Below are 352,933 nucleotides of genomic sequence, written 5' to 3' on the forward strand. Positions count from 1 at the left end.
AAGAACGCCGGTTTGTAGATGTGTTTGCTCGCACGAACATCATCCATCAAACCGGCGTTCTTGTTTCTGTCTTTCCCGGGATTCCGTGAAGAACCTAAAAAAAGGGCCATCCCCTGCCAAGGAAAATGGCCCCTAAGCACTTGCCTGAAGAAGGTATCGCCGGTCAGCGCGCGGTGATCACCGCCAGCTTGCTGATCCCGGCACGCTCGATCGCCGCCATTGCCCGGGCGACCTCGCCATAGTTCACACCATCGTCGGCCTGCAGCTGCACACGCAGCTCGGCGTCCTTGTCCTTGGCAGCCTTGAGGTTGGTCTCCAGCAGGTCGGGCTGGATCTCGTCCTTGTTGATGAACAGCTTGCCGCTGCCGTCGATGCTCACCACCAGCGGGTCCTTCTGCTCCACCGGGGCCACGGCCTCGGTCTTGGGCAGGTTGATCGGGATGGCGTTGGTCAGCAACGGCGCGGTGACGATGAACACCACCAACAGCACCAGCATGACGTCCACCAAAGGCGTGACGTTGATTTCACTCAACACTTCATCGCTGTCCTGGGTTGAGAAGGCCATGTCAGGACGCCTCCTTCACAGGTTGGGTAAAGCCGGTGTGCTGGCGCTGCACCGCCGGGTGCACCAGCACGCGGAAGGCACTCTTCTGCGCCAGGCTGTAGAAGTCGTGGGCGAAGTCGTCGAGGTCGGCGGCGGTCAGCTTGAGGCGACGGAGGAAGTAGTTGTAGACCAGTACCGCTGGCACCGCGACGGCGATCCCCACGCCGGTGGCCACCAACGCCGCGCCGATGGGCCCGGCCACGGTCTCCAGGCTCGCCGAGCCCGCCGCGCTGATGCCCTTGAGCGCCTCCATGATGCCCCACACCGTGCCGAACAGGCCGATGAAGGGCGAAGTGCTGCCGATACTGGCCACCACCGCCAGGCCGGTTTCCAGCGAACGACGCTCACGGACGATCTGCTGGCGCAAGGCGCGCTCCAGGCGGTCCTGGTGGTTGATGGCCTGACTGAGGTCACTGGCCTGGCCAGGCTCACCGACCGCAATCGCCGCAAATCCCGCCTGAGCGACACGGGCGGCCGGGCCAGGCAGGTCGTGGGCCGGCTCGGCGGCGGAGTCGAGGCTGGACGCAGCCCAGAACTGCTGGTGGAAGCGCTTGTCCTGGTTCTTCAGGCGCACGAACTGCACGACCTTGACCAGGGCCAGCGCCCAAGTGGCGACGGAGAAGCCGACCAGCAGCCAGATGACCGCGCCTTCAACGGATTCGAGGGGAGATGCCAACACGCTCATGATGAAGTCCTTCCTGTGTGCGCTCGCAAGTTAACGAAGCTTGAAATCGATCGGTACGCTGACCCAACCCAGCTGGGCCACCTCGCCCTGCTTGGCCGGGACGAAGCTCCAGCGTTTCACCGCCGCCAGCGCGGCGGCGTCCAGGGCGTCGCGACCACTGCTTTTCTGGATCTGGATCTGCCCTGGCTTGCCACTGGGCAGCACCTCGACGCGCAGCAGCACGGTGCCCTCCCAGCCACGGCGCTGGGCCATCTGCGGATATTCCGGCGCCGGGTTCTTGAGGTACGCGGCGTTGGCCGAGGCTGGCGTCACCGGGGCCGGGGCGGGTGGCGCAGGCGAAGGCGGAGCCGGCGCGGCCACGGACGTAGGCGTGGGTGGCGGCACTTCGACTGGTTTCGGCTGCGGTTTTGGCTGTGGCTTGGCCACAGGCTTGGGCACGACTTTCGGCTTGGGTTTGGGCTTGGCAGCCAACTCGTCGAGCACCGGCGGTGGCGGTTCGAGCACAGGCGCTGCCGGGGCTGGCGGCGGCGGCTCGACGACTGGCGGCGCGGGCGCGGCGAACTCGATGGTCATGGGCGGAATCTGCGGCGGCACGATGGGCAACGCCGGGGTCGGTGCCTGGTTGATCCAGTAGGCGACGGCACCGTGCAGGGCCAGCACCACCAGCACCAACGCCAGCTTGTCGCGTCGTTTGAGGCCGCTCAGCGGCGTGCGTTGCAGGCGTAACTGGCCAAGCGGCAGGCGTAGCGTGCGTCCGAGCTCGACCAGGTCGCCCGATGCCGGGTGCCCTGGCTGCTCAAAGGCCCTGACGGCCGTCTGGACATTACCCATTGCTAGAAACTCCTGGGGTGTTGATTCAGGTGTGTGGCTGAATCATCGGGCCTAGGGGCTTAGCTCATAAAGAAATGTTTAAACGTAAAACTAGACCAAAATGGAATAATTATTTCGATGGTCTGTCCACAACCCGCGTCTTTCGCGGCCTGCCGCAGAACAGCTTGCGAACGATGCCTTATCAGCATGCAAAATATTCGTTCAAGGCATCAATCCGCTGCGAGGGCTTTGCCCTCGATCGCTGGCAAGCCAGCTCTCACAGGTCATTGCAGCAGACCCTGTACTGTGGGAGCCGGCTTGCCGGCGATGGGCTGCAGCGCAGCCCCGACTATCCGCCAGCACATAAAAAAACCCGGGACCATGCCCGGGCTTTTCCTTTCATGCCTGCAGCTCAGACATCCGCCACCTTCTGCCACACCTTCGGCCGGAAGAACAACGTCTCCCCGCGCGCCAACCCGGTCAGGCTGTCGTGATCCTTGACCACCTCGGCCTCGATCAGCTCGCTTTGCCCTTCCACCTTCAAGGTGACCCGGGTGGTCGCGCCCAACGGGCGGATATCGCGGACCTCGGCGGCATGGTGGCCTTCGGTCTCATGGCGCGACAGCGACACCTCGTGCGGGCGGAACAGCACATGGTGGCCTTCACTGAGCGCCAGGCGGTTGGAGTCACCAAGGAAGTGGTAGACAAAGTCGTTGGCCGGCTTTTCGTACACCTCGCCGGGCGAACCGATCTGCTCGATCACGCCCTTGTTCATCACCACGATGCGGTCGGCGACTTCCATGGCCTCTTCCTGGTCGTGGGTAACGAATACCGAGGTCAGGTTGATGTCCTCGTGCAGCCGCGCCAGCCAGCGGCGCAGCTCCTTGCGCACCTTGGCATCCAGCGCCCCGAACGGCTCGTCGAGCAGCAATACCTTGGGCTCCACCGCCAGGGCACGAGCCAGGGCGATACGCTGGCGCTGGCCACCGGACAACTGCTCGGGGTAGCGATCGGACAACCAGTCGAGCTGCACCATGTTCAGCAGCTCGTGGACCTTCTCGGCGATCTTGCTCTCGCTCGGGCGCTCGCCCTTGGGTTTCATGCGCAGGCCGAAGGCGACGTTGTCGAACACGCTCATATGGCGGAACAGCGCGTAGTGCTGGAACACGAAGCCGACGTTGCGATCACGCACGTCGTGCCCGGACACGTCTTCACCATGGAACACGATGCTGCCGTCATCCGGGGTTTCCAGGCCGGCGATAATGCGCAGCAGGGTGGTCTTGCCGCAGCCCGACGGGCCAAGCAGGGCAACCAGCTCGCCGCTGTGGATGTCCAGGTTGATGTTGTCCAGGGCCTGGAAGCTGTTGAAGCGCTTGCTGACGTTACGAACTTCGATCGACATGAATCATTCCTCCGCGGCGCTGTGGCGCAGGCGGTTAATACGGTTCTCGCTCCACTGCTTGAGCAGCAGGATGAAGAGCGCCAGGATCAGCAGCAGGCTGGCCACGCTGAAGGCCGCGACATGGTTGTACTCGTTGTAGAGGATCTCCACGTGCAGCGGCAAGGTGTTGGTGACGCCACGGATATGCCCGGACACCACCGACACCGCGCCGAACTCGCCCATGGCCCGTGCGGTGCACAGCACCACGCCGTAGATCAGGCCCCACTTGATGTTCGGCAGGGTCACGTGCCAGAACATCTGCCAGCCGTTGGCCCCGAGCAGGCGCGCGGCCTCCTCTTCCTGGGTACCCTGCTCCTGCATCAGCGGGATCAGCTCGCGGGCCACGAACGGCACGGTGACGAAGATGGTCGCCAGGACGATGCCCGGCAGGGCGAAGACGATCTGGATGTCGTGGTCCTGCAGCCACGGGCCGAACAGGCCCTGGGCGCCGAACATCAGCACGTAGACCAGGCCGGCGATCACCGGTGACACCGAGAACGGCAGGTCGATCAGAGTCACCAGGATACTTTTGCCACGGAAGCTGTACTTGCTCACGCACCAGGCGGCGCTGACCCCGAACAGCAGGTTCAGCGGCACCGAGATGGCCACCGCCAGCAGGGTGAGCTTGAGCGCCGACAAGGCGTCGGCCTCGAAGATCGCCTCGAAGAAGGTGCCGAAGCCGTTTTTCAGGGCCTGGGACACCACGATCACCAGCGGCAGGGCCAGGAACAGCGCAAAGACGATCCAGGCCAGGGTGATCAGCACGCGGCGCGAAGTGGCACTGCCACGCCGGGCGGCGTTGGCGGCGGCGGTTGTGCCAAGGGTTGATGAAGACATTACCGGGCCTCCTTCAAGGGGTTTCGATGCGCCGCTGCAGCAAGTTGATCAGCAGCAGCAGGATGAAGGAAACCACCAGCATCAATACGCCGATGGCAGTGGCGCCGGTGTAGTCGTACTGGTCGAGCTTGACCATGATCAGCAACGGCAGGATCTCGGTCTTCATCGGCATGTTGCCGGCGATGAAGATCACCGAGCCATACTCGCCAACGCCACGGGCGAAGGCCAGGGCGAAGCCGGTCAGCCAGGCAGGCAGCAAAGCGGGCGCCAGCACATGGCGGAACACCTGCAAGGGTTTCGCGCCCAGGCAGGCAGCGGCCTCTTCCACCTCACGCGGGATGTCAGCCAGCACTGGCTGCACCGTGCGCACCACGAACGGCAGGGTGACGAACGTCAGCGCCAGGGTAATGCCCAGTGGGGTGTAGGCGATCTTGAAACCAAGATCCGTGGCGAACTGGCCGACCCAGCCCGCAGGGGCGTACAAGGCGGTCAAGGCGATGCCGGCCACGGCGGTGGGCAGGGCGAACGGCAGGTCGATCATCGCATCGATGACCTTGCGCCCGGGGAAGGTGTAGCGCACCAGCACCCAGGCCAGCAGGGTGCCGATCACGCCGTTGATGATGGCGGCGAACAGGGCAGTGCCGAAACTCAGCTTCAGCGCGGCGATGACCCGCGGCGCGCTGACGATGTTCCAGAACTGCTCCCAGGTGAGCTGCGAGGCATGGATGAACATGGCCGCCAGCGGTATCAGCACGATCAGGCTGAGGTACACCAAGGTGTAGCCCAGTGTCAGCCCGAAGCCGGGTATGACGGGGGAAATGCGACGTGACATAAAGGTCCCTGGTTGAACGCACGAAGCCCGGGAGTCATCCCGGGCCGGTGCAGGCTACTGAAGGGTTTTGTTTGTGGAGCTGCTGCGCAGCCCTTTCGCTGGCAAGCCAGCTCCCACAGTGGCGGTGCATTCCCGCTTCCTGTGGGAGCCGGCTTGCCGGCGAAAGGGGCGCGAAGCGGCCCCGCTTGTTCATTGCCGATCACTGTGCCTGATAAATCTGGTCGAACACACCGCCATCGTTGAAGAACTTCGGCTGCGCAGTCTTCCAGCCACCGAAGTCCTTGTCGATGGTCACCAGGTCCAGTTTCGGGAACTGCTTGCCGAATTCGGCGGCGACCTTCGCGTCACGCGGACGGTAGAAGTTTTGTGCAGCGATCTTCTGGCCAGCCGGGCTGTACAGATGCTTGAGATACTCCTCGGCGATCTTCTCGTTGCCCTTCTTCTCGGCGTTCTTGTCGATCACCGCCACCGGCGGCTCGGCCAAGATTGACAGCGAAGGCACGACAATCTCGAACTTGTCGGCGCCACCGTCTTCCTTCAGCGCCAGGAAGGCTTCGTTTTCCCACGCCAGCAGCACATCGCCCTGCCCGTTGTTGACGAAGGTGATGGTCGAGCCGCGGGCGCCGGTATCGAGCACCGGCACGTGCTTGAACAGCTCCTGCACGTAGGCCTTGGCCTTGTCTTCGCTGCCGCCGGTCTTCAGGCCATAGGCCCAGGCGGCGAGGAAGTTCCAGCGGGCGCCGCCGGAGGTCTTTGGATTGGGCGTAATCACCGAGACGTCTTTCTTGATCAGGTCGCCCCAGTCCTTGATGCCTTTCGGGTTGCCCTTGCGTACCAGGAACACGATGGTCGAGGTGTACGGCGTGCTGGCGTCCGGCAGGCGCTTCTGCCAGTCCTCCGGCAGGGTCTTGCCAAGCTTGGCGATCTCGTCGATATCGCCGGCCAGGGCCAGGGTCACCACGTCGGCGCGCAGGCCGTCAATGACCGCGCGGCCCTGCTTGCCCGAACCACCGTGGGACTGCTGGATCTTCACCTTGTCGCCGGGGTTGGCGGCTTGCCAATGCTTGATGAACTCGGCGTTGTACTGCTGGTACAACTCGCGGGTCGGGTCATAGGACACGTTCAGCAATTCGTAGTCCTTGGCGATCGCGGAACCGGCAAAAACGGCACTGGCCAGGGCGGCAAGCGCATAACGGCGGATGGACATGGTGAAGCTCCCGATTGGCATTTTTCTAGTTTTGAAGGGGTGCGGTGTCAGCCGGTCTTGTTACCGGGCTGCTGCAGGCGGAACTTCTCCTTGCGTTCGATCTGCACCACCTGGGCGTTGTGCACGGTGATCTCCACCGCGCCAAAGCGCAGGTCGCGCAGGGCACTCTGGATTTCACGCAGAATGGTGGCTTCGTCCTGACCGTCGATGCTGCGCAGAGATGCACTCATGCTCGTTCTCCTGTGAGTAAGGGAGCCGGGCAGAGGTTTTGAAGGGGATTTGCGCCTGGCTTGAGGGCAATACTAGTGAGGCGCGGATATTCTTAAAAATACTGTTTAAGAATGTTTATATAACCATTAGCGCGAACACTGAACCCTGTGGAAGCTGGCTTGCCAGCGATAGCGTCGGTGAGGCTGACGACGCTATCGCTGGCAAGCCAGCTCCCACAGGGTGCGCGTGGTTCTCAGGAAGTCTTTTCCGGCTCGCGGATCTTGTACCAGGCCACGTACAGCGCCGGCAGGAACAACAGCGTCAGCAGCGTTGCGCTGATGATGCCGCCGATCATGGCATAGGCCATCGGCCCCCAGAACACTTCCCGGGCAATCGGGATCATGCCCAGGCTCGCCGCCGCCGCCGTCAGCAGGATCGGCCGGCGGCGGTGGTTGGTCGCCTCCACCACCGCGTCCCAGGGGGTGTAGCCCTGCTCCTCGAATTCGTCGATCTGGGTCACCAGGATCACCGAGTTGCGGATGATGATCCCGGCCAGGGCGAGGATGCCGAGGATCGCCACGAAGCCCATGGGCGTGCCCGTGGGTACCAGGGCCAGGACCACGCCGATCAGACCCAGCGGCGCGACGCTGACCACCAGGAACAGCTTCTGCACGCTGTGCAGCTGGATCATCAGGAAGGTCGCCATGAGGAACAGCATCAACGGAATTACGTCGGCGATCGGCCCCTGGGCCTTGCCGCTCTCCTCCACCGTACCGCCGGTGGCCACGCCGTAGCCGGGCGGCAGCTTGCCGGCGAACTCGTCGATCTTCGGCTTGAGCTGCGCCACCAGGTTGGTCGGCTGGATATCGCCGACCACCGAGGCCTTGATGGTGATGGTCGGCTTGCGGTCGCGCCGCCACACCAATGGCTGCTCCAGCTCGTAGCGCACGGTGGCGAACGCCAGCAGGGGAATGGATACACCGCTGGGGCTGACGATCTGCAGGTTCTGCAGGGTGTCGGGCGAGCCCCGCTCGCTGTCCTCGGCGCGGGCAATGACGTCGACCAGGTAGATGTTGTCGTTGACCTGGGTGACCGGCACGCCGCTGACGATGCTGTTCATCACATTGGCCACGTCTTCGGACGACAGCCCCAGCTGGCGTGCCTTGTCCTGGGCGATCTCGATGCGCAGCACCTTACCGGGCTCGTTCCAGTCGTACATCATGTCGCCGATATGTTCGTTGCCATCGAGCACCGTGGCCAGTTCGATGGCATAGCGGCGCACCTGGTCGATGTCCTTGCCGCTGACCCGGTACTGGATCGGCCGGCCCACCGGTGGGCCCATCTCCAGCGACTGCACGTTGCTGCCGATGCCGACGAAGTCCTCGCGCAGCAGTTTCTGCAGGCGCTCGATCATGCCCTGGCGCTCTTCGAAGCCCTTGCTGACGATCACCAGCTGGGCGTAATAGGGATTCTGCAGTTGCTGGTCGAGGGGCAGGTAGAAGCGGATCGCGCCCTGGCCGATGTAAGTGCTCCAGCGCACCAGGTCGGGGTCGTCCTTGATCTTCGCCTCCAGGCGATCCACCACCTTGCGCGTTTCCTCGATCGAGGCGTTCTGCGGCAGGTCGAGATCGACCAGGATCTCCGGGCGGTCCGAGGATGGGAAGAACTGGTTCTGCACGAAGCGCATGCCCACCACCGACAGTGCGAACAGCACGATGGTGCCGATCACCGTCACCCAGCGGTGGCGCATGCACCACAGCAGGCCATGTTCGAATGCCCGGCCCACTCGCCCGGGTTCGGCCTCGTGGGGCTTGAGCTTTTCGCTGCTGAGGATATGCACCCCCAGCACCGGGGCGAAGAACACCGCCACCACCCACGACACCAGCAGCGCCACGGCGATCACCGCGAACAAGGTATAGGTATATTCACCGGCCGAGCTGGCATTGAGGCCGATCGGCACGAAACCGGCCACGGTCACCAGGGTGCCGGTAAGCATGGGGAAGGCCGTCGAGGTGTAGGCGAAAGTCGCCGCCTGCTCTTTCGTCTCGCCCATTTCCAGGCGCGTGACCATCACCTCCACGGTGATCATCGCATCGTCCACCAGCAGCCCCAGGGCAATGATCAGCGCACCCAGCGATATCCGTTGCATGGTGATATCGCTGTACTCCATGAACACGAACACCATGGCCAGCACCAGCGGGATCGAGCAGGCCACCACCAGCCCGGCACGCACGCCCAGGCTGACGAAGCTCACCACCAGCACGATCACCACGGCTTCGAACAAGGCACTGGTGAAGCCGCCAACCGCCTGCTTGACCACCACCGCCTGGTCGGACACGGTGTGCACGCCGACCCCGACCGGCAGCTCGCTGACGATGCTGTCCATCTTCTTCTTCAGCGCCGCGCCGAACACCTCGATGTTGCCGCCGGCCTTCATGCCGATGGCCAGGCCGATGGCCGGCTGGCCGTTGTAGCGGAAGATCGGCGACGGTGGGTCGACATAGCCACGCTCGATGTCGGCGATATCGGCCAGGCGGAAGAAGCGGTCGTTGATGCGCAGGTTGACCGTCTCCAGGTCCTTCTCCGAGGCAAACTGCCCGGTGGTGCGCACCGAAATCCGCTCGGGGCCGGCTTCGATCACCCCCGCCGGGGTCACCGCGTTCTGCGATTTCAGCGCCTCCATGACCTGCCGCTGGTCGATGCCCAGGGCTGCCAGCTTGCGGGTGGAGAAGTTCAGGTAGAGCACTTCGTCCTGGGTGCCGATCAGCTCGATCTTGCCAATGTTGTGCACCTCGCGCACCTCGGCGCGGGCCTGCTCCACATAGTCGCGCAGCTGACGCAGGTTCAGGCCATCGGAGGTGAAAGCGTAGATCGAGCCGAACACGTCGCCGAACTCGTCGTTGAAGCCCGGGCCCTGTACACCCTGGGGGAACTGGCCGCGGATGTCCTGGATCTTCTTGCGCACCTGGTACCAGATGTCTGGAATGTCCTTGGCCTTGGTGGTGTCGCGCAGGTACACGTAGACCGTCGATTCACCGGGGCGGGTATAACTTTTCACGTAGTCGAGCGAATCGAGCTCCTCGAGTTTCTTTTCGATCCGGTCGGTGATCTGGTACAGCGTCTCGTCCTGGGTCGCGCCGGGCCAGCGGGTCTGGATCACCATGGTCTTGATGGTGAAGGACGGATCCTCCTCTCGACCCAGGTTGAAGTAGGAAAAAATCCCCATCAGCAGGCCGACGAACATCAGGTACCAGACGAAGGACTGGTGCTTGAGCGCCCATTCGGAGAGGTTGAAGCTTCCTTTCATCGTGCGTCCTCGTCGAAGATGACCTTCTGGCCAGGCTTGAGGCTGTTCACGCCGGCGGTGACGACGCGCTCGCCGGGTTGCACACCGGAGGACAGGATGATGCTGTCAGGGCCACGCTCCGCCAGAGTGACGTCACGGGTGGCCACGGTCTTGCCCTGCGGGTCGACCACCCAGACCTGGGTCTTGCCATCGCGCTCGAGCAACGCGGAACGCGGCAACTGGCTGCGCGGCGTCAGCGCCGAGGTCAGGGTGACGCTGATCGCGGTCCCCAGGTGGAAAGCCTCCGGGGTGCTGGCCAGGGTCAGGCGGGCGCGGCGGGTACGGGTGGTGGCATCAGCCTGGGGCTCCAGCTCGCGCAAGGTGGCAGTAGTGTTGATGCTGGTGTCGAGCTGCGAGGCGACGGTGAAGGTGAGGTCGCGGCTCAGTTGTTCGGCCAAGGCTATCGGCAGGTCGATCACCGCTTCCTTCACGTCCGGGCGCGCCAGGGTGACTACGGCCTGGCCGGCGCTGACAGTCTGCCCGGCCTCGGCCTGCCAGGCCGTGATCACCGCGGCATGGTCGCTACGCAGGGTGCTGTAATCGAGCTGGTCGCGGGCCTGGCTGACTGCCGAACGCGCCTGCGCCAGCGACGCGCCGGTAGTCTTCAGGTTGGTCTGGGCGATGTCCAGCTGGGCTTGGGCGCCGACTCCGCGGTCATACAGCTGTTGCTGGCGACGGGCATCGGCCTGGGCATTGATCCACTGCGCCTGCACCCGCGCGAGGTCGCCTTCGGCGGCACGCAGCTGGTTCTGCTGGTCGGTCGGATCGAGGGTGGCCAAGGTATCGCCCGGCCTGACCTGGGCCCCGACATCCAGCCAGCGCCTGGCGATACGACCAGACACGCGGAAACCCAAGGTGCTCTCGAAGCGCGCCTGGATGTTGCCGGCAAAGCGCCCAAGCTGCGCTTGCACCTGGGGCTCGACCACGGTCGACAACACCGGTCGCACGGGTTCGGGCTGGGCTTCCTCTCCACCACAGGCAGCCAGCAACAGGCAGGCAGACACTATCGGCAGCAACGGCCTCATGGCGCGACTCCCCCGTTTCTGGCATCGACCTTCTCGACCTGAATACCTGGGTTCAACAGCTGGCCACCACTGACCACCACCACCTCACCGGCCTCCAGGCCCTCGCTGATCACCACTTTTCCGGTCAGGTAGCGCGCCACCTGGACCTTGCGCAGTTGCGCCTTGTCACCCTCGCCGACCACCCACACGGCGGGCTCGTTCAGCGCCTTGGTCAGGGCTGACCAGGGCAGCTCGACGCTCGGTTTGCCATGGGCACTGGCCGACGCCGTCACCGGCGCACCCAGGGCCATGCCCTTGGGCACGTCGCGCAGGGCAACCTTGACCTGCACCGTGCCGCTTTGCGCAGAGACCGTCGGGGTGATCTCGCGCACGTGGCCTTGGGCGGTGATGGCGGGGTTGTCGATCAGGCTGACCGTCACACCCTTGTCACCGCTGGGTGCCACCAGCAGCGACTCATAGACATTGAACACCGCGTCACGGTCGCCATCGACCGCCAGGCTGAAGATCGGCATGGTCGCCTGCACCACTTGGCCGACTTCGGCCTGGCGCGCAGTGATCACGCCGTCGGCCTCGGACACCAATGCCGTGTAGCTCAGCTGCTCGTTGGCGTTGGCCAGTTGCGCCTGGGCGGCCTTGAGCGCGCTCTGGCTGCTGCGCAACGCGGCTTCAGCGGAGTCGTACTCGCTCTGGCTGGTGTAGCCCTTGGGCAAGAGTTTCTGCTGGCGCACGAACGCGGCGCTGGTCTGGGTAACCCGGGCCTGTTCGGCGAACACCTCGGCCTTGGCCGAATCGACGTTGTTCTGCAGATCCTTGGGGTCCAGGCGCGCCAGTACCTGATTGGCCTTCACGTGGTCACCGACATCGACGCTGCGCGCAATGATCTTGCCGCCCACGCGGAACGACAAGTCGGTCTGCACCCGCGCCTGCACGTCACCGGTCAGGGTGACCCGGGCAGCAAAGTCGGTGGGCTGCACCTGCTGCACCGCGACCCGGGGCAGCACCTGGCCGACCTCCTCCTTGCCACATCCTGAAAGCAGGGACAGCAACCCCAGGCAAACGACCAGCGGCACACGCTCTAGCGTCATGCAGGCTCCTTGCTTCTCTCAGGTGAAAGGGATGCGTTTGAAAGCGTAGATCAGGGATCGACAAACGGCATCGGCCAGGGTTCAACAAAGCGAGGCGGTATCGGCGATACTGCGTTCCGACCGCTCAAGGATGCCGCCTATGCTCACCACCCTGGCCATTGCCAACTACCGCTCGATCAACCAGCTGGTGCTGCCGCTGGGCCGGCTGAACGTGATTACCGGTGCCAATGGCAGTGGCAAGTCCAACCTGTACAAGGCCTTGCGTCTGCTCGCGGAGACCGCGCACGGCGGGGTGGTCAATGCGCTGGCCGCCGAAGGCGGGCTGGAGTCCACCTTCTGGGCCGGCCCAGAGAAGCTCACCCGCCGCATGCTCAGCGGCGAAGTGCCGGTAGAGGGCGGGCCGCGCCAGCATGTCAAACGCTTGAAGATGGGCTTTGCCGGCGCAGACTTCGGCTACGCCATCAGCCTCGGCCTGCCCGAACCCAGCCGGTCCAAGTTCGCCCTCGACCCGCAAATAAAGCTTGAAACCATCTGGGCCGGGCCCCTGTGCCGCCCCGCCAGCCAGCTGGTGCAGCGCAACGCGGCGATGGTCAAGGCCCGCGACGGGCGCCAATGGCAGGTGCTGCACCAGCACATGACCGAGTTCGACAGCCTGTTCGACCAGGTCGGCAGCCTGCAGGGCTCACCCGAGGTGCTGCACCTGCGCGAACAGATCCGCAGTTGGCGGTTCTACGACCACTTCAGGACCGACGCCGAGGCGCCTGCCCGCCAGTCACGGCTGGGCACCCGCACCCCGGTGCTGCATCACGACGGCCGCGACCTCGCCGCAGCGTTGCAGACCATCGATGAGATAGGCGACCTGCAGGCGCTGCAGAATGCGGTGAGCGATGCATTTCCCGGCGCACGCCTCACGGTCGATGCCCAAGCCGGCGGAATGTTCGCCCTGCGCTTGCACCAGGCCGGGCTGTTGCGCCCGCTGAGCGCCGCGGAACTGTCCGACGGCACGTTGCGCTACCTGCTGCTGGTGGCCGCCCTGCTTACCCCTCGCCCGCCGAGCATGATGGTGCTCAACGAGCCGGAAACCAGCCTGCACCCGGACCTGTTGCCGGCGCTGTCACGGTTGATTCGCCGCGCGGCGCGCCAGTGTCAGGTGTGGGTGGTGTCGCACGCTCCACGCTTGGTGGCGGCACTGGAAGAGGACGCGGACTGCAACTCGATCCACTTGGAGAAAACCCTGGGACAGACCGGGGTCGTCGGGCAGGGAATGCTCGATGAGCCGGCCTGGTACTGGCCGGATCAGAGCTGAAAAGAACGCGGGGCAAACCTGCTTCCACGAGTCCCGTGGAGGTCTCGTGGGGGCAGGTTTGCCTCGCGATGCGTCGGTTCAGGCCTGCGCGGTGGCCTGGGCCGGACGACGGACCTGCGGCTGCGAGACGTTCGCCGCGGCGCCCTCCTCGATGGCCTGCTGGATCGCCCGACGACGACGCTCCTCGGCCTGGCGGCTGAAGTACCAGACCATGAAAGTCACCAGCGACACCGACAGCAGGATCAGGCTGGCCACGGCGTTGATCTCCGGCTTCACGCCCAGGCGCACGGCCGAGAACACTTCCATCGGCAGGGTGGTCGAGCCAGGGCCGGAGACGAAGCTGGCCAGCACCAGGTCATCCAGCGACAGGGCGAACGACATCATGCCGCCCGCCGCCAGCGACGGTGCGATCATCGGGATGGTGATCAGGAAGAACACCTTCCACGGCTTGGCGCCCAGGTCCATGGCCGCCTCCTCGATGGACAGGTCCAACTCGCGCAGGCGCGCCGACACCACCACCGCCACGTAGGCTGCGCAGAACGTGGTGTGGGCGATCCAGATGGTGACGATGCCGCGCTCCTGCGGCCAGCCGATCATCTGCGCCATGGCCACGAACAGCAGCAACAGCGACAGACCGGTGATCACCTCGGGCATCACCAGTGGCGCGGTGACCAGGCCACCGAACAGGGTACGGCCCTTGAAGCGGGTGACCCGGGTCAGCACGAAGGCCGCCAGGGTGCCCAGCGCCACCGCGGCGACCGCCGTGTAGCAGGCGATCTCCAGCGAGCGCATCACCGAACCCATCAGCTGGGTATTGTCGAGCAGGCCGACGTACCACTTCACCGACCAGCCGCCCCATACCGTTACCAGCTTGGAGGCGTTGAACGAGTAGATCACCAGGATCAGCATCGGCAGGTAGATGAACAGCAAGCCGAGCACCAGCATCAGCTTGGAGAAACTGAAGCGTTTCATGCGCGGCCCTCCATCTCTTTGGCCTGGCTGCGGTTGAACAGCAGGATCGGTACGATCAGGATCGCCAGCATCACTACCGCCAGCGCCGATGCCACCGGCCAGTCACGGTTATTGAAGAACTCTTGCCACAGCACTTTACCGATCATCAGGGTTTCCGGGCCGCCGAGCAGTTCAGGAATCACGAACTCGCCCACCACCGGGATGAACACCAGCATGCAGCCGGCGATGATGCCGTTCTTCGACAGCGGCACGGTGATCTTCCAGAAGCTGTTGAAGGTGCTCGAGCCAAGGTCGGATGCAGCTTCCAGCAGGCTTTCGTCGTGCTTCACCAGGTTGGCGTACAGCGGCAGGATCATGAACGGCAGGTACGAATAGACCACGCCGATATACACCGCCAGGTTGGTGTTGAGGATCTGCAGCGGTTGGTCGATCAGCCCCAGCCACAGCAGGAAGCTGTTGAGCAGGCCGTTGTTGCTGAGAATGCCCATCCAGGCGTAGACGCGGATCAGGATCGCAGTCCAGGTCGGCATCATGATCAGCAGCAGCAGGACGGTCTGCGACTCTTTCCTGGCCTTGGAGATGGCATAGGCCATCGGGTAGCCGATCAGCAGGCAGAGCAAGGTGCTGAAGAAGGCCACCTTGAGCGAGCCGAGGTAGGCCGCGATGTACAGCTCGTCCTCGGTCAGCAGGCCATAGTTGGCCAGGTTCAGCACCAGCTGGACCTTGCCTTCCAGGTAGGTGTAGATCTCGGTGTACGGCGGGATGGCCACATCGGCTTCGGCAAAGCTGATCTTCAGGACAATGAAGAACGGCAGCATGAAGAACAGGAACAGCCAGATGAACGGCACGCCGATCACCAGGTGCCGCCCCTCCGGGACAAGGCGCTGGAATGCTCGCTTGAGCTTGCGGATTTTCATGACCGCAGTACCACGCCGCTGTCGTCTTCCCACCACACGTAGACTTCGTCGTCCCAGGTCGGGCGGGTGCCCTGGCGCTCGGCGTTGGCGACGAACGACTGGACGATCTTGCCGCTGGGCAGCTCGACGTAGAACACCGAGTGGCCGCCGAGGTAGGCGATGTCGTGGACCTTGCCGCGCGACCAGTTGTGCTCGCAGGTCGGCTGCTCGGTGGTGACCAGCAGCTTTTCCGGCCGCAGGGCGTAGGTGATGTGCTTGTCCTCGACCGAGGTGGTGACACCGTGACCGACGTAGATCTTGCGCTCCAGCTCCGGGCTGGCGATGACCGCATGGCCTTCGGCATCGTCGACCACTTCGCCTTCAAACAGGTTGACGTTGCCGATGAACTCGCAAACCAGGCGGCTGGTCGGGGTTTCATAGATATCGATCGGGCTGCCGATCTGGGCGATCCAGCCCAGGTGCATGATGGCGATGCGCTGGGCCATGGTCATGGCCTCTTCCTGGTCGTGGGTCACCATCACGCAGGTCACGCCCACGCGCTCGATGATCTCCACCAGTTCCAGTTGCATCTGCGAGCGCAGTTTCTTGTCCAGCGCGCCCATCGGCTCATCGAGCAGCAGCAACTTGGGGCGCTTGGCCAGCGAGCGTGCCAAAGCGACGCGCTGGCGCTGGCCACCGGAGAGCTGGTGCGGCTTGCGCTTGGCGTACTGGGTCATGTGCACCAGCTTGAGCATCTCGGCCACGCGGGCGTCGATCTCGGCCTTGGGCATCTTGTCCTGCTGCAGGCCGAAGGCGATGTTCTGCGCCACGGTCATGTGCGGGAACAGCGCGTAGGACTGGAACATCATGTTGATCGGCCGCTCGTAGGGCGGCATGTCGGTGATGTCGACGCCATCGAGGAAGATCCGCCCTTCGGTCGGACGCTCGAAACCGGCCAGCATGCGCAGCAAGGTGGACTTGCCGGAACCGGAGCCGCCCAGTAGGGCGAAGATCTCGCCCTTGCGGATTTCCAGGGACACATCGTCCACGGCTACCGTTTCGTCGAACTTTTTCGTGACCCGGTCGATCTTGACCAGCACCTGCTTGGGTTGCTGGCCACCCTCGAGGGCTTTCTTATAGGCACCGGAGGCAACTGCCATGAGTGAAACTCCCAACAAGATTTGTGTGCCCGCCGCTGCGCTGGCGGGCCTGGATTGTTACTTGCCCGACTTGACCTTGGTCCAGCTGCGGGTCATCAAACGTTGCACCTTGGGTGGCAACTCGGCGTTGACGAACATCTTGTCCAGCACTTCCTGCGGTGGGTAAACCGCGGCGTCAGTCCTCACGGCCTGGTCCATCAGGTCGCCAGCCTTGGGGTTCGGGTTGGCGTAACCGACGTAATCACTGACCTGGGCGATAACCTCAGGTTTCAGCAAATAATTGATGAAGGCATGGGCCTCCTTGACGTTGCTGGCGTCCTTGGGAATCGCCAGCACATCGAACCAGAGGTTGCCGCCTTCCTTGGGGATGGCGTAGGCCAGCTTCACGCCCTTCTTCGCCTCTTCAGCGCGGGCCTTGGCCTGGAACACGTCGCCGGAGAAACCGGCGGCCACGCAGATATCGCCGTTGGCGAGATCGGTGATGTATTTCGAAGAATGGAAGTAAGTCACGTAGGGACGCACGGCCAGCAGTTTCTTCTCTGCATCGGCGTAGTCCTTGGGGTTGCTGCTGTTGGGGTCGCGGCCCATGTAGTTGAGCACCGCCGGCAGCATCTCGTCGGCGGAGTCGAGGAAGGCCACGCCGCACTTGCTGAGTTTCTTCATGTTCTCAGGCTCGAACAGCACCGCCCAGGAATCGATCTTGTCGGTGCCCAGCGCCGCCTTGACCTTCTCGACGTTGTAGCCGATGCCATTGGTGCCCCACAGGTAGGGGACGGCGTACTGGTTGCCCGGGTCGTTCTTCTCCAGGCGCTTCATCAGCGCCGGGTCGAGGTTCGCATAGTTGGGCAGCAGGTCGCGGTCGAGCTTCTGGAACGCGCCCGCCTTGATCTGCTTGCCGAGGAAATGGTTGGACGGCACGACCACGTCATAGCCGGTGCGCCCGGCCAGCAGCTTGCCTTCCAGCGTCTCGTTGCTGTCGAAGACGTCGTATTTGGGCTCGATCCCGGTTTCCTTCTGGAAATCGGCGAGCGTGGTGGGGCCGACATAGTCGGACCAGTTGTAGATGTGCACTGTGGGCGCCGCTTGGACGCTGCAAGCCAGCGTCAGACCCGCTCCGGCCATCAAGGCCTGGCGAAAAACAGAAATAGACAAGTGGGTGGTCCTCACAATCAGTGCCTTTGCGGGCAGTAAACCTCGGCCGCACACGCAAAACCGGCGCGCAACTTACCTTCACGGCGTGGATGCCGCAAACTTATTTGCCTTTACTGGCCTCTGGGCCGGAAAAGCCCGGCCCAGAGGTTGCCGCATCGGGCTTACTTGCCCGACTTGATCTTGGTCCAGCTGCGGGTGATCTCGCGCTGGGCGGTCTTATCTGGCGCCTTGATCGCGTAGAGCTGCGCTTTCACTTCCTCGGAAGGGTAGATCGCCGGATCGCTGGTAATGTCCTTGTCCACGAACTCGGTGGCTGCCTTGTTACCGTTCGGGAAACGCACGGCGTTGGTAATACCGGCCATGACTTTAGGCTGTAGCAGGTATTCCATGAACTTGTAGGCGGCGTCGACGTTCTCGGCATCTTTCGGAATCGCGACCATGTCGTAGAAGGTGCCGGCACCTTCCTTCGGAATGACATAGCTCAGCTTGACCTTGTCGCCGGCCTCGTGGGCACGTGCCTTGGACTGCTCCAGGTCACCCGAGTAGCCCACGGCCACGCAGATGTTGCCGTTGGCCAGGTCCGAGATGTACTTGGAAGAGTGGAAGTAGGTGATCGAAGGGCGGATTTTCAGGAACAGGTCCTCGGCCGCCTTCAGGTCTTCCTTCTTGGTGCTGTCGCTCGGTTTGCCCAGGTAGTGCAGCGCGGCCGGGATCATCTCTGTCGGCGCATCGAGGAAACTCACGCCGCAGCTCTTGAGCTTGGCGATGTTCTCTGGCTTGAACACCACGTCCCACGAGTCGATCTTGTCGATGCCCAGCGCGGCCTTGACCTTCTCCGGGTTGTAGCCGATGCCGATGGAGCCCCACATGTAGGGGAAGGCGAACTTGTTGCCCGGGTCGCTGGCATCGCCGACCGCCTTGAGCAGGGCCGGGTCGAGGTTTTTCCAGCTCGGCAGCTTGGAGCGGTCCAGCTCCTGGTAGACGCCGGCCTTGATCTGCTTGGCCAGGAAGTTGTTGGACGGCACGACGATGTCGTAACCCGACTTGCCCGCCAGCAGCTTGGCTTCAAGGGTCTCGTTGCTGTCGAAGACGTCGTAGACGACCTTGATGCCGGTCTCTTTCTCGAAGTTGGCCACGGTGTCCGGGGCGATATAGTCCGACCAGTTGTAGACGTGCAGCACCTTGTCGTCAGCCTGAACAGCGGTGGCCATGGCACCCATCAGGGCGGCGGCCAGCAGCGTCTTGCCCAATTTCTTCATGCGTAATGCTCCAGAATTTATTATCAAGCCATCTGTTCAGCAGCCAGGTACCACGGGACGCGCGTTGGGCGACTAAACAGCCGTTAGTCTGGCAAGTTACAAGGCGCTGTTTCAACAGAAGCAGGGCCTTGCAACGACATTAATGTCACCTCGCCAGCCTAGCAGACTGTCATTTGACCGCCTCGTAGGTCAGATCCAGGCACTTGCGCGCCTTTTCCACCAGTTCGTCGATCTCTTCGCGGCTGATCACCAGCGGCGGCGCAATGATCATGGTGTCGCCCACCGCGCGCATCACCAGGCCGTTCTCGAAGCAATGGGTGCGGCAGATCATGCCGACGCCCCTGCCCTCATAGCGGCTACGGGTGGCCTTGTCCTTGACCAACTCGATCGCGCCGAGCAGGCCCAGGCCGCGCACCTCGCCCACCAGTGGGTGGTCCTGCAGCTCACGCAGTCGTTTTTGCAAATACGGTGCCGTTTCGTTGCGGGCACGCTCGACAATCTTCTCGTCGCGCAGGATGCGCAGGTTTTCCAGGCCCACCGCTGCCGCCACAGGGTGGCCGGAGTAGGTGAAGCCGTGGTTGAAGTCACCACCTTCGCTGATCACCTTGGCCACTTTGTCACGCACGATCACACCGCCCATGGGGATGTAACCGGAGGTCAGGCCCTTGGCGATGGTCATCAGGTCGGGGGCAAGGTCGTAGTAGTCGGAGCCGAACCACTCGCCGGTACGGCCGAAACCGCAGATCACTTCGTCGGCGACGAACAGGATGTCGTACTTGGCGAGGATCTCCTTGATCTTCGGCCAGTAGGTCTCCGGCGGAATGATCACCCCGCCCGCACCCTGGATCGGCTCGGCGATGAAGGCTGCGACGTTGTCCTCGCCGACTTCGAGAATCTTCTTCTCCAGCTGCTCGGCCGCCCACACGCCGAATTCGTCCGGGGTCATGTCGCCCCCCTCACCGAACCAGTACGGTTGCGGGATATGCACGATGCCCGGGATCGGCAGGCCGCCCTGCTCGTGCATGCCACTCATGCCACCCAGGCACGCACCCGCAAAGGTGGAGCCGTGGTAGCCGTTGATGCGGCCGATGATGGTCTGCTTGTGCGGCTTGCCCTTCAGCGCCCAGTAGTGGCGAACCATGCGCAGCACGGTGTCGTTGCCCTCGGAACCGGAGCCGGTGAAGAACACATGGGTCATGCCCTTGGGCGCCACGTCGGTGATCGCCTTGGCCAGCTCCAGCGCCGGCGGGTGGGCGGTCTGGAAGAACAGGTTGTAGTACGGCAGTTCGCGCATCTGTTTTTCTGCCGCCTGCACCAGCTCTTCGCGGCCATAGCCGACCGCCACGCACCACAGGCCGGCCATGCCGTCGAGGATCTTGTGCCCCTCGCTGTCCCACAAATGCACACCCTGCGCCTTGGTGATGATGCGCGGCCCCTTTTCCTTCAGCTGTTTGTAGTCGCTGAAAGGTGCAAGGTGGTGCTCGCCGCTCAGGGTTTGCCATTCACGGGTTTGCGGGTTGTTGACGCTCATGTGCTTCTCCATGGTCCGGTGGCCGCGCCCTGGCGGCCTCAGGGTTGATCACACAGCAAACAGCAGGAACTCTCGCTCCCAGGAGCTGATGACGCGCTTGAAGTTCTCGTGCTCGGCACGCTTGGTGGCGACGTAGCCGGTGATGAATTTCTTGCCCAGGTACTGCTCCAGCGCGCGGCTGATTTCCATGCGCTCGAGGGCGTCCTCGATGGTCAGCGGCAGGCGCAGGTTTCGGCGCTCGTAGCCACGACCCTGGACTGGCGCGCTGGCCTCGATGCCTTCGACCATGCCGATATAGCCACACAGCAGGCTGGCGGCGATGGCCAGGTACGGGTTGGCGTCGGCGCCCGGCAGGCGGTTCTCGACCCGGCGGTTCTGCGGCCCGGCATCCGGTACGCGCAAGCCGACGGTGCGGTTCTCTTCGCCCCACTCGACGTTTACCGGCGCGGAGGTGTCCGGCAGGAAGCGGCGGAACGAGTTGACGTTGGGGGCGAACAGCGGCAGGGCCTCGGGGATGAACTTCTGCAGGCCGCCGATGTGATTGAGGAACAGCTCGCTCATGCTGCCGTCGGCGTTGGAGAAGATGTTCTTGCCGGTGACGGCATCGACCACGCTCTGGTGCAGGTGCATGGCACTGCCCGGCTCGCCGGTCATCGGCTTGGCCATGAAGGTGGCGGCCACGTTGTGCTTGAGCGCCGCCTCGCGCATGGTGCGCTTGAACACCAGGATCTGGTCGGCCAGGTGCAGCGCGTCGCCGTGACGGAAGTTGATTTCCATCTGCGCCGTGCCGTCCTCATGGATCAGCGTGTCGAGGTCCAGCTGCTGCAGCTCACACCAGTCGTAGACGTCCTCGAACAGCGGGTCGAACTCGTTGGCCGCCTCGATGGAGAACGACTGCCGCCCCGTTTCCGGGCGACCGGAACGACCCACTGGCGGCTGCAGCGGAAAGTCGGGATCTTCGCTACGCTTGGTCAGGTAGAACTCCATCTCGGGCGCGACGATCGGCTGCCAACCCTTGTCGGCGTAGAGTTTCAAGACCTTCTTCAGCACATTGCGCGGCGACAGTTCGACCGGGTTGCCCTTCTTGTCGTAGGTGTCGTGGATCACCTGGGCGGTCGGCTCGATGGCCCATGGCACGAGAAACACCGCGTTCTCGTCGGGGCGGCAGATCATGTCGATGTCGGCCGGGTCGAGCAGTTCGTAATAGATGTCATCGTCGACGTAATCGCCGGTCACGGTCTGCAGCAGCACGCTCTCGGGCAGGCGCATGCCCTTTTCGGCGATGAATTTGTTGGTCGGCGAGATCTTGCCGCGGGTGATGCCGGTCAGGTCACTGATCAGGCACTCCACTTCGGTGATCTTGTGCTCTTTCAACCAATCGGTGAGCTGGTCGAGGTTGTTACTCATAAATACCTCAGGAGGTAATGTGGCGCGGTTGGCGGCAACCGGCGGCCACTGACGCCAGGCGTCGGACAAAGTCGGCGCGCAGCGCGCCGAGGGGCCTGGACAGGCCCGCGCCTTGATTCTGGATGCTGTGCATGGCTAAAGCAAAAACCCTCGCGCAGGACGACAATGGATACACGCCATGGGCGCGCGTCCGGACAGAAAGCGAAGGGCAGAAGGAAAGGAGGTGTTGCGCTAAAGCGTTACGAGGCATGGCTTTTTCAAGCGAACCGTCAATTATTGCGGCCAGCGCGGCGCCCCTTCGAAGCAGGCGTGCAATGACCGGACGGCAACCGGGAGATGTACCTGAACGCACCGTGCATGCGGCGCTGACAGGTCTCGACAGGCGGACCATGTGACCCTCGTATTATTGTGTTCTGGGTTGATGCCGAGCTTAGCCTCGTTCATTTTTTTACACAACTCCCCCGTAAAAAATAAAACACGCCCCGCTCGGGATAACCCTTCAAGACGAAAATAGCGGATAATGGCACGCCCCGAGATGCAGCAAATCTGCCGTAGATGTGCCATTTAAGGGCATCAGGGTGCTGGCTTGACTTAACCTGGTCTTTCCGATTGACTGGGGTTGCAAGCCCCCCTTGATTGATATTTTTAACAACAAAGGTGTTGCATCATGTCGGTACCCCCGCGTGCCGTTCAGCTTAACGAAGCGAACGCGTTCCTTAAGGAACATCCTGAGGTTCTCTACGTTGACCTTCTGATTGCAGATATGAATGGTGTGGTGCGCGGCAAGCGCATAGAGCGCACCAGCCTCCACAAGGTTTACGAGAAAGGCATCAACCTGCCGGCCTCCCTCTTCGCCCTGGATATCAACGGGTCGACCGTCGAAAGCACAGGCCTGGGCCTGGACATCGGCGATGCCGACCGGATCTGCTACCCAATCCCCGACACTCTCTGCAACGAGCCTTGGCAGAAGCGCCCGACCGCGCAGCTGCTGATGACCATGCACGAGATCGAAGGCGAGCCGTTCTTTGCCGACCCGCGTGAAGTGCTGCGCCAGGTGGTGAGCAAGTTCACCGACCTGGGCCTGACCATCTGCGCCGCGTTCGAGCTGGAGTTCTACCTGATCGACCAGGAGAACGTGAACGGCCGCCCGCAGCCGCCACGCTCGCCGATTTCGGGCAAGCGCCCGCAGTCGACCCAGGTGTACCTGATCGACGACCTCGACGAATACGCCGACTGCCTGCAGGACATCCTCGAAGGCGCGAAGGAACAAGGCATCCCGGCCGACGCCATCGTCAAGGAAAGCGCCCCGGCGCAGTTCGAAGTCAACCTGCACCACGTCGCCGACCCGCTCAAGGCCTGTGACTATGCGGTGCTGCTCAAGCGCCTGATCAAGAACATCGCCTACGACCATGAAATGGACACCACCTTCATGGCCAAGCCCTACCCGGGCCAGGCAGGCAACGGCCTGCATGTACACATCTCCGTGCTGGACAAAGATGGCAACAACATCTTCACCAGCGAGGATCCCGAGCAGAACGCCGCGCTACGTCACGCTGTCGGCGGTGTGCTCGAGACCCTGCCCGCCTCGATGGCGTTCCTCTGCCCGAACGTCAACTCGTACCGCCGTTTCGGCGCGCAGTTCTACGTGCCGAACGCACCGAGCTGGGGCCTGGACAACCGTACCGTGGCGCTGCGCGTGCCGACCGGCTCGCCGGATGCCGTGCGCATCGAACATCGCGTGGCCGGCGCCGACGCCAACCCGTACCTGATGATGGCTGCGGTACTGGCCGGCGTGCACCACGGCCTGACCAACAAGGTCGAACCGGGCGAGCCGATCGAAGGCAACTCGTACGAGCAGCTGGAACAGAGCCTGCCGAACAACCTGCGCGATGCCCTGCGCGAGCTGGACGACAGCGAGATCCTCAACAAGTACATCGATCCGAAGTACATTGACATCTTCGTCGCGTGCAAGGAAAGCGAGCTGGAGGAGTTCGAGCACTCGATCTCCGACCTCGAGTACAACTGGTATCTGCACACCGTGTAAACGAAAACGCCGCCCTCAGGGGCGGCGTTTTTCTTTGCCATCGCATCGCGGGTCAAGCCCGCTCCCACGTGTGCCAGCCCGGGTACACCGTGGGAGCGGACTTGACCCGCGATGGCATCAGAGCGGCTTCTCGAAGATCTTCGAATTTCGCTGGTAGTTGTACAGCGATGCTCGCGCCGCCGGCAGCCGTTCCACGCCACTGGGCGAGAAACCGCGCTCACGGAACCAGTGTGCGGTCCGGGTCGTCAGCACGAACAAGGTGTTGAGCCCCAGCGTGCGCGCCCGCTCCTCGATACGCTCGAGCAGCTCATCGCCACGCCCGCCATGCCGGTACTCCGGGTTCACCGCCAGGCACGCCAGCTCCCCCGCCTCGGAATCGGCGATCGGATAGAGCGCCGCGCAGGCGATGATCATGCCCTCGCGCTCGACCACGCTGAACTGCTCGATCTCCCGCTCCAGCACCTCCCGCGAACGGCGCACCAGGATGCCCTGTTCTTCCAACGGGCTGATCAGTTCCAGCAGGCCGCCGACATCCTCGATGGTCGCCTCGCGTACCACTTCGAACTGCTCCTGGGACACCAGCGTGCCACCGCCCCCGCGGGTGAACAGCTCGGTCAGCAGCGCACCGTCCTCGGCGTAACTGACGATGTGACTGCGCGCCACACCGCCCTTGCAGGCTTCGGCAGCGGCATCCAGCAGCTCGGCCTGGTAGTCGCTGCCCAGTCGCTGCAGGTGCGGCGCGATCTGTTGCGGGCGCAGCTCGCGTACCAATTGCCCACGCTCATCCAGCAGGCCCGGCTCGGCCCCGAACAGCAGCAGCTTGTCGGCCCCCAGCTCGATGGCGGCGCGGGTGGCCACATCTTCGCAGGCCAGATTGAAGATCTCGCCGGTCGGCGAGTAGCCCAGCGGCGACAGCAACACGATGGAACGCTCATCGAGCAGGCGATTGATGCCCTTGCGATCGACCCGGCGCACTTCACCGGTATGGTGATAGTCGACCCCTTCAAGCACGCCGATCGGCCGTGCGGTGACCAGGTTGCCGGAGGCCACGCGCAGGCGCGAGCCCTGCATCGGCGAGGCCGCCATGTCCATCGACAGGCGTGCTTCGATGGCCAGGCGCAGGGCACCGACGGCGTCGATCACGCAGTCCAGTGTCGCCGCGTCGGTGATGCGCATGCCATGGTGGTAGTGCGGGGTCAGGCCACGGCTGGCCAGGCGGCTTTCGATCTGCGGACGTGAGCCGTGTACCAGCACCAGGCGCACGCCCAGGCTGTGCAGCAGCACAAGGTCGTGGACAATGTTGCCGAAGTTCGGGTGCTCGACGCCATCACCGGGGAGCATGACCACGAAGGTGCAGTCGCGGTGGGCGTTGATGTAGGGGGAAGCATGGCGCAACCAGTTGACGTAATCGGGCATGACAAGGCCTGTGGATAAGTGAACGGAGAACGAAAAGGCGCACAACGTTCGAAAGTCATCGTCGGAACAGGCTTGCGGTCACGCGCGGTCTCCTCTGCTCAGGAAGGATCAATGGTTCAGGCAATAGTGCCGGATCAGATCACGCAATAGACGCACGGTAGGCTCGATGCGTGACATTTCAAGGTATTCCCCTGGCTGGTGGGCACAAGCGATGTCACCGGGGCCCAGCACGATGGTCTGGCAACCGAGCTGCTGAAGATAAGGCGCTTCGGTGCCAAAGGCCACCGCTTCGGCACGATGGCCGGTCAGACGCTCGGCCAGGCGCACCAGCTCGCTGTCGGCGGCCTGTTCGAAAGGTGGCACCTCGGGGAACAGTGGCGCGTAATCGATGCGCACTTCATGGCGTTCGGCCAACGGTGCCAGCTTGCCGCGGATCGCTGCGCGCAGCTGCTCAACATCCATGCCCGGCAATGGCCGCAGGTCGAACTCCAGGGCGCACTGGCCACAGATGCGGTTGGGATTGTCGCCGCCATGGATACAGCCAAAGTTCAGGGTCGGCGCAGGCACCGTGAACTGTGGGTTGCGGTACTGCTCCTGCCAGCTGCGGCGCAGCGTCATCAGCTCGCCCATCACCGCATGCATGGCTTCCAGGGCGCTGCGACCCAGGGTCGGATCCGACGAATGGCCACTGCGCCCCAGAATGTCGATGCGGTCCATGAGGATGCCCTTGTGCATGCGGATCGGCTTGAGCCCGGTGGGCTCGCCGATCACCGCCGCCCGCCCGAGGGGCTGGCCGGCCTCGGCCAAGGCCCGGGCGCCGGACATGGAGCTTTCTTCGTCGCAGGTGGCGAGGATCAGCAGCGGCTGTTTGAAATCGTGCTCTAGCAGCGGGATCACCGCCTCGATGACCAGGGCGAAGAAGCCCTTCATGTCGCAGCTGCCCAAGCCGACCCAACGGCCATCGACCTCGGTCAGCTTGAGCGGGTCGCTGCTCCACAGTTGCGGGTCGAAGGGCACCGTGTCGCTGTGCCCGGCCAGCACCAGGCCGCCCGGGCCGGTGCCGCGGCTTGCCAGCAGGTTGAACTTGCCAGGGCTGACCTGTTGGATCTCGCACGTGAAACCCAGGTCACCCAACCAGCCGGCCAGCAGGTCGATGACGGCTCGGTTGGACTGGTCCAGCGCAGCCTGGGTGCAACTGACCGAAGGTGCGGCGATCAGGGCGGCAAACTGGTCTTTCAGCGATGGCAACGGCATGCGCGGACTCCTCGGAAGCGTGAGAGGCATCATAACAACGCGGTCGCCTGGCAGGACAACCCCATACGCCCCTTCGCGGACCGGCAGGCACCACCCGACTCCTGTAGACTGCACACCACGATGCCCCTCCTTCCGAGCCCGCGATGCACAAAGAAACCGAACTCAAACTCCGCGCCAGTCGCGAGACCCTTGCCGCCCTGCGCGAGCACCCGCTGCTGAAAAAGCGCAACAAGTCCGGCTGGCAGACCCGCGAACTGCTCAACCAGTACTTCGACACCCCGGAGCGCGACCTGTCCGCCGCCCGTGTCGCCCTGCGCCTGCGCCGCGATGGCGAGGTCATCATCCAGACCCTCAAGTGCCGCGGCCAGAGCGTGGCCGGCCTGTCCGAGCGCAACGAGTTCGAGTGGCACCTGGACAAGGTCAAGCTCGATCTGAAGAAGCTCGATGGCACCTGCTGGCCCGAGCAACTGGCCGGGCTGGACAAGAAGACCATCAAGCCGCTGTTCACCACCGATTTCACCCGCGAGTACGCTGAAATCGCCTGGGGCCGCGGCAAGGCCAAGGTGGTGATCGAAGCGGCCATCGACCAGGGCTTCGTGATCGCCGGCAAGCGCAAGGAAGAGATCTGCGAGCTGGAATTGGAGCTGCGTGAAGGTGCCCCGGAGGCGCTGTTGGAACTGGCCGCCGAGCTGTCCGCCAGCCTCGCCCTGATGCCATGCGACATCAGCAAGGCCGAGCGCGGCTACCGCCTGCTCGATCCGGACAGCTACGAGCTGGGCCTGCCCGCGACCGAGCTGCACGCCGAGATGCCGCTGGACGACGCCTACGCCGCCCTGGCCTGGCAACTGCTGGGCAGCAGCCAGCGCCTGGCCGAGCAGTATCGCCACAATGGCCACTGGCGCCTGCTGCAGGACTGGGTCCGCTGCCTGGCCGAACTGCGCGCCATCACCGCCAGCCTCGGCCAGGCGGCACCGCGCCCGACCACCCGAGCCTTGCGCGCCAGCCTCGATGCGCTGCTGGAAGACTGGCGCCCGCTGGTACTGGCCGGCAACGATGACGAAGACATCCGCCGCGCCGCGCCCGAGCAGTTCGCTGAAGAGCTGGAAGACCCGCGCTGGGGCCAGTTCTCCCTGGAGACCGCACGCTGGCTGACCGCCCGCACCTGGACCGTCGAGCGCAAGGGCCGTGGCGAGCGCCAGGGCAAGGCGCAGCTGGCCAGCTGGCTGCAGCACTTGCTGGGCGAGGAAGCCCGCGCCCTGAAGCTGCCGCTGTATGTACAGCGTCCGGAGGACCTGGCCGAGCAGCTGCCGCGCATCGAGACCGTGCAAACTTGGCTGCACCACGCCCGCCAGGTACTCGACCTGCCACAGCTGGACCGTCTGTACGGCGAGCTGAACAAGCTTCACGAGCTGGCCGAACTGCCGCTGCTGGAGGAAGACAAGGGCGAACTGCTGGAGGCCCGCATCGAACAGGCTCGCGCCATCGAGCAGAACCGCGCCTGGAAGCACCTGCTCAAGGCCTGAGTCCGCACCGCCCGCTCCTGCACTCGTGGGAGCGGGCTTGCCCCGCGATTGGCGCTTCAGGGCCTCAGCGGCAGGCTCGTGGTCGACTTGATCTCCGACAACGCCACGATCGAGTTAACTTCCTGAATACCCGGCACGTTCGACAGCTTTTCGAAGAAGAACCGCTCGTAAGCCTCGATGTCCGAGGTGACGATACGCAGCAGGAAGTCCACCGCCCCCATCAGCACATAACATTCCAGCACTTCGGGAAAACCGCGGATCGCCTCGGTGAACTCGGCGAAGTTCGAACGGCCATGGGCGTTGAGCTTCACTTCGGCGAAGATCTGCGTGTTCAGCCCTACCTTCTTGCGGTCCAGCAGCGTCACCTGGCCGCGAATCACGCCCTCCTCTCTCAGGCGCTGAATGCGCCGCCAGCAAGGTGACTGCGACAGGCCCACACGCTCGGCGATCTGCGCGCTGGACAGCGAGGCGTCGTCTTGCAGCAGTTCAAGGATGCGCCGGTCATAAGCGTCCAATTCGCCAAGCATTATTAATTCTCCAATTTGCATTTTTGCGAATTAAAAAATTCGCTGTAGCGCAATATTGGCGAATCATAGCGAAAAAATACCCGGTGTGACGTGCAAGAATTTCTCCACTTTCGCGGAGACCCAGCATGAACGCACTCGAACGGCCCCTCAACTTGCCCCGCCTCGACGCCTGGGCCGCCAACACTGTCCACTGCACGGTGCACTACCGCCTGCAGGCCGACGCCGAACCGGACAGCCTGTGCCGCGTGCTCAACCTGTTCGCCTTGCAATTCCTCACCCCGCACAGCGTCAACGTGAGCCAGTGCGACGATCTGCTGGACGTGGCGATCGGCGTCGGCGGCCTGAGCTGGCACCGGGCCGAAGTGATCGCGCAGAAACTGCGCAACCTGGTCTGCGTCAGCGAAGTGTGCCTGGCGAACCTGCCACAGCTTGCGGAGGTAGCCCGCCGTTGAAACCGCCAGGCAATGTCCGGAAACCCTTTGCACCGACACCTTGCGTCCCGCACGGCTAGCCTTGCCCAGGCCTCTGAAGCTCGGCAAGGACGCTTCCATGCTCGCCAACGACCACCATGATCTTGACCTCAATCGCCTGCTGGATGCCTTGCTGGCTGAGCAGCGGATCGCCCCCGAAGCCGCTCTCGCGGCACTCGAGCGCGGCAAGACCCACCCTGCTGAACATCCCTTGGAACTGATCGCCGCCATCGGCCACCCGCTGGAGCTGGACGCCCTGTGCCGCTGGCTGGCAGACCGGGTAGGCCAGCCTTTTCTGGTAATCGACCCCTTGCAGGTCGACCTGGTGCGCGTGGCCGGGCTGATGTCCGCAGCCTTCGCCCAGCGCCATGGCATCCTCGCCGTGGCCGTGGATGAATACAGTGTCACGGTGGCCAGCGCGCAGCCTTATCAACACGAATGGGAGGCAGACCTGAGCCGTAGCCTGGGCAAGGCAGTGCGTCGGGTGCTGGCCAGTCCGCGGCAGCTCCGCCAGCTGCGCCCGACCTTCCTGGGCCTGGCCCACTCCGTGCGCGGCGCGGGCCTTGGCCAGTTGCCCCGTCTCGGCGAGCTGGAGCAACTGCTCGAACTGGGTGCCAGGCAAGCCCAGGCCAGCGCGGACGATGCCCATATCGTGCACATCGTCGACTGGATGCTGCAGTACGCCATCGAGCAGCGCGCCAGCGATATCCACCTGGAGCCCCGCCGTGAACAAGGCCATCTGCGCCTGCGCATCGATGGCCTGCTGCACGCGGTGTATGCCTTCCCGGCCAGCGTCACACTGGCTATGGTCAGCCGGCTGAAGCACCTGGGCCGCATGAACGTCGCCGAAAAACGCCGGCCACAGGACGGCCGCCTGAAAACCCGCCTGCCCAGCGGCGCCGAGGTGGAACTGCGCCTGTCCACCCTGCCCACCCCGTTCGGCGAGAAGCTGGTGCTGCGCCTGTCCGACCCTCAGCAACTGCACGACAGCCTAGAAACCCTGGGCCTGGAGGGCGCGTTGCTGGAGCAGTGGCTGGCCCTGCTGCAACAGCGCCAGGGCATCCTGCTGGTGACGGGGCCGACCGGCTCGGGCAAGACCAGCACCCTCTATGCCAGCCTCCGGCACCTGGCCACTCCCCAGGTCAACCTGTGCAGCATCGAAGACCCGATCGAGCGTCTTGAACCGATGATCAACCAGTTGCAGGTCCAGCCCAGCCTGGAGCTGGACTTCGCCAGCGGTGTCCGTGCCCTGCTGCGCCAGGACCCGGACATCATCATGATCGGCGAAATCCGCGACCGGGAAACCGCTCAGGTGGCCGTGCAGGCGGCCCTCACCGGGCATCTGGTGTTGTCGACCCTGCATACCCAGGACGCCTGCGGCGCGATCACCCGCTTGTTGGAGCTTGGCGTCGCCGACTACCTGATCCGGGCGACTCTGATCGGGGTCATGGCCCAGCGCCTGGTGCGCACGCTATGTCGCGCTTGTCTGGACCTGCCCCCGCAGGATCGCCAGGCCTGCCCGCAATGCAGGGGTACGGGTTTCCATGGGCGTACCGGGCTGTTCGAACTGCTCCAGGTCAGCACCGCTTTGCGCGAACGGATCACCCCCGCCAGCGACCTCGCCGCCCTGCGGCAACAGGCCGAGGTAGACGGGTTGCGTGACCTTCGACGGCACGGTGGTGACCGGGTCGTCCAGGGCAGGACCTGTACCGAAGAGGTCCTGCGGGTCTGTGGATAACCAAGAAATCCCCTTTGTGGCCGGGAACTTGGGGCAGTGAGAAACGCTCAAATCGGCATCTCAACCGCCCTCATACACCGAGGTGATTCATCATGCGTTTCAAAACAGCCATCGCAGCCACCGTCCTGTTCTCGCTGCCCCTTGGCTCCGCCATGGCCGACACGTTCTGGCGCAATATCATCTCCTCCGGCGCGACTACCGCCTCGACCTACCTGACGTTCAAGGACCACAAGCTGATCGTCGCCGCCCAAGACGACGCCGGCAGCTTCGTTGCCAGTGATGGCGCCATTCGCGGGCCGTTCCTGGAAGCCGCAATCCGCCAGGTGCGCGCGGACAACCCGGGCGTGCAGGCCAGTGACATGGAACTGGCCAACGCGATCCTGGCCAAGAACGCTGTGGCCGAGTAAGCCCATTCCTGCTGTGTCGGTGGATCGCTAGCTCAGCGATAAGCCTCCACCGGCACGCACGCGCAGAACAGATTCCTGTCCCCATACACGTTGTCGACCCGGTTCACCGCCGGCCAGTACTTGTGCTGGCGGGCGTGAGCGCTGGGGGCGATGCCCTGTTCAATGCTGTAGGGCCGGTTCCACGGCGCCAGCACATCGGCCAGGGTGTGCGGTGCATGCTTGAGCGGGTTGTCCTCCGCAGGCCAGTTGCCGTCCTGCACCTGCGCGATCTCGGCGCGGATCGCCAGCATCGCTTCGACGAAACGATCCAGCTCGGCCTTCGACTCGCTTTCGGTGGGCTCGACCATCAACGTGCCCGGTACCGGGAACGACATGGTCGGGGCATGGAAGCCATAGTCCATCAGGCGCTTGGCCACGTCCTCCTCGGTAATGCCGGTCAGCGCCTTGAGCGGGCGCAGGTCGAAGATGCACTCATGGGCCACCCGCTGGTTGCGCCCACGGTAGAGCACCGGGAAGGCATCGCGCAGCTGGCTGGCCAGGTAATTGGCGGACAAGATCGCCACCTCGCTGGCATCGGCCAGCTGCGGCCCCATCATGGCGATGTACATCCAGCTGATCGGCAGGATGCTGGCGCTGCCCCAAGGCGCCGCGCTCACCGCGCTGTTGTTCGGGTCCAGCCCCGGCACCGGCACCACCGGGTGGCTGGCCACGAACGGCTTGAGATGAGCACGGATGCCGATGGGCCCCATGCCCGGGCCACCGCCGCCATGGGGGATGCAGAAGGTCTTGTGCAGGTTCATGTGCGAGACATCGGCACCGATGTCCGCCGGCCGCGTCAGCCCTACCTGGGCATTGAGATTGGCGCCGTCCATGTAAACCTGCCCGCCAAGCTGGTGCACCACCTCGCAGATCTCGCGGATGCCCTCTTCATACACCCCATGAGTGGACGGGTAGGTCACCATCAGGCACGACAGCCGCTCGCCGGCCTGGCGCGCCTTGGCCTTGAGGTCGTCGAGGTCGACGTTGCCATCCCCGTCGCACTCGACGATCACCACCTCCATGCCGGCCATCTGCGCCGACGCCGGGTTGGTGCCATGGGCCGAGGACGGGATCAGGCAGATCGTGCGCCCGGCTTGGTGGCGGCTGCGGTGGTAACGAGTGATCGCCATCAGCCCGGCGTACTCGCCCTGGGCGCCCGAGTTGGGCTGCATGCAGATGGCATCGAAGCCGGTGATGGCGCACAGCCAGGCTTCGAGCTCGTCGATCATCGCCTTGTAGCCTTGCACCTGCGCCGCCGGGGCGAACGGATGCGGTTGGGCGAACTCAGGCCAGGTGATGGGGATCATCTCGCTGGTGGCGTTGAGCTTCATGGTGCACGAGCCCAGCGGGATCATCGACTGGTTGAGTGCCAGGTCCTTGTTCTCCAGCTGCTTGAGGTAGCGCAGCATCTCGGTCTCGCTGTGGTGCAGGTTGAACACCGGGTGCTGCAGGATCGGCGTGCGCCTCACCAGCGCGCCAGGGATGCCTTCGGGCAGGGCCTGCTGGTCGAGGGCGGCAATGTCCAGGCCGTGGTCGACGCCGAGGAAAATGTCGAACAGCTTGAGCACCGTGGCCTCGTCGCAGGTTTCGTCCAGGCTCACCCCCAGATGGCCACGGCCAAGGATGCGCAGGTTGATGCGGGCGTCCTCGGCGCTTTCGATGATCGCCCCCTGGGTGCCGCCGACGTCCAGCGTCAGGGTGTCGAAGAAATGCTGGTTGAGGCGCTTGATGCCCTTGGCCTCGAGCCCGGCGGCCAGGACGAAGGTCAGCCGGTGCACGCGCTGGGCGATGCGCTGCAAGCCCTCAGGCCCGTGATAGACAGCATAGAAGCCGGCGATGTTGGCCAGTAGCACCTGGGCCGTGCAGATGTTGGAGTTGGCTTTCTCGCGACGTATATGTTGCTCGCGTGTCTGCAGGGCCATGCGCAGCGCAGTGTTGCCACGGGCATCACGTGATACGCCGATGATGCGCCCGGGCATCGCCCGCTTGTAGTCGTCGCGGCAGGCGAAATAGGCCGCGTGCGGCCCGCCATAACCCATGGGCACGCCAAAGCGTTGGGTCGAGCCGAGCACCACGTCGGCCCCCAGTTCGCCGGGCGGTGTCAGCACCACCAGGCTGAGGATGTCGGCGGCGACGCAGGCCAGGGCCTGCTGACCGTGCAACTGGTCGATCAGCGGGCGCAGGTCGCGGACCTCGCCGTGAGTGTCCGGGTACTGCAGCAACGCCCCGAACACCTTGTGCTTGCCCAGGTTGTCCACGGTGTCGACGATCAACTCGAAGCCAAAGCCTTCGGCACGGGTCTTGAGCACCGACAGGGTTTGCGGGTGGCAGTGCTCGTCGGCGAAGAAGGCGTTGCTCTTGCTGCGCGCCACGCGCTTGGCCAGTGCCATGGCTTCGGCGGCAGCGGTGGCCTCGTCAAGCAGCGAGGCATTGGCCAGGGGCAGGCCGGCAAGGTCGATGATCATTTGCTGGAAGTTCAACAGCGCCTCCAGCCGGCCTTGGGCGATTTCTGGTTGGTAAGGCGTGTAGGCGGTGTACCAGCCAGGGTTCTCCAGCACGTTGCGCAGGATGACCGTGGGGGTAATGGTGGGGTGGTAGCCCATGCCGATCAGGTTGGTCCACAGCTGGTTCTGCGCAGCGTGGCCCGCGAGTTTGGCCAGTGCAGCCTGCTCATCGAGGGCCGGCGGCAGGTCGAGCGGGCGATTGAAGCGGATGCCCGGCGGCACCGTCTGCTCGATCAGTTCACTGCGGCTGGCGACGCCGAGGGCGTCGAGCATGGCCTGCTGCTCCTGGGCATCAGGCCCCAGGTGGCGACGCAGGAAAGGGTTGGACTCTTGCAGTTGGCTCAGCGATGGTGACTGGGACATGGCGACGATCTCTTCCTGGACCAGCTCTCATGGAGACTTACAAGTCTAGGAAGGATTGCCGAATGTGCGGGGATTATTGCGTTTGCCGTGCAGCCCTTATCGCGGGGCAAGCCCGCTCCCACAAGGAACACACTATGGGAACGGGCATGCCCCGCGATGAGGGCGGCCCTGTTACTCGCCGATCAGCGCTGCATAGCCTGCTGCGTCCAGCAGCTTGTCCAGCTCGGACTTGTCACTTGGCTTGAGCTTGAAGATCCAGGAATCGTAAGGCTCGGAGTTCAGAAGCTCCGGCGCATCGCTGAGCTCTTCGTTGACCGCGATCACTTCACCACCCACCGGCGCATAGATATCCGAGGCGGCCTTGACGGACTCGACCACGCCAGCAGCGTCGCCGGCGGCGAACACCTTGCCGACTTCGGTCAGCTCGACGAACACCACGTCGCCCAGTGCTACCTGGGCATGGTCACTGATACCCACGGTCACCGTGCCATCGGCTTCCAGGCGAGCCCACTCGTGGCTTTCGGCAAAACGCAGGTCGGCGGGGATTTGGCTCATTGTCTTGTATTCCTCGTAATGGGTCAGCGGACGGCCCGCCGTTAATGTTCAGATCAGGATCTTGCCATGGCGCACGAAGGTCGGCTTGACCACTCGCACCGGGTACCACTTGCCGCGAATTTCCACCTCGGCCCGGTCACCGGTGGCCATGGGCACGCGGGCCAAGGCAATGGATTTGCTCAGCGTAGGCGAGAAACTACCACTGGTGATCTCCCCTTCACCAATCCCGGATACACGGACCACCTGATGCGCGCGCAATACGCCACGCTCCTCGAGCACCAGGCCGACCAGTTTTTCCTTGACGCCCTGTTCGATTTCCGCGAGCAGGCCGCTGCGGCCGATAAATTCGCGCCCGACCGGCTCCCAGGCGACGCTCCAGCCCAGGTTGGAGGTCAACGGGGTATGGGCTTCATCGATATCCTGGCCATACAGGTTCATGCCGGCTTCCAGGCGCAGCGTATCGCGGGCGCCCAGGCCACTCGGGGCGATACCGGCGCCGACCAGGTCGTTGTAGAACGCCGGGGCCTGTTCGCCCGGAAGAATGATTTCCAGCCCGTCTTCCCCGGTATAGCCGGTGCGGGCGATGAACCAGTCACCGTCGGCGAGGCCTTCGAAGGGGCGCAGCTCGCGGATCAGCGCGGCCCGCGAGGCGCTGAGCAGGGCAGCGACCTTTTCTCGGGCGTGAGGCCCCTGGATGGCGAGAATGGCCAGTTCAGGCCGTGCCTTGAAATTCACCTTGAAGCCTTCGCTGCGGGTCTGCAGCCAGGCCAGCACCTTGTCGCGGGTGGCGGCATTGGCCACCAGGCGATAACCGTCTTCGGTGCGGTAGGCGATGAGATCGTCAATGACCCCGCCCTCGGCATTGAGCAGCGGGCTGTAGAGGGCCTTGCCGGGGGTTTCCAGGCGCGTCACGTCGTTGGCCAGCAGGTGCTGCAGCCAGGGCGTGGCGGCGCAGCCATCGATATCGATGACCGTCATGTGGGAAACATCGAACACCCCGCAATCACTGCGCACCTGGTGGTGCTCCTCGACTTGCGAGCCGTAGTGCAGGGGCATGTCCCATCCGCCGAAATCGACCGTCTTGGCGCCAAGCGCCAGGTGCAGGTCATACAGAGGCGTACGCTGTCCCATGGGTTTCTCCTTCCGGGCGTGGCGAGGCGGCGGCGGTCGGCGATGTTCAAGCATCACCTGTTCTTGTAGGACCCGTCGCTGCGAATGCCGCGCATTGTAGCCGCAAGGGAGCTGCGTGACACCCTCAGCGCGGATGCCCCGGACGATGGGCCGAACGGCGGATCAGGCCGATCACCGGCAGCAGGCCGACCAGTACCAGGGTCAACGCTGGCAGCGAAGCACGCGCCCATTCGCCCTCGCTAGTCATCTCGAACACGCGCACGGCCAAAGTGTCCCAGCCAAACGGGCGCATCAACAAAGTCGCCGGCATCTCCTTGAGTACATCGACGAATACCAGCAGGGCGGCACTGAGGGCGCCGGGCACCAGCAACGGCAGATACACCTTGAAAAACAATCCTGGGCCACCGACCCCGAGGCTGCGCGACGCTTCCGGAAGCGATGGGCGGATCCGCTCCAGGCTGCTCTCCAGCGGACCATAGGCCACAGCGATGAACCGGACCAGATAAGCCAGCAACAATGCCGACAAGCTTCCCAGCAACATCGGTTTGCCAGCCCCACCCAACCACTGGGACAGCGGCACTACCAGCTCGTTGTCCAGGTAGCTGAACGCCAACATGATCGACACGGCCAGCACCGAGCCGGGCAAGGCGTACCCCAGGTTGGCCAAGCCGACCCCGGCGCGGATACCAGCGGTCGGGGCCTGCCGCCTGGCGAACGCCAGCAGCATGGCCACGCTGACCGTGATCAACGCCGCCATGGCACCGAGGTACAGGGTGTGCATGACCAGGCCGAGATAACGCTCGTCGAGGTCGTGCCGACCCCGCTGCCAGAGCCACGCCAGCAACTGCAGCATCGGGATGACGAAGGCACAGGCGAACACCAGCAGGCACCAGACACTGGCAGCCAACGCCTTGATACCCCGCAAGTGATAAAGCGCCTGTGCCCTCGGGCGTTCGTTGCCACTGCGGCTGGCCCCTCGGGCCCGGCGCTCGCCGTACAGCACCAGGATCACGGCCAGCAACAGCAGGCTGGCCAGTTGCGCCGCGCTGGACAGGCTGAAGAAGCCGTACCAGGTCTTGTAGATGGCTGTGGTAAAGGTGTCGAAATTGAATACTGCCACCGCGCCGAAATCGGCCAGGGTCTCCATCAATGCCAGGGCGATGCCGGCGCCGATGGCCGGCCGCGCCATGGGCAAGGCCACCCGCCAGAACGCCTGCAGCGGTGACAGCCCCAACACCCGCGCCGCCTCCATCAAGCCCTTGCCCTGGGCCAGGAACGCTGTGCGCGCCAGCAGGTAGACGTAGGGGTAGAACACCAGCACCAATACCGTGATCACGCCACCGGTGGAGCGCACCCTGGGCAGGCGCATGGGCCCGAACACCTCGCGCAGCGCCGTCTGCACGGGGCCTGCAAAATCGAGCAGGCCGACGAAGACGAACGCCAGCACATAGGCCGGGATGGCGAACGGTAGCATCAAAGCCCAGTCCAGCCACCGCCGGCCGGGGAACTCGCAGAGGCTGGTGAGCCAGGCCAAACTCACCCCCAGCACGGTCACGCCAAGACCTACGCCGACCACCAGGGTCAGGGTGTTGCCCAGCAGGCGACTCATCTGGGTGTCGAGCAGGTGCGACCAAATCTGCATGTCGACCGACTGCCATGACAACAGCAAGACGCTGAGCGGCAGCAGGACCAGGGCGGCGACCAGCAAGACCGGGAGGTACCAGCGACGTTGGGGGGTGTGGGCCAAATGGAAAATCTCGAGGGCTGTGCGATAGCATCGCGGGGCAAGCGCGCTCCCACAACTTTGCGAGAGCGGGCTTGCCCCGCGATCGGTTCTCAAGGATAAGGCGGTGGACTCAGTTCCAGCCAGCCCGATCCATCAAGCGAATGGCTTCGGCCTGGCGCTTGCCAGCGACTTCCACCGGAATGCTGTCGGCCTTGAAGCTACCCCAGGCCGCCACTTCCGAAGACGGTTTCACCTTCGGGTTGGCCGGGAATTCCTGGTTGATGTCGGCGAACAGCTTCTGCGCCTCCTCGCCGGTCATCCACTCCACCAGTTTCTTTGCCGCTTCCGGGTGCGGCGCATGCTTGGTCAGGCCGATACCCGACAGGTTGACGTGCACACCGCGGTCACCCTGGTTGGGCCAGAACAGCTTCACCGGCAGATCGGGCTTTTCCTTGTGCAGACGGCCGTAGTAATAGGTGTTGACGATACCCACGTCGCACTGGCCGGCGGCAATGGCCTGAAGCACTGCGGTGTCGTCGGAGAACACGTCGGTGGACAGGTTGTTGACCCAGCCCTTGATCAGTTTCTCGGTCTCGGCCTCGCCATGGTTCTCGATCAGGGTGGCGGTCAGCGACTGGTTGTAGACCTTCTTCGCCGTGCGCAGGCACAGGCGGCCTTCCCAATGTTGGTCGGCCAGGGCTTCGTAGGTGCTCAGTTCGGCAGGTTTGACCCGGTCGGTGGAGTAGGCGATGGTCCGCGCGCGCAGGCTCAGGCCAGTCCAGTCGTGGGACGAGGCGCGGTACTGCGGCGGAATGTTCTGGTCGATGGTGGCCGACTTGATCGGTTGCAGGATGCCCATCTGCTCGGCTTGCCAGAGGTTGCCGGCATCGACGGTGAGCAGCAGGTCGGCCACGCCGTTCTCGCCCTCGGCCTTGATGCGCTGCATCAAAGGGGCTTCCTTGTCGGTGATGAACTTGATCTTGACGCCGGTCTTGGCGGTGTAGGCGTCGAACACCGGCTTGATCAGCTCGTCGATGCGCGAGGAGTACACCACCACTTCTTCCGCCGCCTGGGCGGTGCCGCCGAACAGAGTGAGGGCCAGTGCGGCCAGTAGGGGCTTGCGGGGCAACATTGGGGGTACTCCTCGCTGGGTTGAGAGGTGCAAATGGTAGTGAATCCCATTTTCCCGCTCATCTGCTTAGCCGTTACCGGATGTTGCAAGGGGCTGCTGCGCAGCCCCAGCGACCCTCAGGCCTTGGCCAACTCCGGCAGGTCCCCGGACAACCCCAATGCCTGGCGCACGAACAGCGCCTTGGCCTCCGGCATCTGCTCCACCAGTTTCAGCCCACTGTTGCGTAACCAGCGCAGCGGCAACGGGTTGGCCTGGAACAACCGCTCGAAGCCTTCCATCGCCGCCATCAGCGCCAGGTTGTGCGGCATGCGCCGTCGTTCAAAACGGCTCAGCACCTTCACATCGGCCAGGCGCTCGCCGCGCTCGCTGGCACGTACCAGCTCTTCGGCCAGCACGGCGGCATCGAGGAAGCCCAGGTTGACCCCCTGCCCCGCCAGCGGATGGATGGTGTGGGCGGCGTCACCGATCAGCGCCAGCCCTTCATCGACATAACGCTTGGCATGGCGCTGGCGCAGCGGCACGCAGACCCGCGGATCAGCCTCGAGCACGTCACCCAGGCGGCCTTCGAAGGCACGCTCAAGCGCCTTGCGGAACGCCACGTCGTCCAGCGCCATGGCCTGCTCGGCCTGCTCCGGCGTGGTCGACCAGACAATCGAACACCAGTCCTGGCGGCCATCACGCGACAGCGGCAGGAACGCCAGCGGGCCTTCATCCGTAAAGCGTTGCCAGGCCGTGGCGCGGTGCGCCTCGCTACAACGCACGCTGGTGACGATAGCGTGGTGCAGGTAATCCCATTCGCGTGTTTGGCAGCCCGCCAGGCGACGCACCGCCGAGTTGGCGCCATCAGCGGCGACCACCAGCGGCGCGCGCAGCTTGCGACCATCGGCCAAGGTCACCAGCCATTCGTCGCCGGAGCGGCGCAACTGCTCCAGGCGGGCATTGGCCAGCAGCCCGACATCGCTGTCGTGCAGACGCTCCAGCAGGCCGTCCTGGACCACGCGATTCTCGACGATATGCCCCAGCACCTCGGCGTGCACGCTGGCCGCAGAAAAATGAATCTCGCCGGTGCCGCTGCCATCCCAGACGTGCATGTCCGAGTAGGGCGAAACCCGGCGCCGGGCGATGCCCTCCCAGGCTCCCAGGCGCTCGAGAATGCGCTGGCTGGCGGCCGACAGGGCACTGACCCTGGGTTCGAAAGGCGCCTCGCCGTCAAACGGCTTGACCGACAAAGGACCGCCGTCGAGCAGGAGCACCTCCAGGCCACTGTGGCGCAAGGCCAGGGCCAGGGCGCTGCCGACCATGCCGGCACCGACAATCAACAGATCTGCGCGCATTTCCATGCCTTACGCCTGCCTCGCTTGCGGCTTGAGCCGCACGTATAAAGTTTTGTCGACCCGCGCCACCAGCTCGCCGGCGCCATCGCGGATCTCCACCTGCAACCGCGGCAGGTACTTCTTGCCGCTGGCGGTCTGCTGGCGGATCTCGTCGAGCAGCGCGTCGTCGACGTGGAACTGGGCATACACCGGGCCCTTGCCCGGCGAGATGAAATCGATGGAGGCGGCCTTGTCCCAGACGATGTACTCGCGCCCCAGTTGCTCGATCAGCAGCAGCATGTAGAACGGGTCGACCATCGCGTACAGGCTGCCGCCGAACTGGGTGCCGACGTAGTTGCGATTCCACCGCGTCAGCTTCATGCGCACCTTGACGCTGCGCATGTCCGGGCTGATTTCCTGGATGTGGATGCCGGCACCCAGGTACGGCGGGTAGACGTTCAGCAACCAGCGCAGCATCCGCGCTCGCCGTGCGAGCCGGCGCGCAGCGCTCATGGGTGGCCCCGCGGATCGGGGCGAGTGCCGAGGCCCATGGCCTGGCGGGCGAACCAGCTTTTCGCCGGTGGCAGCAGGTCCAGCCCGAGCAGGCCGATGTTGCGCCCGGCCGCCAGCAGCGGCTGGCTGCTGCCGAACACACGGGTGACCTGGTCAGAGAAGCCGATGGTCAGGGCCTGGTCGAGGCGCTGGCGCTGGTGATAGGCCTGCAACGTGGCGAGATCGCCCGGCAGCGCCGGGCCGGCCAGTAGCGCATCCGCCAGCGACTGCACATCACGCAGCGACAGGTTGAAGCCTTGGCCTGCTATAGGGTGCAGGCTATGGGCGGCATTGCCCAGCACCACCAGGTGCGGGCGCACCTGCTCCTCGGCCTCCACCAGCGCCAGCGGGTAGAGATGGCGGGCTCCGACCTGGCGCAGGGCACCGAGGCGGTAGCCAAAGGCTTCCTGCAGCTCGCGCAGGAAGCTGCGCTCGTCGAGCTCGGCCAGGCGTTTGGCGTCCATCCCCTGACGGGTCCATACCAGCGCGCAGCGGTTGTCCGCCAGCGGCAGTAAGGCCATCGGGCCTTGCTCGGTGAAGCGCTCGAACGCCTGCCCGGCATGGGCCTCGCCTGGGGTGATGTTGGCGATCAGCGCGCTCTGGTCATACGGCGTGTGGCGTACATGGATGCCCAACTGCTCGCGCAGGCCCGAACGGCCACCATCGGCCAGCACCGCCAGGTCGCATTCCAGCGTGGTGTCGTCGTCAAGCTGCAGCCGATAGCCACCGGCGATGGCCTGCATCGCCTGCACTTGCGCCGGGCAGCGCCAGCTGACCACCTCGTTGTCGATGGCCTGCCACAGGCACTGGCCGAGCCAGGCGTTCTCCACCACATAGCCAAGTGCCGGCACGCCTTCCTCCAGCGCATCCAGGCGCGTGGCGCCGAAGCGGCCACGGTCGGACACCTGGATCTGCCGGATCGGCTCGGCGCGGCGGCTGATGGCCTGCCACAACCCCAGCCGCTCGTAGATCTGCCGGGTGCCGTAGGACAGCGCCGAAGAACGCGCGTCGTAGCTGGGCTGGAAGCTGTCGCCCGGAGCGAACGGCTCGATCAGCAGGATCGTCCAGCCACGCGCCTTGGCCGCGGCCTGCAGCGTCAGGGCCAGGCTGGCGCCCACCAGGCCGCCACCGATGATCGCCAGGTTGACCCGGTTCATGCGGCGTCCTTGCGGGCTTCGTGCATCAGCGCCTCGATCTCGGCGACCGTGCGCGGCACGCCTGAAGTGAGGATTTCACAGCCTTGTCTGGTTACCACCACGTCGTCCTCGATCCTTACGCCGATGCCGCGCCATTTCTTCGCCACGGCCTGGTTGTCGGCCGCGATATAGATGCCCGGTTCGACGGTCAACGCCATGCCCGGCTCGAGCACGCGCCACTGGCCACCGACCTTGTATTCGCCCACGTCGTGCACATCCATGCCCAGCCAGTGCCCGGCGCGGTGCATGTAGAAGGCACGGTAGGCCTCGCTGTCGATCAGCGCCTGCACCTCGCCCTTGAGCAGGCCCAGCGCCACCAGCCCTTCGGTGATCACCCGCACGGTCGCCTCGTGGGCATGGTTCCAGTGCTTGCCCGGGGCGATCTCGGCGAACGCCGCGGCCTGGGCCGCGAGCACCAGCTCGTAGATGGCTTTCTGCTCGGGCGAGAAGCGCCCGCTGACCGGGAAGGTGCGGGTGATGTCGCTGGCGTAGCAGTCGATCTCGCAACCGGCGTCGATCAGCACCAGGTCACCGTCCTTGAGCGGCGCATCATTCTGCTGATAGTGCAGGATGCAGCCATTGCGCCCGGCGGCGACGATCGAGCCGTAGGCCGGCATCTTCGCCCCACCCTTGCGGAACTCGTAGTCCAGTTCGGCTTCCAGGCTGTACTCATGCAGCCCTGCACGGCAGGCCTGCATGGCGCGCACATGGGCACGGGCGGAGATCGCCGCGGCCTCGCGCATGACCTTCACTTCCGCCGCCGATTTATACAGGCGCATGTCGTGCAGCAGATGATCCAGGGCAACGAACTCGTTCGGCGGCTGGGCGCCCAGGCGCGCCTTGGAGCGGATCACATTGATCCACTCCATCAGCCGGCGGTCGAATTCGGGATTGCCGCCCATGTTGCTGTAGACCCGCTCGCGGCCCTCGATCAGGCCCGGCAGGATCTCGTCGATATCGCTGATGGGGAAGGCATCGTCGGCGCCGAAATCACTCACCGCGCCTTCCTGGCCGGCCCGCAGGCCGTCCCACTGCTCGCGCTCTGGATTGCGCTCGCGGCAGAACAGCACGTACTCGCCATGCTCGCGGCCCGGGATCAGCGCGATCACCGCCTCGGGTTCGGGGAAGCCGCTCAGGTACTGGAAATCGCTGTCCTGGCGATAGACATGCTCGACGTCGCGGTTACGAATGGCGACTGCGGCGGCGGGCAGGATGGCGATGCTGTTGGGGACCATCTGCGCCATCAGCGCCTTGCGCCGACGGGCGTACTCCGCCTTGGGTATGTGGCTCATGGGCAAACGACCCCGATCAGATCAGTGCAGCGATGGCTTTGGCGCGGGCGCTTCGGGCTTGGCCAGCTCGGTGTACAGCAGCAGCGGGGCGACGCGCAGGTACTCCATGACTTCCATGTAGTCGCTTTCGCCGTCCTCGGATTCTTCCAGCGCTTCCTGGACCTGCGAGATGGCCACCAGGTCCTGGAGCACTTCCTTGGCATCGGTGGACAAGTCCTTGCCACCGGCGTTCAGGCCGAAACCGGTGATGAAGCCCTGGCACCACTGGCCCAGCGCGGTGGCGCGGTCGCTGAGTGCGGCATCATCGGAAGGCAACAGCAGGACGATGGCGACGTCGTCGCCGGTCAGCTCGGCCTTGACCATCTCTTGCAGGCCGACCAGGGCGTTGCGGACAGTGTCACCGGGCTCGGTCTCGAGCAGCTGGGCGGCGTCGGCCAGCCAGGCATCGGCATCGAAGCCGGCGCCGGCGCAGCTGCGGCCGATCAGCAGGCCATGCAGCTCGGCGGGGGTGACTGGGTGGCCATTGCTCGAAAGCAACATGGCGAAGGCAATGTAGGGCGATTGGGTATTGGGCATGGGCAGCTAGGCGCCAGACGGCGCAATGACTAGAATGGAGACCTTGTATCCTAGCACCGGCAGGCGCGCCAAGACCATCGGCACTGGCCGTCGCGCCCTTGGGGCAGGCATGATCGCCAGGCGAGTCAAGGAATCGAGTGCAATCCATGCAAGAGAACGACCTGCAAGCGCTGATGAGCCGGTTCGAGTTGCTGATCGAACGGGTCGAGCAACTAAAGCGGCAAAACGCACTCTTAGTAGCTCAGGAACGATCCTGGCGCGAGGAGCGCGCCCACCTGATCGAAAAGAACGAGATCGCCAAACGCAAGATCGAATCGATGATCCTGCGCCTCAAGGCCCTGGAGCAAGACTCATGAGTTCAAGCAATAGCGTCACCGTCCAGATCCTCGACAAGGAATACTCGATCATCTGCCCGCCCGAGGAGCGCAACAACCTGGTCGGTGCCGCCCGTTACCTGGATGGCAAGATGCGCGAGATCCGCAGCAGCGGCAAGGTGATCGGCGCCGACCGTATCGCCGTGATGGCCGCGCTGAACATCACCCATGAGCTGCTGCACCGTCAGGAACGTCCCGAAGTGGCCAGCGGCGGCACCACCCGCGAACAGGTGCGTGACCTGCTGGAGCGGGTCGACCAGGCGCTCTCCGACGATCCGGTTAGCAAAAGCGACTGAGATTGGTATACTGGCGCCACTCCCTGGGGGATGCGCCAGTCGGTTATGTCCCTGAGCCGATACGCACAACCACGGGGGTTGCACGCTGGGGCCGGTGTGCATGTCCGCCCGACGGAAAGCCTTAACGCCCCCTGCAATCTCCACCTTGAACTTTCGGGTTCAAGGGCTACACCGATAGCGGTCTTGTCGGGGAGCCTGCTTTCAGAACTGCCCGCCTCCAACGGCGGGCTTTTCGTTTCTTCAGGGATCGCCCGTGCCATGACCGACACCGCGCCGCTCACCCGCCCCCAGCTTCGCCGCCTCCTGCGCAACGCCCGCCGCGCCCTCACACCCGTCCAGCAACGCCAGGCCGCCGAGGGCCTCTATCGCCAGTTGGCGCAGCATCCACTGTTCCGCCGCGCCCGGCATATCGCCCTGTACCTGCCCAATGATGGCGAGATCGACCCGCGCCTGCTGCTGCGTGAAGCGCACAGACGCGGCAAGTTTGTCTACCTGCCGGTGCTGCACGCCTGGCCCGCCACGCGCATGGTGTTCCAGCGTTTCGAGCCAGGCGAGAAGCTGCGCCCCAACCGGTTCGGCATCGCGGAGCCGGTGGTGGAGCGCAAACGTCAACGGCCGATCTGGGCGCTGGACCTGATCCTGCTGCCGCTGGTCGGTTTCGATGAGAGGGGGGGGCGCCTGGGCATGGGCGGGGGCTTCTATGACCGCAGCCTGGCCTACCAGGGCCGGCGCAAGGCCTGGAAAAAACCATTGCTGCTGGGGCTGGCGCATGAATGCCAGAAGGTGGAGCGGCTCAACCAGGCAAGCTGGGATGTACCGTTGCAAGGCACGGTGTCAGACCGTGGTTGGTACCTGGCGGCGAAATGAACCCGCGATCAGCGTTGCTGTTGCTGCGCCGGATCGACGGGCGCCTGCTGATAGGCGGCATCGAGCTTGCGCTCCCACAAACCTTGCGCGTAACCGGTGGTGACCACGCCCAGGCCGAAGATGAAGGCCAGGATCCAGAGCAGGTCCGGTTTACGTTGTTTCATTGATTGCCCCCCAAGAACAACTGTCCAGGCTCGGCGGCTTTCTTGATGGCTGCCGGAGCGTATAGCTTAAAATCGGCGCATTTTCCGACAACATGAGTCGCTAGGCAAACGTTGACGCCAACCGACTGTCGGTTTCATGCAACGAGTTATTTCAAACTCTTTCAGGAGCAGCATCCATGGCCTACTGGCTGATGAAATCCGAGCCCGACGAGCTCTCCATCGAAGCCTTGGCACGCCTGGGCAGCGCCCGTTGGGACGGAGTACGCAACTACCAGGCGCGCAATTTCCTGCGGGCCATGAGCGTAGGCGACGAGTTCTTCTTCTATCACTCCAGCTGCCCGCAACCAGGGATCGCCGGCATTGCCCGGATCAGCGCCGCGGCCTACCCGGACCCGACTGCCCTCGACCCGCAAAGCCACTACCACGACGCCAAGGCCAGCGCCGAGAAGAACCCGTGGAGCGCGGTGGATGTCGAGCATGTGCAGACCTTCCGACAGGTACTCGGCCTGGGCCTGCTCAAGCAGCAGGCGGCACTGGAGGAACTGCCACTGGTGCAAAAGGGCAGCCGCCTGTCGGTGATGCCGGTGACCGCCGAACAATGGGCCGCGATCCTCGCGCTGAGCTGATTGTGCGTCTATTGTCAGGGGTTTGATCAATATCAACGCGCCAGGATGCGCGTCGCGCCAGGATAAGGCGTGCAAGCCGCAGGATGCAGACCGATGAATCGAAAAGCCCCCAGAATCTTCGCCTCCGCCCTTGTATTGCTGTTGCTGGCGGCAGGCGGGCTGGGTTACTGGAAGTCCCTTCACGACCGCCTGCCCGAAGGCCTGAGCATGGGCAACGGGCGCCTCGAATCCACCGAAGTGCAGATCGCCAGCAAGGTCCCCGGGCGCCTGGCCGAGGTGCTGGTCGATGAAGGCGACAAGGTCACCCGCGGCCAACTGCTCGCCCGCATCGACACCCGCACCATGGAGGCCCAGCGCAGCCAGGCCGAGGCCGAGGTACTGCGCGCCCGCGAGAACTACGCCGCTGCCCAGGCCAGCGTGCAACTGCGCCAGAGCGAACTGCTGCTGGCCAGCCAGGAGCTCAAGCGCGTGCGCGAAATCTACCAGCGCAAGTTCGCCAGCCAGCAACTGCTCGACCAGCAACAGGCACGCTACGACACCGCCACCTCAGCCGTGGTCGCCGCCCGCGCCCAGCTGGCGGCAATCAAGGCCGCCATCGGCGCCGCCGAGGCACAGGTGGCCCAGCTCACCAGCGAGATCGACGACAGCAGCCTGCGCGCCCCCATCGACGGCATCATCCAGCTGCGCCTGGCCGAGCCCGGCGAGGTGCTCGGTGCCGGTGGCCGGGTGCTGATGCTGATCGATCCCAGCGACCAGTACATGAACCTCTACCTGCCCGCCGCCACCACCGGCCGGCTGACCGTGGGCGACCAGGCGCGGATCGTGCTCGACGCCCTGCCCGAGCAGGCCCTGCCGGCGAAGATCGCCTTTGTCGCGGCCAAGGCGCAGTTCACCCCGAAACAGGTCGAGACCCGTGACGAACGTCAAAAGCTGGTGTTCCGGGTCAAGCTGCGCCTGACCGAACCGAGCGCCGTGCCCCAGGCCAAGCCGGGCATGCCCGGCGCCGGTTATGTGCGCACCGCCGACGTGGGCTGGCCGGCCAACCTGCAATGAACGCGGCGACAGCGCTGCAGGCCGACGGCGTCAGCCACTGCTATGGCGATCTGCAGGCCCTGCACCCTCTCGCGTTCAGCCTGCCGGCCGGCACCCGCTGCGGCCTGATCGGCCCGGATGGCGCCGGCAAGTCGACCCTGCTCGGGCTGATTGCCGGGGTCAAGCGCCTGCAACAGGGTGAGTTGCAGGTGCTCGGCGGCTCGATCCGCCAACGCCGCCACCGCACCGCGCTGTACCCCAAGGTCGCATTCATGCCCCAGGGCTTGGGCAACAACCTGTACCCGGAGCTGTCGATCCGCGAGAACATCCGCTTCTTTGCCACCCTGTTCGGCCTCGGCCGCGCCGAATGCGAGCAACGCATGGCCAGCCTGCTGCGCGCCACCGACCTCGAACGTTTCGCCGAGCGCCCGGCTGGCAAGCTGTCGGGCGGCATGAAGCAGAAGCTGGGATTGTGCTGCGCACTGATCCACGAGCCGGACCTGCTGATCCTCGACGAGCCGACCACCGGCGTCGACCCGCTGTCGCGGCGGCGCTTCTGGGAACTGGTCGAACAGGTGCGCGCCCAGCGTCCGCAGCTGACCCTGCTGGTGGCCACCGCCTACATGGAGGAAGCAGAGCAGTTCGAACACTGCCTGATGCTTGATGCCGGTCGCCTGCTGGCTGCAGGCCTGAGCCGTGAGCTGGCTGCGACCACGCCCAGTGGCAAGCTCGACGATGCCTTCACCCACTTCCAGGGCGCCGGCCGCGAGCAACCCGAGCCCCTGCGCATTCCACCACGCCAGGCCGACGACGGGCCGATCGCCATCGAGGCCCACGACCTGACCTTGCGCTTCGGCGACTTCACTGCGGTGAACAAGGTCAGCTTCGCCATCGGTCGCGGCGAGATTTTCGGCTTCCTAGGTTCCAACGGCTGCGGCAAGACCACCACCATGAAGGTGCTCACCGGGCTGATGCCGGCCAGCGAAGGCAGCGCCAGCCTGCTCGGGCGCCCGGTGGATGCCGGTGACCTGGCCACGCGCAAGCGGGTCGGTTTCATGTCCCAGAGTTATTCCCTGTACGGCGAGCTGAGCGCCCGGCAGAACCTCGAGTTGCACGCTCGTCTATTCGACCTGGCCAAGGCCGACAGCGCGCCGCGCATCGCCGAACTCATCGAGCGCTTCGACCTTGGCGCCATCGCCGACCAGCCTTCCGGTGCCCTGCCCCTGGGCCTGCGCCAACGCCTGTCGCTGGCCGTGGCGGTGCTGCACCGCCCGGAAGTGCTGATCCTCGATGAACCGACCTCGGGCGTCGATCCGGCGGCCCGCGACGACTTCTGGCGGCTGCTGGTGGAGTTGTCCCGCGAGCAGGGCGTGACCATCTTCCTGTCCACCCACTTCATGAACGAGGCCCTGCGCTGCGACCGCATCTCGCTGATGCATGCCGGCCGGGTGCTGGCCTGCGACACACCGCAGGCCCTGCAAATCCAGTTCGGCGGCGACACCCTGGAAGACGCTTTCGTGCGTTGCCTCGAACAGGCCCAGGACGCGCCCACCCAGACCCAAGCCGACGCCACGCTGGAGCAGGCCGCTGCCCCAGCGCCTGCTCTGCGCCAGGCATTCAGTCTGCGCCGCCTGCTGGCCGTCGCCAGCCGCGAAGGCAAAGAGCTGCTGCGCGACAAGGTGCGCCTGGCCTTCGCCCTGGCAGGGGCATTGTTCATGATGGTGATCTTCGGCTATGGCATCTCGCTGGATGTGGAAAACCTCGCCTTCGCCGTCTATGACCAGGACCAGAGCCCGCAGAGCCGCGCCTACCTGGAGGCCTTCCGTGGCTCGCGCTATTTCGCCGAGCGGCCGCCGATCCGCGATGCCCGCCAGCTGCACCAGCGCTTGCAGCGCTCGGAGATCAAGCTGGCCCTGGAAATCCCGCCGGGCTTTGGCCGCGACCTGCACGCCGGGCGCCAGCCGGTGGTTGCGGCCTGGCTTGACGGTGGCATGCCGTTTCGCGCCGAGACCAGCCGCAACTATGTCGAGGCCGTGCACCAGGCCAACCTTGAACAGCTCGCGGCCCTCGGCCCGAACCCAGTCTCGCGCCAGCAGCCGGTGCGCCTGGAAACGCGCTTTCGCTACAACCAGGACGTGGTCAGCGTGAACGCCATCGGCCCCGGCGTCATGGCGCTGATCCTGGCCTTCATCCCGGCCATGCTTACCGCGCTGGGCATCGTGCGGGAAAAGGAACTGGGCTCGATCACCAACTTCTACGCCACGCCCCTGACCCGCCTGGAGTTCCTGCTCGGCAAGCAGGCGCCGTACCTCGCGGTGAGCCTGGTCAACCTGGCGCTGCTGGTGGCGATGAACCGCTGGCTATTCGGCGTGCCGCTCAAGGGCAGCCCGCTGGCCCTGGCCTGCGGCGGCCTGGCCTACCTGCTGGCGACCACCAGCCTGGGCCTGCTGATCTCGGCGTTCACCCGCACGCAGATCGCCGCGATCCTCGGCACCCTGATCATCACCAGCCTGCCAACCATCCAGTTCTCCGGGCTGATCGTGCCGCGCTCGTCGCTGGAGGGTGCGGCGGCGCTGATGGGCCAGCTGTTCCCGGCCGGCTATTTCCTCGACATCGCCGTCGGCACCTTCACCAAAGCCCTGGGCCTGCGCGAGCTGTGGCCGCAGTGCCTGGCGTTGCTGGGCTTCTTCGCCACCTTCACCGGGCTGAGCCTGATCATGCTGAAAAAGCAGGAGGCCTGAGATGAGCCGGCTCTCCCATACCTTGCGCCTGGGCCTGAAGGAGCTCACCAGCCTGCGCCATGACAGCGTGTTGCTGCTGTTCCTGCTGTACGCCTTCAGCGTGGCGATCTACATGCCCGCCGCAGGCTCGGTGATAGGCGTGCACAATGCCAGTGTCGCAGTGGTCGACGAAGACCACGGCGCCATCTCGCGCAAGCTCGCCGAGTCGCTGCAACCGCCCGAATTCCAGCCCGCCGTGGCACTGCCGGCGGATCGCCTGGACCAGGCCATGGACAGCGGCCAGTACACCTTCGTGATCAACGTGCCGGTGAACTTCCAGGCCGACCTGCTGGCCGGGCGCTCACCGGAGCTGCAGGTCAACGTCGATGCCACGGCCATGAGCCAGGCCTTCATGGGCGCCGGCTACATCGGGCGGATCTTCGAACGCGAACTGCTGGAGTACGCAGGCCGCAGCACCAGCAGCCCTGCCCTGCTCAACCCGAAAGCCCTGTTCAACCCCAACCTCGAAGGCGGCTGGTTCCTGGCGGTGATCCAGATCGTCAACAACATCACCATCCTGGCCATCATCCTCACCGGCACCGCGTTGCTGCGCGAGCGTGAGCACGGCACCCTCGACCATCTGTTGGTGCTGCCGCTGACGGCACTGGAAATCATGCTGGCGAAGATCGCCAGCAACGCCCTGGTGGTGGTGGCCTGTACCTGGATTTCGCTGGAAGTGGTGGTCAAGGGCGCCCTGGGCGTGCCGCTGGCGGGCTCCATGGGGCTGTTCCTGGGGGTGACTGCGCTGTACCTGTTCGCCAGCACGGCACTGGGCATCTTCCTCGCCACCCTGGCGCGCTCGACACCGCAGTTCGGCCTGCTGGCGATCCCGGTGATCATCCCGATGCTGCTGCTGTCGGGAGGCAGCACGCCGCTGGACAGCATGCCGCAGTGGCTGCAGTGGGTCATGCAGGGCTCGCCCTCGACCCATTTCGTCAGCCTCGGCGCGGCGATCCTGTTCCGCGACGCCGGACTGAGCGTGGTCTGGCCGGACGTCGCGGCGCTGGCCGCGATTGGCCTGATATTCTTCGGCGTGGCCCTGGCGCGCTTTCGCCGCAGCCTCGCCGCCTGATCACTGCACGATCAGGTTGTTGAACAGCAGGTCCTCGACGATCGGCTTACCCTCTTCGGACTCCATCACCTGCTGCACCTGTTTCAGGGCTTCCTGGCGCAGCTTTTCCTTGGCCTCGACGTTGCTCATGTTGTCCACGCCCTGCTGGGTGAACAGCGCCACCAGCTGGTTGCGGATCAGCGGTTCGTGGTGCTTGACCGCCGTGGCGGCGGCATCCCCGGTCACGCGCAGGGCGACGTCGGCCTTGTACACGCGCAGCTTGGGGCCGCCGTCGAGGGCGTAGTTGCCAACGAAGGGCGGGCTGAGGCTGATATAGGCGACCTTGGGCTCGCCTTCCTTTTCCTCGGCCATGGCCGCCGCCGGCAGCATCAGGGCCAGCACCATCAAGATCCACGCTTTCACGAATTCGCTCCTCATTACAGTTGCCGCCAGCTTACCCAGCGCGCCGGCCAAACCCAAGCCCGGGCTTATGCCGGCTCATCAGGGCCGACCATGCTCGTTGACCCTCGGGGCGGCCCTCCTACACTTATCGGCCACCACACGCAAAGGAATAGCCCTGATGAAAGCCTTGTTGTGCAAAGCCCTGGGCCCAGCGCGGGACCTGGTCCTGGAAGAGGTCGCCAGCCCCGTGCCGAAGAAGAACGAGATCCTCCTCGACGTGCACGCCGCAGGGGTCAACTTCCCCGACACCCTGATCATCGAGGGCAAGTACCAGTTCAAGCCACCGTTGCCGTTCTCACCGGGGGCGGAAGCCGCCGGCGTGGTAGCCGCGGTCGGCGAGAAAGCCGGCGCGTTCAAGGTTGGCGACCGGGTCATGGCCCTGACCGGCTGGGGCGCTTTCGCCGAGCAAGTGGCGGTACCGTTCTACAACGTGCTGCCGATGCCGGCGGACATGGACTTCACCACTGCCGCCGCGTTCGGCATGACCTACGGCACCTCGATGCACGCCCTCACCCAGCGCGGTCAGCTCAAGGCCGGTGAAACCCTGCTGGTGCTCGGCGCCTCGGGTGGCGTGGGGCTGGCGGCAGTGGAAATCGGCAAGGCCCTCGGGGCACGGGTGATTGCGGCGACCAGCAGTGCCGAGAAGCTGGCGATCGCCAAGGCGGCCGGCGCCGACGAGCTGGTCGACTACAGCCAGGCCAGCCTCAAGGACGAGATCAAGCGCCTGACCGGCGGTCAGGGCGTGGATGTGATCTACGATCCGGTCGGTGGCGAGTTGTTCGACCAGGCTGTGCGCGGGCTGGCGTGGAACGGCCGGTTGCTGGTGGTGGGGTTCGCCAGTGGGACGATCCCGCAGTTGCCGGTGAACCTGGCGCTGCTCAAGGGCGCGGCGGTGGTCGGGGTGTTCTGGGGCGCCTTTGCCCAGCGCCAGCCGGAGGACAACGCCGCCAACTTCCGCCAGCTGTTCGCCTGGCATGCCGAGGGCAAGCTGAAACCGCTGGTGTCGCAGACCTACCCGCTGGCCGAGGGCGGCGCCGCGATCGAACGTCTGGCGCAACGCCAGGCAGCGGGCAAGCTGGTGGTAACGGTTCAGCGCTGACCTTTCTGCCCTGTCGCTGGCTCACAGTGACAGGGCCGACCCCGCAGTTCTTCTATTCATATTCCTAAACGGTAGTTCATAAACTTTTTATAAACGAATAGGGTATATCAACCGGACCACCGGACCAGCAAACGTCTGTCGCCATCAGCTGAGGCGACGCTTTCAACTTTGTGAGGTTAGGAATGGTCAGGATCACAATCACCCCAGTGCATAACGCCAGGGCATTGAGTGCAGCCAAGGAGCGGTACTGATGTCCAGCCAACCAACTACCCGATTCCACAGCGATCACGACAGCTCGCCGCTGCTGCTGCCGGCCAAGGTGCTGCGCAACGACGAAGAGGCCCTGCAGGCCGCCCGCGAACTGGCCGAGGTGGCCCGCCAGCAGGCCGCCAAACGTGACCAGCAGCGCAAGCTGCCCTGGGCCGAGATCGAACAGTTCACCCGCAGCGGCCTGGGCAGCATCAGCGTGCCCAAGGCGTTCGGCGGCCCCGAGGTCTCGTTCGAAACCATCGCCGAAGTGTTCCGCCTGATCAGTGCCGCCGACCCGGCGCTGGGGCAGATTCCGCAGAACCAGTTCGGCATCCTGCAACTGGTGCGCCTTACCGCCACCCAGGCGCAGCAGGAAGCGATCTTCCGCGCCGTGCTCGACGGCTGGCGCATCGGCAATGCCGGCCCCGAGCGCGGGACCAAGGACACCCTGACACTCAAGGCACGCATTACCCGCGAGGGCGACGGCTATCGCATCAGTGGCGAGAAGTTCTACTCCACCGGCGCCCTGTACGCCCACTGGGTAGCGGTAAAAGCCCTGGACGATGACGGCCGGCAACGCCTGGCCTTCGTCCGTCGCGGCAGCCCGGGGCTGCGCATCGTCGACGACTGGTCCGGCTTCGGTCAGCGCACCACCGCCAGCGGCACCGTGCTGCTCGACCAGGTGCCGGTGGAAGCCGACCTGGTGGTGGACAACTGGCGCCTGCGTGAAGAGCCCAGCATCCAGGGCGCCGCCTCGCAGCTGATCCAGGCGGCCATCGACGCCGGCATCGCCGAAGCGGCCATCGAGGACACGATCCAGTTCGTGCGGGAGAAGTCCCGGCCCTGGATCGAGGCCAAGGTCGAACGCAACAGCGACGACCCCTATGTGATTGCCGACATCGGCCGCCTGAAGCTCGAACTGCACGCCGCCGAGGCCCTGCTGCGCAAGGCCGCCAGGGTGCTCGACGAAGTGAACGCCGGCGAGATCGATGCCGCCGCCGCGGCCCGTGCCTCGATCGCCGTGGCCGAAGCCAAGGTGCTCACTACCGAGATTTCGCTGCAGGCCAGCGAGAAGCTGTTCGAGCTGGCCGGCAGCCGCGCCAGCCTGGCCGAGTTCAACCTCGACCGGCACTGGCGCAACGCCCGGGTCCACACCCTGCACGATCCGGTGCGTTGGAAGTACCACGCCGTCGGCGCCTACCACCTCAACGGCACCCTGCCTGCCCGCCATTCCTGGATCTGATTCACGGCCCAGGGGCTGTGGTGCAGCCCTTTCGCCGGCAAGCCGGCTCCCACAAGGATTCCTGTGAAGCCTCACTGTGGGAGCCGGCTTGCCGGCGAAAGGGCCGCACAGCGGCCCCAAGTGCCCGGAGAGCACAATGACTGCATCCATCATCACCACCGACGCCCAGGCCCTGGCCGTCGCCGACGAACTTGCCCACTACCTGCGCGAAGACAGCGCCCTGCGCGACCGCGAGCGCCGCCTGCCGCATGCCGAACTCGAACGTTTCGTGCAGTCCGGCCTGTGGGGCATCAGCGTGCCCAAGGCCTTTGGCGGCGCCGGCGTGTCCAGTGCCACCCTGGCCAAGGTCATCGCACGCATCGCCCAGGCCGACGCCTCGCTCGGGCAGATCCCGCAGAACCACTTCTACGCCCTGGAGGTGCTGCGGGTGAACGGCAGCGCCGAACAACAGCAACGGCTCTACGCCGAAGTGCTCGCCGGCCGCCGCTTCGGCAACGCCCTGGCCGAACTCGGCACGAAGAACGCCCACGAACGCACCACCCGCCTGAGCCGCGACGGCGACCATTACCGCATCGATGGCCGTAAGTTCTACTGCACCGGCGCAATCTACGCCCAGCGCATCCCGACCCTGGTGATCGACGAACAGGGCGTATCGCACCTGGCCTTCGTGCCCGCCGACAGCCCGGGCATCGAGGTGATCGACGACTGGAGCGGCTTCGGCCAGCGCACCACCGGCAGCGGCTCGGTGGTGTTCAACCATGTGCCGGTCCGCGCCGAAGACGTGGTGCCGTTCCAAAGCGCCTTCGAGCGCCCGACCACGGTCGGCCCCCTGGCGCAGATCCTCCATGCCGCGATCGACACCGGTATCGCCCGCGCCGCCTACGAGGACGCCCTGCACTTCGTGCGCACCCGCAGCCGCCCGTGGATCGACTCTGGCCTCGACAAGGCCAGCGACGATCCACTGACTCTGAAGAGCTTCGGCCAACTGGCAATCCGCCTGCACGCCACCGAGGCCCTGCTCGAACGCGCGGGTGAAATCCTCGACATCGCCCAGGCCGACAGCAACGCCGAGACCCTGGCCGCCGCCTCGATTGCCGTCGCCGAGGCCCGGGCGATCAGCACCGAGATCTCCCTGGCCGCCGGCACCACCCTGTTCGAGCTGGCCGGCAGCCAGGCCACCCTGGCCGAGCACAACCTCGACCGCCACTGGCGCAACGCCCGGGTGCACACCCTGCACGACCCGGTGCGCTGGAAGTACCACGCCATCGGCAACTACTACCTCAACGACGAAAAACCGCCGCGCCGAGGGACCATCTGATGGCCAAGCAGATCCTGCTCAATGCCTTCAACATGAACTGCATCGGGCACATCAACCACGGTTTGTGGACCCACCCACGGGACACTTCGACCCAGTACAAGACCCTCGACTACTGGACCGACCTGGCCCGCCTGCTGGAGCGGGGGCTGTTCGACGGGCTGTTCATCGCCGATATCGTCGGCACCTACGACGTCTATGGCCAGTCGCTGGACGTGACGCTCAAGGAGTCGATCCAGTTGCCGGTCAACGACCCGCTGCTGCTGGTCTCGGCCATGGCCGCCGTTACCAGGCATCTGGGCTTCGGCCTCACCGCCAACCTGACCTATGAAGCGCCTTACCTGTTCGCCCGGCGCCTCTCCACTCTCGATCACCTGAGCAACGGCCGGGTCGGCTGGAACATCGTCACCGGCTACCTCGACAGTGCAGCTCGGGCCATGGGGCTGGAACAGCAACCCGAGCACGACCGCCGCTACGACCAGGCCGACGAATACCTGCAGGTGCTGTACAAGCTGCTCGAAGGCAGCTGGGCCGACGATGCCGTGGTCGCCGACCGCGCGCAGCGCGTGTATGCCCGGCCGGACAGGGTGCGCAAGGTCGAGCACCAGGGCGAGTTCTACAAGGTCGAGGGCTATCACCTGTGCGAGCCTTCGCCGCAGCGCACACCGGTACTGTTCCAGGCCGGCAGTTCGGCGCGCGGTTTGGCCTTTGCCGGCAACCATGCCGAGTGCGTGTTCATCAGCGGCCAGGAAAAGGCCGCCACCCGCGCCCAGGTCGACAAGGTCCGCGCAGCGGCGCAAGCCGCTGGTCGCGACCCGCAGGCGGTCAAGGTATTCATGGGCATCACCGTGATCGTTGCCGCAACTGAAGACCAAGCCCGCGCCCTGCACGCCGAGTACCTGCATTACGCCAGCGCCGAGGCAGGTGTTGCGCATTTCGCCAGTTCCACCGGTATCGACTTCTCACGCTACGAACTGGACGAACCCATCGGATTCGCCAAGGGCAATGCCATCCAGTCCGCCACCCGCCAATTGCAGGACAGCGCCTGGACTCGCCGCCGCCTGCTGGAGCAGCACGCCTTGGGCGGCCGCTACGTGACCCTGGTCGGCGACCCCGGGCAGGTGGCCGAGCAACTGATCGGCTGGCTCGACGACACCGGCCTGGACGGCTTCAACCTGACCCGCACCGTCACCCCGGAAAGCTTCGAGGCCTTCATCGACCTGGTAGTACCCGAACTGCAACGCCGTGGCCGCTACAAGACCGACTACGCCGAAGGCACCCTGCGCGAGAAGCTGTTCGCCAGTGACCATCCGCACTTGCCCGCTGACCATCCCGGATCCTCCTACCGCAACACCCCCACCCCTGCCCCGACTGGAGCCCTGCACCATGCTTGAAAAACTGTTCCGGCCCGTCGCGGCCATCGCCCTGGGCCTCGGCCTGTCCGCCGCCGCCTTCGCCGCGGAGCCACTGAAGATCGGCACCACCGCCGCCTTCGCCATTCCGTTGGAAGCGGCGGTGGCAGAAGCCCACAAACAAGGCCTGGAGGTGAAGCTGATCGAGTTCAGCGACTGGATCGCGCCGAATGTCAGCCTCAACAGCGGCGACATCGACGTGAACTACTTCCAGCACATCCCCTTCCTGGAAAACGCCAAGGCCGCCGCCGGCTTCGACCTGGTCCCCTATGCACCGGGGATCATCAACAACGTCGGGCTGTACTCGAAAAAGTACAAAAGCTTTGCCGAGCTGCCCGAAGGCGCCAGCGTGGCCATCGCCAACGACCCGATCAACAGTGGCCGTGGCCTGCAACTGCTGGCCAAGGCCGGGCTGATCACCCTCAAGCAGGGCGTGGGTTACAAGGCCACCGAGGACGACATCATCGCCAACCCGAAGAAGATCAAAATTCTCCAGGTGGAAGCGGTGCAACTGGTGCGCGCCTATGACGACGCCGACCTGGTGCAGGGCTACCCGGCCTATATCCGCCTGGCCAACACCTTTGACGCTACGTCGGCGCTGCTGTTCGACGGCCTGGAGAACAAGGAGTACGTGATCCAGTTCGTTATCCGCCCACAGGAGAAAAACGACCCGCGACTGGCCAGGTTCGTCGATATCTACCAACACTCGCCGGTCGTGCGCGCCGCCCTGGACAAGGCCCATGGCAAGCTCTACCAGGCCGGCTGGGAAGGCTGACATGACCCAGGCCAGCGCCCTGAGGGCGCCCATTCCGCCCGCCGAACCGTGCAAGGCCGAGGAAACGGCCCTGCGCCCGGAAGTGAACCAGGCGCACATCCGCTTCATCGGCCTTGGCAAGACCTATCCGGGCCAGGGCCAACCAGCGCTGCAAGGCATCGACCTGAACATCCGCCGCGGCGAAATATTCGGCATCATCGGCCGCAGCGGTGCCGGCAAGTCTTCGCTGCTGCGCACGATCAACCGCCTGGAACAGCCCAGCCAGGGCCGGGTGCTGATCGACCAGGTGGATATCGCGCCGTTCGACGAGGACCGCCTGGTGGCCCTGCGCCGGCGCATCGGCATGATCTTCCAGCACTTCAACCTGATGTCGGCCAAGACCGTGTGGCAGAACGTCGAGCTGCCGCTGAAGGTGGCCGGCGTGGCCAAGGCCGAGCGCCAGCGCAAGGTACGCGAGCTGCTGGAGCTGGTGGGCCTTGCGGAAAAGCACCATGTCTATCCGGCGCAGCTGTCGGGCGGGCAAAAGCAGCGCGTCGGCATCGCCCGGGCGCTGGTGCATGACCCCGAGATCCTGCTGTGCGACGAAGCCACCTCCGCGCTGGACCCGGAAACCACTGCCTCGATCCTCGAGCTGCTGCGCGACATCAACCAACGCCTGGGCCTGACCGTGGTGCTGATCACCCACGAGATGGCGGTGATCCGCGATATCTGCCAGCGCGTGGTAGTGCTCGAGCGGGGCGAGATCGTCGAACAGGGCGAGGTCTGGCAAGTGTTCGGCACACCGCGCCACGACGTCACCCGCACCCTGCTCGCACCGCTGCAGACCAAGCTGCCGGCCGCCTTGCGGGCCAGTCTACGCAGCCAGCCGGGCAGCCGCGACGCGGCCGTGGTGCTCAAGCTCGACCTGGTGGGCGAGCCGGAACTGAGCGCCCTGTTCAGCGATCTGGGCGGACGCGTGCGGCTGCTCCAGGGCGGCGTCGAGACCATCGGCGAGCATGCCTTGGGGCAACTGATCCTGGCAGTGCGCGGCTCGCCGCTGGACACCCGCCAGTTGCTCGAACGCGCCCGTCGCTGGGCCGTGGATGTGGAGGTACTCGGCCATGTGGATTGATCGCCTGCTGCAAGGCTTGCTCGACACCCTGCTGATGGTCGGCGTGTCCTCGCTGGTCGCGCTGGTCGTCGGGGTACCGATGGCAGTGCTGCTGGTCACCAGCGACAAGGGCGGGATCTTCGAGGCCGCCGCGCTGAACCGGGTGCTGGGCGCCATCGTCAACCTGTTCCGCTCGATCCCGTTCCTGATCCTGATGGTCGCGCTGATCCCCTTCACCCGCCTGGTGGTCGGCACCACCTATGGCGTGTGGGCCGCCGTGGTGCCGCTGACAATTGCCGCCACGCCGTTCTTCGCGCGCATCGCCGAGGTCAGCCTGCGCGAGGTGGACCACGGCCTTATCGAAGCGGCACAGGCCATGGGCTGCCGGCGCTGGCACATCGTCTGGCACGTGCTGCTGCCCGAGGCGCTGCCGGGGATCGTCGGCGGGTTCACCATCACCCTGGTGACGCTGATCAACTCCTCGGCCATGGCCGGGGCGATCGGTGCCGGGGGTTTGGGCGATATTGCCTACCGCTACGGCTACCAGCGCTTCGACAGCCAGATCATGCTGACCGTGATCGTGATGCTGGTGGCGCTGGTGGCGGTGATCCAGCTGGGTGGGGACCGTTTGGCCAAAGGTTTGAACAAGCGTTGAGCCCATCGCGGGCTTGCCCCGCGATGCGGTGTCAGCCCCAGTGCAGCTCCGCCGCCGGCACCGGCCGCCCGAACCAGTACCCCTGCCCCAGCTGGCACTGCTGCTCCAGCAGGAACCGCGCCTGCTCGGCCTGCTCCACCCCTTCGGCATGCACCTGCATGCCCATGCTTCGCGCCAAGGCGATGATCACCCGCACGATGGCAATGTCGTCTTCATCGTGGGGCAGGCCTGCCACGAAGCCCTGGTCGATCTTCAGCTTTTGCACGGGCATGCGTTTGAGCCGCAGCAATGACGAATAACCTGTACCGAAATCGTCGATGGCCAAGGTCACGCCCAGCTCGCGCAGGCGATGCAGCTGTTCCAGGGCGACCTCGGGGTCTTCCATCACCGCGCTCTCTGTCACTTCGAGCTCGAGCAGCGACGGATCCAGCCCGGTATCGTGCAGCGCATCGGCCACCTGGCGGTACAGGTCACGCTGGCTGAACAGGCGACTGGAGATGTTCACCGCCACGAATGCCAGCTGCCGCCCTTCGGCCTGCCACTGCACCATCTGCCGACACGCTTGGTGCAGCACCCAGGCGTCGATTTCGGCAATCAGCCCGGTACGCTCGGCGATGGGAATGAACTCCCCGGGGGGAACCAGGCCACGCACGGGATGCTGCCAGCGCACCAGCGCCTCGACGCCGATCATCCGGGCGGTGAACAGGTCGTGCACCGGCTGGAAGAACACCCGCAGCTCCTGCTGTTCGAGCGCCCGACGCAATTCGCCGGCGGTCTCGACCCGCTGCTGGGCATGGGCGGTAAGCTCCTCGGTGTACAGCGCGTAGCAGGCGCGGCCATTGCTCTTGGCCTTGAACAGCGCCGAATCGGCGTTGCGCAGCAGCTGCTCGGCGCTCAGTGCATCGTTGGGGAACAGGCTGATGCCGATGCTGGCACTGATGAACAGGCGGTTGCCCTCGAAACAGAACGGTTCTTTCAAGCGCTCGATGATCGATTGCGCCAACTTGCCTGCCTGGCCGACCTGCTGACAGCTCTCGGCCAGCACGCCGAACTCGTCTCCCCCCAGGCGCGCCAGGGTCACACCGTTGCCCAGCACCTCGCGCAGGCGTTCGCCGACCAGCTTGAGCAGTTGGTCGCCAATGGTGTGGCCGAGGCCGTCGTTGATGCTCTGGAAGTGATCGAGGTCGAGCAGCAGCAAGGCGCAGCCGCGCTTGTTGGCCTGCGCCGCGGCCATCGCCTGCATGGCGCGATCATTGAACAGCAGGCGGTTGGGCAGACCGGTCAGCGGATCGTGGTGAACGAGATAGGCCAGCTCCTGTTCGGTGTGCTTGATCACGCTGATGTCGCTGAACACTGCGACGTAATGGCTAAGCTCACCACTGTCGTCACGAATGGCGCAGATCGTCTGCCATTGCGGGTAGATTTCCCCGCTTTTACGGCGATTCCAGATTTCCCCGCTCCATTCGCCCTGCTCCGCCAGCGCGGCATAGATCTGCTGGTAGAACGGCGCTCCATGCCGCCCTGACTTGAACTTGCTCGGACGTTGGCCGATGACTTCTTCCTGCTGGTAGCCGGTAATGCGCATGAATGCCCGGTTGACGTGCACGATCAGGCCGTTGCGATCGGTCACCAGCACCCCTTCCAGAGTGCTGTCGAACACCGCCGCAGCCATGCGCAGGCGCTCGCGGTCATCGCTGCGCAGGCGCGCGCCGATACCAATGAAGTTGAGCAGGCGCGCACGTGAAACGAAGATCAGCGCGGCACTGAGCAAGACCCAGAGCACGACATTGATCTGCCGCCCCACGGCCAGGGCCAACGGATCCTCGGTCATGCCGTGCAAGACCAGCTCGGACAGCACCAGCCAGAGAATCGAAAGCAACACGTAGAGCCCGGCCATGCGCAAGGCGTCGCGAACGGAAACAGACATGTCGGGTGAATGAGCCCATGAAAAAAGAAGGGGCATTATAGGGGCTGAAACACCCTGTGACTTCCTATCCAAAAGCGCGACTGGTTTTATTTCCCCGCCAAAGGATAATGCCTGCGTTGTTCCGCCTGTTTTCCGAGGGTATTTCCCGTTATGTGGTATTACGGTCTGCTCGACTTGTCGGCCTGGCAACTGGTCGCCGTCACCCTGCTGATGACCCATGTGACCATCGTCAGCGTCACCATCTACCTGCACCGCTACTCGGCCCACCGCGCCCTGGAGCTGAACGCGGGCCTCAAGCATTTCTTCCGTTTCTGGCTGTGGCTCACCACGGCGCAGAACACCCGCGAGTGGACCGCCATCCACCGCAAGCACCACGCCAAGTGCGAAACCCCCGACGACCCGCACAGCCCGGTGCACAAGGGCCTGGGCACCGTGCTGCGCAAGGGCGCCGAGCTGTACCGGGAAGAGGCGAAAAACGAGGAAACGCTGCGCATCTACGGCAAGAACTGCCCGGACGACTGGATCGAGCGCAACCTCTACACCCGCTACAAGCTCGGCGGCATCGCCCTGATGGCGGTACTCGACCTGCTGCTGTTCGGCACCATCGGCATCACCATCTGGGCGATCCAGATGATGTGGATTCCGTTCTGGGCCGCCGGTGTGGTCAACGGTCTGGGCCATGCCGTGGGCTATCGCAACTTCGAATGCCGCGACGCCGCCACCAACCTGGTGCCGTGGGGCATCATCATTGGCGGCGAGGAGCTGCACAACAACCATCACACCTACCCCAACTCGGCGAAGCTTTCGGTACGCCGCTGGGAGTTCGACATGGGCTGGATGTGGATCCGCCTGCTGAGCCTGCTGCGCCTGGCCAAGGTGCAACGGGTGGCACCCATCGCCCATCGGGTGGAAGGCAAGGCGTCGCTGGACATGGACACTGCCATGGCCATCCTCAACAACCGCTTCCAGATCATGGCCCAGTACCGCAAGCTGGTGATCGGCCCGCTGGTCAAGCAGGAGCTGGACAAGGTCGACACCTCGGTACGCCACCGCTTCCGCCGCGCCAAGCGTCTGCTCTCGCGGGAAACCAGCCTGCTGCAGGATCGCCACCACGTGCGCATCGAGTCGCTGCTGGCCCACAGCCAGGCTCTCAAGACCATCTACGAAAAGCGCCTGGCGCTACAGCAGATCTGGGCGCGCACCAGCGCCAACGGCCACGACATGCTCGCCGCCATGAAGGACTGGGTACACGAGGCCGAGGCCAGTGGCATCCAGTCGCTGCGTGACTTCGCCGCCCAGCTCAAGACCTACTCGCTGCGCCCCAACGGCGCCTGAGCCACCGTTGATCGGCATGCCCCGCAGAGGGGCGTGCCGACCGGAACTTCCCCCCCTGCAATCGACTCAAATCCGGCATATCGCCCGCGTGGCGGGCCGGACCGTGGCCGCACGCCCATCGTCGAGAACCGTTCCGTGCTCATGGCCAAAGATCTCCCACCCACCTCTACCGGCACCCCGCGCCCCGAAGCTGCTCAAACCCTGCTCGCCCTGTTGCACGCTCAAGGCGAAGTGGCCCGCCTGAGCGAACGCGAGCAGCTGTACAGCTCGCTGCTCGACAGCGTCAATGCCGTGCTCTGGGCCTTCGATTGGGAAACTCGCCAGGTGCTTTATGTCAGCCCCGCCTACGAACGCATCTTCGGCCGCCCGGCCAGCCTGGTGCTGGCCGACTACAACGAATGGCGCGACGCCATCTACCCGGATGACCTGGAGTACGCCGAGCGCAGCCTGGCCCAGGTGCTGGTCAAGGGCACCGTCGAGGACCGCGAGTACCGCATCCTCAACGCCGCCGGCGAGGTGCGCTGGCTCAGCGACAAGTGCTATATCAACCAACAGCGTGAAGGCGACCAGCGGGTGATCATCGTCGGCATCGCCGAGGACATCACCGAGAAAAAACAGCTCGAAGGTGAGTTGCAGCGTCTGGCCACCACCGACGTGCTCACGCAGAGCAGCAACCGCAGGCATTTCTTCGAGTGCGCTCAGCAGGCGTTCGACAGCGCCCGCGAGGACGGCACGCCGATGGCCTTCCTGCTGCTGGACATCGACGATTTCAAGCACATCAACGACAGCTATGGTCACCAGGAAGGTGACCAGGTACTGCAGCGCATCGCCGACAGCGGCAAGGCCGTGCTACGTCGGGGCGATCAGTTCGGGCGCATAGGGGGAGAGGAATTCGCCGCCGTGTTCCCCGGCTGCACCGCGCAGGTGGCCGAACAGATTGCCGAGCGGTTGCAGCGGGAAATCCAGCGGTTGAGTTTCAGCCATGGAGAGCAGACCTACGGAGTTACCGTAAGCCAGGGGCTGACCGGGCTGCAAGATGAGGATGAAACGCTCGACAACCTGTTCGCCCGGGCGGATGCGGCCATGTACCGTGCCAAGCGCCAGGGCAAGAACCAGATAGTGAAAGGCTGAAGCGGGTCACTTCGCGGCTGAGACACTCCATTCATAATCGATCGGCCCGCTACGTGGCCCAGCCAGTATCCCCTCTGGCTCTTTCTCCAGACCTTCCTTGAAGCCAACTTCGAGAAAATGTCGTTGCTGATCGGTGATTTCACCCGCCAGAGCGATAGCCTGGGCTGTGTAGCGCTTGATCAGTGCAGCCCTCTTGGAATCTTTCGAATAGCTCACAGGCACCTCCGAGATGTGGAAAGTACGTTGCGGGCTCATTGCCGCAACGGATATCACGAGACTTCCGCCCGGATCGCGAGCGAAGCCAAGCGACTGGTACAGGGGCTCGGCCCCCGGGTCCGGCTGTTGAACCTCAATTCGCGAGTACTTGAGCATCCTTGCGTACTCTGCAACCGCCAACAACGACAGTGACGCCACCAGCCCCCTCAATGGGTTCTCCGGGCCCGGCTTGCCCTCCAGCAGGATGATCTTGATGCAGCGCCTGCTTCGCCGGGGGCTGGCATAGCAGAGCCCACAGAGCTCTCGCGCAGACCACAACGACAGGTCGAAGCCTTTGAGGTCGAAGTCCGTCCATCGCGGCACCTCCTCCCAAGGAAAGTGGTGGGTCTGCTCGCCCCAGCCCTGAAAAGCCTCGAAAGCCGTGTGACCAATAGGTTCGAAACATACCTTGTCGACGTCAAGCCCAGGTCTGGGCACACGTTGGCTCTTGCAGAATGCTTCCTGGGCCAGCTTTCGCGCTTGCGATCGAAAGACCTGATAGCGCAGACCACGGTGTCTGTACGTACTCATCTTCAGCCGCAACCTTCCTGCCATCCCGTTGTTGGAGTGGAGGGAAAGCTACGCCTGAAGGACTTCTCTGGATACGAACTACCGTCCGCAATATCTGTAGGAATGCTCCCAAGCCTGATGCAATCCCGGCGGTGCACTGATCAAGCCTGGCGCTCCTCATCTTCGGCCGGGCCTGCATCAGTAGCCGGCGCAATAACCGGGGCAACCTGCGGCTCGCTCGCAGCAGTTTCCGCCACCTGATGCTCAGCCTCCTCCCGCGCCAGCGCCTCCGGATCCACCTTGCGCAGCCGCGACAACTCCGGCAACCCCAGCTTGAGCAAGCGCGCCGTCTTGCTGCTGGCTATCTTCTCCAACCCCTCGCTGGGCCTGAGTCGCGACAGTTGCCCGGCCAGGTTCATCGCCAGGATCTCCCGGGAGTAGACGCCGCCACCCAGCTGATACACCGCGGCGATCAGCTCGCGCAGGTCGAGCGGCAAGCGCCAGCGGGTGCGCAGTGCCGAGCCGAACGGTGCGCCGAACTCGTTGAGCGACAGCTCCACCTGGTCCTCGTCCAACTCGCCACCGGCCAGTCGCCACTCCTGCAAGGTGCGAAGTACCGCCAGGTCGCCCAGGCAATGCAACAAACCCGCGCAGTAGCAGCGCCCTTCGTCCACTTCGAGCGTGCGCGCCAGGGTGCGTGCGTAGTCGGCGGCATGCAGCGAGAGGTTCCAGTAGTGCGCGGCATGCCGCGCCAACAAGGGGTCGCTCAACCGCGCGCTGCGCTTGAGCGTTAGCCCGAGGATCAGGTTCATGCTCTGGGTGCTGCCAAGCTTGTTCAGCGCCTGCAGCAAGGTCTGCACCGGCGCTTCGCGATGCAGCGCGGCGCTGTTGGCGGCAGCGATGAGTACGCCGGTAATCTGCGGGTCGTTGCGTACCTCTTCCTCGAGCACCTTGAGGTTCAAGCCATTTGGGTTGAGGGCGCGCTTGACCGCCACCTGCACATCGGCGAACAGTGGGCCGCCATCGGCAGTGGCGCGGCGTTGCTCGAGGTAGGCCGGCAGTTGCACGCCGGGCTGCAGCGGTGGCACCGGGCAGGCGATCTGCTCGCCCACCTCCAGCAGCAGGTTTTCCAGACGCTTGCGCAGGTTGTCCAGGTCGAGCGGCTTGCTCAGGTAGGCGGTGGGGTGCAACGGCAGCGCCTCGCGCACACTGGCGCTGTCGGTGCGGTTGCTCATCAGGATGAACGGCAGGCCGGGCTTGTCGCCCCTGGCGCGCACCTTGCGCAGCAGGTCCAGGCCATCGAGGCCGGAAAGCTCACGGGCGGCGATGATCAGGTCAGGCTTGGCCGCCAGCGCGCTCAGGGCCTGGGAGCCATCGGCACAGACCTGCAGGCGGGCGTCACAGCGCACACTGAGCAGCATTTCGCTGAGCATGTCGCGTACCCAAGGGTCACCCTCGGCGATCAAGACACAAGGGGCAACGGGGTCGGCAGCGCTCATGAGCGAGTCTCCAGAAATGACGCGCGATCCATCGCAGCTTCCACGGAATCCTCCTACAACCTTAGCGCCTGAAGCCGGCGAACGGCATAAAAAAACCCGCCGAGGCGGGTTTTTTTCTGAAACGTGTCACATATTTCAGGCCAGTTCGGCGAAACACTCTTCGATGATCGCCAGGCCTTTATCCAGCAGGGCATCTTCGGCGGTCAGCGGTACCAGGATACGCAGGACGTTGCCGTAGGTGCCGCAGGACAGCAGGATCAAGCCCTTGTCGCGAGCCTTGGCGACAACCTGGGCAACGGCGGCGGCGTTCGGGGTGTGGGTGCCTTTCTCGAAGACTTCCACGGCAATCATCGAGCCAAGACCACGGACATCGCCGATGATCGGGTGCTTCTTCTGGATTTCACGCAGGCCAGTGGTCAGGCGTTCGCCAACGGCCTTGCTGCGATCCAGCAGTTTCTCTTCCTCGAACACTTCGATCACCGCCAGGGCTGCGGCGCAAGCGATCGGCGAACCGGCGTAGGTACCGCCCAGGCCGCCCGGGGCGATGGCGTCCATGTACTCGGCCTTGCCGCACACACCGGCCAGCGGGAAGCCGCCGGCGATCGACTTGGCGAAGGTGGTCAGGTCAGGCGCGACGCCCATCTGCTCCATGGCGAAGAAGGTACCGGTACGGCCGGCGCCGGTCTGCACTTCGTCGGCGATCAGCAGGATGCCGTGCTGGTCGCACAGGGCACGCAGGCGCTGCATCAGCTCTTTCGGCGCAGGCAGGAAGCCGCCTTCGCCTTGTACCGGCTCGAGGATGATCGCGGCGATATCACGCGGCTCGGCGTCGTTCTTGAAGATGCGCTCGACCGAAGCGATGGCGTCGTCAACGCTGACACCGTGAAGCTCGCTCGGGAACAGGGCGCGGAAAATGCCGCCTGGCATCAGGCCCATGCCGGCGGAGTACGGCACGACCTTGCCGGTCAGGCCCAGGGTCATCATGGTGCGGCCATGATAGCCGCCGGTGAAGGCGATCACGCCAGCACGGCCGGTGGCGGCACGGGCGATCTTCACGGCGTTTTCAACGGCTTCGGAGCCGGTGGTGACCAGCAGGGTCTTCTTGTCGAAGTTGCCAGGCACCAGCTTGTTGATCTTTTCGCACAGCTCGACGTACGGCTCGTAGGCCAGCACCTGGAAGCAGGTGTGGCTGACCTTGGTCAGCTGCTCTTGCACGGCCGCGACCACTTTCGGGTGCAGGTGGCCGGTGTTCAGTACAGCGATGCCGCCGGCGAAGTCGATCAGTTCGCGGCCTTCAACGTCGATCACCGTCGAGTTCTTCGCGGTATCGACGAAGATCGGGTGGATCTGGCCAACGCCACGTGGGACGGCGGCGACACGACGTTGCATCAGGGATTCGTTGGTCTTGCTCATAGTGCCCTCAATTGCGCCGGTTCTGCGGCGCTTTTATTCGGGGGTGGCTGGACGCAGGCGTGCACAGTATTCGTTGATCGACTGTCACACATGCCCTGGCCACCGGGTACCGCTATGTCAAAAAGGCCAGCGAGACGTCGCTCTCGCGCCCCGCTGGCAGAGGTAAAAGCGTTTACCTGGCGATCAGACGCTGATGCACAGGTATTTGATCTCGAGGTAGTCCTCGATGCCGTACTTGGAACCTTCGCGGCCCAGGCCCGACGCCTTGATGCCGCCAAACGGCGCGACTTCGTTGGAGATCAGGCCGGTGTTGATGCCGACCATGCCGTACTCCAGGGCCTCGGCGACGCGGAACACGCGGCTCATGTCACGGGCATAGAAGTACGAGGCCAGGCCGAACTCGGTGTCGTTGGACATGGCGATGACTTCGGCCTCGTCCTTGAAGCGGAACAGCGGCGCCAGCGGGCCGAAGGTCTCTTCCTTGGCGACGGCGGCGGTTTTCGGCACGTCGACCAGAATGGTCGGCTCGAAGAAGTTGCCTTCGATGAGCTTGCCACCGGACAGCACCTTGGCGCCCTTGGCGACGGCGTCCTCGATGTGCTCCTGGACCTTGGCGACAGCCTTGCCGTCGATCAGCGGGCCAGTGGTGGTGCCTTCTTCCAGGCCGTTGCCGATCTTCAGCTTGGCCACGGCGGCTTTCAACTTCTCGGCGAACGCATCGTAGACGCCGTCCTGCACGTAGATACGGTTGGCGCAGACGCAGGTCTGACCGTTGTTGCGGTACTTGGAGATGATCGCGCCCTCGACCGCCTTGTCCAGGTCGGCGTCGTCGAACACGATGAACGGCGCGTTGCCGCCCAGCTCCAGGGAAACTTTCTTGATGTCCTTGGCGCACTCTTCCATCAACTGGCGACCAATTTCGGTCGAGCCGGTGAAGGACAGCTTGCGCACCAGGGAGTTGCCGGTCAGCTCGGAGCCGACTTCGCCGGCGCTGCCGGTGATCACGCTCAGCACGCCAGCCGGGATGCCGGCACGGGTGGCCAGTTCGACCAGGGCCAGGGCAGAGTACGGGGTCTGCGAAGCGGGCTTGAGCACCATGGTGCAACCGGCGGCCAGGGCCGGGCCGGCTTTGCGGGTGATCATCGCGGCCGGGAAGTTCCACGGGGTGATGGCGGCGGTGACGCCGATCGGCTGCTTGATGACGATCAGGCGCTTGTCCGGCTGGTGGCCTGGGATGACGTCGCCGTAGACACGCTTGGCTTCTTCGGCGAACCACTCGATGAACGAGGCGGCATAGGCGATTTCGCCCTTGGCTTCGGCCAGTGGCTTGCCCTGCTCGGTGGTCATCAGGCGGGCCAGGTCGTCCTGGTGCTCGATCATCAGCTCGAACCAGCGGCGCAGCTTGCCGGCACGCTCTTTGGCGGTCAGTGCGCGCCAGGCCGGCAGCGCCTTGTCGGCGGCCTCGATGGCGCGGCGGGTTTCGGCGGCGCCCATCTTCGGCACGCTGCCGATCACTTCGCCGGTGGCCGGGTTGGTCACCTTGATGGTCTGACCGCTGTCCGCATCCAGCCATTCACCATTGATGAAGGCCTGCTGGCGGAACAACTGAGCGTCTTTGAGCTGCATGTCGGCTTCCCTTTACTGCGAATTTTGATTGTTGAAAAGGCGCCCTCGATGCGGGGGCGGCCGTCAGGAATTCGTGCACCAGGGTGTTCGACGCCTGGGTGCCGAGCGTTTGAAATCTCAAACGGAATGCTAAGCGGGCGCTGGGGGGTTGGACAATAGGCTGTTCGAAAAAAAGAACGAGTGGTTGAACACCCCCCTGGCAAACGGCCCAATCGCGGGGCAAGCCCGCTCCCACAAGGAGCGCATGGTTCCTGTGGGAGCGGGCTTGCCCCGCGATTGGGCCGTAAGAGGTTAGACCATCGGTCAGAAGGAAGGGTCAGAACGCCTTGTCGAGGTCGATCACCAGTGCCCGGTAGCCCACGCTGCCCGGCTGGCGGCTGTGCACTTTCAGCTCCACCGCCACCTCCTGGGTGCCGCGACGCACTTCATTGAGCACACTGGTTGTCAGCTTCTCGGGCGTGAGGAAGTTCACCGAAGCCGAATAGATGAATTGGGTATCGGTATCGGCCCGATACGCCACCACCGAGGTGATCGGGCTGTACCACTCGTCACCACGCTCCTTGCCGTACTGCCACACCTGCTCGACCGTGCCCTTGGCCTCGTCGATCCTGTACTCCACCGCCCGGCTGTAGTTGCCTGCCAGCTTGGTCGGGCCGAAGTCCCGGCCCCAGCCGTTGTCGAACACGGTCAGCGTGCCGCGCCCGGTCAGCCAGGCGGTGTGCTGGGTCCAGGACCATTCGAAGCCCTCGCCCACGGGTTTGAGCACCTTGTCCTGCAGGTGCGCCGGCCAGCCCTGGGGTGCAGCAAGAATCCACTTCACCTGCTTGTCGCGACCGATCTTCACCACGCCCTGGTGCCGTGCTGAAACGATGATGCTGTCGTCATCGGCGTCGTAGTCGATGGCGTTGACGTGGGCCCAGTTGCGTCCGGTACCGACGCCGGGAGTGTCGCCGAACGGCAGGTCGCCTTCGGCCAGCTCGTTGGCCAGGCGCTCGTCCTGTTTCTGCACGCCGTCCGGCAGCTGGATCGCGGCCTTGCCCAGGGTTTCCAGCAGCTCGCCGCGGTACGGGTCGAGGATCTGGTTCAGGTCCCAGAAGTCGAGCACGTCGCCGGCCTCGTTGACCTCGATGATATGGTCGCGGATCGAGCGCACGCGTTTGCCATCCGGGCGGCGGTAGTCGCTGGTGCCGACCCGCAACAGGTAGGGGCCGTTGGGCGTCTCGCGGATCTCGTGGGAGAAGTCGGCGAACTTGTCCGGCAGGTTGCGCTGCCAGATACGCCGGCCAAGCAGGTCGTACTTGGAATAGGTCTGGCCCTGGCCCCAGATCAGCTTGCCGTCGCGGGTCTGGTGGAAGCCCATGGTTCCGCCCAGGCCGTCGCGGTGGTTGGAATCGTGGATCTGCTCGATATCGAGGTACCAGCGCACATCGCCGTTGCTGTCGCCGATCCAGTTGTTGCCCACCGAGTCCCACTCGGCGGCGCCGCCCAGGCCGTTCCACTTGAAGGCCCGGCCACCGGGGATGTCGGCCAGCAGATGATTGAACAGATACAGCCGCCGCTCGAAACCGGGCGCGACCTTGATCGGTTCGACCTCGGGCAGCGCCGCCGTCTGCTTCGCCACCACCGGCAGGCGCACCGCCGGGGCGTAGATTTCGTAACGCTCGCGAATGCGCTCACCCTCGAGCTTGTAGCTCACCTCCACCTGGTTGACGTGGTCCGGATACAGGCCGAACACCGGAATGCCACCGTAGGTCCACAACGAGCGTTCGGACACCTCGTAGCTGATATCGATACCGCGCTCGCCACGCCCCAGCACACGAACGTGAACGGCGCCAAGGCTGCGGCCGCCGTCGCGGATGATCGCGGTCAGCGGCGCCAGGCGATACGGGTTGACCACCACGTCGCCGAGCAGGGCTTCGTCGCGGTCGGGCACCTTGGCGGTGAGGCAGGCGCCTTCGGGCAGGTCGTGGGGTTGGGTCTTGGCGTTCATGGCAATGCTCCTTGTGCTCAGAAGTCGTAACGGGCGGTGGCGCCCACGGTGCGCGGCGTGCCAAGCACCCCGGCATAGCCGCCGTTGGCGGAGTTCCACAGGCTGGTGAAGTAGGTCTTGTCGCCGGCGTTCTTCACCCACAGCGACAGGTCGAGCACGCCGTCGCCCTGGTCCAGGCGCACGCCAGTGGACAGGTTGACGATGGCGTAGCTGGGGATCTGGCCGTAGTCGGAATCGTCGATGGTGCCGACGGCCCTGGAGCGGAAGGCGTAGCTGGCGGTGACGTAGGGCTCGATACGCTCGGTCAGCTGCCACTTGTACTGGCCGTTGAGGTTGGCGATGTACTTGGAGGCGCCGACCACCTGGTGACCGGACAGATCGCAAGTGGCGGCGGCATTGGCCAGGCTCACCTCCGGCGGGCACGGTGCGTCGTCGTACTCGGTGTAGCGCACGTCGTTCCACGAGCCATTGAAATTCACGGTCAGCCCGCGGACCGGCAGGGCCGTGGCCTCGAACTCCAGGCCCCGCGAGCGCACGCTGCCGGCGTTGGCCAGGTACTGCACGCGGTTGGCCTCGTCATAGACGTTGGCCTGGTAGCCATGCACTTCGGTCCAGAACAGGTTGGTGTTGAGGTGCAGGCGGTTGTCCAGCAGCGTGCTCTTGATCCCCAGCTCCGCGTTGTTGGCGCGTTCGGTGCCCACCAGTAGCGAGTCGGTGCCCAGCCGTGGCGCGGCGCCGACGGTGAGGTTGACGCCGCCGGACTTCTCGCCGTGGGACAGGCTGGCATAGCCCAGCACCGCGTCGCTGAAGCGGTAGCTCAGGCTGAGCAGCCCGGACGGGGCGAAGCTGTATTGGTTGAGGTCACCTGAATCGTAGGCGCCCACCCTGCCCTGGCGCGCCGCGGCCGCCGCACCGGTCACGGCCGCGCCGCCGGACGGCGCGTCGCGGGTCACCCAGGCGCTTTTCTCTTCGTAGGTACCCCGCACGCCAGCGGTGAAATCCAGGCGCTCGGTCAGGTGCCAGGTGCCTTGGGCGAACAACGCGTAGCTATCGGTATCGATGTGGCCGTTGCCGATTGTGGTGACGTTGGCCAGGGCGCCAGCCGGGGTCAGGTTCCAGATGTCGGCTTGCGGTCCGTTGTAGGTGAACGATTTGTTGTCCAGATCCTGCTTGAAGTAATAGGCGCCGAGCACATAGTCGAAGAAGCCGCCGGTGGGCGAAGCCAGGCGGATTTCCTGGGAGTACTGCTTGTCGCGCACCGAGACCCCGGCGCTGTGGAACACCGGCACGTTGAGGCCGTCGTCGTTGCGCGGCGTGAAGTCCCACCAGCGGTAGGCGGTGATCGAGGTAAGGGTGAAGTCGTTGGGCAAGGTCCAGTTGGCTTCCACCGAGGTTCCACCCTGGAACACCTTGACCATCTGGTCGGCGTCGAAGTTGACCTTGCGGTCCTTGCCCGACACCAGGGTTGCGCCGGCCTGGGCGGCCAGGCTCTCGTAGCGGTTCACGCCATTGATGGTCGGGCCGGTGCTGTAGAGGCTGAGGATACCGTTGTCGGAGTTTTCTTCGTTGTATTCGCCGATCCAGCGCAGGTTGAAGGTTTCGCTGGGCTTGAACAGCAACTGGGTGCGAAAGCCCTGGCGTTTGCCGCCGTTGAGGTCATGTCCGTTGTAGACGTTCTTCACATAGCCGTCGTCCTCGGTGTGGTAAGCACTGATGCGCCCGGCGAGGGTGTCGGTCAAAGGACCGGAGAAACTGCCCTGGGTCTGCCAGTAGCCATCCTCGCCCAGCGACGACTGCACGCTGCCCTCTTGGTGGAAAGTCGGCTTGCGCGTGGTGATGTTGAGCACACCGGCTGTGGTGTTCTTGCCGAACAGCGTCCCCTGCGGGCCACGCAGCATTTCCAGCTGCTCGACATCGAGCAGGTCGAACACCGCCATGCCCGGGCGGCCGAGGTAGACGTTGTCGAGGTAGATCCCGACGCTGCCTTCCAGGCCATCGCTGGCCGGGTTGTTGCCCAGGCCGCGGATGGAGATGCTCGATTGGCGGGCGTGCACATAGGCGACGTTGGTGCTCGGCACCAGTTGCTGCAAATCCTGCACGCGGTAGATGCGCTGGGTCTCGAGGGCTTCGCTGCCCAGCACGCTGATCGGCGTGGGCACGCTCTGCGCGGTCTCTTCGCGTCGCCGGGCATTGACGGTGACGGTGCCGAGCTGGGCTTCCTGCGTCACGGCTGGGGCGGCGTTGGGCTCATCGGCAAAGCTGCTGCCGGAAGCGGCCAGCAGCACTCCAGCCGCCAGGGGTTGCAGGGCGAACAACGAGGCGCGCGCGGGCCAACGGGAAAGTCGGGACATGCAGATGCTCCTTGAGGCAAGGGCCCAGGCGAGCATTTCCGTTGGCGGAACCGAATCGCGGTCAGGCTGGCTTATATTCTTTTAAGAAATATAAATATTTGTAATTCATATTTTGTGGAATAAGAGACTCCCTTTATAAGGTTCCCAACCCTTCCCAGCAATTGCATTCCACCGAAAGTTTCCATGTAGAAAATGCATATCGACCTGCGCCAGCTCCGCCACTTCATCGCCCTTGTCGAGCACCGCAGCTTCGTCGCTGCGGCGGCTGCGGTGAACCTTTCGCAATCGGCTTTCAGCCGCAGCATCCAGACGCTGGAGCACAACGTCGGCTGCCGCCTGGTCGACCGCGCCAGCAAGGAACTGGCGCCGACCCGCCAGGGCCTGCTGGTGCTGGAGCATTCGCGGCGCCTGGTGCATGGGGCGCACAACCTGGTCAACGAGATCAATCAGTTCAATGGCGCCACCACCGGCGTGGTGCGCTTTGGTTCGGGGCCGGCGCCCGCCGGCGGGCTGGTGCCGCGGGCGGTTGCACGCTTCATCGCCGAGTACCCGGCGGCGCGCACCTGCTTCCAGGTGGACAATTGGCAGGCCTTGAACCGCCGGCTGATCGCCGAGGAGATCGAGTTCTTCGTCGCCGACACCCGCCAGTTCGAAGCCGACCCGGATTACCAGGTGCACAAGCTCACGCCCCAACGCTGGCACTTCTGCTGCCGCGCCGGGCATCCACTGACCGAGCGTGGCGAAGTGCGCGCGCAGGACCTGTTCGACTATCCGCTGGCGACCACCTTCCGCCCGCCGAACATCCGCAAGATCCTCAGCGACCTCAGTGGGCGGCAGGACTTCCTGCCCAGCGTGGAATGCGAGCATGGCTATGCGCTGCTCAATGTGGTGCAGCACTCGGACACCATCGGCATCGCCTGCAGCGCGAACCTGCGACCTTACGAAGGGTTGGTGGCGCTCAAGCTGGCGGACCTGGCACCGGAACAGGAAGAGGCGTTCTACACCCGCTATGGGGTGGTGAGCCGGGTGGGGTATGGCTTGTCGGCGCTGGCGCAGGGATTGGTGAGGCAGTTGGTGGCCTGTGACGTCGAGTTGTAGCGAACAGGGGCCGCTTTGCGGCCCCAACGGTCTCAGCCCTTGCGCGTGGTCCGGCTCAGTTGCCCATCCACGCCCACCGGCACCTCGCCGGCCAGGGTCACCCGACGCACGATGCGCGGCTGCGTACCGTAGTCATCCACCGCATAGTGCTGGGTCGCGCGGTTGTCCCAGATCGCCACGTCCCCGGCCTGCCAGCGCCAGCGCACGGTGTTTTCCAGGCGTGTCACATGCCCCTGCAGCACCGCGAACAGATGCTGCGAGTCGGCCAGCGAATAACCCTTGATACGTTTGACGAAATGCCCCAGTTGCAACACACGCTCGCCACTGACCGGATGCACGCGCACCACCGGGTGCTCGGTCTCGTACACCGTCGAAGTGAACACCTTGCGATAGCGCTCCAGCTTGGCCGGATCGACATCAGGTTTCGCACTGGCGTAGTCGTACTCGTTGCTGTGCACCGCCCACAGCTGGTCGGCCAGGGCGCGCAGCGGTTCGGGCAGTTCCTGGTAGGCCGCGGCGGTGTTGGCCCACACCGTGTCGCCACCGGAGGCCGGCGCCACCACGCTGCGCAGGATCGAGGCCTTGGGATAGGCATCGACGAAGGTCACGTCGGTGTGCCAGGAGTTGGCCCGCTGCCCCTCGGCGCCATCGAGCTGGAGCAGGTAGCTGGTGCCATCGACCACGGGCACCGTGGGGTGGGCGATGGGGTCGCCGAGCCGTTGGGCGAAGGCTTCCTGCCCTACGTCATCCAGATGCTCCTGGCCTCGGAAGAAGATCACCTTGTACTGCACCAGCGCCGCCTGGATGGCGTCGACGGTGGTCGGGTCGAGGTCGGCAGACAGCTTGATGTTGCGGATCTCGGCGCCGATGCGCCCGGCAACGGGGTGGATGTCGAGTTCGAGGGTTTGCGGCGCGGTGGCCAGTGCGGCGTTGCTCATGGTCGTGCTCCTCAGGGTTGTTGTCGGGTCAGCGGGCGGCCTGGGTGGCCTGGTCCTGTTGCAGGGCGTGGTCGATGAAGCGTGGTTCGATCCAGTCGGTTACCTGGAAGCCACGGCGGATCAGGCGCTCCTTGGTGGCCAGGTCGACGCCCTGTTGCAGCAGGCCGACGAAGCCAGCGTCCAGGCGTGGGTCGAAGTATTCGGCAAGGTTTTCCTCGGCCAGGTCGTCGCGCAGGATCGACTTTGGCCAGTTGGCGGTATTGGCCACCAGGTCCACGTAGGCTTCGCGATTGCGCTCGTCGCGCAGCCACTTCGCCGCCTGTTCCTGGGCGTTGACCAGGCGCTGCACCAGGTCGGGGTACTGGCGAATGAACGCGCCGGTGCCGAGCAGCACCGCTTGAGTACTGCCGGCCCCTTGCAGGTTGCGTGAGTTGACCGGCAACTCGACCAAGCCCCGCTCGCGCAGCGACAGCAGGTTGGACAGGCCCCAGGTGGCGTCGATCTGCTTGGCGGCCAGGGCGGCATTGGCGGCGTTGAAGTCGAGGTTGATGACTTTCAGCTCACGCTCGGACAGCCCCTGGCTGGCCAGGGCACTGGCGAACGACAGCTGGTTGGCGGTGCCGCGGAACACTGCCACGCGCTTGCCCTTGAGATCCTGCAGGCTGTGGATGCCCGAGCCCGGAACTACGCCGAGGTAGCTCTTCACACCGCGCACCCCAGCCGACAACACGCGGGTGTCGAGGCCGCTGGCCTTGCCGATGATCGCGGCCAGGTCGCCCAGGTAGGCGAAGTCCGCCTGGCCGTTGGCCAACGCTTCGTTGACCACGGGGCCTGCGCCCTTGAAGAAGCGCCAGTCGATGCGGATGCCGTCCTTGGCAAACTCCTTCTCCAGCAGTTGCTGATCGCGCAGCACATCCACCACGCCGCCGGCACTGGGCTTGCTGCCAGCGCTGAGGTCGGGCACGGCGATACGGATCACATCCGGCTGGGCGGCATGCGCTGCCACGGGCACGGCACTCAACAAGGCGGCGAGCAACGGGCTGAGCAGGTGGCGGAAGGTGGTTTTCATGGCAAGGCTCCTTGGCAGGCTGCCACCGGCGATGGCCGGCGCTATGGGCCAGAAGCTAGGCAGGTCCGGTTAGAACCTACAAAGATCAAAACTTCATTTTTTAGTAACCAGAAGACATAAACCAGGCGCCATGCGGGCCTGCGACGGGCTTGCAGGAAACGCATGGAAAATATGAGGAAAACGCAACGGGACGGGGCTTTCGCATGCACCGACCGCATGCTCTTATCTCTTGAATACTATTTATGTGAATTTTTAATTCCATAAATGAATAAACAAGGAACGGTTTGGGAGATGCCCCGATGAGCGAAGTCTTGAGCGCAAGTCTGCGGCGCCTGTGGCGGCCGCTGAGCGGCCCTTTCGCGACGCAAGGCCGCTCCTATCTGCCGTGGATCGTGCCGTTGGCGGTGGCGGCCTTGTGGGTCGTCGCCAGCCGGGAGCACTGGATGAGCGAACAGATCCTGCCCGCCCCCGCGCTGGTCTGGCAGAGTGCGCTGGAGTTCGGCTCCGGCGAACTCTGGGGCCACCTGTGGATAAGTCTGCAGCGCCTGATCTGGGGGCTGCTGGCAGGAGTCGCCAGCGGCCTGCTGCTGGGCACTTGGCTGGGCGGGTCGCGACGGACGCAGACTCTGGTGCTGCCCACCTTCGTCGCCCTGGCGCAAATCCCCACACTGGCCTGGATCCCGCTGTTCATGCTGTTCTTCGGCATCGGCGAGCTGCTCAAACTGGTAGTGCTGGTCAAGGCGGTGGTGGTGCCGGTCACGCTGCACACCCTGGTCGGCGTGCGCGACGCCCAGCCCAAGCTGCGCGAGGCCGCCGCCGTCCTGCGCCTGCCCTCTCACCTGCTGTTCCTGCGCCTGTTGCTGCCCGCCGCGCTGCCGGCGTTTCTCGCCGGTGTGCGACTGGCCTTGGCCACTGGCTGGACCTCGCTGCTGGCTGTGGAACTGCTGGCCTCCAGCGAAGGCATCGGCTACCTGATGGTCTGGGGGCGGCAGTTGTTCATGCTCGACCTGGTGTTCCTCTGCATCCTGCTGATCGGCCTGGTCGGCGCACTGATGGATCGCGGCTTCTCGCGCCTGGAACGCAGCCTGTTGCACTGGCCGCAACCGGCCACTGGCGAGCAGTTGCGCGGCCAGGTGCCACGGGGCTGGCAAAGCCTGCTGCTGCCTGCGGGGCTGTTGCTGCTGTGGCAGGCCGCCAACAGCCTTGGCTGGGTCGATGCCAACATCCTCTCTTCACCGCTGGATGTGCTGCGCAGCCTGTACGCAGGCCTGCTCGACGGTTCGTTACCCGAGGCCCTGCGCCTGAGCCTGCAACGCACCCTGGTCGGTCTGTTGATCGGCGGTGGCGCGGGGTTCGCCCTGGGCCTGCTGCTGGGCCTGTCAACCAACGCCGAGCGCTTGCTCGGCCCGAGCCTGTCGGCGTTGCGCCAGGTGGCGCTGTTCGCCTGGGTGCCGCTGCTGACCGCCTGGTTCGGCTTGGGTGAAGGCGCCAAGCTGGTGTTCGTCGCACTGGCGGCGTTCTTCCCGATGCTGATCGCCACCCAACGCGGCATCGCCAGCCTCCCGCCACAGCTGGGCGAGGCGGCGCAGGCCCTGCGCCTGGACCTGCCGCACCGGCTGCGTCTGCTGGTGTTGCCCGGCGCCGCCCCGGCGATCTTCGCCGGGCTGCGCCTGTCGCTGATCTATGCCTGGCTCGGCACTATCGGCGCCGAGTACTTCATGCCCTCGGACGGCGGCATCGCCAGTCTGATGATCGGCGCCCAGCAATTGTTCCGCATGGACCAGGTGATGGCTGCCATGGTCCTGATCGGCCTGGTCGGCGCCCTGCTCGGCCACCTCGGCCAACGCCTTGAATCACGCGCCACGCGCTGGAGATCCGCATGAACGCTTTCATCACCCCGGCCCTGCACGCGGCCAACCAAGCTGATGCCACACCGCCGCTGGTCAGCTTCGAGAAAGTCGGCAAGACCTTCAGCGTCGACGGTCAGCCGTTCGAAGCCATTCGCGACTTCGACCTGTCGATCGAACAGGGCGAATTCATCGCCATCGTCGGCTCGTCGGGCTGCGGCAAGTCCACCCTGCTGCGCCTGCTGGTGGGCCTGGACAACGACTACAGCGGCCAGATCCGCGTCGATGGCCAGCCGGTCAACGGCATCGGCGGTGAACGCGGCATCGTGTTCCAGGAGCACCGCCTGTTTCCCTGGCTGACGGTGGCGCAGAACATCGGCCTGGGCCTGGTCAACGACAAACTCACCCAGGGCGAGCGCGCCCGTCGGGTGCATGAATTCGTGCACCTGGTGGGGCTGGTCGGTTTCGAATCGGCCTACCCGCACCAGCTCTCCGGTGGCATGGCCCAACGCGTGGCGATCGCCCGGGGGCTGGTGGCCAGCCCGCGCATCCTGCTGCTCGACGAACCGTTCGGCGCCCTGGATGCACTGACCCGCCAGCAGTTGCAGGACGAGTTACTGGCAATACGTGAGCGTTCTGGGGTGACCGTTCTGCTGGTGACCCACGATGCCGAAGAGGCAACCTACCTGGCCGACCGGGTGGTGGTGCTGGAACCGCGGCCGGGGCGGATCAAGGCGGTGGTGGAAGTTGGGCTGTCGCATCCGCGCCAACGCACCGGGGTGGCACTGCATGGCTTGCGCGAGAAGGTGCTGCACCAGATTACCGGGGATGGCGGCTATCTGCGGCCGGTGGTGCATAGGGTTGAGGGGTTGCGGCCGGAGTTGATTGCGCTCTAGGGGTGGGTTGCCTGTACCGGCCTCATCGCCGGCAAGCCGGCTCCCACAGGGTATTGCCTTGCTTTTGTGGGAGCCGGCTTGCCGGCGATGAGGCCGGTGCGGTCAACCGAGACTGCGCAGGTAGTCCCAGGGATAAATCCCCCGCTCATGCCCATCGCTGAACACCAGCTGCACCCCATACCCCTGGACCTCGATCCGCGCCACCCGCACATCCTCGCCCACCAGCAAAATCGCACCCTTCAACCGTGCTGCCCGGCACTGTGAACATGGGCAGGCACCGCGCAGCCGGGCGTGGCTGATCAACTGCTCAGCCTCACCCCACTGCACCAGCAGCTCACCGCGTTCGCGGTGGTTGCGCAAGGCGCTGGGCGCGCCCATCACACCGCCCCTTGCAATTGCGCCAAGGCAATGCGCACGGCCTTGCGCACTTCCGGGTCGCTGTCGGCCTCGGCCGCCTGCAACGCCGGCAATGCCCGGGCTTCACCCAGCTCGCCCAGCGCCAGTGCGGCTTCCTTGCGCAGGTTGGCGATGCCATGGCCCAGCAATTGCGCCAGCCCATCCAACGCGGCAGCATGGCGCAGCCGGCCCAAGGCCCGCGCCGCGCGCAAGCGGACCTGCCAATAGCTGTCGCCGAGCGCCGCGATCAAGGCCTGGCCCGCTGCAGCCTGGCCGACCTTGCCCAGGGTGGTCGCCGCCTCTTCACGCACCTGCCAGGCCTCGTCGGCCAGGGCGCCGATAAGCGCCGGCAGCACACCGGCATCCCGGGCCAAGCCCAGCGCACCAATGGCGGCGCGGCGCACGTCGGTATCCGGCTCGTTGGCCGCCAGTTGCGCCAGCGCGGGCAAGGCCGGCGCATGCTTGAGCCAGCCGAGGATGCCCACCGCTTCGCGGCGCACACCGGCATCCACATCCGCCAACGCCTGCAACGCAGGCACAGCGGCGTCCTCCAGGCGCAGCTCGCGCAGGGCGCGCAAGGCGCTGGCCCGCACGAAGGCATCGGCATGGCTGGCCCAGGGCAGGATCAGTTGCCCCGCCTCCTGGGTCTTGAGCTCACTGAGGCTCTGGGCGGCCGCCAGGCGCACCGGCTCGGCGGGGTCGGCCAATGCGGCGCACAGGCCCTGCACCACTTCCGGCGCCTCCCAGGCTTCGAGCAAGCGCGCGGCTTCGGCGCGCACATCAGCATTGGCGTCGACCAACAGCGCATCGGTGAGCCAAGGCAGGCCGTCCGGGTCTTCCAGGTCGGCCAGTTCGATCAAGGCGATGCGTCGCACGCCGGCATCAAGGGCGTTCAGGCGTGGCAGCAGTTCGATGATGTCGGGGTTGTCCGTGATTCGTTCAGTCATAGCGCAATCCGCAGCGGAGGATGGTCGGTGTCGGGCAGGCCCAAGGGTGTCAGGCGCGGCAGTTCGCGTCCTTCTTCATGGCGCAGCAACGCCAGGCAATGGCGTTTGAGGTGGGTGAATGCGGGGCTGGTCAGCAGGCTCGCTCGCCGCGGGCGGGCGAAGTCCAGGCGCAGGTCTTCGATGAAGCGGCCGGGGCGCGGGCTCATCACCAGGATGCGGTCGGCCAGGAACAACGCTTCGTCGATGTCGTGGGTGACGAACACCACGGTGGTGCGGATGCGCGCCCAGATATCCAGCAATAATTCCTGCATGCGTGCGCGGGTCTGCGCATCGAGGGCGCCGAAGGGCTCGTCCATCAGCAGCAGGCGCGGGCGGTTGATCAGTACCCGAGCGATCTCGGCGCGTTGCTGCATGCCGCCGGACAACTGACTGGGCCAGCGTTGGGCGAAATCACCCAGGCCGACCAGTTGCAGCATCTCGGCGGCCTGATGTCGACGCTCGGCCTTGCCCAGCCCCTGCATCTTCAAGCCGAAGGCCACGTTGTCGAGCACGCGGAGCCAAGGCAGCAGCGTGTGATGCTGGAACACCATGCCGCGTTGCGGCGAAGGGCCGTCGACCGCTTGCCCGTCCACCAACAACTGGCCGCCGGCCGGCGTCAGGTGCCCGGCCAGTGCGCCGAGCAACGTGGACTTGCCGCAGCCGGACGGCCCGAGGATGCACACGAACTCGCCCGGGGCGATGGCAAAGTCCAGCGCCTGCACCGCTTCGAACTCATCACGCCCATGGCCCAGGCGAATCGACAAACCCTGCGCCTCGATACGCCCGGGCACCGGTTGATAACTGCTCATCACGCGCTCCTCCGTATCCAGGGCGTGGCCAGCGCGCCAAGGCGCTTGACCAGCACGCTGCTGCCCATGCCCAGCACGCCGATCAGCAGCATGCCGACGATGATGTCGGGGTAGTTCTGCAAGGTGTAGGACTCCCAGGTGTAGTAACCGATACCGAACTGCCCGGCGATCATCTCGGCGGTCACCAGGCAGAACCACGAGGTGCCCATGCCGATGGCCAGCCCCGTGACGATGCTCGGCAGCGCGCCCGGCAGCACCACTTCGCGCAGGATCGCCCAGCGCCCGGCGCCCAGGCTGCGCGCCGAGGCCACCAGGCGCGGGTCGATCGCCTCGACGCCGTGCACGGTATTGAGCAGGATCGGGAACAGCGCACCGGTGAAGGTGATGAACACCATCGACAGCTCCGAGGAGGGGAACATCAGGATCGCCAGCGGGATCCAGGCCACCGCCGGGATCGGCCGCAACACTTCCAGCGGCGGCATCAGCGTGTCCTCCAGCCACTTCGAGCGACCGATCAACAGGCCCAGGCTCACCCCCAGCAGCGCCGCCACGCCGTAGCCGGCGAACACCCGCGCCAGGCTGCTGCCCAGGTGCGCCAGCAGGGCGTTGGAGGCCAGCAGTTGCCAGGCGGCGTCGAGCACCGCGCCGGGCGTGGGCACGTAGGTGAAGGTGAACAGCAGCAGGTCCAGCTTGTGGCTCGCGGCCAGCTGCCAGAACAGCAGGCAGGCCAGCAGCGACGCCAGGCGCAGGGGCCAGCGCGCAAGGTCACGGGTCATGGCGGCGGCTCCCGATCAGCGCTGGGCCAGCAGCTTCTGGTTGGCCTGCACGAAGTCCAGCGCTTCGCCGCCATGGGCCTTGGCGTACTGCTCGGCCTGGTCCTTGAGCAGGAAAGCCGCCAGCTGGCCCTGGCCGTTGCGCACGAACCAGGCCTGGTTGGCCAGCAGCTTGATGCCGCTGTCGGCGGCCTGGGCGTAGATCGCGCGGATATCCTTGCCCTCCTGTTCCAGCTGGGCCAGGGCGCTGAGCGCGGCTTCCGGGGAGGCGTAGTGGCGCACCTTGTCCTCGCCGCGTACCCAGATTTGCGCCAGGCGGCTGAAGTCGGTGATGGGCTTGCCGGTCGCGGCATCATTGGCCTTGAGTGGCAGCGGGTCGTAGTTTTTCAGGGCCTTGTCGTAGTCCTGCCCGGCCTGCTTGTAGGCGCTGCGGATGTACTGGTCATCGATGAACTGCGCGGTGTCCAGGCCCCGGTCGGTCTTCTTCAGCAACTTGAGGGTGTCGATGGAGGTGGCCACGGCCTGGCGGTACTCGGGCTTCCAGGTGAGGTCGCGGGTCTGCAGGCCGAGCGGGCCGTGGAACAGGTAGTTCACCTCGGCTTCGATGCCGGTGACTTTCTCGATCAGCTCGCTGTACTTCTCGGGCTCGGCGGCGAGCAGGCGGTCGGCTTCCAGGCTGGCACGCAGGTAGGCGGTGACCACTTCCGGGTACTTTTTCGCGTAGTCGGCGTCCACCAGCGCGCCATGGAAGGTCGGCGCGTTGGCCTGGGCGCCATCGTAGATCTTGCGGGCGAAGCCGCGGTTGGGGAACAGCTCGGCAAAAGGCACGAAGTCGGCGTGGGCCTCGATGCGGTTGCTGCGCAGGGCGGAACCGGCGATCTCCGGAGCCTGGGCAATGATCTTGACGTCCTTCTGCGGGTCCCAGCCTTGGGCGGCGACCGCGCGCAGCAGCATGCCGTGGGCGGTGGAGGCGAACGGCACTGAGATGGTCTTGCCCTTGAGCTCGGCCAGCGACTGCACGCTGGAGGCGGCCGGCACCACGATGCCGTTACCGCTGCCGTGCACGCTGCCGGACAGCACGCTGATGAACAGGCTGCGCTTGCCGGCGTCGAGGTGGGCGACGCCGTTGAACGAGCCGGGGAAGTCGGCCATGGCGCCAAAGTCGAGCTTGCCGGCGACCATCTCGTTGGTCAGCGGCGCGCCGCTGGTGAAGTTCTTCCACTCGACCTGGTACTGGGCGTCCTTGTACTTGCCGTCATGGGGCAGGTATTTGTCGAGCAAGCCCAGCTCGCGGATCAACAGGCCGCCGGTGGCGCAGTTGATGGTGGTGTCCTGGGTGCCGATGGCGATACGGATGGTTTCGGCGCTGGCGTTCAGGCCGGTGATTGCCAGCGCAAGGCCGGCCACGGTTGCTACAAGGCGCATGGGTGTTTCCCCTCGAATCGTTTTGAGTATTGGAGTCGTCTCCGCCACCGGGCTGGGGTGGTGGGAAACGAGGGGCATTGCAGGTGGGCGTCCGGTGGTTCGGCCGGATGGCGGGGGTTCGGGTTCAGCGCAGCAGGTACGGGATATCGACCTTCACCGCGCCGGTGGGGCAGTCCTTCTCGCAGGGCATGCAGTACCAGCATTCGTCGAAGGCCATGTAGGCCTTCTGCGTGGCCGGGTTGATGGCCAACAGGTCCATGGGGCACACCTCGACGCAGACCGTGCAGCCTTTTTCGGCGATGCATTTGTCTTCATCGATAGTCACCGGGGCGCTGCTGCGAAAGAAGATTTCCTGGGGTTGGTAGGCCATGTTCACGGGGTCCTTGGGGCCTTTGGCCCTCTTTATGGTTCATCGCCGGGGCTGCTGGCCCTATCGCTGGCAAGCCAGCTCCCACAAAAGCGCTATGCCCACCCTGTGGGAGCCGGCTTGCCGGCGAAAGGGCCGCACAGCGGCCCCATTCACGCCGCGTCAGCCTTCACCCGCAGCCGGTCGTACGCGGTCTGTTCCTCGGCATCCAGCGGGATCAGGTACGGCTCCACCGCTTTCTTGAAGCTGGTCATCCCACCGTCCTCGCCCTTCTTCAGATGGCAATGCACGAACCACTCGCCATCATTGCGCTCGGGGAAATCAACCCGGTGGTGGTACAGCCCCCAGCGGCTCTCCTTGCGGAACAACGAAGCGCGCGCGGCCATCTCGGCGCAGTCGCGGATGACCGCAACTTCCATGGCACGCATCAGCTCATGGGGGTTGTTGGCCTTCATCTGCTCAAGATCGCGTTCGATTTCGGCGAAGCGCGCCAGGCCGATTTCCATCTTCTTGGTCACCTTGGGCGGCTGCAGGTAGTCGTTGACCATGCGCCGTAGCTTGTACTCGACCTGGGCCGGCGGCAGGCCGTGCTCACGCTGCAAGGGCGCGAACACCCGCGCCTGTTCGCGTTCGACCTGCTGCGTGTCGACCTCGGCGTACTCACGCCCGGCCACATACTGCGCGGCATTCACCCCGGCGAACCAGCCATAGGTGAACGCGCCGAGCATGTAGTTGTGCGGTACCGCGGCCATGTCGCCGGCGGCGTACAGGCCCTTGACGCTGGTCTCGGCCTTTTCGTTGACCCACACCCCCGAAGCCGAATGCCCGGAGCAGAAGCCGATCTCGGAGATATGCATCTCGACCATGTGCTGGCGGTAGTCGGTGCCACGCCCGGCGTGGAACTGGCCACGGCTGGGGCGCTCGTTGCTGTGCAGGATTTCCTCGATGTTCTGGATGGTTTCCTCGGCCAGGTGGTCGAGCTTGAGGAACACCGGGCCGTTGCCGCCTTCGAGCTCCTGGTGGAACTCCCACATCATCTGCCCGCTCCAGTAGTCGCACTCGATGAAGCGCTCGCCCTTGCTGTTGGCGGTGTAGCCGCCCAGGGGGCCGGTGACGTAGGCGCAGGCCGGGCCGTTGTAGTCCTTGATCAGCGGGTTGATCTGGAAGCACTCCAGGTTGGCCAGTTCCGCCCCGGCATGGTAGGCCATGGCGTAACCGTCGCCGGCATTGGTGGGGTTTTCGTAGGTGCCCATCAGGTAGCCCGACGAGGGCAGGCCCAGGCGCCCGGCGGCGCCGCAGGCAAGGACAACCGCCTTGGCGCGGATCACCCGGAACTCGCCCGAGCGGCAGTCAAAGCCCAGTACACCGGCGGCGGCGCCTTCGCTATCGAGCAGCACGCGGGTGCAGACCATGCGGTTGCTGATCTCCACCCGGGCGCGCTTGAGCTGGCGGTACAGCACCTTCTTGATGTCGTGGCCCTCGGGCATGGGCAGCACATAAGCGCCCATGTGGTGGACCTTCTTCACCGCGTAGTCGCCTGTTTCGTCCTTCTCGAACTTCACGCCCCAGCGGTCGAGCTGCTCGATGGTCTCGAAACTCTTGGTGGCGTAGGCATGCACCGCGGCCTGGTTGACGATGCCGTCGTTGGCGACGGTGATTTCCTTGGTGTACTGCTCGGGCGTGGCATGCCCGGGGATGATGGCATTGTTCAGGCCATCCATGCCCATGCTGATGGCGCCGCTGCGCTTGACGTTGGCCTTGTCCAGCAACAGCACGCGCAGGGTCTTGTCCTGCTCCTTGGCCTTGATCGCGGCCATGGGCCCGGCGGTGCCACCGCCGATGACGACGATGTCATAATCCTGGGTCTGGATGCTCATGCCTTGCCTCCCTTCTGGCGGTCGATGCGCAGGCGGTACTGGAACGCGTCGCCACGGTAATAAAGGTGTTCGAAGTCCAACGGGGCGCCGTCGGCGGTGTGGGTGAGGCGCTCGATACGCATGATCGGCGCGCCCTCTTCCACCTCCAGGGCCTGGGTCAGGTCGCTGTCGGCGAGCACCGCGTCGATGGCAAGGTCCGCATGGCCAAGGGCGATGCCGCAGTCGTTTTCCAGCAACAGGAAGATGTCGCGGGTAACCAGGTCGGCCTTCTCCAGCTTCTCGCCGACCGCCTGGGGCAGCCAGGTGATTTCCAGCGACACCGGCTCACGGTTGATCAGGCGCACGCGGCGGATTTCGGTAACCAGGCTGCCCTCCTCGACCTGCAGCCGCTGCGCGACCAATGCACTGGCCGGCACATGGCGGAAACTGCGCAGGCGGTTGAGCACTTCGTAGCCCATCTGCGTCATCGACTCGGCCAGGCCCTGCAGGGTGCTGACGTTCTGGAACGCCTTGGGCTTGGCGACAAAGGTGCCCTTGCCATGGATCTTGAAGATCAGCCCTTCCTTCTGCAGGTCGCCCAGGGCCTGACGCACGGTGATGCGGCTGACGTCGAAGGCCTTGCCCAGCTCGTTTTCCGAGGGCATGCGGCTGTGCGGTGGGTAGCTGCCGTCGAGGATGCGCTCGCGTAGCAGTTCCTTGAGCTGGGTGTAGAGCGGTACGGGAGACAGCGGGAGCAATTCGGCCATGGTCTTCTCTGTCGGCTGACTTGTTATAACAAGTTGTGACCAGAAGATAACGGGCATAAGTCGGCTATGAGAAATACCGATATTGCATATGAATAGATTGACGGTGCTACTGCGTGGGGGCGGGCTTGACCCGCGATGGGTAGCTTTGGAAAAACACCCTCATATCAAGGCGATGGACGCCACCAACGCAGATGGGTATCATGCGCCCCGTTGCACTCGTAGCTCAGCTGGATAGAGTACTGCCCTCCGAAGGCAGGGGTCGTGGGTTCGAATCCCGCCGAGTGCGCCATGACTTCGCGCTGCCACCCGTGTGTTTTCACCGATGGCGGCAAACAAAAGCCCCGCTCAGATCGCTCTGGCGGGGCTTTTGCGTTTCCGGGCCTCAGCCCTGCACGATGATCTGGCCTTGCAGGTCCCTGACCATGGTTTCAATGACTGGCTTCATCGCCTTGAACTCTTCAGGCGTGCACACCGCCTTCGGATGCTTGAACTGCATGCGCCGCTCGACCACCACGGCATTGCCATCGCGCGTGTAACGGGCACTGTAGTCGAAGCTGCCTTCCTTCACGGCAACGGCCTTGGGCGTCGCCAGGACGGTGACTTCGGCAGGGAACTCGAAGCGCGACTTCTCCACCGTTTCGTTGGAAATGCAGACGAAGCCCTGGGTGCGTTCGTTTTCGGCGGCAAAACCATAGACCATCTGCGAGATGCCACCGACCAGGCTGCTCAGTGCTGGAAGCCCCACTGGCCCTGGCAGGTTCACCAGGTTCTCGGTATGGCCCTGGACCTGGCTGTGGAAGTGCTCCGGCGCCACCGATGGCTGGATCAGGATCTTGCCGCTGCCCCGCTGCCCGTAGGCATTGAGCACCTGCTCGACCATACGGTCGAGATCTGCCGGTTTCATCGACTTGGCGCCATAGCGGTTGACCTCGCTGGCCCAACCCTCGATCGTCGAAGCGCCGGTGAAGTCCGCGGCGCCCGTGCCCTTGACCTTGAACAGCATCTCACCGACCTGCTTGCCGAACTGCGAGGCCGGGGTCTTGCCGAATTCGCCCGAGGCGGTCAGCAGCGTCGTCTTGTCCAGATCCATCAGCGGCAGGTAGCCGGCGGCCACCGACGGGTCGGTCGAGTCCAGGTACAGGTCCAGGCTCGGTACGTAGGTCAACACATGGTTGAGCACGCCCAGGGTCGGCACCTTGGGCAGGTGGTAGGCATTGCCGAGGTTGATCAGGGCAGGCGAGCTTTCGATGGCCGCGGCCTTGAGCAACGCCTCGAGCAGGGCGACATGGTCCTTGCAGTCGCCATAGCGGTTGTCCAGCACGCTCTGCGCCGAATGCGGAACCACCCCGCCGGCACCGACATAGACCGCTACGTAGCGGATGTTCTCACGTACCCAGTCGCTGAGCTTGAGCGCCTTGGCCCGGGCATCGGGCAGGTTCGCCGTCAACTGCTCGGCCAGTGCGGCGATGGCCGGCGTCACTTCCACGCCGGCGCGCGCCTGGTAGCTGGCGGCAAGCCCAGCGTAATCCTTGAAGGTCGACACCGCGAGGTACTGGCCATAGTCCAGGTAGGACACGGCGCTCGCCTCGATCCTGGCCCTGTCGGCGGGCACGAAGTCCCAGCGGTAGACCTTGCGGCCCTTGCCGGCCTTGGGCGAGGACGCCTTGAAGCCACGGGCATCAGCGTACAGCGGCAGATCCGCCGGCAGGTCGTAGATCAGCGAGAACTGCTCCACGGGGTGGAAATCCGGGCCGGTGAGGTCCTCGAAGTGGCCGGGGAACAGCGCTGTGTTGCGATGGCGCTTGTAACGCAGCACCAGGCGATCGCCGACGGCGACTTCCGGGAAGATCACCACCTTGACCCGGGAGTCCTGGAACATTGGCGCGTAGGTGGACGCCTGTTCCTGCTGCTCCTTGATCTGCGAGGCATCGACCATCACCTTGCGCCCATCGGGCTTCTGGGTGAAGGCTTCGTCGACCTCCAGGGTTTCGTACGAGCGGTTGTAGCTCAACGGCTGCTGGGCCTTGGCCCGGATGGCCCGCTCTTCGTTGATGCGCGAGATCGACTCGACCGCCACCTGGAAGCTGCCGTCGGTCTGCACGGTGAAGGTCTGCACGACCTTTTCCAGGGTGACAGAGTGGTCGGTGCCATCGTCCCGGGCCTGGGCGGGCGTGATGCAGGCAAGGGTGAAGGCCAGCACCCCGGCCAGGGGTGCAAGGTAAGACGTGAACATGAGGATCCTTCTCTCGTAAAACGGGTTATTACACAAAACGCTAATGATACGCATTTTTGTCATGAAGCTGCAGGCCGCGCCGTAGATGAAAGCTTGCACGTTTGTGCAGAAATGCACATTGCCACCTCTCCCGCGCCAGTAGTCATTGGTGATAGCGTGGGCATCTTCCGTTTGCGTAAACGGTCACCCTCCACCCCTTGCAAAGGAATGCGCACACCCATGCCATTTACCAAGCTATCCGCCGCATCGCTCCTGCTGGCCAGCGTGGCCATGTTCTCGATCCCGGCCCAGGCCAACCTCTCCCAGCAGCAGTCCGCCGCCATCATCAAGGCCTACGACGGCAGCGATCCGGCCGACTTCAAGCAGTTCCTCGGCAAGCTGGCCGGCAGCGACCTGGCCAAGGCCGACAAGCTGGACGACACCCTCAAGCTGTACCTGGCCGGCAAGCCCCTGGCTGCCGAGCAACAGGACGAGATCAACCGCCTGCTGGGCCTGTACACCCGCATCAAGTACGGCAAGGCCGCCAAGGAGACCCTGCGCGAGCTGGTGGAGATCCCGACCGTTCGCAAAGAGGGTGTGCCGCAGCACGAAAACCCGGATTTCCTCAAGATCGCCGACAAGATCAAGGCCCTGGCCGAGGGCTTCGGCCTGCAGTTCCGCAATATCGACAACCGCGTCTACGAGATAACCCTCGGCGAGGGCAAGGAAGTCATCGGCATCCACGCCCATGCCGACGTGGTGCCGGTCACCCCAGAAAACTGGAAGCTCAAGGACGGCACCAAGCTCGACCCGTTCAAGGTCACCCTGGTGGGCGACCGCATGTACGGCCGCGGCACTGAGGACGACAAGAACGGCATCGTCGTGGCGCTCTACGCGCTGAAAGTAGCCAAGGACGAAAAGCTGCCGCTGGCGCGCCAGTTCAAGCTGCTGGTGGACACCACCGAGGAAACCACCGGTGATGCCATCCCCTACTACTTCGAACGCAACGCCACCCCCGACTACAACCTCGCGCTGGACGGCGGCTACCCGGTGGTGATCGCCGAGAAAGGCTATGGCACCGTCATGGCTACCTTCGCCAAGCGTGCCGGTGATGGCAAAGGCGCCGAGGTGATCAACCTCACCGGCGGCCTTGCCACCAACCAGATCCCCGGCAGCTCGGTGGCGACATTGACCGGCGACAAGCCGGCCGAGCTGGCCAAGGCCCTGGAAAAAGCCGGCGCGGCCTACGTCAAGCGCCATGGCGGTGACTTCAGCATCGACGCCAAGGTCGACGGCAAGCAGGTGCTGCTGACCGTGACCGGCGTGTCGGCGCACTCCTCCGAGCCCGAGTCCGGGGTCAACCCGGTGGCGCGCATGCTCGACTTCCTCAATGGCCTGGGCAAGGAGGTGCCGCTCAAGCACAACCACATCACCGACGCCGCCCGCTACGCCGCCGACAACTGGGGCCTGGACTACCTGGGCAACAAGCTTGGCGTGGGCTTCAAGGACAACTTCATGGGCCCGCTGACCACCTCGCTGACCTTCGTCGGCCTGGATGACAAGGCGCTGAAGCTGGCGGTGAACCTGCGTATTCCCAAAGGCAAGTCGCTCGACACCCTCAAGGGTGAGATCTCCGGCAAGCTCGACAGCTGGGTTGCCAAGAGCCAGACCAAGGTGGCCTTCGACTACAGCATGGACGAGCCGATGTACCGCAACCCCGAAGGCGAGTGGGTCAAGGCCCTGCTGGCCGTGGCCAGCGAGAACCTGGGCATGAAGCACGAGTACGGCACCTCCGCTGGCGCCACCTCGGTGCACGACCTGCCCAACGGCGTGCAGTTCGGCCTGGCCATGCCGGATGTGAAGTACACCGGGCACAACGACAACGAGTTCAAGACCGTGGAGCAGTTCATGCTCGACCTGCAGATCGTCAGCGAGATGGTGGCGCGGATCGGGCAGATGCCGAAGCTTTGATGACTCACTTGGGGCTGCGCAGCAGCCCCTTGCCGCGATGACGTTTTTCAATCACCTCGATGCCGTTTCCTGCATTGCCGTGCAGAGCGCCGTGCCGGATGCTTTATTTACTCCGACACCGCGCTTTTTCACCCACCGAGGCCCGTATGAAGAACGTCGAACAAATCCTCAAAGCCAAGTCCCAGCATCAAACCGTCTACACCATAGGCCCTGATGACTCGGTGCTGGATGCCTTGAAGCTGCTGGCGGAGAAAAATGTCGGCGCCCTGCCGGTGGTGAACGATGACCAGGTGGTAGGGATCGTCAGCGAACGCGACTACGCCCGTAAACTTGTACTCAAGGGGCGTTCATCGCCATTCACCAAGGTACACGAGATCATGAGCGCCCCTGTGATCACCGTGGAACCCAAGCAGAACCTTGAGTACTGCATGAACCTGATGACCAACCGCCACCTTAGGCACCTGCCCGTGGTTGAAAACGGCAAGCTCATCGGCCTGCTTTCGATCGGTGACTTGGTTAAAGAGATCATCGCTGAGCAGGCAAACCAGATTGTCCAGTTAGAGCAATACATCCGCGGCGAATGATCCCGCTCAGTGGTAAGCGCGCTCCAGCTCGTCCAGTTGATGGTCGAAGCTGCGCAGGCGCGCCGACCAGGTGTACACCAGCACTTCCAGATCGCGATTGAGCACGGCGGTATTGCCGCCCTCGCGCACCGGGGCATCGCACAGATCCAGCTGATAGCGCTCGCGGGCCATCGCCGTGGCCACGCTGGACAAGTCGCGGGCATTGGCCAGCCAGTGATGGTGGTGGTCGTGCACCTCGCGGTCGAGTTCCCGGCACTGGCGCTTGAGGGCGTCGAGGCTCTGCTCCAGCGGTGTGCCCTTGAGCTCGCCCATCACCTCCTCGAAGGTGCGCCCGGAGTGCCAGTAGCTGCCCCAGAAGTAGCGGTCGAACACCGTCTCGACCCGGCGCAGGGCGACTTTGGTGTTCCAGATGGTCAGCAACGTTCGCCCCTGGGCCACCTCACGCTTGTTCAGGTGCAAATGCTGCCAGGCGATCCAGGCCAGGCCGCAGAGCGCCACCGCCGCGGTCACGGCGGCGGCGGCATAGAGAAACTGCACGGCCTGGTTCATCTGGTGGGTGTGCCGTATACCGTAGAAGTAGCCGGCGGTCAGGGTGCCCAGGATCGTCACGGTGCACCAGAATCCCGGTGCGTAGGGATCTTTCATCGCGCCATCCCCTCTTGTTTTACCTGAGCATAGCAACGGCCCGATCACCCATCAGGTGCCGCTCGGCGCTTTATTTGCGGGGGCGACGCAGCGCTTCGTTGAGTTGGTCGAAGGGTACCGCCCAATCGGCGTCCTCTATGATGCTTTCCTTCAAAAAGGTTCTTTGCGCCTCGGTCCAGAACGGTGCGTCCACCAGCTTGATCTCATTCTTCAACGGCGAATGAGTGGTGATGAACTGGTCGATGCTGGTGGCATCGTCCGCCAGCCCCAGTTGCTTGAACAGGTCGGCAAATGGATGGTTCGGTGCTTCCATGATTCCTCCTCGGGCCGGGCGGGTCGTCCACGACGCCAACCCGGCGTTGGTTGCGAGCATCAGCTCAGTTCGCGCACTTCGGCGTGCGGCACCAGCTTCAAGTATTGCTCCATGCTCATGTGGATCAGATGATCGTGGTCACCTGCCTCGAGGTAGACATCGCCCTGGCGGGTAAGACTCCGGTCGAGCAGCATGGGAATGTTGTAGGCGTCACCCAGGGCCGGGATGGCGCCGCGCTCGCAATCGCCGAACAGGCTCGGCAGGTTGCTTTCGCGGGTCAGCTGCCAGGCCCCGGTCATGCGCACCTCGGTCATGTCCAGATGCCGGTTGGCCGGCAGCACGGCCATGATGAAGTTGCCATGGCGGTCATCAAGCATCACTGACTTGGCGACCCGCTCGGCGGGTACGCCGGCCGTGCGCGCCGACTCAAGGCTGGTGGCCGAATGGGGATGGGGAATGATGTCGTAGTCGCAGTTGGCCTGGTCCAGGCGCTGCTGAAGGGTCTTGGCCATACGCATGATGCACCTCCGGTTTTGCCCCCACCCTCAAGTTTAGGCCGTGGCCCGGCAGGCACGGCTAAACTTCAAGGACAGGTCTGCATGAGGTGACGACAGGTGATCGCCCAGCGCTGGCGCATGCTGCTGTTGCTGTTGATCCTCGGCTTCGCGCCGGGTGGCCAGAGCGCGCCTGGCGCAAATGTATGGCTGTTGAGCGTCGATGATGCCATCGGCCCGGCCAGCGCCGACTACCTGCTGCGTGGGCTGGACCAGGCGCAGGCACAAGGCGCGCAACTGGTGGTGATCCGCCTCGATACCCCCGGTGGGCTGGACAGCGCCATGCGCCAGATCGTCAAGGCGATCCTGGCAAGCCCCGTGCCGGTGGCCACCTACGTCGCCCCGGGTGGGGCCAGGGCAGCCAGCGCCGGCACTTACATCCTCTACGCCAGCCATATCGCGGCCATGGCCCCAGGGACCAACCTCGGCGCCGCGACGCCAGTCCAGGTCGGCGCTCCCGGCAAAGCTGAACAACCCGCCACGAACAGCGAAGAAGGCACACTGGCACGTAAACAGGTCAATGACGCCGCCGCCTACATCCGTGGCCTGGCCCAGCTGCGCGGGCGCAACGCCGACTGGGCGGAGAAGGCCGTGCGCGAGGCCGTCAGCCTGTCGGCCAGCGAAGCCCAGCGCTTGCAGGTAATCGACCTGGTCGCCGCTGACCTCCCCGACCTGCTGCGCCAGCTCGATGGCAAGTCACTGCTCGTCGCAGGCCAGACCGTGCAACTGCGCACCCATGAGGCCAGTGTGACCGAACACCTGCCGGACTGGCGCACCCGCCTGCTGGCGGTGATCACCAACCCCAGCGTGGCGCTGATCTTGATCATGATCGGCGTGTACGGCCTGCTGTTCGAATTCATGAACCCGGGCTCCGGGGTCGGCGGCGTGGTCGGCGGCATCTGCCTGCTGCTGGCGCTGTATGCCCTGCAACTGCTGCCGGTGAGCCATGCCGGGGTGGCGTTGATCCTGCTCGGGGTGGCGTTCATGGTCGCCGAGGCGTTCCTGCCCAGCTTCGGCGTGGTCGGCTTCGGCGGCATCGTCGCCTTCGTCGTCGGGGCGGTGATCCTGATGGACACCGACGCCCCCGGCTTCGGCATTCCGCTGGCGCTGATCATCAGCCTGGCAGTGCTCTCGGCGCTGTTGCTCGGCGGCGTGCTGGGCATGGCGGTGAAAGCGCGCCGGCGCGCCCTGGTCAGCGGCGATGCCGGGCTGGTGGGCAGCCTGGTCACGGTGACGCAGGTGCGCACCGACAACCCGTTCTGCGGTTCGGTACAGGCCCAGGGCGAACAGTGGCAGGTGCAGTGTGCGACACCACTGCAACCTGGCCAGCACGTGCGGGTGACGGCCCGTCATGGCGTGACCCTGGAGGTCAGCGCCACTGCGCCCACGGCGCAAGGAGAGTAGACGATGTTCATGCAATTCGGTTTCAGCGCCGTACTGGTGCTGCTGGCCATACTGCTGCTGTCGGCGCTGCGCATCCTGCGCGAGTACGAGCGCGGCGTGGTGTTCCAGCTCGGGCGTTTCTGGCAGGTCAAGGGCCCGGGCCTGATCATCCTGATTCCGGGAATCCAGCAGATGGTGCGCGTCGACCTGCGTACCGTGGTGCTCGATGTGCCGCCCCAGGACGTGATCACCCGCGACAACGTCTCGGTCAAGGTCAACGCCGTGCTCTACTTCCGCGTGCTCGACCCGCAGAAGGCGATCATCCAGGTCGAGGACTTCCTCGCTGCTACCAGCCAGCTGGCCCAGACCACCTTGCGGGCGGTGCTCGGCAAGCACGAGCTGGACGAACTGTTGGCCGAGCGCGAACAGTTGAACTCGGATATCCGCGAGGTGCTGGACGCGCAGACCGACGCCTGGGGCATCAAGGTGGCCAACGTCGAGATCAAGCACGTCGACCTGAACGAATCGATGATCCGCGCCATCGCCCGCCAGGCCGAGGCCGAGCGTGAGCGACGGGCCAAGGTGATCCATGCCGAAGGTGAGTTGCAGGCGTCGGAGAAACTCATGCAGGCGGCGCAGATGCTGGGCAAGGAGCCGGGGGCTATGCAACTGCGCTACATGCAGACGCTGGGCTCGATTGCCGGCGACAAGAGCTCGACCATCGTGTTTCCGATGCCGATGGATCTGCTCAAGGGGCTGGTGGATCGTCAGCGCTGAAAAGCAATCGCGGGGCCAGCCCGCTCCCAGAACCGTGGGAGCGAGCTGGCCCCGCGATGATCAAATCAGATCGGCGCGCGGCGCAGCGTCGCCAGGAACGTCGCCGCGCCAATGAACAGTCCGGCAAAGGTACGGTTCAGGCGCTTCTGCTGCTTCGGCGTACGCAACAGGCGCAGCACCCGCGAAGCCAGGCCGGTGTAACCCGCCATCACCAGCATGTCGACGCTGATCATGGTCACGGTGATCGCCACGTACTGCGGCAGCAACGCCTCGTGCGGGTTGATGAACTGCGGCAGCACCGCGAGCATGAACACCAGCGCCTTGGGGTTGCTGACGTTGACCAGGAAGCCACGGAACACCAGGCTCAGCGGCTTGCCGATCGGCCGCACGCCGGACTCGTCGCTCATGTCCATCGGCAGGGCTTGCCATTGTTTGTAGGCAAGGTAGACCAGGTAGGCGACGCCGAACCACTTGATGACCTGGAAGGCCGTGGCGGAAGCGGCGAGGATGGCGCCGACACCGGCGGCGATGACGGCGATCTGCACGATCAGGCCCAGTTGCAGGCCCAGGGCGTTCCAGTAACCACGCCAGAAACCGTACTGCAGCCCGCTGGACATCGAGGCGATCGCCCCGGCACCCGGCGACAGGCTGATCACCCAGCACGCGGCAAAGAAGGCCAACCACGTTTCCATCGACATCGCACACCTCGCTCGAACATTTGTTACAAAGCGTTAAGCTACGGTGCTGGCGAAAAAATAACCAGTAAATTCTGCGACTTCAGTCGGTTTCGATCGATTCCGGCTTGACCGCAGTGGTGGCCTCGGCGCCACGCCAACGGCGCACGGCTTTCTGGAAGAACTGGCTGTTGGGCACCTGCACCAGCGCGCCACCCGCTTCCGGCGTTTCCATCAACGTGGTGTACAGCAGGTTGATGGCGATCACCCGGCCCTTCACCCCCGGTTTGTCGAGGGTGTCGACCAGCTCGACCACATCGCCGATACGAAACGGCCCGACGGTGAAGATCAGCACCGCGCACAGCAGGTTGGACAGCACGCTCCAGATAGCGAAGAACGCCACCGCCGCCACCGCGACGAAGCCCGACAGCGCGGTCCACAACACCGTGGCCGATACACCCAGGCGCTCGAGCACAAACAGCAGCGCGCTGCCCATGATCAGCCAGCGCAAGGCGCCGCGCACCGGCACCATCAGCTCGTGCGGCAACGGGTAGCGTTCGCCCAGGCTTCTCAACCCGCGAGCGACCATGCGCTGCAGGATGAACGCGGCGATCAGGATCAGCAGAATCTGCAACCCCAGCCACATCGAGTCCATCCACTGCCCCGGCAACAGCGAGCGCAGCTCCTCCATCAGGACAGCGCCTCGAGTTCGGCCTGCATGCTTTCGAGGGTTTCCAGGGCTTCCATCCAGGCCTCCTCAAGCTCGCCTTCGCGTTGCTTGAGCTTGGTCTGGCGGGCCAGCAGGTCGCGCAGTTCATCCTTGCGCGCGGCCTCGTACACGCCACCGTCGCCCAGGGCGGTCTCGACCTCGGCCAGGTCCTTGTGCACCTGGTTGAGCTCGGTCTCCAGCTTGTCGGCCGCCTTCTTGTGCGGCGCCAACTGCTGACGCAGGGCCGCGGCCGCCTGGCGCTGGGCTTTCTTGTCGGTCTTGTCCGGGTTGGCCGGCGTGCTGCTCACCGGCGCGTTGCGCTGGCGGAACTCGACCAGCCAGCGGCTGTAGTCGTCGAGGTCGCCGTCGAAGGTATCGACCTTGCCGTCGGCCACCAGCAGGAAGTCGTTGGTGGTGCTCTTGAGCAGGTGACGGTCGTGGGAGACCACCACCACGGCACCCGCGAATTCCTGCAGCGCCATGGTCAGCGCCAGACGCATCTCGAGGTCCAGGTGGTTGGTCGGCTCGTCGAGCAGCAACAGGTTCGGCCGCTCCCAGGCGATCAACGCCAGGGCCAGGCGGGCCTTTTCGCCACCGGAGAAGTTCACCACCGGTTCGTCGACACGGTTGCCATGGAAGTCGAAACCACCAAGGAAGTCACGCAGGGTCTGCTCGCGCTCACCCGGGGCAATGCGCTGCAGGTGCAGCAGCGGGCTGGCCTTGTCGTCCAGCGAGTCGAGCTGGTGCTGGGCGAAGTAGCCGACGGCGAGGTTTTCGCCACGCACCAGGCGCCCGGACAATGGCTGCAGCTCACCGGCGAGGTTCTTGATCAGGGTCGACTTGCCCGCGCCGTTGGGGCCGAGCAGACCGATGCGCGCACCCGGCGCCAGCTGCAGCTTGACCTTCTCGAGGATGGCCTTGTCGCCATAGCCCAGACGGCCTTCGGACAGGTCGAGCAAGGGGCTGGAGATCTTCTCGGACTCACGGAAAACGAAGTCGAAGGGCGAGTCGACGTGAGCCGCCGACAGCTCCTCCATGCGCTCCAGGGCCTTGATCCGGCTCTGCGCCTGGCGGGCCTTGGTGGCCTGGGCCTTGAAGCGGGCGATGTACTTTTCCATGTGCGCGCGCTGCGCCTGCTGCTTCTCGTAGGCCTGCTGCTGCTGCGCCAGGCGTTCGGCGCGGGTGCGCTCGAAGGCGCTGTAGCCGCCCTTGTAGAGATTGAGCTTGCGCTGTTCGACGTGCAGCACATGGTCGACCACGGCATCGAGGAAGTCGCGGTCGTGGGAGATCAGCAGCAGCGTGCCCGGGTAGCCCTTGAGCCAATCCTCCAGCCAGAGGATGGCGTCGAGATCGAGGTGGTTGGTCGGCTCGTCGAGCAGCAGCAGGTCGGACGGGCACATCAGGGCCTGGGCCAGGTTCAGGCGCATCCGCCAGCCACCTGAGAAGTCGCCGACGCGGCGGTCCATCTGCTCGTTGCTGAAGCCAAGGCCGGCCAGCAGCTTGCGCGCGCGAGCATCGGCGGTGTAGCCGTCGGCGCTGTCCAGTTCACTGTGCAGGCGCGCCAGGGCAGTGCCATCGTGGGCCAGTTCGGCGGCGGCCAGATCTGCCTGGACCTTGCGCAGGCGCACGTCGCCATCGAGGACATAGTCCACGGCGATACGGTCGAGGGTATCGACCTCCTGGCGCATATGGGCGATGCGCCAGTCGCCGGGCAGCTGGCAGTCACCGGCATCGGGCGACAGCTCGCCGCGCAGCAATGCGAACAGGCTGGATTTGCCGGCACCATTGGCACCGATCAGGCCGGCCTTGTGGCCGGTGTGCAGGGTCATCTCGGCGCCTTCTAGCAGGCGCTGGGGACCACGCTGTAAAGTGAGGTTCGATAGTCTGATCATGATGGTCGCGGAGTCTACCAGCTTCACCGATCACTGGCGCGAGTGAAACCATGCACACCGACCTGTGGAATCATGCCCTGGCCCTGTATGCCCGGCCGGGTGTCGAGGCAGCTTGCCTGGCCCTCCAGGAACTGGGCGGCGATGTCTGCCTGCTGCTTTGCGGCACCTGGCTACAGGCCCGCGGCATAGCCCCCGACGAACAACGGATTGCCACCCTGCAGGCGCTGGCCCGGCCCTGGCAGCGCGACGTTGTGGCGCCGCTACGCGCCCTGCGCCGGCAATGGCGCGAACACGCGCTGGCCGACCCGCAACTGAGCGTGATGCGTGAGCAGGTGAAAGCCCTGGAACTGCAGGCTGAACGCACCTTGCTGGAACGCCTGGAGGCGTTGACGCGTGAGTGGCCGGCACAAGCGGGCGCGGCGCCGGACTGGCTGGCCCGGCTGGCGCCGGACCAGGCCCGGGACCACGACGCGCTGCATCAGCTGCGCGCCGCGGCCCGTGGGCTTCAGGACGCCGAAGTCGGCGACTGAGTCGGAGTGCCGGTGGCCGCAGGCGCGGTGCCACCGGTCACTGGCGCCGGAGTGGCGCTGGCGGCCGGAGTGGCAGGCTTGCTTTCGGCGGGTTTGCTGGCGGCAGGTTTGGCCGGGGCTTTGGCGGCGGCCGGTCTGGCTGCAGGTTTGGCTGCCGGCTTCGGGGCGGCTTTGGCAGCAGCAGGCTTGGCCACTGGCTTGGCGGTGGCAGGCTTCGCCGGGGCCTTGGCGGCAGCAGGCTTGGTCGCTGGCTTGGCGGCAGCAGTCTTCGCCGGAGCCTTGGCAGCAGCAGGCTTGGCCGCTGGCTTGGCAGCCGGTTTGGCGGCGGCAGTCTTCGCCGGAGCCTTGGCGGCAGCAGGCTTGGCCGCTGGCTTGGCAGCCGGTTTGGCCGCGGCAGTCTTCGCCGGAACCTTGGCGGCAGCGGGCCTGGCCGCTGGCTTGGCAGCCGGTTTAGCGGCGGCAGTCTTCGCCGGAGCCTTGGCGGCAACAGGCTTGGCCGCTGGCTTGACGGCTGGCTTGGCGGCGGCAGTCTTGGTCGCTGCCTTGGCAGCAGCAGGCTTGGCCGTTGGACGGGTTGCCGGCTTGGCAGCAGCCTTGACCGGGGCTTTGGTTGCAGCGGGCTTGGCGGCAGCTTTCGGTGTTGCCGTACGTGCGCCCAGGGCCTTGGCGGCCGCCTCTCGCACCTTGCCGACACCCTGGGCCAGCTTCAGGCTCTCCTGGGCATCACGCTTGAGTTGCTGGATATAAGTACGGGTCTGCGCCTGGCGATCCTTGAGCGAATCGAGCAAGTCTTCAAGTTCGCCAGCAGCTTTTTGTGCCTTGCCTTGTGCCTTGGCTTTACCGGCCTTGGCGGCGTCCTGCAACTTCAGGCGGGCGTTGTGGAGTTTTTCCTGGGCCTTGCCACGTTGTTTTTCCAACTTGGCCAAGAGTTTCTCGGCATCCGCCAGCGCTTGGGAGCAGGCATCTTCCAAATGTTCGAGCAGGCTGCCCGAAAGTTGCTGGAGCAGGTGCAACGGCGTACTTACTGGCTTCTTTTTGGCCGACATGGTTTACCTCCTGGCTGACGAGAGTGCGGCTCATACTATGCTTCTGCTGCTACCGCCGCTAGGGCATGTTGACAGTCTCGGTAGCGCCGCGTTGCATGCCTGGGCAAAGTTGTTGTCTTGCAGCTGGAAACAAGTGTAGTTGCCCATTAGTGCAGTGCCGATATTTACACATCTCTGGCCAACAACGCTGGCATACTTCGCGCTCATTGCCGCAGGAGACCTCCATGCCTCGTTATCTGATTCTCGGCCTGTGCCTGGTGACGCCGCTCTCCCTGGCCAATGCCGAGACCGCCCCCGTCAACGACAGCGACCTGGCCTATAGCCTGGGCAGCAGCCTCGGTGAGCGGTTGCGTCAGGAAGTGCCCGGCCTGCAGCTCGACGCACTGGTCGAAGGGCTGCGCCAGGCCTACCAGGGCGAGCCGCCACGGATTGCCAAGTCACGCATGCAGGTCATCCTCGAACAGCACGAAACACAAGCCAACGCCGCCGCAGAGCAGGCCCAGGTGGACAAGCTGGTGGAGGCCGAAAAACGCTTTATCGCGGGTGAGCGGGCCAAGGCCGGAGTACGTGAGTTGCCCGAGGGCGTTCTCTACAGCGAACTGGCCAGCGGCAGCGGTGCGCAGCCCAAGACCAATGGACGCGTGCAAGTACGGTATGTGGGCAAGCTGCCGGATGGCACGGTGTTCGACCAGAACCTGCAACCTCAGTGGTTCAAGCTGGATTCGGTGATCGAGGGCTGGCAGGTGGCGCTGCCACGAATGAAAGTCGGGGCCAAATGGCGCCTGGTGATCCCGTCGGCGCAAGCCTACGGCGCCGACGGTGCGGGTGACCTGATCGCACCCTATACCCCACTGGTGTTCGAGATCGAACTGCTGGACGTGGCCGACTGAATCAGGCCTGCACCGCGTCTTCTTGCTTGTGGGCGTTGTGCAACACCTCGATCAGGCAATCCTCCAGTTCGAAGCGCTCGTGCAGCAGGCTGCCCAGCTTGGCCAGCTTTTCGGCGAAGCGTTCGGTGTCGGTACACTCACCCTCGGCGCAGCGGTCGTTGAACGCCAAGGCGATCTGTGAAATGTCATTGATCCGCGGGTTGATTTCCTCGGCCAGTTCCAGTGCACGCTCGTCACCGAACGCCTTGGCCTCGCTGATGAGTTGCTCACAGACTTCGAAGTGCCACGCCGACACATAGTCGACAAGAATTTCGCAGAACCCACCGTTGTGGTGCTTGTCGGCAAACGCCGGCTTGGCATCGCGCAGGGCGCGGAAGGCTTGCACCAGTTCCTCGCGCTCCTCCAGCCAACGGTCGATCAGCTTGTGAACACCGCCCCAGCGTTCCTGGGCGTTCTGGCAACTATCGAGCATGGCGATCTCTTCCCTTCTGGGTAGATGCCGCTGCACCTCGCGACACAACACCGTGGCACAAAGGTAACATCAGCAAACGGCATCGAGCAGTTGTATTTTCGGTATGCGTGCTGGGAGATTATTCCCGCGCGACCTGCCCATCAAGGTACGCAGCAGACTAAGTTCATACAAGCGTTTAATCCCTCTGCCGGCCACCACTGGTCGCGCAATCCCCGGCTCGTTGCGCTGGATCAAGCCACCGCGCCGTGGCGCAATCGATACACCACCAGCCACGACAGTGGTTGCGCGGCCAGCAACAGGAACGCCAGCAGGCTCCATTCAGGCAGGGTCAGGTCGAGAAAGCTCCAGTTGATCGACACGCATTCCGGGCTGCCCAGCAGGAAGGTTCGCAGGATCTCGCCCCAGGGACGCTCCATCAGGTGCGCCAGCGGCAGATGACAACCGCTGAGCGGCAACGGCTCGGCCTGCAACCAGACATGTCGACCGGCGAGCAAGGCGCCGGCAACCGAGAACCCCAAGGCCAACCGGGCATGCAATCGCTGCTGACCGGCGTGGACGACCGCACCCAGGCAAGCCAGCGCATAGAGCCCCAGCATCAGGCGCTGGCTGAAGCACAGCGCGCAAGGGTCAAGGCCGACCAAGTTCTCGAGGCGAAACGACGCCACCAGCACAGCGACGGCGGCCAGAAAGGCGGGAAAGAAAAAGCTGCGCAGGCAGGCCAGCGACATGGGCGAAGGTGATCCGAAAAGAGGAGATGTGGTTTGAAACGGTAGAGGAAAGGGGCGCTTTGTATCAAGTCGCTACAGCGCAGACAAGTCGCTGAATGGATAGGGAATCATTTTCGTAGAAAGTGGGAACATTCCGACACGGACGAAGGAAAGTTCAGCGCCCGCCATTTACGCATGCCAAGGCAACAAAACCGGTGCCAGGCACGGCCCCACGAGGGCAATGAGCTCTGCGTGGGGCGAGCCCAGGCCCCTTCAGGCCCGAACCCCCTCCGGCAACGGCAACGCCAGCAGACGTTCATCCAGCAGCCCCAAGCCTTCCTGGAACAGCTGGTTGCTGCGCTCGGTCTCGCCAAGGCCGGCCAGAAGCCGCGCCAGCTCCGCGCAAGCCTCTGGATTGCGCTCCATGCGCAGGCTGCTCTCCAGGTAGTCACGGGCCTTGCCCCACAGGCGATTCTGCAGGCTCAGGCGCCCTAGGGTAAGCAACAGACTAGGGTCCTGCGGATGCTCCTTCAGCCAGCCTTCGGCCGTCTGCAACTGGCGCCCAGGATCATCGCCGCGCACCAGCCCATACAAGCGGGCGAGATGGCTTTCGTAGCTACGCTTGAGCGCGCCGCGCAACACCTGCTCGGCTTCACCCTGGGCGCCGATTTGGCGCAGCTGCTCGGCATAGGCCGACACCAGTTGCGGCTCCTGGCGCTGGGCGTTGGTCAACTGCTGCCAGGCGCGCTCGAGCGCCTGGCGCGCCGTCTGCGGGTCCTCGTCACGGGTCGCCGCCAGGCCCAGGTTCTGGCCCCAGGCACGTTGCTCCAGGTCGGCCAGTTCGGCCGCTGGCAGCACCTTGTGCTTGCGCAGGTCAGGCAGCAGGCGGATCAGCGCCGGCCAGTCACCACGCTCCAGGTGCAGGCGGTGCAGCAGGCGCAGCACCTGCGCATTGTGCGGATGGCGCTCCTGCATGGCCTGCAGGGCCTCCAGCGCCCCGTCGCTTTCGCCGCGGTCCATCTGCAGTTGGGCATGGGTCAGGGCCACGGCAAGCTCTGCCTGGGGTTGGCGCTCCAGGGCGCGCTCGAGCAACTGGTCACGCTCCTCGACCCGGCCCAGTTCGTTGGCGGCACGGGCGGCGCCGAGGTAGTAGAGCAGTGGCTGGCGATCGGATTCGGCGGCACGCTGCAGGTGGCGTTGGGCACTTGCCCAGCGCCCCTCGGCCAGGTCCAGCTGCCCCTGCTCGATGGCAATGCGCTTGCGGCGGCTGCGGTTGCGCCGCGACCAGGGGTTGACCACCCCGGAGGACGTCAGCACCAGCCCGACCAGGTAACGCGCCAGCAGCAACAGCAGGACGATCCCGACCAGCGCGCCCAGTGCCGCCCACAGCCCCGACTGATAGCGGAAGCCGCCGTAGGCGATCAGCACGTAGCCGCTGTGCTTGGCGATCGCGATACCCAGCGCCGCGGCAATGACGATCGCCAACACTGCCAGCAGGTAGACGCGCTTCATGGCTTGGCCCCTTCCGTGGTGGCCGGCAGGTGGCGACGCTGGATATAGGCCTGCACCGCAGCCAGGCTCTCGCTCAGGTCAGGCGTGACCACCGACACCGGCTGGTCGGCCAGCTGGTTGAGGTTGTCGAGCATCGCCTTGCTCTGCGGATTGTCCGGGTTGAAGTTGGCCAGCAACACACTGCGCGCATCGTCCAGGGCCTGGGTGTAGACCTTGGCTTCGCCATTGAGCGCCGCCCATTGCGCCTGTTCGATGGTCAGGCTCAGGGCCAGGCGCAGCTGGTTGAGCGACTGGCCGGACAGCAGCGGGCGAACGTTGTCGTCGGCATTGAACTCGATCTGGAAGTACTTGGACATTTCCGCCCACCACTGTGACCAGCGGCTGGCGCCGTCGCCATCGGCGGTCAGGGCCCCCATGGCGTCGGCCTGGCTGTCGAACTCGGGCGACTGGGCGCTGAGCTGCTGGACCATCTCACGCTGCGCGGCGAGCTTGAGGAACAGGCCGGTACGGTCCGGCTGCTGGGTGCTGGAAAGCGTCGCCAGGCTACGTGCCAACTGCTCGCGGGCAGCGAAGGCGCCCGGGTCGCTCTGCTCACGAAGAATTTCATCGGCGCCCTCGACCAACGCCTTGGCACTGGTGATGTCCTGCAACGCCGACAGGCGCAGGGTCGCCAGGCGCAGCAAGTGCTCGGCCTCGGCCAGGCGCCATTCCTTGCGGCTTTCGCCCAGTACGGTCTCCACGCGCTGGCTCAGGCGCTGCTGGTCGCCCTGCAGTTGCGCTACAAGGCGACGGCGATCTTCCAGTTCGCTGGCTGCCGGAAGGCTGGCCAGCTGCGCGCTGAGCTGCTGCTCGCGCTGCTGCAGCGCGTCGGCGCGCTGGTTGAGGGCTTGCAGGTGTTCGCCCTGGCCTTGTTCGCTGCCTTGCAGCTGGCGAACCTGCCAGACGCCCCAGCCGCCGACCGCGACGCCTGCGGCGCCCAGTAGCAGGGCCAGCAGCGCCAGGCCGTTGCCGGAGCGTCGGGCGGGCTTGGCGGTGGCGGATTCCGGCGCCTCGGACGCCACGGGCTGTTCGGTGTTGGACAAGACAGTTTCGCTCACGTATCCATCCTTTGCATGGTGGCGCATCGCTCTCTAGCTTAGCGCCTTAAGAGGCAGGCGCAGCGGTTCGCTGCACGGCTGCCAGCAAGGCCGCGGCGCTGGCGCCACGGCAATCCACAATATCCAGCGCCCCGAGTGCGCGGGCCTGTTCAGCGACCCGTGGGCTGGGCACGAACAGCGGCAATCGGGAAAACCGCGGCCAGTGCGCACCCGCGAGTCGATGCAAGTGTTCCAGCCCCTGCCCACTGCTGACCACCAGGCCATTCAGGCGTTCCCCATCGATGCGTCGGGCGAGGGTTCCGGCAGGGTAGTCGGGCAGGCAGCGGCGATACAATTCCAGATAATCGACACTAGCACCTTGCTCGGCAAGACGCTCGGCCAGCAGTTCACGACCTCCGACGCCGCGCACGATCAGGACGCGCGGCCTCGGTGACTCAGCAATAGCCTCGCGCAAGGCGGGCAGCCCGAGCAAGGCCTCGCTGTCGTCACCGGCCGCTGGAAAGGCCACTTGCAGCCCATGCTCCTGAAGAATTCGCGCCGTCGCCTCACCTACCGTGAACCAACCTGCGGAAGGCGGTTTCACTCCCGCCTGGGCGAGCTGCTCCAGCAGCAGGCGGGCCGCCGGCTTGCTGACCACGATGATGGCGTGAGCCCCGGCGATCGTCCGCAGGCGCTGCATCTGCGCCGGGTCCGGCGCGAGCGCCTCGATCACCAGCAAAGGCAGGCTGGCGCTGGCGATACCCGCGTCGGCCAGCGTCTGCGCCAGTGCCGCACAGTCCTCTTCAGGGCGGGTCAGCAGCAGGCGCCAGGGGCTCACGGGTGGCCGGCCTCGCCGTAGACTTCCTTGAGGATCGCCTCGGCGCCCTGCCCCAGCAGGTCTTCGGCGACCTGTATGCCCAAGGCCTCGGCATCCACGCGCGCAGCGCGGGCTTCGGCCACCAGCAAGGTGCCACCGGAGGGCTGGCCAACCAGGCCACGCAGCCACAGCTGTTCGCCTTCAAGCACCGCGTAGCAGGCGATCGGCACCTGGCAGCCACCATTGAGGTGCTTGTTCAGGGCACGCTCGGCCACCACCCGGTCAGCGGTGTCGGCATGGTGCAGCGGCGCCAGCAAGGCATGAATCTCGGTATCAGCGCTATGGCACTCGATCCCCACCGCGCCCTGGCCACCAGCCGGCAGGCTGTCATCGACACTGATGGAGGCGGTAATGCGGTCCTCGAAGCCGAGGCGGATCAGGCCGGCGGCGGCGAGGATGATGGCGTCGTACTCGCCGGCATCGAGCTTGGCCAGGCGCGTATTGACGTTGCCGCGCAGGAAGCGGATCTGAAGATCGGGCCGACGCGCCAGCAGTTGCGCCTGGCGGCGCAGGCTCGAAGTGCCGACAACACTGCCGGCCGGCAGTGCCTCGAGGCTTGCAAAGGTATTGGAAACAAAGGCATCGCGCGGGTCTTCGCGCTCGCAGATGCAGTACAGGCCCAGGCCTTCGGGGAAGTCCATGGGCACGTCTTTCATCGAATGCACGGCGATGTCGGCTTCGTTGTCGAGCAGGGCGGTTTCCAGCTCCTTGACGAACAGGCCCTTGCCGCCGATCTTCGCCAGCGGCGCGTCGAGCAGCTTGTCGCCGCGGCTGACCATGGGCACCAGGGTTACGACGAGACCTGGGTGCGCCTGCTCCAGGCGGGCTTTTACATATTCGGCCTGCCACAGGGCCAAGGCACTTTTACGGGTGGCAATGCGGATTTCGCGAGTGGACATGAAACGCCCCGAACCAGAGAAATGCCGTCGATGATAACAGCTCCTCCGGGTGTGCCCGCAGATTCAGATCAGCAAAGCGCCACGTGGGAACGGGCTTGACCCGCGATTGCGATGGTGGGAAATGCACCTTATCGCGGGGCAAGGCCGCTCTCACGCTGTCGAAGGGTATTCAGTGCAAGGACTGCATCATCTTGCGCACCCCGGCCACATGCCGACGGCTGACGGTCAGGGCATCGCCCTCTAGCCCCTTCAGGTAGAGCTGGAAATGCCCCAGCGGCGTGCGCTGCAACCGTTCGATGCGCTCACGGGCAACCAGCGCGTTGCGGTGAATACGCACAAACCGCTCGCCGAACTCGTCTTCCAGAGCCTTGAGGGGTTCGTCGAGCAGCACTTCGCCTGCCTCGTGGCGCAAGGTGACGTACTTGTGGTCGGCGATGAAATAGATGACCTGGGGAATAGGGATCAACTCGATGCCCTTGCGCGTGCGGGCACTGATATGGCTACGTGGGCCGCCGCCGGTATCGCCTGCGGGGCGGGTCAACGCCGCCAGCTGGGCGCGGTTGGGTTTTTCAGCCCGACGCAAGGCGTCACGCAGCGCCTGGGGCTGGATGGGCTTCTCGACATGGCTCAAAGTGCTGTCCCTGAAGGCTTCGCTGCCGTATTCGTCGTCGCCGGTGCAGAACACCACCGCCGGCGGCGACTCGCGCTCGCAGAGCCGGGCGGCGACCTGCAGGCCATCGAGGCCCGGCATGCCGATGTCCAGCACCACCACGTCGGGCTTGAGGCTTTCGATCAGGGTCAGGGCCTCCTCGCCGTTGGTGGCGCTGGGCTCCATCACGGTGTAACCCTCCAGCTCGCCAAGCAGCCGGCTCAGGCGCTCGCGGGCCTGGGGTTCATCATCAACGATCAGGACATTCATAATTGCGCTGGATTCCTGAGTGAGTCTCGCACGGGTATAGCGTAGACAAGTGTGGGGCGACCGAAACGCGGTCACGCTACAGACCGGTGCGAAGGCCAAAGATTCACTGGCCTGGCAGATTCACCGCCAGCCCTTTGTCCAACTGTAGACGCTCCGTGGAACACTGCCGTTCAATCGTTGAATATGCCGCACCCCCTTGTTACCGGACGATTCTCGCGACCAGCGCCCTGCGGCGGCGGGCGCAACCCTGCTATGATCGGCGCCACTTTTCCGTTCACGCCTTCAACGAGTGAATCCATGAGCACCGACAAGACCAATCAGTCCTGGGGCGGCCGCTTCAGTGAGCCCGTCGACGCCTTCGTCGCCCGTTTCACCGCCTCGGTCGATTTCGACAAGCGCCTGTACCGCCACGACATCATGGGTTCGATCGCCCACGCCACCATGCTGGCGCAGGTCGGCGTACTCAGCGACGCCGAGCGCGACACCATCATCGATGGCCTGAAGACCATCCAGGGCGAGATCGAGGCCGGCACCTTCGACTGGCGCGTCGACCTGGAAGACGTGCACATGAACATCGAGGCGCGCCTGACCGACCGCATCGGCATCACCGGCAAGAAGCTGCACACTGGCCGCAGCCGCAACGACCAGGTGGCCACCGACATCCGCCTGTGGCTGCGTGACGAGATCGACCTGATCCTGGCCGAGATCACCCGCCTGCAAAAGGGCCTGCTGGAACAGGCCGAGCGTGAAGCCGAGACCATCATGCCCGGCTTCACCCACCTGCAGACCGCCCAGCCGGTGACCTTCGGCCACCACCTGCTGGCCTGGTTCGAAATGCTCAGCCGCGACTACGAGCGCCTGGTCGACTGCCGCAAGCGCGCCAACCGCATGCCCCTGGGCAGCGCCGCGCTGGCCGGCACCACCTACCCGATCGACCGCGAGCTGACCTGCAAGTTGCTGGGCTTCGAAGCCGTGGCCGGCAACTCGCTGGACGGCGTCTCGGACCGCGACTTCGCCATCGAATTCTGCGCCGCCGCGAGCATCGCGATGATGCACCTGTCGCGCTTCTCCGAAGAGCTGGTGCTGTGGACCAGCGCGCAGTTCCAGTTCATCGACCTGCCCGACCGCTTCTGCACCGGCAGCTCGATCATGCCGCAGAAGAAGAACCCGGACGTACCCGAGCTGGTACGTGGCAAGAGCGGCCGCGTGTTCGGCGCCCTGACCGGCCTGCTGACCCTGATGAAAGGCCAGCCGCTGGCCTACAACAAGGACAACCAGGAAGATAAAGAGCCGCTGTTCGACGCCGCCGACACCCTGCGCGACTCGCTACGCGCCTTCGCCGACATGATCCCGGCGATCAAGCCCAAGCACGCGATCATGCGCGAAGCGGCCCTGCGCGGCTTCTCCACCGCCACGGACCTCGCCGACTACCTGGTGCGCCGCGGCCTGCCGTTCCGTGACTGCCACGAGATCGTCGGCCACGCGGTGAAGCATGGCGTCGACACCGGCAAGGACCTGGCCGAGATGAGCCTGGAAGAGCTGCGCCAGTTCAGCGACCAGATCGAGCAGGACGTGTTTGCCGTGCTGACCCTGGAAGGTTCGGTCAACGCCCGCAACCACATCGGTGGCACCGCGCCGGCCCAGGTGCGCGCGGCAGTGGCTCGCGGCCAGGCACTGCTGGCTTCGCGCTGACAACGCACTCGCGGGGCAAGTCGGGCCGCCGCATCGCCGCTCCCACAAGGCCTGGACAAGGCTCGTGGGAGCGGCGATGCGGCGGCCCGACTTGCCCCGCGATTGTTTACAGCGTTAGCGCTTGTTCTTGATCATTTCGAGGAATGCCGGCATCGCCGCGTCCTTGTCCGCCACGATCCGCGCCATGTGCGGGTTCTCACCCAGCAATTGCAACAGCTTCTTCGCTTCTGTGAAGTCCTCCAGGAAGTCGATGTTCAGCACCTTCTTGCCCACCGCGCAGGCCAGGTCGACCGAGAAACAGAACATCAGGTCGGCGATGGTCAGCTGCTCACCGGCCACATACGGCGCGAACTTGCCATTGCGCCTGAGGGTGGCAAAGCCCGCCAGCAGATCCACCCGCGCCCGCTCCTTGATCAGCGGCTCCACCGCCGCGCCGAAGAACGCCTCGGCGTAGCAGGTACGCGCTGGCAGCTCGATATACAGCTCGATTTCCCGCAGCAGCTCGCGCACCTTGGCCTGCCCGAAGGCATCGGCCGGCAGCAGCGCCTTGCCCGGCTGGGTCTGCTCGATGTAGTCGAGGATGACCCCGGTCTCGCTGATGAAACCGTGCTCGGTCTGCAGCACCGGCACCTTGCCACGGGGGCTGATGGCCAGGGCTTGAGGCAACTGGCCGCCGAAGAACGGCACCTCTTCGAAGGGCACGCCTTTCTCCAGCAAGGCCAGCTTAACCATGTTGTAGTAGTTGCTGACCGCGAATCCATGAAGCTTGAGCATTGAGACAGCCTCCAAGGCCGTATGGGGTTGGCCCGGCTGTTATAGCTCCCTTGCCCACCCTTGGCCAGTGCCATGCCCGGCGCTGATGGCCGGGCATTGCCAGCGCAGGCGTGGCACACTGTGCGCCTTACCACAGGAGCACCGCCATGAGCGAACCCCAAGACATCGACAGCAATGATGAAGAAGACTTCGCCGAGGCCACCCTGACCCAGGCGATCGAGAACCAGATCGAAAGCGGCGAGCCGCCGGCCGCCAAGGCCACCTTCAACAAGCTGACCCTGGTCGGCTACGAGCGTGAAGACATCCTCAACCTCATGGCCCACGTGCTGGCCATCGAGATCGACGCCATGCTCGACGAAGATCGCCCGTTCGATACCGAGTGGTACGAAACCGCCCTGCGCGCCCTGCCGGAGCTGCCACCTGAGGCGGATCAAGGCGCCATCGAATAAACCTGACTACACTCCTGACTTCCATCCTTGTCTCGAAGTCAGGAGTAGCCCATGCCCTTCAACCCCGAACTGATCGCCGAACTGGAAGTCCTTTCCCAGTTCAACCTGGACAGTCACCAGGAAGGCATCAAGGTGTGCAGTGACGCCTCCCCGGCATTGGTCGCCGCAGCCAAGCGTCTGCACGACAAAGGCCTTACCGACCAGCCCGACGGCGGCTATCTCACCAGCCTGGGCACTGACGCCGCCGAGAGTGTGCAGTTGCTCCTCAGGGTTCTGAAAACGCCTCAGCCTGCCTGAAATTCGCCAAGCCCGCCCCCGCAAAAATATGGGGGCGGGCCTACCCCGTTGCAGAAGCCAAGCAAGATGTGTGCAATCTGACGTCAAAAAGCCACCAACCCCTTATCCGACCGCGCCACTCAGGCTAAACTCGCCAGAGCTTCCCCCGGCCTGCCTGAGCGCGCAATGAACCACCCCCACGAAATCCGCCCCGACCTGGATCAAGGCATCGACCGCAAGGAGCTGGCCAAGCTGCGCGCGCGCTTCCTGAAGATCAACCAGGGCCGTCTGGCACGGGCGATGGAAGGGTTATCCACACGCCAGCAACAGGTCCTTACGCTGCTGCCGCTGTTCTTCCACGTCAATCATCCGCTGCTACCAGGCTATGTTTCCGGCACCACCCCCGCCGGTGTCTCCGGTTTCGAGCCCGACGACGAGCTGCTCGCCGAAGCCCAGCGCCTGACCCGCTCATTCACCTACAAGCCACGCCACGGCAAACCACCGCAGCCGATCCACGGCCTGTTCCTGATGGGCAGCCTCGGCACGCTGGCCCAGGCCGAGCAGAGCGACATGGACCTGTGGGTGTGCCATGCACCGGACCTGGACGAGCAGGCCGTGGCCGACTTGCGACGCAAGTGCCAGCTGCTCGAAACCTGGGCGGCCAGCCAAGGCGCCGAAGCTCATTTTTTCCTGATCGAACCCCGGGGCTTCGTCCAGGGCGAGCGCGATGGCCAGCTCAGCTCCGACGACTGTGGCACCACCCAGCATTACCTGCTGCTCGACGAGTTCTACCGCACCGCCATCTGGCTGGCCGGGCGCACGCCGCTGTGGTGGCTGGTGCCGGTCTACCAGGAACACAACTACCGCGACTACACCCAGACCCTGCTGTCCAAGCGCTTCATCCGCGCCCAGGACGATCTCGACCTGGGTCACCTGGCGCACATTCCGTCGGGCGAGTTCGTCGGCGCCGGGCTGTGGCAGCTGTTCAAGGGTATCGACTCACCCTACAAATCGCTGCTCAAGCTGCTGCTCACCGAGGCCTACGCCAGCGAGCACCCGCAGGTGCGCTGCCTGAGCCTGGACTACAAGCGGGCCGTGTTCGCCAACCAGCTGGATCTGGATGAGCTCGACCCCTACGTGATGGTCTACCGCCGCATCGAACGCTACCTGCTCCTGCGCGGCGAGCCGGCACGCCTGGAGCTGGTGCGGCGCAGCCTGTACCTGAAGGTGAACAAGAAGCTCGGCGACCAGGGCCGTACACGTAGCGGGGGCTGGCAACGCCAGCTGCTGGGGCGCCTGACCGAAGAATGGGGCTGGGACGAGCGCCAACTGGCACTGCTCGACAGTCGCAGCCAGTGGAAAGTGCGCCAGGTGGCGGTCGAGCGCCGCGAACTGGTGGCAGAGCTGAACCACAGTTACCGCTTCCTGACCCAGTTTGCCCGCCAGCAGAACGCCAACAGCCGCGCCGACCAGCGTGACCTCAATGTGCTTGGCCGCCGCCTCTACGCCGCCTTCGAGCGCCGGGCCGGCAAGATCGAGGTGATCAACCCGGGCATCGCCCCGGACCTGGCCGAGGACACCCTGACCCTGGTGCAATCACCCAACCGCAAGGAACCGGGCACACACCACTGGGGGCTGTACAACGGCAACCTGGGTGTGCACGAGTGGGAGCACTTCAGCCCGATCAAGCGCTGCCGCGAACTGTTAGAGCTGCTCACCTGGGCCCATCGCAACGGCGTGATCGACAGCAGCACGCGCCTGGCCCTGCACCCAGGTGTCAGCGACCTGAGCGAGTTCGAGCTGTTCAACCTGATAGGCAGCCTGCAGCAGAGCATCCCTCTGCCCCTGGAGACAGTCAGCGAGGTGCGCCTGCTGCAGCCGAGCGTGGCCGACGAGATCCTGCTGTTGGTGAATGTCGGCGTCGACCCGCTGCGCCATCAGCGCGACCTGAACATTCTGATGACCACTGAGCGCACCGACTCGCTGAGCTACGCCGGGGTGCGCGAGAACCTGGTGCTGACCCTCGACCAGATCACCCTCAACAGCTGGAACGAGGTGCTGGTGCAACGCTACGACGGCGAGCATGCGCTGGCGCGCTGCCTGCGCGACTTCCTCAACAGCCTGGGCCAGCGCAGCCACCGCCCGCGGGTGCGGGTACGCTGCTATTGCCACAACCGCGCCCAGGCCATCAGCCAGCGCGTCGAGGAGATCTTCGACACCGTGCAATTGCTGCTCGACCAGGGCCTGAATCACCGTTACCTGCTGCAGGTGGCCCAGCACACCCACATCCTCGACCTGCAGCCCGGACAGGTGACCCTAGCCAGCCTCGCCGACCACGACGCGGTGCTGGCGGCCCTCGGCGAGGAGCGCAGCAGATACAGCCCGTTGCACCTGGACACCCACGCCCTGCAGGACCACGACCTGCCGCTGGTTCTGGCCCAGGGCCAGCCCGGCTGCATCCAGGTGTTCTACCGCCTGTTCGAGGGCTGGGCCGACCTGTACGTGCTCGATGAGCACAACGCGCTCTGGCAACAACGGCTGCCACTGCAGGACGAGCCGCACCTGCTGCTGCCGCTGCAACGCTTCCTGCGATCGATGCTGATGCGCCGCGACGCCCAGTTGCCACTGGACAGCCTGCCGCTGGCATCGCTGCGCATCCTCTATTACCAGTTGCTGCCCTCAGGCATCGGCAAGGCACGCAGCCTGGAGCCAAGACCGGCACCTTCGGACAACCAGAACCAGGCGTATTTCGAAGTTCAGGCGATCCTCCAGGCCGGCACGGGCGAAGAGGTGCATGTCACCCTTTACTGCGACCAGCAGGAGTTTTCCGAACTGGAGCATGGCGACCAGTTGTATGCCGTGGTCGCCCGGCAGATCCTGCGCCAGCGCCGCGGCAGCGGCAGTTACCGCTGCTACATCACCGACCTCGACCTGTCCGAGCTGCTGGAGGACGAGCAAGGGTCCACCAGCCTCTACCTGCGCTACAAACGCGAGCTGGAGCAGGCACTCAACGATGGGCTGGAGCAACTGCAGGCGCGGCTGGAGCCCTGATCACCTCAGAGATCGAAATCGCCTGCCGCTTCCGGCTGGTACTCGACTGCCAGCAGCTCGAGCTTGAGCGTCTTGCCGCCCGGCGCCGGCCAGTCGATCTGGTCGCCCACCGACAGGCCCAGCAGTGCGCAGCCGATCGGCGCAAGGATCGAGACGTTGCCTTCAGGGCCCGCGTCCTTCGGATACACCAGGGTCAGGTGGTAATCCTTGCCACTGGCGATCTCGCGGCAGTGCACGCGGGAGTTCATGGTCACCACGCCGGCCGGGACTTCCTCGTGACCCACCACGTTCTCGGCGCGGTCCAGCTCGTCCTGCAGGGCGAGCACACCCGGGGTGCTTTCATCGAGACTGTCGAGCAGACGCTCGAGACGCTGCACGTCCAGTCGGGTGAGGATGAGGGAAGGCTTGGTGCTCATGATCCAGTCAGACTCCTTTGAACAGGCAATTTACTAAAGGCAGATAAAGCAAAACCCCGCCCAAGGGCGGGGTTTGTGAAATGCTTGGCGTCACCGACGCAGACCCTGACACTACCACAGCGGGGCAAATACTCAAGCCCACACCGTCGTTGTGGCTATGCCTTGCGCCCTGTTTTCAGGGCCAGCGCCTCGCGGCAGATCTGCCGGCGCCGTTCGTCATCGGCCGAGCGCCACTCACGGATATGCTCGACGTGGCGGTGGCAGCCGGTACAGACCTTGTACTCATCCAACCGACATATGCTGATACAAGGTGACGGCACCGCCGGGCTCACATTGCTGTAGAGCGGCTTGGGCGGCCTGGGCTGTTCGCTCATTTCAGATCTCGTCGAAGTCCAGCTTCTCGCCGGCCCGCTCCCAGACGATGCGCTCGAGCATCTCGCCGAGCAGCTCTTCGCTCTTCTCGCACACCCACTTGCCGCTCTCTTCGTCGTAATCGAAGTGGAAACCACCGGACTTGTCCGCCAGCCACAATTGGCGCAGCGGCTCCTGGCGGCTGAAGATCAGCTGGCTGCCGTTATCGAACTTGATGGTCAGGACGCCAGCGGAGTTCTCCATGTCCAGGTCCATGCCGCTTTCATCGAACAGATCTTCCAGGGCCTGTTGGGTCGCGTCGACCAGGTCGTGGAAACGCGCTTCGCTCAAACTCATTGCAAGGACCTCGAAAAATGGCTGTACACACGCAAGCCGGGCACGATAAGGGCGAAAGCCTCAAGCTACAAGCTAATAGCTGTAAGAAAAAGCCGCATCGCCTTTGGTCGCCGCACCGCCGCCAAGGGGGTGCCCCTTGCATAGGCAATCAGGTGGTCGCTCGGTATACTCGGCCGCAATACTGCATATTTCCAAGGATTTCACCCATGAAACGCCTGATTTCCTCCCTCGCGGCGCTGGTCGCGGTCGCCTGCCTCGTTTCGGCCTGCGGTCAGAAAGGCCCCCTGTACCTGCCAGAAGACGGCAAGGACGGCAAAGGCCCGCGCAAGTCGCACCAGCATGCCAAGCCAGTCCAGCCGCAACCTGTGCTGGAGCAGCAGCAAGAGCAGCCAGAAGAGTCGCCCGCGCAGTAAGGAAATCCCATGGATGCATTCAACTACCGCGGCGGTGAGCTGTTCGCGGAAGGGGTGGCCCTGTCGGCGATCGCCGAACGCTTCGGTACGCCCACCTACGTGTACTCGCGTGCCCATATCGAGGCGCAGTACCGCAACTACACCGATGCCCTGCACGGGGTAGAGCACCTGGTCTGCTTCGCGGTCAAGGCCAATTCCAACCTGGGCGTGCTGAACCTGCTGGCGCGCCTGGGCGCGGGCTTCGACATCGTTTCCGGCGGTGAGCTGGAGCGCGTGCTGGCCGCCGGTGGCCGCGCCGATCGCGTGGTGTTCTCCGGTGTCGGCAAGACCCGCGAGGACATGCGCCGCGCCCTGGAAGTGGGCGTGCACTGTTTCAACATCGAGTCCACCGACGAGCTCGAACGCCTGCAAGTGGTGGCCGCCGAGATGGGCAAGGTCGCGCCGGTGTCGCTGCGCGTGAACCCGGACGTCGACGCCGGCACCCACCCTTACATCTCCACTGGCCTCAAGGAAAACAAGTTCGGCATCGCCATTGCCGACGCCGAGGCCATCTACGTGCGCGCCGCGCAGTTGCCGAACCTCGACGTGGTCGGTGTTGACTGCCACATCGGCTCACAGCTGACCACCGTCGAACCGTTCCTCGATGCCCTCGACCGCCTGCTGGTGCTGGTCGATCGCCTGGCCGAGTGCGGCATCCACCTGCGCCATCTCGACCTGGGTGGCGGTGTCGGCGTGCGCTATCGCGACGAACAGCCGCCGGAGCTTGCCGACTACATCAAGGCCATTCGCGAGCGCATCGGCAGCCGCGACCTGGCCCTGGTGTTCGAGCCGGGCCGCTACATCGTCGCCAACGGCGGCGTGCTGCTGACCCGCGTGGAATACCTCAAGCACACCGAGCACAAGGACTTCGCCATCATCGACGCGGCGATGAACGACCTGATCCGCCCGGCCTTGTACCAGGCCTGGATGGACATCAGCGCAGTCAAGCCTCGCGAAGGCGAAGGTCGGGCCTACGACTTGGTCGGCCCGATCTGCGAGACCGGCGACTTCCTGGGCAAGGACCGCGTGCTGGACCTGGCCGAGGACGACCTGCTGGCCGTGCGCTCCGCGGGCGCCTATGGTTTCGTCATGAGCTCCAACTACAACACCCGTGGCCGCTGCGCCGAAGTGCTGGTCGATGGAGACCAGGCCTTCGAAGTGCGTCGCCGCGAGACCGTCACCGAACTGTTCGCCGGCGAAAGCCTGCTGCCGGAGTGAACCCATGCTGCTGCGTTTTACCAAGATGCACGGGCTGGGCAACGACTTCATGGTCCTCGACCTGGTCAGCCAGCACGCACACATCCAACCCAAGCACGCCAAGCAATGGGGTGACCGCAACACCGGCATCGGCTTCGACCAGTTGCTGATTGTCGAGGCGCCGAACAATCCGGATGTCGACTTCCGCTACCGGATCTTCAATGCCGATGGCTCCGAAGTCGAACAGTGCGGTAACGGCGCGCGCTGCTTCGCCCGTTTCGTCCTGGACAAGCGCCTGACCGCGAAGAAGCGCATCCGCGTCGAGACCAAGGGCGGCATCATCGTGCTCGATGTGCGCAACGACGGACAGATCTGCGTCGACATGGGCCCGCCGCGCTTCACGCCGGCCGAGGTCCCGTTCATCGCCGATGAGCAGGCGAGCAGCTATGCACTCGAAGTCGACGGCCAGGTGCACCAGATCGCCGCAGTGTCCATGGGCAACCCGCATTCGGTGTTGCGCGTGGACGATGTGCGCAGCGCTCCGGTCCATGAGCTGGGGCCGAAGATCGAGCATCACCCGCGCTTTCCGCAGCGGGTCAATGCCGGCTTCATCCAGGTAGTCGACCGCCACCGCGCCAACCTGCGCGTATGGGAGCGTGGCGCGGGCGAGACCCAGGCCTGCGGCACAGGCGCCTGCGCCGCCGCCGTGGCGGCGATCAGCCAAGGCTGGATGGACTCACCGGTGACCATCGAGCTGCCGGGCGGGCGCCTGAGTATCGAGTGGGCCGGCCCCGGCAAGCCGGTGCTGATGACCGGCCCCGCCGTTCGTGTGTTCGAAGGACAAGTTCGTCTCTAAGCGAGTATCCGCCATGACCGATCAGCCTAACGTTGCATCCCCGCAGGCCAGTGAGCTCGATGCCGAAGCGGTGGTCGCCTACCTGCGCGCCCACCCGACCTTCTTCGCCGAGCACGACGAGCTGCTGGTCGAACAGCGCATTCCTCACCAGCGCGGCGACAGCGTGTCGCTGGTGGAACGCCAGCTCAAGCTGCTGCGCGACCGCAACATCGAGATGCGCCATCGCCTGTCACAACTGATGGACGTGGCCCGCGACAACGACCGGCTGTTCGACAAGACCCGCCGGCTGATCCTCGACCTGCTCGACGCCAGCACCCTGGAAGAGGTGGTGATGGCGGTCGAGGACAGCCTGCGCCAGGAGTTCCAGGTACCCTTCGTCAGCCTGATCCTGTTCGGCGAAAACGCGGCGCCCGTGGGGCGCTGGGTTTCCGGGGCCGAGGCGCAGCAGGCCATCGGCGGCCTGATCGGCGGCGGCAAGACCATCAGCGGCAGCCTGCGCGAACATGAGCTGGCGTTCCTGTTCGGCAACGATCAGCACAAGGAAGTCGGCTCCAGCGCCGTGGCCACCCTCGAGTACCAGGGCCTGCACGGCGTACTGGCGATCGGCAGCCGCGATCCGCAGCACTACAAGAGCAGTGTCGGCACACTGTTCCTCAGCTACATCGCCGAAGTGCTCGGCCGCGTGGTGCCGCGCTTTACCCAGACTCTGCGCTCGGTGCGCTGATGGAACGCCAGCTGGAGGCTTATTGCGCACACCTGCGCAACGAGCGCCAGGTGTCCGAGCACACCCTGCTGGCCTACCGTCGTGACCTCGAGAAGGTCATCGAATTCTGCAACACCCAGGGCATCGCCGGCTGGGCTGCCCTGCAGGTCCAGCAACTGCGCCAGCTGGTCGCCCGCCAGCACCATTACGGCCAGTCCTCGCGCAGCCTGGCGCGCCTGCTCTCGGCGGTGCGCGGGCTGTACCGCTACCTCAACCGCGAAGGGCTGTGCCAGCACGATCCGGCCAACGGCCTGGCGCCACCCAAGGGTGAGCGGCGCCTGCCCAAGGTACTGGACACCGACCGCGCCCTGCAGTTGCTCGACGGCGGCGTCGACGACGCGTTCATCGCCCGCCGCGACCAGGCCATCCTCGAACTGTTCTATTCGTCCGGCCTGCGCCTGTCGGAGCTGACCGGGCTCGACCTCGAGCACCTGGACCTGGCTGCCGGGCTGGTGCAGGTGCAAGGCAAGGGCGGCAAGAGCCGCGTGCTGCCGGTTGGCCGCAAGGCCCGGGAGGCGCTACAGGCCTGGTTGAAACTGCGCGGCATCGCCGGCCCGCAGGACAGCGCCGTGTTCCTCAGCCGCCAGGGCAAGCGCCTCGGCCCCCGAGCCATCCAGCTGCGGGTCAAGGCCGCCGGCGAGCGCGAGCTCGGCCAGCACCTGCACCCGCACATGCTTCGCCATTCCTTCGCCAGCCATCTGCTGGAATCGTCCCAGGACCTGCGCGCGGTGCAGGAGATGCTAGGCCACGCCGACATCAGCACCACGCAGATCTATACCCACCTGGACTTCCAGCACCTGGCCGCGGTGTACGACAGCGCCCACCCCCGGGCCAAACGCAGCAAGGACACGGACTCATGAGCATCAAGCTGATCACCTTCGATCTGGACGACACCCTCTGGGATACCGCACCGGTCATCGCCAGCGCCGAAGTCGTCCTGCGCGACTGGCTCGAAGCCAACGCGCCGATTCTCGGTGGCGTGCCGGTCGAGCACCTGTTCGCCATCCGCGAGCGCCTGGTACAGGCCGAGCCGGGCCTCAAGCACCGTATCAGCGCCCTGCGCCGGCGGGTGCTGTTCCACGCCCTGGAAGAGGTCGGCTACAGCGAGAAACACGCCCAGGAACTGGCCAACGAAGGTTTCGAGGTGTTCCTGCATGCGCGGCACCAGGTCGAGGTGTTCCCAGAGGTGCAGCCGGTGCTGGAGATCCTGCGGCATCACTACACCCTCGGCGTGGTCACCAACGGCAATGCCGACGTGCGCAGGCTCGGCCTGGCGGACTACTTCCGCTTCGCCCTGTGCGCGGAAGACCTGGGGATTGGCAAGCCGGACCCTGCACCTTTCCTCGAAGCGCTGAAGCGCGGCGAGGTGGACGCAGGAGCGGCGGTGCACGTCGGCGACCACCCGGGCGACGACATAGCCGGCGCCCAGCGCGCCGGGCTGCGGGCGGTGTGGTTCAACCCCCAGCACAAGCCCTGGAGCGGCGAACAGGCGCCGGATGCGGAGATCCAGCGTTTGTCGCAGTTACCAGACGTGCTAGCACGCTGGCGCTGACTGACAGTTGACGCCCACAAAAAAGCCCGCAGCGACGGCGGGCTTCTTTGCGTTCAGCCACTCAGATAGGGCGGCTGCCGTACTTGTTGTCCGGCTTCTTGGGCGGATCGGCGACCACGTTGGCCTCCACTTCCTGCACCTTGCCACCGCGCGAAAGGAACTCTTCCATCGCCTTGGCCAGCGCGTCGCGCTCTTTCTGCTTGGCTTCCATGCTCGGCATCTCGTCTACCGAGACAGCCGCCTTGGACTTGCCCTTGGCAGCAGGTGCCGGGCTGCTGTCGTCATCGCCGGCATCTTCCGCGCCATCGTCGGCCGCAGCTTCCAGGCCGTCATCAGCCTCGTCTTCGTCGCCTACTTCGAGGTCATCATTTTCCAGATCGTCGTCGCTCATGTTCTACCTCATGACTTGCAAAAAGCAGGTTAGTTATAGACCGGTGCAGCCGTAGACCGGCAGCCACCAGTGAAAATTCAACTGGCCGTGGGTTGGCCACTGCCCTGGGTGTCCGCCCCCTCATGGGAGGCCCGGCACCCTGCAGGCCCTGCTCCTGGCAAGGCCTGACAAAATCCTTTGAACCCTTGCTGGCCACAGGCTATTGGCAAGCCTAGCAAAGGGTGGCGAAGTGTGTGGACTACTCGTCCAGCTCCCTTCGGCGCGCATTCTAGCGCGCTCGCAGAAAAAGCAAAGCTCCAGAAACGCCCAATGACTTGTAAGTTTTCTACCTGCGTCGCGATCACGACAGAGAAACCGTTTGCCCGGCGCGAATCGGCAAACTATAGGCAAAAAAAATGCCCGGCGAGCCGGGCAAGTTTTCCAGGGTGGCGGTTACAGGTTGTAGCCGCGCTCGTTGTGCTGAGCCAGGTCGAGGCCGACCGACTCTTCTTCTTCGCTGACCCGCAGGCCCATCACCAGGTCCAGGACCTTGAGAATCACGTAGGTGACGATGGCGGTGTAGACCACGGTGAAGATCACGCCCTTGGCCTGGATCCAGAACTGCGCGGCGATATCGGTGACCGCGCCGAAGCCGCCCAGGGCAGGTGCCGCGAACACACCGGTGAGCAGGGCGCCGATGATGCCGCCGATACCGTGCACGCCGAAGGCGTCGAGGGAGTCGTCATAACCCAGCTTGCGCTTGAGGCTGGTGGCGCAGAAGTAGCAGACCACGCCGGACACCAGGCCGATCACCAGGGCGCCCATCGGGCCGACGGTACCCGCGGCAGGGGTGATGGCGACCAGACCGGCGACCACGCCCGAAGCAATGCCCAGTGCGCTCGGTTTACCGTGGAAGACCCACTCGGCGAACATCCAGCCCAAGGCGGCGGCGGCGGTAGCGATCTGGGTCACCAGCATGGCCATGCCGGCGGTACCGTTGGCCGCCGCAGCGGAACCTGCGTTGAAGCCGAACCAGCCGATCCACAGCATGGCCGCACCCATCAACGTGTAGCCCAAGTTGTGCGGAGCCATCGGCGTAGTCGGGTAGCCCTTGCGCTTGCCCAGCACCAGGCAGCAGACCAGGCCGGCGATACCGGCATTGATGTGCACCACGGTGCCGCCCGCGAAGTCCAGCACGCCCCAGTCCCACATCAGCGCGCCGTCACCGCTCCAGACCATGTGCGCGATCGGCGCGTAGACCAGGGTGAACCACACACCCATGAAAATCAGCATGGCCGAGAACTTCATGCGTTCTGCGAAGGCACCGACGATCAGCGCCGGGGTGATGATGGCGAAAGTCATCTGGAAGGTGATGAATACCGCCTCGGGGAACAACGCGGTAGCCGAGGTCAGGCCCGACGGCGTGACGCCGCTGAGGAAGGCCTTGGAGAAGCCACCGATGAAGGAGTTGAAATTGAGCACGCCCTTTTCCATACCGGCGGTATCGAAAGCCAGGCTGTAGCCGTAGATGACCCAGAGGATGCTGATCAGGCCGGTGATGGCAAAGCACTGCATCATCACCGACAGCACGTTCTTCGAGCGCACCATGCCGCCGTAGAACAGGGCCAGGCCCGGGATGGTCATGAACAGGACCAGTGCCGTCGAAGTGAGCATCCAGGCGGTGTCGCCGGAGTTCAGCACAGGGGCGGCAGTTTCCTCGGCCAGGGCCAGCCCTGGCATTACGAGGGACAATAGGGCTCCTAGCCCTGCGATCTTGCGCAGAGTCATGTTGTTTTCTCCTGGGGCGTTGGGTTTGGTGAGGCTTTGCTTGGCGCTTAGATCGCGTCGGTATCGGTTTCGCCGGTACGGATGCGGATCGCCTGCTCCAGATTGACCACGAAGATCTTGCCGTCGCCGATCTTGCCGGTGTTGGCTGCCTTGGTGATGGCTTCGATCACCCGATCGAGGTCCTTGTCGTCGATGGCGACATCGATCTTCACCTTGGGCAGGAAATCGACCACGTATTCAGCGCCGCGATACAGCTCGGTGTGACCCTTCTGCCGGCCGAAACCTTTGACCTCGGTCACGGTGATGCCCTGCACGCCGATTTCCGACAGCGACTCGCGCACGTCGTCCAGCTTGAACGGCTTGATGATGGCAGTGACTAGCTTCATGAAACTCTCTCCCGATTTGATGGACTTGCCCCAGGAAAACAAACCCGTCTCAAGTCTAAGCGCAGCGCCTGGCTTTGTAACGCATCGTCGGCTCCATTCTCCCCGCCGACACACGATCCGCCTGTGACGAAGGACCTTGCGGCTCCGCCTGCGCACTGCCTGGTCACAAGGGACTGCATCAGTGCATGGCTCACTCGGGTCTTTGCAGAAACCTTGCCAGTTCGAACAACGATCGGGAAAACAGGGAGTTGCGTGAATCGGTAGGGATTGGCCAGTTGCCAGCAGCGAAAAAGCGCACAAAATCGGTGCGCGACCTTTGGCCGCCCTGCGCGAAAAGCGTGCAGGGCAAGCGGGCAAAAGCGGCGTGCTACACTGCGGCACTTTCAGTGATCAGCGGATACCAGACATGCTCGCGCCCAAAGCCTTCCTCGATGCCCTGAGCGACCAGGCCTCGCGCCTGTTCAGCGGCGACGCCGCCGCGCCCCGTGCCGAACTGGAGAGCCAGTTCAAGGTGCTGATGCAGGGGGCCTTCAGCAAACTCGACCTGGTCAGCCGCGAGGAATTCGACAGCCAGATGGTGGTGCTGGCCCGTACACGCGCCCGCCTCGAAGCCCTCGAGCAGCAATTCGCCGAGCTGGAAGCCAGGATGGCGCCGTCCGCCAAAGAATAACGATCGATACAGGGAGTGCTTGCCATGAAAGTCAGTGCCCGTAATGTCTTTGAAGGTACCGTCAGCGCCGTCCAGCCTGGCGCGGTGAATGCCGAGGTCGAGCTGACTCTCGGTGGCGGCGAGAAACTGGTCGCGGTGGTCACCATGGCCAGCCTGCACAACCTCAGTATCAACGTCGGTAAACAGGCCGTGGCCCTGGTCAAGGCGCCGTGGGTGGTGCTGATGACCGATGCCGCCGGCTACAGGCTGTCGGCGCGCAACAGCCTCGAAGGCGAAGTGTTGCGAGTCGGTGACGGCGCGGTGAATGCCGAGGTGGTGCTGAAGCTTTCCGGCGGCACCGAAGTGTATGCCATCGTCACCCGCGAAGCGGTGCAGGAACTCGGCCTGAAGCCGGGTGTGAAGGCCACCGCGCTGATCAAGGCCTCGCACATCATCCTGGGTGCCAAGCCTTGAATGAATGCCCGCTTTCTACCTTGCCCAGGTAGAAGCGGGATTACCACGCGATGGTAATCGCGCCGCACACTGCATTAATTTCCCTCCCAGCAGATGAAACTTGTTTAAGTTACGTCTTCCTGGTTGACTTCCTCGCTATGCTTTGCATAAAGTTCACCCGCCCCGAAAAACGGGCCTTTATTTCAACTCACGAAGAATTCAATGGACACAGTATCTAGTCGCTGTCTGGCAGCTCCTGGCCGCCAGGCACTTGAACCGGAACTCCGGGCCCGCCCCTAGGTCGGGCAAGCCGCGCCAGAGCCTGATGCTCCGCCGTAGCTTGCCGCCCCGGGTGCCCGCCCGGTCGGAGGCAAGCTCATGAACCTTGATATCGCTACCCCTCGCCTGCGCGCCTTTGCGCACAAGGCCCAGTACCGTCCTGTCCGCGACGGGGGCTTGTCCTCGCCCCTGAAACCGCCCAGTCGATAGCGTGCCCGTTGCTGCCTGCAGTGACGCGCGCGATGCTGTCTGTTCGCTGAACTGACGCCATTTAAATCGTCAGAAACTTCCGAACTTTAAGTAATTAAAGTTTTTTGGAACTCTATTGCCCACCATTTAACAGATGGGATTAACCGACCATGGAATCAGCCAGTAGAAAGTTCGCTGCCGATCTTATTTCCGGCATTCGCCAGCGAACACTTAAATGTCGGAAAAACCACGCTTTTCATTGTTTGAATCATTGCGACACGAAACACGTTCACTCACCTTCCCCACCGTGAGTCGACTGTGTGTCGTGCCGCCTCCTGCGGCAGGAGCACAGCCAAATGACCGTAAAAGACCACAACACCCGCAGCAAAGCCGGCGAAGACACCCGCCTGTCCATGCGTGCCGCCCGCGAGGCACGCAACGGCCTGGCCGTGACCCTGGCCAACCTCGACGCCAGCGAACTGGGCCTGACCGAGCACGAAGCCGCCAAGCGCCTGCAGCGCGACGGCGCCAACCAAGTCGCCCATGACAAGCCGCAACCGGCCCTGGTGCAATTGCTCAAGGCCTTGCACAACCCCTTTATCTACGTGCTGCTCACCCTCGCCGGCATCAGCTTCGTTACCGACTACTGGCTGCCGGTACGCGCAGGCGACATGGAAGAAGCGGACCTGACCAAGGTCATCATCATCATGACCATGGTCAGCCTCAGCAGCCTGCTGCGCTTCTGGCAGGAGTACCGTTCGGGCAAGTCCGCCGACGCCCTCAAGGCCATGGTCCGCACCACCGCCACCGTGCTGCGCCGCGAGCGCCACGACCAGCCGGCGCGCCTGCGCGAAGTGCCCATGAACGAACTGGTGGCCGGCGATATCGTGCAACTGGCCGCCGGCGACATGATCCCCGCCGATATCCGCCTGATCGAGTCCCGCGACCTGTTCATCAGCCAGGCGGTGCTGACCGGCGAAGCGCTGCCGGTGGAGAAGTACGACACCCTCGGCCACGTCGCGCAGAAGTCCGCCGCCGACAGCGCCAACGATGAAAGCGGCCTGCTGGATCTGCCCAACATCGGCTTCATGGGGACCAACGTGGTCAGCGGCCGCGCCCGCGCCGTGGTGGTGGCCACCGGCAAGCGCACCTATTTCGGCTCGCTGGCCAAGGCCATCGTCGGCTCGCGTAGCCAGACCGCCTTCGACCGTGGCGTGAACAGCGTCAGCCGGCTGTTGATCCGTTTCATGCTGGTGATGGTGCCGGTGGTGTTCATGCTCAACGGCGTGGTCAAGGGCGACTGGAGCGACGCCTTCCTGTTCGCGCTGGCCGTGGCCGTGGGCCTGACCCCGGAGATGCTGCCGATGATCGTCAGCGCCAACCTGGCCAAGGGCGCCGTCGCCATGGCCCGGCGCAAGGTGGTGGTCAAGCGGCTGAACGCTATCCAGAACTTCGGTTCGATGGATGTCCTGTGCACCGACAAGACCGGTACCCTGACCCAGGACCGCATCATCCTCGAACACCACGTCGACCCCAGCGGCCACAGGGACCCGCGCCTGCTGGAACTGGCCTGGCTCAATAGCCACCACCAGAGCGGCGTAAAAAACCTGATGGACCAGGCCGTACTGCGCTTTGCCGGCGAAGACCAGGGTTTCCAGCCACCCTATGCTTACGCCAAGGTCGACGAACTGCCCTTCGACTTCATCCGCCGTCGCCTGTCGGTGATCGTCAAGGATGCCCTGGGCGATCATCTGCTGGTGAGCAAGGGCGCCGTCGAGGAAATGCTGGCCATCGCCACCCATGTCGAAGAAGGCGGCCAGCGGATCGCTCTGGATGGCGGGCGACGCCAGCAATTGCTGGCCACCGCCAGCGCCTACAACCAGGAAGGTTTCCGCGTGCTGCTGGTTGGCACCCGTGATATTCCGGCCGTTGACGGCAAACCCCAGTACCACACCGATGACGAGCGCGAGCTGGTGATCCGTGGCTTCCTGACCTTCCTCGACCCGCCCAAGGAAACCGCAGGCCCAGCCATCGCCGCCCTGCGCGAGATGGGCGTGAAAGTGAAGGTGCTGACCGGCGACAACCCGGTGGTCACCTGCAAGGTCTGCCGCGAAGTGGGCCTGGAGCCCGGCCAGCCGCTGCTCGGCCAGGACATCGAACGCCTGGACGACACCCAGCTCAAGGCCCTGGTCGAAGAGCGCACGGTGTTCGCCAAGCTCACTCCGCTGCAGAAGTCGCGGGTACTCAAGGCGCTGCAGGCCAACGGCCACACCGTGGGTTTCCTCGGTGACGGCATCAACGACGCCCCGGCGTTGCGCGATGCCGACGTGGGCATCTCGGTGGACAGCGGCACCGATATCGCCAAGGAATCGGCCGATATCATCCTCCTGGAAAAGAGCCTGATGGTGCTGGAGGAAGGCGTGCTCAAGGGCCGCGAAACCTTCGGCAACATCATGAAGTACCTGTGCATGACCGCCAGCTCCAACTTCGGCAACGTGTTCTCGGTACTGGTGGCCAGCGCGTTCATCCCGTTCATGCCGATGCTGGCGATCCACCTGCTGCTGCAGAACCTGATGTACGACTTCTCCCAGCTGTCGCTGCCGTGGGATCGCATGGACAAGGAGTTCCTGCGCGAACCACGCAAGTGGGATGCGCGCAACATCGGCCGTTTCATGCTGTGGATCGGCCCCACTTCGTCGATCTTCGACATCACCACGTTTGCGCTGATGTGGTACGTGTTCGCCGCAAACAGCGTGGAAATGCAGGCGTTGTTCCAGTCCGGCTGGTTCATCGAGGGGTTGCTGTCGCAAACGCTGGTGGTGCACATGCTGCGCACCCGCAAGGTGCCGTTCTTCCAGAGCACTGCGACGCTGCCGGTGATCCTGGCCACCGGCCTGGTGATGTGCCTGGGCATCTACATCCCGTTCTCGCCACTGGGGGCGATGGTCGGGCTGGTGCCGCTGCCGTGGGAATACTTCCCATGGCTGGCCGCTACCCTGCTCGGCTACTGCCTGGTGGCCCAGGGCATGAAGACCCTGTACATCCGCCGCTTCGGCCAGTGGTTCTGAGGGGGTGGGCATGCGCGTACTGATCTGCGCAGGGCGCAACTACGCCGACAGCCAACGCTGCCGCCAGGCGCTGGACGCCCTCCAGCGCCAGCAACCGATCCGGGTGCTCATCCACGGCGGCAGCCAGCACCTGGGCGGCGAGATCGAAGGCTGGGCCCGCGAGCAGGGCGCCGACATCGTGCGCTACCCGCCCAACTGGCAGCTGCACGGCAAGCTGGCCGAGCGCCTGCGCAACGTCTTCATGCTGCGCGACAGCCGGCCCGACCTGGTGCTGGCGCTGCCGGGCGGCGACGATACCGAGGAACTGCTGGCGCGGGCGCGGGGTTCGGGGATTCCCGTGATCTGTGGCAGGCAGCCCCGGACGGCAGGCGCCCACAGTCCTGGATGCCAGGCCGGACAAAATTCGACGCACTCTTCTCGTCCACCTGCACAGGAGCGCCACTAAGCTTTGCCAGGCCGCAGGACGCGGCCATCAACTGCAAACACGGAGTGCCCCATGTCCCTCGCCCTCGTCCACAGCCGCGCCCAGGTCGGGGTACAGGCACCGGCTGTCAGCGTCGAAACCCACTTGGCCAACGGCCTGCCCACGCTCACCTTGGTCGGTCTGCCGGAGACCACGGTCAAGGAAAGCAAGGACCGGGTCCGCAGTGCCATCGTCAACTCCGGCCTGGACTACCCGGCCCGGCGCATCACCCAGAGCCTCGCCCCGGCCGATCTACCCAAGGACGGTGGCCGCTACGACCTGGCCATCGCCCTGGGCATCCTGGCCGCCAATGGCCAGGTACCGGTTGCCGCCCTCGACAGCATCGAATGCCTGGGCGAACTGGCGCTGTCGGGTACTTTGCGCCCGGTACAGGGCGTACTGCCTGCGGCACTGGCGGCGCGAGACGCGGGTCGAGCGCTGGTGGTCCCCAGGGAAAACGCCGAAGAGGCGAGCCTGGCCAGCGGCCTGGTGGTGTACGCGGTGGGGCATCTGCGGGAACTGGTGGCCCACCTGAATGCGCAACCGGCATTGTCACCCTATGCCGCGAATGGCCTATTGCTGGAGCAACGCCCCTACCCGGACCTCAGCGAAGTACAAGGCCAGATCGCTGCCAAGCGGGCGCTGCTGGTCGCCGCAGCCGGCGCGCACAACCTGCTGTTCTCGGGCCCGCCGGGCACCGGCAAGACCCTGCTCGCCAGCCGCCTGCCCGGGCTGCTGCCACCGCTGGACGAGCGCGAGGCGCTGGAGGTGGCGGCGATTCGCTCGGTCAGCGGCCATGCCCCGCTCGATTGCTGGCCACAGCGGCCGTTTCGCCACCCCCACCATTCAGCCTCTGGCCCGGCACTGGTAGGCGGTGGCAGCCGACCGCAACCCGGCGAGATCACCCTGGCGCACCACGGCGTGTTGTTTCTCGACGAGCTGCCCGAGTTCGAACGACGCGTGCTGGAGGTACTGCGCGAGCCGCTGGAGTCGGGCGAGATCGTGGTGGCCCGGGCCAAGGACCGGGTGCGCTTCCCGGCGCGCTTTCAGCTGGTGGCGGCCATGAACCCTTGCCCCTGCGGCTACCTGGGTGACCCCACCGGCCGCTGTCGCTGCAGCAGCGAGCAGATCCAGCGCTACCGCAACAAGCTGTCCGGCCCCCTGCTCGACCGCATCGACCTGCACCTGACGGTGGCCCGGGAAAGCACCGTGCTGACCCACCAGCCCAGCGGCGAGACCAGCGCCAGTGTTGGCCAGCAGGTGGCCGAGGCACGGGAGCTGCAGCAGCGCCGGCAGGGCTGCGCCAATGCCTTCCTCGACCTCAAGGGGCTGCGCCGGCACTGCCCGCTGGAGCCGGTCGACCAGGCCTGGCTGGAGCAGGCCTGCGAACGGTTGACGTTGTCGTTGCGGGCAGCGCACCGGCTGTTGAAGGTGGCCCGCACCCTGGCGGACCTGGAGGGGGCGCAATCCATAGCCAGGTCGCACCTGGCGGAGGCGCTACAGTACCGGCCCAGCGCCTGATCTTTTACGGCGGGTTTCCGCGTGGCTGAGCCCCTTCGACAGATCCACTCAATCGGTCTCATAGCGGAAATATATTTTGCGCACTAAATATTTGCGCACATCATTCATCTCAAGCAGAAAGCAGTCGCCAACCCCACTCAGCAGAACCCGGAGAACGATCATGACCCTTCGCAAAGCCTTCGCCGTCACCGTCACCACCCTGGCCCTCGGCACCAGCGTCAGCAGCTTCGCCAGCGAAGCCACCCCGTACCGCTACGGCATGGACCTGGACATCGCCAAGGTCGTCAGCGTCGATGCCCCCGTCAGCGCCCAAGGCCAAACCAGCACCGCCACCCTGACCTACCGCGACAGTAGCGGCCAGCTGCGCGCCGTGAGCTACGTGCAACCCACCGTCCTCGCCAACCAGAACTGAGCCGCGGCTCGCCCGCCAAAGGAGCTAGAACATGAAACTGTCCCACACCCTGACCTCCGGCCTGCTGGCCCTTGCCGTGAACAGCGCCTTCGCCGCCGGCAGCCCTGGCGTCGAGCACACCACCCAGGGCTTCCTCGACGCCCTGGCCGCCGGTGGCGGCAAGCCGCTGGAAACCCTCGCGCCCAAGGATGCCCGTGCGGTGCTGAGCGGTGCCCAGGCTGGGGTGAAGGCCGATGTGTCGGGGATCCGCGTCGAACGCCGGACCATCCAGGCCGACGACCAGCCGCTGGAAATCCGCGTGGTGCGGCCCGAAGGGTCCAAGGGCGAGCTGCCAGTGTTCATGTTCTTCCACGGCGGCGGCTGGGTGCTGGGCGACTACCCGACCCACGAACGCCTGATCCGTGACCTGGTGGTGGGCTCCGGTGCCGCGGCGGTGTATGTCGACTACACGCCGTCACCGGAAGCCAAGTACCCCACCGCGATCAACCAGGCCTACGCCGCCACCCGCTGGGTCGCCGAGCACGGCAAGGAGATCGGTGTTGACGGTAGCCGCCTGGCGGTAGCCGGCAACAGCGTCGGCGGCAACATGGCCGCGGTGGTGGCACTGAAGGCCAAGGAGGCCGGCACGCCAAAGCTGCGCTTCCAGGCCCTGCTGTGGCCGGTGACCGACGCCAACTTCAACAATGCGTCCTACAACCAGTTCGCCGAAGGCCACTTCCTGACCCGAAACATGATGCAGTGGTTCTGGAACAGCTACACCACCGACCCGCGCCAACGCGACGACATCCACGCCTCGCCACTGCGCGCCAGCCTGGAACAGTTGAAAGGCCTGCCGCCAGCGCTGGTGCAGACCGCCGAAATGGACGTGCTGCGTGACGAAGGCGAGGCTTACGCCCGCAAGCTGGACGCCGCCGGGGTACCGGTGACCGCCGTGCGCTACAACGGCATGATCCATGACTACGGCCTGCTCAACGTGCTGAGCGACGTGCCCAGTGTGCGCAGTGCCATGGACCAGGCGGCACAGGCCTTGAAAAACCATCTGCAATAAGTGGCCGATCACCATCGCGGGGCAAGCCCGCTCCCACGCAAGGTATAAGACCTTCGTGGGAGCGGCGATGCGGCGGCCCGACTTGCCCCCGCGATGGATTCAGCAAAGGTCCTACTTTCAGAACGCTGCTTCCTGTAACCCAAGGATTGTCCTATTTCCCTCCCCGCCCGAAAATGCCCGCCTCTTTCATTGATGGCATAAGCTGTTGCATCAAGCGCTGCCGCACGCAGTTCAAGGAGTCCGAGCAATGCCACACGAAGGCAGCCTTTTACAAACCGCCGTCATCTTCCTCCTCGCCGCCGTGGTCGCCGTGCCGCTGGCCAAGCGCCTGCAGCTGGGCGCCGTGCTCGGCTACCTGCTGGCCGGCGTGGCCATCGGCCCGCAGGCCCTGGGGCTGATCCGCGATACTGAGAGCGTCGCGCACATCTCCGAGCTGGGTGTTGTCCTGCTGCTGTTCATCATCGGCCTGGAGCTTTCACCACGACGCCTGTGGCTGATGCGCAAGTCGGTGTTCGGCGTGGGTGCCGCGCAGGTAGTCCTGACCGGCGCGGTACTCGGCGCAATCGCCCTGTTCGGCTTCAGCCAGACGCTGCCGGCGGCCATCGTGCTCGGCCTTGGTCTGGCCCTGTCATCCACCGCCCTGGGCCTGCAGAGCCTGGCCGAAAGCAAGCAGCTCAATGCACCCCACGGTCGGCTGGCCTTCGCCATCCTGCTGTTCCAGGACATCGCCGCCATCCCGTTGATCGCCCTGGTGCCGCTGCTGGCCGCCAGTGGCCCCGACACCAGCCACGGCGACAGCCTCGAACATGGCCTGAAGGTGTTCGCCAGCATCGCCATCGTCATCGTCGGCGGCCGCTACCTGCTGCGCCCGTTGTTCCGTATCGTCGCCCGCACCGGTTTGCCGGAAGTGTCCACCGCCACCGCGCTGCTGGTGGTGATCGGCACCGCCTGGTTGATGGAAGAGGCCGGCGTGTCCATGGCCCTGGGCGCCTTCCTCGCCGGCCTGCTGCTGGCCGACTCCGAATACCGCCATGAGCTGGAATCGCAGATCGAACCCTTCAAGGGCCTGCTGCTGGGCCTGTTCTTCATCAGCGTCGGCATGGGCGCCAACCTGCGCCTGCTGCTGGAAACGCCGCTGGTGCTGCTGGGCCTGACACTGTTGTTGATCGGCGTGAAGCTTGCGTTGCTGATCGGCGTCGGCCGCCTGGCCGGCGGCCTGAACAGCGCCAGCGCCCTGCGCCTGGGGATGGTGCTGGCCGCCGGCGGCGAGTTCGCCTTCGTGGTGTTCAAGCTGGGCAAGGACCAGGGCCTGTTCGACACCCAGACCTACGACCTGCTGCTGATGACCATCACCCTGTCGATGGCCCTTACGCCACTGCTGATGCTCGGCTGCGCCCGCGCCCTCAAGCGTCCGCAACCCTCCCGGGAAGTGCCCGAGCACTACAAGCAGATCGACGCCGGCACGCCACGGGTGGTGATCGCCGGCATGGGCCGCATGGGCCAGATCGTCGCGCGCATCCTGCGGGCGCAGAAGATCCCGTTCATAGCCCTGGAGACCTCGGTGGACGCCATCGAGATGACCCGCATGTTCGAACAGGTGCCGGTGTTCTATGGCGACCCACTGCGCCCCGAAGTGCTGCACGCGGCCAAGGTCGGTGAGGCCGAGTATTTCATCATCACCATCGACGATCCCGAAGTGGCCATTCACACTGCGGAGCGGGCCAAGCGCCTGTACCCGCACCTGAAGGTGATCGCCCGGGCACGTAACCGTCAGCATGTGCACAAGCTGATGGACGTGGGTGCCGACCCGATCCGCGAGACGTTCTATTCCAGCCTGGAGATGAGCCGCCGCGCGCTGGTCGGGCTGGGGCTCACCGAAGCACAGGCGACAGACCGCATCGCCCGGTTCACCGAGCATGACGAGCAGGTGCTGGAAGCCCAGGGGCAGGTCCGCGACGACCGGGCCAAAGTGATGCAGACGGCCAAGGAGGCGCGGGTGGAGCTGGAGCGGTTGTTTGCATCGGATGAGGATTGAGGGCCAGACGCAGGAAATACCCTACGAAACCTGTCGATGGCCCTCTGATTGTTCGAGCACACCCTGCTCCCTAGGCTGATCAGGTCGCCGCCATTACAGCGAACCTGATCGCTGCCAGGGATTTCCTTGAGCCCCTACTCTGCGTCCCCGAAGATTATCGAGAAGAAAGGTCAGAGCACTTGGCTGGACCTGCAATTGCCCGATCTCAGGACCCTTGATCGGGCATGGCGTGCGCCTACCGTCGAAGAACTCATTGCAGCTGACAATCATCACGTCGCAGTGGATTTGGTCGCGTATCACCTGGGCCTGAATACATCGTCCATGGATTCGCGGGGCATCGACACCCCTCTTGGGGTGGTCCAGATCCGCCACAACTTCATCGCCCACATCGTCGAGAAGCGCCAGGATGCCAGAGTGGCGCTGGATACGCTAACCGGACCATTCGAGGTATGGCGGGTCGCATACAGCAACGACACCCATAGGTTGGCGTTCATCGGCGCCTATGAATCCAAGCGGCAGATGTTGGTGATCGTTACGCTGGAGCAGGGCAAGCTGTTGTGGAATTTCATGCAATGCGATGCGAAAGCACTGAACAAGCACCGTCACGGCGAGCTGCTGTATCAGCGCTATGAGTTTCTGCCAGGCAAAGAAAAGGGCCACTGCGAACAGTGGCCCTGAAGCGATGCTTGATATTCATATACACACCCTCAAGCCGGGGTGTGGAGGTCTCACCCTACGCTGATGATTCAGCCATCGACGGGGTTCCTACGCCAGCTATTGCCGCTGAATGGCAACTGGTTTCGCGCTCATCTGAAACGCTAACAACAGCCGCCAGGCAAGTCAACGGAAGCGGACAAATGGAATGTAGCCAGAAGTGGCCGGCCAATAGCGCCAAGACGGGGGGCGCCAGCAATTTCCCACAAGCTTTGAAGAATCTTCTCGCTAGGCAGCCTACAAACCGGGAAATACCCTACGAAGTCTGTCGATTCCCGTCTGATTGTCCGGGGAAATCATGCCCTCTAGGATCTCCCGGTCGCTGTCTGATCAGCGATCGGACGTGGAAATCCGGTTAGGGTTATTGCCTTCAATGGCAGTTGTGCGCGGGAGGCCGCCTGGCCTGCCGGGTTGACCTCTAACCGGTTTCCACCCCGCGTACGACTGCCACCCTCTGCGTGGAAACGGACGGTTGCGGTTCAACCCTTAGAGGATCACTGCAATGAAAAAAATAGTCCCCGACCCACCCCTTCCCGACACCCGTCACCACGCCTTCGGCAAATGCGACGCCGGCCACCCACCGCTGTTTGCGGTCAACCCCAATATCAACGCCCACGACGCCTTGGTGCATGTCGCCGAGTACCAGCGCAGCGCCTACAACGTTGGCTACAAGGCGCTGGACCATATGGATGAAACCGGCAGGAGCCTGCTGTGGGCCAGCCTGCATGGGATCGAGATGGCCGAGGGCCTGACCGAGGCGATGCTGGAGGGTATTGAGTCGCCCTGAGCGACATTGCCTTCAAGGGCGTTGGATGAAGGCCATCACCGCCCGGTAGACTGCGCCCCACTACCCCGACGCGCTGTGGAGATCGCCCCTTGGAAGACCTCAACTCCCTCTACTACTTCACCCAGGTGGTCGAGCACGGTGGCTTTGCCCCGGCCGGGCGGGCGCTGGACATGCCCAAATCCAAGCTCAGCCGGCGCATTGCCGACCTCGAGGAGCGCCTCGGCGTGCGCCTGCTGCACCGCACCAGCCGGCATTGCTCGCTGACCGAGATCGGCCAGGCCTACTACAACCGTTGCCTGGCCATGCGCGTCGAGGCCGAGGGCGCCGCCGAGATCATCGAGCGCAACCGCAGCGAGCCGCGTGGGCTGGTGCGCATCAGCTGTCCGACCACCCTGCTCAACTCCTGGGTCGGGCCGATGCTCACCCGCTACATGCTCAAGTACCCGCAGGTAGAGCTGTTCATCGAGAGCACCAACCGCCGCGTCGACCTGCTGCACGAGGGCTTCGACGTGGCGCTGCGGGTGCGCTTCCCGCCGCTGGAGAACACCGACATGGTGATGAAGGTGCTGAGCAACAGCACCCAGTGCCTGGTCGGGCATCCGTCGTTTCTCGAACAGCTTGCCGAAGGCTTCGACCCGCAGCAGCTCAGTGAGCTGCCCAGCGTCCATTGGGGCAGCGCCCAGCGTGAGTACCAGTGGGAGCTGTTCCAGGGCGAGGACATGAGCCGCAGCCTGGTGATCCCGCACACGCCGCGGATGGTCACCGATGATCTGTTTGCCTTGCGACACTTCGTGGTGGCAGGCGTGGGGATCGCGCACCTGCCCAGGGTGGCGGTGCGCGAGGACCTGGCGGCGGGGCGTCTGGTGGAGATGCTGCCGGACTGGCATCCGCGTTGCGGCATCGTGCATGCGATCTTCCCGTCGCGGCGCGGGTTGCTGCCGTCGGTGCGGTCGTTGATCGATCATCTGGCGGAGGAATTCGCCTTCAGCGACATGGCGTAGCGTCCCATCGCGTGGCACATCGGGACGCCACACCGCCGCTCCCACGTCCTGCGCAGGAGCGGGCCACCCTCAGAACGCGAAGCAGGAACAGCCCAGCGCCCCCCAGAAGCCCTGGTAATCGCTCACCGGCACACTGGAATGCCGCGCCTTCTCATGGCTGTGGGCATGCACCCCACACGGCCCGACGCACTGGTGCAGCGCCGCCGCCATCGGTGCCCCGGCGCGCCAGTGCCCCGGCACCTTGGCCACCGGCGACCACTCCGGCAACACCGGCACCTGCGCCGGGCCGAACTTGTCGAACTCGGCAGCGCCGTACACCACCTTGCCATCGACAACGGTCAACACCGACTCGATGCCCTTGATCGCTTCTTCATCGATGCTGAAGAAGTCCAGCGACAGCGCCGCCAGGTCCGCCAGCTGACCGACCTTGATCTGCCCCTTCTTGCCCTGCTCGCTGGAGAACCAGGCGCTGCCGTGGGTGAATAGCTGCAGTGCGGTCTCGCGGCTGAGGCCTTCCGGATACAGTTCCAGCCCGCCGACGGTCTTGCCGCTGACCATCCAGTACAGCGACGTCCACGGGTTGTAGCTGGACACCCGGGTCGCGTCGGTACCGGCCCCTACCGGCACGCCCATGTCGAGCATGCGCTTGATCGGCGGGGTGTGCTCGGCGGCCTTGGCGCCGTAGCGATCGACGAAATACTCACCCTGGAAGGCCATGCGGTCCTGGATGGCGATACCGCCGCCCAGCGCCCGCACCCGCTCGATGTTCTGCGGGGTGATGGTCTCGGCATGGTCGAAGAACCATGGCAGGCCATTGAACGGAATGTCGCGGTTGACCTTCTCGAACACGTCGAGCATGCGCGAGATCGACTCGTCGTAGGTGGCGTGCAGGCGGAACGGCCAGCGCTGCTCGACCAGGTGGCGCACCACCGGCTCCAGCTCCTGCTCCATGGTCTGCGGCAGGTCCGGGCGCGGTTCGAGGAAGTCCTCGAAGTCGGCGGCGGAGAACACCAGCATCTCGCCGGCACCGTTGTGGCGGAAGAAGTCATTGCCGTCGCCCGGCTTGACCTTCTGCGTCCAGTTCTTGAAGTCGGTGAGTTCTTCCTTGGGCTTCTGGGTGAACAGGTTGTAGGCAATGCGCACGGTCAGCTGGTCTTTGTCGGCCAGTTCCTGGATCACCTGGTAGTCGTCCGGGTAGTTCTGGTAGCCGCCGCCGGCATCGATGGCGCTGGTCAGGCCGAGGCGGTTGAGCTCGCGCATGAACTGGCGGGTGGAGTTGACCTGGTACTCCAGCGGCAGCTTCGGTCCCTTGGCCAGGGTGGCGTAGAGGATCGTGGCATTGGGCCGGGCGATGAGCATGCCGGTGGGGTTGCCGAACTTGTCACGCTGAATCTCGCCACCCGGCGGGTTTGGCGTGTCCTTGGTGTAGCCCACGGCCTTGAGCGCAGCGCGGTTGAGCAAGGCGCGATCGTACAGGTGCAGCAGGAATACCGGGGTGTCCGGCGCGGCCTGGTTGATCTCTTGCAAGGTGGGCATGCGCTTTTCGGCGAACTGGAATTCGTTCCAGCCGCCGACCACGCGCACCCACTGCGGGCTCGGCGTGCGCTCGGCCTGGTCCTTGAGCATGCGCAGGGCGTCGGCCAGCGATGGCACGCCTTCCCAGCGCAGTTCGAGGTTGTAGTTCAGGCCGCCGCGGATCAGGTGCAGGTGCGAGTCGTTCAGGCCTGGGATGACCGTGCGCTGTTTGAGGTCGATGATTTGCGTGGCGGCGCCTTTGTGGGCCATGGCTTCGGCGTCGCTGCCCACGGCGAGGAACTTGCCGTCCTTGATGGCGACGGCGCTGGCGGTGGGCTTCTCGCGGTCAACGGTGTGCAACTTGCCATTGAACAAGATGAGGTCGGCGGACATGGGATCTCCTGAAAGGGCGGCATGGGCGGAATCGGTGAACGGCAATGCGCTCCACAGCGCGCCGGCGGCACCGAGTACAGTGCTGGTGGCGAGGAACTTGCGGCGACTCTGGTCGGTAGGGTCCTGGCTCATGGTGCTTTCCGTCCGGGTGGGTGATCGGCAGGCGGTTGAAGGCTAGCAATGGATCACGGCGGGCGCTCAGCGACGCAACCAGCTGGCACAGCGGCGCGTCACCCAGGGCATGATGTAGAACACCACGGGCAGGATGACGAACAGGTTGGTGATCAAGTTGCCGGTGATCTGGCCACCCAACAGCGGATAGCGGGCAAACAGCGGCGCCAGTAATTGCGGAATGACCAGGGTCATCGGGCAGATCACCAGGTAGGTCAGCAAAGCCTGCTTCCAGCGCGGCGGTTGCGCGGCGCCGACGCTGGGCGGGGTGAACCAGAACTCCGGGTCATCGTGCACCTGGGTCTGATCGCCGTCTTCCAACAATGGCAGCACTTCACTGATCAACGCCTGGCGCTCGGCAGAGTTGACCCAGGCCTGCAGCAGGCCGGCGTCGGCGAAGCGCACCACGGTGGTGAAGTGGCGGCCGCCGTCGTCCGGTCGGATGACATTGACGTCCAGATGACCGGGCTGTTGGCGAGCGGTGGTCACGGCGCGCTTGAGCCAGGTTTCGTAGTGCGCCAGCGCCTGGGCACGGACCTTGTGCTGGATCACAAGCGTGACGACGCTGCGGTTGCCTTCGGTTGCGGTGTTCATCGCTGACATTCCCTGGAGGTGAGCTGGCCTGTAACCACTGTGCAACGGCAGACGAGCGCTGGATTGGATGAGTGTGCTGCCTTGCCTGGCACCTCGCGGGTGCCAGGCTGTCGGCGGCTTACTTGCCGGCGGTCAGGGCGTTGTAGCTGGTGATCAGGTTGCGGTAATCAGGGATGTGGTTGGAGAACAGCGCCGCCAGCCCTTCGACATCGTTGCGCCAGTCGCGGTGCAGCTCACAGGCCACGCCGAACCAGGTCATCAGCTGGGCACCGGCCTGGCTCATGCGGTCGTGGGCGGCGTCGCGGGTCATTTCGTTGAAGGTGCCGGAGGCGTCGGTGACCACGAACACATCGAACTCTTCTTCAAGGGCCGCCAGGGCCGGGAAGGCCACGCAGACTTCGGTCACCACGCCGGCGATGATCAGTTGCTTCTTGCCGGTGGCCTTCACCGCCTTGACGAAATCTTCGTTGTCCCAGGCGTTGATCTGGCCGGGGCGGGCGATGTATGGGGCTTCCGGGAACAGCTCCTTGAGCTCCGGCACCAGCGGGCCGTTGGGGCCTTGCTCGAAGCTGGTGGTGAGGATGGTCGGCAGATTGAAGTACTTGGCCAGGTCGGCCAGGGCCAGCACGTTGTTCTTGAAGCGGTCCGGCTCGATGTCGCGGACCAGGGACAGCAGGCCGGCCTGGTGGTCGACCAGCAGTACGGCGGCGTCGTCTTTGTTCAGGCGGTTGTATTTGAAGTTGTTCATTGCCGGTGCTCCTTGGGTTTCGATCTTCAGTGGGTTGGGTGTTTCGCGTTGATGGGAGAAGATTAAAACCAGGACCTTTGTAGCGGTAGATAGCGAAATTTGGCTTTAGCGTTCTGTTTTATGAACGATGCAGCGGCATTGGCTGCACCGGCCTCATCGCCGGCAAGTCGCAGCGGCGAACCGCGGCTCCCACAGGGACGGCGTTGCCCCCATTGCCTGGCACCTCAAGCTGCTCTATTACTACGGACAGCCCTCCCCCGCACCGAGACCACCATGCTGGCGTTCATCCAGTCGTACCCGCTGTTGCTCGGCACCTTGCTGATCTTCCTCGACGTGTTGCTCTGGCAGTTGATCCCGCTGCAGCACAGGGTCTGGCGCATCGCCACACGGCTGGTGATCTTCCTGTTGTTCAGCGCGGTGTTGCTGACGGCCGGCATGAGCCCGCTGCAACCGCCACCCTGGGCCGACGACGTGTCACGCAACCTGATGGCCACGGTGCTGGCGATCGGCTGGTGGCTGTTCGGCGCGCGCACGGTGACCGTGGTGTTCGGCCAGTTGCTGGTGGCCCGCGGCAGCCACGGCGGGCGCCTGCTGCAGGATGTGCTCGGGGCGTTGATCTTCCTCGCCGCAGTGGTGGCTGCGGCGGCCTATGTGATGCAACTGCCGGTCAAGGGGCTGCTGGCCACCTCAGGGGTCATGGCCATCGTCATCGGCCTTGCGTTGCAGAGCACGCTGGCCGACGTGTTCTCGGGCATCGTGCTGAACACCACGCGGCCCTACCAGATCGGCGACTCGATCTCGATCGACGGTACCGAGGGCAAGGTGGTTGATATCGACTGGCGGGCCACCCGCCTGATCACAGGCAACAGCAGCCTGGCGGTGATCCCCAACTCGGTGGCAGCCAAGGCCAAGATCCTCAACTTCAGCCGCCCGGCCGAAGTGCACGGGGTGTCGATCAGCGTCGTGGTGCCGGCCAAGGTGCGCCCGCAACGGGTGTTCGATGCACTGGAGAAGAGCCTGCAAGGCACCAGCATCCTGCTGGACAAGCCGGCGCCCAAGGTCACGGTGAAGGCTTCGACACTTGAGTCAGTGGAGTACGAAGCCAGCGGCTTCATCGCCGAGATGTCGCGCAAGACCGAAGTGCGCAACCAGTTGTTCGACCTGGCCCACCGCCACCTTGAAGCCAGCGGCGTGACCTGGAACTCCGAGCAGGGCGCCCCGGTGCGCAGCCGCCAGCGCGAGCTGCTGGACGAGGTGCGGGTGTTCCGCTCGCTGAGCAACGAAGAGCGCGACGCCCTGAGCCAGCGCATGACCACGGTGGAATACCTCGCTGACCAGGTGATCCTCGACATCGGCGAGCGCTCGGAACATGTGCTGCTGATCAGCCGCGGCGTGGTGCTGGCGTCGGTGCGCGACGGCGAGCGGCTTATCGAAGGTGGCCGCATGGGGCCTGGCGAGGTGCTGGGGCTCGAGGGCCTGGTGGATGACGAGGCCTCGCCTGTCGAGTTTCGCGCCCTCAGTGGCTGCATGCTGTATCGCATCGACAAGGAACAGGTGCGCGGTTGCCTGGCCGAGAGCGGCGATGTGAAGTCGGCACTGACCAAACTGCAGCGGTTCCGGCGGCAGAAGCGCGAGTCACTGTTGTTGCAGAAGCCGGCGGTGGTGAAGAAGGGTGGCTTCCTCAGCTGGTTGCACAAATGACCGAGCTTCGTCGCTCGCACGGGCCCTATCGCCGGCAAGCCGGCTCCCACAGGGTACGCGCAAAAGCCTGTGGGAGCTGCGGTTCGCCGCCGCGACTTGCCAGCGATGAGGCCGGCACAGGAACTACAGCACCACCCGCAGGCACTGCCCGGCGTGATACAGCGAGAACCCCGACTCGTAGAACGCCGTGCGCAACGATGGCGCGCTCACCGGCTTCATCGGCGAGAACGGAATCGGCAAGCTGTCCGGGTCGTCCTTGAGCAAGAACTCGGCGAATGCCCGGCCGATCACCGTGCCGGTGGTGTTGCCGCGACCGTTGTAGCCGGTCACCGCCACCAGCCCCGGTGCGGGTTCGAACAGGCGCATCAGGTGGTCCGGAGTGAAATCGATGCAGCCGGTCCAGTGCATCTCCCATTCGACCTTGCCCAACGCCGGGTAGTAGTGGCTCTGGATGCGGTCGGCCCAGCTGCGCACGAACCAGTCTGGCTTGTTGTCGACTCGGCCAAGGCTGCCGAGCAGCAACCGGCCCTGCTCGTCGCGGCGGATGCTGCTGAGCACGGTGCGGGTGTCCCACGAACCCTGCCCATGGGGCAGGACCTGGTCGGCGGCGGCGCCGTGCAACGGCTTGGAAGCGACCTGGTAGTAGTAGCCGCGGAAGAAGTGCTTCTGCAAATTGCTCCAGTCGCCTTCGGTGTAGGCGCCGGTAGAGATCACCACCTTGTCGGCGCGCACCGCGCCGCGCGCCGTTTTCACCCGCCAGGCATCGCCGTCGCGCTCCAGGCCTTCAACCGCGGACTGCTGGAACAGCTTGCCGCCCAGCCGGCTCACGGCAGCGGCGAGGCCCTGGGTATATCCCATGGGGTTGATGGTACCCGCGCGGCGGTCGAGCAGCGCGGCGGAAATCTTGTCGGTACCGCAGTATTCCTGGCATTGCGCGCCGGTCAGCAGCTCGACGTCGGCGCCGCGCCGGGTCCACTGCTGGTGGCGGGCTTCGAGGTCGGCGATGCCGGTGGCATTGTGTGCCATGTGCAGCGTGCCCTGATGCCGGGCCTGGCAGTCGATACCCAGGCGCTCGATCATGGCGAACACTTCGCCCGGCGCCTCGCCGAGCACCTTGTTCAGGCGGCTACCCTGCTTGTGCCCGAGGGTGGCCTCGACGTCGTCGGGGCGGATCCAGGTGCCGGCGTTGACCAAACCGACGTTGCGCCCGGAGCCGCCATGGCCGATTTTCCAGGCCTCCAGCAGGATCACCGTCTTGCCCTGCTCCAGCAGATGGATAGCCGCCGACAGGCCGGTGATGCCGCCGCCGATCACGCAGACATCGGCCTTGAGCTCACCGGCCAGGGCCTGGGCGGCAACGGTCGGCTGGGTGATGTGTTCCCACAAGCATTCTTGACGCAGTTCGGACATGACCGGCTCCAGCAGATTTTATTCTTGTTGCGGCCCATCGCCGGCAAGCCGGCTCCCACAGAGATCGACGCGGTCGCTGTGGGAGCCGGCTTGCCGGCGAAACGGGGGCAAAGCCCCCGCGACGATCATCAGTCGAACACGATCCCTTGCGCCAGTGGCAGTTCGCGAGAGTAGTTCACGGTATTGGTCTGGCGACGCATGTAGCCTTTCCAGGCATCCGAACCAGACTCACGGCCACCGCCGGTTTCCTTCTCGCCACCGAACGCCCCGCCGATCTCCGCGCCGCTGGTGCCGATGTTGACGTTGGCGATGCCGCAGTCGCTGCCCGAAGCGCTCTGGAAACGTTCGGCCTCGCGCAGGTCGGTGGTGAAGATGCACGACGACAGGCCTTGCGGCACTTCGTTGTTCAGGCGCAGGGCCTCGTCGAAGTCGTCGTAGGCCAGCACGTAGAGAATCGGCGCAAAGGTCTCGTGGCGCACCACCTCGCTCTGGGCCGGCATCTCGGCAATGGCCGGCGACACGTAGTAGGCGTTCGGGTACTGCTCGGCGAGCTGGCGTTCGCCACCGAATACCTGCCCGCCTTCGTCGCGGGCCTTGGCCAGCGCACCCTGCATGGCATCGAACGACTGCTTGTCGATCAGCGGGCCGACCAGGTTGTCCTTGCGAGGGTCACCGATGCGCACCTTGCCGTAGGCGGCTTTGACACGGGCGACCACGTCGTCCTTGATCGAGCGGTGCACGATCAGGCGGCGCAGGGTGGTGCAGCGCTGGCCGGCGGTGCCGACGGCAGAGAACAGGATGCCGCGCACGGCCAGGTCGAGGTCGGCGCTCGGGGCCAGGATCATGGCGTTGTTGCCACCCAGCTCGAGGATGCTGCGGCCGAAACGCGCCGCTACACGCGGGCCCACTTCGCGGCCCATGCGGGTGCTGCCGGTGGCACTGACCAACGCCACGCGTGAATCGTCGACCAGGGCTTCGCCGGCGTCGCGACCACCAATCACCAGTTGCGCCACACCTGCCGGGGCGTCGCCGAAGGCTTTCAGGGCTTTGTCGAACAGCGCCTGGCACGCCAACGCAGTGAGTGGGGTCTTCTCGGACGGCTTCCACACCACGGCGTTACCCGCCACCAGCGCCAGCGCGGTGTTCCACGCCCACACCGCGACCGGGAAGTTGAAGGCGCTGATCACCCCGACCACACCCAGCGGGTGCCAGGTTTCACGCATATGGTGGCCCGGGCGCTCGGAGGCGATGGTCAGGCCGTACAGCTGGCGCGACAGGCCGACGGCGAAGTCGCAGATATCGATCATTTCCTGCACTTCACCCAGGCCTTCCTGGGTGATCTTGCCTGCTTCGATGGACACCAGCTCGCCGAGGTCGGCCTTGTGCTCGCGCAGCACTTCGCCGAACAGGCGCACCAGCTCGCCACGGCGAGGGGCCGGCACGCTGCGCCAGGCTTCGAAGGCCTGTTGCGCCTGGTCGATGCGGGCAACCGTGTCGGCCTTGCCGAGCAGCTTCACCGAGGCGATCTGGCTGCCGTCGATGGGGGTATGGACAGGGTAATCGCCCTGGGTGTGAGCCGCAGCGGCAACGCCAAGGCGCTCGAGCAATCCAGCAACCATCGTGCTTCTCCTTACATCGGGTGAAGGGGTTGAAAATATCGTGGGTCAGTATTAATCCGATTACTCGGGTGCAACAAACGACCTTTATTCCGCATATCATTCCACCAGGTAATGATTTCAGCCGCCGAGACCGCTTATGTCCAAACGCCTGGTACCGTCCATGACCGCCCTGCAGTGCTTCGAGGCCGCAGCCCGTCACCTGAGCTTCACCCGCGCCGCCGAGGAACTACACCTGACGCAGAGCGCGGTAAGCAAGCAAGTGGCGCAGCTCGAGGAAATGCTGCGCCATCACCTGTTCCTGCGCATCCGCCGCCGCCTGCAACTGACGCCGGCCGGCAGCCTGTACCTGGCCGAAGTGAACAAGATCCTCACCCAGGTGGACATGTCCAGCCGCTATGTCCTGAGCTACGGCTCGCAGACCGAAGTGTTGAAGGTAGCCACTCAACCGAGTTTCGGCGTGCGCTGGCTGATCCCGCACCTCAAGGGCTTCGGCAAGCGCCACCCGAACCTGCACCTGGACATCCGCAACGAGATGGAACCGTTCGCCCTGCTGCAGGGCTCGGCCGACGTGGTGTTCTTCTATGGCCAGGGCACCTGGCCCGGGGCGACCTGCATCGAGCTGTTCGGCGAAGAAGTGGTGCCGGTGTGCGCGCCGGAGCTGTTGCAAGGGCGCACGCTGCCTGACGCCGGCGCGGTGGCGGAGCTGGTGCTGCTGCAGAGCACCTCGCGACCGCAGGCGTGGCACGAATGGTTCCTGGAGCAGGGGCTGCATACCGACAACAGCTACCATGGGCCGCGCTTCGACACCTTCTACATGGCCTTGAGCGCGGCGCAGGCCGGATGCGGGGTGGCGTTGGTGCCCAGTTACCTGGTGGCCAAAGAGCTGGCTGAGGGCAGCTTGGTGCTGGCCTGGGACTATGCGATGAAAAGCAATGGCGCGCATTACCTGGCGTATGCCGAGCATGCGGCGGAGGTGCCAAAGGTGCGGGCGTTGGTGGAGTGGGTTGCCGAGCAGATCCAGCGGCGCCACCACTGACGCCGTCGTGAGAGCAGGCTTGCGCCGCGATAGGGGCGTCAAGATCGATAAGAAAAGGAATGAAACCCGCACTTTTTTTCGCTTGTACGGCATCTCCATTCCCAGCTTTCATGTAAGTGTCCTCCACTCACCCAGGAAGCTTGCGATGCCCGCCCATGATTTCGTCAGCCCCGACAGCATCCGTGCGCAGTTCTCTGCCGCCATGTCGCTCATGTACAAGCAGGAAGTTCCCCTGTACGGCACGCTGCTTGAACTGGTGAGCGAAACCAACCGGCAGGTCATGGCTGCGCAACCCAAGGTGGCCGAGGCCTTACGCTGGACCGGCGAGATCGAACGTCTCGACCAGGAGCGCCATGGCGCCATCCGCGTGGGCACCGCCGAGGAGCTCGCCACCATCGCCCGCCTGTTCGCGGTCATGGGCATGGCGCCGGTCGGCTATTACGACCTGAGCTCGGCCGGCGTACCGGTGCACTCCACTGCGTTCCGTGCCGTGCACGAACAGTCGCTGCATGTCAGCCCGTTCCGCGTGTTCACTTCGCTGCTGCGCCTGGAACTGATCGACAACCCGCAACTGCGCACACTGGCCCAGGGCATTCTCGACAAGCGGCAGATCTTCACCGCCCGTGTGCTGGAACTGATCGCCCAATGCGAACGCGATGGTGGCCTGAACGCGAGCGATGCCGAGACCTTCGTCCAGGAAGCGCTGCACACCTTCCGCTGGCACCAGGACGCCACCGTTACCGCCGACCAGTACCAGCAACTGCACGACCAGCACCGCCTGATCGCTGACGTGGTGGCGTTCAAAGGCCCCCACATCAACCACCTGACCCCGCGCACCCTGGACATCGACGCCATCCAGCTCGGCATGCCAGCCAAGGGCATTCCACCCAAGGCCGTGGTCGAAGGGCCACCCACCCGCCGCCAGCCGATCCTGCTACGCCAGACCAGCTTCAAGGCGCTACAGGAAAAGGTCGCTTTCAGCGATGCCCAGGGCAGTCACACGGCGCGCTTCGGCGAGATCGAACAACGCGGCGCAGCGCTGACGCCCAAGGGGCGCCAGCTGTACGACCGCCTGCTGGACGCGACCCGCGCGGCCCTGGGAGGCGTGTCCGCCGAGGCCAATGCCGAACGCTACATGAGCCTGCTCGCCGAGCATTTCGCCGAGTTTCCGGACGACCTGGGGCAGATGCGCGAACAAGGGCTGGCCTACTTCCGCTATTTCGCTACCGACAAGGGGCTGGCGGCACGCGGGCAGCCCGGCCGCCCCACTACCTTGCAAGGGCTGATCGACGCCGGGCATGTGCATTACGAGGCGCTGGTGTACGAGGACTTCCTGCCGGTGAGTGCGGCGGGGATCTTCCAGTCCAACCTGGGGGATGATGGCCAGGTCGACTATGGCAGCAATGCCAATCGGGATGCCTTCGAGGCAGCGCTGGGGCTGATGGTGCAGGACGAACTGGCGTTGTATGCCCAGAGCGAGCGCCGCTCATTGCAAGCGTGTGCGCAGGCGTTGGGGCTGTCGGCCCTGTAAACGTCATCGCGGGCAAGCCCGCTCCCACAGGGTCGGTGGGAGCGGGCTTGCCCCGCGAAAGTTTTAGCGGCCCACTCGGAACCGATCCACTTCCTGGCGCAACTGCCCCGCCAGTCCTTCCAGCTCGCGGGCCGTCATGGCCAGTTCATTGGCCACATCGCGCTGTTCGCTGTTGGCCTGGGCGATGCTCTGCAGGTTGCGGCTGAGCACCGTCGCGGTGCTGCTCTGCTCCTGGGTCGCGGTGCTGATCACGGCGAACTGCTCGCCCGCCACCCGGCTCTGCTCATCGATGCGCGCCAGGGCTTCGGCCACCTTGTCGTTGCGCGCCAGGCCTTCCTGCATCAGCTGGTTGCCCTGCTCCAGCGTGCTGATGGCATGGCCGGTCTGCTGCTGGATGCTGGCGATCATGCCCGAGATCTCGTCGGTGGCCTGGCGGGTGCGCGCGGCCAGGCCGCGGACCTCATCGGCGACCACGGCGAAACCACGGCCCTGCTCGCCAGCCCGAGCCGCTTCGATGGCGGCATTGAGCGCCAGCAGGTTGGTCTGCTCGGCAATCGAGGTGATCACGCCGACAATGCCGCCGATCTCCTGCGAGCGAGCGCCCAAGGTGTCCATCACACTGGCAGTACCGCCCAATGCCTCGGCGATCTGCCGCAGGGAAACCGAGGCTTCGTCCATGGCGCTGCGACCGATACGGGTCTGCTGCGCGTTATCGCGGGCCATGCGCTCGGTCCCGGCCATGTTGTCGGCAATGTTCATCGAGGTGGCACTGAACTCCTCCACCGCACCGGCCATGCTGGTGATCTCGCCGGACTGCTGGTCCATGCCCTCGCAGGCCCCGGACGACAAGCCCGACAGCGAGCGGGCGCGGCCACTGACCTGGTCGGAGGCGGCACGGATATGCTCGACCATGGTCGCCAGGGCATCGCCCATCTGGTTGAAGCTGCGGGCGAGCTGGCCGATCTCGTCATGGCTGGTGACGCTCAGGCGGGCATTCAAGTCGCCAGCGCCGAGGGCTTCGGCCTGGCGCACCAGGTCGCCCAGCGGGCGCAGTTTGCGGCGCAGCAGCCAGAGGGTGGCGGCCACGGCCAGCAGCATCGCCAGTACGCTGCCGATGGCCAGGCGCAGGCCGACGCTCCAGGTCACTTCGCGGATCTCGCCCTCGGGCATGCTTGCCACCACGGTCCACGGCCCCTCGACGAACGGCTCGGTGACGCTGAACAAAGGCTCGCCGGCACCGGCCCAGAACTGCCCTGCCCCCGGTTTGATCGCCTTGACCGCCTGGGCCGCCGCCTCGCCGTCGCGCACCTCGGCCGGCGGCACCAGCCACTTGCCCTGCTCGTCCAGCAACGCCAGCGAACCGGTCTGGCCGATGCGGAAGCGCTTGAGGTTGGCGAACTGGGCGTTCTGCGCGTCGGTGTAGTCGAAGCCCACAAACAGCACTGCGATCACCCGGCCACCGCTATCGCGCACCGGCACATAGCGGGTCATGTAGTTGCGCTCGAACAGCACGGCGCGGCCGACGTAGGTCTGCCCGGCTATCAGTTTCGGATAGGCCGGGTGCTGGCGGTCGAGCTGGGTGCCGATGGCGCGGCTGCCGTCCTGCTTGGTCAGGCTGGTGCTGATGCGCACGAAGTCGTCACCGCTGCGCACGAACAGGGTCGCAACACCGGCCGTCATCTGCTGGAACTCGTCGACCTGGTGGAAATCGTTGTTCAACAGGTGGTCACCCAGGTACAGCGCAGGCGTCGCGGCACCTGCGACGTTGACCGTTTCCCCCGCGTGCAGCGCCAGTCCGCTGGCGAACCGCCGCTCGAACAGGCCGCTCAGGCGCTGGGTATTGTCCTTTAGCGAACCGTGGAAGGTATCGAGCTGATCGGCCAGCAGCCGCGCCTCGCTGGCCAGGTGCGCTTGGCGCGTGGTGAGGTTGGCGTCGTCCAGCGAACGCAGGGCGAACAGGGTGCTACCGGTGATCACCAGCGCCAGCACGATGGCGAGGGCAATCCCGAGCTGCGAGGCGATTCGGGCACGCGGTTGAGACATGGCAAGGCTCCTGGCAAGAGGCCGGGATCGTCCTGATCACGCTGACCGCCCGCTGCATATCGACGGGGAATCGCGTCCTCTTCCGGGACGCTGGTGCAAGTTGATCGGCGTCTGTAGGAAATACTTGAGTGCGGGACCGGGATATTCGCAAACGTTTTCTTGCCGTGGCCTCAGAGAGGTTGTCAGCCCTGTGCCGACAGGATTTGCACAGCCGGCAAATCCATCGCCGCCGCCTCCTCCTGCAAAAACACACTGAGCCGGCGCAACCGCTCCCCGCCCGGCCGGGTCCGTGGCCACACCAGGTAGTAGTCCATGCCGCTGGCTACCGCAGTCGGCCAGGGCAGGCTCAACCGCCGCTGCGCCACATCCTCGGCCACCATCAGCAGGTCGCCCATGGAGATTCCGTAGCCCCGCGCGGCGGCGATCATGCCCAGCTCCAAGGTGTCGAACACCTGCCCACCCTTGAGCGAGATCTTGTCGGTCAGGCCCATGCGCGCCAGCCAAGCCCGCCAGTCGCGCTTGTCCGGCGTGGGATGCAGCAGCTCGATACCGGCCAGGCGCCGCTCGTCCCAAGGCGCATCATCGAGCAGGTCCGGCGCACCTACCGGAATCAGCAACTCGGAGAACAACCGGCGCACTTCCCAGTCCGCCGGGAAGCTGCCATCGCTGAGCAGCACTGCACAGTCGAACGGCTCCTGGTTGAAGTCGACATGGTCGACATCCATCCAGGCACTGGTGAGTTGCACCTCATTGCCGGGCTGCAGATGGCGGAAGCGACTCAGGCGCGCCAGCAGCCAGCGCATGGTCAGGGTCGAAGGGGCCTTCATGCGCAGGAAGTCATCTTCGCCACGCAAGGTTTCGCAAGCCCGCTCCAGGGAAGCAAAACCATCACGCACACCAGGCAGCAGCATGCGCGCGGCTTCGGTCAGCTGCAGGCTGCGGCCATTGCGCACGAACAGGCGGCAGGCGAAATGCTCCTCCAGGGTGCGGATATGCCGGCTCACCGCGCTCTGGGTAATCGCCAGCTCTTCCCCGGCACGGGTGAACGAGCTCAGCCGAGCAGCGGCTTCAAATGCGCGCAACGCATAAAGCGGAGGCAGTTGGCGAATCATGGCGCACCTGTCATACGGGAGCTGGATCGGTGCCAATGATCATACAGGCATGAGTCAGACTCATGACACCGATCGCATTTATCCTTTTGTGCAAAGCTGACCGAAGCCTCAGAATCGACGGCTCGCTTCCAGAATCATCAAGAAGGACCGCCCCCATGCACGTCGCGCCCACCACCGAACTCAAGGCTTTGCTGCGCCTGGCCGGGCCGCTGATCGCCTCGCAGTTGGCGCACATGCTGATGGTGCTCACCGACACCCTGATGATGGCCCGCATCAGCCCGCAGGCCCTGGCCGGCGGTGGCCTGGGCGCGGCGAGCTACTCGTTCGTGTCGATCTTCTGCCTGGGCGTGATTGCCGCGGTCGGCACGCTGGTGGCCATCCGCAAGGGCGCCAACGACATCGAGGGCGTCACCCGCCTGGCGCAGAGTGGCCTGTGGCTGGCCTGGGGCCTGGCGCTGGTCTCGGCACTGGTGATGTGGAACCTCAAGCCGGTGCTGCTGTTGTTCGGCCAGAAGCCGGAGAACGTCGACTCGGCGATGCAGTTGCTGACCCTGCTGCCGCTTGCCCTCCCCGGTTACATGACTTTCATGGCCCTGCGCGGTTTTACCAGTGCCCTGGGCCACTCCACGCCGGTGATGGTCATCAGCCTGGTAGGCACGGTGTTCAACTACCTGTTCAACCACGCCCTGATCGAAGGCATGTTCGGCCTGCCCAAGCTGGGGCTGATGGGTATTGGCCTGGTCACGGCGGTGGTGACCCTGGGCATGGCCATCGCGCTCGCACTGTATATCCGCTGGCACAAGGCCTATGCCGCCTACCCGCTGCGCAAGGGCCTGCTGCGCCCTTCCCTGTCGGCACTGCGCGAGCTGTGGCGGCTGGGCCTGCCGATCGGCGGCACCTATATGGTCGAAGTTGGTCTGTTCGCCTTTGCCGCCCTGTGCATGGGCGTGCTCGGCAGCACGGAGCTGGCGGCGCACCAGATCGCCCTGCAGATCGTCTCCACCGCGTTCATGGTGCCGACGGGCCTTTCATATGCGGTGACCATGCGCGTCGGCCTTTATTACGGCGCCGGCAACTTGCTGGCGGCCCGTAGCGCCGGGCGCGTGGGCATTGGTTTTGGCGCATCGCTGATGTTCGCCTTCGCGGCACTGTTCTGGTTGCTGCCGGATGCCCTGGTCGGGCTGTTCATCGACCGCAACGACCCGGCCTTCGCCGCGATCTTCATGCTGGCCGTGCAATTGGTGATGGTGGCGGCGTGGTTCGAACTGTTCGATGGCGTGCAGACCATTGCCATGGGCTCGATCCGCGGCCTGAAGGACGCCAAGACCACCTTCCTGATCGGCCTGGTGTGCTACTGGCTTGTGGGTGCGCCAAGTGCCTGGCTGTTCGCCTTCACCTTCGGTGGCGGTGCACAGGGTATCTGGTGGGGGCTGGCCCTGGGTCTGGCCTGCGCAGCGGTGGCGCTGACGTTCGGCTTCGAATGGCGGATGAAGCGGCTGCTGGGCAAGGCTGAGCGTGCACGGCGGGCAGCATTGTCGGTCTGAGCCCCCCGGAGCCGCTGCGCGCGCCATCGCCGCGCGGGCGGCGCTCGATTTCACAAGCGCCGCAACTGTATCGCTGAACACTTTGAAGTCAGCATCCATCTAAAACTGTACTACTGTACTGCTATATACCTCACTTCCTGCCGATCATTTCCCTGCCAACACCACATAACCGCACCAAAAAAGTGCGCACCAGTACAGTTCCCTCAATAACCGGTGCAACAGTCGCTTTCAACAGTTAACTGGCCCATCACAATACACCTGAACTGTACCTATTGTTCTGGACGAGAGAGGAGGAAGATGGGCACCAGTTAAATCACTCCCTAATGCCGCCACAAGCGGAAGGATGACACATCATGGAACGTACCCTCAGTTCCGACCTGGTTTTCGAAAACGCCCAAGCTTCCAACGCCGCCCTGCCGCTGCGCGTCCTGTCCACCCTGGTACTGTGGCAGCGCCGCATGGCCAGCCGCCGCCAACTGGCGCGCCTGGACTCCCGCCTGCTGGCCGACGCCGGTATCAGCGAGTCGCAGCGCTACGAAGAGCTGAGCAAGCCTTTCTGGCGCTAAGCGCCGGCCGCCGGCCCAGGCCGGCACCGTGAATTCTCAAGAACCCGCCGCAGGCAACTGCGGCGGGTTTTTTGTTTTAAGCCGCGCAGTAGAGCACTTGCACAGGCAACCGCAACAGTTTTATAAAACTCAAATTCTATAGATACAGTTACGATTTGATCTGTTTTTCGCGCCCCGGCGTCAGAACCGCCGCGTGTTACGCTTGTCTTACGCGCCTGGCATATAAAGTACCGTGACGAGCCAAGCGAGCGTCCGATAACCAGAACCAACCTTGACCCTGTGCAGGAGTCCACCAACATGTCCCGTTATCACCTGATTGGCGCCGCCTTGCTGCTGTCCCTCACCGGTGCCGCCCACGCCACCAGCTTCGTCGTCACCACCGATGCCGTCGTCGGCGCCGTAGCCGCCTCGACCGATGCCACGTCCGATATCTCCTCCTCGTTCCGCGACGACAAGATCGTCAAGGCCGCCCGTGACGATGCCGCCAGCTTCGTCGGCAGCGATGGCGCCATCCGCGGCGCCAAGCTGGAAAGCGCATTCGTGCACATCCGCCAGCAGTTGCCGGCCCTGCAAGCCAGCGATGCGCAGCTGGCGCGCGCCATCCTCGCCATCTGACCTTGCCCTTGCCCCGGATTCACTGGCCCCGAGCCGTGCATCCGGGGTAGCCTTCGCAGCCCGAGACAATCGCCACTTCAAAGCCCATGCGTTACCTACTGCTTTCCTTTGTCGCCCTGGCCTGCATGAACAGCGCCCAGGCGATGGATGCCACCACCCAGAGCCTGGTCATCACGGGCTACGTCACCAGCCAGGTGACTGCCGCCCCCTTCGACCGCAAACGGATCGTCGCGGCCCGTGACGATGCCGCCGTGTTCGTCGCCAGCGACGGCCTGATCCGTGGCGCCCGCCTGGAGGCGGCGTTCGACGCCCTGCGCCAAGGCTGCGCCCGGCACTCTGTCGGTGACCGTGAACTGGCCGAGGCGATTCTCGTCCAATAACTACTACCCGCTCCCTTGTATTTCCGGAGATGCTCCATGCGTAAACCGCTGATCGCCGCCACCCTCGGCATGCTGCTGCTCGCCGACCTGGCCCACGCACAAACCCTGGTGGCCACCAGCAACATCATCGTCCGCGCCTTTGGCCGGTCGATCGACTTCACCTCCGACACCACTACCTCGATCCGCGACTCGAAAGTGGTGCGTGAAGCCCACGACGACGCCGCCAGCTTCGTCGCCAGCAATGGCGACATCCGCGGCGCGCAGCTCGAAGCCGCCTTCGACACCTTGCGCGCCCGTGTGCCCGAAGCCCGCGACGCCAGCGACCAGGTGCTGGCCGAAGCCATCCTCGCCCTGTGAAGCGCATGCGTGCCTGGCTGCTGGGCTGCGCCCTGACGCTGCTTGGCACGCCCGCCCTGGCCGATCTGCAGCTCGTGCTGCAGACCGACGGCCTTGACCCTTCGCAACGGCAAGCCAGCCAACTGCTGCTCGACGAAGCCATGGCCAAGCTGCCACCGCGCTTCAAGCAGCAACTCGACCGGCAGATCCTGGTCAGCTGGACCACACGCATGCCCGAGGATGCCTATGGCCAGGCCTCGCCGGTCGCCAGCCTGGATCTCAACCGGCGCCTGCTGCCGGGCCTCGTTGACGGCAGCGCCGCCCGCGAGAAGACCAACCGCCCCCATGGCACGGTCCGCGAAGAACTGCTCGCCACCGTGCTCCACGAGCTGACCCACATCTATGACCGCGCCCGCCTATGGCCGGAGGCTGAGCGCCAGCTGATCAGCCGCTGCAAGCGCCAGCAGGGCGCGCTTGGCAAAGTCGGCCTGCCGCAGGACTGTCGCGGCCAGGCCGAACGCCGCTTCACCTTGAGCGACGACCCGCGCCTGCTGGACCTGGCCGGCTGGCCGCAGTACGTCGGCCGGCGCGGCGAGCGCGAGCAGCACAACGGCCAGCTGGTGCGCAGCCCGGACCCCTACGAGCTGAGCAGCCCGAAGGAATTCGTCGCGGTCAACATGGAGTACTTCCTCCTCGATCCCAGCTACGGCTGCCGCCGGCCGGCACTGAACCAGTACCTGCGCGACCACTTTGCCTGGGCGCCGCAACAAGATGTCTGCGCCAAGGGCCTGCCGTTCCTCAACGCCGGCAACGACTTTGCCCGCCAACCCTTGGGCGAGATCGACCCGGAGCGGGTCTACGAGGTCGACTACCTGCTGGCAGAAGCCAACCAGAACTGGGTCAGCCGCTGGGGCCACAGCATGCTGCGCCTGGTGATCTGCGCCCCGGGCCGCCCACGCGGGCCGGCCTGTCGCCTGGACCTCGACCAGAGCCTGGTGCTGTCATACCGCGCCTTCGTCAATGATGTGCAGCTGTCCAGCTGGGACGGCCTGGTCGGCGCCTACCCGTCGCGGCTGTTCGTGCTGCCGTTGGGACAGGTGATCGACGAGTACACCAAGACCGAGCTGCGCAGCCTGGTCTCGGTGCCGCTCAAGCTCAGCCGCACCGAGATCGAGAACCTGGTGCGCCAGGCCGCCGAGATGCACTGGAGCTACGACGGCAACTACTACTTCCTGTCCAACAACTGCGCGGTGGAGTCGCTCAAGCTGCTGCGCAGCGGCACCGGCAATCCACGCCTGAATGACCTGGACAGCATCATGCCCAACGGCCTGCTCGAGGTCATGAAGGGCAGGGGGCTGGCCAATACCAGCGTGCTCGACGATCCACGCGAAGCCCTGCGCCTGGGCTATCGCTTCGACTCTTACCGCGACCGCTACCAGGCGATGTTCGAGGTGTTGCGCAAGCAGCTGCCAATCAAACAGACGACGGTGGAAGACTGGTTGGCGCTGGACGCCGAGCAGCGCCGCCAGTGGTTCGAGCGCGCCGACCTGCGCACCAGCGCGGCCTTGCTGCTGCTCGAACAGGCCGGGCTGCGGCGCCAGCTGCTGCTGGCCCAGGATGAGGTCAAGCAACGCTACCTGAACGGGCGGGCACTCAAGGACGGCAGTTTCGACAAGGCCAACGAGACCTTGCAGGCGATGCTGGCCAACAGCGGCTTCCTCAGCCGCCCGGCGGAGCTGCTCGGGGCAGGGGGCTACGGCCTGCCGCAGCCGGAAGAGCGCAAGCAACTGGAACAGGTGAGCAGCGAGCGCCAGGCGCAGCTGCTGCGCCTGAGCACCGACCTCGACCAGCAGGTCAGGGCGCTGCTGGGGCCCGAGCGGGGCAGGGAAATCAAGGCGGTGGAGGCCAATATCAAGCAGGTGGGCGAGCACCTGCGGGCGTTGCCCCGGGGGGCGGGGGGGTCGCCGCGGCCCATGAACCCGCCCGGACCGCCTCTCCCGCCGCCACGCCGGCCCCCACTGGTATCGCAAAACCCTGTGGGAGCCGGCTTGCCGGCGATAGGGCCAGAAGAGGCAGCACAATGCCCTACAGGTTTTCCTCGTCTTCCTCCGGCAACCCCTGATCCACCCGCAACCATGGCAACCGGCTCCCCACCCAGATATGCCGATTGGCCGGCACCCGCTCCGGGTGATCCAGCGTCGCCACGGTCACATCGATCGAATCCGGGCTATGGGCCGTCACCAGCGCCACGTGCGCCCCACAACTGCCACAGAAATAACGGCTACAGGTTTCCGGCGCCATGTAGCGCTGCGGTGAGCCCGCCAACCACTGGAAAGCCTCGAAGGGCAGGGTGACCCAGGTCACCAGAGTGCCCCCGCTGACCCGCCGGCAGATCGAGCAATGGCAATGGGCGACATCGCCCAGGGCGCCCGACAAGCGATAACGCAGGGCACCGCAATGGCACCCGCCTTCCACGACATCCACCATCGAAATGACCTCCCGTCGCCTTGCACCGGGCGAAAGCTGGCTGAAAGCTTGCCCACATAGGATAGCGCCACCACCGGCAGCAGACCGGTCAGCCAGGGCACCCGGAAACTTCCACGCCCGGCCCAATCAACAACAACAATGGTGATTCTGATGTTTTCCTGTGCCCGCCTTTTCGCAGTCCCCCTCCGCCTGCTCCTCGCGCAGCGCCTGACGCGCTGATCCGCCCGAATCGTCCTTCCTTTCGCCGCGCCACGCCTGGAGTACCGCCATGCTGACCTTCCTCGGCTTCGCCATGGTCATCACCTTCATGTACCTGATCATGACCAAGCGCCTGTCGGCCTTGATCGCGCTGATCCTGGTACCGATCCTGTTCGCCCTGTTCGGCGGCTTCTACAGCGACATCGGCCCGATGATGCTGCAGGGCATCAGCAAGCTCGCGCCCACTGGCGTGATGCTGATGTTCGCCATTCTCTACTTCGCCTTGATGATCGACTCCGGCCTGTTCGACCCAGCCGTGCGCAAGATCCTCAAGCTGGTCAAGGGCGACCCGCTGAAAGTTTCGGTCGGCACCGCGGTGCTGGCCCTGGTGGTGTCCCTGGACGGTGACGGCGCCACCACCTACATGATCTGCTGCGCCGCCATGCTGCCGATGTACAGCCGCCTGGGGATGAGCCCGCGGATCATGGCCGGCCTGATCATCCTCGCTGGCGGGGTGATGAACATGACCCCATGGGGCGGCCCTACCGCGCGCGCCGCCAGCGCCCTGCACGTGGACCCTTCTGACATCTTCGTGCCGATGATCCCGGCCATGGCCTTCGGTGTACTGGCGATCCTCGCCATCGCCTACTGGTACGGCCTGCGCGAACGTGCCCGCCTCGGTGAACTGCACCTGCCGACCGACGACATCGACCACAGCGAAATCAGCGTGTCGCAGTTCCCGGAAGCCCGCCGGCCCAAGCTGCTGTGGTTCAACGGCGCCCTGACCGCCGCGCTGATGGTCGCGCTGATCGCCGGCGTGCTGCCCCTGCCGGTGCTGTTCATGATCGCCTTCAGCATCGCCATGATCGTCAACTACCCGTGCCTGCAGCAGCAGAAGGACCGCATCGCCGCCCACGCCTCCAGCGTGCTGGCCGTGAGCGGGCTGATCTTCGCCGCGGGCATCTTCACCGGTATTCTGTCGGGTACCGGCATGGTCGATGCCATGTCCAAGAGCCTGCTGGCGGTGATCCCGGAAGCGTTCGGCCCCTACATGGCGGTGATCACCGCACTGGTCAGCATGCCGTTCACCTTCTTCATGTCCAACGACGCCTTCTACTACGGCGTGCTGCCGGTACTCTCGGAGTTCGCCAGCCACTACGGCGTCACCCCGGTGGAAATGGCCCGCGCGTCGATCGTCGGGCAGCCGGTACACCTGCTCAGCCCGCTGGTACCCTCCACCTACCTGCTGGTGGCCCTGGCCGGCATCGAGTTCGGCGATCACCAGCGCTTCACCCTCAAGTGGGCAGTGCTGGTGTGCCTGTGCATAATGTTCGGCGCACTGGCACTGGGGACTTTCCCACTGTTCAGCAGTCTGTAATACAAGCGCCTCATCCAACCGCAAAGCGCCCGCCATCAGGGCGCTTTGCCTTTACCGCTCGAAGGAATACACATGGAATGGCTGACCAGCCCGGAAATCTGGGTTGCCTTTTTCACCCTCACCGCGCTTGAGATCGTGCTCGGGATCGACAACATCATCATGATCTCGATCCTGGTCAGCCGCATGCCCAAGCACATGCAACCGCGCACGCGGATCTTCGGCCTGGCCCTGGCCATGGTCACGCGGATCATGCTGCTGCTGTCGATCACCTGGGTCATGCGCCTGACCGACGACCTGTTCCATGTGCTGGGCGAGGGTATCTCCGGGCGCGACCTGATCCTGTTCTTCGGCGGCCTGTTCCTCCTGTGGAAAAGCTCCCAGGAGATCTACCACGGCCTGGAAGGCGAGGACGAGAACCCCGACGAGCCGAAAGGCGCGGGCGGCAAGTTCTTCTACACCATCATCCAGATCGCCATCATCGACATCGTGTTCTCGCTGGACTCGGTGATCACCGCGGTGGGCATGGTCTCCCACGTGCCGGTGATGATCGCCGCGATCATCGTCGCCGTGCTGGTGATGATGCTCTGCGCCGGCACCATCAGCGATTTCATCGACAAGCATCCGTCGCTGAAGATGCTCGCACTTTCGTTCCTGATCGTCGTCGGTACGGTGTTGATCGCCGAGTCCTTCGATGTGCATGTGCCCAAGGGCTATGTCTACTTCGCCATGGCTTTCTCGCTGGCGGTGGAGGCGATCAACATCCGCATGCGCACGGCGATGGCACGCAAGAAGGGCAAGGAACACGATCCAGTGAAACTGCGCAAGGACATCCCGGGTCAATAAACCCAGGAAGCGCGGTAGCAAAAGGGCCCTTCGGGGCCTTTTTTGTTGCCGACGATGAGGCCAGAGCATGTTTCAAATACGTTTCACCCATGCCAAGCTGGCGCCAGCCAGGCAAAACAACTAAAGCTTCAGTGAGCACTGGAAAAAACAGCCCACCCCCGGGCCAGGCTCACCGCTGCACCCATTGGCCCCGCCCAGGGGCATAGAAGAAAAGGGGGCCCGACCATGCTGACCCTGCTCAATCTGCTCTCCGCCGTGGCGTTGCTGGTGTGGGGCACCCATATCGTGCGTACCGGCATCCTGCGGGTCTATGGCTCGAACCTGCGCCGCGTGCTCGGGCAGAACATGAACAAGCGCCCGCTGGCCTTCATCGCCGGTATCCTGGTCACCGCCATGGTGCAGAGCAGCAACGCCACCGCCATGCTGGTCACCTCGTTCGTCGGCCAGGGCCTGATGGCCATGACCCCGGCCCTGGCGATCATGCTCGGCGCCGACGTCGGGACCGCGCTGATGGCGCGGGTGCTGACCTTCGACCTGTCCTGGCTGTCGCCGCTGCTGATCTTCCTCGGGGTGATCTTCTTCCTCTCGCGCAAGCAGACCCGCGCCGGCCAGCTGGGCCGCGTCGGTATCGGCCTGGGCCTGATCATCCTGGCGCTGCAGCTGATCGTCCACGCCGCCGCGCCGATCACCCACGCCCAAGGGGTGAAGGTGCTGTTCGCCTCGCTCACCGGCGATATCCTCCTCGATGCCCTGATCGGCGCGCTGTTCGCCATGATCTCCTACTCCAGTCTGGCCGCCGTGCTGCTCACCGCCACCCTGGCGGGCGCCGAGGTAATCAGCCTGCCGGTGGCCATCGGCCTGGTGATCGGCGCCAACATCGGCAGCGGCCTGCTCGCCTTCCTTACCACCAGCCTGCAGAACAGCGCCGGGCGCCGGGTGGCGCTGGGCAGCCTGTTGTACAAGGTGATCGGCCTGCTGCTGATCATCCCGGTGCTGCACCCGCTGGTGGCCTGGATGGACAGCCTGAGTTTCAGCCCGCAGGAGCTGGTGATCGGCTTCCACCTGCTCTACAACACCTTGCGCTGCCTGCTGATGCTGCCGACGGTCAACCCCATGGGCCGCCTGTGCGGCTACCTGCTGCCCGAACGCGACAACGGCAATGGCCACCACCAGCCACGCCACCTGGACCCGACCGCGTTGAACACCCCCAGCCTGGCGCTGGTCAACGCCGTGCGCGAGACCCTGCGCCTGGGCGATATCGTCGACAGCCTGCTCGAGGCCATGCTCGGCGCCCTGCGCGGTACCCAGACGGCCTTGCCGCAACAGGTTCGGGCCCTCGGGGAGGATGCCGAGGCACTGTACAACGCCATCAAGCTGTACCTGGCGCAGATGCCCCGTGAAGACCTCGCCGAACAGGAAAACCGGCGCTGGGCAGAGATCATCGAGGTGGCGATCAACCTCAAGCTGGCCAGCGACCTGATCGAGCGCATGCTGCGCAAGGTGCAGCAGCAGAAGACCTCGCAGCGCCGGGAGTTTTCCCAGGTCGGCCTGGAGGAGTTGACCGGCCTGCAGGAGCAATTGCTGGCCAACCTGCGCCTGGGCCTGTCGGTGTTCCTCAGCGCCGACCCGCAGAGCGCGCACCAGTTGCTGCGCGAGAAACGTCGCTTCCGCGCCCAGGAGCGGCGCCTGGCCCACGCCCATGTCAGCCGCCTGCAACGTAAAGTGGTGCAGAGTATCGAGACCAGTTCGCTACACTTGGAGCTCATTGCCGACATGAAGCGTTTGAACTCTTTGTTCTGCAGCAGTGCCTATGTGGTACTGGGCGGCACCGATACCGGCGGGCTGATGCTCGACAGCGTGCCGGACGAAGCCCGCCAGCCTTGAGCCACGACACCCCGGAGACCGAAGCTCGCCTATGCGTTGCCTGTTGTTCGTTTGCCTGCTGATCTGCAGCCTGCCCACGCTCGCCCTCGACCGCTCGCGGGTCGAGGGCTACCTGCTGCCCAACGGCCTGCAGGTAATCCTCAAGTCCGGCTACGAGCGTGATCATGTGTCGATCCGCCTGGTAGTGGGCGTGGGCCTGGACGACTTCGACTGTGACCAGCGCGAGCTGCCACACCTGCTCGAGCACCTGCTGTTCAGCGGTATCGACGAGACGGGCGAGGGCGGCCTGGAGGAGCGTATCCAGGCCCTGGGCGGGGAGTGGAACGCCTTTACCAGCAGCGCCGACACCACCTTCGTCATCGAGGCCCCGGCGCGCAACCAGCGCAAGGTGCTCGACCTGCTGCTGGCGGTGGTCCGCGATACCCAAATCGACGCCAAGGCGCTGGCCACCGCGAAAAAGATCATCGAGCGCGAGGACGGTGGCCATTACGGCCGCCTGCAGCGCTGGCTGGACCGCCAGGACATCGGCCACCCAGCCAGTGACCAGCTGGCTACCGAGATGGGCCTGAAATGCCCGGAACGCTCCAACCTCGACGACATGACACTGGAGCAGGTCCAGCAGTTGCGCGAGCACTGGTATGTGGCCAACAACATGTCGCTGATCGTCGTCGGCGGCCTCGACCGCCTGCTGCCGGCCTATCTGGAACGCACCTTCGGCGAGCTGCCGGCGACCGAGCCCGAAGAACGCCGCAACCTCGAAAGTATCAGCCAGCAGGCCGAGCCGCGTCGCGACCTGACCCGCGGCTGGCTGGGCGACAACGTCAAGCTGCACTGGCTGTTCATCGAGCCGACCCTGGAGGAGGGGCACGACCAGACCCTCGAGCTGCTGTCGCGCTACCTGGACTGGGCGCTGTACGACCAGTTGCGCCTGCGCCACGGGCTGTCATACGGGCCATCGGCGCAACGCGAGAGCTTTGGCGACAGCGGGCTGCTCAGCCTGAATGCCGACCTCGAGCGCCAGGACCTCGACAAGGCACTCAAGGTACTCGAGCAGTTGTTCGACCACCTGCGCAAGCATGGCCTGGACCCGGACACCTTCGCCCGCATCAAGGAGGCAGCGATTGCCCGGGAGAGCTGGACCACCCAGGGCAACGCGGCGCTCGCCGACTACTACTGGGGGGCGCTCAACGCCTACGAGGACGGGCGCTTCACCGACCCGGTGCGAGAACTTCGCCAGGTCAGCCTGAAACAGGCCGATGCGGCGCTGCGCGAGCTGCTCAAGGAGCCTGGTTACCTGCGTATCGAGAAGCCGTTGCTGGGCTATGACGAGTTGTATGGGCTGGTGGCGTTGTTGTTGGGGCTGATACTGGCGGTCGGGTTGATCCGTCGCCGTCGGCCACACACCAAGCCCAGCGGTGCTACACGGGCGCCTTGATTCGGCGGTATCCTGTAAGCCGTTCGCTAGCGCTCATCGCGGGGCAAGCCCGCTCCCACGCCGACTCTTGCGTGGGAGCGGGCTTGCCCCGCGATGAAGCTGGCACAGCCATCCACCGCTCCCTGTTGCTTGCCCCATGCCCCCAATCCCCAGCTTCATCCTGCGCATCATCGAGCTGCTCAAGCGCTACCCCGGCATCATTGCGCTCTACGGCTTCGTCTCGGGGATCGGCAGCTTCATCCTGGTCGACCGCCAGGCCGGCCTGGCCAGATGGATCGCCATTGCGATGCTGGTCAGCTGGGTCTGGCTGATGCTGGAGAACACCCTCACCGAACTGTTCGCCCGCACCTTCAAGCGCGAGATCCCACAACCGCTGCTGCGCTTCGCGACGCAGATGATTCACCAGGAAAGCCTGTTCTTCGTCCTGCCGTTCTTCTTCATCACCACCACTTGGAACAGCGGCCAGCTGGTGTTCACCGGCCTGCTCGGTGCCGCGGGGCTGATCTCGATCATCGACCCGCTGTACCACAAGTGGCTGGCGCCGCGGCGCTGGCTGTTCCTGGCGCTGCATACCCTGACGCTGTTCGCGGCCATGCTCACGGCGCTGCCGATCATCCTGCATCTGACTACCGCGCAAAGTTTCAAGCTGGCACTGATCGCCGCCATGGCGCTGTCGTTCCCGAGCCTGGCCAGCAGCTTCCCGATCAACAACTGGCGCCGAGGCGTGGCCCTGGTGCTGGTGACCCTGGCGGTGGGCGGCGGCGGCTGGCTGCTGCGCTCCTGGGTGCCGCCGGCCACGCTGTGGATGACCGACGTGGCGATCAGTACCGAAGTGCTCAACCGTCAGCCGGGCGCCTCGCTGGACGAAGTGGCCGCCAGTCGCATCCGCAGCGGTGGGTTGTACGCCTATACCGCCATCAACGCGCCGCGCGGCCTGAACGAGCGCATCTACCATGTGTGGCAGCTTGACGGCAAAGAGGTCGACCGCATCGCCCTGGACATCCACGGCGGGCGCAAGGAGGGCTACCGCGCCTGGACCCACAAGCAGAACTTCCCACCGAATCCCGTGGGCAAGTGGCAGGTGAGGGTGCTGACCGAGGACGGGCAGGTGATCGGGGTGTTGCGGTTCAGGGTGGTCGACTCCTGACAAGATCGCCGGGCAAGTCGCATCGGCGCACCGCCGCTCCCACGCCATGATTCTGGTGCGAGCGGGCTTGCCCCGTGATGGGCTATGATCTGAATCGCCGATTCACCAGTCAGATGCATGGAGCCTATGACCGCCCCGAGCGCTACCCTGGACACCCAGCAGCAGCCCACCCGCCTGCGCATCGTCGGCGACTGGACCCTGGCCCACTACGCCGAGCTCAAGCGCGAATGCGAGCGCCTGGGCAGCCAGTACGGCGATGACACCCAGGTCGACCTCAGCCAGCTGGGCCGCCTGGACACCGCCGGTGCCTCGCTGCTGGCCGAACTACTGGGCTCCGAACGCCTGTCGCGCTGCAGCGACGAACTCCCCGACGCCAGCCGGGCCTTGCTGAAGAACGTCTATTGCTCGGTGCAGGACTACTGCATCCCGGTCAAGGAACCGGAGCAGCCAGTGCTGCTGCTCCTGCTGGCGCGCATCGGCCGCGCCGTCGACCAGCTGTGGCAGGACACCACCCAGGTGCTGGGTTTCATCGGCCTGATCCTGCAGACCTTGTTCCTGCGCCTGTTCCAGCCGCATCGCTGGCGGGTCACCCCGGTGGTCGCGCACCTCGAGCAGACCGGTCTGGACGCCGCGCCCATCGTCGCCTTGCTGACCTTTCTGGTTGGCGCTGTGGTGGCCTTCCTTGGCGCTACGGTGCTGGCCGACTTCGGCGCAACGATCTTCACGGTCGACCTGGTGGCATTCTCCTTCCTGCGCGAGTTCGCCGTGCTACTGACCGCCATCCTCATGGCCGGGCGCACCGCCAGCGCGTTCACCGCGCAGATCGGCTCGATGAAGGCCAACGAAGAGATCGACGCCATCCGCACCCTGGGCCTGAACCCCATCGAGCTGCTGGTTGTGCCCCGGGTGCTTGCACTGTTGATCGCATTGCCATTGCTGACCTTCGTCGCGATGCTCTGCGGCATGATCGGCGGCGCGGTGGTCTGTGCCCTGACCCTGGACATCTCGCCTGCCATGTTCCTCTCGCTGCTGCAGAGCGACATCGGCGTGCAGCATTTTCTCGTGGGCATGGCAAAGGCGCCATTCTTTGCCTTCCTGATCGCCGCCATCGGCTGCCTGGAGGGCTTCAAGGTCAGCGGCAGCGCCGAGTCGGTGGGCGCCCACACCACCTCCGCCGTGGTGCAATCGATCTTCGTGGTCATCGTGCTGGACGCGGTGGCCGCGCTGTTCTTCATGGAGATGGGCTGGTGACTGAAGCGGTGATCGAAGCCCGGGGCCTGTGCAACCGCTTCGGCAGCCAGAGCGTGCACGAGAACCTCGACCTGGACCTGTACCGCGGTGAGATCCTCGCCGTGGTCGGCGGTTCGGGCAGCGGCAAGTCGGTGCTGCTGCGCAGCATCGTCGGCCTGCGCCGGCCCAATGAAGGCACGGTCAAGGTGTTCGGCCAGGACCTGGCCACGCTCGACGAAAACCAGCGCTCGCTGGTCGAACGCCGCTTCGGCGTGCTGTTCCAGAAGGGCGCGCTGTTCTCCTCACTGACCGTTACCGAGAATGTCGCCCTGCCGCTGATCGAGCATGCCGGGCTGTCGCGGGCCGACGCCGAGCACCTGGCCGGGGTCAAGCTGGCGTTGGCCGGGCTGCCGATCAGTGCTGCCGACAAGTACCCGGCCTCGCTGTCCGGCGGCATGATCAAGCGCGCTGCCCTGGCCCGAGCCCTGGCCCTGGACCCGGACATCCTGTTCCTCGACGAGCCCACCGCCGGCCTCGACCCGATCGGCGCCGCCGCCTTCGACCAGTTGATCCTCACCCTGCGCGACGCCCTGGGCTTGTCGGTGTTCCTCATCACCCACGACCTGGACACGCTCTACACCATTACCGACCGGGTGGCGGTGCTGTCGCAGAAGAAGGTGCTGGTAGCCGGGCCCCTGGCCGAGGTCGAGCAGACCGTTGATCCCTGGATTCACGAATATTTTCACGGCCCGCGTGGCCGGGCGGCCGAAAACGCCGCCCTGCGCGCCCGCCAGGAGCGCTGAACGATGGAAACCCGAGCTCATCATGTCCTGATCGGCCTGGTCACCGTGCTGGTGGTGGCGGGCGCCATGCTGTTCGGCCTGTGGCTGACCAAGTCCAGTGTCGACGACGCTTTCAAGGACTACGAAGTGGTGTTCAACGAGGCGGTCTCGGGCCTGTCCCGCGGCAGCCCGGTGCAGTACAACGGCATCAAGGTCGGTGATGTCAGCAGCCTGCGCCTGGACCCAAAGGACCCGCGCCGGGTCCTGGCTCGCGTGCGCCTTAGCGGCGACACGCCGGTCAAGGAGGACACCCAGGCCAAGCTGACCCTGGCGGGGGTGACCGGCAACTCGTTCATCCAGCTCAGCGGCGGCACGCCGCAAAGCCCGGAACTCAAGGGCAAGGACGGCAAGCTGCCAGTGATCGTCGCCTCGCCATCGCCAATCTCGCGCCTGCTCAACGACAGCAGCGACCTGGTGACCAACATCAACCTGCTGCTGCACAACGCCAACCAGATGTTCTCCTCGAGCAACATCGAGCGCCTCAGCAATACCTTGGCCAACCTCGAGCAGACCACCGGCGCCTTCGCCAACCAGAAGGGCGGGATTTCCGAGGCCATCGAACAGCTGGCTCAGGTCGGCAAGCAGGCCAATGCCACCCTGGCCGAGACCCAGGCCCTGATGCGCAACGCCAATGGCCTGCTCGGCACCCAGGGCAAGCAGGCCATCGGCAGCGCCGAGCAGGCCATGCAGTCGCTGGCCGAAAGCACGGCGACCATCAACAGCCTGCTGCAGGACAACCGCCAGTCCCTGGACGACGGCGCCCAGGGCCTGAACCAGATCGCCCCGGCAATCCGCGAACTGCGCGAGACCCTCAACTCGCTCAAGGGCATCTCCCGGCGCCTGGAAGCCGACCCCAGCGGCTACCTGCTGGGCCGCGACAACAACAAGGAGTTCCAGCCATGAAGCTGTCGCTGCGCCTGGCCGCACTCGTTTCCACCCTGAGCCTGGCTACGGCCTGCTCGATCCTGCCGCAGTCCGAGCCTGTGGATATCTATCGCCTGCCGGTGAGCCAGACCGCCCGCAGTGCCGCGCCGCTGGACTGGTCGCTGCGCCTGAACAAGCCACTGGCCAGCGAAGCCCTGGCCGGGCCGCGTATCGCGGTCATTCCCCAGGGGGATGTGATCAGCAGCTACAAGGGCGCCCGCTGGAGCGATCCGACGCCGATGCTGGTGCGCAATCGCCTGCTCGACGGCTTCCAGCGCGATGGCCGAGTGCAGCGCCTGAGTGCCGACGACAGCAACCTGCAGGCGGACTACGAGCTGGGTGGCGAACTGCAAGCGTTCCAGAGCGAGTACCGCCCGGGCGGGGCAGTGGAGGTGGTGATCCGCTACGATGCACGGCTGGTGCAGGGCCGCAGCCAGCGCATTCTCGCCAGTAAACGCTTCGAGGTACGCCAGCCGCTAGGCAGCCAGCAAGTGCCGGCAGTGGTCGCCGGCTTCGGTACAGCCAGCGACCAGCTGGCGCGCCAGGTGATCGACTGGACTGTCAGCCAGGCTCAGGCGAAGAACCAGTAGCAGACGAAGATCGCCGCGATCACCCCGGACAACTCGGCCAGCAGCGCGCAACCCACCGCGTGGCGCACGCGCTGGATACCCACCGCGCCAAAGTACACCGCCAGCACGTAGAAGGTGGTTTCGGTGCTGCCCTGGACGGTCGCCGCCACCAGCGCCGGGAAGCTGTCCACGCCCTGAGTCTGCATGGTCTCGATCAGCATCGCCCGCGCCGCACTGCCGGAGAACGGCTTGACCAGCGCCGTGGGCAGGCCCTCGACGAAGCGCGTATCCAGGCCCATCCAGGTCACCGCGTGGCGAATGCCGTCCAGGGCCAGCTCCAGGGCGCCCGAAGCGCGCAGCACGCCCACGGCCACCAGCATCGCCACCAGGTAGGGCAACAGCCCCTTGGCCACGTCGAAACCCTCCTTGGCACCCTCGACAAAAGCCTCGTACACCTGCACCCGGCGCAACGCGCCGATCACCAGGAACAGGATGATCACGCCGAACAGCGTCAGGTTGCCCAGGATCGAGGACAGGCTGGCCAGCGCGGCCGCTGACAACGTGCCAAGGAAGGCCATGAAGCCACCCAGCAACAGCGCGCCGGGGATCAGGTAGGCAAGCACCACCGGGTCCCACAGGCGCAGGCGTTGCATCACCGCCACCGACAGCAGGCCGACCAGGGTCGAGCAACTGGTGGCCAGCAGGATCGGCAGGAACACCATGGTCGGGTCAGGCGCGCCTTGCTGGGCGCGGTACATGAAGATGGTCACCGGCAGCAGGGTCAGTGACGAGGCATTGAGTACCAGGAACAGGATCTGCGCGTTGCTCGCCGTGGTGCTGCTGGGGTTGAGCTCCTGCAGCGAACGCATGGCTTTCAGGCCGATGGGCGTGGCGGCGTTGTCCAAGCCCAGGCCGTTGGCGGCGAAGTTCATGGTGATCAGGCCCAAGGCAGGGTGACCCGGCGGCACCTCCGGCATCAGCCGGGCGAACAGCGGCCCGAGGACCTTGGCCAGCCATTCGACGATACCGGCCTTCTCGGCGATCTTGAGAAAACCCAGCCACAGGGTCAGGGTGCCGAACAGCAGGACCATCACCTCTACCGAGAGCTTGGCCATGGCGAAGATGCTCTCGACCATCGCGGCGAAGATGCCGGCATTGCCGCCCACCAGCCATTGGCCCAGGGCGCTGATGGCCGCAATCAGGAAAAAGCCGAGCCAGAGGCCGTTGAGCATCCGTGTGTTCCCCCGTGAAAAATGCCCGAATGATAGCGCAATCAACGTACGCGCTGTTGGGGGGGCTCCCCACCCAACCGCCGGCACGCCGGCCCCCATCGGTTTTTGCCATCCCGGTGTGGGCGCGGGTTTGCCGGCGATGGGGCCAGTGTGGGTAACACGGCCGCGGTCAACTTTCAGACAGCAAAAAGCCCCGACAAGTCGGGGCTCTTCGTTCAGCTCAGCGGCTTACTGGTTGACGGTCTTGCCCGCCACCACGGCCTCTTTCTTGCCTTTTTCCAGCACCAGCGACTTGTAGTACGCCTCGCCTTTCTCGGCGTCGTACATACCCTGCCACTTGGCGATGACCACTGCGGCCAGGGCGTTGCCGACCACGTTCAGCGCGGTACGGGCCATGTCCATGATGCGGTCGACACCGGCGATGAAGGCCAGGCCTTCCAGCGGGATGCCCACGCTGCCCAGGGTGGCCAGCAGCACCACGAATGATACGCCCGGCACGCCGGCGATACCCTTGGAGGTGACCATCAGGGTCAGCACCAGCAGCAGCTGCTGGCTCCAGGACAGGTCGATGCCGTACAGCTGGGCGATGAAGATCGCCGCAATGCTCTGGTACAGGGTCGAACCGTCGAGGTTGAACGAGTAGCCGGTCGGGACCACGAACGAGCAGATCGACTTCGGCGCACCGTACTTCTCCATCTTCTCGATCACGCGCGGCAGCACGGTCTCGGAGCTGGAGGTGGAGTAGGCGAGGATCAGCTCATCTTTCATGATGCGCATGATCTTGATCACCGAGAAGCCGAACAGGCGAGCTACCAGGCCCAGCACCATGAAGGCGAAGAAGGCGATGGCGAAGTACACCAGCAGCACCAGCTTGGCCAGCGGCAGCAGCGAGCTGAAGCCGAAGTTGGCGACAGTCACGGCGATCAGGGCGAACACACCGATCGGCGCGTAGTTCATGATCATGTGGGTGACCTTGAACATGGTCTCCGACACGCCCTGGAAGGTACGCACCAGCGGCTCGCGCAGGTCGGCGTTCAGGCTCGACAAGCCCATGCCGAACATCACCGAGAAGAAGATGATCGGCAGCATCTCGCCACGCATCAACGCCGCGAAGATATTCGACGGGATCAGGTTGAGCAGGGTCTCGATGAACGCGTGCTCATGCTGCACCTCGGCCGCGGTGGCCTGGTACTTGGAGATGTCGACGGTGCCCAGGGTGCTCATGTCGATGCCGGCGCCTGGGTGGAACACGTTGGCCAGGACCAGGCCGACGACGATGGCGATGGTGGTCACCACCTCGAAGTAGATGATGGTCTTCAGGCCGATACTGCCCAGTTTCTTCGCGTCGCCTACCCCGGCGATGCCCACGATCAGCGACGAAATCACGATCGGGACGACGATCATCTTGATCAGGCGAATGAAGATATCGCCGGCCGGCTGGAGGACGTTGCTGATCCACCATGCCTTTTCTGCACTGAAATGATTCAGTAGCGCGCCGACTGCAACGCCCAGCAACAGACCGATGACGATCTGCCAGGCGAGGCTCAGTTTTGCCTTCTTCATGTCATTACCCTTTGTTGTAGTGGTCACGGGCACCTGACGGAAAGTCGCGTTCCAGAGCGCTTTAAAGCTTCTGGGCGGCTGCATGTTCCGTTCCGGGCCCCTCTGTAAGGACACCGCGAGCGAGTATTTCTGGCGCTCGGGCCAAGGAAAAAGGCGGCAACTATTGCGACGTGGGCAGGGGCAGTCTAATGCCGGAAACGACTACCCCATACCGAATCGGCATGAGACCAGAAGCCGAAATCGAGCATCGCCAAAGCCTTGATTTTCAACGTTCGGATTTCCGAACAAGGCCAATGCGCCATTTTTCGGCAGATTTGCAGGTATGGAAGAAGGGGGTTTGATGGCGTGTTCGACAATCCGAATGGCTGAAATGCCACACAGGCTGACCTGTCGGACAACTAAAAAAATTTCGATATACGGTAGCGACAAAATGTGTCTGAAGTAAAAAGTCGCTCGTATGGATAGATAAATTCCTGCAGGCGCTTCGGAAGCCAGATCGATCACGTCCTCAGCTCGACCCGATCGACCTGCAACTTCCGATGCCACCCTCTCCTGACCCGGCCCATGATGGAGGCACTCCCTGTACCCCTAGGCCACTCCGACCCTGCAACAGTCAGAACGGCCCGGCCCCCTGGTCATGCGCTGCCCCTCCTCGGGGCGGCGCATCATAGAAGCCTGAAAGATAAAAAGGTTCAGCTTCTATAGCGTTACAGTGCGCGACCGCTGGTCAGTACCAGTTCGGGTCACGCTTGAGCTGCTCCTGCAGCAAAGCTTTCATGCCTTCGTCCGGCTTGCCCAACCAGCGGTAGTCCGCATGGCGGGTCGGCGACTTGTCCGCAGGCAGGCCCTCTGGCACTTCCATAAGCATGCCGTAGGCTTCGTCCTTGTCCCAGCTGAAGGCCACGACCAGGCGCTTGTAGGTGCAATTGCCCTCGGATTCGCAGAGCGGGCCAACCAGATACTGGTCGCCGTCCTCGGTCACCGCCGACATCTGCTGCGCCGAGCTGCCGCTGAGGTTGATCACCCATTCGGGCAAGCGCTCTTCTTTCTTTATCGTGTTCTGCCAGGTCTTCTGGTATTCAGGGTCCGAGCCAAGCAACTGGTTGACCCGGACCTGGCCGTCATTAGCGGCCAGCGCCGACGCACCACTGCCTAGCAACAGTGCGACGGCCAAGGCTTTCGGGAGCATCCTGCTCATGGTCGTCAACCTCTACCGCGGCCGAAGAAGAAGGAGGCTACGAACAGCACCAGGAAGACGATGAACAGGATCTTCGCGATACCAGTCGCAGCACCGGCGATACCACCAAAGCCCAGGACTGCGGCAATAATGGCGATGATCAGGAAGGTGATAGCCCAACTCAGCATGATGTTTCTCCTTTTCTTGTACGAAATCGGTCAGAAGTATCAGAACACCCAACGTTCCTGAGGCTCGACGCGGTCGAGAACGGCAGGGGCAGTATCGGCGCTGGGCAGTGGCTGGGTGGCCTTGACCAAGGTGCTGGCGTGGGGCGTTGCCCGCAGCTGCGTCAACAGCGCAGTCTGCGCCGCCACTTGCTCGGCCAGCCGGGCGGTCTGCCAGCTGTGATGGAACAGGCCGACCGCCAGGGTCAGCAACAGGGCCATGCCGAGGAACAGCAGCTGCTGCAGGGGTACTACAGCGCTCTGCGTGCGGTTGACGTTGGGGCGATTCATGCCGGCTCCTCCTGCAGTACTTGTTATCCGTTCTTGGGAAGATCAGTGCAGCCTGCATGCCAGCCGTAAAACTCTAAAAAAACCTCTTTAAATCAAATAGTTATTGAATACGCACATAACCGGGAAGGACGTATCCTGCACGATGCCCCTGCAAGGGCTCGTGCGATTTGCACGATCAGCCCTCTACCTTGGTGGCGATCTTCAATAGATCGGCGTCTACCCCGCGCACCCCGACGATCTGCCTCGCGACGTCCACGGCAATGGCCTTCTGCTCGCTGCTGACCACCTCGCCCGATAACCTGACCAACCCCTCTTCACTGGCTACCTTGATGTTCAGCCCGTCCAGGTTACGGCTGAAGCGGTAGCTGGCCTGGATCTTGTCGACGATCCAGCTGTCGCTGGGCTGCGGACCGGTTGGGGCATCGACAGGTTTTTCCCTGGCCTTGGCCAGGGCCGTGCTGTCCAGGCTGACCAGATTGTTGACCAGGTGCACCCCATCGGTGGTACGCGCCAGAACCCCGGCAAGGTCCTTGGCCTCGGGGCTGTCCACCTTGCCGCGCAGGGTCACCACGCCTTCACGGCTTTCCACCTCGATAGGGGCCTTTTCGGTAATCCGGCTCCACAGCAGCCGTGCGCGCACCACCGCACCGAGGGTGGCGTCCTCCAGGCGCTGGGCGTAGGCACGCAGTTCCAAGGGCTTGTCCACCAGCCCCGGGTCGATCCGCAACTGGTTGTCCACCTGTTCGATCCCGCGTGTGGCCAGGGCCACCTGTTCGGCCAGCATGCGTTCCACCGGGTTTTCCACTTCGCCCGAAAGCCGAGCCCGCCGGCCATCGACTTCTACCTTTATAGGGAAGGCATTGAGCATGGTGTTAAGGGACAGGGCCGTCTGCAGGGCACCTTCAAGTCGCGCTTCCTGCACCGGGTCGGCCTGGGCCTGGCCGACGATCGACAACACACAAGCCGCCAGAACGGCCATTCGAGGGTAAACGGACATCACAGAACCTCCTTTCGCATCACTCAACCCAGGACTCTCGCAACCCACATGCCAACTATTTACCCACAATCAACTTCAGATTTATCAGCTACTTAGCCATCATGAAGGCATGCGGCTAGCATGCATGGAACAGAATCAATCAGAATCGACCATGCAACTTGCCCGATTTTTCCGACACTAATTGAGATCAATCCCAAAGGAGCGCAGGAAATGGAATCAGCCCAGGACAACCAAGGCCGCATTCTGCTGGTGGACGACGAGTCCGCCATCCTGCGTACCTTCCGTTATTGCCTCGAGGACGAGGGCTATAGCGTGGCGACCGCCAACAGCGCCGCCCAGGCTGAGACCCTGCTGCAGCGCCAGGTGTTCGACCTGTGTTTCCTCGACCTGCGCCTGGGCGAGGACAACGGCCTGGACGTATTGGCGCAAATGCGCATCCAGGCGCCATGGATGCGGGTGGTCATCGTCACCGCCCACTCGGCCATCGATACCGCGGTGGACGCGATCCAGGCCGGCGCCGCCGATTATCTGGTCAAGCCTTGCAGCCCCGACCAATTGCGCCTGGCCACGGCCAAGCAGCTGGAAGTGCGCCAACTGTCAGCGCGCCTGGAGGCACTCGAAGGGGAAGTACGCAAGCCCAAGGACGGCCTGGACTCTCACAGCCCGGCGATGATGGCGGTACTGGAAACGGCCCGCCAGGTGGCGACCACCGATGCCAACATTCTCATCCTCGGTGAGTCCGGTACCGGCAAGGGCGAGCTGGCCCGTGCCATCCATGGCTGGAGCAAGCGCGCACGCAAGGCCTGCGTGACCATCAACTGCCCGTCGCTGAATGCCGAGCTCATGGAAAGCGAGTTGTTCGGCCATACCCGTGGCGCCTTTACCGGTGCCAGCGAAAGTACCCTGGGGCGGGTCAGCCAGGCAGATGGCGGCACCCTGTTCCTTGACGAAATCGGTGATTTTCCCCTCACCTTGCAACCAAAATTGCTGCGTTTCATCCAGGACAAGGAGTACGAGCGGGTCGGTGACCCGGTCACGCGACGGGCAGATGTGCGGATCCTCGCGGCCACCAACCTCAACCTCGACGAGATGGTGCGCGAGAACCGTTTCCGCGAAGACTTGTTGTACCGGTTGAACGTGATCACCTTGCACCTGCCCCCCCTTCGCGAGCGCAGTGAAGACATCCTGACCCTGGCCGACCGTTTCCTGGCGCGCTTCGTCAAGGAGTACTCGCGCCCGGCCCGTGGCTTCAGCGACGAAGCACGCGCCGCCCTGCTCAACTACCGCTGGCCGGGCAACATCCGCGAACTGCGCAACGTGGTCGAGCGCGCCAGCATCATCTGCCCACAGGAACGTGTGGAGATCAGCCACCTGGGCATGGCTGAGCAACCCGTCGGCAATGCGCCGCGGGTCGGTGCGGCGCTGAGCCTGGACGAGCTGGAACGCGCCCATATCGGCGCGGTACTGGCCACCAGCGACACCCTCGACCAGGCCGCCAAGACCTTGGGCATCGACGCCTCCACGCTGTACCGCAAGCGCAAGCAGTACAACCTATGAAATGGCCGATGAAGCTGCGCACGCGGCTGTTCCTGAGCATCTCGGCGCTGGTCACCGTGGCCTTGCTGGGCTTGCTGCTGGGGTTGTTCAGTGTGCTGCAGATGGCAGCGCTGCAGCAGCGCGTGGTGCAGGACACCACCGAGACCCTCGAGCTGGGCCTGAAGCTGCGGCAGAACCTTGGCGAACAACTGAATCTCATCCTCGACGAGGACACCGCCCCAAGCACCCTCGTCACCTTGCAGGAGCAGTTCCAGGCCCTGCTCAAGCAGGGGCTGGAGCAGGGCGGCGAACGCACCGGCTTCAGCAAGGCCGCCAGCAACTACCAGGCGTTCGTCCAGGCCTATCGACAGAGCCCCGCGCCCGCCCGCAGCATGGGGGTGGACCAGCCCCTTGGCGCCACCTTCAACCAGGTGCGCGCCGATCTGCTGGACTCACATCGCCAAGCCCTTGAACACATCACCCGAACCGAGAAGTCATCGCGCGATCACGCCTTGCTCATCAGTGGCCTGCTCGGGTTGATGGGCCTCACCGTGCTGGTGCTCGGCTTCATCACCGCGCACAACATCGCGCGCCGCTTTGGCCAGCCGATCGAGGCGCTGGCCAAGGCCGCCGACCAGGTCGGCCAGGGCAACTTCGACGTCACACTGCCGGTAACCCAGGCCACCGAGCTCAACCTGCTGACCCGCCGCTTCGGCCTGATGGCCGACGCCCTGCGCAAGCACCAGGCCACCAATGTCGATGAGCTGCAGGCTGGCCAGCAGCGCCTGCAGGCGGTACTGGACAGCATCGACGACGGCCTGCTGATCATCGACCGCCAAGGGCGCCTGGAACACCTCAACCCGGTGGCCCAGCGCCAGCTCGGCTGGGACCCGAGCCGCCTGGGTGTAGGCCTGGCCGAAGCCCTGCAGCGCCCCGAACTGGAACAGCAGCTGCGCCAGGTGCTGCGCGGTGGCAGCCTGGACCGCCTGCCGGAAGACCTGAGCCTGGAGGTGGAGGAAGAAAGCCGCTTGCTGACCTACAGCCTGACCCCGGTCAGCCATCCCCAGGGGCCGATTCTCGGGGCCGTGATGGTGCTGCACGACGTCACCGAGCAGCGCGCCTTCGAACGGGTTCGCAGCGAGTTCGTGCTGCGTGCCTCCCACGAGTTGCGCACACCGGTGACCGGCATGCACATGGCCTTCGGCCTGCTGCGCGAACGCATCAGCTTTCCGCCCGAAGCGCGGGAGAACGACCTGCTCGAAACCATTGCCGAGGAAATGCAGCGCCTCACCCAATTGATCAACGACCTGCTCAACTTCTCCCGCTATCAAAGCGGCTTGCAGAAGCTGGAACTGGCCCCCTGTTCATTGGAGGAACTGTTCGAGCGCGCCCAGGCGCGTTTCGTCGAACAAGCCTCGGGCAAACAGATCGAGATCATCCGCGAGCTGGAGCCACCGCTTCCACGTATTCAGGCCGATGTCGCCCAACTCGACCGAGTGCTGGACAACCTGCTGCACAACGCCATTCGCCACACCGGCAGCGGCGGGCGTATCCGCCTGCATGCACGGCGGCATGCCGAGCGGGTGATCATCAGCGTCGAGGATAACGGCGAGGGTATCGCCTATGGTCAGCAGGGGCGGATCTTCGAGCCGTTCGTGCAGGTCGGGCGCAAGAAGGGCGGGGCAGGGTTGGGCCTGGCCCTGTGCAAGGAGATCGTCCAGCTGCATGGCGGGCGGATGGGCGTGTTCTCACGGCCGGGGCAGGGGACGCAGTTCTACATGGCACTGCCGGTTTGACGTGGCCCCCTTCAGGGTGCGCCAACCTCAAGGCTCATCATCGATCCTCCGCCCAGCCACGCGCCGTCCGCGGGTAATCAACTCGGCAAACTGGCGGGCATTCAGGGGATGGGCGAACAGCCACCCTTGCCCGTAGTTGACCCCCTCGCTGTTGAGCAGCACCGCCTGGTCCTCGCACTCGATGCCTTCGGCGATCACCCGCAGGTGCAGGTCGTGGGCCATGCGGATGATATGCGGCGCCACGCCGCTGCTGGCGGCGTCATGGCCCAAGGCATCAATGAACGACTTGTCGATCTTCAGGCAGTCCACCGGCAGAGTCTGCAGGTAGGCGAGGCTGCAATAGCCAGTACCGAAGTCATCGATCAGCACCTGGTGCCCGACAGCGCGCAGGGCCTGCAGGTTGTCCCGCGCAACCACCACATCGATCAGCCCCCGCTCGGTCACCTCGAAGGCGATCTGGCTGGGGGCGACACGATGGTGCGCCAGCAACCGCGCCGCCACCCGGCCTATACGCGGCGCCATGACGTCGCAGGCCGCCAGGTTGACCGAGATATAGAGCTGGCGGTTGGCCCGCAGCAACTGCCCCAGCTGTTCGAGCACCCGTTGCAGGACGAAGTCGGTGATCTGTCGAATCTGGCCGGTGTTCTCTGCCAGGGGGATGAACAGCTCGGGGCTGGTCAGGCTGCCGTCCGGGCGGCGCCAGCGCACCAGGGCCTCGGCACCGACACAGCGGCGGCTGTCCAGTTCGAAGATCGGCTGGTACAGCACCTGCAGCTCGCCGCGGCGCAGCGCATGCTGCAGCTCCGAGCTCATCGAGCGGCGTTGCAGGATCAGTTGCAGCACCAGCCAGCCGATACAGCCGGCCAACACCAGGCTGCCGGGGAACAGCAACCAGAGCAGGCCATTGAGCTTCAGTGGCAGGCTCGCCCGCGGTGCGATCAGCACCAACTGGTAGTCCGGTGATTTGGTGGACATGCGATAGACCAGGCGGTCGGGCAGCTCGATCAAGGATTTGCCCTGCGCAGGTGGCCATTCGGTGGTCGGCGGCCAGGGTTGCGTCGGGCCCAGCACGGGGATGGCCCGGGTACCCCGATCCAGCACTACCAGCAGGCTGCCACCGGGCGGCAGGTCGACGACGTCGGTGAGGTGGCCACGGGAGGTGGAGACGACGAAGCGGCCACGGCCCAGCATCAGGGCCGCGAGATTCTCGTTGGGTTCAGTGGTGGTATTGAGCCAGTAGCTGTAGGTCGGCCCTTGGATATCCGGGCTGCGCAAGGGCTCGATGATCCGCTCGTCGCCGCGGTTGGAGCAGGCCCGCGTACCCTCCACATAGGACGCTTCATAGATGAACCGCGACTTCAGCGCCACCTGTTGCAGTTGCGTCAGCATCAGCGCATCACAGCCGCGCAGGGGCTGCGCCTGAAGCTGGTCCACAGCCTCGCGCAATTGGCCGAACACCTGCTCCAGGCGCTCGAGGAAACGCTCGCCCTGGGCATTCATCTGCGCGCTTTCACTTTGTTTCATCTGTTGCAAGGCAACGTTGACGCTGATCGCCAGCAACAGCCCGGCACTGGCCAACGCCGCGAGCGCGGCTAAAAGCCAGGGGCGGTGGAAAAATTGACGCACCGTAGCGAAGAGGGCAAGCATGCGTGGCATCCAGTTGAATACCAAAGGTATAGCAACGGAATCAAAGCTTGGCGCAGCCGCTGGGCATGTGAATTGGCCCGCTTGCGCGCCAAGCGTCCGAAAAGTTCGGGTCAGCGCTTGCGGTTAAGCACCTGCAACATCGCGGCGGTCTGTGCATCCGGCGTGCCATCGAACAGCCGCGGGCGGAAACGCATCTGGAAGGCCGCGATCACATGCCGGGTGGCCACGTCCAGTTCACCGGTCTGGTCGATGGCATAGCCAAAGCGCGACAGTTGCTGCTGGTACCAGCTGATGCTTGGCGGGTTGACCTCGAAAAAGGCCTGTTGCCGCGCCACCGCAGCGCTATCCGGCCAGACACCCAGGCCGGCCTCGGCCAGACGCTTCCAGGGGAACAGCGGGCCCGGATCGAGCTTGCGCAGCGGGGCGATGTCGCTATGGCCGATGATGTGGCGCGGGTCGATATTGTTGCGCTTGACGATATCCTTGAGCAGGGCGATCAGCGATTGCACCTGGGCTTCGCTGTAAGGGTGCCAGACACGCCCGGTCGGCGTGTCCGTGTAGCCCTCGTTGACGATCTCGATGCCGATGGAGCTGGAATTGAGCCAGGTGCGCCCCTGCCACTGGCTATCCCCTGCGTGCCAGGCGCGGCGGTTCTCGTCTACCAGTTGGTAGACAGTGGCCGGGCCGTCGCCGATAAGGTAATGGCTGCTGACCTCGCCGTGGGTCAGCAGGGCGAGGGAGCGCTCCAGCGACGCGTTGGTGTAGTGCACGACGACGAACTGGATGCGGCTGTCCTGATTGGCCGAGGGGTGGCTGCGGTCGATACGCAGGCCACTGGAACAGCCTGCCAGGACCAGCAGGAGCAAGGCAGTGATGAGTGTTTTCATTGCAGGGAGCACGCCATGATGAGCCGACAACAGCGCTACAGTATAACGTGCTCCAAGCCTTACGCCTCAGCGAACGCACATCAACTGAAACGCCATCGAGTTATCGCCGGAAGGTCCCTTGAGGTCCACCAACTGCGTAGCGACCCTCACCATCTCCACTGAAGGCTTGCCGATCACTTTGCCCTGCCCGTGTAAAAGCCGCTCATAAGTCCCGACATCTATGGGCGACATGCTGCAGAACGCCGGATCGCTTTGGGTGATTTTTGAGTCAAGAAGCAGGGTGTATTCAGTCATGTAGTCCTTCTGCACGACCCGTTTGACCTCAGTGATCCATGTGGGCGACTGATTCAAAATCGTGCCTTTGTGACTGATGTGTGCGGTAAACAGTACCTGCTCGGCAAACGCCAGGTTGTGAAACGCCAGCGTCATCAAGGACGCCATCAACAAACGAGAGATTTTCATGATCAGTACTTCGCAAGACGGAAATGAATAGGAGGTTTCTGGCTGAAGTTCCAGCCTTCCGTCACGCAGTTTCATTCAGGGCAACGCCCCACAAGCGGTAGTTACTTATGCCTGCTCGACGCGATTACGCCCCTTGTCCTTCGCCCGGTACAAGGCTTCGTCCGCGCGCTTGAGCACTTGGTCGCCGCGCTCGCCGGCGCGGAAGGCACTCAGGCCGATGGACGTAGTGATCACCACTCGTTCGCCCTTGAAGTGGAATGGGCAGGCTTCGATCGCCGCACGCAGTGCCTCGACCACCTGCGCTGCGGCGGGCGGCGATGTTTGCGGCAACAGCAGGACGAATTCCTCACCACCGAAGCGGGCGATGAAGTCACCGCCACGCAGGCGTTTGCGCAGCTGGTCGGCGACGATCTTGAGCACTTTGTCGCCCGCCAGGTGGCCGTAGCCGTCGTTGATGCGCTTGAAATGATCGAGGTCAAGGATGGCCATCGCCAGATGGCCGCCGTTTGCTTGCCAGTCGAGTACTTCCTGTTCGACTCGCTCCGACCAGGCCGCACGATTGGGCAGGCCGGTCAGCGGATCGATCATCGCTTTCTGCCGCTGCTCTTCAAGGTGCTCGCGGTAACCCAGTGCCTCCTGCTCCATGCTCGCCACACGTTCGGCCAATCCGTGCAGGCGACCAGCCAGCTCATGCTCACGACGGTCACGCTCGTGCTGGTGAGCATCCATGGTCACCAACAGGCCTTCGAGGCGGTTCTCCAGGATATGCTTGAGGCTGTCGACATCGGCAGCCCCCTGCACACTACTCTGCAAGCCATCGACCTGCTCGCGCAGCTGGCTGTCGAGCTCTCGGGCGGCGGAGCTGTTGTCGGCATGGCCGGCGCTGGCTTCGTGCAGGTGGCTCTGGAAGGTTTCCAGGCGCTCGTTGAGCTGCTGCAGGTAAGCCTCGAACTCATGCTGGCCGCTGTCGGTGATCGCCAGCATGAGCACGGCCAGGTCATCCAGTACCGGGATCAGCTCGTACCAGTTCAGCCCCCGCGAAACCCGTTCGCGCATCTCCAGGGCCTGGGCCTTGTGGCGCTCGGGCAGGCTCAGGTCGTCGAGCAAGCCGATCAGCGTCTGCTCGATATGGGCGGCAACCTGGCTGTAGGGCGGCTCGACCGCATCGGGCAGGGCATAGGGGCCATCATCGACGGTGACCAGCTCCGCCACTGTGTCCGGTTCATCCGTTGCGGCTTGCTCCGACTCGATGACAGTCAAAGGCTCGGGTACAGGTTCGGCAACCGCGGCCACCGATGGCTCGGCTTCGGGATGCGGATCGGCAACGACCAACGGCGTGGTTTCAACCAGCGCCGGGCCGGGTAATTCGATTTCCGCTTCAGGCAGCTCGACGGGCACCGTTTCATCCACTGCCTGTGCCGCTTCGGGCAAGGCTTGAGGGGCAGGTGCCAGGGCGTGCAGTTCGTCGGCATCCCTGGGTTGTGGCTCAGGTGCGATGACCGGGGCTGCAGCGGCTGGCTGGAGTACGGGCGACGTCGCCTCGATGGCAACAGGTGCGGTCGCCAATTCCCCTTGGGGCTCGTCACGGCCACCAAACAGGCGCTGCAGGAACCCGGGGCGAGCTTCATCATCGGGCTTTTGCACAGCATCCAGGGCGCGCCCCTGCAAACCACTGAGCTCGCCCAGCAAGGGCGGTAGCTCGCGGGACTGGCTGACGCCACCGTCGAGCTTCTTCGCCAGCTTTTTCAACGGACGTGCCACATCGCCCGGCAGGGGCAAGGTCTGCAACTGGGTAACCAGCGCGGTCAGCGCCTCGCTAACCTGGTTCATGCGAGTTTCGCGGCGCTGCTCGGAGTCGAGCACGGCTTTTTCCAGGCGCGGAATCAGCCCGGCGAGGCCGGCGTCCATATTGTCGCTGCGGATGACCTCGCGCATTTCCTTCATGCACTGGTCCACGATCTTGTCGCTACCTTCCGCCGCCAGGGTGCTGCGCACCAGGCCACGACGCAGCAGGTCGAGGCGGGCTTCCCAGCGCCGCTCGAGCTTTTCCTGCTGCTCGATGCTCTTGAGGTATTTTTCTTTCCAGCGCTCGGCTTCTTCGGTCATGCCTGGATCCGCAACGGGTAATGGCATCTAGTCCTGCAATCACTGGATTTCGGCGGAAAAGCCCAACACTTGAGTGCAGGATTCGCCCAGGCAGGACTAACTCAGGACCGGCAGCGTATCCACAGTCAGGGCATCAGGCAATCGGATCTCGACGGCGACGGGAAGGTGATCGGAAATTGGCTGTGCCAATACCTCGACACGCTCCAGTGTCAGGCTCGGGCTGAGCAGGATGTGGTCAAGGCAGCGCTGGGGACGCCAGCTGGGAAAAGTGGCCTCGACCTGAGGAGCGACAAGCCCGAGATCCCGCAAGGGCGAATGGTCAAGCAGGTCGTTGGCGTGGGTGTTCATGTCACCCATGAGGATCTGGTGGCGATAGCCACCGATCAGCTCGCGGATATAGGCCAGCTGCCGGGCGCGCGTCTTGGAGCCGAGCGCCAGGTGCATCATCACCACGATCAGGGCGTCGGCACCTTCGCCGAAACGCACGAGGATCGCCCCTCGCCCAGAGGGGCCGGGCAGGGGATGGTCTTCCAGGTGCTGGGGTTTGAGGCGGCTGAGCACACCGTTGCTGTGCTGGGCAAAACGCCCCAGGTTGCGATTGAGCTGCTGGTACCAGTAGGGGAATGCCCCCAGCTGGGCCAGGTGCTCCACCTGGTTGACGAAGCCGGAGCGCAGGCTGCCGCCGTCGGCTTCCTGCAAGGCCACCAGGTCGAAGTCGTTGAGCAGGTCACCGATCTTCTGCAGGTTGCCGGCTCGCCCGTTGTGCGGCAGCAAGTGCTGCCAACTGCGGGTCACGTAGTGGCGATAGCGCTCGGTACTGATACCGACCTGGATATTGAAACTGAGCAGCCGCAGGCGACCATCGGCCGGCAGGCCGCTGGCCTGCAGGTGATGTTCGTTGACCTGCGGCTGGTGCAGGCCGACGCTTCGGGTTGAGCGAAAGCGGCCCATGGCATTCGCCGCTTACTTAGCGGCGCGCTCCTTGGCGATCAGCTGGTCGGCGACGTTCAGCACGCCTTCCGGACCACCGGCGGTACCCAGGTCGAAGCGGTACTTGCCGTTGACCACCAGGCTCGGTACGCCGGTGATTTCATACTTCTTGGCCAGCTCTTTGGCCTGATTGACCTGGCCCTTGATGGCGAAGGAGTTGAAGGTGGCGAGGAACTTGTCCTTGTCCACGCCCTGGGTGGCCAGGAAGTCGGCCATCTCCTCAGGTTTGGTCAGGCGCATGCGCTTGTTCTGGATGGCGTCGAACACCGCGTTGTGGACATTGTGCTCAACACCCATGGCTTCGAGGGTGAGGAACATCTGGCCGTGGGCATCCCAGGGACCACCGAACATGGCCGGCACACGCTTGAAATTGACGTCCTTGGGCAGCTTGTCGACCCAAGGGTTGATGGTCGGTTCGAAGTGGTAGCAGTGCGGACAGCCATACCAGAACAGCTCGACGACCTCGATCTTGCCTGGCACCGATACCGGCACGGGGTTGCTCAGCTCGATATATTCCTTGCCGGCCACAGGCTCCGCAGCCTGGACGGCGGCCATACCGAATACGCTGGCGGCGACCAGCGCAGCGCTGAGAATCAGTTTACGCATGCTTTACTCCTGAGCAGTCTTTGGTCGCCTCGACGCGACCTGTGTAGGACAGGTCGGGAAGGGCTCGAGTTCTGTAGTGTAACGGCTACGGACAGAAAAAAGGGCAGCGCGGGCTGCCCTTTTCATCTTTAGCGCTGAAGCATTAACCGAGTGTTAACGCGTATTTCAGTGCAGGCCCTGAATGTAGCTGGACAGCGCTTCGATGTCCTTGTTGCTGAGCTTGCCGGCGATGGTGCGCATGGTCATGGCGTCGCCGTCATTGGTGCGGTTGCCTTCGCGGAAGTCGGTCAGCTGCTTGCTGACGTACTGCGCGTGCTGGCCACTGAGATGCGGGAACTTCGCCAGGGCGATGCCTGCGCCGTTGGGGGAATGGCAACCGGTGCAGGCCGGCATGCCTTTCTCCAGGTTGCCGCCGTTGAACAAGGCACGACCACGCTCGACGAGCTTCGGATCGGCGGCACCCACGCTGCCTTTCTGGCTAGCGAAATAAGCGGCGATGTCGGCCAGGTCCTGTTCGTTGAAATTGGCCAGCATGCCGGTCATCTCAAGCACGGTACGCTTGCCGTCCTTGATGTCGTGCAACTGCTTGTTCAGGTAGGGCTCACCTTGGCCGGCGAGCTTCGGGAAATTCGGTGCCAGGCTGTTGCCGTCCGGGTTGTGACAGGCCCCACAGACAGCTGTCTTGGCCTGGCCGGCGGCGGCATCGCCTTTGATGGGTCCCGCAGCAGTTGCCGCACCTGCGACCCCCATGGTCAACAGCAGACTCACGACTAGTTTGTTCATCAGCTAATCCAACACGGCTAAGGGTGAAATGTTATGTATCGGGACTGCCGCTCATCCAAAGGATGACCAAACGGTAGTCCTCGGCACTGCAGTCCATGCACAATCCACGCGGCGGCATAGCCTTGAAACCCTGTGTAACATGCACCACCAGTTGCGCCATGCCTTGCGCCAGCCTTGGCTCCCAGGCCGCCCGGTCACCGCTTCTGGGTGCCTGGGGCAGTTGTCCGGCGTGACAGGCCGCGCACGTGCGGTTGTACAACGCCTCGGGATCCTGTGTAGCCTGTGCGCTGAAAAACGGCAGGAACATACCGACAGCAAGCAGCCATTTCGCCATGCGAAACGACCTGACAGGGTTGGGGGCCGCGCTGCGTTCTGTTGCGCGAGCTATTGTTCGACACCCCATGCTCAATTGCCTTCGCTGGGCGAATGAGCACACAAAAACTGGGGCATTATATACTTCCGCCAGCCAAACGGAAACGACACCGCTTGCCAGGCCTGGTCCTACGCCTCCAGCGCTGGGCAACACCCACATCGGAAATCCCATGCAAGTCAAGAACCCCATCCTCGGCCTCTGCCAGAAAGCCAAATTCGCCCTCAGCGCCGCCAAGGTCGAACAATGCCCCGAAGACCAGGGTTACGAGGTGGCTTTCGCCGGCCGTTCCAACGCCGGTAAATCCAGCGCCCTCAACACCCTGACCCACGCCAGCCTGGCGCGTACCTCGAAGACCCCCGGCCGCACCCAGCTGCTGAATTTCTTCAGTCTGGACGATGAACGGCGTTTGGTCGACCTGCCGGGCTACGGTTATGCAAAAGTGCCGATTCCGCTCAAGCAGCACTGGCAGAAACACCTGGAGGCCTATCTGGGTAGCCGCGAATGCCTGCGCGGGATCATCCTGATGATGGACACCCGCCATCCGATGACCGACTTCGACAAGATGATGCTCGACTGGGCCAAGGCCAGCGGCATGCCGATGCACATCCTGCTGACCAAGGCCGACAAGCTGACCCACGGCGCGGGCAAGAACACTTTGCTCAAGGTGCAGTCGGAGATTCGCAAGGGCTGGGGCGACACCGCGACCATCCAGCTGTTTTCGGCGCCCAAGCGCCTGGGCCTGGAAGAGGCCTATCGCGTGCTGGCGGATTGGATGGAGCTGGAAGACAAGCCGGTGGCATGAATGGCCACGAAACCTGTAGGAGCGGCTTCAGCCGCGAAACAAGCGCCTCGTTACGTGGCACCCGCTTTGCGGGTGATCGCGGCTGAAGCCGCTCCTACAAGGACCGATGCAACTCCTGAATTCCGGGCAAAAAAAACCCCGGACTTCGTATGGGGAGGGGGAAGTTCGGGGTCCAAGTCCGGACCGCTAGGGCGGGGTCCAGATATCTGCCAACACTTAACACAACATAGGAGCATCGAAAGGCTTCACCAGCCATTCAGTACCTCTGAGTGGCGGTTCACCGGTTTAGTTCCGAGCCCCTGGAAACTATTTGCGATAGTTTCATGAAACTCTCGATCTAAGGCCCCAGGCCTGCGCCGGATCCGCGACACTACGCCGCAGATCCTACACAGCTTTCACGCTGCGTTTAGTGAGCTTCGTCCCAATTCGAGCCAACACCCGCTTCCACCAGCAACGGCACGTCCAACTGCGCCGCACCGCTCATGTGGACCCTAATCTCGGCTTTCACCTGGTCGACCAGATCTTCGCGCACCTCAAGCACCAGTTCGTCGTGCACCTGCAGGATCACCCGCGCATCCAGCCCGCTCTCGGTCAGCCAGTTGTCCACCGCCACCATCGCGCGCTTGATGATGTCTGCCGCGGTGCCCTGCATCGGCGCGTTGATCGCGGTGCGCTCGGCACCTTTGCGCAAGGACGGGTTCTTGGCGTTGATGTCCGGCAGGTACAGGCGACGCCCGAACAGGGTTTCGACGAAGCCCTTTTCAGCGGCCTGGGCGCGGGTGCGCTCCATATAGGCCAGCACGCCTGGGTAACGGGCGAAATAGCGGTCGATGTAGTCCTGGGACTGCTTGCGATCAACGCCGATCTGCTTGGCCAGGCCGAATGCGCTCATGCCATAGATCAGGCCAAAGTTAATCGCCTTGGCGCTACGGCGCTGGTCGGTGGTGACGTTCTCTAGGGCGACACCGAACACTTCCGCGGCGGTGGCGCGGTGCACGTCAAGGTCGTTGCGGAAGGCGTGCAGCAGCCCTTCGTCCTTGGCCAGATGGGCCATGATACGCAGCTCGATCTGCGAATAGTCCGCCGCCAGCAGTTTGTAGCCGGGGCTGGCCACGAAAGCCTGGCGAATGCGCCGGCCCTCGGCGGTGCGGATCGGGATGTTCTGCAGGTTGGGGTCGCTGGACGACAAGCGACCGGTGGCAGCCACAGCCTGCTGATACGAGGTATGGATGCGTCCGGTACGCGGGTTGATCTGCAACGGCAACTTGTCGGTGTAGGTGCTCTTGAGCTTGCTCAGGCTGCGGTACTGCATCAGCACCTTGGGCAGCGGGTAGCCCTGCTCGGCCAGGTCATCCAGAACCGCCTCGGCGGTGGACGGCTGGCCCTTGGCGGTCTTGCTCAGCACCGGCATGCCCAGCTTGTCGTAGAGAATCGCACCGAGCTGCTTGGGCGAGCCCAGGTTGAATTCCTCGCCGGCCAGCGCATACGCCTCACGCTCCAGCTCGACCAGCTTCGCTCCCAGCTCACCGCTCTGCACGCCGAGCAGCCCGGCATCGACCAGCGCGCCCTGGCGCTCGATCTTCGCCAGCACCGGCACCAGCGGCATCTCGATATCCATCAGCACCGGCAGTACGCTGGGCGTCTGGGCCAGCCGTGCCTGCAGCGCATGGTGCAGGCGCAGGGTGATATCGGCGTCCTCGGCGGCGTAGGGGCCGGCCTTGTCCAGCGGGATCTGGTTGAAGGTCAGCTGCTTGGCGCCCTTGCCGGCGATATCCTCGAAGGCGATGGTGGTGTGGTCCAGATACTTCTGCGCCAAGCTGTCCATGTCGTGACGGGTGGCGGTGGAGTCGAGCACGTAGGACTCGAGCATGGTGTCGTAGGCCACGCCGCGCATGTGGATGGCCGGGCTGCCGTTGGCCAGGATATTGATGTCGTACTTGGCGTTCTGGCCGATCTTGCCCTTGGCCGGGTCCTCCAGCAGTGGCTTGAGCGCCAGCAGCACACGCTCGCGGTCCAGCTGGGCCGGAGCGCCTTCGTAGTCGTGGGCCAGGGGCACATAGGCGGCTTCATGGGGCTCGACGGCGAACGACAGGCCGACGATCTGCGCCTGCTGGGCGTCCAGGCCGGTGGTTTCCGTATCGAAGGCGAACAGCGGCGCCTGGCGCAGCTTTTCCAGCCAGACGTCGAAGCGAGCCTGGTCGAGAATGGTTTCGTACTTCGGCTCGACCTTCTCGGCAACAGCCTCGGCGACAGCGGCGCCATTACCGGCTTGGGGCGCGCTGCGCTGGACTTCGGCAACCCAGCTCTTGAACTCCATCTCGGTATAGAGCGCCATCAGTGCTTCACGGTCGGGTTCGCCACAGACCAGGGCGTCCACCTCGACATCCAGCTCGACATCGCACTTGATGGTGGCCAACTCGTAGGAGAGGAAGGCCGCGTCGCGGTGCTCCTCGAGCTTGGCGGCGAGGGTCTTGGCGCCTCGAATGGCCAGGCCCGGCACCTTGTCCAGGTTCTGGTACACATCGCTCAGGCCGCCACCGATACCGGTCAGCAGGCCCACCGCTGTCTTTTCGCCAACGCCGGGCACGCCGGGAATGTTGTCGACCTTGTCGCCCATCAGGGCGAGAAAATCGATGATGTGTTCGGGACCTACGCCGAACTTCTCGTGCACGCCAGCGACGTCGAGCACGCTACCGGTCATGGTATTGACGAGGGTAACGTGGCCGTCCACCAGCTGGGCCATGTCCTTGTCGCCGGTCGAGATGATCACCGGGCGGCCGGCGGCGGCGCTGCTGCGCGCCAGGGTGCCGATCACGTCGTCGGCCTCCACGCCTTCGACACACAGCAGCGGGTAGCCCAGGGCGCGGACGCTGGCGTGCAGCGGTTCGACCTGCACCCGCAGGTCGTCGGGCATGCTCGGGCGGTTGGCCTTGTACTCGGCGAACATGGCGTCGCGGAAGGTCCCGCCCTTGGCGTCGAAGACCACTGCGAACAGGCTGTCCGGGTACTGCTTGCGCAGGCTCTTGAGCATGTTCAGCACGCCCTTGACCGCGCCGGTGGGCATGCCTTTGGAGGTGGTCAGCGGCGGCAGCGCGTGGAAGGCGCGGTAGAGGTAGGACGAACCGTCCACCAGGACGAGGGGCGCTTGGCTCATGAGGAGAATCAACCTTTTCGACGGGTCCGGCGCTAGAATAGCCGGATCAATGACGACAAAAGGACTAGGTTATCATGCGCACACTCAATCGCCTGTTACTGCTCGGTCTGCTGGCCACCATGCCAGTCGTCACCCAGGCGGCGGACGAAGCCCCATCGGCCGATCCCGATGTAACCATTCGCACGGAAGGCGATAAAACCATCCAGGAGTACCGGCAAAACGGTTTCCTGTATGCGATCAAGGTCACGCCGAAGAACGGCAAGCCTTATTTCCTGGTACGCGCCGATGGCTCCGAAGGCAATTTCATTCGTTCCGACCAGCCGGACATGCTGATTCCGTCCTGGAAGATCTTCGAGTGGTAAGCTAGTAACGCGTATCGTTCTTATCAACCAGGCACTTCCGGGCGGAAGTGCCCGCATGGGCAGTTCTTCAACATGTCAGTCTTCACCCCTGTGTCCCGGCCTGAGCTGGAAACCTTTCTGGCGCCATACGAGCTGGGCCGCCTGCTCGACTTCCAGGGCATCGCCGCCGGTACCGAGAACAGCAATTTCTTCGTCAGCCTGGAAAAAGGGGAGTTCGTCCTCACACTGATCGAGCGTGGACCGGCTGAAGACATGCCGTTCTTCATCGAACTACTCGACGTGCTGCACGATGCCGACATGCCCGTGCCCTACGCCCTGCGCGACCGCGAAGGGCATGGCCTGCGTGAACTGTGCGGCAAGCCTGCGCTGCTGCAGCCGCGACTGTCGGGCAAGCACGTCAAGCTGCCGAACAACCAGCATTGCGCCCAGGTCGGCGAGCTGCTGGCGCACATTCACCTGGCCACCCGCGAGCGCATCATCGAGCGCCGCACCGACCGTGGCCTGGACTGGATGCTGGAATCGGGCGCCGAGCTGCTGCCGAGCCTGAACCGGGAGCAAGCCGGGCTGTTGCAACCGGCGCTGGCGGAAATCACCGCGCACAAGGCGCAGATCCTCGCCCTGCCCAAGGCCAACCTGCACGCCGACCTGTTCCGTGACAACGTGATGTTCGAAGGCACTCACCTGACCGGGCTGATCGACTTCTACAATGCTTGCTCCGGGCCGATGCTGTACGACATCGCCATCACCGTGAACGACTGGTGCCTGGACGAGCAGAGTGGTATCGACCTGCCACGCGCCCAGGCATTGCTGGGTGCCTACGCGGCACTGCGGCCGTTCACCGCCGCTGAAGCGGAGCTGTGGCCGGTGATGCTGCGGGTGGCGTGCGTGCGCTTCTGGCTGTCGCGCCTGATCGCGGCGCAGGCATTCGCCGGGATGGACGTGATGATCCATGACCCTAGCGAGTTCGAGGTGCGTCTGGCGCAACGCCAGCAGGTGGCGCTGAAGCTGCCGTTCGCGCTCTGATAGGCAATAGCGGCATATGTGGGAGCGGGCTTGCCCCGCGATAGCGCCGGGCCTGCCAACGCTATCGCGGGGCAAGCCCACTCCCACTTGGTCCGCCTACAGCCTCAGAGCTGCTCCAGGCAGCCGACCAGGTCGCCGCCAAGCTTCTCCAGCAAGCGCTCATAGCCCTTGCCATCCACCTTGTCGGTGCCACCCAGCGCATCCAGTTCGGCCAACCGCACCGGCAACCCGGCCGTCAGCGTCTCGGCCAGGCGCGGCCTCAGCGGCGGCTCGCTGAACACGCAGGTCTTGCCCACCGCCTGCAAGCGCTTGCGCATGGCGGCGACGTGCTGCGCGCCCGGCTGCACCTCAGACGCCACGCTGAACACGCCAGTGTGCTTCAGGCCATAGGCGGCCTCGAAGTAGTCGAACGCCTCGTGAAACACGAAGTAAGGCTTGCCGGCGATCCCCGCCACACGCTGCTTGATGCGCGCATCCAGGGCATCCAGGCGCTCGACGAACTGCTTGAGGTTGGCCTGGTAGCGCAGGGCATTGGCCGGGTCGGCCGCTGCCAGGTCGCCGGCCATCTTCGTCGCGATCACCCGGGCATTCAGCGACGACAGCCACAGGTGTGCATCGAGGCTGCCCGGGCGGTGGTCGTGGTCATGATCGTCGTGGTCTTCCTCGTCATGGGAGTGGCTGTCCTCGCCGAAATGACGCAACTGCATGCCCGACAGCGACTGCACGGCCACGGTCGGCTTGGCGCGGCTCTTCAGCACGCGGGGCAGGAAACCTTCCATGTCCGGGCCGATCCAGTACAGCAGGTCGGCATCGGCGACCTTGCGCACGTCGGAGGGACGCAACGCATAGTTGTGCGGGGAGGCGCCCGGCGGCAGCAGCACATCGGCGCTGCCGACACCGTCCTGAACGGCGGCGGCGATCTGTTGCAGGGGCTTGATGCTGGTCAGCACACGCACGTCGGCGTGCGCCGAAAAAGCGATGAAAGCGACAAAGAGGGCAAGGATTCGGGACACGGTGGATACTCGGGTCGTCAGAAACAGGTAACATAATAACGTCTCCATCCTGAACCGTCGCTGCCCATGTCCATCACGCCGTTGGCCCACCGTCCCCACGATCACTCCCATTGCGTCCACAGTGCGCTGGCCGAGGCCGACGCGCTGTGCAACCGTCAGGGCCTGCGCCTGACCGCCCTGCGCCGCCGCGTGCTGGAGCTGGTGTGGCAGAGCCACAAGCCGCTGGGCGCCTACGATATCCTCGCCGTGCTCAGCGAGCAGGACGGCCGCCGCGCCGCGCCACCGACCGTCTATCGTGCCCTGGACTTCCTTCTGGAAAATGGCCTGGTGCACCGCATCGCCTCGCTCAATGCCTTTATTGGCTGCAGCCACCCCGAGCACGCGCACCAGGGGCAGTTCCTGATCTGCCGCGAATGTCATGTCGCCATCGAGCTGGAGCAGAACAGCATCAGCGACGCCATCGTCAGCAGCGCCAATGCCGTGGGCTTTGCGGTCGAGACGCAAACCGTCGAAGTGGTCGGCCTGTGCGGCAACTGCCGGGGCAAGGCATGAGCGATGCCCTGATCCGCCTCGAGCAGGTCGGTGTCAACTTCGCTGGCGAAGCGGTGCTCGACAGCATCGACCTGGCGGTGGCACCGGGCCAGATCGTTACCCTGATCGGTCCCAACGGCGCCGGCAAGACCACCCTGGTGCGCGCCGTGCTGGGGCTGCTCAAGCCGCATCGCGGCAAAGTGTGGCGCAAGCCCAGGCTGCGCATCGGCTACATGCCGCAAAAGATCCAGGTGGACGCCACATTGCCCTTGTCGGTGCTGCGCTTCCTGCGCCTGGTGCCCGGTGTAGACCGTGCGGCAGCCTTGGCGGCGTTGCAGGAAGTCGGCGCCGAGCAGGTGATCGACAACCCGATCCAGACCATCTCCGGTGGCGAGATGCAGCGTGTGCTGTTGGCCCGCGCGCTGCTGCGCGAGCCCGAGCTGCTGGTACTCGACGAACCGGTGCAGGGTGTCGACGTGGTTGGCCAGACCGAGCTGTACAACCTGATCACTCGCCTGCGCGACCGCCACGGCTGCGGCGTGCTGATGGTTTCCCATGACCTGCACCTGGTGATGAGCGCCACCGACCAAGTGGTCTGCCTCAACCGCCACGTGTGCTGCTCGGGCCACCCGGAACAGGTCAGCAACGACCCGGCCTTCGTCGAGCTGTTCGGCCAGAACGCCCCGAGCCTGGCCGTCTATCACCACCATCACGATCACAGCCACGACCTGCACGGGTCGGTGATCGCCCCCGGCGCCCATGTTCACGGAGAGCACTGCAAGCATGGCTGATTTTCTTCTCTACGCCCTGCTTGCCGGTGTATCGCTGGCGCTGGTCGCCGGCCCCCTGGGCTCGTTCGTGGTGTGGCGGCGCATGGCCTATTTCGGCGACACCCTGTCCCATGCCGCGCTGCTCGGCGTGGCCCTGGGCTTCGCCCTGGATGTCAGCCCGGCGCTGGCGGTGACTGTCGGCTGCCTGCTGCTGGCGATTCTGCTGGTGACCCTGCAGCAGCGCCAGCCGCTGGCCTCGGACACCCTGCTCGGCATCCTCGCCCCCAGCACGCTGTCGCTGGGGCTGGTGGTGCTGAGCTTCATGCACGATGTGCGCATCGACCTGATGGCCTACCTGTTCGGCGACCTGTTGGCGATTAGCCCAACCGACCTTGCCTGGATCCTCGGCGGCAGCGCCTTGGTGCTGGTGCTGCTGGCGATGTTCTGGCGACCATTGCTGGCGGTGACCGTGCACGAGGAACTGGCGATGGTCGAAGGCTTGCCGGTGACCGGCCTGCGCCTGGCACTGATGCTGCTGATCGCCGTGGTGATCGCGGTGGCGATGAAGATCGTCGGTGTGCTGCTGATCACCTCGCTGCTGATCATCCCGGCCGCCGCGGCACAGCGTCACGCCCGCTCACCGGAGCAGATGGCCGTGGGCGCCAGCCTGCTGGGGGGTGCCGCGGTCTGCGGGGGCCTGGCGCTGTCCTGGTTCAAGGACACCCCGGCCGGGCCTTCGATCGTGGTCTGTGCGGCAGTGCTATTCTTGCTGAGCCTGGCGTTGCCGAAACGCTGAATTTTCAGGGTGCGCGCAGGCGCATCCTGCAACCTTTTCGCAGGTTTCGAGTCTGAGAAGACCTGTTTTCGAGCGTGCGCACCTGGGTGTAGACTTGCTCGCTTTTTGCGCAAATAGAGAGTCGCAGGAATGAAGCCGTTCGCCTCACGTTATCTGCTTGTTGCCGCGTTTTCCCTGTTCCTGGCTGCCTGCTCCAGCAAGCCGGCCGAACAGCCGGTGGCGCCTGCCCAGCCCGATGCCTGGCAGCAGCTCGAGCAAAGCATCGCCAGCAACGAGCTGGCCACCGCCGAGGATCAACTGGCCGCCTTGCAGGCCCAGGCGCCGGATGACGCACGCCTGGAGCCGCGCCAGCGCCAGCTGGCCGAGGCCTACCTGCGCCGTAGCCAGATCGTCCTGCAGAAGGGCGATGTGAATGCCGCTGCCACGGCATTGGCCCGCGCCCGGGCGCTGATGCCGCAAGCACCGGCCCTGACCGGTGGCGATGCCGTGGCCCAGGCACGCAAGGCCGAACTGGAAAAGGCCGAAGCGGCGCTCAAGGCTGCCGCGTCCAAGCCCAAGGCCCGGGTGATCGACCCGACCGCGCCGACCACCGTCGTGGCGCTGAAAACCACCGACAGCCGGGCGATGCGTCGCCAGTTGGACGATATCGCGGCGGACGTAGTGAGTTATCAGTGCGAGGTGGTGTTCCAGGTGCCGCGTACCGAGGATGCGCCTTGGCTCAAGACCCTGCTGGAGAAGCGAGTGCGCAAGCTCGACAGTGGCTTCGAGCTGAAGCAGAAGCATGAGATCCAGCGTTCATTGCCGGCGCAGGTGGTATTGATCCCTCATCAGCAATAAACCTGTCAGGGCCTCATCGCCGGCAAGCCGGCTCCCACAGGGACCGCCTACAATCTGTGGGAGCCGGCTTGTCATGGCGACGAACCGCGGCGATGGGCTGCAAAGCAGCCCCCGATTATGCAGGAACAGCTTCGGCAGCCGCCTCCCGCGCCCACACCCGGTGCCCCTCGACGGCCTTGAAGAAGGCCTCGAGCGCCTTCTGGTCATCGCCCAGCAACAGCCCCGCATCTTCCTTGAGTCCCAGCTTGTTCAGCAGCAGCTTGCCCTCACTGGCTACCCCCATGGGCTTGAGATGCTTGTAGGCCTCGAGCAGGAAGTGCTTGGCCACGCCGCTATTTTCCAGCGCCTCCAGCGAAGCCTTGCCCGCCGGCACCCACACCCCGTCGAACATCACCGAGGGCATGCCCTCCATCGATGCATCCACCGGCAGCTGCTTGCCAGCGGCAGTCTTCACGGGTGCCGAAGTCGGCCCCAGCAGCATGGGACGCGCACTTTGCGCCTCTAGCGCCTTGACCACCTTGTCGACACTCGCGTCATCCACGCCATCAGCCACCAGGATGGCGATCTTGCGCCCACTGATGCCAATGTCCCCGGGGTGGTTCATCTGGCTCAAGGCCTTTGACTGCGCCGGCTTGCTGCCCTTGACCTTGACCGTGCCGGCCTTCGGCGCCGGCAGCCCGAGGTTGGCCGCCACCGCTGCCGCCAACTTGAGATCGATATTGGCCAGGATCTCGTTCACTTCCCGCGCGCGGATCGCCTCGCGCTCGACCTTGCCCAGCTCGAAGCTGTAGGCCTTGATGATGTGCTGCTGCTCGGTGGGGCTCATGCTCTGGAAGAACAGCCGCGCCTGGGAGAAATGATCGCCAAACGACTCGCTGCGCTGGCGGATCTTGTTCGCGTCGATACGTTCCTGGTAACTCTCGAAACCGCCATCCTGCGCGGCGGGCGGCGTTTCCTTCGGCCAGCCGCCATCGATCGAGTTGGGCTCGTAGGACGCCCGGCCCTTGTCGATGGTCATGCGGTGCATGGCATCGCGCTGGCTGCTGTGATTGGGCGCGACAGGGCGGTTTATCGGAATCTCGTGGAAGTTCGGCCCGCCCAGGCGGCTTATCTGGGTGTCGGTGTAGGAGAACAGCCGGCCCTGCAGCAACGGGTCGTTGCTGAAATCGATGCCCGGCACTATATGCCCGGGGCAGAAGGCGATCTGCTCCACTTCGGCGAAGAAGTTGTCCGGGTTGCGGTCGAGCACCATCTTGCCCAGCGGCGTCACCGGCACCAGCTCCTCGGGGATGATCTTGGTCGGGTCGAGCAAGTCGAAGTCGAACTTGTGCTCGTCGGCCTCCGGCACGATCTGCACGCCCAGCTCCCATTCCGGATAATGCCCGGTCTCGATCGCTTCCCACAGGTCGCGGCGGTGATAGTCGGTGTCCTTGCCGGCAAGCTTCTGGGCTTCGTCCCACAGCACCGAGTGCACGCCCTGGCGCGGCTTCCAGTGGAACTTGACGAAGCTGGCCACGCCTTGGGCATTGATCAACCGGAAGGTGTGCACGCCAAAGCCTTCCATCATGCGCAGGCTGCGCGGAATGGCCCGGTCGGACATCGCCCACATGACCATGTGCGCGGATTCCGGCACCAGCGACACGAAGTCCCAGAAGGTGTCGTGGGCAGAGCCGCCGGTGGGCATCTCGTTGTGCGGTTCGGGTTTGACCGCGTGGACGAAGTCGGGAAACTTGATCGCGTCCTGGATGAAGAACACCGGCATGTTGTTGCCGACCAGATCGAAGTTGCCTTCATCGGTGTAGAACTTCACCGCAAAGCCGCGCACGTCGCGCACCGTGTCGCCCGAGCCACGTGGACCCTGCACGGTGGAAAAGCGCACGAACACCGGGGTGATTTTCTCGGGGTCTTGCAGGAAGCCGGCCTTGGTCAGCTCGGCATGGCAGCCGTAGCTCTGGAAGTAGCCATGGGCGCCGGTCCCGCGGGCATGGACGATACGCTCGGGGATGCGCTCATGGTCGAAGTGGGTGATCTTCTCGCGCATGATGAAGTCTTCGAGCAGCGAAGGCCCACGGGCGCCGGCCTTGAGGCTGTTCTGGTTGTCGGCGACCTTCACACCCTGGTTGGTGCGCAGCGCCTGGCCGCTGGCGTCGCTGCGAAACGCCTCCAGGCTCTGCAGTTTGGCGTTGGTGTTGGCCTTGTCCGGGGTGTCGGTGCCGGCGACAGGGCTGGGCTGTGGCGCCTGCGGCGTCTTGCTGGGCATCTTCGGCTCTCCTCATCAGTCTTCAGGCTGCCCGTTCGGGCTTGTTCAATTAGTGACTGGGCTGCCATCGGATGCGTTCAATCGGATTGCCGACCGTCGCGTTATGCCGATTGGATTGGAGCGTGACGAAATAAATGCTAAGAACACGCAGGGGAAAAGGCTAAAATGCGCGCCCCGGCTAACCGCTGACCCAAATTCCATGCGCCCCACAAGGTTCGCTCAGTGATCGAGTTTCAAAATGTCCACAAGACCTACCGCGTCGCCGGTAGGGATATCCCGGCCCTGAACCCGACCAGCCTGACCATCGAAGATGGCCAGGTGTTCGGCCTGATCGGCCACTCCGGTGCCGGCAAGAGCACCATGCTGCGCCTGATCAACCGCCTCGAGGAGCCGTCCGGCGGCAAGATCGTGGTCGACGGTGAAGACGTCACCGCCTTCGACTCGAACCAGCTGCGGCGCTTCCGCCAGCAGGTCGGCATGATCTTCCAGCACTTCAACCTGCTGGCCTCCAAGACCGTCGCCGACAATGTCGCCCTGCCGCTGGTGCTGGCGGGCGAGCTGTCGCGTGGCGAGATCGACAAGCGCGTCACCGAGCTGCTGGCCCGTGTCGGCCTTTCCGAGCATGCCAAGAAGTACCCGGCGCAACTGTCGGGTGGGCAGAAGCAGCGCGTCGGCATCGCCCGCGCCCTGTCCACCAACCCCAAGATCCTGCTGTGCGACGAAGCCACCAGCGCCCTCGACCCGCAGACCACCGCCTCGGTGCTGCAACTACTGGCCGAGATCAACCGCGAGCTGAAGCTGACCATCGTGCTGATCACCCACGAGATGGACGTGATCCGCCGGGTCTGCGACCGCGTGGCGGTGATGGATGCCGGGCAGATCGTCGAGCAGGGCCCGGTGGCCGACGTGTTCCTGCACCCGCAGCACGCCACCACCAAGCGTTTCGTCCAGGAAGACGAGCAGGTCGACGAGAACGAGCAACGCGACGATTTCGCCCATGTGCCGGGGCGCATCGTGCGCCTGACCTTCCAGGGCTGCGCCACCTACGCGCCGCTGCTGGGCACCGTGGCCCGCGAAACCGGCGTGGACTACAGCATCCTTGCCGGGCGCATCGACCGCATCAAGGACATCCCCTATGGCCAGCTGACCCTTGCCCTGATCGGTGGAGACATGGAGGCGGCGTTCGCCCGCTTCACTGCAGCTGACGTACATATGGAGGTACTGCGTTGATGGACATCCTCAGCTATTTCGCCAACGTCGACTGGGTCGAGATCTGGCAGGCGACCAACGACACGATGGTCATGCTGTTCATCTCGCTGGCCTTCATCATCCTGCTGGGCTTGCCACTGGGCGTCGTGCTGTTCCTGTTCAGCCCACGGCAGATGTTCGAGCACAAGAAGGTCTACGCCGTGCTGGCGACCATCGTCAACATCGTGCGCTCGGTGCCGTTCATCATCCTGCTGATCGTGATGATCCCGATCACGGTGCTGATCACCGGCACCTCGCTGGGCGTTGCCGGTGCCATCCCGCCGCTGGTGGTGGGAACCACGCCATTCTTCGCGCGGCTGGTGGAAACCGCCCTGCGTGAAGTGGACCGCGGCATCATCGAGGCTACCCAGTCGATGGGCGCCACCACCCGCCAGATCATCTTCAAGGCCGTGCTGCCTGAAGCGATGCCGGGCATCATCGCCGCCATCACCGTGACCGCCATCACCTTGGTGTCCTACACCGCCATGGCCGGCGTGGTCGGGGCCGGTGGCCTGGGTGACCTGTCGATCCGCTTCGGCTACCAACGCTTCCAGACCGACGTGATGATCGTCACCGTGGTGCTGCTGGTCATCCTGGTCCAGGTACTGCAAATGATCGGCGACAAGCTGGTCGTGCATTTTTCCCGTAAGTAACCCCAATGGGGTCGGCCCGGCCGACCCGTTCGGGGGCCGTCGCGGCCCTCACAAGGAGTGATCAATGAAGAAGCTGCTTGCTGTTGTCGCCGCGGTCGCGGCCTTCTCGGCCCACGCCGAGACCCTGACGGTCGCCGCCACCCCGGTACCGCACGCCGAGATCCTCAACTTCGTCAAGCCACAGCTGGCGAAGGAAGGCGTGGAACTGAAGGTCAAGGAGTTCACCGACTACATCCAGCCGAACGTGCAGGTTTCGGAAAAGCGCCTGGACGCCAACTTCTTCCAGCACCAGCCGTACCTGGATGAGTTCAACAAGGCCAAGGGTACTCACCTGGTAAGCGTCGCCGGCGTGCACATCGAGCCGCTGGGCGTGTACTCGACCAAGGTCAAGAAGCTCGACGAACTGCCTTCCGGCGCCGCCGTGGTCATTCCCAACGACGCCACCAACGGCGGCCGCGCCCTGCTGCTGCTGGACAAGGCCGGGGTGATCAAGCTCAAGGACAACACGAACATCCTGTCGACCATCAAGGACATCGCCGAGAACCCGAAAAACCTGAAGTTCCGGGAACTGGAAGCCGCGACCATCCCGCGTGTGCTGACCCAGGTCGATGCCGCCCTGATCAACACCAACTACGCGCTGGAAGCCAAGCTCAACCCGGAAAAAGACGCCCTGGCCATCGAAGGCAAGGACTCTCCGTACGTGAACATCCTGGTGACCCGCGAGGACAACAAGGACGCGGACGCGGTGAAGAAGCTGGTACAGGCCCTGCACTCGCCTGAGGTGAAGCAGTTCATCACCGAGAAGTACAAGGGCGCTGTGGTTCCTGCGTTCTAAGCTGAAATCCCCAGGGCCGCTTTGCGGCCCATCGCGATACACCGCCGCTCCCACAGATTCGGTACCAGCTCAACCCTGGCGCTGCAACTGTGGGAGTGGGCTTGCCCCACGATGCATCTACAGCGTTTTGTCACCTGATAACTCAGCCTAGTTGTCTGTTCCACGACTCAACGCCACCAAAGCGTTCAGGTAATTGTTGTACGTCAAACCCTGGGCCGGATCTGCGAAAGAACCAGTGACACCGCCCAAAGCCTCTGAAGTTCTCCTGAGCTCAACCATAACTGTCTGCGCAAGGTCTGGATTCACTTCAGTGGGTATCGCCGTTGCCGCCGTGCGCCTCTGCTCCACTGCCGCCTTCATAGACGCTTTGATTGATTCACGATTGGGACCTGATGCCGAACTACTTGGTCCGCTTACGGTGTTTGGAGAGCTTGCCCCATGTAATGCGTTTTGTGGCTGTAGAGCGGTATTGGTGTCAGAGAGTGGTAACCGATCAAAGTGGGCCATCATTCCCTCCAGTACCTGGGGAGGTGACATCTCGCTTTCAGAAAACCGTCTTGCGGTGTTACTTGCTCCTGAGTGACGGCCGGGCGAAGAGGATCTGAGCATATGGCCAGTCGGGTCGCTGAAATTCACAGGATCGCCATTGCAGTACACATAACAATTGATGCCACCCTCCAAGAAAGGGCTCAGCGAGTCTGGTGAATGGAAGCGCATGAATGTCGTGCTGTACAAGCGGTACCCATTTCCGAGCAAGTAGCCTTGCAGCTCGGTGGCCCTCAACTGGCCCGTAAAGCCCAGGCATGATTGCAATACAGTTTCCCGCCCGTAGGGCGTGTAGGTGCCGACACGCCTACCATTCGTATCAATTTCGCAAAGCGGCGAAGCTTGCTGATTGGTGCTCAGCAGCATTGTCAGCGCCTGGGAGCGATGTGTACTGCCCTGCGCCAAAGAGCTGGTGTTGCAAACTCGGCTTTTGTCCGTAGATGGCATTTCGGGCACTCCGAACGAATGGTTCGGGCGCTAGCCTGTAAGGTATGAGGCATCCGTTCAACTGGTAGAATTACCAGGTCTGATTATCGCCTGCGTGCTACTTCGGAACTGCTGGGAACGCTCTGCGGCTCTTTCGCAGCAGGCCCAAGGATTGAATGCCAATCGCGGGGCAAGCCCGCTCCCACGCAGGTTATGCCCCTCGATTCATTTCAACCGTCAGTCGCGCTTCACAAGCCCCGGCAACTGTGCCACCAGCTTCTGGTTGTTGAACGGCGCACGGATGAACCCGCGCTGACGCCCGTCCGGCCCGACCACCGCCAGGTTGCCGCTGTGATCCACGGTATACCCGGGCTTGCTGGTATCGGCCGGGATGAACGGGATGCTCAAGGCGTTGGCCAATTTCTGGGTATCCTCGATCGAGCCCGCCACCCCGACGAAATCCTTGTCGAAATAGCCCAGGTACTGCTTGAGCTGGTTCGGCGTGTCGCGGTTCGGGTCGACGCTCACCAGCACCACCTGCAGACGCTCCAGCGCCTCCTTGGGCAGTTCGCTCTTCACCTGGCGCAACTGGGCCAGGGTGGTCGGGCAGATGTCCGGGCAGTAGGTGTAGCCGAAGAACAGCAATGACCACTTGCCCTTGAGCTGGTCCAGCACCAGCGGCTGGCCGTTCTGGTCGGTCATGGTCACGTCCGGCACGGTACGGCTCTGCGGCAGCAGGATGATGCCGGCATCGATCAGCTCGGTGGGGTTCAACTGACCACGGTCGTTGAGCACCTTGTTGACGGTCAGGCCCATGATCAGCGCGACCAGGGCAACGAGGATGAAGACGGTTTTCTGGGTTCGGGTCATAGGTTCAGCAACAGGTAGTGGTCTACGAGCAACGCGATGAACAGGGCGAACAGGTAGCCGATAGAGTACTTGAACGTCTTGATCGCCGCGTGCGGCCGGGTGCCACGGTACAACACCCAGGCCCAGTGCAGGAAGCGCAGGCCCAGCAGCAAGGCACAGGCCAGGTACAGCGGGCCGCTCATGTGGATGGCATAGGGCAACAGGCTCACGGCCAGCAATATCAAGGTGTAGAGCAGGATATGCAGGGCCGTGTAATGCTCGCCATGGGTAACGGGTAGCATGGGAATATCAGCTTTTGCGTACTCCTCCTTGCGATGAATCGCAAGGGCCCAGAAGTGCGGCGGTGTCCAGGCGAAGATGATCAGCACCAGCAGCAGGGGCTCGGCGCCCAGGTGCCCGCTGACCGCTACCCAGCCCAACAATGGCGGCGCGGCCCCAGCCAGGCCGCCGATCACGATGTTCTGCGGCGTGGCCCGCTTGAGAAAGCCGGTGTAGAGCACCGCGTAACCCAGCAGCGAGGCCAGTGTGAGCCAGGCGGTGAGGGGGTTGGTGAAAGCCAGCAGCAAGGCCATACCTGCCACGGCCAACAACAAGGCGAACAACAGTGCCGCCAGAGGCGCCACCCGGCCTTGGGCCAACGGACGCTTGTGGGTACGGGCCATCAACGCATCGACTCGTCGGTCGACCACGTGATTGACCGCCGCCGCGGCACCCGCGCACAAGCCAATCCCCAGGTTGCCGAACAGCAGGACGCTCCAGGCCACCCCTGCGCGGGTGGCGAGAAACATCCCCACCAGCGAGGTGATCAGCATCAGCACCACCACCTTCGGCTTGGTCAGTTCCAGATAGTCGCGCCATCCGGCGCGCTGGCGTTCCGTGCTCAGAACCGTCGCCACGAATCGTTCCTCATGTGATGAGTGAGTTGCGCCCCGGTCACCGGTGTCAGGCGCCAGCCATGGCCCACGCGAACCTTGTCGACCACGCGAATGCGGTAGTTCACCAGCACCATGGTCAGCAGCAGCAGCACACCGCCGGCGTTGTGGGCAACGGCCACGCCCAGCGGCAGGTGGAACAATACGTTGCTGATGCCCAGGCCCAGCTGCAGCGTCAGCGCCAGCAATACCAGGCGCGCCAGGCCGCCCAGGCCATTGCGCTGCAACTTCCAGCTGAGCATCAGCAGTACCGCCAGCACCATCATCGCGCCGAGCCGGTGGCTGACATGAATCGCCGTGCGCGCATCGCTGTCCAGTTGCCCGCCCAGGTAATTGGGGCCGACGTGCTGGGTCAGGTGGAAGCCGTTGCTGAAGTCCGCCGCCGGCCACCACTGGCCATGGCAGGTGGGCAGGTCGATGCAGGCCACCGCCGCGTAGTTGGCGCTGACCCAACCCCCCAGGGCGATCTGGCCGATCACCACCAGCAGCGCCAGCGCCGCGATCCGCCGCAAGCTCAGCGGCAGTTTCGGCAAAGGCGCAAAAGCCCGGGATAGACGCAGGGATAGCAGGAAAAGCAGGCTCACCGTGGTGAACCCGCCAAGCAGGTGCGCGGTCACCACCTGGGGCCACAGTTTCAGTGTCACCGTCCACATGCCGAACGCCGCCTGGGCCAGCACCACACCCAGCAGCAACACTGGCAGGCGGTAGGGCTGGCCGTCATGGGCATGCCGGCGTACAGCCTGGAAGGCAAGCAGTGCGATCACCAGTGCCAGGCTGCCGGCGAAATAGCGATGGACCATCTCTGCCCAGCCCTTGGCTTCCTCCACCGGGTGCTCAGGGAAGTGCAGCTCGGCATGGGCCAGTTGGGCATCGGTCTTGGGCACGCTGATGAAGCCGTAGCACCCCGGCCAGTCGGGGCAACCAAGACCGGCATGAGTCAGGCGAGTGTAGGCGCCGAGCAACACGACCAGCAGCGCCAGCAGCGTGGCGCACACAGCAAGGCGGAATCCGGGTCTGGCCATGGCAGCCTCCTAGCCGATGTTGGACAGCTTGAGCAGGTGACGCAGGTCGTCCAGCACATGCTTGCCCTTGACCTTGGCGTCGTAGCGCAGCACCAGGTTGCCGTGAGGATCGACGATCCACAGTTGCGGGGCAGTGTCGCCGACCTTCTGGATATAGCGCTGGGCGTCCAGCGGATAGCGTTGCAACTGCGGGTATTCACGGCCCAGCAACGCCTGGTAGTCAGCGGCCAGCGGCTGGGCCGCCGCCAGGGCATGGCTGGCGCGGCTGGCATCGCGGCCCAGGCCGACCTGGATCTGCCGGGCCAGGTACACCAGTTGCCGGCAGTCCTCGACACAGGCGCCCGGGGCGCTGACCAACAGCTGCCAACGCTCGTCCTGGGCATCGATGCCGATATCCGCCCGGCCCTCGCCATTACCAATCATCACACCGTGATAGCTGCGCCCCTCCGGTACCCAGAACTTGAGCTTGTACATGCTGGTGGCAAGGATCATCGGCCCGAGCACGACGAACAGGATCAACAGCAGTTGCAGGCGCCCGCGGGGCTTGCGGCGGTCAGGCACGTCCAGTGGACTCGTGGCGGCGGCCATGGCGGTTCTCCTTGTCGTTGTGATGCCAGCCGAAATACAGGTAAAGCAGTACCAACGCGCTCGCCAGGGCGAACCACTGCACGGCATAGCCCTGGTGCTTTTCCGGGCCCATGGCGACCACCGGCCAGTCCAGGCGGTAGGCGGCCGGGCCGGGCCGCAGGCGTAGCTCCTGAGCAAAGCCTTCCCGGCCCAGTTGCTGCCAGAGCCCGGACGGATCGATCGCCGTCAGCAGTTGCGGCCACTGGCCATCGGGGTTGTCCGGGTGCAGCTGGAACGTCTTGCCCGGCGGCACGTAGACCGTGGCGTCCAGCGCCAGCGCCTGGCTGGGCGTGTCGAAGCGCACCGGCACACGACGGTCGGGCCACGCCAGCCAGCCGCGATTGACCAGCAACCACAGGCCGCTGGCCTGGTCGTGGAAGGGCTGCAACAGCTCGACGCCGGCCTTGCCGTCACGCATCTGATTGTCCAGCAGCAGGCTGTGACCGGCATCGAACCGGCCATACAGGTGCACGGGGTAGAACGCCGGGTCCGGCAGCTGGCGCAACCGGTCAGCAGTGACCGGCGCCTCGATCTGGCGTTCGGTGTAGGTGGCCAGCAGGTCACGCTTTTCGTCGGCGCGCCGCAGTTGCCAGCAGCCGAGCGCGATCAACCCCGGCAGCAGCGCAAGCACCACCAGGGTCGGTACCAAGCCTGGGCGAAACGGCTTCACCAGAGCCTCTTGAGGTCGAGCGCTATACTTGTATCCATCACCTCATCCCCCGGAGTGTCGCCATGCTCAAGGCCGCGATTGTCCTGATGCTGCTGGCCACCATCGCCAGCCTGTTCAGTGGCCTGGTGTTCCTGGTCAAGGACGATGACCAGTCGACCCGCCTGCTCAAGGCCCTTACCGTGCGCGTCGCCCTCGCCACCCTGACCATCGCCCTGGTGGCCTGGGGCCTGATCAGTGGGCAACTGGTGTCGCACGCACCTTTCTGAATTCACACCATCCCTGTAGGAGCAGCTTCAGCCGCGATCACCCGCGAAGCCGCACTACAGGACATACACGAAGATGAACAACCCCACCCACACCACATCGACGAAGTGCCAGTACCAGCTCGCCGCCTCGAAACCGAAGTGCTTGTCCGGGTCGAAGTGCCCGCGCAGCACCCGGCAGAACATCACGAACAGGATCAACGTGCCCAAGGTCACGTGCGCGCCGTGGAACCCGGTAAGCATGAAGAACGTCGCGCCGTAGATGCCCGAGCCCAGGGTCAGCCCGAGTTTGTTGTAGGCCTCGTGGTACTCGTAGGCCTGCAGGGCGAGAAACGCCAGCCCCAGCAGGATCGTCAGCCCCAGCCACAGCTTCAGCGCGCCGCGGTGCCCCTTGCGCAGGGCGTGGTGGGCGATGGTCACGGTCACACTGGAGCTCACCAGCAGGATGGTATTGATCAGCGGCAGGTGCCACGGATCGATGACTTCCTTCGGTGGCGGGAACAGTTTCGGGTCCGGCGTATGCAGTAGCGGCCAGACGAACTCGAAGTTGGGCCAGAGCATATGCGTCACGCCCTTGGCCCCATCGCCCCCCAGCCACGGCCCGGCCAGCACCCGCACATAGAACAGCGCGCCGAAGAAGGCCAGGAAGAACATCACCTCGGAAAAGATGAACCAGCTCATGCCCCAGCGGAACGAGCGGTCCATCTGCGCACTGTAGAGCCCGGCGTGGCTTTCCTTGACCACTGCGCCGAACCAGCCGAACAGCATGTAGGCCAGGAACAGCGCGCCAACGAAGAAAATCAGCGGCCCGTGGGACTCCGGGTGGCCGGCCTTGAGGTCGTTGAACCAGGTGCCGAGCCCGAATACGGTGATGAACATGCCGATCGTGGCAATGATCGGCCACTTGCTCTGCGCCGGTACGTAGTAATGCTCGTGGCTTGCCATGACGTATCTCCTTCCCTCAACGGGCGCCCTCGGTCGCGGCTTGGGCGACCGGGGGGTGGCGAGCGGTGATGTCGAACAGGGTGTAGGCCAGGGTCAGGTGTTTCACCGATTCCGGCAGGTCGCGGTCGACGATGAAGCGCACCGGCATCTCGATGCGCTCGCCCGGCTGCAGAACCTGCTGGGTGAAACAGAAGCACTCGGTCTTGTGGAAGTACGCCGCAGCCTCGGCGGGGGTGATGCTGGGGATGGCCTGGGCGCTCATGGGCTGGTTGGTCGGGTTGCGGGCCACGAAGATCATCTGGTTCACCGCCCCCGGGTTGACCTCGATCTGGTCGGCGGTGGAGTGGAATTCCCAGCTCATGTCACCGGCATTGGTCGACATGAACTGCACCCGCACCGAACGGGTCGGGTCGCTCACCTGGGTGCCCGCGTACTGCCCGCCGGTCTTGCCGTTGATGCCGAAGGCCTTGCACATCACGTCGTAAATCGGCACCAGGGCAAAGCCGAAGGCGAACATCACCACGGTCAGCATCAGCAGGCGGCTGACCAGGCGTTTGAGCGACAAGCCGTCCATGGGCAAGCTCCTACTTCACTTCCGGCGGCGTCTGGAAGGTGTGGTAAGGCGCAGGTGAAGGGATCGACCACTCCAGCCCCTCGGCGCCGTCCCAGGGTTTGTCCGGTGCCGGCGCGCCACCGCGAATGCACTTGATGACGATGAACAGGAAGAAGATCTGCGTGGCGCCGAACATGAAGGCGCCGATCGACGAGACCATGTTGAAGTCGGCGAACTGCAGGTTGTAGTCGGGGATGCGCCGGGGCATGCCGGCCAAGCCGACGAAGTGCATGGGGAAGAAGGCCAGGTTCATGCCGACGAACGACAGCCAGAAGTGCAGCTTGCCCAAGGTTTCGTCATACATGTGCCCGGTCCATTTCGGCAGCCAGTAGTAGGCCGAGGCAAAGATGCCGAAGATCGCCCCGGGCACCAGCACGTAGTGGAAGTGCGCCACCACGAAGTAGGTGTCGTGGTACTGGAAGTCCGCAGGCGCGATGGCCAGCATCAGCCCGGAGAAGCCGCCGATGGTGAACAGAATAACGAAGGCGATGGCGAACAGCATCGGCGTCTCGAAGGTCAGCGAGCCTTCCCACATGGTGCTGACCCAGTTGAACACCTTCACCCCGGTGGGCACGGCGATCAGCATGGTGGCGTACATGAAGAACAGTTCGCCCACCACCGGGATGCCGACCACGAACATGTGGTGGGCCCAGACGATGAACGACAGGAAGGCGATCGCCCCGGTGGCGTAGACCATCGAGGTATAGCCGAACAGCGGCTTGCGCGAGAACGCCGGGATGATCGAGCTGACCGCGCCGAAGGCCGGCAGGATCATGATGTACACCTCGGGGTGCCCGAAGAACCAGAACACATGCTGGAACAACACCGGGTCACCGCCGCCGGCCGCGCTGAAGAAGCTGGTGCCGAAATGGATATCCATCAGCATCATGGTCACCACGCCGGCCAGCACCGGCATCACCGCGATCAGCAGGAACGCGGTGATCAGCCAGGTCCAGACGAACAGCGGCATTTTCATCAGGGTCATGCCGGGGGCGCGCAGGTTGAGGATGGTGGCGATCACGTTGATCGCGCCCATGATCGAGCTGATGCCCATCAGGTGGATGGCGAAGATGAAGAAGGTCACGCTGGCCGGGGCGTAGGTGGTCGACAGCGGGGCATAGAAGGTCCAGCCGAAGTTCGGCCCGCCACCGGGGCTGAACAGGGTCGAGACCAGCAGCAGGAACGCCGCCGGCAGCAGCCAGAAGCTGAAGTTGTTCATCCGCGGCAGGGCCATGTCTGGCGCGCCGATCATCAGCGGGATCATCCAGTTGGCCAGGCCGACGAAGGCCGGCATCACCGCGCCGAACACCATGATCAGCCCGTGCATGGTGGTCATCTGGTTGAAGAACGCCGGCTCCACGATCTGCAAGCCGGGCTGGAACAGCTCGGCGCGGATCACCATGGCGAACGAGCCGCCGAGCAGGAACATGGTGAAGGCGAACCACAGGTACATCGTGCCGATGTCCTTGTGGTTGGTGGTCAGCACCCAGCGCATCAGGCCCTTGGCCGGGCCGTGGGCGTGTTCATGACCGTGGGCGTGGTCGTCGATCACTGCACTCATGTCCTGTCTCCTGCAATCCACTGACTGCCGCGGGTAGCCCGGCTCATTGCGCTTCGGCCTGCTTGAGCGCCAGCACGTCCTTCGGCGTGACCATGTCGCCCTTGTTGTTGCCCCAGGCGTTGCGCTCGTAGGTGACCACCGCGGCAATATCGACTTCCGAAAGCTGCTTGCCGAATGCCGCCATGGCGGTGCCCGGCTTGCCGTGGAAGACGATGCCCAGGTGCGCTTCCTTGGGCCCGGTGGCGATCTTCGAGCCCTTGAGGGCCGGGAACATCGGCGGCAGGCCCTGGCCCTCGGCCTGGTGACAGGCCACGCAGGTGGTGTGGTAGACCTTGTCGCCACGTGCCACCAGCTCTTCGAGGGTCCATTCCTTGCTGGTCAGTTCCTTGAGCTTGGCCGCCTCGGCCTTGCGCTCGCCAAGCCAGGAGTCGTAGTCGGCCTTGGATTTCACCTCGACCACCACCGGCATGAAGCCGTGGTCCTTGCCGCACAGCTCGGTGCACTGGCCGCGGTAGATCCCGGGCTTCTCGACCCGGGTCCAGGCCTCGTTGACGAAGCCGGGGATGGCGTCACGCTTGACCGCGAAGGCCGGCACCCACCAGGAATGGATGACGTCGGCGGCGGTCACCAGGAAGCGCACCTTGGCGCCCACCGGCAGCACCAGCGGCTGGTCGACTTCGAGCAGGTAGTGCTCGTCCTTCGGTGAATTGTTGTGGATCTGCTCGGCGGGGGTGGCCAGGTTGCTGAAGAACTCGACGTCCTGGCCCAGGTACTTGTAGTGCCATTTCCACTGGTAACCGGTGACCTGGATGTCGATGTCCGAGTCGCTGGCGTCGTAGATATCGATCAGGGTCTTGGTGGCCGGGATGGCCATGGCCACGAGGATCAGGAAGGGCACGACGGTCCAGAGGATCTCGACCCAGGTGTGCTCGTGGAAGTGCGCGGCCTTCTGCCCGGTTGAGCGGCGGTGAATGACCATCGACCAGAACATCGCGCCGAACACCACGATGCCGATGATCACGCAGATCCAGAAGATGGTCATGTGCAGGTCAAACACCGCATGGGAGACTTCCGTCGCCCCGGGCGCCATGTTCACCGTCCATGCTGCCTGTGCCTGACCAAACAATGACCACAGCAACAGGCCCATCCAGACATGTGGATGTCGCATCATTGCGGGTTCCCCTTATCGTTCTTGTAGTCCCGGAGGCGTGGACGACCTGCTACGACAAAGGGGGGAACGGTGGCCAAGACTGCCTGGCTTCGACGACCGAGCCCCCTGCTTAAGGCAGTCGGGCCTCATCAACGAATCACGTTTCAAGCGGAGTATAGACACCGACCAATGGGGCGCAACGCAGGGACTGAAATGATCTTCACGCAACCAAACGTTTGCGCTGGAAGGCGCATGAATACTGGGCTGGAGCACAATAATGGCACATTGATATAGCCAATTTCCTACACGCGCCTAAGCGATATAACAAATGCGTCTTAGCGATTCTCGTAAGCAAGCTAACTTAGTGTCTTCCGTTTGTAACGCCTTGTCCCTGGAGTTGTCATGAACATCGCTGCTGTACGCGAGCAGATCGAAAACGCCCATCAACACGAGAGCCGCACAGGCCAACTGAAAAACCGTCTCGAGAAGCAACTGCCACACCTGCACCCTTCGATCCACCTACCCCAGCAGGACGCCCAGGGTACTTTGGCCCGCTTTGTCGGCGCCTATATCAACGAGGTTCCAGAACTGCTCGAAGCCGCGCACACCGTGGCCCTCGAGGCTGGCATCGAATCGCAGATCAAGCCGGTGCTGAAGATTGCCGAGGCCTATTTCCTGCAGCCGCCGAGTGTGATGGACGGGCAGGTCGGGCTGGATTGCCTGTTGGACGAGGCCTACCTGGCGCATCGCCTGGTCGAGGAGGTCAACGACCTGTATATCCGCCATTTCCAGCAACCGCTGATTCCGGTGGATACCACGGTCGCCAACCTGATCGCCCACCAGCTGATCGGCGAGACCTTCGCCAACCAGCTCGATGAGGTGGTACATCACTCGGTGGACGAGATGCTCAATGACGAGAGCTTTGCCGTGGAGTCAGTGGAGCGCTATCGCGACAAGCTGTCGAACCCGGAAACCGGAGAGGCCTGGAAACGCTGGCCGTGCCTGTCGCGCCAGCTGGGCGTGGAGTTGAGCCAGTCGGCCTGAGCTTGAATCTAGAGTGTTTCGACTGGCCTCATCGCCGGCAAGCCGGCTCCCACAAGTACAACGCAGGGTTTGATACCGGCGCCGTCATTGTGGGAGCCGGCTTGCCGGCGATGGGCCGCTAGGCGGCCCTCTTAGACGCCAACCCCCGCCGTGGTCCGCAACCGCCCCTCGACCCGCCGCTTCAGACGCCGCTGCTCCAGTACCAGCCGCGAGCCCTTGGCCGCGCCACTGCGCCCCCAATCCTCCAGCAGTTCCAGGCAGGAATGGTCGATATAGCTCAGGTTGCCCAGCGGCACATGCAACGTGGTCCCTTCCGGCACGGTATCCAGTACCTGGGTCAGCGCCGGCACCTTGAGGAAGGTGGCCGCGCCGCTCAGGCGCAGTTCCATGTGCCCCGGCGTACCCAATGCCACCAGATTGATCTTCAACCGCGCCGCCTTCAGCGCCAGCTTCAGCAGGGTCAGGGCAAAGCCCAGCAATACGCCGGTCAACAGGTCGGTGAAGATGATCGCCAGTGCAGTCGCCGCATAGGTGAACATCGGCATCCGCCCATAGCGGCCCAGGTTTCGAAACGCCTTGAAATCCACCAGTTTCACCCCGGTATAGACCAGCACGCCGGCCAGGCTGGCCACCGGAATCTGTTGCAGCACACTGCTCAGTACCACGACGAACGCGAGCAGCCAAAGACCATGCAGGATCGCCGAGGCGCGGGTCTGCGCACCAGCCTGGACGTTGGCCGAGCTGCGCACGATCACCCCGGTCATCGGCAACGCGCCAAGCACGCCGCAGAGCATGTTGCCGATACCCTGCGCCGACAGCTCACGGTCGAAATCCGAGCGCTGGCCACTGTGCATGCGATCGACTGCCGCCGCGGACAACAAGGTCTCGGCGCTGGCGATGAAGGCCAGGGCAAAGGCCGCCACCAGCAGCGTCGGGTCGGCCAGTTTGAGCAGATCGTCCGGACGCAGCCAGTCAATGGCCTCGGACAGGTCCGCAGGTACCTGCACGCGGTTGACCGGCAGTGCCAGCCACAAGCTGACAGCGGTCATTGCCGCCACACCGAGCAAGGCACCGGGAATGAAGCGCAGGCGTTGCGGGCGCCAGCGCTCCCAACCCCACATGATGGCGATGGTGCCCAAGCCCAGCGCACCAGCCTGCCAACCGGCGCCTGCACTTTCCAGCGGCAAGGCCGAGGCCAGCGTCGCCGGGAAACCCAGCAGGTTGTCCACACCTGATGGCTGGGGCGCGGTGTCGAACATCACGTGCACCTGGGACAGCACGATCAGCACGCCGATCCCGGCAAGCATGCCGTATACCACTGCTGGCGCGGTGACCCGGAACCAGCAACCCAGGCGCAAGCGCCCAGCCAGCAGTTGCAGCAGGCCGGCCAGCAACAAGATCGGCCCGAGCATGGCCACGCCATGCTGGCGCACCAGTTCGAACACCAGCACCGCCAGGCCCGCCGCCGGGCCGCTGACCTGCAACGGCGAGCCGGCGAGGAAACCCACGACGATGCCGCCGATGATCCCGGTGATCAGCCCCTTCGCCGGAGGCATGCCCGAGGCGATGGCAATACCCATGCACAAGGGCAGGGCCACCAGGAAGACCACCACCGAGGCCAGCAACTCACGCGGCAGGGCCGCCTTTATCTGTGTCATGTTCACCATGTAGCTCCTTTCTAGATTCACGGCCATTCCGCTGGCCGCTAGCACGGGGAAGCCTGAACGACGCGCAGGCGTGGGCCGCCAGCGGGTCTGCCGGCACGGCATTCAGGAAGATTCAAGGCAGGCGAAGGCCGCGCCGCACCCATCGGGTGCAGCCGGCAATCAAGGCTTGTTCAGCGTGTTGGGGTCGCTTAGTAGCGGCCTCTCGGTGTGGCAGAAGGGATCGACTCGCCTGCGGTCAGCGGCAGGAAGCGGTCGCTGGCGGCATCGTAAGCTTCGATCTGGCTGGTTTCGATGTCGTAGATCCAGCCATGGATATGCAGCTGCCCGGCGGCCAGGCGCGAAGCGACCGAGGGGTGGGTACGCAGGTGATGCAGCTGGGCGATGACGTTTTCCTTGGTCAGCAGCTGCATGCTTTCGTGCTCGCTGCCGCAGGAGCAGTTGTCCTCGATCACGGTCCGCGCTACCTCGGCATGGCGCAGCCAGGCGGAAACGGTCGGCATCTTCGCCAGCGACTGCGGGTTGAGTACCGCTCGCATCGCGCCGCAGTCGGAGTGACCGCAGATGATGATGTGGTGCACGCCCAGCGCCAGCACGGCGTACTCGATAGCACTCGATACACCGCCGTTCATCTGGCCGTAGGGCGGCACCACGTTGCCGACGTTACGGGTCACGAACAGGTCGCCGGGCGAGCTCTGGGTGATCAGTTCGGGGACGATGCGCGAGTCTGCGCAGGTGATGAACATGGCCCGCGGCTTTTGCGCGGTAGCCAGTTTCTTGAACAGCTCTTGCTGCTCGGGAAAGACTTCGGTGTGAAACCGCAGGAAGCCGTCGACGATATGCTTCATGGCGGCATCAGCGCTTTCGGCGGGTGCAGCCGGGACGGCCTTGGAGGGGTCCTTGACGGGCATGATTCATCCTCTTGACGGTTTGAAAGTGAATTCCATGTTACCGGGGAAAGATTGGGGTGACGCGGGGATTTAGATGACGCGCACGGGTAAATAATCACAGTCATTGCTGACTCATGACTCACGCTAGCGTAGGAAACTTAACTGAAACTTAATTGCGCAGGCTCTAGAACGGGCGTTCTGGATAGGCGAGGGGAGCACTGGATAATAGCAAAAAAGCATCAGTTGCCAACCTTCATGAGTGAAATTGTTGGGTTGCTTTAGTTGTACTTATAGGGCTCGCCTTCCCGATTGAACGAGCCGCTGGCTAGAACAGTGCCATCTGTGCACCGGGAGGGCAGAAGGCACTGCAATCAAGCGCCAGGTCCTCCCGCCCTTCGAACCCCAGCCGCCTGGCCGCCTTGCGAAAGCGCTGCGCCAGCAAGTCAGCGAACACCCCTTCACCGCGCATCCGCGCACCGAATCGGCTGTCGTAGAGTTCACCACCCCGGCTCTGACGAATCAGGCTCAGCACATGCGTGGCCCGCTGCGGGTAGTGATCGTGCAGCCACTGCTCGAACAACGGTGCCACCTCCAGCGGCAAGCGCAGCATCATGTACGCCGCGCTCTGCGCGCCGGCCTCCTTCGCCGCCTCCAGCAGGTGCTCCAGTTCGCTGTCATTGATCATCGGGATCATCGGTGAACACAGCACGCCCACCGGCACACCGGCCTCACGCAGCACGCGAATAGCGCGCAGGCGCGCCTTTGGAGCGGCCGCACGTGGTTCGAGGGTGCGCTTGAGCTCATCGTCCAGGGTGGTGAGGCTGATCATCACCCGTGCCAGGCGCTGGCTGGCCAGCTCGCTCAGCAGGTCAAGGTCGCGCAGCACCAGCGAGCCCTTGGTGACGATGGTCACTGGGTGGCGGTAACGCAGCAGAACTTCGAGCAGGCGCCGGGTCAGTTGTTGTTCGCGCTCGATGGGCTGATAAGGGTCGGTGTTGGACCCCAGGTTGATCGGCGCGCAAACGTAGCCGGGCTTGCTCAGTTGCTGCTCGAGCACCTCGGCGGCGTTGGTCTTGGCGATCAGCTTGGTCTCGAAATCCAGGCCGGGAGAGAGATCCCAGTAGGCGTGGCTGGGGCGCGCATAGCAGTAGATGCAACCGTGCTCGCAGCCGCGATACGGATTTATGGAGCGGTCGAAGGGCAGGTCAGGGGAGGTATTGCGGGCGATGATGGTCTTGGCCGTCTCGATCCGTAACTCGGTGCCTTGGGTAAGTGGGACTTCCTGGTACCAGCCATCGTCCTCGGCCACTGAAACACTTGGAGCGAAGCGGTTGTGCGGGTTGCCGGCAGTGCCGCGGCCGCGAATGGGGGCTGGTTTCATGATGACAACTCGGATTACTGTTCATTCATACAGTAATCCGAGACCAACGGGATGGCTACAGCCGATTATCGCGGAGCAAGCCCGCTCCCACGCTGTGCGTGCGTGGAAGCGCGCTTGCCCAGCGCTTTACCTTCAATCCTGCGGCTTCTTCAGCTTCGGATTGGGGAAGAACTGCACGGTCTGCACCTTGGCCGGCGGCGCTTTCGGCGCCAGGTGATTGACCCGGGTGCCGAGCTCGCTGGGTACCGACAGGCCTTGTTCGTTCAGGGTGTCAGTGAACCCACAGGCCACGCACTCACGGTGCGGCACACCGTCCTCGTTCCACATCATCAGCTTGTCCATCTCGCTGCACGCCGGGCAAACCGCCCCGGCGATGAAGCGTCGCTTGCTCTTGCTCACGGCTACCTCACTCATGCCGCCGCGTCCTCGGTGAGGCCGCTGTGGCGCAACAATGCATCGATGGAAGGCTCGCGGCCACGGAAGTCGACGAACAGCACCATCGGCTCGCGGGAACCGCCACGGGCCAGGATGGCTTCGCGGAAGGCGCGGCCGGTCTCGGCGTTGAGCACACCTTCTTCCTCAAAGCGCGAGAAGGCGTCGGCCGACAGCACTTCAGCCCACTTGTAGCTGTAGTAACCCGCCGCATAACCGCCGGCGAAGATGTGCGCGAAGCTGTTGGGGAAGCGGTTGTAGGCCGGCGGACGCATCACCGAGACCTCGTCACGCACGCCCTCGAGCACCTGCAGCACGCTGCGGCCGTCGCCATGGGTGGCGTGCAGCTCGAAGTCGAACAGCGAGAACTCCAGCTGGCGCACCATCATCATGCCGGACTGGAAGTTCTTCGCCGCGAGCATCTTGTCCAGCAGGTCCTGGGGCAATGCCTCACCGGTCTCGTAGTGGCCGGAGATCAGCGCCAGGCCCTCGGGCTCCCAGCACCAGTTCTCCATGAACTGGCTCGGCAGCTCCACCGCGTCCCAGGCCACGCCGTTGATGCCGGACACACCGGCATGCTCGATGCGGGTCAGCAGGTGGTGCAGGCCGTGCCCGAACTCGTGGAACAGGGTGGTGACTTCGTCGTGGGTAAGCAGCGCGGGCTTGCCGGGCGTGGCGGGGGTGAAGTTGCACACCAGGTTGGCCACCGGGCTCTGCAGGCTGCCATTGGCGGTGCGGCGATGGTCGCGGGCGCCATCCATCCAGGCACCGCCACGCTTGTTGGCGCGGGCATAGAGGTCGAAGAAGAAGCGGCCGACGTGCTGGCCGTTTTCCTTGATCTCGAACAGGCGCACGTCCGGGTGCCAGCTATCGAAGCCCTTGAGCTCATTGATCTCGATACCGTACAGGCGCTGCACGATGACGAACAGGCCGGACAGCACCTTGTCGATCGGGAAGTAGGCGCGCAGCGCTTCCTGGGACACGCTGTAGCGCTGCTCGCGCAGCTTCTCGCCGAAGTACCCGGCGTCCCAGCTGGCCAGCTCGGGGGTGCCTTGCTCGGCGGCATAGGCCTTGAGCTGCTCCAGGTCCTGGGCGGCGAATGGCTTGGAACGCTTGGCCAGGTCGCGCAGGAAACTCAGCACCTGGTCGCTGGACTCAGCCATCTTGGTGGCCAGGCTCAGCTCGGCGAAGTTCTTGTAACCCAGCAGCCCGGCCAGTTCCTGGCGCAGGTCGAGGATCTCTTCCATCACCGGGCCGTTGTCGAACTGGCCGGCATTCGGGCCCTGGTCGGAGGCACGGGTGCAGTAAGCGGCATACAGCTCTTCGCGCAGGGCGCGGTCGCTGGCGTAGGTCATCACTGCGTAGTAGCTGGGGAACTCCAGGGTGATCAGCCAGCCGTCCAGGCCCTTGGCCTGCGCTGCGGCGGCCATCTGCGCCTTGGCCGAGTCGGTCAGGCCGGCCAGCGCGGCTTCGTCGGTGACGTGCTTGGTCCAGGCCTGGGTGGCGTCGAGCAGCTGGTTGGAGAAGCGGCTGCCCAGTTCGCTGAGCTTGCTCTGCACCTCGGCGTAGCGCTGCTGCTTGTCGGCCGGCAAGTCGATGCCCGACAGGCGGAAATCGCGCAAGGCGTGATCGATGATGGTCTTCTGCGCCACGTCGAAGCTGGCGGCTTCAGGGCTGGCGGCCAGGGCTTCATACGCTTCGAACAGGGCACGGTTCTGGCCCAGCTCGGTGGAATAGGCGCTCAGGGCAGGCAGGCACGACTCGTAGGCCTCGCGCAGTTCCTGGCTGTTGCACACCGCGTTGAGGTGGCTGACCGGGCTCCAGGCAGCGCCCAGGCGGTCGTTGAGTTCGTCCATCGCCAGCACCAGGCCGGCCCAGGTCGGGTTCTTGCCCTGCTTTTCGAGGATCTCGGCGATGGCCTTGCGGTTGTCGGCGAGGATCTGCTCGATCGCCGGCAGCACATGCTCGGCGCGAATCGCCGAGAAGGGCGGCAGATCATGGGACTGCAGCAGCGGGTTGTTCGCACTCACGGTTCGGGTACCTTGGCAGGAGAAACACGGGACCATCTTAATTACAATCGACGCCGACCGCAGCAGGCAGCCTGCCTATCGGCATTGCAGAGGAACACTATCATGGCCATCCGCACGTTTCGGGAACACACGCCGAAAGTGGGACCACGGGCTTTCGTCGACCGTTCGGCGGTGGTCATCGGCGACGTCGAGATCGGCGAGGACAGCTCGATCTGGCCGTTGACCGTGGTGCGCGGCGACATGCACCGCATCCGTATCGGCGCGCGCACCAGCGTGCAGGACGGCAGCGTGCTGCACATCACCCACGCCGGGCCCTTCAACCCCGATGGCTACCCACTGATCATAGGCGACGAGGTGACCATCGGTCACAAAGTCATGCTGCATGGCTGTACCCTGGGCAATCGCATCCTGGTCGGCATGGGCAGCACCATCATGGACGGCGCCATCGTCGAGGACGAAGTGATCATCGGCGCCGGCAGCCTGGTGCCACCCGGCAAACGCCTGGTCAGCGGCTACCTGTACATGGGCAGCCCGGTGAAGCAGGTGCGCCTGCTGAGCGAGCAGGAACACGCGTTCTTCCCCTACAGCGCCGGCAACTACGTCAAGCTCAAGGACCAGCACCTGGCCGAAGGCTACGACCGCCCGGAATGAATTCGACTGCAGAGAACACCATGCACCAGCAAAACATCCTCTTCGACCTCGACGGCACCCTGACCGACCCGCGCCTGGGCATCACCCGCTCGATCCAGTACGCCCTGGCCAAGCTGGGCATCGACGAGCCGGACCTTGCCCGCCTCGAGCACTTCATCGGCCCACCCTTGCTGCAGGCGTTCATGCAGTTCTATGCCTTCGACGAGGCCAAGGCCTGGGACGCGGTGAACTACTACCGGGAGCGCTTCAAGGTAACCGGGCTTTACGAGAATCTAGTGTTCGACGGCGTGCCCGAGTTGCTGCAAGCGCTCAATGGCCAGGGCCGCACCCTGTACATCGCCACCTCCAAACCCTGGGAGTTCGCCCGCGAAATCGCCCGGCATTTCGCCTTCGACCATCACTTCAAGGTGATCTACGGCAGTGAGCTCGATGGCACGCGGACCAACAAGGTGGAGCTGATTCGCCACCTGCTGGACGAGGAGGGCCTGGATCCGACGCAGACCTTGATGATCGGGGATCGCAAGCATGACCTGATCGGTGCGCGCAGCAACGGTTTGCAGGCGGTGGCGGTGGGATACGGGTTCGGCAGCCGTGAGGAACTGGAGGCCGAGGCGCCGGCGTTCCACTTCGAGACGCTGGCCGAGCTGCACCAGGCGTTCGTGCGCTAATCAAGCTTTATCGCAGATCAGGCCCGCCCCCACGAGCTGTCGTGGGAGCGGGCTTGCCCCGCGATGAGGCCAGCGCTGCCAACGCCAATTTGCGCTGTTCGATCGGCAACCGCCCAAGCGCCTCCACCCGCTCATAAAACAGCTGCCAATCCCCACCGACCTCTTTGAACAACTGCGAAAAAGCCGGCACCCACTGGTCATACAGGCCAAACGGCAACAACTTCGCATTGTTCATCGGCCCGTACATCCAGGCATCGAAACGCCGATCCCCCGCCCAATCCCGATCCCGCACCTCTCGGTATTCGCGCCGCAAGCGTTCAAACTCCGCCTGCTTGGCCGCCCGCTTGACCGCCGCATCCAGCGGCCCGGCATAGATCGCCTGCAGGCGCTCGCGGCTGGCGAGCACCAGGCGTATGAAGGCGTCGCGTTGCCCGGCGCCATGCTCCTCTACCGCCGCCAGCCCGCGCGCGGCGCGCCATTGTCGCGTGCCCTCCTGCTCGACGAACGACGCGAACGATTCGTTGAACTCGGTATCGTCCTGTACGTAGAAGCGCTGATGCGCCAGCTCATGGAAAATCACCGTGGCCAGGCGCTCCTCGCCCCAGCCGGTCATGGTCGAAAGAATCGGGTCGTCGAACCAGCCCAGGGTGGAGTAGGCCTCCACGCCCCCGACATAGACATCCAGCCCCTCCTGGCGCATCAGCGCCGCCGCTCCGCGGGCGGCACCCTGGCGGTAGTAGCCACGATAGGCCACGCAACCGGCGATGGGGAAACAATGGGTCACCGGCTGCAATGACAGCTCCGGGGTGGCGAACACGTTCCACACCACGTATGGCCGGCCGAGATCGGCATACACCCGATAACTGCCGTTGTCCGGCAACTTCAGTTGCGTGCTGGCGAACGCCCGGGCTTTTTCGGCGAACAACAGGCGCTGACGCAAGGCCGGGCTGGTGGCAGGGTCTGCAATCACCCGATCCAGCGGCTGGCGTGCCCGCAACAGCTGCCATTGCCCTTCGGCCAGCTGACCGTAATAGCTCACGCTGGAGCAACCGCTCAGCAGGACAGCCAGCGTCACGGGAACAAACCGGGTGAAAACGCGGTCGAGAGCCCGACGGCTGCAGCGCATGAAAAGAAAAAGTCCAAACATCGAGGCTGTCTATCTCGCTCGTCGGCCGAATGCGACCAAGACTATCTCGCCAAGGGGAAGCTTTGCCATGCGTACACTGTTTGCCGTCGGCACGCTCGTGCTGTTGTCCGGGTGTTCCACCTTGCCCGACCCGGACCCGAATCAGGCCTGGGTAGACCTGGCACCGGGTGACAACGATTCGCTGCACGCCCTGCAAGTGGATGAGCGCGACTGGGCCGACAGCCGCTATTTCGAGGTACAACCCGGCAACCACGAACTGACCGTGCGCTACCAGTTCGCCGTGACGCCCAGCAACATCGGCCCGGTGGAGGAACCGCTGTGGCGCGACTGCCAGCTCAATCTCACCTTCAAGGACTTCACTGCCGGCCAGCGCTACCAGATGCAAGCCGGCAGCATCGGCTTCCGGCCGTGGATCAAACTCTACGACCAGCGCCAGAAGCTGATCGGCCAGGGCGAACCGGCAGGCTGCCAGCGCACCTGAACACCGCGAACGGCGCTATGCTTGTAGCCTGTGAACCGCGAGCGGGAGTTTCACCATGCGCCAGCCCATGATGCTGATGGCCCTCAGTGCTTTGGGGGCTTGCGCCAGCCCCTTGCCCCCCGCCGACCCCGGCAAGGCCTGGATCGACATGTACACCATCACCCCCGGCCGCACCCTCATGGCCGACCGCCTGGACGGCAAGCGCTTGGACGATGGCCGCTATTTTCAGGTGACGCCGGGCCGGCACGAACTGGTGGTGCGTTTCGACTACGAGATCTACGCCGGTGGCTTCAGTACCGACCCGACCGAGCGGACCTGCTACCTGACCGTGCGCTACAACGATTTCAAGGCGGGCGAGCGTTACCGCCTGGAGGCCCGGGCTCCGGCGATGCAGCCGCAGGTGCTGTTGTACGACGCCAGCCGCAAGGTGGTGGTGAACGAACCGAGCAACGTCACATGCATTCCTTGATCAATGGCGGGGCTGCTGTGCAGCCCCGACTGTCGAGCCTTACCGATCATTCTTCTGGTAGATGATCTTCTTCGTGCCGCCATCGCAGCTGCCAACGATCATGTTGGGGTCACTGACCTCGGCGTTGGGCACGATCTCCAGCGTGTAGGAGGAAACCTTGTTCGCCTGGATCTTTGCTTCGATCTCGGCCTTGAGTTCCTCGCACGGCTTGGGCGCGGCCAGTACGGCGGTGGCCAGCAGGGAAGCCAGCACACCAAATGCTACGCGGATCATGGAACGGCTCCTGAGGCAGGGCAGACGAGCTGCCAACGCTGATTAGACTACAGGAAACCGCCGCCGTTGCGCCTCCTAGGAAAGCAGGGTGGCATCCAGGCTGATAGTTGCGTTCAGCACCTTGGACACCGGACAGCCAGCCTTGGCCTTGTTGGCGATCTCCTGGAACTGCGCCTCGCTGGCCCCAGGCACGGTGGCCTTGAGGGTCAGGTGAACGGCGGTGATGGCAAAGCCATCGGCCTGTTTGTCCAGGCTCACCTCGGCGTGAGTGTCGATCCGTTCAGGCGTGAATCCCGCCTCGCCCAACATCATCGACAACGCCATGGAGAAGCAGCCGGCATGGGCAGCGCCGATCAGCTCTTCCGGGTTGGTCCCGGGCGTGCCTTCGAAACGGGTGTTGAAGCCGTAGGGCGCTTGCTTGAGCGCGCCGCTTTCAGTGGAGATCTGGCCCTTGCCATCCTTCAGGCCACCTTGCCAGACCGCCGATGCTGTCTTCTTCATGCTGCCTCCTGTCACAGGGTTGGGGTGTCTAAGGTTCTGAGGACCAGGCCCACGCCAAGTTCAGATCAATCTGTAAGAAGGCATTGAATCCAGCGAATATGCCCATACAGAGACGAGAAGGCCCATGGCCAACCACCTGTAGCGGAGGCTCCAATGACGCACCTGCGAGACCTGAAGATTTCCACCCTCGACCTGGTGCCCGTGCGCGCCGACGGCAGTCCGGCGCAATCGCTGCGCAATTCGCTCGACCTGGCGCAACACGTCGAGCGTTTCGGCTACAACCGCTTCTGGGTCGCCGAGCATCACAACATGGACGGTATCGCCAGCTCGGCCACCGCCGTGCTGATCGGTTACCTCGCCGGGGGTACCTCGACCATCCGCATCGGCTCTGGTGGGGTGATGCTGCCTAACCACGCACCGCTGGTGATCGCCGAACAGTTCGGCACCCTCGCCAGCCTGTACCCAGGCCGCATCGATCTGGGCCTGGGCCGCGCCCCAGGTTCCGACCAGATGACCGCCCGCGCCTTGCGCCGCGAGCGCTCCGGCAGCGCCGACGACTTTCCGGACGATGTCGAGGAACTGTCGCGCTACCTGGGCCCGCGCACCGACGACCAGAAAGTCATCGCCGTGCCCGGCCACGACACCGAGGTACCCATGTGGCTGCTCGGCTCCAGCCTGTTCAGTGCCCAGCTCGCCGGCATGCGCGGCATGCCCTACGCCTTTGCTTCGCATTTCGCGCCGCGCTACATGCACGAGGCGATCCGCATCTATCGCGACCATTTCAAACCGTCGACGACGCTGGACAAGCCTTACGTGATGCTGGGCATTCCGATGGTGGTGGCTGAAACCGACGAAAAGGCCGAATACCTGGCCACCTCGGTGTACCAGCGCATCCTCGCGCTGATCCGTGGCCAGAGCCTGATGCAGCGCCCGCCCGTCGAGAGCATGAATGGTCTTTGGCTGCCCCATGAACGTGATGCGGTGAGCAGCTTCCTGGGCCTGGCGATGATCGGCAGCCCGCAGAAGGTGCGGGCGAAGGTCGAGGTATTGCTGGAGCAGACAGGGGCGGACGAGCTGATCTTTACCAGTGACCTGTATGAGCACACCGACCGTATCAAGTCCTATGAGCTGATGGCGCAGGCGCTCAAGGACGAGTGAAATCAATCGCGGGGCAAGCCCACTCCCACAGGACTAGCAGAGCCTTTGTGGGTAGCGGCCTTGTCCCGCGGTACAGCTACTAATCACGGCTGTAGGCGATGACCTTGGTACCGCCCTCGCAGGTACCCACCACCTTGTCGGCAGGATCACCTTTGGGTGCGATCGTAAGCTTGTAGCCCTTCACACCCTTGGCATCCAGCTTCGCCGCAATCTCAGCCTTGAGTTCCTCGCACGGCTTGCCCGCCGCCATCGCGCCGCCAGCCAACACCATCAGCCCCACGGCCAGAATCAATTTCTTCATCGATCGCTTTCCTTGTACAGATCAAAGACAAAAAGGGCGCGAAGCACGCGCCCTGCAACCTTAACCTTGATACCCCAACACGCCGGGCAAGCCTAGCCCAGCTTGGTTTCAGCTGTTGGCGATGCGGAACCCAACCTTCAGCGTCACCTGGAAATGCGCGGCCTGGTTGTCACGGATATGCCCGCGGGTATCGATCACTTCGAACCATTCCAGGTGCTTGATGCTCTTGCCGGCCTCGGCCAGGGCATTGTTGATCGCTTCTTCGATGCTGGTGGGCGAGGACCCGACCAGCTCGATCTTCTTGTAGGTGTGATGATCCGACATGAGCGCTCTCCTTGAGTGGGTAGTGGCTTGAGCCTAGCAGCACAGGCCCGGTTTACCTGCGAGCGATCGCCGCAGGGGAAAGTTCGATCGCACTTTCACCCCGCTGCGCAGTCGCAACCTGTACATCCCCACTCAGCAAGGAGAGTCGACATGGCACGCAATGCGTTGCGCAAAACCTCACTGGAAAGCATGGAAGCCGAGATCGAAAGCCTCCTCAAGACTCTGGAAGGCCTCAAACACGATGCCTCGGAAGAAACGCAGAAGACCATGAAGACGCTGCGCGGCAACGCCGAAAGCGCCCTCAAGCACTCACGCAGCCTGCTCAGCGATGCCTATGAGGAAGTGAAGACCCGCACCCGCGAAACCGGTGTAGCCACCCGCGACTACGCCCAGGAACACCCCTGGACCACCGCAGGTGTCGCGGTGGGCGCCCTGGGCCTGCTGGCCGCCTACCTGATGTGCCGCCGCAACTAACCCGTCTGTCGCTGCAACTCCTGGCGCAGCCATTGCGCCAGTTGCTCGGCGCGCCCGTCCGCGGCGCGCCGGGGTACCCACAAGGCCAGTGCCGCATTGGTGGGGGAAAAGCCCCATGGCGCGGCCAACCGCCCAGCCTTCAAGTCGTCGGCCACCAGCGGTTGCGGGGCGATGGCCACACCCAGCCCGGCTACCGCTGCTTCCAGCAAGTAGTAGAGATGCTCGAAGGCTTGCCCGTAGCTCAGCGCCTCGGGCGCCAGCCCATGCTGTCGCGCCCAGGTAGGCCAAGCCTGCGGCCGCGAGGTCGTATGGAGTACGGCAACATGCTGCAAAGCCACGGCTGGCAAGGCTTTCAAACGATCGAAAGCGTCAAAGCGCGGGCTCATCACCGGGCCGATGCGCTCTTCGGCGAGCACATGCACCTGCATGTCCGCCGGCCACGGTGGCTCTGCGTAAACCAGCAGTGCGTCCAACCCCGGGCGTCGCGGATCAAGGTCACCTTCGCCCGCTGACAGGTGCAGGCGCAGCTCCGGCAGGTCGGCTTTCAGGCGCCCCAGGCGCGGGATGAACCAACGCGCCAGCAAGCTGCCGGAACAACCGAGCACGAACGGCGCTTCGTCGGCAGCGCGGGAAAGCTCGGCGCAGACACCGCGCAGCCGGTCGAAGGCCTCGAAGCTGGCATCGCGCAGACGCACACCGGCATCTGTGAGTTTGACGCCACGCCCGTCCTTGACGAACAAGGCTACCCCCAGATGCTCCTCAAGCACCTTGATCTGCCGGCTGACCGCGCCATGGGTTACATGAAGCGCTTCTGCTGCCTGGCTGACACTGTTCAGCCGGGCTGTCGCCTCGAAGGCCCGCAACGCATTGAGGGGAGGAAGGTCGTGAGCCATCTTACTTGTGAGTTTTCCTGACAGGTTTGCGCAATCTTATCGGTTTTCAGCCGGCCACGTCGTGGTTAGAGTAAAGCCCATCGAATCTCTACTTCGCCTACGGAGCGCCCCATGACCCAGACCCAATACCGCCCCGGCCCCGACGCCAACGGCCTGTTCGGCTCGTTCGGCGGCCGCTACGTGGCCGAAACCCTGATGCCGCTGGTGCTCGACCTTGCCCGCGAATACGAAGCCGCCAAGGCCGATCCCAAGTTCCTTGAAGAGCTGGCCTACTTCCAACGCGACTACATCGGCCGGCCCAACCCGCTGTACTTCGCCGAGCGCCTGACCGAGCACTGCGGCGGCGCCAAGATCTTCTTCAAGCGTGAAGAACTCAACCACACCGGCGCGCACAAGGTGAACAACTGCATCGGCCAGGTGCTGCTGGCCAAGCGCATGGGCAAGAAACGCCTGATCGCCGAAACCGGCGCCGGCATGCACGGCGTGGCCACCGCCACCGTCGCCGCGCGCTTCGGCCTGCCCTGCGTGATCTACATGGGCGCCACCGACATCGAGCGCCAGCAGGCCAACGTGTTCCGCATGAAGCTGCTGGGCGCCGAGATCGTCCCGGTCACCGCCGGCACCGGCACGCTCAAGGACGCGATGAACGAGGCCCTGCGCGACTGGGTCACCAACGTCGAAGACACCTTCTACCTGATCGGCACCGTGGCGGGTCCCCACCCGTACCCGGCGATGGTCCGCGACTTCCAGTCGATCATCGGCAAAGAGACCCGCGCGCAGTTGCAAGAGAAGGAAGGACGCCTGCCCGACAGCCTGATCGCCTGCGTCGGCGGCGGCTCCAACGCCATGGGCCTGTTCCACGAGTTCCTCGAAGAGCCGAGCGTCAAGATCATCGGCGTCGAAGCCGGCGGCCACGGCGTGCACACCGACAAGCACGCGGCCAGCCTCAACGGCGGCGTTCCGGGTGTGCTGCATGGCAACCGCACTTACCTGCTGCAGGACGACGACGGTCAGATCACCGACGCCCACTCGATCTCTGCAGGCTTGGACTACCCCGGCATCGGACCGGAGCATGCTTACCTGCACGAAGTGAAGCGCGTGGAGTACGTCAGCATCACCGACGAGGAAGCCCTGGACGCCTTCCACGCCACCTGCCGCCTGGAAGGCATCATCCCGGCGCTGGAAAGCTCCCACGCCCTGGCCGAGGCGATCAAGCGCGCGCCGACGCTGCCCAAGGACCACCTGATGGTGATCTGCCTGTCCGGTCGCGGCGACAAGGACATGCAAACCGTGATGAACCACATGGCCGCCCAGGAGAAACAGGCATGAGCCGTCTCGAACAACGCTTCGCCGATCTCAAGGCCGAAGGCCGCTCGGCACTGGTCACCTTCGTTACCGCTGGCGACCCCGGCTACGATGCCTCGCTGCAAATCCTCAAGGGCCTGCCGGCCGCCGGTGCCGACGTGATCGAGCTGGGCATGCCGTTCACCGACCCGATGGCCGACGGCGTGGCCATCCAGCTCGCCACCCTGCGCGCCCTGGAAGCTGGCCAGACCCTGGCCAAGACCCTGAAAATGGTGCGTGAATTCCGTGTGGAGAACCAAACCACCCCGATCGTGCTGATGGGTTACTACAACCCGATCCATCGCTTCGGCGTGGAGCAGTTCGTCGCCGAAGCCAAGGAAGCTGGTGTCGATGGCCTGATCATCGTCGACCTGCCGCCGGAGCACGACGCCGAGCTGGCTACCCCGGCCCAGGCCGCCGGCATCGACTTCATCCGCCTGACCACCCCGACCACCGACGACGCGCGCCTGCCGCGCGTGCTGGAGCGCAGTTCCGGGTTCGTCTACTACGTGTCGGTGGCCGGCGTGACCGGTGCGGGCTCGGCGACCACCGAGCATGTGACCGAGGCCATTGCGCGCCTGCGTCGGCATACCGACCTGCCGATCAGCGTTGGTTTCGGCATTCGTACACCGGAGCAGGCTGCGGCTATCGCCCGCCTGGCCGATGGCGTGGTGGTAGGCTCGGCGCTGGTCGACAAGATCGCCCAGGCCAAGGGTGCCGACCAGGCTGTGAATGATGTGCTGAGCCTGTGCTCGGCGCTGGCTGAAGGTGTGCGCGCGGCACGCAACTAAGCGCGAGGGCTTCGCCCTCGATCGCCGGCAAGCTGGCTCCCACACGACTCGTGGGAGCTTGCCGGCCCAAGCAACTAGCCTTCGAAAATCGACAGGTCCAGCGGCCTGATCGCCCCCATCCAGATCGCATGATCGCGGTGATCCGCCAGTTCATCCCCGGTTTCCGGGTGCAGGAACACCACCAGCCCCTTGCGATACAGCGCCAGCCACGGCAGTACCACCCCCACCACCTCCGGCCCGAACGCCAGCTGGCAGCTCCAGTCCGGGTGCGGCCCGACCGGTTTCTGGTGCATGCGGCCCATGGTCACGGGGAACAGCCGCGTCGCCTCCTCGCATAGTTCACGGGCCTGCTCCATGGTCGATGCGTCGTAGTACACGTGGGCGTGATAGCCCTTGATCCTTTGCACGGTGGCTCCTGATTGCAGTAATGCGAATATCTTGGAGTCTACGCCATCTCATTACAGGCGCTCCTGCTCCAGCCAATCCACAAACCGCTCGATCAACGCCCCACGCCGCTTGCGTGGCGGCAGTACCACGTAATACCCCCGCTTCGAGCGCAAGCTGCCTTCCAGCGGCCGACACAGCAGCCCCTGCTCGACCAGCCCGTCCACCAGGTGCGCCCAGCCGATCGCCACGCCCTGGCCGGCAATTGCGGCCTGAATCAGCAGGGTGTAGTTGTCGAACCGCAGCTGACCGGACGGAGGAGGGCTGTCCACACCAAGACCGCGGAAAACCCCGGCCCAATCGAACCAGCGACTGGCCTGCTCACCCTTCAGATGCAGCAATGGCAATCGCTGCAAAGCAACGGCTGACAAGGGTTTGCCATGAATCAGCCGAGGGCTGCACACCGGGAAAACTTCCTCATCGAACAGCCAGCGGCTCTCGCCCTGATGGAAGCGTCCATTACCAAACAGCACCGCCACATCGATGTCCGGGCGCAGCATCGCCTGGCTGCGCTCGCCGGTCACCAGGCTCACGTCCACCTGTGGATAAGCCTCGTGGAAACGCTGCAAGCGTGGCATCAGCCAGAACGCCGCAAAGGCGAAGTCGGTCGCCACCTGCAGCACCTCGCGCTGACCGCGCCCACTGGCTTGGGCAACGCCATCGTCCATCACCTGCAAGCCCTGGTGCACCTGCTCGAACAACAGCAACCCCGCCTCGGTCAGCTCGATGCCCCGGTAGATCCGGTCGAACAACCGCGTGCCCAGCTGCGCCTCCAGGCGCTTCATCTGCTGGCTCACCGCCGGCTGGGTGGTGCCCAGCTCCACGGCGGCAGCGGTAAAGCTGCGCAGGCGGGCGGCGGCCTCGAACACTCGCAAGGTGTCGAGGGGCAGGTCGGCAAGGTGCTCGAACATAAGCTTGGCTAATCCCAGTCATTGCCCGGCATGGGCTTTACCCCTGTTATCCACAGCCGCATGCTGGATTGCAAGTGGTACCCATAACCCTCGACGATGGAAGGCACCCATGAAGCGACCCAACATCCTGTTCATCATGGCCGATCAGATGGCCGCGCCTTTGCTGCCCATCTACAACCCATCGCCGATCAAGATGCCCCACCTGGCCCGCCTCGCCGAGCAGGCCGTGGTGTTCGACAGTGCCTACTGCAACAGCCCGCTTTGCGCGCCGTCGCGCTTCACCTTGGTCAGCGGCCAGTTGCCCAGCCGCATCGGCGCGTACGACAACGCCGCCGACTTTCCTGCCGACATCCCGACCTACGCTCACTACCTGCGCCGCCTTGGCTACCGCACCGCGCTGTCAGGCAAGATGCACTTCTGCGGGCCGGACCAGTTGCATGGTTATGAAGAACGCCTGACCAGCGATATCTACCCGGCCGACTATGGTTGGGCGGTGAACTGGGACGCCCCTGACGGCCGCCCGAGCTGGTACCACAACATGTCCTCGGTGTTGCAAGCCGGGCCGTGCGTGCGTACCAACCAGCTGGATTTCGACGAGGAGGTGGTGTTCAAGGCGCGTCAGTACCTTTACGACCATGTACGCGAGGATGATGGCCGGCCGTTCTGCCTGACCGTTTCCATGACCCATCCGCACGACCCCTACACTATCCCCAGACACTACTGGGATATGTACGAGGCTGTGGATATCCCGCTGCCGCGCGACGAAATCGCACAGGATCAGCAGGACCCACACTCGCAACGCCTGCTCAAGGTCTACGACCTGTGGAACAAGCCGCTGCCCGTGGACAAGATCCGCGACGCCCGCCGCGCCTACTTCGGCGCCTGCAGCTACATCGACGACAACATCGGCAAGCTGCTGCGGACCCTCGAGGAGTGCGGCCTGGCCGACGACACCCTGATCGTGTTCTCGGGCGATCACGGCGACATGCTTGGCGAGCGCGGGCTCTGGTACAAGATGCACTGGTTCGAGATGGCGGCGCGGGTGCCGCTGTTGATCCATGCGCCCAAGCACTTCGCACCGGCGCGAATCGGCGCCAGTGTGTCCACCTGCGATCTGCTGCCAACCCTGGTCGAACTGGCGGGCGGCGCTGTGGATAACCACCTGCACCTGGATGGCCGCTCGCTGCTCGGCCACCTGCAAGGGCAGGGCGGGCATGACGAAGTGATCGGCGAGTACATGGCCGAAGGCACGGTCGGCCCGCTGATGATGATCCGCCGCGGCCCCTACAAGTTCGTGTACAGCGAAGACGACCCATGGCTACTCTACGACCTGAGCCGCGACCCGCACGAGCGGGAGAACCTCACCGGCAGCCCGGACCACCAGGCGCTGCTGCAGGCATTTGCCGATGAAGCCAGGCAGCGCTGGGATATCCCGGCCCTGCGCCAGCAGGTGCTGGCCAGCCAACGGCGCCGCCGCCTGGTGGCCGAGGCACTGGCCATCGGCAAGCTGGAAAGCTGGGACCACCAACCGTTGGTGGACGCCAGCCAACAGTACATGCGCAACCATATCGATCTCGACGACCTCGAGCGCAAGGCACGTTATCCACAGCCCGCACCCCTGGATTGAGAAGAGAGGCCGCCATGCAGAAGTTCTCCACCGCCGTGCTCACCCTGGCCCTGAGCCTGGGCACGGCACATGCCGCCGACAGCGACGCGCAATGCAGCACCGTGAAGATGGCCGACCCCGGCTGGAGCGATATCGCCAGCACCAACGCCATCGCCCGCCTACTCCTGGAAAGCCTGGGCTACCAGGTGAAGATCGACAGCCTGGCCGTGCCGATCATCTACGGCGGCCTGAAGGATGGCCGGGTGGATGCCTTCCTCGGCAACTGGATGCCGGCGCAACAGGGCTTCCATGACAAGTTCATCGCCAATGGCGATGTGCAGCAGCTGGCGAAGAACCTGGAAGGCACCGAGTTCACCCTGGCGGTGCCCGATTACGTATGGAACGCGGGCGTGAAGGACTTCGCCGACCTGCAAAAGCACGCTGCGCAGTTCGACAAGAAGCTCTACGGCATCGGCTCCGGCGCGCCGGCCAACTTGTCGCTGAAAGAGATCATCGACAAGAATGAGTTCGACCTGGATCAGTGGAAACTGGTCGAGTCCAGCGAGCAGGCGATGCTCGCTCAAGTGGACCGGGCAGTGAAGAAGCAGCAGTTCATCACCTTCCTTGGCTGGACTCCGCATCCGATGAACGTGAAGCTTAAGATGCATTACCTCACGGGCGGGGAGAAATGGTTCGGCAGCAAGGGCGATGTCTACACCCTGACCCGCAAAGGTTATCCACAAGCCTGCCCGAATGCGGCGAAGCTGCTGGGGAACTTGAAGTTCTCGCTGGAGATGGAGAACAGCATCATGGCCGAGGTTGTGGACAAGAAGGTGAGCTTCGATGAGGCGGCCAGGGGCTGGGTGAAGGCCCATCCGCAGGTGCTGGAAGGGTGGTTGGCTGGAGTGACCACCAAAGCCGGTGGCAGCGCCCAAGAGGCCGTAACAGGCAGACTCTAGAGCCTTGCAGCCAGTTCCGGCCTCATCGCTGGCAAGCCAGCTCCCAGCGACAGTCTTGAGGCTTGTGGTATCACTGTGGGAGCCGGCTTGCCGGCGATGAGGCCAGCAAGGCCAACACAAGATCGGATCCTAAGCGAGTTTGCCCCATGCCCCGCCTGACTCACCTGCTGCCCTTCCTCACCTGGCTGCCCCGTCAATCGGGCCGCAGCCTGCGCCAGGACCTGCTGGTGGGCCTGAGCGGCGCCATCCTCGCCCTGCCGCAGTCCATCGCCTACGCCCTGATCGCCGGCCTGCCCGCCGAGTACGGACTGTACGCCGCCATCGTCCCAGTACTGATCGCCTGCCTGTGGGGCTCGTCCTGGCACCTGATCTGCGGGCCCACGGCCGCCATCTCCATCGTCCTCTACGCCAGCATCAGCCCCCTGGCCGTGGCCGGCAGCGCCGACTATGTGACCCTGGTACTGCTGCTGACCTTCCTCGGCGGCATCTTCCAGTTGCTGCTGGGGCTGTTGCGCTTCGGTGCGCTGGTCAATTTCGTTTCCCACTCGGTGGTGCTGGGCTTCACCCTCGGCGCCGCCATCGTCATCGCCCTTGGGCAGTTACCGAACCTGCTGGGGATGGATCTGCCGAGCCAGGCCACGGCGTTGAAGACCGTGCAGGATCTGGCCGGCCATGTCGGCGAAGTGGACCTGCCGTCTCTGGCCCTGGGCCTGGCCACACTGGTGTTCGGTATCGCGTTGAAACTTTGGCGCCCGCGCTGGCCAAGCCTGTTGATAAGCCTGCTGCTGGTCAGCCTGGTGGCCTGGCTATTACCCGGCGTTTTCGGCCATGTGCCCAGGGTGGCTGCGTTCACCGGGCAGCTCCCGCCCTTTAGCCCGCTGCCTCTGCTGGATGTGGAGCTGATGCTGCGCCTGCTGCCTAGCGCCGTGGCGGTGGGCATGCTGGGGCTGGTCACCAGCCTGTCGATTGCTCGCTCGTTGTCGGCACGTTCGGAGCAACTGATCGACCCTGACCAGGAAATCCGCGCACAGGGCCTGTCGAATATCGGCGGCGCATTTTTCTCCGGTTATCTGTCTGCAGGTTCCTTCACTCGCTCGGGCCTCAGTTACGACGCAGGTGCGCGGTCGCCACTGGCCGGGGTGTTCTCGGCGCTGTGGGTGGCGCTGTTCGCCGTGACCGGTGCCGGACTGATCGCCCACCTGCCGATCCCGGCGATGGCGGGGAGCATCCTGCTGATCTGCTGGGGGCTGGTGGACCATCGCGGCATTCGCGCGCTGTTCCGGGTCAGCCGCTCGGAGTTCCTGGTGATGGCGCTGACCGCTGCTGCGACATTGCTGCTGGAGCTGCAGACGGCGATTTATGCCGGGGTGCTGGCCTCATTGTTCTTCTACCTCAAGCGCACGTCGCGGCCACGGGTGCAGCAGAGCCGGGAAGGAGAGGCGGATGTGTTGCGGGTGGGCGGGTCGATCTTCTTCGGCGCGGCGCATTACCTGCAGGTGCGCCTTCAGCGCTGCCAAGGGCCACACGTGGTGATCGATGCGCGACAGGTGAACTTCATCGATTATTCGGGTGTGGATATGTTGCACCGCGAGGCGCGGCGGTTGATGCGCAGTGGCGGGAGCCTGACGTTGCAGCGGGCAAGGCCGCAGGTGATGGAGGAGTTGCAGAAGCTGGAGGGGGTTGAACTGTGTCCCATTCGATTTGAGGAATGAGCTTTAAAATCCTGGGGCCGCTTTGCGGCCCCAAAATCTCGAATTCAGCCGCGGGCCAACTGCCGGCGCAGCTCATCCAGCACTGGCCCGGTCTCAGGCCGAACCCCACGCCAGATGAAGAACGCCTCGGCGGCCTGCTCCGCCAGCATCCCCAGCCCATCCAGTACCTTGGCCGCACCCAGCTTGCTGGCCCACTGGCAGAACGGCGTCGGCTCCTTACCATACATCATGTCGTAGCAAACGGTACGCCCCGCCTCGACCAGGCTGTCGGCAATCGGCGGCAGCTCGCCGGACAAGCTCGCCGAAGTGGCGTTGATGATCACGTCCACCGGCTCCTGCAACCAGGCAAAACCGCTGGCCACCACCGGCCCCAGCTCATCGAACTCACGGGCCAGTTGCTCGGCTTTCTCCACCGTGCGGTTGGCAATCACCAGCGATTGCGGCTTGTGCGCCAGGATCGGCTCCAGCACGCCGCGCACCGCGCCACCGGCACCGAGGATGAGGATGCGCTTGCCGGCCAGCTCGACCCCGGCGTTGACGGTGAGGTCACGCACCAGCCCAGCACCGTCGGTGTTGTCGCCTTGCAAGGTGCCGTCGGCCAGCTTGCTCAAGGTGTTCACCGCGCCGGCACGCTTGGCGCGTGGGGTGAGACTGTCGCACAGGCGGTAGGCCTCCTCCTTGAACGGTACGGTAACGTTGGCGCCGCTGCCTTGCTTGAAGAAGCCACGGGCGCAGTCGCTGAATTCGTCCAGCGGCGCCAGCAGGGTGGCGTACTCCAGGTCCTCGCCTGTCTGGTCGGCGAACAGGCGGTGGATCAACGGCGATTTGCTGTGGCCGATGGGGTTACCGAAAACAACGTACTGGTCCATGGGGGAATCCTCGGTTATCCACAGGCTTAGCGGGCGAGCCAGTCACGGTCCTGCAAGAAATACTCGGTCAGCCGCGCTTCCTCGCTGCCGGGCTCGGCCTTCCAATCGTAACCCCAGCGCACCTGCGGTGGCAGCGACATCAGGATCGATTCGGTGCGGCCACCGGACTGCAGGCCGAACAAGGTGCCACGATCGTAGACCAGGTTGAACTCGACGTAGCGGCCACGGCGGTACTCCTGGAATTCGCGCTGGGCGAGGGTATACGGGGTGCCCTTGCGGCGCTGCACGATCGGCAGGTAGGCCTCGACATAGGCGTCACCAATGGCGCGGATGAAGGCGAAGCAGGTGTCGAAGTCCCACTCGTTCAGGTCATCGAAGAACAGGCCGCCGATACCCCGTGGCTCGCCACGGTGCTTGAGGTGGAAGTAGCGGTCGCACCAGGCCTTGTAACGCGGGTACACGTCGGCGCCGAACGGCGCGCAGGCCTGCTCGGCCACGCGGTGCCAGTGCACGCAGTCTTCTTCATTGCCGTAGTAGGGGGTCAGGTCGAAGCCGCCGCCGAACCACCACACCGCCTCTTCGCCCTCTTTTTCGGCGATGAAGAACCGCACGTTGGCGTGGGAAGTCGGCACATGCGGGTTGTGCGGATGGATCACCAGCGACACGCCCAGCGCCTCGAAGCCACGGCCCGCCAGCTCCGGGCGGTGGGCACTGGCCGACGGCGGCAAGCCGCTGCCGAACACGTGGGAGAAGTTCACGCCGCCTTTCTCGATCACCTTGCCGTCGCCGATCACCCGCGTGCGACCGCCGCCGCCGGCATCACGCACCCAGGCATCCTCGACGAAGCGGGCGCCGCCGTCTTCATTCTCGAGGGCAGTGCAGATGCGGTCTTGCAGGTCGAGCAGGTAGGCTTTCACGGCCTCGGTGCGGCTGGTCATCGGGTCACCTGGAGGGAGCGGGGAAAATTCGCCGCGTAGCATACCACCGGCAAACCCCGCGCCGCAGTTGACGGCGATCAAGCAAAGGCGTCCGATAGAAGGCCTTTGCAGCCCCAATGACAGGAGTGTGTGATGGCCAAGCGTATCCAGTTCAGCCAGCATGGCGGCCCGGAAGTTTTGCAGTTGGTAGAGTTCGACCCGGCCCCGCCCGGCCCGAAGCAAGTGCGCGTGCGCAACCATGCGATCGGCCTGAACTTCATCGACACCTATTTCCGAGGCGGGCTGTATGCGCCGCCGTCGCTGCCTTCCGGACTGGGTACCGAAGGCGCCGGGGTAGTCGAGGCGGTGGGCGAGGGCGTCAGCCGGATCAAGGTCGGCGACCGCGTGGCCTATGCCGGTGGGCCGCTAGGGGCCTACAGCGAGGTGCATACACTGCCGGAGGCCAACCTGGTCAAGCTGCCGGATGCGATCAGCTGCGAGCAGGCGGCGGCGGTGATGCTCAAGGGGCTGACCACGCAGTACCTGCTCAAGCAGACCTATGCCGTGCAGCAGGGGGATTTCGTGCTGTTCCATGCTGCTGCCGGTGGCGTCGGATCGCTGGCTTGTCAGTGGGCCAAGGCACTGGGGGCGAAGCTGATTGGTACTGTCAGCTCTCCCGAGAAAGCCGAGCGGGCCAAGGCACTCGGGGCCTGGGCGACCATCGACTACAGCCACGAAGATGTGGCTAAACGCGTGCTAGAGCTGACCGACGGTCAAAAGTGCGCGGTGGTGTATGACGGCGTGGGGGCGGATACCTGGCTGACTTCACTGGACTGCCTGAAGCCGCGTGGGTTGATGGTCAGCTTCGGCAATGCGTCCGGCGCGGTGACCGGGGTGAACCTGGGGATTTTGTCGCAGAAGGGGTCGCTGTATGTCACTCGGCCGACGCTGGCGAGCTATGCCAACAACGCCGAGAACACCCAGGCCATGGCGGATGACCTGTTCGCGATGATCGCCAGTGGCAAGTTGGTGGTGGATATCCAGCAGCGGTATCCGTTGAGTGAGGCGGCCAAGGCGCAGAGTGAGTTGTCGGCGCGGCGGACGGTGGGCTCGACTGTTCTGCTGCCTTGAAATCCTGGGGCCGCTCTGCGGCCCATTCGCTGGCAAGCCAGCTCCCACAGGGACCGCGCAAACCTCCTGGATGACGCTGTACCTGTGGGAGCCGGCTTGCCGGCGATGGCGTCAGTTCAGCCAGCGGGCCTTTCGGCTACAGACGCTGACTCAATGCCCTCAAGCATCGCCTCCACCAACCCCTCCGCCATTTCCAGCGAATGCAGGCTCGACCAGTACATGCCACGCCCCTCGTCGCGCAGGTGGTCGAGTGCCTTGATGCCAGTGTCGTAGGCGCAGCGTAGGTAGAGTGCGACATGCACCAAAGCGTCATGGGCTTCAATGTTAGGGTTTACGGTGAAGAGTGGAAGATGGCCGGCGTCGCAGCGGCCGAAGGGGTGAGCTGTGGTGTTGGGGAGTGGTGGATCGGGGACAATCTTCTTGGTCATGGCAACCTCTACCAGGGTAGGGCTGACACCTCGTCCGTTACCACACGAATGGGTGGCAGCTGTACACGGGGTGGTAAACCGGGGAGGTACCAGACCCGGCAGGCTTGAAAGCCTCCCGTGCACAGCCGCCATAGACGACTCTGATACCTTCCTGCAGCCGGGTTACCACACCCGATCACCAAACTATTCGGCGACGCTATGAAGCCTAGAGGCAGGTATTCCCACTGAGAAGGTGATGGCAAAGGACGCGGATCGTAGGATATTTCTCTATTTGCAAACTGGACAGTCTGTTCGACAAAATCAGAAAAACCTGAATTCCGCCAAAACCTTAAATGAGGCGCTGCGACACGCAATAGAAAGGGCCTCGCTTGACCGTACTGGCTCTGAGGCGTAGTTTTCCCCTGAGGTTGTGCTGGTGCGCCGGTTGAGTTTCAAGCTATCCGGGCGAGTGCATCCTTACCGTTTGGCCGCTTACGCGGCCATTATTTTTTGGGCTTGTTTCTACCCCGTTAGACACGAAACCCTCACTGGCGATATCAGCCCGGACGCACAACCTCACCGGTCGCCAAATCCCGAATCACACTCGGATTCTTCCGCCCCCCCAACGCCCCACCCAGCACCATGTCCAGCTGCTTGTGGAAATACTGCTCCACCCGCAACCGGCTCTTGGCCGCCGGACGCCCGGCCGGGTTGCAGGACGTGGAAATCAACGGCCCGACCAACGCGCACAGCTCACGCACCTGTGGGTGATCGCTGACCCGCAATGCCACGCTGTCATGCTGCCCGGTCACCCACTCGGGCAGCAGGTCCTGGTGCGGCACCAGCCAAGTGTTCGGCCCCGGCCAGGTGGCGGCCATGCGGTCGATCCAGTCTTGGGGGAAGTCTTCGAACAGGAAGTCGAACTGGTGGATGCTGTCGGCGACCAGGATCAGGCCTTTATCCACAGGCCGCGACTTGAGCGCCAGCAGGCGATACACCGCGTCCTCGTTCCACGGGTCGCAGCCCAGGCCCCAGACCGCTTCCGTCGGATAGGCGATCACCGCACCCGCCTTCACCTCACGCGCGGCTTGTTGCACACGCCAACTGCTCACCATTTCCGTCTCTCCGCATAAACGCCTTGTGCGCAGTGTACTTAGCCAGCCCAAGCAAACCAATCCGCCACCAAGCTAGAAAAGGAAATGGCATTACGCCACAATCCAATAATTGGATCCGATCAGATGTACATCCAGCACTTACTCCGAGAGGAAAAACATGAGCTTCAAAGACGAAGGTCAGTGCCCCTTCTGTAAGAAGGACATGACGCCCACTGTTCTGGAAAAAAATACTGTCCGTCGTGACAAATGTGCATGCCCACATTGCGAAAAGCACATGTATGTATGCCGAGCCCCTGGTTGCAGAAACTATGCAAGGGGTGGGGATTTGTATGACGATGAATTCTGCCTGAGCTGCTCAGACGACATTGCGAAATTCGGAAAAAACGCAGTCGAAAAATTTAGCTCCGCAGCAGTAGTTGGTGGCGCTGCACTTGTAACAGCCTGGCTCGCCAGCTTGAACAAAAAGGCCTGAGCCTTATGGAGGGTTCCAACACAGCCCTCTCTAACTGGATATTTGTGCACAGCGGGCTACTCATCAGTCGTGCTTTTCCGGGCGAACCAACGCCCGGCTTCATTGCTGACCCGGCCCTCGAGCTCCAACTCGGTCAGGCTGGCCAGCACCTGGGCCAATGGCTGGCCGCTGCTGTGCGCCAGGCCCTCGCTGGTGTGGGGTGCCGCGTGGAGCAAGGCGAGCAGGGGATGGTCGGCTTTGCCCACAGGCGCGCCCGGCAAGTTCTGCCAACCGCGCAGGCTGTCGAGGATCTGCTCCACGCTTTCCACCAACAGCGCGCCGTCGCGAATCAGCTGGTGGCAGCCCTTGGCGCCGGGGTGGTGGATCGAACCCGGAATGGCATACACCTCGCGCCCTTGCTCTGCGGCAAGGCGCGCGGTGATCAATGAGCCGCTGGCGATACTCGCCTCGACCACCAGCACGCCGAGCGACAGTCCGCTGATGATGCGGTTGCGCCTGGGGAAGTTACCGGCCAGCGGCCCGGCATCCAGCGGGTACTCGGAAACCAGCGCGCTGCCGCTGTCGAGCATCGCCCGGGCAAGGTCACGGTGGCGCTGTGGATAAAGTTTTTGCAACCCCGTGCCGAGCACTCCAATGGTCTGCCCTCCGGCTTTCAGCGCGGCCCGATGAGCGGCACCGTCAACGCCCAGCGCCAGCCCGCTGGTGATGGTGAATCCGGCTTGCGCCAGGCAACGCGAGAACGCAGCCGCGGTATCCAGCGCCGGTGGTGAAGCACGCCTGCTACCCACAATCGCCAGCTGCGGGTGCTCCAGCAAAGCGGGGTCACCGGCGACGAACAGCAGGGGTGGCGGGTCGTCGATTTCACTCAGCAATGCGGGGTAGCCAGGCCCGTCCCACATCAGCAAATGCTGGCCCGGACGCTCTAACCAGGCCATCGCAGCCAACGCGCCGTCGCGCACCTCAGGGCTGCGACGGGCGTCGATACTGGCGGCTGGCAACCCCAGCGCACGCCAGGCACTGGCCGGCGCACTGAGTGCCGATGAGGCATTGCCAAAGGCTTCGATCAGGGTAAGAAAGCGGCGCAGGCCGATGTCGGGGAGGCGATGCAGACGCAGCCGCGCCTCCAGTTCGGCAGGCGAGCAAGGCGACGAACGGAGAGTGTTCATGGGTGATCCTCCTTGATCGACAGGGGGCCATCGGCGTGGCACAACCTGTGGATAACTTTGTGGGTAATACTTTGAAAAGCTGTCCATTAAATGGCAGCTATCATGCCCATAAAGACCCTAGCCGAGCTTTCACAGGTGCCTTGTCCACCTTTTCCCTTTATTATGTGTGCTCAGTTTTCAACCGACCGCACAGTGACTGCCTGACCGCCATGGCCATTTTGAACATTCTCGAATTCCCCGATCCGCGCCTGCGTACCATTGCCAAACCGGTAACGGTGTTTGACGACGCCTTGCGCCAGCTGATCGACGACATGTTCGAAACCATGTACGAAGCCCCGGGCATCGGCCTGGCGGCGACCCAGGTCAACGTGCACCAGCAAGTGGTGGTGATGGACCTGAGCGAAGACCGCAGCGAACCGCGGGTCTTCATCAACCCCAGCGTCGAAGAGCTGACCCACGACATGGGCCAGTACCAGGAAGGCTGCCTGTCGGTGCCGGGCTTCTACGAGAACGTCGACCGCCCGCTGCGCGTCCGGGTCAAGGCCCAGGACCGCGACGGCAAGCCGTACGAGCTGGAATGCGAGGGCCTGTTGGCGGTGTGCGTGCAGCACGAGTTCGATCACCTCAACGGCAAGCTGTTCGTCGACTACCTGTCGCAGCTCAAACGTGACCGGATCAAGAAGAAGCTGGAAAAGCAGCACCGCCAGCAAGCCTGATCCCCACCTTCCAGAAGGCTTGCTCCGGCAAGCCTTTTTCTTTTTCAAGAAGCGAGAACTCCATGCGCATCGTCTTCGCAGGCACTCCAGAGTTTGCCGCCGAACACCTCAAGGCTTTGCTCGACAGCCCGTACGAGATCGTGGCCGTCTACACCCAGCCCGACCGCCCGGCCGGGCGTGGCCAGAAGCTGATGCCGAGCGCGGTCAAGGCGCTGGCCGTGGCCCACGATATCCCGGTGTACCAACCGCAGACCCTGCGCAACGCCGACGCCCAGGCCGAACTCGCCGCACTCAAGCCGGACCTGATGGTGGTGGTCGCCTACGGCCTGATCCTGCCGCAAGCTGTGCTGGATATCCCACGCCTGGGCTGCATCAACAGCCACGCCTCGCTGCTGCCGCGCTGGCGCGGCGCCGCGCCGATCCAGCGCGCCGTGGAGGCCGGTGATACCGAGAGCGGCGTGACCGTGATGCGCATGGAGGCAGGCCTGGATACCGGCCCGATGCTGCTCAAGGTGGTCACCCCGATCAGTGCCGAGGACACCGGCGGTACCCTGCACGACCGCCTCGCCACCATGGGCCCGGGCGCCGTGGTGCAGGCCATCGCCGGCCTGGCCGATGGCAGCCTGCAAGGTGAAGTACAGGACGACGCCCTGGCCACTTACGCCCACAAGCTGAACAAGGACGAGGCGCGCATCGACTGGAACCGTCCGGCCGTTGAGCTTGAGCGCCTGATCCGTGCCTTCAACCCCTGGCCGGTGTGCCACAGCACCCTGGATGGCGAAAGCGTGAAGGTACTGGCCGCCAACTTGTCCACAGCCCAGGGCGCCCCCGGCGAAATCCTGTCAGCTAGCAAAGATGGCCTGGTGGTCGCCTGCGGTGACCAGGCCCTGAGCCTGACCCGCCTGCAACTGCCGGGTGGCAAGGCACTCAACTTCGCCGACCTGTTCAACAGCCGCCGCGAGAAGTTCGCCAGTGGCAAGGTGCTCGGCCAATGAACCCACGCCTGGCTGCCGCCCGTGCCTTGGCCGCTGTGCTCAGCGGCAAGGCTTCGCTGAACAGCTCGCTGCCGGCGCAACTGGACAAGGTCGAAGAACGCGACCGTGGCCTGACCCAGGACCTGGCCTTCGGCACCGCCCGCTGGCAGCCGCGCCTGGACCTGCTGGCCGCGCAACTGTTGCAGAAACCCTTCAAGGCCGCCGACGCCGATGTGCAGGCGCTGCTGCTGGTCGGCCTGTACCAGCTGTTCTACAGCCGCATTCCGGCCCACGCCGCCATCGGCGAAACCGTCGGGTGTGCCGACAAGCTGAAGAAGCCTTGGGCCAAGGGCCTGCTCAACGCCGTGCTGCGCCGCGCCCAGCGTGAAGGGGAGGCATTGTTGGCCGACATGGAGCGCGACCCGGTGGTGCGCACTGCCCACCCGCGCTGGCTGCAGAAGTCACTCAAGGCCTTCTGGCCTGAGCAGTGGGAAGCCATCTGCGCCGCCAACAACGCCCACCCGCCGATGATCCTGCGCATCAACCGCCGCCATCACAGCCGCGACGCTTACCTCGCGCTGCTGGACGAGGCCGGCATCAGCGCCAGCGCCTGCCAGTACAGCCGTGACGGCATCGTGCTGGCCGAAGCCTGCGACGTGCGCGGCCTGCCGGGCTTCGCCGAGGGTTGGGTCAGCGTGCAGGACGAAGCCGCACAGTTGTCCGCCGACCTGCTGGAACTGGCCCCCGGCCAGCGTGTGCTCGATGCGTGTTGCGCCCCTGGCGGCAAGACCTGCCACCTGCTTGAAGCCGAACCGGGCTTGGCGCACATGGTCGCCATCGACCTCGAGGCCAAGCGCCTGACCCGCGTGCGCGAGAACCTCGACCGCCTCAAGCTCGACGCCGAGTTGATCGCCTGCGACGCCCGCGACACCGCCAGCTGGTGGGACGGCAAACCCTTCCAGCGCATCCTGCTCGACGCCCCCTGCTCGGCCACTGGCGTGATCCGCCGCCACCCGGATATCAAGCTGACCCGCCAGGCCGACGACATCCCGGCCCTGGCCACGCTGCAAGGCGAGCTGCTCGACGCCCTGTGGCCGACCCTGGAAGTGGGCGGCATGCTGCTGTACGCCACCTGCTCGAGCCTGCCGACCGAGAACACCGAAGTGATCGACGCCTTCCTCGCCCGCACCCCCGGTGCCCGCGAGCTGGACCTGGCCACCGAAGCCGGCCTGCGCCAGCCCCACGGGCGCCAGCTGCTGGCCCAGGAGGGCGGCCACGACGGCTTCTACTATGCCAAGCTGATCAAGATCGCCGCCTCGCGGTAAGCACAAGAATGTAGGGAGTAGTGGATGAAGATCATCATCCTCGGCGCAGGGCAAGTAGGCGGCACGCTGGCGGAACACCTGGCCAGCGAAGCCAATGACATCACCGTGGTCGATACCGATGGCGAGCGCCTGCGCGACCTCGGCGACCGCCTCGACATCCGCACCGTGCAAGGCCGCGCCTCGCTGCCGACGGTGCTGCGCCAGGCCGGCGCCGACGATGCCGACATGCTGGTGGCGGTGACCAACAGCGACGAGACCAACATGGTCGCCTGCCAGGTGGCGTACTCGTTGTTCCACACCCCGACCAAGATCGCCCGGGTGCGGGAGTCGGCCTACCTGACCCGCGAAGAACTGTTCGACAACGACCATATTCCGGTGGATGTGCTGATCAGCCCCGAGCAGGTGGTGACCAACTACATCAAGCGCCTGATCGAACACCCCGGCTCCCTGCAGGTGATCGACTTCGCCGAGGGCAAGGCCCAGCTAGTGGCAGTCCGGGCTTACTACGGCGGGCCGCTGGTGGGTCAGCAACTGCGCCAGATCCGCGCCCACATGCCCAACGTCGACACCCGCGTGGCGGCGATCTTCCGCCGCGACCGGCCGATCACCCCACAGGGCGACACGGTGATCGAAGCCGACGACGAAGTGTTCTTCATCGCCGCGAAAAAGGACATTCGCGCGGTGATGGGTGAGTTGCGGCGCATCGATGAGAGCAACAAGCGCGTGGTCATCGCCGGTGGCGGGCAGATCGGCGAACGCCTGGCCGAGGCCATCGAGAGCCGCTACCAGGTGAAGATCATCGAGATGAACCCGGCCCGCTGTCGCCAGCTCTCCGACACCCTGGAGAGCACCGTGGTGCTGCAAGGCAGCGCCTCGGACAAGGACCTGATGCTCGAAGAGAACATCGCCGACGCCGACATCTTCCTGGCCCTGACCAACGACGACGAGGCCAACATCATGGCGTCGCTGCTGGCCAAGCGCCTGGGTGCACGCAAGGTAATGACCATCATCAACAACCCAGCCTATGTCGACCTGGTGCAGGGCGGCGACATCGACATCGCCATCAGCCCGCAGCTGGCCACCATCGGTACACTGCTGGCCCACGTGCGCCGTGGCGATATCGTCAGCGTGCACTCGCTGCGCCGCGGCGCGGCCGAGGCCATCGAAGCCGTGGCCCATGGCGATTCGAAGTCGAGCAAGGTAGTGGGCAAGGCCATCGAGGACATCAACCTGCCGCCGGGTACCACCATCGGCGCAATCATCCGCGAGGACGAAGTGATGATCGCCCACGACGACACGGTGATCGAGTCGGGCGACCATGTGATCCTGTTCGTTGTGGATAAAAAGCATATTCGGGACGTGGAGAAGCTGTTCCACGTGGGCTTGAGTTTCTTCTAGGAGGGAAGGGCATGCGTGAATCGCTGGAGAAGATGCTGGCCAAGGGTGTGGATAACCCGCTGCTGCGCTTTGGCTTGGGCAAGGCCTGGCTGGACGAGGGCAATGGCGCTGAGGCGGCGGTGCACCTGGCCAGCTGCGTGAAGCAGGACCCCAAGTATTCGGCGGCGTGGAAGCTGCTGGGCAAGGCGTATCAGCTCAGCGGAGATCTGGCTGGCGCTCGCAAGGCCTGGGAGGAGGGGATCGAGGCAGCGCAGGCCCATGGGGACAAGCAGGCCGAAAAAGAGATGACGGTGTTCTTGAAGAAGCTGAACAAGGTCTGAGATTGCCGGGGCTGCTTTGCAGCCCATCGCCGGCAAGCCAGCTCCCACGGGGCCGAGCAAGCCCATGGGCCTTGTACAAGCCAGAGCTTGTCTAAGCCGAAAGCATGAGCTCGGCCCGGCACGGTCAAGGTGGGAGCTGGCTTGCCGGCGAAAGGGGCGCAAAGCGCCCCCCTGAAATCTCAGTACCAGCGCGGCTCGCCAGCCGGGCGCTTCTTGAAGCGCTTCATGCTCCACATGTACTGGCTCGGGTACTCCCGCACATAGCGCTCGACCACCTTGCTCATCGCCGCCGCCGACTCGGTCACATCGGTGCTGTACATCGCTTCGGGCGCTGCTTCCAGAATCACCCGAAAGCCCGAACCATCCGGCAGCCGCAGCGCATGCAGGAATACCCCCACCGCCTTGCCACCCGCCAGCATGTTCGGCACGAACTTGCTGGTCAGCGCCTGGGTCCCCAGGAACGGCACGAACACCCCGGCAGACTCGGCCGGCTCCGGGTCGGCGGGAATGCCCACCTGGCCACCTCGGCGCACTTCCTTGATCACGCTGAGGATGCCTTCCTTGGTCGAAGGCGCCACGCGGTTGCCCATCTGCACGCGCTGTTCACGCAGCAGGTCATCCACCGCTTTGAGCTTGGGCGGCCGGTAGAAGATGATCGGTTTGCACTGGTTGCAATAGAAGTGGTTGAGCACTTCCCAGTTGCCCAGGTGGCTGGTGATGCCGACCACGCCCTTGCCCGAGGCCAGGGCCTGCTCCAACACTTCCAGGCCGTGCACTTCCTTGACCAGGTCGAGCGAGCGCTGCGGCGGCCAGATCCAGGCGCAGGCGCTCTCGACGAACGACTTGCCGATGTCCTTGAGCGCGCGGCCGACCAGATGCTCACGCTCGACCGGGTCCATTTCCGGGAAGCACTTGGCCAGGTTGATGCGCACGACATTGCGCGAGCCGTTGGGGATTTTCCACATCAGCCAGCCGATACCGGCGCCGACGCGCTGCACAGCGCTCCAGGGCAGCTTGGCAAACAGACGCAGCACCCCGACCATCAGGGCGCCCTTGAACTTTTCCACAGGCGAATTCCTTATTTCAGCAAGGCGCGCATTGTAACCCCTCAGCGCAACAAGGCGGCGTAGCGATCGCAATCGGTGGTGTGGTCCATGACCATGCCGGTGGCCTGCATGAAGGCGTAGCAGATGGTCGGCCCGACAAAAGTGAAGCCGGCCTTCTGCAGGGCCTTGCTCATGGCCTTGGCCTCGTCGGTGACCGCCGGCACGTCGCCACGACCCTGGAAATGGTTGATCTTCGGCGCACCGCCGACGAACGACCATAGCCACTCGGCGGGGTTATCCACAGCCAGCCAGGCCTGGGCGTTGCGGCGCACAGCCTTGAGCTTGAGGCGGTTGCGGATGATGCCAACATCCTGCATCAACTCTTCGATGCGTTCGTCGCTCATACGCGCCAGTTTCACCGGGTCGAAACCTTCCAGCACCTGGCGATAGCGCTCGCGCTTCTTCAATACCGTGATCCACGACAACCCCGCCTGGAACCCTTCGAGCAAAAGCATCTCGAAGAGCAACGCCGGGTCGCGCTGCGGCGTTCCCCACTCGTGGTCGTGATAGGCCTGGTACAACGGATCGTCGGAACACCAAAAGCAGCGTGGCATAAGGCTCCAATAACGTAGAGGGCGAGGCGAATCGGGTATACTCCCGCTCTTTACATCCGCATCCCCAGATACAGGTGAATTTCGTGAGCCAGCCTACGCCAGCCGTGCGTACCTTCCAAGACCTGATCCTCGCCCTGCAGAACTACTGGGCAGCTCAAGGTTGTGTGGTGCTTCAGCCCTACGATATGGAAGTAGGCGCCGGCACTTTCCACACCGCTACCTTCCTGCGCGCCGTGGGACCGGAGACCTGGAACGCCGCCTACGTGCAGCCCAGCCGTCGCCCCGCCGACGGGCGGTATGGCGAAAACCCCAACCGCCTGCAGCACTACTACCAGTTCCAGGTGGTGCTCAAGCCAAACCCGGCGAACTTCCAGGAGCTGTACCTCGGCTCGCTGAAGGCCATCGGCATCGACCCGCTGGTTCACGATATTCGCTTCGTCGAAGACAACTGGGAATCGCCAACCCTCGGCGCCTGGGGCCTGGGCTGGGAAATCTGGCTGAACGGCATGGAGGTGACTCAGTTCACCTACTTCCAGCAAGTCGGCGGTATCGAGTGCTACCCGGTCACGGGTGAAATCACCTACGGCCTGGAGCGCCTGGCCATGTACATCCAGGGCGTGGACTCGGTCTACGACCTGGTGTGGGCCGATGGCCCGTTCGGCAAGGTCACCTATGGCGACGTGTTCCACCAGAACGAAGTGGAGCAGTCGACCTACAACTTCGAGCACGCCAACGTCGAGAAGCTGTTCGAACTGTTCGATTTCTACGAAAGCGAAGCGAACCGCCTGATCAAGCTGGACCTGCCGCTGCCGACCTACGAAATGGTCCTGAAGGCCTCGCACACCTTCAACCTGCTGGACGCCCGCCGCGCCATCTCGGTGACCGAGCGTCAGCGCTACATCCTGCGCGTACGTACCCTGGCCCGGGACGTGGCGCAAAGCTATCTGCAAGCTCGCGCACGCCTGGGCTTCCCGATGGCCACCCCTGAACTGCGTGACGAAGTGTTGGCTAAGCTGGAGGCTGCTCAATGAGTGCTCAAGATTTCCTGGTTGAACTGGGCACCGAAGAGCTGCCACCCAAGGCCCTGGCGTCGCTGGGCGACGCCTTCCTCGCCGGTATCGAGAAAGGCCTGCAGGCCGCCGGCCTGAACTACACCGGCAAGCATGTCTACGCCGCGCCGCGCCGCCTGGCCGTGCTGATCAGCCAGCTGGACGTGCAGCAGCCGGACCGCAGCATCAACATCGACGGCCCGCCCCTGCAGGCCGCGTTCAATGCCGAAGGCCAGCCAACCCAGGCCGCCCTGGGCTTTGCCAAGAAGTGTGGCGTCGAACTGTCGGACATCGACCAGAGCGGCCCGAAGCTGCGCTTCTCCCAGCACATTCCGGGCAAGGCCACTGCCAGCCTGCTGCCAACCATCGTCGAGGATTCGCTCAACGACCTGCCGATCCCCAAGCGCATGCACTGGGGCGCCAGCCGTGAAGAGTTCGTGCGCCCAACCCAGTGGCTGGTGATGCTGCTGGGCGATCAGGTCGTCGACTGCACCATCCTGGCCCAGAAAGCCGGCCGTGAATCCCGTGGCCACCGCTTCCACCACCCGGAAAACGTACTCATCACTACCCCGGCCAACTACGTCGAGGACCTGCGCAAGGCCCACGTGCTGGCTGACTTTGCCGAGCGTCGGGAGCTGATCAGCAAGCGCACCGCAGAGCTGGCCATGCAGCAGGAAGGCACGGCCATCGTGCCGTCGGCGCTGCTGGACGAAGTGACCGCCCTGGTCGAGTGGCCGGTGCCGCTGGTGTGCTCGTTCGAGGAGCGTTTCCTCGAGGTGCCGCAGGAAGCGCTGATCACCACCATGCAGGACAACCAGAAGTACTTCTGCCTGCTGGACAGCGAAGGCAAGCTGCTGCCGCGCTTCATCACCGTGGCCAACGTCGAGAGCCGCGACCCCAAGCAGATCGTGCAGGGCAACGAGAAGGTCGTGCGCCCGCGCCTGACCGACGCCGAGTTCTTCTTCAAGCAAGACAAGAAGCAGCCCCTGGAAAGCTTCAACGAGCGCCTGAAGAACGTGGTGTTCCAGGCTCAGCTGGGTACCGTGTTCGAAAAAGCCGAGCGCGTCTCCAAGCTGGCCGCCTTCATTGCTCCGTACATCGGTGGCAGCGCCGCCAACGCTGGTCGTGCCGGCCTGCTGTCCAAGTGCGACCTGGCCTCGGAAATGGTCGGTGAGTTCCCGGAGATGCAAGGCATCGCCGGCTACTACTACGCCCTCAACGATGGCGAGCCGGAAGACGTCGCCCTGGCGCTGAACGAGCAGTACATGCCGCGCGGCGCTGGCGCCGAGCTGCCGCAGACCCTCACCGGTGCCGCCGTGGCCATCGCCGACAAGCTCGACACCCTGGTCGGCATCTTCGGCATCGGCATGCTGCCCACCGGCAGCAAGGACCCATACGCCCTGCGCCGTGCCGCCCTGGGCGTGCTGCGTATCCTGATCGAGAAGCAGCTCGACCTGGACCTGAATGTCGCGGTCGAGTTCGCGGTCAAGCAGTTCGGTGGCAAGGTCAAGGCCGCCGGCCTGTCCGAACAGGTACTGGAGTTCGTCTTCGACCGCCTGCGCGCCCGCTACGAGGACGAAGGCATCGACGTCTCCACCTACCTGTCGGTGCGTGCCCTGAAGCCGGGCTCGGCGCTGGACTTCGACCAGCGCGTGCAGGCCGTGCAGGCCTTCCGCAAACTGCCGGAAGCCGAAGCCCTGGCGGCAGCGAACAAGCGCGTGTCGAACCTGCTGGGTAAAGCCGAAGGTGCCATCGCCGACCAGGTCGAGCCGAAGTACTTCGACAACGCCAACGAGTTCTCCCTGTACTCGGCCATCCAGCAGGCCGACCAGGCCGTGCAACCGATGGCATCCGCGCGCCAGTACAGCGAAGCCCTGGCCCGCCTGGCCGCCCTGCGCGACCCGGTCGACGCCTTCTTCGAGGCGGTGATGGTCAACGCCGAGGACGCCAAGGTACGCGCCAACCGTTATGCCCTGCTCAGCCGCCTGCGCGGCCTGTTCCTGGGCGTGGCCGATATCTCGCTGCTGGGGTAAGTCGTTGAAACTGCTGATTCTTGATCGAGACGGAGTGATCAACCACGACTCCGACGCCTATATCAAGTCGCTGGAGGAGTGGGTCCCCATTCCCGGCTCGATCGAGGCTATCGCGCAGTTGAGCAAGGCGGGCTGGACGGTGGCCGTGGCCACCAACCAGTCCGGCATTGCCCGCGGCTACTATTCGCCGGAAACCCTCGAGGCCATGCATGCGCGCCTGCGCGCCCTGGTGGCCGAGCAGGGTGGCGAGGTCGGCCTGATCGTGCATTGCCCGCACGGCCCGGACGCAGGCTGCGATTGCCGCAAGCCCAAGCCCGGCATGCTGCTGGCGATTGCCGAGCACTACCAGGTGCCATTGGCTGGCGTATGGTTCGTCGGTGACAGCAAAGGTGACCTGGAGGCGGCCCTGGCCGTCGATGCACAACCCGTGCTGGTTAAAACCGGCAAGGGCGAGAGGACCCTGGAAAAAGGCGTCGCGCAAACTACACTGATTTTCGACGATCTGGCGGCTATCGCCAGAGAACTTATTTAAATGAGTGCGCCTGGAGTGGCGCACTTTTCATTAGGCGGGCACGCCCCGCAACGGTACATGCCACTATGTCGATCCTGCAGGCGATCAGAATCTTTCTTTTTTACCTGCTGTTGGGCACCAGTTCGCTACTGTGGTGCTCGCTGAGCTTCTTCGTCGCGCCCTTCCTGCCGTTCCCCAAGCGCTACAAGTTCATCAACGTGTACTGGTGCCGCTGCGCATTGTTTTTGGTGCGCACGGTCCTGGGCATCGACTACAAGATCACCGGTGCCGAGAACGTGCCGAAAGTACCTTGCGTGATCCTGTCGAACCACCAGAGCACCTGGGAAACCTTCCTGCTCTCCGCATATTTCTCGCCGCTGAGCCAGGTGCTCAAGCGCGAACTGCTGTATGTGCCCTTCTTCGGCTGGGCCATGGCCATGCTGCGGCCGATCGCCATCGATCGCAAGAACCCCAAAGAGGCACTGCGCCAGGTCGCCAGCCAGGGCGACGAGCTGCTCAAGCAGGGCACCTGGGTACTGATCTTCCCCGAAGGCACCCGTGTGCCCCATGGCCAGATCGGCAAGTTTTCCCGCGGCGGTACCGCCCTGGCGGTCAACGCCGGGCTGCCGGTACTGCCGATTGCCCACAACGCCGGCAAGTTCTGGCCGCGTGAAGGCTGGGGCAAGCGCCCGGGCACCATCGAGGTGGTGATCGGTGAACCGATGTATGCAGTGGGCACTGGCCCACGTGCCATCGCCGAGCTGAACGACCGCGCCCAGGCCTGGAACGAAGCGACCCAGCGTGCCATGGGTTCGCTGCCGCCGCTGGCGGAAAACCCGGAGCAGCAGCCAGCCTGACGATCTGTGGATAACTTGTTAGCAAGTTTTGCATGGATGATCGTCAAGATATGCTAAGTGGTTGAATTAGCTGTTTATTTCCATGTATGACGTTTTTGCGAAAATCGTGCATAAGTTTTTTCGCGCTATAAAAAAACCGGCTTTTACGCCGGTTTTTTTGTGCTCGTTTGATGGTGGCTTAGCGAGTACGTGGGAGCGGGCTTGCCCCGCGATGGATGGCACCGGCTGTGCCGGTATCGCGGGACAAGCCCGCTCCCACGCAGTGTCATCTGTACTGCCTAGACCTTGTCGATATCCACATCCCGGGTCTCTTTCAGGCAGAAGATCCCCACCACCAGGCTCACCCCGGTGATCAGCACCGGATACCACAGTCCATAGAAAATATCCCCGGTGTACACCACCAACGCGAACGATACCGTTGGCAGGAAGCCACCGAACCAGCCGTTGCCGATGTGGTAGGGCAGGGACATCGAGGTATAGCGGATTCGCGTCGGGAACAGTTCGACCATTACCGCCGCCAGTGGCCCGTAGGTCATGGTGGCGATCAGGATCATGGCAACGATCAACACCACCACCATCACCTGATTCACATGCGCCGGGTCCGCCTTGGCCGGATAGCCAGCCGCTTCGATGGCGCTGCGCATGGCCGCCTCGTCGAAGCCGTTGATGGTCTTGTCGCCGATACTCACCTGCACTTCGCTGCCGGCAGCCTCGACCGAGCTGTAGGGCAGGCCCTGTTTGACCAGGAAGGTCTTTACCTTGTCGCAGGGGCTGTCGAAACGGGCCTTGCCCACCGGGTCGAACTGGAAGGTGCAACCTTGCGGGTTGGCGCTGACAACGATGGGCGCTTCCCGGCTGGCGGCGTCGATCTGCGGGTTGGCGTAATGGCTCAGCGCCTTGAACATCGGGAAGTAGCACACGGTGGCCAGCAACAGCCCGACCATGAGGATTGGCTTGCGCCCGATGCGGTCCGACAGCCAGCCGAAGAACACGAAGAACGGCGCGCCGATCACCACGCTGATGATCAACAGGGTGTTGGCCTGGGCCGGGTCCATCTTGAGCATCTGCGTCATGAAGAACAGCACATAGAACTGTGCGGTGTAGAAGGTCACCGCTTGCCCGGCGTTGATGCTGAACAGCGCGGTCAGGACCACCTTGAGGTTCGGCCAGGAGGTGAACGATTCGCGGATCGGCGACTTGCTTATCTTGCCCTGGGCTTTCATTTTCACGAATGCTGGCGACTCGTGCATGCTCATGCGGATCCAGGTGGAGATCGCCAGCAACACGATCGACAGCAGGAACGGCAGGCGCCAGCCCCAGGTCTCGAACTGATCACCACTGATGTAGCGGCTGGCCAGGACCACGATCAGCGACAACAGCAGGCCGAGTGTGGCGGTGGACTGGATGAAGCCGGTGTGGAAACCGCGCTTGCCGGGCGGCGCGTGTTCGGCCACGTAAGTGGCCGCGCCGCCGTACTCGCCGCCCAGCGCCAGGCCCTGGAGCATGCGCAGCACCACCAGGATGATCGGTGCGGCAATGCCAATGCTGGCGTACGTGGGCAGCAGGCCCACCGCGAAGGTCGACAGGCCCATCAGCACGATGGTGACCAGGAAAGTGTATTTGCGCCCAATCATGTCGCCGAGCCGCCCGAACACCAGGGCACCGAACGGGCGCACCAGGAAGCCTGCAGCAAAGGCCATCAAGGCGAAGATGAACGCCGTGGTGTCGTTGACCCCTGCAAAGAACTGCTTGCTGATCACCGCCGCCAGGGCGCCATAAAGAAAGAAGTCATACCACTCGAACACTGTCCCGAGGGATGACGCGAAAATGATCTTGCGTTCCTCACGGTGGCTGGGGCTGCTCGCCGCCGCGCCCTGTTCCTGGATGTAATCCGACATCGTTGCTGTCCTCGGCCCTGGGGCCACAGTGATTATTCTTGTTGTTCCACTGCCGGCAGCTGCTGACCGCGCGCTGCCGCTGTTGCACACACCCGGGTCAGGGCGTCGGTATCGCGTTGCTGTCGCTGAGGTTGGCCTGGGTGTTGGCTCCCTTGAGAATCAGTTGTGCCGCCTTTTCGGCAATCATCAACGTGGGTGAACAGGTATTGCCGGAGACTATCTGCGGCATGATCGAGGCATCCGCCACACGCAGGCCCGGAATACCGTGCACGCGCAGCTGGTTATCCACAACATCGAGCGCACCACTGCCCATGCGGCAGGTACCCACCGGGTGGAAGATGGTGGTGCCGATCTGGCCGGCGGCCTGGTGCAGGTCTTCTTCGCTCTGCAGGGCAGGGCCTGGCAGGTACTCGCGGGGTTCGAAGGCAGCCAGGGCAGGGGCCTGGACGATGCGCCGGGTAAGGCGGATGGCATCGGCGGCCACGCGCAGGTCCTCGGGGGCGCTGAGGTAGTTGGGGTCGATCAACGGCGCGGCATTCATGTCCGCCGAGCGTATATCGATCCGCCCCCGGCTGGCCGGGCGCAGGTTGCATACCGACGCGGTAAAGGCCGGGAACCGATGCAGCGGCTCGCCGAAGCGCTCCAGTGACAGCGGCTGGACGTGGTACTGAAGATTGGCGGTCGCCTGCTCGGGGCTCGAGCGGGCAAAGGCTCCCAGCTGGCTTGGCGCCATGGCCAGCGGGCCACTGCGGTCGTAGGCATAGCGCAGGCCCATGCCCAGCTTACCCCACAAGCTGTTGGCCATCTGGTTAAGGGTGCGTGTGTTCTGGATCTGGTAGATCAGGCGCAATTGCAGGTGGTCCTGCAGGTTGCCGCCGACGCCAGGCATGTCGTGGCGCACGGCGATGCCCAACCCTTCGAGCAGTTTGCGTGGGCCGATCCCCGAGCGCTGCAGGATGCCGGGCGAACCGACCGAACCTGCGCAGAGAATAATCTCGCGGCGTGCCGCGAACTCATGCCATGCACCTTGCCACAGTGCCCTTACAGCCCGGGCGCGTGTGTTGCCGAGCACAACCTGGTCGACCTGCACGCCGGTCAGCACAGTCAGGTTTGCTCGCTTGAGGATGGGCCTGAGAAACGCCTTGGCCGAGTTCCAGCGCACACCATTGCGCTGGTTGACCTGAAAGTATCCACAGCCGGCGTTGTCGCCCGTATTGAAGTCGTCGATCCTGGCGATGCCGCTTTGTTCGGCCGCGTCGCGAAAGGCATCGAGGATCGGCCAGCTGTAGCGCTGCTGCTCGACCCGCCATTCACCGTCGGCACCATGGCTGTCGCTGGCACCGGCATAGTGACTCTCGCTGGCCTTGAACAGCGGCAGCACATCCTTCCATGCCCAGCCCTCGTTGCCTTGCTCGGCCCAAAGGTCGTAGTCGGCAGCCTGGCCGCGCATGTAGATCATGCCGTTGATGGACGAACAGCCACCCAGCACCTTGCCCCGCGGATAGCCCAGGGAACGCCCGTTCAGCCCAGGCTGGGCCTCGGTCTTCATGCACCAGTCGGTGCGTGGATTGCCGATGCAGTAAAGGTAACCGACGGGGATATGAATCCAGGGATAGTTGTCACGCCCGCCCGCCTCGAGCAGCAACACCCGGCAGGATGGGTCGGCGGACAAACGATTGGCCAGCAGGCAACCGGCGGGACCGGCCCCCACGATCACATAGTCGTAGACAGAATCGGCTGATGGCATGTGCAACCTCGCGCCTGATTATTATTCTTGTCCCGATCCATCTTATTGATTAATTTCGCGGAGGAAACACGAGATTTCGCGCAGCCGTTGTGCGTTTTAGCACAGCGCCGGAGTAATGATCGGCGCAAATCCTGTAGGAGCGGCTTCAGCCGCGATGCAGCCTCCGCGGTGCTTGGCATCCGCTGCGCGGATGATCGCGGCTAAAGCCGCTCCTACAGTGAATCGACGCCAATGAACAGCCAAGGGATCAGCATGTTCGACTGGAACGATCTGCGGTTTTTCCTCGAGTTGCAGCGTAGCGGCCGCCTGCTCAGCGCCGCCAAGCGCCTCAACACTACCCACAGCACCGTCGCCCGGCATATCGAGAGCATCGAGAAGCACCTGGGCACCGCGCTATTCGTGCAGCACGCCCAGGGCTATGAACTCACACCCTCCGGCCAGGCCCTGCTCAAGCACGCCGAAGCCATGGAGAACGTTGCCCTGCTTGCGCAGGAAGAAATCACCCAGGCCATCACGCCGCTGGGCAAGATCCGCCTTGGCGTGACCGAAGGCATCGGTATCATGTTCTTCACTCCGCGCATGAAGGCACTGTTCCAGCGTTACCCAGGGCTGGAGGTGGAACTGGTCGCGGTGCCGCGGTTCGTCAGTATCCTCAACCGCGAAGCCGAGATCAGCATTCACCTGGAACGGCCCAACGCCGACCTGCTGATCACCCGCAAGCTCACCGACTACCGTCTGGCCCTGTACGCCAGCCAGGACTACCTGAATCAGGCGCCGTCGCTCAACACCCGCGAAGATCTGGCCCGGCACAACTGGATCGGCTACGTCGACGACCTGCTGTTCAGTCAGGAACTGCTGTTCCTCAACAGCTTCTGCCGCGCGCCCAACGTGGTGTTCAGAAGCACCAGCGTGATCGCCCAGCAGCACGCCGCCCAGGCCGGGCTGGGTATCGCCGTGCTGCCCAACTACATGGCCCGACACGATCCGAAGCTGGTACGCGTACTGCCCAGCGAGACCATCCAGCGCAGCTACTGGATCTGTACCCGCCGCGAGCTGCACAAGTCGGTGCGCCTGCGGGTGGTGTGGGATTACCTGCTGGCGCTGTGCGCCGCCCAGCAGGAAGAATTGCTAGCCGAGTAGTGCCTTGCCGGCGAGCAGCACGGCGGCGCCGCAGCCCACCATGGCGAACAGCTGCTGCAGGCGCGGACCGGCCAGCTTGCTCGCCAATGGCCGCGCCAGCAGCAAACCCAGCACCGCCCCTGCGGCGAACGGTGCACCGACCCTCCAATGCATCACGCCCGCCACGCTGGCGCTGACCACACTGCCAGTGGACACCAGGGCGATCACCGCCAGCGAAGTGGCGACGATGCTTTTCATGTTCAGGTTGGTGTAGCGGTTCAAGGCCGGAATGATCACGAAGCCGCCACCGACGCCCAGCAGGCCAGACAGCAACCCCGACAACATTCCGGTAAACGCCAGCGCGCGGGCGCAGGGGAGAGTCCAGCGCAAGCGCCCCTGCAACGGGTTGAGCACGCAAGGCATGATCTCCCGTTCGCCGCAAGGTGACTCGCCGCGCAGCTCCCGTGCTGCCTTGCGCCAGATTCGCAAACAGGCGTACACCAACACCCCGGCGAAAACCAAGGCCAAAGGTAGGTTGGGCACACGGTGAGCGAGCATCAGGCCCAACGGCGCGCAGGCAATCCCGATCAGCGCGATGAACAGGGCCGCCCGGTAGCGCACCAGCCCCTGGCGCAGGCCAAGCACTGCACCGACTGCCGCCGCCAACCCCACGGCCAGCAGGCCGATCGGGGCCGCCTCGACCATGCTCAGCCCCAGGCCAAACACCAGCAGCGGTACCGCGAGGATACCGCCACCGGCGCCGGTCAACGCCAACACCGCGCCAATGATCGCGCCAAGCCCGGCGCCCAGCAGTTGTTGCTCGATCACTGTTGCGCCTCGACCACCAAGGGTTGCGGCCGGGCCAGCCACTCGCGGCCCTTGAGCATGGCTTTCCAGTACAGCGGCGGCAGGATCTGCGCCTTGAGCAGCCAAGCCAGGCGGGTTGGCCTGCGGCCATCGAGCAGCCAACGCGGGAAGCTCGGTGCCAGCTTGCCGCCGTAGGTGAACTCGGCCAGGACGATCTTGCCACGCTCCACTGTCAGCGGGCAGGAGCCGTAGCCATCGTATTGCGCGAGGGTCGCGAGCCGGCCAAGCGCCACCAGCACATTGTTGGCCACCACCGGCGCCTGCTTGCGGGCGGCAGCGGCGGTCTTGGCATTGGTGGTGTTGGCCACGTCGCCCAGAGCATGGATATTGCCAAACTGGCGATGGCGCAAGGTATGCGGATCGACATCCACCCAACCAGCCGCGTCAGCCAGTGGGCTCTGGCGGATGAAATCAGGCGCCACCTGAGGTGGAACCACATGCAGCATGTCGAAGGCTTCGACGCGGGTCTCGGTACTGCCGTCGGGGAGGGTGCGCACGAACGTGGCACGCTTGTTCGCGCCATCCACCGCCGTCAGGCGATGCTGATAGTTCAGGTCGACGCCGTACTTGTCGATATAGCTCATCAGCGCCGGCACATAGTCCGGCACACCGAACAGCACCGCGCCGGCATTGAAGAAGCTGGCCCTCACGTTGCCCAGGTGGCCGCTGCGCAGCCAGTGGTCACACGACAGGTACAGCGCCTTCTGCGGCGCCCCGGCGCACTTGATCGGCATCGGCGGCTGGGTGAAAAGGGCGCGCCCCTGCTTGAGGTCCTGCACCAGTTGCCAGGTATAGGGTGCCAGGTCATAGCGGTAGTTGGAGGTGACACCGTTGCGCCCAAGGGTCTCACTCAAGCCTTCGATGGCATTCCAATCGAGCTTCAAACCCGGGCAGACCACCAGCTGTTCATAGCTGACAGCGCGACCACCCTCGAGCAGCACCAGTTGGCCCTGGGGATCGAAGCCGTCCACCCGCGCCTTGATCCAGCGCACATCGCGGGGCAGGGTGGCGGCCATGGTGTGGGCGGTACTCGACGCCTTGAACACACCGGCACCGACCATGGTCCAGCCTGGCTGGTAGTAGTGCACATCGGCGGGGTCGATCAGGGCAATATCCAGCGACGGATCACGGGCGATCAGGCTGGAGGCGGTGGCGATACCGGCGGCACCTGCGCCAACGATCACCACCTTGTGGTGGTCGGCACGGGAGGAATCGGCAGGGGACAGGGCAGGCATGGCGGTGTTCCTTGGAAATCTCGTTATGGGTACGGCGTGGCTTACAGCTTGTTCAGCGGGATCTTCAGGTAGCTCACACCGTTTTCTTCAGGTTCGGGGAATTGCCCACTGCGCATGTTGATCTGCACCGACGGCAAGATCAGCACGGGCATGTCGAGGGTCTTGTCACGGGCTTCGCGCATCTGCACGAAGCTGTCTTCGCTGACCCCTTGATGAATATGGATGTTGTCGGCGCGTTGCTCGGCCACGGTGGTGACGAAGCGCAGCTCACGGCCACCAGGCAGGTAGTCGTGGCACATGAACAGCCGGGTCTGGTCCGGGAAGGCGAGCAGCCGACGGATCGACTTGTACAGGGTTCTTGCGCTGGCGCCCGGGAAGTCGCAACGGGCGGTGCCATAGTCGGGGGTGAACAAGGTGTCGCCGACGAACACGGCAGTCTCGCCCGCATCCTCGACCATGTAGCTCATGCATGCCGGGGTATGTCCAGGGGTGTGCAGGGCGCGGGCATGCAGGTTACCGATGCGAAATCCTTCTTCATCTTCGAACAGGACGTCGAACTGGCTGCCGTCACGAGCAAAACCCGGCTCGGCGTTGAACAGGGTGCCAAAGACTTTCTGAACCTGGGTGATCTGCGCACCGATCGCGATGCTGCCGCCCAGCCGTGCCTTGAGGTAGGCTGCCGCGGACAGATGGTCGGCGTGCACATGGGTATCCAGAATCCATTGAACCTTGGCATCCAGCGCCTCGACGCGGGCGATCAGCTTGTCCGCCGAGCTTGTGCAGGTACGCCCAGACTTGGGGTCGTAATCCAGCACGCTGTCGATCAGCGCGCATTGCCGCGTCTCGCCATCCATGACCAAGTAGCTGATGGTCCAGGTCGCCTTGTCGAAGAACTCTTCAACGTGAAGGTTGTTGCCGATGATCATTGCACTCTCCAGTTATCCCAAGCCTCCTTGAAGGCATAGGCAGTTGAAGGTGCTTTATCAAGATGCATGCCAGCCTTTCAGATAGACGCCTTCCCCCTGTAGGAGCGGTCTCGTGTGGTGAAGGGCGAGCAGCAGCCCTCATTCCAGCAACCCACAGGTGACAGTTCCTGGCAGTCGACTGTCAGCCGATGGCAGTGATTGGCAGTCCTTGCTACGCTCGCCAGGTCCTCCATTTGGTGCTGTCATGCTAGCCGCTTCCCATCCCGCGATCATCGCGCTGGTGTCCTACCTTGAACACGATGTGCTGCCCAGCATCGTGCTGGACACCGACTACAACATCCTCGCCGCCAACGCCGCCTACCGTCGCCAGTTCGGCAACGCGGAACACGCGCCAATCGGCGATAAGTGTCATCGGGTTTCCCATCACTACGCCGTTCCCTGCGACCAGGCGGGTGAGCACTGCCCGCTGCGAAAATCGCTGGACAGCAAGGTGCCCGAGCGCGTCCTGCACATCCATCACACACCACGCGGGCCGGAACATGTAGATGTGGAACTGCGTCCGATCCTCGACGGCGAGGGCAGGGTGGTAGCGTTCGTCGAGCGGCTGACCAGCGTCACCCTGGCATCGGCACAACCTCAACAACAGGGCTTGGTCGGCCGGGCTCCGTCCTTCAAGAGCGCCGTTTCCAGTCTGCAACGTGCCGCCCCCGCGCAGATCCCGGTCCTGCTCCAGGGTGAATCCGGGACGGGGAAGGAGCTTTTCGCACGGGCATTGCACCTGGGCAGTCCCCGGGCCAATGGCCCCTTGGTGGTGGTGGACTGCACCGGGCTGACCGAATCACTGTTCGAGAGTGAGTTGTTCGGCTATGAGAAGGGGGCTTTCACCGGCGCGACCCAGCGCAAGATCGGCCTGGCCGAAGCGGCTCACGGTGGAACACTGTTCCTCGATGAGATCGGTGAGGTGCCGCTGGCCATGCAAGTGAAGTTGCTACGTCTGATCGAATCCGGAAGCTTCCGTCCGGTCGGCAGCACGCGCACGGTCCATTCAGACTTCCGTCTGGTCTCAGCCACCCACAAGCCATTGAAAGAGATGGCCGTTGAAGGGACCTTCCGCGAAGACCTCTACTACCGCATCAGCGGTTTCCCGATTCGCCTGCCATCGCTACGCGAAAGAGTCGAGGATTTGCCGTTGCTCTGTGAGAGCCTATTGCAACGTATGGCCGGCAAGCACGCGCCCAAGGTTAGCCCCGAGGCACTCGAACGCCTCGTTCTTCATACCTTCCCAGGCAACATTCGCGAGCTCAGAAACATACTAGAGCGGGCGCGATTGTTTGCTGATGATGGACTTATTCGCCCGGAGCATCTCCCGGAGGAGATCCATTCGACTACAACGCAGTCTGTTAACCGGAGACGCGGAAGGAACAAGATGGCGGATCTGGCCCATGCCTTGGAAACCTTTAACGGTTCTCGAAGTGAGTTGGCTGAACATCTTGGGATGAGTGAGCGTACGTTGTACCGTCGACTAAAGGCCTTGGGGATTTCGTAGTTCCACGTGGAACATTCGTGAAGGCAAAAAAAGCCAATCCCTGGGGATTGGCTTTCTGTTACTGCCCGCTTATCAGAAGTCCAGGTTCGACACCGACAGCGCGTTACTTTCGATGAAGTCGCGACGCGGCTCGACTGCATCACCCATCAAGGTGTTGAACAGTTGGTCGGCGGCGATGGCGTCCTCGATAGTTACCTTGAGCATGCGGCGCACAGTCGGGTCCATGGTGGTTTCCCAAAGCTGGTCCGGGTTCATCTCACCCAGCCCTTTGTATCGCTGGATGGTGTGGCGCTTGGTGCTCTCGTTCATCAGCCAGTCGAGGGCTTCCTTGAACTCGGTGACCGCCTTGCGGCGCTCACCGCGCTGAACGTATGCACCTTCACCCAACAACGTACCGAGTTTTTCGCCGAGGGCGACGACGCTGCGGTAGTCATTGCTGCCGAAGAAATCACGGTTGAAAGTGACGTAGCTGGCCAAGCCGTGAGAGGTGGTTTCAACTACCGGCAGCCAGATATTACGTTCCTTGTCCTCGTGCAAGTCAGCCTTGTAGGCCAAACCAGAACGCTGGCTGTTGTCCAGGCGCTGCTGGAACGCCTTGAGCCAATCATCCATCTGCGCCTTGTCAGCCAATTGCTCGACGGTAACTTTTGGCAGGTAGATGAAGTTCTCGGTCAGCTCTTCCGGATACAGGCGCGACAGACGCTTCAGCGTTTTCATCACACCGCGGAACTCGTTGACCAGTGCTTGTAGCTGAACACCAGAGACCGCTGGCGCTGCTTCATCCAGGTGCAGGCTGGCATCTTCCAGGGCCGATTGGGTCATGTATTCTTCCATGGCCTCATCGTCCTTGATGTACTGCTCCTGCTTGCCTTTCTTCACCTTGTACAGCGGTGGCTGAGCGATGTAGATGTAGCCACGCTCGACCAGCTCCGGCAGTTGACGGAAGAAGAAGGTCAGCAGCAGGGTACGGATGTGCGAACCGTCGACGTCAGCATCGGTCATGATGATGATGTTGTGATAGCGCAACTTGTCGATGTTGTACTCTTCGCGGCCGATGCCACAGCCCAGTGCGGTGATCAGCGTGCCAACCTCCTGCGAGGAGATCATCTTGTCGAAGCGTGCCTTCTCGACGTTGAGGATCTTACCCTTCAGCGGCAGGATCGCCTGGGTGCGACGGTTGCGGCCTTGCTTGGCCGAACCACCCGCGGAGTCACCCTCCACCAGGTACAGTTCGGAAAGGGCAGGGTCTTTCTCCTGGCAGTCGGCCAGTTTGCCCGGCAGACCAGCGATATCCAATGCACCTTTACGACGAGTCATCTCGCGTGCTTTACGCGCCGCTTCACGGGCACGTGCGGCATCGATCATCTTGCCGACCACGGCCTTGGCCTCGTTGGGGTTTTCCAACAGGAAGTCGGCGAAGTACTTGTTCATCTCCTGTTCCACGGCGGTCTTCACCTCCGAGGAAACCAGCTTGTCCTTGGTCTGCGAGCTGAACTTCGGATCCGGCACCTTGACCGAAATGATCGCGGTCAAGCCTTCGCGAGCGTCGTCACCGGTGGTGGCAACCTTGTTCTTTTTCGCCAGGCCTTCCTGCTCGATATAGCTGTTCAGGCTACGGGTAAGCGAGGAGCGGAAGCCGACCAGGTGGGTACCACCATCGCGCTGGGGAATGTTGTTGGTGAAGCACAGCAGGTTTTCGTTGAAGCTGTCGTTCCACTGCAGGGCAATTTCAACACCCACGCCATCTTCACGCTGGACGTTGAAGTGGAAGACCTGGGAGTTGACCGGAGTCTTGTTGGTATTCAGGTACTCAACGAAAGCACGCAGGCCACCCTCGTACTTGAAGAACTCCTCCTTGCCGCTGCGCTCATCCTTCAACAGGATACCGACGCCGGAGTTCAGGAACGACAGCTCTCGGATACGCTTGGCGAGGATGTCCCAGCTGAAGTGGATGTTCTTGAAAGTTTCAGCCGAAGGTTTGAAGTGAATGTGGGTACCGGTGGTTTCGCTGTCACCCACCACCGCCATAGGCGCTTGGGGCACGCCATGGACGTAGGTCTGTTCCCAGATCTTACCGCTACGACGAACGGTGAGCACCAGCTGCTCCGACAAAGCATTCACTACCGAGACACCTACACCGTGCAGACCGCCGGACACCTTGTAGGAGTTATCATCGAACTTACCGCCGGCGTGCAGCACGGTCATGATGACCTCTGCTGCCGAAACGCCTTCTTCTTTATGCACATCGACCGGAATACCACGGCCGTTGTCACGAACGCTGATGGATTCGTCCGGATGAATGATGACGGTAATGTCATCGCAATGCCCGGCCAGGGCTTCGTCGATCGAGTTGTCGACCACCTCGAACACCATGTGGTGCAGGCCGCTGCCGTCATCGGTGTCGCCAATGTACATGCCGGGACGTTTGCGTACGGCATCCAGCCCTTTCAGCACTTTAATGCTGGAGGAGTCGTACGTTTGATTTTCGCTCATGCCTTCACTCCCGATGGTCGTGGGTCTGGGTGATACGGCCTTGTTCCACGTGGAACAAGGCAACTGGCGTTTCCGTCTGCCAGCCTTCCCTCAGAAATTCGTGGTCTACACAGGTGATGAACACCTGGCAGTTCAATTCTTCAAGCAAGCGGCACAGGGCGCGGCGGTGCTGCTCGTCCAGCTCGGACGGCAAGTCATCCACCAGATAAATACACTGACCGCGACGAACCTGGCTGACCAGGTGCCCCTGTGCAATGCGCAGGGCGCAGACCACCAACTTCTGCTGCCCACGCGAAAGAATGTCGGCCGCATTGTTCGCGCCCAATCGAAGGCGCAGATCAGCACGCTGTGGCCCGGCCTGGGTGTGGCCCATCTGCTGATCGCGAAGCAGGGAGGCCGCGAGAACTTCATTGAGTTCCCGGTCCTTGTCCCAGCCTCGGTAGTAGCTCAGGGCCAGCCCGTCCAGTTCGACCAGTTCGCTCAGGGTCTGCTCGAAGACAGGCTTCAAGGCCTTGATATAGTTGCGACGGTATTCATCTATCTCCGCACTGGCGAGACATAACTCTCGATCCCAGGCGGCTTGCGAAACGGCGTCCAGTGTACCATGCCGGAGCCATGAGTTCCGCTGCCGCAGGGCCTTCTGCAGGCGCTGCCAGGTAGCCATGAAGCGGGGTTCCACGTGGAACACGCCCCAATCGAGGAACTGCCGGCGCACTTTGGGCGCACCTTCGAGCAGCCGGAAACTGTCCGGGTTGATCAACTGTAATGGCAGCATCTCTGCCAGTTGCGCGGCGCTGCGCGCGTTCTGTCCATCGATGCGAATGGTGAAATCCCCCTGGCGCTCCCGCGACACACCAAGGTTGCTCATACCGCCCTCAGCCAATTCGACCTGGCCGAACACCGTGCAGGTCGGCTGATCGTACTGGATCACCGGGTTTAACCGGGTGCTGCGGAACGAGCGCGCAAGACCGAGCAGGTGCACAGCTTCGAGCACGCTGGTCTTGCCGCTGCCGTTGGCGCCGTAAAGGATGTTGATGCGAGGGGAGGGTGAGAGGGTCACCGGGTGCAGGTTGCGCACCGCGGTGACCGAGAGACGTCGAAGGGACATGTCGCCTGCTACGGGTTACAGACGCATCGGCATGACAACGTAGGACGAGTCGTCATTGCCGGCTTCCTGCAACAAGGCGCTGCTGTTGGAGTCCGACAGAATCAGGCGCACCTGCTCTGTAGTCATCACACCCAGCACGTCCAGCAGGTAGCTGACGTTGAAACCGATCTCCAACGAGCTGCCGTTGTAGTCGACGCTGATCTCTTCTTCCGCTTCTTCCTGTTCCGGGTTGTTGGCCTGGATTTTCAGTTGGCCAGCGGCCAGTTGCAGGCGAATGCCGCGGTACTTCTCGTTGGACAGGATCGCGGTGCGGCTGAACGCTTCGCGCAGTGCCTGACGGTCGCCGATCACCAGCTTGTCGCCACCTTTAGGCAGAACGCGCTCGTAGTCCGGGAACTTGCCGTCCACCAGCTTGGAGGTGAAAGTGAATTCACCGGTGGTGGCACGAATGTGATGCTGGCCCAGAACGATGCTGACCATGCCTTCCGGGTCTGTCAGCAGGCGCGCCAGCTCCAGGATACCTTTGCGCGGCACGATGACCTGATGACGATCAGCTTGGTCGATCGGTGCCTGCATGGCGCACAGCGCCAGGCGATGGCCATCGGTGGCCACGGCACGCAAGGTGCCGGGGGATACTTCCAGCAGCATGCCGTTGAGGTAGTAGCGCACGTCCTGCTGGGCCATGGCGAAGCTGGTGCGTTCGATCAGGCGGCGCAGTTTGCTCTGCTCAAGCTGGCAGGTCAGCGAGCCTGGACCTTCTTCCACGGTCGGGAAGTCATTGGCCGGCAAAGTGGAAAGTGTGAAACGGCTGCGACCGGCCTTGACCAGCAACTTCTGCTCGTCGACCTTGATGTCGATCAGCACATCACTGGGCAGGCTCTTGCAGATGTCCATCAGCTTGCGCGCCGGGACGGTGATCTCGCCCGGTTCAGCCGGTTCTTCCAGCTGTACGCGGCCAACCAGTTCGACTTCCAGGTCGGTACCGGTCAACGACAGCTGCTGGCCTTGCACGACCAGCAGGACGTTGGACAGAACCGGCAAGGTCTGGCGGCGCTCGACGACGCCTGCGACCAGTTGCAGGGGTTTCAACAGGGCTTCGCGTTGAATGGTGAAATGCATGGTCTAGTCCCTTGCCTTCAAATAGCTGCGCAGACGGTCATCAGGTCGTCAGCGTACGCAGCAGGTTCTTGTAGTCCTCGCGGATGTCCGCGTCGGATTCCTTCAATTCATTGATCTTGCGGCAAGCGTGCAACACGGTGGTGTGGTCACGACCGCCGAACATGTCGCCGATCTCCGGCAGACTGTGGTTGGTCAACTCTTTCGACAACGCCATCGCTACCTGCCGTGGCCGCGCCACCGAGCGCGAGCGACGCTTGGACAACAGATCGGAGATCTTGATCTTGTAGTACTCGGCCACCGTGCGCTGGATGTTATCCACACTGACCAGCTTGTCCTGCAGCGCCAACAAGTCCTTGAGCGACTCGCGGATCAGCTCGATGGTGATGTCGCGGCCCATGAAGTGCGAGTGGGCAATCACCCGTTTCAGGGCGCCTTCCAGTTCACGCACATTGGAGCGGATACGCTGGGCGATGAAGAAGGCGGCATCGTGCGGCAACTCGACCTTGGCTTGGTCGGCCTTCTTCATAAGGATGGCCACACGGGTTTCCAGCTCCGGTGGCTCGACGGCGACCGTCAGCCCCCAGCCGAAACGCGACTTCAGGCGCTCTTCCAGGCCTTCGATTTCCTTCGGGTAGCGGTCACTGGTGAGGATCACCTGCTGGCCACCTTCGAGCAGGGCGTTGAAGGTGTGGAAAAACTCTTCCTGCGAGCGCTCCTTGCGGGCGAAGAACTGAATGTCATCGATCAACAGCGCATCGACCGAGCGGTAGAAACGCTTGAACTCATTGATCGCGTTCAGTTGCAGCGCCTTGACCATGTCGGCCACGAAGCGCTCGGAATGCAGGTAGACCACCTTGGCATTCGGATTCTTTTTGAGCAGGTGGTTACCCACAGCGTGCATCAAGTGGGTCTTACCCAGGCCCACGCCCCCATAAAGGAAGAGCGGGTTGTAACCATGCTTGGGGTTGTCGGCGACCTGCCAGGCCGCGGCGCGGGCCAGCTGGTTGGATTTACCCTCGACGAAGGTCTCGAAGGTGAAGGTACGGTTCAGGTAGCTGGTGTGCTTCAAGGCACCTTCGACCTGCACCGTGCGCTGCTCGGTACGCCCGTTGGCCTTCGGGGCCGTGCTGGTGTCGCTCATGCTGTCGAAGCTGTCGCGGCTCAAGGGCTCTTCGACCTCGGCGGCCTGAGTTGGCTCGACCGCTGGAGTGTTCGCATGCTGAACCGCAGCCACCGAAGGCTGCACCTGCGTCTGCTGCGCAAGGGTTGCGGCAACGGCGGCGCTGACAGGTGCGTTGGGGGCAGCACGCGCTGCGGAACTGCGACGGCTGCCTATCAACAAGGAAAGCGCGGGAGCAATGCCGCTGCCCTGTTCACCCAGCAGTTCGAGCAGGCGGCCAAGGTACTTCTCGTTGACCCAATCAAGCACGAAGCGGTTGGGCGCATAGACGCGCAACTCGTCGCCTTCGGCTTCGACCTGTAGCGGACGGATCCAGGTGTTGAATTGCTGGGCAGGCAGTTCATCGCGCAGAAGCTCCACGCACTGCTGCCAAAGTTCCACTGACACGGATATCCCCTGAGTTGAAAGCCGGATGAGGCAAAACAAACCGCCATTGTACCGGGCAGGCGACCAGTTATCCACACGTGGTGGCGATCGCGATCACGGTAAAACCGCCAAAAACTGACGCTTACATCACGCAAGCAGTGTTGATAAGCCCTGTGGATAAGCGCACCTGTGGGCTATGCACAACCCAGGGTTGAGGTCTGTGGATAAAACCTCTGTGGATAAACACCCATTCACTCCACAGGTTGTCCTCATGGCCCGCACAGCCAGAGCACCCTTTACCGACAAGGTTGTGGATCTCTGTACAGCTCGTAAAACGTGACCTTGAGGCACTTATCCACAGAAGATTGCCCAGCTAAGATCTATAAGTTCTTCAAAAAAGCTTTTTATATGCCTCTTTGTTTTTTCTGTTTGCCTGCGTTTTGTCCACGCGGGCAAACGGCCATCGTTCGAGGGAGATTCGATCTACCCTGATTCGACCTTCCATAAGGAATGGCTGGTTGGAAATTGACCTATTGCCTTGCTTTCTCTAGAATCGCCGATCTCTTAAAAAGGGGGCCCTTCCGGCCCGTTGTCGACCAACCCAGGTAACACGCCATGAAACGTACTTTCCAACCAAGCACCATCAAGCGCGCCCGCACCCACGGTTTCCGTGCCCGTATGGCTACCAAGAACGGCCGTGCCGTTCTGTCGCGTCGCCGTGCCAAAGGCCGTAAGCGTCTGGCAATTTGATTTTTCGGCACAGGTGGTGAGTCAGGACTTCAGTCGGGAAAAGCGACTGCTTACACCCCGGCATTTCAAAGCGGTCTTCGACTCCCCAACCGGCAAGGTTCCAGGGAAAAACCTGCTTATCCTTGCCCGCGAGAACGGCCTCGATCATCCGCGCCTAGGCCTGGTGATCGGCAAGAAGAGCGTCAAGCTCGCCGTTCAACGCAATCGCCTGAAACGCCTGATGCGCGATTCGTTTCGCCTGAACCAGCAGCTGTTGGCTGGCCTGGACATCGTGATCGTCGCGCGCAAGGGGTTGGGCGAAGTGGAAAACCCAGAATTGCACCAACACTTTGGCAAGCTCTGGAAGCGACTGGTCCGCAGTCGGCCCTCTCCAGCGGTCGCCAATTCCGCAGGGGTAGACAGTCACGATGCGTAAACTGGCCCTCGTTCCGATCCAGTTTTACCGTTACGCCATCAGTCCACTGATGGCCAGTCACTGTCGTTTCTATCCCAGCTGTTCCTGTTACGCCTATGAAGCCATTGAAAACCATGGCCTCTTGCGTGGTGGGTGGCTGGCCGTTCGTCGCCTGGGGCGTTGTCATCCGTGGAACGACGGCGGTTTCGATCCCGTTCCACCAGCTCCTTCCTCCCGAACTTCTTCGATAGCCGAGTAATCATGGATATTAAACGCACGATCCTGATCGTCGCCCTGGCAATCGTGTCCTATGTCATGGTCCTCAAATGGAACCAGGACTACGGCCAGGCTGCCCTGCCGACTCAGAATGCTGCTGCCAGCAATGCTGCCCCGGCCCTGCCGGACACCGTGCCGGCCGGCAACTCCGGTGCAAGCGCCGATGTGCCGAGCGCCAATGCTGAATCCAGCCCAGCCGAACTGGCGCCAGTGGCGCTCAGCAAGGACCTGATCCGGATCAAGACCGACGTCCTGGACCTGGCTATCGACCCGGTCGGTGGTGACATCGTCCAACTGACCCTGCCTAAGTACCCACGTCGCCAGGATCATCCAGATATTCCGTTCCAGCTGTTCGACAACGGTGGCGAACGTGTGTATCTGGCCCAGAGTGGCCTGACCGGCGCCAACGGTCCGGACGCCCGCGCCACTGGTCGACCGCTGTACGCCGCAGAGCAGAAGAGCTTCCAGCTGGCCGACGGCCAGGACCAACTGTCGGTCGACCTGAAGTTCAGCGAGAACGGCGTCAACTACATCAAGCGCTTCAGCTTCAAGCGCGGTGAGTATGACCTGACCGTCAGCTACCTGATCGACAACCAGAGTGCTCAGGCCTGGACCGGCAACATGTTTGCCCAGCTCAAGCGTGACGCCAGCTCCGATCCGTCGTCGAGCACCGCCACCGGTACCGCCACCTACCTCGGCGCGGCCCTGTGGACAGCTTCCGAGCCGTACAAGAAAGTGTCGATGAAAGACATCGACAAGGGTAGTTTGAAAGAAAATGTGACTGGCGGCTGGGTAGCCTGGCTGCAGCACTACTTCGTGACAGCCTGGATCCCGACCCACTCGGACAACAACGCCGTCCAGACCCGCAAGGACAGCCAAGGCAACTACATCATCGGCTATACCGGCCCGGCGCTTAACGTCCCTGCCGGCGGCAAGGTCGAAACCAGCGCCATGCTGTATGCCGGCCCGAAGATCCAGTCCAAGCTCAAGGAGTTGTCCCCAGGCCTGGAACTGACCGTCGACTACGGCTTCCTGTGGTTCATCGCACAGCCGATCTTCTGGCTGCTGCAACATATCCACAGCCTGCTGGGCAACTGGGGCTGGTCGATCATCGTCCTGACCATGTTGATCAAGGGCCTGTTCTTCCCGCTGTCGGCCGCCAGCTACCGCTCGATGGCGCGCATGCGTGCCGTGGCGCCAAAACTGGCCCAGCTCAAGGAACGCTTCGGTGATGATCGCCAGAAGATGTCCCAGGCGATGATGGAGCTGTACAAGAAAGAGAAGATCAACCCGCTGGGCGGCTGCCTGCCGATCCTGGTGCAGATGCCGGTGTTCCTGGCCCTGTACTGGGTGCTGCTGGAAAGCGTCGAGATGCGCCAAGCCCCGTGGATGCTGTGGATCACCGACCTGTCGATCAAGGATCCGTTCTTCATCCTGCCGATCATCATGGGTGCCACGATGTTCATCCAGCAGCGCCTGAACCCGACCCCGCCCGATCCTATGCAGGCGAAGGTAATGAAAATGATGCCGATCATCTTCACCTTCTTCTTCCTGTGGTTCCCGGCTGGTCTGGTGCTGTACTGGGTTGTGAACAACTGCCTGTCGATCGGACAGCAGTGGTACATCACTCGTCGTATCGAGGCTGCGACCAAGAACGCAGCCGCTTGACGGGCTGCTACGCTAGCCTGTGAACAAAAACGCCCCCCTGGGGCGTTTTTGCTATCTGTCGTATTCGTTGTAGAGGTTCGAGCATGAACACAGTGCGTGAAACCATTGCCGCCATCGCCACCGCCCAGGGCCGTGGCGGGGTAGGCATCGTCAGATTGTCCGGCCCGCTGGCCCACCATGCCGGGCAAGTCATTACCGGACGCAATACGCTGAACCCGCGGCATGCCCATTACGGCCCGTTCCGCGATGACGATGGCCTGGTGCTGGATGAAGGGATCGCGCTGTTCTTCCCCGGGCCGAACTCGTTCACCGGCGAAGATGTGCTGGAGCTGCAAGGCCACGGCGGCCCGGTAGTCATGGACATGCTGCTGCAACGTTGCCTGCAGCTCGGTTGCCGGCTGGCACGTCCAGGGGAATTCAGCGAGCGAGCGTTCCTCAACGACAAGCTCGACCTGGCCCAGGCCGAGGCAATCGCCGACCTGATCGAAGCCAGCTCCACGCAGGCTGCGCGCAATGCCTTGCGTTCCCTGCAGGGGGCATTCTCCAAGCGTGTGCATGGCCTCACCGAAGCTCTGATCGCCCTGCGCATCTATGTCGAAGCCGCCATCGACTTCCCAGAGGAAGAGATCGACTTTCTTGCCGATGGCCATGTGCTGCGCATGCTCGATGAGGTGCGTGACACGTTATCCACAGTTCAGCGCGAAGCGGGGCAAGGCGCATTGCTTCGCGACGGCATGACCGTAGTGATCGCAGGCCGGCCGAACGCCGGCAAGTCGAGCTTGCTCAACCAGTTGGCCGGGCGTGAAGCGGCAATTGTCACCGATATCGCTGGCACCACTCGGGATATTCTTCGCGAACATATCCACATCGACGGCATGCCGCTGCATGTGCTCGACACCGCAGGCTTGCGCGACACCGATGACCATGTGGAAAAGATCGGTGTGGAACGGGCGCTCAAGGCCATCGCCGAGGCCGACCGTGTGCTCCTGGTGGTCGATTCGACGGCACCGGAAGCCAGTGATCCGTTTGCCTTGTGGCCAGAGTTTCTCGATCAGCGCCCCGACGTGGCCAAGGTCACCCTCATTCGCAACAAGGCGGATCTCAGTGGTGAGGTCGTGGGCCTGGAGCAAAGCGACGATGGGCACGTCACCATCACCCTCAGCGCCCGGGACAGCGACATGGGCCTGGATCTGCTGCGTGAGCATCTCAAGGCTTGCATGGGCTATGAACAAACCGCCGAAAGCAGCTTCAGCGCTCGTCGCCGGCATCTGGAGGCGCTACGCCAGGCCAGTGCCCACCTCGAGCATGGCCGTGCGCAGCTGACCCTCGCCGGTGCCGGTGAGCTGCTTGCAGAGGATCTGCGCCAGGCACAGCAAGTGCTGGGTGAAATTACCGGAGCATTCAGCTCGGATGACCTGCTGGGCCGGATTTTCTCCAGCTTCTGCATTGGTAAGTGATCCCATAGGGTTCGATTCGCAACAAAGCCGCTCTCTGGAGCGGCTTTTTTTTGCCCGCGATTCGTGTTGGTACGGGTCATTGCAAGCAGACCAGCAACCAAGGACGACACGCGCCGCGGAAAAAATTTCATCAACAGCGCCCCGCACGCCTGGATAAGCTCTGTGGAAAACTCGACCTCAGCTCCGTTGATAACCAGGCTTTTTTTCTGAGGACAAACCTGCCTGTGGGTAACAGCATGATTCATCCACAGGTTAAACAGCGGTATCCAGAGCCCCCAGGGCCACTTCGACACAGGGTTTTTATTCTCTGTACACATTGATATGTATGGGCTGCAGAGACTTATGCACAGATAGGTTGGTGCCTAAACATAAACATAAAAACAAAGCTTTTTTAAATTTTTCCTCTTTGTTTTCTTTTACCTGCCACTCATCCACAGCCTGGTCAAATTTTGCTCAGAAGGTTTCTTTGAAGGGCGGGAAGTCCCTATACTTGTCGGCTTACCTTCTCTATTCGCAAAAACAGGCACGAGGTGCGTGGTGGATTTCCCTTCCCGTTTTGAAGTGATCGTCATCGGCGGCGGCCATGCCGGTACCGAGGCTGCGCTTGCGTCCGCACGCATGGGTGTGAAAACCCTGCTGCTGACCCATAACGTGGAAACCCTCGGTCACATGAGCTGCAACCCGGCCATCGGTGGCATTGGCAAGAGCCACCTGGTCAAGGAAATCGATGCGCTCGGCGGCGCGATGGCGCTGGCCACCGACAAGAGCGGCATCCAGTTCCGCGTTCTGAACAACCGCAAGGGCCCGGCGGTACGCGCCACCCGCGCACAGGCGGACCGCGCCATCTACAAGGCCGTGGTACGTGAAATCCTGGAAAACCAGCCGAACCTGTGGATATTCCAGCAGTCGTGCGATGACCTGATCGTCGAGCAGGACCAGGTCAAGGGCGTGGTCACGCAAATGGGCCTGCGGTTCTTCGCCGACTCCGTGGTACTGACCAGCGGGACTTTCCTCGGTGGACTTATCCACATTGGTTTGCAGAACTATTCCGGTGGCCGCGCAGGCGATCCGCCCGCCAATGCCCTGGCCAACCGCATGCGTGAATTGCCGCTGCGTGTTGGCCGGCTGAAAACCGGAACCCCGCCGCGCATCGATGGCCGTTCGGTGGACTTCTCGGTGATGACCGAGCAACCGGGCGATACGCCGATCCCGGTAATGTCGTTCATGGGCAACGCCGACATGCATCCGCGTCAGGTGAGCTGCTGGATTACCCACACCAACGCCCGCACCCACGAGATCATTGCCTCGAACCTCGACCGTTCGCCGATGTACTCGGGGGTGATCGAAGGTATCGGCCCGCGTTATTGCCCGTCGATCGAGGACAAGATCCATCGCTTCGCCGACAAGGAAAGCCACCAGGTGTTCATCGAGCCGGAAGGCCTGACCACCCATGAGCTGTACCCCAACGGTATTTCCACGTCGTTGCCGTTCGACGTGCAGCTCGAGATCGTCCGCTCGATCCGCGGCATGGAGAACGCCCACATCGTGCGCCCGGGCTATGCCATCGAGTACGACTACTTCGATCCACGCGACCTGAAGTACAGCCTCGAGACCAAGGTCATCGGCGGCCTGTTCTTCGCAGGGCAGATCAACGGCACCACCGGCTACGAAGAAGCCGGTGCCCAAGGCCTGCTGGCCGGGACCAACGCCGCGCTGCGCGCCCAGGGCCGTGAAAGCTGGTGCCCGCGTCGCGACGAGGCGTACATCGGCGTGCTGGTCGACGACCTGATCACCCTCGGCACCCAAGAGCCGTACCGCATGTTCACTTCGCGAGCCGAATACCGGCTGATCCTGCGCGAAGACAACGCCGACCTGCGCCTGACCGAGAAGGGCCGTGAACTCGGCTTGATCGACGATGAGCGCTGGGCGGCCTTCAGCGCCAAACGCGAAGGCATCGAGCGAGAAGAACAACGCCTGAAAAGTACCTGGGTGCGCCCGAACACGCCGCAAGGCCAGGCCATTGTGGATAAGTTCGGCACGCCATTGGCGCATGAGTACAGCCTGCTCAACCTGCTTGCCCGCCCTGAAATCGACTACGCTGGCCTGATCGAGGCAACCGGCGGCGAGAACATCGATCCACAGGTCGCCGAGCAGGTCCAGATCAGGACCAAGTACGCCGGCTACATCGACCGTCAGCAGGAAGAGATTGCCCGCCTGCGCGCCAGTGAGGACACGCGTCTGCCTGTGGATATCGACTACACGACCATCTCCGGGCTGTCCAAGGAGATCCAGGGCAAGCTCGGCGACACCCGGCCAGAGACCCTGGGCCAGGCTTCGCGTATTCCCGGCGTCACCCCGGCGGCGATTTCCCTGTTGTTGATTCACTTGAAAAAACGCGGCGCAGGCCGCGAATTGGAGCAAAGCGCTTGAGTTCCCCGGTCACCCCGCAACATGCCGAAGAGTTGTCCACAGGTGCGCGTCAGCTTGGTGTCGAGCTGACCGCGCAGCAGCACGAACTGCTGCTGGGCTACCTGGCCCTGTTGATCAAATGGAACAAGGCCTACAACCTGACGGCCGTGCGCGACCCCGACGAGATGGTCTCGCGTCACTTGCTCGACAGCCTCAGCGTCATGCCGTTTATCCACAACGACACCCAGCGTTGGCTGGATGTCGGCAGCGGCGGCGGCATGCCGGGCATACCGCTGGCCATCCTGCATCCGCACAAGCAGGTGACGGTGCTCGACAGCAACGGCAAGAAGACGCGCTTCCTCACCCAGGTGAAGATGGAGCTGAAACTGGACAACCTCACGGTTATCCACAGCCGGGTGGAAGAGGTCCAGCCCGAGCAGCTGTTCTGCGGGATCGTCTCCCGGGCCTTCAGCAGCATGGAGAATTTCACCAACTGGACCCGCCACCTGGGTGACAGCCGCACGCAATGGCTTGCAATGAAGGGGCTGCATCCTGCCGATGAACTGGTAGCATTGCCCGCAGACTTCACAGTGGAAAGCGAGCAGGCCCTGACCGTTCCAGGTTGCCAGGGCCAGCGCCATCTGCTGATACTGCGCCGCAAGGCATGACTGGGAACACGAGCAACAATGGCTAAGGTATTCGCAATCGCGAACCAGAAGGGTGGTGTGGGCAAGACCACCACCTGCATCAATCTCGCCGCATCGCTGGCCGCGACCAAGCGTCGCGTGCTGCTGATCGACCTCGATCCACAGGGCAACGCCACCATGGGCAGCGGTGTGGATAAGCACGAGCTCGAGCATTCGGTGTACGACCTGCTGATCGGGGAATGCGACCTGGCCCAGGCCATGCACTACTCCGAACACGGTGGTTACCAGCTGTTGCCGGCCAACCGCGACCTGACCGCCGCCGAAGTGGTGCTGCTGGAAATGCAGATGAAGGAGAGCCGTCTGCGCAACGCGTTGGCGCCGATCCGCGAGAACTACGACTACATCCTCATCGACTGCCCGCCGTCGCTGTCGATGCTGACGCTCAATGCGCTGGTCGCCTCCGATGGCGTGATCATCCCCATGCAGTGCGAGTATTACGCGCTGGAAGGGTTGAGCGACCTTGTGGATAACATCAAGCGCATCGCCGCCCGGTTGAACCCGGAGCTGAAGATCGAAGGCCTGCTGCGGACCATGTACGACCCGCGTCTGAGCCTGAACAACGATGTTTCGGCGCAGCTCAAGGAGCATTTTGGCGAGCAGCTGTACGATACGGTGATCCCGCGCAACATCCGCCTGGCGGAGGCGCCGAGCTTCGGCATGCCGGCACTGGCCTACGACAAGCAATCCCGTGGCGCGCTCGCCTATCTGGCGCTGGCCGGGGAACTGGTCCGTCGGCAGCGTCGTCCCTCACGCATTGCACAAACAACTTAAGGAATCCGCATGGCCATCAAGAAACGCGGTCTCGGACGTGGGTTGGATGCACTGCTCAGTGGTCCTTCCGTCAGCGCGCTCGAAGCGCAGGCTGTCAAGATCGACCAGAAGGAACTGCAACACCTGCCGGTCGAGCTGATCCAGCGCGGCAAGTACCAGCCGCGTCGCGACATGGATCCCGAGGCGCTGGAAGAACTGGCGCACTCGATCCGCACCCATGGCGTCATGCAACCGATCGTGGTTCGCCCGATCGGTGACAACCGCTACGAGATCATCGCCGGTGAGCGCCGCTGGCGCGCCACCCAGCAGGCTGGCCTGGATACCGTGCCGGCCATGGTCCGCGAGGTACCCGACGAAGCCGCCATCGCCATGGCGCTGATCGAGAACATCCAGCGCGAGGACCTCAACCCGCTGGAAGAGGCGCTCGCCCTGCAGCGCCTGCAGCAGGAATTCGAACTGACGCAGCAGCAGGTGGCCGATGCCGTCGGCAAGTCGCGGGTCACCGTGGCCAACCTGTTGCGTCTGATCTCGTTGCCCGAGGCGATCAAGACCATGCTCGCCCATGGCGACCTGGAGATGGGCCACGCCCGCGCCTTGCTCGGCCTTGAGGAAGATCGGCAGGAAGAAGGGGCGCGTCATGTTGTCGCACGCGGCCTCACCGTGCGCCAGACCGAGGCACTGGTGCGTCAGTGGCTCAGTGGCAAACCTGAGCCGGTCGAGGCGAGCAAACCTGATCCGGATATCACGCGTCTTGAACAGCGTCTGGCAGAGCGCCTGGGCTCGGCGGTACAAATTCGCCATGGCAACAAGGGCAAAGGCCAGTTGGTTATTCGCTACAACTCCCTTGACGAGTTGCAAGGCGTGCTTGCTCACATCCGCTGAAACAATTCCTGTTGTAGCGCGCAGTCGGAAATCACTACCCAAGAGTTGAATAGGGGTTAATCCACCCCTATACTCTGCGCGCATTTTGTCGGCACAAATTATGCCAAGTCATTGTTGACGAGGCGGTCGACATTCGAGGAGCAGTTGTGATGGAAATCCGCACGCCAAACCGCCTGCCTTTCCATCGCTGGGCGGTTTTTCCGGTACTGCTGGCTCAATTTGTCGTACTGCTGCTGGCAACGCTGGTGTTGTGGCAGTGGAAAGGGGTAGTCAGTGGATATTCAGGCCTTTGCGGAGGTTTGATTGCCTGGTTGCCCAATGTGTATTTCGCCTGGAAGGCTTTTCGCTTCAGCGGAGCCCGGGCGGCGCAGGCCATCGTCAAGTCGTTTTACGCGGGCGAGGCAGGCAAGATGATTTTGACGGCAGTGCTGTTTGCACTGACCTTCGCAGGAGTGAAGCCATTGGCGCCGTTGGCAGTATTCGGCGTCTTCGTGCTGACCCTTTTGGTCAGCTGGTTCGCGCCCCTGCTGATGAATAAAAGACTTTCGAGACCTTAGGGCGTTTGAGGCAACCATGGCAGCAGAAACCGCTTCGGGCTATATCCAGCACCACTTGCAGAACCTGACCTACGGTCAACTACCAGACGGCAGCTGGGGCTTGGCCCATTCGGCTGCAGAAGCCAAGGCAATGGGCTTCTGGGCGTTCCACCTGGACACCCTGGGCTGGTCCGTTGCGCTGGGTCTGATCTTCCTGTTCATCTTCCGCATGGCGGCTAAAAAGGCCACTTCCGGCCAGCCTGGCGCCCTGCAGAACTTCGTCGAAGTGCTGGTGGACTTCGTCCACGGCAGCGTGAAGGATTCCTTCCACGGCCGCAGCCCGGTGATCGCCCCGCTGGCGCTGACCATCTTCGTCTGGGTATTCCTGATGAACGCCATCGACCTGGTACCGGTCGACTGGATTCCTCAGCTGGCCATCCTGATCTCCGGTGATCCGCACATTCCGTTCCGCGCGGTGTCGACCACCGACCCGAACGCCACCCTGGGCATGGCCCTGAGCGTGTTCGCGCTGATCATCTTCTACAGCATCAAGGTCAAGGGCATCGGCGGCTTCATCGGCGAGCTCACCCTGCACCCGTTCGGTAGCAAGAACATCTTCGTGCAGATCCTGCTGATCCCGGTGAACTTCCTGCTCGAGTTCGTCACCCTGATCGCCAAGCCGATTTCGTTGGCACTGCGTCTGTTCGGCAACATGTACGCCGGCGAGCTGGTGTTCATCCTGATCGCGGTGATGTTCGGCGCCGGCATCCTCTGGCTCAGCGGCCTGGGTGTGGTGCTGCAGTGGGCGTGGGCTGTGTTCCACATCCTGATCATCACCCTGCAAGCTTTCATCTTCATGATGCTGACCATCGTCTACCTGTCGATGGCTCACGAAGATAACCATTAAGACCGCCTGGCGTGTCTGATAGCCTTCCCCGCCCGTCTGGGGGGAGGGCTTAAAAAGTCCGCAAGGGCATGCTGTATCAAACGATTTGTTTTACCGCTTCAAACTAAAAACCTAACCAATACGACGTAAAAGTCGGGAGGAAAGATGGAAACTGTAGTTGGTCTGACCGCTATCGCTGTTGCTCTGCTGATCGGCCTGGGTGCTCTGGGTACCGCCATTGGTTTCGGCCTGCTGGGCGGCAAGTTCCTGGAAGGCGCTGCTCGCCAGCCAGAAATGGTTCCAATGCTGCAGGTCAAGATGTTCATCGTTGCCGGTCTGCTCGACGCCGTCACCATGATCGGTGTTGGTATCGCTCTGTTCTTCACCTTCGCAAACCCCTTCGTTGGTCAGATCGCCGGCTAATCACTCGTTTCCAACGAGTGAAAGGCTGTGATGAACAAAGACCGAGCGAGGTGTTGGCGTGAACATTAATGCAACCCTGATTGGCCAATCCGTTGCTTTCCTGATTTTTGTGCTCTTCTGCATGAAGTACGTATGGCCTCCGGTCATCACTGCTCTGCAAGAGCGCCAGAAGAAGATTGCTGACGGCCTGGACGCTGCCAATCGCGCTGCTCGCGACCTGGAGCTGGCCCAAGAGAAAGTGGGTCAGCAACTGCGTGAAGCGAAGGCACAGGCAGCCGAAATCATTGAGCAAAGCAAGAAACGCGCTGCTCAGCTTGTCGAGGAAGCCCGTGAACAGGCCCGCGTCGAAGCTGACCGTGTGAAGGCTCAGGCTCAAGCCGAGATCGAACAGGAACTGAACAGCGTCAAAGACGCCCTGCGTGCCCAAGTGGGTGCCCTGGCTGTTGGCGGTGCTGAAAAGATCCTTGGCGCCACAATCGATCAAAACGCGCATGCGGAGCTGGTTAACAAACTGGCCGCTGAAATTTAAGCGAGGGCGATCATGGCAGAACTGACCACGTTGGCCCGACCTTACGCTAAGGCTGCCTTCGAGCATGCCCAGGCCCATCAGCAACTGGCCAATTGGTCAGCCATGCTCGGCCTGGCTGCTGCGGTGTCGCAAGACGACACCATGCAGCGCCTGCTCAAGGCCCCGCAACTGACTAGCGCAGAAAAGGCCGCCGCATTCATTGAAGTGTGCGGTGACAAGTTTGACGCCAAGGCACAGAATTTCATTCATGTTGCCGCGGAAAACGAACGTCTCCTGCTTCTGCCGGAGATTTCGACTCTGTTCGACCTGTACAAGGCCGAGCAAGAGAAATCCGTGGACGTGGAAGTCACCAGTGCTTTTGCGTTGAACCAAGAACAGCAAGACAAACTCGCCAAGGTTCTCAGTGCACGGTTAGGCCAGGAAGTGCGCCTGCACGCGTCGGAGGATGCCAGCCTGATCGGCGGCGTCGTCATCCGCGCTGGCGACCTGGTAATCGACGGTTCGGTTCGCGGGAAAATCGCGAAACTGGCCGAAGCCTTGAAATCTTGAGTTTGAAGGGGCAGCAGAGCAATGCAGCAACTCAATCCTTCCGAAATTAGTGAAATCATCAAGGGCCGCATCGACAACCTCGATGTCGGCTCCCAAGCCCGTAACGAAGGTACCGTCGTTTCGGTTTCCGACGGCATCGTGCGGATCCACGGTCTGGCCGACGTCATGTACGGCGAAATGATCGAGTTCCCTGGCAGCGTATTCGGCATGGCCCTGAACCTGGAGCAAGACTCCGTAGGTGCAGTGATCCTGGGTGCCTATGACACCCTCGCCGAAGGCATGAGCGCCAAGTGCACCGGCCGCATCCTGGAAGTTCCGGTTGGTAAGGAACTGCTGGGTCGCGTCGTTGACGCACTGGGTAACCCGATCGACGGCAAAGGTCCTCTGGGCAACACCCAGACCGACGCGGTCGAGAAAGTAGCTCCAGGCGTGATCTGGCGTAAGTCGGTAGACCAGCCTGTACAGACTGGCTACAAGTCCGTCGACGCCATGATCCCTGTTGGCCGTGGCCAGCGTGAGCTGATCATCGGTGACCGTCAGATCGGCAAGACCGCCATGGCCATCGACGCCATCATCAACCAGAAAGACTCCGGTATTTTCTGCGTTTATGTTGCAGTCGGCCAGAAGCGTTCCACCGTTGCCAACATCGTTCGCAAGCTGGAAGAAGCCGGCGCCCTGGCCAACACCATCGTGGTCGTTGCCAGTGCTTCGGAATCCGCCGCACTGCAGTTCCTGGCACCTTATGCCGGCTGCACCATGGGCGAGTTCTTCCGTGACCGCGGTGAAGACGCCCTGATCGTTTACGATGACCTGTCCAAGCAGGCCGTTGCCTACCGTCAGATCTCCCTGCTGCTGCGCCGTCCACCAGGACGTGAAGCGTACCCAGGCGACGTGTTCTATCTCCACTCCCGTCTGCTGGAGCGTGCATCGCGCGTTTCCGAAGAGTACGTCGAGAAGTTCACCAACGGTGCCGTAACTGGCAAGACTGGCTCGCTGACCGCTCTGCCGATCATCGAAACCCAGGCTGGCGACGTTTCCGCGTTCGTTCCGACCAACGTGATCTCGATCACCGACGGTCAGATCTTCCTGGAATCGGCCATGTTCAACGCAGGCATCCGTCCTGCCGTTAACGCCGGTGTGTCGGTATCCCGTGTTGGTGGTGCCGCCCAGACCAAGATCATCAAGAAGCTGTCCGGTGGTATCCGTACCGCCCTGGCCCAGTACCGTGAACTGGCGGCCTTCGCCCAGTTCGCTTCGGACCTGGACGAGGCTACCCGCAAGCAGCTGGAGCATGGTCAGCGCGTTACCGAGCTGATGAAGCAGAAGCAGTACGCGCCAATGTCGATCGCCGACATGGCCCTGTCGCTGTACGCCGCTGAGCGTGGTTTCCTGACCGACGTAGAAGTCTCCAAGGTTGGCAGCTTCGAGCAAGCTCTGATTGCCTACTTCAACCGTGATCACGCCGAACTGATGGCCAAGATCAACGTGAAGGGTGACTTCAACGACGAAATCGACGCTGGCATGAAAGCCGGTATCGAGAAGTTCAAGGCCACCCAGACCTGGTAAGCCGCAGCGGGGGCTCCGGCCCCCGCTTGCTAACCTGATAGGTGATACATGGCAGGCGCAAAAGAGATTCGCAGTAAGATTGCGAGCATCAAAAGCACGCAAAAAATTACCAGCGCCATGGAGAAAGTGGCGGTCAGCAAGATGCGCAAGGCACAAATGCGCATGGCTGCTAGCCGTCCTTACGCGGAGCGTATCCGCCAGGTGATCGGTCATCTGGCCAACGCCAACCCGGAATACCGCCACCCGTTCATGATCGAGCGCCCTGTAAAGCGCGCTGGTTATATCGTGGTGAGCAGTGACCGTGGTCTGTGCGGTGGCTTGAACACCAACCTGTTCAAGGCCCTGGTCAAGGACATGAGCGAAAACCGCGAACAGGGCGTTGAAATCGACCTGTGCGTGATCGGCAGCAAGGGTGCGACTTTCTTCCGCATCTTTGGCGGCAACGTCGTAGCCGCGATCAGCCACCTGGGCGAAGAGCCATCGATCAACGATCTGATCGGCTCCGTCAAAGTGATGCTGGACGCCTACCTCGACGGCCGTATCGATCGCCTCTCGGTGGTTTCGAACAAGTTCATCAACACCATGACCCAAAAACCGACGGTCGAGCAGTTGGTACCGTTGGTGGCAACCCCGGATCAGGAACTCAAGCACCACTGGGACTACCTGTACGAACCCGACGCAAAAGAGCTGCTGGACGGCTTGATGGTGCGTTACGTGGAGTCGCAGGTGTACCAGGCGGTGGTCGAGAACAACGCTGCTGAACAAGCGGCCCGGATGATCGCCATGAAGAACGCCACAGACAACGCCGGTGATTTGATCAAAGAGCTTCAGTTGATCTACAACAAGGCGCGTCAGGCTGCGATCACCCAGGAGATCTCGGAAATCGTCGGCGGCGCTGCCGCGGTTTAACGGTTCAAAAATTCAGAGGATCCAGCTATGAGTAGCGGACGTATCGTGCAAATCATCGGCGCCGTCATCGACGTGGAATTCCCACGTGATGCCGTGCCGAGTGTTTACAACGCGCTGAAAGTACAAGGCGCGGAAACCACCCTGGAAGTTCAGCAGCAGCTGGGCGACGGCGTGGTTCGTACCATTGCGATGGGCTCGACCGAAGGTCTGAAGCGCGGTCTGGATGTCGTCGACACCAAGGCTGCCATCTCGGTACCCGTCGGCAAGGCAACCCTGGGCCGTATCATGGACGTCCTGGGCAACCCGATCGACGAAGCCGGCCCAATCGGCGAAGAAGAGCGTCGCGGTATCCACCAGCCAGCGCCTTCGTTCGCTGACCAGGCAGGCGGCAACGACCTGCTGGAAACCGGCATCAAGGTTATCGACCTGGTCTGCCCGTTCGCCAAGGGTGGTAAGGTTGGTCTGTTCGGTGGTGCCGGCGTCGGCAAGACCGTGAACATGATGGAACTGATCCGTAACATCGCCATGGAACACAGCGGTTACTCCGTGTTCGCTGGTGTGGGTGAGCGTACTCGTGAGGGTAACGACTTCTACCACGAGATGAAGGACTCCAACGTTCTCGACAAGGTAGCGCTGGTCTACGGTCAGATGAACGAGCCACCAGGAAACCGTCTGCGCGTAGCACTGACCGGCCTGACCATGGCTGAGAAGTTCCGTGACGAAGGTAACGACGTTCTGCTGTTCGTCGACAACATCTATCGTTACACCCTGGCCGGTACCGAAGTATCCGCACTGCTGGGCCGTATGCCTTCGGCAGTAGGTTACCAGCCGACCCTGGCCGAAGAGATGGGCGTTCTGCAAGAGCGTATCACTTCGACCAAGGAAGGTTCGATCACCTCCGTCCAGGCCGTATACGTACCTGCGGACGACCTGACCGACCCGTCGCCAGCGACCACCTTCGCCCACTTGGACGCCACCGTCGTTCTGTCCCGTGACATCGCTTCCCTGGGTATCTACCCAGCGGTCGACCCACTGGACTCGACTTCGCGCCAGCTGGACCCGAACGTGATCGGCACCGAGCACTACGACACCGCTCGTGGCGTTCAGTATGTTCTGCAGCGCTACAAAGAGCTGAAGGACATCATCGCGATCCTGGGTATGGACGAACTGTCCGAAGCCGACAAGCAACTGGTTGCCCGCGCTCGTAAGATCCAGCGCTTCCTGTCGCAGCCGTTCTTCGTGGCCGAAGTCTTCACCGGCTCGCCAGGCAAGTACGTTTCGCTCAAGGACACCATCGCTGGCTTCAGCGGCATCCTCAAAGGTGACTACGACCACCTGCCAGAACAAGCGTTCTACATGGTCGGCAGCATCGACGAAGCGATCGAGAAAGCCAAGAAACTGTAATCCCGGCGCCCCGCAAGGGGCGCTAATCAGGTTGAGGCAAGCAGATGGCTATGACAGTCCATTGCGATATCGTCAGCGCGGAAGGAGAGATCTTCTCCGGCCTGGTCGAGATGGTAGTAGCGCACGGCAACCTGGGCGATCTGGGTATCGCTCCAGGCCACGCGCCGCTGATCACCAATCTCAAGCCTGGTCCGATCACGCTGACCAAGCAAGGTGGCGATCGTGAGGTGTTCTACATCTCCGGTGGCTTCCTCGAAGTGCAGCCGAACATGGTCAAGGTTCTTGCCGACACCGTGCAGCGCGCTGCCGACCTGGACGAAGCTCAGGCTCAGGAAGCCCTCAAGGCTGCTGAGAACGCGCTGAACGCGAAAAGCTCGGACTTCGACTACGGTGCTGCTGCCGCACGTCTGGCCGAAGCTGCAGCTCAGCTGCGTACTGTCCAGCAATTGCGCAAGGGCAAGTAACCTGGCCTTGGCCGGTCACTTCCAATGCGATTGAGTTAAAGGGTAGCCTCGGCTACCCTTTTTCTTTTCTGAATTTCCCCTTTGGTCACGTCCCTGACCGCTTAGGATTGGTAGCCAGTCAATGTCCCTTGATATCGTCATTCTCGCCGCAGGCCAAGGCACCCGCATGCGCTCCGCGCTGCCCAAGGTACTGCACCCGGTCGCCGGCAACTCCATGCTCGGCCACGTTATCCACAGCGCACGCCAGTTGCAGCCCAAGGGTATTCACGTGGTTATCGGCCATGGCGCGGAGTTGGTGCGCGAACGCCTTGCAGCGGACGATCTGAATTTCGTCCTGCAGGACAAGCAATTGGGCACCGGCCATGCGGTGGCCCAGGCGCTGCCGGCGATCACTGCCGACACCGTGCTGGTGCTCTACGGCGATGTGCCGCTGATCGAGGTGGAAACCTTGCAGCGCCTGCTGGCCAAAGTCAGCGAGCAACAGCTCGGGCTGCTCACGGTGACCCTGCAGGACCCGACCGGCTATGGCCGCATTGTGCGTGACACCGCGGGCAAGGTGGCGGCGATCGTCGAGCACAAGGACGCCAGCGAAGCGCAGAAGGCGATCAAGGAAGGCAACACCGGTATCCTCGCCATGCCGGCCGCACGCTTGGCCGACTGGATGGGACGCCTGTCCAACAACAATGCCCAGGGCGAGTACTACCTCACCGACGTGATTGCCATGGCCGTGGACGATGGCTTGGTGGTCGCCACCGAGCAGCCCCACGACCCGATGGAAGTGCAAGGCGCCAACGACCGCCGCCAGCTTTCGGAACTCGAGCGTCACTACCAGCTGCGCGAAGGCCGTCGCCTGATGGCCCAGGGCGTCACCCTGCGCGATCCGGCGCGCTTCGATGTGCGCGGTGAGGTGACCGTCGGCCGGGATGTACTTATCGATATCAACGTCATTCTCGAAGGCAAGGTAGTCATCGAGGACGACGTGCAGATCGGCCCGAACTGCGTGATCAAGGACAGCACACTGCGCAAAGGCGTGATCATCAAGGCCAACAGTCATATCGAAGGCGCGGTGATGGGCGAGGGCAGCGATGCCGGCCCGTTCGCCCGCTTGCGCCCAGGCAGCGTGCTGGAGGCCAAGGCACATGTGGGTAACTTCGTCGAGCTGAAGAATGCGCACCTGGGCGAGGGCGCCAAGGCCGGCCACCTGACCTACCTGGGCGACGCCGAGATCGGCGCCCGCACCAACATCGGCGCTGGCACCATCACCTGCAACTATGACGGTGCCAACAAGTTCCGCACGGTGATGGGTGAGGACGTGTTCATCGGCTCCAACAACTCGCTGGTGGCCCCTGTGGAAATCCAGGCCGGGGCCACTACCGCAGCGGGCTCGACCATCACCCAGACGGTTGAAGCCGGACAGTTGGGCGTGGCACGTGCACGCCAGCGCAATATCGAAGGCTGGAAGCGGCCGGAGAAAATCAGGAAGAGCTGAGTTATCCACAGCGCGTTTTGCACAGGCCGACTTATGTGAATAAGTCGGCCTTTTTATTTTCCGGTCCTGCTGACTTGACGAATCGTTTGACTTAGGTTTTGATTGCAACACTTATCTTTCGAATCGAAACTTAACCGAAATGTCGAAACGAAATACTCCCCAACGTCGCCACAACATCCTGGCCTTGCTCAACGAGCAGGGCGAGGTCAGTGTCGACGCTTTGGCCAAGCGTTTCGAAACCTCCGAAGTGACCATCCGCAAGGATCTGCACGCCTTGGAGGCCAACGGCCTGCTGCTGCGCCGCTATGGCGGCGCGGTGACGATGCCTCAGGAGCTGCTGGGCGACACGGTTCAGCCGGTGTCCCTCTACAAGCAGGCCATCGCTCGTGCGGCGGTGGAACGCATCCGTGAACATGCGCGCATCATCATCGACAGCGGCAGTACCACGGCGGCGATGATCCCGCAGCTCGGGCGCCAGCCAGGCCTGGTGGTGATGACCAACTCGCTCAATGTGGCCCGGGCTATCAGCGAACAAGAGCATGAACCTGTGCTGCTGATGACTGGTGGTACCTGGGACCCGCACTCGGAGTCCTTCCAGGGCCAGGTGGCCGAGCAGGTACTACGCTCATACGACTTCGACCAGCTGTTCATCGGTGCCGACGGCATCGACCTGGAACGTGGCACAACCACCTTCAACGAACTGCTGGGATTGAGCCGGGTCATGGCCGAAGTGGCCCGCGAGGTCATCGTCATGGTCGAGTCGGATAAGGTCGGTCGCAAGATCCCCAACCTCGAGCTGCCCTGGGGCAGCGTGAACACCCTGATTACTGATGATCGCCTGCCCACCGAGGCACGCGACCGGATTCAAGCCCGCGGCATCACCCTTATCTGCGCCGCTATCAGCTAGGAGCAACATCTTATGTGTGGAATCGTCGGTGCCGTTGCTGAGCGCAATATCACAGCCATCCTCATCGAAGGCCTCAAGCGTCTTGAGTACCGTGGTTACGACAGCGCCGGCCTGGCCGTCCTGACCCAGCAAGGCGCGCTCGAGCGTCGCCGCCGCATCGGCAAGGTCAGCGAACTGGAAGGCGCGGTTGCCGCCGACCCGCTGGCCGGCCAGCTGGGCATCGCCCATACCCGTTGGGCCACACATGGCGCGCCGACCGAGCACAATGCCCACCCGCACTTCTCTGGCCATGAAGTGGCGGTGGTGCACAACGGCATCATCGAAAATCACGAGGAACTGCGTGAAGAGCTCAAGGGCCTGGGCTACGCCTTTGTTTCGCAGACCGACACCGAGGTGATCGTGCACCTCATCCACCACCTGCTCAAGACCATCCCCGACCTCACCGAGGCGCTCAAGGCAGCGGTCAAGCGTCTGCATGGCGCCTATGGCCTGGCTGTGATCAGCGCCAGCCAGCCAGACCGTCTGGTGGCTGCCCGCAGCGGCAGCCCCCTGGTGATCGGCCTGGGCCTCGGTGAAAACTTCCTGGCCTCGGATCAACTGGCCCTGCGCCAGGTCACCGACCGTTTCATGTACCTGGAAGAGGGCGATATCGCCGAGATTCGCCGCAATCAGGTGCAGATCTGGGATCTGGCCGGTCAGCCGGTCCAGCGTGAGACGGTGCAGTACCACGAAGGCGCGGAAGCCGCCGAGAAGGGCAACTATCGCCATTTCATGCTCAAGGAGATTCACGAGCAACCCGGCGTGGTGCAGCGCACGCTGGAAGGTCGCCTGGGCAATGACCACGTGATGGTGCAGGCCTTCGGTCCACAGGCCGCCGAGCTGTTCGGCAAAGTGCGCAATGTGCAGATCGTCGCCTGCGGTACCAGCTACCACGCCGGCATGGTCGCCCGTTACTGGCTCGAAAGCCTGGCCGGCATCCCTTGCCAGGTGGAAGTTGCCAGTGAGTTCCGCTATCGCAAGGTGGTGGTGCAGCCGGACACGCTGTTTGTCTCCATCTCGCAATCCGGCGAGACCGCCGACACTTTGGCTGCCTTGCGCTATGCCAAGGAGCTGGGTTTCCTCGGCAGCCTGGCCATCTGCAACAAGGGCATCAGCTCGCTGGTGCGTGAATCCGACCTGACCCTGCTGACCCTGGCCGGGCCGGAGATCGGCGTTGCCTCGACCAAGGCCTTCACCACCCAGCTGGTCTCGCTGATGCTGCTGACCCTGGCCCTCGGCCAGGTGCGCGGTACCCTCGAGGCCGGTGTCGAAGCCGAGTTGGTGGACGAGCTGCGCTGCCTGCCGGCGCGCCTGAGCGAAGCGCTGGCGATGGATGGCGTGGTCGAGAAGATCGCCGAGCTGTTCGCCGACAAGCACCACACCCTGTTCCTTGGCCGCGGTGCCCAGTACCCGGTGGCCATGGAAGGTGCGCTCAAGCTCAAGGAAATCTCCTATATCCACGCCGAAGCCTATCCGGCTGGTGAGCTCAAGCATGGTCCTCTGGCGTTGGTGGACAACGATATGCCCGTGGTGACCGTGGCTCCTAACAACGAGCTGCTGGAAAAGCTCAAGTCGAACCTGCAGGAAGTCCGCGCCCGTGGCGGTGAGCTGGTGGTATTTGCCGACGAGAATGCTGGCATGAGCAATGGCGAAGGCACCCACGTGATCAACGTGCCGCACATCAACGATGCGCTGGCGCCGATCCTCTACACCATCCCGCTGCAACTGTTGTCGTACTACGTCGCCGTGCTCAAGGGCACCGACGTAGACCAGCCGCGCAACCTGGCCAAGTCGGTGACGGTGGAGTAACGCTACTGCTGTTGCAAAGGGAGGGCTGTTGCTTCATAAAAAAGGGCGTAACAAAAAAATTAAGTATGTAACAAGCGAAATTAAGTAGGTAACAAGCCCCTCGGAGGCGTAAAATCGGACTCCAAGCGACCGTCTAGCGGCCGCATCGTCGATTTGAAGCGATCTTGCGCTCCGAGGCTGGCACCGCTATGAACCCCTCCCAGCCTAACCCGACACCTCCTGCGGCCTTCAATCCGCGTCGGGGCCAGCTAGTGAGCAGGGATTACCTCGAGAAGCTGATCAAAAAAGGCGTGGGCAGCGGTGAACGCGAGTCCTATCGGCCTTGGCTAAAAATCCGCTCGGTTCCTTCCAGGGGAACGTCCAGAGTTGTTCCTGGGGTCCGGGTCGCTCGAGGACATCACTGCTTGTCCAACGGCGAATTCATGTTTTTGGTCTTAATGGAGTTCAATCAAGACATCACGGACATCCGTGAGCAGTTCCCTCTGATTGACTACGACGAGACCTACGCCATTGCGCTGCAAAAAAATATTAAGCCCGCCCGGTATATTGGTACGGATGTGCCGTTCGTTTTTACCGCAGATTTCATGCTGAGCTATGCTCGGCCTGGGTGTGATTCAATGCTTGTCGCCGTTTCACTTAAATATCGAAGTGAAATTGCTAACGCAACAGTCGAGAAAAGAAAGCGTATCTTCGAAAAGCAGGAGATCGAGAAGGAGTATTGGGCCCGGCGAGGAGTTGCCTCTAAGCTCTGTTTCTTTGAAGACCTTCCGCATATAAAGATCAAAAATCTTGTTATCCTTAGAAGTTATGCGAATTTACCCCTTTCTGTTGCATCTGATAGCAACGTGCAGAAGATTCTGCTGTTTTTAAGTGCTGCTGACTCTGCGGAAATCGAAAGTATCTCTTTGCGACGATTGTTGAGGCTTATCAGTCAGCACGTTTACATCGAATATGCGGTGGTTAAGGAGCTGATTTTCTATCTCATCTGGCACAAAAGAATTATAGTCAAGCTAGATGATTATGAACTCGGAATTTCTAAGCCGCTTATTGGGCTAAGGGTGCCCTTCGCAACGGTATCTATGGGCGAGGTCATGCTGTGAAATTATCGATTAACTACGTCTTGGTGCCCGTACTTGAGTCCGCTTTGATAAAGTCGGTATCAAGGATTTTAGACGTCGACCATAGAACCGGGCAGGCGCTGATCATAGGACTTGAGTATCCCTTGAAGAAGCCAGGGGTGGTGGGCATTGAGGAAATCTCATTTGAGATAGGGCAGGGGATTCTACGGGTCGAACAGGACGTTCCTGCGGCATATATGCTCAAGGATGAAAGCGAGCTCAGTGATAAAGAAAAGCTGTCGCGTGAAAAATCTTGGAAGCTGATTAAAGACCTCGTAGAACGTAAAAACGCGGGTGATATGTTTGTTGATGGTGAGTTCGGTAAGCGTGTAGCTGACCATGCGGCTAGGCTGAATATTTCGCGAGCAATGATCTACAGGTTACTTTACAGATACTGGGCCCATGGGCAGTCCAAAAACGTATTCCTTTGGCAATCTACCAATTGGGGAGGCCCAGGAAAACGGAAGTTCTACAAAGAGGGTGCTCAACCAGGAAGACCGCCGCTCTACCGTGGAATAGTCAAGCAAGATCGAGCTATCCGCATCAATGGCTTTGATCTAACGTGCATTGAGACTTCCTTTCTAAGGTATGTCAACAAGCAGGAGTCATCTGTTAAGAAATCTTTCGATTGGATGATTCAAAACTATTATCGAGAGATTCATTCTGATGGGGCCGTCGGGGATGTGAAACGCGGAAAACATCCCACCATAAGCCAGTTCAGACGCTACTCGGGTCAGTACTTTGATCGTTTGTCTATACTGAAATCTCACGCTGGTCAGATTCGCTGGCTTAAAGACCATCGGGCTATTAAAGGGACTGCTGTGGATGGCGTCTCCGGCCCGGCCCATCGATACGAAATTGACGCCACTATTGCAGACATTTATCTCGTCCATCGTGTGAATAGAAATTGGATAATAGGTAGGCCGGTACTCTATATTGTCGTGGATGCCTATTCGCGCATGATTGCGGGTGTGCATGTCGGACTTGAAGGTCCAAGCTGGGAGGGTGCTCGCCATGCTTTGTACAACGCTTTTACAAGCAAAGTGGACTATTGCAAGCGCTACGGCATAACAATTGAAGAGAATCAATGGCCCTGCCATCACATTCCGGCTGAGGTTTCAGCAGACCGGGCTGAACTGCTGAGTCATGCAGGTGAGGAGTTCTCCAACACCTTGGATGTGATTTTGAAAATTGCTCCACCTTATAGACCCGATTGGAAATCAATCGTAGAGAGTCGCTTCAAGCTCATTAATCAAGGGCTTAGTCTTAAGTTCATGCCGGGTGGCGTCGACGCTCGAAGAATGGAGCGTGGGGACCGCGACTACCAGCTGGATGCTCAATATGATTTGGATCAATTCACTGCCATCATCATTAATGAAATCCTTTACCACAACGCAACCTTACATTTACCACATCTCGCCACAAACGATATGGTCCGGGATGAGATAGATCTCTATCCGATAGATATTTGGAAGTGGGGGATGGAAAATAATCTCCTGAGGCTAAAAACTCGCACGGATACTGAGATCAAGATTGGTCTGTTACCTTCCGCGCTAGCGTCCATACGCCGAGCGGGGATTTACTTCAAAGGTGTCTATTACACATGCGATCTAGCTCAGCGCGAAGAATGGTTTGCCAAAGCACATAATTTCGGCGTGCAGAGGCTGAAAGTTTGGTACGACCCCAATAGCGTGGATAATGTTTGGATTCGTGATGGAACGGGCTTCGTTCGGTTAGAAATAGTTGAATACTTGAAGGGAAAGTACAGTGGATTCCGACTAGAGGAGATCGAAGACCGAATTGCTGTTTTGAAGCAAGTATCACCTGAAAAAGAGTACGATCGGCTTAATATAGCAGCTCGGACAAGAGATGCTAACGATGAAATTTCTCTGCAAGCGAAAAAAATGAAGCAGGATTCGCCTGTTCCGCCTTCCAAAGCTGCGGCAAAGGCCAATAAGACAGCTAATCGCCAATCTGAGGTAGTGGTACTTCGGGCAGCAGACAGTGCAGAACTCTCCCGATTGTCGACTGACGAATTGTCACCTTCGTCGCCCCCCTCCGCTGAGCCCTCGGATCAAGATGCCCCGACGCGCGAGCCTACAGCGCGTAAGAAGGTCGTTTTGAATTTGATCTCCTCCAAGCTCAAGAGGCCTGAATGATGATCCGCTCATCTCCTGCTACCTACACCCCAACTGGGCTCGCTCACTACGACGGCAATCCGCTGATTGAGGCGCTTCCCGCGATCCATGAAGATGAGGTCATAGGCGAACTGCTCTGTAATTTTCCCGAATTTCCTAACGCGGCTGAAATGGCGTTGAGCGCGAAGCTCAGAGCACACTGTGTTAGTCGCATTAGTGACATTGTTGTTCCTATGGAGCTGCATCTTCAATTCGAAGCCTCTCTCAGTCAGCTAATCCGGGCCGGCTATACCGCACGAAACCCGTTGGATAGGGACGCCGTAGCCATGCTTCACGCTGCTGATGACGACCAGCTGCGTCATTGTGGCTTCAAATCCTCTGCATCCTCGCTTGCTATCTTCGGGCTGAGCGGCATGGGGAAGACTACGTTGCTAAACAGCCTGGTCAAGACCTACCCTCAGGTGATTGTCCACAAGCGATATGCTGGTAAGGCCTTGAAAAGGACGCAGGTTGTCTGGTTAAAAGTTGATTGCCCTCACGATGGGTCGCCGCGTGGTTTGTGTGCTTCTTTTTTCTCCGCCCTCGATGCAGCAATCGGCACTGATTACACCGATAGGTACATGAAGCCAAGAGCAAGTGTCAGTATGCTGCTTCAGCATGTTAGTCAGCTCAGCCGAAGTTTCAATGTTGGTGTTTTAATTGTTGATGAGTTACAGAATTTAAATCTGCTAGCTGATGCTGATGCGAAACAACGCATTCTCAACTTCTTCCTGACGTTATCTAATGACTCAGGTATACCGCTAGTTTACTCGGGAACGAACTCTACCTTCAAACTCTTCTCGAAGGTTGTTCGAAATGCTAGGCGTGCCCTTGGCATGAGCGACTATTATTTTGATCGGTTCCGAATACAGGACGACGAATGGAGCGCTTTGGTTCAAACCTTCCTTGCCTACAATTGGACGCAGGAGCCGATCGAATTAACGTCCGAGCTTAACGAAACTTTGTATGACCTGAGCCAGGGCAATACTGATTTCCTCGCAAAATTGATGATGCTTACCCAGTGGTACGCACTATCGAACGACGAGAAAATTACTCCTGCGCTTTACCGAAAAGTATACGAACGGCAGATGATCATCCTGCATAAGCCCATCGAGGCTTTGCGCAGTAATGACCCACTGCAAATCGACGATTTCGAGGACATGATGCCGGCCCGTGAGCAGGTGGCCCAGATGCTCGCCGCTGCTCGCATGCGCCAGGCACGGCGAATGGGATTGCTTATTCACCGTACCCCTTTGCCCGACCCTCTGTCGAATGACCTACTGGAGAAAACCGCCGGCCGCAGGCGCGGCCACTTGGCTGCGGTAGCTGATACTTCGGTGGTTAGCGACGCGCAGAAGGTCGCAGAGTCCGATGATTGGGAAACCACTGCTGCCGAGAAGGGCTTTACTAGCTTGGACGGTGATATAGATCTCTGGTGATAGGTAGGGAGCGGGATGATATGGCTTCTGTGCTGAACTTCCCTACGCCCCTTCCTGATGAAACTATCACTAGCCTGGTAACCCGATACCATCTGATTTCGGGAGGTCTTGGGGTACGGCCGACGCTGACGGATCTGTTTGGAAGCGTCACTCGCAGCTACGCATCTAATCTGCCGTGTTACCTGGGCCATCTTGAAGCTGCGTCAGGCTTTACCCGCCTGGCGGACAACCATACGCTACTTCCGTACTTCGAGCCTTTTCTCTCTCCTGAGAAAGGCAAGCAGGCCAGGAAGCTGATGCACTCAGCCCAGCCTGTAGGCCTCAAGATGACATTAGGGATCACAGCAGCCGGATTTGAGCGATTTTGCGTCCGGCAGTACTGCCCCCGATGTGTCGCAGTGGACGTTTCGGTTCATGGGGTCTCTTACTGGCATGTCGGACACCAAGCCCCTGGCGTTCATATCTGCCCGGCCCATCATTGCTTCCTGCAGCGTGTTCCATCCGACCCTGGCTCCGGCTATTTCAACCAATTTTTTCTTCCCTCAGACGTGATTCGGCTTCGTGAATGTGAGGAGAACGAATATGCCTCTGATGCGTACTTCTGCCGGCTTGCGAATCTTGCTGACATCGTGGAATGGGGGCGGTCGCATCCCCGAGCTATCGCCAGTCTTCTTCAGGCCCGCTATCTTTTTTTTGTCTTAGACAGAGCTGGGTATATTTCGCGGGGAAGGGTGCGTGCTGGCATGCTTGCAGCGCATTTTCTCGAAGCTATAGAGCTATACCCGCCACGAGACGAATTTCGCAGGCTGTTCGAGCTCCACGGTGACAAAGTGATTTGGCCATTCAATTTGCTACGGTCACGTGCCTCAAGCCATCACCCCATTTTTTTCTATACTTTCCTCAATTCATTTGGTGTAGACATTCAATGCCTAATTCAAGACTATGCCGAAGGTGTGAAATTTTGCCCTACCCCGTTACTCAAAGCCGCGTGTCGAGCGTCGCCTGTAGATCACTCTGAACTTGTCGCTAGGCGAAAATCCTTCGCTACAGACTACGCTAAAAGTCCAGCTAAAAAGGCGCGAAATTATACTTGGCTGTATCGTCACGATAAGGCCTGGCTACGGAACTATATTTCTTGTCATGCCAAAGGTTGGGCGGTGCGCGATCTCATTGACTGGAATCGGAGGGACTGTGAGTTAGTCGCAAGGTTGTCACGCGCTTTAGATGATCTGTACGCGTTGCCAGGTAGGCCAATTTTTATTTCACTAGCGGCTTTGTGTCGCGCCTTATCTGTTCCTCCTGATGCATTTCGACAGCGGCGGAAGCTACCTAGGTCTTTGGCATTCATCAAGGCGAGTTTGGAAAGCCGGCATGATCATCAGCTCAGAAAGCTGCACTGGGCCGCTCGCTTCCTAGCTGCGGGAAATTTAGCTATTACTAAGTCCAGCTTATTCAGGCAGGCTGGCATTAGAGTGTCGCAGGTCTCCGATGATGAAGTTATATCACTTATTGATGGTGCGGGAGGCACTCATAGCAGTCACGAAGTTTTGCAGGTTACCGTATAGGAGATAAGCGACCCGTGTGAATAACTGCATTGGTGTGCGAGCCAGATTTTTGTTATCGGCGTCAGTCTGCACATAGACGTGTTTGCCAGTCCCTGTTCTATGATCCTGATCTATGCAGAACTGAAAATAGCTCTTAATTGATGATTTTTCATAGCCTAGGATTTCTAGGGAGCGATTTATTGTTGTAATTGACAGAAGTCGATATTTTTCCGGGTTACTCAGATTTAGCACGTCATAAACGAATTGGGAATAATCTTGTGCAGTTTGGCCCTGTATAGCGTACGCCTTGCCATAGCGCTCTTGGGTCAGGCATGAGCCTAGCATCGTGATTTTGTGCCGCTGGAAATCTACTTGGCACGTAGGGCACCTCTCCAGTAAACGCGATGCATGCCGATGGCAGACCTCAACACCTAGCGGTCCTGGAGCTACATGGGTTCGGTGTATGTAGGCGGTGCCTAGGCGCTGCATGTCTTCAATGACGCATTCAACGCATACCCTCAAAGTTCCTCTGGGCAGGAACGATACATTTCGGAATCTGGCCCTGTCGAACAGCACGCCAATCGGATAAAGGGTGTGCCTGTACATGACATCATGATCGAAAATCCCGCGAAAAGCTCTGAGGTCTCCTCGCTTCAGTGCATTCAGCTCGAAATCGGTGATCTCCAGATACCGAGACTCGTTTTTTACTATCCCGCATAGCTCATTGTTTCTTAGTATGGTCGAGGCAAAGTATTCCTCATCGAAAGGTTCTGTGACCGGTGAGTTTTTCGGTAGCAAGTAACGCACTCTTGAGAAATGTGAGCGGGGGATAGTACATCAGTGACTTCCGAAACGGTTTGGAGCACCTCATCAGGGCCTCTGCATCCGCTTCGACGGATCTACATGCTAGCCGCCCCGCTTGGATTCGAGAATGGCCTGCTACCCGCGGAGCCTTCGTAGCCCTTGATCAGCTATGCCACTGGAGGTGATCGATCCGCTTGTAGGTTTCGTAAAGAGTGATGAGGTCTCCTTTCGACATCACCTCTAGCGGTGAACGACCGTCGAAGAAGTCATTGTCGTTCTTCAAGGAAGGAAATCCCTTTACGTTGGACTGGTTATCAAATGTATTCCTTAAGGCGGCGTGGATGTTCAGCACCAGGCTGACACGCTGCAACTGGTCAATATCGAGGCGCATCATGGCGTCAGGGTGACGGGAGATACGCTTCTTCGAAGATGGCGAGATGCGGAGGATGCTACATACCTGATCATGAGTGGCATTCCACTCCTCGAGGACGCGCAGCGCCGTTTTTAAGCCCACTGCCTGCTGATCATCGGTGAGCTTCACGCTTGAGATCACCACTGAAAACCACCTTTATTTTTCGCCAATGCCGCTCGGGACCATGGTGCGTGTCGCTAGGACGCCAGACCCAACCCACGATCTGCGCATCGCAATCCACAGCATAAGCTACTCGATCGTTTGCTCACCAGTCCGGCTCATCTGGCAAGCGACTAGGCGGAGCATCATGCGGGCGAGGACGTAGCGGTGCTTCGTTAACGCCTGCCTCGGTCGCCCATCGAAGCGCTATCAAATAGCCATATGAAATACCCCTGGCTCTCGATTAAGCTCCGACAAAACCTTCGCGGTCCAGGTACGGATATGGCAATGGGGGGCTTCAGATGATTAGCAGGGGATCTGAATGGCATCGGTGGGAGCCGCACATCCACGCTCCTGGTACGGTGCTTAATAATCGGTTTGGCTCAAACGACCCTTGGGAGGCCTACCTCAGTTCGCTGGAGGGGCTGCAGCCGGCAGTCGAGGCGATCGCCGTGACTGACTACTACGTCACGGATACTTATGAGGAAGTCCTCAAGCACAAGGCGGCTGGTCGATTGCCGGGTGTTCAGCTCATCTTCCCCAACATTGAGCTTCGCTTGGACGTGTTCGCCAAAACGGGCTATGTGAATCTTCACCTCCTCGTCAGCCCTGAAGATCCCAATCACGTAGCCGAGATCAAGCGCATCCTCAAGCGGCTCCAGTTCCAAGCCTTTGGTGACCGCTTCGACTGCACGCGAGAAGAGCTGATCAAGCTCGGTAAGTGCGCAGACGCCTCGATCGTGGATGACCTTGCGGCGTTGCGGCATGGGGCGACCCAGTTCAAAGTCAATTTTGACCAGCTGCGCAAGGTGTTGGGAGAAAGCGACTGGGCCAAGAAAAATACGTTGGTAGCTGTGGCAGGTAATGCGAGTGACGGTACTTCTGGGGTTCGACAGGCTGCCGACACAACCCTGCGGCAAGAAATCGAAAAATTCGCGCACATCATTTTTTCCAGCCACCCAGCCCAGCGGGAATTCTGGCTCGGCCAGCGACCTGCCATGACGGCCGAGGATTTGCGCCATCGTTATGACGGGTGCAAGCCATGCCTTCACGGCAGCGATTCACATGACCAGAAATCAATTGGGCAGCCTGTTGATAACCGCTTCTCGTGGATCAAAGGTGCGCTGGATTTTGACGCTCTCCGACAAGCCTGCATCGACCCAGAGGGGCGCGCTTACGTAGGAGAGCTGCCGCCCCGATCTGCACTGCCATCTCAGGTAATTTCACATGTGAGGATAAACAACGCGGACTGGGCTGCTACGCCAGATATTCCGCTCAATCCAGGTTTGGTGGCTATCATTGGCGCGCGAGGGTCGGGGAAGACGGCGTTGGCCGATATTATCGCTGCTGGCTGCGATGCCATCAGCCAAGAGAGTTGGGATGCAGACGAGAATAGCAGCGCATCGTTTCTGGCTCGTGCTCGGAGGTTGATCGGCAATGCTTCTACAACCCTTACCTGGGGAGGTGGGGCGTCGGTTGAGCGTGCATTGGATGGGCGGGATGCAAACGGGCATATGGCCTTCCCACGGGCTCGCTACCTCTCACAGCAGTTCGTCGAAGAGCTGTGCTCCGCGAAGGGCATGTCAGACGGCCTGGTTGATGAGATTCAGAGGGTCATCTTTGATTCCCATAGCCCCGATAGTCGCGATGGGGCGATTGACTTCGAACAACTCCGTGAACAGCTGACAATTCGTTTCCAGCAGGCGAGGGACCGGGAGGCTGCTGCGATAGACGATATCTCGGAGCGGATCGCCACCGAGTTTGAGAAAGAGAGCTCGGTTGCCCCGCTTAGCTCTCAGGTTGCCCAAAAGAAACTGCAGATCGAAGGATACTCTGTCGACTTGGCAAAACTCGTGGTCAAGGGCACAGAGGCCCATGCGACACGGCATGCTCAGCTTAGCGTGGCTGCGGAGGCGATGCGGGGTCGGATCCAGGCCTACAGCAGCCAGCGGCGGACTTTCGTGGCGCTGCAGGACGAGGTCAAAAGCATGCGAGCTACTGGGGCGCCTGAAATGCTCCGCCAAGTCCAAGCCAGACATACCAACAGTGGTTTGGGCCAAGAGCAATGGGAACAGTTTCTCCTGATCTACAAAGGGGATGTCGATCAGAGTCTTGCCGGTTATATCCAGTGGTCTGATCAGGAGATCACCAAACTACGAGGAGTTCCACCAGTGCCTGGTGATCCTCTAGTCCCGTTGATTGCCGACACCGTGGATCTTGCAACGCTTCCTCTGGCGCCGATCGCTGCTGAAATGGCTCGGCTCGAAACTCTGTTCAGTGCCGATAAGCTCATACAAGAGCAGTTCAAGGCGTTGACCGAACGTATCACCCAAGAAAATGCAACGCTCAAGACGCTGGAAACCAGGCTGACAGATGCTCAAGGGGCGGAAGGTCGCCGTAAAGCATTGCAGGTTGAGCGCAGTGACACTTACGGTCGGGTGTTCGAGGCGATTATCAATGAGCAAAACGCCTTGGCCGAGCTCTACGCCCCGTTGATGGCCCGCCTGGGAGCATCCTCAGGAACGCTGAAAAAACTAGGTATATCGGTTCGTCGGACCGCCGATGTCGCCACTTGGGGTGAATTTGGTGAAGAGAAGCTGCTTGATCGACGAAAGTCAGGGCCGTTCAACGGGCGCGGCTCGCTGATCACTGCTGCTACGAAGGATCTCAAAGCAGTTTGGGAAAGTGGTTCGTCTCAGGAAATTCAGATTGCGATGGCTGCCTTTATGGACAAGTACCGAAAGCACTTCATTGAGCATGCTCCGGTTGCGCAAGCACAGCAGGCGGAGTTTCGCGCATGGTCCAAGCAGTTCGCTACCTGGCTGTACAGCACTGACCACATGACTGTCAGTTACGAGATCCTATATGACGGTATCGATATCAGAAAGCTTTCGCCTGGGACGCGTGGGATCGTGCTGCTACTGCTGTATCTCGCTCTCGATGATGCGGATGATCGTCCCCTCATCATCGACCAGCCGGAGGAAAACCTCGACCCCAAATCGGTCTTTGATGAGTTGGTCTCGCTCTTCATCGCGGCAAAAGCGAAACGTCAGGTAATCATGGTGACGCACAATGCCAACCTGGTGATCAACACTGACGCTGATCAGATCATAGTGGCATCCTCGGGGCCCAATACTCCGGGTGGTTTACCGCCTATCTCGTATGTTTCGGGAGGGCTTGAGAGCTGTGAAGTCCGGACAGCAGTGTGTGAGATCCTGGAAGGTGGTGATACCGCTTTCCAGGAGCGTGCCAGACGATTGCGGGTACGCTTGGAAAGGTAGGGTCAGGCGTGGCAAGTGTTTATCGACGATTCCTTGCCACGCACGCACCGCGAAACTCTGGCGGTTATCGAATCGTCGTTTGAACTCCTGGCTCCAGCGCCTAAACGCTGGCACCTGAGATTGAATGAAGTCTTACCCAAACTGTTGATCTGGCCCAAATAACGGCAATGCAACATCATCAAGCACATGTTCGGCTAGCTGAAAGAGAATCGTCGGATAGTGACACAAAAACTTGATCCATCAATATCTTGCTCGCATGATAACGGTAAAATAGAATATGAAAATCCTTGAAGACGAACTTAATAGAACCATCAAAGACTTAATCTCCTCCGCCAAGACAGAGGAAGAGGCTGAATTTTTAGTAAACCAAATTCCAGAAAAGATTAATGAAATTCTGGAAAGCACAACCAAAAGCTTACTTAAGTCAGTAAAGCTGGATGCCTATCAAGGTGGCCTTGAAGAGCAGAGAAAAATTTACGAAGAGTTCAAGGTACGCAACTATATTCGTTGGAAGGACGGCTTTGATGCATTTGAACTATTAATTTCCCTCTGCATAGAGGCGGGTAGCGACCTAAACGAAGAGATGCGCCCCCACGCAGCCGCAACAGGAAATCTGCTATTTGACATTCAGACAAGGTTACATGCTAAAGCCTGTTTAATTGCAAGAGAGATTTTTTGCTTATTGACTAATGGCTTTGCTGATGCCGCGCACTCACGCTGGCGGGCGCTACATGAAGTAACGGTAACAGCTATGTTCTTGGCTAAGTCTGGGCCAGAAATTGCAGTAAGATATAGTCACCACGAATTTGTGGATTCGTACAAGGGTGCTAACCAACACAGAAAATATGCTCCTCGCTTGAAAGCAGAAACGATAAGCGATGAAGATTTAGCCAGCTTAAAATCCAGCTACGATGAAATCATTTCTCTTTATGGCGCAGAATTTGCGAAGCCATATGGTTGGGCAGACCAAGCGCTAGGCAAAAAAAATGTTAACTTTTCGGATCTAGAACTAGCAGTTGCACTAGATCACTGGAGGCCGTACTACAAGTGGGCAAGCCAGAACATTCACGCAGGTGTTAAAACCATTAGAACCTCGCTGGGAACAACCGATACAACCGACGACCTTTTGTTGGTCGGCTCGAGCGACTCTGGAATGGCTGACCCTGGTCACTCCGCTGCTATTTCGCTAAGCCAAATAACTCTAACCTTGCTGGCTATTTCACCAAACGTCGACAATACCGTCATGATGAAAATGATATCAATCCTATCCACTGAAGTTGGTGAAGCTTTTCTGAAAGCTCACAAAGCAGCAAAAAATAATAGCTAGCGGACAAGGGCCTACGCGGGCCCAACTTTTTGTACTCAAACTGACATCATACTGTCGGCACGGCTAGGTCAGCCAGCCTGAGTCTCAGGTGAAGTCACCTCGTACTGACCTTCGATCTCGGTGGGTGCGTTTGAAGGGTCGTTCGCCGGCACAGGACTGATCCAGTTTCTGACCGGTTCCAGATACTCCAGAACTCCAATCTGCAGACTGCCCCTGAACCCATTAATGGATGATTCGTATTCCAAGAAATCGATTGCCGTTTCATCAATTTCTGATCGTCTGCTGCCGAAGACGTGGATTGGCTTATAGTCATCGCTCACCGGGTCTCCCTCGTAGTTATCGACGAGCAGGCGAACCTTGTCGGTCAACACAAGCCATTGGAGCGCGTGCTCCGAGCTGATTGAAGAAGCGATGGCGCGACTGACCGCAATCGACCCATAGCTGCCGTTCGTGGAGGACAGCAAACGGCTTGTATCAGACACTCATCAGGTCTAGCGATGCACCACCTAGTCCATAGAGAAGTGAACGGACACATTCCCCTTCCCCAGAGTCTCGATAAGCTGATCGGGGCTATCAACTCGTCCCAGGTGGGAGTAGGCGTAGATTGACTCAAACGTTTGGTAGAAGATCACCAGCGTATCGTTGCCGTATAGCATCAGATCTCCATTGCGGATGGTGCCAGGCCTCGCCGCACGGGTAGGAAGCCGCTGCGGCAAGGTCGCGTACTTCTCATTGGCGTTGAGTTCGGTCATGTCCAGAGTCAAGGGCAATAACTGAGCGAGTGCCCGTGCGCTTTCATTATCGTCCAAGGTAATAGCGAAGCGCTTGTCACCAATGGTCATCCACATAAGTTTCTCCTTCGGCTTAGGCGCCGCAATTACGTAGCCACTGAGCATCAGCAGCAGGCAGAGCCAGATGCCCGCACGGCACAAATGCAGGCTGATCATGGAGAATCCTGACTTCGGCCTGGTTGTACACGCATGGCCATGAGTGTCATAGCCGCACCAATCAATAGAATGGCCGCACTGGTAGTAAAGGTGCTCTGGTAGCCGCTGTGGTCAAACAGCCAGCCCCCCAACATCGAACCCGAGGCGATGGCAAATTGCACCACTGCCACCATCAACCCACCACCGGCCTCGGCGTCGTTGGGCATCGCCTGAGCGACCCAGCTCCACCAGCCCACAGGCGCTGCCGTGGCCATCAGTCCCCACAGGCCCAGCAGGATCGCCACCGGCACTACTGCGCTGCCAACTGGGATCAGCGAGAGGGCAATCACCGCCATCAGCAGCGGAATAGCTATCAACGTGCGGTACAGTCCCTTCTTCAGCAGGGCGCCGATCAACAACGTCCCCCCCAAGCCGGCAACGCCAATCACCAGCAAGAGCAGCGACAGCATTGTGGCGTCAACCTTCGTCACCGTTTCCAGGAACGGCCTGAGGTAGGTGAACAGCGCGAACTGCCCCATGAAGAAGGCGCCGCAAGCCGCGATGCCGAAGGACACCGAACGAGTCCCAAGCAGCCTGAAAACGTTGGCCGCACCTCGCTTGCGCACCTGGGCCGGCATGCTGGGCAGGCTGAACCATTGCCAGACCAGTGCGATGACCGCTACCGGCACCAGGCAGAGAAACGCGCCGCGCCAGCCGACCACCGACCCCAGATAGCTGCCTAGTGGCGCCGCGATCACCGTGGCCAGCGCATTACCGCCGTTGAAAACAGCCAGCGCCTTGGGCACCTGATCATCTGGCACCAGGCGCATCGCCGTTGCCGCTGACATAGACCAGAATCCGCCGATGACAACACCAATCAACGCTCGTCCGACCATGTAGAGGGTGAAGCTCGGTGCGAGCGCTACAACAGCGCCGGATATCGCCATAAGGCTCGTAAGGATAAGAAGGAGCGTTTTGCGATCCATGCTTCTGGCTAGCCAGGTGATCGACAGGCTGGTCAGCACGGCAAAGGCACCGGAGATCGCGATGCCTTGCCCTGCCGCTCCTTCGCTGACATGCAGATCGACTGCCAACGGTGTCAGCAGACTGACAGGCATGAACTCCGAGGCGATCAGGGCAAAGACGCAGAGCGTCATCGCCAACACCCCGCCCCAGTGACTAGGGCGGGACAGTGGCTGGTCAGCGTGAACAGTAAATGAGGTATTCATGGTGCCCACCGGATCACTTCAGGCCGTTTTGGAAGAACTGGGTGAGCTTTTCGAAAGGAATGAGTTTCACCCGGTCATACAGGTCGACGTGTCCGGCGCTGGGGACGATGTAGAGTTCCTTGGGCTCACCAGCCAGGCGGAATGCCTCCTCACTGAATTCGCGCGAATGGGCGTTCTCGCCAGCGATGAACAGCATCGGGCGAGGGGAGATGGTCTCGATATCCGCGAACGGATAGAAGTTCATGAACTTGATGTTGCTCGTCAGCGTTGGGTGGGTGGTCAGCTCGGAGCTGGAACCTGCCGGCGTGTACTCACCACGAGGCGTGCGGTAGAAGTCGAAGAACTCGCGCTGGATCGGATTGGTATCGTCCCTCAGCTCGTGCACGGTGCCGCTGGTGTACTGAGTCTTGCCGCCGGCGAACTCCACATAGCGCTGCTCGGCTGCTGCTGAGATTGCTTGCTTGCGTTGCTCCAGAGTTTGCGAATGCTTGAGGCCGTTGCGATTGGCGGCGCCCATGTCATACATGCTGACCGTTGCGATAGCCTTCATTCGCGGATCGATCTTGGCCGCACTTATCGCGAAGCTGCCGCTGCCACAGATGCCCAGCACGCCGATGCGCTGCCGATCTACGAACGCCCGAGTTCCGAGATAATCGACAGCCGCACTGAAGTCTTCTGCGTAGAGGTCTGGGAGAACGGCGTTACGTGGGCTGCCCTCGCTCTCGCCCCAGAACGACAGATCTAACGCCAGGGTCACGAAGCCTCGCTCCGCCAGTTTCTGGGCGTACAGGGTGGAACTCTGCTCCTTAACCGCGCCCATGGGATGGCCAACAATGATTGCCGGGCTTCGGGCGGTCATACCTACTCCTTTAGGGATGAAGAGGTTGCCCACGACCTTCATTTGGTACTGGTTCTTGAAGGCGACCTTCTCCATGGTCACCTTGTCGCTCTTGAAAAAATTGTCTGCACCGTTGGACATATCGGCTCCGAGGGCTGTGACCGAGCTGAGCAGAAGGCCCAGGGCTACAAGGAGTTTCTTCATTGGGTCATCTCTCACGGGTTGAAGATCGATCGTCGAGTGTTCTGACGATTGCTTGGGCCGCTCGCGTGCAAAACACACGAGGGCCTAGAGCATTGTCGTGAAAGATTGAGACTTTGATTAGCTAATTAATGCTAAAAGCCGCTATAACCTCTGCTACTGAATAAGAGGATTGACGCATGCCTCGGCACAATTTCAACGACCTGCAAGCCTTCGTGACGGTGGCTCGCGAAGGCAGTTTCACCCGCGCGGCAGCACACCTGGGTGTAACCCAATCTGCGGTAAGTCAGGTTGTGTCAGCGTTGGAGGCGCGGTTGCAGATTCGCCTGCTTACACGCACCACTCGCAGTGTTTCGCTGACGGCGGCGGGTGAACGCCTCATGCATACCATCGGCCACCGTTTCGATGAGATCGAAGCCGAGCTAGATGCGCTGACCGAATTGCGGGACAAGCCGGCGGGCAAGATTCGTATTACCTGTGGCGACAACATCATCAAGACGACCTTGCTGCCCAAGCTGATACCCCTTCTGGCGACCTATCCAGACATCAAGCTCGAATTCGATATCAACTACGGCTTCCGAGATATCGTGGCTGACCGCTTCGATGCCGGGGTGCGGTTTGGCGGTACCGTAGCGCAAGACATGATCGCCATGCCGATCGGCGGCGATCTGCGTATGGCCGTGGTTGCCGCCCCCAGCTATTTCACTGAACATCCCACACCCAAGCATCCTAACGACCTTGCTTCGCATAGGTGTATCGACATCCGTTTTCCCACCTACGGGGGAGTGGAGGCATGGGAGTTCGAGCGCAAAGGCAAGAAATTGAGGGTGAGGGTTGACGGGCAACTGGTGTTCAACACCACCACCCATATCGCTGACGCAGCAGTCGGAGGCCTGGGCATCGCCTACCTGCCCGAAGACGAGTTTTTCCCTTACCTTGAAGAGGGCCGATTGATCCGGGTACTGGAGGACTGGTGCGAGCCTTATTCTGGCTATCACCTCTACTACCCCAGCCGCAGACAACCTTCCCCGGCCTTCGCTCTTGTACTTGAGGCGTTGCGTTTGACGAAGTAGATGCGTAAGTGACGGGAGCAGCTCCACATCATTGTCCGATATGTCCGCTTATGGCCGACATATTCCCTCAAACGAACGGCAGCTTTGGGTCGGTTAGCGACGGTCTGCCCTTGACCGTCGCTTTGGATGGTCAGACCTCCGTCTGCTCTGCCATCTCCAAGGCATCGTCGACCTCAATCCCCAGATATCTGACGGTGCTTTCAAGCTTCGTATGGCCAAGCAAGAGTTGGACTGCCCTCAGATTCTTGGTTCTACGATAGATCAACGAGGCCTTCGTTCGCCGCAGCGTGTGGGTGCCGTACAGCGCCGGATCAAGGCCAATGGCTGTCACCCAGGCTTTCACTATTCGAGCGTATTGCCTGGTGGAGAGATGATCTGAACCGTGTAGCCGGCTCGGAAACAGACAGTCCTCGCTACGGAGATGAGCCTGATGCATCCAGGCTTCCAAAGCCATACGGGTTTGCTCGGTGATCTCAAATTGCACTGGATGGTGAGTTTTCTGCTGCATCACGATCGCTCGTGACGACACATGCTCTCCATGGGCTACGTCCCGTACACGAAGCTTGGTTAAGTCGCAGGCTCGCAGCTTGCTGTCGATTGCCAAGTTGAACAACGCCAGATCCCAAGATTTCTCCGCGATCTGGAGCCTTACCCGGATGGCCCAGATATCTCTGAGTCGGAGCGGAGCTTTCTGCCCGACTAGCTTTCCCTTGTTCCATGGGCGATGGGTGTAGATAGCAGCGGTTTTCATGGGTTGTCCTCCGCGTTAGGGGAGAACAAGGGTGAACTCGATACGGTGGACGGTCGCTAACCGACCCAGAGCGGACGTTCATACCCTTACAAGAAACGCAGCAACGGCGTCGGTTTACATCCCGCAGCGAGAGCGGCAACCTCTTTCAATCATCAGGCAGGACGTTACCGTGCCGCTTATACCTACGTAGTTTGGATATGCTGGCCAGATAACGCTTTATTTTTCTGTCTGCAAACAATGACTATTACAAATCGGATAGCCTGGCTATCATTTTGTAAGCGTCTTCACGAGCAATGGGGATTACCGATCGATGAAGAATGACTCCTTCAATCAGAGCATCTAACGCGACTGCTGACAAGGGGGAGAAAAAGAGTTCGAGTGATCCTCTGATTTCAAGCATCCAGTCTTTCATAACATTCTTCATTACAGAGTTACGACCCGCGAAAATATAGAGCTCGCAAGTCAGCTGGATCGTTCTAGTGCCGAATGTGAATCTTTCAAAGATAACATCCACGATCGCATTGCAAGCGTCTTCTTTAGTCTTTGCTTTTCGAATTGCTGCTGCAAATCGAGTAGATACGCATTGAGCCAACAGCTGGAATGCCTCCAGCAGCAGCTCCTGCATGCTCGGGAAGTAGTGTGTAAGTGAACCGAGAGGCACGCCCGACAGTTCGGAAATCTTTCGGTACGTTGTGCATACAACCCCGTGCAGTTCGATGCAGTCTAGGGTTGCCTTGAGGATATTCTCCCTACGATGAGGGTCTTGCTGCCAAGTCTTCCGTTTCTCGTTCGTCATGCATACTCCTATCTCTGCCAGCTGACATTAGCATAGGGCAAGAAATCGTACAACCGTACGATTTCATTGACCTCGATCAGCGCTCGCAGTAGGATAGAAATCGTACATCTGTACGGTTTCTTGCGCTGGGCAAGAGCCCGAAACAAATAGCTAGTGGGTCAGGAAATTTTTTGGATGAACACATTGACCGGTGTTATTGATGATTGTTTGTATGACGCGAAGTTCGACGAATCGATTATTGGCTTGAGGAAGTAGGCGAAGACACTTTGCAGTCAGTTCAACGCCAAAACGCCCTATGAAGACTTTCTCTGGTCACAACTCATCAATGCTATTTTTGATGGTTGCGCGATGAACGGTAGCTAAGATGTCGGCGAAAAATTCGGCTACTCATCTGGCGTCCTTACTAGCTAGCTCTACCTGGGAAAGGCTCTAGCTCTCTAGGTCGCACGCGTCAGCAAAAATTTTATTACCGATCTGAACCATAAGTTACGGGCTTAGTGTCCGCTTGCGAACTACAGGCTTTATTAGATGAATAGTACGGAACGAGCTTTTTTTACCTCTCATACGCTTTCCGCCTCCAGATATGCTTTCTTCCTCGCGGGATCTTGCATGGGCGCATGGGCACCTTTGGTTCCATTTGCTAAGGAAAGGGCGCAGATAGGTGAGGCGGAATTAGGCCTGCTCCTCTTGGGCCTTGGTACCGGATCAATGTGCATGATGCCGTTTGTGGCCCGTTTAGCGAATCGAATTGGCTGCAGGAGAACTGTCTATCTTGCAAGCGCTGTTACCGCTGTTGCCCTTGTTGGTCTGGCAACTGCCACTTCATATTGGGCACTCTTGTTTTTTTTGTTTATTTTTGGGGCCGCCATCGGTACAGCCGATGTAAACATGAATCTTCAAGGCTCGCTTGTCGAGCGTCACCACGGCAAGCAGATGATGTCTGGCTTTCATGGCCTGGCCAGCGTCGGCAACATTTTCGGCGCCGGCACGGTAAGCCTCCTGCTCTGGTTAGGCCTCAATCCTGTACAGTCAATACTTACATTAGCTCTTGGATTAGGCGTGGTGCTCTTATCTCTTGGTCGTCACATGCTCCCGTTCGCGGAGCTAGAGGGAGCGCCGGCTAAGATGAAGCCAACCAGGCTAGTGTTGCTACTGGCGGGGCTGTGCTTCATCGCTTTTCTGGTTGAAGGTTCTATGCTCGACTGGAGTGCTGTCTATTTGACTTCAAACCGGGACGTGGATTCTGATATTGCGGGCATCGGGTATGCCGCGTTTTCGGTGACCATGGCAGTAGGGAGGCTGTCAGGTGATTGGATCGTCAGCAAAGTCGGGTCGCGAACAGTGCTACTGATAGGAAGTTTGTTGGCTATGGGCGGCATGGCGTTGGCGGTGGGCATCGACCACTGGATTGTTTCGGTTTGGGGGTTCGTGCTCGTCGGATTAGGAATCTCGAATCTCGTTCCGATATTTTGCTCCGCGGCCGGGCATCAGACTGTAATGCCCGTGGCTCAAGCGCTGGCGATAGTCAATGCGATCGGCTACCTAGGCATACTGATGGGGCCGGCTGCGATTGGATTGATCGCTCATGCGACGTCCCTAAGCTTCTCTTTGCTCTTCACCTCAGCGTTACTGATCCTCGTCCTCTGCGGCGCTAAGATCGCATCAGACAAACAGCATTGAGTCTGGCAGGTAATGGCCGCCTCGGGGGCACAGGTGCCGATCACTTTTATTTTTGCTGGAAACGAACCTGTTGCCGCGCTGGAGGGGTGGAGATTCTCTCGCCCTGCGCCTTTCGCACAAAGCTCCATAAGCGCCAAATGTATTGTCCGCAAAGAATGAGGCAATGCTGGCCGCTGTGAGTGGCCGCTATGGGTCGAAAGCGGCCAGTCGCGATGACTGCTATCGACCCACAGCTGCCCTTCGCGACGGGCAGAAATCGGCCAATAGCAGTCATTGCTTACCCGATTGTCGCAGCTCGAAAGATTGCCGGGGCTGAACCCAATGCAATTCTGAGCAGCTTGTCCTACCTGGGTGAGATGACGTCCGAGGAATTCGGCAAACCGGATGCCGCGCGCGTCGGCTAGTTCGCGTTACCAATAACGCCGCTTATGTTCAAAAGGCCCCTACACTTGAAGCCAGTGTGGGGGCTTTTTTGTGGGCCGGTGAAAACCAGCCCCCCCTGCGCTTGTAGACCAACCCCCACAGCGGTGGTTTTACGCAGTGACCGCTAATTCGATCAGGAAGCGCCTTCCTGGCGTTATCCCTCACCTCAACAATAATGGTGAAAGAATGAGCGTCGTATTCTCGCGCAATGGTGTCAGCATGCCCGATCTGGTCCGCACCAAACTCGCCAATCACCTGGCACGCCTCGGCCGCCCAGCAGATGTGCCTGCCTTTGCACTGGCCGAAGAGCGCGCAGAAGGTTTTGTGGAGGGGGTGGAAGCCGCACATGCGCTAACCCCCGCTTCGATTGAGGGGTTGTTTATCGCCGTTGAAGACGCCGCCGCACGCCGGCGGCGGGATCTGGCGCCATGAATGGTGAAGCGATCCAGTCAGACACCTTGAGCGCTTTGGTCAGCCAGCACGCGATCCGCGAAACGGTGGTGGGCCGCGTGGCGTGGATAACCACGAACCATAACGGACGTTCAGGCAGATGTGATGCCAAATAATAGATGGAGTTTGCATTGCCTCTAGAGGGCATTTCAAAACCTCAAAAAAATGACCAAAAGCCCTTGGCATTGATTTCACGGCGATGCGTTGATTAGCCATCCTGACCGCGATCAGCAAAACGCACAGCGATAGCCTGGAATTGCTCATGGTTGGCCAGGAAAACCTCGCAAATATCTGGATCGAAATGCGTAGCACATCCCTGGCGGATTATCTCCAGCGCCTGATCGTGTGACATGCCTTTCTTGTATACGCGTCGGCTAATCAACGCGTCATAGACATCCGCCAATGCCATGAGCCTGGCGCTGATGGGGATGTCATCGGCACTCAGCCCATCGGGATAACCGGTACCGTCCCACTTCTCGTGGTGGCTGTAGGCGATCTCCTTGGCCAGGCGCAGAAATCCCACCGAGGTGCCCAACTGCTCTTCGGCATGCCGGATTGCATCGCGTCCCAGTACCGTATGGGTCTTCATCGTCTCGAACTCTTCCGGCGTGAGGCGCCCCGGCTTGAGCAGTATGTCATCGGGTATGCCGATCTTGCCGATGTCATGCAACGGGGCTGACTTAAACAGCAGGCGGATACTTTCCTCATTGAGAAACTGCTGGAACCTCGGATGTTCGCGAAGCAGCTCGGCCAGTAGTCTGACGTAGTGCTGAGTTCGTCGAATGTGGTTACCCGTCTCATTGTCGCGGGTTTCGGCCAGCGAGGTCATGGCCTGAATGGTCACATCCTGGATAGCGATGACCTCGGCGGTGCGGCGCTGGACTTCCTGCTCAAGGTAAGCCTTCTGATCACGCAAAAAGTCGGCGGCCGCCTTGATCTTCAATTGGGTTTCCACCCGTGCCAGCACGATGGGTGGGTTGATCGGCTTGGTGATGTAGTCCACGGCGCCCATCTGCAAACCCAGGATCTCGTCTTCCATTGTCGCCATGGCGGTGATGAAGATGATCGGGATATGAGCGGTGCGCGGATCGCGCTTGAGCTGCTCTGCCACCTCATACCCCGACAGATCAGGCATCATGATGTCGAGCAGAATCAGATCCGGGCGAGGCTCCTGCACCGCTGCCTTCAGCGCGCGCTCACCGCTGATGGCCACCCGCATGCGGTAGATGTCCTTCAGCAGGCCATTGATCAGCGTAATGTTCTCCGGCGTATCATCGACAATGAGGATGATCGGGGGAAGTGGGTAGTTTAGCGTTTCACTCATGATGTTCCCTCCAGCACGGGGTATCGCGGGCCGTCGATGCACGTTTGAGGGTTAGCCGTGCGGCCTCGAAGTCAAAGTTGTTCACCTCATTCATCAACTGCTCGAAACTGTCCTGGCCGAGTGCTCCGCGCAACGAATCCGCATACTGTTCCATATAATCCGGCGCTGCTCCGTCATTGGCCTCCAGCAGGTGGATGAGCGCTATGGCATGCTGTGCACAGTCGACGCTCGATACCACCGCCGGTGCTGCCTGGCCGCTACCCAGCGCTTGACGGATTGCATGCACGGCCAGCGAGAGCGCCTCGATCAATTCATTCACCAATGCGTCCGACTCAGCGTGTGCCCCGATCGCGGTTTCCAGCTTACCGGCCATGGCTTGCAGGCCGCTGAAACCGAGGTTGCCTGCAACGCCTTTCACGGTGTGGGCCATTCGCTCGGCCGTCGCCCGATCACCCGCACGTAGCGCGTTCCTCAGCGCTTGCCCTTCCATAGCCCTGCGGTCGGCAAATTGACCCAGCAGCTTGATGTATAGCTGGCGATTGCCCGCCACTCGCCTCAGTCCGTCGGCGCTATCTAGCCCTGGAATGTCCGGTAGGCGCTCCTCGCCCGATGCGGCGCTGGACGGCTCCACTGCCGCCGACCGAGGTACGACCCAGCGCAGAACCGTGGCGATGAGTGCTTGCGGATCCACGGGCTTGGTCACATGGTCGACCATGCCCGCCTCGATACAGCGCTCCCGGTCCTCGACCCTGGCATGTGCGGTCATAGCAATCACCGGGATCTGTGCGCAGTGAGGCCCGACGCGAATACGCCGGGTCGTCTCGAGACCATCCATCTGCGGCATCTGTACGTCCATCAGCACCGCGTCGTATTGCGCTGCAGCCAACATCGACAGCGCCTCGCAGCCGTTGCCGGCAACTTCCACCAGGGCACCGGCAGCCTCGAGAAGCTCCCTGGCAATCTGTTGGTTGATTTCGTTGTCCTCCGCGACGAGCAGGCGCACTCCGGCGAGCACCTTCGCCTGCGCAATGGGTACGGTTAGCGCCACCACGCCCGTTTGCGGCGCGAATAAGTTGACCAGTACCTCTACCAGCGAGGACTGGTTGACCGGCTTGACCAGGAACGCGCGAATGCCGGCCGCTTGCCCAGCGGCGTGCATTTCGTCATGCCCAAATGCACTGACCATGATGGCGTACAGTGCAGGCTGCAGGCCAAGCGCCCGGCGCGTCGTCTCGATGCCATCCATCTCTGGCATTTGCCAATCCACCAATAGCACCCGGAACGGGTCGTCGGCCGCAGCACCGCGAAGGCTCTCCAGAGCAGCCTCGCCTGACGCCACCGCGACCGGCGAAAGCCCCGCTACGAGAAGCATGTCGGAAAGGATCTGGCGCGCGTCGGCATTGTCATCGACGACCAGGACGCGCGCTCCGGCGAGCTCCGCAGGGACAATCTGGCGCTGCGTACGCATGTGCTGGTCAAGACCAAGCCAGACACTGAAAGAGAACGTGCTGCCGTTGCCCGGTTCTGAGTCAACCGCGATCGTTCCGCCCATCAACTCGACGATGCGCTTCGAGATGGCAAGGCCCAGGCCGGTACCACCGAATTGTCGCGTGGTGGAGCTATCGGCTTGGGCAAAGGCCTCAAAGAGTCGCCCGGTTTGCTCGGGAGTCATGCCGATACCGGTATCGCGGACACGAACCTGCAGTTGAACTTTGTCGCCGGTGCGGCCCAGGTTGCGAACCACGACCGTAACCTGCCCCTGTTCGGTGAATTTCACTGCGTTGCCTACCAGGTTCAGGATGACCTGGCCCAGACGCAGCGGATCTCCAAGCAGCGTCTCGGGAACGTCCGACGCCCGGTCGAACAGCAGCTCAATGGCCTTGTCGTAGGCCTTTTGCGCAATCAGCGAGGACACGTTGTCTAGCACTGCGTCTATCTCAAATGGCACTACCTCGACGCTAAGCTTGCCGGCCTCGATCTTGGAGAAGTCGAGGATGTCGTTGATGATGCCAAGCAGCGAAGTGCCCGCGTTGTGGATTTTCGAGACATAATCGCGCTGCCGCTGGTCCAGCGAAGTCTTCAGCGCAAGGTAAGACATGCCGATGATCGCATTCATGGGCGTGCGGATTTCGTGACTCATGTTTGCAAGGAAGTCGCTTTTTGCCCGCGTCGCCTCTTCAGCAATCTCCTTCGCCCGCTGCTGCGCGTGCTCTGCTGCCTTGCGCTCGGTGATGTCCTGCAGCCAGCCGAGCAGCCCTTGCTCCCCCTGGATCTGGATTGGCAGGTAGGTGACAAGTATGGTGCGTTCGCGCCCCTGCCGGTCACGCATCGGTACTTCTTGGTCCTTTGCGATGCCGTCGTCCGTGAGGCGTTCGACGATGGCTTCGCGATCATGCTCATTCGCGTAAATCTGCGAAGCAGCGTCACCGACGCCTACGCCGAACGTTTCACAGAAGCGGGGGTTGGCGAAGCGGATCACGCCCTGGGTAGAAAAGGCTATGTTGATTGGACTCGTATCGAGGATTGCCTGCAGCCGCGCGCGTTCTTCGCTAAGCGCCACTGCTGCCGCATGATGATCCGTGACATCGCGCACCCAACTGGCGACCAGGGTCTCACCGTGGATTGTCACGAATGATGCACCGACCAGAACCCAGAGAATTGATCCATTTTTGTGCAGCAGGCGGGTCTCGAAGTTTTCGACCTTGCCATTTCGTGTCAGCAGTTCGAGGAAGCGCTCGCGCTCCTCAGGGTCGACATACAGGCTCGTGGCGTTGCGCCCGAGCAGGTCCTCGCTGACATAACCGGTCGCCTGTGAAAAGCGTTGGCTTACTTCCCTGACAGCTCCGTTCCGATCTGCCAGCACCAGGCTGGCGGGGCTGGTATCCATGAGCGCGCGGGTGAAAGCCTCGCGCTCGGCTAGCTCTGCGGCAACGCGCTTGCGCTCGTCTACTTCCCGGTTGAGGCGTCGGTTCCAGGCCAGCATGGCGCCGAGCAACAGCAGGACCGCGACCAAGCTCGGGATCGCCCATCTCATTACGGTTTTAATATCGAGGCCGTCCTCGTTGAGGGACTCCTCGAACAGCCGGTATTCCATGAGCGATACGCGATAGTACCGCCGCCAGCTCGCATCGAGCGGCGAATCAATGCGATTGCTGGACTGGAAGAACTGCTCCAGCGCTCGTGCGAGATCCGGCGCGTTGCGCGCAACACCCCACCCAACGCTGGTCGCTTCGCTGACCGGAAACGCAATGGAGAGACGTTCGGGATCTTCACGGGCCCAGCGCAGCGCGCTTTCACTACCCAACACCGTGAAATCCACCTTCGCATCGGCTACCAGTTTCACAGCCTGCTCGGTTGGCGCATAGACGATTCTGACCGGCTGACTGGATAGAGGACCGCGGTTGGCTTCATCGATCCACTGCTCGTAGCCCGTACCCTTCTGCACTGCCGCCGTCAGACCGAGCAGATCAGACACCTCGTTGCCAAGGGACTGGTTGGAGCGATGGGCGATGACCAGGTTGCGTACCCGGTAATAGGGCACGAGCAACATCTTCGTTTCGCGCCAAGGGACGATCTGCAAGTCATTTGGATAAAGATCGCAGCGGCCGTCGGCGAGTAGCTTCGGGTCGTAGCTTGCCTCGCGTACGGTCTCGCCCCGATCGTCGTGAAACTGCGCATCGAAACTCGGCAGTTCCGTTACCTGTGGGCGTAAACCGAGTGACCGCGCGAACGCCTCCGCGTTAGTCCGGTAGAAGGAAGCGCTTGAGCCAGCCACGCATATGCGCAGGACGCCGCTTTCCCGAATCTGGGACAGCGTACGTGCTTCCACGCATGGCATGCCCAACACCAACAAGCCTCCCAGTGCAAGCAACGCTCCCAAGCGCGGCTCTGTTTTCAAAATGCTCCTGCTGGTAGGTAATTGCTCACGATCCAACTCGACATATCCTTGTGAACGCCCTTGCAAGAGCTTGTCCGCCGTTCTGCACTGGTATTATAGGTTTTGGAGTGTAGGCATACGCTGCAGCAAGCGCCAGCAACAAAAACTGGGCCAGCTAGCAACCTCCCACTGCTACTCACCGTTCGGAAAGTGAGTTTCCGGACGCTTACTTAATACTCGCACACCTAAGTTTCTCCAATGTCCGCTATGGGTCCAGGTTGTGTGAAAACGCCTGCGATTGTCTAACCTTCTGATCGTCGAGATCGGGGCGGGGACGATCATGAAGCGATTCATTGAAGGTGAGGCTCGGACGCAAGTCACGTTGCTGCCGGAGTGCCTGGACGATTACATCACCGAAGAAAATCCAGTTCGGGTGGTCGACGTTTTCGTCGATGAACTCGACCTGGGATCACTCGGCTTTGAGGGTGTCGATCCGGCTGCAACGGGTCGTCCGGCCTACCATCCAGCAGTCCTGCTGAAAATCTACATCTATGGCTATCTCAATCGGATTCAGTCCAGCCGCCGGCTTGAGCGTGAGGCCGGGCGCAATGTCGAGCTGATGTGGCTGACGAGGCGATTGGCGCCTCACTTCAAAACGATTGCAGACTTTCGCCGAGACAATGGTAAAGCCATTCGTAGCGTCTGCCGGCAGTTCGTTGTGCTTTGCCGCAACCTCAATCTCTTTTCCCAATCGATCATCGCCATCGACGGCAGCAAATTCAAAGCCGTGAATAACCGCGACCGCAATTTCACTCAAGGTAAAGTGAAGGCGCGCATGCAGCAGATCGAGCAGAGCATCGACCGCTATCTAGCGGCAATGGATTCAGCGGATCGGGCAGCGCCGGAAGTGGCCGAGGCCAAGACTGAGCGGTTGAAAGACAAAGTCGAAAAACTGAAACAGCAGATGCAAAAACTCAAGGACATCGAGGCGCAGCTTCAAGCCAGTCCCGATCAGCAAATCTCACTTACCGATCCAGATGCCCGTTCAATGGCCACAAGCGGCCGAGGCTCCGGCACAGTTGGGTACAACGTACAAACAGCAGTCGACGACAAACACCATCTGATCATTGCCCATGAGGTGACCAACGTTGGTAATGATCGCGGGCAACTGAGCAATATGGCTAACCAGGCACGGGAAGAAATCGGTGTTGAGGCGCTGACGGTGGTTGCTGATAGAGGCTATTACAAAGGCCCGGAAATCCTTGCTTGCGAGCAAGCTGGCATCACCACCTTTGTACCTAAACCACTGACATCGAGCAGCAAAGCGGAAGGCCGATTCGGCAAGCAGGACTTCATCTACATGGCTGCTTCGGACGAATATCGATGCCCTGCGGGTCAGTTGCTGACGCGCCGGCATTCCTCAGTGGAAGACGGCATGCTACTGCACTGCTACTGGTTTTCAGGATGCCAGAGCTGCTCCATGCAGAAGCAGTGTACGACCGGTAAAGAGCGGCGATTAAAGCGCTGGGAGCATGAAGCCGTAGTCGAAGGAGTGCAGATTCGATTGGAGCATGATCCGGGGAAGATGACGGTTCGCCGGCAGACGGTGGAGCATCCCTTTGGCACGCTCAAATTCTGGATGGGAAGTACCCACTTCCTGACCAAAACCCTGCCGAGGGTAAGCACCGAAATGAGCCTTCACGTGCTCGCCTACAACCTCAAACGAATGATGAGCATCTTCGGCATCGCAGGGTTACTTGAGGCGATCAGGGCGTAAACCCCGCTGTTTGCTGGCCCGCAAACAGCTATATGGGCCGCTGACGCGGCCCATATAGCGCTGCAAACGTTTTTTTCGCTGGGTGAGGCTATTCGCGCTCTCGCGTGCTGATTCCACAGGCAGTCAGCTCGACTCTGAATTTTCGATGTATTTACTGCGTTTTCACACAGCCTGGACCCAAAGCAGACGTTGGTGGAGGGCAGCTTTCGGCCAACACCGGACGCTCATTGGTTTACCTATATCGTGTGTTCCGCAGGCCGTTCGAGAATTACACTTCTGGCAAGTCAGGTCCGAATCGTGGGTAGCTGGACAGCCCGATGCGTTGGCCTCCCGCCGCGATACGGTCACGTCGCACCACTAGACTTTCGAAATCACAACGACCACAAAGGGACTGAGGTTATGCCTGTAGACGCTGAAGGCTTGGGGAATTTCAAGCTATCCCATCTGTTCAATAAACGGAACCTCCCGCTACCAGGGGACGCTCTGCTCATCCCATACGCTCACCAGGAACAAATGCTCGCAAGCAGCTGGCCCGCCGCTTTCATGCTGCGCCATAAGGAGACCTCAAGACTGGTCTACCCTGGCACCACGTTCATCGCGCCTCCACATGAGGTGTGGGCCTACGACGCTGATGCCACGTTTGAACTGCTCGTACAGGGCCTGCCACTGGGGCCGGAAGAGCTGAGCGACCCTGCCCAGAAGAAGGCGCTGAGGGCAAAGTTCACCTTCGTCCGGTGCAGCGACCTGGAGTCCCGTAGCCTGGTGCAGGCTTTTGACAACGCACCTGCAAAGCAGTTCGTCTTTGTCCCCGACGTGAGCCTGTACAGCAACCCCGATAGACTCGCGGCAGGAGACGTGGGCGCGGCACCCAAACTGGAAGAAGACATTTGGGTGCGTAACACCGTTGCCACTGTGCAGCAGTTAATTCATTTGACTAAGCAGAAGTCATGTTTCTTGTTCCTAACCAGTCCAACCGATCCGCCCATCAAACCAGCGAACATCGATCTGATCAGGGCAGTCGAGAATCTGAGCATGGCCAGTTTTCGCACCTCCGATGAAGAGTCCTTCCAGCTGTGCCTCCAGAAAATGGTGGCTTTGGCCAAGGCGGGTCGTGTGGAAGAGGCTCTCGACCAGCTGGATGCGGAGCCTGTCTCAGATTTGATGAAGTTAATGGCGCGCATTCAGATCGCCCACCACTCAGGCGACAGCAAAGCTGCCGCAAATCTGATTCGGGAGCTGTTGCAGCAAACTACGGTCCCGACTAGCTCGGCGTCGCGCCTAGCAGCGATTTGCTGCCAAGGCGATGACTTACCTACCGCTAAGCGCTTGATAGAGGATGCTATCGGTGAAATGTCGCAGGAGGAGGCGCTGTCGGTCTGCTTGCAAATGGTCACGAAGATGCGCGACGCGGCTTTGGTGGAGCGGGTCTGGACGAAGTTCAAGGCCCTCTTCCCCGCGAATCCAGACCTGCAGTACGACTGCGAGATCCGCATGCTCCAGATCTGCAGTCAGGATGCGGACGAGGTACAGATCAGCCCCATCGCCCGGACCGGTTTTATGGAGTTCCACACACTGCTCGCGGACAGACTCGTACCGGAGACCGACGTCGACTACCAGAAGCTACTGGAGGAAGTACGGACCCAATGGCCGCAGCACCATGACGTCGCTGCCATGTGTGCCGCTACCCACGCAGAGGTGTTCGGCGAGGCGCAGGCCGCCTGGGGTCTCGCTGGACTGCTGATTCCAAGCACTCGCTTTGCTCCTGCTGCCGCCAAGCTTATCGTGCAGAGCATGCGCGCGTTATTCCTAGTGGAGGCGGTCAGTCAGGAACAGCTTGGTGTGTATGTGGTGCCGCTGAAGTTGGTCGTCGAGTATCTGGGACAACACCCTGATGACAAGGAGATCCGGGCCTTGCTTCGCAGGACGCTGTCCGTCGAGTTTGCGGGTCGAGAGGGCTTGGCCCTCATCGCTGCGGTGGCCGCCGAGTTCGCGGACAACATGCCCGAGCCAGTGGCGGAAGAATCCGGCTTCGACATAGCCACCGACGAGGAATATCAGACGTTCATGCAACGCTGGAACGAGTGGGCGGAGCAACAGGTGATGGTCGACCCGCGTGCGCCGCTTCCCGCCGATGTGGTGGGAGCGAACGCAGGAGGGTTAGCGCGCTTCATCCGGAACTTCATTGAACACGGCGTCGTGGAGTACGACCAGGCGGACGATCTCGAAACCTTGAGCTTTCAGGCGCACATCCTGGCGCCGTTGGCGCGCCATGTCCCGGGCACCTACGACGACCTTCAAGCCTTGCGTGCTCTGTCGGCGAAGTTTTCTCTGATGAACAACAACCAGCGCGCACGGGACCTGGCCGAACTGATCCTCGCAATCGCCGGTGACCAGCCCGGCCGCAGGCGCCTCGCCTGGAGCGCCTTCGCCGATATCTACCAGCGGTCGCATGATGCCACTGACGCCCTCCTGGCTCTGGCATGTGCCGGGGCAACCCACGCGCAATTGCCCGCGAACGATCTGTACCAGGAGGCGTACACCCACCTGCGGACGCTCCGCGACATGGGGCTTTACGCCACCGCCGAGGTACTGCTGGGAAAATGCAGCAACCTCTTCGGGACGCTCGGAATGACTGACGCTATGCGGCACCGATTGGAGGTTGTCGGCCTAACCCTGCAGATGCACAAGGGGCTGGTCATGGAAGTGGCCGCGCTTCAGACCTTCCAGGAGAAGTCCCTGCGTGTGTTTCTCGACGCCGTCCGGCTGGGGGATGAATTGTTCGCGTCGGCCTATCTCTTCGTGCAGGCACTGGGGCTGTACGAGCGCGCGGGCGGCCAACTGACTTTAAAAGTGGCTGAGGCGAAGCAGCAAGCGTTGACGGCCATCGGGCCCGAGGCCGCGTTCACACTGCAGGTGATCTCCGCCAAGCGGCCCACGGCGGCTGAGCTGGTAGACCTGCACAACCGGATCGCGCGCTCCCGTTACGCATCGAACGCACCCACCGATGCCTTTGCTACTAACCTGGTTGCCCATCGGCTTCTGGCACCAGCCGATCCGGAAGTGGCAGTGCAGGACGCCTGCCTTGCGATCGAGTTGCTGGCTGACCGCGGATTAACGCTGGATGCTCCGCCGGCGCCGTTGATCGTTGACCGTCCGATCCGGTTTGCACAAATGCTCGCTCAGGAGCATCAGGTCTCTGTGCTCATGCTGGCACACGACAGTGCGGACGAATTGGTCGCCACCATCGTAGAGCATGGCGGGGAGAGAGTCCAAAGGGCTCCGGCATCCTCAATTACCGCACGTGACCGGCTGCGAACTTGGTCGCAGGCGTACCCGTTCAAATACGGACTGATCGACCCCCGAGAGCGCGTAGATGTCGACGGCAACGAGTCGCGCTTGCGGATTGTGGGGGACGGTGAGTTCTATGAATCTATGCGCCCCTTCAGCATCCCCCTGCCGGAAGGCAACCGGGTCCTGGTCGTGGCCGAGCCGGAAGTTGCACAGCTCACCTTCAATCTGGTGCTGCGGCCCGGCGGGGACCTGATCGGTTATGACACTGCAATTGGCACGGTGCCGTCTTTGACTTGGCTCGATTCCACCCTCCAGAGGCCCAGGACGAGCGGTGAGCGCCGCGTGGCATGGCTCTCCGACGCAGGTGACCCGGCAGAGTTAGACGCGATGCGCGTCGTCAGAGGAATGCTCGAGCCGCATCTGGACTCTTATCGCATCACCTTGGACACGTCGCGCTACCTGCCTCAAGGTCTGGAGGGGGCACAGATGGCTATCGTGACGGCCCATGGACAACTGGCACGGGGGGACAGGTACTTCAGGCGTATTGTCGACGAGGGAGCGCTGAAGGAGTCCCCACTGGCCCTTGCCCGATCACTGGCCCAGGTCGAGTTGGTAATCCTCTTTGTATGCAGTGGCGGCCGCATGGATCGCCATCCCAGCGCCAGCACTACGGTCGGGTTGCCGAAGATGTTGCTGGAGCAGGGCTGCCGCACCGTCATCGCATCCCCTTGGCCGCTGGAGTCGCTCGCTGCTGGACCTTGGCTTGAGGGCTTTCTTATGCATTGGGAGCGGGGCGTCACGGCCATGGACGCGTGTCACGAGGCGAACAAGCGTATGGCTGCCAGGCGCGAAGGCGAGCCGCAGTTTTCCCTGGCGATGGCGGTCTATGGAGACCCTCTACTTGTCCGGCCACCGGGCACATAAGGGGGCGCAGTGCAGTGCCGATATTGGCTGTCTGATTGGATGCACGGGACCTGCATGGGTTGAAGGTAGAGGACGCAGTATTGTTACCTCCTTTTTTGGAAGAACGTGTTCCAGAAAAAAACAATCGGCAACGTTTCTGTTACCTGGTTATTTTGCAATTGTTCGTCGGCAGATGTCGGTTAGGCCAGCATAAGACAGGTGGGGTGTTACAAGCTTAATTAGGAAACACCAAGGGCGCCACACAGGCGCCTTCCCTTTATGCTGTCTTCCTTCCTCTCAAAGTCTCCCCGGCAACCTGTTCGAGAAGGTAAAAACGCATATTAGATATGCAGTGCTGGCGCATCGCGTAATCGAGAAACGTCATATCCTTCTGCTGCTCGATGAAGCCGTGCCTTGCGGCCTAGCGATGCAGTAACACACTGGTCGACCCAGGATGGGCGATCCGACAACAAGAACAAGAGAAGTCATCGACATGGATGTGAGATGTGATCAGCTCAAGACGCTGACGGGCACGCTGTGCCTGGCGTTTGCCAGCGGCCTGCCACTGTCGGCTGCGGCGGCCTATCAGGACACTGGCCGCCTGGGCGACCCCGCCAGCTGGCGCTCGGTCGAATACCTGCAGGACTGGGGCCTGGAGCGCATGCAGGCGAGCCAGGCCTATGCCGCCGGGTTCACCGGTGCCGGGGTCAGCATCGGCGCCCTGGACTCGGGATTCGATCCCGCCCATCCCGAAGCCAGCCCCGGGCGTTTCCACGCGGTCACTGCCACCGGTCAGTACCTGGACGGTACCCCGTTCAGTGTGTCCGGGGTGCTCAATGGCGCCAACGACAGCCATGGTACCCATGTCACCGGCACCATGGGCGCGGCCCGTGATGGCGTGGGCATGCACGGCGTGGCCTTCAATGCCCAGGTATACGTGGGCAACACCAACAAGAATGACAAGTTCCTGTTCGGCACCGATCCCGATCCGCGGTATTTCAAGGCGGTCTACGACGCCCTGGTGGATGCCGGGGCTCGGGCCATCAACAACAGCTGGGGCAGCCAGCCCAAGGATGTCAGCTACCAGACCCTCGGCGACCTGCGCGCGGCCTACGCCCAGCATTTCCAGCAGGCCACCTGGCTCGATGCCGCTGGCGATGTGGCGCGTCGGGGTGTGATCAATGTGTTCAGCGCCGGCAACAGCGGCTATGCCAATGCCAGCGTGCGCTCGGCGCTGCCGTACTTCCAGCCGGAACTGGAAGGCCACTGGCTGGCGGTATCGGGCCTGGACAAGAACAACCAGCAGAAATACAACCAGTGCGGCATCGCGAAGTACTGGTGCCTGGCGACTCCGGGGGCGGCAATCAGCAGTACCGTGCCCGGTGGCGGCTATGCCACCTACAACGGTACTTCGATGGCCGCGCCCCATGCTACCGGGGCTTTGGCTGTGGTCATGGAGCGTTATCCCTATCTGAACAACCAGCAGGCCCTGCAAGTGCTGCTGACCACTTCGCGCCAGCTCGATGGCTCGCCGACCCAGGCGCCCAGCGAGCGGGTGGGCTGGGGCGTCCCGGACCTGGGGCGGGCCTTGCACGGCCCAGGGCAGTTGTTGGGGGAGTTCAACGTCAACCTGGAGCGTGGGCAGGGCGATAGCTGGAGCAACGGCATCTCCGACCAGGCGCTGGTGCAGCGTCAGGCCGAGGACGTCGCGGAACGTCAGGCCTGGCAGCAGACCCTCAAGGATCGCGGCTGGGAGCATGGCCTGGCAGCGGGCGCCAGCCAGCAGGACCGCAGTGACTATGCCCTGGGCATGGCCCGTGACGCAGCGGCTGCGCAGCGGGTTTACCAAGGCAGCCTGGTCAAGTCCGGGGCCGGCTGGTTGGTGCTCACGGGTGACAGCAGCTACCGCGGCCCGACCCGCGTCGATGGCGGGTTGCTGGCGGTTAACGGCAGCCTGCAATCAGCGGTGACGGTCAATGCTGGCGGTACAGTGGGCGGCAATGGCCGGGTCGGTGCCCTGATTGCCAACGCTGGGGGCGTGGTGGCCCCGGGTAACTCCATAGGTACCTTGAATGTCGCCGGCAACCTGGACTTGCAGCCGGGTTCGACCTATCAGGTGGAGCTGTCGCCCACGGCCAGTGATCGACTCGTGGTGGATGGTCAGGCCAGCGTCGCTGGCGCCAATCTCAATCTGGTGCCCCAGGCTCGGCCGAACCTGCTGGCCGGTGGCCCGGTCACCAGCCTGGTGGGGCGCCAGTTCGACATCCTGCAGGCAGCAGGCGGCGTCGATGGACGCTTTGCCCAGGTCCAGCCCGGCTACCTGTTCCTTGGGACCGTGCTCGACTATTCCGCCAACGGCGTGCAGTTGGACGTGACGCGCAGCGCCGCGACGTTCGACAGCGTCGCTGCCACGCCCAACCAGCTCGCCAGTGGCGCCGCCGTGGAGCGCCTGGGGCCGGGCCATCCGGTGTATGAAAGCCTGCTGTTCTCGACCTCGGCGGACCAGGCCCGGGACGGCCTGCGCCAGCTCGCCGGAGAGATCTACCCGGCGCTGGACTCGATGCTGCTCAGCCAGGGCTCGGTGTTGCGTGACGCCTTGGGCGAGCGTGTGCAAGGCGCCGCACCGCCTGCCAATGCGCCTGGCACGACGGCGCGCGAGACAGGCTCGACCCAGCTCTGGCTCAAAGGCCTGGGCAGTTGGGGGCGCATCGAGGGCGTGCAGGGCAGCGAGTCCTATACCAGCTCCCTGGGCGGCATGCTGCTGGGCCTGGACCGGGACTTCGACGAGCAGACCCGCGCCGGGCTGGCCGCCGGCTACAGCGACAGCTCCCTGGGCATGGGCGGCAGCCACTCCCGGGCCACGGTCGACAGCTACCACTTGGGCGCCTATGTCCGCCACGACGTCGACCAGCTGCGCTTGAGCCTAGGCGGTAGCTACAGCTGGCACCGTGCCGAGGTTCGCCGCGACCTGGCCTATGCCGAGGTGTCCGGCCGCCAGCGCGCGCGGATCGATGCCCGCAGCCAGCAGCTGTTTGCCGAGGCGGCCTATCGCCTGGCGATGCCGGCGGTGCAGCTGGAGCCGTTCGCCAACCTGACCTACCAGCACCTGGACCGTGATGGCTTCCATGAGAAAGGCGATGCCGCAGCGTTGCAGGCGGGCGACGAGCAGCGTGATGCCTGGTTAAGCACCTTGGGCCTGCGTGGGCGCCAGCAATGGCAAGTGGGCCCGCAGCAGGACCTGCAGCTGGCGGCGAGCCTGGGCTGGCAGCACCGGCTGAGTGGAACCCAGGACCGCGAGCACCTGGCCTTTGCCGGCAGTGATCTGCCGTTCCGGGTGGAGACGTCGCCGGCCTTGCGCGATGCCGCGCTGGTCGGGCTCCAGGCACGGGTGGGACTGACCCGCGACCTGGACCTGAGCCTGGACTACCAGGGGCGCCTGGCCAGTCGTGAACAACAGCATGGCGCGGGGCTCAACCTGCAATGGCGTTTCTGAGGCGTCGTGGCGCCAGTTGTTGCAATACGGAGTTCGACCAACGCGGTATTCAATCCATACAACTAAGGAAGGTCGTAGTGAAGCGAGTCAGACAGGATGACAGCGCACTTGGGCAGGGCTGGGCCCTGGCACCACTGTGGCGGGTATTGGTGGGCTGGGCGGCATTGATGGGCACGGCCCAGGCCGCGCCCTATGTGGAGAGTGGCCGGCTGGGCGACGCCAGCAGCTGGCGCAGCAGCGAATTCAAGGCCGACTGGGGGCTGGGGGCGATCCATGCCGACAGCGCCTATGCCGCCGGCTACAGCGGCAAGGGGGTGAAGCTGGGAATCTTCGACCAGCCGGTGTATGCCCCGCACCCCGAGTTCGCCGGCAAGGACAAGATCGTGACCCTGGTCACCAGCGGCATCCGCCAGTACACCGACCCCTACATCCCGGTAAAGGCCGGTGATGCCTTCCGCTACGACGGCAGCCCGTCGGTAGGTTCGGATGGCAAGCTCGGCTCCCATGGCACCCACGTCGGCGGGATCGCCGCCGGCAACCGTGATGGCGTGGAGATGCATGGCGTGGCCTTCAATGCGCAGATCATCAGCGCCGACAACGGCGACCCCGGCCCCGAGGATGGCATTGTCCTGGGCAACGATGGCGCGGTGTACAAGGCCGGCTGGGACAGCCTGGTGGCCAGCGGCGCGCGGATCATCAACAACAGCTGGGGCATCGGCATCACCGATCGCTTCGCCAAGGGCGGGCGTAATCCGGACTTCCCGCATTTCACGGTGGATGATGCCCGGGCGCAGTTCGCGCAGATCCAGCCGCTTCTGGGCACCTTGCCTGGCGGCGCCTATGACGGCGCCATCGCCGCCGCCCGTAGCGGGGTGCTGACCATCTTCGCCGCCGGCAACGACTACAACCTGAACAATCCCGATGCGATTGCCGGGTTGGGCTATTTCGTACCGGAGATCGCTCCCAACTGGATGACCGTGGCGGCGTTGCAGCAGAACCCCGACACCAGCAGCGCCAACCCATACGTGATCAGCACCTTCTCTTCGCGCTGCGGCTATACCGCAAGCTTCTGCGTATCGGCCCCCGGCACCCGGATCTACAGCGCGGTGATTGGCGGTACTAGCCTGGAGGACCTGACCCAGGGTTACGCCAACAAGAACGGTACCTCCATGGCCGCACCCCATGCTGCTGGCGCAGCGGCGGTACTGATGGAGCGTTTCCCCTATATGAGCGGCGCGCAGATCGCCAGCGTGCTGCGCACCACCGCAACCGACATGGGCGCGCCCGGTATCGATTCCTTGTATGGCTGGGGCATGATCAACCTGGACAAGGGGATCCGCGGCCCCGGCATGCTGGTTACCGAGCAGGACATTCCCGAGGAGTTGCGTATCGCTGGCGGCTACGGCCCAACCCAGTTCGTCGCTGACTTGCCGGGTGTCGGCGCCCTGGTGGATGCCGGCAGGCCTACTGAAAGGCGCTGCACCGACCTGAGTTGCGTGCTGGACCTGTGGAGCAACGACATCTCCGGGCATGGCGGCCTGACCAAGCAGGGCATCGGCACCCTGGTGCTCAGCGGTAACAACACCTACGCCGGGCCGACGCTGGTCAACCAGGGACGGCTGGCGGTCAATGGTTCGCTGCAGTCGACCGTGACGGTCAACGACGGCGGCGTGCTGGGCGGCAATGGCAGGATCGGTGCGCTGGTGGTCAACCGCGGCGGCGTGGTGGCGCCCGGTAACTCCATCGGTACCTTGCGCGTGGCTTCCGACGTGACCTTCCAGCCGGGCTCGACCTATGCGGTGGAGGTGGACAGCACCGGCAGCGACCGCCTGGTCAGCGATGGCCAGATAGCTGTGGGTGGCGCGAATCTGGCCCTGGACCTGCAGAACCCAGGCGTTTCGCTGCAGTCCCAGCAGGCCACCAGCCTGGTGGGGCGGCAGTTCGACATCCTCGATGCCGCAGGCGGCGTGCAAGGCAGTTTCGCCCAGGTGCAGTCCAACGCGTTGTTCCTCGGTGGGGGCTTGGCGTATACCGGCACTGGGGTGCGGCTGGCGGTAGAGCGTAATGCCACGTCGTTCGCCAGTGTCGGCCTGACCGCCAACCAGCGTTCGGTGGCCGCGGCGGCCGATCGGCTCGGCGCGGGCAACCCGGTCTACGAGAGCCTGCTGTTGTCGGGCGATGCCGGCAGTGCCCAGCAGGCATTCGATCAGCTGTCCGGGGAAATCCACCCGGCGGTGGGTAACCTGTTGCTCAACGACAGTCGCCAGTTGCGCGACGCCATGGGCGAGCGTACCCGGCTACAGGGTGTGGAAGGCCAGGACAACGGCCTGTGGGTCAAGGCCCTCGGCGCCTGGGGCAAGGCCGACGGTGATTCCGGACATGCGCGCTATAGCAGTTCGATTGGCGGCATGCTGCTGGGGATCGACGGGCAGATGAGCGAGGACACCCGTGTCGGCGTCTTCACCGGCTACAGCGACAGCTCGCTGAGCATGGGCGATGGCCGTCATTCCTCGGCCAGCGTTGACAGCTATCACCTGGGTGCCTATGCCGGCAAGGAACTGGAGCAGCTGCGCCTGAGCGTGGGCGCCAGCCACAGCTGGCACCGTATCGAGACCAAGCGCGAACTGCAGTACAACGAGGTCAGCGATCGCCAGAAGAGCAAGCGTGATGCCCAGAGCACCCAGGTGTTCGGCGAGGCGGCCTGGAAGGTCGAACTGCCGAGCGTGGCGCTGGAGCCGTTCGCCAATCTGGCCTACGTGCATATCGCCAGCGACAGCTTCAGGGAGCATGGCGGCGCTGCCGCGCTCAAGGGGGGGCAGGATAACCGCGATGCCTGGCTCTCGACCTTGGGCATGCGGGCCGGCAAGCAATTGCAGTTGTCCAGCGGCCAGGCGGTTGAGCTTGCCGCCACTCTGGGCTGGCAGCACAACCTGAGTTCTACCGGGGCCGACCAGCACCTGGCGTTCGCGGGCCAGGGCGATACTTACAAGGTTCAGGCTCTGTCACTGGATCGTGATGCGGCAGTGGTCGGTGCACGGGTAGGGATTGCCCTGAGTCGCCAGGCCCGGGTCAACCTGGACTACAACGGACTGCTGGGTAGTCGCGACAAGAGCCACGGGGTCGGCCTGACCCTGGATTGGGCGTTCTGACGCCCCGTTTGCCCTGGGAGAGACTGCAGAGCGCGAAACGCGACAGGTTAAATGCTCTGTTCAACGCTGCTCAGCCCCTGCGACGTTAATGTGCAGGGGCTTTTTATTGAATAGAATCCTTGTGACCTGAAGCAAAAAGCGCTGCGTCATGGCCTTTACAATTGGACCAAACAGGTCGATTAACCTGATAACACTGGATTCAGTTTTTCTAAGTGGTCTTTTTGCTTTGATGTCTTATCGCCACTCGCGATAAAAGACAAGGCGTTCTGGACAAAACCCAGCAGTTAACTACCCCTCATTTGAATGGTTATCCATCACCCTCATCAACTGGGTGTTATCAATACCACTTATAAAACGACCCTCCATTCGATAAATTTATCGTTGTGGTGCCCCCTGCCGAACTAAGTGGTAGCGCTGCTACCGCACGCAAGTTTTTGTTCAACTAACTGATCTGTTGAGTTTTTATTTATTTTTAGTAGATGGCGATGTGATGGCCTTTTCCAGTACGCTCTCCCTTATGCACATTCAGTTGGCCACAGGGTGACGTCGTTATTTGATAGTCGGTCAGTGCGCCGTAGCAAAACGGTAAACATCTGTTTGTACGGTCTACCTGGCGACTGCACCCGGCTTCGATGCTGGACAATGTAAACAGTGGCTGCTTAGGATTTTGCAGCTGATCGATTCAGCCGTTGTTGCCTATTGTCGAGTGGCCGTACAAGAGACGTACGCCGTTGCCCTGCTCAAGGAGAGAGACTGATGGTTTCCCAGGAAATGTCTACCCTGGCTGCCGCCGCCCTGAAGAAACTGGCCATGAACAAAGCGTGCAGGGAGGCGTTCAGTGAGGACGCCTTGTTCTTCAAGTTGTTCGAGCCTGCCGCGCAACGCTATTTTCTTGCGGCGAACCGGGAAGCCCTGCTGCCCAAATTGCAACTGCTCAACGGCAAGGGCTATGCGCTGAGCGTCGAGTACGTGGGCGAGGAGAATGCCGACCCGGCGGTGGTACAGCGTTTCGTCGATGAATACCTTGCATCGATCCAGCCATTTGCCGAAGCGGGGCTCAAGCCCCAACTGAGCTTCGACCTCAGTGCCGTTGGCCTGGCGGTCTCCCAGGAGATGGCCTACAAGAATGCCTCCACCATCATTGCCGCTGCGGCGGAACATGATCTGCCGGTCATGATCAGCATGGAACACGCCTCGGCGGTGGACAGCATCCTTGAGGTGTATGGCGAATTGGCGCCTGCCCACGCAAACGTTGGCGTGACCCTGCAGGCCTACTTGCACCGCACCCTCGACGACCTGCCGAAGGTCCTTGGTTACGGACGCAAGATCAGGTTGGTCAAGGGCGTTTACAACGAACCATTGGAAGTGGCACTGCCACGTGGCGACGCGCTGGATGAACGCTACCTGCACCTGCTGCGCAGGGTGCTGGACGCGGGTGTGCCCGTCAGTTGCGCCACTCAGGATCCGGCGCTGATTCCGCGGATTCTGGCTGAGCCACGGCATGCCGCGAACCTGGAACTGGAGATGCTGCATGGTGTGCAACCGGCAGTGCTACGCCGGGCCAGGGAGACCGGAGTGCCTTGCCGTATCTATGCGGTGTACGGCGGTAGTTGGTACCTGCACTTCTTGCACCGCCTGGCGGAGTCGCCAATCGAGATCCTGGGGGCGCTGGCCGATTTTAGCGACCCTTCCCGCGTTGTATTTGGCGCCGATTACTAAACCGCCCAGCGATTTATATATCCGTTGACCTGCCTAAGTTTCAGCTAACGTTGGTTTCCCTTCGTTGCTTCGCGCTTGAGCGGCAATGTTTTGACAATAAACGTGAAAGTTTCACGCGGTGCTCCGTGTGAACTAAAAGGCATGCCTTTCACATGACAATATCAGGGAGTAGACATGTTCATTGACCTCAGAAGCGATACTGTAACAAAGCCCACAGAGGGTATGCGCAAGGCAATCTACGAGGCCGAGGTCGGTGATGATTGCTTTGGTGAAGACCCCAGTGTCAGCGCGCTGGAACGATATTGTGCGGACTACTTCCAGAAGGAAGCCGCGCTGTTTACCACCGGTGGCACGTTGAGCAATCAATTGGCGATCAAGGCCATGACGCGGCCGGGCGACGAGATCTTCCTGGATGCGTCCTATCACATTAACTTCTATGAATCCGCTTCGACTTCGGCCTTCTCTGGGGTGAACTTTTCCCTGACCCAGCATGACGATGGCTTGTTCGATGTAGCGGACCTGGAGCGACTCCATGCCTCCAAATGCCGTTGGAGCCAGAACTATGCGACGCCTCGTGTCGTTGTGGTGGAAAACACCCTGGGTTGCAAAGGCGGCGGCATCTTTCCGCTCGAGCAGATGAACCAGGTGTTTGCCTATGCCCAGCGTATCGGCGCGTACCGCTACCTGGATGGCGCGCGCATCCTGCATGCGTCAATTGCTACCGGTATCGATGTGACGTCGTACACCGACAATGCCGACCTGCTGTCCATGTGCCTTTCCAAAGGCCTCGGTGCTCCAGTCGGATCGATCATGATGGGGTCGCGTGAGCTTATCCAGCAAGCCAAGAAGTACCGCAAGTGGTTCGGCGGCGACCAACACCAGAGTGGAATGATGGCTGCGGCAGGCCTTTATGCCATGCGCAACAACATCGAGCGCCTGGCCGAGGACCACGAGCACGCGGCGCTGTTGCATGCCCAGTTCGCCGAAGTTGAAGAAGCGCGCTCGGGTTACAAAGGGACCAACATGGTCACCCTCGACATTTCCCGCCTTGGGGTCACGCCGATGCGGTTTGCCGAGCTGCTCAAGGATCGTGGCGTGGGGGCACTCCCCTACAACGACAAGGAAATACGCCTGGTTCCCCACATCAATATCGATCGGGCACAGATCATCAAGGCAGCAGAGCTGATCAAGACCCAGGTAGGTGAACTCGCCCATGCCAAGGAGGCCGTGAAATGATCTACAAGAAGAACGTGGTGCTGGTGGTGGATGCCTATTCCATCGGCAGCCTGATCGCCCCGGCATTCATTTCACGCGGCTACGAGTGCATTCATGTGCGTTCGACCGACAACGTCAACGCGTTCTACGAGTCGTGGTTCCGGGCAACGGACTTCATCGCCGATCTGCATTACCAGACCGACGCCACGCTCGATGAAGCGCTGAGCCAGTACAAGGTGCAGTTCGTCCTCGCAGGGTGCGAGTTCGGCGTCGAGCTGGCGGCTCATCTGGCGGCGCATTTCAATGTCGCGCGGCACAACGATCCCGCGCACGCGATTCGCTGGAGAAACAAGTATGAAATGCACGAAGCCCTCAAGGGGGCGGGGGTGCGTTCCATCAAGCATTTCCGTTCGGCGGAGTTGGCCGAGATCCAGGCATGGATCGAACAGCAGGATCTCTTCCCCGTTGTATTGAAACCCATCAACAGTGCGGGTTCCGACAACATCCACATCTGTACCGATTCTGCCGAGGTGGCTCACGCCTTCGCGACCATCAAGTCCAGTCGCAACATTTTCCTGGCGCAAAACGAACAGGTTTTGGTGCAGCAGTATCTGGACAACTCCGATTTCTTCTCCGAACTGAAGTCGGACAAGGGTAGGGACGTCGATATCGAATACTGCGTCAACACGGTCAGCGTGGACGGCCAGCATTTCGTCAGTGAGATCATTCGCGTGTACCGTACCCGCATCGGTGCCGCGCCCGTGCATGACTACAACCAACTGATGTGCCCGGTCGACAATCAGGACGTGTACCGCCGGTTGTCCGAGTATGTCTTCTCGGTGCTGGATGCCTTGGGTATCCAGCAAGGGGTCGGGCACAGCGAACTGATGATCGTCAACGACGAGCCGGTTTTGCTCGAGACTGCCGCCCGGATGCCAGGGGGGATCGACCTGTCGGCCTATACCCGGGCCCTGGGGCACAACCAGCTCAATCTCTGGGTGGAGTCGCTGATCAATCCACAAGGCTTCCTGGAGTACCGGGCCCAACCCAGGAAGAAACTGTACTTCCACTCCAGCTGTGTCTTCCTCATTGCCCGTGCCAGCGGAACCATCAGGCAGCGCCCAGATATTTCGGTGTGGAAGCACATCCCTGGGTTGCACAGCATCAAGATCCAGCATGAGGGCGTGCTCAGCGAGACGAATTCGCTGGAGAACTCTCCAGGGCATGTATTCATCCTGGACAAGGACCGTTCTTCGATTCAGGACAGCATCCAGCTGTTGCGAGAGGCCGAACCGGCCATCTATCAGGGCATGCTGGCATGAAGCAGGGCGCTGCCGAGCTGACGCTGGCCGAGGGCAGGCTGTACACCCCGCCTGTGATGCTGCTGCTGTCGGCCACCTTCATCCTCACCCTGGCGCGGGCAATGACCCTGCCTTATCTGGTGGTCTATTGCGCGGAGCGCTTCGGCCTGGGGGTGGCTGATGTCGGGTTGGCGCTGGGGGGGGCGTTGATGGCGAGCTCCCTTCTCAGCCTGTACGGTGGTTTCCTGGTCGACCGGTTTTCCAGTTATCGGATTCTCCTGGTGGCCGGAAGTCTGTTCGCCCTGGCGTTTGGCGCTGCCTTTCATACCGCCATGCTCGGCGTGTTCTTCCTGGCGATCGTGGTGGTGAACCTCGCCTATGCAGTCATCGATATCGCTGTCAAAGCCTGCATCGGCACACTGGTGGTCGCGCAGCGAAGAGGCGCGGTGTTCTCGGTCAAGTACACACTCACCAATATCGGCTTTGCCGCCGGGCCATTCCTTGGGGTCATGCTTGCCAAGGTAAGCCCTGGGGTACCTTTCGCGGCTGCCGGACTGGTGGGAGCGGTGTTCGTGCTGGCGTATGCCTTGCTGGGCGAAAAGTTATCCACACCCGTTGCCAGCGCACCGGCCGAGCAGGGGTTCTTCAAGGTGCTCGGGTATCTCTTCAAAGACTATCGCCTGGTGTGCTTCACCTTGGGTGGCCTGCTCAGCGTGATCGTGTTCGGCCAGTTCTCCGCCTACCTGTCCCAATACCTGCTGGTCACCAGCAGCCCGGAGCACACCTATCAGGTCATCAACTACCTGGTCACCACCAATGCCTGCGTGGTCATTGGCCTGCAGTACCTGGTGGGCTCGCGGATCAACCAGGGCAATCTTTTTCGCATGCTGTGCCTGGGAATGCTGTTTTTCCTGGTGGGATTGGTCGGCTTCAGCGTCGCCGAGCAAGTGCCGGTTTGGGTGATCGCGATGATCGTGTTCACGGTTGGCGAAATCATCATCATCCCCACCGAATACCTGTTCATCGACTACATCGCTCCTGCGCATCTGCGCGGCATCTACTACGGCGCGCAAAACCTGTCGAACCTGGGGGCTGCGCTGGGGCCGGTGCTCTGCGGGCTGGCGCTTTCGCTGTACCAGCCACAGGTCATGTTCTATGTGCTGTGCCTGTGTGTGGTACTGGCGACGGGTTTCTACTACATGGGTTGCAAGGCCAAGGAGGGTGCGCATGATTCACTTTAATACCGCCGGCGCGGGGCTATTGTCGGCGCACGCGTTGGAGGCAATGCAGGGGTTTCTGCAACGCGAACGGGATCAAGGTGGTTACGAGGCCGAGCTGGCCTGCGCGCAAGTGTTGGACAATGAGCTCTACCACAACATCGCCCGCCTCATCGGGGCGCAGCCCGGCGACATCGCGCTGTTCGACAGCGCGACGAAGGCCTGGGTGACGGCGCTCGACGCACTGGATTGGCACGTCGGTGACCGTGTCCTGGTAACGCCCTACGAGTATGCGGGCAATCTCATCGCTCTCGAGCACTTGCGCCAGCGCCATGGGGTGGCGGTCGATGTCATCCCCTTGCTGGAAAACGGCGACCTCGATCTGGCCTGGCTGGCCGAGCATCTGCGCGATGACGTCAAGCTCGTCTCGATCGTCCACGTGCCGTCTTGCTGCGGCATCGTCAATGATGTGGAGGCGGTCGGGAGGCTGCTGCGGGGCCACCCTTGCGTCTTTTTCGTCGATGCCTGCCAGTCGCTGGGGATGTTGCCGATCGATGTCCAGGCCATCGGCTGCGATGTGCTGACAGCTGCCGGGCGCAAGTTTCTCTGTGGCCCCAGAGGCACCGGATTCGCTTACTTGTCCGAGGCGTTTCGGGCCGTTGCAAAGCCGAGGTTCACCGATCTGCATCGGGCGACCTTCAGCGTTGCCAATGGTGTAAGCCTGGATCAGCGCGATGCGCGCTGCTTCGAGTATGCAGAACGCAACAGCGCCGCGTTTATCGGGTTGAACATCGCTGTGCTGGAGCGGCTGGCGGGGGGCTATGTCGATGATTGCGCGGCTTACCGGTTCCTGGTGCAGGCGCTCGAGGGCAATGCGCAGCTGCGCCTGATCGCTCCTGGGGCGCGTCAGCGAGGGATCGTGTCGTTTTTCCATGCAGGGGTTCCTGCACCTGAGGTGGTCAGCAGGCTTCGCTTCAATGGCATCAACTGTTGGGCAGGTTATGCCGCTCACACGCCGTACTTCATGAGTGACCGTGGGAGCCCGCGTTTTGTGCGTGTTTCGCTGGGATCCGCCAGCACCGTTTCACAGGCCGAACAGTTCGTGCACTTGCTGCGAAACATTCACCAGTAACGACTGTGGCGTGAGTGACACCGCCCTCGATGGCTGTCACCTGCAACTGGGCCCTATCTGCGCCTCGGCATCGGCTGGCGCCAGGAGCAAGGGCCTTCCATCGCCTCGACTTAACGAACAGGGACTTTCGATGAACGATGTGAACCGATTCAAACCGTCCGCTGAAATCAAGGAGCGCTTGCGTCCTTTATACGAGAAGGACAACTGGCACTGGGCGCTTGGCTTTTCTCTGGATGTGGCCGTCATCGCGCTCGCGGTGTACCTGAGCCTGCAAAGCCCGTATTTCTATCCGCTGACCGTACTGATGATCGGCTCACGTCAGCGCGCGCTCGCTTCGTTGTTGCACGAAGCGGCGCACATGACCTTGATGAGCCACAAAGTGCTCTGCCGGCTGATCGGCGAATACTTGCTTGCCTACCCGATCTTCCAGAACTACGAAGCGTATCGCCGCTCCCACGTGCAACTGCATCATCATCACCTGGGGGACCAGCACGCCGATCCCGACCACAGGTACTACATCGACTCCGGTCTGTATGCCGCGAGTGATCGGCTCGACTTTCTCCTGCGTCACCTGCTCAAGAGCATCACCCTGACCAACACCTCGCATTATTTCGTCTACCTGGTGAAAAACCGCGCTGGTGATGTCGTGGCCAAGCCCATGCAGGGCCTCAAACTGCTGGCCGTGCACCTGGTGATCCTGGCCCTGTTCTGGTACTCGGTGGGGCCCTGGGGTTACCTGCTGTTCTGGCTTGTGCCGTACTTCACCGCGTTTCAGGTGATCGGCTGGCTTTCCGAGATATCCGAGCACTTCGGTATGTTCGGGGTATACAAGGATGAAGTGAAGTTGACCCGCAATCGCTTCCCCAGCCTCATCGAGCGCGTGTTCATTGGCATGCATGGCGACAACTATCACCTTACGCACCACCTTTTTGCCGGCGTACCCTTCTGGAACCTCAAGAAGGCGCACCTGGTACTGATGGACGATCCCAGCTACGCAGAGGCGAACCGTGGTTGTGGCGGAATCTTCACCGCCAAAGGCGAAGCCAGATCCAGCCTTGCCCAGATCTTCGATGCCTATAGAAGCGGTAAGATCAGCGCGGTAATGACCGCCGAGTGACCCGGCAGGGCCGATACGTTCCAATCTGGAACGTATCGGCCACTTGCTTGATTCGCCTTTCATCGAGTGTGTGCCTGGCTGTGTGGTTGTCATGGCATAGGTCATCTTTTCCGGACGGAATCTGCCTTACCTTCACGATCCTGCCTAAACAAGGACGACGAGGTAAACGCTGATGCTGGAAAGGAAACTCGATATTCAGCCACTGTCGGGCGCCGACCTGACGATTCATCTAAACGGTGCCCCGGTGGTTGCCGCACCCGGTGAAACCGTACTGAGCGTCTTGAATGCCGTCGGGCTGCGCCAGGTTGCGCGCAACGATCATGGCCAGCTCAGCGGTGCCTATTGCGGCATGGGGGTCTGCCACTGCTGTCTGGTGCAGATCGACGGCCGACCCAAGCGTCGGGCTTGTCAGACTGTGGTCAAGCCGGGGATGAGCATCGAGACTGAAGTCAACCGAGTGCAAGAGGAGGTTCGCCCATGAGCCTTCGTCCTGTGATCGTCGGTGGCGGCTCGGCCGGCATGGGTGCGGCCATCGAGCTGGCCGAACATGGCGTGGATTGCCTGCTGTTCGATGAGGCCTCGCGCCCCGGTGGCGTGGTCTATCGTGGCCCGTTGCGCGCTGGCGTCGACCTGGGCTACCTGGGCCCGCGCTACACCAAGGCCCTGACCCGCCTGCACGAAGATTTTGCCGCCTGCGCCGAGCGCATCGACCTGCGCCTGAACCATCGCGTGGTGGGCGGTGACGACCAGCGGCTGATGGTGCTCGATAGCGATGAGCGCCTGCACGAGATCGACTATTCCCACCTGCTGCTGGCCGCCGGTTGCCATGAGCGCAACGTGCCGTTCCCCGGCTGGACCTTGCCGGGCGTGATCCTGCTCGGTGGCTTGCAATTGCAGATCAAGAGCGGTGTGGTCAAGCCGCTGGGCAGCACCCTGATTGCCGGTACCGGGCCCTTGCTGCCGCTGGTCGCGTGCCAGCTGCACGCTGCCGGTGCCAAGGTGGCGGGCGTGTACGAGGCCTGCTCGTTCAACCGCATCGCCAAGGAAAGCCTGGCGTTGATGAACAAGCCGCAGCTGTTCCTCGACGGCTTGAGCATGCTCGCCTACATGAAGCTCAACGGCATCCCCATGCATTACGGCTGGGGCGTGGTGGGCGCCACGGGGGAGGGCGAGCTGCAGGAAGTCGAGGTCGCACCCTATACCCAGGACTGGCAACCGGACATGAGCCGTGTCCAGCGCGAGCAGGTGCGCACCCTGGCTGTGGGCTATGGCTTCATCCCACGTACCCAGCTCAGCCAGCAACTGGGCCTGGCCCATGGCTTCAGCGAGGACGGCTACCTGCGCGCCGAATGCAACGTGTGGCAGCAAAGCAGCCAGCCGAACATTCACCTGGCGGGCGACATGGCCGGGATCCGCGGCGGCGAGGCGGCCATGTTGACCGGGCGCATCGCCGCGGTTTCGATGCTCCAGCAGATGGGCAAGCTCGACGCCGAGCAGGCGATCGAGTGCCGTGAGCGCTACCTGGGCAAGCTGGCGGCGATCAAGCGCTTCCGTTCCGGGGTGGAGCGCTACACCGCCCGCGGCGCAGCGCAAGTCGAACTGCCCCAGGCCGATACGGTGATCTGCCGTTGCGAACACGTGACTCGCGAGCAGATCGATCTGGCCCTGGAGCAGGGCGTGCAAGACATGGCCAGCCTGAAGATGCGCACACGAGTGAGCATGGGCGACTGCCAGGGGCGCATGTGCGTCGGTTACTGCAGCGACCGCCTGCGCAGCGCCACCGGACGCAAGGACGTGGGTTGGTTGCGCCCGCGCTTCCCGGTGGACCCGATCCCGTTTTCCGCATTCGAACAACTCGGCACGGAGGCCTGAGCATGAACAAGCACTACGACATCATCATCGCTGGTGGCGGGGTGATCGGCGCGTCCTGCGCCTACCAGCTGTCCAAGCGCAAGAACCTGAAGATCGCCTTGATCGACTGCAAGCGCCCGGGCAACGCTACCCGCGCTTCGGCCGGCGGCCTGTGGGCCATCGGCGAATCAGTGGGGCTGGGTTGCGGGGTGATCTTCTTTCGCATGATGTCCTCGCGCAGCAAGCGCGAGGCCAACGGCGCGGCGGTGGTGGTCGATTCGAGCACGCCGCACATCCTGCCGGAATGCTTCTTCGACTTCGCCTTGCAGTCCAACGCTATTTATCCACAGCTGCACCAGGAGCTGATCGGACGCCACGGCATGGACTTCAAGTTCGAGCGCACCGGGCTCAAGTACATCATCCAGGATGAAGAAGACCAGCTGTACGCCGAACATATCGTCAAGCAGATCCCGCACCTGGCCGACCAGGTTCGCTGGCTCGACCGCGACGCGCTGCGCGCTTCGGAGCCGGCGGTAACGCTCAAGGCCAATGGCGCGCTGGAGTTTCTCTGCGATCACCAGGTCAGCCCGTTCCGCCTGGGTGATGCGTTCATGGAGGCGGCGCGGCAGAACGGCGTCGACCTGTACCCGAACGTGAACATCACCGGCGTGCTGCATGAAGGCACCCGGATCAAGGGCGTGCGCACCGCCGAGGCTGGCGAGTTCCATTGCGGCACATTGATCAATGCCGCTGGCGCCTGGGCGGCGGAATTGAGCGAGTGGGCGACTGGGGAGAGTATTCCGGTCAAACCGGTGAAAGGCCAGATCGTACTGACCGAGCGTCTACCCAAGCTGCTCGATGGCTGCATCACCACCAGCGATTGCTACATGGCGCAGAAGGACAACGGCGAGATCCTGATCGGCAGTACCACCGAGGAGAAGGGCTTCGATGTCACCAATACCTTCCCGGAGATCAACGGGTTGGTGCAGGGAGCGATCCGCTGTGTGCCACAGCTGGCGCAGGTGAACCTCAAGCGCACCTGGGCTGGCTTGCGGCCTGGGTCACCGGACGAGCTGCCGATTCTCGGGCCTGTGGATAATGTCCAAGGGTATTTCAACGCCTGTGGACATTTCCGTACCGGGATTCTGACGTCGGCGATTACTGGCGTGTTGCTGGACAAGGTTGTCCACAATGAGCCGCTGCCGTTGGACATCACACCGTTCCTGGCTTCGCGGTTCCGCGCAGGTGTGGATAAACAGTTGGCGCACGGTTGACGGGTGCAGGGGCCGCAAAGCGGCCCCCAGAAGTCAGATCTGCATCGCCATCCCTTCCACATTCATCGCCGCCTGGCGCAGGGCCTCGGAGCGGGTCGGGTGCGGGTGGCAGGTGAGGGCGATGTCCTCGGCCGAGGCCGAGAACTCCATAGCCACGCAGAACTCGCCGATCATCTCGCTCACGCTTGGGCCGACCAGGTGCACGCCCAGCACCTCATCGGTCTCGGCATCGGCGATGACTTTGGCGAAGCCCTCGGTCTCATGGTTGATCTTGGCGCGGCTGTTGGCGGTGAAGGGGAACTTGCCGACCTTGTAGGCACGCCCTTCGGCTTTGAGCTGCTCTTCGGTCTTGCCGACGCTGGCCAGTTCCGGGCGGGTGTAGATGACGCCCGGGATGAGGTTGTAGTTGACCTCATGGGCCTTGCCAGCGATGCGCTCGATGCACGACACCGCTTCGTCCTCGGCCTTGTGTGCCAGCATCGGTCCGGAGGTGACGTCGCCGATCACCCAGATGCCAGGCACCGCGCTGCGGTGATGGTCGTTGGCGAGCATGCCGCGCTTGTCGGTTTCCAGCCCGGCGCTTTCCAGGTTCAAGCCTTGGGTATAAGGACGGCGGCCGATAGCTACCAGCACGTAGTCGGCCTGCAGGGTTTCGGCGGTACCACCGGCAGCGGGTTCCAGGGTCAGTGTGACGCCGTTGGCCGCGGCCGTGGCCTGGGTCACCTTGCTGCCCAGCTTGAAGGCCATGCCTTGCTTGGCCAGGGCTTTCTGCAGGGTCTTGGCGGTTTCTTCGTCGGTGCCAGGGCAGATGCGGTCCAGGTACTCGATCACCGTCACTTCGGCACCCAGGCGACGCCATACCGACCCCAGTTCCAGGCCGATCACGCCAGCACCGATGACGATCAGGTGCTTGGGCACCTGGGGCAGCGACAGGGCGCCGGTGGAGTCGATGATGCGCTGGTTGTCGATGGTCACGCCAGGCAGCGGCGTGGGTTCCGAGCCGGTGGCGATGACGATGTCCTTGGCCTGCAGGGTGGTTTCGCTGCCGTCCTCGGCCTTGACGATCACCTTGCCAACCCCGTCCAGGCGGCCCCAGCCCTTGATCCAGTCAACCTTGTTCTTGCGGAACAGGTATTCGATGCCTTTGGTCAGGCCCGTCACGCTTTCATCTTTCTGCTTCATCATCTGGCCCAGGTTGAGGGTCGGCTTGACCTCGATCCCCAGATGGGCGAACTCATCGCCACTGGCTGCCTCATACAACTCGGAAGCGTGCAGCAATGCCTTGGAAGGCATGCAACCGACGTTCAGGCAGGTGCCGCCCAAGGTCGAGCGACCCTCGACACAGGCCACGCTCAGGCCCAGCTGGCCCGCGCGGATCGCTGCGTTGTAGCCGCCGGGGCCGCCGCCGATGATCACCACGTCATAGGATTTCATGGGTTTCGTTACTCCGAGAGTGTGAGGAAGCGAAGAGGGCACAAGGTTAATCTGAGCGGGCATGATTGTATACAATCTGCTGAATAGGCTGCGCCAAATAGTTCTAGACTATGGTCGTGATTACCGGAAACTTCGTACGAATGAACTACCCTGATGCGGTGACGTCCGACACATTAAGGCGTGGCGTCCCGTATCAACGAAAGGGAGGGTCATGAATGCTTGCGCAACTTCCACCTGCGTTGCAGAGCTTGCACTTACCTTTGCGCGTCAAGCTGTGGGACGGCAACCAGTTCGATCTGGGGCCGAGCCCGCAAGTCACCATCGTGGTCAAGGAACCCCAGCTAATTACCCAGCTCACCCATCCCAACCTCAATGAGCTGGGATCGGCCTTCGTCGAGGGCAAGCTGGAGCTGGAAGGCGATATAGGCGAAGTCATCCGGGTTTGCGACGAACTCAGCGATGCCTTGCTTCAGGATGAAGATGAGGCCGTGCCGACACGCACTGCTCATGACAAGGCCACCGATGCCGAAGCGATTTCCTATCACTACGACCTGTCCAACGAGTTCTACCAATTGTGGCTCGATCCGGACATGGTCTATTCCTGTGCCTATTTCAAGGAGCCGGACAACGCCCTGGCCCCTGCTCAGCAGGACAAGTTCGACCACTTGTGCCGCAAGCTGCGCCTGCAGGCTGGCGATTACCTGCTGGATGTCGGTTGTGGCTGGGGCGGGTTGGCGCGATTCGCCGCTCGCGAGTATGGCGCCAAGGTGTTCGGCATCACCCTGAGCAAGGAGCAGCTGAAGCTGGGCCGCCAGCGGGTGAAGGAGGAGGGCCTGGCTGACAAGGTCGACCTGCAGATCCTCGACTACCGCGACCTGCCCCAGGATGGCCGCTTCGACAAGGTGGTCAGCGTCGGCATGTTCGAGCATGTCGGCCACGCCAATCTCGAGCTGTACTGCAAACGGCTGTTCGGTGCGGTGCGCGAAGGTGGCCTGGTGATGAACCATGGCATCACTGCCAAGCATGTCGATGGCCGCCCCGTCGGCCGCGGCGCGGGCGACTTTATCGACCGTTATGTGTTCCCCCATGGCGAGCTGCCGCATATCTCGATGATCACTGCACGGATTTGCGAAGCGGGTCTGGAGGTGGTCGACATCGAGAGCTTGCGGCTGCACTACGCCAAGACCCTCAACCACTGGAGCGAGAACCTCGAGAACCAGCTGCATCGCGCCGCCGCGCTGGTGCCGGAGAAGACCTTGCGAATCTGGCGCCTGTACCTGGCCGGTTGTGCCTATGCCTTCACCAAGGGCTGGATCAACCTCCATCAGATTCTCGCGGTGAAGCCGTACGCCGACGGTCACCACGATCTGCCATGGACCCGTGAGGACCTGTATCGCTGACCTGTGCAGCGGCGTGCTTGTCCGGCACGCCGCTGCGCGCTACAGGATCGGTGAAATCAGGCGTGCGATGCGCATCCCCAACTGCTGCAGACGATGGGTGTCGCGGCTGTCTTCAGCGGTGATCTCCCTGGCCTGCTCGAAATCATTCACCAGCATAAGCTCGACCTGATCGGCAAAGGCACGATCCACTGTGAGCAAGGTGATCTCGAAATTCAGCCGGAACGACCGGTTGTCGAGGTTGGCGCTGCCGATGGCACTGACCTCATCGTCCACCAGCACGACTTTCTGGTGCAGGAACCCTGGCTGATAGCGGAACATGCGCACCCCGGCGCGCACCGCTTCGAAGGCGAACAGGCTGGAGGCGGCGTAGACGATGCGGTGGTCGGGGCGTGAGGGAATCAGGATGCGCACATCGACGCCCCTCAGTACCGCCAGGCGCAGGGCGGCGAAGATGGCTTCGTCGGGAATGAAGTAGGGGCTGGTGATCCATACCCGGCTGCTTGCCGAGTGAATCGCCTCTAGGAAGAACAGCGCGCAGGTTTCCTGGGGGTCGGCCGGTCCGCTGGCCAGTGCCTGGCACAGCACGCCATCCTCGGGGTAGGCATCAGGCAGGATCAGCGGCGGGAGCTGGCGCGTGGCCCAGTACCAGTCCTCGGCGAAGGACTCCTGCAGGCAGGCCAGCACCGGGCCGCTGATCTGCACGTGGGTATCGCGCCAGGGCGAAAGTTTGGGGTGCGCTCCGAGGTATTCGTCGCCCACGTTGTGGCCGCCGAGAAAACCTTGCAGGCCATCGACCACCACGATCTTGCGGTGGTTGCGAAAGTTGACCTGGAAACGGTTGAACCAGCCGCGCCGTGTGGCGAACGCTTCGATCTGCACACCACCGTCACGCAGCACCTGGCTGTAGCTGCCCGGCAGCGCGTGACTGCCGACGCGGTCGTAGAGCACGAACACCCGTACACCTTCGGCGGCCTTGCGCAGCAATAGCTGCTGCAGCTCCTTGCCCAGGGCATCGTCGTGGATGATGAAGAACTGCACCAGCACGGTGTCCCGCGCCATGCGGATGGCGGAAAAGATCGCCTCGAACGTGGCCGCGCCATCGATCAGCAGTTTCACTTCGTTGTTGGCCAGGCATGGCATGCGCCCGAGCCTGGGCATGGCGCGCAGGGCGGCATAGCCGCCCGACTCCCGGGCGGTCAGTGCTTCCTCCACCCATGGGCGCCAGTTCAGGTTGGCCATGGCCACATGCATTTCCTGGTTGGCCTGACGCCGCGCCTGGATATACGCATAGAAGGAGCGGGCGCCGAATACCAGGTAGGGGATGAGGGTGAGGTAGGGGATGAACAGCAGCGACATGGCCCAGGCAATCGCACCTTGGGCGGTGCGTACGGTGAACACCGCATGGAGCGCGGCGGCCAGGCCGAGCAGGTGAATCAGACCGAGCACGTAACCGAAAAAGTAGGGGCTGTGGTAATCCATACGCATCCTGCTTGCCGAGAGCACTGCTGCTAACAGACCACGTTCGAGGGGGCCACTGCAACCCGCAGGCGAATTCGGCGTCTAAAGGCTCAGTCCGGCCATAGCCGGTATTTCGAGGAGCTTTCATCCATGAAGATTCGTCTGCCACTGCTCGCCCTGGTACTGGGGTTGGGCAGCCCGCTGGTTCACGCGCAGATGTTGCAACCCGGCTTGTGGGAGTTGACCACCAGCAACATGCAGGTCGATGGCAAGCCGTTGCCAGACATGGAGTTCATGCTCGGCCAGTTGAAGAACCTGCCGCCCGAGCAACGGGCGATGATGGAAGGTGCCCTGGCCAAGCAGGGCATCACCGTGGGCGGCAAGGGTGTGCGTTCGTGCCTGACACCCGAGCAGGTCAAGACCAACGACATTCCGCTGCAGGACCCGCAATCGGGCTGTACGCAGAAGATCACCGAGCGCAATGGCAATGTCTGGAAGTTCCAGTTCAGCTGCCCGAAAGCCCAAGGCAACGGCCAAGCCACCTTCCTCAGCGACCGCGAGTTTGTTACCAAGGTCAACGGCACATTCAATGCCTCCGGCGTTCAGCAACAGGGCAGCATGGATACCCGGGCGGTCTGGCTGGGTAACGACTGTGGAACAGTGAAGCCACGCAGTTGAAGTAGCGCTCACCACCGATGTTGAGTAACCGCGACCGCGTCGTGGGCATGCAGGCTCTCTGCGTGTTCCACGCGCACGCTGAACCCCGCCACCTCCTCTATCTGCGCCAATGCCAGGTGCAGGCGCCGGGCAGCATCTTCGCAGAACATCAGGTTCTGACCATTGGCCAGGGCAAATGCCTGTTCGTCTGCGCGCTTCACGGCGGTCTGCACTGCAGTGCCCAGCGCAGCTTCCGCCGCGTCAATCAGCCCTGTCAGGTTCAGCGCTTCCCCTGCAAGGCGTACCTGAAGCCTGGCCAGGCTCCGTTGGCTATGGGGCGTCGCGACGATCCCGTCACTGCTGCCCAGCCATTGGCGAATGCCGCGCCTATCCAATGGCCGATGGGCAAAGTCCCTGTCGAACTGCTCCTGGATCAGCTGCCTTGCAAGTGCTGCCGAGCATGGGCACGTCGACGAGTAAGGCACATTCACTGATAGTTCCACGTGGAACATTTCATATTCCAGCTTGGCATCCACGGTCACCGGGTAGCGCTTCCAGCCAGCCAACGGGCTGATCAGTGCCGACCGTTTGAGCAGATGATCAAAGGTCAGGCGCAGATAAGCATTGTTGGACAGGCCGGTGTGGCTAAGCAGAAATGTCCGCAGTATCTGGCGTAGAAGCGGGGGTGACAGGGGTTGTTGCTCCAGCGCCTCCAATGCCAGGTACAGCCGGGACATGTGGATGCCGCGTGAGGCACCATCGTCGAGGCTCACTCCGGCATCGGCGAATGCGGTGACGGTGCGCCCGTCGAGTTGCAGCGCAACGGCGATACCACTCATGCCCACCCAGTCCAGCGGCAGTGCCTGTTGGTTGCTCTGGGCGGCGACATCGGGAAGGGAGAGGCTGGTCATGGAAGAAATCCTGAACGGTTGATAGTCACCGGCAACCGCCGATGAGGCTGCAATGCAGGTTGAAGCGTTGGCCGCTGGAGCTGGAAACACGATTCTGCGTGGTCCACCCAATACGCCGGCTGTAACCCACCCAAGCCTCGCCGTCGCTGGCCAGGCCGGTGAAAAACGTCAATGCGCCATGGCGGCTGTTGGTCTGTGCCCACAGCCGCTTGCTCGCAACTTCATACCCACGCAGGTAAAAGGTGCTGCCTTCGGTTCGCACGCTGTAGTAGTTGCCCTTGCTGTCCTGGCAGGCCAGCAGGGTTGCGCTGCGGGTGCACCGTGCAAGGTCGGTAGTGGGCATGGCAAAGAGCTGCTCTGGATGGACGAGCAGCAGCAGGGCGATGACGCCAGGTAGTTTCATGACGCTCTCCAGACAACCGTTCGGCGATACGGCTTGGCGAAATTGTATTGTTATAATATAACATTATGCAATGCATCGTTTCGAATGCGCCTGCCCGATGAGGTTCGTCATGCCCAACCGTCTTCCTGTCACCGTGCTGTCCGGCTTCCTGGGTGCCGGCAAGAGCACGTTGCTCAACCATGTCCTGCGTAACCGTGACAACTTGCGCGTGGCCGTGATCGTCAACGACATGAGTGAAATCAACATCGATGCCAGTGAGGTGCAACGCAATGTCAGCCTCAACCGCGCTGAGGAAAAGCTGGTTGAGATGAGCAACGGCTGCATCTGCTGCACACTGCGTGAAGACCTGCTGGAGGAGGTGGCCCGGTTGGCGGGCGAGGGTCGCTTCGATTACCTGCTGATCGAGTCCACGGGTATTTCCGAGCCGCTGCCGGTCGCCGAGACGTTCACCTTTCGCGATGAGCAGGGCCGCAGTCTCTCCGACATGGCGCGCCTCGACACCATGGTCACTGTTGTCGATGGGCTGAACTTCCTTCGCGATTATCAGGCAGCCGACAGCTTGGCCAGTCGGGGCGAGACCTTGGGCGAGGGTGACGAACGCTCGATCAGTGACTTGCTGATCGAGCAGGTCGAATTCGCTGACGTATTGCTGCTGAGCAAGATCGACCTGATCAGCCAGCATGAGCGCGAAGAGCTGAGCGCCATCCTGCGCAGCCTCAATGCACGGGCGCAGATCGTGCCAATGGTGATGGGCCAGGTGCCGCTGGCGCGCATCCTCGATACCGGCCTGTTCGATTTCGACCAGGCCGCGCAGGCGCCGGGCTGGCTGCAGGAGCTGCGTGGCGAACATGTGCCGGAAACCGAGGAGTATGGTATTGCCGCGACCACCTGGCAGGCGCGCCGGCCATTCCATCCGCAGCGTTTCTTCGACTTTATCCACAAGCCCTGGAGCAACGGCCGCTTGCTGCGCTCCAAAGGGTACTTCTGGCTGGCCAGCAAGTTCCAGGAGGCCGGTAGCTGGTCGCAGGCCGGGGGCATGATGCGCCATGGCCTGGCTGGTCGTTGGTGGCGTTTCGTGCCGCGCGAGCAATGGCCACAGGATGAAGAGAACACTGCGGCGATCCTCAAGCAGTGGTCCGCGCAAGCGGGCGACTGCCGGCAGGAACTGGTGTTCATCGGGCAGAACATCGACTTTGTTCGGTTATCCACAGAGCTGGAAGCCTGCCTGCTCGATGACCAGGAAATGGAGTTGGGGCCGATGGGCTGGCTGCGCCTGCCCGACCCGTTTGGGGCGTGGCATGAGGACGCCGCGGCATGACTGTGGATATCCGCCAGGTCTTCGGTGAGTCACCCCAGGTGATGACGGAGATTCTCCAGGATGGGGTCAACCTCGCGGTCTGGCAGCGCCGCCTGCCGGCCCAGGTCGAAGACTTCGCCAACCTGGTGCTGAGCCTGGGCCAGCCATTGGCCGATGAGCGCGTGATCGAGGTGGATGAACGCCAGCCGCCAGCGTTGCCCGGGCTGCTCAGAGAAACCGTCGATCTGCATGGCTACGATGGTTTCGTCGCCGATGTGGCCTGGCTGGTGGCGGCCTATACCTGCCTGCTGGGCGCTCGACGCCTGGGGGTGCGGCTGCGGGTGCTTGAGGGGGCGATGTGCCCGCGCATGCATGTGGACCATGTGCCATTGCGCCTGCTCAGTACCTACGCTGGCGCAGGTAGCGAATGGCTGCCAGAGGGTGCCATCGACCGTGCCCGGTTGCAGCTGGCGCCGCCGCCTGTGGATAACGTCCGGCGATTGGTGGCGGGAGAGGTAGCCCTGCTCAAGGGCGAGAAGTGGCTGGGCAACGAGGGTGCGGGCTTGGTCCACCGGTCCCCGCAGACCCCCGCCGGTGAGCGTCGCTTGCTGTTGAGCCTGGACTGGTTGGCATGAATTGCCGGACGCCCCGGTATAGACTGCCATCAAGCCCTTGCGATACCGAGCCATGTTGCAGAACATCCCCACCCATGTGATCGCCGGCCCGCTAGGTGCCGGCAAGACCAGCCTGATCCGTCACTTGCTGGACCAACGACCGATTGGTGAGCGTTGGGCCGTGCTGGTCAACGAATTTGGCCAGATCGGCCTGGATGCCGCCTTGCTCAGCCGTGATGAGGCGGGCATCGCCATCGGAGAGGTGGCGGGAGGCTGCCTGTGCTGCGTCAATGGCGCACCGTTCCAGGTGGGACTCGGCCGCCTGCTGCGCAAGGCGCGCCCGGATCGCCTGTTCATCGAACCGTCCGGCCTCGGTCACCCACTCGAATTGCTGGAGCAACTGGGGCGGGCGCCTTGGACCGGTGTACTGTCGGTCCAGCCACTGTTGATGGTGCTGGATGCCGCCGCCCTTTCCCGGGGCGCTGACTTGCCCGAGGCACAGAGCATGGCATTGGCGAAGGCGGGGTTGCTGCTGTTCAACAAGGCGAGTGCCGTGGATGCTGCCACCCGCCTGTTGATAACTGCATCATTGCCTGAAGTCCCGGCGTTGTGGACGGATCATGGCGCGCTAGCGCTCGCCGGTTTGCCTGTATCGTCCGCGGCGCCAGCGGGTTCACTCGACCTTTCCAGCCTGTCTGTGGATAACAGCCCCGTCCCACGGCCCTCCTTGTGGGTGGATCCGCGGCAACCGATCTGTCAGTCCCGGTTGGCGGAGGAGGGCTGGAGCGTAGGTTGGCGCTGGCATCCGGGGCAGGTCGTGGATGAAATGGCGCTATGTGGCGTTCTTGAGCAATGGCCATGGCGCCGGGCGAAGGGGGTTATCCACAGCGCGGCGGGGTGGCAGTCGTTCAATGGCCTGGAACGTGGGGCGCTGGAATGGCGCCCCAGCGAATGGCGCAGGGACTCGCGCATCGAGCTGATATTCGATCAGCCACAACCCTTGCAGATGCTCCAGGCGGCCATCGGCAAGTGTTACCTGGCGGAGTGATCAATTGCGCCAGCGGTTATGTTCCTGGCGCCACTGCTGCATTTCGATGACGTTGTCGGTACGTGGTGGGGTATTTATCTCGAACGGGTAGGGGGCGAGTTCGATCTGCATGGTGTGGGCACCGAACTGGGTGACGGTGCCGGGGTGGCGTTGTTCGCCGGTAACGGTGAACTCGAAGTTGTAGATGCGCGCCAGGCGCTTTCGGCCATTGGCGTCGCGCACGAAGGCGATGCGCTTGAGTGCCACGGCGTCGTCGAGCAGTTCCAGGTCGAGCTTGGCGCAATGCTGCTTGACCCGCGCCAGGGCCTTCTCGCGCAGCCCGTGGTTGTGCCACAGCCAGGCGCCTGCGGTCGCCACCAGCATCAGGACGAAAAGGTTTTCCAGGGTCAGCATTTGCGTAAGCTCCAGACAGGTCGATCCAGCTTAACTGCGTCTCTGGCCTGTCGTACAGATGGCAATCGGGTTCATACTGCGGGCCGCACATTTCTTCACACAGTTTCGGAATCGTCCTGCATGAAACGTACACCGCACCTGCTCGCCATTCAGTCCCACGTGGTCTTTGGACACGCCGGCAACAGCGCTGCGGTGTTTCCCATGCAGCGGGTCGGGGTCAACGTCTGGCCACTCAACACGGTGCAGTTCTCCAACCACACTCAGTATGGCCAGTGGGCGGGGGAAGTGCTTGCGCCAGCGCAAATTCCTGCGTTGGTGGAAGGCATTTCCAATATCGGCGAATTGGGCCACTGCGATGCGGTGCTGTCGGGTTACCTGGGCAGTGCCGAGCAGGGGCGGGCGATCCTGGCTGGCGTCGAGCGGATCAAGGCGGTCAATCCCAGGGCCTTGTACCTGTGCGATCCGGTCATGGGCCATGCCGAGAAAGGTTGCATCGTGCCGGCCGAGGTCAGTGAGTTCCTGCTCGAGCAGGCCGTGGCCAAGGCCGATATCCTGTGCCCCAACCAGCTCGAGCTGGACAGTTTCTGTGGCCGTCGCGCGCAGTCGCTGGAGGATTGCGTGGGCATGGCGCGCGGGTTGCTGGAGCGTGGGCCGCAGGTTGTGCTGGTCAAGCACCTGAATTATCCACAGCGCGCGGACGATGCCTTCGAGATGCTCCTGGTGACCCGTGAAGCCAGCTGGCACCTGCGTCGGCCGTTGCTGGCGTTCCCGCGTCAGCCGGTAGGGGTGGGCGACCTGACGTCAGGTTTGTTCCTGGCCCGGGTGCTGCTTGGCGACAACTGGCTGCACGCCTTCGAGTTCACCGCCGCCGCCGTGCATGAGGTGCTGCTGGAAACCCAGGCCTGCGCCAGCTACGAACTGCAACTGGTGCGGGCCCAGGATCGCATCGCCCATCCACGGGTGCGCTTCGAGGCGCAGCGCTTGATGTACTAGATCGCGTCGGTCTTGAGGTTCTGGTAGCGCTGCTCCAGCTCCTGGCGGATCTGGCGGCGCTGCTGGCCTTGCAGGAAGCGGCGCTTCTCCTCGCTGCTCTGCGGCTGGCGCGGTGGCACCTTCACCGGACGACGGTCGTCGTCCACCGCGACCATGGTGAAGAAGCAACTGTTGGAGTGGCGCACCGAGCGCTCGCGGATATTCTCGGTGACAACCTTGATGCCCACCTCCATCGAGGTGTTGCCGGTGTAGTTGACCGAGGCCAGGAAGGTCACCAGCTCGCCGACGTGCACCGGCTCGCGGAAGATCACCTGGTCCACCGACAGGGTCACCACATAGGTGCCGGCATAGCGGCTGGCGCAGGCATAGGCGACTTCGTCGAGGTACTTGAGCAGGGTGCCGCCGTGTACGTTGCCAGAGAAATTGGCCATGTCCGGTGTCATCAGGACGGTCATGGTCAGCTGGGCGTTTCCAGGTTCCATAGAGAGCTCACGGTGAATTTGCACGGTATCGGGGCGGGTATCTGCAGACACTTCTGTTTCCCCTCTTTGAGGTTTCCCATCCTGGTACGGGACGTCGGCTGACGCTCCATCGTCACGCCAATATTGCCATCGGCGGTGTCGAATCTGCCGATCTGTTTCTGCATATTGCATTGGCAATTTGCGGCAAGGCGCGATGTTAACCTGACGACGCCCATGCAACGTGGGCTTTTGCGTCAATCACAACAGTATGTGCCCGCTCCGCGCCCAGGGTCTTACCGGTAGAGGAGCGGTTAGCCCCAGCATCGAAAACAAGGAGTAACACGCCATGCATGCCATCAGCTTCATCCAGGATCTGGCGGTGATCATGCTGGTTGCCGGGGTGGTCACCATTCTCTTTCATCGCTTCAAGCAGCCTGTGGTGCTGGGCTACATCGTCGCCGGCTTCATCATCGGTCCACACACGCCGCCGTTCGGGCTGATCCACGACGAAGACACGATCAAGACCCTGGCCGAACTGGGGGTGATCTTCCTGATGTTCTGCCTGGGCCTGGAGTTCAGCCTGCGCAAGCTGTTCAAGGTCGGCGCCACGGCGTTCATCGCCGCCTTCCTGGAAATCGTCCTGATGATCTGGATCGGTTTCGAGATAGGTCGCTGGTTTGGCTGGAACACCATGGATTCGCTGTTCCTCGGGGCGATCCTGGCGATTTCCTCGACCACCATCATCGTCAAGGCGCTCAACGACCTGAAAATGAAGAACGAGCGCTTTGCCCAACTGATCTTCGGCGTGCTGATCGTCGAGGACATTCTCGGCATCGGTATCATCGCGCTGCTGTCGGGCATAGCCGTCAGTGGCACGGTGAGCTCTGGCGAGGTGTTCTCGACCGTGGGCAAGTTGTCGCTGTTCATGATCGTCGCGCTGGTCATCGGCATCCTGCTGGTGCCGCGGTTGTTGGCCTACGTGGCGAAGTTCGAAAGCAACGAGATGCTGCTGATTACCGTGCTGGGCCTGTGTTTCGGCTTCTGCCTGCTGGTGGTCAAGCTTGAGTACAGCATGGTGCTGGGTGCCTTCCTGATCGGCGCGATCATGGCCGAGTCCCGTGAGCTGCTGAAGATCGAGCGCCTGATCGAGCCGGTGCGCGACTTGTTCAGTGCCATCTTCTTCGTGGCCATCGGCTTGATGATCGACCCGTCGATCCTGCTCGAATACGCCTGGCCGATCGTGGTCATCACCCTGGCGGTGGTGCTGGGCAAGATGCTCTCCTGCGGCATGGGGGCCTTCATTGCCGGCAATGATGGGCGCACTTCGCTGCGTGTGGGGATGGGGCTTTCGCAGATCGGTGAATTCTCCTTCATCATCGCCGCCCTGGGCATGACCCTGCAGGTCACCAGCGACTTCCTCTACCCGGTCGCGGTGGCCGTCTCGGCCATCACCACCTTGCTCACACCCTACCTGATTCGCGCTGCCGACCCGTTGTCGATCAAGCTGGGCAAGGTAGTACCAAGCCGTCTGGCACGGGTGCTTTCACTGTACGGCGAGTGGTTGCGCAGTATCCAGCCCCAAGGCGAGGGGGCCATGCTGGCGGCGATGATCCGGCGCATCTTGTTGCAGGTGGGGGTTAACCTGGCGCTGGTGATCGCGATCTTCTTCAGTGGCGGCTACTTTGCCGGGCGTATCGGCGCCTGGTTGAGCGAATGGGTCTCGGATGCCGGTCAGCAGAAGGCACTGATCTGGGGCGCGGCGTTGCTGCTGTCGCTGCCGTTCCTGATCGCCGCCTATCGCAAGCTCAAGGCGCTGTCGATGCTGCTGGCGGAGATGGGGGTCAAACCCGAGATGGCGGGGCGGCATACCCAGCGTGTACGGCGGGTAATTGCCGAGGTGATACCGTTGTTGTCACTGCTGGTGATCTTCCTGCTGCTGTCAGCCTTGTCGGCGAGCATTCTGCCGACCAGCGAACTGCTGCTGATCATCGCGGTAGTGGCGGCGGTGGTGGTGGCGCTGCTGTGGCGCTGGCTGATCCGTGTGCATACGCGAATGCAGGTGGCGTTGCTGGAGACGTTGGAGAACAGCCGCGATCATTCGCACTGAGGGAGCGGTTAACGCTTTCTGCGCAAGATTTCACCGTCGTCCGAGGGGATGGAGCGGTAGCAGTGTCGCCAGGCGCAGAGAGCCTGGCGATTCTACGAGTGATTAGTAGCTATAAGCCATCACTTTGTGCGGGTATTTCTCATTCAGCTTTCCAGCCAGACATCCCGCGCCCAGTGCCAGACCGATTCCCAGCTTTCCTCGGTGACGATTTCCTCTTCACCGGACCACAGCACCACGGTGCCGTCCTCTTCAACGCAGTAGAAATCGTCTCCGTCCTGGCAGATCGGGATGAGGTCGCGGGGCACGCCGGCGTCCCAGGCATTGGCCGCCACCTCCGGCAGGTAGGTGTGGGATTGCGGGTCGGTCACGGTCACCGGCTCGAGGCTGCCGTACACCACGTCACTGACGGTCAGCAGGTATTCCTTGAACACGAAGGGGATATTGATGAACAGCTCTTCCTCGATTTCGACCAGCTGATCCTCGTCCGGCAGTTCCAGCGGCACCGGTACCGGCTCGTTGGCTTCACGGAGTTGTTCGATCACTTCTTCCACGGTTCACATCCTCTGACCTTATGACAACGCTGCGCGTTATACCCTAGTAGGCCGCTCTGGCAAAAGCAAAAACCCCGGGACAGGCCCGGGGTTTTTTCTGCAACGTGCGACGGTTAACCGTTTTGGCGGATACCGGCCAGCAGCCAAGGCTGGTTTTCGCCCTGGGCGCGAACCATGTGCCAGCTTTCGCTGAACGCTTCGCCCTGGTCGAAGCGCGAAGTCTTCGACACGCCACGGAAGGTAAGGGTGGCGTCGGTCTGGTCGGCGCGGTCGTCTACGCCGTCCAGTTGCACATCGAGGTCGTCGATGTAGGTGGACTGGAAGCCTTCACCTTGTTCCGCGCGCTCACGCTTGAGGAACTCGAGCATCTGCGGGGTGACGAACTCGGCGATCTTGTCCATCTCGTTGGCGTCCCAGTGCTGCTGCAGCGACTGGAAGTGCGAACGGGCGGCGGCCAGGAAGCTGGCTTCGTTGAACCAGGCCGGGGCGTTGATTGCAGGCGCGGCAACCGGTGCGGCGGCACCGCCGAAGATCGACTGCGGGGCGGCCTGCGGCTGGGCTTCACGCTGGTACGGGGCATGGCCGGCGGCAGCGTGTTGCGGCTGCTGCTGGCGGCGTCGCGCGGCGATGAAGCGGAAGACCAGGAAGGCGATCAGGCCCATGATCAGGAAGTCGAGGATCTGCATGCCATCGAAGCCGTCGCCCATGAACATGGAGGCCAGCAGGCCACCGGCGGCGAGGCCGGCCAGTGGACCGAGCCAGCGCGAGGCGCCGCTGGCGGCAGCGGGTGCGCGGCCTGGCGCGGTTGGGGCGGCGGCAGGGGTGGTCGGGGTTGCCTGGCGGGTCTGGTGGATAGGCGCGGAGCCCGAGCTCTTGCCGCCACCGAAGCGCTTGGCGTTGGCGTCGAGGCTCAGCGTCAGGCCGACGCAGAGCGCCAGAGCGATGCTAAGAAAACGTTGCATAAGTTGGGGATTCCCGTTTGTGTGGATTGCACGCGCGTCATGGTGCACATGAACCGGCAGACATAGCCAGCGACAACATGTTTCGAGCTTTTGCCTGATAGTCGGGAATGCGGACGGGCGTTGTCTGAAAGGTCATCGCGGGGCACGCCCCGCGATTGGGCTCAGATGGCTTCCAGCTTGGCGTATCCAAGCATCAGCCATTTGCTGCCTTCGGAGAAGTTCACCTGCACCCGCGCCTGGGCACCGGAGCCCTCGAAGTTGAGGATCACGCCTTCGCCGAACACCGCATGCTGCACCCGCTGGCCAAGGCTGAAGGCGGTCTGCGGGATGCTGGCGTTGGCGAACAGGCTGCTCGCGGGCGTCTTGGCGCCGCCGAACGGGCGGCTGACGGTATTCGACAGGCGCACTTCCTGCACCAGCCCGGCCGGAATCTCCCGGACGAAACGCGACACCTTGTTGTAGGTTTCGCTGCCGTACAGGCGACGGGTTTCGGCGTAGGTCATGAACAGCTGGCGCATGGCCCGGGTGATGCCCACATAGGCCAGGCGCCGTTCTTCTTCGAGGCGGCCGGGTTCTTCGAGGCTCATCTTGTGCGGGAACAGGCCTTCCTCCATGCCCACCAGGAACACGTAGGGGAACTCCAGGCCTTTGGCGCTGTGCAGGGTCATCAGCTGGATGCTGTCCTCGTGCTCGTCGGCCTGGGTGTCCCCGGCCTCCAGCGAGGCATGACCGAGGAACGCCGACAGTGGCGACAGGTCGGCGTCGTCGTCGCTGGTCTCGAAGTTGCGCGCCGCGCTGACCAGTTCCTCAAGGTTTTCCACCCGGGCCTGGCCTTTCTCGCCCTTTTCTTCCTGGTGGTAGATGATCAGGCCGGACTGTTCGATGACGGTCTGGGTCATCAGGTGCAGTGGCATGTCCAGCACCTTGGCGGCGAGGTTCTCGAGCAGCTCGATGAAGGCACCCAGCGCACTGGCGGCGCGGCCCTTGAGGGCCTTGGCAGCCAGCAGCTGGCACATGGCGTCCCACATCGACAGCTGGCTGTGGCGGGCGTGTTCGCGGATGGCCTCGACGGTCTTCTCGCCGATGCCGCGTGGCGGCACGTTGATCACCCGCTCCAGCGCCGCGTCGTTGCCGCGGCCCTCGAGCAGACGCAGGTAGGCCATGGCGTTCTTGATCTCGGCGCGTTCGAAGAAGCGCTGGCCGCCATAGATGCGGTAGGGAATGCGTTCGCGCAGCAGGGCCTCTTCCAGCACCCGCGACTGGGCGTTGGAACGGTAGAGGATGGCGATCTCGTCGCGAGCGTTGCCCTGCTTGATGAGACTTTCGATGGTCTCTACCACGTAGCGCGCTTCGTCGTGCTCGTTGTACGCAGCGTAGAGCGTTAGGGGTTCGCCCTCGCCCATGTCGGTCCACAGTTCCTTGCCCAGGCGTCCGCTATTGTTGGCGATCAGGGCGTTGGCCGCCTTGAGGATGCCGCCGGTGGAACGGTAGTTCTGCTCCAGGCGGATCAACTCGGCGTCGGGGAAGTCGGCGGTGTATTGGTGGATGTTCTCGATCTTGGCGCCACGCCAGCCGTAGATCGACTGATCGTCGTCACCCACCGCCATCAGGCTGTCGCCACCGGAGGCCAGCAGGCGCAGCCAGGCGTACTGCACGGCGTTGGTGTCCTGGAACTCGTCCACCAGCAGGTGGCGGAAGCGGCGCTGGTAATGCTTGAGCAGGTCCGGTTGGTCGCGCCACAGGTCGAGGGCGCGCAGCAGCAGTTCGGAGAAATCGATGACCCCGGCGCGGTCGCAAGCCTGTTCATAGGCAACATAGATGTCGCGCATGGTGGCCAGGAACAGGTCGCCGCTGGCCTGGATATGCCGCGGGCGCAGGCCCTCGTCCTTCTGGCCGTTGATGAACCACTGCACCTGGCGCGCGGGCCATTTCTGCTCGTCCAGGCCCATTTCGCGGATCACCCGCTTGACCAGGCGCTGCTGGTCGTCGCTGTCGAGGATCTGGAAGTTCTGCGCCAGCCCTGCCTCCTGCCAGTGCGCCCGCAACAGCCGGTGGGCCAGGCCGTGGAACGTGCCGACCCACATGCCGGCCGGATTGATGCCCAGCAGTTGCTCGATACGCTGGCGCATTTCCGCCGCGGCCTTGTTGGTGAACGTCACCGACAGGATCGAGTGCGGCGAAGCCTGTTCGACCTGGATCAGCCAGGCGATACGGTGCACCAGCACGCGGGTCTTGCCCGAGCCGGCGCCGGCCAGCACCAGTTGGCGCCCGACGGAGGCCGCCACGGCCTGGCGCTGGGCGTCGTTGAGGGAGTTCAGCAGGAGGGAGAGGTCGTCATTATGCATGCGGGCATTCTATGGCCGCGCGCAGGCAGGGGCAAACGCCCGCGCTGCAAATCACCGCACAGGCCATCTACCGTTCATCGGCGCTGCTGGCAGCGCCCCGTGGTTGAGCGGTCAGACCTGGACGGACAAGACATTTTCCAAATCATGACGTAGAGCAGTTTGGTCTGACGCGACGCTTGTGTATTCTCCCTGCACATTTGTGGTCAGCCATAACAAGAACTCAAAAGAATCCAGCCATATGACCCAGGATTGCATGGCGATGGGAGCATCGCCGGAGACGACACGGAGCGTTCGCAGGCAATTCGCCACCCAACTGTCGATCGAGCGTACTCGCCTGCTTTACCAGGGCTCTCTGCTGCCCACGTTGTTCATGCTGCTCAACGGCCTGCTCAGCGCCTGGCTGCTGTGGGGCCCTGGGCGCTATCTGCTGGTTGGCGTGTGGATGGCCTGGCTGCTGGCACTGGTGGTGCTGAGGGTGATCCAGGTGGCGGCCTTCGAATCGGCGACACCGGTTCGTCAGGCCAAACCAGTCTGGCGGCGGATGTTCCTGCTCGGTTCTGCGTTCAGCGGCCTGACCTTGGCCAGTGCGGTGATAGCCCTGGCGCCGGCGGACAACTTCGTGCAGCAGGCCTGGGTGTTCGGCTTGCTCGGGGCGGCGGCGTTGTCGGCCAGTGTCGCCTACGCGGTCAGCCTGCCGGCGTTCCTCAGCTTCGCGGTGCCGTGCCTGCTGCCGCCCATCGCGTTTCTCTTCGTCTATGACGCCGGGCACCAGCGTGGCTGGGGGTGGCTGGGGCTGATCCTGCTGGTGGCGCTGATGGTGGTGGCCTGGCAGGTCAATCGCCTGATTGAGCGTGGCTTGCTGCGTCGCTTCCAGAATCAGGCCCTGATCGAACATCTGCAGTGCGCCCAGCGCCACAGCGAGGGGCTGAACCGCAAGCTCAGCGCCGAAATCGCCCAGCGCCGCCAGGCCGAGGACGACCTGCGCCAGGCCCATGCCGGCCTTGAACAGCGCGTGGCCGAGCGCAGCCATGAACTGGACCTGGCCAACCAGGCCCTGAGCAAGAGCGAGCAGCGCCTGGCCCTGGCCCTGCAGGCCAGCGAGCTGGGGCTGTGGGATTGGAACCTGGAGACTGACGAGGTCCATCACACGCAACTGCATGCCCTGTTCGGCCTCGACGCCGAGCAGGTCCGTTCGGTGCGCGCCGACCTCAAGCCGCGGCTGCACCCCGATGACCTGCCGCTGCTGCGGCGCACGCTGGTCGAACACCTCAAGGGGCGCACCGAGGACTACCGGGTCGAGTACCGGGTGCGCCATGCCCAGGGCCACTGGTGCTGGATCGAGGACCGTGGGCGGGCGGTGGAATCCGATGCCCAGGGCAAGGTCCTGCGCATGCTGGGCACCCGTCGTGATATCACCGTACAGAAGGAGCAGGAGGAGCAGCAACGTCTGGCCGCGACGGTGTTCGAGGCAGCCAGCGAGGGCATCGCCATTCTCGATGCCGACTTCCAGCTGCTGGCGGTCAACCAGGCCTTCTGCGATGTCACCGGCTACGGCCGCGCCGAGCTGATAGGCCGCAACGCCCTGGAGCTGCCCTGCAGCCGTGACGCCCGGCGCCACAGCCAGGCCATTGATCAGGCGCTGGACCAGCAGGGCCGTTGGCAGGGCGAGTTGGTCGAGGCGCGCAAGAGCGGCGAACTCTACCCCCAATGGTTGCAGCTCAACAGCGTGAGCGATGTGCGGGGGCGCATCGTCAATATCGTCGGCTTCTTCACCGACCTGTCGGCGCGCCGTGAATCGGAGGAGCGCCTGCGCTATCTGGCGCACTACGACGACCTCACCGGCCTGGCCAACCGTGCGTTGTTCCGCCTGCGCCTGCACGAGGCGGCGCAGCGCATGCGCCTGAATGGCCGCAGCCTGGCGCTGCTGCACGTCGACCTGGACCGCTTCAAGCTGCTCAACGAGAGCCTGGGCCATGAACTGGCCGACCAGTTGCTCAAGAAGATGGCCCAGCGCCTGGCCAACGCGGTGCCCGAGGCCGACACCGTGGCGCGCCTGTCTGGCGACGAGTTCGCGGTGCTGTTCGACGGCTATACCAACTTATCCAGCCTGGTGCGTGTCACCACCCGGCTGCTGGACAAACTGCGCGTGCCCCAGCGTGTGGGCGGGCACGAGGTGGTGATCAGCGCCTCGGTGGGCATCAGCTTGCTGTCCGACGCCAGCCTGGATCTCAATGCCCTGGTCAGCCAAGCCGACATGGCCAAGCAGCATGCCAAGCATCTGGGCGGCGACAGCTTCCAGTTCTATACCGAGAGCCTGCGTGCCAGCACCTTGGAGCGCCTGCAACTGGAGAACCAGTTGCGCAAGGCCATCGACGAAGGCCAACTGCTGGTCTACTACCAGCCCAAGCTGTGCCTGCGCACCGGCCAGCTGCACGCCGCGGAGGCCCTGGTACGCTGGCAGCACCCGCAATGGGGCATGGTGCCACCCAGCGAGTTCATCGGTCTGGCGGAGGAAACCGGGTTGATCGCGCCCATGGGCGAGTTCGTGCTGCGCCAGGCCTGCTGGCAAGCCTGCGAGTGGCTGCGCCAGGGCCTGGAAGTGCGTGTTTCGGTCAACCTGTCGGTGTACCAGTTGCGCCAGGGCAAGCTGGTCAGCCTGGTGCGTCAGGTACTGCAGGAATCCGGCCTGGCGCCGCACCTACTGGAGCTGGAACTGACCGAAAGCCAGTTGCTGGACAGTGTCGAGCACATCATCGCCACCTTCGAGCAGCTACATGCGCTGGGGGTGAAGCTGGCCATCGACGATTTTGGTACCGGTTATTCGTCACTGAGCTACCTCAAGCGTTTCCCGGTCGACTACGTGAAGATCGACCAGGCGTTTATCCGCGGCCTGCTCGAAGGCACGCAGGACGCGGCCATCACCCGGGCGATCATTGCCATGGCCCAGAGCCTGCAATTGAAGGTGGTGGCCGAAGGGGTGGAAACCCGTGAGCAGCTGCAGTTCCTGCGCGAGCACGGCTGTGACGAGGTGCAGGGCTACCTGATCAGCCGGCCGGTCGATGCCGCGTCGTTCAAGGCGCTGCTGGGGCGTTCGACCGCCGACCTGGGCTAGGCGTGCCAGGCCTGGCCCAGGCGCGCCAGCAGGCTGTTGGCCTGTTCCGGGCCATTGCTGCCGGCGGGGTAAGGGCGCGGCGCCTGGAAATGCTCCTCCCAGCCCTGCAGGATCGGGTCGATCCAGGCCCAGGCGGCTTCGACCTCGTCGCGGCGCATGAACAGCGTCGAATCGCCTTCGAGTACATCCAGCAACAGCCGTTCGTAGGCCTCCCAGCGGCGGGTCTGGGCGAAGGCCTGGGCCAGGTTGAGGTCCAGCTCGACCGGCGCCAGGCGCATGCCCTTGCCTGGGCTCTTGGTCATCATGCGCAGGCTGATGTGCTCGTCCGGTTGTAGCTGGATCAGCAGCTGGTTGACCTGGCCGCCGCTGAACAGCTCATGCGGCACGGGTTTGAACTGGATGACGATCTGCGAGGAGCGCCGCGCCATGCGCTTGCCGGTACGCAGGTAGAACGGCACGCCGGCCCAGCGCCAGTTGTCGATGTGCGCCTGGACCGCGACGAAGGTTTCGGTGTCGCTGTCGTTGTCCACGTCCTTCTCGAAATAGTAGGCCGGCACTTCCTGGCCGCCGATCTTGCCGGCGCCGTACTGACCGCGCACGGTCTTGTCCTGTACGTCCTGGCCGGTGATGGGCTTGAGGGCGCGGAGGATCTTCACCTTCTCGTCGCGTACCGCCTCGGCCTCGAACTCCGAGGGGGGCTCCATGGCCACCAGGCAGAGCAGTTGCAGCAGGTGGTTCTGCAGCATGTCGCGGGTGGCGCCGGCACGGTCGTAGTAGGCGCCACGGTTTTCCACACCGAGGGTTTCACAGACGCTGATCTGCACATGGTCGACCTGGCCGTTGCGCCATACCGGCTCGAGCAAGGCGTTGGCAAAGCGCAGGGCCATGAGGTTCTGCACGGTTTCCTTGCCCAGGTAGTGGTCGATGCGAAAGACCTGGGATTCGTCGAACACCGCGCCGATCGCTTCGTTGATCGCGGTGGCCGACTCCAGCGAGTGGCCGATGGGCTTTTCCAGCACGATGCGCGCTTCGCTGTCGGCCAGGCCGGCGATGCGCAGGTGAGTGGCAATCGGCACGAACAGCTTGGGCGCGGTGGCCAGGTAGAAGATCCGCGTCAGGCCGCCGGGCTCACCCAGGTAGCGGGCCAGGCGGCCGAAGTCGGCGCTCTGCGCCGCGTCCATGGGGAAGTAGTCGAGCCGCGCCGAAAAGCGCTGCCAGACGTCTTCGTCGAAGTCCTGGCGGGCGACCTGCGCCCGGCAATGGCGCTCGGCGAGCTTGACGTAGTCGGTGCGCGGCAGGTTGCGTCGGGCCAGGGCGATAATCCGCACGGCCGTGTGCAGGCGGGCTTCGCGATACAGGTGGTAGAGCGCCGGGAGCAGTTTGTGCAGGGCCAGGTCGCCCGTGCCGCCGAAGACCAGGATGTCGCAAGGAATCGTCAAACCACCACTCTCCACGTTCGATTAGCTGGGCGGGTTGGCAAGCATGTAGTATAACTACAAGAAAGCTACATCCCGGCACGCCGATCATAACCGAGTCCAGCCCGTGAATCTGTTGCAACATATCGACCAATCGCGGCACCTGCTGCGCAAATCGGAACTCAAAGTGGCCGACCATGTGCTGCTCGATCCGGCTGCCGTCATGCACAGCTCGATGGCCGACCTGGCGCACAGCGTGGGGATCAGCGAACCGACCATCGTGCGCTTCTGCCGGGCGATCGGTTGCTCGGGCTTCCAGGATCTCAAGCTCAAGCTGGCGCAAAGCCTGGCTGCCGGCGCCAGCTTCGGTCAGTTCGCCATCCATGAAGACGACTCGGTCGCCGACTACAGCCTGAAGATCTTCGACACCACCCTGCATACCTTGATGGAAGTGCGCGAGCACCTCGACCCGCAAGCCTTGCAGCAGGCGGTGACGGCCATGGCCCAGGCCCAGCGCGTGGAGTTCTATGGTTTTGGTGCCTCGGGCGCGGTCGCGGCGGATGCGCAGCACAAGTTCTTCCGCCTGCTGCTCAGCGCGGCGGCCTATTCCGATCCGCACATGCAGGCAATGTCGGCTGTCACGCTCAAGCCGGGCGATGTGGCGGTGTGCATTTCCCAGTCGGGGCGCTCGAAGGACCTGCTTATCACCGCCAACCTGGTGCGCGAGAGCGGTGCCAACCTGATCACCCTGTGCCCGAGCCAGACACCGCTGGCCGAGCTGTCGACGGTCAACCTGGCCATCGATGTGCACGAGGACACCGAGATCTACACGCCGCTGACCTCGCGCATCGCCCACCTGGTGGTGATCGACGTGCTGGCCATGGGCGTGGCCATGGCCCGCGGGCCGAGCCTGGTCAACCACCTGAAGAGCGTGAAACGCAGCTTGCGCAGCCTGCGCCTGTCGCCCAAGTCGATCAAGGCGACTGACGACTGACCTGCACGCTGTTCGTACATGCGACTGGCGTGGGGGGGGGGGGGGGCCCCCCCCAACACAAAGGCGGGCCAGCCCCCCCCCACCATTGCAAATCCACAACCAACACACGGTTTTTT

The 352,933-nt window shown here is 63.0% G+C and carries 315 protein-coding genes, 1 tRNA gene, 1 other RNA gene and 2 pseudogenes; 162 read left to right on the forward strand and 157 right to left on the reverse strand.

Annotated elements, in window-relative coordinates; translation table 11 throughout:
• Positions 1–163: 163 nt before the first annotated feature.
• From ACVWY1_RS01760 to ACVWY1_RS01810, 11 genes are all read right to left on the reverse strand, one after another.
• Positions 164–565 (reverse strand): ExbD/TolR family protein, encoded by a 402-nt coding sequence (locus ACVWY1_RS01760; RefSeq protein ID WP_028688526.1) that lies wholly within the window; start codon positions 563–565, stop codon positions 164–166.
• Position 566: 1 nt separating this feature from the next.
• Positions 567–1,289: a MotA/TolQ/ExbB proton channel family protein gene (locus ACVWY1_RS01765; RefSeq protein WP_102684750.1), complete on the reverse strand. Its 723-nt coding sequence runs from the start codon at positions 1,287–1,289 to the stop codon at positions 567–569.
• Positions 1,290–1,319: 30 nt separating this feature from the next.
• Positions 1,320–2,120: an energy transducer TonB gene (locus ACVWY1_RS01770; RefSeq protein ID WP_457377718.1), complete on the reverse strand. Its 801-nt coding sequence runs from the start codon at positions 2,118–2,120 to the stop codon at positions 1,320–1,322.
• 391 nt (positions 2,121–2,511) lie between these two features.
• Positions 2,512–3,501 (reverse strand): sulfate/molybdate ABC transporter ATP-binding protein, encoded by a 990-nt coding sequence (locus tag ACVWY1_RS01775; protein WP_102684752.1) that lies wholly within the window; start codon positions 3,499–3,501, stop codon positions 2,512–2,514.
• A 3-nt stretch (positions 3,502–3,504) separates the two neighbouring features.
• The gene (gene cysW, locus ACVWY1_RS01780) at positions 3,505–4,377 is read right to left on the reverse strand and encodes a sulfate ABC transporter permease subunit CysW (protein WP_277502295.1); all 873 of its coding nucleotides are present in this window, start codon (positions 4,375–4,377) and stop codon (positions 3,505–3,507) included.
• A 13-nt stretch (positions 4,378–4,390) separates the two neighbouring features.
• A complete protein-coding gene (cysT, locus tag ACVWY1_RS01785) occupies positions 4,391–5,209 on the reverse strand; it encodes a sulfate ABC transporter permease subunit CysT (protein ID WP_023629656.1) in 819 nt (272 codons plus the stop codon).
• A gap of 199 nt (positions 5,210–5,408) precedes the next feature.
• Positions 5,409–6,416 carry a sulfate ABC transporter substrate-binding protein gene (locus ACVWY1_RS01790; RefSeq protein ID WP_457377719.1) on the reverse strand — a complete coding sequence of 336 codons (1,008 nt, stop codon included), beginning with the start codon at positions 6,414–6,416 and terminating at the stop codon, positions 5,409–5,411.
• A gap of 47 nt (positions 6,417–6,463) precedes the next feature.
• Entirely contained in the window at positions 6,464–6,646 is a 183-nt protein-coding gene (gene oscA / locus ACVWY1_RS01795) for a sulfur starvation response protein OscA (protein ID WP_003258557.1), read from the reverse strand.
• 233 nt (positions 6,647–6,879) lie between these two features.
• Complete coding sequence (locus ACVWY1_RS01800) at positions 6,880–9,933, reverse strand: efflux RND transporter permease subunit (RefSeq protein ID WP_102685444.1); 3,054 nt, start codon at positions 9,931–9,933, stop codon at positions 6,880–6,882.
• Complete coding sequence (locus tag ACVWY1_RS01805; RefSeq protein ID WP_457377720.1) at positions 9,930–10,997, reverse strand: efflux RND transporter periplasmic adaptor subunit; 1,068 nt, start codon at positions 10,995–10,997, stop codon at positions 9,930–9,932. Before ACVWY1_RS01805 ends, ACVWY1_RS01800 begins: the two co-directional genes overlap by 4 nt.
• A complete protein-coding gene (locus ACVWY1_RS01810; protein ID WP_102685442.1) occupies positions 10,994–12,082 on the reverse strand; it encodes an efflux RND transporter periplasmic adaptor subunit in 1,089 nt (362 codons plus the stop codon). Before ACVWY1_RS01810 ends, ACVWY1_RS01805 begins: the two co-directional genes overlap by 4 nt.
• A 139-nt stretch (positions 12,083–12,221) precedes the next feature.
• Between ACVWY1_RS01810 and ACVWY1_RS01815 the strand changes: the two genes are divergently transcribed.
• Positions 12,222–13,388, forward strand: coding sequence for an AAA family ATPase (locus tag ACVWY1_RS01815; RefSeq protein WP_457377721.1), 1,167 nt, complete (start codon positions 12,222–12,224; stop codon positions 13,386–13,388).
• Between the two features lie 78 nt (positions 13,389–13,466).
• On the opposite strand, the gene ACVWY1_RS01820 is transcribed toward ACVWY1_RS01815, so the two are convergent.
• From ACVWY1_RS01820 to ACVWY1_RS01850, 7 genes are all read right to left on the reverse strand, one after another.
• Positions 13,467–14,360 (reverse strand): ABC transporter permease subunit, encoded by an 894-nt coding sequence (locus ACVWY1_RS01820; RefSeq protein ID WP_277502300.1) that lies wholly within the window; start codon positions 14,358–14,360, stop codon positions 13,467–13,469.
• A complete protein-coding gene (locus tag ACVWY1_RS01825) occupies positions 14,357–15,277 on the reverse strand; it encodes an ABC transporter permease subunit (RefSeq protein ID WP_023630467.1) in 921 nt (306 codons plus the stop codon). Before ACVWY1_RS01825 ends, ACVWY1_RS01820 begins: the two co-directional genes overlap by 4 nt.
• A complete protein-coding gene (potA, locus tag ACVWY1_RS01830; protein ID WP_046853740.1) occupies positions 15,274–16,416 on the reverse strand; it encodes a polyamine ABC transporter ATP-binding protein in 1,143 nt (380 codons plus the stop codon). Before potA ends, ACVWY1_RS01825 begins: the two co-directional genes overlap by 4 nt.
• 57 nt (positions 16,417–16,473) lie before the next feature.
• The gene (locus tag ACVWY1_RS01835; protein ID WP_046853739.1) at positions 16,474–17,568 is read right to left on the reverse strand and encodes a polyamine ABC transporter substrate-binding protein; all 1,095 of its coding nucleotides are present in this window, start codon (positions 17,566–17,568) and stop codon (positions 16,474–16,476) included.
• Between the two features lie 161 nt (positions 17,569–17,729).
• Complete coding sequence (locus tag ACVWY1_RS01840) at positions 17,730–18,827, reverse strand: polyamine ABC transporter substrate-binding protein (RefSeq protein ID WP_139674374.1); 1,098 nt, start codon at positions 18,825–18,827, stop codon at positions 17,730–17,732.
• A 169-nt stretch (positions 18,828–18,996) separates the two neighbouring features.
• A complete protein-coding gene (locus ACVWY1_RS01845) occupies positions 18,997–20,358 on the reverse strand; it encodes an aspartate aminotransferase family protein (RefSeq protein ID WP_198755004.1) in 1,362 nt (453 codons plus the stop codon).
• Positions 20,359–20,406: 48 nt separating this feature from the next.
• A complete protein-coding gene (locus ACVWY1_RS01850) occupies positions 20,407–21,765 on the reverse strand; it encodes a glutamine synthetase family protein (protein WP_038707014.1) in 1,359 nt (452 codons plus the stop codon).
• A gap of 667 nt (positions 21,766–22,432) precedes the next feature.
• Between ACVWY1_RS01850 and ACVWY1_RS01855 the strand changes: the two genes are divergently transcribed.
• Positions 22,433–23,809, forward strand: a complete 1,377-nt coding sequence (locus tag ACVWY1_RS01855; RefSeq protein WP_038707015.1) for a glutamine synthetase family protein — start codon at positions 22,433–22,435, stop codon at positions 23,807–23,809.
• Positions 23,810–23,926: 117 nt separating this feature from the next.
• On the opposite strand, the gene argA is transcribed toward ACVWY1_RS01855, so the two are convergent.
• On the reverse strand, positions 23,927–25,225 hold the full coding sequence (gene argA, locus ACVWY1_RS01860; RefSeq protein ID WP_102685077.1) for an amino-acid N-acetyltransferase: 1,299 nt from the start codon (positions 25,223–25,225) through the stop codon (positions 23,927–23,929).
• 108 nt (positions 25,226–25,333) lie between these two features.
• The gene (argE, locus tag ACVWY1_RS01865; RefSeq protein WP_139674381.1) at positions 25,334–26,479 is read right to left on the reverse strand and encodes an acetylornithine deacetylase; all 1,146 of its coding nucleotides are present in this window, start codon (positions 26,477–26,479) and stop codon (positions 25,334–25,336) included.
• A 143-nt stretch (positions 26,480–26,622) separates the two neighbouring features.
• Here argE and ACVWY1_RS01870 point away from each other — a divergent pair, with 143 nt between their 5' ends.
• Complete coding sequence (locus ACVWY1_RS01870; RefSeq protein ID WP_102685075.1) at positions 26,623–28,002, forward strand: CYTH domain-containing protein; 1,380 nt, start codon at positions 26,623–26,625, stop codon at positions 28,000–28,002.
• A 56-nt stretch (positions 28,003–28,058) separates the two neighbouring features.
• Here the strand turns inward: ACVWY1_RS01870 and ACVWY1_RS01875 are convergent, their stop codons facing one another.
• A complete protein-coding gene (locus ACVWY1_RS01875; protein WP_023631494.1) occupies positions 28,059–28,529 on the reverse strand; it encodes an Lrp/AsnC family transcriptional regulator in 471 nt (156 codons plus the stop codon).
• 125 nt (positions 28,530–28,654) lie between these two features.
• Here ACVWY1_RS01875 and ACVWY1_RS01880 point away from each other — a divergent pair, with 125 nt between their 5' ends.
• The 3 genes from ACVWY1_RS01880 (at position 28,655) to ACVWY1_RS01890 (ending at position 31,144) form a co-directional block, all read left to right on the forward strand.
• Positions 28,655–28,981 (forward strand): hypothetical protein, encoded by a 327-nt coding sequence (locus tag ACVWY1_RS01880; RefSeq protein WP_094010951.1) that lies wholly within the window; start codon positions 28,655–28,657, stop codon positions 28,979–28,981.
• A gap of 97 nt (positions 28,982–29,078) precedes the next feature.
• Positions 29,079–30,737: a GspE/PulE family protein gene (locus ACVWY1_RS01885; protein ID WP_277502304.1), complete on the forward strand. Its 1,659-nt coding sequence runs from the start codon at positions 29,079–29,081 to the stop codon at positions 30,735–30,737.
• A gap of 92 nt (positions 30,738–30,829) precedes the next feature.
• Positions 30,830–31,144, forward strand: a complete 315-nt coding sequence (locus ACVWY1_RS01890; RefSeq protein WP_102685073.1) for a DUF2388 domain-containing protein — start codon at positions 30,830–30,832, stop codon at positions 31,142–31,144.
• A gap of 32 nt (positions 31,145–31,176) precedes the next feature.
• Here the strand turns inward: ACVWY1_RS01890 and gcvP are convergent, their stop codons facing one another.
• From gcvP to ACVWY1_RS01940, 10 genes are all read right to left on the reverse strand, one after another.
• Positions 31,177–34,050: an aminomethyl-transferring glycine dehydrogenase gene (gene gcvP, locus ACVWY1_RS01895; RefSeq protein ID WP_277502305.1), complete on the reverse strand. Its 2,874-nt coding sequence runs from the start codon at positions 34,048–34,050 to the stop codon at positions 31,177–31,179.
• Between the two features lie 171 nt (positions 34,051–34,221).
• Entirely contained in the window at positions 34,222–34,605 is a 384-nt protein-coding gene (gcvH, locus tag ACVWY1_RS01900) for a glycine cleavage system protein GcvH (RefSeq protein WP_277502306.1), read from the reverse strand.
• Positions 34,606–34,653: 48 nt separating this feature from the next.
• Positions 34,654–35,736 carry a glycine cleavage system aminomethyltransferase GcvT gene (gene gcvT, locus ACVWY1_RS01905; RefSeq protein ID WP_277502307.1) on the reverse strand — a complete coding sequence of 361 codons (1,083 nt, stop codon included), beginning with the start codon at positions 35,734–35,736 and terminating at the stop codon, positions 34,654–34,656.
• Between the two features lie 124 nt (positions 35,737–35,860).
• Positions 35,861–37,483, reverse strand: a complete 1,623-nt coding sequence (locus ACVWY1_RS01910) for an ABC transporter permease (protein ID WP_139674400.1) — start codon at positions 37,481–37,483, stop codon at positions 35,861–35,863.
• A 109-nt stretch (positions 37,484–37,592) separates the two neighbouring features.
• Positions 37,593–38,594 carry an extracellular solute-binding protein gene (locus ACVWY1_RS01915; RefSeq protein ID WP_277502308.1) on the reverse strand — a complete coding sequence of 334 codons (1,002 nt, stop codon included), beginning with the start codon at positions 38,592–38,594 and terminating at the stop codon, positions 37,593–37,595.
• Positions 38,595–38,710: 116 nt separating this feature from the next.
• Entirely contained in the window at positions 38,711–39,928 is a 1,218-nt protein-coding gene (locus ACVWY1_RS01920) for a 2-octaprenyl-3-methyl-6-methoxy-1,4-benzoquinol hydroxylase (RefSeq protein ID WP_277505517.1), read from the reverse strand.
• A 9-nt stretch (positions 39,929–39,937) separates the two neighbouring features.
• Complete coding sequence (locus tag ACVWY1_RS01925; RefSeq protein ID WP_110697164.1) at positions 39,938–40,420, reverse strand: DUF4442 domain-containing protein; 483 nt, start codon at positions 40,418–40,420, stop codon at positions 39,938–39,940.
• Positions 40,417–41,616 (reverse strand): 2-octaprenyl-6-methoxyphenyl hydroxylase, encoded by a 1,200-nt coding sequence (gene ubiH, locus ACVWY1_RS01930; RefSeq protein ID WP_457377722.1) that lies wholly within the window; start codon positions 41,614–41,616, stop codon positions 40,417–40,419. Before ubiH ends, ACVWY1_RS01925 begins: the two co-directional genes overlap by 4 nt.
• On the reverse strand, positions 41,613–42,947 hold the full coding sequence (pepP, locus tag ACVWY1_RS01935) for a Xaa-Pro aminopeptidase (protein ID WP_102685065.1): 1,335 nt from the start codon (positions 42,945–42,947) through the stop codon (positions 41,613–41,615). The genes ubiH and pepP overlap by 4 nt, the downstream gene beginning before the upstream one ends.
• A gap of 21 nt (positions 42,948–42,968) precedes the next feature.
• Complete coding sequence (locus tag ACVWY1_RS01940; protein ID WP_038707024.1) at positions 42,969–43,523, reverse strand: YecA/YgfB family protein; 555 nt, start codon at positions 43,521–43,523, stop codon at positions 42,969–42,971.
• 146 nt (positions 43,524–43,669) lie between these two features.
• On the opposite strand from ACVWY1_RS01940, the gene ACVWY1_RS01945 reads away from it, so the two are divergent.
• The 4 genes from ACVWY1_RS01945 (at position 43,670) to ACVWY1_RS01960 (ending at position 45,060) form a co-directional block, all read left to right on the forward strand.
• Complete coding sequence (locus ACVWY1_RS01945) at positions 43,670–43,879, forward strand: TIGR02449 family protein (protein WP_023631616.1); 210 nt, start codon at positions 43,670–43,672, stop codon at positions 43,877–43,879.
• Entirely contained in the window at positions 43,876–44,193 is a 318-nt protein-coding gene (locus tag ACVWY1_RS01950; protein WP_023631617.1) for a cell division protein ZapA, read from the forward strand. The genes ACVWY1_RS01945 and ACVWY1_RS01950 overlap by 4 nt, the downstream gene beginning before the upstream one ends.
• A 17-nt stretch (positions 44,194–44,210) precedes the next feature.
• A non-coding RNA gene (ssrS, locus tag ACVWY1_RS01955) (6S RNA) lies at positions 44,211–44,390 on the forward strand.
• Positions 44,391–44,451: 61 nt separating this feature from the next.
• On the forward strand, positions 44,452–45,060 hold the full coding sequence (locus ACVWY1_RS01960; protein ID WP_457377723.1) for a 5-formyltetrahydrofolate cyclo-ligase: 609 nt from the start codon (positions 44,452–44,454) through the stop codon (positions 45,058–45,060).
• Between the two features lie 8 nt (positions 45,061–45,068).
• Here ACVWY1_RS01960 and ACVWY1_RS01965 read toward each other — a convergent pair whose 3' ends face one another.
• Positions 45,069–45,224: a hypothetical protein gene (locus tag ACVWY1_RS01965; protein ID WP_457377724.1), complete on the reverse strand. Its 156-nt coding sequence runs from the start codon at positions 45,222–45,224 to the stop codon at positions 45,069–45,071.
• A 176-nt stretch (positions 45,225–45,400) separates the two neighbouring features.
• Between ACVWY1_RS01965 and ACVWY1_RS01970 the strand changes: the two genes are divergently transcribed.
• The 4 genes from ACVWY1_RS01970 to ACVWY1_RS01985 all read left to right on the forward strand — a co-directional run bounded on the left by ACVWY1_RS01970 (position 45,401) and on the right by ACVWY1_RS01985 (position 50,734).
• Positions 45,401–45,850 carry an EVE domain-containing protein gene (locus tag ACVWY1_RS01970; RefSeq protein WP_046853722.1) on the forward strand — a complete coding sequence of 150 codons (450 nt, stop codon included), beginning with the start codon at positions 45,401–45,403 and terminating at the stop codon, positions 45,848–45,850.
• A gap of 93 nt (positions 45,851–45,943) precedes the next feature.
• Positions 45,944–46,903 (forward strand): HlyD family secretion protein, encoded by a 960-nt coding sequence (locus ACVWY1_RS01975; RefSeq protein WP_046853721.1) that lies wholly within the window; start codon positions 45,944–45,946, stop codon positions 46,901–46,903.
• Complete coding sequence (gene rbbA, locus ACVWY1_RS01980; protein WP_457377725.1) at positions 46,900–49,623, forward strand: ribosome-associated ATPase/putative transporter RbbA; 2,724 nt, start codon at positions 46,900–46,902, stop codon at positions 49,621–49,623. Before ACVWY1_RS01975 ends, rbbA begins: the two co-directional genes overlap by 4 nt.
• A gap of 1 nt (position 49,624) precedes the next feature.
• The gene (locus ACVWY1_RS01985) at positions 49,625–50,734 is read left to right on the forward strand and encodes an ABC transporter permease (RefSeq protein ID WP_102683480.1); all 1,110 of its coding nucleotides are present in this window, start codon (positions 49,625–49,627) and stop codon (positions 50,732–50,734) included.
• Here ACVWY1_RS01985 and ACVWY1_RS01990 read toward each other — a convergent pair whose 3' ends face one another.
• Positions 50,735–51,136 carry a flagellar basal body-associated protein FliL gene (locus ACVWY1_RS01990; protein ID WP_046853718.1) on the reverse strand — a complete coding sequence of 134 codons (402 nt, stop codon included), beginning with the start codon at positions 51,134–51,136 and terminating at the stop codon, positions 50,735–50,737.
• 157 nt (positions 51,137–51,293) lie between these two features.
• On the opposite strand from ACVWY1_RS01990, the gene ACVWY1_RS01995 reads away from it, so the two are divergent.
• From ACVWY1_RS01995 to ACVWY1_RS02025, 7 genes are all read left to right on the forward strand, one after another.
• The gene (locus ACVWY1_RS01995; protein ID WP_277502311.1) at positions 51,294–52,274 is read left to right on the forward strand and encodes an NADPH:quinone oxidoreductase family protein; all 981 of its coding nucleotides are present in this window, start codon (positions 51,294–51,296) and stop codon (positions 52,272–52,274) included.
• A 250-nt stretch (positions 52,275–52,524) separates the two neighbouring features.
• Positions 52,525–53,766 (forward strand): SfnB family sulfur acquisition oxidoreductase, encoded by a 1,242-nt coding sequence (locus tag ACVWY1_RS02000; protein ID WP_139674426.1) that lies wholly within the window; start codon positions 52,525–52,527, stop codon positions 53,764–53,766.
• A gap of 136 nt (positions 53,767–53,902) precedes the next feature.
• Positions 53,903–55,084: an SfnB family sulfur acquisition oxidoreductase gene (locus ACVWY1_RS02005; RefSeq protein ID WP_277502312.1), complete on the forward strand. Its 1,182-nt coding sequence runs from the start codon at positions 53,903–53,905 to the stop codon at positions 55,082–55,084.
• Complete coding sequence (locus ACVWY1_RS02010) at positions 55,084–56,475, forward strand: LLM class flavin-dependent oxidoreductase (protein ID WP_457377726.1); 1,392 nt, start codon at positions 55,084–55,086, stop codon at positions 56,473–56,475. Before ACVWY1_RS02005 ends, ACVWY1_RS02010 begins: the two co-directional genes overlap by 1 nt.
• Positions 56,468–57,268 carry a MetQ/NlpA family ABC transporter substrate-binding protein gene (locus ACVWY1_RS02015; RefSeq protein WP_457377727.1) on the forward strand — a complete coding sequence of 267 codons (801 nt, stop codon included), beginning with the start codon at positions 56,468–56,470 and terminating at the stop codon, positions 57,266–57,268. Before ACVWY1_RS02010 ends, ACVWY1_RS02015 begins: the two co-directional genes overlap by 8 nt.
• 1 nt (position 57,269) lies before the next feature.
• A complete protein-coding gene (locus ACVWY1_RS02020; RefSeq protein WP_457377728.1) occupies positions 57,270–58,379 on the forward strand; it encodes a methionine ABC transporter ATP-binding protein in 1,110 nt (369 codons plus the stop codon).
• A complete protein-coding gene (locus ACVWY1_RS02025) occupies positions 58,369–59,013 on the forward strand; it encodes a methionine ABC transporter permease (RefSeq protein WP_023632119.1) in 645 nt (214 codons plus the stop codon). Before ACVWY1_RS02020 ends, ACVWY1_RS02025 begins: the two co-directional genes overlap by 11 nt.
• A gap of 31 nt (positions 59,014–59,044) precedes the next feature.
• On the opposite strand, the gene dibA is transcribed toward ACVWY1_RS02025, so the two are convergent.
• The gene (gene dibA, locus ACVWY1_RS02030) at positions 59,045–60,940 is read right to left on the reverse strand and encodes a phosphodiesterase DibA (protein ID WP_102683488.1); all 1,896 of its coding nucleotides are present in this window, start codon (positions 60,938–60,940) and stop codon (positions 59,045–59,047) included.
• Between the two features lie 150 nt (positions 60,941–61,090).
• On the opposite strand from dibA, the gene desA reads away from it, so the two are divergent.
• Together desA and ACVWY1_RS02040 are read left to right on the forward strand one after the other, a co-directional pair.
• Positions 61,091–62,275, forward strand: coding sequence for a delta-9 fatty acid desaturase DesA (gene desA / locus ACVWY1_RS02035; RefSeq protein ID WP_102683489.1), 1,185 nt, complete (start codon positions 61,091–61,093; stop codon positions 62,273–62,275).
• A 141-nt stretch (positions 62,276–62,416) separates the two neighbouring features.
• Complete coding sequence (locus ACVWY1_RS02040; RefSeq protein WP_046857663.1) at positions 62,417–63,406, forward strand: GGDEF domain-containing protein; 990 nt, start codon at positions 62,417–62,419, stop codon at positions 63,404–63,406.
• Positions 63,407–63,412: 6 nt separating this feature from the next.
• On the opposite strand, the gene ACVWY1_RS02045 is transcribed toward ACVWY1_RS02040, so the two are convergent.
• The 6 genes from ACVWY1_RS02045 to ACVWY1_RS02070 all read right to left on the reverse strand — a co-directional run bounded on the left by ACVWY1_RS02045 (position 63,413) and on the right by ACVWY1_RS02070 (position 73,050).
• Positions 63,413–64,192: a hypothetical protein gene (locus tag ACVWY1_RS02045; protein ID WP_457377729.1), complete on the reverse strand. Its 780-nt coding sequence runs from the start codon at positions 64,190–64,192 to the stop codon at positions 63,413–63,415.
• Between the two features lie 140 nt (positions 64,193–64,332).
• Positions 64,333–65,670, reverse strand: coding sequence for an HDOD domain-containing protein (locus tag ACVWY1_RS02050; protein ID WP_457377730.1), 1,338 nt, complete (start codon positions 65,668–65,670; stop codon positions 64,333–64,335).
• 135 nt (positions 65,671–65,805) lie between these two features.
• A complete protein-coding gene (gabT, locus tag ACVWY1_RS02055; protein WP_110697131.1) occupies positions 65,806–67,083 on the reverse strand; it encodes a 4-aminobutyrate--2-oxoglutarate transaminase in 1,278 nt (425 codons plus the stop codon).
• Positions 67,084–67,266: 183 nt separating this feature from the next.
• Positions 67,267–68,709, reverse strand: a complete 1,443-nt coding sequence (gene gabD / locus ACVWY1_RS02060) for an NADP-dependent succinate-semialdehyde dehydrogenase (RefSeq protein ID WP_046853707.1) — start codon at positions 68,707–68,709, stop codon at positions 67,267–67,269.
• Positions 68,710–69,025: 316 nt separating this feature from the next.
• The gene (locus ACVWY1_RS02065; RefSeq protein ID WP_457377731.1) at positions 69,026–70,699 is read right to left on the reverse strand and encodes an aryl-sulfate sulfotransferase; all 1,674 of its coding nucleotides are present in this window, start codon (positions 70,697–70,699) and stop codon (positions 69,026–69,028) included.
• Between the two features lie 17 nt (positions 70,700–70,716).
• Positions 70,717–73,050: a TonB-dependent receptor gene (locus ACVWY1_RS02070; protein WP_457377732.1), complete on the reverse strand. Its 2,334-nt coding sequence runs from the start codon at positions 73,048–73,050 to the stop codon at positions 70,717–70,719.
• A 192-nt stretch (positions 73,051–73,242) separates the two neighbouring features.
• Here ACVWY1_RS02070 and ACVWY1_RS02075 point away from each other — a divergent pair, with 192 nt between their 5' ends.
• On the forward strand, positions 73,243–74,148 hold the full coding sequence (locus ACVWY1_RS02075) for a LysR family transcriptional regulator (RefSeq protein ID WP_102683493.1): 906 nt from the start codon (positions 73,243–73,245) through the stop codon (positions 74,146–74,148).
• A 32-nt stretch (positions 74,149–74,180) separates the two neighbouring features.
• Here the strand turns inward: ACVWY1_RS02075 and ACVWY1_RS02080 are convergent, their stop codons facing one another.
• Both ACVWY1_RS02080 and ACVWY1_RS02085 read right to left on the reverse strand, forming a co-directional pair.
• On the reverse strand, positions 74,181–75,086 hold the full coding sequence (locus ACVWY1_RS02080) for a TauD/TfdA dioxygenase family protein (protein WP_102683494.1): 906 nt from the start codon (positions 75,084–75,086) through the stop codon (positions 74,181–74,183).
• Between the two features lie 28 nt (positions 75,087–75,114).
• Positions 75,115–76,155, reverse strand: coding sequence for an ABC transporter substrate-binding protein (locus tag ACVWY1_RS02085; protein WP_111531960.1), 1,041 nt, complete (start codon positions 76,153–76,155; stop codon positions 75,115–75,117).
• A gap of 299 nt (positions 76,156–76,454) precedes the next feature.
• On the opposite strand from ACVWY1_RS02085, the gene ACVWY1_RS02090 reads away from it, so the two are divergent.
• Both ACVWY1_RS02090 and ACVWY1_RS02095 read left to right on the forward strand, forming a co-directional pair.
• Complete coding sequence (locus tag ACVWY1_RS02090) at positions 76,455–78,038, forward strand: ABC transporter permease (RefSeq protein ID WP_457377733.1); 1,584 nt, start codon at positions 76,455–76,457, stop codon at positions 78,036–78,038.
• Complete coding sequence (locus ACVWY1_RS02095; RefSeq protein ID WP_102683497.1) at positions 78,035–78,898, forward strand: ABC transporter ATP-binding protein; 864 nt, start codon at positions 78,035–78,037, stop codon at positions 78,896–78,898. The genes ACVWY1_RS02090 and ACVWY1_RS02095 overlap by 4 nt, the downstream gene beginning before the upstream one ends.
• 102 nt (positions 78,899–79,000) lie before the next feature.
• Here ACVWY1_RS02095 and ACVWY1_RS02100 read toward each other — a convergent pair whose 3' ends face one another.
• The 8 genes from ACVWY1_RS02100 to ACVWY1_RS02135 all read right to left on the reverse strand — a co-directional run bounded on the left by ACVWY1_RS02100 (position 79,001) and on the right by ACVWY1_RS02135 (position 86,277).
• Positions 79,001–79,276: a DUF971 domain-containing protein gene (locus ACVWY1_RS02100; protein WP_277502321.1), complete on the reverse strand. Its 276-nt coding sequence runs from the start codon at positions 79,274–79,276 to the stop codon at positions 79,001–79,003.
• Positions 79,276–80,241 (reverse strand): HEAT repeat domain-containing protein, encoded by a 966-nt coding sequence (locus ACVWY1_RS02105; RefSeq protein WP_102683499.1) that lies wholly within the window; start codon positions 80,239–80,241, stop codon positions 79,276–79,278. The genes ACVWY1_RS02100 and ACVWY1_RS02105 overlap by 1 nt, the downstream gene beginning before the upstream one ends.
• Positions 80,238–81,089 carry an ABC transporter ATP-binding protein gene (locus ACVWY1_RS02110; protein WP_457377734.1) on the reverse strand — a complete coding sequence of 284 codons (852 nt, stop codon included), beginning with the start codon at positions 81,087–81,089 and terminating at the stop codon, positions 80,238–80,240. The genes ACVWY1_RS02105 and ACVWY1_RS02110 overlap by 4 nt, the downstream gene beginning before the upstream one ends.
• Positions 81,089–81,865, reverse strand: coding sequence for an ABC transporter permease (locus ACVWY1_RS02115; protein WP_457377735.1), 777 nt, complete (start codon positions 81,863–81,865; stop codon positions 81,089–81,091). Before ACVWY1_RS02115 ends, ACVWY1_RS02110 begins: the two co-directional genes overlap by 1 nt.
• A 15-nt stretch (positions 81,866–81,880) precedes the next feature.
• Positions 81,881–83,287, reverse strand: coding sequence for an ABC transporter substrate-binding protein (locus ACVWY1_RS02120; protein WP_457377736.1), 1,407 nt, complete (start codon positions 83,285–83,287; stop codon positions 81,881–81,883).
• A 124-nt stretch (positions 83,288–83,411) separates the two neighbouring features.
• Positions 83,412–83,657 (reverse strand): 4Fe-4S dicluster domain-containing protein, encoded by a 246-nt coding sequence (locus ACVWY1_RS02125; protein WP_008096634.1) that lies wholly within the window; start codon positions 83,655–83,657, stop codon positions 83,412–83,414.
• A gap of 149 nt (positions 83,658–83,806) precedes the next feature.
• Positions 83,807–85,531 (reverse strand): fumarate reductase/succinate dehydrogenase flavoprotein subunit, encoded by a 1,725-nt coding sequence (locus ACVWY1_RS02130; protein ID WP_457377737.1) that lies wholly within the window; start codon positions 85,529–85,531, stop codon positions 83,807–83,809.
• Positions 85,528–86,277 (reverse strand): GntR family transcriptional regulator, encoded by a 750-nt coding sequence (locus ACVWY1_RS02135; RefSeq protein ID WP_102683504.1) that lies wholly within the window; start codon positions 86,275–86,277, stop codon positions 85,528–85,530. Before ACVWY1_RS02135 ends, ACVWY1_RS02130 begins: the two co-directional genes overlap by 4 nt.
• Before the next feature lie 212 nt (positions 86,278–86,489).
• Between ACVWY1_RS02135 and ACVWY1_RS02140 the strand changes: the two genes are divergently transcribed.
• Positions 86,490–86,566: transfer RNA gene (locus ACVWY1_RS02140), tRNA-Arg, on the forward strand.
• Between the two features lie 93 nt (positions 86,567–86,659).
• Here the strand turns inward: ACVWY1_RS02140 and ACVWY1_RS02145 are convergent.
• Positions 86,660–88,510, reverse strand: a complete 1,851-nt coding sequence (locus tag ACVWY1_RS02145; RefSeq protein ID WP_457377738.1) for a DUF3857 domain-containing transglutaminase family protein — start codon at positions 88,508–88,510, stop codon at positions 86,660–86,662.
• 219 nt (positions 88,511–88,729) lie between these two features.
• On the opposite strand from ACVWY1_RS02145, the gene ACVWY1_RS02150 reads away from it, so the two are divergent.
• The gene (locus ACVWY1_RS02150; protein ID WP_102683506.1) at positions 88,730–90,460 is read left to right on the forward strand and encodes a dipeptidase; all 1,731 of its coding nucleotides are present in this window, start codon (positions 88,730–88,732) and stop codon (positions 90,458–90,460) included.
• Between the two features lie 146 nt (positions 90,461–90,606).
• The gene (locus ACVWY1_RS02155; RefSeq protein ID WP_139674483.1) at positions 90,607–91,044 is read left to right on the forward strand and encodes a CBS domain-containing protein; all 438 of its coding nucleotides are present in this window, start codon (positions 90,607–90,609) and stop codon (positions 91,042–91,044) included.
• A gap of 6 nt (positions 91,045–91,050) precedes the next feature.
• Here ACVWY1_RS02155 and ACVWY1_RS02160 read toward each other — a convergent pair whose 3' ends face one another.
• The 3 genes from ACVWY1_RS02160 to ACVWY1_RS02170 all read right to left on the reverse strand — a co-directional run bounded on the left by ACVWY1_RS02160 (position 91,051) and on the right by ACVWY1_RS02170 (position 92,520).
• Positions 91,051–91,689: an NADH:ubiquinone oxidoreductase subunit N gene (locus ACVWY1_RS02160; protein WP_102683508.1), complete on the reverse strand. Its 639-nt coding sequence runs from the start codon at positions 91,687–91,689 to the stop codon at positions 91,051–91,053.
• A 70-nt stretch (positions 91,690–91,759) separates the two neighbouring features.
• Positions 91,760–92,002 (reverse strand): DUF2789 domain-containing protein, encoded by a 243-nt coding sequence (locus tag ACVWY1_RS02165; protein ID WP_023629226.1) that lies wholly within the window; start codon positions 92,000–92,002, stop codon positions 91,760–91,762.
• A 59-nt stretch (positions 92,003–92,061) separates the two neighbouring features.
• Positions 92,062–92,520, reverse strand: a complete 459-nt coding sequence (locus tag ACVWY1_RS02170) for an aminoacyl-tRNA deacylase (protein WP_023629227.1) — start codon at positions 92,518–92,520, stop codon at positions 92,062–92,064.
• Positions 92,521–92,637: 117 nt separating this feature from the next.
• Between ACVWY1_RS02170 and ACVWY1_RS02175 the strand changes: the two genes are divergently transcribed.
• Together ACVWY1_RS02175 and ACVWY1_RS02180 are read left to right on the forward strand one after the other, a co-directional pair.
• Positions 92,638–93,960 carry an NfeD family protein gene (locus ACVWY1_RS02175; protein WP_457377779.1) on the forward strand — a complete coding sequence of 441 codons (1,323 nt, stop codon included), beginning with the start codon at positions 92,638–92,640 and terminating at the stop codon, positions 93,958–93,960.
• Between the two features lie 3 nt (positions 93,961–93,963).
• A complete protein-coding gene (locus ACVWY1_RS02180) occupies positions 93,964–94,716 on the forward strand; it encodes a slipin family protein (RefSeq protein ID WP_023630586.1) in 753 nt (250 codons plus the stop codon).
• A 65-nt stretch (positions 94,717–94,781) separates the two neighbouring features.
• Here the strand turns inward: ACVWY1_RS02180 and ACVWY1_RS02185 are convergent, their stop codons facing one another.
• From ACVWY1_RS02185 to ACVWY1_RS02195, 3 genes are all read right to left on the reverse strand, one after another.
• The gene (locus tag ACVWY1_RS02185; protein WP_110697095.1) at positions 94,782–95,414 is read right to left on the reverse strand and encodes a LysE family transporter; all 633 of its coding nucleotides are present in this window, start codon (positions 95,412–95,414) and stop codon (positions 94,782–94,784) included.
• 79 nt (positions 95,415–95,493) lie between these two features.
• Entirely contained in the window at positions 95,494–96,081 is a 588-nt protein-coding gene (locus ACVWY1_RS02190) for a mechanosensitive ion channel family protein (RefSeq protein WP_023630588.1), read from the reverse strand.
• Positions 96,081–97,991, reverse strand: a complete 1,911-nt coding sequence (locus tag ACVWY1_RS02195) for an ATP-binding cassette domain-containing protein (protein ID WP_102683511.1) — start codon at positions 97,989–97,991, stop codon at positions 96,081–96,083. Before ACVWY1_RS02195 ends, ACVWY1_RS02190 begins: the two co-directional genes overlap by 1 nt.
• A gap of 50 nt (positions 97,992–98,041) precedes the next feature.
• Between ACVWY1_RS02195 and ACVWY1_RS02200 the strand changes: the two genes are divergently transcribed.
• Positions 98,042–98,521 (forward strand): TIGR02444 family protein, encoded by a 480-nt coding sequence (locus ACVWY1_RS02200; protein WP_277502331.1) that lies wholly within the window; start codon positions 98,042–98,044, stop codon positions 98,519–98,521.
• On the opposite strand, the gene ACVWY1_RS02205 is transcribed toward ACVWY1_RS02200, so the two are convergent.
• A complete protein-coding gene (locus ACVWY1_RS02205) occupies positions 98,497–99,567 on the reverse strand; it encodes an AlgP family protein (protein WP_277502332.1) in 1,071 nt (356 codons plus the stop codon). The genes ACVWY1_RS02200 and ACVWY1_RS02205 overlap by 25 nt on opposite strands.
• 224 nt (positions 99,568–99,791) lie before the next feature.
• Between ACVWY1_RS02205 and ACVWY1_RS02210 the strand changes: the two genes are divergently transcribed.
• The gene (locus ACVWY1_RS02210; RefSeq protein ID WP_277502333.1) at positions 99,792–100,457 is read left to right on the forward strand and encodes an FKBP-type peptidyl-prolyl cis-trans isomerase; all 666 of its coding nucleotides are present in this window, start codon (positions 99,792–99,794) and stop codon (positions 100,455–100,457) included.
• Position 100,458: 1 nt separating this feature from the next.
• Here the strand turns inward: ACVWY1_RS02210 and rsd are convergent, their stop codons facing one another.
• The 7 genes from rsd to ACVWY1_RS02245 form a co-directional block, all read right to left on the reverse strand.
• Positions 100,459–100,929, reverse strand: coding sequence for a sigma D regulator (gene rsd / locus ACVWY1_RS02215; protein ID WP_457377739.1), 471 nt, complete (start codon positions 100,927–100,929; stop codon positions 100,459–100,461).
• A gap of 230 nt (positions 100,930–101,159) precedes the next feature.
• Positions 101,160–101,657 carry a disulfide bond formation protein B gene (locus tag ACVWY1_RS02220; protein ID WP_457377740.1) on the reverse strand — a complete coding sequence of 166 codons (498 nt, stop codon included), beginning with the start codon at positions 101,655–101,657 and terminating at the stop codon, positions 101,160–101,162.
• A gap of 252 nt (positions 101,658–101,909) precedes the next feature.
• Entirely contained in the window at positions 101,910–103,148 is a 1,239-nt protein-coding gene (locus ACVWY1_RS02225; RefSeq protein WP_277502335.1) for a heme biosynthesis protein HemY, read from the reverse strand.
• Entirely contained in the window at positions 103,145–104,245 is a 1,101-nt protein-coding gene (locus tag ACVWY1_RS02230) for a uroporphyrinogen-III C-methyltransferase (protein ID WP_457377741.1), read from the reverse strand. The genes ACVWY1_RS02225 and ACVWY1_RS02230 overlap by 4 nt, the downstream gene beginning before the upstream one ends.
• 46 nt (positions 104,246–104,291) lie before the next feature.
• Positions 104,292–105,062: a uroporphyrinogen-III synthase gene (locus ACVWY1_RS02235; protein WP_139674499.1), complete on the reverse strand. Its 771-nt coding sequence runs from the start codon at positions 105,060–105,062 to the stop codon at positions 104,292–104,294.
• Positions 105,059–106,000: a hydroxymethylbilane synthase gene (gene hemC / locus ACVWY1_RS02240; RefSeq protein ID WP_457377742.1), complete on the reverse strand. Its 942-nt coding sequence runs from the start codon at positions 105,998–106,000 to the stop codon at positions 105,059–105,061. Before hemC ends, ACVWY1_RS02235 begins: the two co-directional genes overlap by 4 nt.
• A 169-nt stretch (positions 106,001–106,169) precedes the next feature.
• Complete coding sequence (locus ACVWY1_RS02245) at positions 106,170–106,919, reverse strand: LytR/AlgR family response regulator transcription factor (protein WP_102683521.1); 750 nt, start codon at positions 106,917–106,919, stop codon at positions 106,170–106,172.
• A gap of 297 nt (positions 106,920–107,216) precedes the next feature.
• Here ACVWY1_RS02245 and argH point away from each other — a divergent pair, with 297 nt between their 5' ends.
• Complete coding sequence (gene argH, locus ACVWY1_RS02250; protein WP_102683522.1) at positions 107,217–108,611, forward strand: argininosuccinate lyase; 1,395 nt, start codon at positions 107,217–107,219, stop codon at positions 108,609–108,611.
• A 114-nt stretch (positions 108,612–108,725) separates the two neighbouring features.
• Here the strand turns inward: argH and ACVWY1_RS02255 are convergent, their stop codons facing one another.
• Positions 108,726–109,385 carry a glutathione S-transferase family protein gene (locus ACVWY1_RS02255; RefSeq protein ID WP_139674505.1) on the reverse strand — a complete coding sequence of 220 codons (660 nt, stop codon included), beginning with the start codon at positions 109,383–109,385 and terminating at the stop codon, positions 108,726–108,728.
• Between the two features lie 146 nt (positions 109,386–109,531).
• Here ACVWY1_RS02255 and ACVWY1_RS02260 point away from each other — a divergent pair, with 146 nt between their 5' ends.
• The 3 genes from ACVWY1_RS02260 (at position 109,532) to ACVWY1_RS02270 (ending at position 113,161) form a co-directional block, all read left to right on the forward strand.
• Positions 109,532–109,834, forward strand: coding sequence for a hypothetical protein (locus ACVWY1_RS02260; RefSeq protein ID WP_102683524.1), 303 nt, complete (start codon positions 109,532–109,534; stop codon positions 109,832–109,834).
• A 51-nt stretch (positions 109,835–109,885) separates the two neighbouring features.
• Positions 109,886–110,131, forward strand: coding sequence for a TIGR02647 family protein (locus ACVWY1_RS02265; protein WP_102683525.1), 246 nt, complete (start codon positions 109,886–109,888; stop codon positions 110,129–110,131).
• Positions 110,132–110,296: 165 nt separating this feature from the next.
• Entirely contained in the window at positions 110,297–113,161 is a 2,865-nt protein-coding gene (locus ACVWY1_RS02270; RefSeq protein WP_277502337.1) for a class I adenylate cyclase, read from the forward strand.
• A 5-nt stretch (positions 113,162–113,166) separates the two neighbouring features.
• Here ACVWY1_RS02270 and rnk read toward each other — a convergent pair whose 3' ends face one another.
• From rnk to cyaY, 3 genes are all read right to left on the reverse strand, one after another.
• Positions 113,167–113,577: a nucleoside diphosphate kinase regulator gene (gene rnk / locus ACVWY1_RS02275; protein ID WP_046853679.1), complete on the reverse strand. Its 411-nt coding sequence runs from the start codon at positions 113,575–113,577 to the stop codon at positions 113,167–113,169.
• Positions 113,578–113,732: 155 nt separating this feature from the next.
• Complete coding sequence (locus ACVWY1_RS02280) at positions 113,733–113,951, reverse strand: DUF1289 domain-containing protein (protein WP_277502338.1); 219 nt, start codon at positions 113,949–113,951, stop codon at positions 113,733–113,735.
• 1 nt (position 113,952) lies between these two features.
• Positions 113,953–114,285, reverse strand: a complete 333-nt coding sequence (gene cyaY / locus ACVWY1_RS02285) for an iron donor protein CyaY (RefSeq protein ID WP_102683529.1) — start codon at positions 114,283–114,285, stop codon at positions 113,953–113,955.
• A 206-nt stretch (positions 114,286–114,491) separates the two neighbouring features.
• Here cyaY and lptM point away from each other — a divergent pair, with 206 nt between their 5' ends.
• Genes lptM through ACVWY1_RS02315 form a run of 6 tightly spaced genes read left to right on the forward strand, consistent with a single transcriptional unit; the run spans position 114,492 to position 119,105 of the window.
• Positions 114,492–114,698, forward strand: a complete 207-nt coding sequence (lptM, locus tag ACVWY1_RS02290; protein WP_102683530.1) for an LPS translocon maturation chaperone LptM — start codon at positions 114,492–114,494, stop codon at positions 114,696–114,698.
• 9 nt (positions 114,699–114,707) lie between these two features.
• The gene (gene lysA / locus ACVWY1_RS02295) at positions 114,708–115,955 is read left to right on the forward strand and encodes a diaminopimelate decarboxylase (RefSeq protein WP_277502339.1); all 1,248 of its coding nucleotides are present in this window, start codon (positions 114,708–114,710) and stop codon (positions 115,953–115,955) included.
• A gap of 4 nt (positions 115,956–115,959) precedes the next feature.
• On the forward strand, positions 115,960–116,790 hold the full coding sequence (gene dapF / locus ACVWY1_RS02300; protein WP_102683532.1) for a diaminopimelate epimerase: 831 nt from the start codon (positions 115,960–115,962) through the stop codon (positions 116,788–116,790).
• 13 nt (positions 116,791–116,803) lie between these two features.
• Complete coding sequence (locus ACVWY1_RS02305; protein ID WP_046853676.1) at positions 116,804–117,514, forward strand: DUF484 family protein; 711 nt, start codon at positions 116,804–116,806, stop codon at positions 117,512–117,514.
• Positions 117,514–118,413 carry a tyrosine recombinase XerC gene (gene xerC / locus ACVWY1_RS02310; protein ID WP_277502340.1) on the forward strand — a complete coding sequence of 300 codons (900 nt, stop codon included), beginning with the start codon at positions 117,514–117,516 and terminating at the stop codon, positions 118,411–118,413. Before ACVWY1_RS02305 ends, xerC begins: the two co-directional genes overlap by 1 nt.
• Positions 118,410–119,105 carry an HAD family hydrolase gene (locus tag ACVWY1_RS02315; protein WP_046853674.1) on the forward strand — a complete coding sequence of 232 codons (696 nt, stop codon included), beginning with the start codon at positions 118,410–118,412 and terminating at the stop codon, positions 119,103–119,105. The genes xerC and ACVWY1_RS02315 overlap by 4 nt, the downstream gene beginning before the upstream one ends.
• 61 nt (positions 119,106–119,166) lie before the next feature.
• Here ACVWY1_RS02315 and sutA read toward each other — a convergent pair whose 3' ends face one another.
• The 3 genes from sutA to glnK form a co-directional block, all read right to left on the reverse strand.
• Complete coding sequence (gene sutA / locus ACVWY1_RS02320; RefSeq protein ID WP_023632536.1) at positions 119,167–119,496, reverse strand: transcriptional regulator SutA; 330 nt, start codon at positions 119,494–119,496, stop codon at positions 119,167–119,169.
• Between the two features lie 432 nt (positions 119,497–119,928).
• Positions 119,929–121,263 (reverse strand): ammonium transporter, encoded by a 1,335-nt coding sequence (locus ACVWY1_RS02325; protein WP_102683535.1) that lies wholly within the window; start codon positions 121,261–121,263, stop codon positions 119,929–119,931.
• Positions 121,264–121,310: 47 nt separating this feature from the next.
• Positions 121,311–121,649: a P-II family nitrogen regulator gene (gene glnK, locus ACVWY1_RS02330; protein WP_002555808.1), complete on the reverse strand. Its 339-nt coding sequence runs from the start codon at positions 121,647–121,649 to the stop codon at positions 121,311–121,313.
• Positions 121,650–122,055: 406 nt separating this feature from the next.
• On the opposite strand from glnK, the gene ACVWY1_RS02335 reads away from it, so the two are divergent.
• From ACVWY1_RS02335 to ACVWY1_RS02385, 11 genes are all read left to right on the forward strand, one after another.
• Positions 122,056–122,319 (forward strand): accessory factor UbiK family protein, encoded by a 264-nt coding sequence (locus tag ACVWY1_RS02335; protein ID WP_277502341.1) that lies wholly within the window; start codon positions 122,056–122,058, stop codon positions 122,317–122,319.
• A gap of 24 nt (positions 122,320–122,343) precedes the next feature.
• Positions 122,344–122,772, forward strand: a complete 429-nt coding sequence (locus ACVWY1_RS02340) for a TOBE domain-containing protein (protein WP_110697037.1) — start codon at positions 122,344–122,346, stop codon at positions 122,770–122,772.
• A gap of 803 nt (positions 122,773–123,575) precedes the next feature.
• Positions 123,576–126,287 (forward strand): magnesium-translocating P-type ATPase, encoded by a 2,712-nt coding sequence (gene mgtA / locus ACVWY1_RS02345; RefSeq protein WP_277502342.1) that lies wholly within the window; start codon positions 123,576–123,578, stop codon positions 126,285–126,287.
• Positions 126,288–126,297: 10 nt separating this feature from the next.
• Entirely contained in the window at positions 126,298–126,732 is a 435-nt protein-coding gene (locus ACVWY1_RS02350) for a DUF2493 domain-containing protein (protein WP_232968073.1), read from the forward strand.
• 51 nt (positions 126,733–126,783) lie between these two features.
• Positions 126,784–128,271, forward strand: a complete 1,488-nt coding sequence (locus ACVWY1_RS02355) for a YifB family Mg chelatase-like AAA ATPase (RefSeq protein WP_258599677.1) — start codon at positions 126,784–126,786, stop codon at positions 128,269–128,271.
• A 160-nt stretch (positions 128,272–128,431) separates the two neighbouring features.
• Positions 128,432–128,683, forward strand: a complete 252-nt coding sequence (locus tag ACVWY1_RS02360; RefSeq protein WP_277502343.1) for a DUF2790 domain-containing protein — start codon at positions 128,432–128,434, stop codon at positions 128,681–128,683.
• A 31-nt stretch (positions 128,684–128,714) separates the two neighbouring features.
• Complete coding sequence (locus ACVWY1_RS02365) at positions 128,715–129,731, forward strand: alpha/beta hydrolase (protein ID WP_277502344.1); 1,017 nt, start codon at positions 128,715–128,717, stop codon at positions 129,729–129,731.
• A 247-nt stretch (positions 129,732–129,978) separates the two neighbouring features.
• Complete coding sequence (locus ACVWY1_RS02370) at positions 129,979–131,766, forward strand: monovalent cation:proton antiporter-2 (CPA2) family protein (RefSeq protein WP_277502345.1); 1,788 nt, start codon at positions 129,979–129,981, stop codon at positions 131,764–131,766.
• Positions 131,767–131,892: 126 nt separating this feature from the next.
• Positions 131,893–132,444: a PBECR2 nuclease fold domain-containing protein gene (locus ACVWY1_RS02375; RefSeq protein WP_457377743.1), complete on the forward strand. Its 552-nt coding sequence runs from the start codon at positions 131,893–131,895 to the stop codon at positions 132,442–132,444.
• A 538-nt stretch (positions 132,445–132,982) separates the two neighbouring features.
• Entirely contained in the window at positions 132,983–133,267 is a 285-nt protein-coding gene (locus tag ACVWY1_RS02380) for a hypothetical protein (protein ID WP_277502347.1), read from the forward strand.
• An 89-nt stretch (positions 133,268–133,356) separates the two neighbouring features.
• A complete protein-coding gene (locus tag ACVWY1_RS02385) occupies positions 133,357–134,268 on the forward strand; it encodes a LysR substrate-binding domain-containing protein (RefSeq protein ID WP_102683047.1) in 912 nt (303 codons plus the stop codon).
• 69 nt (positions 134,269–134,337) lie between these two features.
• On the opposite strand, the gene ACVWY1_RS02390 is transcribed toward ACVWY1_RS02385, so the two are convergent.
• The 3 genes from ACVWY1_RS02390 to ycaC all read right to left on the reverse strand — a co-directional run bounded on the left by ACVWY1_RS02390 (position 134,338) and on the right by ycaC (position 137,689).
• Positions 134,338–136,308 carry an amidohydrolase gene (locus ACVWY1_RS02390; RefSeq protein ID WP_457377744.1) on the reverse strand — a complete coding sequence of 657 codons (1,971 nt, stop codon included), beginning with the start codon at positions 136,306–136,308 and terminating at the stop codon, positions 134,338–134,340.
• Positions 136,309–136,374: 66 nt separating this feature from the next.
• The gene (locus ACVWY1_RS02395) at positions 136,375–136,941 is read right to left on the reverse strand and encodes an antibiotic biosynthesis monooxygenase (RefSeq protein WP_277502349.1); all 567 of its coding nucleotides are present in this window, start codon (positions 136,939–136,941) and stop codon (positions 136,375–136,377) included.
• Between the two features lie 118 nt (positions 136,942–137,059).
• A complete protein-coding gene (gene ycaC, locus ACVWY1_RS02400; RefSeq protein WP_102683045.1) occupies positions 137,060–137,689 on the reverse strand; it encodes an isochorismate family cysteine hydrolase YcaC in 630 nt (209 codons plus the stop codon).
• A gap of 273 nt (positions 137,690–137,962) precedes the next feature.
• Between ycaC and ACVWY1_RS02405 the strand changes: the two genes are divergently transcribed.
• Positions 137,963–139,390 (forward strand): mechanosensitive ion channel domain-containing protein, encoded by a 1,428-nt coding sequence (locus ACVWY1_RS02405; RefSeq protein WP_102683044.1) that lies wholly within the window; start codon positions 137,963–137,965, stop codon positions 139,388–139,390.
• A gap of 123 nt (positions 139,391–139,513) precedes the next feature.
• On the opposite strand, the gene amaA is transcribed toward ACVWY1_RS02405, so the two are convergent.
• Together amaA and amaB are read right to left on the reverse strand one after the other, a co-directional pair.
• Positions 139,514–140,800 (reverse strand): L-pipecolate oxidase, encoded by a 1,287-nt coding sequence (gene amaA, locus ACVWY1_RS02410; protein ID WP_277502350.1) that lies wholly within the window; start codon positions 140,798–140,800, stop codon positions 139,514–139,516.
• A 128-nt stretch (positions 140,801–140,928) separates the two neighbouring features.
• The gene (amaB, locus tag ACVWY1_RS02415; RefSeq protein ID WP_277502351.1) at positions 140,929–142,419 is read right to left on the reverse strand and encodes an L-piperidine-6-carboxylate dehydrogenase; all 1,491 of its coding nucleotides are present in this window, start codon (positions 142,417–142,419) and stop codon (positions 140,929–140,931) included.
• Positions 142,420–142,555: 136 nt separating this feature from the next.
• Between amaB and ACVWY1_RS02420 the strand changes: the two genes are divergently transcribed.
• Positions 142,556–143,455: a LysR family transcriptional regulator gene (locus ACVWY1_RS02420; RefSeq protein WP_277502352.1), complete on the forward strand. Its 900-nt coding sequence runs from the start codon at positions 142,556–142,558 to the stop codon at positions 143,453–143,455.
• 145 nt (positions 143,456–143,600) lie between these two features.
• Positions 143,601–144,986 (forward strand): 2-oxoadipate dioxygenase/decarboxylase HglS, encoded by a 1,386-nt coding sequence (gene hglS, locus ACVWY1_RS02425; RefSeq protein ID WP_277502353.1) that lies wholly within the window; start codon positions 143,601–143,603, stop codon positions 144,984–144,986.
• Between the two features lie 63 nt (positions 144,987–145,049).
• On the opposite strand, the gene ACVWY1_RS02430 is transcribed toward hglS, so the two are convergent.
• The 3 genes and pseudogenes from ACVWY1_RS02430 to ACVWY1_RS02440 all read right to left on the reverse strand — a co-directional run bounded on the left by ACVWY1_RS02430 (position 145,050) and on the right by ACVWY1_RS02440 (position 148,141).
• Positions 145,050–145,919, reverse strand: a complete 870-nt coding sequence (locus ACVWY1_RS02430) for a methyl-accepting chemotaxis protein (RefSeq protein WP_372241264.1) — start codon at positions 145,917–145,919, stop codon at positions 145,050–145,052.
• Positions 145,917–147,029 (reverse strand): annotated as a pseudogene (locus tag ACVWY1_RS02435) (Cache 3/Cache 2 fusion domain-containing protein); the annotation flags it as partial. The pseudogene ACVWY1_RS02435 and the gene ACVWY1_RS02430, both read right to left, overlap by 3 nt.
• 182 nt (positions 147,030–147,211) lie before the next feature.
• Positions 147,212–148,141, reverse strand: a complete 930-nt coding sequence (locus tag ACVWY1_RS02440; RefSeq protein WP_457377745.1) for a LysR substrate-binding domain-containing protein — start codon at positions 148,139–148,141, stop codon at positions 147,212–147,214.
• 155 nt (positions 148,142–148,296) lie between these two features.
• Between ACVWY1_RS02440 and ACVWY1_RS02445 the strand changes: the two genes are divergently transcribed.
• From ACVWY1_RS02445 to ACVWY1_RS02470, 6 genes and pseudogenes are all read left to right on the forward strand, one after another.
• Positions 148,297–149,685 (forward strand): NorM family multidrug efflux MATE transporter, encoded by a 1,389-nt coding sequence (locus tag ACVWY1_RS02445; RefSeq protein ID WP_214500751.1) that lies wholly within the window; start codon positions 148,297–148,299, stop codon positions 149,683–149,685.
• Between the two features lie 353 nt (positions 149,686–150,038).
• Complete coding sequence (locus ACVWY1_RS02450; RefSeq protein WP_011531561.1) at positions 150,039–150,251, forward strand: DUF1127 domain-containing protein; 213 nt, start codon at positions 150,039–150,041, stop codon at positions 150,249–150,251.
• A gap of 297 nt (positions 150,252–150,548) precedes the next feature.
• Entirely contained in the window at positions 150,549–150,866 is a 318-nt protein-coding gene (locus ACVWY1_RS02455) for a DUF2388 domain-containing protein (RefSeq protein ID WP_102683036.1), read from the forward strand.
• 86 nt (positions 150,867–150,952) lie between these two features.
• Entirely contained in the window at positions 150,953–151,246 is a 294-nt protein-coding gene (locus tag ACVWY1_RS02460; protein WP_110697006.1) for a DUF2388 domain-containing protein, read from the forward strand.
• Positions 151,247–151,282: 36 nt separating this feature from the next.
• Complete coding sequence (locus ACVWY1_RS02465; protein ID WP_214500753.1) at positions 151,283–151,603, forward strand: DUF2388 domain-containing protein; 321 nt, start codon at positions 151,283–151,285, stop codon at positions 151,601–151,603.
• A pseudogene (locus tag ACVWY1_RS02470) lies at positions 151,600–153,555 on the forward strand (DUF7844 domain-containing protein); the annotation flags it as partial. The gene ACVWY1_RS02465 and the pseudogene ACVWY1_RS02470, both read left to right, overlap by 4 nt.
• A gap of 112 nt (positions 153,556–153,667) precedes the next feature.
• Here the strand turns inward: ACVWY1_RS02470 and ACVWY1_RS02475 are convergent.
• On the reverse strand, positions 153,668–154,069 hold the full coding sequence (locus ACVWY1_RS02475; RefSeq protein ID WP_277502359.1) for a GFA family protein: 402 nt from the start codon (positions 154,067–154,069) through the stop codon (positions 153,668–153,670).
• Between the two features lie 268 nt (positions 154,070–154,337).
• Here ACVWY1_RS02475 and ACVWY1_RS02480 point away from each other — a divergent pair, with 268 nt between their 5' ends.
• From ACVWY1_RS02480 to ACVWY1_RS02520, 9 genes are all read left to right on the forward strand, one after another.
• Positions 154,338–155,645: a CitMHS family transporter gene (locus ACVWY1_RS02480; RefSeq protein WP_046853643.1), complete on the forward strand. Its 1,308-nt coding sequence runs from the start codon at positions 154,338–154,340 to the stop codon at positions 155,643–155,645.
• Between the two features lie 72 nt (positions 155,646–155,717).
• Positions 155,718–156,488: a TerC family protein gene (locus ACVWY1_RS02485; RefSeq protein ID WP_023629725.1), complete on the forward strand. Its 771-nt coding sequence runs from the start codon at positions 155,718–155,720 to the stop codon at positions 156,486–156,488.
• A gap of 225 nt (positions 156,489–156,713) precedes the next feature.
• The gene (locus ACVWY1_RS02490; protein WP_277502360.1) at positions 156,714–158,372 is read left to right on the forward strand and encodes a Na/Pi cotransporter family protein; all 1,659 of its coding nucleotides are present in this window, start codon (positions 156,714–156,716) and stop codon (positions 158,370–158,372) included.
• A 31-nt stretch (positions 158,373–158,403) separates the two neighbouring features.
• Positions 158,404–159,807 (forward strand): M16 family metallopeptidase, encoded by a 1,404-nt coding sequence (locus ACVWY1_RS02495; protein WP_277502361.1) that lies wholly within the window; start codon positions 158,404–158,406, stop codon positions 159,805–159,807.
• A gap of 136 nt (positions 159,808–159,943) precedes the next feature.
• Positions 159,944–160,954: a DUF5924 family protein gene (locus tag ACVWY1_RS02500; protein ID WP_277502362.1), complete on the forward strand. Its 1,011-nt coding sequence runs from the start codon at positions 159,944–159,946 to the stop codon at positions 160,952–160,954.
• Positions 160,955–161,071: 117 nt separating this feature from the next.
• Positions 161,072–162,205, forward strand: coding sequence for an ABC transporter permease (locus tag ACVWY1_RS02505; RefSeq protein WP_367857553.1), 1,134 nt, complete (start codon positions 161,072–161,074; stop codon positions 162,203–162,205).
• A complete protein-coding gene (locus ACVWY1_RS02510; RefSeq protein WP_431196986.1) occupies positions 162,202–162,987 on the forward strand; it encodes an ABC transporter ATP-binding protein in 786 nt (261 codons plus the stop codon). The genes ACVWY1_RS02505 and ACVWY1_RS02510 overlap by 4 nt, the downstream gene beginning before the upstream one ends.
• A 3-nt stretch (positions 162,988–162,990) precedes the next feature.
• Positions 162,991–163,929 carry an MlaD family protein gene (locus ACVWY1_RS02515; RefSeq protein WP_046853636.1) on the forward strand — a complete coding sequence of 313 codons (939 nt, stop codon included), beginning with the start codon at positions 162,991–162,993 and terminating at the stop codon, positions 163,927–163,929.
• A complete protein-coding gene (locus ACVWY1_RS02520; protein ID WP_102683026.1) occupies positions 163,926–164,540 on the forward strand; it encodes an ABC-type transport auxiliary lipoprotein family protein in 615 nt (204 codons plus the stop codon). Before ACVWY1_RS02515 ends, ACVWY1_RS02520 begins: the two co-directional genes overlap by 4 nt.
• Here ACVWY1_RS02520 and ACVWY1_RS02525 read toward each other — a convergent pair.
• The 7 genes from ACVWY1_RS02525 to ACVWY1_RS02555 all read right to left on the reverse strand — a co-directional run bounded on the left by ACVWY1_RS02525 (position 164,522) and on the right by ACVWY1_RS02555 (position 170,003).
• Positions 164,522–165,751, reverse strand: a complete 1,230-nt coding sequence (locus ACVWY1_RS02525; protein ID WP_110696991.1) for a nucleoside recognition domain-containing protein — start codon at positions 165,749–165,751, stop codon at positions 164,522–164,524. The two genes, ACVWY1_RS02520 and ACVWY1_RS02525, sit on opposite strands and share 19 nt — an antisense overlap.
• Before the next feature lie 228 nt (positions 165,752–165,979).
• Positions 165,980–167,314 (reverse strand): glutamate/aspartate:proton symporter GltP, encoded by a 1,335-nt coding sequence (gene gltP, locus ACVWY1_RS02530; RefSeq protein ID WP_023629390.1) that lies wholly within the window; start codon positions 167,312–167,314, stop codon positions 165,980–165,982.
• Between the two features lie 201 nt (positions 167,315–167,515).
• Entirely contained in the window at positions 167,516–167,818 is a 303-nt protein-coding gene (locus ACVWY1_RS02535) for a hypothetical protein (RefSeq protein WP_277502363.1), read from the reverse strand.
• Between the two features lie 223 nt (positions 167,819–168,041).
• Positions 168,042–168,512: an inhibitor of vertebrate lysozyme family protein gene (locus tag ACVWY1_RS02540; protein WP_457377746.1), complete on the reverse strand. Its 471-nt coding sequence runs from the start codon at positions 168,510–168,512 to the stop codon at positions 168,042–168,044.
• A 5-nt stretch (positions 168,513–168,517) separates the two neighbouring features.
• Positions 168,518–168,679 carry a DUF1328 domain-containing protein gene (locus ACVWY1_RS02545; protein ID WP_008092060.1) on the reverse strand — a complete coding sequence of 54 codons (162 nt, stop codon included), beginning with the start codon at positions 168,677–168,679 and terminating at the stop codon, positions 168,518–168,520.
• Positions 168,680–168,718: 39 nt separating this feature from the next.
• Entirely contained in the window at positions 168,719–169,006 is a 288-nt protein-coding gene (locus ACVWY1_RS02550) for a hypothetical protein (protein ID WP_102683024.1), read from the reverse strand.
• A gap of 175 nt (positions 169,007–169,181) precedes the next feature.
• Positions 169,182–170,003 (reverse strand): BON domain-containing protein, encoded by an 822-nt coding sequence (locus ACVWY1_RS02555; RefSeq protein WP_277502364.1) that lies wholly within the window; start codon positions 170,001–170,003, stop codon positions 169,182–169,184.
• A gap of 210 nt (positions 170,004–170,213) precedes the next feature.
• Here ACVWY1_RS02555 and algB point away from each other — a divergent pair, with 210 nt between their 5' ends.
• The gene (gene algB / locus ACVWY1_RS02560; RefSeq protein WP_139674593.1) at positions 170,214–171,560 is read left to right on the forward strand and encodes a sigma-54-dependent response regulator transcription factor AlgB; all 1,347 of its coding nucleotides are present in this window, start codon (positions 170,214–170,216) and stop codon (positions 171,558–171,560) included.
• Positions 171,557–173,335 carry a KinB sensor domain-containing domain gene (locus ACVWY1_RS02565; protein ID WP_457377747.1) on the forward strand — a complete coding sequence of 593 codons (1,779 nt, stop codon included), beginning with the start codon at positions 171,557–171,559 and terminating at the stop codon, positions 173,333–173,335. Before algB ends, ACVWY1_RS02565 begins: the two co-directional genes overlap by 4 nt.
• Before the next feature lie 27 nt (positions 173,336–173,362).
• On the opposite strand, the gene ACVWY1_RS02570 is transcribed toward ACVWY1_RS02565, so the two are convergent.
• From ACVWY1_RS02570 to ACVWY1_RS02605, 8 genes are all read right to left on the reverse strand, one after another.
• A complete protein-coding gene (locus ACVWY1_RS02570) occupies positions 173,363–174,982 on the reverse strand; it encodes an EAL domain-containing protein (RefSeq protein WP_102683021.1) in 1,620 nt (539 codons plus the stop codon).
• Positions 174,983–175,092: 110 nt separating this feature from the next.
• Positions 175,093–175,869 carry an N-acetylmuramoyl-L-alanine amidase gene (locus tag ACVWY1_RS02575; RefSeq protein WP_207238317.1) on the reverse strand — a complete coding sequence of 259 codons (777 nt, stop codon included), beginning with the start codon at positions 175,867–175,869 and terminating at the stop codon, positions 175,093–175,095.
• A gap of 66 nt (positions 175,870–175,935) precedes the next feature.
• Positions 175,936–176,406, reverse strand: a complete 471-nt coding sequence (locus ACVWY1_RS02580) for a hypothetical protein (protein ID WP_139674599.1) — start codon at positions 176,404–176,406, stop codon at positions 175,936–175,938.
• Positions 176,407–176,436: 30 nt separating this feature from the next.
• Positions 176,437–178,437 (reverse strand): diguanylate cyclase, encoded by a 2,001-nt coding sequence (locus tag ACVWY1_RS02585; RefSeq protein ID WP_457377748.1) that lies wholly within the window; start codon positions 178,435–178,437, stop codon positions 176,437–176,439.
• Positions 178,438–178,533: 96 nt separating this feature from the next.
• Positions 178,534–179,388 carry an endonuclease/exonuclease/phosphatase family protein gene (locus ACVWY1_RS02590; protein ID WP_046853623.1) on the reverse strand — a complete coding sequence of 285 codons (855 nt, stop codon included), beginning with the start codon at positions 179,386–179,388 and terminating at the stop codon, positions 178,534–178,536.
• A gap of 12 nt (positions 179,389–179,400) precedes the next feature.
• On the reverse strand, positions 179,401–180,033 hold the full coding sequence (gene dsbA, locus ACVWY1_RS02595) for a thiol:disulfide interchange protein DsbA (protein WP_102683017.1): 633 nt from the start codon (positions 180,031–180,033) through the stop codon (positions 179,401–179,403).
• Positions 180,034–180,198: 165 nt separating this feature from the next.
• Entirely contained in the window at positions 180,199–180,816 is a 618-nt protein-coding gene (locus ACVWY1_RS02600) for a c-type cytochrome (protein ID WP_102683016.1), read from the reverse strand.
• 31 nt (positions 180,817–180,847) lie between these two features.
• Entirely contained in the window at positions 180,848–181,150 is a 303-nt protein-coding gene (locus ACVWY1_RS02605) for a c-type cytochrome (protein WP_031314666.1), read from the reverse strand.
• A gap of 208 nt (positions 181,151–181,358) precedes the next feature.
• Here ACVWY1_RS02605 and yihA point away from each other — a divergent pair, with 208 nt between their 5' ends.
• The gene (gene yihA / locus ACVWY1_RS02610) at positions 181,359–181,991 is read left to right on the forward strand and encodes a ribosome biogenesis GTP-binding protein YihA/YsxC (RefSeq protein WP_046853620.1); all 633 of its coding nucleotides are present in this window, start codon (positions 181,359–181,361) and stop codon (positions 181,989–181,991) included.
• Positions 181,992–182,397: 406 nt separating this feature from the next.
• Here yihA and polA read toward each other — a convergent pair whose 3' ends face one another.
• A complete protein-coding gene (gene polA / locus ACVWY1_RS02615; RefSeq protein WP_277502367.1) occupies positions 182,398–185,145 on the reverse strand; it encodes a DNA polymerase I in 2,748 nt (915 codons plus the stop codon).
• Positions 185,146–185,219: 74 nt separating this feature from the next.
• Between polA and ACVWY1_RS02620 the strand changes: the two genes are divergently transcribed.
• Together ACVWY1_RS02620 and ACVWY1_RS02625 are read left to right on the forward strand one after the other, a co-directional pair.
• A complete protein-coding gene (locus tag ACVWY1_RS02620) occupies positions 185,220–185,507 on the forward strand; it encodes a DUF2782 domain-containing protein (RefSeq protein WP_046853618.1) in 288 nt (95 codons plus the stop codon).
• Between the two features lie 72 nt (positions 185,508–185,579).
• Entirely contained in the window at positions 185,580–186,530 is a 951-nt protein-coding gene (locus ACVWY1_RS02625) for a homoserine kinase (protein ID WP_102683014.1), read from the forward strand.
• 104 nt (positions 186,531–186,634) lie between these two features.
• Here ACVWY1_RS02625 and ACVWY1_RS02630 read toward each other — a convergent pair whose 3' ends face one another.
• Positions 186,635–187,591, reverse strand: a complete 957-nt coding sequence (locus ACVWY1_RS02630) for a zinc ABC transporter substrate-binding protein (protein ID WP_457377749.1) — start codon at positions 187,589–187,591, stop codon at positions 186,635–186,637.
• Positions 187,592–187,609: 18 nt separating this feature from the next.
• Here ACVWY1_RS02630 and zur point away from each other — a divergent pair, with 18 nt between their 5' ends.
• The 4 genes from zur (at position 187,610) to ACVWY1_RS02650 (ending at position 190,477) form a co-directional block, all read left to right on the forward strand.
• The gene (gene zur / locus ACVWY1_RS02635; RefSeq protein ID WP_046853615.1) at positions 187,610–188,095 is read left to right on the forward strand and encodes a zinc uptake transcriptional repressor Zur; all 486 of its coding nucleotides are present in this window, start codon (positions 187,610–187,612) and stop codon (positions 188,093–188,095) included.
• A complete protein-coding gene (znuC, locus tag ACVWY1_RS02640) occupies positions 188,092–188,865 on the forward strand; it encodes a zinc ABC transporter ATP-binding protein ZnuC (RefSeq protein ID WP_277502369.1) in 774 nt (257 codons plus the stop codon). Before zur ends, znuC begins: the two co-directional genes overlap by 4 nt.
• Positions 188,858–189,640, forward strand: a complete 783-nt coding sequence (gene znuB / locus ACVWY1_RS02645) for a zinc ABC transporter permease subunit ZnuB (RefSeq protein WP_457377750.1) — start codon at positions 188,858–188,860, stop codon at positions 189,638–189,640. Before znuC ends, znuB begins: the two co-directional genes overlap by 8 nt.
• Positions 189,641–189,769: 129 nt before the next feature.
• Positions 189,770–190,477 carry a PA5502 family lipoprotein gene (locus tag ACVWY1_RS02650; RefSeq protein WP_277502370.1) on the forward strand — a complete coding sequence of 236 codons (708 nt, stop codon included), beginning with the start codon at positions 189,770–189,772 and terminating at the stop codon, positions 190,475–190,477.
• A 115-nt stretch (positions 190,478–190,592) separates the two neighbouring features.
• Here ACVWY1_RS02650 and katE read toward each other — a convergent pair whose 3' ends face one another.
• Positions 190,593–192,737, reverse strand: a complete 2,145-nt coding sequence (katE, locus tag ACVWY1_RS02655; RefSeq protein ID WP_110696965.1) for a catalase HPII — start codon at positions 192,735–192,737, stop codon at positions 190,593–190,595.
• A gap of 222 nt (positions 192,738–192,959) precedes the next feature.
• Here katE and ACVWY1_RS02660 point away from each other — a divergent pair, with 222 nt between their 5' ends.
• The 3 genes from ACVWY1_RS02660 to ACVWY1_RS02670 all read left to right on the forward strand — a co-directional run bounded on the left by ACVWY1_RS02660 (position 192,960) and on the right by ACVWY1_RS02670 (position 195,473).
• Positions 192,960–193,967: a methionine ABC transporter ATP-binding protein gene (locus ACVWY1_RS02660; RefSeq protein WP_110696963.1), complete on the forward strand. Its 1,008-nt coding sequence runs from the start codon at positions 192,960–192,962 to the stop codon at positions 193,965–193,967.
• Positions 193,967–194,638: a methionine ABC transporter permease gene (locus ACVWY1_RS02665; RefSeq protein WP_023632566.1), complete on the forward strand. Its 672-nt coding sequence runs from the start codon at positions 193,967–193,969 to the stop codon at positions 194,636–194,638. The genes ACVWY1_RS02660 and ACVWY1_RS02665 overlap by 1 nt, the downstream gene beginning before the upstream one ends.
• 64 nt (positions 194,639–194,702) lie before the next feature.
• The gene (locus ACVWY1_RS02670) at positions 194,703–195,473 is read left to right on the forward strand and encodes a MetQ/NlpA family ABC transporter substrate-binding protein (RefSeq protein WP_102683007.1); all 771 of its coding nucleotides are present in this window, start codon (positions 194,703–194,705) and stop codon (positions 195,471–195,473) included.
• A 147-nt stretch (positions 195,474–195,620) separates the two neighbouring features.
• On the opposite strand, the gene ACVWY1_RS02675 is transcribed toward ACVWY1_RS02670, so the two are convergent.
• From ACVWY1_RS02675 to ACVWY1_RS02700, 6 genes are all read right to left on the reverse strand, one after another.
• Positions 195,621–196,385, reverse strand: coding sequence for an RHS repeat-associated core domain-containing protein (locus ACVWY1_RS02675; RefSeq protein ID WP_232967908.1), 765 nt, complete (start codon positions 196,383–196,385; stop codon positions 195,621–195,623).
• Positions 196,386–196,682: 297 nt separating this feature from the next.
• Positions 196,683–197,315: an SCO family protein gene (locus ACVWY1_RS02680; RefSeq protein WP_028688687.1), complete on the reverse strand. Its 633-nt coding sequence runs from the start codon at positions 197,313–197,315 to the stop codon at positions 196,683–196,685.
• On the reverse strand, positions 197,312–198,211 hold the full coding sequence (cyoE, locus tag ACVWY1_RS02685) for a heme o synthase (RefSeq protein ID WP_277502372.1): 900 nt from the start codon (positions 198,209–198,211) through the stop codon (positions 197,312–197,314). The genes ACVWY1_RS02680 and cyoE overlap by 4 nt, the downstream gene beginning before the upstream one ends.
• On the reverse strand, positions 198,196–199,269 hold the full coding sequence (locus ACVWY1_RS02690; protein WP_457377751.1) for a COX15/CtaA family protein: 1,074 nt from the start codon (positions 199,267–199,269) through the stop codon (positions 198,196–198,198). The genes cyoE and ACVWY1_RS02690 overlap by 16 nt, the downstream gene beginning before the upstream one ends.
• Before the next feature lie 9 nt (positions 199,270–199,278).
• Positions 199,279–199,857 carry a hypothetical protein gene (locus tag ACVWY1_RS02695; protein WP_111531934.1) on the reverse strand — a complete coding sequence of 193 codons (579 nt, stop codon included), beginning with the start codon at positions 199,855–199,857 and terminating at the stop codon, positions 199,279–199,281.
• Positions 199,823–200,566, reverse strand: a complete 744-nt coding sequence (locus ACVWY1_RS02700; RefSeq protein ID WP_277502374.1) for an SURF1 family protein — start codon at positions 200,564–200,566, stop codon at positions 199,823–199,825. The genes ACVWY1_RS02695 and ACVWY1_RS02700 overlap by 35 nt, the downstream gene beginning before the upstream one ends.
• 62 nt (positions 200,567–200,628) lie before the next feature.
• On the opposite strand from ACVWY1_RS02700, the gene ACVWY1_RS02705 reads away from it, so the two are divergent.
• Entirely contained in the window at positions 200,629–200,832 is a 204-nt protein-coding gene (locus ACVWY1_RS02705; protein WP_023628968.1) for a twin transmembrane helix small protein, read from the forward strand.
• Between the two features lie 54 nt (positions 200,833–200,886).
• On the opposite strand, the gene ACVWY1_RS02710 is transcribed toward ACVWY1_RS02705, so the two are convergent.
• From ACVWY1_RS02710 to coxB, 4 genes are read right to left on the reverse strand one after another with little or no spacing between them, the layout of a single operon-like run.
• On the reverse strand, positions 200,887–201,774 hold the full coding sequence (locus ACVWY1_RS02710; protein WP_277502375.1) for a cytochrome c oxidase subunit 3: 888 nt from the start codon (positions 201,772–201,774) through the stop codon (positions 200,887–200,889).
• Positions 201,775–201,790: 16 nt separating this feature from the next.
• Positions 201,791–202,348, reverse strand: coding sequence for a cytochrome c oxidase assembly protein (locus ACVWY1_RS02715; protein ID WP_102683000.1), 558 nt, complete (start codon positions 202,346–202,348; stop codon positions 201,791–201,793).
• Between the two features lie 10 nt (positions 202,349–202,358).
• Positions 202,359–203,948, reverse strand: a complete 1,590-nt coding sequence (ctaD, locus tag ACVWY1_RS02720; protein WP_277502376.1) for a cytochrome c oxidase subunit I — start codon at positions 203,946–203,948, stop codon at positions 202,359–202,361.
• 43 nt (positions 203,949–203,991) lie between these two features.
• Positions 203,992–205,119, reverse strand: coding sequence for a cytochrome c oxidase subunit II (gene coxB, locus ACVWY1_RS02725; protein ID WP_434728978.1), 1,128 nt, complete (start codon positions 205,117–205,119; stop codon positions 203,992–203,994).
• Between the two features lie 381 nt (positions 205,120–205,500).
• Here coxB and ACVWY1_RS02730 point away from each other — a divergent pair, with 381 nt between their 5' ends.
• Entirely contained in the window at positions 205,501–206,142 is a 642-nt protein-coding gene (locus ACVWY1_RS02730) for a hypothetical protein (protein WP_214500770.1), read from the forward strand.
• A gap of 131 nt (positions 206,143–206,273) precedes the next feature.
• On the opposite strand, the gene ACVWY1_RS02735 is transcribed toward ACVWY1_RS02730, so the two are convergent.
• From ACVWY1_RS02735 to prlC, 5 genes are all read right to left on the reverse strand, one after another.
• On the reverse strand, positions 206,274–207,809 hold the full coding sequence (locus ACVWY1_RS02735) for a SulP family inorganic anion transporter (RefSeq protein ID WP_431196987.1): 1,536 nt from the start codon (positions 207,807–207,809) through the stop codon (positions 206,274–206,276).
• A 188-nt stretch (positions 207,810–207,997) separates the two neighbouring features.
• Positions 207,998–208,717, reverse strand: coding sequence for a carbonic anhydrase (locus ACVWY1_RS02740; RefSeq protein WP_102682997.1), 720 nt, complete (start codon positions 208,715–208,717; stop codon positions 207,998–208,000).
• A gap of 304 nt (positions 208,718–209,021) precedes the next feature.
• Positions 209,022–210,077 (reverse strand): PA0069 family radical SAM protein, encoded by a 1,056-nt coding sequence (locus ACVWY1_RS02745; RefSeq protein WP_457377752.1) that lies wholly within the window; start codon positions 210,075–210,077, stop codon positions 209,022–209,024.
• A 132-nt stretch (positions 210,078–210,209) separates the two neighbouring features.
• Positions 210,210–210,491: a YheV family putative zinc ribbon protein gene (locus ACVWY1_RS02750; protein ID WP_102682995.1), complete on the reverse strand. Its 282-nt coding sequence runs from the start codon at positions 210,489–210,491 to the stop codon at positions 210,210–210,212.
• A complete protein-coding gene (gene prlC / locus ACVWY1_RS02755; RefSeq protein WP_046853599.1) occupies positions 210,488–212,539 on the reverse strand; it encodes an oligopeptidase A in 2,052 nt (683 codons plus the stop codon). Before prlC ends, ACVWY1_RS02750 begins: the two co-directional genes overlap by 4 nt.
• A gap of 102 nt (positions 212,540–212,641) precedes the next feature.
• Here prlC and ACVWY1_RS02760 point away from each other — a divergent pair, with 102 nt between their 5' ends.
• Together ACVWY1_RS02760 and ACVWY1_RS02765 are read left to right on the forward strand one after the other, a co-directional pair.
• The gene (locus tag ACVWY1_RS02760) at positions 212,642–213,190 is read left to right on the forward strand and encodes a gamma carbonic anhydrase family protein (RefSeq protein WP_102682994.1); all 549 of its coding nucleotides are present in this window, start codon (positions 212,642–212,644) and stop codon (positions 213,188–213,190) included.
• 20 nt (positions 213,191–213,210) lie between these two features.
• The gene (locus tag ACVWY1_RS02765) at positions 213,211–213,858 is read left to right on the forward strand and encodes an HAD family hydrolase (RefSeq protein WP_102683049.1); all 648 of its coding nucleotides are present in this window, start codon (positions 213,211–213,213) and stop codon (positions 213,856–213,858) included.
• A gap of 7 nt (positions 213,859–213,865) precedes the next feature.
• Here the strand turns inward: ACVWY1_RS02765 and ACVWY1_RS02770 are convergent, their stop codons facing one another.
• Positions 213,866–214,984, reverse strand: a complete 1,119-nt coding sequence (locus tag ACVWY1_RS02770; protein ID WP_457377753.1) for an aminopeptidase — start codon at positions 214,982–214,984, stop codon at positions 213,866–213,868.
• A gap of 88 nt (positions 214,985–215,072) precedes the next feature.
• Here ACVWY1_RS02770 and ACVWY1_RS02775 point away from each other — a divergent pair, with 88 nt between their 5' ends.
• Both ACVWY1_RS02775 and ACVWY1_RS02780 read left to right on the forward strand, forming a co-directional pair.
• Positions 215,073–215,486, forward strand: coding sequence for a PA0061/PA0062 family lipoprotein (locus tag ACVWY1_RS02775; RefSeq protein WP_023628734.1), 414 nt, complete (start codon positions 215,073–215,075; stop codon positions 215,484–215,486).
• Positions 215,487–215,541: 55 nt separating this feature from the next.
• Entirely contained in the window at positions 215,542–215,955 is a 414-nt protein-coding gene (locus ACVWY1_RS02780) for a PA0061/PA0062 family lipoprotein (RefSeq protein ID WP_023628733.1), read from the forward strand.
• A 39-nt stretch (positions 215,956–215,994) separates the two neighbouring features.
• Here ACVWY1_RS02780 and ACVWY1_RS02785 read toward each other — a convergent pair whose 3' ends face one another.
• The gene (locus tag ACVWY1_RS02785) at positions 215,995–216,228 is read right to left on the reverse strand and encodes a DUF1161 domain-containing protein (protein WP_277502382.1); all 234 of its coding nucleotides are present in this window, start codon (positions 216,226–216,228) and stop codon (positions 215,995–215,997) included.
• Positions 216,229–216,303: 75 nt separating this feature from the next.
• Entirely contained in the window at positions 216,304–216,729 is a 426-nt protein-coding gene (locus ACVWY1_RS02790) for an OsmC family protein (protein ID WP_028688713.1), read from the reverse strand.
• A gap of 153 nt (positions 216,730–216,882) precedes the next feature.
• On the opposite strand from ACVWY1_RS02790, the gene ACVWY1_RS02795 reads away from it, so the two are divergent.
• Entirely contained in the window at positions 216,883–217,887 is a 1,005-nt protein-coding gene (locus tag ACVWY1_RS02795; protein WP_102682989.1) for an LLM class flavin-dependent oxidoreductase, read from the forward strand.
• A gap of 79 nt (positions 217,888–217,966) precedes the next feature.
• Here ACVWY1_RS02795 and ACVWY1_RS02800 read toward each other — a convergent pair whose 3' ends face one another.
• Both ACVWY1_RS02800 and ACVWY1_RS02805 read right to left on the reverse strand, forming a co-directional pair.
• Positions 217,967–218,188 carry a DUF1161 domain-containing protein gene (locus ACVWY1_RS02800; RefSeq protein WP_102682988.1) on the reverse strand — a complete coding sequence of 74 codons (222 nt, stop codon included), beginning with the start codon at positions 218,186–218,188 and terminating at the stop codon, positions 217,967–217,969.
• 108 nt (positions 218,189–218,296) lie between these two features.
• Complete coding sequence (locus ACVWY1_RS02805) at positions 218,297–218,512, reverse strand: dodecin (RefSeq protein ID WP_102682987.1); 216 nt, start codon at positions 218,510–218,512, stop codon at positions 218,297–218,299.
• Between the two features lie 150 nt (positions 218,513–218,662).
• On the opposite strand from ACVWY1_RS02805, the gene ACVWY1_RS02810 reads away from it, so the two are divergent.
• Positions 218,663–218,986, forward strand: coding sequence for a DUF883 family protein (locus tag ACVWY1_RS02810; protein ID WP_023632598.1), 324 nt, complete (start codon positions 218,663–218,665; stop codon positions 218,984–218,986).
• Here ACVWY1_RS02810 and ACVWY1_RS02815 read toward each other — a convergent pair.
• Entirely contained in the window at positions 218,983–219,879 is an 897-nt protein-coding gene (locus tag ACVWY1_RS02815) for a LysR family transcriptional regulator (RefSeq protein ID WP_457377754.1), read from the reverse strand. The genes ACVWY1_RS02810 and ACVWY1_RS02815 overlap by 4 nt on opposite strands.
• A gap of 111 nt (positions 219,880–219,990) precedes the next feature.
• Between ACVWY1_RS02815 and trpB the strand changes: the two genes are divergently transcribed.
• Both trpB and trpA read left to right on the forward strand, forming a co-directional pair.
• The gene (trpB, locus tag ACVWY1_RS02820; protein WP_139674661.1) at positions 219,991–221,208 is read left to right on the forward strand and encodes a tryptophan synthase subunit beta; all 1,218 of its coding nucleotides are present in this window, start codon (positions 219,991–219,993) and stop codon (positions 221,206–221,208) included.
• A complete protein-coding gene (trpA, locus tag ACVWY1_RS02825) occupies positions 221,205–222,014 on the forward strand; it encodes a tryptophan synthase subunit alpha (RefSeq protein ID WP_102682984.1) in 810 nt (269 codons plus the stop codon). Before trpB ends, trpA begins: the two co-directional genes overlap by 4 nt.
• Before the next feature lie 74 nt (positions 222,015–222,088).
• Here the strand turns inward: trpA and ACVWY1_RS02830 are convergent, their stop codons facing one another.
• Together ACVWY1_RS02830 and ACVWY1_RS02835 are read right to left on the reverse strand one after the other, a co-directional pair.
• Complete coding sequence (locus tag ACVWY1_RS02830) at positions 222,089–222,421, reverse strand: DOPA 4,5-dioxygenase family protein (RefSeq protein ID WP_011531491.1); 333 nt, start codon at positions 222,419–222,421, stop codon at positions 222,089–222,091.
• A 51-nt stretch (positions 222,422–222,472) separates the two neighbouring features.
• Positions 222,473–223,369, reverse strand: a complete 897-nt coding sequence (locus tag ACVWY1_RS02835; protein ID WP_102682983.1) for a choline sulfate utilization transcriptional regulator — start codon at positions 223,367–223,369, stop codon at positions 222,473–222,475.
• Positions 223,370–223,478: 109 nt separating this feature from the next.
• Between ACVWY1_RS02835 and betC the strand changes: the two genes are divergently transcribed.
• From betC to ACVWY1_RS02850, 3 genes are all read left to right on the forward strand, one after another.
• Positions 223,479–224,996 (forward strand): choline-sulfatase, encoded by a 1,518-nt coding sequence (gene betC, locus ACVWY1_RS02840; protein ID WP_198754073.1) that lies wholly within the window; start codon positions 223,479–223,481, stop codon positions 224,994–224,996.
• 14 nt (positions 224,997–225,010) lie between these two features.
• On the forward strand, positions 225,011–225,934 hold the full coding sequence (choX, locus tag ACVWY1_RS02845) for a choline ABC transporter substrate-binding protein (protein WP_277502384.1): 924 nt from the start codon (positions 225,011–225,013) through the stop codon (positions 225,932–225,934).
• 146 nt (positions 225,935–226,080) lie between these two features.
• Positions 226,081–227,646 carry a SulP family inorganic anion transporter gene (locus ACVWY1_RS02850; RefSeq protein ID WP_102682980.1) on the forward strand — a complete coding sequence of 522 codons (1,566 nt, stop codon included), beginning with the start codon at positions 226,081–226,083 and terminating at the stop codon, positions 227,644–227,646.
• Positions 227,647–227,690: 44 nt separating this feature from the next.
• Here ACVWY1_RS02850 and aroE read toward each other — a convergent pair whose 3' ends face one another.
• Both aroE and hemF read right to left on the reverse strand, forming a co-directional pair.
• Positions 227,691–228,515 (reverse strand): shikimate dehydrogenase, encoded by an 825-nt coding sequence (gene aroE / locus ACVWY1_RS02855; protein WP_139674672.1) that lies wholly within the window; start codon positions 228,513–228,515, stop codon positions 227,691–227,693.
• A 26-nt stretch (positions 228,516–228,541) separates the two neighbouring features.
• Positions 228,542–229,453: an oxygen-dependent coproporphyrinogen oxidase gene (gene hemF, locus ACVWY1_RS02860; protein WP_277502387.1), complete on the reverse strand. Its 912-nt coding sequence runs from the start codon at positions 229,451–229,453 to the stop codon at positions 228,542–228,544.
• Positions 229,454–229,585: 132 nt separating this feature from the next.
• On the opposite strand from hemF, the gene ACVWY1_RS02865 reads away from it, so the two are divergent.
• Positions 229,586–230,563 carry an NADPH:quinone reductase gene (locus ACVWY1_RS02865; protein WP_277502388.1) on the forward strand — a complete coding sequence of 326 codons (978 nt, stop codon included), beginning with the start codon at positions 229,586–229,588 and terminating at the stop codon, positions 230,561–230,563.
• A gap of 116 nt (positions 230,564–230,679) precedes the next feature.
• Here ACVWY1_RS02865 and ACVWY1_RS02870 read toward each other — a convergent pair whose 3' ends face one another.
• Entirely contained in the window at positions 230,680–230,991 is a 312-nt protein-coding gene (locus ACVWY1_RS02870; RefSeq protein ID WP_198754078.1) for a hypothetical protein, read from the reverse strand.
• A gap of 536 nt (positions 230,992–231,527) precedes the next feature.
• Positions 231,528–232,085: an L-threonylcarbamoyladenylate synthase gene (locus ACVWY1_RS02875; protein ID WP_094010815.1), complete on the reverse strand. Its 558-nt coding sequence runs from the start codon at positions 232,083–232,085 to the stop codon at positions 231,528–231,530.
• A 157-nt stretch (positions 232,086–232,242) separates the two neighbouring features.
• Between ACVWY1_RS02875 and ACVWY1_RS02880 the strand changes: the two genes are divergently transcribed.
• On the forward strand, positions 232,243–232,557 hold the full coding sequence (locus ACVWY1_RS02880; protein ID WP_277502389.1) for a hypothetical protein: 315 nt from the start codon (positions 232,243–232,245) through the stop codon (positions 232,555–232,557).
• 56 nt (positions 232,558–232,613) lie between these two features.
• Here ACVWY1_RS02880 and dprA read toward each other — a convergent pair whose 3' ends face one another.
• Positions 232,614–233,723, reverse strand: coding sequence for a DNA-processing protein DprA (gene dprA, locus ACVWY1_RS02885; RefSeq protein ID WP_277502390.1), 1,110 nt, complete (start codon positions 233,721–233,723; stop codon positions 232,614–232,616).
• Positions 233,724–233,932: 209 nt separating this feature from the next.
• Here dprA and def point away from each other — a divergent pair, with 209 nt between their 5' ends.
• From def to ACVWY1_RS02910, 5 genes are all read left to right on the forward strand, one after another.
• Positions 233,933–234,439, forward strand: coding sequence for a peptide deformylase (def, locus tag ACVWY1_RS02890; protein WP_038707094.1), 507 nt, complete (start codon positions 233,933–233,935; stop codon positions 234,437–234,439).
• A 62-nt stretch (positions 234,440–234,501) separates the two neighbouring features.
• Entirely contained in the window at positions 234,502–235,434 is a 933-nt protein-coding gene (fmt, locus tag ACVWY1_RS02895) for a methionyl-tRNA formyltransferase (RefSeq protein ID WP_102683368.1), read from the forward strand.
• A complete protein-coding gene (gene rsmB, locus ACVWY1_RS02900; RefSeq protein ID WP_110696907.1) occupies positions 235,431–236,738 on the forward strand; it encodes a 16S rRNA (cytosine(967)-C(5))-methyltransferase RsmB in 1,308 nt (435 codons plus the stop codon). The genes fmt and rsmB overlap by 4 nt, the downstream gene beginning before the upstream one ends.
• 24 nt (positions 236,739–236,762) lie before the next feature.
• Entirely contained in the window at positions 236,763–238,136 is a 1,374-nt protein-coding gene (trkA, locus tag ACVWY1_RS02905; RefSeq protein WP_023629849.1) for a Trk system potassium transporter TrkA, read from the forward strand.
• 11 nt (positions 238,137–238,147) lie between these two features.
• Positions 238,148–238,456, forward strand: a complete 309-nt coding sequence (locus ACVWY1_RS02910; RefSeq protein WP_023629850.1) for a tetratricopeptide repeat protein — start codon at positions 238,148–238,150, stop codon at positions 238,454–238,456.
• Positions 238,457–238,635: 179 nt separating this feature from the next.
• Here ACVWY1_RS02910 and ACVWY1_RS02915 read toward each other — a convergent pair whose 3' ends face one another.
• Both ACVWY1_RS02915 and ACVWY1_RS02920 read right to left on the reverse strand, forming a co-directional pair.
• Complete coding sequence (locus ACVWY1_RS02915) at positions 238,636–239,523, reverse strand: lysophospholipid acyltransferase (protein ID WP_277502391.1); 888 nt, start codon at positions 239,521–239,523, stop codon at positions 238,636–238,638.
• 41 nt (positions 239,524–239,564) lie between these two features.
• The gene (locus tag ACVWY1_RS02920; RefSeq protein WP_277502392.1) at positions 239,565–240,116 is read right to left on the reverse strand and encodes a DNA-3-methyladenine glycosylase I; all 552 of its coding nucleotides are present in this window, start codon (positions 240,114–240,116) and stop codon (positions 239,565–239,567) included.
• A gap of 83 nt (positions 240,117–240,199) precedes the next feature.
• Between ACVWY1_RS02920 and glyQ the strand changes: the two genes are divergently transcribed.
• From glyQ to ACVWY1_RS02940, 4 genes are all read left to right on the forward strand, one after another.
• On the forward strand, positions 240,200–241,147 hold the full coding sequence (gene glyQ, locus ACVWY1_RS02925) for a glycine--tRNA ligase subunit alpha (RefSeq protein ID WP_023629852.1): 948 nt from the start codon (positions 240,200–240,202) through the stop codon (positions 241,145–241,147).
• Positions 241,144–243,198: a glycine--tRNA ligase subunit beta gene (gene glyS, locus ACVWY1_RS02930; protein WP_457377755.1), complete on the forward strand. Its 2,055-nt coding sequence runs from the start codon at positions 241,144–241,146 to the stop codon at positions 243,196–243,198. Before glyQ ends, glyS begins: the two co-directional genes overlap by 4 nt.
• Positions 243,199–243,202: 4 nt before the next feature.
• A complete protein-coding gene (gene gmhB / locus ACVWY1_RS02935; protein ID WP_277502394.1) occupies positions 243,203–243,730 on the forward strand; it encodes a D-glycero-beta-D-manno-heptose 1,7-bisphosphate 7-phosphatase in 528 nt (175 codons plus the stop codon).
• 65 nt (positions 243,731–243,795) lie between these two features.
• Complete coding sequence (locus tag ACVWY1_RS02940; protein ID WP_102683373.1) at positions 243,796–244,566, forward strand: lysophospholipid acyltransferase family protein; 771 nt, start codon at positions 243,796–243,798, stop codon at positions 244,564–244,566.
• 278 nt (positions 244,567–244,844) lie between these two features.
• Here the strand turns inward: ACVWY1_RS02940 and ACVWY1_RS02945 are convergent, their stop codons facing one another.
• Positions 244,845–246,464 (reverse strand): MFS transporter, encoded by a 1,620-nt coding sequence (locus ACVWY1_RS02945; protein WP_277502395.1) that lies wholly within the window; start codon positions 246,462–246,464, stop codon positions 244,845–244,847.
• Between the two features lie 97 nt (positions 246,465–246,561).
• On the reverse strand, positions 246,562–248,211 hold the full coding sequence (locus ACVWY1_RS02950) for a GMC family oxidoreductase (protein WP_277502396.1): 1,650 nt from the start codon (positions 248,209–248,211) through the stop codon (positions 246,562–246,564).
• Between the two features lie 252 nt (positions 248,212–248,463).
• Between ACVWY1_RS02950 and ACVWY1_RS02955 the strand changes: the two genes are divergently transcribed.
• Positions 248,464–249,351: a LysR family transcriptional regulator gene (locus ACVWY1_RS02955; RefSeq protein WP_102683375.1), complete on the forward strand. Its 888-nt coding sequence runs from the start codon at positions 248,464–248,466 to the stop codon at positions 249,349–249,351.
• Here the strand turns inward: ACVWY1_RS02955 and ACVWY1_RS02960 are convergent.
• The 3 genes from ACVWY1_RS02960 to ACVWY1_RS02970 are packed head-to-tail and all read right to left on the reverse strand — an operon-like array spanning position 249,340 to position 252,358.
• On the reverse strand, positions 249,340–250,158 hold the full coding sequence (locus tag ACVWY1_RS02960; RefSeq protein ID WP_430944185.1) for a sulfite exporter TauE/SafE family protein: 819 nt from the start codon (positions 250,156–250,158) through the stop codon (positions 249,340–249,342). The two genes, ACVWY1_RS02955 and ACVWY1_RS02960, sit on opposite strands and share 12 nt — an antisense overlap.
• Positions 250,155–251,432: an NAD(P)/FAD-dependent oxidoreductase gene (locus ACVWY1_RS02965; protein WP_111531923.1), complete on the reverse strand. Its 1,278-nt coding sequence runs from the start codon at positions 251,430–251,432 to the stop codon at positions 250,155–250,157. The genes ACVWY1_RS02960 and ACVWY1_RS02965 overlap by 4 nt, the downstream gene beginning before the upstream one ends.
• A 41-nt stretch (positions 251,433–251,473) precedes the next feature.
• On the reverse strand, positions 251,474–252,358 hold the full coding sequence (locus tag ACVWY1_RS02970) for an MBL fold metallo-hydrolase (protein WP_139674720.1): 885 nt from the start codon (positions 252,356–252,358) through the stop codon (positions 251,474–251,476).
• Positions 252,359–252,602: 244 nt separating this feature from the next.
• Between ACVWY1_RS02970 and ACVWY1_RS02975 the strand changes: the two genes are divergently transcribed.
• Positions 252,603–253,904: a sigma-54 interaction domain-containing protein gene (locus ACVWY1_RS02975; RefSeq protein WP_198754083.1), complete on the forward strand. Its 1,302-nt coding sequence runs from the start codon at positions 252,603–252,605 to the stop codon at positions 253,902–253,904.
• Between the two features lie 72 nt (positions 253,905–253,976).
• Here ACVWY1_RS02975 and gyrB read toward each other — a convergent pair whose 3' ends face one another.
• Genes gyrB through dnaA form a run of 4 tightly spaced genes read right to left on the reverse strand, consistent with a single transcriptional unit; the run spans position 253,977 to position 260,191 of the window.
• Complete coding sequence (gene gyrB / locus ACVWY1_RS02980; RefSeq protein WP_110696882.1) at positions 253,977–256,397, reverse strand: DNA topoisomerase (ATP-hydrolyzing) subunit B; 2,421 nt, start codon at positions 256,395–256,397, stop codon at positions 253,977–253,979.
• 4 nt (positions 256,398–256,401) lie between these two features.
• Positions 256,402–257,505 (reverse strand): DNA replication/repair protein RecF, encoded by a 1,104-nt coding sequence (recF, locus tag ACVWY1_RS02985; protein WP_277502398.1) that lies wholly within the window; start codon positions 257,503–257,505, stop codon positions 256,402–256,404.
• A 15-nt stretch (positions 257,506–257,520) separates the two neighbouring features.
• Positions 257,521–258,624, reverse strand: coding sequence for a DNA polymerase III subunit beta (dnaN, locus tag ACVWY1_RS02990; RefSeq protein WP_102683381.1), 1,104 nt, complete (start codon positions 258,622–258,624; stop codon positions 257,521–257,523).
• Positions 258,625–258,664: 40 nt separating this feature from the next.
• A complete protein-coding gene (gene dnaA / locus ACVWY1_RS02995) occupies positions 258,665–260,191 on the reverse strand; it encodes a chromosomal replication initiator protein DnaA (protein ID WP_277502399.1) in 1,527 nt (508 codons plus the stop codon).
• A 594-nt stretch (positions 260,192–260,785) separates the two neighbouring features.
• Between dnaA and rpmH the strand changes: the two genes are divergently transcribed.
• The 25 genes from rpmH to ACVWY1_RS03120 all read left to right on the forward strand — a co-directional run bounded on the left by rpmH (position 260,786) and on the right by ACVWY1_RS03120 (position 287,293).
• Positions 260,786–260,920, forward strand: coding sequence for a 50S ribosomal protein L34 (gene rpmH, locus ACVWY1_RS03000; RefSeq protein ID WP_003253163.1), 135 nt, complete (start codon positions 260,786–260,788; stop codon positions 260,918–260,920).
• A 13-nt stretch (positions 260,921–260,933) separates the two neighbouring features.
• Entirely contained in the window at positions 260,934–261,335 is a 402-nt protein-coding gene (rnpA, locus tag ACVWY1_RS03005) for a ribonuclease P protein component (protein WP_102683383.1), read from the forward strand.
• Positions 261,328–261,573, forward strand: a complete 246-nt coding sequence (yidD, locus tag ACVWY1_RS03010) for a membrane protein insertion efficiency factor YidD (RefSeq protein WP_011536514.1) — start codon at positions 261,328–261,330, stop codon at positions 261,571–261,573. The genes rnpA and yidD overlap by 8 nt, the downstream gene beginning before the upstream one ends.
• Positions 261,574–261,575: 2 nt before the next feature.
• Entirely contained in the window at positions 261,576–263,258 is a 1,683-nt protein-coding gene (gene yidC, locus ACVWY1_RS03015; RefSeq protein WP_277502400.1) for a membrane protein insertase YidC, read from the forward strand.
• Positions 263,259–263,341: 83 nt separating this feature from the next.
• The gene (gene mnmE / locus ACVWY1_RS03020; RefSeq protein WP_457377756.1) at positions 263,342–264,715 is read left to right on the forward strand and encodes a tRNA uridine-5-carboxymethylaminomethyl(34) synthesis GTPase MnmE; all 1,374 of its coding nucleotides are present in this window, start codon (positions 263,342–263,344) and stop codon (positions 264,713–264,715) included.
• 537 nt (positions 264,716–265,252) lie between these two features.
• The gene (gene mnmG / locus ACVWY1_RS03025; protein ID WP_457377757.1) at positions 265,253–267,145 is read left to right on the forward strand and encodes a tRNA uridine-5-carboxymethylaminomethyl(34) synthesis enzyme MnmG; all 1,893 of its coding nucleotides are present in this window, start codon (positions 265,253–265,255) and stop codon (positions 267,143–267,145) included.
• Positions 267,142–267,792, forward strand: a complete 651-nt coding sequence (gene rsmG, locus ACVWY1_RS03030) for a 16S rRNA (guanine(527)-N(7))-methyltransferase RsmG (protein ID WP_277502401.1) — start codon at positions 267,142–267,144, stop codon at positions 267,790–267,792. The genes mnmG and rsmG overlap by 4 nt, the downstream gene beginning before the upstream one ends.
• 18 nt (positions 267,793–267,810) lie before the next feature.
• Positions 267,811–268,602 (forward strand): ParA family protein, encoded by a 792-nt coding sequence (locus ACVWY1_RS03035; protein WP_023628558.1) that lies wholly within the window; start codon positions 267,811–267,813, stop codon positions 268,600–268,602.
• A gap of 9 nt (positions 268,603–268,611) precedes the next feature.
• On the forward strand, positions 268,612–269,484 hold the full coding sequence (locus tag ACVWY1_RS03040) for a ParB/RepB/Spo0J family partition protein (RefSeq protein ID WP_023628559.1): 873 nt from the start codon (positions 268,612–268,614) through the stop codon (positions 269,482–269,484).
• Between the two features lie 149 nt (positions 269,485–269,633).
• Entirely contained in the window at positions 269,634–270,041 is a 408-nt protein-coding gene (locus tag ACVWY1_RS03045; protein ID WP_011536507.1) for a F0F1 ATP synthase subunit I, read from the forward strand.
• Between the two features lie 16 nt (positions 270,042–270,057).
• Entirely contained in the window at positions 270,058–270,927 is an 870-nt protein-coding gene (atpB, locus tag ACVWY1_RS03050; protein ID WP_023628560.1) for a F0F1 ATP synthase subunit A, read from the forward strand.
• A gap of 144 nt (positions 270,928–271,071) precedes the next feature.
• A complete protein-coding gene (atpE, locus tag ACVWY1_RS03055; RefSeq protein ID WP_003097235.1) occupies positions 271,072–271,329 on the forward strand; it encodes a F0F1 ATP synthase subunit C in 258 nt (85 codons plus the stop codon).
• A gap of 58 nt (positions 271,330–271,387) precedes the next feature.
• Entirely contained in the window at positions 271,388–271,858 is a 471-nt protein-coding gene (locus tag ACVWY1_RS03060) for a F0F1 ATP synthase subunit B (protein ID WP_102683388.1), read from the forward strand.
• A 12-nt stretch (positions 271,859–271,870) separates the two neighbouring features.
• Entirely contained in the window at positions 271,871–272,407 is a 537-nt protein-coding gene (locus ACVWY1_RS03065) for a F0F1 ATP synthase subunit delta (protein WP_023628561.1), read from the forward strand.
• A 21-nt stretch (positions 272,408–272,428) separates the two neighbouring features.
• Positions 272,429–273,973, forward strand: coding sequence for a F0F1 ATP synthase subunit alpha (gene atpA / locus ACVWY1_RS03070; RefSeq protein WP_038707082.1), 1,545 nt, complete (start codon positions 272,429–272,431; stop codon positions 273,971–273,973).
• Between the two features lie 48 nt (positions 273,974–274,021).
• Positions 274,022–274,882, forward strand: a complete 861-nt coding sequence (gene atpG / locus ACVWY1_RS03075) for a F0F1 ATP synthase subunit gamma (RefSeq protein ID WP_102683389.1) — start codon at positions 274,022–274,024, stop codon at positions 274,880–274,882.
• Positions 274,883–274,909: 27 nt separating this feature from the next.
• Positions 274,910–276,286 (forward strand): F0F1 ATP synthase subunit beta, encoded by a 1,377-nt coding sequence (atpD, locus tag ACVWY1_RS03080; protein ID WP_023628563.1) that lies wholly within the window; start codon positions 274,910–274,912, stop codon positions 276,284–276,286.
• A gap of 44 nt (positions 276,287–276,330) precedes the next feature.
• Positions 276,331–276,750, forward strand: coding sequence for a F0F1 ATP synthase subunit epsilon (locus ACVWY1_RS03085; protein WP_011536500.1), 420 nt, complete (start codon positions 276,331–276,333; stop codon positions 276,748–276,750).
• 121 nt (positions 276,751–276,871) lie between these two features.
• A complete protein-coding gene (glmU, locus tag ACVWY1_RS03090; protein ID WP_277502402.1) occupies positions 276,872–278,239 on the forward strand; it encodes a bifunctional UDP-N-acetylglucosamine diphosphorylase/glucosamine-1-phosphate N-acetyltransferase GlmU in 1,368 nt (455 codons plus the stop codon).
• A 139-nt stretch (positions 278,240–278,378) separates the two neighbouring features.
• A complete protein-coding gene (locus ACVWY1_RS03095; protein WP_111531919.1) occupies positions 278,379–279,146 on the forward strand; it encodes a DeoR/GlpR family DNA-binding transcription regulator in 768 nt (255 codons plus the stop codon).
• 12 nt (positions 279,147–279,158) lie between these two features.
• Positions 279,159–280,994 carry a glutamine--fructose-6-phosphate transaminase (isomerizing) gene (glmS, locus tag ACVWY1_RS03100; protein WP_457377758.1) on the forward strand — a complete coding sequence of 612 codons (1,836 nt, stop codon included), beginning with the start codon at positions 279,159–279,161 and terminating at the stop codon, positions 280,992–280,994.
• 188 nt (positions 280,995–281,182) lie between these two features.
• The gene (locus tag ACVWY1_RS03105; protein WP_457377759.1) at positions 281,183–282,094 is read left to right on the forward strand and encodes a TnsA endonuclease N-terminal domain-containing protein; all 912 of its coding nucleotides are present in this window, start codon (positions 281,183–281,185) and stop codon (positions 282,092–282,094) included.
• Entirely contained in the window at positions 282,091–284,271 is a 2,181-nt protein-coding gene (locus ACVWY1_RS03110; protein WP_457377760.1) for a Mu transposase C-terminal domain-containing protein, read from the forward strand. The genes ACVWY1_RS03105 and ACVWY1_RS03110 overlap by 4 nt, the downstream gene beginning before the upstream one ends.
• On the forward strand, positions 284,268–285,728 hold the full coding sequence (locus ACVWY1_RS03115; RefSeq protein WP_457377761.1) for an ATP-binding protein: 1,461 nt from the start codon (positions 284,268–284,270) through the stop codon (positions 285,726–285,728). The genes ACVWY1_RS03110 and ACVWY1_RS03115 overlap by 4 nt, the downstream gene beginning before the upstream one ends.
• A gap of 20 nt (positions 285,729–285,748) precedes the next feature.
• The gene (locus ACVWY1_RS03120) at positions 285,749–287,293 is read left to right on the forward strand and encodes a TnsD family Tn7-like transposition protein (RefSeq protein WP_457377762.1); all 1,545 of its coding nucleotides are present in this window, start codon (positions 285,749–285,751) and stop codon (positions 287,291–287,293) included.
• A 946-nt stretch (positions 287,294–288,239) separates the two neighbouring features.
• Here ACVWY1_RS03120 and ACVWY1_RS03125 read toward each other — a convergent pair.
• Complete coding sequence (locus ACVWY1_RS03125) at positions 288,240–288,626, reverse strand: hypothetical protein (RefSeq protein ID WP_457377780.1); 387 nt, start codon at positions 288,624–288,626, stop codon at positions 288,240–288,242.
• 323 nt (positions 288,627–288,949) lie between these two features.
• Between ACVWY1_RS03125 and ACVWY1_RS03130 the strand changes: the two genes are divergently transcribed.
• Both ACVWY1_RS03130 and ACVWY1_RS03135 read left to right on the forward strand, forming a co-directional pair.
• On the forward strand, positions 288,950–291,928 hold the full coding sequence (locus ACVWY1_RS03130) for a TrlF family AAA-like ATPase (protein ID WP_457377763.1): 2,979 nt from the start codon (positions 288,950–288,952) through the stop codon (positions 291,926–291,928).
• A 277-nt stretch (positions 291,929–292,205) separates the two neighbouring features.
• The gene (locus ACVWY1_RS03135; protein ID WP_457377764.1) at positions 292,206–293,255 is read left to right on the forward strand and encodes a DUF5677 domain-containing protein; all 1,050 of its coding nucleotides are present in this window, start codon (positions 292,206–292,208) and stop codon (positions 293,253–293,255) included.
• 68 nt (positions 293,256–293,323) lie between these two features.
• Here the strand turns inward: ACVWY1_RS03135 and ACVWY1_RS03140 are convergent, their stop codons facing one another.
• The 4 genes from ACVWY1_RS03140 to ACVWY1_RS03155 are packed head-to-tail and all read right to left on the reverse strand — an operon-like array spanning position 293,324 to position 296,452.
• Positions 293,324–293,737: a hypothetical protein gene (locus tag ACVWY1_RS03140; protein WP_457377765.1), complete on the reverse strand. Its 414-nt coding sequence runs from the start codon at positions 293,735–293,737 to the stop codon at positions 293,324–293,326.
• A gap of 24 nt (positions 293,738–293,761) precedes the next feature.
• Positions 293,762–294,202: a cyclophilin-like fold protein gene (locus ACVWY1_RS03145; RefSeq protein ID WP_104926633.1), complete on the reverse strand. Its 441-nt coding sequence runs from the start codon at positions 294,200–294,202 to the stop codon at positions 293,762–293,764.
• Positions 294,199–295,410 (reverse strand): MFS transporter, encoded by a 1,212-nt coding sequence (locus tag ACVWY1_RS03150; protein WP_104926634.1) that lies wholly within the window; start codon positions 295,408–295,410, stop codon positions 294,199–294,201. Before ACVWY1_RS03150 ends, ACVWY1_RS03145 begins: the two co-directional genes overlap by 4 nt.
• Before the next feature lie 13 nt (positions 295,411–295,423).
• A complete protein-coding gene (locus ACVWY1_RS03155) occupies positions 295,424–296,452 on the reverse strand; it encodes an alpha/beta hydrolase (protein WP_457377766.1) in 1,029 nt (342 codons plus the stop codon).
• Between the two features lie 176 nt (positions 296,453–296,628).
• On the opposite strand from ACVWY1_RS03155, the gene ACVWY1_RS03160 reads away from it, so the two are divergent.
• Positions 296,629–297,522, forward strand: coding sequence for a LysR family transcriptional regulator (locus tag ACVWY1_RS03160; RefSeq protein ID WP_104926636.1), 894 nt, complete (start codon positions 296,629–296,631; stop codon positions 297,520–297,522).
• Between the two features lie 130 nt (positions 297,523–297,652).
• On the opposite strand, the gene ACVWY1_RS03165 is transcribed toward ACVWY1_RS03160, so the two are convergent.
• A complete protein-coding gene (locus ACVWY1_RS03165; protein WP_457377767.1) occupies positions 297,653–298,273 on the reverse strand; it encodes a tyrosine-type recombinase/integrase in 621 nt (206 codons plus the stop codon).
• A gap of 244 nt (positions 298,274–298,517) precedes the next feature.
• On the reverse strand, positions 298,518–299,069 hold the full coding sequence (locus tag ACVWY1_RS03170) for a TetR/AcrR family transcriptional regulator (protein ID WP_104926637.1): 552 nt from the start codon (positions 299,067–299,069) through the stop codon (positions 298,518–298,520).
• 528 nt (positions 299,070–299,597) lie between these two features.
• On the opposite strand from ACVWY1_RS03170, the gene ACVWY1_RS03175 reads away from it, so the two are divergent.
• Complete coding sequence (locus ACVWY1_RS03175) at positions 299,598–300,749, forward strand: MFS transporter (RefSeq protein WP_104926638.1); 1,152 nt, start codon at positions 299,598–299,600, stop codon at positions 300,747–300,749.
• A gap of 609 nt (positions 300,750–301,358) precedes the next feature.
• The gene (locus ACVWY1_RS03180; RefSeq protein WP_033733270.1) at positions 301,359–301,604 is read left to right on the forward strand and encodes a hypothetical protein; all 246 of its coding nucleotides are present in this window, start codon (positions 301,359–301,361) and stop codon (positions 301,602–301,604) included.
• Between the two features lie 226 nt (positions 301,605–301,830).
• Here the strand turns inward: ACVWY1_RS03180 and ACVWY1_RS03185 are convergent, their stop codons facing one another.
• Positions 301,831–302,946 (reverse strand): HD-GYP domain-containing protein, encoded by a 1,116-nt coding sequence (locus ACVWY1_RS03185; RefSeq protein WP_028614250.1) that lies wholly within the window; start codon positions 302,944–302,946, stop codon positions 301,831–301,833.
• Positions 302,939–306,880, reverse strand: a complete 3,942-nt coding sequence (locus ACVWY1_RS03190; RefSeq protein WP_028614249.1) for a response regulator — start codon at positions 306,878–306,880, stop codon at positions 302,939–302,941. The genes ACVWY1_RS03185 and ACVWY1_RS03190 overlap by 8 nt, the downstream gene beginning before the upstream one ends.
• A 283-nt stretch (positions 306,881–307,163) precedes the next feature.
• Here ACVWY1_RS03190 and ACVWY1_RS03195 point away from each other — a divergent pair, with 283 nt between their 5' ends.
• The 13 genes from ACVWY1_RS03195 to hcnC all read left to right on the forward strand — a co-directional run bounded on the left by ACVWY1_RS03195 (position 307,164) and on the right by hcnC (position 330,262).
• Positions 307,164–308,600 (forward strand): IS1182 family transposase, encoded by a 1,437-nt coding sequence (locus ACVWY1_RS03195; RefSeq protein ID WP_457377768.1) that lies wholly within the window; start codon positions 307,164–307,166, stop codon positions 308,598–308,600.
• Positions 308,601–309,113: 513 nt separating this feature from the next.
• A complete protein-coding gene (locus tag ACVWY1_RS03200; protein WP_457377769.1) occupies positions 309,114–312,815 on the forward strand; it encodes a CHAT domain-containing protein in 3,702 nt (1,233 codons plus the stop codon).
• 472 nt (positions 312,816–313,287) lie between these two features.
• Positions 313,288–316,287, forward strand: a complete 3,000-nt coding sequence (gene eprS / locus ACVWY1_RS03205) for an autotransporter serine peptidase EprS (RefSeq protein ID WP_457377770.1) — start codon at positions 313,288–313,290, stop codon at positions 316,285–316,287.
• Between the two features lie 167 nt (positions 316,288–316,454).
• A complete protein-coding gene (locus ACVWY1_RS03210; protein ID WP_457377781.1) occupies positions 316,455–319,436 on the forward strand; it encodes an autotransporter domain-containing protein in 2,982 nt (993 codons plus the stop codon).
• A gap of 756 nt (positions 319,437–320,192) precedes the next feature.
• Positions 320,193–321,155, forward strand: coding sequence for a proline dehydrogenase family protein (locus tag ACVWY1_RS03215; protein WP_457377771.1), 963 nt, complete (start codon positions 320,193–320,195; stop codon positions 321,153–321,155).
• Positions 321,156–321,329: 174 nt separating this feature from the next.
• Complete coding sequence (locus ACVWY1_RS03220; protein WP_102683395.1) at positions 321,330–322,391, forward strand: threonine aldolase family protein; 1,062 nt, start codon at positions 321,330–321,332, stop codon at positions 322,389–322,391.
• The gene (locus ACVWY1_RS03225) at positions 322,388–323,692 is read left to right on the forward strand and encodes an ATP-grasp domain-containing protein (protein ID WP_102683396.1); all 1,305 of its coding nucleotides are present in this window, start codon (positions 322,388–322,390) and stop codon (positions 323,690–323,692) included. The genes ACVWY1_RS03220 and ACVWY1_RS03225 overlap by 4 nt, the downstream gene beginning before the upstream one ends.
• Complete coding sequence (locus tag ACVWY1_RS03230) at positions 323,689–324,912, forward strand: MFS transporter (RefSeq protein ID WP_258599653.1); 1,224 nt, start codon at positions 323,689–323,691, stop codon at positions 324,910–324,912. Before ACVWY1_RS03225 ends, ACVWY1_RS03230 begins: the two co-directional genes overlap by 4 nt.
• Positions 324,899–326,020, forward strand: a complete 1,122-nt coding sequence (locus tag ACVWY1_RS03235) for an aminotransferase class V-fold PLP-dependent enzyme (protein WP_457377772.1) — start codon at positions 324,899–324,901, stop codon at positions 326,018–326,020. The genes ACVWY1_RS03230 and ACVWY1_RS03235 overlap by 14 nt, the downstream gene beginning before the upstream one ends.
• Positions 326,021–326,150: 130 nt before the next feature.
• Positions 326,151–327,137 carry a guanitoxin biosynthesis L-arginine gamma (S) hydroxylase gene (gntB, locus tag ACVWY1_RS03240; RefSeq protein WP_277502407.1) on the forward strand — a complete coding sequence of 329 codons (987 nt, stop codon included), beginning with the start codon at positions 326,151–326,153 and terminating at the stop codon, positions 327,135–327,137.
• Positions 327,138–327,309: 172 nt separating this feature from the next.
• Complete coding sequence (gene hcnA / locus ACVWY1_RS03245; RefSeq protein WP_277502408.1) at positions 327,310–327,618, forward strand: cyanide-forming glycine dehydrogenase subunit HcnA; 309 nt, start codon at positions 327,310–327,312, stop codon at positions 327,616–327,618.
• Entirely contained in the window at positions 327,615–329,009 is a 1,395-nt protein-coding gene (gene hcnB, locus ACVWY1_RS03250) for a cyanide-forming glycine dehydrogenase subunit HcnB (RefSeq protein WP_277502409.1), read from the forward strand. The genes hcnA and hcnB overlap by 4 nt, the downstream gene beginning before the upstream one ends.
• 2 nt (positions 329,010–329,011) lie before the next feature.
• On the forward strand, positions 329,012–330,262 hold the full coding sequence (gene hcnC, locus ACVWY1_RS03255) for a cyanide-forming glycine dehydrogenase subunit HcnC (RefSeq protein ID WP_139674761.1): 1,251 nt from the start codon (positions 329,012–329,014) through the stop codon (positions 330,260–330,262).
• A 33-nt stretch (positions 330,263–330,295) separates the two neighbouring features.
• Here hcnC and lpdA read toward each other — a convergent pair whose 3' ends face one another.
• A complete protein-coding gene (gene lpdA / locus ACVWY1_RS03260) occupies positions 330,296–331,696 on the reverse strand; it encodes a dihydrolipoyl dehydrogenase (RefSeq protein WP_277502411.1) in 1,401 nt (466 codons plus the stop codon).
• Between the two features lie 215 nt (positions 331,697–331,911).
• On the opposite strand from lpdA, the gene cfaB reads away from it, so the two are divergent.
• Entirely contained in the window at positions 331,912–333,096 is a 1,185-nt protein-coding gene (cfaB, locus tag ACVWY1_RS03265) for a C17 cyclopropane fatty acid synthase CfaB (RefSeq protein WP_457377773.1), read from the forward strand.
• 39 nt (positions 333,097–333,135) lie between these two features.
• On the opposite strand, the gene cls is transcribed toward cfaB, so the two are convergent.
• Entirely contained in the window at positions 333,136–334,575 is a 1,440-nt protein-coding gene (gene cls, locus ACVWY1_RS03270; protein ID WP_457377774.1) for a cardiolipin synthase, read from the reverse strand.
• A gap of 129 nt (positions 334,576–334,704) precedes the next feature.
• Here cls and ACVWY1_RS03275 point away from each other — a divergent pair, with 129 nt between their 5' ends.
• Positions 334,705–335,232, forward strand: a complete 528-nt coding sequence (locus tag ACVWY1_RS03275; protein ID WP_102683405.1) for a DUF3617 domain-containing protein — start codon at positions 334,705–334,707, stop codon at positions 335,230–335,232.
• 8 nt (positions 335,233–335,240) lie between these two features.
• On the opposite strand, the gene folE2 is transcribed toward ACVWY1_RS03275, so the two are convergent.
• On the reverse strand, positions 335,241–336,122 hold the full coding sequence (folE2, locus tag ACVWY1_RS03280; protein WP_457377775.1) for a GTP cyclohydrolase FolE2: 882 nt from the start codon (positions 336,120–336,122) through the stop codon (positions 335,241–335,243).
• A 25-nt stretch (positions 336,123–336,147) separates the two neighbouring features.
• The gene (locus tag ACVWY1_RS03285) at positions 336,148–336,525 is read right to left on the reverse strand and encodes a glutamine synthetase (protein ID WP_110696835.1); all 378 of its coding nucleotides are present in this window, start codon (positions 336,523–336,525) and stop codon (positions 336,148–336,150) included.
• A 109-nt stretch (positions 336,526–336,634) separates the two neighbouring features.
• Between ACVWY1_RS03285 and zigA the strand changes: the two genes are divergently transcribed.
• From zigA to ACVWY1_RS03300, 3 genes are read left to right on the forward strand one after another with little or no spacing between them, the layout of a single operon-like run.
• Complete coding sequence (gene zigA / locus ACVWY1_RS03290; protein WP_457377776.1) at positions 336,635–337,843, forward strand: zinc metallochaperone GTPase ZigA; 1,209 nt, start codon at positions 336,635–336,637, stop codon at positions 337,841–337,843.
• Positions 337,840–338,457 (forward strand): DUF1826 domain-containing protein, encoded by a 618-nt coding sequence (locus ACVWY1_RS03295; protein ID WP_111531909.1) that lies wholly within the window; start codon positions 337,840–337,842, stop codon positions 338,455–338,457. Before zigA ends, ACVWY1_RS03295 begins: the two co-directional genes overlap by 4 nt.
• A 52-nt stretch (positions 338,458–338,509) precedes the next feature.
• Complete coding sequence (locus ACVWY1_RS03300) at positions 338,510–339,484, forward strand: CobW family GTP-binding protein (protein ID WP_457377777.1); 975 nt, start codon at positions 338,510–338,512, stop codon at positions 339,482–339,484.
• On the opposite strand, the gene ACVWY1_RS03305 is transcribed toward ACVWY1_RS03300, so the two are convergent.
• Entirely contained in the window at positions 339,485–339,877 is a 393-nt protein-coding gene (locus ACVWY1_RS03305; RefSeq protein WP_102683410.1) for a DUF3301 domain-containing protein, read from the reverse strand.
• Positions 339,878–339,997: 120 nt separating this feature from the next.
• On the opposite strand from ACVWY1_RS03305, the gene pdxY reads away from it, so the two are divergent.
• Positions 339,998–340,870, forward strand: a complete 873-nt coding sequence (gene pdxY, locus ACVWY1_RS03310) for a pyridoxal kinase PdxY (protein WP_102683411.1) — start codon at positions 339,998–340,000, stop codon at positions 340,868–340,870.
• Here the strand turns inward: pdxY and ACVWY1_RS03315 are convergent.
• On the reverse strand, positions 340,867–341,352 hold the full coding sequence (locus ACVWY1_RS03315) for an acyl-CoA thioesterase (RefSeq protein WP_102683412.1): 486 nt from the start codon (positions 341,350–341,352) through the stop codon (positions 340,867–340,869). The genes pdxY and ACVWY1_RS03315 overlap by 4 nt on opposite strands.
• Positions 341,353–341,677: 325 nt before the next feature.
• Between ACVWY1_RS03315 and ACVWY1_RS03320 the strand changes: the two genes are divergently transcribed.
• Positions 341,678–343,438, forward strand: coding sequence for a cation:proton antiporter (locus tag ACVWY1_RS03320; protein WP_102683413.1), 1,761 nt, complete (start codon positions 341,678–341,680; stop codon positions 343,436–343,438).
• Positions 343,439–343,581: 143 nt separating this feature from the next.
• Here ACVWY1_RS03320 and ACVWY1_RS03325 read toward each other — a convergent pair whose 3' ends face one another.
• The 3 genes from ACVWY1_RS03325 to uvrD form a co-directional block, all read right to left on the reverse strand.
• Positions 343,582–343,989 carry an SMI1/KNR4 family protein gene (locus tag ACVWY1_RS03325; protein WP_023629684.1) on the reverse strand — a complete coding sequence of 136 codons (408 nt, stop codon included), beginning with the start codon at positions 343,987–343,989 and terminating at the stop codon, positions 343,582–343,584.
• Positions 343,990–344,102: 113 nt separating this feature from the next.
• Entirely contained in the window at positions 344,103–344,951 is an 849-nt protein-coding gene (locus ACVWY1_RS03330) for a Tim44 domain-containing protein (protein ID WP_102683414.1), read from the reverse strand.
• Between the two features lie 161 nt (positions 344,952–345,112).
• Complete coding sequence (gene uvrD, locus ACVWY1_RS03335) at positions 345,113–347,296, reverse strand: DNA helicase II (protein ID WP_102683415.1); 2,184 nt, start codon at positions 347,294–347,296, stop codon at positions 345,113–345,115.
• 259 nt (positions 347,297–347,555) lie between these two features.
• Between uvrD and ACVWY1_RS03340 the strand changes: the two genes are divergently transcribed.
• Positions 347,556–350,408 carry an EAL domain-containing protein gene (locus ACVWY1_RS03340; RefSeq protein WP_457377778.1) on the forward strand — a complete coding sequence of 951 codons (2,853 nt, stop codon included), beginning with the start codon at positions 347,556–347,558 and terminating at the stop codon, positions 350,406–350,408.
• Here the strand turns inward: ACVWY1_RS03340 and zwf are convergent.
• Entirely contained in the window at positions 350,405–351,847 is a 1,443-nt protein-coding gene (zwf, locus tag ACVWY1_RS03345; protein ID WP_102683416.1) for a glucose-6-phosphate dehydrogenase, read from the reverse strand. The genes ACVWY1_RS03340 and zwf overlap by 4 nt on opposite strands.
• Positions 351,848–351,950: 103 nt before the next feature.
• Here zwf and hexR point away from each other — a divergent pair, with 103 nt between their 5' ends.
• Complete coding sequence (gene hexR, locus ACVWY1_RS03350; RefSeq protein ID WP_023630201.1) at positions 351,951–352,817, forward strand: transcriptional regulator HexR; 867 nt, start codon at positions 351,951–351,953, stop codon at positions 352,815–352,817.
• The last annotated feature ends 116 nt before the right edge of the window (positions 352,818–352,933 follow it).

Source organism: Pseudomonas sp. TE6288, from assembly GCF_054062095.1.

What these genes read in the sequence shown, in the direction of transcription:
- dibA (WP_102683488.1), bottom strand. Translation starts at nt 60,940, where the DNA reads ATGTCTGTTTCCGTTCGCGACGCCTTGCGCATGGCCGGGCTCTACGTG.
- ACVWY1_RS02515 (WP_046853636.1), top strand. Translation starts at nt 162,991, where the DNA reads ATGGAAACCCGAGCTCATCATGTCCTGATCGGCCTGGTCACCGTGCTG.
- ACVWY1_RS02040 (WP_046857663.1), top strand. Translation starts at nt 62,417, where the DNA reads ATGGCCAAAGATCTCCCACCCACCTCTACCGGCACCCCGCGCCCCGAA.
- ACVWY1_RS02505 (WP_367857553.1), top strand. Translation starts at nt 161,072, where the DNA reads ATGGAGCCTATGACCGCCCCGAGCGCTACCCTGGACACCCAGCAGCAG.
- ACVWY1_RS02370 (WP_277502345.1), top strand. Translation starts at nt 129,979, where the DNA reads ATGCCACACGAAGGCAGCCTTTTACAAACCGCCGTCATCTTCCTCCTC.
- ACVWY1_RS02075 (WP_102683493.1), top strand. Translation starts at nt 73,243, where the DNA reads ATGCATATCGACCTGCGCCAGCTCCGCCACTTCATCGCCCTTGTCGAG.
- xerC (WP_277502340.1), top strand. Translation starts at nt 117,514, where the DNA reads ATGGAACGCCAGCTGGAGGCTTATTGCGCACACCTGCGCAACGAGCGC.
- ACVWY1_RS02665 (WP_023632566.1), top strand. Translation starts at nt 193,967, where the DNA reads ATGGACATCCTCAGCTATTTCGCCAACGTCGACTGGGTCGAGATCTGG.
- ACVWY1_RS01950 (WP_023631617.1), top strand. Translation starts at nt 43,876, where the DNA reads ATGAGTTCAAGCAATAGCGTCACCGTCCAGATCCTCGACAAGGAATAC.
- ACVWY1_RS03035 (WP_023628558.1), top strand. Translation starts at nt 267,811, where the DNA reads ATGGCTAAGGTATTCGCAATCGCGAACCAGAAGGGTGGTGTGGGCAAG.
- ACVWY1_RS02690 (WP_457377751.1), bottom strand. Translation starts at nt 199,269, where the DNA reads ATGGCCAGACCCGGATTCCGCCTTGCTGTGTGCGCCACGCTGCTGGCG.
- ACVWY1_RS03340 (WP_457377778.1), top strand. Translation starts at nt 347,556, where the DNA reads ATGGGAGCATCGCCGGAGACGACACGGAGCGTTCGCAGGCAATTCGCC.
- ACVWY1_RS01870 (WP_102685075.1), top strand. Translation starts at nt 26,623, where the DNA reads ATGCACAAAGAAACCGAACTCAAACTCCGCGCCAGTCGCGAGACCCTT.
- ACVWY1_RS01875 (WP_023631494.1), bottom strand. Translation starts at nt 28,529, where the DNA reads ATGCTTGGCGAATTGGACGCTTATGACCGGCGCATCCTTGAACTGCTG.
- ACVWY1_RS03235 (WP_457377772.1), top strand. Translation starts at nt 324,899, where the DNA reads ATGATTCACTTTAATACCGCCGGCGCGGGGCTATTGTCGGCGCACGCG.
- ACVWY1_RS02355 (WP_258599677.1), top strand. Translation starts at nt 126,784, where the DNA reads ATGTCCCTCGCCCTCGTCCACAGCCGCGCCCAGGTCGGGGTACAGGCA.
- ACVWY1_RS03135 (WP_457377764.1), top strand. Translation starts at nt 292,206, where the DNA reads ATGAAAATCCTTGAAGACGAACTTAATAGAACCATCAAAGACTTAATC.
- ACVWY1_RS02650 (WP_277502370.1), top strand. Translation starts at nt 189,770, where the DNA reads ATGAAGCCGTTCGCCTCACGTTATCTGCTTGTTGCCGCGTTTTCCCTG.
- fmt (WP_102683368.1), top strand. Translation starts at nt 234,502, where the DNA reads ATGCGCATCGTCTTCGCAGGCACTCCAGAGTTTGCCGCCGAACACCTC.
- atpE (WP_003097235.1), top strand. Translation starts at nt 271,072, where the DNA reads ATGGAAACTGTAGTTGGTCTGACCGCTATCGCTGTTGCTCTGCTGATC.
- ACVWY1_RS03330 (WP_102683414.1), bottom strand. Translation starts at nt 344,951, where the DNA reads ATGCAACGTTTTCTTAGCATCGCTCTGGCGCTCTGCGTCGGCCTGACG.
- ACVWY1_RS01920 (WP_277505517.1), bottom strand. Translation starts at nt 39,928, where the DNA reads ATGCGCGCAGATCTGTTGATTGTCGGTGCCGGCATGGTCGGCAGCGCC.
- ACVWY1_RS02325 (WP_102683535.1), bottom strand. Translation starts at nt 121,263, where the DNA reads ATGACTCTGCGCAAGATCGCAGGGCTAGGAGCCCTATTGTCCCTCGTA.
- ACVWY1_RS02015 (WP_457377727.1), top strand. Translation starts at nt 56,468, where the DNA reads ATGCTTGAAAAACTGTTCCGGCCCGTCGCGGCCATCGCCCTGGGCCTC.
- rbbA (WP_457377725.1), top strand. Translation starts at nt 46,900, where the DNA reads ATGAACGCGGCGACAGCGCTGCAGGCCGACGGCGTCAGCCACTGCTAT.
- ACVWY1_RS01840 (WP_139674374.1), bottom strand. Translation starts at nt 18,827, where the DNA reads ATGAAGAAATTGGGCAAGACGCTGCTGGCCGCCGCCCTGATGGGTGCC.
- ACVWY1_RS02565 (WP_457377747.1), top strand. Translation starts at nt 171,557, where the DNA reads ATGAAATGGCCGATGAAGCTGCGCACGCGGCTGTTCCTGAGCATCTCG.
- ACVWY1_RS02445 (WP_214500751.1), top strand. Translation starts at nt 148,297, where the DNA reads ATGCACGTCGCGCCCACCACCGAACTCAAGGCTTTGCTGCGCCTGGCC.
- oscA (WP_003258557.1), bottom strand. Translation starts at nt 6,646, where the DNA reads ATGAGTGCATCTCTGCGCAGCATCGACGGTCAGGACGAAGCCACCATT.
- ACVWY1_RS03175 (WP_104926638.1), top strand. Translation starts at nt 299,598, where the DNA reads ATGAATAGTACGGAACGAGCTTTTTTTACCTCTCATACGCTTTCCGCC.
- ACVWY1_RS02340 (WP_110697037.1), top strand. Translation starts at nt 122,344, where the DNA reads ATGAAAGTCAGTGCCCGTAATGTCTTTGAAGGTACCGTCAGCGCCGTC.
- ACVWY1_RS03130 (WP_457377763.1), top strand. Translation starts at nt 288,950, where the DNA reads ATGATTAGCAGGGGATCTGAATGGCATCGGTGGGAGCCGCACATCCAC.
- ACVWY1_RS02000 (WP_139674426.1), top strand. Translation starts at nt 52,525, where the DNA reads ATGTCCAGCCAACCAACTACCCGATTCCACAGCGATCACGACAGCTCG.
- ACVWY1_RS02050 (WP_457377730.1), bottom strand. Translation starts at nt 65,670, where the DNA reads ATGAGCGCTGCCGACCCCGTTGCCCCTTGTGTCTTGATCGCCGAGGGT.
- znuC (WP_277502369.1), top strand. Translation starts at nt 188,092, where the DNA reads ATGAGCGATGCCCTGATCCGCCTCGAGCAGGTCGGTGTCAACTTCGCT.
- ACVWY1_RS02705 (WP_023628968.1), top strand. Translation starts at nt 200,629, where the DNA reads ATGCTCAAGGCCGCGATTGTCCTGATGCTGCTGGCCACCATCGCCAGC.
- ACVWY1_RS03145 (WP_104926633.1), bottom strand. Translation starts at nt 294,202, where the DNA reads ATGATCAGCCTGCATTTGTGCCGTGCGGGCATCTGGCTCTGCCTGCTG.
- ACVWY1_RS03155 (WP_457377766.1), bottom strand. Translation starts at nt 296,452, where the DNA reads ATGAAGAAACTCCTTGTAGCCCTGGGCCTTCTGCTCAGCTCGGTCACA.
- ACVWY1_RS02010 (WP_457377726.1), top strand. Translation starts at nt 55,084, where the DNA reads ATGGCCAAGCAGATCCTGCTCAATGCCTTCAACATGAACTGCATCGGG.
- ACVWY1_RS03045 (WP_011536507.1), top strand. Translation starts at nt 269,634, where the DNA reads ATGGAAATCCGCACGCCAAACCGCCTGCCTTTCCATCGCTGGGCGGTT.
- ACVWY1_RS02210 (WP_277502333.1), top strand. Translation starts at nt 99,792, where the DNA reads ATGCCTCGTTATCTGATTCTCGGCCTGTGCCTGGTGACGCCGCTCTCC.
- ACVWY1_RS01970 (WP_046853722.1), top strand. Translation starts at nt 45,401, where the DNA reads ATGGCCTACTGGCTGATGAAATCCGAGCCCGACGAGCTCTCCATCGAA.
- ACVWY1_RS02745 (WP_457377752.1), bottom strand. Translation starts at nt 210,077, where the DNA reads ATGAAACCAGCCCCCATTCGCGGCCGCGGCACTGCCGGCAACCCGCAC.
- ACVWY1_RS02280 (WP_277502338.1), bottom strand. Translation starts at nt 113,951, where the DNA reads ATGAGCGAACAGCCCAGGCCGCCCAAGCCGCTCTACAGCAATGTGAGC.
- argH (WP_102683522.1), top strand. Translation starts at nt 107,217, where the DNA reads ATGAGCACCGACAAGACCAATCAGTCCTGGGGCGGCCGCTTCAGTGAG.
- ACVWY1_RS02440 (WP_457377745.1), bottom strand. Translation starts at nt 148,141, where the DNA reads ATGATTCGCCAACTGCCTCCGCTTTATGCGTTGCGCGCATTTGAAGCC.
- ACVWY1_RS02740 (WP_102682997.1), bottom strand. Translation starts at nt 208,717, where the DNA reads ATGCCCGTCAAGGACCCCTCCAAGGCCGTCCCGGCTGCACCCGCCGAA.
- ACVWY1_RS01805 (WP_457377720.1), bottom strand. Translation starts at nt 10,997, where the DNA reads ATGAGGCCGTTGCTGCCGATAGTGTCTGCCTGCCTGTTGCTGGCTGCC.
- ACVWY1_RS03295 (WP_111531909.1), top strand. Translation starts at nt 337,840, where the DNA reads ATGACTGTGGATATCCGCCAGGTCTTCGGTGAGTCACCCCAGGTGATG.
- yidD (WP_011536514.1), top strand. Translation starts at nt 261,328, where the DNA reads ATGCGTAAACTGGCCCTCGTTCCGATCCAGTTTTACCGTTACGCCATC.
- ACVWY1_RS01915 (WP_277502308.1), bottom strand. Translation starts at nt 38,594, where the DNA reads ATGTTGCCCCGCAAGCCCCTACTGGCCGCACTGGCCCTCACTCTGTTC.
- ACVWY1_RS02175 (WP_457377779.1), top strand. Translation starts at nt 92,638, where the DNA reads ATGCTGCTGTTGCTGTTGATCCTCGGCTTCGCGCCGGGTGGCCAGAGC.
- hemF (WP_277502387.1), bottom strand. Translation starts at nt 229,453, where the DNA reads ATGACCAGCCGCACCGAGGCCGTGAAAGCCTACCTGCTCGACCTGCAA.
- znuB (WP_457377750.1), top strand. Translation starts at nt 188,858, where the DNA reads ATGGCTGATTTTCTTCTCTACGCCCTGCTTGCCGGTGTATCGCTGGCG.
- ACVWY1_RS03315 (WP_102683412.1), bottom strand. Translation starts at nt 341,352, where the DNA reads ATGGAACCTGGAAACGCCCAGCTGACCATGACCGTCCTGATGACACCG.
- ctaD (WP_277502376.1), bottom strand. Translation starts at nt 203,948, where the DNA reads ATGAGTGCAGTGATCGACGACCACGCCCACGGTCATGAACACGCCCAC.
- amaB (WP_277502351.1), bottom strand. Translation starts at nt 142,419, where the DNA reads ATGGTTGCTGGATTGCTCGAGCGCCTTGGCGTTGCCGCTGCGGCTCAC.
- ACVWY1_RS02810 (WP_023632598.1), top strand. Translation starts at nt 218,663, where the DNA reads ATGGCACGCAATGCGTTGCGCAAAACCTCACTGGAAAGCATGGAAGCC.
- lptM (WP_102683530.1), top strand. Translation starts at nt 114,492, where the DNA reads ATGAAACGCCTGATTTCCTCCCTCGCGGCGCTGGTCGCGGTCGCCTGC.
- ACVWY1_RS02070 (WP_457377732.1), bottom strand. Translation starts at nt 73,050, where the DNA reads ATGTCCCGACTTTCCCGTTGGCCCGCGCGCGCCTCGTTGTTCGCCCTG.
- ACVWY1_RS01815 (WP_457377721.1), top strand. Translation starts at nt 12,222, where the DNA reads ATGCTCACCACCCTGGCCATTGCCAACTACCGCTCGATCAACCAGCTG.
- ACVWY1_RS02750 (WP_102682995.1), bottom strand. Translation starts at nt 210,491, where the DNA reads ATGAGTGAGGTAGCCGTGAGCAAGAGCAAGCGACGCTTCATCGCCGGG.
- ACVWY1_RS02675 (WP_232967908.1), bottom strand. Translation starts at nt 196,385, where the DNA reads ATGCTGCTGAGCACCAATCAGCAAGCTTCGCCGCTTTGCGAAATTGAT.
- ACVWY1_RS01940 (WP_038707024.1), bottom strand. Translation starts at nt 43,523, where the DNA reads ATGCCCAATACCCAATCGCCCTACATTGCCTTCGCCATGTTGCTTTCG.
- ACVWY1_RS02870 (WP_198754078.1), bottom strand. Translation starts at nt 230,991, where the DNA reads ATGACCAAGAAGATTGTCCCCGATCCACCACTCCCCAACACCACAGCT.
- ycaC (WP_102683045.1), bottom strand. Translation starts at nt 137,689, where the DNA reads ATGAACAACTTCAAATACAACCGCCTGAACAAAGACGACGCCGCCGTA.
- aroE (WP_139674672.1), bottom strand. Translation starts at nt 228,515, where the DNA reads ATGGACCAGTACGTTGTTTTCGGTAACCCCATCGGCCACAGCAAATCG.
- betC (WP_198754073.1), top strand. Translation starts at nt 223,479, where the DNA reads ATGAAGCGACCCAACATCCTGTTCATCATGGCCGATCAGATGGCCGCG.
- algB (WP_139674593.1), top strand. Translation starts at nt 170,214, where the DNA reads ATGGAATCAGCCCAGGACAACCAAGGCCGCATTCTGCTGGTGGACGAC.
- ACVWY1_RS02430 (WP_372241264.1), bottom strand. Translation starts at nt 145,919, where the DNA reads ATGGGCGATGCCCTGGCGACCATGGTCGAGCATATCCGTGCCGCCTCC.
- argE (WP_139674381.1), bottom strand. Translation starts at nt 26,479, where the DNA reads ATGCCGTTGCCATCGCTGAAAGACCAGTTTGCCGCCCTGATCGCCGCA.
- gyrB (WP_110696882.1), bottom strand. Translation starts at nt 256,397, where the DNA reads ATGAGCGAAAATCAAACGTACGACTCCTCCAGCATTAAAGTGCTGAAA.
- ACVWY1_RS01960 (WP_457377723.1), top strand. Translation starts at nt 44,452, where the DNA reads ATGACCGACACCGCGCCGCTCACCCGCCCCCAGCTTCGCCGCCTCCTG.
- ACVWY1_RS02460 (WP_110697006.1), top strand. Translation starts at nt 150,953, where the DNA reads ATGCGTTACCTACTGCTTTCCTTTGTCGCCCTGGCCTGCATGAACAGC.
- ACVWY1_RS02480 (WP_046853643.1), top strand. Translation starts at nt 154,338, where the DNA reads ATGCTGACCTTCCTCGGCTTCGCCATGGTCATCACCTTCATGTACCTG.
- ACVWY1_RS02305 (WP_046853676.1), top strand. Translation starts at nt 116,804, where the DNA reads ATGACCGATCAGCCTAACGTTGCATCCCCGCAGGCCAGTGAGCTCGAT.
- gltP (WP_023629390.1), bottom strand. Translation starts at nt 167,314, where the DNA reads ATGAAGAAGGCAAAACTGAGCCTCGCCTGGCAGATCGTCATCGGTCTG.
- ACVWY1_RS03225 (WP_102683396.1), top strand. Translation starts at nt 322,388, where the DNA reads ATGATCTACAAGAAGAACGTGGTGCTGGTGGTGGATGCCTATTCCATC.
- ACVWY1_RS03320 (WP_102683413.1), top strand. Translation starts at nt 341,678, where the DNA reads ATGCATGCCATCAGCTTCATCCAGGATCTGGCGGTGATCATGCTGGTT.
- mgtA (WP_277502342.1), top strand. Translation starts at nt 123,576, where the DNA reads ATGACCGTAAAAGACCACAACACCCGCAGCAAAGCCGGCGAAGACACC.
- ACVWY1_RS02520 (WP_102683026.1), top strand. Translation starts at nt 163,926, where the DNA reads ATGAAGCTGTCGCTGCGCCTGGCCGCACTCGTTTCCACCCTGAGCCTG.
- ACVWY1_RS02580 (WP_139674599.1), bottom strand. Translation starts at nt 176,406, where the DNA reads ATGAAACTGCGTGACGGAAGGCTGGAACTTCAGCCAGAAACCTCCTAT.
- ACVWY1_RS02575 (WP_207238317.1), bottom strand. Translation starts at nt 175,869, where the DNA reads ATGAAAACACTCATCACTGCCTTGCTCCTGCTGGTCCTGGCAGGCTGT.
- ACVWY1_RS02715 (WP_102683000.1), bottom strand. Translation starts at nt 202,348, where the DNA reads ATGGACGGCTTGTCGCTCAAACGCCTGGTCAGCCGCCTGCTGATGCTG.
- ACVWY1_RS02670 (WP_102683007.1), top strand. Translation starts at nt 194,703, where the DNA reads ATGAAGAAGCTGCTTGCTGTTGTCGCCGCGGTCGCGGCCTTCTCGGCC.
- ACVWY1_RS02190 (WP_023630588.1), bottom strand. Translation starts at nt 96,081, where the DNA reads ATGGAGGAGCTGCGCTCGCTGTTGCCGGGGCAGTGGATGGACTCGATG.
- ACVWY1_RS02135 (WP_102683504.1), bottom strand. Translation starts at nt 86,277, where the DNA reads ATGGCCGAATTGCTCCCGCTGTCTCCCGTACCGCTCTACACCCAGCTC.
- ACVWY1_RS02875 (WP_094010815.1), bottom strand. Translation starts at nt 232,085, where the DNA reads ATGGTGAGCAGTTGGCGTGTGCAACAAGCCGCGCGTGAGGTGAAGGCG.
- ACVWY1_RS02420 (WP_277502352.1), top strand. Translation starts at nt 142,556, where the DNA reads ATGTCCAAACGCCTGGTACCGTCCATGACCGCCCTGCAGTGCTTCGAG.
- atpD (WP_023628563.1), top strand. Translation starts at nt 274,910, where the DNA reads ATGAGTAGCGGACGTATCGTGCAAATCATCGGCGCCGTCATCGACGTG.
- hglS (WP_277502353.1), top strand. Translation starts at nt 143,601, where the DNA reads ATGCCCGCCCATGATTTCGTCAGCCCCGACAGCATCCGTGCGCAGTTC.
- ACVWY1_RS01965 (WP_457377724.1), bottom strand. Translation starts at nt 45,224, where the DNA reads ATGAAACAACGTAAACCGGACCTGCTCTGGATCCTGGCCTTCATCTTC.
- ACVWY1_RS02025 (WP_023632119.1), top strand. Translation starts at nt 58,369, where the DNA reads ATGTGGATTGATCGCCTGCTGCAAGGCTTGCTCGACACCCTGCTGATG.
- ACVWY1_RS02805 (WP_102682987.1), bottom strand. Translation starts at nt 218,512, where the DNA reads ATGTCGGATCATCACACCTACAAGAAGATCGAGCTGGTCGGGTCCTCG.
- ACVWY1_RS03285 (WP_110696835.1), bottom strand. Translation starts at nt 336,525, where the DNA reads ATGAAACTACCTGGCGTCATCGCCCTGCTGCTGCTCGTCCATCCAGAG.
- ACVWY1_RS03115 (WP_457377761.1), top strand. Translation starts at nt 284,268, where the DNA reads ATGATGATCCGCTCATCTCCTGCTACCTACACCCCAACTGGGCTCGCT.
- glmS (WP_457377758.1), top strand. Translation starts at nt 279,159, where the DNA reads ATGTGTGGAATCGTCGGTGCCGTTGCTGAGCGCAATATCACAGCCATC.
- lysA (WP_277502339.1), top strand. Translation starts at nt 114,708, where the DNA reads ATGGATGCATTCAACTACCGCGGCGGTGAGCTGTTCGCGGAAGGGGTG.
- gntB (WP_277502407.1), top strand. Translation starts at nt 326,151, where the DNA reads ATGAACGATGTGAACCGATTCAAACCGTCCGCTGAAATCAAGGAGCGC.
- ACVWY1_RS02850 (WP_102682980.1), top strand. Translation starts at nt 226,081, where the DNA reads ATGCCCCGCCTGACTCACCTGCTGCCCTTCCTCACCTGGCTGCCCCGT.
- ACVWY1_RS02970 (WP_139674720.1), bottom strand. Translation starts at nt 252,358, where the DNA reads ATGATCATCGGCAACAACCTTCACGTTGAAGAGTTCTTCGACAAGGCG.
- ACVWY1_RS01775 (WP_102684752.1), bottom strand. Translation starts at nt 3,501, where the DNA reads ATGTCGATCGAAGTTCGTAACGTCAGCAAGCGCTTCAACAGCTTCCAG.
- ACVWY1_RS02765 (WP_102683049.1), top strand. Translation starts at nt 213,211, where the DNA reads ATGCACCAGCAAAACATCCTCTTCGACCTCGACGGCACCCTGACCGAC.
- rpmH (WP_003253163.1), top strand. Translation starts at nt 260,786, where the DNA reads ATGAAACGTACTTTCCAACCAAGCACCATCAAGCGCGCCCGCACCCAC.
- ACVWY1_RS03185 (WP_028614250.1), bottom strand. Translation starts at nt 302,946, where the DNA reads ATGAGTGAAACGCTAAACTACCCACTTCCCCCGATCATCCTCATTGTC.
- ACVWY1_RS02465 (WP_214500753.1), top strand. Translation starts at nt 151,283, where the DNA reads ATGCGTAAACCGCTGATCGCCGCCACCCTCGGCATGCTGCTGCTCGCC.
- rsmB (WP_110696907.1), top strand. Translation starts at nt 235,431, where the DNA reads ATGAACCCACGCCTGGCTGCCGCCCGTGCCTTGGCCGCTGTGCTCAGC.
- gcvT (WP_277502307.1), bottom strand. Translation starts at nt 35,736, where the DNA reads ATGGGACAGCGTACGCCTCTGTATGACCTGCACCTGGCGCTTGGCGCC.
- coxB (WP_434728978.1), bottom strand. Translation starts at nt 205,119, where the DNA reads ATGATGCGACATCCACATGTCTGGATGGGCCTGTTGCTGTGGTCATTG.
- ACVWY1_RS01985 (WP_102683480.1), top strand. Translation starts at nt 49,625, where the DNA reads ATGAGCCGGCTCTCCCATACCTTGCGCCTGGGCCTGAAGGAGCTCACC.
- ACVWY1_RS02165 (WP_023629226.1), bottom strand. Translation starts at nt 92,002, where the DNA reads ATGGAAGCACCGAACCATCCATTTGCCGACCTGTTCAAGCAACTGGGG.
- ACVWY1_RS02730 (WP_214500770.1), top strand. Translation starts at nt 205,501, where the DNA reads ATGAACATCGCTGCTGTACGCGAGCAGATCGAAAACGCCCATCAACAC.
- ACVWY1_RS01820 (WP_277502300.1), bottom strand. Translation starts at nt 14,360, where the DNA reads ATGAAACGCTTCAGTTTCTCCAAGCTGATGCTGGTGCTCGGCTTGCTG.
- ACVWY1_RS02195 (WP_102683511.1), bottom strand. Translation starts at nt 97,991, where the DNA reads ATGATCAGACTATCGAACCTCACTTTACAGCGTGGTCCCCAGCGCCTG.
- glnK (WP_002555808.1), bottom strand. Translation starts at nt 121,649, where the DNA reads ATGAAGCTAGTCACTGCCATCATCAAGCCGTTCAAGCTGGACGACGTG.
- ACVWY1_RS02710 (WP_277502375.1), bottom strand. Translation starts at nt 201,774, where the DNA reads ATGGCAAGCCACGAGCATTACTACGTACCGGCGCAGAGCAAGTGGCCG.
- ACVWY1_RS02485 (WP_023629725.1), top strand. Translation starts at nt 155,718, where the DNA reads ATGGAATGGCTGACCAGCCCGGAAATCTGGGTTGCCTTTTTCACCCTC.
- ACVWY1_RS02185 (WP_110697095.1), bottom strand. Translation starts at nt 95,414, where the DNA reads ATGTCGATGGAAACGTGGTTGGCCTTCTTTGCCGCGTGCTGGGTGATC.
- ACVWY1_RS02865 (WP_277502388.1), top strand. Translation starts at nt 229,586, where the DNA reads ATGGCCAAGCGTATCCAGTTCAGCCAGCATGGCGGCCCGGAAGTTTTG.
- trkA (WP_023629849.1), top strand. Translation starts at nt 236,763, where the DNA reads ATGAAGATCATCATCCTCGGCGCAGGGCAAGTAGGCGGCACGCTGGCG.
- ACVWY1_RS01765 (WP_102684750.1), bottom strand. Translation starts at nt 1,289, where the DNA reads ATGAGCGTGTTGGCATCTCCCCTCGAATCCGTTGAAGGCGCGGTCATC.
- ACVWY1_RS02815 (WP_457377754.1), bottom strand. Translation starts at nt 219,879, where the DNA reads ATGGCTCACGACCTTCCTCCCCTCAATGCGTTGCGGGCCTTCGAGGCG.
- folE2 (WP_457377775.1), bottom strand. Translation starts at nt 336,122, where the DNA reads ATGACCAGCCTCTCCCTTCCCGATGTCGCCGCCCAGAGCAACCAACAG.
- glmU (WP_277502402.1), top strand. Translation starts at nt 276,872, where the DNA reads ATGTCCCTTGATATCGTCATTCTCGCCGCAGGCCAAGGCACCCGCATG.
- ACVWY1_RS02405 (WP_102683044.1), top strand. Translation starts at nt 137,963, where the DNA reads ATGCTGGCGTTCATCCAGTCGTACCCGCTGTTGCTCGGCACCTTGCTG.
- ACVWY1_RS03085 (WP_011536500.1), top strand. Translation starts at nt 276,331, where the DNA reads ATGGCTATGACAGTCCATTGCGATATCGTCAGCGCGGAAGGAGAGATC.
- ACVWY1_RS02775 (WP_023628734.1), top strand. Translation starts at nt 215,073, where the DNA reads ATGCGTACACTGTTTGCCGTCGGCACGCTCGTGCTGTTGTCCGGGTGT.
- ACVWY1_RS03105 (WP_457377759.1), top strand. Translation starts at nt 281,183, where the DNA reads ATGAACCCCTCCCAGCCTAACCCGACACCTCCTGCGGCCTTCAATCCG.
- hcnA (WP_277502408.1), top strand. Translation starts at nt 327,310, where the DNA reads ATGCTGGAAAGGAAACTCGATATTCAGCCACTGTCGGGCGCCGACCTG.
- ACVWY1_RS02100 (WP_277502321.1), bottom strand. Translation starts at nt 79,276, where the DNA reads ATGGGCGCGCCCAGCGCCTTGCGCAACCACCGCGAACGCGGTGAGCTG.
- ACVWY1_RS02590 (WP_046853623.1), bottom strand. Translation starts at nt 179,388, where the DNA reads ATGGGCCGCTTTCGCTCAACCCGAAGCGTCGGCCTGCACCAGCCGCAG.
- ACVWY1_RS02095 (WP_102683497.1), top strand. Translation starts at nt 78,035, where the DNA reads ATGAACGCTTTCATCACCCCGGCCCTGCACGCGGCCAACCAAGCTGAT.
- ACVWY1_RS02045 (WP_457377729.1), bottom strand. Translation starts at nt 64,192, where the DNA reads ATGAGTACGTACAGACACCGTGGTCTGCGCTATCAGGTCTTTCGATCG.
- ACVWY1_RS02020 (WP_457377728.1), top strand. Translation starts at nt 57,270, where the DNA reads ATGACCCAGGCCAGCGCCCTGAGGGCGCCCATTCCGCCCGCCGAACCG.
- ACVWY1_RS02315 (WP_046853674.1), top strand. Translation starts at nt 118,410, where the DNA reads ATGAGCATCAAGCTGATCACCTTCGATCTGGACGACACCCTCTGGGAT.
- ACVWY1_RS03165 (WP_457377767.1), bottom strand. Translation starts at nt 298,273, where the DNA reads ATGAAAACCGCTGCTATCTACACCCATCGCCCATGGAACAAGGGAAAG.
- ACVWY1_RS02835 (WP_102682983.1), bottom strand. Translation starts at nt 223,369, where the DNA reads ATGTTCGAGCACCTTGCCGACCTGCCCCTCGACACCTTGCGAGTGTTC.
- ACVWY1_RS02170 (WP_023629227.1), bottom strand. Translation starts at nt 92,520, where the DNA reads ATGCGTATGGCCAAGACCCTTCAGCAGCGCCTGGACCAGGCCAACTGC.
- ACVWY1_RS02600 (WP_102683016.1), bottom strand. Translation starts at nt 180,816, where the DNA reads ATGAACAAACTAGTCGTGAGTCTGCTGTTGACCATGGGGGTCGCAGGT.
- ACVWY1_RS02130 (WP_457377737.1), bottom strand. Translation starts at nt 85,531, where the DNA reads ATGAGCATCCAGACCCAGGATTATGACATCGTCGTCATCGGCGGTGGC.
- ACVWY1_RS02450 (WP_011531561.1), top strand. Translation starts at nt 150,039, where the DNA reads ATGGAACGTACCCTCAGTTCCGACCTGGTTTTCGAAAACGCCCAAGCT.
- trpA (WP_102682984.1), top strand. Translation starts at nt 221,205, where the DNA reads ATGAGCCGTCTCGAACAACGCTTCGCCGATCTCAAGGCCGAAGGCCGC.
- ACVWY1_RS02350 (WP_232968073.1), top strand. Translation starts at nt 126,298, where the DNA reads ATGCGCGTACTGATCTGCGCAGGGCGCAACTACGCCGACAGCCAACGC.
- cyaY (WP_102683529.1), bottom strand. Translation starts at nt 114,285, where the DNA reads ATGAGTTTGAGCGAAGCGCGTTTCCACGACCTGGTCGACGCGACCCAA.
- ACVWY1_RS02795 (WP_102682989.1), top strand. Translation starts at nt 216,883, where the DNA reads ATGACGCACCTGCGAGACCTGAAGATTTCCACCCTCGACCTGGTGCCC.
- ACVWY1_RS02540 (WP_457377746.1), bottom strand. Translation starts at nt 168,512, where the DNA reads ATGAGCAGGATGCTCCCGAAAGCCTTGGCCGTCGCACTGTTGCTAGGC.
- ACVWY1_RS01975 (WP_046853721.1), top strand. Translation starts at nt 45,944, where the DNA reads ATGAATCGAAAAGCCCCCAGAATCTTCGCCTCCGCCCTTGTATTGCTG.
- choX (WP_277502384.1), top strand. Translation starts at nt 225,011, where the DNA reads ATGCAGAAGTTCTCCACCGCCGTGCTCACCCTGGCCCTGAGCCTGGGC.
- ACVWY1_RS02910 (WP_023629850.1), top strand. Translation starts at nt 238,148, where the DNA reads ATGCGTGAATCGCTGGAGAAGATGCTGGCCAAGGGTGTGGATAACCCG.
- ACVWY1_RS02780 (WP_023628733.1), top strand. Translation starts at nt 215,542, where the DNA reads ATGCGCCAGCCCATGATGCTGATGGCCCTCAGTGCTTTGGGGGCTTGC.
- ACVWY1_RS01890 (WP_102685073.1), top strand. Translation starts at nt 30,830, where the DNA reads ATGCGTTTCAAAACAGCCATCGCAGCCACCGTCCTGTTCTCGCTGCCC.
- glyS (WP_457377755.1), top strand. Translation starts at nt 241,144, where the DNA reads ATGAGTGCTCAAGATTTCCTGGTTGAACTGGGCACCGAAGAGCTGCCA.
- ACVWY1_RS01880 (WP_094010951.1), top strand. Translation starts at nt 28,655, where the DNA reads ATGAACGCACTCGAACGGCCCCTCAACTTGCCCCGCCTCGACGCCTGG.
- ACVWY1_RS02180 (WP_023630586.1), top strand. Translation starts at nt 93,964, where the DNA reads ATGTTCATGCAATTCGGTTTCAGCGCCGTACTGGTGCTGCTGGCCATA.
- ACVWY1_RS02545 (WP_008092060.1), bottom strand. Translation starts at nt 168,679, where the DNA reads ATGCTGAGTTGGGCTATCACCTTCCTGATCATCGCCATTATTGCCGCA.
- ACVWY1_RS01790 (WP_457377719.1), bottom strand. Translation starts at nt 6,416, where the DNA reads ATGTCCATCCGCCGTTATGCGCTTGCCGCCCTGGCCAGTGCCGTTTTT.
- ACVWY1_RS03095 (WP_111531919.1), top strand. Translation starts at nt 278,379, where the DNA reads ATGTCGAAACGAAATACTCCCCAACGTCGCCACAACATCCTGGCCTTG.
- ACVWY1_RS02390 (WP_457377744.1), bottom strand. Translation starts at nt 136,308, where the DNA reads ATGAGCCAGGACCCTACCGACCAGAGTCGCCGCAAGTTCCTCGCCACC.
- ACVWY1_RS03230 (WP_258599653.1), top strand. Translation starts at nt 323,689, where the DNA reads ATGAAGCAGGGCGCTGCCGAGCTGACGCTGGCCGAGGGCAGGCTGTAC.
- ACVWY1_RS02005 (WP_277502312.1), top strand. Translation starts at nt 53,903, where the DNA reads ATGACTGCATCCATCATCACCACCGACGCCCAGGCCCTGGCCGTCGCC.
- atpA (WP_038707082.1), top strand. Translation starts at nt 272,429, where the DNA reads ATGCAGCAACTCAATCCTTCCGAAATTAGTGAAATCATCAAGGGCCGC.
- potA (WP_046853740.1), bottom strand. Translation starts at nt 16,416, where the DNA reads ATGGCAGTTGCCTCCGGTGCCTATAAGAAAGCCCTCGAGGGTGGCCAG.
- atpG (WP_102683389.1), top strand. Translation starts at nt 274,022, where the DNA reads ATGGCAGGCGCAAAAGAGATTCGCAGTAAGATTGCGAGCATCAAAAGC.
- cfaB (WP_457377773.1), top strand. Translation starts at nt 331,912, where the DNA reads ATGCTTGCGCAACTTCCACCTGCGTTGCAGAGCTTGCACTTACCTTTG.
- ACVWY1_RS02065 (WP_457377731.1), bottom strand. Translation starts at nt 70,699, where the DNA reads ATGAACGCCAAGACCCAACCCCACGACCTGCCCGAAGGCGCCTGCCTC.
- ACVWY1_RS02090 (WP_457377733.1), top strand. Translation starts at nt 76,455, where the DNA reads ATGAGCGAAGTCTTGAGCGCAAGTCTGCGGCGCCTGTGGCGGCCGCTG.
- ACVWY1_RS02630 (WP_457377749.1), bottom strand. Translation starts at nt 187,591, where the DNA reads ATGGAGACGTTATTATGTTACCTGTTTCTGACGACCCGAGTATCCACC.
- ACVWY1_RS02475 (WP_277502359.1), bottom strand. Translation starts at nt 154,069, where the DNA reads ATGGTGGATGTCGTGGAAGGCGGGTGCCATTGCGGTGCCCTGCGTTAT.
- zur (WP_046853615.1), top strand. Translation starts at nt 187,610, where the DNA reads ATGTCCATCACGCCGTTGGCCCACCGTCCCCACGATCACTCCCATTGC.
- ACVWY1_RS02380 (WP_277502347.1), top strand. Translation starts at nt 132,983, where the DNA reads ATGAAAAAAATAGTCCCCGACCCACCCCTTCCCGACACCCGTCACCAC.
- ACVWY1_RS02085 (WP_111531960.1), bottom strand. Translation starts at nt 76,155, where the DNA reads ATGAAAACCACCTTCCGCCACCTGCTCAGCCCGTTGCTCGCCGCCTTG.
- ACVWY1_RS01885 (WP_277502304.1), top strand. Translation starts at nt 29,079, where the DNA reads ATGCTCGCCAACGACCACCATGATCTTGACCTCAATCGCCTGCTGGAT.
- ACVWY1_RS02785 (WP_277502382.1), bottom strand. Translation starts at nt 216,228, where the DNA reads ATGATCCGCGTAGCATTTGGTGTGCTGGCTTCCCTGCTGGCCACCGCC.
- ACVWY1_RS03215 (WP_457377771.1), top strand. Translation starts at nt 320,193, where the DNA reads ATGGTTTCCCAGGAAATGTCTACCCTGGCTGCCGCCGCCCTGAAGAAA.
- polA (WP_277502367.1), bottom strand. Translation starts at nt 185,145, where the DNA reads ATGAGCCAAGCGCCCCTCGTCCTGGTGGACGGTTCGTCCTACCTCTAC.
- ACVWY1_RS03210 (WP_457377781.1), top strand. Translation starts at nt 316,455, where the DNA reads ATGGGCACGGCCCAGGCCGCGCCCTATGTGGAGAGTGGCCGGCTGGGC.
- gcvP (WP_277502305.1), bottom strand. Translation starts at nt 34,050, where the DNA reads ATGTCCCAGTCACCATCGCTGAGCCAACTGCAAGAGTCCAACCCTTTC.
- uvrD (WP_102683415.1), bottom strand. Translation starts at nt 347,296, where the DNA reads ATGCATAATGACGACCTCTCCCTCCTGCTGAACTCCCTCAACGACGCC.
- ACVWY1_RS02490 (WP_277502360.1), top strand. Translation starts at nt 156,714, where the DNA reads ATGCTGACCCTGCTCAATCTGCTCTCCGCCGTGGCGTTGCTGGTGTGG.
- ACVWY1_RS03300 (WP_457377777.1), top strand. Translation starts at nt 338,510, where the DNA reads ATGTTGCAGAACATCCCCACCCATGTGATCGCCGGCCCGCTAGGTGCC.
- recF (WP_277502398.1), bottom strand. Translation starts at nt 257,505, where the DNA reads ATGTCCCTTCGACGTCTCTCGGTCACCGCGGTGCGCAACCTGCACCCG.
- ACVWY1_RS02525 (WP_110696991.1), bottom strand. Translation starts at nt 165,751, where the DNA reads ATGCTCAACGGCCTCTGGCTCGGCTTTTTCCTGATTGCGGCCATCAGC.
- desA (WP_102683489.1), top strand. Translation starts at nt 61,091, where the DNA reads ATGTGGTATTACGGTCTGCTCGACTTGTCGGCCTGGCAACTGGTCGCC.
- ACVWY1_RS02260 (WP_102683524.1), top strand. Translation starts at nt 109,532, where the DNA reads ATGAGCGAACCCCAAGACATCGACAGCAATGATGAAGAAGACTTCGCC.
- dsbA (WP_102683017.1), bottom strand. Translation starts at nt 180,033, where the DNA reads ATGCGTAAACTGATTCTCAGCGCTGCGCTGGTCGCCGCCAGCGTATTC.
- atpB (WP_023628560.1), top strand. Translation starts at nt 270,058, where the DNA reads ATGGCAGCAGAAACCGCTTCGGGCTATATCCAGCACCACTTGCAGAAC.
- dapF (WP_102683532.1), top strand. Translation starts at nt 115,960, where the DNA reads ATGCTGCTGCGTTTTACCAAGATGCACGGGCTGGGCAACGACTTCATG.
- ACVWY1_RS02605 (WP_031314666.1), bottom strand. Translation starts at nt 181,150, where the DNA reads ATGGCGAAATGGCTGCTTGCTGTCGGTATGTTCCTGCCGTTTTTCAGC.
- ACVWY1_RS02550 (WP_102683024.1), bottom strand. Translation starts at nt 169,006, where the DNA reads ATGAATCGCCCCAACGTCAACCGCACGCAGAGCGCTGTAGTACCCCTG.
- ACVWY1_RS01995 (WP_277502311.1), top strand. Translation starts at nt 51,294, where the DNA reads ATGAAAGCCTTGTTGTGCAAAGCCCTGGGCCCAGCGCGGGACCTGGTC.
- ACVWY1_RS02150 (WP_102683506.1), top strand. Translation starts at nt 88,730, where the DNA reads ATGCCATTTACCAAGCTATCCGCCGCATCGCTCCTGCTGGCCAGCGTG.
- ACVWY1_RS03065 (WP_023628561.1), top strand. Translation starts at nt 271,871, where the DNA reads ATGGCAGAACTGACCACGTTGGCCCGACCTTACGCTAAGGCTGCCTTC.
- ACVWY1_RS02245 (WP_102683521.1), bottom strand. Translation starts at nt 106,919, where the DNA reads ATGAATGTCCTGATCGTTGATGATGAACCCCAGGCCCGCGAGCGCCTG.
- ACVWY1_RS02110 (WP_457377734.1), bottom strand. Translation starts at nt 81,089, where the DNA reads ATGAGCAGTTATCAACCGGTGCCCGGGCGTATCGAGGCGCAGGGTTTG.
- ACVWY1_RS02570 (WP_102683021.1), bottom strand. Translation starts at nt 174,982, where the DNA reads ATGCTTGCCCTCTTCGCTACGGTGCGTCAATTTTTCCACCGCCCCTGG.
- ACVWY1_RS03275 (WP_102683405.1), top strand. Translation starts at nt 334,705, where the DNA reads ATGAAGATTCGTCTGCCACTGCTCGCCCTGGTACTGGGGTTGGGCAGC.
- ACVWY1_RS02120 (WP_457377736.1), bottom strand. Translation starts at nt 83,287, where the DNA reads ATGCGCCTTGTAGCAACCGTGGCCGGCCTTGCGCTGGCAATCACCGGC.
- ACVWY1_RS01945 (WP_023631616.1), top strand. Translation starts at nt 43,670, where the DNA reads ATGCAAGAGAACGACCTGCAAGCGCTGATGAGCCGGTTCGAGTTGCTG.
- ACVWY1_RS02365 (WP_277502344.1), top strand. Translation starts at nt 128,715, where the DNA reads ATGAAACTGTCCCACACCCTGACCTCCGGCCTGCTGGCCCTTGCCGTG.
- dprA (WP_277502390.1), bottom strand. Translation starts at nt 233,723, where the DNA reads ATGAACACTCTCCGTTCGTCGCCTTGCTCGCCTGCCGAACTGGAGGCG.
- rnk (WP_046853679.1), bottom strand. Translation starts at nt 113,577, where the DNA reads ATGAGCACCAAGCCTTCCCTCATCCTCACCCGACTGGACGTGCAGCGT.
- ACVWY1_RS02115 (WP_457377735.1), bottom strand. Translation starts at nt 81,865, where the DNA reads ATGACCCGTGACCTTGCGCGCTGGCCCCTGCGCCTGGCGTCGCTGCTG.
- mnmE (WP_457377756.1), top strand. Translation starts at nt 263,342, where the DNA reads ATGAACACAGTGCGTGAAACCATTGCCGCCATCGCCACCGCCCAGGGC.
- ACVWY1_RS02955 (WP_102683375.1), top strand. Translation starts at nt 248,464, where the DNA reads ATGTTCGACTGGAACGATCTGCGGTTTTTCCTCGAGTTGCAGCGTAGC.
- ACVWY1_RS03150 (WP_104926634.1), bottom strand. Translation starts at nt 295,410, where the DNA reads ATGAATACCTCATTTACTGTTCACGCTGACCAGCCACTGTCCCGCCCT.
- ACVWY1_RS02270 (WP_277502337.1), top strand. Translation starts at nt 110,297, where the DNA reads ATGAACCACCCCCACGAAATCCGCCCCGACCTGGATCAAGGCATCGAC.
- hcnB (WP_277502409.1), top strand. Translation starts at nt 327,615, where the DNA reads ATGAGCCTTCGTCCTGTGATCGTCGGTGGCGGCTCGGCCGGCATGGGT.
- hcnC (WP_139674761.1), top strand. Translation starts at nt 329,012, where the DNA reads ATGAACAAGCACTACGACATCATCATCGCTGGTGGCGGGGTGATCGGC.
- ACVWY1_RS02225 (WP_277502335.1), bottom strand. Translation starts at nt 103,148, where the DNA reads ATGAAGCGCGTCTACCTGCTGGCAGTGTTGGCGATCGTCATTGCCGCG.
- ACVWY1_RS02950 (WP_277502396.1), bottom strand. Translation starts at nt 248,211, where the DNA reads ATGCCATCAGCCGATTCTGTCTACGACTATGTGATCGTGGGGGCCGGT.
- yihA (WP_046853620.1), top strand. Translation starts at nt 181,359, where the DNA reads ATGCAAGTCAAGAACCCCATCCTCGGCCTCTGCCAGAAAGCCAAATTC.
- ACVWY1_RS03200 (WP_457377769.1), top strand. Translation starts at nt 309,114, where the DNA reads ATGCTCGCAAGCAGCTGGCCCGCCGCTTTCATGCTGCGCCATAAGGAG.
- ACVWY1_RS02620 (WP_046853618.1), top strand. Translation starts at nt 185,220, where the DNA reads ATGCGCACACTCAATCGCCTGTTACTGCTCGGTCTGCTGGCCACCATG.
- trpB (WP_139674661.1), top strand. Translation starts at nt 219,991, where the DNA reads ATGACCCAGACCCAATACCGCCCCGGCCCCGACGCCAACGGCCTGTTC.
- gcvH (WP_277502306.1), bottom strand. Translation starts at nt 34,605, where the DNA reads ATGAGCCAAATCCCCGCCGACCTGCGTTTTGCCGAAAGCCACGAGTGG.
- ACVWY1_RS03305 (WP_102683410.1), bottom strand. Translation starts at nt 339,877, where the DNA reads ATGCTGACCCTGGAAAACCTTTTCGTCCTGATGCTGGTGGCGACCGCA.
- ACVWY1_RS03160 (WP_104926636.1), top strand. Translation starts at nt 296,629, where the DNA reads ATGCCTCGGCACAATTTCAACGACCTGCAAGCCTTCGTGACGGTGGCT.
- ACVWY1_RS02880 (WP_277502389.1), top strand. Translation starts at nt 232,243, where the DNA reads ATGAGCTTCAAAGACGAAGGTCAGTGCCCCTTCTGTAAGAAGGACATG.
- ACVWY1_RS02155 (WP_139674483.1), top strand. Translation starts at nt 90,607, where the DNA reads ATGAAGAACGTCGAACAAATCCTCAAAGCCAAGTCCCAGCATCAAACC.
- ubiH (WP_457377722.1), bottom strand. Translation starts at nt 41,616, where the DNA reads ATGAACCGGGTCAACCTGGCGATCATCGGTGGCGGCCTGGTGGGCGCC.
- ACVWY1_RS02735 (WP_431196987.1), bottom strand. Translation starts at nt 207,809, where the DNA reads ATGGTGAACATGACACAGATAAAGGCGGCCCTGCCGCGTGAGTTGCTG.
- ACVWY1_RS02105 (WP_102683499.1), bottom strand. Translation starts at nt 80,241, where the DNA reads ATGACTGAACGAATCACGGACAACCCCGACATCATCGAACTGCTGCCA.
- ACVWY1_RS01770 (WP_457377718.1), bottom strand. Translation starts at nt 2,120, where the DNA reads ATGGGTAATGTCCAGACGGCCGTCAGGGCCTTTGAGCAGCCAGGGCAC.
- ACVWY1_RS02160 (WP_102683508.1), bottom strand. Translation starts at nt 91,689, where the DNA reads ATGAAAGATCCCTACGCACCGGGATTCTGGTGCACCGTGACGATCCTG.
- ACVWY1_RS02500 (WP_277502362.1), top strand. Translation starts at nt 159,944, where the DNA reads ATGCCCCCAATCCCCAGCTTCATCCTGCGCATCATCGAGCTGCTCAAG.
- ACVWY1_RS03170 (WP_104926637.1), bottom strand. Translation starts at nt 299,069, where the DNA reads ATGACGAACGAGAAACGGAAGACTTGGCAGCAAGACCCTCATCGTAGG.
- ACVWY1_RS02965 (WP_111531923.1), bottom strand. Translation starts at nt 251,432, where the DNA reads ATGCCTGCCCTGTCCCCTGCCGATTCCTCCCGTGCCGACCACCACAAG.
- ACVWY1_RS02555 (WP_277502364.1), bottom strand. Translation starts at nt 170,003, where the DNA reads ATGTCCGTTTACCCTCGAATGGCCGTTCTGGCGGCTTGTGTGTTGTCG.
- zigA (WP_457377776.1), top strand. Translation starts at nt 336,635, where the DNA reads ATGCCCAACCGTCTTCCTGTCACCGTGCTGTCCGGCTTCCTGGGTGCC.
- ACVWY1_RS02680 (WP_028688687.1), bottom strand. Translation starts at nt 197,315, where the DNA reads ATGACCCGAACCCAGAAAACCGTCTTCATCCTCGTTGCCCTGGTCGCG.
- ACVWY1_RS02975 (WP_198754083.1), top strand. Translation starts at nt 252,603, where the DNA reads ATGCTAGCCGCTTCCCATCCCGCGATCATCGCGCTGGTGTCCTACCTT.
- ACVWY1_RS02255 (WP_139674505.1), bottom strand. Translation starts at nt 109,385, where the DNA reads ATGCTCAAGCTTCATGGATTCGCGGTCAGCAACTACTACAACATGGTT.
- ACVWY1_RS02800 (WP_102682988.1), bottom strand. Translation starts at nt 218,188, where the DNA reads ATGAAGAAATTGATTCTGGCCGTGGGGCTGATGGTGTTGGCTGGCGGC.
- sutA (WP_023632536.1), bottom strand. Translation starts at nt 119,496, where the DNA reads ATGAGCGACGACGATCTGGAAAATGATGACCTCGAAGTAGGCGACGAA.
- ACVWY1_RS01800 (WP_102685444.1), bottom strand. Translation starts at nt 9,933, where the DNA reads ATGAAAGGAAGCTTCAACCTCTCCGAATGGGCGCTCAAGCACCAGTCC.
- ACVWY1_RS01760 (WP_028688526.1), bottom strand. Translation starts at nt 565, where the DNA reads ATGGCCTTCTCAACCCAGGACAGCGATGAAGTGTTGAGTGAAATCAAC.
- ACVWY1_RS02625 (WP_102683014.1), top strand. Translation starts at nt 185,580, where the DNA reads ATGTCAGTCTTCACCCCTGTGTCCCGGCCTGAGCTGGAAACCTTTCTG.
- ACVWY1_RS02695 (WP_111531934.1), bottom strand. Translation starts at nt 199,857, where the DNA reads ATGGCCGCCGCCACGAGTCCACTGGACGTGCCTGACCGCCGCAAGCCC.
- argA (WP_102685077.1), bottom strand. Translation starts at nt 25,225, where the DNA reads ATGCCCGATTACGTCAACTGGTTGCGCCATGCTTCCCCCTACATCAAC.
- gabT (WP_110697131.1), bottom strand. Translation starts at nt 67,083, where the DNA reads ATGAGCAAGACCAACGAATCCCTGATGCAACGTCGTGTCGCCGCCGTC.
- ACVWY1_RS01825 (WP_023630467.1), bottom strand. Translation starts at nt 15,277, where the DNA reads ATGAAAATCCGCAAGCTCAAGCGAGCATTCCAGCGCCTTGTCCCGGAG.
- ACVWY1_RS02395 (WP_277502349.1), bottom strand. Translation starts at nt 136,941, where the DNA reads ATGAACACCGCAACCGAAGGCAACCGCAGCGTCGTCACGCTTGTGATC.
- dnaN (WP_102683381.1), bottom strand. Translation starts at nt 258,624, where the DNA reads ATGCATTTCACCATTCAACGCGAAGCCCTGTTGAAACCCCTGCAACTG.
- ACVWY1_RS02945 (WP_277502395.1), bottom strand. Translation starts at nt 246,464, where the DNA reads ATGTCGGATTACATCCAGGAACAGGGCGCGGCGGCGAGCAGCCCCAGC.
- ACVWY1_RS01855 (WP_038707015.1), top strand. Translation starts at nt 22,433, where the DNA reads ATGTCGGTACCCCCGCGTGCCGTTCAGCTTAACGAAGCGAACGCGTTC.
- ACVWY1_RS02585 (WP_457377748.1), bottom strand. Translation starts at nt 178,437, where the DNA reads ATGACCGAAGAAGCCGAGCGCTGGAAAGAAAAATACCTCAAGAGCATC.
- ACVWY1_RS02760 (WP_102682994.1), top strand. Translation starts at nt 212,642, where the DNA reads ATGGCCATCCGCACGTTTCGGGAACACACGCCGAAAGTGGGACCACGG.
- amaA (WP_277502350.1), bottom strand. Translation starts at nt 140,800, where the DNA reads ATGTCCGAACTGCGTCAAGAATGCTTGTGGGAACACATCACCCAGCCG.
- ACVWY1_RS02265 (WP_102683525.1), top strand. Translation starts at nt 109,886, where the DNA reads ATGCCCTTCAACCCCGAACTGATCGCCGAACTGGAAGTCCTTTCCCAG.
- ACVWY1_RS02080 (WP_102683494.1), bottom strand. Translation starts at nt 75,086, where the DNA reads ATGAGCAACGCCGCACTGGCCACCGCGCCGCAAACCCTCGAACTCGAC.
- lpdA (WP_277502411.1), bottom strand. Translation starts at nt 331,696, where the DNA reads ATGAAATCCTATGACGTGGTGATCATCGGCGGCGGCCCCGGCGGCTAC.
- ACVWY1_RS03040 (WP_023628559.1), top strand. Translation starts at nt 268,612, where the DNA reads ATGGCCATCAAGAAACGCGGTCTCGGACGTGGGTTGGATGCACTGCTC.
- ACVWY1_RS02770 (WP_457377753.1), bottom strand. Translation starts at nt 214,984, where the DNA reads ATGCGCTGCAGCCGTCGGGCTCTCGACCGCGTTTTCACCCGGTTTGTT.
- katE (WP_110696965.1), bottom strand. Translation starts at nt 192,737, where the DNA reads ATGCCCAGCAAGACGCCGCAGGCGCCACAGCCCAGCCCTGTCGCCGGC.
- cysW (WP_277502295.1), bottom strand. Translation starts at nt 4,377, where the DNA reads ATGTCTTCATCAACCCTTGGCACAACCGCCGCCGCCAACGCCGCCCGG.
- ACVWY1_RS02455 (WP_102683036.1), top strand. Translation starts at nt 150,549, where the DNA reads ATGTCCCGTTATCACCTGATTGGCGCCGCCTTGCTGCTGTCCCTCACC.
- hemC (WP_457377742.1), bottom strand. Translation starts at nt 106,000, where the DNA reads ATGTCCACTCGCGAAATCCGCATTGCCACCCGTAAAAGTGCCTTGGCC.
- ACVWY1_RS02145 (WP_457377738.1), bottom strand. Translation starts at nt 88,510, where the DNA reads ATGTTCACGTCTTACCTTGCACCCCTGGCCGGGGTGCTGGCCTTCACC.
- ACVWY1_RS01850 (WP_038707014.1), bottom strand. Translation starts at nt 21,765, where the DNA reads ATGAGTAACAACCTCGACCAGCTCACCGATTGGTTGAAAGAGCACAAG.
- gabD (WP_046853707.1), bottom strand. Translation starts at nt 68,709, where the DNA reads ATGCAGCTCAAAGACGCTCAGTTGTTCCGCCAGCAGGCCTTCATCAAT.
- eprS (WP_457377770.1), top strand. Translation starts at nt 313,288, where the DNA reads ATGGATGTGAGATGTGATCAGCTCAAGACGCTGACGGGCACGCTGTGC.
- ACVWY1_RS03195 (WP_457377768.1), top strand. Translation starts at nt 307,164, where the DNA reads ATGAAGCGATTCATTGAAGGTGAGGCTCGGACGCAAGTCACGTTGCTG.
- rsd (WP_457377739.1), bottom strand. Translation starts at nt 100,929, where the DNA reads ATGCTCGATAGTTGCCAGAACGCCCAGGAACGCTGGGGCGGTGTTCAC.
- yidC (WP_277502400.1), top strand. Translation starts at nt 261,576, where the DNA reads ATGGATATTAAACGCACGATCCTGATCGTCGCCCTGGCAATCGTGTCC.
- pdxY (WP_102683411.1), top strand. Translation starts at nt 339,998, where the DNA reads ATGAAACGTACACCGCACCTGCTCGCCATTCAGTCCCACGTGGTCTTT.
- ACVWY1_RS03220 (WP_102683395.1), top strand. Translation starts at nt 321,330, where the DNA reads ATGTTCATTGACCTCAGAAGCGATACTGTAACAAAGCCCACAGAGGGT.
- ACVWY1_RS02125 (WP_008096634.1), bottom strand. Translation starts at nt 83,657, where the DNA reads ATGGCCTACCAACCCCAGGAAATCTTCTTTCGCAGCAGCGCCCCGGTG.
- ACVWY1_RS02200 (WP_277502331.1), top strand. Translation starts at nt 98,042, where the DNA reads ATGCACACCGACCTGTGGAATCATGCCCTGGCCCTGTATGCCCGGCCG.
- ACVWY1_RS03180 (WP_033733270.1), top strand. Translation starts at nt 301,359, where the DNA reads ATGAGCGTCGTATTCTCGCGCAATGGTGTCAGCATGCCCGATCTGGTC.
- cls (WP_457377774.1), bottom strand. Translation starts at nt 334,575, where the DNA reads ATGGATTACCACAGCCCCTACTTTTTCGGTTACGTGCTCGGTCTGATT.
- ACVWY1_RS01845 (WP_198755004.1), bottom strand. Translation starts at nt 20,358, where the DNA reads ATGAGCGTCAACAACCCGCAAACCCGTGAATGGCAAACCCTGAGCGGC.
- ACVWY1_RS03120 (WP_457377762.1), top strand. Translation starts at nt 285,749, where the DNA reads ATGGCTTCTGTGCTGAACTTCCCTACGCCCCTTCCTGATGAAACTATC.
- ACVWY1_RS02940 (WP_102683373.1), top strand. Translation starts at nt 243,796, where the DNA reads ATGTCGATCCTGCAGGCGATCAGAATCTTTCTTTTTTACCTGCTGTTG.
- ACVWY1_RS02790 (WP_028688713.1), bottom strand. Translation starts at nt 216,729, where the DNA reads ATGAAGAAGACAGCATCGGCGGTCTGGCAAGGTGGCCTGAAGGATGGC.
- cysT (WP_023629656.1), bottom strand. Translation starts at nt 5,209, where the DNA reads ATGTCACGTCGCATTTCCCCCGTCATACCCGGCTTCGGGCTGACACTG.
- ACVWY1_RS02495 (WP_277502361.1), top strand. Translation starts at nt 158,404, where the DNA reads ATGCGTTGCCTGTTGTTCGTTTGCCTGCTGATCTGCAGCCTGCCCACG.
- ACVWY1_RS02205 (WP_277502332.1), bottom strand. Translation starts at nt 99,567, where the DNA reads ATGTCGGCCAAAAAGAAGCCAGTAAGTACGCCGTTGCACCTGCTCCAG.
- ACVWY1_RS02335 (WP_277502341.1), top strand. Translation starts at nt 122,056, where the DNA reads ATGCTCGCGCCCAAAGCCTTCCTCGATGCCCTGAGCGACCAGGCCTCG.
- ACVWY1_RS02920 (WP_277502392.1), bottom strand. Translation starts at nt 240,116, where the DNA reads ATGCCACGCTGCTTTTGGTGTTCCGACGATCCGTTGTACCAGGCCTAT.
- ACVWY1_RS01925 (WP_110697164.1), bottom strand. Translation starts at nt 40,420, where the DNA reads ATGAGCGCTGCGCGCCGGCTCGCACGGCGAGCGCGGATGCTGCGCTGG.
- pepP (WP_102685065.1), bottom strand. Translation starts at nt 42,947, where the DNA reads ATGAGCCACATACCCAAGGCGGAGTACGCCCGTCGGCGCAAGGCGCTG.
- ACVWY1_RS01810 (WP_102685442.1), bottom strand. Translation starts at nt 12,082, where the DNA reads ATGACGCTAGAGCGTGTGCCGCTGGTCGTTTGCCTGGGGTTGCTGTCC.
- ACVWY1_RS02360 (WP_277502343.1), top strand. Translation starts at nt 128,432, where the DNA reads ATGACCCTTCGCAAAGCCTTCGCCGTCACCGTCACCACCCTGGCCCTC.
- ACVWY1_RS02220 (WP_457377740.1), bottom strand. Translation starts at nt 101,657, where the DNA reads ATGTCGCTGGCCTGCCTGCGCAGCTTTTTCTTTCCCGCCTTTCTGGCC.
- def (WP_038707094.1), top strand. Translation starts at nt 233,933, where the DNA reads ATGGCCATTTTGAACATTCTCGAATTCCCCGATCCGCGCCTGCGTACC.